The 456,706-nt window shown below is 71.2% G+C and carries 419 protein-coding genes and 23 pseudogenes (2 of these 442 only partly in view); 230 read left to right on the forward strand and 212 right to left on the reverse strand.

The features are described 5' to 3' along the window. The 5 genes in view from Pflav_RS08435 to Pflav_RS08455 are tightly spaced (each overlapping or abutting the next) and all read left to right on the forward strand, a layout consistent with a single transcriptional unit that may run on beyond the window. A protein-coding gene (locus Pflav_RS08435) for an FAD/NAD(P)-dependent oxidoreductase (RefSeq protein ID WP_173035133.1) crosses the window boundary here: on the forward strand, positions 1-409 show its 3' end. The gene continues 938 nt to the left of window position 1, outside the view; 409 of the gene's 1,347 nt are visible here — the last part of the coding sequence; the start codon falls outside the window, past its left edge; it ends in the stop codon at positions 407-409. Then, the gene (locus Pflav_RS08440; RefSeq protein WP_173035135.1) at positions 400-1,515 is read left to right on the forward strand and encodes an NAD(P)/FAD-dependent oxidoreductase; all 1,116 of its coding nucleotides are present in this window, start codon (positions 400-402) and stop codon (positions 1,513-1,515) included. The genes Pflav_RS08435 and Pflav_RS08440 overlap by 10 nt, the downstream gene beginning before the upstream one ends. Next, positions 1,509-2,855 (forward strand): MmgE/PrpD family protein, encoded by a 1,347-nt coding sequence (locus Pflav_RS08445; RefSeq protein WP_173035137.1) that lies wholly within the window; start codon positions 1,509-1,511, stop codon positions 2,853-2,855. The genes Pflav_RS08440 and Pflav_RS08445 overlap by 7 nt, the downstream gene beginning before the upstream one ends. Continuing rightward, the gene (locus Pflav_RS08450) at positions 2,852-4,042 is read left to right on the forward strand and encodes a M24 family metallopeptidase (RefSeq protein ID WP_173035139.1); all 1,191 of its coding nucleotides are present in this window, start codon (positions 2,852-2,854) and stop codon (positions 4,040-4,042) included. The genes Pflav_RS08445 and Pflav_RS08450 overlap by 4 nt, the downstream gene beginning before the upstream one ends. Beyond that, positions 4,039-5,022 carry a C45 family autoproteolytic acyltransferase/hydolase gene (locus tag Pflav_RS08455; protein WP_173035141.1) on the forward strand — a complete coding sequence of 328 codons (984 nt, stop codon included), beginning with the start codon at positions 4,039-4,041 and terminating at the stop codon, positions 5,020-5,022. The genes Pflav_RS08450 and Pflav_RS08455 overlap by 4 nt, the downstream gene beginning before the upstream one ends. Positions 5,023-5,086: 64 nt before the next feature. Here Pflav_RS08455 and Pflav_RS08460 read toward each other — a convergent pair whose 3' ends face one another. From Pflav_RS08460 to Pflav_RS08495, 9 genes and pseudogenes are all read right to left on the reverse strand, one after another. Next, positions 5,087-5,479, reverse strand: coding sequence for a hypothetical protein (locus tag Pflav_RS08460; RefSeq protein ID WP_173035143.1), 393 nt, complete (start codon positions 5,477-5,479; stop codon positions 5,087-5,089). Next, positions 5,476-9,390: a tetratricopeptide repeat protein gene (locus tag Pflav_RS08465; protein WP_173035145.1), complete on the reverse strand. Its 3,915-nt coding sequence runs from the start codon at positions 9,388-9,390 to the stop codon at positions 5,476-5,478. Before Pflav_RS08465 ends, Pflav_RS08460 begins: the two co-directional genes overlap by 4 nt. A gap of 400 nt (positions 9,391-9,790) precedes the next feature. Next, on the reverse strand, positions 9,791-11,323 hold the full coding sequence (locus Pflav_RS47250) for a transposase (protein ID WP_173035147.1): 1,533 nt from the start codon (positions 11,321-11,323) through the stop codon (positions 9,791-9,793). Between the two features lie 411 nt (positions 11,324-11,734). Next, complete coding sequence (locus Pflav_RS08475; protein WP_197938218.1) at positions 11,735-12,190, reverse strand: carboxymuconolactone decarboxylase family protein; 456 nt, start codon at positions 12,188-12,190, stop codon at positions 11,735-11,737. Positions 12,191-12,226: 36 nt separating this feature from the next. Beyond that, positions 12,227-12,832, reverse strand: coding sequence for a sigma factor-like helix-turn-helix DNA-binding protein (locus Pflav_RS08480; RefSeq protein ID WP_332107864.1), 606 nt, complete (start codon positions 12,830-12,832; stop codon positions 12,227-12,229). Positions 12,833-12,966: 134 nt separating this feature from the next. Then, positions 12,967-13,128, reverse strand: a pseudogene (locus Pflav_RS47885) (sigma factor); the annotation flags it as partial. 75 nt (positions 13,129-13,203) lie between these two features. After that, positions 13,204-13,746: a M24 family metallopeptidase gene (locus Pflav_RS08485; RefSeq protein WP_232071097.1), complete on the reverse strand. Its 543-nt coding sequence runs from the start codon at positions 13,744-13,746 to the stop codon at positions 13,204-13,206. A 215-nt stretch (positions 13,747-13,961) separates the two neighbouring features. After that, complete coding sequence (locus Pflav_RS08490; protein ID WP_173035150.1) at positions 13,962-14,669, reverse strand: DUF4386 domain-containing protein; 708 nt, start codon at positions 14,667-14,669, stop codon at positions 13,962-13,964. Positions 14,670-15,038: 369 nt separating this feature from the next. Next, positions 15,039-16,469: a DEAD/DEAH box helicase gene (locus Pflav_RS08495; protein WP_173035152.1), complete on the reverse strand. Its 1,431-nt coding sequence runs from the start codon at positions 16,467-16,469 to the stop codon at positions 15,039-15,041. Between the two features lie 121 nt (positions 16,470-16,590). Between Pflav_RS08495 and Pflav_RS08500 the strand changes: the two genes are divergently transcribed. Then, complete coding sequence (locus Pflav_RS08500; RefSeq protein WP_232071099.1) at positions 16,591-17,364, forward strand: class I SAM-dependent methyltransferase; 774 nt, start codon at positions 16,591-16,593, stop codon at positions 17,362-17,364. On the opposite strand, the gene Pflav_RS08505 is transcribed toward Pflav_RS08500, so the two are convergent. Next, positions 17,354-17,989, reverse strand: a complete 636-nt coding sequence (locus Pflav_RS08505; RefSeq protein WP_173035154.1) for a response regulator transcription factor — start codon at positions 17,987-17,989, stop codon at positions 17,354-17,356. The genes Pflav_RS08500 and Pflav_RS08505 overlap by 11 nt on opposite strands. Beyond that, positions 17,941-19,242, reverse strand: coding sequence for a sensor histidine kinase (locus Pflav_RS08510; protein WP_232071101.1), 1,302 nt, complete (start codon positions 19,240-19,242; stop codon positions 17,941-17,943). The genes Pflav_RS08505 and Pflav_RS08510 overlap by 49 nt, the downstream gene beginning before the upstream one ends. A 114-nt stretch (positions 19,243-19,356) precedes the next feature. Here Pflav_RS08510 and Pflav_RS08515 point away from each other — a divergent pair, with 114 nt between their 5' ends. The 3 genes from Pflav_RS08515 to Pflav_RS08525 all read left to right on the forward strand — a co-directional run bounded on the left by Pflav_RS08515 (position 19,357) and on the right by Pflav_RS08525 (position 21,727). Then, positions 19,357-20,406 (forward strand): fatty acid desaturase family protein, encoded by a 1,050-nt coding sequence (locus tag Pflav_RS08515; RefSeq protein ID WP_173035156.1) that lies wholly within the window; start codon positions 19,357-19,359, stop codon positions 20,404-20,406. A gap of 92 nt (positions 20,407-20,498) precedes the next feature. Next, the gene (locus tag Pflav_RS08520) at positions 20,499-21,023 is read left to right on the forward strand and encodes a hypothetical protein (protein WP_173035157.1); all 525 of its coding nucleotides are present in this window, start codon (positions 20,499-20,501) and stop codon (positions 21,021-21,023) included. Continuing rightward, positions 20,945-21,727, forward strand: coding sequence for a hypothetical protein (locus Pflav_RS08525; RefSeq protein ID WP_173035159.1), 783 nt, complete (start codon positions 20,945-20,947; stop codon positions 21,725-21,727). Before Pflav_RS08520 ends, Pflav_RS08525 begins: the two co-directional genes overlap by 79 nt. Here Pflav_RS08525 and Pflav_RS08530 read toward each other — a convergent pair. Genes Pflav_RS08530 through Pflav_RS08545 form a run of 4 tightly spaced genes read right to left on the reverse strand, consistent with a single transcriptional unit; the run spans position 21,678 to position 25,307 of the window. Then, a complete protein-coding gene (locus Pflav_RS08530; protein ID WP_173035161.1) occupies positions 21,678-22,892 on the reverse strand; it encodes a glycosyltransferase 87 family protein in 1,215 nt (404 codons plus the stop codon). The genes Pflav_RS08525 and Pflav_RS08530 overlap by 50 nt on opposite strands. Beyond that, positions 22,889-23,602, reverse strand: coding sequence for a class I SAM-dependent methyltransferase (locus Pflav_RS08535; protein ID WP_173035163.1), 714 nt, complete (start codon positions 23,600-23,602; stop codon positions 22,889-22,891). Before Pflav_RS08535 ends, Pflav_RS08530 begins: the two co-directional genes overlap by 4 nt. A gap of 2 nt (positions 23,603-23,604) precedes the next feature. Further along, on the reverse strand, positions 23,605-24,309 hold the full coding sequence (locus tag Pflav_RS08540; protein WP_232071102.1) for a polysaccharide deacetylase family protein: 705 nt from the start codon (positions 24,307-24,309) through the stop codon (positions 23,605-23,607). Next, a complete protein-coding gene (locus Pflav_RS08545) occupies positions 24,306-25,307 on the reverse strand; it encodes a glycosyltransferase (protein ID WP_173035165.1) in 1,002 nt (333 codons plus the stop codon). The genes Pflav_RS08540 and Pflav_RS08545 overlap by 4 nt, the downstream gene beginning before the upstream one ends. 307 nt (positions 25,308-25,614) lie before the next feature. On the opposite strand from Pflav_RS08545, the gene Pflav_RS08550 reads away from it, so the two are divergent. From Pflav_RS08550 to Pflav_RS45125, 8 genes are all read left to right on the forward strand, one after another. Beyond that, positions 25,615-26,931 (forward strand): aspartate aminotransferase family protein, encoded by a 1,317-nt coding sequence (locus Pflav_RS08550; protein WP_173042308.1) that lies wholly within the window; start codon positions 25,615-25,617, stop codon positions 26,929-26,931. After that, the gene (locus tag Pflav_RS08555) at positions 26,928-27,959 is read left to right on the forward strand and encodes an NAD-dependent epimerase/dehydratase family protein (protein ID WP_173035167.1); all 1,032 of its coding nucleotides are present in this window, start codon (positions 26,928-26,930) and stop codon (positions 27,957-27,959) included. Before Pflav_RS08550 ends, Pflav_RS08555 begins: the two co-directional genes overlap by 4 nt. Positions 27,960-27,974: 15 nt before the next feature. Beyond that, entirely contained in the window at positions 27,975-28,946 is a 972-nt protein-coding gene (locus tag Pflav_RS08560) for a UbiA prenyltransferase family protein (RefSeq protein WP_173035169.1), read from the forward strand. A gap of 20 nt (positions 28,947-28,966) precedes the next feature. After that, complete coding sequence (locus Pflav_RS08565; protein ID WP_173035171.1) at positions 28,967-29,977, forward strand: glycosyltransferase family 2 protein; 1,011 nt, start codon at positions 28,967-28,969, stop codon at positions 29,975-29,977. Next, positions 29,978-30,997 (forward strand): glycosyltransferase family 2 protein, encoded by a 1,020-nt coding sequence (locus Pflav_RS08570; protein WP_173035173.1) that lies wholly within the window; start codon positions 29,978-29,980, stop codon positions 30,995-30,997. An 82-nt stretch (positions 30,998-31,079) separates the two neighbouring features. Further along, the gene (locus Pflav_RS45115; protein WP_173035175.1) at positions 31,080-32,129 is read left to right on the forward strand and encodes an endonuclease/exonuclease/phosphatase family protein; all 1,050 of its coding nucleotides are present in this window, start codon (positions 31,080-31,082) and stop codon (positions 32,127-32,129) included. Next, positions 32,107-34,338: a glycosyltransferase gene (locus Pflav_RS45120; RefSeq protein ID WP_232071104.1), complete on the forward strand. Its 2,232-nt coding sequence runs from the start codon at positions 32,107-32,109 to the stop codon at positions 34,336-34,338. The genes Pflav_RS45115 and Pflav_RS45120 overlap by 23 nt, the downstream gene beginning before the upstream one ends. After that, the gene (locus Pflav_RS45125) at positions 34,335-35,315 is read left to right on the forward strand and encodes a lysylphosphatidylglycerol synthase domain-containing protein (protein ID WP_232071106.1); all 981 of its coding nucleotides are present in this window, start codon (positions 34,335-34,337) and stop codon (positions 35,313-35,315) included. Before Pflav_RS45120 ends, Pflav_RS45125 begins: the two co-directional genes overlap by 4 nt. 783 nt (positions 35,316-36,098) lie before the next feature. Here the strand turns inward: Pflav_RS45125 and Pflav_RS45130 are convergent. Next, positions 36,099-36,818: pseudogene (locus Pflav_RS45130) on the reverse strand (AfsR/SARP family transcriptional regulator); the annotation flags it as partial. 1,265 nt (positions 36,819-38,083) lie between these two features. Between Pflav_RS45130 and Pflav_RS08595 the strand changes: the two are divergent. Beyond that, positions 38,084-40,405, forward strand: coding sequence for an effector-associated constant component EACC1 (locus tag Pflav_RS08595; protein WP_173035177.1), 2,322 nt, complete (start codon positions 38,084-38,086; stop codon positions 40,403-40,405). A 51-nt stretch (positions 40,406-40,456) separates the two neighbouring features. Here Pflav_RS08595 and Pflav_RS08600 read toward each other — a convergent pair whose 3' ends face one another. Genes Pflav_RS08600 through Pflav_RS08610 form a run of 3 tightly spaced genes read right to left on the reverse strand, consistent with a single transcriptional unit; the run spans position 40,457 to position 42,320 of the window. Further along, positions 40,457-40,660, reverse strand: coding sequence for a hypothetical protein (locus tag Pflav_RS08600; protein ID WP_173035179.1), 204 nt, complete (start codon positions 40,658-40,660; stop codon positions 40,457-40,459). Beyond that, positions 40,639-41,814 (reverse strand): hypothetical protein, encoded by a 1,176-nt coding sequence (locus Pflav_RS08605; RefSeq protein WP_173035181.1) that lies wholly within the window; start codon positions 41,812-41,814, stop codon positions 40,639-40,641. Before Pflav_RS08605 ends, Pflav_RS08600 begins: the two co-directional genes overlap by 22 nt. Continuing rightward, on the reverse strand, positions 41,811-42,320 hold the full coding sequence (locus Pflav_RS08610) for a sigma-70 family RNA polymerase sigma factor (RefSeq protein ID WP_173035183.1): 510 nt from the start codon (positions 42,318-42,320) through the stop codon (positions 41,811-41,813). The genes Pflav_RS08605 and Pflav_RS08610 overlap by 4 nt, the downstream gene beginning before the upstream one ends. Before the next feature lie 111 nt (positions 42,321-42,431). Here Pflav_RS08610 and Pflav_RS08615 point away from each other — a divergent pair, with 111 nt between their 5' ends. Beyond that, positions 42,432-43,409, forward strand: coding sequence for a tetratricopeptide repeat protein (locus Pflav_RS08615; RefSeq protein WP_197938223.1), 978 nt, complete (start codon positions 42,432-42,434; stop codon positions 43,407-43,409). A 58-nt stretch (positions 43,410-43,467) separates the two neighbouring features. Here the strand turns inward: Pflav_RS08615 and Pflav_RS08620 are convergent, their stop codons facing one another. Beyond that, a complete protein-coding gene (locus Pflav_RS08620; protein WP_232071108.1) occupies positions 43,468-43,995 on the reverse strand; it encodes a hypothetical protein in 528 nt (175 codons plus the stop codon). Between the two features lie 82 nt (positions 43,996-44,077). Further along, positions 44,078-46,498, reverse strand: coding sequence for a caspase, EACC1-associated type (locus Pflav_RS08625; RefSeq protein ID WP_173035185.1), 2,421 nt, complete (start codon positions 46,496-46,498; stop codon positions 44,078-44,080). 157 nt (positions 46,499-46,655) lie between these two features. Between Pflav_RS08625 and Pflav_RS08630 the strand changes: the two genes are divergently transcribed. Next, positions 46,656-47,153 carry a DUF4395 domain-containing protein gene (locus Pflav_RS08630; RefSeq protein ID WP_173035187.1) on the forward strand — a complete coding sequence of 166 codons (498 nt, stop codon included), beginning with the start codon at positions 46,656-46,658 and terminating at the stop codon, positions 47,151-47,153. A gap of 141 nt (positions 47,154-47,294) precedes the next feature. Here Pflav_RS08630 and Pflav_RS08635 read toward each other — a convergent pair whose 3' ends face one another. The 6 genes from Pflav_RS08635 to Pflav_RS08660 form a co-directional block, all read right to left on the reverse strand. Then, entirely contained in the window at positions 47,295-48,236 is a 942-nt protein-coding gene (locus Pflav_RS08635) for a hypothetical protein (RefSeq protein WP_173035189.1), read from the reverse strand. A gap of 131 nt (positions 48,237-48,367) precedes the next feature. Beyond that, on the reverse strand, positions 48,368-48,538 hold the full coding sequence (locus Pflav_RS08640; RefSeq protein WP_173035191.1) for a hypothetical protein: 171 nt from the start codon (positions 48,536-48,538) through the stop codon (positions 48,368-48,370). Next, on the reverse strand, positions 48,535-49,059 hold the full coding sequence (locus Pflav_RS08645) for a SigE family RNA polymerase sigma factor (RefSeq protein ID WP_173035193.1): 525 nt from the start codon (positions 49,057-49,059) through the stop codon (positions 48,535-48,537). Before Pflav_RS08645 ends, Pflav_RS08640 begins: the two co-directional genes overlap by 4 nt. 164 nt (positions 49,060-49,223) lie before the next feature. After that, on the reverse strand, positions 49,224-51,656 hold the full coding sequence (hrpB, locus tag Pflav_RS08650) for an ATP-dependent helicase HrpB (RefSeq protein WP_173035195.1): 2,433 nt from the start codon (positions 51,654-51,656) through the stop codon (positions 49,224-49,226). A 70-nt stretch (positions 51,657-51,726) separates the two neighbouring features. After that, on the reverse strand, positions 51,727-52,857 hold the full coding sequence (locus tag Pflav_RS08655) for an FG-GAP repeat domain-containing protein (RefSeq protein WP_173035197.1): 1,131 nt from the start codon (positions 52,855-52,857) through the stop codon (positions 51,727-51,729). A 198-nt stretch (positions 52,858-53,055) separates the two neighbouring features. Beyond that, positions 53,056-53,850 (reverse strand): protein phosphatase 2C domain-containing protein, encoded by a 795-nt coding sequence (locus Pflav_RS08660; RefSeq protein WP_232071109.1) that lies wholly within the window; start codon positions 53,848-53,850, stop codon positions 53,056-53,058. A 76-nt stretch (positions 53,851-53,926) separates the two neighbouring features. Here Pflav_RS08660 and Pflav_RS08665 point away from each other — a divergent pair, with 76 nt between their 5' ends. Continuing rightward, positions 53,927-54,649: a hypothetical protein gene (locus Pflav_RS08665; protein WP_173035201.1), complete on the forward strand. Its 723-nt coding sequence runs from the start codon at positions 53,927-53,929 to the stop codon at positions 54,647-54,649. Positions 54,650-54,838: 189 nt separating this feature from the next. Continuing rightward, entirely contained in the window at positions 54,839-56,956 is a 2,118-nt protein-coding gene (locus Pflav_RS08670) for an alpha-L-fucosidase (RefSeq protein ID WP_173035203.1), read from the forward strand. 48 nt (positions 56,957-57,004) lie between these two features. On the opposite strand, the gene Pflav_RS08675 is transcribed toward Pflav_RS08670, so the two are convergent. After that, on the reverse strand, positions 57,005-57,874 hold the full coding sequence (locus Pflav_RS08675; protein ID WP_173035205.1) for a hypothetical protein: 870 nt from the start codon (positions 57,872-57,874) through the stop codon (positions 57,005-57,007). 165 nt (positions 57,875-58,039) lie between these two features. Here Pflav_RS08675 and Pflav_RS08680 point away from each other — a divergent pair, with 165 nt between their 5' ends. The 5 genes from Pflav_RS08680 (at position 58,040) to Pflav_RS08700 (ending at position 64,414) form a co-directional block, all read left to right on the forward strand. Then, positions 58,040-59,734 carry a hypothetical protein gene (locus Pflav_RS08680; RefSeq protein ID WP_173035207.1) on the forward strand — a complete coding sequence of 565 codons (1,695 nt, stop codon included), beginning with the start codon at positions 58,040-58,042 and terminating at the stop codon, positions 59,732-59,734. A 149-nt stretch (positions 59,735-59,883) separates the two neighbouring features. Beyond that, positions 59,884-60,759, forward strand: coding sequence for a hypothetical protein (locus Pflav_RS08685; RefSeq protein ID WP_173035208.1), 876 nt, complete (start codon positions 59,884-59,886; stop codon positions 60,757-60,759). A gap of 64 nt (positions 60,760-60,823) precedes the next feature. Beyond that, complete coding sequence (locus Pflav_RS08690; protein ID WP_173035210.1) at positions 60,824-62,296, forward strand: B12-binding domain-containing radical SAM protein; 1,473 nt, start codon at positions 60,824-60,826, stop codon at positions 62,294-62,296. Between the two features lie 401 nt (positions 62,297-62,697). Next, positions 62,698-63,933, forward strand: a complete 1,236-nt coding sequence (locus Pflav_RS08695; RefSeq protein WP_173035212.1) for a hypothetical protein — start codon at positions 62,698-62,700, stop codon at positions 63,931-63,933. After that, on the forward strand, positions 63,926-64,414 hold the full coding sequence (locus Pflav_RS08700; protein WP_173035214.1) for a hypothetical protein: 489 nt from the start codon (positions 63,926-63,928) through the stop codon (positions 64,412-64,414). Before Pflav_RS08695 ends, Pflav_RS08700 begins: the two co-directional genes overlap by 8 nt. 13 nt (positions 64,415-64,427) lie before the next feature. Here Pflav_RS08700 and Pflav_RS43440 read toward each other — a convergent pair whose 3' ends face one another. Then, positions 64,428-64,538 carry a 2-oxo acid dehydrogenase subunit E2 gene (locus Pflav_RS43440; protein ID WP_197938225.1) on the reverse strand — a complete coding sequence of 37 codons (111 nt, stop codon included), beginning with the start codon at positions 64,536-64,538 and terminating at the stop codon, positions 64,428-64,430. Positions 64,539-65,113: 575 nt separating this feature from the next. Here Pflav_RS43440 and Pflav_RS08710 point away from each other — a divergent pair. Then, on the forward strand, positions 65,114-67,480 hold the full coding sequence (locus tag Pflav_RS08710; protein WP_232071111.1) for a 5'-nucleotidase C-terminal domain-containing protein: 2,367 nt from the start codon (positions 65,114-65,116) through the stop codon (positions 67,478-67,480). Positions 67,481-67,531: 51 nt separating this feature from the next. Here Pflav_RS08710 and Pflav_RS08715 read toward each other — a convergent pair whose 3' ends face one another. Both Pflav_RS08715 and Pflav_RS08720 read right to left on the reverse strand, forming a co-directional pair. After that, complete coding sequence (locus tag Pflav_RS08715; protein ID WP_173035220.1) at positions 67,532-68,017, reverse strand: pyridoxamine 5'-phosphate oxidase family protein; 486 nt, start codon at positions 68,015-68,017, stop codon at positions 67,532-67,534. Positions 68,018-68,032: 15 nt separating this feature from the next. Next, entirely contained in the window at positions 68,033-69,469 is a 1,437-nt protein-coding gene (locus Pflav_RS08720) for an MFS transporter (protein ID WP_232071113.1), read from the reverse strand. Between the two features lie 99 nt (positions 69,470-69,568). On the opposite strand from Pflav_RS08720, the gene Pflav_RS08725 reads away from it, so the two are divergent. Together Pflav_RS08725 and Pflav_RS08730 are read left to right on the forward strand one after the other, a co-directional pair. Continuing rightward, positions 69,569-70,063 carry a winged helix-turn-helix transcriptional regulator gene (locus Pflav_RS08725; protein ID WP_173035222.1) on the forward strand — a complete coding sequence of 165 codons (495 nt, stop codon included), beginning with the start codon at positions 69,569-69,571 and terminating at the stop codon, positions 70,061-70,063. Between the two features lie 49 nt (positions 70,064-70,112). Next, entirely contained in the window at positions 70,113-70,547 is a 435-nt protein-coding gene (locus tag Pflav_RS08730; RefSeq protein WP_173035224.1) for a VOC family protein, read from the forward strand. A 567-nt stretch (positions 70,548-71,114) separates the two neighbouring features. On the opposite strand, the gene Pflav_RS47255 is transcribed toward Pflav_RS08730, so the two are convergent. Continuing rightward, positions 71,115-72,647 carry a transposase gene (locus Pflav_RS47255; RefSeq protein ID WP_173035147.1) on the reverse strand — a complete coding sequence of 511 codons (1,533 nt, stop codon included), beginning with the start codon at positions 72,645-72,647 and terminating at the stop codon, positions 71,115-71,117. Between the two features lie 437 nt (positions 72,648-73,084). Here Pflav_RS47255 and Pflav_RS08740 point away from each other — a divergent pair. From Pflav_RS08740 to Pflav_RS08750, 3 genes and pseudogenes are all read left to right on the forward strand, one after another. Further along, positions 73,085-74,346, forward strand: a pseudogene (locus Pflav_RS08740) (IS4 family transposase). A 425-nt stretch (positions 74,347-74,771) separates the two neighbouring features. Next, positions 74,772-75,080, forward strand: coding sequence for a hypothetical protein (locus tag Pflav_RS08745; RefSeq protein ID WP_173035228.1), 309 nt, complete (start codon positions 74,772-74,774; stop codon positions 75,078-75,080). A gap of 61 nt (positions 75,081-75,141) precedes the next feature. Further along, positions 75,142-75,507 carry a hypothetical protein gene (locus Pflav_RS08750; RefSeq protein ID WP_173035230.1) on the forward strand — a complete coding sequence of 122 codons (366 nt, stop codon included), beginning with the start codon at positions 75,142-75,144 and terminating at the stop codon, positions 75,505-75,507. A 52-nt stretch (positions 75,508-75,559) separates the two neighbouring features. On the opposite strand, the gene Pflav_RS08755 is transcribed toward Pflav_RS08750, so the two are convergent. The 7 genes from Pflav_RS08755 to Pflav_RS08785 form a co-directional block, all read right to left on the reverse strand. After that, the gene (locus tag Pflav_RS08755) at positions 75,560-77,368 is read right to left on the reverse strand and encodes a hypothetical protein (RefSeq protein WP_173035232.1); all 1,809 of its coding nucleotides are present in this window, start codon (positions 77,366-77,368) and stop codon (positions 75,560-75,562) included. Continuing rightward, entirely contained in the window at positions 77,365-77,634 is a 270-nt protein-coding gene (locus tag Pflav_RS08760; protein WP_173035234.1) for a hypothetical protein, read from the reverse strand. Before Pflav_RS08760 ends, Pflav_RS08755 begins: the two co-directional genes overlap by 4 nt. 61 nt (positions 77,635-77,695) lie before the next feature. Then, positions 77,696-77,965: a WXG100 family type VII secretion target gene (locus Pflav_RS08765; protein WP_173035235.1), complete on the reverse strand. Its 270-nt coding sequence runs from the start codon at positions 77,963-77,965 to the stop codon at positions 77,696-77,698. Between the two features lie 26 nt (positions 77,966-77,991). After that, a complete protein-coding gene (locus tag Pflav_RS08770) occupies positions 77,992-79,206 on the reverse strand; it encodes a serine/threonine-protein kinase (protein WP_232071115.1) in 1,215 nt (404 codons plus the stop codon). A gap of 274 nt (positions 79,207-79,480) precedes the next feature. After that, a complete protein-coding gene (locus Pflav_RS08775) occupies positions 79,481-80,239 on the reverse strand; it encodes a succinate dehydrogenase/fumarate reductase iron-sulfur subunit (protein WP_173035239.1) in 759 nt (252 codons plus the stop codon). After that, positions 80,236-82,155: a fumarate reductase/succinate dehydrogenase flavoprotein subunit gene (locus Pflav_RS08780; protein ID WP_377309284.1), complete on the reverse strand. Its 1,920-nt coding sequence runs from the start codon at positions 82,153-82,155 to the stop codon at positions 80,236-80,238. The genes Pflav_RS08775 and Pflav_RS08780 overlap by 4 nt, the downstream gene beginning before the upstream one ends. After that, positions 82,155-82,865 (reverse strand): succinate dehydrogenase cytochrome b subunit, encoded by a 711-nt coding sequence (locus tag Pflav_RS08785; RefSeq protein ID WP_173035241.1) that lies wholly within the window; start codon positions 82,863-82,865, stop codon positions 82,155-82,157. Before Pflav_RS08785 ends, Pflav_RS08780 begins: the two co-directional genes overlap by 1 nt. Before the next feature lie 49 nt (positions 82,866-82,914). On the opposite strand from Pflav_RS08785, the gene Pflav_RS08790 reads away from it, so the two are divergent. The 3 genes from Pflav_RS08790 to Pflav_RS08800 are packed head-to-tail and all read left to right on the forward strand — an operon-like array spanning position 82,915 to position 84,592. Beyond that, the gene (locus Pflav_RS08790; protein ID WP_173035243.1) at positions 82,915-83,796 is read left to right on the forward strand and encodes a LysR family transcriptional regulator; all 882 of its coding nucleotides are present in this window, start codon (positions 82,915-82,917) and stop codon (positions 83,794-83,796) included. A 5-nt stretch (positions 83,797-83,801) separates the two neighbouring features. Then, complete coding sequence (locus tag Pflav_RS08795; protein WP_197938229.1) at positions 83,802-84,167, forward strand: nuclear transport factor 2 family protein; 366 nt, start codon at positions 83,802-83,804, stop codon at positions 84,165-84,167. A 53-nt stretch (positions 84,168-84,220) separates the two neighbouring features. After that, a complete protein-coding gene (locus tag Pflav_RS08800; protein ID WP_173035245.1) occupies positions 84,221-84,592 on the forward strand; it encodes a hypothetical protein in 372 nt (123 codons plus the stop codon). An 86-nt stretch (positions 84,593-84,678) separates the two neighbouring features. On the opposite strand, the gene Pflav_RS08805 is transcribed toward Pflav_RS08800, so the two are convergent. Both Pflav_RS08805 and Pflav_RS08810 read right to left on the reverse strand, forming a co-directional pair. After that, positions 84,679-85,035: a hypothetical protein gene (locus Pflav_RS08805; protein ID WP_173035247.1), complete on the reverse strand. Its 357-nt coding sequence runs from the start codon at positions 85,033-85,035 to the stop codon at positions 84,679-84,681. 136 nt (positions 85,036-85,171) lie between these two features. Beyond that, complete coding sequence (locus Pflav_RS08810) at positions 85,172-86,425, reverse strand: HNH endonuclease signature motif containing protein (protein ID WP_173035248.1); 1,254 nt, start codon at positions 86,423-86,425, stop codon at positions 85,172-85,174. 825 nt (positions 86,426-87,250) lie between these two features. On the opposite strand from Pflav_RS08810, the gene Pflav_RS08815 reads away from it, so the two are divergent. Beyond that, positions 87,251-87,949 (forward strand): response regulator transcription factor, encoded by a 699-nt coding sequence (locus tag Pflav_RS08815; RefSeq protein WP_232071117.1) that lies wholly within the window; start codon positions 87,251-87,253, stop codon positions 87,947-87,949. A gap of 8 nt (positions 87,950-87,957) precedes the next feature. On the opposite strand, the gene Pflav_RS08820 is transcribed toward Pflav_RS08815, so the two are convergent. Continuing rightward, positions 87,958-88,833, reverse strand: a complete 876-nt coding sequence (locus Pflav_RS08820; RefSeq protein WP_173035250.1) for an SDR family oxidoreductase — start codon at positions 88,831-88,833, stop codon at positions 87,958-87,960. A 73-nt stretch (positions 88,834-88,906) separates the two neighbouring features. Here Pflav_RS08820 and Pflav_RS08825 point away from each other — a divergent pair, with 73 nt between their 5' ends. Continuing rightward, complete coding sequence (locus Pflav_RS08825) at positions 88,907-89,287, forward strand: winged helix-turn-helix transcriptional regulator (RefSeq protein ID WP_173035252.1); 381 nt, start codon at positions 88,907-88,909, stop codon at positions 89,285-89,287. A gap of 173 nt (positions 89,288-89,460) precedes the next feature. On the opposite strand, the gene Pflav_RS08830 is transcribed toward Pflav_RS08825, so the two are convergent. Beyond that, the gene (locus Pflav_RS08830) at positions 89,461-90,219 is read right to left on the reverse strand and encodes a TetR/AcrR family transcriptional regulator (RefSeq protein ID WP_232071119.1); all 759 of its coding nucleotides are present in this window, start codon (positions 90,217-90,219) and stop codon (positions 89,461-89,463) included. A gap of 67 nt (positions 90,220-90,286) precedes the next feature. On the opposite strand from Pflav_RS08830, the gene Pflav_RS08835 reads away from it, so the two are divergent. The 4 genes from Pflav_RS08835 to Pflav_RS08850 are packed head-to-tail and all read left to right on the forward strand — an operon-like array spanning position 90,287 to position 93,473. Continuing rightward, the gene (locus Pflav_RS08835; RefSeq protein ID WP_173035253.1) at positions 90,287-91,243 is read left to right on the forward strand and encodes an ATP-binding cassette domain-containing protein; all 957 of its coding nucleotides are present in this window, start codon (positions 90,287-90,289) and stop codon (positions 91,241-91,243) included. A 10-nt stretch (positions 91,244-91,253) separates the two neighbouring features. Beyond that, positions 91,254-92,090, forward strand: coding sequence for an ABC transporter permease (locus Pflav_RS08840; protein ID WP_415624314.1), 837 nt, complete (start codon positions 91,254-91,256; stop codon positions 92,088-92,090). A 16-nt stretch (positions 92,091-92,106) separates the two neighbouring features. Continuing rightward, positions 92,107-93,030: a bile acid:sodium symporter family protein gene (locus Pflav_RS08845; protein ID WP_232071121.1), complete on the forward strand. Its 924-nt coding sequence runs from the start codon at positions 92,107-92,109 to the stop codon at positions 93,028-93,030. 11 nt (positions 93,031-93,041) lie between these two features. Continuing rightward, positions 93,042-93,473, forward strand: a complete 432-nt coding sequence (locus Pflav_RS08850) for an acyl-CoA thioesterase (protein ID WP_173035257.1) — start codon at positions 93,042-93,044, stop codon at positions 93,471-93,473. A 72-nt stretch (positions 93,474-93,545) separates the two neighbouring features. Here Pflav_RS08850 and Pflav_RS08855 read toward each other — a convergent pair whose 3' ends face one another. Then, a complete protein-coding gene (locus Pflav_RS08855; protein ID WP_332107741.1) occupies positions 93,546-94,466 on the reverse strand; it encodes an alpha/beta fold hydrolase in 921 nt (306 codons plus the stop codon). A 319-nt stretch (positions 94,467-94,785) separates the two neighbouring features. Further along, a complete protein-coding gene (locus Pflav_RS08860; RefSeq protein WP_173035261.1) occupies positions 94,786-95,340 on the reverse strand; it encodes a hypothetical protein in 555 nt (184 codons plus the stop codon). Positions 95,341-95,712: 372 nt separating this feature from the next. On the opposite strand from Pflav_RS08860, the gene Pflav_RS08865 reads away from it, so the two are divergent. The 5 genes from Pflav_RS08865 (at position 95,713) to Pflav_RS08885 (ending at position 99,873) form a co-directional block, all read left to right on the forward strand. Beyond that, entirely contained in the window at positions 95,713-96,615 is a 903-nt protein-coding gene (locus Pflav_RS08865) for a hypothetical protein (protein WP_173035263.1), read from the forward strand. Positions 96,616-96,647: 32 nt separating this feature from the next. Next, positions 96,648-97,043 carry a hypothetical protein gene (locus Pflav_RS08870; RefSeq protein WP_173035265.1) on the forward strand — a complete coding sequence of 132 codons (396 nt, stop codon included), beginning with the start codon at positions 96,648-96,650 and terminating at the stop codon, positions 97,041-97,043. A 463-nt stretch (positions 97,044-97,506) separates the two neighbouring features. Then, positions 97,507-98,268, forward strand: coding sequence for a class I SAM-dependent methyltransferase (locus Pflav_RS08875; RefSeq protein WP_269474614.1), 762 nt, complete (start codon positions 97,507-97,509; stop codon positions 98,266-98,268). A gap of 52 nt (positions 98,269-98,320) precedes the next feature. Then, entirely contained in the window at positions 98,321-98,758 is a 438-nt protein-coding gene (locus Pflav_RS47260; protein ID WP_173035269.1) for a glycoside hydrolase family 25 protein, read from the forward strand. Then, positions 98,749-99,873, forward strand: a complete 1,125-nt coding sequence (locus Pflav_RS08885) for a GH25 family lysozyme (protein ID WP_173035271.1) — start codon at positions 98,749-98,751, stop codon at positions 99,871-99,873. The genes Pflav_RS47260 and Pflav_RS08885 overlap by 10 nt, the downstream gene beginning before the upstream one ends. A 7-nt stretch (positions 99,874-99,880) precedes the next feature. Here the strand turns inward: Pflav_RS08885 and Pflav_RS08890 are convergent, their stop codons facing one another. Beyond that, positions 99,881-101,254, reverse strand: a complete 1,374-nt coding sequence (locus Pflav_RS08890) for an aminotransferase class I/II-fold pyridoxal phosphate-dependent enzyme (protein WP_173035272.1) — start codon at positions 101,252-101,254, stop codon at positions 99,881-99,883. 113 nt (positions 101,255-101,367) lie between these two features. Here Pflav_RS08890 and Pflav_RS08895 point away from each other — a divergent pair, with 113 nt between their 5' ends. The 14 genes and pseudogenes from Pflav_RS08895 to Pflav_RS47890 all read left to right on the forward strand — a co-directional run bounded on the left by Pflav_RS08895 (position 101,368) and on the right by Pflav_RS47890 (position 111,213). After that, entirely contained in the window at positions 101,368-102,216 is an 849-nt protein-coding gene (locus Pflav_RS08895; RefSeq protein ID WP_173035274.1) for a nitrilase-related carbon-nitrogen hydrolase, read from the forward strand. 14 nt (positions 102,217-102,230) lie between these two features. Then, complete coding sequence (gene hydA, locus Pflav_RS08900; protein ID WP_173035276.1) at positions 102,231-103,631, forward strand: dihydropyrimidinase; 1,401 nt, start codon at positions 102,231-102,233, stop codon at positions 103,629-103,631. A 5-nt stretch (positions 103,632-103,636) separates the two neighbouring features. Next, positions 103,637-105,111, forward strand: a pseudogene (locus Pflav_RS08905) (CoA-acylating methylmalonate-semialdehyde dehydrogenase). Positions 105,112-105,114: 3 nt separating this feature from the next. Then, positions 105,115-106,134, forward strand: a complete 1,020-nt coding sequence (locus tag Pflav_RS08910) for a TIGR03842 family LLM class F420-dependent oxidoreductase (RefSeq protein WP_173035278.1) — start codon at positions 105,115-105,117, stop codon at positions 106,132-106,134. Beyond that, on the forward strand, positions 106,131-106,481 hold the full coding sequence (locus tag Pflav_RS45145) for a hypothetical protein (RefSeq protein WP_232071125.1): 351 nt from the start codon (positions 106,131-106,133) through the stop codon (positions 106,479-106,481). Before Pflav_RS08910 ends, Pflav_RS45145 begins: the two co-directional genes overlap by 4 nt. 14 nt (positions 106,482-106,495) lie before the next feature. Continuing rightward, positions 106,496-106,741 (forward strand): annotated as a pseudogene (locus Pflav_RS45150) (ABC transporter permease subunit); the annotation flags it as partial. Next, the gene (locus tag Pflav_RS45155) at positions 106,699-106,977 is read left to right on the forward strand and encodes a hypothetical protein (protein ID WP_232071126.1); all 279 of its coding nucleotides are present in this window, start codon (positions 106,699-106,701) and stop codon (positions 106,975-106,977) included. The pseudogene Pflav_RS45150 and the gene Pflav_RS45155, both read left to right, overlap by 43 nt. Further along, the gene (locus Pflav_RS08920) at positions 106,974-107,747 is read left to right on the forward strand and encodes an ABC transporter ATP-binding protein (protein ID WP_173035280.1); all 774 of its coding nucleotides are present in this window, start codon (positions 106,974-106,976) and stop codon (positions 107,745-107,747) included. Before Pflav_RS45155 ends, Pflav_RS08920 begins: the two co-directional genes overlap by 4 nt. 22 nt (positions 107,748-107,769) lie before the next feature. Continuing rightward, entirely contained in the window at positions 107,770-108,489 is a 720-nt protein-coding gene (locus Pflav_RS08925; RefSeq protein ID WP_232071128.1) for an ABC transporter permease, read from the forward strand. 22 nt (positions 108,490-108,511) lie between these two features. Beyond that, positions 108,512-109,279: an ABC transporter substrate-binding protein gene (locus Pflav_RS08930; protein ID WP_232071130.1), complete on the forward strand. Its 768-nt coding sequence runs from the start codon at positions 108,512-108,514 to the stop codon at positions 109,277-109,279. Further along, positions 109,225-109,638 (forward strand): substrate-binding domain-containing protein, encoded by a 414-nt coding sequence (locus Pflav_RS45160; protein WP_232071131.1) that lies wholly within the window; start codon positions 109,225-109,227, stop codon positions 109,636-109,638. Before Pflav_RS08930 ends, Pflav_RS45160 begins: the two co-directional genes overlap by 55 nt. A gap of 54 nt (positions 109,639-109,692) precedes the next feature. Further along, complete coding sequence (locus Pflav_RS08935; RefSeq protein ID WP_173035284.1) at positions 109,693-110,142, forward strand: cysteine dioxygenase; 450 nt, start codon at positions 109,693-109,695, stop codon at positions 110,140-110,142. Further along, complete coding sequence (locus Pflav_RS08940) at positions 110,139-110,636, forward strand: rhodanese-like domain-containing protein (protein WP_173035285.1); 498 nt, start codon at positions 110,139-110,141, stop codon at positions 110,634-110,636. The genes Pflav_RS08935 and Pflav_RS08940 overlap by 4 nt, the downstream gene beginning before the upstream one ends. Before the next feature lie 113 nt (positions 110,637-110,749). Next, a pseudogene (locus tag Pflav_RS47890) lies at positions 110,750-111,213 on the forward strand (winged helix-turn-helix domain-containing protein). A 1,016-nt stretch (positions 111,214-112,229) separates the two neighbouring features. Here the strand turns inward: Pflav_RS47890 and Pflav_RS08955 are convergent. Next, positions 112,230-113,120 (reverse strand): AMIN-like domain-containing (lipo)protein, encoded by an 891-nt coding sequence (locus tag Pflav_RS08955; RefSeq protein WP_173035289.1) that lies wholly within the window; start codon positions 113,118-113,120, stop codon positions 112,230-112,232. An 81-nt stretch (positions 113,121-113,201) separates the two neighbouring features. Here Pflav_RS08955 and Pflav_RS08960 point away from each other — a divergent pair, with 81 nt between their 5' ends. Further along, complete coding sequence (locus Pflav_RS08960) at positions 113,202-113,588, forward strand: thiol-disulfide oxidoreductase DCC family protein (protein ID WP_173035291.1); 387 nt, start codon at positions 113,202-113,204, stop codon at positions 113,586-113,588. On the opposite strand, the gene Pflav_RS08965 is transcribed toward Pflav_RS08960, so the two are convergent. Next, positions 113,579-114,418 carry an MFS transporter permease gene (locus tag Pflav_RS08965; RefSeq protein WP_173042318.1) on the reverse strand — a complete coding sequence of 280 codons (840 nt, stop codon included), beginning with the start codon at positions 114,416-114,418 and terminating at the stop codon, positions 113,579-113,581. The genes Pflav_RS08960 and Pflav_RS08965 overlap by 10 nt on opposite strands. 570 nt (positions 114,419-114,988) lie before the next feature. Between Pflav_RS08965 and Pflav_RS08970 the strand changes: the two genes are divergently transcribed. The 5 genes from Pflav_RS08970 to Pflav_RS08990 all read left to right on the forward strand — a co-directional run bounded on the left by Pflav_RS08970 (position 114,989) and on the right by Pflav_RS08990 (position 118,060). Further along, positions 114,989-115,480 carry a winged helix-turn-helix domain-containing protein gene (locus Pflav_RS08970; RefSeq protein ID WP_269474478.1) on the forward strand — a complete coding sequence of 164 codons (492 nt, stop codon included), beginning with the start codon at positions 114,989-114,991 and terminating at the stop codon, positions 115,478-115,480. Positions 115,481-115,494: 14 nt separating this feature from the next. Then, a complete protein-coding gene (locus tag Pflav_RS08975) occupies positions 115,495-116,121 on the forward strand; it encodes a nucleoside/nucleotide kinase family protein (RefSeq protein ID WP_173035295.1) in 627 nt (208 codons plus the stop codon). A 50-nt stretch (positions 116,122-116,171) separates the two neighbouring features. Beyond that, positions 116,172-117,038, forward strand: coding sequence for a DUF72 domain-containing protein (locus Pflav_RS08980; RefSeq protein ID WP_173035297.1), 867 nt, complete (start codon positions 116,172-116,174; stop codon positions 117,036-117,038). A gap of 96 nt (positions 117,039-117,134) precedes the next feature. After that, complete coding sequence (locus Pflav_RS08985; protein ID WP_173035299.1) at positions 117,135-117,653, forward strand: peptidoglycan recognition protein family protein; 519 nt, start codon at positions 117,135-117,137, stop codon at positions 117,651-117,653. Beyond that, complete coding sequence (locus tag Pflav_RS08990) at positions 117,650-118,060, forward strand: hypothetical protein (protein ID WP_173035301.1); 411 nt, start codon at positions 117,650-117,652, stop codon at positions 118,058-118,060. The genes Pflav_RS08985 and Pflav_RS08990 overlap by 4 nt, the downstream gene beginning before the upstream one ends. A gap of 11 nt (positions 118,061-118,071) precedes the next feature. On the opposite strand, the gene Pflav_RS08995 is transcribed toward Pflav_RS08990, so the two are convergent. Both Pflav_RS08995 and Pflav_RS09000 read right to left on the reverse strand, forming a co-directional pair. Continuing rightward, positions 118,072-119,124, reverse strand: coding sequence for a sulfotransferase family protein (locus Pflav_RS08995; protein ID WP_197938231.1), 1,053 nt, complete (start codon positions 119,122-119,124; stop codon positions 118,072-118,074). Between the two features lie 236 nt (positions 119,125-119,360). Continuing rightward, positions 119,361-121,754, reverse strand: coding sequence for a beta-xylosidase/alpha-l-arabinosidase (locus Pflav_RS09000; protein ID WP_173035305.1), 2,394 nt, complete (start codon positions 121,752-121,754; stop codon positions 119,361-119,363). Positions 121,755-122,116: 362 nt separating this feature from the next. Here Pflav_RS09000 and Pflav_RS09005 point away from each other — a divergent pair, with 362 nt between their 5' ends. The 8 genes from Pflav_RS09005 to Pflav_RS09040 all read left to right on the forward strand — a co-directional run bounded on the left by Pflav_RS09005 (position 122,117) and on the right by Pflav_RS09040 (position 130,363). Beyond that, positions 122,117-123,418 (forward strand): extracellular solute-binding protein, encoded by a 1,302-nt coding sequence (locus Pflav_RS09005; RefSeq protein ID WP_173035307.1) that lies wholly within the window; start codon positions 122,117-122,119, stop codon positions 123,416-123,418. Between the two features lie 4 nt (positions 123,419-123,422). Further along, positions 123,423-124,469: a carbohydrate ABC transporter permease gene (locus Pflav_RS09010; RefSeq protein WP_173035309.1), complete on the forward strand. Its 1,047-nt coding sequence runs from the start codon at positions 123,423-123,425 to the stop codon at positions 124,467-124,469. Between the two features lie 61 nt (positions 124,470-124,530). Beyond that, positions 124,531-125,367, forward strand: coding sequence for a carbohydrate ABC transporter permease (locus tag Pflav_RS09015; RefSeq protein ID WP_173035311.1), 837 nt, complete (start codon positions 124,531-124,533; stop codon positions 125,365-125,367). Positions 125,368-125,422: 55 nt separating this feature from the next. Further along, the gene (locus Pflav_RS09020) at positions 125,423-126,913 is read left to right on the forward strand and encodes a sensor histidine kinase (RefSeq protein WP_232071134.1); all 1,491 of its coding nucleotides are present in this window, start codon (positions 125,423-125,425) and stop codon (positions 126,911-126,913) included. 61 nt (positions 126,914-126,974) lie between these two features. Beyond that, positions 126,975-127,628, forward strand: a complete 654-nt coding sequence (locus Pflav_RS09025) for a response regulator transcription factor (RefSeq protein WP_173035314.1) — start codon at positions 126,975-126,977, stop codon at positions 127,626-127,628. A 348-nt stretch (positions 127,629-127,976) separates the two neighbouring features. After that, positions 127,977-128,513: a SigE family RNA polymerase sigma factor gene (locus Pflav_RS09030; RefSeq protein ID WP_232071135.1), complete on the forward strand. Its 537-nt coding sequence runs from the start codon at positions 127,977-127,979 to the stop codon at positions 128,511-128,513. Continuing rightward, entirely contained in the window at positions 128,510-129,265 is a 756-nt protein-coding gene (locus Pflav_RS09035; RefSeq protein WP_173035316.1) for a hypothetical protein, read from the forward strand. Before Pflav_RS09030 ends, Pflav_RS09035 begins: the two co-directional genes overlap by 4 nt. A gap of 72 nt (positions 129,266-129,337) precedes the next feature. Next, a complete protein-coding gene (locus Pflav_RS09040; protein WP_173035318.1) occupies positions 129,338-130,363 on the forward strand; it encodes a hypothetical protein in 1,026 nt (341 codons plus the stop codon). A 1,044-nt stretch (positions 130,364-131,407) separates the two neighbouring features. On the opposite strand, the gene Pflav_RS09045 is transcribed toward Pflav_RS09040, so the two are convergent. Next, positions 131,408-132,928 carry a glycoside hydrolase family 43 protein gene (locus Pflav_RS09045; protein ID WP_232071137.1) on the reverse strand — a complete coding sequence of 507 codons (1,521 nt, stop codon included), beginning with the start codon at positions 132,926-132,928 and terminating at the stop codon, positions 131,408-131,410. A gap of 49 nt (positions 132,929-132,977) precedes the next feature. Then, positions 132,978-134,096 (reverse strand): endo-1,4-beta-xylanase, encoded by a 1,119-nt coding sequence (locus Pflav_RS09050; protein WP_173035320.1) that lies wholly within the window; start codon positions 134,094-134,096, stop codon positions 132,978-132,980. Between the two features lie 187 nt (positions 134,097-134,283). Between Pflav_RS09050 and Pflav_RS09055 the strand changes: the two genes are divergently transcribed. The 3 genes from Pflav_RS09055 (at position 134,284) to Pflav_RS09065 (ending at position 137,184) form a co-directional block, all read left to right on the forward strand. After that, positions 134,284-135,297: a LacI family DNA-binding transcriptional regulator gene (locus tag Pflav_RS09055; protein ID WP_173035322.1), complete on the forward strand. Its 1,014-nt coding sequence runs from the start codon at positions 134,284-134,286 to the stop codon at positions 135,295-135,297. Positions 135,298-135,580: 283 nt separating this feature from the next. Next, positions 135,581-135,907 (forward strand): hypothetical protein, encoded by a 327-nt coding sequence (locus Pflav_RS09060; protein WP_173035324.1) that lies wholly within the window; start codon positions 135,581-135,583, stop codon positions 135,905-135,907. 20 nt (positions 135,908-135,927) lie between these two features. Continuing rightward, a complete protein-coding gene (locus Pflav_RS09065) occupies positions 135,928-137,184 on the forward strand; it encodes a cupin domain-containing protein (RefSeq protein WP_232071139.1) in 1,257 nt (418 codons plus the stop codon). An 8-nt stretch (positions 137,185-137,192) separates the two neighbouring features. Here Pflav_RS09065 and Pflav_RS09070 read toward each other — a convergent pair whose 3' ends face one another. From Pflav_RS09070 to Pflav_RS09105, 8 genes and pseudogenes are all read right to left on the reverse strand, one after another. Next, positions 137,193-137,771 carry a D-alanyl-D-alanine carboxypeptidase family protein gene (locus tag Pflav_RS09070; protein WP_232071141.1) on the reverse strand — a complete coding sequence of 193 codons (579 nt, stop codon included), beginning with the start codon at positions 137,769-137,771 and terminating at the stop codon, positions 137,193-137,195. A 423-nt stretch (positions 137,772-138,194) separates the two neighbouring features. Next, entirely contained in the window at positions 138,195-138,455 is a 261-nt protein-coding gene (locus Pflav_RS09075; RefSeq protein WP_173035328.1) for a hypothetical protein, read from the reverse strand. Beyond that, positions 138,446-138,844 carry a hypothetical protein gene (locus Pflav_RS45165; protein ID WP_173035329.1) on the reverse strand — a complete coding sequence of 133 codons (399 nt, stop codon included), beginning with the start codon at positions 138,842-138,844 and terminating at the stop codon, positions 138,446-138,448. Before Pflav_RS45165 ends, Pflav_RS09075 begins: the two co-directional genes overlap by 10 nt. Continuing rightward, positions 138,841-141,487: pseudogene (locus Pflav_RS09085) on the reverse strand (FtsK/SpoIIIE domain-containing protein). The gene Pflav_RS45165 and the pseudogene Pflav_RS09085 overlap by 4 nt, the downstream one beginning before the upstream one ends. Further along, entirely contained in the window at positions 141,480-142,394 is a 915-nt protein-coding gene (locus Pflav_RS09090; RefSeq protein WP_173035331.1) for a hypothetical protein, read from the reverse strand. Before Pflav_RS09090 ends, Pflav_RS09085 begins: the two are co-directional and overlap by 8 nt. 7 nt (positions 142,395-142,401) lie before the next feature. Continuing rightward, positions 142,402-142,662, reverse strand: a complete 261-nt coding sequence (locus Pflav_RS09095; RefSeq protein WP_173035333.1) for a hypothetical protein — start codon at positions 142,660-142,662, stop codon at positions 142,402-142,404. A 244-nt stretch (positions 142,663-142,906) separates the two neighbouring features. Beyond that, positions 142,907-143,278 carry a PIN domain-containing protein gene (locus Pflav_RS09100; protein ID WP_173035335.1) on the reverse strand — a complete coding sequence of 124 codons (372 nt, stop codon included), beginning with the start codon at positions 143,276-143,278 and terminating at the stop codon, positions 142,907-142,909. Continuing rightward, on the reverse strand, positions 143,275-143,496 hold the full coding sequence (locus Pflav_RS09105; RefSeq protein ID WP_232071143.1) for a hypothetical protein: 222 nt from the start codon (positions 143,494-143,496) through the stop codon (positions 143,275-143,277). Before Pflav_RS09105 ends, Pflav_RS09100 begins: the two co-directional genes overlap by 4 nt. A 101-nt stretch (positions 143,497-143,597) precedes the next feature. Between Pflav_RS09105 and Pflav_RS09110 the strand changes: the two genes are divergently transcribed. Then, positions 143,598-143,840 carry a hypothetical protein gene (locus Pflav_RS09110; protein WP_173035337.1) on the forward strand — a complete coding sequence of 81 codons (243 nt, stop codon included), beginning with the start codon at positions 143,598-143,600 and terminating at the stop codon, positions 143,838-143,840. 47 nt (positions 143,841-143,887) lie between these two features. Here Pflav_RS09110 and Pflav_RS09115 read toward each other — a convergent pair whose 3' ends face one another. The 3 genes from Pflav_RS09115 to Pflav_RS09125 all read right to left on the reverse strand — a co-directional run bounded on the left by Pflav_RS09115 (position 143,888) and on the right by Pflav_RS09125 (position 147,148). Continuing rightward, on the reverse strand, positions 143,888-145,354 hold the full coding sequence (locus tag Pflav_RS09115) for a S1 family peptidase (protein ID WP_173035339.1): 1,467 nt from the start codon (positions 145,352-145,354) through the stop codon (positions 143,888-143,890). Between the two features lie 127 nt (positions 145,355-145,481). Continuing rightward, positions 145,482-146,453, reverse strand: coding sequence for a LysR family transcriptional regulator (locus tag Pflav_RS09120; protein ID WP_173035341.1), 972 nt, complete (start codon positions 146,451-146,453; stop codon positions 145,482-145,484). Between the two features lie 101 nt (positions 146,454-146,554). After that, a complete protein-coding gene (locus Pflav_RS09125) occupies positions 146,555-147,148 on the reverse strand; it encodes a hemerythrin domain-containing protein (RefSeq protein ID WP_173035343.1) in 594 nt (197 codons plus the stop codon). A 156-nt stretch (positions 147,149-147,304) separates the two neighbouring features. Between Pflav_RS09125 and Pflav_RS09130 the strand changes: the two genes are divergently transcribed. The 4 genes from Pflav_RS09130 (at position 147,305) to Pflav_RS09145 (ending at position 150,620) form a co-directional block, all read left to right on the forward strand. After that, the gene (locus tag Pflav_RS09130; protein ID WP_173035345.1) at positions 147,305-148,195 is read left to right on the forward strand and encodes a GDSL-type esterase/lipase family protein; all 891 of its coding nucleotides are present in this window, start codon (positions 147,305-147,307) and stop codon (positions 148,193-148,195) included. 72 nt (positions 148,196-148,267) lie between these two features. Then, positions 148,268-149,572, forward strand: a complete 1,305-nt coding sequence (locus Pflav_RS09135) for a M20/M25/M40 family metallo-hydrolase (protein ID WP_173035347.1) — start codon at positions 148,268-148,270, stop codon at positions 149,570-149,572. Between the two features lie 26 nt (positions 149,573-149,598). Beyond that, positions 149,599-150,267, forward strand: a complete 669-nt coding sequence (locus tag Pflav_RS09140) for a hypothetical protein (protein WP_173035349.1) — start codon at positions 149,599-149,601, stop codon at positions 150,265-150,267. Beyond that, a complete protein-coding gene (locus tag Pflav_RS09145) occupies positions 150,264-150,620 on the forward strand; it encodes a hypothetical protein (protein WP_269474615.1) in 357 nt (118 codons plus the stop codon). Before Pflav_RS09140 ends, Pflav_RS09145 begins: the two co-directional genes overlap by 4 nt. Before the next feature lie 20 nt (positions 150,621-150,640). Here Pflav_RS09145 and Pflav_RS09150 read toward each other — a convergent pair whose 3' ends face one another. Both Pflav_RS09150 and Pflav_RS09155 read right to left on the reverse strand, forming a co-directional pair. Next, positions 150,641-150,838, reverse strand: coding sequence for a DUF5703 family protein (locus Pflav_RS09150; protein WP_173035352.1), 198 nt, complete (start codon positions 150,836-150,838; stop codon positions 150,641-150,643). A 33-nt stretch (positions 150,839-150,871) separates the two neighbouring features. Further along, positions 150,872-151,843, reverse strand: a complete 972-nt coding sequence (locus Pflav_RS09155) for an aldo/keto reductase (RefSeq protein WP_173035354.1) — start codon at positions 151,841-151,843, stop codon at positions 150,872-150,874. Positions 151,844-151,939: 96 nt separating this feature from the next. On the opposite strand from Pflav_RS09155, the gene Pflav_RS09160 reads away from it, so the two are divergent. The 6 genes and pseudogenes from Pflav_RS09160 (at position 151,940) to mshC (ending at position 157,515) form a co-directional block, all read left to right on the forward strand. Then, entirely contained in the window at positions 151,940-152,992 is a 1,053-nt protein-coding gene (locus Pflav_RS09160; RefSeq protein WP_173042322.1) for an LLM class F420-dependent oxidoreductase, read from the forward strand. Beyond that, positions 152,989-153,822 (forward strand): undecaprenyl-diphosphate phosphatase, encoded by an 834-nt coding sequence (locus Pflav_RS09165; protein WP_173035356.1) that lies wholly within the window; start codon positions 152,989-152,991, stop codon positions 153,820-153,822. Before Pflav_RS09160 ends, Pflav_RS09165 begins: the two co-directional genes overlap by 4 nt. A 124-nt stretch (positions 153,823-153,946) precedes the next feature. Then, entirely contained in the window at positions 153,947-154,648 is a 702-nt protein-coding gene (locus Pflav_RS09170; protein ID WP_173035358.1) for an MSMEG_4193 family putative phosphomutase, read from the forward strand. Positions 154,649-154,690: 42 nt separating this feature from the next. Further along, positions 154,691-155,275, forward strand: a complete 585-nt coding sequence (locus Pflav_RS09175) for a DUF3090 domain-containing protein (RefSeq protein WP_173035360.1) — start codon at positions 154,691-154,693, stop codon at positions 155,273-155,275. Positions 155,276-155,286: 11 nt separating this feature from the next. Then, the gene (locus Pflav_RS09180; protein ID WP_173035362.1) at positions 155,287-156,105 is read left to right on the forward strand and encodes an SCO1664 family protein; all 819 of its coding nucleotides are present in this window, start codon (positions 155,287-155,289) and stop codon (positions 156,103-156,105) included. Between the two features lie 169 nt (positions 156,106-156,274). After that, positions 156,275-157,515 (forward strand): annotated as a pseudogene (gene mshC, locus Pflav_RS09185) (cysteine--1-D-myo-inosityl 2-amino-2-deoxy-alpha-D-glucopyranoside ligase). 13 nt (positions 157,516-157,528) lie between these two features. Here the strand turns inward: mshC and Pflav_RS09190 are convergent. Both Pflav_RS09190 and Pflav_RS09195 read right to left on the reverse strand, forming a co-directional pair. Then, entirely contained in the window at positions 157,529-158,320 is a 792-nt protein-coding gene (locus Pflav_RS09190) for a GntR family transcriptional regulator (RefSeq protein WP_173035363.1), read from the reverse strand. Positions 158,321-159,174: 854 nt separating this feature from the next. Continuing rightward, positions 159,175-160,042 (reverse strand): annotated as a pseudogene (locus Pflav_RS09195) (PAC2 family protein). A 170-nt stretch (positions 160,043-160,212) separates the two neighbouring features. On the opposite strand from Pflav_RS09195, the pseudogene metH reads away from it, so the two are divergent. After that, a pseudogene (gene metH, locus Pflav_RS09200) lies at positions 160,213-163,669 on the forward strand (methionine synthase). Between the two features lie 149 nt (positions 163,670-163,818). Then, the gene (locus Pflav_RS09205) at positions 163,819-164,943 is read left to right on the forward strand and encodes a low temperature requirement protein A (protein WP_173035365.1); all 1,125 of its coding nucleotides are present in this window, start codon (positions 163,819-163,821) and stop codon (positions 164,941-164,943) included. A gap of 56 nt (positions 164,944-164,999) precedes the next feature. On the opposite strand, the gene Pflav_RS09210 is transcribed toward Pflav_RS09205, so the two are convergent. After that, positions 165,000-165,572 (reverse strand): HD domain-containing protein, encoded by a 573-nt coding sequence (locus tag Pflav_RS09210; protein ID WP_173035367.1) that lies wholly within the window; start codon positions 165,570-165,572, stop codon positions 165,000-165,002. Positions 165,573-165,618: 46 nt separating this feature from the next. Between Pflav_RS09210 and Pflav_RS09215 the strand changes: the two genes are divergently transcribed. Then, entirely contained in the window at positions 165,619-166,077 is a 459-nt protein-coding gene (locus tag Pflav_RS09215) for a hypothetical protein (protein WP_232071145.1), read from the forward strand. Here the strand turns inward: Pflav_RS09215 and Pflav_RS09220 are convergent. Beyond that, entirely contained in the window at positions 166,060-166,662 is a 603-nt protein-coding gene (locus Pflav_RS09220; protein WP_173035370.1) for a hypothetical protein, read from the reverse strand. The two genes, Pflav_RS09215 and Pflav_RS09220, sit on opposite strands and share 18 nt — an antisense overlap. 208 nt (positions 166,663-166,870) lie before the next feature. Here Pflav_RS09220 and Pflav_RS09225 point away from each other — a divergent pair, with 208 nt between their 5' ends. Then, positions 166,871-168,124 (forward strand): helix-turn-helix domain-containing protein, encoded by a 1,254-nt coding sequence (locus Pflav_RS09225; protein WP_173035371.1) that lies wholly within the window; start codon positions 166,871-166,873, stop codon positions 168,122-168,124. After that, positions 168,121-168,666 carry a GNAT family N-acetyltransferase gene (locus Pflav_RS09230; RefSeq protein WP_173035373.1) on the forward strand — a complete coding sequence of 182 codons (546 nt, stop codon included), beginning with the start codon at positions 168,121-168,123 and terminating at the stop codon, positions 168,664-168,666. Before Pflav_RS09225 ends, Pflav_RS09230 begins: the two co-directional genes overlap by 4 nt. Before the next feature lie 15 nt (positions 168,667-168,681). On the opposite strand, the gene Pflav_RS09235 is transcribed toward Pflav_RS09230, so the two are convergent. Then, a complete protein-coding gene (locus tag Pflav_RS09235) occupies positions 168,682-169,194 on the reverse strand; it encodes a GNAT family N-acetyltransferase (protein ID WP_232071147.1) in 513 nt (170 codons plus the stop codon). 64 nt (positions 169,195-169,258) lie between these two features. Here Pflav_RS09235 and Pflav_RS09240 point away from each other — a divergent pair, with 64 nt between their 5' ends. Beyond that, positions 169,259-169,405, forward strand: a complete 147-nt coding sequence (locus Pflav_RS09240; protein WP_173035375.1) for a hypothetical protein — start codon at positions 169,259-169,261, stop codon at positions 169,403-169,405. Positions 169,406-169,490: 85 nt separating this feature from the next. Further along, positions 169,491-169,958, forward strand: a complete 468-nt coding sequence (locus tag Pflav_RS09245) for a neutral zinc metallopeptidase (RefSeq protein ID WP_232071149.1) — start codon at positions 169,491-169,493, stop codon at positions 169,956-169,958. On the opposite strand, the gene Pflav_RS09250 is transcribed toward Pflav_RS09245, so the two are convergent. Beyond that, complete coding sequence (locus tag Pflav_RS09250) at positions 169,951-170,454, reverse strand: DUF4916 domain-containing protein (RefSeq protein WP_173035377.1); 504 nt, start codon at positions 170,452-170,454, stop codon at positions 169,951-169,953. The genes Pflav_RS09245 and Pflav_RS09250 overlap by 8 nt on opposite strands. 116 nt (positions 170,455-170,570) lie before the next feature. On the opposite strand from Pflav_RS09250, the gene Pflav_RS09255 reads away from it, so the two are divergent. The 4 genes and pseudogenes from Pflav_RS09255 to Pflav_RS09265 all read left to right on the forward strand — a co-directional run bounded on the left by Pflav_RS09255 (position 170,571) and on the right by Pflav_RS09265 (position 172,227). Continuing rightward, complete coding sequence (locus tag Pflav_RS09255) at positions 170,571-171,221, forward strand: HAD family hydrolase (RefSeq protein WP_173042324.1); 651 nt, start codon at positions 170,571-170,573, stop codon at positions 171,219-171,221. Positions 171,222-171,262: 41 nt separating this feature from the next. Beyond that, positions 171,263-171,558, forward strand: a pseudogene (locus Pflav_RS09260) (antibiotic biosynthesis monooxygenase family protein). A 64-nt stretch (positions 171,559-171,622) separates the two neighbouring features. After that, positions 171,623-171,913 carry a mycothiol transferase gene (locus Pflav_RS47265; protein WP_269474481.1) on the forward strand — a complete coding sequence of 97 codons (291 nt, stop codon included), beginning with the start codon at positions 171,623-171,625 and terminating at the stop codon, positions 171,911-171,913. Then, on the forward strand, positions 171,913-172,227 hold the full coding sequence (locus Pflav_RS09265; RefSeq protein WP_269474482.1) for a mycothiol transferase: 315 nt from the start codon (positions 171,913-171,915) through the stop codon (positions 172,225-172,227). Before Pflav_RS47265 ends, Pflav_RS09265 begins: the two co-directional genes overlap by 1 nt. A 2-nt stretch (positions 172,228-172,229) precedes the next feature. Here Pflav_RS09265 and Pflav_RS09270 read toward each other — a convergent pair whose 3' ends face one another. Continuing rightward, the gene (locus tag Pflav_RS09270) at positions 172,230-173,126 is read right to left on the reverse strand and encodes a M15 family metallopeptidase (protein ID WP_232071150.1); all 897 of its coding nucleotides are present in this window, start codon (positions 173,124-173,126) and stop codon (positions 172,230-172,232) included. An 84-nt stretch (positions 173,127-173,210) separates the two neighbouring features. Here Pflav_RS09270 and Pflav_RS09275 point away from each other — a divergent pair, with 84 nt between their 5' ends. Beyond that, positions 173,211-174,035 (forward strand): class I SAM-dependent methyltransferase, encoded by an 825-nt coding sequence (locus Pflav_RS09275; protein WP_173035379.1) that lies wholly within the window; start codon positions 173,211-173,213, stop codon positions 174,033-174,035. On the opposite strand, the gene Pflav_RS09280 is transcribed toward Pflav_RS09275, so the two are convergent. Together Pflav_RS09280 and Pflav_RS09285 are read right to left on the reverse strand one after the other, a co-directional pair. Beyond that, on the reverse strand, positions 174,036-175,013 hold the full coding sequence (locus Pflav_RS09280) for a GNAT family N-acetyltransferase (protein WP_173035381.1): 978 nt from the start codon (positions 175,011-175,013) through the stop codon (positions 174,036-174,038). Further along, on the reverse strand, positions 175,010-175,315 hold the full coding sequence (locus tag Pflav_RS09285) for an ArsR/SmtB family transcription factor (protein WP_173035383.1): 306 nt from the start codon (positions 175,313-175,315) through the stop codon (positions 175,010-175,012). The genes Pflav_RS09280 and Pflav_RS09285 overlap by 4 nt, the downstream gene beginning before the upstream one ends. 57 nt (positions 175,316-175,372) lie before the next feature. Here Pflav_RS09285 and Pflav_RS09290 point away from each other — a divergent pair, with 57 nt between their 5' ends. Both Pflav_RS09290 and Pflav_RS09295 read left to right on the forward strand, forming a co-directional pair. Further along, complete coding sequence (locus Pflav_RS09290) at positions 175,373-175,789, forward strand: hypothetical protein (protein WP_173035385.1); 417 nt, start codon at positions 175,373-175,375, stop codon at positions 175,787-175,789. An 88-nt stretch (positions 175,790-175,877) separates the two neighbouring features. After that, the gene (locus tag Pflav_RS09295) at positions 175,878-177,377 is read left to right on the forward strand and encodes a carboxylesterase/lipase family protein (protein ID WP_173035387.1); all 1,500 of its coding nucleotides are present in this window, start codon (positions 175,878-175,880) and stop codon (positions 177,375-177,377) included. A gap of 475 nt (positions 177,378-177,852) precedes the next feature. Here Pflav_RS09295 and Pflav_RS09300 read toward each other — a convergent pair whose 3' ends face one another. Both Pflav_RS09300 and Pflav_RS09305 read right to left on the reverse strand, forming a co-directional pair. Next, positions 177,853-178,368 carry a GNAT family N-acetyltransferase gene (locus Pflav_RS09300; RefSeq protein ID WP_232071152.1) on the reverse strand — a complete coding sequence of 172 codons (516 nt, stop codon included), beginning with the start codon at positions 178,366-178,368 and terminating at the stop codon, positions 177,853-177,855. Between the two features lie 46 nt (positions 178,369-178,414). Then, positions 178,415-179,485: an AI-2E family transporter gene (locus tag Pflav_RS09305; protein ID WP_232071154.1), complete on the reverse strand. Its 1,071-nt coding sequence runs from the start codon at positions 179,483-179,485 to the stop codon at positions 178,415-178,417. Positions 179,486-179,552: 67 nt separating this feature from the next. Here Pflav_RS09305 and Pflav_RS09310 point away from each other — a divergent pair, with 67 nt between their 5' ends. Beyond that, a complete protein-coding gene (locus tag Pflav_RS09310) occupies positions 179,553-180,617 on the forward strand; it encodes a winged helix DNA-binding domain-containing protein (protein WP_173035393.1) in 1,065 nt (354 codons plus the stop codon). 40 nt (positions 180,618-180,657) lie between these two features. Here the strand turns inward: Pflav_RS09310 and Pflav_RS09315 are convergent, their stop codons facing one another. Further along, entirely contained in the window at positions 180,658-181,902 is a 1,245-nt protein-coding gene (locus tag Pflav_RS09315) for a DUF1501 domain-containing protein (protein ID WP_173035395.1), read from the reverse strand. 12 nt (positions 181,903-181,914) lie between these two features. Next, positions 181,915-183,180, reverse strand: a complete 1,266-nt coding sequence (locus Pflav_RS09320) for a DUF1800 domain-containing protein (RefSeq protein WP_173035396.1) — start codon at positions 183,178-183,180, stop codon at positions 181,915-181,917. Positions 183,181-183,322: 142 nt separating this feature from the next. On the opposite strand from Pflav_RS09320, the gene Pflav_RS09325 reads away from it, so the two are divergent. Continuing rightward, positions 183,323-186,430 (forward strand): NACHT domain-containing protein, encoded by a 3,108-nt coding sequence (locus Pflav_RS09325; protein ID WP_173035398.1) that lies wholly within the window; start codon positions 183,323-183,325, stop codon positions 186,428-186,430. A 139-nt stretch (positions 186,431-186,569) separates the two neighbouring features. Here Pflav_RS09325 and yicI read toward each other — a convergent pair whose 3' ends face one another. The 5 genes from yicI to Pflav_RS09345 form a co-directional block, all read right to left on the reverse strand. Further along, positions 186,570-188,687: an alpha-xylosidase gene (yicI, locus tag Pflav_RS09330; RefSeq protein ID WP_173035400.1), complete on the reverse strand. Its 2,118-nt coding sequence runs from the start codon at positions 188,685-188,687 to the stop codon at positions 186,570-186,572. Positions 188,688-188,861: 174 nt separating this feature from the next. Then, positions 188,862-189,683 (reverse strand): carbohydrate ABC transporter permease, encoded by an 822-nt coding sequence (locus Pflav_RS09335; RefSeq protein WP_173035402.1) that lies wholly within the window; start codon positions 189,681-189,683, stop codon positions 188,862-188,864. Then, the gene (locus Pflav_RS45170; RefSeq protein WP_232071156.1) at positions 189,680-190,219 is read right to left on the reverse strand and encodes a carbohydrate ABC transporter permease; all 540 of its coding nucleotides are present in this window, start codon (positions 190,217-190,219) and stop codon (positions 189,680-189,682) included. The genes Pflav_RS09335 and Pflav_RS45170 overlap by 4 nt, the downstream gene beginning before the upstream one ends. Then, a complete protein-coding gene (locus Pflav_RS45175) occupies positions 190,216-190,464 on the reverse strand; it encodes a hypothetical protein (protein WP_232071158.1) in 249 nt (82 codons plus the stop codon). Before Pflav_RS45175 ends, Pflav_RS45170 begins: the two co-directional genes overlap by 4 nt. A gap of 103 nt (positions 190,465-190,567) precedes the next feature. After that, positions 190,568-191,917, reverse strand: coding sequence for an ABC transporter substrate-binding protein (locus Pflav_RS09345; RefSeq protein ID WP_332107742.1), 1,350 nt, complete (start codon positions 191,915-191,917; stop codon positions 190,568-190,570). Positions 191,918-192,218: 301 nt separating this feature from the next. Between Pflav_RS09345 and Pflav_RS09350 the strand changes: the two genes are divergently transcribed. Beyond that, a complete protein-coding gene (locus Pflav_RS09350; RefSeq protein WP_232071160.1) occupies positions 192,219-195,179 on the forward strand; it encodes a glycoside hydrolase family 3 protein in 2,961 nt (986 codons plus the stop codon). Between the two features lie 737 nt (positions 195,180-195,916). Here the strand turns inward: Pflav_RS09350 and Pflav_RS09355 are convergent. The 9 genes from Pflav_RS09355 to Pflav_RS09395 all read right to left on the reverse strand — a co-directional run bounded on the left by Pflav_RS09355 (position 195,917) and on the right by Pflav_RS09395 (position 203,767). Continuing rightward, entirely contained in the window at positions 195,917-196,297 is a 381-nt protein-coding gene (locus Pflav_RS09355) for a GNAT family N-acetyltransferase (protein WP_232071162.1), read from the reverse strand. Positions 196,298-196,454: 157 nt separating this feature from the next. Beyond that, entirely contained in the window at positions 196,455-197,267 is an 813-nt protein-coding gene (locus tag Pflav_RS09360) for a class I SAM-dependent methyltransferase (protein ID WP_232072651.1), read from the reverse strand. Further along, positions 197,264-197,986 (reverse strand): ABC transporter permease, encoded by a 723-nt coding sequence (locus tag Pflav_RS09365; RefSeq protein WP_173035408.1) that lies wholly within the window; start codon positions 197,984-197,986, stop codon positions 197,264-197,266. The genes Pflav_RS09360 and Pflav_RS09365 overlap by 4 nt, the downstream gene beginning before the upstream one ends. A 1-nt stretch (position 197,987) precedes the next feature. After that, positions 197,988-198,950, reverse strand: coding sequence for an ABC transporter ATP-binding protein (locus tag Pflav_RS09370; RefSeq protein WP_173035410.1), 963 nt, complete (start codon positions 198,948-198,950; stop codon positions 197,988-197,990). A 15-nt stretch (positions 198,951-198,965) separates the two neighbouring features. Then, the gene (locus tag Pflav_RS09375; protein ID WP_173035412.1) at positions 198,966-199,727 is read right to left on the reverse strand and encodes a CPBP family intramembrane glutamic endopeptidase; all 762 of its coding nucleotides are present in this window, start codon (positions 199,725-199,727) and stop codon (positions 198,966-198,968) included. Then, positions 199,724-200,419 carry a CPBP family glutamic-type intramembrane protease gene (locus tag Pflav_RS09380; RefSeq protein ID WP_173035414.1) on the reverse strand — a complete coding sequence of 232 codons (696 nt, stop codon included), beginning with the start codon at positions 200,417-200,419 and terminating at the stop codon, positions 199,724-199,726. The genes Pflav_RS09375 and Pflav_RS09380 overlap by 4 nt, the downstream gene beginning before the upstream one ends. Next, entirely contained in the window at positions 200,394-201,749 is a 1,356-nt protein-coding gene (locus tag Pflav_RS09385; RefSeq protein ID WP_173035416.1) for a YcaO-like family protein, read from the reverse strand. Before Pflav_RS09385 ends, Pflav_RS09380 begins: the two co-directional genes overlap by 26 nt. Continuing rightward, the gene (locus Pflav_RS09390; RefSeq protein ID WP_173035418.1) at positions 201,746-202,816 is read right to left on the reverse strand and encodes a TOMM precursor leader peptide-binding protein; all 1,071 of its coding nucleotides are present in this window, start codon (positions 202,814-202,816) and stop codon (positions 201,746-201,748) included. The genes Pflav_RS09385 and Pflav_RS09390 overlap by 4 nt, the downstream gene beginning before the upstream one ends. A gap of 6 nt (positions 202,817-202,822) precedes the next feature. After that, positions 202,823-203,767 carry a SagB family peptide dehydrogenase gene (locus Pflav_RS09395; RefSeq protein WP_173035420.1) on the reverse strand — a complete coding sequence of 315 codons (945 nt, stop codon included), beginning with the start codon at positions 203,765-203,767 and terminating at the stop codon, positions 202,823-202,825. On the opposite strand from Pflav_RS09395, the gene Pflav_RS09400 reads away from it, so the two are divergent. After that, positions 203,766-203,924, forward strand: coding sequence for a hypothetical protein (locus Pflav_RS09400; protein ID WP_173035422.1), 159 nt, complete (start codon positions 203,766-203,768; stop codon positions 203,922-203,924). The two genes, Pflav_RS09395 and Pflav_RS09400, sit on opposite strands and share 2 nt — an antisense overlap. A gap of 1,725 nt (positions 203,925-205,649) precedes the next feature. On the opposite strand, the gene Pflav_RS47270 is transcribed toward Pflav_RS09400, so the two are convergent. The 6 genes from Pflav_RS47270 to Pflav_RS09430 form a co-directional block, all read right to left on the reverse strand. Further along, complete coding sequence (locus Pflav_RS47270; RefSeq protein ID WP_173035424.1) at positions 205,650-207,395, reverse strand: serine/threonine-protein kinase; 1,746 nt, start codon at positions 207,393-207,395, stop codon at positions 205,650-205,652. Then, positions 207,392-209,065, reverse strand: a complete 1,674-nt coding sequence (locus tag Pflav_RS09410) for a cation:proton antiporter (protein ID WP_173035426.1) — start codon at positions 209,063-209,065, stop codon at positions 207,392-207,394. Before Pflav_RS09410 ends, Pflav_RS47270 begins: the two co-directional genes overlap by 4 nt. 118 nt (positions 209,066-209,183) lie before the next feature. Next, the gene (locus Pflav_RS09415) at positions 209,184-209,882 is read right to left on the reverse strand and encodes a protein kinase domain-containing protein (protein ID WP_197938246.1); all 699 of its coding nucleotides are present in this window, start codon (positions 209,880-209,882) and stop codon (positions 209,184-209,186) included. 17 nt (positions 209,883-209,899) lie between these two features. Then, complete coding sequence (locus Pflav_RS09420) at positions 209,900-210,487, reverse strand: FHA domain-containing protein (RefSeq protein WP_173035428.1); 588 nt, start codon at positions 210,485-210,487, stop codon at positions 209,900-209,902. Further along, positions 210,484-210,903, reverse strand: a complete 420-nt coding sequence (locus tag Pflav_RS09425) for a hypothetical protein (protein WP_173035429.1) — start codon at positions 210,901-210,903, stop codon at positions 210,484-210,486. Before Pflav_RS09425 ends, Pflav_RS09420 begins: the two co-directional genes overlap by 4 nt. Before the next feature lie 3 nt (positions 210,904-210,906). Then, positions 210,907-212,400 carry a hypothetical protein gene (locus tag Pflav_RS09430; RefSeq protein WP_232071164.1) on the reverse strand — a complete coding sequence of 498 codons (1,494 nt, stop codon included), beginning with the start codon at positions 212,398-212,400 and terminating at the stop codon, positions 210,907-210,909. Between the two features lie 448 nt (positions 212,401-212,848). Here Pflav_RS09430 and Pflav_RS09435 point away from each other — a divergent pair, with 448 nt between their 5' ends. Continuing rightward, a complete protein-coding gene (locus Pflav_RS09435; RefSeq protein ID WP_173035434.1) occupies positions 212,849-213,112 on the forward strand; it encodes a hypothetical protein in 264 nt (87 codons plus the stop codon). Positions 213,113-213,564: 452 nt separating this feature from the next. Here Pflav_RS09435 and rpmG read toward each other — a convergent pair whose 3' ends face one another. From rpmG to Pflav_RS09460, 4 genes and pseudogenes are all read right to left on the reverse strand, one after another. Continuing rightward, the gene (gene rpmG, locus Pflav_RS09440) at positions 213,565-213,732 is read right to left on the reverse strand and encodes a 50S ribosomal protein L33 (RefSeq protein WP_173035436.1); all 168 of its coding nucleotides are present in this window, start codon (positions 213,730-213,732) and stop codon (positions 213,565-213,567) included. A 115-nt stretch (positions 213,733-213,847) separates the two neighbouring features. Next, positions 213,848-214,231, reverse strand: a complete 384-nt coding sequence (locus tag Pflav_RS09445; protein ID WP_173035438.1) for a VOC family protein — start codon at positions 214,229-214,231, stop codon at positions 213,848-213,850. A 171-nt stretch (positions 214,232-214,402) separates the two neighbouring features. After that, positions 214,403-215,781: pseudogene (locus Pflav_RS48600) on the reverse strand (amidase). 151 nt (positions 215,782-215,932) lie between these two features. After that, positions 215,933-216,139 (reverse strand): hypothetical protein, encoded by a 207-nt coding sequence (locus Pflav_RS09460; protein WP_173035443.1) that lies wholly within the window; start codon positions 216,137-216,139, stop codon positions 215,933-215,935. Positions 216,140-216,909: 770 nt separating this feature from the next. Between Pflav_RS09460 and Pflav_RS09465 the strand changes: the two genes are divergently transcribed. Further along, on the forward strand, positions 216,910-218,634 hold the full coding sequence (locus Pflav_RS09465) for an aminotransferase class V-fold PLP-dependent enzyme (RefSeq protein WP_232071166.1): 1,725 nt from the start codon (positions 216,910-216,912) through the stop codon (positions 218,632-218,634). A gap of 755 nt (positions 218,635-219,389) precedes the next feature. On the opposite strand, the gene Pflav_RS09470 is transcribed toward Pflav_RS09465, so the two are convergent. The 4 genes from Pflav_RS09470 to Pflav_RS09485 form a co-directional block, all read right to left on the reverse strand. Further along, on the reverse strand, positions 219,390-219,872 hold the full coding sequence (locus Pflav_RS09470; protein WP_197938248.1) for a hypothetical protein: 483 nt from the start codon (positions 219,870-219,872) through the stop codon (positions 219,390-219,392). Positions 219,873-220,236: 364 nt separating this feature from the next. Beyond that, positions 220,237-220,539, reverse strand: coding sequence for a hypothetical protein (locus Pflav_RS09475; RefSeq protein WP_173035444.1), 303 nt, complete (start codon positions 220,537-220,539; stop codon positions 220,237-220,239). A 42-nt stretch (positions 220,540-220,581) separates the two neighbouring features. Next, complete coding sequence (locus tag Pflav_RS09480) at positions 220,582-221,469, reverse strand: hypothetical protein (RefSeq protein WP_173035445.1); 888 nt, start codon at positions 221,467-221,469, stop codon at positions 220,582-220,584. After that, entirely contained in the window at positions 221,462-222,043 is a 582-nt protein-coding gene (locus Pflav_RS09485) for an RNA polymerase sigma factor (RefSeq protein ID WP_173035446.1), read from the reverse strand. Before Pflav_RS09485 ends, Pflav_RS09480 begins: the two co-directional genes overlap by 8 nt. A 185-nt stretch (positions 222,044-222,228) precedes the next feature. Here Pflav_RS09485 and Pflav_RS09490 point away from each other — a divergent pair, with 185 nt between their 5' ends. Then, positions 222,229-222,993, forward strand: coding sequence for a hypothetical protein (locus Pflav_RS09490; RefSeq protein ID WP_173035447.1), 765 nt, complete (start codon positions 222,229-222,231; stop codon positions 222,991-222,993). Positions 222,994-223,048: 55 nt separating this feature from the next. Here the strand turns inward: Pflav_RS09490 and Pflav_RS09495 are convergent, their stop codons facing one another. Further along, positions 223,049-223,231: a hypothetical protein gene (locus Pflav_RS09495; RefSeq protein WP_173035448.1), complete on the reverse strand. Its 183-nt coding sequence runs from the start codon at positions 223,229-223,231 to the stop codon at positions 223,049-223,051. A gap of 38 nt (positions 223,232-223,269) precedes the next feature. Between Pflav_RS09495 and Pflav_RS09500 the strand changes: the two genes are divergently transcribed. Next, positions 223,270-223,818 (forward strand): GNAT family N-acetyltransferase, encoded by a 549-nt coding sequence (locus Pflav_RS09500; protein ID WP_173035449.1) that lies wholly within the window; start codon positions 223,270-223,272, stop codon positions 223,816-223,818. 36 nt (positions 223,819-223,854) lie between these two features. On the opposite strand, the gene Pflav_RS09505 is transcribed toward Pflav_RS09500, so the two are convergent. Both Pflav_RS09505 and Pflav_RS09510 read right to left on the reverse strand, forming a co-directional pair. Then, entirely contained in the window at positions 223,855-224,115 is a 261-nt protein-coding gene (locus tag Pflav_RS09505) for an amphi-Trp domain-containing protein (protein ID WP_173035451.1), read from the reverse strand. 442 nt (positions 224,116-224,557) lie between these two features. After that, positions 224,558-225,187: a DsbA family oxidoreductase gene (locus Pflav_RS09510; RefSeq protein WP_173035452.1), complete on the reverse strand. Its 630-nt coding sequence runs from the start codon at positions 225,185-225,187 to the stop codon at positions 224,558-224,560. A 231-nt stretch (positions 225,188-225,418) separates the two neighbouring features. Between Pflav_RS09510 and Pflav_RS09515 the strand changes: the two genes are divergently transcribed. Further along, a complete protein-coding gene (locus tag Pflav_RS09515; RefSeq protein ID WP_173035454.1) occupies positions 225,419-226,066 on the forward strand; it encodes a TetR/AcrR family transcriptional regulator in 648 nt (215 codons plus the stop codon). On the opposite strand, the gene Pflav_RS09520 is transcribed toward Pflav_RS09515, so the two are convergent. The 3 genes and pseudogenes from Pflav_RS09520 to Pflav_RS09525 all read right to left on the reverse strand — a co-directional run bounded on the left by Pflav_RS09520 (position 226,063) and on the right by Pflav_RS09525 (position 228,997). Further along, the gene (locus tag Pflav_RS09520; RefSeq protein WP_232071167.1) at positions 226,063-227,331 is read right to left on the reverse strand and encodes a GMC oxidoreductase; all 1,269 of its coding nucleotides are present in this window, start codon (positions 227,329-227,331) and stop codon (positions 226,063-226,065) included. The two genes, Pflav_RS09515 and Pflav_RS09520, sit on opposite strands and share 4 nt — an antisense overlap. Before the next feature lie 72 nt (positions 227,332-227,403). Continuing rightward, positions 227,404-227,571: pseudogene (locus Pflav_RS48605) on the reverse strand (FAD-dependent monooxygenase); the annotation flags it as partial. A 154-nt stretch (positions 227,572-227,725) separates the two neighbouring features. Then, positions 227,726-228,997, reverse strand: a complete 1,272-nt coding sequence (locus Pflav_RS09525) for an NAD(P)/FAD-dependent oxidoreductase (protein WP_173035458.1) — start codon at positions 228,995-228,997, stop codon at positions 227,726-227,728. A gap of 45 nt (positions 228,998-229,042) precedes the next feature. Here Pflav_RS09525 and Pflav_RS09530 point away from each other — a divergent pair, with 45 nt between their 5' ends. The 3 genes from Pflav_RS09530 (at position 229,043) to Pflav_RS09540 (ending at position 232,635) form a co-directional block, all read left to right on the forward strand. Continuing rightward, a complete protein-coding gene (locus tag Pflav_RS09530; RefSeq protein ID WP_173035459.1) occupies positions 229,043-229,639 on the forward strand; it encodes a TetR/AcrR family transcriptional regulator in 597 nt (198 codons plus the stop codon). A gap of 131 nt (positions 229,640-229,770) precedes the next feature. After that, complete coding sequence (locus Pflav_RS09535) at positions 229,771-231,012, forward strand: ferredoxin reductase family protein (protein WP_232071169.1); 1,242 nt, start codon at positions 229,771-229,773, stop codon at positions 231,010-231,012. A gap of 9 nt (positions 231,013-231,021) precedes the next feature. Beyond that, positions 231,022-232,635 (forward strand): amidohydrolase, encoded by a 1,614-nt coding sequence (locus tag Pflav_RS09540; RefSeq protein ID WP_173035463.1) that lies wholly within the window; start codon positions 231,022-231,024, stop codon positions 232,633-232,635. A 279-nt stretch (positions 232,636-232,914) separates the two neighbouring features. On the opposite strand, the gene Pflav_RS09545 is transcribed toward Pflav_RS09540, so the two are convergent. Beyond that, entirely contained in the window at positions 232,915-234,528 is a 1,614-nt protein-coding gene (locus Pflav_RS09545; protein ID WP_269474483.1) for an MFS transporter, read from the reverse strand. A gap of 81 nt (positions 234,529-234,609) precedes the next feature. Here Pflav_RS09545 and Pflav_RS09550 point away from each other — a divergent pair, with 81 nt between their 5' ends. After that, entirely contained in the window at positions 234,610-235,551 is a 942-nt protein-coding gene (locus tag Pflav_RS09550; RefSeq protein ID WP_232071173.1) for an RNA polymerase subunit sigma-70, read from the forward strand. Here the strand turns inward: Pflav_RS09550 and Pflav_RS09555 are convergent. After that, positions 235,541-236,158, reverse strand: a complete 618-nt coding sequence (locus tag Pflav_RS09555) for a hypothetical protein (RefSeq protein WP_180201263.1) — start codon at positions 236,156-236,158, stop codon at positions 235,541-235,543. The genes Pflav_RS09550 and Pflav_RS09555 overlap by 11 nt on opposite strands. Positions 236,159-236,337: 179 nt before the next feature. Here Pflav_RS09555 and Pflav_RS09560 point away from each other — a divergent pair, with 179 nt between their 5' ends. Next, the gene (locus tag Pflav_RS09560; protein WP_173035469.1) at positions 236,338-237,552 is read left to right on the forward strand and encodes a sensor histidine kinase; all 1,215 of its coding nucleotides are present in this window, start codon (positions 236,338-236,340) and stop codon (positions 237,550-237,552) included. Then, positions 237,549-238,220 carry a response regulator gene (locus Pflav_RS09565; protein ID WP_173035474.1) on the forward strand — a complete coding sequence of 224 codons (672 nt, stop codon included), beginning with the start codon at positions 237,549-237,551 and terminating at the stop codon, positions 238,218-238,220. The genes Pflav_RS09560 and Pflav_RS09565 overlap by 4 nt, the downstream gene beginning before the upstream one ends. Positions 238,221-238,292: 72 nt before the next feature. Here Pflav_RS09565 and Pflav_RS09570 read toward each other — a convergent pair whose 3' ends face one another. Beyond that, on the reverse strand, positions 238,293-241,565 hold the full coding sequence (locus Pflav_RS09570) for a glycosyl hydrolase family 95 catalytic domain-containing protein (protein ID WP_173035476.1): 3,273 nt from the start codon (positions 241,563-241,565) through the stop codon (positions 238,293-238,295). Positions 241,566-241,914: 349 nt separating this feature from the next. Here Pflav_RS09570 and Pflav_RS09575 point away from each other — a divergent pair, with 349 nt between their 5' ends. Both Pflav_RS09575 and Pflav_RS09580 read left to right on the forward strand, forming a co-directional pair. Then, positions 241,915-242,700 (forward strand): ArsR/SmtB family transcription factor, encoded by a 786-nt coding sequence (locus Pflav_RS09575; protein ID WP_173035478.1) that lies wholly within the window; start codon positions 241,915-241,917, stop codon positions 242,698-242,700. Beyond that, on the forward strand, positions 242,700-243,311 hold the full coding sequence (locus Pflav_RS09580) for a dihydrofolate reductase family protein (protein WP_173035480.1): 612 nt from the start codon (positions 242,700-242,702) through the stop codon (positions 243,309-243,311). The genes Pflav_RS09575 and Pflav_RS09580 overlap by 1 nt, the downstream gene beginning before the upstream one ends. 87 nt (positions 243,312-243,398) lie before the next feature. Here the strand turns inward: Pflav_RS09580 and Pflav_RS09585 are convergent, their stop codons facing one another. Continuing rightward, positions 243,399-244,217 carry an NAD(P)H-binding protein gene (locus Pflav_RS09585; protein ID WP_173035482.1) on the reverse strand — a complete coding sequence of 273 codons (819 nt, stop codon included), beginning with the start codon at positions 244,215-244,217 and terminating at the stop codon, positions 243,399-243,401. A gap of 80 nt (positions 244,218-244,297) precedes the next feature. Between Pflav_RS09585 and Pflav_RS09590 the strand changes: the two are divergent. After that, positions 244,298-245,241, forward strand: a pseudogene (locus Pflav_RS09590) (AraC family transcriptional regulator). A gap of 189 nt (positions 245,242-245,430) precedes the next feature. Here the strand turns inward: Pflav_RS09590 and Pflav_RS09595 are convergent. The 13 genes from Pflav_RS09595 to Pflav_RS09650 all read right to left on the reverse strand — a co-directional run bounded on the left by Pflav_RS09595 (position 245,431) and on the right by Pflav_RS09650 (position 257,611). Next, positions 245,431-245,799, reverse strand: a complete 369-nt coding sequence (locus Pflav_RS09595; RefSeq protein WP_173035484.1) for a hypothetical protein — start codon at positions 245,797-245,799, stop codon at positions 245,431-245,433. A 444-nt stretch (positions 245,800-246,243) separates the two neighbouring features. Then, the gene (locus Pflav_RS09600) at positions 246,244-247,284 is read right to left on the reverse strand and encodes a hypothetical protein (protein ID WP_173035486.1); all 1,041 of its coding nucleotides are present in this window, start codon (positions 247,282-247,284) and stop codon (positions 246,244-246,246) included. A gap of 241 nt (positions 247,285-247,525) precedes the next feature. After that, positions 247,526-247,774 (reverse strand): hypothetical protein, encoded by a 249-nt coding sequence (locus tag Pflav_RS09605; RefSeq protein WP_173035488.1) that lies wholly within the window; start codon positions 247,772-247,774, stop codon positions 247,526-247,528. Continuing rightward, a complete protein-coding gene (locus Pflav_RS09610; RefSeq protein ID WP_173035490.1) occupies positions 247,771-248,175 on the reverse strand; it encodes a hypothetical protein in 405 nt (134 codons plus the stop codon). The genes Pflav_RS09605 and Pflav_RS09610 overlap by 4 nt, the downstream gene beginning before the upstream one ends. Positions 248,176-248,265: 90 nt before the next feature. After that, entirely contained in the window at positions 248,266-249,051 is a 786-nt protein-coding gene (locus Pflav_RS09615; RefSeq protein ID WP_173035491.1) for an ABC transporter permease, read from the reverse strand. Further along, positions 249,048-249,995: an ATP-binding cassette domain-containing protein gene (locus tag Pflav_RS09620; protein ID WP_173035493.1), complete on the reverse strand. Its 948-nt coding sequence runs from the start codon at positions 249,993-249,995 to the stop codon at positions 249,048-249,050. The genes Pflav_RS09615 and Pflav_RS09620 overlap by 4 nt, the downstream gene beginning before the upstream one ends. 11 nt (positions 249,996-250,006) lie before the next feature. Then, positions 250,007-250,333 carry an EXLDI protein gene (locus Pflav_RS43445; protein WP_197938252.1) on the reverse strand — a complete coding sequence of 109 codons (327 nt, stop codon included), beginning with the start codon at positions 250,331-250,333 and terminating at the stop codon, positions 250,007-250,009. Continuing rightward, positions 250,237-250,551 (reverse strand): hypothetical protein, encoded by a 315-nt coding sequence (locus Pflav_RS43450; protein WP_197938254.1) that lies wholly within the window; start codon positions 250,549-250,551, stop codon positions 250,237-250,239. Before Pflav_RS43450 ends, Pflav_RS43445 begins: the two co-directional genes overlap by 97 nt. A gap of 89 nt (positions 250,552-250,640) precedes the next feature. Beyond that, positions 250,641-252,401 carry an alkaline phosphatase family protein gene (locus tag Pflav_RS09630; RefSeq protein ID WP_232071175.1) on the reverse strand — a complete coding sequence of 587 codons (1,761 nt, stop codon included), beginning with the start codon at positions 252,399-252,401 and terminating at the stop codon, positions 250,641-250,643. Positions 252,402-252,610: 209 nt separating this feature from the next. Next, on the reverse strand, positions 252,611-254,569 hold the full coding sequence (locus tag Pflav_RS09635; RefSeq protein WP_173035495.1) for a DUF2264 domain-containing protein: 1,959 nt from the start codon (positions 254,567-254,569) through the stop codon (positions 252,611-252,613). After that, on the reverse strand, positions 254,566-255,417 hold the full coding sequence (locus Pflav_RS09640) for a carbohydrate ABC transporter permease (RefSeq protein WP_173035497.1): 852 nt from the start codon (positions 255,415-255,417) through the stop codon (positions 254,566-254,568). Before Pflav_RS09640 ends, Pflav_RS09635 begins: the two co-directional genes overlap by 4 nt. Then, a complete protein-coding gene (locus Pflav_RS09645) occupies positions 255,414-256,292 on the reverse strand; it encodes a carbohydrate ABC transporter permease (protein WP_232071177.1) in 879 nt (292 codons plus the stop codon). Before Pflav_RS09645 ends, Pflav_RS09640 begins: the two co-directional genes overlap by 4 nt. Continuing rightward, complete coding sequence (locus tag Pflav_RS09650) at positions 256,289-257,611, reverse strand: ABC transporter substrate-binding protein (protein WP_232071179.1); 1,323 nt, start codon at positions 257,609-257,611, stop codon at positions 256,289-256,291. The genes Pflav_RS09645 and Pflav_RS09650 overlap by 4 nt, the downstream gene beginning before the upstream one ends. An 84-nt stretch (positions 257,612-257,695) precedes the next feature. On the opposite strand from Pflav_RS09650, the gene Pflav_RS09655 reads away from it, so the two are divergent. Further along, on the forward strand, positions 257,696-258,727 hold the full coding sequence (locus Pflav_RS09655; RefSeq protein ID WP_173035500.1) for a LacI family DNA-binding transcriptional regulator: 1,032 nt from the start codon (positions 257,696-257,698) through the stop codon (positions 258,725-258,727). A gap of 8 nt (positions 258,728-258,735) precedes the next feature. Here the strand turns inward: Pflav_RS09655 and Pflav_RS09660 are convergent, their stop codons facing one another. Further along, entirely contained in the window at positions 258,736-258,939 is a 204-nt protein-coding gene (locus Pflav_RS09660; protein WP_173035502.1) for a DUF397 domain-containing protein, read from the reverse strand. A gap of 213 nt (positions 258,940-259,152) precedes the next feature. On the opposite strand from Pflav_RS09660, the gene Pflav_RS09665 reads away from it, so the two are divergent. Beyond that, the gene (locus tag Pflav_RS09665) at positions 259,153-259,875 is read left to right on the forward strand and encodes a DUF6082 family protein (protein WP_173035504.1); all 723 of its coding nucleotides are present in this window, start codon (positions 259,153-259,155) and stop codon (positions 259,873-259,875) included. Here Pflav_RS09665 and Pflav_RS09670 read toward each other — a convergent pair. Continuing rightward, positions 259,872-260,333, reverse strand: coding sequence for a hypothetical protein (locus tag Pflav_RS09670; RefSeq protein ID WP_173035506.1), 462 nt, complete (start codon positions 260,331-260,333; stop codon positions 259,872-259,874). The two genes, Pflav_RS09665 and Pflav_RS09670, sit on opposite strands and share 4 nt — an antisense overlap. 63 nt (positions 260,334-260,396) lie before the next feature. Here Pflav_RS09670 and Pflav_RS09675 point away from each other — a divergent pair, with 63 nt between their 5' ends. Together Pflav_RS09675 and Pflav_RS09680 are read left to right on the forward strand one after the other, a co-directional pair. Next, positions 260,397-261,200 (forward strand): class I SAM-dependent methyltransferase, encoded by an 804-nt coding sequence (locus tag Pflav_RS09675; protein ID WP_173035508.1) that lies wholly within the window; start codon positions 260,397-260,399, stop codon positions 261,198-261,200. An 80-nt stretch (positions 261,201-261,280) separates the two neighbouring features. Further along, on the forward strand, positions 261,281-261,652 hold the full coding sequence (locus Pflav_RS09680) for a VOC family protein (protein ID WP_173035510.1): 372 nt from the start codon (positions 261,281-261,283) through the stop codon (positions 261,650-261,652). Between the two features lie 3 nt (positions 261,653-261,655). On the opposite strand, the pseudogene Pflav_RS09685 reads toward Pflav_RS09680, so the two are convergent. Further along, a pseudogene (locus Pflav_RS09685) lies at positions 261,656-262,257 on the reverse strand (helix-turn-helix domain-containing protein). 78 nt (positions 262,258-262,335) lie between these two features. Here Pflav_RS09685 and Pflav_RS09690 point away from each other — a divergent pair. From Pflav_RS09690 to Pflav_RS09730, 10 genes are all read left to right on the forward strand, one after another. Then, positions 262,336-263,298, forward strand: a complete 963-nt coding sequence (locus Pflav_RS09690; RefSeq protein WP_377309229.1) for an NAD(P)/FAD-dependent oxidoreductase — start codon at positions 262,336-262,338, stop codon at positions 263,296-263,298. A gap of 124 nt (positions 263,299-263,422) precedes the next feature. Continuing rightward, a complete protein-coding gene (locus Pflav_RS09695; protein WP_232071181.1) occupies positions 263,423-266,389 on the forward strand; it encodes a glycosyl hydrolase in 2,967 nt (988 codons plus the stop codon). A 107-nt stretch (positions 266,390-266,496) separates the two neighbouring features. Then, positions 266,497-267,480 carry a hypothetical protein gene (locus Pflav_RS09700; RefSeq protein ID WP_232071183.1) on the forward strand — a complete coding sequence of 328 codons (984 nt, stop codon included), beginning with the start codon at positions 266,497-266,499 and terminating at the stop codon, positions 267,478-267,480. Beyond that, a complete protein-coding gene (locus Pflav_RS45190; protein ID WP_232071185.1) occupies positions 267,477-267,767 on the forward strand; it encodes a hypothetical protein in 291 nt (96 codons plus the stop codon). The genes Pflav_RS09700 and Pflav_RS45190 overlap by 4 nt, the downstream gene beginning before the upstream one ends. A gap of 10 nt (positions 267,768-267,777) precedes the next feature. After that, positions 267,778-268,275, forward strand: coding sequence for a GyrI-like domain-containing protein (locus Pflav_RS09705; protein ID WP_173035515.1), 498 nt, complete (start codon positions 267,778-267,780; stop codon positions 268,273-268,275). A gap of 79 nt (positions 268,276-268,354) precedes the next feature. Next, entirely contained in the window at positions 268,355-271,195 is a 2,841-nt protein-coding gene (locus Pflav_RS09710; RefSeq protein WP_173035517.1) for a non-ribosomal peptide synthetase, read from the forward strand. Further along, positions 271,087-271,917, forward strand: coding sequence for a thioesterase domain-containing protein (locus Pflav_RS09715; RefSeq protein ID WP_173035519.1), 831 nt, complete (start codon positions 271,087-271,089; stop codon positions 271,915-271,917). The genes Pflav_RS09710 and Pflav_RS09715 overlap by 109 nt, the downstream gene beginning before the upstream one ends. Then, entirely contained in the window at positions 271,914-272,981 is a 1,068-nt protein-coding gene (locus tag Pflav_RS09720; protein WP_173035521.1) for a nitroreductase family protein, read from the forward strand. The genes Pflav_RS09715 and Pflav_RS09720 overlap by 4 nt, the downstream gene beginning before the upstream one ends. Then, entirely contained in the window at positions 272,978-274,567 is a 1,590-nt protein-coding gene (locus tag Pflav_RS09725) for an AMP-dependent synthetase/ligase (RefSeq protein ID WP_173035523.1), read from the forward strand. The genes Pflav_RS09720 and Pflav_RS09725 overlap by 4 nt, the downstream gene beginning before the upstream one ends. Then, positions 274,564-275,751 carry a glycosyltransferase gene (locus tag Pflav_RS09730; RefSeq protein WP_173035525.1) on the forward strand — a complete coding sequence of 396 codons (1,188 nt, stop codon included), beginning with the start codon at positions 274,564-274,566 and terminating at the stop codon, positions 275,749-275,751. Before Pflav_RS09725 ends, Pflav_RS09730 begins: the two co-directional genes overlap by 4 nt. A gap of 8 nt (positions 275,752-275,759) precedes the next feature. Here Pflav_RS09730 and Pflav_RS09735 read toward each other — a convergent pair whose 3' ends face one another. Next, complete coding sequence (locus Pflav_RS09735; RefSeq protein ID WP_173035527.1) at positions 275,760-276,677, reverse strand: shikimate dehydrogenase family protein; 918 nt, start codon at positions 276,675-276,677, stop codon at positions 275,760-275,762. A gap of 64 nt (positions 276,678-276,741) precedes the next feature. Here Pflav_RS09735 and Pflav_RS09740 point away from each other — a divergent pair, with 64 nt between their 5' ends. Continuing rightward, complete coding sequence (locus Pflav_RS09740; protein ID WP_173035529.1) at positions 276,742-277,434, forward strand: ElyC/SanA/YdcF family protein; 693 nt, start codon at positions 276,742-276,744, stop codon at positions 277,432-277,434. A gap of 11 nt (positions 277,435-277,445) precedes the next feature. Here the strand turns inward: Pflav_RS09740 and Pflav_RS09745 are convergent, their stop codons facing one another. The 5 genes from Pflav_RS09745 to Pflav_RS09765 are packed head-to-tail and all read right to left on the reverse strand — an operon-like array spanning position 277,446 to position 282,185. Further along, positions 277,446-277,958 carry a pyridoxamine 5'-phosphate oxidase family protein gene (locus Pflav_RS09745; RefSeq protein WP_173035531.1) on the reverse strand — a complete coding sequence of 171 codons (513 nt, stop codon included), beginning with the start codon at positions 277,956-277,958 and terminating at the stop codon, positions 277,446-277,448. Further along, positions 277,958-279,043, reverse strand: a complete 1,086-nt coding sequence (locus Pflav_RS09750) for a serine hydrolase domain-containing protein (protein WP_173035533.1) — start codon at positions 279,041-279,043, stop codon at positions 277,958-277,960. Before Pflav_RS09750 ends, Pflav_RS09745 begins: the two co-directional genes overlap by 1 nt. A 36-nt stretch (positions 279,044-279,079) precedes the next feature. Next, a complete protein-coding gene (locus Pflav_RS09755) occupies positions 279,080-279,805 on the reverse strand; it encodes an ABC transporter permease subunit (RefSeq protein WP_173035535.1) in 726 nt (241 codons plus the stop codon). Beyond that, positions 279,805-281,268 (reverse strand): ABC transporter permease subunit, encoded by a 1,464-nt coding sequence (locus Pflav_RS09760; RefSeq protein ID WP_232071186.1) that lies wholly within the window; start codon positions 281,266-281,268, stop codon positions 279,805-279,807. Before Pflav_RS09760 ends, Pflav_RS09755 begins: the two co-directional genes overlap by 1 nt. Then, entirely contained in the window at positions 281,265-282,185 is a 921-nt protein-coding gene (locus tag Pflav_RS09765) for an ATP-binding cassette domain-containing protein (protein WP_173035537.1), read from the reverse strand. Before Pflav_RS09765 ends, Pflav_RS09760 begins: the two co-directional genes overlap by 4 nt. 87 nt (positions 282,186-282,272) lie before the next feature. On the opposite strand from Pflav_RS09765, the gene Pflav_RS09770 reads away from it, so the two are divergent. Together Pflav_RS09770 and Pflav_RS09775 are read left to right on the forward strand one after the other, a co-directional pair. Beyond that, on the forward strand, positions 282,273-282,935 hold the full coding sequence (locus tag Pflav_RS09770) for a response regulator transcription factor (protein ID WP_173035540.1): 663 nt from the start codon (positions 282,273-282,275) through the stop codon (positions 282,933-282,935). After that, positions 282,935-284,005 carry a sensor histidine kinase gene (locus tag Pflav_RS09775; RefSeq protein WP_173035542.1) on the forward strand — a complete coding sequence of 357 codons (1,071 nt, stop codon included), beginning with the start codon at positions 282,935-282,937 and terminating at the stop codon, positions 284,003-284,005. The genes Pflav_RS09770 and Pflav_RS09775 overlap by 1 nt, the downstream gene beginning before the upstream one ends. Positions 284,006-284,024: 19 nt before the next feature. Here Pflav_RS09775 and Pflav_RS09780 read toward each other — a convergent pair whose 3' ends face one another. After that, positions 284,025-284,537, reverse strand: a complete 513-nt coding sequence (locus Pflav_RS09780) for a hypothetical protein (protein ID WP_232071188.1) — start codon at positions 284,535-284,537, stop codon at positions 284,025-284,027. A gap of 450 nt (positions 284,538-284,987) precedes the next feature. Here Pflav_RS09780 and Pflav_RS09785 point away from each other — a divergent pair, with 450 nt between their 5' ends. The 3 genes from Pflav_RS09785 (at position 284,988) to Pflav_RS47275 (ending at position 286,639) form a co-directional block, all read left to right on the forward strand. Further along, the gene (locus Pflav_RS09785; RefSeq protein WP_173035546.1) at positions 284,988-285,272 is read left to right on the forward strand and encodes a hypothetical protein; all 285 of its coding nucleotides are present in this window, start codon (positions 284,988-284,990) and stop codon (positions 285,270-285,272) included. Between the two features lie 86 nt (positions 285,273-285,358). Continuing rightward, positions 285,359-286,303 carry an aminoglycoside phosphotransferase family protein gene (locus Pflav_RS09790; protein ID WP_173035548.1) on the forward strand — a complete coding sequence of 315 codons (945 nt, stop codon included), beginning with the start codon at positions 285,359-285,361 and terminating at the stop codon, positions 286,301-286,303. 204 nt (positions 286,304-286,507) lie between these two features. Further along, positions 286,508-286,639 carry a hypothetical protein gene (locus tag Pflav_RS47275; protein ID WP_269474484.1) on the forward strand — a complete coding sequence of 44 codons (132 nt, stop codon included), beginning with the start codon at positions 286,508-286,510 and terminating at the stop codon, positions 286,637-286,639. A 29-nt stretch (positions 286,640-286,668) separates the two neighbouring features. On the opposite strand, the gene Pflav_RS09800 is transcribed toward Pflav_RS47275, so the two are convergent. Further along, entirely contained in the window at positions 286,669-287,928 is a 1,260-nt protein-coding gene (locus tag Pflav_RS09800; RefSeq protein WP_232071190.1) for an HNH endonuclease signature motif containing protein, read from the reverse strand. Positions 287,929-288,675: 747 nt separating this feature from the next. Further along, on the reverse strand, positions 288,676-289,707 hold the full coding sequence (locus Pflav_RS09805) for a LacI family DNA-binding transcriptional regulator (RefSeq protein WP_232071192.1): 1,032 nt from the start codon (positions 289,705-289,707) through the stop codon (positions 288,676-288,678). 216 nt (positions 289,708-289,923) lie between these two features. On the opposite strand from Pflav_RS09805, the gene Pflav_RS09810 reads away from it, so the two are divergent. The 6 genes from Pflav_RS09810 to Pflav_RS09835 all read left to right on the forward strand — a co-directional run bounded on the left by Pflav_RS09810 (position 289,924) and on the right by Pflav_RS09835 (position 297,122). Beyond that, a complete protein-coding gene (locus tag Pflav_RS09810) occupies positions 289,924-291,192 on the forward strand; it encodes an ABC transporter substrate-binding protein (protein WP_173035550.1) in 1,269 nt (422 codons plus the stop codon). 76 nt (positions 291,193-291,268) lie between these two features. Beyond that, positions 291,269-292,153: a carbohydrate ABC transporter permease gene (locus Pflav_RS09815; RefSeq protein WP_173035552.1), complete on the forward strand. Its 885-nt coding sequence runs from the start codon at positions 291,269-291,271 to the stop codon at positions 292,151-292,153. Further along, complete coding sequence (locus Pflav_RS09820; RefSeq protein WP_232071194.1) at positions 292,150-292,974, forward strand: carbohydrate ABC transporter permease; 825 nt, start codon at positions 292,150-292,152, stop codon at positions 292,972-292,974. The genes Pflav_RS09815 and Pflav_RS09820 overlap by 4 nt, the downstream gene beginning before the upstream one ends. Beyond that, positions 292,971-295,601, forward strand: a complete 2,631-nt coding sequence (locus Pflav_RS09825; protein WP_173035554.1) for a LamG domain-containing protein — start codon at positions 292,971-292,973, stop codon at positions 295,599-295,601. The genes Pflav_RS09820 and Pflav_RS09825 overlap by 4 nt, the downstream gene beginning before the upstream one ends. Before the next feature lie 15 nt (positions 295,602-295,616). After that, positions 295,617-296,264 (forward strand): FadR/GntR family transcriptional regulator, encoded by a 648-nt coding sequence (locus tag Pflav_RS09830; protein WP_173035556.1) that lies wholly within the window; start codon positions 295,617-295,619, stop codon positions 296,262-296,264. Between the two features lie 90 nt (positions 296,265-296,354). Then, positions 296,355-297,122, forward strand: coding sequence for an alpha/beta fold hydrolase (locus Pflav_RS09835; protein WP_232072652.1), 768 nt, complete (start codon positions 296,355-296,357; stop codon positions 297,120-297,122). Between the two features lie 8 nt (positions 297,123-297,130). On the opposite strand, the gene Pflav_RS09840 is transcribed toward Pflav_RS09835, so the two are convergent. The 3 genes from Pflav_RS09840 to Pflav_RS09850 are packed head-to-tail and all read right to left on the reverse strand — an operon-like array spanning position 297,131 to position 298,910. Then, the gene (locus Pflav_RS09840; protein WP_173035558.1) at positions 297,131-297,361 is read right to left on the reverse strand and encodes a hypothetical protein; all 231 of its coding nucleotides are present in this window, start codon (positions 297,359-297,361) and stop codon (positions 297,131-297,133) included. Further along, positions 297,358-298,389 (reverse strand): hypothetical protein, encoded by a 1,032-nt coding sequence (locus Pflav_RS09845; RefSeq protein WP_173035560.1) that lies wholly within the window; start codon positions 298,387-298,389, stop codon positions 297,358-297,360. The genes Pflav_RS09840 and Pflav_RS09845 overlap by 4 nt, the downstream gene beginning before the upstream one ends. Beyond that, the gene (locus Pflav_RS09850) at positions 298,386-298,910 is read right to left on the reverse strand and encodes a SigE family RNA polymerase sigma factor (protein ID WP_173035562.1); all 525 of its coding nucleotides are present in this window, start codon (positions 298,908-298,910) and stop codon (positions 298,386-298,388) included. The genes Pflav_RS09845 and Pflav_RS09850 overlap by 4 nt, the downstream gene beginning before the upstream one ends. A gap of 329 nt (positions 298,911-299,239) precedes the next feature. Between Pflav_RS09850 and Pflav_RS47280 the strand changes: the two genes are divergently transcribed. Beyond that, on the forward strand, positions 299,240-300,838 hold the full coding sequence (locus Pflav_RS47280; protein WP_173035564.1) for a M28 family peptidase: 1,599 nt from the start codon (positions 299,240-299,242) through the stop codon (positions 300,836-300,838). A 67-nt stretch (positions 300,839-300,905) separates the two neighbouring features. Here the strand turns inward: Pflav_RS47280 and Pflav_RS09860 are convergent, their stop codons facing one another. Both Pflav_RS09860 and Pflav_RS09865 read right to left on the reverse strand, forming a co-directional pair. Continuing rightward, entirely contained in the window at positions 300,906-301,490 is a 585-nt protein-coding gene (locus tag Pflav_RS09860) for an SMI1/KNR4 family protein (protein WP_173035566.1), read from the reverse strand. Positions 301,491-302,063: 573 nt separating this feature from the next. Then, positions 302,064-302,871, reverse strand: a protein-coding gene (locus Pflav_RS09865; protein WP_232071196.1) for an IS5 family transposase whose coding sequence is annotated in 2 segments (ribosomal slippage) — positions 302,064-302,537 and positions 302,539-302,871 — 807 coding nt in all. Because the reading frame shifts where the segments join, the coding sequence is not laid out codon by codon here. Between the two features lie 218 nt (positions 302,872-303,089). On the opposite strand from Pflav_RS09865, the gene Pflav_RS09870 reads away from it, so the two are divergent. Further along, positions 303,090-303,353, forward strand: coding sequence for a hypothetical protein (locus Pflav_RS09870; protein WP_173035569.1), 264 nt, complete (start codon positions 303,090-303,092; stop codon positions 303,351-303,353). Position 303,354: 1 nt separating this feature from the next. Here the strand turns inward: Pflav_RS09870 and Pflav_RS09875 are convergent, their stop codons facing one another. Continuing rightward, on the reverse strand, positions 303,355-303,723 hold the full coding sequence (locus Pflav_RS09875; RefSeq protein ID WP_173035571.1) for an MmcQ/YjbR family DNA-binding protein: 369 nt from the start codon (positions 303,721-303,723) through the stop codon (positions 303,355-303,357). 71 nt (positions 303,724-303,794) lie between these two features. Here Pflav_RS09875 and Pflav_RS09880 point away from each other — a divergent pair, with 71 nt between their 5' ends. Further along, positions 303,795-305,588, forward strand: coding sequence for a P-loop NTPase fold protein (locus Pflav_RS09880; protein WP_173035573.1), 1,794 nt, complete (start codon positions 303,795-303,797; stop codon positions 305,586-305,588). Here Pflav_RS09880 and Pflav_RS09885 read toward each other — a convergent pair. After that, complete coding sequence (locus Pflav_RS09885; RefSeq protein ID WP_232071197.1) at positions 305,565-306,239, reverse strand: RraA family protein; 675 nt, start codon at positions 306,237-306,239, stop codon at positions 305,565-305,567. The two genes, Pflav_RS09880 and Pflav_RS09885, sit on opposite strands and share 24 nt — an antisense overlap. Positions 306,240-306,327: 88 nt before the next feature. On the opposite strand from Pflav_RS09885, the gene Pflav_RS09890 reads away from it, so the two are divergent. The 3 genes from Pflav_RS09890 (at position 306,328) to Pflav_RS09900 (ending at position 310,770) form a co-directional block, all read left to right on the forward strand. Then, entirely contained in the window at positions 306,328-307,599 is a 1,272-nt protein-coding gene (locus Pflav_RS09890; RefSeq protein ID WP_232071199.1) for a CehA/McbA family metallohydrolase, read from the forward strand. 93 nt (positions 307,600-307,692) lie between these two features. Then, positions 307,693-308,664: an NADPH:quinone oxidoreductase family protein gene (locus Pflav_RS09895; protein ID WP_173035575.1), complete on the forward strand. Its 972-nt coding sequence runs from the start codon at positions 307,693-307,695 to the stop codon at positions 308,662-308,664. Between the two features lie 1,026 nt (positions 308,665-309,690). Further along, positions 309,691-310,770, forward strand: a complete 1,080-nt coding sequence (locus Pflav_RS09900; RefSeq protein ID WP_232071201.1) for a cellulose binding domain-containing protein — start codon at positions 309,691-309,693, stop codon at positions 310,768-310,770. On the opposite strand, the gene Pflav_RS09905 is transcribed toward Pflav_RS09900, so the two are convergent. Together Pflav_RS09905 and Pflav_RS09910 are read right to left on the reverse strand one after the other, a co-directional pair. Then, positions 310,763-311,851, reverse strand: a complete 1,089-nt coding sequence (locus Pflav_RS09905) for a lysylphosphatidylglycerol synthase transmembrane domain-containing protein (protein WP_173035577.1) — start codon at positions 311,849-311,851, stop codon at positions 310,763-310,765. The two genes, Pflav_RS09900 and Pflav_RS09905, sit on opposite strands and share 8 nt — an antisense overlap. A gap of 204 nt (positions 311,852-312,055) precedes the next feature. Continuing rightward, a complete protein-coding gene (locus Pflav_RS09910) occupies positions 312,056-313,270 on the reverse strand; it encodes an endonuclease/exonuclease/phosphatase family protein (RefSeq protein WP_232071202.1) in 1,215 nt (404 codons plus the stop codon). A gap of 192 nt (positions 313,271-313,462) precedes the next feature. Between Pflav_RS09910 and Pflav_RS45200 the strand changes: the two genes are divergently transcribed. Continuing rightward, positions 313,463-314,623 carry a LuxR C-terminal-related transcriptional regulator gene (locus Pflav_RS45200; RefSeq protein ID WP_232071204.1) on the forward strand — a complete coding sequence of 387 codons (1,161 nt, stop codon included), beginning with the start codon at positions 313,463-313,465 and terminating at the stop codon, positions 314,621-314,623. On the opposite strand, the gene Pflav_RS09920 is transcribed toward Pflav_RS45200, so the two are convergent. Further along, positions 314,512-315,255 (reverse strand): SAM-dependent methyltransferase, encoded by a 744-nt coding sequence (locus Pflav_RS09920; protein ID WP_173035581.1) that lies wholly within the window; start codon positions 315,253-315,255, stop codon positions 314,512-314,514. The genes Pflav_RS45200 and Pflav_RS09920 overlap by 112 nt on opposite strands. 28 nt (positions 315,256-315,283) lie before the next feature. Here Pflav_RS09920 and Pflav_RS09925 point away from each other — a divergent pair, with 28 nt between their 5' ends. Next, positions 315,284-315,913 (forward strand): DUF4232 domain-containing protein, encoded by a 630-nt coding sequence (locus tag Pflav_RS09925; RefSeq protein WP_173035583.1) that lies wholly within the window; start codon positions 315,284-315,286, stop codon positions 315,911-315,913. A gap of 4 nt (positions 315,914-315,917) precedes the next feature. On the opposite strand, the gene Pflav_RS09930 is transcribed toward Pflav_RS09925, so the two are convergent. After that, a complete protein-coding gene (locus Pflav_RS09930) occupies positions 315,918-316,661 on the reverse strand; it encodes an SDR family oxidoreductase (RefSeq protein ID WP_173035585.1) in 744 nt (247 codons plus the stop codon). 111 nt (positions 316,662-316,772) lie between these two features. Here Pflav_RS09930 and Pflav_RS09935 point away from each other — a divergent pair, with 111 nt between their 5' ends. Further along, positions 316,773-317,246 carry an RrF2 family transcriptional regulator gene (locus tag Pflav_RS09935; RefSeq protein WP_173035587.1) on the forward strand — a complete coding sequence of 158 codons (474 nt, stop codon included), beginning with the start codon at positions 316,773-316,775 and terminating at the stop codon, positions 317,244-317,246. Between the two features lie 16 nt (positions 317,247-317,262). Here Pflav_RS09935 and Pflav_RS09940 read toward each other — a convergent pair whose 3' ends face one another. Beyond that, positions 317,263-318,168 carry an AraC family transcriptional regulator gene (locus Pflav_RS09940; protein ID WP_173035589.1) on the reverse strand — a complete coding sequence of 302 codons (906 nt, stop codon included), beginning with the start codon at positions 318,166-318,168 and terminating at the stop codon, positions 317,263-317,265. Positions 318,169-318,312: 144 nt separating this feature from the next. Between Pflav_RS09940 and Pflav_RS09945 the strand changes: the two genes are divergently transcribed. Continuing rightward, positions 318,313-319,509 carry an acyltransferase family protein gene (locus Pflav_RS09945; protein ID WP_173035591.1) on the forward strand — a complete coding sequence of 399 codons (1,197 nt, stop codon included), beginning with the start codon at positions 318,313-318,315 and terminating at the stop codon, positions 319,507-319,509. Between the two features lie 7 nt (positions 319,510-319,516). Here the strand turns inward: Pflav_RS09945 and Pflav_RS09950 are convergent. Then, positions 319,517-320,322: pseudogene (locus Pflav_RS09950) on the reverse strand (family 1 encapsulin nanocompartment shell protein). After that, positions 320,322-321,353: a Dyp-type peroxidase gene (locus tag Pflav_RS09955; RefSeq protein WP_197938266.1), complete on the reverse strand. Its 1,032-nt coding sequence runs from the start codon at positions 321,351-321,353 to the stop codon at positions 320,322-320,324. Before Pflav_RS09955 ends, Pflav_RS09950 begins: the two are co-directional and overlap by 1 nt. Before the next feature lie 109 nt (positions 321,354-321,462). Between Pflav_RS09955 and Pflav_RS09960 the strand changes: the two genes are divergently transcribed. Further along, positions 321,463-322,143, forward strand: coding sequence for a YoaK family protein (locus Pflav_RS09960; protein ID WP_173035595.1), 681 nt, complete (start codon positions 321,463-321,465; stop codon positions 322,141-322,143). Between the two features lie 25 nt (positions 322,144-322,168). Here Pflav_RS09960 and Pflav_RS09965 read toward each other — a convergent pair. The 4 genes and pseudogenes from Pflav_RS09965 to Pflav_RS09980 form a co-directional block, all read right to left on the reverse strand. Then, positions 322,169-323,259, reverse strand: a pseudogene (locus tag Pflav_RS09965) (calcium:cation antiporter). Next, a complete protein-coding gene (gene soxR, locus Pflav_RS09970; protein WP_232071210.1) occupies positions 323,256-323,750 on the reverse strand; it encodes a redox-sensitive transcriptional activator SoxR in 495 nt (164 codons plus the stop codon). The pseudogene Pflav_RS09965 and the gene soxR overlap by 4 nt, the downstream one beginning before the upstream one ends. Before the next feature lie 916 nt (positions 323,751-324,666). Further along, positions 324,667-325,371 (reverse strand): hypothetical protein, encoded by a 705-nt coding sequence (locus tag Pflav_RS09975; RefSeq protein WP_173035599.1) that lies wholly within the window; start codon positions 325,369-325,371, stop codon positions 324,667-324,669. Further along, positions 325,320-326,846, reverse strand: a complete 1,527-nt coding sequence (locus Pflav_RS09980) for an Hsp70 family protein (protein ID WP_173035601.1) — start codon at positions 326,844-326,846, stop codon at positions 325,320-325,322. The genes Pflav_RS09975 and Pflav_RS09980 overlap by 52 nt, the downstream gene beginning before the upstream one ends. Before the next feature lie 104 nt (positions 326,847-326,950). Here Pflav_RS09980 and Pflav_RS09985 point away from each other — a divergent pair, with 104 nt between their 5' ends. Genes Pflav_RS09985 through Pflav_RS09995 form a run of 3 tightly spaced genes read left to right on the forward strand, consistent with a single transcriptional unit; the run spans position 326,951 to position 329,759 of the window. Beyond that, complete coding sequence (locus Pflav_RS09985; protein ID WP_173035603.1) at positions 326,951-328,537, forward strand: serine/threonine-protein kinase; 1,587 nt, start codon at positions 326,951-326,953, stop codon at positions 328,535-328,537. After that, complete coding sequence (locus Pflav_RS09990; RefSeq protein WP_173035605.1) at positions 328,483-329,379, forward strand: hypothetical protein; 897 nt, start codon at positions 328,483-328,485, stop codon at positions 329,377-329,379. The genes Pflav_RS09985 and Pflav_RS09990 overlap by 55 nt, the downstream gene beginning before the upstream one ends. Positions 329,380-329,393: 14 nt before the next feature. Then, positions 329,394-329,759, forward strand: a complete 366-nt coding sequence (locus Pflav_RS09995) for a hypothetical protein (protein ID WP_173035607.1) — start codon at positions 329,394-329,396, stop codon at positions 329,757-329,759. On the opposite strand, the gene Pflav_RS10000 is transcribed toward Pflav_RS09995, so the two are convergent. Beyond that, positions 329,756-330,595: a DUF3626 domain-containing protein gene (locus Pflav_RS10000; RefSeq protein ID WP_173042338.1), complete on the reverse strand. Its 840-nt coding sequence runs from the start codon at positions 330,593-330,595 to the stop codon at positions 329,756-329,758. The two genes, Pflav_RS09995 and Pflav_RS10000, sit on opposite strands and share 4 nt — an antisense overlap. Positions 330,596-330,708: 113 nt before the next feature. Here Pflav_RS10000 and Pflav_RS10005 point away from each other — a divergent pair, with 113 nt between their 5' ends. Beyond that, the gene (locus Pflav_RS10005) at positions 330,709-331,968 is read left to right on the forward strand and encodes a hypothetical protein (protein ID WP_173035609.1); all 1,260 of its coding nucleotides are present in this window, start codon (positions 330,709-330,711) and stop codon (positions 331,966-331,968) included. Continuing rightward, positions 331,962-332,498, forward strand: coding sequence for a hypothetical protein (locus tag Pflav_RS10010; protein ID WP_173035611.1), 537 nt, complete (start codon positions 331,962-331,964; stop codon positions 332,496-332,498). The genes Pflav_RS10005 and Pflav_RS10010 overlap by 7 nt, the downstream gene beginning before the upstream one ends. A 10-nt stretch (positions 332,499-332,508) precedes the next feature. On the opposite strand, the gene Pflav_RS10015 is transcribed toward Pflav_RS10010, so the two are convergent. Beyond that, a complete protein-coding gene (locus Pflav_RS10015) occupies positions 332,509-333,240 on the reverse strand; it encodes an SDR family NAD(P)-dependent oxidoreductase (RefSeq protein WP_197938268.1) in 732 nt (243 codons plus the stop codon). 246 nt (positions 333,241-333,486) lie between these two features. Here Pflav_RS10015 and Pflav_RS10020 point away from each other — a divergent pair, with 246 nt between their 5' ends. The 6 genes from Pflav_RS10020 to Pflav_RS10045 all read left to right on the forward strand — a co-directional run bounded on the left by Pflav_RS10020 (position 333,487) and on the right by Pflav_RS10045 (position 339,240). Further along, entirely contained in the window at positions 333,487-334,263 is a 777-nt protein-coding gene (locus tag Pflav_RS10020) for an IclR family transcriptional regulator (protein WP_173035613.1), read from the forward strand. A 158-nt stretch (positions 334,264-334,421) separates the two neighbouring features. Then, positions 334,422-335,474, forward strand: a complete 1,053-nt coding sequence (locus Pflav_RS10025) for an extracellular solute-binding protein (RefSeq protein ID WP_173035615.1) — start codon at positions 334,422-334,424, stop codon at positions 335,472-335,474. Positions 335,475-335,479: 5 nt separating this feature from the next. Beyond that, positions 335,480-337,189: an ABC transporter permease subunit gene (locus tag Pflav_RS10030; protein WP_173035617.1), complete on the forward strand. Its 1,710-nt coding sequence runs from the start codon at positions 335,480-335,482 to the stop codon at positions 337,187-337,189. Positions 337,190-337,191: 2 nt separating this feature from the next. Then, positions 337,192-338,268: an ABC transporter ATP-binding protein gene (locus tag Pflav_RS10035; RefSeq protein WP_173035618.1), complete on the forward strand. Its 1,077-nt coding sequence runs from the start codon at positions 337,192-337,194 to the stop codon at positions 338,266-338,268. Between the two features lie 31 nt (positions 338,269-338,299). Beyond that, positions 338,300-338,437, forward strand: coding sequence for a hypothetical protein (locus Pflav_RS10040; protein ID WP_173035620.1), 138 nt, complete (start codon positions 338,300-338,302; stop codon positions 338,435-338,437). After that, complete coding sequence (locus tag Pflav_RS10045) at positions 338,434-339,240, forward strand: DUF6282 family protein (RefSeq protein ID WP_173035622.1); 807 nt, start codon at positions 338,434-338,436, stop codon at positions 339,238-339,240. Before Pflav_RS10040 ends, Pflav_RS10045 begins: the two co-directional genes overlap by 4 nt. 4 nt (positions 339,241-339,244) lie before the next feature. Here the strand turns inward: Pflav_RS10045 and Pflav_RS10050 are convergent, their stop codons facing one another. From Pflav_RS10050 to Pflav_RS10060, 3 genes are read right to left on the reverse strand one after another with little or no spacing between them, the layout of a single operon-like run. Further along, positions 339,245-340,072 (reverse strand): CoA transferase, encoded by an 828-nt coding sequence (locus Pflav_RS10050; RefSeq protein WP_173035624.1) that lies wholly within the window; start codon positions 340,070-340,072, stop codon positions 339,245-339,247. Further along, positions 340,069-341,565, reverse strand: coding sequence for a CaiB/BaiF CoA-transferase family protein (locus Pflav_RS10055; RefSeq protein WP_173035626.1), 1,497 nt, complete (start codon positions 341,563-341,565; stop codon positions 340,069-340,071). The genes Pflav_RS10050 and Pflav_RS10055 overlap by 4 nt, the downstream gene beginning before the upstream one ends. A 3-nt stretch (positions 341,566-341,568) precedes the next feature. Continuing rightward, on the reverse strand, positions 341,569-342,636 hold the full coding sequence (locus tag Pflav_RS10060; RefSeq protein WP_232071211.1) for an extracellular solute-binding protein: 1,068 nt from the start codon (positions 342,634-342,636) through the stop codon (positions 341,569-341,571). Between the two features lie 323 nt (positions 342,637-342,959). On the opposite strand from Pflav_RS10060, the gene folD reads away from it, so the two are divergent. Beyond that, the gene (gene folD / locus Pflav_RS10065) at positions 342,960-343,808 is read left to right on the forward strand and encodes a bifunctional methylenetetrahydrofolate dehydrogenase/methenyltetrahydrofolate cyclohydrolase FolD (protein WP_173035630.1); all 849 of its coding nucleotides are present in this window, start codon (positions 342,960-342,962) and stop codon (positions 343,806-343,808) included. Between the two features lie 407 nt (positions 343,809-344,215). On the opposite strand, the gene Pflav_RS10070 is transcribed toward folD, so the two are convergent. Further along, positions 344,216-345,190: a carbohydrate kinase family protein gene (locus Pflav_RS10070; protein ID WP_173035632.1), complete on the reverse strand. Its 975-nt coding sequence runs from the start codon at positions 345,188-345,190 to the stop codon at positions 344,216-344,218. Positions 345,191-345,620: 430 nt separating this feature from the next. Here Pflav_RS10070 and Pflav_RS10075 point away from each other — a divergent pair, with 430 nt between their 5' ends. The 8 genes and pseudogenes from Pflav_RS10075 to Pflav_RS10110 form a co-directional block, all read left to right on the forward strand. Continuing rightward, positions 345,621-346,640, forward strand: a complete 1,020-nt coding sequence (locus Pflav_RS10075) for an extracellular solute-binding protein (RefSeq protein ID WP_173035634.1) — start codon at positions 345,621-345,623, stop codon at positions 346,638-346,640. Continuing rightward, positions 346,616-347,548, forward strand: coding sequence for an ABC transporter permease (locus Pflav_RS10080; RefSeq protein ID WP_197938270.1), 933 nt, complete (start codon positions 346,616-346,618; stop codon positions 347,546-347,548). Before Pflav_RS10075 ends, Pflav_RS10080 begins: the two co-directional genes overlap by 25 nt. After that, positions 347,545-348,345: an ABC transporter permease gene (locus Pflav_RS10085; RefSeq protein WP_197938272.1), complete on the forward strand. Its 801-nt coding sequence runs from the start codon at positions 347,545-347,547 to the stop codon at positions 348,343-348,345. Before Pflav_RS10080 ends, Pflav_RS10085 begins: the two co-directional genes overlap by 4 nt. Beyond that, entirely contained in the window at positions 348,335-349,420 is a 1,086-nt protein-coding gene (locus Pflav_RS10090; protein WP_173035636.1) for an ABC transporter ATP-binding protein, read from the forward strand. Before Pflav_RS10085 ends, Pflav_RS10090 begins: the two co-directional genes overlap by 11 nt. Next, the gene (locus tag Pflav_RS10095; RefSeq protein ID WP_173035638.1) at positions 349,417-350,475 is read left to right on the forward strand and encodes a cyclase family protein; all 1,059 of its coding nucleotides are present in this window, start codon (positions 349,417-349,419) and stop codon (positions 350,473-350,475) included. The genes Pflav_RS10090 and Pflav_RS10095 overlap by 4 nt, the downstream gene beginning before the upstream one ends. After that, a complete protein-coding gene (locus Pflav_RS10100; RefSeq protein ID WP_173035640.1) occupies positions 350,475-351,506 on the forward strand; it encodes a peptidyl-alpha-hydroxyglycine alpha-amidating lyase family protein in 1,032 nt (343 codons plus the stop codon). The genes Pflav_RS10095 and Pflav_RS10100 overlap by 1 nt, the downstream gene beginning before the upstream one ends. A gap of 56 nt (positions 351,507-351,562) precedes the next feature. Continuing rightward, positions 351,563-352,855 (forward strand): PucR family transcriptional regulator, encoded by a 1,293-nt coding sequence (locus Pflav_RS10105; RefSeq protein WP_173035642.1) that lies wholly within the window; start codon positions 351,563-351,565, stop codon positions 352,853-352,855. 23 nt (positions 352,856-352,878) lie between these two features. Continuing rightward, positions 352,879-354,621 (forward strand): annotated as a pseudogene (locus tag Pflav_RS10110) (bifunctional homocysteine S-methyltransferase/methylenetetrahydrofolate reductase); the annotation flags it as partial. Positions 354,622-354,745: 124 nt separating this feature from the next. Here Pflav_RS10110 and Pflav_RS48610 read toward each other — a convergent pair. Together Pflav_RS48610 and Pflav_RS10115 are read right to left on the reverse strand one after the other, a co-directional pair. Then, entirely contained in the window at positions 354,746-354,964 is a 219-nt protein-coding gene (locus Pflav_RS48610) for an FCD domain-containing protein (RefSeq protein WP_415624315.1), read from the reverse strand. A 5-nt stretch (positions 354,965-354,969) separates the two neighbouring features. Continuing rightward, entirely contained in the window at positions 354,970-355,521 is a 552-nt protein-coding gene (locus Pflav_RS10115; RefSeq protein WP_197938277.1) for a GntR family transcriptional regulator, read from the reverse strand. Between the two features lie 168 nt (positions 355,522-355,689). Here Pflav_RS10115 and Pflav_RS10120 point away from each other — a divergent pair, with 168 nt between their 5' ends. From Pflav_RS10120 to Pflav_RS10155, 9 genes are all read left to right on the forward strand, one after another. Then, positions 355,690-356,955 (forward strand): amidohydrolase family protein, encoded by a 1,266-nt coding sequence (locus tag Pflav_RS10120; RefSeq protein WP_173035644.1) that lies wholly within the window; start codon positions 355,690-355,692, stop codon positions 356,953-356,955. Positions 356,956-356,968: 13 nt separating this feature from the next. Then, a complete protein-coding gene (locus Pflav_RS10125; protein ID WP_173035646.1) occupies positions 356,969-358,174 on the forward strand; it encodes a cobalamin-independent methionine synthase II family protein in 1,206 nt (401 codons plus the stop codon). An 82-nt stretch (positions 358,175-358,256) separates the two neighbouring features. Next, the gene (locus Pflav_RS10130) at positions 358,257-359,024 is read left to right on the forward strand and encodes an N-acyl homoserine lactonase family protein (RefSeq protein WP_197938279.1); all 768 of its coding nucleotides are present in this window, start codon (positions 358,257-358,259) and stop codon (positions 359,022-359,024) included. Positions 359,025-359,026: 2 nt separating this feature from the next. Continuing rightward, positions 359,027-359,326, forward strand: coding sequence for an SDR family NAD(P)-dependent oxidoreductase (locus Pflav_RS47285; RefSeq protein ID WP_197938288.1), 300 nt, complete (start codon positions 359,027-359,029; stop codon positions 359,324-359,326). Then, positions 359,323-359,865 (forward strand): SDR family NAD(P)-dependent oxidoreductase, encoded by a 543-nt coding sequence (locus Pflav_RS47290; protein ID WP_197938290.1) that lies wholly within the window; start codon positions 359,323-359,325, stop codon positions 359,863-359,865. Before Pflav_RS47285 ends, Pflav_RS47290 begins: the two co-directional genes overlap by 4 nt. Beyond that, a complete protein-coding gene (locus Pflav_RS10140; RefSeq protein WP_173035651.1) occupies positions 359,862-360,755 on the forward strand; it encodes an NAD(P)-dependent oxidoreductase in 894 nt (297 codons plus the stop codon). The genes Pflav_RS47290 and Pflav_RS10140 overlap by 4 nt, the downstream gene beginning before the upstream one ends. Then, positions 360,755-361,138: a cupin domain-containing protein gene (locus Pflav_RS10145; protein WP_173035653.1), complete on the forward strand. Its 384-nt coding sequence runs from the start codon at positions 360,755-360,757 to the stop codon at positions 361,136-361,138. Before Pflav_RS10140 ends, Pflav_RS10145 begins: the two co-directional genes overlap by 1 nt. Next, positions 361,135-361,980 carry an NAD(P)-dependent oxidoreductase gene (locus Pflav_RS10150; protein WP_197938292.1) on the forward strand — a complete coding sequence of 282 codons (846 nt, stop codon included), beginning with the start codon at positions 361,135-361,137 and terminating at the stop codon, positions 361,978-361,980. Before Pflav_RS10145 ends, Pflav_RS10150 begins: the two co-directional genes overlap by 4 nt. A gap of 37 nt (positions 361,981-362,017) precedes the next feature. Further along, positions 362,018-362,785: a carboxymuconolactone decarboxylase family protein gene (locus Pflav_RS10155; protein ID WP_173035655.1), complete on the forward strand. Its 768-nt coding sequence runs from the start codon at positions 362,018-362,020 to the stop codon at positions 362,783-362,785. 355 nt (positions 362,786-363,140) lie between these two features. On the opposite strand, the gene Pflav_RS10160 is transcribed toward Pflav_RS10155, so the two are convergent. The 3 genes from Pflav_RS10160 to Pflav_RS10170 all read right to left on the reverse strand — a co-directional run bounded on the left by Pflav_RS10160 (position 363,141) and on the right by Pflav_RS10170 (position 365,989). Continuing rightward, positions 363,141-364,820: a thiamine pyrophosphate-binding protein gene (locus Pflav_RS10160; RefSeq protein WP_173035657.1), complete on the reverse strand. Its 1,680-nt coding sequence runs from the start codon at positions 364,818-364,820 to the stop codon at positions 363,141-363,143. Beyond that, a complete protein-coding gene (locus Pflav_RS10165) occupies positions 364,817-365,227 on the reverse strand; it encodes a carboxymuconolactone decarboxylase family protein (protein ID WP_173035659.1) in 411 nt (136 codons plus the stop codon). The genes Pflav_RS10160 and Pflav_RS10165 overlap by 4 nt, the downstream gene beginning before the upstream one ends. Positions 365,228-365,311: 84 nt before the next feature. Then, positions 365,312-365,989 (reverse strand): GntR family transcriptional regulator, encoded by a 678-nt coding sequence (locus tag Pflav_RS10170; protein ID WP_197938294.1) that lies wholly within the window; start codon positions 365,987-365,989, stop codon positions 365,312-365,314. Positions 365,990-366,189: 200 nt separating this feature from the next. Here Pflav_RS10170 and Pflav_RS10175 point away from each other — a divergent pair, with 200 nt between their 5' ends. From Pflav_RS10175 to Pflav_RS10190, 5 genes are all read left to right on the forward strand, one after another. Next, complete coding sequence (locus Pflav_RS10175; protein WP_232071213.1) at positions 366,190-366,984, forward strand: HpcH/HpaI aldolase family protein; 795 nt, start codon at positions 366,190-366,192, stop codon at positions 366,982-366,984. Then, positions 366,974-367,729: a hypothetical protein gene (locus tag Pflav_RS10180; RefSeq protein WP_197938295.1), complete on the forward strand. Its 756-nt coding sequence runs from the start codon at positions 366,974-366,976 to the stop codon at positions 367,727-367,729. The genes Pflav_RS10175 and Pflav_RS10180 overlap by 11 nt, the downstream gene beginning before the upstream one ends. After that, positions 367,726-367,878 carry a cupin domain-containing protein gene (locus Pflav_RS43470; protein WP_197938297.1) on the forward strand — a complete coding sequence of 51 codons (153 nt, stop codon included), beginning with the start codon at positions 367,726-367,728 and terminating at the stop codon, positions 367,876-367,878. The genes Pflav_RS10180 and Pflav_RS43470 overlap by 4 nt, the downstream gene beginning before the upstream one ends. Continuing rightward, complete coding sequence (locus Pflav_RS10185) at positions 367,875-369,338, forward strand: flavin-containing monooxygenase (protein ID WP_173035663.1); 1,464 nt, start codon at positions 367,875-367,877, stop codon at positions 369,336-369,338. The genes Pflav_RS43470 and Pflav_RS10185 overlap by 4 nt, the downstream gene beginning before the upstream one ends. A 635-nt stretch (positions 369,339-369,973) precedes the next feature. Continuing rightward, positions 369,974-373,306 carry an AAA family ATPase gene (locus Pflav_RS10190; protein WP_173035665.1) on the forward strand — a complete coding sequence of 1,111 codons (3,333 nt, stop codon included), beginning with the start codon at positions 369,974-369,976 and terminating at the stop codon, positions 373,304-373,306. Here the strand turns inward: Pflav_RS10190 and Pflav_RS10195 are convergent. From Pflav_RS10195 to Pflav_RS48615, 11 genes and pseudogenes are all read right to left on the reverse strand, one after another. Further along, on the reverse strand, positions 373,271-374,119 hold the full coding sequence (locus Pflav_RS10195; protein WP_173035667.1) for an N-acyl homoserine lactonase family protein: 849 nt from the start codon (positions 374,117-374,119) through the stop codon (positions 373,271-373,273). The genes Pflav_RS10190 and Pflav_RS10195 overlap by 36 nt on opposite strands. Then, complete coding sequence (locus Pflav_RS10200; protein WP_173035669.1) at positions 374,116-374,688, reverse strand: carboxymuconolactone decarboxylase family protein; 573 nt, start codon at positions 374,686-374,688, stop codon at positions 374,116-374,118. The genes Pflav_RS10195 and Pflav_RS10200 overlap by 4 nt, the downstream gene beginning before the upstream one ends. Then, the gene (locus Pflav_RS10205; protein ID WP_173035671.1) at positions 374,685-375,635 is read right to left on the reverse strand and encodes a DUF6282 family protein; all 951 of its coding nucleotides are present in this window, start codon (positions 375,633-375,635) and stop codon (positions 374,685-374,687) included. The genes Pflav_RS10200 and Pflav_RS10205 overlap by 4 nt, the downstream gene beginning before the upstream one ends. A gap of 72 nt (positions 375,636-375,707) precedes the next feature. Beyond that, positions 375,708-376,709, reverse strand: a complete 1,002-nt coding sequence (locus tag Pflav_RS10210) for a hypothetical protein (RefSeq protein ID WP_173035673.1) — start codon at positions 376,707-376,709, stop codon at positions 375,708-375,710. Continuing rightward, positions 376,670-378,802, reverse strand: coding sequence for a peptidoglycan-binding domain-containing protein (locus tag Pflav_RS10215; RefSeq protein ID WP_173035675.1), 2,133 nt, complete (start codon positions 378,800-378,802; stop codon positions 376,670-376,672). The genes Pflav_RS10210 and Pflav_RS10215 overlap by 40 nt, the downstream gene beginning before the upstream one ends. Positions 378,803-378,804: 2 nt before the next feature. After that, on the reverse strand, positions 378,805-379,506 hold the full coding sequence (locus tag Pflav_RS10220) for a hypothetical protein (RefSeq protein WP_173035677.1): 702 nt from the start codon (positions 379,504-379,506) through the stop codon (positions 378,805-378,807). Beyond that, positions 379,503-381,062 carry a hypothetical protein gene (locus Pflav_RS10225; RefSeq protein ID WP_173035679.1) on the reverse strand — a complete coding sequence of 520 codons (1,560 nt, stop codon included), beginning with the start codon at positions 381,060-381,062 and terminating at the stop codon, positions 379,503-379,505. The genes Pflav_RS10220 and Pflav_RS10225 overlap by 4 nt, the downstream gene beginning before the upstream one ends. Further along, positions 381,059-382,981 carry a hypothetical protein gene (locus Pflav_RS10230; RefSeq protein ID WP_173035681.1) on the reverse strand — a complete coding sequence of 641 codons (1,923 nt, stop codon included), beginning with the start codon at positions 382,979-382,981 and terminating at the stop codon, positions 381,059-381,061. Before Pflav_RS10230 ends, Pflav_RS10225 begins: the two co-directional genes overlap by 4 nt. 850 nt (positions 382,982-383,831) lie before the next feature. Then, positions 383,832-385,844: a hypothetical protein gene (locus tag Pflav_RS47295; RefSeq protein WP_173035683.1), complete on the reverse strand. Its 2,013-nt coding sequence runs from the start codon at positions 385,842-385,844 to the stop codon at positions 383,832-383,834. Further along, positions 385,841-388,147, reverse strand: coding sequence for a hypothetical protein (locus tag Pflav_RS10240; RefSeq protein WP_173035685.1), 2,307 nt, complete (start codon positions 388,145-388,147; stop codon positions 385,841-385,843). Before Pflav_RS10240 ends, Pflav_RS47295 begins: the two co-directional genes overlap by 4 nt. Beyond that, positions 388,144-391,600 (reverse strand): annotated as a pseudogene (locus Pflav_RS48615) (DUF6603 domain-containing protein). Before Pflav_RS48615 ends, Pflav_RS10240 begins: the two are co-directional and overlap by 4 nt. 244 nt (positions 391,601-391,844) lie before the next feature. Here Pflav_RS48615 and Pflav_RS10255 point away from each other — a divergent pair. Continuing rightward, on the forward strand, positions 391,845-394,727 hold the full coding sequence (locus Pflav_RS10255) for a peptidoglycan-binding protein (RefSeq protein WP_173035691.1): 2,883 nt from the start codon (positions 391,845-391,847) through the stop codon (positions 394,725-394,727). 37 nt (positions 394,728-394,764) lie between these two features. Then, on the forward strand, positions 394,765-395,961 hold the full coding sequence (locus Pflav_RS10260; protein ID WP_173035693.1) for a cytochrome P450 family protein: 1,197 nt from the start codon (positions 394,765-394,767) through the stop codon (positions 395,959-395,961). Positions 395,962-396,215: 254 nt separating this feature from the next. Here Pflav_RS10260 and Pflav_RS10265 read toward each other — a convergent pair whose 3' ends face one another. Beyond that, positions 396,216-397,403, reverse strand: a complete 1,188-nt coding sequence (locus tag Pflav_RS10265; protein ID WP_232071217.1) for an HNH endonuclease signature motif containing protein — start codon at positions 397,401-397,403, stop codon at positions 396,216-396,218. Positions 397,404-398,301: 898 nt separating this feature from the next. Next, the gene (locus tag Pflav_RS10270) at positions 398,302-398,676 is read right to left on the reverse strand and encodes a tetratricopeptide repeat protein (RefSeq protein WP_173035698.1); all 375 of its coding nucleotides are present in this window, start codon (positions 398,674-398,676) and stop codon (positions 398,302-398,304) included. Between the two features lie 58 nt (positions 398,677-398,734). Between Pflav_RS10270 and Pflav_RS10275 the strand changes: the two genes are divergently transcribed. From Pflav_RS10275 to chrA, 4 genes are all read left to right on the forward strand, one after another. Then, positions 398,735-399,118, forward strand: a complete 384-nt coding sequence (locus Pflav_RS10275; RefSeq protein WP_173035700.1) for a PPOX class F420-dependent oxidoreductase — start codon at positions 398,735-398,737, stop codon at positions 399,116-399,118. Positions 399,119-399,221: 103 nt separating this feature from the next. Then, on the forward strand, positions 399,222-399,968 hold the full coding sequence (locus Pflav_RS10280) for an arsenate reductase/protein-tyrosine-phosphatase family protein (protein ID WP_173035702.1): 747 nt from the start codon (positions 399,222-399,224) through the stop codon (positions 399,966-399,968). Then, the gene (locus tag Pflav_RS10285; RefSeq protein WP_173035704.1) at positions 399,969-400,352 is read left to right on the forward strand and encodes a VOC family protein; all 384 of its coding nucleotides are present in this window, start codon (positions 399,969-399,971) and stop codon (positions 400,350-400,352) included. Continuing rightward, a complete protein-coding gene (chrA, locus tag Pflav_RS10290; RefSeq protein ID WP_173035706.1) occupies positions 400,349-401,554 on the forward strand; it encodes a chromate efflux transporter in 1,206 nt (401 codons plus the stop codon). The genes Pflav_RS10285 and chrA overlap by 4 nt, the downstream gene beginning before the upstream one ends. Positions 401,555-402,206: 652 nt before the next feature. Here chrA and Pflav_RS10295 read toward each other — a convergent pair. Both Pflav_RS10295 and Pflav_RS10300 read right to left on the reverse strand, forming a co-directional pair. Beyond that, on the reverse strand, positions 402,207-403,004 hold the full coding sequence (locus Pflav_RS10295; protein WP_173035708.1) for a class I SAM-dependent methyltransferase: 798 nt from the start codon (positions 403,002-403,004) through the stop codon (positions 402,207-402,209). Positions 403,005-403,014: 10 nt separating this feature from the next. After that, a complete protein-coding gene (locus Pflav_RS10300; protein WP_173035710.1) occupies positions 403,015-403,533 on the reverse strand; it encodes a hypothetical protein in 519 nt (172 codons plus the stop codon). A gap of 118 nt (positions 403,534-403,651) precedes the next feature. Between Pflav_RS10300 and Pflav_RS10305 the strand changes: the two genes are divergently transcribed. Beyond that, entirely contained in the window at positions 403,652-404,239 is a 588-nt protein-coding gene (locus Pflav_RS10305; RefSeq protein WP_173035712.1) for a TetR/AcrR family transcriptional regulator, read from the forward strand. 77 nt (positions 404,240-404,316) lie between these two features. Then, positions 404,317-404,622 carry a hypothetical protein gene (locus tag Pflav_RS10310; protein ID WP_173035714.1) on the forward strand — a complete coding sequence of 102 codons (306 nt, stop codon included), beginning with the start codon at positions 404,317-404,319 and terminating at the stop codon, positions 404,620-404,622. 4 nt (positions 404,623-404,626) lie between these two features. Here Pflav_RS10310 and Pflav_RS10315 read toward each other — a convergent pair whose 3' ends face one another. The 5 genes and pseudogenes from Pflav_RS10315 to Pflav_RS10335 form a co-directional block, all read right to left on the reverse strand. Continuing rightward, positions 404,627-405,298 carry a response regulator gene (locus Pflav_RS10315; RefSeq protein WP_173035716.1) on the reverse strand — a complete coding sequence of 224 codons (672 nt, stop codon included), beginning with the start codon at positions 405,296-405,298 and terminating at the stop codon, positions 404,627-404,629. Positions 405,299-405,497: 199 nt separating this feature from the next. Further along, positions 405,498-406,427, reverse strand: a pseudogene (locus tag Pflav_RS48620) (sensor histidine kinase); the annotation flags it as partial. A 4-nt stretch (positions 406,428-406,431) separates the two neighbouring features. Then, entirely contained in the window at positions 406,432-407,343 is a 912-nt protein-coding gene (locus Pflav_RS10325) for a hypothetical protein (protein WP_173035718.1), read from the reverse strand. A gap of 77 nt (positions 407,344-407,420) precedes the next feature. Then, positions 407,421-408,392 carry an ATP-binding SpoIIE family protein phosphatase gene (locus tag Pflav_RS10330; protein ID WP_173035720.1) on the reverse strand — a complete coding sequence of 324 codons (972 nt, stop codon included), beginning with the start codon at positions 408,390-408,392 and terminating at the stop codon, positions 407,421-407,423. Further along, a complete protein-coding gene (locus Pflav_RS10335) occupies positions 408,329-409,948 on the reverse strand; it encodes an MASE1 domain-containing protein (protein ID WP_173035722.1) in 1,620 nt (539 codons plus the stop codon). Before Pflav_RS10335 ends, Pflav_RS10330 begins: the two co-directional genes overlap by 64 nt. Before the next feature lie 122 nt (positions 409,949-410,070). Here Pflav_RS10335 and Pflav_RS10340 point away from each other — a divergent pair, with 122 nt between their 5' ends. Continuing rightward, on the forward strand, positions 410,071-410,601 hold the full coding sequence (locus tag Pflav_RS10340) for a hypothetical protein (RefSeq protein WP_173035725.1): 531 nt from the start codon (positions 410,071-410,073) through the stop codon (positions 410,599-410,601). Here the strand turns inward: Pflav_RS10340 and Pflav_RS10345 are convergent. The 3 genes from Pflav_RS10345 to Pflav_RS10355 form a co-directional block, all read right to left on the reverse strand. Continuing rightward, positions 410,594-411,091 (reverse strand): GNAT family N-acetyltransferase, encoded by a 498-nt coding sequence (locus Pflav_RS10345; protein WP_173042343.1) that lies wholly within the window; start codon positions 411,089-411,091, stop codon positions 410,594-410,596. The two genes, Pflav_RS10340 and Pflav_RS10345, sit on opposite strands and share 8 nt — an antisense overlap. A gap of 168 nt (positions 411,092-411,259) precedes the next feature. Continuing rightward, entirely contained in the window at positions 411,260-412,351 is a 1,092-nt protein-coding gene (locus Pflav_RS10350; RefSeq protein ID WP_173035727.1) for a CapA family protein, read from the reverse strand. 176 nt (positions 412,352-412,527) lie between these two features. Then, a complete protein-coding gene (locus Pflav_RS10355; protein ID WP_173035729.1) occupies positions 412,528-413,394 on the reverse strand; it encodes a helix-turn-helix domain-containing protein in 867 nt (288 codons plus the stop codon). A 151-nt stretch (positions 413,395-413,545) separates the two neighbouring features. Here Pflav_RS10355 and Pflav_RS10360 point away from each other — a divergent pair, with 151 nt between their 5' ends. After that, the gene (locus tag Pflav_RS10360) at positions 413,546-414,304 is read left to right on the forward strand and encodes an SDR family NAD(P)-dependent oxidoreductase (protein ID WP_173035731.1); all 759 of its coding nucleotides are present in this window, start codon (positions 413,546-413,548) and stop codon (positions 414,302-414,304) included. A gap of 378 nt (positions 414,305-414,682) precedes the next feature. Here the strand turns inward: Pflav_RS10360 and Pflav_RS47895 are convergent, their stop codons facing one another. From Pflav_RS47895 to Pflav_RS47305, 3 genes are all read right to left on the reverse strand, one after another. Further along, on the reverse strand, positions 414,683-415,741 hold the full coding sequence (locus Pflav_RS47895) for a hypothetical protein (RefSeq protein ID WP_332107746.1): 1,059 nt from the start codon (positions 415,739-415,741) through the stop codon (positions 414,683-414,685). A 769-nt stretch (positions 415,742-416,510) separates the two neighbouring features. Beyond that, entirely contained in the window at positions 416,511-416,786 is a 276-nt protein-coding gene (locus Pflav_RS47300) for a LemA family protein (RefSeq protein WP_269474485.1), read from the reverse strand. Beyond that, positions 416,780-417,094, reverse strand: coding sequence for a LemA family protein (locus Pflav_RS47305; RefSeq protein WP_269474486.1), 315 nt, complete (start codon positions 417,092-417,094; stop codon positions 416,780-416,782). The genes Pflav_RS47300 and Pflav_RS47305 overlap by 7 nt, the downstream gene beginning before the upstream one ends. A 157-nt stretch (positions 417,095-417,251) precedes the next feature. Between Pflav_RS47305 and Pflav_RS10380 the strand changes: the two genes are divergently transcribed. Further along, positions 417,252-418,268 carry a zinc-dependent alcohol dehydrogenase gene (locus Pflav_RS10380; RefSeq protein ID WP_173035737.1) on the forward strand — a complete coding sequence of 339 codons (1,017 nt, stop codon included), beginning with the start codon at positions 417,252-417,254 and terminating at the stop codon, positions 418,266-418,268. A 55-nt stretch (positions 418,269-418,323) separates the two neighbouring features. Here the strand turns inward: Pflav_RS10380 and Pflav_RS10385 are convergent, their stop codons facing one another. Further along, positions 418,324-418,863 (reverse strand): hypothetical protein, encoded by a 540-nt coding sequence (locus Pflav_RS10385; RefSeq protein ID WP_173035739.1) that lies wholly within the window; start codon positions 418,861-418,863, stop codon positions 418,324-418,326. A gap of 187 nt (positions 418,864-419,050) precedes the next feature. Here Pflav_RS10385 and Pflav_RS10390 point away from each other — a divergent pair, with 187 nt between their 5' ends. Further along, on the forward strand, positions 419,051-419,500 hold the full coding sequence (locus Pflav_RS10390) for an ATP-binding protein (protein ID WP_173035741.1): 450 nt from the start codon (positions 419,051-419,053) through the stop codon (positions 419,498-419,500). Between the two features lie 31 nt (positions 419,501-419,531). Next, positions 419,532-420,500: a non-homologous end-joining DNA ligase gene (ligD, locus tag Pflav_RS10395; RefSeq protein ID WP_232071221.1), complete on the forward strand. Its 969-nt coding sequence runs from the start codon at positions 419,532-419,534 to the stop codon at positions 420,498-420,500. Positions 420,501-420,505: 5 nt separating this feature from the next. Here ligD and Pflav_RS10400 read toward each other — a convergent pair whose 3' ends face one another. Both Pflav_RS10400 and Pflav_RS10405 read right to left on the reverse strand, forming a co-directional pair. Further along, positions 420,506-421,405, reverse strand: coding sequence for an FkbM family methyltransferase (locus Pflav_RS10400; RefSeq protein WP_173035743.1), 900 nt, complete (start codon positions 421,403-421,405; stop codon positions 420,506-420,508). Between the two features lie 43 nt (positions 421,406-421,448). Beyond that, on the reverse strand, positions 421,449-421,940 hold the full coding sequence (locus Pflav_RS10405; protein WP_173035745.1) for a MarR family winged helix-turn-helix transcriptional regulator: 492 nt from the start codon (positions 421,938-421,940) through the stop codon (positions 421,449-421,451). 51 nt (positions 421,941-421,991) lie between these two features. On the opposite strand from Pflav_RS10405, the gene Pflav_RS10410 reads away from it, so the two are divergent. Beyond that, a complete protein-coding gene (locus Pflav_RS10410) occupies positions 421,992-423,488 on the forward strand; it encodes an MFS transporter (protein WP_197938299.1) in 1,497 nt (498 codons plus the stop codon). 1,257 nt (positions 423,489-424,745) lie between these two features. Next, positions 424,746-425,141, forward strand: a complete 396-nt coding sequence (locus Pflav_RS10415; protein WP_173035747.1) for a hypothetical protein — start codon at positions 424,746-424,748, stop codon at positions 425,139-425,141. Positions 425,142-425,150: 9 nt separating this feature from the next. Here the strand turns inward: Pflav_RS10415 and Pflav_RS10420 are convergent, their stop codons facing one another. After that, positions 425,151-425,438 carry a cupin domain-containing protein gene (locus tag Pflav_RS10420; RefSeq protein ID WP_173035749.1) on the reverse strand — a complete coding sequence of 96 codons (288 nt, stop codon included), beginning with the start codon at positions 425,436-425,438 and terminating at the stop codon, positions 425,151-425,153. Between the two features lie 32 nt (positions 425,439-425,470). Continuing rightward, positions 425,471-425,800, reverse strand: a complete 330-nt coding sequence (locus Pflav_RS10425) for a hypothetical protein (protein WP_173035751.1) — start codon at positions 425,798-425,800, stop codon at positions 425,471-425,473. A gap of 418 nt (positions 425,801-426,218) precedes the next feature. Between Pflav_RS10425 and Pflav_RS10430 the strand changes: the two genes are divergently transcribed. Together Pflav_RS10430 and Pflav_RS10435 are read left to right on the forward strand one after the other, a co-directional pair. After that, entirely contained in the window at positions 426,219-427,691 is a 1,473-nt protein-coding gene (locus tag Pflav_RS10430) for a flavin monoamine oxidase family protein (protein WP_173035753.1), read from the forward strand. A 146-nt stretch (positions 427,692-427,837) separates the two neighbouring features. Next, positions 427,838-428,728, forward strand: a complete 891-nt coding sequence (locus Pflav_RS10435) for an NAD(+)/NADH kinase (protein ID WP_197938301.1) — start codon at positions 427,838-427,840, stop codon at positions 428,726-428,728. On the opposite strand, the gene Pflav_RS10440 is transcribed toward Pflav_RS10435, so the two are convergent. Further along, on the reverse strand, positions 428,660-429,274 hold the full coding sequence (locus tag Pflav_RS10440) for a TetR/AcrR family transcriptional regulator (protein WP_232071223.1): 615 nt from the start codon (positions 429,272-429,274) through the stop codon (positions 428,660-428,662). The genes Pflav_RS10435 and Pflav_RS10440 overlap by 69 nt on opposite strands. A 76-nt stretch (positions 429,275-429,350) precedes the next feature. On the opposite strand from Pflav_RS10440, the gene Pflav_RS10445 reads away from it, so the two are divergent. From Pflav_RS10445 to Pflav_RS10470, 6 genes and pseudogenes are all read left to right on the forward strand, one after another. Next, positions 429,351-429,977 (forward strand): LUD domain-containing protein, encoded by a 627-nt coding sequence (locus tag Pflav_RS10445; protein WP_173035755.1) that lies wholly within the window; start codon positions 429,351-429,353, stop codon positions 429,975-429,977. A gap of 71 nt (positions 429,978-430,048) precedes the next feature. After that, the gene (locus Pflav_RS10450) at positions 430,049-430,681 is read left to right on the forward strand and encodes a response regulator transcription factor (RefSeq protein ID WP_173035757.1); all 633 of its coding nucleotides are present in this window, start codon (positions 430,049-430,051) and stop codon (positions 430,679-430,681) included. Positions 430,682-430,851: 170 nt separating this feature from the next. Beyond that, complete coding sequence (locus Pflav_RS47310; protein WP_173035759.1) at positions 430,852-433,752, forward strand: AfsR/SARP family transcriptional regulator; 2,901 nt, start codon at positions 430,852-430,854, stop codon at positions 433,750-433,752. Between the two features lie 121 nt (positions 433,753-433,873). Further along, positions 433,874-434,311 (forward strand): Imm1 family immunity protein, encoded by a 438-nt coding sequence (locus Pflav_RS10460; protein WP_173035760.1) that lies wholly within the window; start codon positions 433,874-433,876, stop codon positions 434,309-434,311. Between the two features lie 134 nt (positions 434,312-434,445). Next, on the forward strand, positions 434,446-434,640 hold the full coding sequence (locus tag Pflav_RS10465; protein ID WP_173035762.1) for a hypothetical protein: 195 nt from the start codon (positions 434,446-434,448) through the stop codon (positions 434,638-434,640). 75 nt (positions 434,641-434,715) lie between these two features. Beyond that, positions 434,716-435,426, forward strand: a pseudogene (locus Pflav_RS10470) (aquaporin); the annotation flags it as partial. A gap of 33 nt (positions 435,427-435,459) precedes the next feature. On the opposite strand, the gene Pflav_RS10475 reads toward Pflav_RS10470, so the two are convergent. Both Pflav_RS10475 and Pflav_RS10480 read right to left on the reverse strand, forming a co-directional pair. Continuing rightward, positions 435,460-436,107 (reverse strand): cation efflux transmembrane domain-containing protein, encoded by a 648-nt coding sequence (locus Pflav_RS10475; protein ID WP_173035766.1) that lies wholly within the window; start codon positions 436,105-436,107, stop codon positions 435,460-435,462. Beyond that, positions 436,104-436,448, reverse strand: a complete 345-nt coding sequence (locus Pflav_RS10480) for an ArsR/SmtB family transcription factor (RefSeq protein WP_377310754.1) — start codon at positions 436,446-436,448, stop codon at positions 436,104-436,106. Before Pflav_RS10480 ends, Pflav_RS10475 begins: the two co-directional genes overlap by 4 nt. A gap of 81 nt (positions 436,449-436,529) precedes the next feature. On the opposite strand from Pflav_RS10480, the gene Pflav_RS10485 reads away from it, so the two are divergent. Beyond that, a complete protein-coding gene (locus Pflav_RS10485) occupies positions 436,530-437,213 on the forward strand; it encodes an arsenate reductase/protein-tyrosine-phosphatase family protein (RefSeq protein WP_173035770.1) in 684 nt (227 codons plus the stop codon). An 11-nt stretch (positions 437,214-437,224) separates the two neighbouring features. Beyond that, complete coding sequence (locus tag Pflav_RS10490; protein ID WP_173035771.1) at positions 437,225-437,653, forward strand: arsenate reductase ArsC; 429 nt, start codon at positions 437,225-437,227, stop codon at positions 437,651-437,653. 2 nt (positions 437,654-437,655) lie between these two features. Here Pflav_RS10490 and Pflav_RS10495 read toward each other — a convergent pair whose 3' ends face one another. Then, positions 437,656-438,903, reverse strand: a complete 1,248-nt coding sequence (locus Pflav_RS10495; RefSeq protein WP_173035773.1) for an NAD(P)-binding domain-containing protein — start codon at positions 438,901-438,903, stop codon at positions 437,656-437,658. Positions 438,904-438,919: 16 nt separating this feature from the next. Beyond that, positions 438,920-439,417, reverse strand: a complete 498-nt coding sequence (locus tag Pflav_RS10500; protein ID WP_173035775.1) for a GNAT family N-acetyltransferase — start codon at positions 439,415-439,417, stop codon at positions 438,920-438,922. A gap of 94 nt (positions 439,418-439,511) precedes the next feature. Between Pflav_RS10500 and Pflav_RS10505 the strand changes: the two are divergent. Both Pflav_RS10505 and Pflav_RS10510 read left to right on the forward strand, forming a co-directional pair. After that, positions 439,512-439,870: pseudogene (locus tag Pflav_RS10505) on the forward strand (ArsR/SmtB family transcription factor). A gap of 137 nt (positions 439,871-440,007) precedes the next feature. Next, positions 440,008-440,907: an aminoglycoside phosphotransferase family protein gene (locus tag Pflav_RS10510; protein ID WP_173042347.1), complete on the forward strand. Its 900-nt coding sequence runs from the start codon at positions 440,008-440,010 to the stop codon at positions 440,905-440,907. A 223-nt stretch (positions 440,908-441,130) separates the two neighbouring features. Here Pflav_RS10510 and Pflav_RS10515 read toward each other — a convergent pair whose 3' ends face one another. Both Pflav_RS10515 and Pflav_RS10520 read right to left on the reverse strand, forming a co-directional pair. Next, positions 441,131-442,003, reverse strand: a complete 873-nt coding sequence (locus Pflav_RS10515) for a quinone oxidoreductase family protein (protein ID WP_232071225.1) — start codon at positions 442,001-442,003, stop codon at positions 441,131-441,133. A gap of 182 nt (positions 442,004-442,185) precedes the next feature. Further along, positions 442,186-443,061, reverse strand: coding sequence for a helix-turn-helix transcriptional regulator (locus tag Pflav_RS10520; RefSeq protein ID WP_173035776.1), 876 nt, complete (start codon positions 443,059-443,061; stop codon positions 442,186-442,188). 223 nt (positions 443,062-443,284) lie between these two features. Here Pflav_RS10520 and Pflav_RS10525 point away from each other — a divergent pair, with 223 nt between their 5' ends. From Pflav_RS10525 to Pflav_RS10530, 3 genes are all read left to right on the forward strand, one after another. After that, entirely contained in the window at positions 443,285-443,725 is a 441-nt protein-coding gene (locus Pflav_RS10525; RefSeq protein WP_197938312.1) for a hypothetical protein, read from the forward strand. Positions 443,726-443,804: 79 nt separating this feature from the next. Beyond that, positions 443,805-444,437 (forward strand): trehalase-like domain-containing protein, encoded by a 633-nt coding sequence (locus tag Pflav_RS45235; protein WP_232072656.1) that lies wholly within the window; start codon positions 443,805-443,807, stop codon positions 444,435-444,437. Positions 444,438-444,561: 124 nt separating this feature from the next. Then, positions 444,562-445,503 (forward strand): glycoside hydrolase family 15 protein, encoded by a 942-nt coding sequence (locus Pflav_RS10530; RefSeq protein WP_232072657.1) that lies wholly within the window; start codon positions 444,562-444,564, stop codon positions 445,501-445,503. A gap of 90 nt (positions 445,504-445,593) precedes the next feature. Here Pflav_RS10530 and Pflav_RS45240 read toward each other — a convergent pair whose 3' ends face one another. After that, complete coding sequence (locus tag Pflav_RS45240; protein ID WP_232072824.1) at positions 445,594-445,737, reverse strand: hypothetical protein; 144 nt, start codon at positions 445,735-445,737, stop codon at positions 445,594-445,596. Here Pflav_RS45240 and Pflav_RS10535 point away from each other — a divergent pair. From Pflav_RS10535 to Pflav_RS10560, 6 genes and pseudogenes are all read left to right on the forward strand, one after another. After that, positions 445,678-446,525, forward strand: a pseudogene (locus Pflav_RS10535) (LLM class flavin-dependent oxidoreductase). The gene Pflav_RS45240 and the pseudogene Pflav_RS10535 overlap by 60 nt on opposite strands. A gap of 36 nt (positions 446,526-446,561) precedes the next feature. Continuing rightward, on the forward strand, positions 446,562-447,029 hold the full coding sequence (locus tag Pflav_RS10540; RefSeq protein ID WP_173035780.1) for a hypothetical protein: 468 nt from the start codon (positions 446,562-446,564) through the stop codon (positions 447,027-447,029). Positions 447,030-447,227: 198 nt separating this feature from the next. Beyond that, positions 447,228-449,267, forward strand: coding sequence for a phosphocholine-specific phospholipase C (locus Pflav_RS10545; protein WP_232071227.1), 2,040 nt, complete (start codon positions 447,228-447,230; stop codon positions 449,265-449,267). 66 nt (positions 449,268-449,333) lie between these two features. After that, positions 449,334-450,560, forward strand: coding sequence for a sensor histidine kinase (locus Pflav_RS10550; protein WP_173035783.1), 1,227 nt, complete (start codon positions 449,334-449,336; stop codon positions 450,558-450,560). A gap of 20 nt (positions 450,561-450,580) precedes the next feature. Further along, entirely contained in the window at positions 450,581-451,225 is a 645-nt protein-coding gene (locus Pflav_RS10555; RefSeq protein ID WP_173035785.1) for a response regulator transcription factor, read from the forward strand. A gap of 95 nt (positions 451,226-451,320) precedes the next feature. Next, complete coding sequence (locus Pflav_RS10560) at positions 451,321-452,478, forward strand: serine hydrolase domain-containing protein (RefSeq protein ID WP_173035787.1); 1,158 nt, start codon at positions 451,321-451,323, stop codon at positions 452,476-452,478. Positions 452,479-452,963: 485 nt separating this feature from the next. On the opposite strand, the gene Pflav_RS10565 is transcribed toward Pflav_RS10560, so the two are convergent. Further along, positions 452,964-453,623 carry a hypothetical protein gene (locus tag Pflav_RS10565; protein ID WP_173035789.1) on the reverse strand — a complete coding sequence of 220 codons (660 nt, stop codon included), beginning with the start codon at positions 453,621-453,623 and terminating at the stop codon, positions 452,964-452,966. Between the two features lie 52 nt (positions 453,624-453,675). Here Pflav_RS10565 and Pflav_RS10570 point away from each other — a divergent pair, with 52 nt between their 5' ends. Further along, the gene (locus Pflav_RS10570; RefSeq protein WP_232071229.1) at positions 453,676-455,049 is read left to right on the forward strand and encodes a hypothetical protein; all 1,374 of its coding nucleotides are present in this window, start codon (positions 453,676-453,678) and stop codon (positions 455,047-455,049) included. A 26-nt stretch (positions 455,050-455,075) separates the two neighbouring features. Continuing rightward, complete coding sequence (gene pstS, locus Pflav_RS10575) at positions 455,076-456,167, forward strand: phosphate ABC transporter substrate-binding protein PstS (RefSeq protein WP_173042349.1); 1,092 nt, start codon at positions 455,076-455,078, stop codon at positions 456,165-456,167. A gap of 10 nt (positions 456,168-456,177) precedes the next feature. Here the strand turns inward: pstS and Pflav_RS10580 are convergent, their stop codons facing one another. After that, entirely contained in the window at positions 456,178-456,555 is a 378-nt protein-coding gene (locus Pflav_RS10580; protein ID WP_173035791.1) for a GerW family sporulation protein, read from the reverse strand. Positions 456,556-456,654: 99 nt separating this feature from the next. Then, positions 456,655-456,706: the 3' portion of a class I SAM-dependent methyltransferase gene (locus tag Pflav_RS10585; RefSeq protein WP_173035793.1), read on the reverse strand. It continues 545 nt past the right edge of the window; 52 of the gene's 597 nt are visible here — the last part of the coding sequence; its start codon lies beyond the right edge, outside the window; it ends in the stop codon at positions 456,655-456,657.

The following is a 456,706-nucleotide window of genomic DNA, read 5'->3' on the forward strand; positions in this document are numbered from 1 at the left end:
CGCGGGGCTGTCGCTCGTGGAGGGTGAGCTGGCCGGCCACGGCGCCGTCAGGCACGTGACCGGGCGCGAGCCGAGGCGGCTGCCGCTCACCGCACTCCGCCGGGAGCGGCGCTTCCAGCGGCTCTACGGCGCGCTCTTCACACCCCGCCCCGGGCTGGCCGTGCTCGCCCGCCCGGACACGGTGGTGTGCCGCTGCGAGGAGGTGACCCGCGGCTCAGTGGACGCGGCGATGACGGCCGGCGCTCGTACCGTCTCCTCGGTCAAGGCGGTGACCCGCTGCGGCATGGGCCCGTGCCAGGGCCGGATCTGCCTGCCCGCGGTCGCCCAGCTCACCGCCGCCGGCCCGCCGCCCGAGGCGCGGGCGCCGCTGGTCCCGGTGCCGTTCGAGGCGGTGGCGTCGTGCGGCTGACCGCGTCGGTGGCGGTGGTGGGCGGCGGCGTCGTCGGCTCGGCGGCGGCACTCTTCCTGGCCGAACGGGGCGAGGACGTCGTCGTGCTGGAACGCGCCAGCGGCCCCACCCAGGCGTCCGTGCGCAACGCCGGAGGCCTACGCGCCCAGTGCCGCAACCGCACCGAACGCCGGCTCGCACTCGCCAGCATCGCGCTCTGGCGTGACCTGGCGGCCCGCACCGGCATCGACATCGAGTACCGCCAGGGCGGCAACCTCCGGGTCGCACTCGCCGAGCCGACCCTCGACGCGCTCGCCGCGCAGGGCGTGGAGGAGGCCGAGGACGGGCTCGCCACCGAGATCTGGGACCGGGCCGCGCTGCGCCGCCGGGCACCGCACCTGTCGGCGCGTTTCGCCGGCGCCAAGTACTGCGCGACCGATGGGCACGCCAACCCGATCCTCGCCACCTGGATGGTCGTGAACGCGGCCAAGGCCGCCGGCGTCCGCTACCTCACCGGTGCCGACGCGACCCACCTCGACGTCGACGGCGGCCGGGTACGCGGCCTGCGCGCCACCGCCGGCGGTGAGGTCCTGCACGTCGAGGCGCCGACGGTCGTGCACGCCGCCGGGCCGTGGACCGCGGCGCTGGCGGCCACGATCGGAGTGGAGCTGCCACTCACCCCGGCCCGCAACGCGATGCTCGTCAGCGAGCGCGTACCACCGCTGCTGGCCGAGTTCGTCTCCTCGCACGAGCTGAAGGTGTACCTGCGACAGGCGCGCGCCGGGCAGGTGCACGTCGGCGGCGTGTTCACAGTGGACGGCACGTTCGACCAGCGGGTCACCCACGCCGAGATCGCGCACCTCGCCCGGGCCGTGGAGATCCTGCCCGAACTGGGCCGGATGCGCATCCTGCGGACCTGGGCCGGCACGCTCGACCTCACCCCCGACCACCTCCCCCTGCTCGGTACACCGTCCGGAGTGGACGGCTACCTTGTCGCGGCCGGCTTCAGCGGCCACGGCTTCTGCCTCGGCCCGGCCATCGGCCGCACGGTCGCCGAGCTGGTCACTGGCGAGCCGACCTCGGTCGACGTGACGCCCCTGCACCCGGACCGGTTCGCGGCGTGCTGACCATCGAACGGTTCGCGGCCGAGCTGTACGCCTTCGCCGGGTCGGTCACCGGCGCCGAACGCGCGGCCGCCCGCACCTGCCTCGCCGACGCGCTCGCCTGCGCCGCGGCAGGTGTCGGCACGCCCGCACACGCGAGCGCGGCGGCGGCGATGGGCGACCTGGACCGCGGCGGCGACACCCAGCCGGTCACAGTGTGGTTCAGCGGCACCCGGACCGGGGTGCTCGCGGCCGCGTACCTCAACAGCGTCGCGGTCAGCGCCCACGACCTCGACGACGGGCACCGCGGCGCCATCGGCCACCCGGGCGGCGCGGTGATGCCGGCCGTCCTCGCCGAGCTGGAGCTGACCGGCTCCACGGTGGACCCACTGGAGGCGGTCGCGGTCGGCTACGAGGCGGCACTGCGGATCGCGCAGGCGCGCGACCCGGCCCGCTTCGAGCGCACCGCCACCGGCCGCTGGGGCAGCTACGCGGCGGCCGCGGCCTCCTGGTTCGTACACGGCGACCCGCCCGCGACACTGGCCCACGCGCTCGCCCACGCGGGATCGCTCGCACCCCAGCTGGCCCCGCCCGACCCGCGCGCCGTCGACGGCATCAAAGAGGGCACGCCCTGGGCGGTCGTCGCCGGTCTCATGGCCGCCCGCCTCGCCCGGGCCCGGGTGCCCGGCCCGCTGTACCTGCTGGAGCGCGAGGACGCCTACGGGCCCGGCGACCTCGACCGGATCGCCGCCCGCCACCCCGGCACGGTCACCGAGTCCTACTTCAAGCGGTACGCCTGCTGCCGCTGGATCCACCCGGTCCTCGACCGCCTCGCCGACATGTACCCCGGTGCCCCCCTGAGCGCCGCGGAGCTCGCCGGTATCGACGCGGTCGAGGTGGTCACCTTCGAGCGGAGCCTGCGCCTGACCAACCGGCCCGACCCGCGAACGCTGGAGGAGGCGCACTACAGCTTCCCCTTCTGCGTGGCACTCGCCCTGACCGCCGGCCCCGACGCGTTGCTGCCGATCCGGCCCGAGACGCTCGGCGATCCGGCCACAGTGGACCTCGCCAAGCGGGTCCGGCTCACCACCGACCCGGCGTACGACGCGGCTTTCCCGGGCCGGACGCCCGCCACTGTCCGGGTACGCACGGCGGGTCGGGTGCGAGAGCTGAGCACACCGACCGCACGCGGCGACCCTGGGCTGCCGCTGCCGGCGGAGGCGCTGCGCCACAAGCATCGACGGCTCGCGGCGCGGCACGGTCCCGCCGTCGACGCCGCGCTGGCCCGCCTGCTCGACCCCACCTCGCCGGTCGACGCCCACGAGCTCACCCAGACCATCTCCCGCCCGCAGGAGGAGCGATGACCACCCAGCACGCCCCCGTCGCCGACGAGGTACACCACCGCGATCCCGCGCGCCCCGGCCGGCTCGCGTTCAGCCCCGACGAGTACGCCCGCCGCCTCGCCGCCACCCAGGAGGCGATGCGCGCCCGCGACCTCGACGTGCTGCTGGTGCACGCGCCGGAGAACATCTACTACCTCGCCGGCTACGAAACCTCGGGCTACTTCGAGTACCAGACGCTCGTCGTGCCCGCCGCCGGCACACCCGAGCTGCTGGTGCGCAACGTGGAGCGGCTCAACGTCGACGAGTACTCCTGGCTCGACCGCGCCCACGTCTGGAAGGACGGTACCGACTACCTCGCCGCCACGGCAGCGGTCGTACGCCACATGAGTCCACAGGGGACAGTAGCGCTCGAGCGGCACTCGTGGTTTGTGCCGGCGGACACCGGCGCCGCCCTCGAGGAGCACCTCTCCGGCCATCGCGTAGTCGGCTCGGACCGGCTCGTCGAGCGCCTGCGGCTGGTGAAGAGCCCGGCCGAGATCGGGTACGTGCGCCTCGCGGCCCAACTCGCCGACCTCGCCGCGACCGCCGCCCTCGAAGCGGCCCGCGAGGGAGCCACCGAAAACGACGTCGCCGCCGCCGCGCACGCCGCCCAGATCGCGGCCGGCGGCGAGTACCCGGCTCTGCCGCACTACATCTCCTCCGGCGACCGCCTGGAGCTCGGCCACGCCCACTGGACCGACACCCCGCTGCACCGCGGAAGCCTGGTGAAAATGGAGTACCTCGGCGTGCGCCGCCGCTATCACGCCGGCCTGACCCGCATGGTCTCGATCGGGACGCCGGAGCCGGCCGTGGCCGCCGACGTGGAGCTCTGCGTGCGGCTACAGGACGAGACGTTCGCGTCGCTACGCCCCGGCGTGCCCGTCGACCGGGTCACCCGCGAGGCCCGGCAACGGCTGGCCGACGCCGGCCGCCCCGCCTACCGGATGCGGCTCGGCTACTCGATGGGCATCGGCTTCCCGCCCATCGCCGGCGAGGGCCAGACCGCCGACTTCCGCGAGGGCGCGCCGTGGGTGCTCGCCGCCGGCATGGTCTTCCACATGCTCTCCGTGCTCCGCGTCGGCCTGGTCGTCAGCGACACCATCCTCATCACCGACGACGGGTACGAGCGGCTGACCGCCACCCCACGACGCCTGCTGATCGCGGAATGATCCTCGAACTGGCCGGCGACGCGGGGGAGCGCGGCCGCCAGCACGGCTCACGGATGCGGGACCAGATCCGGGCACGGATCGCGGGTACGGTATCCGGGCCTTCCGAGGCAGTGGCCGGCCCGTGGCTGGCGGCCATCGACACGGTGGGGGCGCTCGGGGCTGAGCTGCGTGGCATCGCGGCCGGCGCGGGTGTGCCGCTGCACGACGTGGTGCTGCTCAACGCCTTCGAGGCCGTGGAGGTGGCCCGCCAGGTCGAGCTTGGCGGTTGCACGGCGGTCGCGCTGCCCGGCCCGATCCTCGCCCAGAACTGGGACGCCAACCCCTCCCTGGCCGCCACGGTCGGCATCCACCTGCACCGCGGCCCGGACATCCCCACGACCGTGTTGCTCGCCTCGCCCGGCGGCCTCGGCTGGATCGGACTCAACGCGCACGGCGTGGCACTGGTCAACAACGACCTGCTGACCCGCGCCGTCCGCCCCGGCGTGCCCAGCCAGGCCGTCCGCCGCGACGCGCTCGCCCAAGCCACGGCCGCCCGCGCGCTCCACGCCATCGTCTCCCGCCCGGCCGTGGGCGGACGCGCCTACCTACTGGCCGACGCCGGTGGCGACGTGGTGACGGTCGAGGTGGCGGCGGAGGCGGGGCCGGCGGTCACCCGCCACCCGGGAGGCACGGTACACACGAACCACGCGCTCGCCCCGACCATCGCGGCACACGAGGACTCTGACCTTCTCACTGCCACGTACCCGTCGAGCCACGCCCGCCTGCGCCGCGCCACCGACCTGGCCACCCGACCGGATGCGACCCCGCACCTGGTGCTTACCGACCACGCCGGCCAGCCGCTCTCCATCTGCCGCCACCCGTCCGCCGAGGAGCCGACGGTCACCGCCGCCTCGGTCGTCTTCGACTGCGCCCGCCGCCACGCGACCATCACCCTGGGAAACCCGTGCACCGCGACCCCGGTGGAAATCGACCTCGCCTGACCCTGCGTGCGTCGCGCTAGCGCACGCGACGGCGGCTGGCTCGGCGGGCGTCCTTGGGGCCGGGTTACTGGGCGTCCGCTGCCGAGGTCGAAGCCGGCTTTCCGGCCTTGCCGCCGGGTTCAGGTTGGTCCAACTTCAGCGTCTCGGCGATCACAACGTTTACGATCTTGTCGAGGGTTTCGGCGTTGGCGAGGTGGCCGGTGACGGTCAGCTCGATGCGTACCTGACGGGCTACCTGTTCGACCGACGGTGCTTGCCTGCGGCTGCGGAGATCGTTGGCGATCGTCCAGGCTAGGGCGGCCACGCTGACTATCAGCGAGCCGAGCGAGACCGGGTCGAGGTACTGTCGCTGATCCTGCTGGGTGAGGGCCTTCTCCACGTCAAGCCGCAGGTCTGGACCCCCCTCGGCAGCGAGCCTGCGCGCGGCCGCTCGCCCTGCCCGGGCGGCTTCGTTCATTCGTCCTCCTCCGGCTCCTGCCACTGGTCGATGAACAGCCGTACGGGCGGCGGCAGCGGAGCGCCGGTTACCTCGGTCCAGTTGCGCTCTACGGCCTCGACACCATACTGCCGGGAGAGCATGGCCAGATGGGACGCCGACTGCGCGGTCATCGGGTGCGGAAAGTCGTCGAAGACGGCGACACTGCGGCATACCCATTTCATCGCGTCGTCGGTGTCGCCGCGCTGCTCGGCGAGCAGGCCCAGCTGGCCGTAGTGCATGACGAGCTCGGGCCGGTTGTCCAGCCTCTCGTTGATCTCAAGCGCACGTCGATACCATCGTTCGGCCTCGTCGAGACGGCCCCGCTCCTGCTCCACGGCGCCCAGGTGGTGGAGGCTACGCGCCGTGTCGGCCTCATTGTGTAGTCGGCCGTGGATGCCGAGGGCTTGGAGGAACCAGCCCTCGGCGTCTTCCAGCAGCCCCTTGTCGAAGGCGAGCGAGCCCAACTGGTGGTAGACCTTGGCGATCTCGGGCTGGTTGTTCAGCTCCTGGAAGATGGCAAGGGATTCCTGATACCACCGCTCGGCCTCGTCGTATTGGTCCCGCTGCTGGTCGACGACGCCGAGCTGGAAACGGGTGACGGCCATGGCGGGCATGTCGCCGATCCGGTCGCTGACGATCAAGGATTCCCGGTACCACTCTTCGGCCTCGTCGAGCCGGCCGCGCAGCCGTTCGAGCATGCCGAAGCTGTCGTAGGCCGCCGCCACGCCGGGTTCATTGCCCAGTGCCGAGTCGATGTCGAGCGCCATCTCGTACCAGTGCCTCGCCTCATCCAGTCGACCCCGGAACTGGTCGACGAGGCCGAGTTGGTGGTAGGTCACGGCCAGGCCGGGCTGGTCCTTGATCTCCATATTGATCGCGATCGACTGCCGATACCACTCTTCCGCTTGGTCCAGCTGCCCGCGTCGGTGCTCGATCATCCCGAGCTGGTGACAGGTGCCTGCGATGGCGCGCCGGTCGCCCACTTCCTTCGTGATGTGAAGGGCCTGCCGCAGCCACTGCTCAGCGAGGTCCAACCGGCCGCGCGAGTCCTCAAGCGTGCCGCGCAGATGGTAGGTCTCAGCGAGCAGCAGCCGGTACCCCTTCGTGCCACGGCCCTGCGTTCGGCGCTGGAGGACGCCTTGCAGCTTGAGCACGACCTGCTCAGCAGCGTCGAAGTAGCCGGCCTGCCCGAGCTGCTCGACCTGGGAACTCATGAGATACAACCAGAAGGTGCCAGCCTTGCCGCCGAGTGCGGACGGCTCGCCATTCCCATCCTCAACGGCACGCACGGCGCGGTCGGTCCAGTCGCGGGCCTCGACGAACATCCCCTCCCGGGCCCAGAAGTCCCCGAGTGGCTGGTAGATGCGCTGCGCAAGATCCCATCGACGTTGGTCGAGTGCGTAGCCCAGTAGATGGCCCATCATCGGCAGCCGCGCCCGGATGATCCTGCGGACGAAGTCGGCCTGGGGGCCGCTTTGGTTGTCGTCCATCCAGTCGGCCGACCCGGCGTAGGCCTCGAGCAGGCCACTCATCGCGCGCTCGCGTCTGCGCTCGTACCGCTGACCGTCCTCGGCCCGCCACTGCATGGCGAGATAGCCGGGAAGCCCCGGCGGGATACGGTAGGCGCCCTGCACACCGTCGCCAGAGGCGGTGAGCAGACCGACCCGCGCCGCCTCGGCGAGCACCGCAGTCCAGTCCGCCGCCGTGAGCCGGCGGAATCGGCGCGGCACCTGCCGTAGCCGGCTTAAGCGTGCGAGGACGTCGACGTCGATGATCTCGTGGAAGAGGGCGGCGACGGCAAGCCGCTGGCGCGTCTCGGGCGCCAGGTGCCGCATGGAATAAGTGATCGAGGCGGCCAGCGACGCGGGGCTACTGTCCGCGGACGGTGGTTGCGTGCCTTGCAGCTCGGCCAGGATCGTGGCCGGATCGTCGGTCTCCAGCATTGGCAGCGTCAGGCGCATGCTCAGCGGATGGCCGTTCAGCCACTTGAGCAACTCCTCGAACGCCCGCTCCTCGCGCTTGGGCGCCGCGGCCGGGGTCCGGTGCAGCAGCATGTCGGCGTACTCGGCTGCCTCCTGTCGACGCAGCCCTTCCACCTCGACCCGGGTGACATCGTCCTCGCCCAGCCATGCCTCGTCGGTGCGACTGGTGATCAGAACGGCGCTCTGCCCGAGATCGCTGCTGAGGAAGTCACGAAACTCCGCGTGTGCCCTGGCGTCCAACGGCGGTGTGGCCGAAGTGGGATCCGGCATGGAGCACACCGACTCGAAGTTGTCCCACACCATGAGCGCGCGGCGTTCCTGTAGCGTGTCGCGGACCTGCGCGCGCTGCTCCGCGGGTTCGACGCCGGCCAGGTCTAGGCCGAGCGCGTTGCCGACCGTCAGGATCACGCCTTCCAGCCCGAACGAGGCGATGCCGGGCTGGAAGGAGTGCCAGATCAAAGCGTCCGGATCGTCGGTCCCACCGGTGTCGCGCCACCATCGGCCGAATGCCTTGGCCGCCTCGGTCTTGCCGCTACCGGCGGACCCGTGCAGCACGACTACTTTGCGGGTGCGAAGCGCCATCTCCACTGTGTAGAGCAGATCGTCGCGACCGACGAACACACCGTCGGCGGGCGACGTCGGATCATCCACGTCATATTGGCCGCGCTCGAGGGAGCGATGCTGATCCAGGATTACGTCCGGAGCCGAGGTGGTCAAAACGAGCGAGTCTGCCAGCAAATGCGTCCGGGATAGGGCCTCCAGCTCGGGGAAGCGCACCGCTTGACGCATGTAATGCACGGGGATCAGCCAGTCCGACAGCGGCAGGTCGCCTCGCGGGCTGGGCCGGGCCGGCCTGCGCGCCATCCGCTCCCGCCCGATCCGCACGGATTCGGCGACCGTCGCGCCGGTGAACAGCCGTTCGTAGAAGGCCGCCATGAACTCGGCCGCCGCCACCGCGTACACGGTGTAGGCCATGGCCACCACAGCCGAGGCGCCGCCAGCTAGTAGCCGGGTGGCTACCGCGGTCTCAAGCTGACGACCCACGGCGCCGGCCTGGCAAGCATTGAGTACCACGACCGGCACCCGCGCCGCTGCCAGGACTGCCGCCAGCCGCTCCGCGGGCACCAGGTCCTGTCCGCCGCCCGACCGCTCAAACGCCAATAGACCCTGGTCAGTGTCTGGCGAGTCAAACCCTGGGCGGGCGCCGGTCAGCACGCCGTGCCCGTCGATGTGCACGATCTGAAATGGCTCGCCCGCCTCGTGCGCTTCACGAAGGGTCGCGGCCAGGGCGTCGATAGTCGCCGGTCGCAGCACCCGCAGGTCAACCTTGCCGCGCACCGCGTCCAACCGCTCCAGAAGAGGGCGGGCGATCATCCGGTAGGCGACGTCGCGGGTGCCGGCCGGCCGGGCGATCACCATCAGGACCCGAAGCTGTGCGCCGCCGACCGTGAACGTCTGGGTCTGCGTACTGGTGGCGAGGCTGCGGCTGATCCCGATACCACTGAGCGCCACCGGCTCGTCGGCGCTCGGCTCACGCATCAGCTCCCAGGGAAGTCCGAGCAGCTGAGGCGAGTCCGACCGCAAGACCAGCTCGGCCGCTCCCGACGTCTCGGCATGCCGGCGTACCGCGTCGTAAGCCTCCCGGGCAGAACCACCGCCGAACACGGCATTGAACAGGGCGTGGCCCCACTCCGGGAGCCGGTCCGCGATCCGGCGGCCCCGATCCTCGTAAACCGCGAACGGCGCGAGGAGGTACTCCTCCAGATACCAGCGCAGCTCCCGCAGCGCCTCAGCATCAAGCGGCGGGCTCAGCGCGGCTGGAGCACCGACCGCCTGCGGCTGCTGACTGTCTACATAGGTCGACACCGAAACTTCGTCCACTGCGAGATCGATCAGCAGGCGATCCACCCGCCGCAGTCTATGCAGCCCCGTCAACCGAATCGGCGCCAGAGATCCTTCAGGGTCGGGGTCACATTCGATTCTTGAGACAGGCTATTTGCCCCCGTCCGCGTCACCTGCGGACCGTATGCTCCCGCGGGCACCGCTCCGGCCGGCGGCTCGCTAGCACTCGCCGAGATCCCCGACCTCCGCTGCCACGTCCGCGGTCCAAGCCCAACCCCGGATCGCCGTCGGACGAGGAGCAAGGAGGTGGGTGCGCGGGCGCATTCGCTGATCGGCGCGGACGGGTTGCGCACGCGAGAGATCGTGGTACCCAACCGCCCCCAGAGAGCCTGTCGCAGATTGTTTTGTGTGTGGGTGGGGCTGTGGGTGTTGGGGGTTGGGCGGGGTTGGTGGTGCTGGTCTGCGGTTATGCCGTGGTGAGGGCGGTTGGTCCGTGGGTGGTGGCGAGGCGGAGCAGGTTGGTGACGGCGGCGGCGAGGTGGGCTTCGGCTTTGGCGGCGGTGAGGCCGCGGCGGGAGAAGCGGCGTAGTCCGCGGCGGTCTTTGAGGTGGGCGTTGACGGGTTCGACGGTGGCGCCGCGTTTGCGGTAGAGGGTTTTGCCTTCTGGGGTGGATAGGCGCCAGGCCATGTGTTCGCGGGCGGTGGCGTTCGGGTGGGGTGGTTGTGTGGGTGGGGTGGGGCCGGTGGGTTGGTGGGTTTTGCCTTGGGCGATGAGCCGGTCGGGGCCGGGTGCGGTGAGGTTGTCGTGACTGTTGTAGCCGGCGTCGAACAGGGTGGTGCCGACGGCCAGGTCGGGGTTGGCGGTAGCGTCGCGGAGTGTTTGGACGGCGTCGTCGATCTTGTCGTGCATGGGTTCTAGCTGGTTGACGTCGCCGGTGTCCTGGACCACCTCGACGGCGAGGATGAGGTAGTCGGCGGCGACGGCGAGTTGGGTGTTCAGGCCGGCGATGAACCCGGTTCGGGTGGGCATCAGCCGGCAGTCGGGGTCGGTGAGGCAGCGGACCGGGTTGTTGTTCTTCTTGCCGCTGTTGGTTTTGCCGGTGTGGGGTGTGGCCTCGAACGCGGCGAGTTCGGCCTCGACGGCCTCGACGCGGGTTTGTGCGCGGCGTACGTGGCTGTGTTCGTCGACCGGGACGGGCTTGGCCCCGGGCAACCGCCGCCCTTCGGCTGCCGCCGCGGCGTGCTGGGTGGCGCGTTCGTCAGCTTTTTGCTGCACGGCCGCGCGGATGTGCGCCGCTGAGTGACGCGCCGCGTCCAGTTCATCCTGGAGCCGTTGCCGGGCTGCGCGCCGCGTCGTGTCGCGGACCGCGGCCAGTTCGTCGGCAAGGGCCAGAGCCCGGTCGGCCTTGTCCACCGCCCGCCGCCGCTTGCCGCCGCGATCGCGGTTCGGATCCGTTTCGGCCCGTTCGATCAACTCGTCCAGCAGCGCCCGCCGCCGGGCCGGGTCCTGCAACGCTTCGGGTAGCTCATCCCCGCGCGCGTCACCGAACAGCTCGTCCTCGACGGCATCGTCGGCGGCGGCCTGCTCGACCAGCCGACAGGCGATCCGGCGCAGTCCGTCCTCGTCGGTCATCGCCTGCATCGACGCGTTCGCCGCGATCTTCGTCCCGTCCACCGCGACATGCCCGAGCCCGCCCATCCCGGCCCGCCCGCACAACGCCAACACCTTCGTGAACAAGTCCACGAACGCCTCGTCATGCTGCTGCCGGAACCGGGCGATCGTGGCATGGTCCGGCCGGGCCAAACCGGAGATCACCATGAACGCCACATCCTCCCGACAGCGCCGCTCGACCTGCCGGGACGAGGTGACCCCACCGGCATACGCCCAGATCAACAACGCCAACAACATGTCCGGGTCGTAGCCGGCCCGGCCCGCACCACCCAACCTGGCCCGGGCCGCGAACCCCGCCGTGTCCAACCGGGCCACCGCGTCCAACACGAACCACACCTGATGATCAACCGGCAGCCAATCCCGCAAATCCGGCGGCAACAACATCGGCTGATCCCGCCATACCGGCATAAACCCCTTCGCCACCCACCAATTATCGATCACAGCGAATCAACACCAGGTCAGCCACACCGACCCGATTTTGCGACAGGCTCCAGAGGGCAATTCGATACCACGATCTGCCAGACGGCGGCCGGCCGGAGCGCGGACCCGGCAGCGAAGGTCGTGGTCGGCCGACCACGACCCTGGGGGTGAGCTTGCCCAACCGCGAAGGGTGAGGCCGCGGGAGCGACGGTCTGGACTACGACGAACATCGCGGTAGCTCAATTTCCTTGGTCTTGGACCTTTATCCGCGACGGGGATGTCCGCCGACCTGTCGAACATCCCCGTCGACCGCCGCGGTCAGGCCGGCGTGGGTGTGGGCTTGTTGATGAGCGCGACGTTCATCCAGAAGCCGGCCGAGGCGAGCACCACCATCAGGGTGGTCATCGCCTTGTCGTCGTAGTGCTTCGCGACCTCGGTGTACAGGTCGTCCGGTACGCGTTCCCGGCCAGGCGCGCTGGGCTGGAAAACGGCGTCTGTCAACGCCAGGGCGGCGCGCTCGGCGTCGGTGAAGTCGGACGCGTCCCACCAAGTCGCCACGGCGGCGATCCTGGCCTCGGACTCGCCCGCGTTACGCAGGTCGACCGAGTGCCGCATCACTTGATAGGTGCTGCCGACGATCTGGCCGGCACGCAGGTAGACCAGGCTGGTCGTGGTCGCTGGCACCGAGCCGTTGCCGGTGGCCTTGACCAGCATGCCAGCCAACTGCTGGATCTCGGGCAGGTGCGTGTTGGCGTCGGGAATCCGTGCTCCCACGGTGTCCTCCATGCTGCTTGGGAGTGTTTGTCGTCCCTATGAGCCCTCGCGCACCGGCGATGTGACAGGCGGCGGAGAAATCCCGGCCGCGTCGGCGAACTGGCGGACCCGCTCCGGGTCGCGGAGCCCGTCGATGGCAACGATCCGGTCGCCCGCCACGGTGAATAGCAGCACGGCGAACGGCTGGTCGTCGACCGTGATCAACGCGCCGACCGCGCCGTTGACCAGCACAGGATGCAGCCGCCCACCACGCGGGCCCCGGGCTTGCTTGGCCACGGCTGCCGCGCCGCGGACGACGACACGCTGCCCGTCGGGGCCGAAGTCGGAGGTCAGGACGACATCGGGATCGAGGATCTGGAGCAGGGCGTTGAAGTCACCGGCCCGTGAGGCCGCGTAGAAGGCGTCGACCACCCGTCGTTGCCGTACCAGATCTGGGTCGGGCGACGGGATCTCGGCGCCGTTGACGCGGCGCCGCGCCCGGCTGGCCAGCTGCCGCGTGGCGGCCGGGGTACGGCCCATGATGCCGGCGATCTCGTCGAACGGCAGCTCGAACATGTCGTGGAGCACGAACGCCAACCGTTCGGCCGGACTGAGCCGGTCAAGCACCACGAGCATGGCCAGCCCCACCGAGTCGGCCAGCAACGCCTCCTGCTCGGGTCGAGACCGTTCTCCAGGATCACGACCGGCTCGGGCAGGCGTGGCTGCTCCCGCCGCTGCCGGCGGGAACGCAGCATGTGCAGGCATTCCCGGGCCACGACGGTGGTAAGCCAGCCGCCGAAGTTGTCGATCCGGTCCGCGTCGAAGCGGCTAAGCCGCAGCCAGGCGTCCTGGACGGCGTCATCGGCCTCGGCCAGCGAGCCCAGCATCCGGTAGGCCATCGCCCGCAACCGCGGCCGGTGCTGCTCGAAACGCTCGGCCAGCCAGTCGGTCTCTTCCATCGTTCACATCATCCCCTCGGCAAAGGCGCATAGACATGAACCCGCGAAGGCGCCGGATGTGACACGAGCCCGGGGTCACCGCGGCGGATGTGGCAGGTCGAGCAGCTGCTCGAAGAACCCGCCGAACCCCCGGTCCCGGTCGATCAGGTGAATCTCCAGGATCCAGTGGCAGGCCTGGCCAGCACGGTCCGCGCGGCGCATCGGTTGGGTGCTGCCGTGGGTGATGTAGTACTCGATCTCGTCGCCGTTGATGCGCTCGTGCGGGAACTCCCCGACCAGGTGCCCGGCGTGCGGCCCGCCGTACTCCCAGCCGGCGTCGGCGGTCAGCCGCAGCACCTCCGCGAACAATTGCTCCCCGCTAGCGTCCGGATGGGTGTCGAAGTAGCGGCGGCCGGCCTCGAACACCACCGGCAGGTCGTCCCGCAGCCGGTGCTTGACCGGGTCGTCGCCCAGCACGAAAGTGCGGCCGAAGTCCGCCTCCCACCCGTCGAAGATGGGCCCGAAGTCGCAGAACACGACGTCGTCATCCGTCATGACCCGGTCCGGTGGGTTCTGCCGGTACGGCTGGAGCGTGTGTGGCCCCGAGCGCACGATCCGCTTGTGCCAGAACCGGTCCACGCCGAACATCTCGTGCGCCAGGTCGCGGATGCCGTCGCTGACCTCGCGGTCCCCCGCCCCGCCGCGATCAGACCCCGCCGCTCCACCTCGGCGAACAGCTCCGCCGCCTTCGCCTCCGCCGCCATCAACCGCGCGGCCCGTTCCGACTCGGTACCCACACCCGGACCGTACTGCTCCCGCCGTACCTCAGCGCCCGGTGAGTGGGGAGCAACGCTTCAGCTTGCCACCGGCGCCGGCGTGTGGACGGCTGGCGGCGCTTCGTTCAGTGCCCGCCGGCGTACGCCGTAGATGAGCAGGTAGCCGACCATCCAGAACTCGCCTACGGACGCGGGATACGCGAGTGCCTCGGCGACGATTTGTGCGTCGGGTGCGAGGTATCTGATGAACGCGCTGAGCACGTACCCGGCACCGCCACCGACGAGGATCCAGCCCAGGACGCGGGGCATCCAGCCCGAGCGCAGCACGCACCAGCCCATCGGGACAAGCCACAGGCCGAAGAACAGTGCTCCCACGCCCCACATGCTGTCGCTGACCAGGTACAGAAGCTGGACGTTGGCCGCCGCGTCACCGACCGGGTCGACCGATACCCCGACCGCGGTGGCCAACATTGCCGCGCTCACAAGGCCCACGATCGCATTGACCAGGCCGAATGCAGCGATCCCGCTCGCGGCAAAGGAATCGACGGTGCGGAAGAGGCGATAGAACCAGACGGCGGCGAAGGTCTGGGTGACGACCATGCCCAGCTCCAAGGCGACGCCGGCGCGGGCGAGCGACTCGTGCGCGACCAGGTTGGCCAGCGTCGCACTGGCGTCGTCGGCTGCGAAGAGCTGCGGGCGGACAATAAGGAACCCGAGTACGCCGGTGATGGCAACGCCGAGGTAGAACAGCCCGGTCATGCGGGCGGTACGCGTTAGCGCATGCATGATCTCTCCTTGATTTCGGGTGCGTGGAACCGGGGCCGCGAGGCGGTTGCCTCGCGCGCCGTGTCACGTTGTGAGGGGTCTACTCGTGGGTGTCGGCGTATCCGAAGACGCCCTCGACGTAGTACCCGACGTACTCACCCCGGCGGTTGATCTCCCGGTCGCGCTCGTCGGTCCTGTCGGAGGACATGTCCCGCTCCCATGTAAGAGAAACTTGACATCTCGAAGGTAAAGCAGCCCAAACATGGTGTCAAGAATTTTTAACCCAACAGCCGCCACTGCGCGGACGACGTGGTGAGCGTCAGCATCGACCGCCGCGTTCCAAGCCCCTGGGCTGTTCGGCTTACGGCGGGCGGGACCGGCTGACCGGCGTTACCGGGACCTGCCGCCGGACCGCCGGGTGGCGCCGACCCGGCTTCCCGCGGAGAAGGCCGCCGCGCCGGACGGCTGTGACACGGCGTTCCCCCGGTCGCCTCGTGTGGCGCCGGACGCTGGTGCGTGGCCGTGTCCGCGGGACTTCGCCTTGGTGGGAGCGGTCGCTCGGCGGGCACCGCCGCGGCGGGCCGGTGGTGTTGGCTCGGCACGCGTCGCGGGCGGCGGGTCGACCAGGGTACGCGGGCCGGGGGCGATCTCGTCGAGGAGCGGATGCCCGGGCCGCAGGCGCGTGGTCGTCGGCGCGATGCCGGCCTGGCGCGCGAGCTGGCGGACGCCGTCGACCTGGTCGTCGGTCATCAGCGTGACGACCGTACCGGTCGCACCGGCCCGGGCGGTCCGGCCGGAGCGGTGCAGGTACGCCTTGTACTCGGCGGGCGGATCGGCGTGCACGACGAGCGTGACGTCGTCGATGTGGATGCCGCGGGCCGCGATGTCAGTCGCGACAAGCGTGGTGGCGCTGCCCGCGGCGAAGGCTGTCAGGTTGCGGCTCCGTGCCGCTTGGGCCAGGTTGCCGTGCAGCTCGATGGCGGGAACACCGGCTTCGACGAGCTGGCGGGTCAGCGTCTTCGTCCGCCGCTTCGTACGGGCGAAGACAAGTGTCCGGCCCGGAGCCGCGGCCAGGTCGACCAGCACGGCAAGCCGGTCGCGGTGCGCGACGTGCAGCATGTGGTGCGGCACGGTTGTCGGCGCGGGCGAGGAGTCGACGCTGTGGGTCACCGGGTCAGTGAGGTATCGCCGGACCAGCACGTCGACACCGGCGTCCAGGGTCGCCGAGAAAAGCAGCCGCTGACCACGGCGCGGGGTCTGGTCGAGCAGCCGCCGTACAGCCGGCAAGAAACCTAGATCGGCCATGTGGTCGGCCTCGTCGAGCACCGTGATCTCGACCGCGTCCAGGCTCGCGTGTCCGCTCTCGATGTGGTCTTCGAGCCGGCCGGGGCAGGCGATGAGCACGTCGACACCGGACCGCAGGCCGGCGATCTGGCGCCCCGGGCCCACCCCGCCGAACACGGTCAGGGTGCGCAGGGACACGGCCGCCGCCAGCGGCGCGACCGAGGCCTCGATCTGTGCGGCGAGCTCCCGGGTCGGTGCGAGGATCAGTGCCCGCGGCCGCCCCGGGCGGCGCGGTGCCGGTCGCGCCGACAGCCGGGCGAGCAGCGGCAGCGCGAACGCGTAGGTCTTGCCGGAGCCGGTGCGCCCCCGCCCGAGGACGTCCCGCCCCGCGAGGGCGTCGGGCAGCGTCGCCGACTGGATGGGGAACGGCGTGGTCACGCCTCGCCCTGCCAACGCCTCGACGAGCGGCGCGGGCACGCCCAGCTGGCGGAACGTGGCGGTGGATGGTGCGGTGGAACGAGGGCGGCGTACCGCCATGAAGTCTCCGAACCTGGAAGGGTGAACCGCCCGGCGCAGGCCGGCGGCCGTGCGCGCTGGTGGCCGGGGTCACCGCGGCCGGGGCAGAACTGTGGAACTGTACGCCCTATAGCGTAGCAACATGATCGCGAGTTCCCCGCCCGACGACGTGTTCGGAGCCATGTTGCGTGATGCCTTCGCCGTGGCGTCGGGAACGGGCAGGCGCCCTTTGGCCGGCGGTCGGCTGGTCCGGCCAGTCATCGAGATCGTCGAACGCGATGACGGGTTGATAAGTGGGGTACTGGCGGAGCCGTACTTCGCCGAGCCGGATCAGTGGCCCGCACACGACCGCCGAGCGCTGGACCGGGTGCGGGGCCGGGTGCTCGATATCGGCGTCGGGGCCGGGCGGACAGCGCTGGCACTACAGGACCGAGGTGTACCGGTGACCGGCCTGGACATCTCAGCTGGCGCGATCGAGGTGTGTCGCGCCCGCGGGGTACGGGACCTCGTGCACGCCACTGTCGATCAGCATGCGAGGGCCGGTGAGCGCTACGACACCTTCCTGTTGCTGGGCAACAACCTCGGCCTGCTGGAAGGGCGTGAGCGCGCGCCGGCGTTCCTGGCCGCGCTCGCCGAGCTGGCCAGCCCCGGCGCCCAGGTCATCGCACAGAGCGCCGACCCGTACAACACGACCGACCCGGTCCACGTCGGCTACCACGAGAGGAACCGTTCGCAGGGGCGGCTCGGCGGTCAACTACGCCTTCGGCTGCGCTACCGCGAGCTGGCCACGCACTGGTTCGACTATCTGGTCTGCTCACCCGACGAACTAGCCGAACTCGTCGCCGCCGCCGGCTGGCGCTTGGCCGATGTCGACAACACCGACGCCCCGTATTACCTGGCCACCCTCACGCGTTGAGGTATGCCAGGACGGCGAGGACGCGGCGGTTGTCGTCGTCCGAGGGCGGCATGTCCAGTTTGGTGAGAATGTTATTAATGTGCTTGCTGACGGATTTCTCGGTGATACGGAGCGTGGCGGCGATCGCGGCGTTGGAGCGGCCTTCGGCCATGACCCCCAGCACTTCGTACTCGCGGGCGGTGAGTACCGCCAGAGGCTCTCGGCGGACGAGTAGTTGTGAGATCACTTCGGGGTCCATGGCGGTGCCGCCGCAGGCGACCCGGCGGACGGCGACGACGAACTCCTCGACGTCGGACACGCGATCTTTGAGCAGGTAGCCCACGCCGCCGTCCGGGGCGGTGAGCAGCTCGCGGGCGTACATGGGCTCGACGTGCTGGGAGAGCATGAGGACGGGCAGGCCGGGTATCTGGGTCCGGGCCGCGATCGCGGCCTGAAGGCCTTCGTCGGTGAATGTCGGCGGGAGGCGGACATCGATGATCGCGACCTGGGGCCTATGGGTGATGAGGGCGGGGAGCAGGGCCGGGCCGTTCTCGACCGCCGCGACGACGTCGAAGTCGAACGCCCGCAGGAGCCGGGTCAGTCCGTCGCGGAGGAGGGCGTGGTCCTCGGCGATGACAACGCGCACGGCAGCTCCATGGTGATGACGGTGGGTCCACCGTCGGGACTTGACAGCGCCATCGTGCCATCGAACGCGGCGAGGCGGCGCTCTATGCCACGCAGCCCACTGCCCGCGGCGGGGTCGGCGCCGCCTGCGCCGTCGTCGGTGACCGTCATGGTCAGCGTCCCGTCGGCGTGCCGTACGGACACCGATCCGGTGTAGGCGCGGCTGTGCCGGACCATGTTGGTCAGCGCCTCGGCGACGGCGAAGTACGCCGCGGACTCGACCGGTGTGTCCGGTCGTCCGGGCAGGTCTATATCGATCGTGATCGGCACCGGCAGGCTGAGCGCCAGCGCGCGGACGGCGCCGGCGAGTCCCCTTTCGGCGAGTACCGGCGGGTGAATGCCGCGGACGAGGTGCCGCAGCTCGACCAGCGCCGCGCCGCTGGACTCACGTGCTTCGGCGAGCAGCTTGTGGGCCTGGGCCGGGTTGCAGTCGATGAGGGTGTCGGCCAGGCCGATCATCATCCGTAGCGAGACGAGGCGGGCCTGGACGCCGTCGTGCAGGTCGCGTTCGATGCGGCGCAGCTCGGCGGCTTGGGCGTCGACGGTGTCAGCGCGAGTGATGGTCAGCTGGGTGACGCGCAGCCGGAGCGCGGCTGCTGTGGTGGGGGCGAGGAGGAGCCGGCCGAAGAGGGCGTCCACGCGGCGCAGCCACGGCGCTATCCACAGGCCGGCGGCGAGGATGACGGCGCCTTGCGGCAGGCAGAGCAGGCCCTCACTGAACGTGTCGATGGACCAGATGGCGCCGTAGCCGTACCAGCCGGTGCCGAGCCAGATCCACAACGGCGTCAACGCCAGGCCGGCCAGGCCGTACAGCGGTACGAGCACGGCGACCATGCCGAGCGTGAAACCGACGATCGCGCCGGGCAGGAGCCAGGCCAGGTCGCGCCAGGTGGCCGGGTCCGTCACGATCCATCGGAACTGCTTCCAGCCACCGGCCAGGGCCCGTTCCGGCGGCGGATGGTACGGGCGGGTAACCAGGACACCGGTCCGGGAGGCACGCCTGCGCTCGAGATCGGCGCGCATCCGGACCAGGGTCATCGTCCACGGCGCCAGCGCCAGGCCGAGAAACGGCACCGGCGCCAGGGCCAGCGCGACCACCGATGCGACAAACAGCGGAAGGTTGGTGAACGCCAGACCCATCGCGGCGAGCTCAGCCAGCACCGAGCGCACACCGCCCCGGACCCACCGCACCAGCCGCGCACCGGTCTCACTCATCCGCACAGCTCATATGGTGCCTGCCAGCCGGGCGGTTCATGGTGGTGCTAGCACCACCGGGTCGCAGGCCCTAGCGCTCCTGACGATCCGGGCAGCGGCCGGTTGGATAGCGCCATGACGACCTCCATGACGCCGTCGCGTACGACGACGGGCAGTGACTTCGCCGAACTGTCTCGCCGAATCAACGGCGAAGGGCTGATGGAGCGCCGGCCCGCCTACTACATCGCGCGGCTGAGCGTCGTCACGCTCATGTTCCTCGGCGGATGGACCGCGTTCTTCGCCCTCGGCTCCTCCTGGTGGCAGATGATCACAGCGGCGTTCCTCGCCGTCACGTTCGCCCAGGTCGGGCTCGTGGCGCATGATCTGGCACACCGCCAGGTGTTCCGCACCAAACGCCCCAGCGAGGTCGCCGGACGGCTCGCCGGAAACCTCGGCATCGGGATGAGCTACGGCTGGTGGATGGACAAGCACACCCGCCACCACAACAACCCCAACCACGACGACCTCGACCCGGACGTCGCGCCCGAAGTGCTCATCTGGGCCACGAAGTCCGCCCTCGGCCGCCGCGGTCTGAAGGGGTTCATTACCCGGCATCAGGCCGCGCTGTTCTTCCCGCTGCTCAGCCTGCTCGCCGCTGACCTGAAGGTAGCCAGCGTCAAGGCCCTGCGAAACGGCACGGTGAAACACCGCCGCCTCGAGAGCGCGCTGCTGATCCTGCACGGCGTCGGTTACCTGTCAGCGCTGCTGGTCGTCCTTTCACCCGTGCAGGCCATCGCCTTCCTGCTCGTGCATCAGGCGCTGTTCGGCGTCTACCTCGGCATGACCTTCGCGCCGAACCACAAAGGTATGCCGCACCCGACCGGCGACGAAGACTACCTCCGCAAGCAGGTGCTGACCTCCCGCAACGTCCGCGGCGGTTGGCTGACCGACGCGGCGCTCGGCGGCCTGAACTATCAGATCGAGCATCACCTGTTCCCCGCCATGCCGACCCCGAACCTGCGCAAGGCCCAACCGATCGTGCGGGCCTACTGCGCCGAAGTCGGCGTCGCCTACGAACAAACCAGCCTCGTGACCTCCTACCGCCAGGCCCTGCGATACCTGCACCAGGTGGGCGCACCAGCCCGCGCCGAACACACGGCACGCCGAGCCCGCCGCACCGGCTGAACTCCCCGAGGCTCCTTGCCCGGCTGCAATGTGTTGTTGCTCCTAATTGGACTGTCTGTTGTAGGCGCCCCCGGGTGCCTACAATTCGTAAGGTGGCGATTACGGGGCGGCTAGGTTTGTTCGTGGTCTGGATCGCCAGCCGCGCGGTGTTCGTGCTCATCTACGCGGGTGTCGTCGACGCCCCGGTCGGCGGTGTCTTCGACGACGTTGCGCTCTACCACCGCTGGAGCGACGCGCTCCTCGACGGGCGGATCCCCATCGAGGACCCCATGTGGCAGTACCCGCCGGGTGCCGCCGCCCTCTTCGCCGCCATCCGCTACGTCGCCGGTGACTCCGCGGGGCGTTCGAGGCGACATTCTTCTGCCTGGCGATCGGGGCGGATCTGCTCGTCCTGCTCACCCTCACCAGGCTCGCCCGCGGCGGCGGGCTGCTTCTCGGTGCCTGGGCCTGGGCTCTCGCTGTCCCGCCGCTCAACCTGCTGGCCTACGCGCGGTACGACATCTTCGCCACCGTCCCGGCCGTCGTCGCGCTCGCCGCGATGGCGCGGCGTCCCGCCGTCGCGGGCGCCGCCGCGGCCGTCGGCACGCTGGTCAAGGTGTGGCCGGCGGTGCTGCTGATCAGCATCCGGCCGCTGCGCGGGCTGCGGCCAGCCCTGACCGGTTTCGCCATGGCGCTCGCCGTGCTGGGCGGCGCGCTCACGCTCGCCTTCAGCGGCGCGTGGGGCGGGCTCACCGGCAACCAGGTCGACCGAGGCCTACAGATCGAGTCCGTCGGCGCCACCCCGCTCGTCCTCGCCCGCGTCGGCGACGGCGGGATCCGCGTGGAGTCGGCGTACGGCGCGATGGAGTTCGTCGACCACCCGTTCGTGCCGCCGGCGACGGTGGCGCTCCCCGTCCTGACGCTCGCCGGTCTGGGCCTGCTCGGGCTCTGGTGGCTCACGCGGGGGCGCCGGATCGCCTGGACCGCCACGGTCGGCTTCGACGCGGCGCTGGTCGCGGTGCTCGTCACGGTGGTGACGAGCCGCGTCTTCTCCCCGCAGTACATGCTGTGGCTGGTCGGTGTGGCCGCGGTCTGCCTGACCCGCCGCGACACGACGCAGCGCGCGGCGAGCGCCCTGATCGTCGTCGCGACGCTGCTGACCAGCGCGCTGTTTCCGTGGTACTACGAGCACGTCTCCACCGATCCACAGTGGCCCGGGACCGTGCTGCTCGTCCTGCGGAACGTCGTCGTCGTGGCCGCACTCGCCGCCGGCGCCTACGGCTTATCGCGCGTCAGCCAGGCCGAGCGCGCGACCGTCTTAAGTGGAGCGCCAGCCCGATGAGGGCGGCGAGGCCGACCAGCACGTACAAGTTGCTGTAGACAAGTCCCCACCCCCGGAAATGCAGGTCCCAGCCCTGGATGCCGGCGAGGACCCAGGTGGTGCCGGCCACGAAGACGAGCCAGACCAGCGCGATCGCGGCGAGCCCGGCCCGGTCGCGCCGGCGCCAGGCGCGGACGGCGAGCAGCACCAGCACGGGGACCACCCAGATCCAGTGGTGGTGCCAGGAGATCGGGGAGACAAGCAGGCCGGTGGTCGCGCAGGCGAAGAGGCCGAGCAGCGGTTCGCCGGCGCGGGCACACCAGGCCGCGATCGCGAGGCCGGTCACCCCGACCACGGCGGCGGCGAGCAGCCACGCGGTGCCGGGGTCGCCCACGTCGGCGAGGCGGGCCACCGCGCCGCGCAAGGACTGGTTGAGGATGGTACGCGGATCCTCGGTCACCCGGGACGCCTCGAAGAGACCGCCGCTCCAGTACCAGCGGGAGTCCGCCGGCCGCCATACGAACCCGATCGCGATGGTGGCGGCGAAGCCGGCCATGGCCGTCGCCGCCGCCCGGATGCGGCCGGTGACGACGAGGTACGCGACGAAGATGAGCGGCGTGAGCTTGATGCCGGCGGCGATGCCGGTACCCAGCCCGTACCACCACCGTCGCGGGTCGCCGGTGAGGTCGGCCAGCACCAGCAGCATCAGGAAGGCGCCGACCTGTCCGGTCTGTAGGTGCCCGGAGACCGCGAACATCGGCAGCGCCGCGGCCGTGGCGGCGAGCGCGGGTACCACGCGCCGATCCGCCGGCACTCCGGCCGCGCGGAGCGTCACCCACACCGCGGCGAGCAGTGCCAGGACCGACGCGAGCGTCCACCAGCCGATGGCGATGGCCATGCCCGTACCCGCGAGCGGCTGGAGCAGCAGCGCGGCGAAGGGCGGGTAGGTGAAGCCGTACTCCACCCCGCCGCCGCTGCTGAAGACGGTCCGGTACACGGCGCCGTCCCCGCCGGCGGCGATCGCCGCGCTGCTGCGGAGCACGTCGAGATCGCCCCAGAACTCCCCGGTCACCAGGTGGACCGCGACCGCGCCGGCGACCACCGCGACGAGCGCGGCGGCGGAGGCCAGGGCGATCACACGGCCCGGCCAGTGGCGCAGTGAGACGGTCGACGCGGCGGCAGTCACCGCTGGTCCGCCGCGCTGTGCCCGCCACGCTCCGTCGCTCGGCGCTCGTCCGCCGTCGTGGTCGAGGCCCGTAGCCTCGCGACTCCCGCGCCGGTCGCGGTGCGAAGGACGATGGTGACGGGCAAGAGCCCGCCCTCGGAGGGTTCGGCCAGCTCTTCGGCGACGGCGAGCCCGCAGTCGCGTACCCGGTCGAGCAACGCGGCCCCCTCGGGAGTGCCCGTGTCGTACACGCCGACGATGATCGCGCCGTGCGGGGTCAGCGCCGGAGCCAGCCTGTGCAGCAGCGCCATGGCGTCGTCGAGCGGGAAGTAGTACAGGATCTCGCGGAGCAGGATCACGTCGTACTGGCCGGCCGGCTGGTAGCTGAGCACGTCGGCGACCTCGAAAGAGGCGTCCGCGCGCCGCAGCGAGCGGGCCCGCCGGATCGCCGTCCGGCTGATGTCGACCCCGTGGTAGTGGCGATAGCTGCCCGGGACCAACGGCAGGTTGACGGTGGTGCCGCAGCCGAGGTCGAGGATGCGCGCCTGGGGCGCGTACTTCTGGATCAGGTCGAGCGGGCTGCCGCTGCCGGGCTGGTCCAGGTAGGACCAGAGGCCCAGCGCGTACTGGAGGTCCCAGACCCGCGCGTTGAGCCGGGGGTAGGGCCGGATCAGCACGGTCAGCGGCCACTTCAGGAGCCGCCCGGCGGTGCGGAAGAGGATTCCGGCCATGGTCACGCCACCGCCGCGTCGCGCGCCGGCACCGGAACGAACCGCAGCCCGCGCTCTTTCAGCAGGGGGATCACCCTGTCCAGCGCGGCGATCGTCTGCGACCGGTCGCCGCCCCCGTCATGGCAGAGCAGGATGTGACCGGGGCCGCTGCGGGACAGTACCCGGGTGATGTGCGGCACGCCCGGCTCCTTCCAGTCGCTGGGGTTGACGGTCCAGTCGACGGCGGTCAGGCCGTGTTCGGCGGCGACGCCGAGTACGGTCCTCGACCAGCCACCGCCCGGCGCGCGGAACAGCCGCGGCGGCTGCCCCACGGCGTCGGCGATCCGCTCCTGCGTCTCGCCTATCTCGGCCCGCTGCCGCGCGGCGTCGAGGGCCGCGAACGGCTGCGGGTGGTGCATCGAGTGGTTTCCGATCGCGTGCCCGGCCTCCGCGATGCGCCGGGCCAGGCGGGGCTGCTCGGCGGTACGGGCGCCGATGAGGAAGAACGTGGCCGGCACCTCGTGGCGGGCGAGCACGTCGAGCAAAGCCGGCGTCCAGCGAGGGTCGGGCCCGTCGTCGACGGTGAGCGCGACCGCGCCGGTCTCCGCGTTGAAGAGCGGCCAGGCCCGCCGTCCGGGCGTGAACGGGCGGCGCCGGCGGTGGGCGCGGACCCCGAGCAGCAGCGCTTCCAGCGACCGCGCCCACAGGTACGGCAGCGGACGGGTCACCGTGACGCCTCCAGCCGGACGTCACGCGACGGGCCGAAGTCCCGCCGCCGCAGGAACCGGAGCGCGCCGGTGGCGGCGCCGGCGACGATCGTGAGCTGCACGAGGAAGTGGATCGCCAGGAAGAAGGCGAGGAACGCCGGGCCGCGGCGGCGCAGCACGAAGCGGGCCAGCCCGGGGTCGGTGACGGCGAACAGCAGCGCGAAGGCGATCGGGAGCGCGAACAGTGGTGCGGCCAGCGCGCCGAGCGGGAGCGTCGCCACGGTCAGCGCGGCCGCCAGCAGGCCGCTCGCGCGGTTGGCCCGGATCCCGGCCGGTCCCCGCTCTCGCACAGCCACCGGGACCAGGAGCTGGGAGCGGCCGAACTGCTTGCGCAGCATGGGCCAGAGCTCGCTGTCGTCGTCGTGCCGGCAGGTCACCTCCGGGGTCAGCAGGATCCCGTACCGGTCGGCCATCCGGTCGCTGAGCTCCACGTCCTCGGACGCCCGCAGGTTTTCGTCGAAGAGCCCGACGTCCGCGAAGACCGCCCGCTCGATGGCGCACACCGCGAATATCGCCGTACGCACCCGTCCCACGTTGCGCAGGCGCCAGTAGTGTGCGTGCAACAGCTTGTACGCCTCGACCGGCCCGTCGTCGAACAGCGGCTCGGTCAGGTACATCCCGTGTACGCAGGAGACGTCGGGCGTCTCCTCGAGGATGCGCACGGCATTCTCGATCGCGTCGCCGGAGAGCGCGCAGTCAGCGTCCACAAAGAACAGGATGTCGCCGCTGGTCGCCCGGATCCCGGTGTTTCGGGCGGCGGACGGGCCGCGGTTGACCGATGACTCGATCAGCGTCACCGGAAACTCCCGCACTATCTCGCGGGTCCGGTCGGTGCTCGCGTCGTCGACGACGACGACCTCGTCCGGTCCGCGGGTCTGGGCCAGGATCGCGGCGAGGCACGCCCGCAGGGTCCGCTCGCTGTTGTAGGCCGGGACGACGACGGAGATGGTTCGGCTCATCTACACGTACCGCCTTGCCGAGAAGGAATGCGCGTTCCATCGGATGCCGGCGTCACGCTATCGGACCGCCCGGGGACATCGACAGGCGTCGCACCGGCCGGTTCAGTGCCTGTCAACATCGCGTTGAGTCGATGTCGAGTCTCGGGCCGAAGAATCCATCCCGGTACATGCCTGGGTGCCGCCGGGCCGGACGAAGGGTGACAGGCGAGTGTCGACTTTGCTCAGTGTCGAAGACTGTGACGATCTGACGGTGGGGCAGGTCCACGACCTGTACCGCCGCTTCGTCAACCGCAGCCAGGTGAACCTCATGACCTCCTTCGGCTTCGGTCGGGAGCTGGTCGAGCGGGCCGAGGGCGCCTACCTCCACTTGCGGGACGGTCGCCGGATCCTCGACTTCACCGGCGGTGTCGGCGTACTGAACCACGGCCACAACCACCCGCGCATCCTGGATGTCCGGCAGCGGTTCGCCGAGCGGCGGCGGATGGAGGTGCACAAAACCTACTTCTCCCCGTATGTGGCTGCTTTAGGGCACAACCTGGCCGAACTGCTCCCCGGCGACCTCAATATGTCGTTCCTGCCCAACTCCGGCGCCGAGGCGGTGGAGGGCGCGGTCAAGCTGGCGTACAAGTACCACGGCGGGCGGCGGCACACGGTCCTGCACGCGGACATCAGCTTCCACGGCAAGCTGCTCGGCTCGGGGACCCTCACCGGCGCCTCGCGGGGCCACTTCGCCTTCCCCGGCATCTCCGGCGCGGTCCCCTTCACCTACGGCGACCTCGACTCGGTACGCGCCGCGGTGGCCGCGCACAAGGGCGACGTGTACGCCATCCTGATCGAGCCGTTCAGCGCGTCCACTGTGAACTGGTGCTCGGAGGAGTTCCTACGCGGCCTGCGCGAGCTCTGCACCGCCGAGGACATCGTGCTCATCTTCGACGAGATCTACACCGGCTGGGGCAAGACCGGCAGCCTGTTCTACTTCATGCGGTACCCGGGCCTCGTACCGGACGTGGTGACCACGTCGAAGTCGTTCGGCGGCGGCAAGTCGTCGATCTCGGCGTACGTGGCGCGGCAACCGGTGTTCCGCAAGGCGTACGACAACGCCACCGACGCGCTCCTGCACTCCACGTCCACCACGTACTACGGCTTCGGCGAGGAGTGCGCCACCGCGATCGAGGCGGTCAACATCGCCGTCGAGGACGACTACCCCGGGCGGGCCCGGCGGATCGAGGAGCAGCTCGCCCCCGGCCTGAAGCGCATCGCCAAGGAGCACCCGGACGAGGTGGCCCGGGTAGCCGGCGCCGGCGCGCTGTGGGGCGTCTCCATCGGAGGCGGGCCGAGGGTGCTGGACCTCGCCGCGAAGATCGCGCCCGGCGGCCTGGCCCGCGACCCCCGCTTCCGCGCCAAGCTGGTGACCGCCGCCGTGGTCAACGCGCTCTACCAGGACCACGACATCTACAGCTACTACGCGCTCAACGGTGACAACCCGCTGATCGTGGGCCCGCCGTTGATCGTCGAGCCGGACGAGGTCGACCGTTTCCTGGACGCCCTCGACGCGGTACTCGGCCAGGGCATCACCAAGCTGCTGACCCGCTTCGCCGCGCAGAAGCTCAGCTCGCTGTGGTGAGCGTGGTGGTCACCGGCGCCCGCGGCATGCTGGGCGCGTCGGTGGTGGAGCGGCTGGCCGGCGACGGGTACGACGTGGTCGGTGTCGACCTGCGGCCCGGCGACGACCGGCCCGGGTACCGGCACGTGACCGGCGACATCCGCGACGCGAGCGTGCTGGGCGAGGCGATGGCGGGCGCCGGCGCGGTCGTCCACTGTGCCGCCGCGCTGCCGAGCTACCCGGTCGAGCAGATCCAGTCGATCACAGTGGACGGTGCTCGTACCGTGCTCGCCGCGGCTGCCGCCGCGAAGGTGCCGCGGGTCGTCCACATCTCCTCCACCGCGGTGTACGGCCTGCCCGACCGGGTGCCGACCAGGGAGGACTACGGGTACGCGCCGGTCGACCCGTACAGCCGGGCCAAGGTGGAGGCGGAGCAGCTCGCCGTCGCCCACCGGGACACCGGCGCGGTCGTACCGGTACTGCGCCCCAAGACGTTCCTCGGACCGGGGCGGATGGGCCTGTTCTCGATGCTCTTCCAGTGGGCGCACGAGGGGCGCAACTTCCCGGTGCTGGGTGACGGCTCGGTCCGCATCCAGATGCTGCACGTCGCCGACCTCGTCGAGGCGATCACGCTCGTACTGACCGCGCCGGCGAGCGTGGCGAACGACACGTACAACATCGCGGCGGTCGAGTTCGGCTCGCTGCGCCAGGACTTCCAAGCGGTGCTCGACGCCGCCGGGCACGGCAAGCGCGTCGTCGCGCTCCCCGCCCGCCCGGCCCGCGCCGCGCTCGGCCTGCTCGAGCGCGCCCGGCTCTCACCGGTGTACGGACGCCTCCTGCACAAGCTCATGGCCGACTCCTATGTAGACACCCGCAAGGCCACCGAGCGGCTCGGCTTCGTGCCACGCCGCTCCAACCAGGACGCCATCCTTCAGGCGTTCGAGTCGTGGCGCGGGCGGGCCGAGCAAGCGACCACAACGAACGGTGGGCGCACCAGCCAGGACCCGTGGCGGCAGGGCGTACTCGCCGCCGCCAAGGTCTTCTTCTGAGGGGGAGGGCTGAGGATGACCACCGAGGCGGTGGCGGCGGAGGGTATTCCGGACAAGGTTCCCGTCGAGGTACCGATAGAGCCGGCACGGCGTGGCACGCGCCGGCTGGCACGGATCTGGGCCGACCTGGTGACGCTGGCCCGGCCGGTGCAGTGGACCAAGAACGTGCTGGTGATACCACTCGCGGCGGCCAGCGGCGCGAGCTGGGACGCCGGCGCGCTGCTGCGTACCGGATGGGCCGTGATCGTGTTCTGCCTGGCCTCGTCGATGGTCTACGTGATCAACGACATCGCCGACCGGGACCTGGACCGCGCGCACCCGGCCAAGCGGATGCGACCGATCGCCAGCGGGCGGATCTCGGCGTCGGGCGCGCGGATCTACGCCGGGGCACTCGCCCTGCTGCTGTGCATGGCGGCGTTCGCCGGGCCCACGATGCACTTGTGGCCGCTGGCCGCGTACGTCGCGCTGAACCTCGCGTACAGCCGCTGGCTCAAGCACGTCCCGCTGGTGGACATCTGCGTGGTCTCGGCCGGCTTCGGGCTGCGGGTGCTTCAGGGGTACGCGGCGACCGGCGGTGACTTCTCCGGCTGGTTCCTCGTCGCCGTGCTCACCGGATGCATGGTGCTCATCGCCGGCAAGCGGCGGCACGAGCTGACCACCGCCGGTACGGCGCACCGGCCGGCGCTGCGCGGGTACAACGTCGCGCTGCTGGACCAGGTGCTGGCCGTCAGCGCCATCCTCGCCGTGCTCAGCTTCCTGCTGTACCTGCGGCACGACGCCCCGATCGGCGACCTCCACAACCTCCTGCCGGCGCTCGCCGCGCCGCTGGCCCTGTTCGGCGTCTTCCGCTACCTCCAGTCGGTACTGGTCCGGCGCCGCGGCGCCGACCCAGTACGCACCCTCATGCGCGACCGGCTGCTCATCGCGGACGCGCTGTTGCTCGGAGCGGCGGTGCTCACCGCCCTCATCGTCGAGTCCAGCTCCTGAATCGAGAAGGTGGAACCCTCGTGTCCGAACCACTCGTCTCGGTCGTGGTCCCGAACTACAACTACGCCCGGGCGTTGAAACTTTGCCTCACCGCACTCCGCGCGCAGACCCACCCCAACCTGGAGATCATCGTCGTCGACGACTGTTCCACGGACGACTCCGTCGCCGTGGCCGAGTCCTTCGGCGTCCGGGTGGTCAGTACCCCGGCCAACGGTGGACCCGCGGTGGCGCGCAACCTCGGCGCGGCGCACGCCCGCGGCGAGATCCTGTTCTTTGTGGACTCGGACGTGGCGGCCAAGCCCGACGCGGTCGCCAACGCGGTCGAGCTGCTGCGGACCCGGCCCGAGCTCGGCGCGGTCTGCGGCAACTACGACCCGGTGCCGCTGATCCGGGACAGCCTGGTGGAGGAGTACCGGTGCCTCCAGCAGTCGTACTGGCTGATCGCCGACGAGGGGCGGATCTACACGCTCTACACCGCGCTGCTGGCGATGCGGGCCGAGGTCTTCGCCGAGGTCGGTCCGTTCAACCCGCGCCTGCGCGAGACGGAGAACGCCGACTACGGCCTCCGGCTCGCCCAACGGTACGAGATCCTGCTCACCCCGGCCCTGCGCGGCGTGCACGACCACGACCACGACCTGCGCGAGCTGGTCCGGAAGGCCTTCACCCGGGCCATGCTGCACATCCCGATGTACGCCAACAAGCCGGACTTCCCCGGCGGGCTCAGTAGCGGCCCGCGGGCGTGGGGGAGCGTGGCGGCGCTGCTCACGGTGCTGACGCTGGTGCTGCCGATCGTCTTCGGCCCGATCTGGGCGCTGGTGCCGCTCGGCGTCTTCGCGGTCTACCTCGGCTGCGACTGGCCGATGTACCGGTTCGTCGCGCGCCTGCGCAGCCCGATCTTCCTCGTCTACTTCGTCGCCATGCACCTCTTCCTCAACCTCGTCATGGCCACCGCGGCGGCCGTCGGCGTCCTCCGCGTGCTCTTCTCCCGCCGGTTCCGCCGCCTGTACGACCGGCCGGCGGAGGTGGGCTGAGTGGAGACTCCGCTCGTGTCGGTGGTCGTGCCGAACTACAACTACGCCGACTCGCTCGGCCTCTGCTTGCGCGCGATCCAGGCACAGACCTACCCGAACATCGAGGTGGTCGTCGTCGACGACGCGAGCACCGACGACTCGGTAGCGGTCGCGCGGGCGCACGGCGTGCGCGTGGTCGCGCTGACCGACAACGGCGGGTGCGGTCGGGGGCGCAACGTCGGCGCGGCGCACACCACCGGCGAGATCCTGTTCTATGTGGACTCCGACCTGGCGCTCGCGCCGGACGCGGTCGAGCGGGCGGTGGCTACCCTGAGCGACGAGTCAGGGCTGGGCGCCGTGTGCGGGCTCCAGGACCCCGAGCCGCTGCTGCACGACACGCCCGTGGCCCGGTACCGCGGGCTTCAGTACCACTACTGGTCGGTGAGCGGCGAGGGTGACGTGACGGTGCTCTTCCCGGCGATACTCGCGATCCCACGGGCGGTCTACGAGGAGATCGGCCCGTTCAACGAGGGGCTCGCGCAGACCGAGGAGGTCGACTACGCGTACCGGCTGTCCCGGCGGTACCGGATCCGGCTGACCAGCGCCGTGCGCGGCCGCCACGACCCCGACCACGCGCTCCGGCCACTGCTGCGCAAGCTCTTCCACCGGGCGCGGCTGCGGGTGCCGCTGTACGCCAAGGCGCGCGAGTCGGCGACGGGCTTCGAGACCGCCACGCGTGCCTACGGGACGCTCGCCGCGCTGGCAACCCTGCCCGCGCTGGCGCTGCCGCTGCTCTTCGGTCCACTGTGGCTGATCGCGCCGGCCGCCCTGCTCACCGCGTCGATCGCGGTCGACCACGGCATGTACGGGTTCGTGCGTCGCCGCAAGGGCGTACCGTTCCTGATCTTTTTCGCCGCCACGCACTTCGCGGTCAACGCGACGATCGCCGCGGGGCTCGGGGTGGGCGTTGTGCAGTGGGCGGTGTCCCGTCCGTTCCGGGGGCTCTACGACACGACGTTCCCGAGCAAGGTACCGGCGTGACGAGCCAGACCGCCGTCCGCGAGGCTGTCCGGGTGACGGTCTCCCTCCGGTCGGCTGGAACTGGCGACGCCCCGTACGCGTGGTGCTCACCGGTGCTCCGGCACTGTGGTTGCTCTTCGTCGTCGCCCAGCTAGTCGTGAGTGGACGGCTGTGGTGGTGGCGCCCGGCGGACCTGCTGCCGCCGTTCCTGTTCGTCGCCGTACCGGTGCTGCTCACGCTGGTGGCCCTCCCGTTCCGCTGCTCGCGGCGCAACGCGGCCGTGCTTTGCGCCGGCGCGCTGGCCATCGGGGTCAGCCTCGCCGGGTTCAACCCGCTCGGGGCGCTGCGGGGAGGCGGGCCGGTCCCGCCCGACGGCGTGCGGGTGGTCTCGTGGAACACCGGCTACTGGCACGAGCCCGGTGAAGAGGGCGACTTCTACGCCCTGCTCGCTAGGCAGGAGGCCGACGTCTACCTGCTCCAGGAGTACCTGTACTACCCCGATGGCGTACCGGTCCGGGTGGACGAGCTGGAGACGCTCCGGCAACGGATGCCCGACTACCACGTGGCGGTCGCCGGCGAGCTGATTACGCTGTCCCGGTACCCGATCGTCGCCCAGTACGGCCTCGACGCGCCCGGGGCGCCCGTGCCGCCGGACTCCGACTTCCCCGACTTCTGGCGCTACAAGACCCTCCGTACCGACCTCCGCGTCGGCGACCGGGTCCTCTCCGTCTACAACGCGCACATTCCGACTCCACTGTGGATCGGTGGGCCGAGCCCGTTCAGCGCGCAGTTCTGGAACACGATCCGCGACCTGCACGGCCAGCGCGGGCCGCAGCTGGCCGCCCTGGCACGGGACGTCGAAGCGAACCCCAACCCGGTGTTCGTGGCTGGCGACATGAACACGACGTCGGCGATGGGGGAGCGCGAGCGGTTCCCCGCCGGGCTGCGCGACGCGGCTGAGGCCGGGGGCGCGTTCTACCCCGCGTCGTGGCCGGTCGGCGGCGACAACTTCCCCTCTGGTGGCGGCTGGACTGGGCACTCGTCTCGCCCGGCGTGCAGGTGCACCGGTACCAGCTGCGCGACCCCGCCGGCCTCTCCGACCACCGCCTCCAGTACACGGCGGTGTCACCGTGACACGTCAACGGTGGCTTGACGCCGTCCGCGGCGTCGCCATCATCGCCGTGGTCGTGGACCACGTGACGTTCATGGCGTTCCACAGTGTCTGGGCGGGGCTGATGCAGGTGGCGCACATCGGCGCCTTCGGCCTCGCGGTGATCTTCCTGGTCACCGGGTACGTGATACCAGCCTCGCTGGAGCGCGGCGGCAGCCCCGCCCGGTTCTGGGTCAGCCGGGCCTTCCGCCTCTATCCGATGTGGATCGTCGTGGCCGTGGCGGCGATCGCGGCCAGCCTCGCCGGTGTGGCTCCGCTGCCGGGCGAGCTGTGGCGCCAGCCGGGCATGATGCTGCTGGCCAACCTCACACTGCTCCAGAACCTGCTGGGCGTACCCGGGCTGCTCGTCGTGCTCTGGACGCTCAGCTACCAGGTGGCGTTCTACGCGCTGGTGACCGCCGCGTACCGGTTCGGCCTGCACAGGCGCGGCGCCGAGACCGCGATCGCCCTTGGCGCGCTGGCCATCGTGGTCACCCTCGCCCAGCGGCTGCTCGGGCCGGTGCCGCTGCCGCGCACCGGGTGGTTCGTCGCCGTGGCGGTGGCGGTCCTGGCGGCAGGGCTGTGGGCCGCCCTGCGCGGCGGCCGAGCGGTCGCCGCGGCGGGCGCGGGCGTACTGGTGCTGGCGATCCTGGCGCTCACCGCCCGAACTCAGCACGCCGACGGCTGGGGCCTGGTCATCCTCGCCATGATGTTCACCGGCGCCGCCCTCTACCAGGCTCGGCGGCGCGCGCTCCTCGCGGTGGGCACGCTGCTCGCCGCCGCGGCGGTCACCGGGTGGGCCGGCGGCGGACTGTCGTACCTGTCGGAGCTGCCGCCCGGCGCGGCGGCCCGGGTGTGGTTCACCGGGCTCGTCTCCGGGGTGCTGCTCTTCGTCCTCGCGCCGCTCGTGCGCGACCGGCTGATCCCGCGCCCGCTGGCCGTGGTCGGCGTCACCAGCTACTCCATCTACCTGCTGCACATGGGAGTGATTCTGATGCTGCTGCCGATGCTGGAGGAAGCCGGGCGCGCGGCGTGGTGGTGGCAGGTCGCGGCCTTCGCCGCGGTGTTCGCGGTGGTGCTGCCGATCTCCTACCTCTCGCACCGGCTTGTCGAGGTGCCGGGTCAGCGGCTGGGCCGCGCACTGTGGCAGCGGTACGGGACACCGCGACCGCCCGCCGCCCAGGCCGAGCCCGCACCGGCCACCGACGACCCCGACACCCGGGTATCGGTGATCATCCCGAACTACAACAAGGCGAAGACGCTCCGCGCCTGCCTGGAGTCGGTGTACCGGCAAGGACACCCGCCGTTCGAGGTCATCGTCGTGGACGACGCGAGCACCGACGGCTCCCGCGCGATCGCCGCCGAGTTCCCCTGCCGGCTGGTGGCGTTCGAGGCCAACCGCGGTGTCTCGGCGGCGCGCAACGCGGGCGCGGCAGCCGCCACCGGCGATGTGCTGTTCTTCGTCGACTCGGACATCGCGCTCGCCACCGACGCCGTCGCCAACGCGGTAGGCCTCCTCCGCGAACGCCCCGACCGCGGGGTCGTACAAGGCATCTACGAAGCGCAACCGCTCTTCCCGGACGGGCCTGTGGAGGCGTACAAGACGCTGTTCGAGCACTACTGGCGGCAGCGGAGCGCCGGTGTGGTCGACGCGACCCTGTTCGCGCTGACGGCCGTGCCGCGGCGGGTCTTCGAGGAGGTCGGCGGCTTCGACGAGAAGATGCGCGACGCCGAGGACATCGAGTTCGGCACCCGCCTGCCGGCCCGGTACGCGATCTGGATGAGCGACCGGGTGCTCGGCCGGCACGACGACGTGGACAGGTTCTGGCCGTACATGTCCGAGCACGTGGGCCGCGCCCGCAACTACGGGGCGCTCGTCGCGCGGCTGCTGCTGGGCCGCGCGCGTCCGGGGCCGGACCGGGGCTCGCGCGGCGTCGACGTCGCCACGGTCGCGTGCATGGTGAGCTGCGCGCTGGCGGTGGTCGCGCTCCCGCTGGCGGTCGTCTCCGGCTGGCTGCTGCTCGTACCGCTGGCGCTGGTGGTGGTCTTCGTGACCATCGACCGGCGGCTGTGGGGCTTCGTCCGGCGGGAGAAGGGGAGCCCGTTCCTCCTGTACTTCATCCCGATGCACTTCCTGATGCACACCACCCAGATCGTCGGGATGCTCGCCGGAGCCGTCGCGGCCACGGTGCGACCGGGGCGGCAGCGGTGACCGGGCGGCCGGCGCCGCGCTGGCGGCGCGTGCTCGACCGTACGGTGACGCTCGCCTTCGTGGGGCTGCTCTGCGTGGGCCTGGTGCTGATGGTGCGGAGCCAGGACTGGACGCCCGTGGCGGAGCTTGCCGCGCGGCTCAGCCCCGGCGAGATCGCCCTCGCGCTCAGTTCGGCGTTCCTGGTCGACGCCTGCGGGCTCCTGCTGGGTGTCATGTCGTGGCGGGCGCTCTTCGTGGACCTCGGCGCGCGGGTGGACGTGTGGACGTCCTCGCGCCTGTTCTTCGTCGGCTTCCTCACGAAGTTCGTACCGGGCCGCCTCATCGCCCTGCCGGTGCTGGTACGCATGGGCAAGGCGATCGACATCGGGCCGATCCGGCTGGCGTCCGTGTTCGTGCTGAGCTGGTCCGTCGTCGCGCTGACCGGGCTGACCCTCGGCCTCGCGGCCGGGCCGGCGGCCGCCGGGCTGAGCACCGGCTGGCTGATCGCGGCGGCGGTGCCGACGGTAGCGCTGATGGTGCGCCCGGGCCTGCTCAACTGGGGCATCCGGACGGGAGCCCGGCTGCTGCGCCGTCCCGATCCGGACGTCTCCGCCTCGAACGGCGGCGTCCGCAAGGCGATCGTCGCGCAAACGCTCTCTTGGGTGGTCTCGGGGCACCACGTGTGGCTGCTGGCCGTCGCCGCGGGCGCGCCGCCCGCCAAGTCGTACCTAGTCTGTGTCGCGGGCTTCGCGGTGGCCACCACCGCCGGCATCGTCGTGATGATCGCGCCGGACGGGCTCGGCGTCCGCGAAGCGGTCCTCGCGGTCGGGCTGGCGACCGTTATGCCACTGTCGGTCGCGACCACCGTCGTCCTGGCCAGCCGCCTGGTCAGCACGTTGAGCGGGGCCACCGTTGGCGCGGTCGGCCTGCTGGTGTCGCAGCACATGCACCGGCGTCGGTACCGTGCGGTCGCCGCGCCGCCCGCAACCGCCGGGTGAGGGCGGCGCGTGCGCGTCCAGCAGGTTGAGCCGGTCCTGGTCGGCCAGCTCGGTCAGCAGCTCGACCAGCGACGGCGTGACCCGCGCGGCCCCCAGCTCCGCCGCCACCCGCAGGGTCAGCGGGCGGCTCAGCCCGTTGCGGACCATCGCGTCGATGGCGACCGACTCGCTCTCGTGTACCAGCCGCGGGCCGATCAACCGGTGTACCAGCGCCACCGCGTCGGCGTGGGGGAGCGGGCCGAGGTCGAGCCGGTGGGCGCCGTGCACGCTCACCAGGCCGGCGAGCCGGTCCCGGCTCGTCACCAGCACCGCCGAGGTCGGGGTACCGGGCAGCAGCGGGCGCACCTGCTCGCTCGACACGGCGTCGTCCAGCACGATGAGCAGCCCGCGCCCGGCCACCTCGCTGCGGTAGTACGCGGCCCGTTCCTCCAAGTCGCCCGGGACACCCGGGCCGTCCAGCCGCAGTGCCCTGAGGAGCCGCGCGAGTGCGTTGTTGGGGTCCAGCCCGCGGAGGTTGACGTAGAGCTGCCCGTCCGGAAACCTGTCCGCGGCGCGGTGGGCCCACTCGATCGCCAGCGCGCTCTTGCCCACCCCGGCGACCCCGGAGAGGACGGCGACGGGCACCTCGGCCGGGGCGGCGGCGCCAGTGCCGGTGAGGAGCGCGTCAAGCCGTTCCAGCTCGCGCGTGCGGCCCGTGAACGCGCGTACCCCGGCCGGCAGCTGCGCCGGCGTGACCCGGATCGCCCGCGCCTCCTGCGTCCCCTCGCCGCGCAGGATCGCCCGGTGGATCGCCTGAAGCTCGGTACCGGGATCGGCGCCCAACTCCTGCGCCAGCCGGTGCCGTACGGCCGCGTAGTGCGTCAGCGCCTCGGCGGCGCGGCCGGTGGCGGCCAGCGCGCGCATCAGCACCGCCACGAGGGGCTCGGCGAGCGAGTACTCGACAAGCTCCTGGACCAGCGGACCGATCACGGCCGGCGCGTCCCCGGCGTCGAGTGCGGAACGGGCCCAGGCGATGACCGCGCTGAGCCGCTGCTCGCGCAGTACCTGCCGGGTCGCCTCCACCCACGGCCCGGACAGGCCGGCGAGCGGCTCGCCCCGCCACAGGTCCAGCGCCTCGCGGAGCAGGGCGACCTGCGCCGTGGCGGGCCGGCCGGCGCGGGTCGCCTGCCGTACCAGCAGGTTGAACTGGTGCACGTCGACCTGGTGCGGCGGCATCTCCAGCACGTATCCGCCGGCGCGCCGAGCCAGCCGGACCGTCGTACCGTCGGCGGCCTGGGCCTCTTCGAGCGCGCGCCGGATGCGCGTGACGTGCGTGTGCAGCAACCTGGTGCTCCGCCTCGCGGGCACCGGTCCGGCCATCCGATCCATCAGCGTCTCCGCCGACACGAGCCGTCCGCTGTCCACGGCCAGCACCGCGAGCAGCACCTGCTGCTGTGGGCGCCCGCCCGACAACGCCCGACCACCGGCGTGCAACTCCACGGGTCCAAGCAATCGGAGCTCCATCAGGCATCACCGGATCCCGACCCTGACGGAGCGATCTGGTTACTCACCACATCGGACACAGTGCTGTCAGTTAGCGGCCTGGTCTAGATCCTTCCCGCTATAGAGATCGACCTCGACCGAAACTTGAGCAGTTCTCAAGTACTCCTTGGCTCCTGTGATCAAACCTTCTTCCGAACCGTTCTATGTGTCCGGTGTGTTAACGGCGGTTCGTCGGCTCCGCTGGCTGTCAACCGCTGGCGTGCGGGTTGGGTGGGGATGGTGGGCCCGGGCGACGGGGCGCTACGTGCCGTAATCCACGCGGTTCGTGCTGCACGCGGCGTGACGCGGTGCGTAGGCGGGCCTCAAGACGGTGCTCATATCAAGTTGTAGCGATGGCTAGCGCCGGCGTGACGGCTGAAGGCGGAGCTTTTGGGGTCAGGGTGGGCCTCGGCGTCGTGTCACGGACGAAGATCCAAAAGCAAGGGCATTGAGCTACCGCGATGTTCGTCGTGGTCCGGACCGTCGCTCCCGCGGCCTCACCCTTCGCGGTTGGGCAAGTTCACCCCCGGGGGTCGTGGTCGGCCGACCACGACCCTTGGCTGCCGGGTCCGCGCTTGGGCCCAACCTTGACCTAGGGCCTGTTTCAAGATCCTTGCCGGGCTGCGCCGGGCCCAGACGACGACCGGCGGCGCCGGGCGTAAGGCCGCTTACAACGGCCGTCTGATGGTGCGGGCCAGCGTCGTGTGTCCATCACTGAGCCTGATGGTTCGCTCGCAAGCTCGCTCACGCCCGGTATGCGACCTTGCGCCCCGGCTTGCCGGATCGCCGCCTGGATCCCGGCTCGCCTCGACAATCCTTTTGAAACAGGCCCTAGCTCGGCAGTTGGGCGCAGGTCCATCCAGGACAGACACGCGCCCAAAGGGCGCTCGGTTCGCCTTGATCGACGCTACGACGGCCGCCGTCTGGCAGATCGTGGTACCGAGCGGCCCCTCTGGGGGCGGTTGGATACCACGATCTTTCGCCTACACCGCGGTCCACATCTGACGCGGACCCGGGGAAAATACCCATCTTAAGAAATTGAATGCAACCCCGACCCTGAAAGATCTCTAGTGCGGCGTGTGTGTGCGGAGCGCGGGGGATGCCGGAGCGTCGAATGTAGACGGTCGTGGTTTCGGTAGTTTGGTAGGCGAACGATGACCCGGTCGGGCGCGGCGCCGCATGGCCGAACTGTGCGATAGTTGGCGTCGGCCGGGGTTCCCGTTGGGTCGACCTTGTCTGGGGAGACGTTGGACAGCATCGAGTTCAGGTTCGAAGCGGGCGACGCCAACGACGGTTCACATGACGATCTGCGAACGCTTTACACCCATTTGGCTGCCGACCACGAGCTCCGGAAACACGCGAAGGTGTCCGCCCCAAGCGGGCCGGTGCGGCCGGGTGAAATGGGCGTAGCGGAGGTGGTGACTGTGGTGTCCACAGTCGCGTCGGTGGGCCAGCTGGCGGTCGCGCTCCAGGTTTGGCGCGAAGCGCTGAACCGGCCTACGACCCTCCAACTCGTCGTCCCTGACGGACATCGAGACAACGCCCGGGCGGTCTTCGATGCGTTACGCGGTGCTGGGCTACCGGAGGAGCGGCACGAAACGGTCATCGCGGCGGCCGCAGGGAGCGCGGGTGTCAAGCCGACGGGGCGAATCGACCCGGCCAACTCTGCGTGTGTGCTCATCGGTATCGACAGCTACGACGATCCAAAACTGCCATCGCTGCGCGCGGTGTACAACAACATCGAGCAGCTTTACGACGTCCTGACCGACGAGGACGTCTGGGGCGTCGAACCCGGTCGCATACGTAAGGTACACAACCCGCGAACTCCCGCGGAGTTGATCCGGCCGATTCGGGAGATGTCCGAACTGGCCGCCGACACCCTGATCGTCTATTACGCGGGTCACGGCCTGAAGGATCTCGACGAAAATGAGCTGTACCTGGCTCTGCCACACTCGGTACCGGGTGAGCTGGAAACCTCGGTCCGCTTCAAGGCGGTCATGCAGGCGATAGCTAAAAGTCGTCAGGCACAGCGCGTCGTCATGATTATCGACTGCTGCCATAGCGGTATTGCGATAGATGGTGGAATGTCGGAAGCCGTGGACGATATCCGCGCCGATGCTGACATCGACGACGTCCAAGGCATGTATTTCATGTGCGCTACGGCGCCCAACCGCAAAGCGCTTGCGCCGAGTGCCGAAAAATGTACGGTCTTCACCGGGGAACTGGTGGACGTCCTCCGTGAAGGTATTCCCCAAGAGTCTGAGCTCATGCTCAGTCTCGGGGTGATTTTCCGGGAGGTACGAAGGCGGCTGAAGAGGGACAGCCGACCGGTGCCGGGAGAACTGGACAACAACCAGGTCGGCCATCTGCCCTTCACCCGCAACATCGCAAGGATCCCTCAACGCCCCCCGGTCCTACTGCCACCATCGCCACGTCCGCGGGTTCTGCGCTCGCCGGTGTTTGCCGCGGGTATCGTGATAGGGATTGTTCTCGGGCTCGGCGTGCCTCCCGGCATCGACCGCGTGCGCGAGCTCCGTGCGGTGCCGGTGCCCGCAGGCGGTCAGTGCTCGACGAACGCCACCCTGCTCAGCTATTCCGATCAGCTCGACAAGACCGAGGTAAGTGGCGAACGGATAACCGGGTTGTCGGCGCTCGCATTGACCGGCAGTTCGGAAGGGTTCGCCCTTGCGGACAACGAGCCCGGTCGCGTTTTTCCGTTGACATTGGAAAACCCGGACGATTTGCATGTTTCTGCCGGGGTCGGTCGCACTCTACGTGACACCAATGGCGTGCCGTATAGCAAGGGAATCGACGGCGAAGGCCTGGTGATCGAGCGGGGCAACAAGACGATGCTCGTGAGCTCCGAAAAAGGCCCGTCGATCCGGCGTTTCGACATCAGCACCGGTCATGAGCTGGAAAAGCCAATTGTCGTGCCGCAGATGTTACAGGACCCGCCGACCGGCGACGCGCAGTTTGGCCGCACCATCGAGTCGTTGGCAGCGACACCTGACGGCCGCTATCTCTATGCGGGCTGGGAGGCGCCGCTCAGTGGCGACAGTGACCAGCGGGGACGAAACCGACTACGGATTCAGCGCTACCGCGGCGAACCAGGTGGCACGTACACGCCGGATTATCAGTACGCATACGAGACCGGCGCAGGGCTCTACCTAACGGAGCTTGCTGTTGTCGGGCAGGATCGGCTCCTCGCCCTGGAGCGGCAGTACGTGGAAGGGCTCGGCAACGTCATCCAAGTCCACGACGTCAGACTCGACAACGCCGAGGACGTCACTGGCGATCGCGCACTGGCCGACAACACGGCCGACATGTTGGTGCCGCGCACACTCCTTTTCGACCTTCGGACCTGTCCGGCCGGCAGCCCTGGTCAGGTCACTGCCCGACAACCGCAGTCGAATCCCTTGCTGGACAACGTCGAAGGCATGGCCGTGGGCCCCGAGGAAACCGCCGGCCCTGAAGTAGGCACACGCCTGCTGTACCTGATCACCGACGACAACTCCAACAGCACCCAGGTCACCCGCCTGTATGCCTTCCGCATCAGGCTCCCCGCCTGATCGCTTGCCCCCAAGCGACGCTGGCGGCGCGGTGGCGCGGCGGCGGGTGGGTCAGCGGGCAATGACGTGTTCGGGCTGGTTGCGCTGGGTGTGCAGGTCCCAGTAGGTCTGCGCGATGTCGTCGGGGTGGGCGTGCATAGCTACAAGCTTGTAGTCATTGCCAGGGGTGGCGACTACAAGCTTGTAGTGAAAATTGCAGGTGTGCTGGTTCAGCGCCGTAACGACGGTATGGCCTAGGGTGTCTGGCCGATCCACCCGGTGTCGCCACCGACGAACTCGACGCTGCGTGCGACCTGTAGGAGGGTGTCCTCGTCGATCCCGGCGGTGCCGGTTGCCCAGTTAGCTGTCACGGTGAGGATCTGGCCGTTGTCGAGGGCCGCCTCGACGATCAGGTCTGTGACCATGCCGGGGTTGTGTTCGGTCGGTCCGAAGATTCGTCCGGAATGCCCGTTGATCATCACATCGGTGCCGCCGGACCTGGCGACCGTGGTCTGTCCGATGTCGACGTGGAACTGGCTTGACCCGATCGGGTTCGTCGTGGTCACGCCGGCGTTAAAAGTGATGCGGGCGTCGTAGGCGGTGGGGGAGCTGCCGAAGAAGATGAAGCCCTGGTTGACGTAGCCGGTGGGGGTCCAGCCGACCCGCATCGGGAGGTTGGTGACGGTTGGGTCGGGCTGCACCGAACGGGCGATCCGCAGCACGTCCTCCTTGGTCAACGCCGGGTCGGTGCTGTGCACCTGGAGCACGATGTCGCCGACCGGCCAGGTCACCGTCATCGAGGTGATTTTGGTGTACGCGCGGTAGACGCCGGCTGCGCCGTTGACGTCGACCGGGGCGGTGGTGGTATCGGGCTGCTCCCTCTCGGGGTCCATCTCGCTCATCGTGGCCGGCGTACTGCTCAGCTCGACCGCCTTCCTCGACACCGAGTACTTGGCGACGTCGGAGGTCGTCGTGGCCCAGGTCCGGGAGACCTCGGTCGTGTAGGCATTCCGCCGCAGCTCCTTGTACCCGGCGGGCAGCCAGGTGGCGGTGTAGCGCACCGGCGTGTTGCCCGCACCGTCCGTCGGTACAGCTGCGGTGGCTCGCGGAACACCGGGGTCGGACGGGGTGGGGGACGGGGTGGTTAGCCGAATACGGTCGTCTGACGGGGTGCTGAGCGGCGCAGTCGGATCCGCCGACGCCGATGCTGCCGGGAAGGTCCGGTCGGGGGAGAAGAACACCATCGGCACCGTGACCGCGATCGCCACCAGCACTGCGACCGAGCCGCCGAGGACCATACCGCTCCGGTGCCGGCGGCGGAGGGCTGCAGCCCGCACCGGAATGGCCGCCCGTGTCTCGGCCGCGTCGTCGATGGTGAAAGCCTTGCGTTCCTGTGCCTGGCGAATCAGCCGTTCCAGGTCGTCGTTCATGTGTCGCTCCCGGTGGTAGAAAGGATTGTCGCGGGAAGTGCTTCGCGCAATGCGGCCAGCGCCCGGGCCAGATGCGTCCGCACGGTGGTGGGACGCGCGCCGGTCAGCTCGGCGATCTCGTCGATCGACATGTCCTCGTAGAAGCGCAACGCGATCACGGCGCGCTGCTTCGGCGACAGGAGCGCGATCAACCGCATCATGGTGTCGCGGTCGGCGAGACGCTCGGCGGGATCGGGGAACGGCGCGGACAGCGACTCGATACGGTCGCCCGCTGCCACGACCACGCGGACCTCACGGCGCCGCCGCCAGGAGAGGAACTCGTTGAGAATCATGCGCTTGACGTAGAGCTCCGGCACGCCGGTCCGGCTGATGCGATCCCAGCGCGGCTGGGCACGGGCCAGCACGTTCTGGGTGATGTCCTCGGCGAGGTGACGATCCCACGCCACGACGATCGCGTAGCGCAGGATCGCCATCAGCCGGGCATCGACGAACTCCTCGAATGTCACGCTGAGCGCCCTTCGGTCAGTGGGGTCGCTACGAGGGACGCTGACGACCCTGCCGTTTGACGACAGACGCGCCAACAAATTTCGGCCGAGCATCCAGGTAGCCTGCGGGGCGTGTCGAAGTCCGCATCAATGGCGATCGCACATGTCATGGCCCACTGCGGTGGTGCACCTGGCGAGGCGGTGAAGTACCTCGCCCAGGCGATCGCGCAGGGCCCGGACGATCCCGAGCCGTACGACCTGCTCTCCGAATTGCGCCGGGAGTCACCCGAGGTGGTGGCGGATACGGTCGCGTCGCCAAGCAGCCTGTGGCAGTTCGTGGTCGACGCGTACCTGAACTTCCTCGACGGTGACATGGATCAGGCCGCGCAGAGGCTGGGCTCGGTGATTGGTTACCGCCCGGAGGTCGCGTGGGCGTCCGCGCCCTGGTTCGGCGACGAACGATTCCTCGGGGCAGTAACGGCCGCTGGACTCGCCGACGCAACCTTGAACATCACCGACTACGGCCCTGAGATGGATAACGACGCGGCACGGGAACGCATGGGGCCGTGGTTTCGGGCCATCGACGTGGTTTGCGAGCGAGAGCCGGCGGCGGAGGCGATGGCTCGCATGGCAATCCTGTTGCGGATCTGCGGACGCACGGATGCGTCGCTGGCCCTGTGCGACCGCGCGGATTCTGTCGATCGGGTGATGTTCACTGAGGTCGTCCGCGCCGGGACGTGGCGCCGTCTCGGCGACCAGCGGCAGACAGCCGCGGCGTTCCGGCGGGCGCTGGAGCTGGACCCGACGAACTGGTCGCTCTACCTGGATCTCGCCGATCTAGCCGTGGAGGACGGCGACTTCGCCCAAGCGGCCGACCTGGTACGCCAGGGCCTTGAGCATGAGCCGGAGGATGTCACATTACGTGCGGCAGGCGCCGCGTACCGGGCACGCGCCGAGGGCTCGATCGTCGACCTGGACCTGCTGCTGGAGCTGGCGCCAGAGGTACCGCACGCGGGATACCGCAACGGGCTACTCGAACACGCCGTTGGCGGCCTGGATCTCCCGGCTGACCGGATAGCGGCAGCCCGCCGGTTCCAGGCCGGCGACTGACCCGGGTTGCCGACCTGCGGTGACGCCTGAGGCTGAGCCCTTATGTGAAGCCGCCGAATCAGGTGCCGGGCGGTCGTTGAGAAGATGTGCGCCTGGCTCGCCGCAGGTCGCGGGCGAGGTGGGACCGTCGCAGGCCCGCCGAGCGCAGCTGACGTAGATCAGCGAACGTGTCGTGCATCAGCTGCGTGTGGAAGTAGTTGATGTGCTCCAGGACCGCGAATGCCGCGAATGCGAGCCCTGGCCAGGTGTCGCGACCGGGATCGGTGGCTGTGGCATGTCCCGTGACCGCGAGAGCGGCGGCCAGCAGTATCGGATTGACGGCCAGCGCCGCGCGGAACGCGCGCTCGCCCGGCAGACCGCGACCGCGACCGCGGAGCTGAGAGAGCTTTGCCGCCCAATAGCCGGCTCCCTGCACCAGCAGCAGGGCGAACACGCTGAAGCCGACCAGATTCACCGCCGTGAGCGGCAGGTCGACCAAGCCGAACCACAGTCCGGCCTGGAGTGGGATGTTGACGAGTTCCATGGTCGCCAGTGACCGCAGCCGTCGGTCTACCTGCCGTGGGAGCGCCACTGCGCGGACCGGCATACCGACCATCATGGATCATCAGCGTTCGCTCCCGGTGACGGCGTGACGGGAAGCGCCGCCTGAGCCGCCCTCGGCCGAGCCGCTAGGCCGAGATGCCGAGGATGTCCTCGCGGACGAGGCTGGTCAGCTCGTCGTGACCGATGGTGGTACCGACGCCGAGCGCGCGGGCTGCCGCCGAGCCCGGGTCGTGGAGTAGGCCCAGCACGAGGACGCCCGGACTGACCGGTATCCCGTACTGTTGGGCCGTCGCCGCGGCTGTGCGCAGCGCCTCGGCGCAGGTGGCCGTGAGCGGTACTCCCATCCACCGCTCCCGCGACTCGCTGTCCGGGTCACGCAGGTCGGTGCGGGCGGCGACGTGCTCCAGAGCCTGGCCGGAGTACAGCCAGATCCGTTCCCACCGGCCGCGGACGTGTACCCGGGCGACCGCGACAAGCAGCAACCGGGTGTCGAGCGCTCCGGGTGGCCGCACCAGCTTGGCGGCGTAGCGCAGACTGTCCGCGGCGACCGAGTCGAGCTCGTCGCCGTCGGGGAGCGGCCGTTGGGCCACGATTTCGGCCGGTGACGCAAATGGTCCCGCAGGTGCTTCGCGCGGCTCCGTCGGTGCGGCTTTTGGTGCGGGCAGGCTCAGCCCAGCTACCGGTGCGGCGGGCATCGGCTCCACGTCCGCCCGGTCAGCGCTGACCGGCACGGTCTCCAAGCGTGTGAGGACGCGCTCTACTGTCTCTACGCTGATATCCCGCGCCTGATAGGCGTACTCGACGAGGAAGTTGCCGGCGGTGTCCGCGAACGCCTCGGGGGTGACGAGGTCCACCAGTCCGGCGCCGTCGGCGGCGGGGAGGCTCACCTTGCCGCCCGAGGGGTACACGACGAGAACCGGGCGCACCTTGACCAGCAGCAGCGCCCTGTCCCACTGCTCGGCCTCACGGATGACCTCGCCGGCGTGCTCGATCGCGTCAAGGTACGGTGCGCCGTCGAGCCGGATGTCCGCGCCGGCGCCGGGGTAACGCGTGTAGGTGCCGGCCGGCCAGCGGACGAACTTGACGACGACCGCGCGCCGGCCGACCAGGACCAGGAAGCGGCCATCCTCGAGCCGGGCGAACCGGGCGGCCGGAATCACCGCGAGGTGCTCCAGTAGCCGGGCGTGCGGGCTGTCCGCCCCGCGCCCGTTCAGCCACCGGTTGGCGCGGACCATCGCCGCGATCTCCTCGCGGCGTGGCTGCTCTCGCCGGGCCGCGCGGACCCGGCGGACGTCGGCGAGCCAGGACCCCTGCGCGGCCAGGCAGAGGAGGTAGGCGAGCAGTGTGCCGACGACCCAGACCCGGACCGGCCAGCGGGCGGGGTCGAGGATCGCCACCAACAGGTACAGCACGCCGACCCCGGTGCCAAGCAGGCCGAGCGTGGCCGTGACCACGATGGTCTTGCGCCTGATGCCGGAGAACCAGACCGCGCTGAGCACGAAGGTACCCACGGTGAACCCCGCGCCCAGCCATCCGACCGGACTGGTGGTGTATGCCAGCCCGCCGGCCGCGAACAGCCACACGAGGTAGGAGACGATGGCGGCCGTCGGGTTAAACCATTCGACGCCGTAGACCTTCGTACCGGTGACGCTCAACGTCTGCCGATCACCGACCTTCGCCCGCCAACCGTCCGTACCGCCCGCACCCGGTCGCGGCGGCGCCGTGGCCGGCTGGGGCGCCGGAGCCGGAGCCGGAACGGGCGGGCGGCGTGTCGGCGCCGATGGGTTGCGGGCGAGCCACATCTTGCCTTCGCCGCCGGTCAGCCACCGCTGCGGAGTCTGCCCGGCATCCTGGCTCTGAACGTACGTGTACGCGTAGTCGTAGGCGTCGTCGACCGAGATGTACCCGTCCTCGTCGGCGTCGGCGGCTCCGGTCCGCAGCCCTTCGACGAGCCCGGTGGTGAAGACCGACCCGGTGCGGAAAGCCCCGGGCAGCGGCTTGCCCTCGAACGAGTACTCGCTCGACCGCGACGCGGTGAGTACGGTACGCCCGCGTCCGTGGCTGTTCAGGTGCTGCCGGAGGTCTTCGTCGTCCCCTTTGGCATCCGGACCTTTGGCACCCGAAGCGAAGGCACCGCTGAAGCAGCAGTCGAGCACAAGGAGCTGGCGCCGCGCCCGGCACTGGTCGAGCTGGTCGAGGAGCCACTGCGACTCGACAGCCGTGGAACCGAGCCGGTCCTTGCGCGTGTCGGTCGCGGCGAAGTACAGCCGGCCCCGCGCGTCGCGGATCCCGTGGCAGGAGAGGTACACCACGACGTCGTCGTCGCGGACCCGCTCGGTGAGGAAGTCTTCGATACCGACCCGGAGCTGGTGCGCCGACTGTTCGGTCAGCTCGGTCACCTCGAAGCCGCCGATGTGCGGCGCCCCCAGCACCTCGATCAGCCCGGCGGCGTCGTGGACCGGCCCGCGCAGCCGGCTGAGCCCAGGGTCCCGGTATCCAGCGGTCGCGATGATCAGCGCCTGCCGGGAACCGATCAGTCCGGCCATTGTCGGCCCTCTCGCACGCTCCGGTCCGTTTCGCACGTAACGGTTTCAGCGGCCGAGGTGGACCGCAATCATCCGACGGGTACCTCGGGGCGCTGATCCGGCACGCGACGGCTGATTAGCCTACTCAAACCATGGGAATAGTAGGTAGCATGAGCCCATGAACGGAGGTCTGTTCAGCTTCCCGAATCCGGTGAACGAGGTGTCCGCCCGGCTCGTGGCCGGCGGTGTCGTCGTCCTGTCCGTGGTGGCGATCGCGCTGGACCAGCCCTGGCTCACGGCGCTCATCGCGTACGGCTTCGTCGCCCGGGTGCTCGCCGGGCCGAGGTTCAGCCCGCTGGCCCTGCTCGTCACGCGGGTGATCACCCCGCGGCTGCCGGTGCGCGAGAAGCTCGTGCCCGGTCCGCCCAAGCGGTTCGCCCAAGGGATCGGCGCGGTGCTCACCGTGACCGCCGCCGTGCTGGCGCTGGGGTTCGGCCAGCATCTCGCGGCGTACCTGGTCCTCGGCGCGGTCATCGTGGCGGCGACGCTGGAGTCGGTGTTCGCCTTCTGCGTGGGCTGCACGATCTTCGCCGGGCTCATGCGGGTCGGGTTGATTCCGGAGGCCGTCTGCGCCGAGTGCAACGACATCTGGAGCCGGGTGCCGGCCTCGCCGTAGGGAGACGCCACGGCTCACCGCAAGCGGGCCAGCCAGCGTTCCGACTCCTCGATAACCAGTCCGGGCTGCTCCCGCGGCCTCACCCGCCGCGCTCCACAACCCCCGCCCTCGCGACGCCGTCATGGTGGCTCGCTTGTGCGGTTACAGCTGGACGACTTGGGTGGGGCCAGCGGGGGGCGTGATGCGGACCTCGGTGGCGGTGGCAGGCAGGAGGGCGGCGTTTCGCCCCGCGTCGTGCCAGCGCCCGCCGCCGGCGCGGTGTTGCAGCGCGGCGCGGGGCGCGGCGACCAGCGTGCCCTGCGCGTCGGGGAGTCGTATCCGCACCGGCAGGATCGCCGTCCAGTCCACGGAGCCGCTCGCCACCGCCTGGTATTCGGCCTCGCCGCGGGCCAGCATGGCCACGACGCGGGTCGGGTCGTCGTCGAACTGGATCGTCTCGACCAGCAGCCGGCGACCGTCCGGGGTGGCGCCGCGGACGGTCAGTCGCGGCAGCCGCGGGTCTTCGATGTGCGCGCCGTGGAAGTCCACGTAGGGCGCGAGCGCCGAGAATGTGTTGTCCCGGCGCGAGGGGACGGGCGCGCCGGGCAGCGTGTACTCGAACCACTCCGGCGCGGGCACCTCCTTCTGCTCCGGGTAGAGCACGTACGTCGCGTTGCTGATGTACACCTGGCCCGGCTGGCTGTTCGGCCGCCGGAGCGCCACGGTGATTTTCCTGAGCTGCCGGCCCACGTGCTGCCAGCCGGCGCCGTCGTCGAACGCGAAGGGCTGATATTGCCGCACCACCTTGCCGTCCGGCGCGTATCGCAGCTCGGTCGAAAGCTCCACCGGCCACCCGAAGTCCAGCACGAGCAGCACGTCGCGCTCCGGACCGAGCAGGATCGCCTGCCCGATGTCCTCCATCCGCGTCGGCGCGTTGACCGACGAAACAGTCGACACTCGCGGACCTTCCGCCGTCGGCTCGATCCACCCGACCGCCGCCCCGGTGCCACCGCGTTGCGCGATGAACGCCGCGGGGCCGGCCGGTGTGCTGCCCGCCCACAGCACGTGCGGCTCGCCCCGCATGTTGGGCAGCGGGTCCTGCAAGCCGAACCACTGCTGTCGTACCTGACGCAGGTAGTCCTTGTCGCCGGCCAGGTCACCGCGGGTCGGCTCGGCGAACAGCGGGTTGCTCGGGTCGAGCGGCTGCTCGTCGTCGGTGTCGGTACCGACAAATCTCAGGAGGCCCCCGTGGCGGCGACGGCCAGGCCGGCGGTGAGCAGTGCGCGGCGGCGCACGACCCGGCGCCGCCCGCCCCGCCGGATGTCGTCGATCAGGTCGGGCGGGCCGGTCAGGTGGTCGGTCGCCCGGTGCAGGAGGGTCCGGATGTCGTTGTCGCTCAGGGTCATCGCGCGCTCCGGTGCGAGTCGGGTTCGGGCAGGACGAGATCGGACCCGGACAGTGCCTCGCGTAGCTTGGCCAGCCCACGGGCGGTATGGCTCCGCACCGCACCCTCGGAGCAGTCCAGGGCCGCCGCGGTCTCCGCGACCGAGAGGTCTTCGAGGAAACGCAGCGCCACCGCGGCCCGCTGGCGCAGCGGCAGGGCGCGCAGCGCCGCGACCACCCCTTCCCGCAGCGCCACGTCACCGGCGTGGTCGGGCGCGGACCGGTCGAGGTCGCCCAGCGCCTGCTCGGGGCGCCGGCTGCGCCGCCGCCAGCGGTTGGCCGCGCGGTTGACCAGCGCCTTGCGCACGTAGGCGTCCGGCGTCGCGCGCACTCGGCGCCACCGCACGTAGACCTGCTCCAGCACCTCCTGGAGCAGGTCCTCCGCCGCGTGCCGGTCACCTGTCAGCAGGTATGCCACCCTCAGCAGCGACACCCACCTGGAGCGCACGAAGTCGTCGAATTCCGCGCCGGGCGCCTCGCCCATACGTCCTCCCCGGTTCCGTCACACACCAAGACACCGGACGGCGCGATCCGGGTTACGCACCCAGTGAATCGGGACAGCGGCGGCTATGCCGGCCGGGGTTGGGGTGTGGAGCGCGGAGTCGGCTTCGAGGTACACGACAAAGCTCAGGCCACGTAGCGGACCGATCAGGGTGGTGTGGTGGGGTCCTCGGGCCAGGCGTGGCGCGGGTAGCGGCCGCGCAGCTCGGCGCGTACCCGCGGATATCCCGTACGCCAGAACGACGCCAGATCGGCCGTGACCGCGACCGGACGGCGGGCCGGCGACAGTAGGTGCAGCAGGACGGGCACTCGCCCATCCGCGATCACCGGCGCCTCCCGCCAGCCGAACGCCTCCTGCACCCGCAGCGCCAGCACCGGTGCCTGGGGATCGGTGTAGTCGAGCCGCAGCCGTGACCCGCCGGGCACCGGTAGCCGCTCGGGCGCCATCCGGTCCAGCGCCGCGGCCTGCGGCCAGGGCAGCAGCCGGCGCAGGGCGGTGGCGACGTCGGCCCGTTCCAGATCGGCTCGGCGCCGCGCCGCGTGCAGTTCCGGACCCAGCCACAGCTCGGCCGTATCCAGCAGGGCGTCGTCGGACATGTCCGGCCACGGGACGCCCAGCGCGTGCCGGCAGAATGCCAGCCGCTCGCGCAGCGCACGCGCGTCGCGGTCCCACCTCAGCAGCGCCAGGCCCTCGCGGCGCAGGCCCTCGAGCAGGGCGCGGTCGAGTGCGTCGCGGTCCGGGTCGGGCAGCGGCCGTTCGACGAGCGTCACCGCGCCGAGCCGTTCGAACGCGCGGGCCACCACGTCGCCGCCGGACCAGGCCACTTCCTGGCCCCGCGTCAGCTGGTCGGCGCCGGCCACCCGGGCAGTCGCCTCGTCGATCGCGGCGGCCACCCGGATCCGCGCCGCGGGCCGGCTGGGGTCGCGGTCCGCGGCGGCGATCGCCAGCCACGGCGCGCCCGCCAGCGCCGACCCGGGCGCCAGGTTCGCGGCGGTCCCACCCGCCATGAGGTACGCCGTGCCGCCCGGTTGCCGAGCCCGGGCCAGCCTTTCCGGGTACGCCAGACCAACCACCAGCCCAGCGGCCAGATCGTCCGGCAGTTCCGTCTTGGGCCAGTCGCCGGCCTCGGCACGCAGCCGGCGTACCTCCGTCGTCCAGTGGTGATCGGCGCTGGAGCGCTGCCGGCGCCACGCCGCGACCAGGTCCTCGCCCGGGGTCTGCTCGGTGAGCAGCGCGACGACCTGTGCGGCCCGGTCGGCACCGACCGCCGGGGCGCCGTCGAGCAGGGCCCGCGCCAGCCGCGGGTGCGCGCCGACAGCGGCGATCGCACGCCCGCGCGCCGTGACCCGACCACCAGCCTCGACCGCGCCGAGCGCGCGGAGCGTCTGGGTCGCCGCCCGCATCGCACCGGCCGGGGGCCGGTCCGGCAGCGCCAGCCCAGCCCCGTCCGGGTCGCCCCAGCAGGCCAGATCGAGCGCGAAGCCGGTCAGGTCGGCCACCGCGATCTCGGGCTCAGGCTGGGCCGGCAGCCGATCGTGCTGGGCCGGCGACCAACAGCGATACACCACACCGGGCGCCTCTCGACCGGCCCGTCCGGCGCGCTGGTCCGCGGCCGACCGCGACACCGGCACGGTGGCGAGCATGCCCAGCCCGCGGGCGTGGTCGGTACGCGGCACCCGGCTCAGGCCAGCGTCGACAACCACCCGCACGCCGGGCACGGTCAGGCTGCTCTCCGCGACAGCACTGGCCAGCACGACCCGCCGGCCGGTGGTACCCGGTCGAAGCACAGCGTCCTGGGACGCCGCGTCCTGGCGGCCGTGCAGCGTCAGCACGGCGACCTCACCCAGCCTGGACGCGACCGCCGAGATCTCACCGGCACCGGGCAGGAACACCAGCACGTCGCCGTCGTGCTCGCCCAACGCCCGCCGCACCGTGGCCGCGACATGATCCAGCAGCCGCGGGTCGACGCGCAGGCCATGAGGCGCGTCGACCGGCCGCGGCGGCGGCGCCCACACCACCTCGACCGGGTGCGACGCCTCGTCGGCGACGACAACCTCCTCGGTGCCCAACACCCGAGCCATAGCCGCGGTGTCGGCGGTCGCCGAGGTCGCGAGCAGCCACAGGTCCGGCCGGAGCGTGGCACGTACATCGACGCAGAACGCCATGGCCAGATCCGAGTCCAGGTGCCGCTCATGGCACTCGTCCAGAATCACCGCGCCCGTGCCGGGCAGGTCCGGATCGCGCTGCAACCGCCGCACGAGCACTCCGGTGGTCACCACCTCGACCCGGGTGTCCGCGCTGACCCGGCGATCCCCGCGAACGGCATACCCGACCCGCCCACCGACCCGATCACCCAGAAGCCCCGCCATCCGGCGCGCCGCCGCACGGGCCGCGATCCGCCTCGGCTCCGCGACCACCACCCGGCCGGACACCTGTTCCATGAGCGCCAGCGGCACCACCGTCGTCTTCCCAGCACCCGGCGGCGCCACCAGAACGGCGGCACCCGCATCCCGCAAGGCGCCCTCGACCGCGGGTAGAACCTTCTCGACAGGCAGCACCACGCCATCCTGCCGCACCACATACCTCAGGCCACCGAAACGAAGTGCTGGCCCGGACCGGCGTAGCCGATCCGGGCCAAGATGACGGCGGTTAGACGAAGAAGCCGTCCTGGTAAATCCCGGTCCAGATGCCGTGGTCGCCGAATCCCACGATGTCTGGACGTCCGTCACCGGTGATGTCGATGACGAATCTAGGGTGTTCCACGACCTTCCATTGCCGGTCACGGCCGAACTCCGCGCTGACAAACCGGACCGGCGCCTCGAACGCGCCGTTGGTGCGACCCGCCGCCGTGAACACGCCCGGGTTGCCGAATCCGATGATGTCACTGCGGCCGTCGCCGTTGAGGTCGGCCGCCATCCGCGGGTGCGTGCCCGCGACCCATCCGGTGCTGAAACCGAAGTCGCTGATGGCGACACTGAACGAGTTGAACGTGCCGTCGCCGCGGCCTCGGGCGACGAAGGTGGTGGATTGGAAGAAGATCAGGTCGGCGAAGCCGTCGCCGCTGACGTCACTGACCAGATCGGGCGGCACCGGGTTACCCGAGGGTGGCCAGACCCCGCCGGCGAACTCCTCCGCGTTGTAGCGGCCGCCGCCCTGTGCTACGAGCGAAAACAGGGTGGGCGGCGCTCCCTGGCGGCTGGTGATCGCGCCGAGGATGTCCGCCCGGCCGTCCCTTGTGACGTCGACGATGTGGAATTCCGTCGTGCGCGCCAGCGAGTCGTCGACGGGGAAGACGCCACTGACAAAGATCGGTGAGCCGAACCCACCGTCACCGCGGGCGAGCGCGACCTCGATCCGCTGGTCGCGGATGCAGAACAGGTCGCTGCGGCCGTCTCCGTCGGCGTCGGCCAGCTTGCGGATGGTGCACGCGACCGAGTTGAAACCGCTGGACACGTGCGCGATCGGGCCGAAGCGGCCACCACCGGCGGAGACCGCGGTGAACACACCGGTCTCCCGGACTCCGACGATGTCAGCGCGCCCGTCGCCGGTGATATCGGCGACGAAGCGATCGTGCGCGTCGACCCGCCAGCCGGTCGTGATCGCGAAGTCGTTGCTGACCTGGCTCGGCGCCGCGAACTGGCCATTGCCGGTCGCCACCGCGGTGTGTACCCCGGTGAAGAAGAACCCGACGACGTCGCCGCGCCCGTCCCCGGTGATATCCGCGACGAGTCGCGGATGTTTGTCGCTCTGCCAGCCCTGCTCGGTCCCGAAATCTCGCATGACCAAGTGGGCGGCACTGGCTGGCGCCGCCCCGACCCCCAATGCCAGAACCACCCCCGCCCCCGTGGCAGTCGCGATCCGCCATACCTTCGAGTGCATACGTCCCCTCCGTGCTCATCGATCGCCCCCGCGATCGCCAACCGGTAGGCGTTCCAACCAGTTCCACGCCCCGCGACGGATCGGGTAGTTCGACGATGGTCAGGTCTGGCTGAGATCGGTGCAGTGTGCGATTGACGCATCGTCTGATGGCGCCGCGTGACGCACCTCGGCCTGCCGGACAAGGCGGATGATGTCGGCGGGTCCGTTCGACTTCAGGAGGGCCATGAGCCCTGGCCAGTCGGCGAGCTGAAACCGGTCCACGAAGCGGCTGGCTCCGTTGCTGAGCAGTGCGGCACCTGTCAGCTCATAGCTGGGACAGCTTCCGGTGATCGCTTCGTCCGCGGCTCGCGGGTCGTCTTTGGCCAGCCAGAAGCCCCCTGGCTGGTTTCGGCGGGCGCGCAAGTCGCGCAGGAGACGGTGGTACTGCTCGCTGCCCTCGGCCACGCCTTCGAGCGCTGACTGGTACGACCGGCTGATGATTACCTCGCGGGTATCGCAAACGACCTGCGGCGCACCGTCGGTCCTGTCGAGGACGACGACCGAGTCACCGAGCACAAGATGCTCGACGACTCCGCCGGACACGCGCACCATGGCTACCGTCGCCGACGGGCTGATGGGATTGGCGACATCGCAGGTGTACCGGTGATTGTCCGTCACCTGCTCGATCGCTTCGGCGAGCACCTTCGACAGGCTGCGGTCCGGGGCGAGCGACAGGAGGCTGAGCAGGCTGCCTCCCAGGTTCCTGGCATACCAGGCCACGCCATGCTGGCAGATCGAATCGATGCCAGGGATGCCGGCGCCGTCGATCAGCACCGCCGCCGCGGGTACGGCGCCGGTGAAGTCCTCGTTTACGCGGCCCGACCAAGCCGCGACGCTCGTCATCGTCACTCGCATAGTCGAACCTAACCATCGCCGGTCCCACCCGCCGTGGGTGCCGTCCGGGCTGGTGGTGGCTTTCTACGCTGTGGGGATGCAGCTGACCGAGATGAGCGTCATGGGGTTTCGGACGTCGGTCACCGTGTTCCGGCGACCCGCCGGCGGGCTGCGCTGGGTGATCATCCCGACGATCCACATGGGACACGCCGACTACTACTGGGCGATCTGGCAACGGCTGCGGTCCTGCCAGGCTGTCATCGCCGAGATCTGGGACGGGCCCAGCTCCACCGGGATGGCCTACGCCAACGCCATGCGCCTGGCCCGGCAGCGAGCCAGCCGTGACCTGGTGCCGGAGGACATCGACTTCAGCGCGCTTGGCGTACCGATTATCTTCCCCGACGAATACCTGGCGCCGAACGCGGACCCGGACCGCCGGATGTCGCGTGAGGAGCGGCTGACCGCGGCCGTGATGACGCCGATCCTCGCGCTGCACATGGCCCTCACGGGCGACGGCGACTGGCTCGGCAGCCACGATCTCAACATCCACGACGATACCGAGGTTCACCGGGACGCCAGTGACCGCAAGCGGGAGGACCTGCTGCTCGGCGTGATGCGGGAGATCGACGGCGAGTTCGCCACCGAGGACATGGAGGTGGCCGTCGTCTTCGGGGCGCTGCACATGCCTACCGTCGTCCAAGAGTTGACCGGCAAGCTCGGCTACCGGGTGATGCCGGGGGCGCAGTGGCTTACCGCTATCGACTACGACGAGCCGCCGTACATGCGCAAGCCCCCGCTGGACGGGTGGATGGACTGGTAGTCCAGCCGGGTAGTCCGATGAATTTCCTCTGAGTGTCCCTTTTGGTGTGTTGATCCCGCTGGCGCAGCCGCCTCCATTGACATAGGTCCTATGTTTCGGGAGGATTATCGAGTCATTTCGATCTCTAGAACATCTTCACCGGCCACCCGGGGGCCGGCGTTGATGGGCGCGCGCAGGAGAGAGGGCACCATGCGATCAGCACTCCGGATAGGACTGTCGCTGCTCATCGCGACAGCGGCGACCTTCGTCGTCCCCTCGGCGCCGGCCGTCGCGGCACCGGGCGACAACTACGTCGTCGACGACGCGTTGAGCGGACCGCGGACCCGGTGGTTCGACGAGGCACGCTTCGGCATGTTCATCCATTTCGGACCATATGCGGTCTACCAAGGGCAATACGGGACGTGTCGCGAAGTCGAGTGGATCAAGCGGCAGTGCAACATCCCGTGGAGCGACTACGAGGCCAAGGCCGCCACCTTCAACCCCGCCTCGTTCAATGCGAACACGATCGTGCAGATGGCCAAGCAGGCGGGCCAGAAATACATCGTCATCACCTCCAAGCACCACGACGGGTTCGCCATGTGGCCCACCCGCGTCAACCGGTGGAACCTCCGCGACCACTCCGGCTTCTCCCGCGACCTCTTGCGCGAGCTCAAAGACGCCGCCACCGCCAACGGCATCAAGCTCGGCTTCTACTACTCGATCTGGGACTGGCACGACCCGGATTTCGTCGCGAACTTCCCGGCGTACGTCACCAAGATGAAGGCGCAACTTCAGGAGCTCGTGACCAACTACGACCCCGCGCTGCTGTGGTTCGACGGCGAGTGGACCGAGACCAACCCCACCAACCCGTGGTCGGAGCAGAACGGCGAGGACCTGGAGCGCTTCGTTCGCGGCATCGCACCCCAGGCCATCATCAACAACCGGGTCGGCAAGCGACGCCCCGTCGACGGCGACTACGGCACTCCTGAGCAGGCCCTCGCCGGCTCTCCGCCGTCGGCACAGCTACAGGAATCCTGCATGACCATCAACAACACCTGGGGGTACGCGGCCTGGGACACCGCCTTCAAGTCACCGACCCAGCTCGTGCGCGACCTGGCCACCCTGACGAGCAACGGCGCCAACCTGCTGCTCAACATCGGCCCTATGCCCACCGGGGCGGTCTCGGCGGGTCAGTCAAATGCGCTGAACGGCGTCGGCACCTGGATGACCACCAACGGCGTGGCCATCAACGGCGCGGGATACACGGGACTGGTCGGCCAGCCCAGCTGGGGCAAGGTCACCCGAAAGGGCAACAAGCTCTATCTCATCGTCAACAACTGGGCCACGACCCTGCACGTCAGCCAACGGTCGCCGTTCACTGTCACGGGCGCGCGGGTGGTCGGCAGCGGGTCACCGGTGACCGTGCGCGCCGCCGGCGACGGCTACGACTTCCTGCCGAGCGGTGGCGCCACCAACGCCATCGCCACAGTCATCGAGGCCGACATCACCACTCCCGCGCCCGCGGCGGCCGGCACCGGCTCCGGGCTCAAGGCAGAATTCTGGAACAACACCACATTCGCCGGTACGCCAGCGGTCACCCGTACGGATCCGACCGTCAACTACGCCTGGCGTTTCAGCGGCTCCCCGGCCCCCTCGATCGGCACCGACAACTTCGCCAGCCGCTGGACCGGCACGATCGAGCCGCGATACTCCGAGAGGTACACCTTCACCGCCGTGTCGGACGACACGGTCCGGCTGTGGATTGACGGACAACTCGTCATCGACAACTCCGTCCCCCACGGGCCGGCTGTCGACCAGGGCAGTGTCACACTCTCCGCCGGCCGGCACGACATCCGCCTGGAGCAGACCGACCGGAGCGGTTCGGCGTACATGAAGCTCATCTGGAGCAGCCCCAACACACCGGCCCAGATCGTGCCGCAGTCGCAGCTCTATCCGACCACCGGTACGGTCCAGCGGCTCAACGACAGCGTCGCGACGTACAGCAGCGGCTGGTCCGTCAGCAGCGGTCGTGGCCTCGGCGACTTCAACGACGACGTGCACTACACCACCAGCAACGGCGGGTCGTTCACCTACACGTTCAACGGCACAGGCATCGACTTCCTGTCGGAGCGCTACTCCGACCAGGGTCTGGTGGACATCTACCTCGACGGTGTCCTGCGGGCCACAGTGGACACCAGCAGCAGCGTCCGCCAGACACAACAGGTCATCTACGGAGTCCGCGGACTATCACAGGGCTCGCACACCCTGCGCGGCGTCAAACGGTCGGGCACCTACATGCTCGTGGACCGCTTCGACGTCTTCCAGTAGCGAGGCCAGCCGGCGGGGCACCAGCCCCGCCGGCCCCCGCGAGCCTCGTCACCAGCGGCGGGACCGGCTGGCTGTCGATTCGCCCGGCGTTGCCTCGATCATCGACTCAAGTCGCCTTGGCATGTCCTCAGCGATGGCGCTGAGTTCGGCAATGTTGGCCATGCTGAGCATGTTGGTGACTGGATAGGGCACCGGGTTATAGCCCGCTGCGCGGCCTTCGATGCTGAGCAGCCAGTTCGCCACATACCCGTAGGCGACGAGTCTGCACCAAAAGACCGGGTCGCGGCCGGGTGACGTGCCATCGACGAGTGCGGCGAGGCGTGCCATCCCTCCTGTCGGGTCTGCTTGCCGCGCGGCCTGCAGGAGCGCTGGGAATTCGTCGAATCTGGCGCATCGGGGTGGCTGGTCCTCAATCTCAATAACCAGCAGGGTTGCCGCGTGCTGGAGGCGCCCGGCGAACACGTGTTGCGCCTCTTTGGTCCAGTCCAAGGGCAGCCCATGGAAGACGGGCCCGCCGCCGGTGAGGGCGTCGTAGGAGGCTGCCCGAAACCTCAACAGGACGAGGGAGGCGCGATCGACACTGAAATCCACGTAGTTCGTCTGCCGCTCGATGAGTTCCGCCAGCGCCAGCGGGCGGAGCAGCCGGTAGAGCGTATTCTGCCCAAAGTAGCCGTCAATCGCGGTGCGGTAGCGGCGCTTGTGAAGCGACTCGACCCGCGAAGCCACCTCGCGACAAGCGACCACGAGTTGAAAACGCAGGGGGCCAACGGCTTCGTAGAGTCGTTGACGTGCCTGCAGTTGGTACTGCTGCTGGGCATCGACGCGTGCACGATGCCGTGTCAGCATGACCCCGGTGAGGAACGACACGAGACCTGAGACGAGCGCAACTGTCAGCGGCACGACGACGTCCCTGCCCATGATCTGAACCTCCGTTCTGGCTCGATCTGCAATCACATCATGGGGCGTGCGTGGGCCCAAGCCGGCGCGGTCGTCGGGCCCTCGCTGGGTAGTCGGACTGATCTGGTACGGCCCGGCCGGGTGTGGCCTGCTACGGGAGTCAACGACTCTTCGGAGGAGGCCTGGATGCTTCGCAGATTGACAGGGCCGTCCGCTGTCCTCGCGGCGGCGGTACTGGTCGTGGCGGCGGTGGCGGTGGCGGGACCGGCGGTGGCTGCGCCGGACGCGGTCGGTACCGACACGCCGGATCCTGGCCGGGTGCCGCAGCTGGTGATGCCCGGCTCGGGCGAGAAGGTGCCCGCGTTCCAATCGCTTGACCCGACCCACCTGAAAGCGTTGCCAGCGTCGAAGGGTGCGACCGGGTCGACGCTGGATCCGGCTGCGGCGGCCGCGGCCGGGTCACGGTTGAAGAGGGCCGACGGCTCCGCGGCGGCTCGCCCGCGTCCGAAAGGCAAGAGCGCCGCGGTCGCGCAGTCGTTCACCTGTGACGAGTTCATCAACAAGGACGCGCGTGTGGGGCGGGACGAGTCCGGCGCGCAGGTGCTGCGGGTGGCGTACTACGGCGACGTACTGTGCAACTTCTACCTGATCGAGGGCGCCGGCATCGCCGCGGTGATCGACCACACCCCCGGCAACGCGGGGCAGTTCCTGGACATCGGCACCGACTACTACTTCCAGAACTACTACTACGGGTTCAGCCAAGGGGACTTCGAAATCCTCGGCGACACCGACCGGCGCGCCCGCACGATCGAGGTGATCGAAGAGGTCTACCTCTTCTCGGCGATCCCGTGGGGCCCTTGCGGCCCGATTCAGGGGCTGCGGTACTACCGGTGTGACGGCGTAGGCGGAAACCTGCTGCACGTCGTCGTGGGCACCGGCCCATTCCAGACTGGACTCCAGGACCCGCCGCCGTTGTTCCTGGGCCAGGGTCAAGGACAAGGATGCCCGGTGACCCTGTCCGCGACCGCCAAGAACAAGAGGACGATCGCGAACAACGAACATGTGGTCGACGTCGACTTCACCGGCACGATCGCCTGCTCGCAAGGGCTTGGGATCACCGGGACCTCCGAGGCCAGGCTCGTCGACCTGTCCGCGCCCCTTCTCGACATCCGCGGCGGCGCCAGCGGCGCCAACGGCACAAGCTCGAAGACCGTGACCTACGAGGAAAGCGAGAAGGGCGGCCGGGAGGTGAAGGTCGTCTACTCCGGACGGACGGAGGCACCACCGGGCCGCACGTGGAGCGGCTGCTCGGTAACCGACTTCCAGACCGCCCGCTACCTCTTCACCCAATGCCAGGTCAACGGCAACGTCGTCACCTGGCAGGCCGAAGCTCCGTACCCAGATTTCGTGGGCGATGGCGCGATGCTCGACACCGGACTGCCGGATGACCGTGGCTGTGAGATCGACCGTGCTCTGCCCAGCGTAGACTTCACCGAGAACCAGCTGGTCGCGAAGGGCATCGGCCGGTGTAACACGCCGCTCAATGACATCGAGGTGACTCTGACGATGAGCGGTTCCTACGTCGACAACAGTGGCAACAGGATAGACGTCGTCCTTCCCTCCGATGGCGAGATCATCGGAAGGGATACAGACATCGACGACGAGTTCGAAGACGGCAGGGCGGACGCGGTGCTCAAAGTCGACTGCCAAGAGGGAAACCAACAGCAGGTGGACTACAAGCTGAAGGTCAGGGTCAGGTTCAAGCACCCCGACCTTCCACCCGGGTCGGGCTGGCCCTCCGCGGCAGGCTGGGAGCAGGTGCTGGATTTGCCCGTCCTGCCCGACGAGAGCGTGACCACGATGCCATGCGTACCGGTCTGAGCCGACCCGGCCCGCGATAGCAACGACGCAGGTGAGGCCAGCCACCACGGCCGGCCTCACCGCACCACGGCGGCGAGACACGTGTGGCGCTGACTGGAAGCCGACGCAGCCTTGGGCTGGTGGCGGGCAGCACCTATTGTCGCGGCATCATGGCTGAGCTGGGAGAAGAGCTATCGCGGCATCGCCTGCGCTTCGGGGTGCTGGCGCTGCTGCTTGCCGCGACCGCCGTCGGCGCGTTGTGTCTGTCCGTTATCCACAACTGGGTCGCCGCCGTGGCGCTGGTGCCGGTCGGGCTGGTCGGCTGGCAGGTCGTGACGCGAGGGCGAGACCTCTTGGTCGTGTACCGCGACGGGTTCACGCTGCGGCACTGGGGCAAGGTCAGTGCGTGCCGGTGGGGTGAGATCCGGTCGGCGGACGTGCGGATGGGCATGGACCGGCGGCTGCGGTTGCACGCGGTGACGACGACGCGCCGCGGTGAGCAGATCGCGTTCGGGCGGTTCATGGGTGGTCTGGACGCGCTGTACCGGGCGCACCAGACCAGGGGCGGCCGGGACGCGCCCCTCGAGTACACGCCGGGCGGCGACGGGATCGGGGCGCTGCTCGCGACCTACCACGTGCCGCGCAGCCGCGGGGACCTGACGATCCTGCTACTGCCGGGGTTTCTGCTGCTGATCGCGGTGTTCCTGGTGTGCGCCGCGGTCGGAGTGCCGGACCGCGATCCGAAGGACATCGCGATCTCGCTCGGGTGCGTCACGGCCGCGCTGGCGTTCGGCGCGCTGCTGCTGTGGGTGGTCCGGGGCGACCGCGACGACGAGCTGCGAATCCACGAGGACGGGTTCGCGTACCGCCATAAGCAATCCGTGCAGGAGTGCCGGTGGGACGAGATCGCGGACTTCCAGCACCACCGGCGGGGCGGGCTCGCCAGCGTGATGAAGCTCGACGGGACGTGGATCTCGCTGTCCGCGAGCCTGCCCGAGGTGCAGCAGCTCGTCCTGCCACGCGTACGGCGGTTGCCGCGCCCGTAAAGGCCTCCGCATCTTCACACTTCCCCCACCACCTGCCCGGATCCCGGGCCCTAGCGTCGTGGCCATGCGGATCCTCATGATTCTGCCCGCGCTGACCGAGGCGACAAGTCCGCTCTTCCGACCGATCAAGTACTCGCTCTTCCCGCCGCTCGGACTGGCCACACTCGCCGGCTACCTGCCCGACAGCGACGAGGTGCGCATCGTCGACGAGCACGTCGAGCGGTTCGCGCCCGACGACGCCGAGCTGCCCGACCTCGTGGTCATCCAGGTGTACATCACGTCGGCGCGCCGGTCGTACGAGCTGGCCGACTGGTACCGCGCCCACGGCGTCTTCGTCGCGCTCGGCGGGCTGCACGTGACGTCGCTGCCGGACGAGGCCGCGCCGCACGCGGACGCCATCTTCTGCGGGCCGGGCGAGGACACCTGGCCGGCGTTTCTCGCCGACTTCCGGCGGCGGGCACCGCGCCAGCGGTACACCTCGAAGCTGCGCACCCTCCAGGGACTTCCGCCGATCCGGCGGGACCTCATCCAGCGCCACCGCTACCTCGTGCCGAACTCCATCGTCGTGTCGCGCGGCTGCCCGCACCACTGCGACTTCTGCTACAAGGACGCGTTCTTCGAGGGCGGAAAATCGTTCTACGTCCAGGCCGTCGACGACGCGCTCGCCGAGATCGAGCGGCTTCCCGGCCGGCACCTGTACTTCCTGGACGACCACCTCTTCGGCAACCGGCGCTTCGCCAACGCCCTGTTCGACGGGATGCGCGGTATGGGCAGGGTCTTCCAGGCGGCGTCCACAGTGGATGCGGTGCTCGCGCCCGGCTTGCTGGAGAAGGCGTTCGAGGCCGGACTGCGCAGCCTGTTCGTCGGCTTCGAATCGGTCAACGCGGCCAACCTGGCGGAGCAGCGCAAGCGGCAAAACGTCGGACGCGACTATGCGGCGGTGGTGCGCCGGATCCACGACACGGGCATCATGGTGAACGGCAGCTTCGTCTTCGGCATGGACTCCGACGGGCCGGACGTCTTCGACCGCACCGTCGCCTGGGCGGTCGAGCGGGGGATCGAGACCGCGACGTTCCACATCATGACGCCGTACCCGGGCACGGGCCTGTTTCGCCGGATCGAGGCCGAGGGCCGGATCGTCCACCGCGACTGGGATCTGTACGACACCCGGCACGTGGTGTACCGGCCGCGCGGCATGAGCCCACAACAGCTGGAGGAGGGGTACTGGCGGGCGTACCGGGACTTCTACAGCTTGGGCAACCTGTGGCGGGGCGCCGCGACGAAGGACCGGCTCGGCGACCGGCTGCGGCACCTGGCGTACGCAGGCGGGTGGAAGAAGTTCGAGCGCGTGTGGGACGCGCTGATCCGCACCCGGCAGGTGCTGCACGCGTTGCCGCTGCTCGAATCCGCGCTGAGCAGCTTCGGCACGCGCCGCCCGTCAGCGGTCCACCGAGCTGCTGCCATGGCGGCCACTGATTCCCCGGGAATAGTTTCCGGCGCCGAGTCTGCGCACTCCCGTCGGAAACTTTGGATCTAGGTCGGAGCACGCCGGCGATCGTGGTATTTAGCTGTCGCTATAGGCGCAGCTAGATACCACGATCTGCTGGATGGTGTCCGGGTGCGGTGCCGGTCGAGCGTTCACAATTCGGCCGGCGCTGATCGGCGCGCGCATGGGTGGGGTCGCGGCCCCTCACCGCCGGCGATGCCGGCCGAGGAGGTTGGGTTGTGTGGCGCGGAGGGTGAGGCCGCGGGAGCAGCGGTCCGGTGCCCGGCGGACGTCGCGGTAGCTCGATTTCCTTGGTTTGGATCTTTGTTCGCGGCATGGCGCTGGGGCCACCCTGACTCCAAGGCTCTCTCAGGTCGTGTGTCTACCTCGGACCGTGGCGGCTTTGCTTGTCGGGCCATCGAGGCGACACTATGGGGAGGGGAGGTTGCGCCTTGGATGGTCCACCTGAGACGGTCGCCGCGGAGGCGGCGCGGCACGGTCTGGTCGCGCGGCTGGTCGCGGCCGCTACCCGGCGCACGGATCCGATCCGGGCGGGGTGGCTGGGCGCCGCGGTGGGTGCGCCGCTCGCGCTGCTCATGTTCCTTCTTGGGATGCCAGTGGCGGGAGTCCTGCTGGTGCCGGCGGCCATCGCCTGCGGGGTTGGGTATGCGCTCGCCCTGCCCAAAGGCGGCCGCCGCGAGGCTGAGGCTGTCGACCAGCCGGTCACGTCGGTGTCCGTCGCGCAGCAGATCGCTGCCATCCGCCAAGGCGAGCGGTTGGTGGTGGGGCCGCTCGCGGTGACCGCCGACTCGATCGAGCGGCTCGCCGATGGCGTCCACCTGCCCTGGGAGCGGGTCCGGTCGGTCCGGCTGGTGGGTGACGACCGGATCATTATCGGCGAGACTGGTGGGCAACGCGGCTGGTTCAGCGGCGCCGTGCCGGACGCCCTAGGCGCCGTCCGGCTGATCGCTGGCCTCCGGCCGACCGCCAGCGTGATCATGCCGGATCCGACCAGCGGCCACGCCGAGCGGGCCGGCGTGCGGCACCGCCCGCACCTCGCCTCGCTCGCCGGCCTCGCGGCGCTCGCGCTGCTGCCGGGCGTCGCCTACGCCGTGGTCGGCCCGGTAGGCGACAAGGGATCGGCCGGGTCAGCAAGCACCCGGCCGGCGGCGCTGTCCCCGTCGGGCACCGGGTCGAGCCCGACCGCCTCGCCGAGCCCTTCGCCACGGCCTGGCCTGCCCGAGACTGTTTACGAGTACTCGGCTGCCTGTGTGGGACGTGGCTTTCCCGGTGCGCCGCCCTATCAGGGTGCTGGCCCGCACCCGATCTATGTGCACAACGGTGGCGTGCGTGGGCCGGACAGCTGGCACTCCGAGGACCCCGCGAAGATCCAGCTCGTGGTCTGTGTGAAGAGCAGCGAGGGACGGGTGCTGAAAAAGTGCGAATACCACGGCATCGGCCGGGAGGGCGTCACGCAGGACATGGTGCTGGGCCGGTACCGGCTGGTGGTGCGCGAGGCACGCACCGCGAAGGTGATCGCAGAGATGCGGCTCGACGGCGCAAACCGCTATTGCCGCCTCGGCCTCGTGGGCGGGGAGGCGTCACCGGACCGGCGGCAGGTCAGCAAGCTGAGCACGGAGCAGCTACAGGAGGCGCTGGGCCAGTACGTGGAGCACCCAGATGCGTGAGCTGCCGGTCAGCTACCGGATTCCGCGCGAGCTGATGCGCTACGCGGTGATGGTCGCGGTGCTCACCACGGCAATCCTTGGCGGCGCGCTGTGGGCCACGTTGGTTGCCGCCGAGATCCTGCTCGTCGCTGTGCTTGTCGCGGCAGCAGCTTGGATCTTCATCCTCGTCCAATGCCGATCGATAGGGACGACCGTCACCAAGGGCGGAATCGTACGCAACGGGTTCTTCGGCGATCAGCAAATCGCCTGGCCGGACATCACCGAGCTGGCCATCAAGGACCGCAGCGCGGGCCTGCGGGTGTACGGCTTCCAGGTCGCCTCCCGCTACATCGTCACCATCTCCATCCGCGACCGCCAGCGCAAGCTGCTTTTGTTTCTCGACGAGCGGGCGTTCGGCCACGACGTCCACGCGTTCACGACCGAGCTCACCGCGATCGGCGCACTCTGGGAGCAACACCGGCAACCCGATGCGGCACCGTAGCCGGTGAGGCCGGTCAGGCGACGATTCGCAGCGGGTGTTCGATCAGGTCGGTGAGGGTGGCGAGGAATTGGGCGGCGAATGCGCCGTCGATGATGCGGTGGTCGGCGGTGAGCGTGTATCTCATCAAGGCAAACCGAGCGCCCTTCGGGCGCCTGCCTGCCTTGGATCGACCCCTGCCCAACCGCCGAGCCAGGTCAAAGGCTGGACCGGAGCGCGGACCCGGCTGCGAAAAATCGAGGTCGGCCGACCACAACCTTGGGGTGAGCTTGCCAACCGCGAAGGGTGAGGCCGCGGGAGCGACGGTCCGGACCACCACGGACATCGCGGTAGCCCAATCTCCTTGGTTTTAGATCCCTATCCGCGACATGACGCCGAGGAGTGTTCACCAAAGAATCGTCTGGCCGCAACGTTGCCGGGGGATGCCGGAATCGCCCGACCTGTGACTTGCTTTGACCGGCGTTTTGGCCGCTTGTAGTGCCGTGCGTTCGTCCTGCGGTCTGTCGACAATGGCCATTCGGCTGATGCGATCGCCGCGCCGGTCGGAATTCCAGGGCTACTCCCTGAAGCAGGAGACGGTCAATCCCGTGCTGTACATCTGGTGGCTCTTAGGTGGACAGAAAGATCATCTAGCTTCATGCGTTCAACTCCCCGCAGGAGGCTAATTTGATGGACTGGAATCGGCGCCATAGAACACAAGCCGTGTTCGGCGTCCTCCTCGCAAGCAGCGCTCTCCTCTTGACCAGCGGGGCGCCCGCGCTGTCGGCGGCGTCGACCCCCTCTATCAGTGAGATCCACTACGACAACAACGGTACCGACACCGGTGAGGCGATCGAGATCGAGGCGCCGGTCGGCTTCGACCTGAGCGGCTGGCAGATCGTCCTCTACAACGGTGCGAACAGTGCGGTGTACAACACCCGGACGCTGAGCGGCACGGTTCCGGCGGCCGGTGTGGTCGTCGCGGACTACCCGGCCAACGGCATCCAGAACGGTGACCCCGACGGCGTGGCGCTGGTCTCGCCGGCGGGCGCGGTGGCGGAGTTCCTGACCTACGGGGGCACGTTCACCGCGGTCGGCGGCCCGGCCAACGGGCGTGCCGGCACCGACATCGGGGTCAAGGAAGGTGCCACTATCCCGGTCGGCTCCTCGCTCCAGAAGAAGAACGGCACCTGGACGCCGCCGGCGCCGCACACCTTCGGCGTCCGCAACGACCCGGTAGTGGTTGAGCCGATCAACCTCCAGCTGCTCGGCATCAACGACTTCCACGGCCGGCTGGAGTCCCCGGCCACCGTGGGTGGTCAGCCGGCCGGTGGCGCCGCCCAGCTCGCCGGCCTGGTCGGTCAGCTGCGGGCGCAGAACCCGAACACCGCGTTCGTCGCCAGCGGTGACAGCATCGGCGCGTCGACCTTCATCTCGGCGATCGACGGCGACAACCCGACGATCGACGCGCTGAACGCGATGGACCTGGCCGCCTCGGCCGTGGGCAACCACGAGTTCGACAAGGGCATCGCCGACCTCACCGGCCGTGTAAACGACCGCGCCGACTTCCCGTACCTGGGCGCGAACGTGTACCGGGGCAACACCCGGGAGCTGCCGGCGTACGCGGTCGACACCATCGCCGGGGTCCGGGTCGGCTACATCGGCGTGGTGACCGAGCAGACCGCTTCGCTGGTCAGCCCGGACGGCATCGCCGGCATCACCTTCCGCGACGCGGTCGCCGAGGCCAACCTCGTCGCCGGGCAGCTGAAGGACGGCAACCCGGACAATGGCGAGGCCGACGTGGTCGTGCTGCTCGCGCACGAGGGCGCCGCGACGGAGAACACCACCTCCGCCGAGGCGCTGGCCAACGACCCGGTCTTCGGCAAGTACACCCGGGTCAACGCCACGATCGACGCCATCTTCAGCGGCCACACCCACCAGCCGTACGCGTTCAAGCTCCCGGTCCCCGGATCGGACAAGCTGCGTCCGGTCGTGCAGGCCGAGGACTACGGCCTGCGGCTGGCCAAGGTCGACCTGACCTTCGACCCGACCACCGACTCGGTGACCTCTTCCAACGTGCAGCTGGTCGACGTCGTCGGCGCGCCACAGGACCCGACGGTGGCCGGCATCGTGGCCGCCGCCAAGGTCAAGGCGGGCGAGCTGGGCCAGCAGACGCTCGGCGCGATCGCCGCGGACATCCGGCGGGCCTACACCAACGGCAACGAGGACCGAGGCAAGGAGTCGGCGATGGGCAACTTCATCGCCGACGTGCAGCTCGCCGGTACCAAGGACGCCGGCCGGGGCGGGGCGCAGATCGCGTTCATGAACCCGGGCGGTCTGCGGGCCGACCTGCTCTACCGGACCAACGGCACGGTGACCTACGCCGACGCCTTCTCCGTCCAGCCGTTCGCCAACGATGTGGTCACCAAGAGCTACACCGGTGCCCAGATCAAGCAGACGCTGGAGGAGCAGTGGCAGCCCACGGGCGCGTCCCGGCCGGTGCTGTGGCTGGGTGTCTCGAAGGGCTTCACCTACACCTACGACCCCGAGGCGGCCAAGGGCTCGCGGATCACGTCCATCAAGCTCAACGGCGTGGCGCTCGACCCGTCCGGCAGCTACCGGGTCACGGTGAACTCGTTCCTCGCCGCCGGTGGTGACAACTTCACCACCCTCGGCCAGGGCACCAACCCGGCGACCACCGGCGACAACGACCTCACCATGCTGGTGAGCTACTTCGCCGCGAACACGCCGGTGACCGCCGACACCGCCCCGCGGTCGACGATCGGCCAGGCCGGGCCGGCGTGGGACGTCGAGGTGACGGCCCGCACCCAGTGCGTCGGCACCAAGGCGCATGTCGCGGTCAACGCCCGCAACGCCGACGACGTGCCGCTCACCATCGAGCTGGTCACGCCGTACGGGTCGCGGGCGGCCTCCGAGGTCGCTCCCGGCAAGTCCGCCTACCAGGCGTTCAACAGCCGGACCAGCACGGTACCGGCCGGCACCGCGACGGTGACGGTCACCGGGACCGTCAACGGCCAGCCGGTGAGCGCGCAGATCCAGGCACCGTTCAGCACGATCAGCTGCGGCTGATCCTTCGCGGTGGCGGCACCCTGTCGGTGCCGCCACCGCCCCAAGCAAGGGTCAGTCGATGTCCGGTGCGCGCCAGACGCGGCTCTGCAAGTCACTGCCGCGGATGACCTGGACGCGCCACGGGGTCAGCCGCAGCACGTGCAGCTTTGGGTCGGCCGGGCCGCGCCAGAAGTTGCCGAGGGGGTACCCGACTCCGGTCGGGCTGGTCCGGTCGTAGAGCTGCCACACGTACTGCTTGGTCTCGATGTCGTCCACCCACTCGGCGATCGTGTCGATCGCCACGGCGTTCTGCCGGTGACTCCAGTACGAGAAGGTGGTGTGCGGGTTTTTGGCCAGGTGTGCCGCCTTGACCGGCGTCTTGTACGTGGCCAGCCAGCCCAGCGGCCGCCCGTCGATCTGTTCCCACACCGCGATCAGCACCCGCGCCCGGGGGCGTCCCTTGGCGTCGACGGTGGTCATGGTGGCGTAGCGGATCTCCCGCAGGTAGTCGTTGAACTGTCCCTCGACCGACGAGAAGGTGGGGACCCTGATCGTCATCGCCGCGCCCCGGGGTCAGACCGACGTCTCGGCGACTGCCGGCTGCGGCGCCTGAGGCGTCGCGGCCTTCCGCCGCAGACCCATTGCCGTGATGAGTGCGGCGAGGATGGCCGCGGCGGCCGGCACTGTCAGGCCGTTGCGGATCGCCTCCAGGCTGATGCCCTCGCCGTCCTGCGCCCTCACCGTGGCCACGCTCACTGCGGTCACCGCGGAGATACCGAGCGCCGTGCCGAACTGAATCGAGGTGTAGAGCAGGCCGCCGGCCAGGCCGTGCTCTTGCTCGTCGACCCCATCGGTGGCCGCCATGGTCAGCGGTCCGTAGGACAGTGAGAAGGCCAGTCCCAGCAGCAGCATGGTTGGCAGCATCGCCGCGTACGTCCAATCCGGCGACACGGGGAGGAACAGCGCGTAGGCGACCGCGGCGCAGACGATGCCGCCGAAGAGCACCCGCACGTTGCCGAACCGGTTGACCAGCCATGGCGTCAGGGTCGGGGCGAGGACGGTGTCGATGCCGACGACCAGCATCGCCAGACCCGTCTCCAGCGCGCTCCAGCCGCGCAGCTCCTGCAAGTAGATCGTCACCATGAACTGGAAGCCTGCGAATGAGATCATGAACAGCAGCGCGGCCAGGTTGGTCCGCACCAGCGGAGCCGACCGCAGGATGCCGAGCCGGACAAGCGGGCTGGGCGAGCGCCGTTCGATCAAGACGAAGACCCCGAGAACAACCGCGCCGGCGGCGAAGACCGCCATCGTCGTCCCGAGTCCCGCTCCACCGTGCTCCAGCCGCACCACGCCGTACGCGAGCAGCAGCATCGCGGTCGTGACGCTGGCTGCGCCGGCGATGTCGAAGCGCCGTACCGTCGGGGTCTCCTGCACCTGGTCCTTCAGCAGCGGAACCGCGGCCAGCAGGATCACCGCGGCGAGGATGACCGGAGCGAAGAACACCCACCGCCAGCCGGCCGCGACCAGCAGGCCACCGGCGACCAGGCCAAGGGAGAAGCCACCGGCGGCGGTGCCGGCGTATACGCCCAGCGCCCTGTTACGCTGCGGGCCCTCCGGGAAGTTGCTGGTGATCAGGGCCAGTCCGGCGGGGGCCATGAACGCGGCGGCCACTCCGGTGACAAAGCGCGCCACCAGCAGCATCCAGCCCTCGGTGGCGAAGCCGCCCAGCCCGGAGAAGAGCAGGAAGACCACCAACCACAGCAGGAACATCCGCCGCCGGCCGAGCAGGTCGGCGGCCCGCCCGCCCAGCAGCATGAAGCCGCCGTACCCGAGCACGTAGGCGCTCACCACTCCGCTGAGGACCCCGGTCGACAGCCCCAGATCCTCCCTGATCGCGGGCAGTGCCACGTTCAGCATCGCGACGTCGATCCCCTCCAGGAAGATCGCCCCGCACAACACGAACAACACGCCCCACGCGCGCCCATCCATGCGGATGCTCGACGCAGACATCTCGACTCCTTTCGAAGGGCGTACCCCGCCCTCCGGTTCTCCCGACGCATGCCGGTTCCTTCTTGTAACCGACAGCATCGTCAGGCACCATCGGGAGGCATGGAAGACGGAACTTCTCAGTCCCTCGGTTACTGCGCGGATACCGACGCCGACTACGACGTCCTTCAGTGGGACACCCGCGAGGACTGCGAGGTCCGCCAGATCCTCGACCGAGTCGCCGACAAGTGGTCACTGCTCGTCATCGCGCTGCTGGACCGGCGCAGCCTGCGCTTCACCGAATTGCGGCGGAAGATCGACGGCGTCAGCCAACGAATGCTCGCGCGCACTCTCCGGCACCTCGAACGCGACGGGCTGGTCACCCGGACGGTGCACCCGGTGGTCCCGCCCCGCGTCGACTACGCGCTCACCCCGCTCGGCACCACCCTGCACACGACAATCCAGGCGCTGGTGACCTGGACCGAGACACACCAGAACGAAATCGCCGCCGCACGTGCGTCTTACGACAAGCGCGCCGCCGAGGAGCAAACCCAAGCCGAACGCGATGCCGCCGAACGAGACGCCATCGCCCGGGAGGTCCTCGCGGGCAGCCGCTGACACCGTCCCCGGCGTGATCGCCGCCAGCTGCGCCATCTATGGTTGATCAATGGCATCGGTGAGGCAGGTCCAAGTCACGTTCGACTGCGCGGAGCCCGAGCGCGTCGCTCGTTTCTGGTGCGAGGTGTTGGGGTACGTCGTGCCGCCGCCACCCGATGGGTTTGCCACGTGGGACGATTTCGGTAGCTCGCTGCCGCCTGAGCGTCAGGGCGCGGCCTTCGTCTGCGTCGATCCGACGGGTGCGGGCCCGCGGCTGTACTTCCAGCGTGTCCCCGAAGGCAAGGTCGTCAAGAACCGGGTGCATCTCGACGTGCGAGTCGGCACCGGCCTCGTGGGCGAGGAGCGCCTGGCCGCACTCGAAGCCGAATGCGCACGACTGCTCGCGCTCGGCGCGGCCCGCGTGCGCCTGCTGCGCGCCGACGGCGAAAACGAGTCGTGCCTCGTGATGCAAGACATCGAGGGCAACGAGTTCTGCCTCGACTGACCGCGAAGGCGACACTGTCCACAATGGTGGATGCAAGATCAAGATTTGAGCTACCGCGATGTCCGCGGTGGTCCGGACCGCTGCTCCCGCAGCCTCACCCTCCGCGCTTCACAACCCACCGCTGGCCTAGCGGCCAGTGGCGCGAGCAGATTCGCAAGAACGCTGGATGTGTAGGGGGTCGGGGGACGGGGCCGGTCTGGGCCGGAGGCCCAGAGCCGCGCTTGACGAGATCGAACTTCGCGCAAAGACGCCCCGATCGTGGCCGATGGCCACGAATTCCCTTGATCGGCGCTAACGACGCCGCACCGCGCTACGTCCGTGGCGAAGAGTTGCCCCTGGCGGGGCAATTTTTCGCCACGGACGACCAGAGCACTTACCGATCAAGGGCCACGCCACCTTCAAGAGTGCCGGTCATTCACGGCCGTCGCCCTGACCGGCGCGATGGATCGGAGCGCGCGGCGATCGTGGTACGCAGCGGCCCCTCTGGAGCCTGTCGCAGATTGTTTTGTGTGTGGGTGGGGCTGTGGGTGTTGGGGGTTGGGCGGGGTTGGTGGTGCTGGTCTGCGGTTATGCCGTGGTGAGGGCGGTTGGTCCGTGGGTGGTGGCGAGGCGGAGCAGGTTGGTGACGGCGGCGGCGAGGTGGGCTTCGGCTTTGGCGGCGGTGAGGCCGCGGCGGGAGAAGCGGCGTAGTCCGCGGCGGTCTTTGAGGTGGGCGTTGACGGGTTCGACGGTGGCGCCGCGTTTGCGGTAGAGGGTTTTGCCTTCTGGGGTGGATAGGCGCCAGGCCATGTGTTCGCGGGCGGTGGCGTTCGGGTGGGGTGGTTGTGTGGGTGGGGTGGGGCCGGTGGGTTGGTGGGTTTTGCCTTGGGCGATGAGCCGGTCGGGGCCGGGTGCGGTGAGGTTGTCGTGACTGTTGTAGCCGGCGTCGAACAGGGTGGTGCCGACGGCCAGGTCGGGGTTGGCGGTAGCGTCGCGGAGTGTTTGGACGGCGTCGTCGATCTTGTCGTGCATGGGTTCTAGCTGGTTGACGTCGCCGGTGTCCTGGACCACCTCGACGGCGAGGATGAGGTAGTCGGCGGCGACGGCGAGTTGGGTGTTCAGGCCGGCGATGAACCCGGTTCGGGTGGGCATCAGCCGGCAGTCGGGGTCGGTGAGGCAGCGGACCGGGTTGTTGTTCTTCTTGCCGCTGTTGGTTTTGCCGGTGTGGGGTGTGGCCTCGAACGCGGCGAGTTCGGCCTCGACGGCCTCGACGCGGGTTTGTGCGCGGCGTACGTGGCTGTGTTCGTCGACCGGGACGGGCTTGGCCCCGGGCAACCGCCGCCCTTCGGCTGCCGCCGCGGCGTGCTGGGTGGCGCGTTCGTCAGCTTTTTGCTGCACGGCCGCGCGGATGTGCGCCGCTGAGTGACGCGCCGCGTCCAGTTCATCCTGGAGCCGTTGCCGGGCTGCGCGCCGCGTCGTGTCGCGGACCGCGGCCAGTTCGTCGGCAAGGGCCAGAGCCCGGTCGGCCTTGTCCACCGCCCGCCGCCGCTTGCCGCCGCGATCGCGGTTCGGATCCGTTTCGGCCCGTTCGATCAACTCGTCCAGCAGCGCCCGCCGTCGGGCCGGGTCCTGCAACGCTTCGGGTAGCTCATCCCCGCGCGCGTCACCGAACAGCTCGTCCTCGACGGCATCGTCGGCGGCGGCCTGCTCGACCAGCCGACAGGCGATCCGGCGCAGTCCGTCCTCGTCGGTCATCGCCTGCATCGACGCGTTCGCCGCGATCTTCGTCCCGTCCACCGCGACATGCCCGAGCCCGCCCATCCCGGCCCGCCCGCACAACGCCAACACCTTCGTGAACAAGTCCACGAACGCCTCGTCATGCTGCTGCCGGAACCGGGCGATCGTGGCATGGTCCGGCCGGGCCAAACCGGAGATCACCATGAACGCCACATCCTCCCGACAGCGCCGCTCGACCTGCCGCGAGGAGGTGACCCCACCGGCATACGCCCAGATCAACAACGCCAACAACATGTCCGGGTCGTAGCCGGCCCGGCCCGCACCACCCAACCTGGCCCGGGCCGCGAACCCCGCCGTGTCCAACCGGGCCACCGCGTCCAACACGAACCACACCTGATGATCAACCGGCAGCCAATCCCGCAAATCCGGCGGCAACAACATCGGCTGATCCCGCCATACCGGCATAAACCCCTTCGCCACCCACCAATTATCGATCACAGCAAATCAACACCAGGTCAGCCACACCGACCCGATTTTGCGACAGGCTCTCTGGGGCCGCTGCGTACCACGATCTGCCGGATGGCGTCCGTCGCAGCGCCGGATCAAGGAAATCGGCGTTCGCGATTGCCAGCCTGGTATCGCGCGTGACAGGCGGGGCCGTTGCCGCACCGCCGGCCGCGCTGGCCAGGGGTTGGGGTTGTGAAGCGCGGAGGGTGAGGCCGCGGGAGCAGCGGTCTGGACCCAATGCCACTCACCTTAGTTTGATCTTGGTGGGTGGGTGTGTCGGTGTGGGTTGGTGGTGTTGGTGTGGGTGATGATCGCTGGTTGTGTTTGGGGCTGGTGGGCGGTTGACGGACTGGGTCTCGGTGGGGTGTTGGCCGGGTCGGTGCCGCGGGATGTGGTCGATGCGGCGGTGGCGGTGTATGGCCGGGAGTCGAAGCGGTCGGATGGGAAGTTGCCGGCGCATGTGATGGTGTACTTCGCGATGGCGTTGGCGTTGTTCGCTGAGGATGACTATGAGGGGGTGCTCGCGCGGCTGGCTGAGCCGTTGATGGCGTGGGGGTGTTGGGATGCGAGTTGGTCGATGCCGGGTTCGGCGGGGATTACGCAGGCCCGGCAGCGGTTGGGGGCCGAGCCGGTGCGGGAGGTGTTCGAGCGGGTGGCTCGGCCGGTGTGTGGGGTGTTGACCCGGGGTGCGTGGCTGGCTGGGCGGCGGTTGGTGTCGGTCGATGGAAGTGAGCTTGATGTGCCGGATAGTCCGGCCAACGCGGAGTTCTTCGGCTATGCCGGCGGGGCTACGAGACGTTCGGCGTTTCCCAAGGCCAGGTTGGTCACGTTGGTCGAGACCGGTTCGCGGGCGCCGATCGGTGCGGTGATCGGGCCGGTCGTGGGTAAAGGGCAGGGGGAGCAGAGCCTGGCCCGTGGGTTGTATCCGTTGCTGGAGCCGGGCATGCTGCTGTTGGCCGATCGTAACTTCTACGGCTGGCGCGACTGGTGTGCGGCTACCGATACCGGCGCGGACGTGTTGTGGCGGGCCGGTGGCGCTGGCGGCGCGATCGCCCTACCCGTCGTGCAAGATCTGCCCGACGGCTCGTATCTGACCGTGGTGTATGCCTCCCGGACGCGTCCAAGCGAACGTGACCGGATCCTCGCGCTGGCCCGTGACCCGGCCACCCGGGCCGACATCGACCCGCACCGCGCCCGCATCGCCCGGGTCGTGTCCTATCAGGTCACCGACCGCGCGGACAACGACGAACCGATCAGCCTGCTCACCAGCATCCTGGACCCGGCCGACGCCCCGGCCGCCGTGCTGGCCGAGGCATACCACCAACGGTGGGACCACGAAACCAGCAACGGCCAACTCAAAACCCACCTGCGCGGCCCCGGACGGGTCCTACGCTCGAAAAGCCCGGCCATGGTGACCCAAGAAATCTACGGCTACCTGCTGACCCACTACGCGATCAGCGCCCTGATCTGCCAGGCCGCCACCGAAGCCGACATCGATCCCGACCAGGTCAAATTCCACCGCACCGTGCGTATCCTGCGCCGTCGGGTCCAAGACCCGACGGCATTTTCCCCCTGACCACCGCCACCACCTCATCGCCGCCATCGGCGCCGACATCACCCACCACCGACACCTCAACCAACACCGCCACCGCAGCTACCCCCGCGTCGTCAAACGCATGCGCCACAACAGCTACCGAGTCAAACAACCCCACGACACCGGCACCCGCCACACCAACCCACCCACCACCAAGATCAAACTAAGGTGAGTGGCATTGGGTCCGGACCACCGCGGACATCGCGGTAGCTCAAATCTTCGTTAGGCAATTGATCTGTAGCCCGATTGTGGATGGAGCATGCCGCCGGTGGCGACTTGGGCTGGCCGCCGCGCCGTTCGGCCACTGTGGACGAGCCGCGCGGTGCGGGCTTCGGGCGTCGCGTCGAGGCTTTCCGGCTGGGGTTGTTGATGGGATCGTCACAGTGTCCCCAGTGTCGGGAGGGTCAATGGGTTCGCAGTCGGCCAGGCTCGTCGACAGCCTGCTGCGGTTCAGGGAGTTCATCGTCGCCAACCCGCCGCAGGTTACCCGGCAATGGGGCAAGACCACGGTGAAGACGCATCCGAGTACCGGGGCGAAGTACCTGCTGGTGTGCGCGGACGGGCCGACCGTGAACGACCTGGCGCCGACGCTCGATGAGATGTCGGCGGCACTGCGGCGGGTGCGGGCACTCAACGACGTGCTGCGTCAGGTACCGGATCAGGACTACTCGCTGGAGTCTGTCGACAGGGCGATCCAGGCCGCGCAGCGGTTCTGACGCCGGAAGGGGCGCGCAAGGATGTCGAAGGGCTGGTGCGGCAGGCGCTGGAGGGGCCGAGTTGAGCTCGCGGGCGGTCGATCCGGCGCGGTCGCGGCTGGTGCTGCTCGGTACGGCCCGCTACCGCGACCCGGAACTGCCCGACGTGCCGCAGATCGACGCCAACGCCGAGGGCATCTCGGTGGCCGAGGTCGGCGACCGGCTTGAGGAGGCGGCCGGGCAGGCCGAAAACCTGCTGCTGCTCTATTACAGCGGGCACGGGGTGCTCGGGCCGCGCGGGGAGCTGCACCTCGCCCTCACCGACACGCGGCGGCAGAACCCGTCGTACAGCGGGCTGCGCATCGACACTGACACTCCGGTCAGGCCCATGCCTGCGGTGAATCCCCCGCCGAAGCCCAGTCCCACGGCGCCGCTGAAGGTCTCGTGACGGGGTGAGTTGTAACTGCGGCCGGCCTTGTCGACGGCGTCCTGCAGCGTCCTCAGAGTTTCCGCCCTCGAAGCTTCGATTTCCTCGCCATTGGCGTGCATACTGCCTTCCACCGTGTCGTGCTTGAGCTTCTCGGCGACCTGCTTGTTGACGATCCCGAAAACCGTGGTAGCCCCACCGGAGACGGCCGCACCAACCGCAGGCGACGCGATGAACGACGTCCCGACCCCAATGAGCGTGCCGGTGCCCCTGCTATCCAATCCATTCTCGTTCCCAGGGAGTCGTTGTATTTCTTGTCGTCCTCGGCGGCCTCGCCGGTGGTCGTATTCCAACGCCCGAGGGCGAGGATGCCGTGGACCGCTCCGGCGGCATGGGTGGCGAGATGGACCGTCTCCCAACCGTCGTCGGTCAGCGACAGGTACCTGTCTGGGTGCTGCAAGTGATAGTCGATCAGCCCGCTGGTGTAGTGCTTCTGCGACAGCAGGACCGGCGCGTAACCGTCGGGGTCCTTCGAGACCTCGTAGAGGAACCTGGCGACCTCACTCCGGGTTGGTGCCGCTTCGCCTGGGCCGAAGGAGCTGCCCACCGTCGGAAACAGGGCGGCGTTCTTTTCCCCGCCCACGGTCTCGGCGCTGAGAACCCGGTTGATGTCCGGAATGTACTCTGCCGCGATGCGGCCTAAACTGTCCCGTATCTCCGGGTAGGCGCGCGTGGTGTCACGTGACACCAGCTTGATGAGCTCCTGGAAAAGGGCGGCCTGATCCGCGGTGTGTCCCTTGCCCTTCCTCGGGTCGAGGTCGATCGGTGCCTGGTCGTACTGGCGGCCGGTAGTGGCGGCCTGTAGCGCGTGGCCGAGGGCGTCGCGGCCGGCGACGATCTCGTTCTCGCTGGCGCCGAGGGTGTCTTTGAACCATGCGCGCTCGGCCATCACGTACTTGAATATTTTGTCATCTTTAAGAACGCCGATCGCGGCGTCTGGGTTGTGGCCGAGGGCTTCCATCAACCCGGTCATCGGGTCGTTGCCGGCGTCTTGCTGGTTGCCGACGTTGAAGTCCCGCCTGCCGAAGTGGGTCCAGAACCGCTCCAGATCCTTACCGCCGCCCTTGTCGTACTCGATCAGCGCCTTGCCGTAGTTGACCAAGAACTTGGTGTCGTACGCGCCGTGCCGCAGCAGGCTGCTCATGATCTGGAAACCACGGGGCTCGCGGATGGCCGGCGACAGGTTGATCTCCTGGCCACCCAGACTGATGATCTCCCGCTTCCACTGCTCCATCGCCGCCGAATCCATGCTGGTAGCGCGCGCGAGCGTGTGTCCGAACTCCTTCTGCAGATCCTTCAGGATCGCCTGCCGCTCCTTGCCCTTCTGCCCGGCCCATTCGGAGACACCGCCCCAGAATTCGAGTGTGCCTCGCGCGCCCAGACCGCTCGCGAAGATTGCGGCGAACGTCTCGTCGCCGCGGTGACGGCGCAGCGTGAGGGCGAGTTGCTGGAGTTCGGCGTCGGTGAGCGCCTTGCCCTTGCGGGCGAGTGTCAGGGCGAAGCGGACATCCGCGGTCGGGTCGAGCGGGCCATCGGGCAGTTTCCAGTACAGGCCGTTTGGCTGGCCAACCTTGATGTTCGTCCCGAGGCGGTCCATCTCGGCGAAGAGGCGTTGCCTACGTTGCAGGTCGTTCGCCTCGTTTTGCATCTCGGCGGCGATGTCCCGGATCCGGATCGCCGCGGAGGTGCCCAGGTCGGCCTTGGTCAGCTCCACCCACAACTCATGGGACAGCCGGCTCAGCCGCGACGCGGCCCGCGCGTGCGCATGCGTCATGTGCTCGAATTCGGGCCGCTTGACGCCGGAGAAGTTCGAGTTCGTCACTTCTTCTTCTCCGCAGCCCTGGCTATCGCCCTCTTGGTATTGAGGTCACGGTCCGCGGCATTCACTGCCGATGTGAGCTGGCGCCACAGCTCCGCCCGGTGGTCATGGACGCCCTTGCCGAACTTGCGCCCGGCGGGCCCGACCCAGGTCTGGTTGTCCATGGCGCGGCAGGTCGCATCGAGTGCGTGCCAATGCTCGTCGGACAGTGCCTTGATGCGCCTGTAGGTGGCCAGCGCTTGCTCGTATTCCTCTTGTTCCTTGGACATGGCCTCCGGTCCCGGTTCGGGCCGGGCCGCCGGGGAGGCCCCCAGCGGCCCGGAACTCGCCTCAGCGCGTCGCCTGCTCGATGTTCTGCGCGTTCTTGCTGACCGCGGAGCTGGCCTCGTCCAACGCCTGGCGCATCTTCTCGAACGCCGTCTTGGCCTCGCCCCATGCGCTGCGGAAACGGTCGGCTGCCGGGCCGGTCCAGATCCGTTCACTGTCGACGGTCTTGCTGTTGAGGTCGCTGATGACGCTGTTGAGCTTGCCGGAGTTGGCCGAGAACAACCTCGCGAGCTGTTGCATCTCCTCCACGTTGCCGCCGCGCAGGTTAGACATCTTCGATCCCTTCTGTGGCTACCTAGTTATTTCCAGCCGGTGCAATAGGTGGTGCCGTTTCGTTTGGAGCAGACGTCCCACTGGACATCCTTGATCGGGCCGCTGCGCGACCACGAGAAGTTCGCGCCCTGTCCATTGGCGACAGTGGCGTACGGGTCGGGCTGCACGTAGCGCGTCTTCCAGGTGCCGCCCTCGTAGATCTGGTAGGCGATCCGCAGCCAGGACTGGGATTCGTTCGCCGCGGCGTCGACGAGCCGGCCGTTCGCCTGCGCCGACGTCCCGTCCCAGGACACCGATCCCTGGGCGCGGCCGTAGTTTTGGGCGACATTCATGCTCTTGGTGCTCGATGCGATCTGGGGCGTGTTTGGCCGCGCGGGCGTCGTCGGTGCCGGCTGTCGCGATGACGCCTGGGGCTTGTCGGGCTGGGCCGGTGCGGGGCTGGCGGCGGGCCGGCCGGGCTGAGGCGGTGCGGGACTCGCGGAGGGTGGGCCGGCGGTCCGGGCCGGCGTGGTCGGCGTGGGGGACGGCGCGGCCACGTTCTTGGAGGGTATGCCGGTGCCGGGGTCCTCTGTGGACAGTGCGCGGGCGGTAACGACACCGGCGGACGAGAGCACTACCAAGGTCGCCACCGCCGCGAGGCCGATGGCCAGCCGCCGGCCCGGGCCCCGGGGCGCCGGCAGGTCGTCCACCGCGCCGGGCACCGGGACGTATCCGGGCACCGGTACCTCGTGGAGTGAGCTGGCCGGCAGCGCTTCGTTCGTCGCGCCGGCCGCGGCCGGCCACGGCGTCACGCCGAGGAGCAGGTCCCGTGCCGCGTCGCGAAGCTGCCGCGCCAGCAGCGCCGCCGTCGGCCGCGCCGCCGGATCGGCGGCCACCGCGGTCTCCAGCAGCGACCACAACGCCTCGGGAGCACCATTCGGGCGGGGCGGCAGGCCACCGTCCGGCTCGGGCGGGGCACCGAGCAGGTCGGACAGCACGCCGCCCAGCGCACGCACGTCGTCGGTCCGAGTGTGTGGCCCGGCCTCCGGTTCGGACGCCATGATTACCGGCCGGACGCGGCCCTCATGGACCTCGACCCGCACATCGCTGTCGAGCCTCAGCGGCCGGCGACCCGCCGCGTGTAGGGCAGCGACCTGCTCGGCCAGCTCGGCGGCGAAAAGGGCAGCCTGGTGCGGCGCGAACGGGGCGTGCTGCCGAACGTAGGGACGCACATGGGACGGAGCCGCCCCTGAGTCCGACACGGTAGAAATCCTCCCCAGTCCGTCTCAGCAAATAGCCAATCTAGTACATCAATGCAAAAACCGCCGCCCGTGGCCCGCCCGTCCGCCGACCTGATGTGGAGAGTGATCGGATCCGGCTAACGCATTCCGCACATCGCGTGCGACTTCTTTGTTGGCCGACTCGATGGTTACTTGATCGCTGGTCCGGACTGGCGGTCCTGGATGTCCACAGACGACCCTGGACGCCGTGTGACCAGGCCGCAGCCTCCGCCGGCGCGGCCGGGCAGGGGGGTGGCTACGAGCGCGACCGGGCTGGGCGGCGGGATGCCTGGAGGTAGTCGCGGTTGAGCTGGCCGATGGTCTCCAGCGGGATGCCCTTCGGGCACACGGCGGTGCACTCACCGGTGTTGGTACACCCACCGAAGCCGGCGTCGTCGTGGGCCGCCACCATGTCCAGCACGCGTGACTGGCGTTCCGGCTGGCCCTGGGGCAGGCGGCCCAGGTGGGTGACCTTCGCGGCGGTGAAGAGCATCGCGGAGCCGTTCGGGCAGGCGGCCACGCACGCACCGCAGCCGATGCACGTCGCGGCCTCGAAGGCGGCGTCGGCGTCGGCCTTCGGCACGGGCAGCGCGTGGGCGTCGGGGGCGCTGCCGGTCGGGGCGCTCACGTAGCCGCCGGCCTCGATCACCCGGTCCAGCGCGCCGCGGTCGACGACCAGGTCCTTGACGACCGGGAAGGCCCTGGCCCGCCACGGCTCGACGTCGATGGTGTCCCCGTCGCGGAAGTGTCGCATGTGGAGCTGGCAGGTGGTGGTCGCCTTCTCGGGGCCGTGGGCGACGCCGTTGATGACGACGCCGCACGCGCCGCAGATGCCCTCGCGGCAGTCGTGGTCGAACGCGACCGGCTCGGCGCCCTCCATCGTCAGGCGCTCGTTGAGCATGTCGAGCACCTCGAGGAAGGACATGTCGGGGGAGACGTCCGTGACGCGGTACGCCACCAGGCGGCCCTTCGCGTCGGGACCGTTCTGCCGCCAGATACGCAGGGTCAGGTTCACTTGTAGCTCCGCTGGCTGGGCGTGACGTATTCGAACTCCAGGTCCTCGCGGTGCAGCACCGGCACGTCGCCCGTCCACTCCCAGGCCGCGACATAGGAAAAGTGCCCGTCGTCGCGCAGCGCCTCGCCGTCCGGGGTCTGGCTCTCCGCCCGGAAGTGACCGCCGCACGACTCGGTACGGTGCAGCGCGTCCACGCACATCAGCTCGGCCAGCTCGAAGAAGTCGGCCACCCGGCCGGCACGTTCCAGCGCCTGGTTGAGGCTGACGCCGTCACCGGGGACGCGTACCCGTGCCCAGAACTCCTCCCGCAATGACCGGATCTCGCCGATCGCCTTGCGGAGGCCGTCGTCCGTGCGTTCCATGCCGCAGTGGTCCCACATGATGCGGCCCAGCTCGCGGTGGAAGGAGTCGACGGTACGGTCACCCTTCAGCGCGAGCAGCCGTTCGATACGCTCCGTGACCGAGGCCAGCGCGTCGACGACCTCGGCGTTGGTGGGATCGACCGTGGGGAACGGCCCGTCCGCCAGGTAGTCGTTGATCGTGTTGGGCAGCACGAAGTACCCGTCCGCCAGGCCTTGCATGAGGGCCGACGCGCCCAGCCGGTTCGCGCCGTGGTCGGAGAAGTTGGCCTCGCCGATCACGAAGAGGCCGCGGATCGTCGACTGGAGGTCGTAGTCGACCCACAGGCCGCCCATCGTGTAGTGCACGGCGGGGTATATGCGCATCGGCACCTCGTACGGGTCCTCGCCGGTGATGCGCTGGTACATCTCGAACAGGTTCCCGTACCGCTCCTCGACCGCCGCCCGCCCAAGGCGGACGATCGCATCCGCGAAGTCCAGATATACGCCGTCTCCGATACCGCGGCCCTCGTCGCAGACGTTCTTGGCCGCGCGGGAGGCGATGTCGCGGGGGACCAGGTTGCCGAACGCCGGGTACATGCGCTCGAGGTAGTAGTCGCGCTCGGCCTCGGGGATGTCGCCGGGCGCGCGGTCGTCGCCGGCGCGCAGCGGTACCCACACGCGGCCGTCGTTGCGCAGCGACTCGCTCATCAGCGTGAGCTTCGACTGGTGCGGCCCCGACTGCGGGATACACGTGGGATGGATCTGGGTGAAGCACGGGTTGGCGAAGAGCGCGCCCCGCCGGTGCGCCCGCCAGGTGGCCGTCACGTTGCAGCCCTTGGCGTTGGTGGAGAGGAAGAAGACGTTGCCGTACCCGCCGGTGGCGAGCACCACCGCGTCCGCGAGCTCGGTCGTCACCTCGCCGGTCACCAGGTCGCGCACCACGATGCCGCGCGCACGTCCGTCCACCACGATCAGGTCGAGCATCTCGTGCCGCGCGTGCATGGTCACGGTGCCGGCCGCGACCTGGCGTTCGAGCGCCTGGTATGCGCCGAGCAGCAGCTGCTGCCCGGTCTGCCCGCGCGCGTAGAACGTCCGCGAGACCTGCGCGCCGCCGAAGGAGCGGTTGTCGAGCAGCCCGCCGTACTCCCGCGCGAACGGCACCCCCTGCGCCACGCACTGGTCGATGATCTCGACGGAGACCTGGGCGAGACGGTGCACATTGGACTCGCGGGAGCGGAAGTCGCCGCCCTTCACGGTGTCGTAGAAGAGGCGGTGTACCGAGTCGCCGTCGTTGCGGTAGTTCTTGGCCGCGTTGATGCCGCCCTGCGCCGCGATCGAGTGGGCGCGGCGGGGACTGTCCTGGTAGCAGTAGGACCTGACCCGGTACCCGGCCTCGCCGAGTGTCGCGGCGGCCGACGCGCCCGCGAGCCCCGTGCCCACGACGATGACCGTGAGGCGGCGGCGGTTGGCCGGGTTGACCAGCCGGGCCTCGAAGCGCCGCCGGTCCCACCGCGTCTCGATCGGCCCGCCGGGCGCCTTGCGGTCCGCGATCGGAGCACCAACATCGAACAACATCAGCCCACCAACCCAACCATGACGGCGAACGGAACAGACAGGTAACCCGCGCAGAGGCCGACCGAGGCCAGGAGCGCGACCAGCCGGGCGCGCTGCTCGCCCGCCGCCGTGCGCTGGCCCAGCGTGCGCACCGCGCTGAACAGCCCGTGCCGCAGATGGAACCCCACCGCCAGCACCGCGAGCGTGTAGAAGAGCGTCACGTACCACCGCTCCGGCGCGAAGTCGGCGACCACGTTCCCGTACGGGTGCGCGCGATCGCCGACCGGGTTCAGGTGGCCGGTGGTCAGGTCCAGCACGTGGTAGATCGCGAAGAGCAGGATGATCACGCCGCCCCACCGCATGGTGCGGGCCGCGTAGCTGCCTTGGACGGGCCGGCGGTGCGCGTACCCGACAGGTCGCGCGGCTCGGGCCCGGAGCGCGAGCGCCGTCGCCGCCCACACGTGCGCCACCAGCGCCGCGGTGAGCACGGCCCGCTGGATCCACAGGTACCCAGAATGGGGTAGTAGTGGCGCGCCGATGGCGCGTAGCCAGTGCGCGTAGTGGTCGAACGAGCCGGCGCCCACGAACACCTTGAGGTTGCCGATCATGTGCGCCACCAGGAACAGCACCAGCAAGATGCCGCTCACCGCCATGAGCGTCTTCTGCCCGACGGTCGACCGGACCGCACTTACCGTAACCACGTCACCGACGCTAGGGCCGGACGACTCCATTCGTCCAATGCATGATCGACACAGCTCCGATAGCTGTAGGCTATGACGAGTGCAGTTCCAGCAGCTTCGGTACTTCGTGGCCGTCGCCGATGAGCGCCACTTCACACGCGCGGCGGCCGACCTCGGCATGGCGCAGCCCACGCTGAGCAAGCAGATCCACAGCCTGGAGCGCGACATCGGCGCCCCGCTGTTCGACCGCACCCGCGGCACCGTCACGCTCACCCCGGCCGGCGCCGCGCTGCTGCCGATCGCGCGCCGCATCCTCGCCGACGTCGAGACCGCCCGCCGCGAGGTGCAGGAGCTGGTCGGGCTCCGCCGCGGCCGGGTGCGGCTCGGCGCCACGCCCAGCCTCTCCACCAGCCTCGTCGCGCGCGTGCTGCCCCGTTTCCGCGCCGACCACCCCGGCATCGACCTGCATGTGGAGGAGAGCGGCTCGCAGGACCTCGTTCGCCACCTCACCGAAGGCAACCTCGACCTCGCGCTGGTCATCCTGCCGCCGCACGGCATCGACCCGGCCCTGCGGGCCGAGCCGATCATCCGCGAAGACCTCGTCGTCGCCTCGGCGTCACCCCTCCCAGTGCCCGCGGGGGGCATGGCCATCGCGGACCTGCGGGACCGACCTCTGGTGATGTTCCGCAGGGGGTACGACCTACGCGACGCCACCCTGGCCGCCTGTCACGCCGCTGGGTTCGAGCCGGCGTTCGCGGTCGAGGGCGGCGAGATGGACGCGGTACTCAGCTTCGTGGCCGCCGGCCTGGGTGTGGCGGTGGTGCCGAGCATGGTGCTCGCGGGCCACCCGGGGCTGCACTCCGCACCGCTAGCCCCGCCCGGCATCCAGCGGACCGTCGCGATCGCCGAACGCCGCGAGTCCACACCCACCCACGCGGCCGCCGCACTGCGCCACACGATCCTCGGGTACCTGGAAGACTGAGCGGCGTGGAGCACTCCGACGTGTTGAGCTGGGTCGACGCGTACGAGCGGGCGTGGCGCTCGCCCGGCACCGGCGGCCTCGGCGAGATCTTCAGCAGCGAGGCGAGCTACCTCCAGGGTCCGTACCGGAATCCGGTCGTCGGCCTGCCCGCCATCGCGGAGATGTGGGAGACCGAGCGGGCCGGGCCGGACGAGGCGTTCGACATGAGCCGCGAGGTGGTGGCCATCGACGGCGACACAGCGGTGGTACGAGCCGAGGTGCGCTACGGGCCACCACTCGACCAGCAGTGGCGCGACCTGTGGATCCTGCGCTTCGCGCCCGACGGCCGGTGCAAGTGGTTCGAGGAGTGGCCGATCGCCCCGGGTCAGTGATCCGCACAGGTGACTCACAGTCACTTCACAGCCCGTAGCGCTACCGTCGCGGCATGGATGAGAGCAGGGCCCAACGGGTCGTCGACGCGCTCCGCGACCGCGGCGTGCCGGCGCACTTGGAGCGGGCGGGCGTCGCGCAGTACGGCGTACGGGTCGCGCTGCGTGACGGGCGGCAGGCTATGTGGGACACGGACGGCACCGCGGGCCTGGAGGCCCAGGTGATGCGTAATGGCGTGCTGGTCGGGTTCGTCCCGCATATCGAGGGCTCGGAAAACTTCGACGAGCACCAGGTCATCGACACGATCGCGCGCACCGACTACGACCAGCCGATCGCGCGGCAGCGCGCCACCGCCCCACCCACCGCGCCGCCCCTGCCCCGCGAGGGCGGCTTCTTCCGCCGCTTCAGGCAGGGCTTCCGCGAGTAGCCCGAGACCCCTCGAACGCGCTGCCCGCCGTGGGAGTCAGCCACCCGAGAATTGGCATGTATTCGCCTTGGTGCCAGTGCGGCCGATTACCAGGGTTCGTCGCCCAATACGGACTTGCATGCGTCCCAGAGGCCTTGCTGTGCGGCGGACAATGCCTCGCGCTCGCCGGGCTCATCCGGAGTGGCGGCGACGGCGGTCGCGGCCCGGAAGAGACTGTCACCCGCGTCGAAGATGGCTTTGTGGTTCGCAGTCTTCGCCAGCGAACCGAGCATCTGGCCGTTGCCCGCGCTCCAGTCGCCTTCCTTGAGCATCTGGGCGGCGGCGCGGCAGGCATCCATGCCGAACCGGTTGAGAGCCGCCGATGGGCTCGGCGTGGGAGTTGGAGCCTCGGCGCTGGGATCCTGGTCACCGCCGCAGCCGGCGACGGTCAGGACGAGAAGCACGCACGCCACGAGGGCACGGTCGCGAGGCACGGCGGGATACTACTGCCCCCATACCTCCCCACTGCCGGCCCCTTGCCGCCGGCTGCGCGAGCAGATCCGCAAGGACGCCAGATCTAGATAGACGAGCACCGACCGGTCACGTCCGGGGGTGGTAAGGGTTTCGACGTGGTCGCTGCCGTGGATCAACGTAGTCGGGTGGGATGAACTCCGGCCTGCTGTCCTCGACGCAAAGCCGAATGGTCCAGTGTCCTCGGTGGATGATGCGGTGGTGGTAGCCGCACAGCAGCACGCTGTTTTCCAGGCTGGTAGGTCCGCCGTCGGCCCATGATTGGATGTGGTGCCCGTCGCACCAGCGTGGTGGTCGGTCACAGCCTGGGAAGGCGCATCCTCGGTCGCGTAGCTCCAGTGCCTGCCGTAGCGATCCGGTGATGAGGCGCCGGGTGCGGCCTAGGTCTAGGACCTGTCCGTCGCCGTCGAGCACCGCCGGGATCAGCTGCGCGTCGCAGGCGAGCTGGCGGACTTGGGTGGGGCTGAGCCGCCCACCGGTGTCCAGCATCCCGACGCCGAACTGCTGCTCGAGCAGTTCGAATGGCACGGTGACCATCACGTGTGGCCGCTGTCCGCCGTTGTCCGGCAGTTGCTCGGTGCGGGTGGCCAGGTCGCACACCTCGACCAGGGCGTCCGCGCGGCGCTGTCCGGGGGTGCGCGGCTCGTCGTCGTGGCGGGGCGCGCAGAGCGGGTCGAGGGCGGCGTTGACGGTGGCGGCGCCGGCCTCATCGAGCCAGCCGGTGACCCGGACGCGTCCGTCGCCGAGGCGGGTGAGCTGGAACGCGCGGGTCTGCCAGGCGCGGGCTTCCTGCCGCTGCAATGCAGCAGCGTCGCGGGCGTCGGCGATCTCGGGAGCGACGTGGGCGAGGATCCGTTCGCCGGCTTTGCGCAGGATGGTGGGCTCGAACTGCTCGGCCTGACCGATCAGCACCGCCTCGGCCTCATCAACCACATCAGCGCCGAGGTCGGCGGGAAGATCCCGGACCGCAGTAGCGATGACCGTGGCCTGCTCAGCGTTGACCACACCCGCAACCAGAGCGGTATCGAGAGCGGCCCGCTCGTCAACCGCTCTCGCCAGGTCGGCCAGCCGCTTCGCGGCGTGGATGCTGATCCGGTGCCGCTCCCGCAACCACACCGCCGTGCTGGAGGCGTGTTGCGCGATGGGTAGGCCGCGTCCGTCGATTTCCCGGATCAGATGTAGTTGTGCTGCGGTGAGTGTTTGCAGGGCCTGATGGACGGCGTCCAGGGAATTGACAAGCTCGTCATCGCCCAGGGTCCAGACCGAGGCGCCAGCGCATTTGCCGACTACCTCGCTGAGCTGCTCTAACGCCTCCCTGGCCACCCGTTAATTGTCTCGCATTAACTCCAAGACCACCAGTTATATTCGTCGATCTAGGGATATTCGAATTCCAATATTGCGAGGAATGAGAAAGCGCCAAGGAACCTGATATACCGGAGACCCCGTGGCCACCTGGCGGCGGCGACGGGCGGTGCGATCTGGCGACAGGTAGTGGGTGGTGCTGGAGCTTTTGCTGCCGAAGGGTCAGAAGCCAGGCTGACCACCGAAATGTGGGCAGGGCCGCAAGCCGTGCGGAGCCCCAGAGCCGACCGGGCGCCACCTGCGCCAGCGGTGGACGGGCCATCTTTTCTTGCGATTGAGGGCCGGATCAGGCCGAGTGGATCACCGGCCGTCCTTGCGCGCCGTCAGCCGCCTCCGGAGGCTGCCGACCTGGCGATGCCGCCGCCGCGCCCGCCAATGGGATCACCGACCGTCGTGAGCCACGGGCCCGCCGGCTCGATCGGCACCTTCCTTCATCCTTCGTCCAGACCGGCGGCGCGGCGGACCAGACGCAGCCGGTACCGGCGGCGTGGCGGTTCGCGACACGGAGCTGTGGCGGCGGACCAGGCGCCGTCGGTACCGACGGCGTGGTGGTCTGCGGCCCAGGGCTGCGGCCGCGGACCAGAGGCCGTCGATACCGGGGGCGTGGCGGTCTGCGGGCCGGGGCTGTGGCGGTGGACCAGGCGCCGTCGATGGCGGACCGACCGGCGAGCGCCAGATTCGCGCAATGAATGCGCGTCACGGTGTTGCGGTGTGCGGCTCGCCAGCGATGACCCATAGAGCGACGCGGAGATTCCCGGCGGTCCACAAAGGACCGGAGGAGGGCAGATGAACCTTTCCACCACCCCATCTGGGGCGCTCGCGCTGCGCGGTACAGGCGGAAGCGGGTTCAGCGGGCACCAGAGATCGGAGAACACCCTCGTGATCCGCATCATGGTCGTCGAGGAGATGGGGCTGTTGCGGAGCGCCCTGCGCACCGTGCTGTCGAGCGAAGGCGACCTGGAGGTGGTGGCCGAGATCGGCGACCGGGCGGAGATCCTGTCGGTCGCCGGGCGGGAGCGGCCGGACGTGGTCGTGGTGAACGTGGATCTGACCGCCGCGGACACCCGGGGTGTGCTCACCCGGCTGCGGGAGCGGCTGCCGTCGGTGGCGGTCCTGGCGTTGAGCGCCCGCTGGACCGCGGACTCGCTGCGCCGGGCCCTCGCGGCGGGCGCGCTCGGGTTGGCCGGTACCGACGTGACGCCGGCCCAGTTCGTGCGGATCGTGCGGTCGGTCGCGAGCGGCCACCGGGTGATCGACCCGGTCGTGGCGGCGGCGGTGCTCAACCCGCCGCCGAACCCGCTGACCACCCGCGAGCGGGAGATCCTCCGCGCGGCCGCGGAGGGCCTCCCGCCCAAAGAGATCGCCAACCGCCTCTACCTGGCCCACGGCACAGTGCGCAACCGGATGTCCGCGATCCTCCGGAAGACCGGCGCCCGCAACCGCCTCGAAGCGATCCGCCGAGCCCAGGAACGCGGCTGGCTATGAAGACATGGCTACGAGAGATGGGCGAGGCGCGCCAGCCCCTCCGCCACCGAGTCGGCGAGCGGGGTCGTCGGGCGGCCGATCAGGCGGCTCAGGTCGCCGGTCTCCACGAGCAGCTTGCCCTCCTTCAGCGACACGTCGGAGCCGGCCAGCACGTGGGCGTACCCGTCCGGCAGCCCCACCGCGATCAGCGCCTGCGCGTACTCCTCCTGGGGCAGGTCGCGGTACACGACCTCACGGCCGCTCTGCCGCGCCACCTCCGCGGCCAGCTCGGTGAGCGTGAACGGCTGGTCGCCACCCAGCTCGTACACCTTGTTGTCGTGCCCCTCGCCCCGGAGGACGGCGGCCGCCGCGGCGGCGAAGTCGGCGCGCGGCGCGGCCGAGACCTTGCCGTCGCCGGCCGCACCGAGGATCGCGCCGTACTGGAGGGCGGAGGCGAGGTTGTCGGTGTAGTTCTCGACGTACCAGCTGTTGCGCAGGAACGTGAACGGCACCCCGCTGACGCGGATGACCTCCTCGGTCGCCTTGTGCTCGGGCGCGATGGGCAGGTCGGTGGTGTCCGCGTAGGGCGCGCTCGTGTACGCGATCAGCGACACGCCGGCCGCCACCGCCGCGTTCACCGCGTTGGTGTGCTGCGCGACGCGCACGCCGACCTCGCTGCCCGAGATGAGCAGCAGCCGGTCGACCCCGGCGAACGCCTCGGCGAGCGTCTCGGGCTTGTCGTAGTCGGCCTCGCGCACCCGCACGCCCAGCGAGGCCAGGTCGGCGACCTTCTCGGGGCTGCGCACGGCCGCGACGATCTCGCCGGCCGGGACACCCCGGTCGAGCAGGGCGCGGATGACGAGCCGGCCCAGTTGGCCACTGGCGCCGGTGACGGCAACGGTCATTGGAAAGACCCCACTAACTGTTGGAGAGCACTAACCAGAAGAGAGTACCCCAACATCGGGTAGTCTGGTTGGCATGCCAGAAGAGGCCATGGAGGATCTCGTCGCAGACGTGTTCGCGCGCGCCTGCACCTCCCGCCTCGTCCTGGAAAACGTGGCCGGCAAGTGGGGCATCCTCGCCCTCGCCGCGCTCTCCGAGGGCGCCTACCGGTTCAACGCGTTGCGCCGCCGGGTCGACGGGATCAGCGAGAAGATGCTCGCCCAGACCCTCCAGGCGCTGGAGCGCGACGGCCTCGTCAAGCGCGACGTGCAGGCCACGATCCCGCCGCGCGTGGAGTACTCGCTGACCACGAGCGGCCAGCGGGTCGCCACGAAGCTGATCGAGCTGATCGAGCTGGTCGAGGGCGAGATGCCCGAAGTGCGCAAGGCCCAGGCGGAGTACGACGGCAGCCGCTAGAGACCCTTCCGGGTCAAGGTCGGCACGTCCTTTCTACGCCCCCGGGGCATCCGGAGAGATGGATATTTCTCCCCGGTCCGCGTCAGTCGCTGACCGTATGCTCCCGCGGGCACCGCGCAGGTCAGCGGCTCGCTGGCGCTGACGCGCTCGGGCGACCACGGCAGCGGCAGTCCCTAACGACGCTCGATGAGCGCGGCGACCCCGTCCAGCAGCCGCGCCAGGCCGAACTCGAACGCGCGCGCCGGATCGAGCGGCGCGCTGTACTCCTGGCCGGCCGCCGCGCCGACCCGGGTAGCCACCGGGAAGCGATCGGCGTCGTAGACCTTCTCCAGCAGCGGTGACAGCTCGGCCCACCACTCGTCGTCGGTCTTGCCGCTGTCGACGGGGAGCGTGGCGGCGGCGAGTGCGCCCCGTACCGCGCCGTGCACGTAGTCGCCGACCATCTGAACGACAAGGTCCATCTCGACGTCCGTGAGGCCGGTGCCGTCGACGGCCCGCAGCTCGTAGTCGTACCGGGCGATGAGGTTGGGGCCGAGCACCGGGCGGTTCGTCGCGAGGTGCAGCAGCCACGGGTGGCGCAGGTAGAGCGCCCAGGCCTCGCGGGCGACGAGCTCGAGCCGGGGCCGCCACCCGCCCGGTACGTCGTCGGGCTTGGCGGTCTCGGCGCAGACCCGGTCGAGCATGAGGTCGAGCAGCTCCGCCTTGCCGGGCACATACGTATACAGCGACATCGCGGTCACCCCGAGCCGCTCGGCGACCCGGCGCATGGAGACCGCGGCCAGCCCTTCAGCGTCCGCGATCGCGGTCGCCGCCGCCACGATCTGCTCGACGGAGAGGCGGGGCTTGGGGCCTCGGCGGGTCCGTTCCGGGGCGCCCCAAAGCAGCTCCATGATCCGCTTCGGGTCGCTCCCGCCGCTGTACTCGGTGGTCACTCTGTACAGCGTAGAGCTATACTCCCGGCGCGCCTATTCTGTACGGCGTAGAGAGTTAGGGGATGTCATGGCTTCTGACCTCGCGGTCCACGTAACAGGGCTGCGGAAGCGGTACCGCGACAAGCCGGCGTTGGACGGCTTCGACCTCGACGTGCCGGCCGGCACTGTCCACGGGCTGCTCGGCCCCAACGGGGCCGGCAAGACCACCGCGGTGCGCGTGCTGGCCACGCTGCTGCGGGCCGACGGCGGCAAGGCTTTCGTCGCCGGGTACGACGTGGCGCGCCAGCCCGCGGTCGTGCGGGAGCGGATCGGGCTCGTCGGCCAGCACGCGGCGGTGGACGAGGTGCTCGGCGGGCGGGACAACCTGGTGATGTTCGGCCGCCTCTTCCATCTCGGCAAGCGGGAGGCCGGGCGCCGCGCCGACCACCTGTTGGAACGATTCGGGCTGGCCGACGCCGGCGGCAAGCCGGTCAAGCAGTACTCCGGTGGCATGCGCCGCCGCCTCGACCTGGCCGCCAGCCTGATCCTGCGGCCGGCGGTGCTCTTTCTGGACGAGCCGACCAGCGGGCTCGACCCGCGCGGGCGCAACGAGGTGTGGGCGGCGGTGCGCGCGCTCGTCGCGGACGGCACGACGGTGCTGCTTACCACGCAGTACCTCGACGAAGCCGACCAGCTGGCGAGCCGGATCTCGGTGCTGGACCACGGGCGGGTCGTCGCCGGCGGTACCCCCGATGAGCTGAAGTCGCGGATCGGCGGTGACCGGATCGACGTGATCGTGCGCGCGGACGCCGATCTCGTCGCCGCGGCGGCGGTGGTCAAGGGGATCGCGGAGGGTGAGCCGGAGATCGACCCGGACAACCGGCGGGTCTCCGCGCCCGTGCGCGACCGGGTCGCCGCGCTCACCGAGGTGGTACGCGTGCTCGACACCCGCGGCATCGCGGTCGAGGACATCGCGCTGCGCCGCCCCACGCTCGACGAGGTGTTCCTGCGACTGACGGAGGTGCCGGATGAGCGGGAGTCGTGAGGCTACGGTCTTGACCACGACGGTGGACGAGCGCCGAGCGACGGAGCGACCGCAGGCTCAGCAGTTGAAATGGGCGCTCGCGGACGGATGGACGATCACGCTGCGTGACCTGAAGCACTGGGCCGCCCAGCCGTGGCAGATCGTGTTCGGGCTGCTGTTCTCGGTGATGCTCGTGCTGATGTTCGGGTACCTCTTCGGCGGCGCGATCGAGGTCCCGGGCGGCGGCAACTACCGGGAGTTCCTGCTGCCCGGCATGTTCGCGCTGACGATGCTGTTCGGGCTGGAGGCGACCTACACCGCGGTCACCACCGACGCGGACCGAGGCGTGACCGACAGGTTCCGGGCGATGCCGATGGCCGGGTCGGCCGTGGTGATGGGCCGGGCCAGCGCGGACATGCTCAACTCGATGCTCACGCTCGCCGCGATGGTCGCCTGCGGGCTCGCGGTCGGCTGGCGGTGGCACGAGGGGGTCGGGGCGACGCTGGCCGCGTTCGGGCTGTTGCTGCTGTTGCGGTTCGCGCTGCTGTGGCTCGGCATCTGGCTGGCGCTGGTGCTGCGCAGCCCGGAGGCGCTGATGGCGCTGCAGATCCTGGTGTGGCCGCTCGGCTTCCTGTCCAATGTGTACGTCGCACCGCAGACGATGCCCGGCTGGCTGGGCACGCTCGCGGAGTGGAACCCGCTCTCCGCCACCGTCGCCGCCGCGCGCGAGCTGTTCGGCAACCCCGGCTGGGGCGGCGACTCGTGGGTGGCGCAGCACTCGATCCTGATGGCCTTCCTTTGGCCGGCGGTGCTGACCGCCGTCTTCTTCCCCCTGTCGGTACGCGCCTACCGGAGGCTCAGCCGGTAGGTACAAGATCTTCTGTGTGTACATCCTTGCCCTTGTGGCGACGGTCGGGGTCGCCGCGCTGCTGCCCGCGCGCGGCCCCGCCGCCACGGTCGCGTCGGTGGCCACAGCCGTCGCGATCGGGGCGCTCTTCTTCCTGTACGGCGCCCGCATCGCACCCCGCGCCGCCTGGGAGGGCGCCCGCCACTGGCGGCTGCACGGGGTGGTGCTGCTGTCCACGTTCGTGCTCTTCCCGCTGCTCGCGTTGGGGGCGAGGTGGCTGGACGGTCCGGTGCTGACACCCGCGCTCTACGACGGCCTCGTGTACCTGAGCGTGGTGCCCTCCACTGTGCAGACGTCGATCGCGTTCACCGCGCTGGCCGGCGGCAACGTACCGGCGGCCGTGTTCAGCGCCTCGTTCTCCAACCTGGCCGGCGTCCTCCTCACCCCGCTGCTCGCGGCGGCGCTGCTGGGCGGCGGCGCCATCTTCTCCGCGGGCTCGCTCGTCGAGATCGCCGCCCAGCTCGTGCTGCCGTTCGCCGCCGGACAGGCCGCCCGCCCGTGGATCGCGGGATGGCTGGAACGGCATTCGCGCCTGCTCGGATACGCCGACCGGGGCGCGATCCTGCTCATCGTGTACACCGCGTTCAGTGCCGGCATGGTCGCCGGGGTCTGGCGCCAGATCTCACCCGCCCGCCTCGCGGTCCTGCTCGCCGTCCTCGCCGTCCTGCTCGCGCTGGTGCTCGGCCTGACCTGGCTGGCCGGTCGCCTGCTCGGCTTCGATCGCGCCGACCGCGTCACGATCGTCTTCTGCGGCTCGAAGAAGAGCATGGCCACGGGCCTGCCGATGGCCGCGGTGATGTTCGGCCCGGCCGCCGCCGCGATCCTCGTCGTACCGCTGATGCTCTTCCACCAGATCCAGCTCGTGGTCTGCGCCATACTCGCCCGGCGCTGGGGTCGGTAGTGTCAGGCCGCATGGGGGACTTGTTCCAGGTCCGCGTCGCGGTGCGCGGCTACGAGCTCGACATCCAGGGCCACCTCAACCAGGCTGTGTACCTTCAGTACGCGGAGCACGCCCGCTGGGAGTACCTGCGCGCCGCCGGCGTCACCCCGGCCAAGCTCCAGGCCAGCCGCTCTGGCCCGGTCGTGCTGGAGACCACGATCAGGTACCTGTCCGAGCTGCGCGCCGGTGACGAGGTGGACGTGTCGTGCGCCTTCGAGTGGGGCGGCGGCAAGACGTTCAAGCTGCACCAGGAGATCCGCAAGACGGACGGCACGCTCGCGGCGGAGGTGACGGCGGTGGGCGGCGTCCTCGACCTCGACCTGCGCCGCCTGATCGCGGACCCGGGCGCCCACCTGCGGAAGATCGCCGACAACCCGGACCTCTTCGAGCCGCCAGCTCCGTAGATCGGCTCAGTGATGGACACACGGCGCTGGCAGTGCCATCAGGCGGCCGTTGTATGCGGCCTTACGCAGGCCCTAGTCCTGGTGGCGGCGCAGGTAGTCCAGCATCATGTCGCGGCCGAGGCTTGTCACCTCGTGACATGCGCCAGGGACAACCCCGAGCTCCCCTTGCGGCAGCTTCTGGTACAGCTCGACTCCGTCGGCCAACGAGCAGCTCGGGTCCCGATCGCCGACGAGCATCAGCATAGGGGCAGTGATCCGAGGATAGTCTGCATAGGTAAATTCCATCGGCTTGGTCCAGAACGTGAAGATCTGCTCGATGTAGGTGCGGAAGTAACCCGCGCCCTGCGTCGGCTCAAAATCATCGATGTGGCGCTGCGGATCGACCAAGTCACTGCTGAAGTGGTCATAGTCTAGCTTTGTGGCATTCGGCGAGCCGCCGAACCAATTACGGAGGCGTCTGTAGTTTGAGGCATCCGGGTCGGGGTTGAACGTCTGATATCCCGCATAATCCACGATCGCTCGCGGCACCTCCGGGGCGATCATGCCGAGAATCGTTGCCGTCGTCCCACCGTCGCTGAACCCGGCGATCAGCGGACGATCCAGCTCCAACGCCTCGATGACGGCAAGCAGATCCTCGGCGTACAGTCGATAGCTGAGCTCGCCTGACGGATTACGGGTGCGCCCATGCCCGCGTGTATCCAGGGCAATGACATGAAAGTGCTTGGCAAGGGCGGCCAAGTGCGCACCCCAGCCGTACTTATGCCCCGTCCACAGTGGGCCATTCGAGACCGTCCCACCATGCAAAAGGAGAAGTGGGACCCCGGCGCCGGCCTCGACATACCAAAAGTCAATGCCGTTAGCGTGAACCGCACGCTCTGTCACGGGGATTGGATAGCCACTGATTGCCATCCGCTCGCTCCCCTTTTCGATGAGCGCTAGACCGCCAGCCACACTCCACCTTTCGCCGAGACGAGATCTATTTGCCTGCCTCATGATCCAAAGAGGACAGCGTCCAACGCGGGCAGCCTAGCAGGCAGCCGGCGTTGGACACGGACCATCTGTGCGAGACACGCCATCAGCGGGGTGAGGCATCACGGCTAGGCCGTGTATCGAAGTCGGCTCATAGTCACTGGTCCATTGCGGCGCTGGCAATGGTGGCGTCGTAGCGGACCGCGAGCTTGTCGAGCCTGGTGGGGCCTTTGGATCTTTCCTGAGCCCGGCCGGCCTCGTGGTCGGACGACGGCGAACCGCGGGTTCGTGGTCAACCCGCTGTGGGACCGGCCCGACGCGCGGCCGTCTGGCGAAGCACCGCTCAAGCGCGACCCGGAGTCTGGCGGGGAAGCTTCTCGACAGCCGCCCGACCCCACCCGGCCGGGAAACCCAAGCTGGTGCGGTCCAGGTTGTGATCCGAACGGTCGGGCACCTGATGCCCAAGATCGGTCGCTAACTGACGGAAAGTGAGCCACCATCTGCCATTGTCGACGAGCGTAGACTTTACGATTACCGGACTATTCATGATGAGGAGGACACGGTACCCGAATACGTCCTTGAAGGTGCTCCAGTCTATCAGCTTCCGTTTCAACATCTTGTATACCAGCTCGAACATGCCCATGTATGCGACAATGGCTATCGCTTCCGCATCGGAAACGTCCCTGTCGACATCCCGCCACGACATATCTGTCTGTAGCGACCTGTGGACGTCTTCGTGCCCGTCGAACATCGATCGCAGGTTGAGCCAGAACAACGCGGTGTTTGTCTGAGCATTGCTTCGCAACTGTTGGAAGGCCACCACGAATCCAGCTATACCTGTGAAGTATGCGACCACACTGATGATCAAGACGGCATTGTCTTTCAGAATGTCAACCATCCCTGGCCCCACCTCTCCGCTTGGCTTGGTGCACGCTTGACGCCGGGTTTCGCAGTCGCATGAATTCTCCGCAGAGCGTTTGCCACGCTTGTAATTGGACTATACACGGGGCCAGCAAAGCCAAGGCCACCACAAATGCAGTCACCGCGGCAGTCATGCACTTAGCCGAGATCAGGTAGGCGGCGACGTGGCTGCGGCAGGGGCGCCACCTGGGATGGCTCGCCGCCGACCTCGATCCTGCCTTACCTGGTCGAATGCCGATCATGACGGCCCGGCTGTGGTCGGCCGTGCGAGATCATCTGGAAACGTCAATCCCTGATTTCTGCTGTTGCCTGCGGTATCCTCCCGTGGGAGACAGGATGTGAGGGATTCATGGGTCCACGCGCCACTGAAGGTCAATTGCAGGCGGAAGTGATTTGTGCCGCGTCTCTGTCCCAGCGTATGCACCCCGACGATCTCGAACTCATGGAGCAGGTCATCGCTTGGGGGCTAATGCCGGAATTTCCCGAAATTGGGCGCAGTGCCTGGGTTAAGCTGATACACCCATTTGAGGCGCCATGCGGCCAGGGCACACAGGTCATACGGTCACTAAAGCTGAAGGGCGTCGGCTTACGAGACCATCGCGGCGGCATGCACTACCCCAGCAATACGGTCTACAGGCGACCCGACGCTCACCTAGGGATCGACGAGGACGGCGTGTTCTGCGAGGTGTGGTCCGCGCCCGCCCCTATGGGCGCCCTTGCCTTGAACCGAGCGATCGTCGAATACACGACGGCACGTGAGCTCTGTGCGGTCGGACCGATCTCTGAAGTTCCGCTTTTCGTCTATCGATACACGAAGTTGGAAGGCTTTCGAGACGACTCCGGAAGCGTGTCCGACCTAGCCGTCCTGGTGGCCGGCCTTCCGACGGACTCTCCGGTGCGGGCCGACAACCTTGTTCATTACGCCAAGCAAAGCCCTTCTGTCCAGGCGGCGCTGCGCGGCTGGGCGCGAGCCCAGACCGGCGACGGCGAGTTCGACTGGGCCGGGGCACAGCTCGCCCTATGGGGCGATTACGGGAAAAGGTTGCGGGAGTTTCACGGATGCGGGTTCTATCGGCACAACGCTCATGCGTCGAACCTTGGTCTTGGCGCCCACGGCATCTTCCTGGTGGATCTTGATTCAACCCGCTATAAGCTGGACTGCCCGCCCGCACGCGAGCGCTCCAAGCGGTGCGGGATGCCGCTACCGGCGTATTCCATGTCATCGCTGACACGGTCCGCTCGGGCGAGTTGAGGTCGGTCGAGCATGCGATGTCGATACACAGGATGCTTGTCAACGCTTTTCTGCGTTCCTATTTTCCTGAAGTTCCGACCCGCGCCTTCGAGGATCTGGAGGCGGACACAGGCTTGCTTACGTCAACCCTCTGGGAAAAATGGGATCGCGGCACGTTCAGGCCATCCGGGTGGGCTCAGGGCATTTCCGGGAAAGTCGGTGTGGAAAACCCGGCCAAGATCGAGTACCAGCAGTTCATGACGGAGCGTTACGCGTATATGACCCAGGGTCTCGACATTCCGGCGCTGGTCTGCAAGCTCATGCCCGGACTCGCGAGGATATCCTCGTTGTCAACGAATGCATACGAGGTAGGCGGTGCGAACTCGGTGGAGGTCAGCGAAGCGGCTGACGAGTTCCTCCGCCGCAGACAGGGCGCAAATCACCCATAGCCTCAGGAGGGACAGCGCTCTGTACGTCGAGTATGCTCCCCGAACGTAGCTGTGGGCCTCCTTGCAGATGGGCGGAGATCATCAGTGCCTTCGTCGGAGTATTTGTTACAGAAGATCAGGTGTCCAGGTTGCGCCAAGGTCCATACAGTTGGCGCCGGGAGTTCCCCAGGTCTCTTGACGCTCGAACGTGAGTGTTGGCTAGCCTGTCGCACTTGCGGCCGGAAGTACCCGATCGTCGACGCGATTCCGAATTTGACGATCCAAGAGGGGGACAAATGGATCGGGACTCCCGTTGCCGACTTGCCAGTTCCGATCCCTTCGGCCAGCAGTCGAGAGTTTGAGTGATGAGCGATCAGAATCATCGAAGCGTGCTTATCGGGGACTATGGCCCCGCCGACTGGCTCACTCTCAAAGAAGACATCCTTGATCCGGGGCGCAGGAGCGGGAGCAGATACTGCCGCTGATCGCGGAGCGCGCGAGGGGCGCTGAAGCGGATCTGGAGATCTTGGATGTGGCTAGCGGTCAAGGTCGATTCACGAGGCAGTTGTACCTAGCGTCTCAGTCGACGAGGATCATCGCGCTGGACAACTACGAGCAGTACCTCAGGATTGCCCGGGAAAGGTATGGCGAGGCAGGCCATGCTCCGTGTATCGGCAATCTCTATGACCTTCCTTTTGAGGACGAGGCCTTCGATATCGTCGCCACCCGTTCGACGATCGATATCATGGATGGGCCACGAATGTTCAGGGAGATGGTTCGGGTGCTGAAGCCGGGGGGTTGGATATACGTGTCCCTCGTGTATGACAGCACGTACAAGTTCGCTCCCGGCCCTGACGCCGACCTGGAATCACGGATCCAGAGGGCCTACAACCGCAATGCCATCGAGTGGGGAGTGTCATACGGCATCCAAGCCGTGAATGGCAGTCGCGCCGGTCGCTTCCTGCCTCTCTATGCCTGGGACAACGGGCTCACGTTGGTGAAGCTCGTGGCGGCGGATTGGTTTCTCTACCCCAATCCCGAGTTCACGGCCGAGGAGAAGGCCGTGTTGCACCTCCAGCTCGACATGATTTACAACGCGTGCAAGAGTGCACAAGAGCCGGAATACGCCATCGAGGCGAGCCAGCTCGACGAGTGGTACATGCGAGTCAAGAGCGAAATCGACTCGAACCGGACCACGTATACGAGCCGTCAGTTCAGTCTCTTAGCTGAGAAACCACGGACGTGAGGGTGCTTGACATCTCGGGCGCACGTAGGACCCTGTGTGTAGGAGGCGGGCCATGGTGCGCAGGGGTCTAGCGGCATTGCTCGGGGCGGCGCTCGTAGCGGCGGGGCTGGCGGTGATCGCGTCCCCGGCGCAGGCGCTTCCGCCGCCGCCCGGATACCCGATCAGGGGCGTCGACGTTTCCTACTACCAAGGGCCGTCGCTCGACTGGGCCGCACTGGCCCGGGGTGGTGCGAAGTTCGCCTATATCCGGGTGAGCGAGCAGGACGGGCGTGCCGTTCCCAACAACAACCCTGATCCTTTCTTCGCCACCAACTGGGCTGGCGCCCGCGCCAACGGCCTGTACGCCGGGGCTTACCACCGCGCCCGGCCGGGGCTGAGCAGCGGCAAGCAGCAGGCGGACGTCCTGCTCGACCTCGCGCCGTACGCCGCGGACGGGCTCAGCCTGCCGCCGATGCTCGACATCGAGTGGCCGCGGGCCGAGTGGGGCTGAACGACTGCTTCAACATGACGCCGGCCCAGCTCGGCGCCTGGGTCCAGGAGTTCGTCACCGAGATCGCGGTACGCACCGGCCGGCAGGCGATGATCTACACGAACACCAACTGGTGGAACCCCTGCATGGGCAACAGCACCCGCTTCGCGGCGAACCCGCTCTTCATCGCCAACTACTCGCAGAACCCGCCGCCGCTGCCGGCCGGCTGGGCGTCGTTCGCCCTCTGGCAGCACGCGGCGGGCGCCCAGATCCCCGGCTCGCCGTGGGCCTCGCCCGACCTCGACCTGTTCAAGGGCGACTACGCGGCCCTCGCCCAGCTTGCCGCCGGCCCGGCGACCAGCCTGCTGGCGACGATCAACAACCGGTACGTGTCAGCGGCGAACGCCGGTGCGGCCCCGCTGATCGCCAACCGCCCTGCCCTCGGCGTGTGGGAGCAGTTCGACCAGATCGACGCCGGCGGCGGCATGGTCGCGCTGCGCGCCCGGATCAACGGCCTTTACGTGACGGCGGAGAACGCCGGGGCCGCACCCCTGGTCGCCAACCGGACGGCGATCAGCACCTGGGAGAAGTTCACGGTCGTCACCAACGCCGACGGCACGGTCAGCCTGCGCGCCAACGCCAACAACAGGTTCGTCGCCGCGGAGAACGCCGGCAGGTCGGCGCTGATCGCCAACCGTACGGCGATCGGCCCCTGGGAGAAGTTCCGCGCGGTCAAGCCGCCGCCCGTGGTCAACCTGCTGGCCAACGCCAACCTCAGGTACGTGACGGCGGCGAACGCGGGCGCGGACCCCCTGATCGCCAACCGGACGCTGGTCGGGACGTGGGAGCAGTTCGACCAGATCGACGCCGGCGGCGGGTTCGTCGCGTTCCGCTCGCGGATCAACGGCCGCTACGTCACCGCCGAGCGGGCCGGGGCCGCACCCCTGATCGCCAACCGCACCGCGATCAGCACCTGGGAGAAGTTCACGGTCGTCACCAACGCCGACGGCACGGTCAGCCTGCGCGCCAACGCCAACAACAGGTTCGTCACCGCGGAGAACGCCGGCGCGTCCCCGCTCATCGCCAACCGGACCGCGGTCGGCCCCTGGGAGAAGTTCTTCCGGCTGGTTGTCTAGCGGGTCGTCAGCGCGCGGCGCGGTGCAGGGGGCGGGTGCGGTGGCCGCTGGCCCGGTGCCGCGCGCCGGCCGCCTCGGCGAGGATCGCGGCCAGGTCGTCGAAGCCGTCCCGGACCAGGCCGACCGTCACGCGGATGTGGTCGCCGCCCACCGGCTGCACCTCGAACGGCGCGCCCGGCGCCGCACCGATACCGTGCGCGGCGAGCGTCACCAGGGCGACCTGCTGGTCGCGTACGGCGATCCACATGTTGATGCCGTCCGCGGCGGTCGCCTCCACGCCGTGGGCGGCGAGTGCGGACAGGAGCAGGTCGCGGCGGCGGGCGTACTCGCGGCGGGCGGCGGCCACCACCCGTACCGTGGCGGGGTCGGTCAGGAGGTCGAGCAGCACGGCCTGGAGCACGCGGCTGGACCAGCCGGGTCCGAGCAGCCGCCGGTCGGCGATCGCGGCGACCGTCGTGGCCGGCCCGCCCACCGCGGCCAGGCGCAGGTCCGGGCCGTGGCTCTTGGAGAAGCTGCGCACGTGCACCACGCGGTCGGGCAGGTGTACGCCGAGCGAGACGGCGGGGGCGGTGGCGATGTCGCCGACGTGGTCGTCCTCCACCACCGTGACCGACTCGTGCGCGGCGAGCAGCGCGGCGAGGTCGGCGGCGCGCTCCGGGGTCATCGAGACGCCGGTCGGGTTCTGCGCGCGGGGCTGGAGGAAGACCGCCGTGGGGGCGCGCTCCAGGGCGGCCGCCAGCGAGGCGGGCGAGACGCCCGAGGAGTCCAGCGACACGGGTACGGGCACCGCGCCGACCGACTCGAGCAGGTCGAGCAGCGGCGGGAACGTCGGGTTTTCCACCACCACGTGCGCGCCGAACCGCACCGCCGCGCCCACCACCCGGTCGAGCGCGTCCAGCGCGCCGTCGACGACGGTGAGCTGCTGGGGCGGGAACGGCCAGCGCTCGCGCAGCACCACCTCAAGCCGGGGCAGGACCGGGTCCTCCAGGTACGACGTGGTGAGCCGCGTGTCGCCGATCCGCCGCAGCGCGGGCGCGAGGTCGGGGAGCAGGTCGTGGTCGGGCACGCCGGTGGAGAAGTCGTGCGGCAGCGTCGACGGGTTGGCCACGAGTCGGGAGAAGCGCATCTTCTGCCGGGGCCGGGTCGGCGTCAGCACGAACGTGCCGGAGCGCCCGCGGGTCTGGATCGCCCCCGCGCTGGCGAGCGATCGCCACGCCTCGCTGACCGTCGTGGGGCTGATGCCGAGCGCCTGCGCGACCGAACGGACGGTCGGCAGCCGGGTACCGGCGGGCAGCTCGCCGGTGTGCACGAGGCGGCTCACCGCGGCGGCGATCCCGCGGGCGGTGCGGTCGTTGACCGCCCCGGCGATGAGCTGGAGCATGTTACTCCTACGCAATATCCTGTAACAATCTCGCCATTGTCCGCCCGCACCTGTGTCACTAAAGTCCTACGCCATCAGCTGAGAAAAGAACAGAGCCGAGAGGGGACGCCCCCATGGCAGACCTTGGCCCCACCGTCCGTGCCGCGCTCGTCCAGACCACGTGGACCGGCGACAAGGAATCGATGATCAAGGCTCACGAGGAGTACGCGCGCCAGGCCGCCGCCCAGGGCGCGAAGGTGATCTGCTTCCAGGAGCTCTTCTACGGCCCGTACTTCTGCCAGGTCCAGGACAGCCAGTACTACTCGTACGCCGAGTCGATCCCCGGCCCGACCACCGAGCGCTTCCAGGCACTCGCCGCCGAGCTGGGCATGGTGATGGTCCTGCCGATGTACGAGCAGGAGCAGCCCGGCGTCCTCTACAACACCGCCGCGGTCGTGGACGCCGACGGCACGTACCTCGGCAAGTACCGCAAGACGCACATCCCGCAGGTCAAGGGCTTCTGGGAGAAGTTCTACTTCCGCCCCGGCAACCTCGGCTACCCCACGTTCGACACCGCCGTCGGCCGCATCGGCGTGTACATCTGCTACGACCGCCACTTCCCCGAGGGCTGGCGGGCGCTCGGCCTCGCCGGTGCCACCATCGTCTTCAACCCGAGCGCCACCCACCGCGGCCTCTCGTCGTACCTGTGGAAGCTGGAGCAGCCGGCCAGCGCGGTCGCCAACGAGTACTTCGTCGGCGCCATCAACCGGGTCGGCGTCGAGCCGCTCGGGGAGAACGACTTCTACGGCACGTCCTACTTCGTCGACCCCGAGGGCAAGTTCGTCGGCGAGACCGGCGACCCGCACCAGGCCGAGCTGATCGTCCGTGACCTCGACCTGGGCCTGCTGGCCGAGGTGCGCGACAGGTGGGCCTTCTACCGCGACCGCCGCCCGGACGCATACGGTCCGCTGGTCCAGCCGTAAGAGAGGGATTACCAATGACCCTGCTGATCACCGGGGGCACCGTGATCGGCCCCACCGGCGCGACCCCGGCCGACGTGCTCGTGGACGGCGAGACCATCGCCGCCGTCTACGCACCGGGCACCGGACCGTCGGACACCGAGACGCTCGACGCCACCGGCAAGTACGTGATCCCGGGCGGCATCGACGCGCACACCCACATGGAGCTGCCGTTCGGCGGTACGTTCGCGTCGGACACGTTCGACACCGGCACGCGGGCCGCGGCGTTCGGCGGTACCACCACGATCATCGACTTCGCCGTGCAGCGCACCGGCGAGGTGGTGCAGGACGGGCTCGCCGCCTGGCACGCGAAGGCCGACGGCAACTGCCACGTCGACTACGCGTTCCACATGATCCTCGGCGGCGTGGACGACGACTCGCTCAAGGCCATGGACCAGCTCGTCAGCGACGAGGGGATCACGAGCTTCAAGCTCTTCATGGCGTACCCCGGCGTCTTCTACTCCGACGACGGCCAGATCCTGCGGGCGATGCAGAAGGCCCGCGACAACGGCGCGGTCATCATGATGCACGCGGAGAACGGCATCGCGATCGACGTGCTCGTCCAGCAGGCCCTGGCCCGCGGCGAGACCGACCCCATCCACCACGGCCTGACCCGGCCGGAGGCCCTGGAGGCCGAGGCGACCCACCGGGCGATCATGCTGGCCGAGGTGGCCCAGGACTGCCCGCTGTACATCGTGCACCTCTCCGCCAGCCGCGCGCTCGCCGAGGTGGCCGCCGCCCGCGACGCAGGGCGCAACGTCTTCGCCGAGACCTGCCCGCAGTACCTGTACCTCACGCTGGAGGACCAGCTCGGCGCGCCCGGCTTCGAGGGTGCCAAGTGGGTCTGCTCCACGCCGCTGCGCAGCAAGCACGAGTCGCACCAGCGGGACCTGTGGCAGGGGCTGCGCAGCAACGACCTCGCCGTGGTCTCCACCGACCACTGCCCGTTCTGCTTCAAGGACCAGAAGGAGCTGGGCGTCGGCGACTTCTCCAAGATCCCGAACGGCATCGGCGGCGTCGAGCACCGGGTCGACCTGCTGTACCAGGGCGTGGTCGACGGCAAGCTGTCGCTCCAGCGGTGGGTGGAGACGATCGCCACGACGCCGGCCCGGATGTTCGGCCTGTACCCGCGCAAGGGCGTCATCCAGCCCGGCTCGGACGCCGACATCGTGCTGTACGACCCGAACGGACGCACCCGGATCAGCGTCGAGACGCACCACATGAACATGGACCACTCGGCGTACGAGGGCTACGAGATCGCCGGCAAGGTCGACACCGTCATCTCCCGCGGCGAGGTCATCGTCTCCGAGGGCGCCTACCACGGGCGCGCCGGACGCGGTAAGTACCTGCCCCGCGGCCTCTCTACGTACCTGGTGTGATGGACATGCGAATCGTTCCACATTGGATCAACGGCGCTCAGGTCGAGGGAGCGGGCGACCGCCACCTCCCGGTCTGGGACCCGGCCACCGGCGAGCAGCAGGCCACCGTCGTGGCGGCCACCGACGCGGAGGTACGCGCCGCGGTACAGAACGCGCTCGACGTACAGCCCAAGTGGCGGGCGGCGTCGCTGTCCCGCCGCGCCGAGGTGCTCTTCCGCTTCCGTGACCTCGTCGACGCCAACCGCAAGGAGATCGCCACGCTCCTCTCCTCGGAGCACGGCAAGACCGTGGCGGACGCGGCCGGCGAGGTCGCGCGGGGGCTGGAAAACGCGGAGTTCGCGGCCGGCGCGCCGCACCTGCTCAAGGGCGGGTACAGCGAGCAGGCGGCGACCGGCGTCGACGTGTACTCGATCATGCAGCCGCTGGGCGTCGTCGCCGGCATCACGCCGTTCAACTTCCCGGCCATGGTGCCGATGTGGATGTTCTGCAACGCGCTCGTCGCCGGCAACACGTTCGTCCTCAAGCCGAGCGAGAAGGACCCGTCCGTCTCGCTGCTCCTGGCCGACCTGCTGCGCCGCGCCGGGCTGCCGGACGGCGCGTTCAACGTGATCCAGGGTGACAAGAGCGCCGTGGACGCGCTGCTCGCGGACCCGGACGTGCAGGCGATCTCGTTCGTCGGCTCGACGCCGGTGGCGCGGGCCATCTACGAGGCGGGCACCCGGGCCGGCAAGCGGGTCCAGGCGCTCGGCGGCGCGAAGAACCACATGGTCGTGCTCCCCGACGCGGACGTGGACGCGGCGGCGGACGCGGCGGTCTCGGCCGGCTACGGCTCGGCGGGGAGCGGTGCATGGCCGTCTCCGTCGTGGTCGCGGTCGGCTCGGCGGGCGACGCGCTCGTGCCGGCGATCGCCGCGCGCCTCGCCAAGATCCGTGTCGGCCCGGCCTCCGACCCGGACTCGGAGATGGGCCCGCTGATCACGCGCGAGCATCGCGACCGCGTGGCCGGATACCTTTCCCTGGGCGAGCTCGTCGTCGACGGCAGGGAAGACCCGGCTACCGACGGGCCCGGGTTCTTCCTCGGCGCGTCCCTTGTGGACAACGTGGACACCGGCTCGCCGCTCTACACCGACGAGATCTTCGGGCCGGTGCTGTCGGTGGTGCGGGTCGACACGTACGACGAGGCGCTCAAGCTCGTCAACGACAACCCGTACGGCAACGGCACCGCCATCTTCACCCGGGACGGCGGGGCGGCGCGCCGCTTCCAGTACGACGCGGTGTGCGGCATGGTTGGTGTAAACGTGCCGATCCCGGTGCCGGTGGCGTACTACAGCTTCGGCGGCTGGAAGGCATCCCTCTTCGGCGACCTGCACATGTACGGCCCGGAAGGGTTGCAGTTCTACACCCGTACCAAGGTGGTCACCTCCCGGTGGCCCGATCCGTCGACGTCCGAAGTGGACCTGGGCTTTCCGAAAGTGCGGTGACGTATGGACATCGGCGTCGTCTTCCAGTGCGACCCACCCGCGTCCACTGTGGTCGACCTGGCGGTCAAGGCCGAGGCGGCCGGGTTCAGTCACGTGTGGACGTTCGACTCCCACCTGCTGTGGCAGGAGCCGTTCGTCATCTACTCCCAGATCCTCGCCAAGACCTCCCGGGTCGTCGTGGGGCCGATGGTGACGAACCCGGGCACCCGCGACTGGACCGTGACGGCGTCGCTGTTCGCCACGCTCAACGAGATGTACGGCGACCGTACGATCTGCGGCATCGGCCGCGGTGACTCGGCGCTGCGCACGCTCGGCTACGCACCCACCACGCTCAAGGAGCTTGGCGAGTGCGTCAACGTGATCCGTGAGCTTGTCGCCGGCCGCGCGGTGTCGTACCGGGGCAACGAGGTGAGCCTGCCGTGGGTCCAGCCGGGCACCGAGCTCGACGTGTGGGTCGCCGCGTACGGCCCGAAGGCGCTCGCGCTCACCGGCGAGGTCGGCGACGGGTACATCCTCCAGCTCGCCGACCCGGACATCGCCGCCTGGATGATCCGTACCGTCCGGGCGGCCGCGGAGCGGGCTGGGCGTGACCCCGCGGCGATCAAGTTCTGCGTGGCCGCGCCCGCGTACGTCGGCGACGACCTGGCCCACCAGCGCGAGCAGACCCGGTGGTTCGGCGGCATGGTGGGCAACCACGTGGCCGACATCGTGGCCCGCTACGGCACCTCCGGGGCGGTCCCGCAGGCGTTGACCGACTACATCGAGGGCCGCCGCGGCTACGACTACGCGCAGCACGGCAAGGCCGGCAACACGCACACCGCGTTCGTACCGGACGAGATCGTCGACCGGTTCTGCGTACTGGGCCCGGTGGAATCCCACCTGGCCAAGCTGCGCGAGCTGCGGGACCTGGGCGTCGACCAGTTCGCGGTGTACCTCCAGCACGACGACAAGGAGCACACCCTCGCCGCGTACGGGGAGCACATCATCCCCGCACTGCGCGCCGAGCACGCCCCGACGCCATGAGAGGGGCGCGGGCGCTCGCCACCGGGATCGGCGCGGTCGTCGTCGCGGTGCTGCTGTGGGAGGCGTACAAGGCGGTCGGCGGCGACGACGGCACCAGCCTCCTCGGCGTGCGGGTGCTGCCCCGGGCGGACGACGCGGCGATGCCCCACGTGCTCGACGTACTGCGCCGCTTCGGCGAGCCGGAGCAGGCGAGCGGTGACCCGATCTGGCTCGTCGTGCTGAAGGCGTGCCTGTTCACGCTGCGCAGCGTGGCGGTCGGCTTCGGTGTGGGGGCGCTGGTCGGGCTGCTGCTCGCCGTCGTCATGCAGCGTTTCCGCGTGGTCGAGCGGGGCTGCTGCCGTACGTGATCCTGTCCCAGACCGTGCCGCTCATCGCCCTCGCGCCGGCCATCGCGGGGTGGGGCGGGAAGCTGTCGCTCGGCTCCTACCCGTGGCAGCCGTGGATGTCCGTCGCCACGATCGCGGCCTACCTGGCGTTCTTTCCGATCGCGGTCGGGATGCTGCGGGGCTTGCAGTCGCCGCCGCGGGTAGCCGAGGAGCTGATGCACAGCTACGCGGCCGGGTGGTGGCACACGCTCGTCAAGCTGCGCCTGCCCGCGTCCACGCCCTATCTCTTCCCGGCGTTGCGGCTCGCGGGGGCCGCGGCCGTCGTCGGGGCCGTGGTGGGGAGATCTCCACGGGTACGCGGGGCGGGATCGGCCGCCTCGTCATCGAGTACTCCCGGGAGGCGACCGCCGACCCGGCCAAGGTCTACACCGCGATGGTCGGCGCGGCGCTGCTCGGCCTGGCGGTGGCCGCGCTGGTGGGGATCGCCGAGTTCGCACTTAGCCGGAGGGCAGCATGACAGCGGTCGAGCTGGTCGGTGTGGGCAAGGTCTTCAACCCCGGGCGGGCCGACCAGGTCGTCGCGCTCACGGGCGTGGACCTGACCGTCGAGAGTGGACAGTTTGTGTCGCTGATCGGGCCGTCCGGCTGCGGCAAGTCCACATTGCTGCGCCTTGTCGCCGACCTTGTGCCGCCCAGCGAGGGTACGGTGACCGTCGCCGGCAAGCCGGCCCGGAAGGCGCGCCTCGACCAGGAGTACGGGATCGCGTTCCAGCAGGCCGGGCTCTTCGACTGGCGTACCGTCCAGCGCAACGTCGAGCTCCCGCTCGAGCTGCGCCGCGCCTCCCGGTCCGAGCGGCGGGAACGGGCCCGGGAGATGCTCGACCTCGTCGGGCTCGGCGACTTCGCCCGGCACTACCCGCCGCAGCTGTCCGGCGGCATGCAGCAGCGGGTGGCTATCGCGCGGGCGCTCGCGGTACACCCGCCGCTGCTGTTGATGGACGAGCCGTTCGGTGCCCTCGACGAGATGACCCGCGAGCGGCTCCAGGACGAGCTGCTGCGGATCTGCGCGCGGACCGGCACGAGCACGATCTTCGTGACCCACTCGATCCCCGAGGCGGTGTACCTCTCCGACCGGGTCGTCGTCATGTCCCCGCGCCCGGGGCGGATCACCGACGTCATCGACATCGACCTCGGCTCCCGCAATGAGGCGACCCGGCAGTCGGCCGACTTCTTCGCCGGCATCACCGAGGTCCGGAGGGCGCTGCGCGGCACGGAGGTCGCGGCGTGAAGCGCGTCCTGCCCCCATCGTCGTGGGCATCGGGGGCCTCGCGCTCTGGGAACTTGTCGTCAAGGCGGGCCGGATCGCGCCGTTCGTCCTGCCGGCGCCTTCGGCGATCTGGGAGCAGTTCTGGCTCAGCCGCGAGGTGATCTGGAAGACCGGCCTGGCCAGCGGCACCAACGCGCTCGTCGGGCTCGTCGGCGGCGCGGTGCTCGGCATCCTCGCGGCGATGGTGGCCAGCCGCTTCCGGCTGCTCGGCGAGGCGTCGATCCCGGTGGCCGCGGCCCTCAACGCGCTGCCGATCATCGCGCTCGCGCCGATCCTCAACAACATGTTCGAGTCGACGAGCAGCATCCCCCGCCGCATCGTGGTCGCGATCGTGGTCTTCTTCCCCGTCTTCGTCAACACCCTGCGCGGGCTGCGCCAGGTCGACCCCACCCACCGGGAGCTGATGGACAGCTACGCCGCCGGTGGCTGGACGTTCACCCGGCTGGTGCGGCTGCCCGGCGCTCTCCCGTTCGTCTTCACAGGTCTCCGCCAGGCGTCCTCCCTGGCGGTGATCGCGGCGGTGGTGGCGGAGTACTTCGGCGGTCTTCAGGACGGCCTCGGTTCCCGCATCACCTCGGCGGCGGCGAATACCGCGTACCCGCGTGCCTGGGCCTTCGTGGTCGGCGCGTGTGTGCTCGGTCTCGTCTTCTACATCGCCGCGCTCGGACTGGAGCGGCTCGCCACGCCGTGGCGTAGGCCCTAAACCAAACCCCCTGGAGGATGCGATGAGAAGGATGATTGGTGGGGCGCTCGCGGGCGTGCTCGCGCTCGCCGCCTGCGGTACCGCGGACGAGTCGGAAACCCCGAGTGGGGACACCGGCGGCACCAAGACGGTCAAGCTTCAGCTCCAGTGGTTCGTGCAGGCCCAGTTCGCCGGGTACATCGCCGCGGCCGAGAAGGGCTTCTACCGCGAGCAGGGCCTGGACGTACAGATCCTGGAGGGCGGCGTCGACATCGTGCCGCAGACCGTGCTCGCCCAGGGCCAGGCCGACTTCGCGATCGCGTGGGTGCCGAAGGCGCTCGCCTCGCGGGAGCAGGGCGCGGCGATCACCGAGATCGCCCAGGTGTTCCAGCGCTCCGGCACGTACCAGGTGTCGTTCGCGGACAGCGGCATCAAGGCGCCCGCCGACCTCAAGGGCAAGAAGGTCGGCAACTGGGGCTTCGGCAACGAGTTCGAGCTGTTCGCGGCGATGACCAAGGCCGGGCTCGACCCGGGCAAGGACGTCACGCTGGTACAGCAGCAGTTCGACATGCAGGCGCTGCTACGGCGGGACATCGACGCGGCGCAGGCGATGAGCTACAACGAGTACGCGCAGTTGCTGGAGGCGAAGAACCCGAAGACCGGCGCGCTCTACACCCGGCCGACTTCACGATCCTCGACTGGAACGACGTCGGCACCGCGATGCTCCAGGACGCGGTGTGGGCCAACAGCGAGAAGTTGCAGGACTCCGCCTTCCAGGACACGGCGGTTAAGTTCCTCACCGGCTCGCTGAAGGGCTGGGCGTACTGCCGGGACAACGCCGCGGAGTGCCGTGACCTCGTGGTCAAGCGCGGCTCCAAGCTCGGCGCCAGCCACCAGCTGTGGCAGATGAACGAGGTCAACAAGCTCGTCTGGCCCTCGCCAAACGGGGTCGGCCTGCTCGACGAAACCGCCTGGAAGCAGACCGTCGACCTCTCGCTCGGCACGAAGAACCAGGACGGCCAGACGGTCATCACCAAGCAGCCGGACGGTACCGCGTACACCAATGAGTACGCCCAGAAGGCGCTCGACGCGCTCAAGGGCGAGGGTCTCGACGTGAACGGGACGTCGTTCCAGCCCGCCACGGTGGAGCTGAAGGAGGGTGGCGCGTAACAGATTCTCGCCTTCCCTACTAGACCGATGGGGTTTATGGGGTAGGGTGGCGCCATGACGTTGTTCTCGGACTTGCTCGCCGCGGCGCGGCGGTGGGCGTCGGACCCCGACTCGTGGCCCATCCAGCCTCAGTACGACCCTGTCGAGCGGTGGTACGCGCGAATATCCGAGACGACCGAGCACGAGGTCTGGCTGCTGACCTGGCTGCCCGGCCAGGAGACCGACTGGCACGACCACGGCGGGTCGGCCGGGGCGTTCACGGTGGTCTCCGGGGCGCTGGTGGAGCGGACGGTGAGCGGCGGGCGGGTGCGCCAGACGGACCTGCCCGCCGGTGCCGGTCGCCGCTTCGGCGCGCACCACGTGCACAGCGTCGCCAACCGAGGGGACGTGCCGGCGATCAGCATCCACGCGTACGCGCCGGCGCTGCGCTCGATGACCCGCTACCGGCTGGTCGACGGCAAGCTCCGCGTGGCCGAGGTCGAGCGAGCGGGGGTCTCCTGGTGAGAACGGCTCTCTCCTGTCCGTCCGTCACGGCTGATCGGGCTCCTGCTGGGTCGAAGGGAATCGACGAGATCCTCGCCGAGGCGCGCTCGCGGCTGCACCGGCTGGAGCCGGAGGAGGCGCACGTCGCGTACCGCCAGGGTGCGCCCCTCGTCGACATCCGCCCGGCCGCCCAGCGGGCCGCCAACGGCGAGATCCCCGGCGCGCTGATCGTCGAGCGCAACGTCCTTGAGTGGCGGTTCGACCCGCGCAGCGCCGCGCGGCTCCCGATCGCCGGCCGGTACGACCTGCCGGTGATCGTCTTCTGCCAGGAGGGCTACACGTCCTCCCTCGCCGCGGCCGCCCTACAGGACCTCGGCCTGCACCGCGCCACCGACGTGGCGGGCGGGTTCGCCGCCTGGCGCCTGGCCGGCCTACCCGCGTTCGGCCCCGCAAACGTCTACACGTACCTCCAGGCCGCCGCCCCGGGCGACCCCCGGTTACGGCCGACCACCTAGGAGCCCCCTTCATGACCGTCATCGCGATCCCGCAGCGCCGCCACCCGCAGCAGCTCACCGGCCCGGGCCGGGCAACCAGACGGCCCGCGGCGACGTCCGTCCCGGAGCTCACCGTGACGTTCACGGTGCCGCTGGAGGGCGACACGATGAGCCCGCAGGCGTTCCGCCTGCTGGAGGTGGTCCGCGACCTGGTCGAGCGCGGGGAGGGCACGGTGACGATCACACCCACACCACTCGCGCCCCGGCACCGCCCGCGCTGCCCGCGGCCGACGATCCCAGCGGCCTCCGCGTCTTCCGCGACTCCAGGACCGTGTCGCTCGGCGGCCAGTCAGTCGACCTGACCCGCCTGGAGTTCGACCTGCTGGTGTTCCTGGCCGAAAACCCGCGCCGCGTCTTCACCCGGCTCCAGCTGCTCGGCGCGGTCTGGGGGTACGACCACGCGGTGGCCCGCACCGTCGACGTGCACGTGCGCCGGCTGCGCGCCAAAATCGGCGACGGCGTGCCGCTGGTCACGACCGTGTACGGGGTCGGCTACCGCCTGGCCGACGACGCCCCGGTACGGCTCGTCGACGGCTGAGCCCCAGTCGCGCGGACATGCCTCCGCCCACGCCAGCCCAGTCGCGCGGGCCATGCCTCTGCCCACGCCAGCGAGCGGGCGAAGATCGGCGGCCTTGCCCGCTCGCCCCGCCCTCTCCGCGCTGCTCACCCGCTTGCTCACTGCGCGGCACCGGCGGGTCACTACGGAGGCGCGCCCGCTCGCTGCGCTGCGTCGTGCCGGCGGGTCGCCCGCGGAAACCAGGACCGCATCGAGGAGCCGGCTGGCCCATGTGACCGCAGCGGAGGTCTGGAGACGCATTCGCCGTCCGGGTCCGCCAGACCTCGACGCCGCGCCTTTGTGAACGCTTCCAGTTGCTATGGCAACGGAAAACGCACCCAAAGCCCAACGAGCCCCCGCCCGCGCGCCGAGGTCAGTGATCGTCAGCCCAGGACCGGCGCGATCGTCCAGAGCGGCGCTTCGATCCGGGTGTTTTCCGCTGGTTTGTCCGCACGTCGCAGGCTTCAATCGGGGTGATGGCGGCCCCGCCGCGGTCGCGGAGACCTGGTTTCCCTTGATCGGCGCGAGAGGGCCGGGTCACGCGAGCGATCGTGGTACTCAGCTGTGGCTATCGCGACAGTAAACGACCACGATCTCCTGCTTGGCGTCGGGCTGTCGTGCCGATCAAGGGAAACGTGCGGCCTTTGGGTGCGTTTGTTCCTGCCCCAGCGACAACAGACGCACCCAAAGGCCCGACGAGCCTTCAAGATCCGGGCGGCTCTGCCCATCGCGCGGGCCACACGGCCGGCGGGCCGCACCGCCGGCCATGCCGGCTGCGGCCGGACCGCCCGGCCGCATTGGACCGAGCGGCCGCATCGGACCGGCGGTCTTGCCGGGCTGGAGGCCGCATCGGGCCGGAGGCGATGCCGGGCGCTGCGGGCGGGCATGGCGGCCGGGGGTTGGTTGTGTGACGCGGAGGGTGAGGCTGCGGGAGCGGCGGTCCGGACCACCGCGGACATCGCGGTAGCTCAGATCCTCTGGATGACCCCGATGCGTGCCTAGTGTTCGACGTCTACCACCAGGCGGGTGGGGTTGGGGAGCAGCATCACCCGGAAGGCGGTGCGGCGGCTTGTGTCGGCGAATACCGAGGCGGTGCCGTTCTCGTAGGTCACGATCGTCACGTCGCGCAGGCGCGTGAGTCCGATGTGGAGCTTGCGGGGGCCCGCCACCTGGGCCGCCGCTGTGGTGTAGGCGGTGAGTCCGATGTGGATCCGGGTTGGGGCGGGCCTCGTGTAGGCGACCGTCACCAGCGGAAACTTCGCGCCGCGTAGGTCTAGCACGAGCCGGTCGTAGCCGGGGTGCGCGCCGGAGCGGACGGCGCCGATCGAGACAAGGTTGGCGTCCCCGCCGCCGCGGAAGGTGGCCGTGCCGAACGGTTGTGCCGCCTGGTGCGCCACGTCGACCGCGATCCGGGGCGGGTTGGACAGGCGCAGCACCCGGAAGCCGACCCGGTCGGCGAGCCCGAGTCCGGCGAGGATCCGGCCCTCGAATGCGCCGCCGAACCGGACCTGCCGCAGCGTCGGGTAGCCCGGGTCGACCACCGCGCGCAGGTTCACGGTGGTCCTGGGCACGCCGACGAACGTGATCCGCAGGTCGGCCGGCCCGGTCAGCGGGATCGGGTCGCCGGTGCCGATGCCCGCCAGCGGGGCGTACTCGACGCGGTAGGCGGGCGTACCGCCGGTGAAGTCGAACACCACGCGGTCGTACCGGTCGTGCCGCCCGTGCCGCACGCCGGTGAGCACCGGTCTGTCCGGCGGTGCCGTGGCGGTGCCCACGATCGGCTTGGTCCGCGTGGGTGCGGGCAGGTCAGCGGTGCCGGCGGCGGCGCCGGTCGCGACGAGGACGGGCGCGGCGAGGGCGAGCACCGCGAGCGGGTACCTGATCCACATGTCTACCTCCTGAGTCTGTGGTGCGAGGCAGACGCGGCGGATGCCCCGGCGGTTTACCGCCGGTTGCGGCACGATGGAGGTATGGATCAACCGACCTTCGTGTACGACGGGGACTGCGCGTTTTGCACCTCGAGCGCGGAGTTCGCCAAGCGCTGGGTCCCGACCCCGGCCCGGATCGTGCCGTGGCAGTTCGCCGAGCTTGACGCGCTCGGGCTGACCGCCGAGCAGTGCGCCGAGGCCGTGCAGTGGGTGGATCCCGCCACGCGCGTCACCGCGGCCGGGCCGGACGCGATCGCCGAGCTGCTGCGCTCCAGCCGGCCCTGGTGGCAGGTGGCCGGGGCCGTGCTTCGCGTACCGCCGGTACGCGCGCTGGCCTGGCCCGCGTACCGCTGGGTGGCCCGCAACCGCCACCGCATGCCAGGTGGTACCGCCGCCTGCGCCGTGCCGCCGCGGGACGCTCAGGTCTGAAGGACCCTGGCACCGGCGCGCGACCTGAGCCACTCGACCGGGCGCACCTTCTCCAGCGGCAGGAACGACGTCATCGCCGCCAGGTGCGGGGCGAACGAGATCGTGATCGCCGCGAACGTGAACAGGTGGAACGTGTATAGGAACGCGACACCGGCGTACCGCCAACGGCCGCGCAGCACGAAGATCAGCGGACTGAGCAGCTCGAACGCCACGATCCCGAACTGCGCCGCGATCAGCAGGTACGGCACCTGGGCGATCAGGTCGGCGAAGTCGGTGCCCCGCCGGATGATCGCGCGGGCCAGCACCGAGCCGGTCACCCAGTCGATCCCGCCGAAGCGGAGCTTGGCGAACGCGGCCAGGAAGTACGTGCACACCACCGCGATCTGGGTCGCCCGCAGCGCCCACCCGCCGGCCTCGCTCGGGGTGGAGTCGCCGTGCCGGGCCCGTCCCACCGTGGGGAGCACGGCGAGCGCCACGAGGAAGCCGAACCTGTCGTGGTCCACCTTCCCGTAGCTCATCGCGATGATCATCCACTCGAAGTAGAGCGCGAAGACCGTCCAGCCCAACAGCCGCGGCGCCCGCCCGGTCGCGGCCGCCAGGCTTAAGACGATCAAGGCCCAGAAGATGCCGTGTACCAGCAGGGGAGTGGGCGTCGGCAGCGGCAGCAGCCGGCCGACGAGCAGCGGTTGGTACATGTCGCCGGGCACGTCCGCGTGCGTGCGCACCCAGGGCGTGAGCACGGTCAGGTCGGCGACGACGAAGAGGTAGACAAGCGTGCGGAAGGCGGCGATCCGGCCGCGCGGCACCGGCTCGAAGAGCCACCTTCTCAGGGCTGCCGCACCGGCCGCCACCGTGGCCGGCGGGCGTGGTGCCCGCCCCGGGTTCGTCAGCGTATCCACCTCGCGGCTACGATACCGGACGGTATTACCGCGGCGTCGCAGGCCCTTTCGCCGGTCAAATCAAGCGAAAGATATCGATTCCTGCAAAGGTTGTCGATTATCACATTTCTGCAACGCTCAGCCTATTGACCGCGGACGGGGCTTGCCGGGACGATCGTGTCATGCGGTCTGTTGGGGATACTCGCGTGCCTTCCGCGCCTCTATTAGTCCTACCGTACGGTTGGGTCTCTCCCTGGTCGGAAACCGATTGACGGTTGGAATGTCGCCGGGAATTCGCCCTGCGACACCGCTGTAGAAACTCGAGTTTCCTGGGGATTCGTCTCGCGTGCTAACACCGGCCCAATTGACGTGCCGGGCGCGCGGGCGATATCCGATCGTTGAGGAGGACCCATGTCGGTCGTCGCCACTACTATCCGCAACGGGTGGCACTTGTCGCAGCCACCTGGGCCGGGCCGGACGCCCGGCGGTCGCCGCCCGGCTGGCGGCTCACCTACACTCACCGTGACATTTTCGATTCCGCTCGCCAGTGACGACGGGCTGACCCCACAAGCTTTCCGCCTCCTCGAGGTGGCCCGCGAGCTTGTCGAGCGCGGCGAGGGCACGGTGAGCCTCTCGCCGCCGCCGCTCGAGCCGGAGCTCGAGGATGACGGCGACGAGCCACTCCCCAGCCCGGCCGCCCCGGCGGGCGAGGGCGCGCTGCGCGTCCTGGCCGCGTCCCGGACGGTCCTGCTCGGGGACGAGGCGCTGCGGCTGACCCGCCTTGAGTTCGACCTGCTGCTCTTCCTGGCCGAAAACCCGCGCCGCGTCTTCAGCCGCATCCAGCTGCTGACCGGCGTCTGGGGGTACGAGCACGCCGGCGCCCGTACGGTCGACGTGCACATCCGGCGCCTCCGTTCCAAGATCGGCATGCAGGTGCCGCTGGTCACGACCGTGTACGGGGTGGGCTACCGCTTGGCAGACGACGCCCGGGTGATCGTGGACCGCGACGCCTGAGGCAGGCTCGTGGGATGCGTGTCCGTCCCATCGCTCCGGATCTGCTGGTCGAGGAGCTGGCCGACCGGCTCGTCGCCGACCGTGCCGGCCAGTGGCTCCGGGTCGCGGTCGACGGGCCGCCACCGGCCGACCCGGACCGCCTCGCCGCCGCGCTCGTGGACCCGCTCCGGGCCCGCGGGCGGCCCGCCGTCCACATCCCGGCCGGCGGGTTCCTGCGCCCGGCGTCGCTCCGCTTCGAGTACGGGCGGGACAACCCGGATGCCTTCTACATGGGCTGGCTGGACGAGGCGGGGCTGCGCCGCGAGGTGCTCGACCCGCTCACTCCGGGCGGTGCCGGGCGGGTGCTGCCCAGCCTCTGGGACCCGGTGACCGACCGGGCCACCCGCGCGCCCTACGTGACCGTCCCGCCCGGCGGCGCCGTACTCGTGAGCGGCCCCATGCTGCTCGGCGGGGGCCTGGAGTTCGACGTCGCCTTCCACCTGGTCCTGTCGCCCGCGGCGCTGGACCGGCGGATGCCAGCCGACCTGCGGTGGACGCTGCCCGCCTACGCTCGGTACACGGACGAGGTCGACCCCGCCGCCTTCGCCGACGTGGTCGTGCGCGTCGACGACCCCCGGCACCCAGCGTTGGTACTGGTCTGATCATCGCTGGCTACCCGGCGGCCGGCACCGCTCTCGGGCAGACTGGGGGCGTGGGTGAGATCAAGGTCGGCACCGCCTCCTGGACCGACCGCACGCTGCTCGAATCCGGGTGGTACCCGGCGGGCGCGGACACGCCGGAAAAGCGGCTGGGCTTCTACGCGGAGAAGTTTCCGCTGGTCGAGGTCGATGCCACGTACTACTCACCGCCCGCCGAGCAGACCGCCGCGCTGTGGGCGGAGCGCACCCCGCCCGGCTTCACGTTCAACATCAAGGCCTTCAGCCTGCTGACCGGCCACCCCACCAAGGTCTCGGCGCTCTACAAGGACCTCCGGCCGGAGACCGAGAAGAAGAACGTCTATCCCGGCGACCTTGAGCCGGCCGCGTACGAACAGGTGTGGGAGCGCTTCCTCTCGGCGCTCCAGCCGCTTGTCGACGCGGGCAAGCTCGGCGCGCTGCTGTTCCAGTTTCCGCCGTGGTTCACGATCCGTCGCTCCAACAAGCAGTACCTGCTGGAGGTGCAGCGCCGGGTGCGGCCGCTACGCGCGGTGTACGAGTTTCGGCACGCCTCCTGGTTCGAGGGCGGAAACCGCGACGAGACGCTGGAGTTCCTGCGCGAACACAAGCTGCCGTACGTGTCGGTCGACATGCCACAGGGGTACAAGTCGTCGATCCCGCCGGTACTCGCCGCGACCGCTGACCTCGCGGTGGTGCGTTTCCACGGACATAGCGAGAAGTGGACGAGCAACGACATCCACGAGAAGTTCGGTTACCTGTACACCGACCGCGAGCTCAAAGACTGGGCACCTAAACTGAAGAAGCTGGCCAGCCAGGCAGAACAGATGCACGTTCTGACCAACAACTGCTACAGCGACTACGCCCAGCGAAACGCGGGCCAGCTCATCGAGCTGCTTACCTGAACCAGTCACGCGATGTCTGATGCTGTCCACTATGCGACTGTGGTAGTGGACGATCAACCGTAGACGGTCCTTACCGGCCGGGATCAGAATCCGGTCATGGCACGTCTACTGTGGCTCGCGCAGGTACTCCGGGATGCCGGTCTCACCGTGCACGAGGTCCCCGGCTGGAAGACCCGCGGCGGCTCGCTCGGCGAGATCCGCGGCATCACCTGCCACGCCACCGCGGGCGGGCTGAACTCCACCGACGACGGTGAGATCAGCACGCTGCTGCACGGCTCGTCGACGGCGCCGCCGCCGATCGCCCAGCTGTACCTGTCCCGCACCGGGCACTGGCACGTGGTCGCCTCCGGCAAATGCAACCACAACCGCGTCGGCTGGGCCGGTCCCAACCGCGGCTTCGGAAACTCGGTCCTGCTCGGCATCGAGGCGCAGCACTCCAACAAGGACAGTGAGCGGTGGACGGAGCGGCAGTACACCTCGTACGTCCGTGGTGTCGCCGCCCTGGCCCGCCGCCTGGACATCCCGGTCAGCCGGATCGCGGGGCACAAGGAGCACCAGCCCAGCCCCCACCGCGCGGGCAGACATCGACGAAGACCGACCCCACTTTCGACATGAAGAAGTTCCGCGAGGACGTGAAGAAGTCGCTCGGCGGCGCGAAAATCGGAGAGGACGTTGAGGACATGACTCCGGAGCAGGCCAGCCAGCTCAGGGATTCGCACTGGGTGCTGGCGAAGGGCGTGCCCAGCCCCACCGGCCCCGGTCGGGTCCCGATGCACGTGTGGGCGGACTGGATGACCGGCGCGGTGAAGGCGCTGGCCACCGCGGTCAGCCACATCGACGAGGAGACCAAGAAGCAGCTCCAGAAGGACCTCGACACGATCGGCACGCGGATCGAGGGCGTACCGGGCGAGGTCCTGACCGCCGTCAGCGCCGGCGAGACCACCGAGCAGATCGCCGCCCGCCTGCGCGAGATCCTCGGCGACCGCGCCGCCGAGGTGGGCTCCCTCCTGGTCGACGGCTGACCCCCGGCGGGTCAGCCGGGCGTGGCCTGGACGGCCGCGGGCGTGCGGCGGCGCAGTCGCGATTGGACGGTGGCCAGGTAGTCGCCGCGGAAGGTGCGCAGCGTGTGGTCGCGGTGGTTGGTCCGCTCCAGGGCCTCCCACGACCGCAGCCGCTCGCGCTCCGACCGGATCGCGGCGGCGTCCACGTCCAGCGCCGCCGCCGGGGCGGACGCCGCGGTCATGCGCGGGTAGCCGTAGTGGTCCATCAGGCCGCCCGCGAGCGTTTCGATGACCTCGATCTCCGGCAGGCGGAGCGTGCTTCGGAACTTGTCCGCGTTCGCCGGTACCGGCGGCAGGGTGTTGGAGGACCAGAGGGCGGAGAGGCGGGAGATCTGGCGGGCCTCGCTGGAGGTGCTGACGTCACGCATCGCGGGCAGGAAGTCGATGTCGAGGAAGGCGCAGATGGCGCGGAGCGTGTGCTCGTCGTCGGCGAGGAAGTCCTCGTAGCGGACGGTCAGCACGCGCTCCGGATGGGCGGCGGCCAGCGCGCGGCCGGCCTCGTGGGCCCGTACCCAGGTGCGCGTGTTGAGCAGCGTGTCGAAGTCGTGGATGACGGCCGCGTTCATCGACGCCACCTGGGCGCGCGGGTCGCGTACGACGTTGACGAACCGCAGGTCGGGAAAGAGCGCCAACTGCTCGGCCGCGTAGTGGACGCTGTCCAGCGACTTGTCGAGCGCCACCCGCGCGCCGCGCCGCTCGGCCCCGCGCAGCAGCAGCTCCCACGTCACGCGGTGGACGCTGCGCGGCTGGTCGCGGATGGCGTCGAAGACCTCGACCGGGTCGAAGGCCGCGTCCGGCCACTTCACGAGGCTGGCCGCCTGGAGGCCGACCACGTCGACGACGAGCTGGAAGTACGCGCGGTCGTCGTCCAGGTCACCGTAGAGGGGGAGCGCGGGCATGAGGTCGACGACGTGCAGCGGGTACGGCGCGTAGCACTGGGGGTTGAGCCCGAGGCGCAGCCGCAGCGCGTGGCTGCCGCAGCGGCGCAGGGGGATCATCAGGACCGGCCGGGGGCGGGCTTTCACGCGGGGCAGTCTGATCAACGTTCCTGAATGCCAGATGTCCACCATCTGACGGATCCGCTGAAGACCCCTCCAAGAGATTGAGCTACCGCGACGTCCGCGATGGTCCGGACCGCTGCTCCCGCGGCCTCACCCTCCGCGACACACAACCTCTAGCCCGGCGGGGTTGATCAGGGAGTTGGTGGAGGGACACGCGGGACGACTCGCCCACGAAGTCCCTGATCAACTGCCCGGGTCGGCTAGTGGAGGGTGACCTCCGTCGTGAGCTGGCGGTCGGTGCCGACCTGGCGTTCGGGGCCGGTCAGCTTGAGGGCGACCGTGTGGGCGACGTCCGCGCTGGAGCGGGAGATGCGTAGCTCCAGTGCGCCCGGCTCGACGACCCGGGTGCCGGCGCGGCCGGTGAACGCGGACAGGTCGGCGTGCACCCGGAAGTCGACGCGGCGGGACTGGCCGGGGGCGAGTGCCACCCGCGCGTACCCGATCAGGCGGATCACCGGGCGGGTGACCTGCGCGATGGGGTCGTGGAGGTAGAGCTGGACCACGTCGGCGCCGGGGCGGTCGCCGATGTTGTGCACGGTCAGCGAGACCGTGACCGCGCCGTCGGTCGGCACCTCGACCGGCGTGTCGGGGTCGGGGGTCGCGCCGTCGACGCGCACGCCGTCCCAGGCGAAGGCCGTGTAGGAGAGGCCGTGCCCGAACGGGTACAGCGGGGTCGGGTCGACCGAGGTGACCGAGTTGGCGTGCGCCAGCGTCGGGCCCAGGTACGTGGACGGTCCGCCGGCCGGGCGGCGGGGGACGCTGACCGGGAGGCGGCCGGAGGGGCAGACGCGGCCGGAGAGGACGCCGGCGACCGCGGGGCCGCCCTCCTCGCCGGGGAAGAACGCCTGCACGGTGGCGGCGAGGCGGTCGGCGTAGGCGCCCAGCGCGTACGGCCGGCCGGTCAGCAGCACCGCCACCACCGGCGTGCCGGTGCCGAGCAGCGCTTCCAGCAGCGCCGGCTGCACGCCGGGCAGGTCGAGGCTCTCCGCGTCGCAGCCTTCGCCGGAGGTGGAGTCGCCGAAGATGCCCGCGCGGTCGCCGAGCACCGCGACGACAACGTCGGCGGCCTCCGCGGCGGCCAGCGCCGCGGCGAATCCCTCGGTGTCGCGTCCGCTGACGTCGCATCCGGGTACGTGCGTGAAGGCGGCCCCGGGCAGCTCGGCGCGCAGGGACTCGAGCGGGCTGGGGATGGCCACGCCGGCCGGCAGCTCGGGGTGGTGGATGCCGACGTGCGCGGGGAACGTGTAGCAGCCGAGCATCCCGGTGGCGCGGTCGGCGAGCGGGCCGATGACGGCGATCCGCGCGTCGGGGCGGAGCGGGAGGGCGCCGCCGTCGTTGGCGAGCAGCACCACCGACTCCTCGGCGACCTCGCGGGCGAGCGCCCGGCCGGCGGGTGGGTCCAGGTCGATGAGGCCGTCGATCGGGGCGTCGCCCGCGGCGTCCAGCTCTGCCGGGAAGGGGCTCCAGTCGAGGTCCAGCAGGCCCAGCTCGATCTTCTGCCGGAGCACGCGGGCGGCGGCCCGGTCGACGAGCGACTCCGGGATCGCGCCATCCCGTACCGCCGCCACGAACCCGGGGCCGAAGCACCGTACCGCCGGAAGCTCGACGTCGACCCCGGCGGAGAGCGCGACGGCCGCGGCCTCGACCGGTCCCTCGGCCAGGCCGTGGTGCAGCTCCAGGAAGGACACTCCGAAGTAGTCGGCGACGACCGTGCCGGTGAAGCCCCACTCGTCGCGCAGCAGGCCGGTGAGCAGCGCCGGGTTGGCCGCGGCGGGCATGCCGTCGATCTCGGTGTACGCGTGCATCACCGACCGGGCGCCGCCGTCCCGGACCGCCATCTCGAACGGCAGCAGCAGCACGTCGGCCAGCTCGCGCGGGCCCATGTGCACGGGTCCGAAGTTGCGGCCCGCGCGGGAAGCGGAGTATCCGGCGAAGTGCTTGAGGGTGGCGACCACGCCGGCCGACTCCAGCCCCCGCACGTACCCCGTGGCGAGGGTCGCGACAAGGTACGGGTCCTCGCCGATCGTCTCCTCGGTGCGGCCCCACCGCGCGTCCCGCGTCACGTCGAGCACCGGCGCGAGGCCCTGGTGCAGGCCGAGGCGGCGCATGTCGGCGCCGATGCGTGCGGCCATCCGCTCGACCAGCGCGGGGTTGAAGGTCGCACCCCAGGCGAGCGGCGTCGGGTAGACGGTGGCGCCCCAGGTCATCACGCCGCACAGGCACTCCTCGTGCGCGACGGCCGGGATCCCGAACCGGCCGGCGGCAACGAGCTCAACCTGCATGCGGGCCAGTGCCCGGGCGCCGAGGGCCGGGTCGACCGGCGCCGTGCCGAACGGGCGGGTCAGCTGCCCGAGGCCGGTACGGATCAGGTGTGCCCAGTCGAGCGAGTCGTCGACCAGCTCGTGCTGCTGCGGCGCCATGTCGTCGACCGTGGCGTTGGCCCCGATCCAGACGCTGTACAGCTGGGCGACCTTCTCCTCGAGCGTCAGCCGGCCGAGCAGGTCGGCGACCCGCTTCTCCGGCGGGAGGCTCGGGTCCTGCCACGGCTCGGGGATGGTCACCGCGTCCGGCGCCGCGGCGCTCCGATCACTCATCGAAGAGTGCTCCTGTCGTCTGCAACACAGTTGTTTTCAGCATGTGTTATCGGGCATGTTCCGGTATCCGCCTGCGCCTCCGATGCCGGGCTTCCGGGCTGCTCGGAACTTCTTCCGAGATGTTTCCGGAACATCTTTCGGACGTCCAGCGGTCTAGGTTGCCTTACGGTAACGCTTGTGCCCGCCCAGCGATAGGGCTTGACCGGTAGTTCACGTCGTCGTAGCGTGCGCCACATCACCTTGAATTATCGGGCCGGCGCCGAAAACTTCCGGGCACCCAAGGCGTCGACCCCGTGACTGGCCTACGGAACACCTAGGCCGGGGCGAGTCGTGACGCCCCGGCCCACCCGAAGGGATGGCACATGACGACCCCCACATATTTCTCGCGCAGATCGGTTCTGGGCCTCGCCGGCCTGGGCGCGGGCGCGGCGCTGCTCGGCGGCTGTGGCGACGACGGGTCCGGCGACTCCGGCGACGGGGGCGGGTCGGCCACGATCGACTGGTGGCACATCTCGAACGTTGACCCGATGCTGACCACCTGGGCCAACCTCGCCAAGGACTTCCAGACGGCGAACCCGGGCGTGGAAGTCAAGATCACCCCGCTGGAGAACGAGGCCTTCAAGGCGAAGCTGACCACCGTCACCCAGGCCGGCACCCCGCCGGACATCTTCCACTCCTGGGGTGGCGGCGTGCTCAAGCAGCAGGTGGAGGCCGGCCTGGTCAAGGAGCTCGACCTCGGCGACGCGGCCGCCAGCATCAACAAGAACGGCCTGGACATCTACAAGGTGGACGGCAAGCAGTACGGCGTACCGTTCGACCTCGGCATGGTCGGCTTCTGGTACAACAAGGAGCTCTTCGACAAGGCCAAGATCACGGCGCCGCCGGCCACGTGGGGCGAGTTCCTCGACGCGATTCGCAAGCTGAAGGCGGCCGGCGTCACGCCGATCGCGCTCGCCGGCTCGGAGAGCTGGACCGCCCACTTCTACTGGGCGTACCTGGCGATCCGCATCGCCGGCGTCGACGGCCTCGCCGCGGCCGCCGCGGACGGTTCGTTCGACCAGCCCGACTTCGTGGCTGCGGGCGCCCGGTTCAAGGAGCTCATCGACCTCGACCCGTTCCAGAAGGGCTTCCTCGGCGCGAAGTACTCGGCGACCGACGGCCAGTCCGCGATCATGGGTAACGGCCAGGCCGCGATCGAGCTGATGGGACAGTGGGCGCCGACCACCGAGGCGGCGTACTCCACGACGAAGAAGGGCATCGGCGACAAGCTGAGCTTCTTCCCCTTCCCGTCGGTCGACGGCGGCAAGGGCTCGGTCGAGGACGCGTTCGGTGGCGGCAACGGGTTCGCGCTCGGCAAGGACGCCCCGCCGCAGGCGACCGAGTTCATCAAGTTCCTGCTCACGGCGGACAGCCAGCGCAAGGGCGCGTCGAGCGACTCGATCCTGCCGGTGACCCAGGGCGCCGAGGACGCGCTCAAGGACGCCAACCTCAAGTCGGTGCACGCGGCCATCGTCAAGGCGCCGAAGTTTCAGCTGTACCTCGACCAGGCTTACCCGCCCGCGGTCGGTACGCAGGTCAACGACAGTGTCGCCGAGCTGGTGGCCAAGAAGGCCACCCCGGAGAAGGTCGCGCAGGACATCGCCAAGGTCGCGAAGAACCAGTAGGTGCATGAAAACGACGACGCAGGGGCCGGAAGGACACCTTCCGGCCCCCACCTCCCACCGGACCGGCACCCGCGACGGCGCGGCTCGCCCGGGGTACGCCCCTGAGCCGCGCCGGCCGCGGGTGGACGGTTCGCTGCGCCGGCGCCGCCGCCTCGACAAGCTGACCGTCGCGCTGTTCCTCGCCCCGGCGATGGCGCTGTTCCTCGTGCTTGTCGTCGGCCCGATCGTGCTGGCCATGTACACGAGCCTGTTCAAGTGGAACGGGTTCGGCGGGCTGCCGGAAGACTTCGTCGGCCTGGACAACTTCCGGCGCCTGCTGGAGGACGAGGTCTTCATCGGCGACCTCCGGCGCGGCCTGATCCTCGTCCTGCTGTCGGTCTTCGTGCAGCTGCCGGTCGCCCTCGGCCTCGCCCTGCTGCTCAACCAGCCGATGCGCGGGCGGGCGTTCTACCGCCTGGTGTTCTTCGCGCCGTACGTGCTCTCCGAGGTCATCACCGCAGTCCTGTTCACCATGGTCTTCTCGCCCAACCAGGGCCTGGTCAACCAGCTGATGTCGGCGATCGGCCTGGAAGGTCAGCAGCAGGAGTGGCTCGCCAACCCGTCGACGGTGCTGTACGCGCTGTTCTTCGTAGTCAGCTGGAAGTACTTCGGCCTGCACATGATCCTGTACCTGGCCGGGCGGCAGAGCATCCCGAAGGAGCTGACCGAGGCGGCGGTCACCGACGGCGCCGGTAGCTGGCAGGTGTTCCGGCACGTCACGCTGCCGCTGCTCGGCCCGACGATCCGGATCAGCATCTTCCTGTCGATCATCGGGGCCATCCAGCTCTTCGACATGGTGTGGGTGCTCACCGGCGGCGGCCCGATCCACGCGTCGGAGACCATGGCGGTCACGATGTTCCAGTACGGCTTCCGCCGCTCCGAGGTCGGCTACGCCAGCGCCATCAGCGTCGCGATGTTCCTGATCAGCCTCGTGTTCGCGCTGCTGTACCAGCGGTTCGTCATGCGCCGGGACATCGAGGGCGCGATCACCACGATGCGGGAGAAGCGATGAGTGAGCGTGCGCGGGCGGTGCCCGCCCACGACGGCCGCGAGCGAGCGATCTGGGAGGCGCTATGAGTCCGCGCAGGGACACCCGGGTGAAGCACTTCTGGCTGCACCTGGTCGCGATCGTCGTCGGCGCGGTGATCATCGTGCCGGTCGCCTTCGGGGTGCTCGGCGGCTTCAAGGACAACGGGCAGCTCGCCACCAACCCGTTCAAGCTGCCCGACCCGTGGGTGCCGGAAAACTACACGAGCATCCTCGGCTCCAGCGCCTTCTGGCGGCCCCTGTTCAACAGCACGCTCATCGCGCTGGCCACGGTGGTGCTGCTGGTACTCGTGGCGTCGATGGCCGCGTACGTCTTCGCCCGCTTCAACTTCCGCGGCCGCGAGTTCCTCTACACGCTCTTCGCCGCCGGCCTGATGTTCCCGTTCACGGTGGCGATCCTGCCGCTCTTCGTGCTGCTGCGCGAGCTGAGCCTGCTCAACAGCCCGCTCGGCGTGATCCTGCCGCAGGTGGCGTTCGGCCTGCCGATGACGATCATCATCCTGCGCTCGTTCTTCCGCACGATCCCGGGCGAGGTCGAGGAGGCCGCGATCCTGGACGGCTGCACGCCGTTCGGCTTCTACTGGAAGATCCTGCTGCCGATGGCCCGCCCCGCACTGGCCACAGTGTCCGTGCTGGCGATCGTCACGAGCTGGAACAACTTCATGCTCCCGCTCGTCGTCTTCACCGACCCGGGCTGGTGGACGCTCCCGGTGGGCGTGCAGCAGTTCCAGGGCCAGTACGCGGACGACACCGCCCGCGTCCTCGCGTACGTGGTGCTGGCGATGCTCCCCGCACTCGGCTTCTACGCGATCGCGGAGCGCCAGCTCGTCGGCGGTCTGGCCTCAGGCGCGACGAAGGGCTGAGAGCCACCTGTGCTGCCCGCCGTCTTCTGGGGCGGCGGGCGGGACAATGGCTCGCGTGAGGGTTACGGCCGCGATCGCTCCGCTGGTCAGCGGTACGACGTACCGCCGCGGGGTGCACCTGCTGCTCGGCGGCGTGATCCTCCTGCCGTACCTGCTGCTCGGCGTCGTGTTCGCGGACACGCTCGCCGGGCCGCGCGAAGAGCGCTCGGCGGCGCTGCTCCTGCTCGTCGCGGCGGCCGCGATCGCCGCTGTGCCGGCCTTCCTGCGTGGCACCCGCGCGCTGGAGATCGCCGCCGCGCGGGCGCTGCTCGACGTCGACCTGCCCGACCCGCCGCCCGGACGGTCCACAGTGGAGACGCGGGTGCGGGGCGCACTCTGGTTTGCCATCCACCTCGTGACCGGCGGCCTGGTCGCCGGCGGGCTGCTGCTCGCACTGCCGATGGCGCTGGTCTTCGCCGGCGGGTGGCTCGGCCTGACCACGGATGCCAGCGAAGGGCTGCGGCTCGGCCCGCTCGACGAGGGCGACACCGGGTGGCTCACGGTCGTGGGGCTGGCGCTGCTGGTCGCGCTCGGGTACGCGGTCGCCGGACTGGGCGCTCTCGCCGCGCTGATGGCCCCGGTGCTGCTCGGCCCGTCGACGGCCGAGCGGATCGCGGCGCTGGAGGCACACGCCGCCGGGCTCGCCGAACGCAACCGCCTCGCCCGCGAGCTGCATGACTCGGTGGGGCACGCACTGACGGTGACGACGCTTCAGGCAGCCGCCGCGCGCGAGGTGCTGGACACGGACCCGGAGTTCGCGCGGCGGGCCCTCGCCGCGATCGAGGAGACCGGCCGGGGCGCGATGGCCGAACTGGACCACGTGCTCGGCCTGCTCCGCGCCCCTCCGCCACACGACCCCCGCGCGGCGGGCGCTGCCCCTGCCGGTGGGGTGGGCGGCGCGTCCGCCGGGGCCGCTGGCGCGGTGGGTGGGGCTCAGCCCCCGCGGGCGCCGCAGCCGACGCTCGCCGACCTGGACCGGCTGGTCGCGGACGCGCGGGCAGCCGGCATCGACGTGTGCCTGGATCGCCCGGCGTCGGTGGACGGGGTGCCGGCGGCGGTGTCCCGGGAGGGGTATCGGATCGCGCAGGAAGGGCTGACCAACGCGGCCCGGCACGCGGTCGGCCACCCGGTGTCGCTGCGGGTCGCGGTCTCCGCTGGCGCGCTCGCGGTGGAGCTGATCAACCCGGTCGGCGCCCCCGCGTCCAGCGCGGGCGGCGACGCCGCCCGCCCGCGTGGCGCTGCGGTCCCGGGCGAGGTCACGGTCCGAGGTGGGGTCGCGGTCCCGGGTGGCGCTGCGATCCCGGGCGAGGTCACCGTCCCTGGTGGGGTCGCGGTTCCGGGTGGGGTCGTGGTCCCGGGTGGGGTCGTGGTCCCGGGTGGGGCTGCGGGCATGGGTGGGGTTGCGGGCCAGGGTGGCGCTGCGCAGCGAGGTGGGGCGGCGGGAGCGGGTGGGGGCGCGGGCTGGCGGGCATGCGGGAGCGGGTTGCGTTGCTCGGTGGTGAGATGACGGCCGGGCGGGAGGACGGGCTGTGGCGGGTGGCGGTGCGCCTGCCGACGGGGGTGGCGCGGTGACGCGGGTGCTCATCGTCGACGACGACGAGCTGATCCGGGTCGGGCTGCGGGCGATCGCCGGCGCGCAGCCGGACATCGACGTGGTCGGCGAGGCGGCCGACGGGGCGGAGGTGCCGCCGCTGGTCGCCAAGCTCCGCCCCGACGTCGTGCTGATGGACGTGCGCATGCCCGGCATCGACGGTATTCAGGCCACCCGGCACCTGCTCGCCACCTCGGCCGACCCGCCGAAGGTGCTGGTCGTGACCACGTTCGAGAACGATGAATACGTATACGACGCGCTCCGCGCCGGCGCCAGCGGCTTCCTGCTCAAGCGAGCCCGGCCAGCCGAGGTGGTCGACGCGATCCGGGTGGTGGCGCGGGGGGAGTCGCTGCTCTTCCCGGCGGCGATCCGGCGGCTCGCGGACGCGTACGGCGGGCGGGGCGGCCACACCGCGCGGCTGCCCGGGCCGCCGCTGACCGAGCGGGAGGCCGAGGTGCTGCGGCTCGTGGCGGCCGGCCGCTCCAACGCGGAGATCGCCGCCGACCTCGTACTCGGCGTGGAGACGGTCAAGACCCACGTCGGCAACGTGCTCGCCAAGCTCGGCGCCCGCGATCGCACCCAGGCGGTCGTCCTCGCGTACGAGTCCGGCTTCGTCACCCCGGCCGGCTGACCCGCCGTCGCCGCCGGCCGCAGCGCGGCGTCGTTGACCAGAGATCCCCCTTGATCGGCGCGAACATCGCCTATCCCCGATGCGTGCGTGGCGAAGAGTTACCCCTCCTGGGGCAATTTCTCGCCACGGACGACCGGAGCGCTCGCCGATCAAGGCCGCGGCCCCCACTCGACAGCGCCGGCTGTCCGCGACCGTCGCCCTGACCGGCGGGGTCGGAGCACGCAGCGATCAAGGGAAACGACCTTTTCTCAACCCCGTGACAACGTTCGGCGATGCCGCTGCGTGGTGGTTGGTGTGAGCATGGATAGCGAACCATCCGCGGTGGGCCCCGCTTCCGCGGTGCCCATGGTGGTTGACGAGCTTGGGGATGCCCCCGTCCGCGTCAGGCCTGGGAGCACGCGTGACCAGGGGTTCCTCGAGTTCGTGCGGGCGTCCGGTCGTTACCTGCTGCGTACGGCTGTGCTGCTGTGCGGTGACCCGGTCCGCGCGGAGGAACTGGTCCAGGCCACCTACGAGCGCACGTATCGCTCCTGGCGCGTGGCGCGTGACGGCGATCCCCGGGTGTACGCCCGTCGTGTGCTGGTCAACCTGCGGGTCGACGGGTGGCGGCGCACACGTCGTGAGGTCGTCGTCGATCCGGTCGCCCTCCCCGATCAGGCTGTGCCGGACCCCATGGGCGCGGTCGTCGCCCGCAACGCCGTGGTCCAGGCTCTGGCCCGGCTGCCGCTCGCGCAGCGGCGGGTCGTGGTGCTGCGACACCTGCTGGACCTCACCGAGACCGAGGTAGCCCGCGAACTGGGGATCTCGGTCGGCACGGTCAAGTCCCACCACGCGCGGGGCATGGCCCGGCTGCGGGAGATCTTCACGGAAGGGGATCAGCGATGAGCGTCCGGCTACACGATGACGACGTGATCGCCCGTCTGCGGGCCGGCGCCCCGGGCTACCCGGATGCCGGTCCCGACGCCGAGCGTACGCTCGCCGCCGCCCGACGAGCGCTGCGCCGCGGGCGGGGCAGGCGGGCGCTTGGCAGCGTGGCCGCGATCGCGGCCGTGCTCGTCGGACTCACCACGGCAGGCCCGATCGAGCTGCCCGGCTTCGACACCTCCGTCATCCCTGGCTGGCCCGACACCAATTCCCTCCCGAACCAGGGTGACCCGCCCGTGTACCCGCGCCAGCGGATGCTCCACGATGTCGCGGACTTGGAGCTTCAGGTGCTGCCGGTAGCCGAGAGTATGGCACTCACGATGTACATCGACGAGAGACCGGCGTGGGGTCGTCCGGGGTGCCGCGTGCTCACCTGGTCGCACGGAGGGTTCCGGGACCGTGTCTCGAGTTGCGCGAATCCCGACGACCCGGAGCTGCCGTTCGACACCGACAGCGAGGCTGCGTTCACCCGGGTATCCGGCGCGGTCGCGCGCTCTGGTGTGGACGTGTACCGGATCGAGAAGGGTGGCTGGGGCCCTGGCACATCGTTCCACCTCCGCGACGGCTCCTGGAGGTGGAACTGGTACTACTCCTACATTCCCGACACTCCGGCCAACGCCCCAGAAGAGGAACGGACGCAGACAAGCATCGGCGTCAGGCGGCAGGTCCACATCAGCGGCAACTGGTGGTTCACGGTGGAGCCCGACGACTGATCCCTCGGGCGGGGGAGGAGGTTCCCGATCTGGTGGGAGGTGCTTGGGCGCGGACGCGGCGAGCGTGGACCCATGACGAAATCCCATGTGGTCGCGGCCTGGGCGGCCCTCTACGGCACGCTCGCGCTGGTCTGGACCGCCACCGGCCGCGGCTTCCCGTTCGGCAGCAACGATCCGGCGGGCGGCGCCTCGTTGCTGCGCTGGCTGCCCGCGGACGCGGGGGCGCCACTCTTCGCCGTGGTGCTGCTCGGGACCGCGGTTGCGGCCTTGAGCTTGCCCACGACATCCCCACGCGGTACCGCCCGCGTCGCGCTCCTCGCCGCCGGCTGGTCGGTGGTGGCGCTGCTGCTCCTCGTCGTACCGGACATGCGGCTGCTGGCCCGCGCCGGGTACGCGCCGATGCTCATCGTCGGCGCCCCGTTCGGCTGGCCGCCGGTGGACTACGCCGACGTCTTCACCTGGCAGGTCGTGAACATGGCGATCAGCGTGGCCGGCGGGCTGCTGCTGGCCCGGGCGCTGCTCGCCTGGCAGTTCCGTACCGCCGGCGCGTGTGTCTCCTGTGGACGCGGCGACGGCCCGGAAGGCGGGTGGGCCAGCGCGCGAAGTGCCGCCCGCTGGGGGCGCTGGGCCGCGTACACGGCGGCGGCGATCCCGGTCGTGTACGCGCTGACCCGCTTCGCCTGGCTGGCCGCTGTGCTGCTCGGCGTGATGGAGCTCGACCCGACTGTGTTCGACGACGACTCGGTGGTGTGGGCCGGTGCCGGGCTGGGCGCGTTCGGGTGCGTGGGGGCGGTGCTCACGCTCGGGCTGGTACAGCGGTGGGGCGAGGTCTTTCCACGCTGGATGGTCGGGCTCGCCGGCCGGCGGGTACCCGTCAAGCTCGCCACCGTGCCCGCGACGGTCGTGGCCGTCTTCGTCACCTCGGCGAGCCTGGGGATGTTTCCCTCCGGCGCTATGACGAAGCTGCTCGGCGGCGACGCGTGGCTGGTACTGCCGATGCTGCTCTGGCCACTGTGGGGGGTCGCGCTGGGCGCCGCGGCGCTCGCCTACCACCTGCGCCGCCGCGGCGCCTGCCACGCCTGCGGCGGCGCAGGCTAGAGATCTTTCAGGGTCGGGGGCACATTCAAGTTCTTGAGACAAGCTATTTGCCCCGGTCCGTGTCAGTCGCTGACCGTATGCTCCCGCGGGCACCGCGCAGGTCGGCGGCTCGCTGGCGCTCGCCGAGATCCCCGACCCGCGCTGCCAGGTCCGCGGTCCAAGCCCCACCCGGGTCCCCGCGACCTGTCGTCAGACGAGGGGTAAGAGGTGGGTGCGCATGCGCCTTCGCTCTCGCTGGTGATCGTTCGCCCGATACCTACACGACACGCCGACTGCGGCGCGGATTCTGGGCGAACGATCACCAGAGCCCTCGCGGCGAGAGCGGCTCGTCGGGGGTTTGGGAAGACTTATTGCTGCCAGGGCAACCACAAGTCCTCACAAAGAAGGCCCTTCGAGGGCGAGACCGCCCTCGTCGCCCAGCAACATCGATCGCTATGTCTGAAATCTGGGGTAGGGCGACCAGCCCTGACTCCCTAGGCCTCAAGCCAGGCGGCCAGGGCGTCCAGATCCGCAGAGGAAACTGTGGACAGACTCAATGACCCTGACCCCGAAGGCTCTATCGAGTGGCCGCGCCGGAGATCAGTGGCGGCCTTGCCGCCGGATGGGCCCGCTGTCCTGAGTGATGCTGGTCCCGCAGCGACCGCGCAGACTCGCTTCCGTGATCGGCGCGGTCGGGCTGGTGTGCGTGAGAGATCGTGGTATCGAACTGCCCCTGCAGGGGCAGTTCGATACCACGATCTGCCAGACGGCGTCCGTCGTAGCGTCGGTCAAGGCAAAGCGAGCGCCCTTTGGGCGTGTGTCTGTCTTGGATGGACCTGCGCTCAACCGCCGAGCTAGGTCACGGTTGAGCTTGGACCGCGGACCTGGCGGCGAGGGTCGCGGTCGGACCGACCGCGACCCGGGGTGAGCTTGGCCAACCGCGGAGGGTGAGGCCGCGGGAGCGACGGGTCTGGACCACGGCGGGCGTCGCGGTAGCTCAATCTCCTTAGTTTTGGATCTTTGTCCGCGACATGACGCCGAGCCACCCCAACCTCCACAAGCTCGCTAGAGGCTCGCGTCGCCGTTTGGTTCGTAGGCCAGCCAGTCGAAGCGGACCGTGCCGGAGATCGCGTACATGCCGATGACCCGGCCGGTGAAGCCGCCGGCGACCTGAGTGGACAGGTACCGGCCGTCGAGCTCGTCGATCACCACGAACTGGCCGGTCGGTGTCTCGTAGCCGAGGCGCACCACGTCCGGCTCCTGCCTCGGATGGTCGGGGCTGGGGCCGGACGGCTGGGTCTCGATCCGCAGCACGACCGGGCCGTCCGGTACCGGGCGGGCGGAGCGCCAGTGCTCCAGCGCGCCGATCCGGGCCCGTACACCGATCTCGCCGCCGCCCGCCTCGACCTCGTAGTGGTGCTGGTCGTCGAGGCGTACCGCCAGGCCGCCGTGCCCCTCCGACGCGTCCACGAGCGCGCGGACCCGGCAGGAGTGGTGCTGCTGGCGGCGGCCGACGAAGGACACGGACGGGTCGTCCAGCGAACCGTCCTGCGCGTGCAGGGTGAGCCAGCCGGGGCGGTCCTTGAGCGACCACGCGTGCGCCGGGCGGGCCCGGACCGAGATCCAGCACGAGCGCAGGTCGACGCCGTCGAAGTCGTCGCGGGCCGGCGGTACCGGCACCGGTTGCGGCGGGAGCCCGAACCGCATGCGGGTGTCCACCTCGCCGACGACCGGCCAGCCGTCGACCCAGGTGACCGGCGCGACGAACGTCTCGCGGCCGAGCACGTGCCAGCCCGGCGACCCGCCGCGCGGGCGGGTACCGAGGAAGACCATCCACCACGAGCCGTCCGCCGCCCGGACCAGGTCGCCGTGCCCGGTGTTCTGGATCGGATGGTCGGTGCTGCGGTGGCTGAGGATCGGGTTGTCCGGGCACGGCTCGAACGGGCCGTCCGGCGCCGGGCCGCGGGCCACCGAGATGCCGTGGCCGGCGTCGGTGCCGCCCTCGGCGATGAGCAGGTACCAGGTGCCGTCCACTTCGTACAGGTGCGGCGCCTCGGGCCACTGCGCGCCCGGCGTACCCGACCAGATCTTGCGGGGTTTCTCCAGCGCGGCGCCGGTCGCGAGATCGACCCGGACCTGCCGGATGCCCGCGTACGTGCACCAGGCGGTGCCGTCCGCATCCCAGGCCAGGTCCGGGTCGATCCCCACGTCCGGCAACCAGACCGGGTCGGACCACGGGCCGGCCGGGTCGGTGCTCGTCACGACCATCGTGCCGGCGTGCGGCACGACCGAGGTGACGAGGTGGAAGCGCCCGTCGTGGTGGCGGAGCGTGGGCGCGTACACGCCGCCCGAGGAGGGTGTGCTGGGCGGCAGGTCGAGCTGGGTCGTGCGGTCCAGCGCGTTGCCGATCTGCTCCCAGTGGACGAGGTCCTGGCTGCGGAATACCGGTACGCCGGGGAAATACTCGAAGCTGGAGCAGGCGAGGTAGTAGTGCCCCCGACCCGGCAGATGCTCGGGTCGGGGTGCATACCGGGGATCACGGGGTTGGCGAAGGTGCCGATCGGATCCTCCCGTCCGGTGCGTCACGCGGCACCCCGTGGGGTGGGTGCCTCCCGCTAGTCTGGCCTGCCGGCTTTCACCCGGCCAAGGCCAGGGTCTCCTTTACCGCCTGGTAGGCCGGCTTTTGGCCGAAGTTCTCGTCCAGCAGGTTGGCCGCGCCCTGGCCGGTGAAGAAGCCCGGTACCCAGGAGTACTTGTCGGTGAAACCCCAGACGGTGAACGACGTGCACTTCTTGGCCAGCAGGCAGGCGCGCAGCAGGATGCTGTACCCGTTCGCCTGGGCGTGCAGCTTGGGGTTGTCCGCCGGCATGAGCATCCGGACGTCGACCTCGGTGAACGAGGTCTCCAGGCCGAGCGCCTCGAAGCGCTGGACGTTCTGAAGGGCGCGGCCGTCGAAGCCGAACTGCACGCCGAGGTGGCCCTGCATGCCGAAGCCGTGGATCGGCACCCGGTCCGCCTTCAGCTGCTTGACGAGCTCGTAGTACGCGTCGGCCTTCGCGTTCAGACCCTCCACGTTGTAGTCGTTGATGTACAACTTGGCCTTCGGGTCGGCCTGGTGGGCCCAGCGGAAGACGTCGGCGATGTAGCCGGGGCCGAGCTTCTGGAGCCAGATCGTGTCGCGGAGCTGGCCATTGTCGTCGATCACCTCGTTGGCGACGTCCCACTGGTAGATCTTGCCGCGGAAGTGGCCGGCGACGTCGAACACGTGCTGCTTGAGCAGCTGCCGCAGCTCGGCCGAGTCGATGTCGCCGGAGGCGACGCCCTCGGTGAGCCAGCCGGGGAGCTGGCTGTGCCACAGCAGCGTGTGCCCGCGCACGCTCTGCCCGTTCGCCTTGGCGAACGCGACGAGCTGGTCGGCCGGGCCGAAGTTCAGCACGCCCCGGGTGGGCTCGATCTCCGACCACTTCATGACGTTCTCGGCGGTCACACTGTTGAACTCCGCCGCCACCCGGTCCTTGTAGGTGGCGTCGTTGTTGAGGGCCGACATGTCGACGGCCGTACCGATCTTCAGCCCGGCGCGCTTGGCGAGCGCGCGGAGGGTGTCGGCGTTGCCACCCTGGACGGCAGCGTCTTGCCCGGCCGCGGCGACGGGAGCGACCGAAGCGACGGGAGCGGCCGGCGCACCCGTCGCGTTGAGGGAGACGAGGACGGCCGCGGCCACGGCGGCGCCGGCGACCACGCGAGTCACCTTCATAGATATCCCTTTCGGAGTAAGCTTCCGGAACACTTCCGTAACTTGTTCGGAACGCTATGCGCGTCGATGCGGGTCGTCAAGCCCTGGAAGTGCGGCAAGATAGGCTTCGGAAGGCTTCCGGAGGGTCGGATTCGGCTCGGAAGTGTTTCGGTCGTACGCTGGCCTCCTTGAGACGAAGGAGCGGAACGTGACGGTCGACGAGGGGCGCAGGATCACCATTACGGCGATCGCGCGCGAGGCCGGCGTATCGGTGCCGACCGTCTCGCGCGTGCTCAACGGGCGCTCGGACGTGGCGCCGCAGACCCGCGAGCGGGTCGAGGAGCTGCTGCGCCGGCATGGGTACCGGCGGCGCGCGGCCCGCCCCAGGGTCAGCGCGAGCCTGATCGACCTGGTCTTCAACGACCTGGACAGCCCATGGGCCGTGGAGATCATCCGCGGCGTGGAGGACGTGGCGCACGGGGCCGGCGTGGGCACCGTGGTCTCCGCGATCCACCGGCGCACCGCCTCCACCCGGCAGTGGCTGCAAAACCTGCGTACGCGGGCCACGGACGGCGTGGTGCTGGTCGCCAGCGACCTGGCCCCGCCGGTGCACGCCGAGCTGCGCCGGCTCAACGTGCCGATGGTGCTCGTCGACCCGGGTGGCGTGCCGACCCTCGACATTCCGACGATCGGCGCCACCAACTGGACCGGCGGGCTGCGCGCCACCGAGCACCTGATCTCGCTCGGCCACGAGCGGATCGGGTTCATCGCCGGCAGCCCGCAGCTGCTGTGCAGCCGCGCCCGCCTCGACGGCTACCGGGCCGCGCTGGAGGCGGCCGGCTTGCCGATGCACGAGGAGCTGATCCAGCCCGGCGACTTCTACCACGAGTCCGGCCTGGAGGGGACCAAGGCGCTGCTCGCGCTCGACAAGCCGCCGACCGCGATCTTCGCGTCCAGCGACCAGATGGCGTTCGGGGCGTACGAGGCGGTGCGGCAGCGCGGCCTGCGGGTGCCCGACGACGTGAGCGTGGTGGGCTTCGACGACCTGCCCGAGGCGCGCTGGTCCTCGCCGCCGCTGACCACGATCCGGCAGCCGCTCGCCGAGATGGGGCTGCTGGCGGCGCGTACCGTGCTGCGGCTGGCCCAGGGCGAGGCGGTGGAGACCCCGCGGGTCGAGCTGGCGACCGACCTCGTCGTGCGGGACAGCACCAAGGCCCGATAAGTTCCGGATCGGGCCGGCTTTTCGGTGCCCGGCCGCTCTGTTCCGATACGTGCCGGGCAACTTCCGGGAGATTTCCGGTAGGCATTGACGGGCGCTGGTGGGCAATCGATACTTGGGAACGCTTCCATTGATAGTGGTAAGCGACCTGGGCTTAGCCCTCGTTGACCGGGCACAGCGCGACAGACTGCCCAGCTGCCGCGCTGTGCCCCTTTTGGCGTTAGAAGTGCGTGTCTCCGGGTACTTCGGGGCCCGGCACGAGGGTGACACGACAGAGGGGGCACCGATGCGACTCGACGAGAACGACATCAACACCAGCGGCGGCCGCGGCGAAGGTCCGGCCGACGGTGGCGCGAACCCGATGGGCCGGGACGGCGGCGCCGACGGCAGCGCCCTCGCCGAAGGCCCCGCGGACGGCGGTGCCAACCCGATGGGCCGGGACGGTGGTGCGGACGGTAACGCCAGCGGCGAGGGTCCGGCCGACGGTGGCGCGAACCCGATGGGCCGGGACGGTGGCGCCGACGGCAGCGCCGCCGCCGAAGGCCCCGCGGACGGTGGCGCCAACCCGGCCGGTCACGACGGCGGTGCCGACGGCAGCGCGACAAGGTCCTGATGGACTCGGCGAGGTTCTTGATGGACACGGCGAGGACGAGCGACGCGCCGGGCGGTACCTTCCGCCCGGCGCTCGCGCGCTGCGTGGCGGTCGAGCCCGCGAAGTTCGCCGGCGCGTACTGGGGCAGGGCCCCGCTGCTGTCCCGCGCCGCCGAGCTGGCCGGCCCGTACGGCTTCCACGACCTGCTCAGCCCCGAGGACGCGGACGAGCTGCTGAGCCGCCGCGGCCTGCGTACCCCGTTCCTGCGCGTGGCAAAGGACGGCCAGGTGCTGCCCACGTCCCGCTTCACCGGCAGTGGCGGAGCCGGCGCCGAGGTGGGCGACCAGGTGCTGGACGAGCGGGTGCTCGCCCTGTACGCGGACGGCGCCACCCTCGTCCTCCAGGGCCTGCACCGGATCTGGCCGCCGCTCGTCGACTTCGCCCGTGAGCTGGGCGGCCAGCTGGGGCAGCCGCTACAGGTCAACGCCTACCTCACGCCCGCCGCCAGCCAGGGCTTCGCCACCCACTACGACACCCACGACGTCTTCGTGCTCCAGGTACACGGGCGCAAGCGCTGGCGCGTCCACGAGCCGGTCCTGCCGGACCCCCTGGAACGCCAAGCGTGGGGCGGACGCGCCGACGAGGTCTCCGCCGTCGCGCAGGGCGCACCCGCGCTCGACGAGGTGCTGGAGCCGGGCGACGCCCTCTACCTCCCGCGCGGCTGGCTGCACAGCGCCCAGGCCCAGGAGGAGGCGTCGCTGCACCTGACCGTGGGGATCAAGGCCCTGACGAGGTACGCGCTGGTGGAGGCGCTGCTGGAGCTCGCGGCGGAGGACCCGAGGCTGCGGGCGACACTGCCGTACGGCCTCGACCTCGGCGACCACAACCAGATCGAGCCCGAGCTGACCGAGACGGTCGAGGCCCTGCGCGACTGGCTGGTGGCCGCCGCCCCGGGCCCGGTCGCCGACAAGCTCCGCGCCCGCGTGTGGCCGGCGGCCCGCCCGGCACCGATCCGCCCGCTGGCCCAGGCGGATGCGATCGCCGCGCTGGGCCCGGACGACCGCGTGACCGTCCGCGAGGGACTGCGCTGGCGGCTCACCGCCGAGGGCGACGACCGCGTCGCCCTGCACACCTTCGACCGCACGCTGACGCTGCCGAGCGGCTGCGCGCTTGCCCTGCGCGCCCTGCTGGACGGCGGCGTGACGCGGGTGGGCGACCTACCCGGCCTGGAGACCGACGAGGACCGCCTTGTGCTGGCCCGGCGGCTCCTCCGCGAAGCCATTCTGACCCCGGCATAGCGCGGCTCCTACTCGCCGTGTCCGGCACCGGGATGCGGCAGGCGTCGCGGCGCACCGTCCGGCCGGTACTCGAAGTGCCACCACTCGTTGTCGTAGACCCGGTACAGCCGATGTCTGGCGCCGTGCCGCTCCAGCCAGCGCGCCCCCTCGGTGGGCCGTACGTCGAGCGCGGTCCCGGCGACGTGCCGCGACTCGTGGGCCGGGAGCACCCACCGCCGGGCGGCCTTGGGCGAACCCATCCGGTGCACCGCCTCGGCGAACAGGCGGGCCTGCTCACCCGCGTCCCGGTACCCGGACGTGAGCCCGAGCAGCTCGCCGTCCCGCCACAGCGCCTCGGTCCGGGCCGCCTCGAACGCCGCCCGCGCCGCCGGCGTCAGCCCCGCGAGGCGTTCCCGGGGAAACCGCGCGGTGAGGGCCCACTGGCAGGCCACGTGCCGGGCGCGCCTGCCGGCCGCGAGAAACGCCAGCGGTACCAGCATGACGGCGAGCGCTCTGGTGACGAACTGGTACACGGGATCGCGCCGGCGGGCGGGCCGAGCCGGGCGGGACAGCGCCTGGGCGCCTGCGACACATGCGAGAACGGGCACGCAAGCAAGGTCCCGCGAACCGGGGTGCCGTCGCTTGAGTGCCGCTACTCATCGTTGGCGCGCGTTACACCTAGACGAACTATTCCAAGACCTGAGCTACCGCGATGCCCGCGGTGGTCCGGACCGCTGCTCCCGCGGCCTCACCCTCCGCGTCACAACCCGCAAGGACGGCTCGTCCGCGCTACAGATGGAAGTCGTCCGACAGATCTTGGTACTTAACCGCCCCGATAGGGCCATTGCATACCACGATCGCTGGGACAAGCCCCAATCCCTCAACCCCGAAAGGTCTCTCGGTTCTTCGGAGTTGAGGTCTCGCAAGCTGGGCGTCGCGCCGGAGGTCGCGGAGGGTGAGGCCGCGGGAGCAGCGGTCCGGACCACCGCGGACATCGCGGTAGCCCAAATCTTTGCCTTGGAACAGATCCTCTAGGTAAGCAGGGCGAGTATGACCGTTGTGGCGACGCCGGCCGCCAGTACGACCGCGATCGTGGTGGCGTCGAGTGCCACGTGGCGGCGGTCGGCGACGACCTTGGCGGGCCACAGCCCCACGAACGGGGCGACGAGCGTCACCACCAGCGCGAGCACGGGCAGGCCCACCGCGAGATCACCGCCGTACGAACGGCCGACCCAGAAGATGGCCTCGCGGATGCTGAACGCGACCGCGGCCCCGGTCGCGCTCAGCAGCACCAGCCAGGGCAACGCCGACTGGGCATGCGACCCGGCCGCCAGCTCTGGTCGAGCAGGTCGGAGGCAGCGTCGATCATCTGGTGCGGGTTGTACTCCTCGCCGGACTGAAGCGGCGCCGGAAGGGGCGAGCCGCCGTAGCGGGCGGCGGGCGCGCCGAGCCGCCGTACCGTCGTCCGCCACACCTCCTCGGCCTGGTCGTCGATCCGTTCGACAAGGTCACTGGCGGCGGTGAGGGTCTCCTGCGCGGCCTCGACGGCGGCCGCGGCCTCGCGTGCGGCCCGGGTCGCGGCGGCGACCTGGCGCTCGTACCACTCGTCGGCCTCGATGCGCTGCGCGTCGACCGCCGCGTACGTCTCGGCCAGCTTGGTGATCGCCTCGTGGTACGTCATCCGCCCAGTCCGTACGGGATGAGGATCTCCGGGTGCGGTGGCGGGCACGGTCGAAGTAGAGCGCGCGCCACGGCCGGGGGTACCAGGCCGGCCCGCCCTGCTGGGGGACGAAGCTGGTCAGGTCGGCGCCCTGCACGTCCAGCGCCACCCAGGCACCGATCGAGTCCGTGCGCGAGCCGACGCCGCCCAGGTCGTCGCGGAGCCGGCTGACGCCACGCCACCAGCCGAGTACGTGGGTGCGGCGCTCCGGACCGGTGTTGAGGACGCGGCGCAGGTGGTCGTGGCCGGACTGGCCGCCCGTCTTGACCGCCAGGCGGGAGGCGGCGGCGTCGACGGCGAAGAGGATGAGGTAATGCGGCCGGAGGCCGTCCGGGTTGAGCGAGGGCAGGAGCGCGGCCAGGCCCTCCACGTCGTACCAGCCGGTGTCGACGGGCAGGTCGGCGCGGAGCGACGCGGCGGTGGCCGCGGCGTCCGGGTCCAGGCAGGCGACCGAGAAGCGGGCGTCGCCGTCGGCGTGCTGCCGGGCGAGGGAGCGGGCGGCGGCGGCGAGCACCGCGCACGCCTCGTCCACCCGGGTACCGAGCACGGCCAGGTTGCGGCCGGGCGAGCGGGTGAGCGGCAGGCGGGCGGAGTAGGCCCGCACGTCGATCGACTCGCCGAGCAGCGCCACCGGGGCCGAGTCGGCCGCGCTCGGCGCCAGCTTCGCGAAGTCGGGTGCCTCCGCGAGCCGGGGTACCGCGTCGCCGTCGAAGAGGCGGGGGGCGCCCAGCCATGCCGGCCGGTCCTGCCACAGCCGGTGCTGAAGCTCGCTCCACACGCGACGGTCGCTGGCCGCGGGGATGCGCACGATGCGGTTCGCGTCCGGCGCCCCGGAGTCGGCGTTGACCACCGCGTGGTGCCGGGGAGCGTCTCGGCGGCGAGGTTGGCCTCGTGCAGGATGCGGCGGGCCTTCGGCAGCGCGATCCGGAGCGTGAACTGGGCGACGAGCGCCGGCCGCCCCCACAGCGCCTCGATGCCGGATACGTCCTGCGAGGCGAGGATCAGGTGGATGCCCTGCGAGCGGCCGCGCCGGGCCAGGTCCTCCAGCAGCGTGGCCGCCTCCTGGGCGAGGGCGTCGCGGCCGGTGAGCAGGATCTGGAACTCGTCGATCACCGCCACGATCCGCGGCCAGTGCCCCTTCGGGTCCTCGTGGCGCAGCTCGGAGAGCTTGGTGACCTCGTGCTCCTTGGCCGCGTCCGCCCGGCGGCGCAGCTCGTCGCCGAGGAAGCGGAGCAGCGCCAGCCCGAACTCGCGGTCCGTGTTGACGTTGACGCCGACCAGCCGTACGTGGGGCAGCCAGCTCGGGTCCCGCCGCCCCGGCGCGAACCGGGCGAACGACACCCCCTCCTTGAAGTCGAGCAGGTAGAAGGCGAGCTCGTCCGGGGAGTACCGGGAGGCGAGCGCGCCCATCCACGCGTAGATGAGGTTCGTCTTCCCGGTACCGGACGGGCCGGCGATCAGCGCGTGCGGCGGGTAGTCGGCCAGCGTCACGTCCACCGGCCGCCCCTCGGGGCTGTCGCCGACCGGTGCGGTGAGGCCGCCCGCCGAGCGCTCGGTCCACATCTTGCCGGGGATCAGGTTGGCGAAGACCGCGGGAGCGGGGCCGATCGACACCTGGCCGGCGATCTTGCGGCAGGTGGCGGTGACCAGCTCGGCCGGCGGGGCTTCGTCGAGGTACACCGGCAGCGCCCCGTACCCGGAGACCGTCGCGCGCTCGCCGTCCACCCGGATGACCTGCACGTCCTTGTGCGACCCGACGCTGATGCCGCGCACGATCAGGTGTACGCCGCAGGCCGCGCCGGTGCGCAGGATCCGCTCCAGCTGGGCCCGCTCGTGGCGGGACGGCTCGTCGCCGCCGAGCAGCACCGCGACCCGCCACGGCTCCGGGCGGCGGCCGGTGCGCTCGGCCATCTCGGCGAGCGAGGTGTAGTCACCGGCGAGCACCGTCTCGTTGATCCGCCGGATGTTGTCGACGAGCTCGTTCAGCAGCGGGGTGAGGCCACCCGGCCCGACGAACCTGAGCAGCCCCGCCGGGGCCAGCGGCGCGAAGCCGGCCAGGCCACCGCCGAGCCGCTCCGGGTCGTACCCGGTGATCTCGATCTGCCCGTGTGCGGTGCGGCCGAGCGCGCGCAGCAGGAGGCCGGCCACGACGGCGTCGCCGCCGACCTGGACGTTGTCGACAAGCGTGACGTGCCCGTGGTCGAGGAGCGGGACGAGCGCCGGGGTGGTACCGGCGCGGGGGATGCGCACCTCGCCGATGCGCAGCAGGTCCGGTGGCTCGCCCTGGACGGCCGGCGTGGGGTGCCAGCTCTCCCACGGCTCCCCGGCGGCGCCCGGCGCGCGCATCGTGCTGGCGAGGGACGCCTGGCGAGCCAGGTCGGCGAGGGTGGCGGTGTGCGCCGCGTCGAGGTCGGCCAGCCGGCTGTCGCGTTCGGCGGCGGCGCGGGCGGGGCGCTGGGCGGCCGCCAGCCGCACCCGGTCCAGGCGGGCCTGCGCCGCGGCGAGGTCGGCCTTGGCGGCGTCCTGGTCGGCGCGGGCGGACGCGCGGGCGCGGGACAACGCGACGCGGATCGACTCGACGACCGATGTGCGGACGTCAGGCATGGGTCTCCGGGTCGGGTACGGGCTCCGGCGCCTCCGGGTCGAGCGAGTCCGGCTCGCGGTCGAGCAGCCGCAGCAGGATGCCGGTGACCACGCTGCCGGTCACCGCGAAGTCGGCCGGGTGCGGCGGCGGCGCGTCGTCGTCCTTCTTGTCCTTTTCGTCCTTGTCCTTGTCCTTGCGGTCGATCGGTACCCGGCAGATCCGGCGCAGCTGGATGTCCAGGATGTCCGGGGGGAGGCCGGGCAGCAGCTCGCGCACCCGGGGCTCGATCTGCTTGGTGAGCACCGGCAGGTCCTCGGCGCGCGGCTGGTGGCGCAGCAGGTCGCCGGCGAGGCGGAACAGCACCGGCGGGGTGATCGCGGACAGGCCCAGCCCGATCGGCGCCTCGACGCCGCCCAGCTCGCGGTGCAGCCGGTCGCGGTCTTCGGCCCGTACGCCCGCGGCGACCCGGCGCAGCAGGTCCGGGCCCTCCGAGGCGGCCGAGTCGCGCCGCGCGGCCGGTCTGCCGTGGCCGGTCAGCTCGGCGACCCGCGCCGACCACCAGCGCCCGAGCTCGGGCGGCTCCTCGCCGTCTGGTGCGGGCTCCGCCGGCCGCTCGCCGTCCGGGGTCTCCAAGGCGGTGCGCCAGGCGCTCTCCGGACCCCGCGTGCCGTCGTGGCCGAGGCCGAGCGCGGTCACGTACGTCAGCAGCGCGTCCTGCGCCACCCGCAGCGCCTGGCCGGCCTGCTCGGCGTGCTCCATCGCGCCGGCCAGCCGCGGCACACCGATCGGGTCGGTCGACTCCTGCCGTACCCACATGAGCAGCTCGCCGGCGGCGCGCAGCCGCTCGACCGCGACCGCGACCTGGCCGATCGGCAGGTCGTCCGATGTCGCGCGGACCAGGGCACCAAGCTCCTGCACGAGGGACATGGCAGGGCTACAGCGCGGCGGAGTACATCTGTGCCTGCTCGACCGCGGCCATCGTGGCGGCGAGGCACTCTTCCAGCTCCTGCGTGGCCTGCTGCAGGGAGGCGTGCGCGGTGCTGACCGCGTCGTGGCCGCTGCCGTCGAGCGCGACCGCGAGGCTCTGCTGCGCCTCGGCGAGCTTCTCACTGGCCGCGTGCACCGCGGCCTGTCCCTCGCTCACCTGTTGGATCGCGGCATCGATTGCCGACTTGACCTCGGCGACGCTGGCCACGCGGGACCTCCTGGGGGGCGGGGGAGGACATATTCCATCACGGTAAACCGGATGCCCGCTTCGCGACCCCCTACCGTTTTGCCGCTCAGCGCGAACGAATGACTACGCTGAGCCAAATATCCGCCGGCGCGTCGCACGCGGTGTGTGACGACGTCCCACGTGATCGGCAGAATGGCCCGCCAGTGACGGTAGCGCCCCGTAGGCACTCGGCCCTCTTCACCGAACGCGAATGAGAATGAGTGATCTAATACGCGGGGCTCAGCGCGCGGGGGCCGACGACCTCCGCGCCCAGCGCCTGGACGCGCTCCCGCAGCCCTCGGTCGGCGGTGACCACGACGGTGTGCCGGGGGCGGGCCGCCGCGACGAGGTCGACGATCGTGTCGTCGCCGGACCCGGGTGCGGCCACCACGCGTACGGTGCCGGCGCCCCGGACACCGCGCGCCCGGCCCTCGACGACGAGCACCACCTCCAGCGGCGGCGGCAGGTCGCCCAGGCCGTCCGCGGCGAGGGGGAGGAGGGCGTCGCGCAGGCGCTCGGCGGCCCCGGCCCGGTCGCGCCACCAGCCGTCCGGGCGGGAGCCGACCACGTTCGCCCCGTCGACCACGAGGAGCGTCACGACTCGACGCTCGGGGCCTCCAGACCGAGCGCGGCCAGCAGGTCCTGCCGGTCGGCGCGGGTGGACTCCTCGCGGGCCAGCAGGGCCGCGTACTCGGCGAGGGTGGCCGCGTCCGGCGTACCGGTGTAGCCCTCGACGAACCGCTCCATGTCTCGTACCGCCCCGGTGTGCAGCTCGGCCGTGCGCCGCGCCCGCCGCAGGATGTCGTCGTCACTCACTCCGCCTTGATATCGGATAACGGCGCGGAGCACACGTGTTTGGCGCGGTCGCCTGCCGGCAAAGTTCCGCGGTGGGACGATGAACCCTTGGGGGTGATCTTGTGGCGGACAACCGCGACCAGGAGCTCGACCGATTCGCGCGGTGGTGGGACCGCGAGGCCGACGACGACGAACGGGCCACGATCAAGGCGGCGGTGGCCGGCAGCTACCAGATACCGCTGGCGCTGGCGACGCGCCTCTCCGAGCTCGGGGTGATGGTCACCCTCCCGAGCCCGCCGGAGAGCGCCGATCCGACGCTGCCGGAGGCGTACGCCAACTACGCGATCAGCCACCCCAGACAGTAGGAACCGGGGCGGGCACGTGGCCCGCCCCGGTGACTTTTCTCTATTGTTTACGGGTTGGTGAAGCCGAGCGTGTAGCTGCCCGAGCCGCTGTACGCGTGCACTTCCCACCGGTAGTAGCCGGCGGTGCCGCTGTAGTTCACGGTCTCGTCCGGGTTGGGCGTGGTGCCGGCGGCCACGTCGGCCCAGGCGCTGCCGTTCCACTTCTGCAGGTACAGGTCGAAGTCCACACCCGACGGGCCGTCGAGGCAGGCCCGGTGCGCACCGGAGACGGACGAGTAGTAGTAGCTGTTGTCCGGCTGGAACACGCTGGCGCCGTTGGAGATCGAGCCGCTACGGGTGAACTCGTGCCCGGTGCACCCGGTCGGCGGCGGGTTGCCGCCACCGCTGGTGGTGAGCGTGAGGCCGTACGCGGTGAGGATCTCGTTCACCGGCTGGAAGTACGTGGTGCCGCCGGAGGTGCAGTTGCCCGAGCCGCCGGAGGTGACACCCTGCGCCTGCTGGCCGGAGAGCCACGAGCCGCCCGAGTCGCCCGGCTCGGCGCAGACGTTGGTACGGGTCAGGCCCATGACGCTGCCCTGCGAGTAGTTCACCGTCTGGTTCTTGGCCGAGATCGTGCCGCAGTGCCAGCCGGTGGTGGAGCCGGAGCGGCAGATCGACGCGCCCACGGCGGCCTCGGTGGAGCCGGCGACCGTCACGTTGCCGCCCGCGTAGTTGTTCACCCACGGCTGCGGCGTCCAGTTGGAGTTGACCTGCACCCAGGCGTAGTCGTTGCCCGGGAACGAGGAGCCGCGGAACGTGCCCTGCGCGACCTGGTTGAACCCCTGGGTCGCGGTGCCGGTCGTGCCACAGTGGCCGGCGGTGACGAAGCCGCCCGACACCGAGAAGCCGACCGAGCAGCGCCCACCCATGTAGTACGCGTCGCCGCCGCGCACGTCGTAGAGGGGCACCGGGGTCTCGTTGCTGGCGACCACCCGTACCGCGCTGGACTTGGCCGTGGCCGCGAACGCGCGGGCCGCGGCGGCGTCGCCCCGGGCGAGCACGACGACGGTGTTGGTGACGACGTCGACGTACCAGCCGGGCACCGAAGCGGCCGGCGCCTTGGCGGCGCTCCGGTCCAGGGTGGACTTGACCGCGTCGAGCTGGGCCTCGCTGCGGGTGACCACCTTGGCGGTGGCACCGGCGGCGGTGACCTTCGCGGCGTGCGCCTTGTCGGTGACCGCGACGACCAGCGACGTGGCGCCGGCCGTCAGGTACGCGCCACCGTACGCGGCGCCGAGCTGCTTGCGCAGCCGGGCGTCGGTCCGGCCGGCCTTGTCCTCGCGGGCCAGCCGGGCCCGCGCCTCGTCCGCGGTGAGGCCGAGGTCGCGCTGCATCGCGCCGAGCATCTCCGCCGAGGCGGCGCTGCCGGCGGGCGTGGCGGGTGCGGGCGCCGCGGCCGCCGGGGCGGCCTGGAGCGCGACAGCACCCACGGGCAGCAGCAACGCCGCCGCCAGCATGGCGAGTCTTCGATTCATTTGGGCTCTCCTGGGGGTTGGAAGAGTCGTACGGCGGGACCCTAACGGCCGTTTAATGGATCACGGCAGATATCAGGTGGGTAATACCGCGCCGCGTGGTCCCCAGGAGGGCCGCTTGTGCGGGAGGTCAGATGGGGGCGACCTGCTGGGCGCCGAACGGGGGGTTGTCGCTGAGCCAGCGCTGGTAGACGGGGTTACGGCCGACCATGTCCTCGTACGCGGCGACCGCGTGGCAGAGGACGTCGTCGGCGAACTTCGCCGCGAGGGCCTCGGGGTGCCAGCCGAGCAGCAGTCGCCAGCGCAGGGGAGCGCCGGCGATCGGTCGGGTCACCAGGCCGGTGACCGGGCGGAACGTGGCCTGGCACAGCGCCACCGCCTCGCCCGACTCGACCATGTCGATACATCCACGGATGTCTGTCTCGTACACCTTTCGCGGCGTGAACCCGGAGCGCGCGCACGCCGCGGCGAAGCAGTCGCCGAAGCAGCCGTCACCGGGCGCCGCCACCCACTGGGCCTCCGCCAGGTCGGCCAGGTCGACCTCGTCGGACGTGGCGAGCGGGTGCGCGGTGGGCAGCATGACGAACACCGCGTCCACCGAGACCACACGCCAGGCCAGGCCGTGCGCCGCCGAGGGCGCGGAGTCGCCGCAGACCCCCACGAGTACGTAGTCGAGCCGCCCGCCGAGCACCATCTGGGCCAGCTCGTCCGCGTACCACGAGGCGTAGGTGCTGATCTGCGCCTCCGGCTGCGCGGCTGCCAGCCGGTGCACCAGGCCGCCGACGATCGGGCTGTTCGCCCCGCCGACCCGGTAGCGGGTCATCACATCCCCCGTGCCGGCGAGCCGGGCCGCCTCGTCCTGCAGCCCTTTCATCGCCGGCAGCAACACCCGGGCCCGGGCCAGCACAAGCTCGCCGAGGGCGGTCGGGCGCGCACCCCGCCGGTCGCGCTCGAAGAGCGGGCCGCCGAGGGTTCGTTCAATGCGCTGGAGCTGTGCCGTGAGTGCCGGTTGTGCCAGCCCCAGCTGCGAGGCAGCCTTCGTAACGCTGCCTGTCTCCGCGATCGCGACGACCACCTTGAGGTGCCGCAACTCCAGGTTCATAGCGTGACGGTAGGACCAACGTGGGATCCTCGGAAGACCTTCGGCTTGTGAAAGCTCCCCCAAAGGCCAGGTTCAATGTAACCGAATGGTGAACGGGGTGATCAAAAAAGCCGAGTGGAGTACCGCTGGTAAAGGCATTCCTGCCGCGTAGGGCGCCCGGTGACCGCGTCCCGCAGCCGGTCGAGCAGGCCGATCGCGGGATCGGTGATCTTGTTCAAAGGTGCGGTGGTCGGCGCGCCCGGGTGCGGCCGCGTGGGTGCCGCCTCCTCGGCGGTCTCGATCCGGTTGCCGAGCCGCACGAGATCCTCAGTGGACGCCGCCGCGGCGAGCCGGTCCAGGAGGTCCGCGGTCGCGAACGCGTGCCGCCGCAGCTTCTCCTCCCGGCCCTCGCCGGTCCGCAGCGCCGCGAGCAGCTCGCGCGTCGCGGCGATCTCCCGGTCCGCGAGGGCGGCCCCGTCGGGTACGGCTGAACGCACGGCCGGATACAGGTACTGGGCCTCGGCGGACAGGTGGCGGGTGGCGGTCGCGGCCAGCACGTCGGCGAGGTCGCGCCGGCGGCGGGGCGGCAGGCCCGGCTCGGCGAGGGCGGTGCAGAGCGCGGCGAGCAGGCGGTGCTCGTCGCCGAGTACGTCCCCGGCGGGGCGGCCGGCGGTGGTACCCGGGGCCGGGGGCAGGGGCGGCAGGCCGAAGGTCACGGGCGCACTGGTACCCCGTGGGCGTGTTTTTGAAAACAGCCTGTTGTGGGGCTTTTGCTAGGACACGCCTCATAACCATTGCCACCGATGTGACACACAGATTACGGTCTGATCACCCCCTGCAACTTGGTCACCCCGCGTCCCGGAGGCTCACTCATGTCACTCCCGCGCCGCACGCTGCCCAAATCTCGGGCACTGCCCAGGTTCCGCCTGCTAAGCACGCTCGCGGCCACTGTCGCGGCCACCCTCGCCGCCACGCTCGGCGTCGCCGCGCCGGCGGCCGCCGCCGACCCGTTCCCGTCCTCGATGGCGAGCACCGGCGACTCCATCACCCGCGGCTTCAACGCCTGCGGCTTCTACGTCGACTGCCCCTCGCGCTCGTTCAGCACCGGTACCGACACCGGCGTGAACGCCCACTACCGGCGCATCCTGGCGGCCAACCCGGCCATCAACGGGCGCAACTTCAACAACGCCGAGACCGGCGCCGCCGCCGCCGACCTGCCCGGCCAGATCGACCTCGCGGTCAGCCAGAACGTCGACTACGTGACCGTGCTGATCGGTGCCAACGACGCGTGCACGAGCAGCGAGGCCACGATGACGCCGGTTGCCACGTACCGCGGGCACATCAACACCGCCCTGGCCCGGCTGAAGGCCGGCCGGCCCGGCGCGCGGGTGTTCATCATGAGCATCCCGGACGTCAAGCGGCTGTGGGAGGTCGGCAAGGGCGACTTCCTGGCCCGCAGCGCCTGGTCGCTGTTCGGCATCTGCCAGTCCCTCCTGGCCAACCCCACCTCGACCGCGGCCGCCGACGTGGCCCGCCGCGACCGGGTGCGGCAGCGGGTCGCGGACTACAACGGGCAGCTCGCGGCGGCGTGCGCGGCGTACGGGTCGCTGTGCAAGTACGACGGCGGCGCGGTCTTCAACTACCCGTTCGCCCTCTCGCAGGTGTCCGGCTGGGACTACTTCCACCCGAACACCGCCGGCCAGACGGTGCTCGCCTCGACGAGCTGGGCAGCCGGCTTCGCCTGGACTCCGGCACTGGTCTAGCGGACGCGTCCCAGTGGCAGCCCCAGTCCCCGGCGCTCGGCCAGAGCGCCGGGGACTGATATGAAGTGGCCCATGAGCACACCCGTCGACGAGGTCGTGGAGATCTGCCGCGACCTTCTGCGCATCGATACGACGAACACCGGGGACAACGCCACGAGCGCCGGCGAGCGGGCCGCCGCCGAGTACGTGGCGGCCAAGCTCGACGAGGTCGGCATCGCCGCCGAGATCTACGAGTCGGCGCCCGGCCGGGCCAGCGTCGTGACCCGCATCGAGGGCACCGACCCGAGCCGCGACGCGCTGCTCGTACACGGCCATCTGGACGTCGTGCCGGCGGAGGCCGACGAGTGGACGGCGCACCCGTTCGGCGGCGAGATCAGCGACGGCTTCCTGTGGGGGCGGGGCGCGATCGACATGAAGGACTTCGACGCGATGGTCCTCGCCGTCGTGCGCGACTGGGCCCGTACCGGCGTGCGGCCGCCCCGGGACATCGTGCTCGCGTTCACGGCCGACGAGGAGGCCGGCGGCGAGTACGGCGCGCACTTCCTCGTCGACAAGCACCGCGACCTGCTCGACGGCTGCACCGAGGCGGTGGGCGAGGTCGGCGGCTTCTCGTACACGGTCAGCAAGGACGTGCGCCTCTACCTCGTGGAGACCGCCGAGAAGGGGATCAACTGGCTGCGGCTGCACGCCCGCGGCCGCCCCGGCCACGGCTCGATGGTGCACGACGACAACGCGGTCACCGCGCTCGCCGAGGCGGTCGCCCGGGTGGGGCAGCACCGCTTCCCGGTCGTGATGACCCCGACGGTACGGGCGTTCCTCGAGCACCTCTCCGACGCGCTCGGCATCGAGCTCGACACGGACGACCCGGAGATCGCGATCGCCAAGCTCGGCCCGATCGCCAACCTCATCGGCGCCACGATCCGCAACACCGCCAACCCGACCCGCCTCGACGCCGGGTACAAGGACAACGTGATCCCCAGCCGCGCGTCGGCGACCATCGACTGCCGTACGCTGCCCGGCCAGGCCGACCTCTTCCTGGAGCAGCTGCGCGAGGTGATCGGCCCCGACCTGGAGATCGAGCACGTGCAGCGGCAGCCGGCGCTCGAGACCACGTTCGACGGCGCGCTCGTCGACGCGATGGCGGCGGCGCTGCGGGCCGAGGACCCGGGCGCGCGGCCGGTGCCGTACATGCTGTCCGGCGGTACCGATGCCAAGGCCTTCCAGCGGCTCGGCATCCGCTGTTTCGGCTTCGCGCCGCTCCAGCTCCCGCCCGATCTGAACTTTTCCGCGCTGTTCCATGGCATTGACGAGCGGGTCCCGGTGGAGGGACTACAGTTCGGCGTGCGTGTACTCGACCGTTTCATGCGTAACTCCTGAAACCCGCTGAAGGGACCCTCCTCACCATGACCGACCAGCACGCGGAGCTGGACGCCGCTCTCGAGCGGGTGATCGAAGCCGCGCGCGGCCACCTCGCCGCCGTCAAGGCGGCCGAGGGCCGTATCGACGACGACGATGTCTGGCAGGCGTACGTCACGCTCAACAACGCCTCCTACGAGTACGACGAGCTGCTGCTCGACGCGTTCGGCGAGGTCACACCATGGGACGTCGAGTCGATCGACCCGGACGAGGCCGACGAGCGGTTCGGCGTGGGCCTGGGCGGTGTCGACGGCAACGAGCCCGAAGACCCGCACCCGCACGTCGTCTCGGTGCGCCAGCGCCGCGACTACCGCGTGCCCAGCATGGCCGCGCTGATCCGCGTGGCCGAGGCGGCCCGCCGCTCCGGCCTGCCGGAGGACGAGGAGGAGGCCGAGCCGGTCGAGTCCGTCGGCGAGGCGGTGCTGGAGCTCCTCCAGGCCGGCGACGGTTCGCTGGGCGCGCTGGACATCCCCGAGCTGGAGCCGCTGGACGGCGTCGTGATGGTGTCCGAGGTCGCCACCCCGCTGGACCTCGAGTCGTACGGCGAGGAGGACGCCACGGGCCCCTTCGCGCCCGGCCCGGAGGACCGCCTGGTCGGCCGGCTGGACGAGCACCCGTTCATGCCCATGGACGACGAGGTCGAGCACTCGTCCTGAGCGTCGCACGCGGCGTCCGGGGTGCCCACCCCGGACGCCGCGCCGTTTCCGCGTGGAGGCCCTGTGAGCGGCGGACATTGACCCTGGCCCGCTTCGCGATCCTGGTGGAGGCGGCGATCCGGCCGCCGCTGCGGCGCAAGCTGGCGGAAGCCGCCGCGGATGTGCGCGCCTGGGGTACCGGATTGATGCGCGCGGCCGGCTCGGCCGACCCGGAGCGCGACGTACGGTATCTAGGCAACCAGGTGGAGGCGCTGACCCTCCACCAGCTGGCCTATCCGGACCCGGACTTCGACCCCGGGCCCTCACTCGCCGCGCTGGTGAACGCGCTTTGTGAAAAGCGAGCGCGCTGGTGAACGCGCTTGTGAAGAGCTAGCTAGTACGACAGGCCGGGCTGAGGCGGGCTCGGGCTCGCCACCCGCCGGCGGAGCACGACCTGCCGGGTGCCGTCGCGGAAGAGCCGCACCCGCGCGAGCTCCCAACCGGAGAATTCGGCCTGGATCGCCAGCTGCGCTGCCGCGGTCAGCCGGTCGACATTTGACGGTAACCGTAGCGGCGCGTATTCGTAGTCCATGCGACCCATCCTGCACACGCTCGTGATGTACCGCTAGCCTTCCCGTTCTGGATAACCGAATGGGATCGACGACACGTCGTCAAGTGCCTGGGTGATCTCGGCGGGCAGCACCATCTGCTCCACCGCCAGCGCGCCGAGCAGCTGGCCGACCGTGCGGGCGCCGAGGATGGGTGCGACCACGCCGGGCCGGTCCCGCACCCAGGCCAGCGCGACCTCCAGCGGCGACACGCCGAGCCCGCCCGCGGCCGTGACCACCGCCTCGACGATGCTGGAGCAGCGCGGATCCAGGTACGGCGCGACGAACGGCTCGAAGTGCGCCGACGCGGCCCGCGAGTCGGCCGGGCGCCCGTTGCGGTACTTGCCGGTCAGCACCCCGCGCCCCAGCGGCGACCAGGGCAGCAGGCCCAGCCCGAGCTCGGCGGCGGCGGGGATGACCTCGCGTTCGACGCCGCGTTCCAGCAGCGAGTACTCCATCTGGGTGGCCACGACCGGCGCCCGCCCGGGGAACGCGGCCTGCCAGGTCGCGGCGCGGGCGGTCTGCCAGGCGGAGAAGTTGGAGACGCCGACGTACCGCACGCGACCGCTGGCCACCGCGTGGTCGAGCGCGGTGAGTGTCTCCTCGAGCGGGGTCTCGGTGTCGTACCCGTGCACCTGCCACAGGTCGACGTGGTCCGTGCCGAGCCGGCGCAGCGAGGCGTCGAGGCTGCCGAGCAGGTGGCCGCGGGAGCCGTCGCGGCGGCGGGCGGTACCCGGGCGGAGACCGGCCTTGGTGGCGATCAGCAGCTCTTCGCGCGGGACCAGCGCGTCGAGCAGGGCGCCGATGACCGCCTCGGCCTCGCCGTCCGCGTACACGTCGGCGGTGTCGACGAGATTGCCCCCGGCGTCGAGGAAACTCTTGAGCTGAGCGGCCGCGTCGTCGGCGTCGGTGTCCCGGCCCCACGTCATGGTGCCGAGCGCGAGCCGGGACACTCCCAGCCCGCTGCGCCCGAGCGGTCGCTGTTGCATGGGTGAACCTTATTCAGTCCGGTGTCCCTGTCCAGAGGCGCGGGCTGATTGCGTAACCTGGTGCGACTCACGTTGGGGACCGTGTTTGGGGGAGATGTGCGGTTAGGACTGACTCTGGGGTACCAGACAGCGTGGACGACACCCGCCGACCACCTGGCCATGGCACAGGCGGCCGAGCGGCTGGGGTACTCGGTGGTGTGGGCGGCGGAGGCCTACGGGTCGGACTCGCCCAGCACGTTGGCCTGGATCGCGGGGCAGACCTCGACCATCGATGTCGGTAGCGCGGTCATGCAAATCCCCGCGCGGACCCCGGCGGCCACCGCGATGACTGCCGCCACGATCGACTCGCTCTCCGGCGGCCGTTTCCGCCTCGGCCTCGGCGTGTCGGGGCCCCAGGTGTCCGAGGGGTGGCACGGGGTGCCCTTCGGCAAGCCGCTGGCCCGCACCCGGGAGTACGTCGAGATCGTCAAGATGGCCATCGCCCGCCAGACCGTCTCCTACGCGGGCGCGCACTACACCCTGCCCCTGCCCGACGGCCCCGGCAAGGCGCTCAAGCTGGGCTTCCACCCGCCGCGCACGCAGATCCCGATCTACCTCGCCGCGGTCGGCCCGAAGAACCTCGAGCTGGCCGGTGAGATCGCCGACGGGTGGCTGGCGATCTTCTTCGCCCCGGACGCGGCCGCCGAGCAGCTCGCCACGGTCGCCGCCGGGCGGGCCAAGGCCGGGCTCGACCTCAAGGGCTTCGACGTGGTGCCCACCGTGCCCGTGGTGGTCGGCGACGACGTCGCCTCCTGCGCCGAGTTGGTCCGCTGGTACGCCGCGCTCTACGTTGGCGGGATGGGCAGCCGGGAGGCCAACTACTACAACCAGCTGGCGGTCCGGATGGGCTACGCGGACGCGGCGCGCGAGGTGCAGGACCTGTACCTGGCCAAGCAGCACCGGGACGCGGCCGCGGCGGTACCGCTGGAGTTCATCGACCGCACCTCCCTGCTCGGGCCGAAGGAGCGGATCGCCGAGCGGCTCACGGCGTACGCGGAGGCCGGCGTCACCACCCTCTCCGTCTCGCTCTTCGCGGGCGACGCGGAGAGCGGCATCGAGACGCTCCGCGTGGTCGCCGAGGCACTGGAGCTGGCGGGGGTGGGTGAATGACCTGGGTCGAGGCGATCGTGCTGGGGATCGTCCAGGGACTCACCGAGTTCCTGCCGATCAGCTCCTCGGCGCACCTGCGGATCACGTCGGCGATCTTCTTCGACGAAGACGCGGGCGCCTCGTTCACCGCGGTCACCCAGCTCGGCACCGAGGCGGCCGTACTGATCTACTTCGCCAAGGACATCTTCCGGCTGGCGAAGACCTGGATCGTGGGGCTGTGGGACCGCTCGGTGCGCTCCACACTGGACTACCGCATGGCCTGGTACGTGATCATCGGCTCGATCCCGATCGGCCTCCTCGGCTTCCTCTTCAAGGACCAGATCCGCTCGGCGGCCCGCAACCTGTACCTCGTCTCCACCACCCTCATCGTGTTCGCGCTGATCCTGGCGTTCGCCGAGTACTGGGGCCGCAAGGCGCGCACGATCGAGCAGTTCACGCTGAAGGACGGCGTGGTGATGGGCTTCGCCCAGGCGATGGCGCTGGTGCCCGGCGTCTCCCGCTCGGGCGGCGTCGTCACCGCCGGCCTGCTGCTCAACCTGACCCGCGAGACAGCCACCCGCTACTCGTTCCTGCTGGCCATCCCGGCCGTCGTGATGTCCGGCATCTTCTCCGTCCCGGACGTCTTCGACAAGAGCGGTGAGGGCCTCACCCCATCGGTACCGCAGATGGTGGTGGCCACGCTGATCGCGTTCGCGCTGGGCTACGCGTCGATCGCCTGGCTCCTGCGGTATGTCGCGCATCACACCCTGTACGCCTTCGTGCTGTACCGGGTCGCGCTCGGCAGCCTCGTGCTCTGCCTGCTCGCGGCCGGCACGATCACCGCGACGTAGACGATCAAATTCCAGGATTGAGCTGCCGCGACGTCCGCGGTGGTCCGGACCGTCGCTCCCGCGGCCTCGCCCTCCGCGGTTCACGATCCAACCCCGGACCCGCCGGGCCCGCGTCGTAGGGTGGGTGATCGTGGCTACTGTGCTGCTGCTGCGCCACGGGCGCACGACGGCGAACGCGGACGGCGGGCTCGCCGGGCGCCGCCCGGTGGAGCTGGACGAGATCGGCCGTGCCCAGGCCGCCGCCGTGGGCGAGCGGCTCAAGGCGCTACCGCTCGCCGCCGTCGTCACCAGCCCGCTCATCCGGTGCCGGCAGACCCTCGACATCGCGCTGCCCTCGGCGGAGGTCGCGGTCGAGGAGGGGCTGATCGAGTGCGGGTACGGGGAGTGGGAGGGGCAGCCGCTCAAGAAGCTGGCCAAGGATCCACTGTGGCCCGTCGTGCAGCAGCACCCGAGCGCGGCCGTCTTCCCGGGCGGGGAGGCGATGGCCGCGATGGCGGCGCGGGCGGCCGCGGCGGTACGCGGGTGGGACGCCCGGATCACCGCCGAGCACGGGCCGGAGGCGGTGTGGCTGGCGTGCAGCCACGGCGACGTGATCAAGGCGATCGTGGCGGACGCGCTCGGCGTACACCTGGATCTGTTTCAGCGGATCGTGGCCGACCCGGCGTCGCTGACCGCGATCAGCTTTACCCCGACGCGCCCGTTTCTGCTCCGCCTCAACGACACCGGCGGCGACCTGGCCGGTCTGATCCCTCCGAAAAGGCGGCGTCCACGCCGCGCGCGCCCCGGGGACTCGGATGCCACGGTGGGTGGCCGGGCCGGTGGCTGAACGCACTGCACAGACCGACCGCCGTACGGATAGGGTCTTAGTATGACCCACCAGGTGCATGCATTCGAGCCGCCGGAGCGGTTCGTCGCTGGGACCGTGGGTCCGCCGGGGGAGCGGACGTTTTTCCTCCAGGCGCGCGGCGGTGGCCGGCTGGTCAGCGTCGCCCTGGAGAAGGTGCAGATGTCGTTGCTGGCCGAAAAGCTGGAGGAGCTGCTCGCCGAGGCGCACCGGCGGTTCGGCGCCGAGCTGCCCGAGGCGCCCGCGGCCCTCTCCGACAACGAGCCGCTCGATACGCCGGTGGACGAGGAGTTCCGGGTGGGCACGCTGGGGCTCGCCTATGACGTCGACACCGCCACTGTGGTGATCGAGGCGATCGCGGCCGGCGAGTCGGAGGTCGAGGTGGAGCTCGGCGGCGACGCGGAGCTGGCCGAGGACGACGACGAAGACGAAGAGCCCGACGACGACCTCGACCGGCTGCGGGTGCGGCTGACGCCGGCCGCGGCGCGGGCGTTCATCGACCGGGCTCGGCGGGTGCTCGCGGCTGGGCGGCCACCCTGCCCGCTGTGCGGCCAGCCGCTCGACCCGCGCGGCCACCTCTGCCCGCGCCACAACGGCTACCACCGATAGTCTCGCCGGCCATGACCAGGCTCGATGTGCAGCCGGTGCTCGACGAGGGTGACGCGCTGCGGCTGCTGCGGCACGGGGAGTTCGAGCTGGAGGGGCGGCTCGTCGACGCCTCCAACACCACGCTGCGGGGGTTCCTCACCCTCGACGGGGTGACCGCCCGGTGTGTGTACAAGCCGGTGCGCGGCGAGCGGCCGCTCTGGGACTTTCCGGACGGCACGCTGGCTGGGCGGGAGGTCTCGGCTTACCTGGTCTCCCGCGCCACCGGCTGGCGCCTCGTCCCGCCCACCGTGCTCCGTGACGGACCGCTCGGCCCCGGCGCCTGCCAGCTGTGGATCGACGAACCCGAGGACGGCGAGCAGGTGGTGGGCTTCGTGCCCGCGTTCGAGCTGCCGGTCGGGTGGTTCCGGATCGCGTCGGCGCGCGACGAGGAGGGCAACGCTTATGCGCTCGCCCACGCCAACGACCCGAGGCTGGCCCGGATGGTCGTCTTCGACGCGGTCATCAACAACGGCGACCGCAAGGGTGGCCACGTGCTGGTCGGAGCGGGCGGGCAGGTGTTCGGCGTCGACCACGGGGTGAGCTTCAACGTCGACGACAAGCTGCGCACGGTGCTGTGGGGCTGGACCCGCGAGCGGCTGCCCGACGAGGCGGTCGAGGTGCTGGAGCGGCTGGTGCCGGCTCTGGAAGGCCCGCTGGGCGAGCAGTTGGCGGTCCACCTGACGCTGTCCGAGATCCGGCGCACCCAGGAGCGGGTCGGCGACCTGCTCGCGACGGGGCGTTTCCCCGGGCCGTCGGAGGACTGGCCCGCGGTCCCCTGGCCGCCCATCTAGGCCGCCTGGGTCGTGCACAGCGGAGGGTGAGGCCGCGGGAGCAGCGGTCCGGACCACCGCGGACATCGCGGTAGCTCAAAATCGCTGTTCTCGGCTGTTCGGCCGGTTTACCAGCGGCGGACGGCTCGCGGCGATGATCGGCCGCCGGTCGCTGGATAGGCTGGCCGACATGGAATCTTGGACCGGCCACGAGGTGCCGCGGCTGCCGGGCAGCGGCCAGCCGCTCGCGTTGTTCGACTCGGCGCGGCGTGCCGTGCACCCCACCGGCGGGCCATCCGGCGCGCGGACCATCTACGTGTGCGGCATCACGCCCTACGACGCGACGCACCTGGGCCACGCCGCCACCATGATCACGTTCGACCTGGTGCAGCGGGCCTGGCTGGACGCGGGGCACGAGGTCACCTACGTGCAGAACGTGACGGACATCGACGACCCGCTCCTGGAGCGCGCGGCCCGCGACGGGGAGGACTGGATCGTGCTCGGGATGCGCGAGACCGCCCTCTTCCGCGAGGACATGGAGTCGCTGCGGATGATCCCGCCGGCGTACTACGTGGGCGCGGTCGAGTCGATCCCGGCGATCGTGGAAAAGGTGGCGACGCTGGTCGACCGCCGCGCCGCGTACCGCCTCGACGACGGCACCGGCGACGTCTACTTCGACATCGCCGCCGCGCCCGACTTCGGGTACGAGTCCAACCTCTCCCGGGAGCAGATGCTCGCCTTCTTCGCCGAGCGCGGTGGCGACCCCGAGCGCGCCGGCAAGCGTGACCCCTCGACCCGCTGCTGTGGCGCGGTGCCCGCGAGGGTGAGCCGGCGTGGCCCGGCGGGCAGTTCGGGCCGGGGCGGCCGGGATGGCACATCGAGTGCGCCTCGATCGCGATGGACCTGCTCGGCAACACCATCGACGTACAGGGCGGCGGCAACGACCTGCTCTTCCCGCACCACGAGTGCTCGGCCGCGCATGCCGAGGCGCTCACGGGGGAGGCGCCGTTCGCCCGCCACTACGTACACGCCGGGATGATCGGCCTCGACGGCGCGAAGATGTCGAAGTCCAAGGGCAACCTCGTCTTCGTCTCCCGCCTCCGGGCCGACCGCATCGACCCGATGGCGGTGCGGCTGGCGCTGCTGGCCGACCACTACCGCGCCGACCGCCAGTGGACCGACGACCTGCTCAAGACCGCACAACAGCGCCTGACCCGGTGGCGCGAGGCCGCCGCCGTCACCACCGGCCCGTCGGGGGCCGACCTTCTGACGGGGGTACGGGCCAGGGTCGCCGACGACCTCGACACGCCTGGCGCGCTGGCCGTGGTCGACGACTGGGCCGACCGGGCGCTGGGCGGTGCGGGCGACGACAGCGCGGCGCCCGAGCTGATGGCGCGGACGGTGGACGCGCTGCTGGGAGTCCGTCTCTAGCCGTTCGGCTCGCTCAGCCCAGCGCGAGTCCCGGGTCGGGGTCGGGGTCCGGCAGCGGCGCCGGGATCTTGTACTCCTCGGTCAGCGTCGTCATCGGCCCCGGCCACGTCGCCTGCGCCACCTCGATCGGCTTGTGGTCGCGGTCGTACGCGACGTGCAGCAGGTGCAGCACCGGCGTGTCCGGGCGGATCTGGAGGATCTCGGCCTCTTCGCGGCTGGGCTGGCGGGCGCTGATCGTGTCCGTCGCCGAGACGTACTGCCGCCCGGTCACCTCCTCGGCCTCCTGGTAGAGCGGCCGCCCGAACGCCTCCCGCCGCTCCAGGCTGGTACCGCCCACGGCGTCCACCCGGAACCACGACGCACCCACCTCGACCGGCACGTCGTCGGTGCGCACGATGTACCGCCGCACCACGAGCTCGGTGCCGTCGCGCACCCCGAACGCGTCCGCCACCTCGGGCGGCGCCGGCGCGCGCCCGACCTCGGTGAGGTGCTGGCGGTACCGTGCGGCCAGGTCCGCGTGGTAGCCGCGGTGGGCGCCGTAGCGGCCGCGCGAGAGCCGGTTGAGGCGGCGGCGGGTACCGCGCACGTAGGTCCCGGAGCCCGGCTTGGTGATCAGGAGCCCTTCGACCCGCAGCTGGTCGACGGTACGCTGCACGGTCTGCTTGGCCACCCCGAACATCTCCGCGATGGCGGGGATGCTGGGCAGCCGCTCACCCGGCGCCCAATCCCCGCGCCGAATCCGCTCCCGCAACTGAGCGGCGATCTGCCGATGCGGAAACTCAGCCGCCCCGGGGTTGATACTCATAGTTTCCTAGGATGCCGTACGCACTGTGCCACTCACCGCAAGACACGCCGACCAGCACCCACCTCTCGCGCCGATGTCGGCGGCGAGGCCTTGATCGGTGAGTGGTTGGGGCGTCCGTGGCGAGAAATTGCCCCAGGAGGGGTAACTCTTCGCCACGCACGCAGCGGGGTACGTCGCTGTACGCGCCGATCAAGGAAATGCCCGCGGCCACCGCCACGTCCGGACAGATCGTGGTACGGAACGGCCGTCAGAGAGCCTGTCGCAAAATTGCCCGACTACAGCGTGTGTCGAGAAAAACACGGCTGTGTCCGCCGCTGGCCGCCGAACGGCGGCCGGCGAGGGTCAACGAGACCCTCATTTCAAGCGAATCTGGCGATTCTGCGACAGGCTCCAGAGGGGCGGCTCGGTACCAAGATCTGCCCGGACGTGGCGATGCCCCAGGCTCCGATGATCGTTCGCCGAGAATCCGCGCCATCGCCGGCGTGTCGTGTAGGTATCGGGCGAACGATCACCAGTGAGATCACCAACGGCAGCGACACCAGGCGCCCACCCACCCCTTAGTGCCATCCCGTCGGCCCTCGACCCGCTCGCTCTTGGAGCGGGCCAACGCCCGGGGCGCCACCACAGACGGACCGTAACGAAGGCACGGCCGCTGGCGCCCCGGGCGTTGGTCTGCTCTGCTCTTGATGGGGTCGAGGGCCGACGGGATGGCACTTCCCCCATCCTGGAGGCCGGAGAGCTCCCGCCGGAGGCAAGAAATGGGTAACCGCGACCAGGCGCGGAGGGTGAGGCCGCGGGAGCAGCGGTCCGGACCACCGCGGACGTCGCGGTAGCTCAGATTTGGAAGTGGAGAGCTACCAGGAGCCGGCCGTAGGCCCTGCGGAGCCGCCGCGGCGGCGCAGGTACTTTTCGAACTCCTGGGCGATCTCGTCGCCGGTCAGCGGCTGGATGCCGGCGTCGCCGACCCGCTCCTCAAGCTCGCGCACGTACTCGCCAAGCTCGGCGTCCTGCTCGGCCGCGGCCCGCACCCGCTGCTCCCACTCGGCCGCCTCCTCGGCCAGGTCGGCCATCGGTACCGGCAGGTCGAGCACGTCCTCGACGCGGTGCAGCAGCGCCTGGGTGGCCTTGGGGCAGGGGGGTTGTTCGCGTAGTGCGGCACGTGCACCCAGAAGGAGACGGCGTCGACCTCGGCTCGTGCGCACGCGTCCTGGAGCACCCCGACGATGCCGGTCGGGCCGTCGTAGCGGGTGGGGGTGAGGCGGTAGCGCTCGGCCGCGTCCTTGTCGGAGGCGCTGCCGCTGATCGGCAGGGGCCGGGTGTACGGCACGTCGGCCAGCAGTGCGCCCAGCAGCACCACCCGCTCGATCTCCAGGCTGTGGCACAGCTCCAGCACCTGCTCGCAGAAGGTGCGCCAGCGCATGCTCGGCTCGATGCCACGGATCAGCACGACATCACGGTCGGTACCGGGCGGGTTCGCACGCATGAAGCGCGTGGTGGGCCACTCGATGCGGCGGGTCTCGCCGTCGGCCATCGTGATGGTGGGGCGGCTCACCTGGAAGTCGTAGAAGTCCTCCGGATCGAGCGCCGCGATCTGCCTGGCCTCCCACACCTGCTCCAGATGCTCGACCGCCGCCGTGGACGCGTCGGCCGCGTCGTTCCACCCCTCGAACGCGGCGATGGCCACGGGGCGCGCAGTACTGGCAGGCCGTCAAACTCTGTCACGCTCTCAGCCTACGTGCCTTGGCGTGGCCTCACTCGGCAGCGCTCCCCGCTGGGCGCGCCGGGATCGCACACCGCTGAACCCGTCGGGCGGCATGGGGCACTAACCTTGTACCGTGCCGAACTCGCTGCTTGACGTGCTCGCTGACCGCATCCTCATCGCCGACGGCGCGATGGGCACGATGCTCCAGGCCGCTGACCTGGACATTGACGACGACTTCGAGGGTCTCGAGGGCTGCAACGAAGTGCTCAACGTGACCCGCCCGGACGTGGTGCGCGAGGTGCACGAAGCATACTTCGCAGCCGGGTCGGACTGTGTCGAGACCAACACGTTCGGCGCCAACCTCGCTGCCCTCGGTGAATACGACATCCCGCATCGCATCTTCGAGCTGTCGGAGGCGGGCGCGCGGATCGCGCGGGAGGCGGCCGACCGGTTCTCGACGCCGGAGCGGCCGAGGTTCGTGCTCGGGTCGATCGGGCCGGGCACCAAGCTGCCGACGCTCGGCCACGCGCCGTACGCGGCGCTGCGCGACGCGTACCAGCAGAACGCGGCCGGCCTCATCGCCGGCGGCGCCGACGCGCTCATCGTCGAGACCTGCCAGGACCTCCTACAGACCAAGGCCGCGATCATCGGGGTACGGCGAGCGGCCACCGAGGCCGGCCGGCACGTGCCGCTGATCTGCCACGTGACCGTGGAGACGACCGGCACGATGCTGCTGGGCAGCGAGATCGGCGCTGCGCTCACCGCGCTGGAGCCGCTCGGCATCGACCTCATCGGCCTCAACTGCGCCACCGGCCCGGCCGAGATGACCGAGCACCTGCGCTACCTGTCGCAGCACGCCCGGGTGCCGCTGTCCGTGATGCCGAATGCCGGCCTGCCCGAGCTCACCGCCGACGGCGCCCGCTACCCGCTGACCCCGGACGAGCTGGCCGAGGCGCTGGACCGGTTTGTGAACGAGTACGGCGTCTCCCTGATCGGCGGCTGCTGCGGCACGACGCCGGAGCACGTTCGCGTGGTGTCGGAGCGACTCGGGGAGGCCACGCCGCGCCGCGGCGGCCGACCACCGAGGCCGGCGTGTCGTCGATCTACCACCACGTGCCGTTCGCGCAGGACGCGAGCGTGCTGATGGTGGGCGAGCGGACGAACGCGAACGGGTCGAAGGCGTTCCGCGACGCGATGCTGGCCGGTGACTACCAGTCGTGCGTGGAGATCGCCCGTGGCCAGGCGCGCGACGGCTCGCACCTGCTCGACCTGTGCGTCGACTACGTGGGCCGGGACGGCGCGCAGGACATGCGCGAGCTGGCCGCCCGCTTCGCCACCGCCTCCACGCTGCCGATCATGCTGGACTCGACCGAGCCGGGCGTGATCGAGGCGGGGCTGGAGATGCTCGGCGGCCGCTGCGTGGTCAACTCCGTCAACTTCGAGGACGGCGACGGGCCCGAGTCGCGGTACGCGAAGGTGATGCCGATCGTCAAGGAGCACGGCGCCGGGGTCGTGGCGCTCTGCATCGACGAGGAGGGGCAGGCGCGCACCGCGGAGTGGAAGGTGCGGGTCGCCTCCCGCCTGATCGACGACCTCACCAGCCGGTGGGGCCTCTCGGTGCCGGACATCCTCGTCGACTGCCTCACCTTCCCGATCTCGACCGGGCAGGAGGAGACCCGCCGCGACGGCATCGAGACCATCGAGGCGATCCGCGAGATCGCGCGCCTGTACCCCGGCGTGAACTTCACCCTGGGTATCTCGAACGTCTCCTTCGGGCTCAACGCCGCCGCCCGCCAGGTCCTCAACTCGGTGTTCCTGCACGAGTGCGTCGAGGCGGGGCTGACCAGCGCGATCGTGCACGCCAGCAAGATCCTGCCGATGTCGAAGATCCCGGAGGAGCAGCGGTCGGTCGCGCTCGACCTGGTGTACGACCGGCGGCGCGAGGGCTACGACCCGCTCCAGCGGTTCATCGAGCTGTTCGAGGGTGTGGACGTCGCCTCGGCGCGGGCCAACCGGGCGCAGGAGCTGGCCGCCCTCCCGCTGGAGGAGCGGCTCAAGCGGCGCATCATCGACGGCGAGCGCAACGGCCTGGAGGCCGACCTGGACGAGGCGCTGACCACCCGCTCGGCGTTGCTGATCATCAACGACATCCTGCTCGACGGCATGAAGGTGGTCGGCGAGCTGTTCGGGTCGGGCCAGATGCAGCTGCCGTTCGTGCTCCAGTCGGCCGAGGTGATGAAGACCGCGGTGGCGTACCTGGAGCCGCACATGGACAAGGCCGACGACGGCGGCAAGGGCCGCATCGTGCTGGCCACCGTCCGCGGCGACGTGCACGACATCGGCAAGAACCTGGTGGACATCATCCTGTCCAACAACGGGTACGAGGTCGTCAACATCGGCATCAAGCAGCCGATCAACGCGATCCTGGACGCCGCCGAGCAGCACCAGGCGGATGCGATCGGCATGTCCGGCCTGCTCGTCAAGAGCACCGTCATCATGAAGGAAAACCTCCAGGAGATGGACACCCGCGGCGTGGCCAGCCGGTGGCCGGTGCTGCTGGGCGGTGCGGCGCTCACCCGGGCGTACGTGGAGGACGACCTGCGCTCGATGTTCACCGGCCAGGTGCACTACGCGCGGGACGCGTTCGAGGGCTGTCGCTGATGGAGCGGGTGATGGCCGCCAAGCGCGGCGAGGCCCCGGTCGTCGACCCGGCCCGCGAAGCCGCCCTCGAGGCCCGCCGGGCGCGCCGGGAGAAGCAGCGTACGGTCGTCGCCGAGTCGCTGCCGGAGCTGAGCGACGACTCGGTCCGCTCGGACGTGGCGACCGGCGTCGACGTGCCGGCGCCACCGTTCTTCGGCACCCGCGTCATCCGGGGCATCCCGCTGGCGGACTACTCGGCGCTGCTGGACGAGCGGGCCACGTTCCTGGGCCAGTGGGGCCTGCGCGGCTCGCGCGGCGGCTCCGGCCCGTCCTATGAGGAGCTGGTGGAGACCGAGGGGCGGCCGCGCCTGCGGTACTGGCTGGACCGCCTGATCTCCGACAAGGTCCTGGAGGCGGCCGTGGTCTACGGCTACTTCCCGGCCTACTCGGAGGGGAACGACCTCGTCGTCCTGGACGAAAACGGGCACGCCGAGCGCGCCCGCTTCACGTTCCCGCGGCAGCGGCAGGAGCGGCGGCTCTGCCTGGCCGACTTCTTCCGCCCGCGTGCCGAGGGGCTGGACGTCGTGGCACTCCAGCTGGTGACGGTGGGGCAGCCGATCAGCGAGTACACGGCGAAGCTGTTCGCCCGCAACGAGTACCGCGACTACCTCGAGGTGCACGGCCTGTCGGTGCAGCTGACCGAGGCGCTCGCCGAGTACTGGCACAAGCGCATCCGCACCGAGCTCACCCTCCCGGCCGGCGGCACGGTCGCCGACACCGACCCGGCGGACCTGGCCGGCCTGCTGCGCAACGACTACCGCGGCTGCCGGTACGCGTTCGGGTACCCGGCCTGCCCGGACCTGGAGGACCGCGCGAAGATCGTGGATCTGCTCGGCGCCGACCGGATCGGGGTGGAGCTCTCGGAGGAGTTCCAGCTGGTCCCGGAGCAGGCCACCGACGCGATCGTCGTCCACCACCCCGACGCGAACTACTTCAACGCCAAGTGACCACCGGCTAAGCCGGGCGTACTGAGCTGGAGTTCGCCCGGCTTGGTCAAGTGTTTCAGTAGATTGCCGGGCGGTACTTCCTCTGCGTGGTGATGGGAGGCGGCGCCCAACGCTGGAAGCCAGCCGAAACCGGGTTGAACCGCGCCACGGTGTTGGAGCTGTTCTTCGATCTGGCATTCGTATTGGTGTTGACCCAGCTTTCGCACTATCTGGTGACCCACCTGTCCTGGCGGGGCATGTTCGAGACCACGGTCTTGACCGCCGCCCTGTGGTGGATCTGGACGGTGGTCACGTGGATCACCGACGTCTACCACGACACGAATCCGGGCCTTCAGGTACTGGTCACGGTCCTCACCTTCGGCGTGATCGCCATGGCGGTCGCGATCTCAGGCGCGTTCGAGGGGCAGGCGTTCATGTTCGCCGGCGCCTACGTGGGGGTGCACCTCGTCCGCAGCAGCGCGCTGCTCGTCGCCGAGCGCGGCAAGGCGACCAAGCGCCCGCCGTTGCGGATATTGCTGTGGACCCTGGCCAGCGCACCCCTCTGGTTCGTCGGCGCCGCGTTGCACGGCTGGTGGCAGGTGGCGCTGTGGGCGGCGGCGGTCCTGATCGACTACGAGAGCGCCGCGGCCGGCTCGCCGGTGCCACAGCTGGGCCGCTCGATCCACGAACGGTGGCAGGTCGGCGATGAGCACCTCGCCGAGCGGTACCGCCAGATCCTGCTGATCGGTATGGGCGACGCGTTCCTCACCATGGGGATGGCGTGGGACGCTTCGCCGACGACGCTGTTGCGGGGCGCGGCACTGGCGTTGGCGTTCGTGTATACGGCGCTGTTGTTGCAGAGCTACTTCCGGGTCGCCGGTCAGCGACTGGCCGAATCGATCGCCCGAAGCGGTAACAAGGCACGCGTCGCGCGGCTGGCGGTCGACTGCCACCTACTCATGCTGCTGGGCATCGTGGTCAGCTCGGCCGGCATCGACCTGAAGATCCGGTACCCCCTCCAACAGCCGAACGGGTTCTGGGTAGCGGTGATCATCGTCGGACCCGTCCTGTTCATGCTCGGCCGGATCCTGTTCGGTCTCCTCGTGCTGGGCCGACCGTCGCCAGCCCGGGTGATCGCGCTGATCGGCCTGCTGGCACTGACGCCGGCCGCCGGAGTGCTCCCACCGGTCCTCACCGGCCTGGCGGTGGCGGCGATCCTGGCGTTCGTCCTGTTGCCCAGGATCAGCAAGCGATTCGCCCGGTTGATCCGCGAGCCGGTCCTCGAAGAAGAGTGATTGACCTGGCCGTCAGACCGTGCTGGGAGCTGGTGGCGAACCGACGTCGGTGTCGGTCAGGCAAGGGTGGCCCTGATCTGCTCGGCGTCCGTGACGAGCCGGTCGAGTGCGGCGGCCATCTCGTCGGGTAGAGCCTGGTGGGCGGCGGTGTGGAAGGCGCGGAAGTACGACACCAGGTCCAGGAACGGGCGGCGGGCGCGCCAGTACGCGGCCCGGTCGCCGGCGAACGACGCCCGGCGTAGAACTGAGCCGAGGCTGACGATCTTGTCAGCGGTGCTGGCGGCCAGGGTCACGACGTCGCCGGCGTCGACCGGCGGCGCTGGCGTCTGGCCGAGCGCGGCGTGTTCGCGTTCTAGCGCCCGCACGACCCGGGTGGTGGAGGGACCGAACCGGTCGGTCAGGACCTGGTCCAGATCGACGTCGACGGCGAGCTCCGGCGCGTCATGCAGCAACGCCGCGGCGATGATCTCCGCCGGGGTACCCGGGACATACCGGTCCAGCGTGATCGCCACCTCGACCGCGTGCCGCAGCGCCGGCGCGCCGTCGATGGTGTGGCCCGCGCACCAGCGGCGGGCGAGTTCCAGCGCGTCGTCGACCAGCGGGGATCGTGGTGGTGTGAAGACCGTCATGGCCTGGTATCTCCCTGTCCGTATGGGTTCGGCTACCGTGCTGGGTGTGACCGACGTACGCCCGGCGCAGTGGGAGACGGACACCTGCTCCGTCTGCCCCGCCCAGCTGCTACAGGCCGGCGAGTTCGACGTCATCGACCGGCCCGGCCCGGACTCCCGGTACGAGCCGGCGCGCGGCTACCGGGTCAACGTCCACAGCGGAGCGCCGACCTGTGTGCACCCGTACCGGGTCGGTCTCCCGCCGGCGGCGTACGCGTCGGCCGGGGTGCCGGTGCTAGAGATCCTCGACGAACCTCCGGCACCGACACCCGCGGCCCTGGCGTTGCCGGTCGACCTGACCGACCTGGAGGGGTGGCTGATCGCGGTGCTGCGGGACGCTGGCCCGGACCGGATGTACGGGGCACTCGCGGCCGCGGAGACCGAGGCGGTTGCCCGGTTTCCGGAAAAGACCGTGGTGGCCGCGATGCGCCGGGTGCTGTCGGTCGAGCTAGCCCGCAGCGACTAGCTCCGGCCTGCCGGTGGCGAAGTCGATGTCGTGACGGCGGCCGTCGTCCATGATGCCGATGCTGGCGTACCGCTCGCGCAGCACGCCAAGCCGGCGGCCGGTCTCGTCTTTGCCGATCCAGTACCGCGGGTCCGGTACGCCCCAGCCAGCGCCCTGGTAGCACTGCTGGGTGTAGTCGCCGGGCTGCCAGCCGAACCGTTCCTGGTCGGTCATGTGCACGAACTGGATACCGAGCCGGGCGGTCATTCGCACGCACAGCGTGTACTGCGCGAGCACCGCATGCACCATCTCGTCGACCGGCGCGGACACCATCAGCTCGGCCGTGCGCTCGTCGCCGTGGGTGAGCTCGAACACGGCCGCCTTCAGCGCCAGCACCCGCATCGCCTCGACGAACAGGGGTCCGGCGTCACGGGACAGGTCGAAGCTGGCCACGATCGGGTACCCGGTGAACGTCGCCCAGCAGTCCGGGTAGAGCCGGGTCGACTCCGCTAGCCGCCCGTACTCCTCGGACGCCTCGATCAGGTCGAGGATCTCGGTTGCCCGCCGGCCGACGTCTGCCGGCGCCGGCCTGGTTGTGTTGTTCACGGTGGGGCTCCTTCCCACGTTTGGCGACACGGCGGCCCGTGCGAGCCGCCGCGCCGGCTTCGTTCCGGGCTCGGCCGTTGCCGTGGCTGCGCCGGCCCGTCGTTGTGCGGCTGACGCCGGGAGGCACTGTTCCCGCCATCGGCCTCTCGGTAGCGTCACAGGTGCGCTGTGCGACCGGCAGGGATTGACCCGTTGACAGAGGTTGACTGTGGACACGTTCGGCGAGGCACTGCGGCGGGCCCGCCGGCGCGCCGGGTTGTCCCTGGACACGCTCGAAGCACGGGTCAACTTCAGCAAGAGCTACATCTCGAAGGTGGAGAACGGGCGCCGGCCCGGCAGCCGTGAGTTCGCCGAGCATTGCGATACCGCGCTCGACGCCAGCGGCGACCTGGTCGCGGCGTACGAGCAGGACGCTGTTCAGCGCGGTCCGGCGGCGGCTGGGACGGTAGCGTTCCATGACGTGTACCGGCGCACGTTCCTCAACCTCGGTGCCGCCGCGGCCGCGGCGGGTGTGGCTGGCCTCGCGGGAATCGATCTGCAGGACGGCGCCGAGCTGACCGAGGCCGACCTCGATCAGCTCAACCGGAGCGTCGTGCGGCTGCGGGCGCTGGACGCGCGGCACGGGGCCGCGGACCTGTGGGACGTCGCGGCCGCACGGGCTCGGGGCATCGCCTCCTTGCTGGACCACGCCGAGTACAGCGACCAGGTGGGTGCCGCGCTCGTCGAGCTGGCCGGGCGCGCCTTCATGTGCGCGGGCTGGCTGGCTACCGACGCTGGCCAGCACGACGGGGCGCACGCCTCCTACACCGAAGCTCTCGCGATCGCTGGCCAGGCGGGCAGCCCAGAAATACAGGTACATGCCCTGTCGAACCTCGCTTTGCACGCCGGCGTGCAGCGCCGACCACGGCCGGCCCTGCGCTACGTCGCGGCCGCCGAGCGGGCCCTGCCCGCACAGCCGCTGGGCCGCGTGCCCGCGATGCTGGCCATGCGCCGCGGCCGCTTGCTCGCCATGCTGGGCGACGTCGACGGCGCCAAGCAGGCGTTCACCGCCGCGCGGCACACCCTTGATGGGGACCAGGCCGCTCCGGTGTCGTGGCTGGGCTTCTTCGGCCACGCCGAGATCGACGCCGTGGAAGCGGACGCGGCCCTGGACCTGCGCAAACCGAAGCGCGGCGCGATCCTGCTGGAGGAGTCACTAGCGGCCTACGACCCGAGGTTCGCCCGCAACCGCTGCCTGCACCTCGTGCGGCTAGCCAAAGCTCGTACATCAGCGGGCCAGGTCGACGCCGGCGCCCACGCCACCAGCGAGGCACTCGACCTGCTCGACAGCGACGTGGCCAGCGTCCGCGTAGGAACAGAGCTGCGGCTCCTCGCCGAGCAGCTCCACCAGCACCGCAAGCTGCCGGCCGTCGCCGACGTGCTCGCCCGGTACCGCACCACCCCCTACGGAGCGCCCGCATGAGCGATCTGGTCATCGAAGGACACGATGCGGCCGGCCTGCGCGCGATGCGTGAGCCGGTGCTGGCCGTGTATCGGCAGGTGTACGCCGACCAGCTCGGCGACCCGTTCCGTACGCCAGAGCGGTTCTGGGAGCGGTTGGACGCGTACGCCAGCCGCGACGGCTTCGGCATGGTCTGCGGCCACGTGGCCGGCGAGATGGTCGGCTTCGCACTCGGCTACCCGCTACCCGCGCGGTCGCGGTGGTGGGAAGCGCTACGCGGCGAGTACGAAGGCGACCAAGCGTTCACCCGGGAGGACGGTACCCGGACGTTCGCGTTCAACGAGCTGATGACCGTGCCGGCCTGGCGCGGCCGCGGCTTCGCCCACGCCCTTCACGACGCGCTACTCGCCGACCGCTCCGAGCAGCGCGCGACACTGCTCACCCGGCCGGACAACGAGCCGGCGCACTCGGCCTATCTTCGGTGGGGCTGGCGCATCGTGGGCACGATGCAGCCCTTCCCCGACTCGCCGATCTTCGACGCGTTCGTTCTCGACCTGCCGTAGCGCACCTGGCGACGGCTAGGGGCGGAGGACGCTGTAGATGACGACGTCGCGCCAGCGGCCGGCGCGGAACTGGGTCGCGCGCAGCACCCCCTCGCGTACGAAGCCGGCCTTTTCCAGGGCGCGTTGCTCGGCCATGTTGTCCACGTCGGTGTACGCCTCGACGCGCTGGACCGGGCCGGTGTCGAAGAGGTAGGCGACGAGGTGCTTCTGGGCCACCGTGCCGACGCCCTTGCCCCGGTACTCGGGGAGCAGCGAGATCCCGATGTTCCAGCACCACCAGGTGTCCGCGCCGTACGACACCCGGCCCCAGCCGACCGTGCCCACGACGGTGCTGTCGTGTACGACGATCAGGCAGCCGCCGTCCGGGGTGATCAGGCCGTTTTCGTCGAAGCGGCGCCGCGTGGCGCGGACGTCGCGGAAGCCCGACCAGTTGAACGTGCCGCCGGCGTCCGGCTCCACGGCCTGCCGCTCGAACAGCCAGAAGTCCTCCGCGGTGGCCGGCCGGAGGACCACGCGCGCCTCGTCCACGGCGCCAGCCTAGACGCCGGTGGGCGAGTGCTTCGGGGTTGCCACGCCGGGGTACAAACAGGACGTGACGATGCGGTGGGTGCGGCTAGGCGGGCTCGTGCTGGCGCTGTTCGCGGCGGCGTGTTTCGTGGGTACCGACGACCAGGGCGCACCGCCCGAGGCGCCGCCGCCCGCGAGTGGCTCGCCGGGGAGCAGGAAGACGGCACGATGACCGTCGAGGAGTTCCAGCGGGACATCGAGGGCGCGGTCGACGTGGCCGAGGCGTACTGGGGCAGCGGGTCCGCGGCTTCGAGCCGGTGCGGCGGATCACCCCGTACCAGCAGGAGGGTGAGGTCGCGTGCGGCGGCCAGCCGCTGACCCGCAACAACGCGGCGTACTGCTCGGCGGGCGACTTCATCGCGTACGACGTGAACTGGGCCGTCGGCGCTTTCCGCCAGATCGGCGACGCGTTCATCTTCTACCTGCTCGGCCACGAGTACGCGCACGCGGTCCAGGTGCGCCTCGGCATCCAGTATCGGTTCACCATCCAGCAGGAGTTGCAGGCCGACTGCATGGGCGGCGCCTACATCGGCGACTCGGTGAAGGCGGGCAGCCTCACGCTCGACCGGGGCGACATCGACGAGCTGCGGCAGGGGCTGCTGGCGGTGGCGGACGACCCGGGCCAGCCGTGGTTCGCGCCGGACGCGCACGGCACGGCGGAGCAGCGCACCGACGCGTTCTTCGAGGGGTACGAGGGGTCGCTCGCCCCCTGCGACATCACCTGAGGCCGAGCGCCCGCAGCGCCTGCCGCACGACGCGTCCCTGCCCGAAGCCGAAGTCGCCCTCCGCGGGCAGCCGGTCCACCGCGAACCATTCGAACGCCTCGGCCTCACCGGTGGGCGCGGCTGTGCCAGAGCAGATTCCGGTGTACGTGTGGGCGATCGAGTGTTTGCGCGGGTCGTGGAAGTCGCCGATACCCGGCTGGGAGAAGTACTCGACGGTGGTGGCGTAGGCGAGGGACGACACGGTCATCTGGGTGCCGAGCGTGGCCGCCAGGTGACGGGCGACGGCGGCGGCGAGGGGCTCGTCCCGCAGGACCGCGCCGCCGACCAGGCACCAGCCGCGGCCGCCGGGCGTCTCCCGCAGGATCAGGCCGACGCGGGGCGTGGCGTCCGTCGAGAGTGGCAGCAGGTCGACGCAGGAGATGGGTACGCGGGCGAGGATGCGCTCGTACTCGTCCGCCGGTATCCAGCGGTCGCCGGCGCCGATGATGTCCGTCACGACGCTCCATCATCCGGGTGAGGCATCGGCCACAACGGGCGGGGCAGCGCAAGCGCGGCTTCGGCGGATCGGGGAGGATCGAGGTCGTGACGTATAGCAGGCCGGGCCTCGGCGCCGTGTTGTTCGATATGGACGGGACGCTCGTCGACAGCGAGCGGCTGTGGGACGTCGCCCTCCGCGAGCTGGCCATCGAGTACGGCGGAAGCCTCTCCGACGCCGCCCGGGTGGCGATGATCGGCAGCGACGCCGCGAGTTCGATGCGGATCCTGCACGCCGACATCGGCCAGGAGTGGCGCGAGCTGGGGCCCAGCCAGGCGTGGATCGCGCGGCGGATGAGCGACCTGTTCCGGACCGGCCTCGTGTGGCGCCCGGGCGCGCTCGCACTGCTGTCCGCGGTACGCGCGGCGGACCTGCCGACCGCGCTGGTGACCTCGACCGCCCGGCCGCTCGTCGAGGTGGCGCTGGACACGCTGGGCCGGGAAAACTTCGACGTGGTGGTGGCCGGCGACGAGGTCCGCGCGCCAAAGCCCGACCCGGAGCCGTACCTGCTGGCGGCCCAGCTGCTGGGCGTCCCGATCGAGCGGTGCGTGGCGATCGAAGACTCGCGTGCCGGCGTGACGAGCGCACTCGCGGCGGGCGCGGCGGTGCTCGGCGTGCCGAGCGAGGTGCCGCTCGACCCGATCGAGGGCCTGCACCTGCTCGAAAGCCTGGCCGGCGTCGACCTGACACTGCTGGGCAATCTCTTGGTGCGTGCGGAAGCCTTGTAGACATCGGTCGCGGCGCGGCGGATGCGGCTACCGTGATGTCTATGGCGGTTGTGAAGATCAACGCGATCGAGGTCCCCGAGGGCGCTGGCCCGGAGTTGGAGCGGCGGTTCGCCGCCCGGTTGCACGCGGTGGAGCACCAGCCCGGGTTCCTCGGATTCGAGCTGCTGCGGCCGGTCGCGGGGAGAGCCGCTACTTCGTCTACACCAAGTGGGAGAGCGAAGAGGCTTTCCAGGCATGGTCCAAGGGCCCGGCCCGGGAGGCACACGCGGGTGCCCACGGTAAGCCGGTGGCGTCCGGCGCCGCCCTGCTGGAGTTCGAGGTGGTCCAGCAAGCCTGACGCGCTCGCTAGTGCGGCTGAAATTCGGTGGCGTGCCGGGCCGGGGTGGCCCGACGATGCCGGGATGGCGATCTCGGATGCGGATGGGCCTGTCCCGGCGCGGTGGACGCGGTCGACGGTGTACCAGGACATGTGGGTCGACCCGGACGACGACCCGCGCGAAACCGATGTCCAGGCCGTTGACGAGCGTGGCGTACTGCTGGAGTACCTGCGCTACTACCGCCACACGCTGGAGATGAAGTGCGCGGGGCTGGACGCCGAGCAGCTGGCCCAGCGATCGGTGCCACCGTCCACGATGTCCCTGCTCGGGTTGGTGCGGCACCTGGCCGAGGGGAGCGGCACTTCCGCCGGGTGATGGCCGGCGCGGACGCGCCGAAGCTCTACTGCACCGACGAGGACCGTGACGGCGACTGGAACGGGGCGGTCGCCGACCCGGCGGTCGCGGCGGACGCCTGGCGGCAGTGGCGGGCCGAGGTCGAGGCCACCGACCGGTTCGTGGCCGGCGTCGCCGACCTCGGTACCAAGAACGCCGGCGTCTCCGACCTCGGCCCGGTCGGCGCGGACTTGCAGCTTCGCGACATCCTGGTGGCGCAGATCGTGGAGTACGCGCGGCACTGTGGACACGCCGATCTGCTGCGCGAGCGCATCGACGGTCGCGTCGGCCAGTAAGGTTAGCCGCCGTTGGCGGAGAAGTGCATGTAGTCCTTCAGCGATCGGTAGTCGCCGCCCCACTTCCAGCCGATCGCGGCGAAGGCGCGCACGGCCGGCCCTCCGGGCCGCACCATCCCCGGCCGCGCCTCGGCCCGGTCGAGGTAGTCGGTGGCCAGCTCCGGCAACACCACTTTGCCTTTGTGGTACGGGTTCTGGAACGGGTTGACGTCCACGGCGAGCCCGTAGGCGTGCTGGGACCACGACTTGTGCCCTCGCACCGGCCGGCAGGCGAACGACTCGGTGGTGTTGCCGTCACCGGTGGGCGGCGCGTTCATGTCGGCCGCGCTGGAGATCCGCATCCGCTCGATCGGGAAGTCGGCGGCGAAGAGCTGCCCGAACACGGTGACGAGGTCGTCGGCCGCCCGCGCGTTGACAAGCAGTTCGCCGGTATGGGCGCGCCCGTCGAAGCCGCGGAAGCTGACCGTGAGGTAGCGCAGGTCCGCCGCGGCCACCGGACAGTCGTCGCTCCAGCTGGACCGGGCGAGCACGCTGGCGGGCACCCGCTGGACGGTCGAGTGGAAGCGGCCATCGGGCGGCGGCGGCAGGTCGTCGACGGTGATGATGGACCGGTTGCGCAGCTCGGGTGGGGTGTCCTGGGCCGCCGCGAACCCGCCGGGTCCCACCTTGAGGACCCGCGTTCCCAGCCACGGCGGCGCGGGGGTGGCGTCCCCGACGCGGGCCGCCGGCGGGCTCGGGGACGTGGCACGCGCTGTCGGCGGGGCGGTCGGGGCCGGCGGAGTCCGTGCCGGCTCGCTCGCGGCCGGGCTGGCCGGGACGCCGGAACAGCCGACCAGGGCATAGCCGAGGCACACGACCACGACCAGCCGGGTGGCACCGCGCAGCACCGTCAACTCCACTCGCCTCCGCCGCAACCTGACCGCGTGCGGCGCGCCGTTATTCGATTGCTTGCCCCGGCCGGCGGCGGCTAGCGTCCGTGGGCCATGGAGGCGAGCGCCACGCCGGCCAACTGGCTGGAAATCAACCGCGCCAACTGGGACGCGCGCGTCCCGGTCCACCTTACCGGCGAGGTGTACGACATCCCGGCCTTCGTCGCCGGCGAGCAGACGCTGCGTGACCACGAACCCGGCGAGGTCGGCGACGTTCGCGGAAAGTCGCTGCTGCACTTGCAGTGCCACATCGGCTTGGACACTCTGTCGTGGGCGCGCAGGGGCGCCACCGTGACGGGTCTGGACTTCTCCCGGCCGGCACTGGACGCCGCCGCGTCGGTCGCGGCTCAGATCGGTGCCGCCTCCGCTCGTTTCGTGCGAGCCAACGTCTACGACGGGGCGGACGTGCTCGCCGGCCAGAGCTTCGACATCGTGTACACAAGCATCGGGTCGTTGCAGTTTCTGCCTGACCTGGAAGGCTGGGCGCGGGTGGTCGCCGCGCTGCTGGCCCCGGGCGGGATCTGCTATGTGGCCGAGACGCACCCGCTCCTCGGCTTTCTCGACTTCGACTGCCGGAGCCTGCGCGGCGGATACTTCAACCGCCAAGTGATCGTGAAGGACGAGGGCACATACGGCAACCCGGGTGCGGAGCTGGAGTCGCCGGTCAGCTACCAGTGGATCCACCACATCGCGGAGGTCGTCAGCGTGCTCGGCGGCGCCGGCCTGCGCGTGGAGTTCGTGCACGAACACGACTGGATCTGGTTCCCCATCTTCCCGGTCCTGGTACGGCAGGACGACGGCCGGTGGCGGTTTCCGGATGGGCACCCCACCCTCCCGCTCCAGTACTCGCTGCGCGCCAGGAAGGACAGCGCCACCTGATCATTCGTCCCGGATGCGGGCGTGCAGGTGCATGTCGTGCCGGCCGTCGGAGTGGATGGCGGCGCTCCGCTTGGTGCCCTCCAGAAGGAAGCCCGACTTGGTGGCGACGCGGCACGAGGCCTGGTTGCGGGTCGAGTGGACCAACTCCAGACGGTGGAAGCCTGTCTCGCCGAGGGCCCAGACGCTCAGGGCGGTAAGCGCGCGGGAGGCCACGCCCACGCCGCGGGCGGCTGGCAGTACCCAGTACGCGCACTCGGCGACACCGTCATCGAGATCCAGCCCGCGCAGCGCGATGCGCCCGAGCACCGCACCGTCGCTGCCGGTCACCGCCCAATGCGCGCCCTTCTCGTGTGCCCAGTCCTGGCGGTACTGGTCGAACCACTCACGGACCTGGTCCTCGGATACAGGTTGGCGGGTGTGCCAGCGCTGGATCCCAGGGTCGCGATAGGCGGTGTAGAAGACGGCGGCGTCGGTGGCCTCCCACGGCCGCAGGAGCAAGCCGCCGGTGGCGGAGAGCACTGGCTGCGGGGTGCCGGCGAGCGTGCCGGCGGAGATGGCCGGCAGCGTCGTGAGCTTGAAGGTCACTGCCGATTTGAGGGTATCGAGGAAGCCGGCCCAGCCGGTGCTGGTGTTCGCGACGAGGTTGGGCGGCACGTTCGTGTGTCGCAGGGTCAGCAGGGTGCCGCCGGCTCGCGCGGACAGGGTCACCTCGACCTGGGAGGAGCCGGGCGGCAGGTCGGGTACCCCAGGCGTCGGCTCCCAGCCGAACGTAAAGACGATCTTCTCGTACGGCCGAAGCTCGACGAAACGGCCGCGCACGACGGGCCTCGGAGGCTCGGTGAGCTGGAACCTCAGCTCGCCGCCCGGCGTCGGGTCGAGGTCGGCCGGACCGAGCCAGCGGGCCATGCGGGCCGGATCGGTGAAGAAGCGCCAGACCGTCTCGGGCGGTGCGTCGATCTGGATCGTCCGCTCGATCATCCTTTGTGTTCCTTCTCCGCTTCTCGCTTGAGGTTGTCGAGCCGGGCCGCCCACATGGTGTCCAGGAAGCCAGCCGCCTCGGCGAAGCCCTCGGCCCGCAGCCGGTAGAGGCGGCGGCTTCCGTCGCGTCGCACGTCGAGCAGTCCGGCGTGGACCAGGACGCGCAGGTGCTGGGAGACGGCTGGCCGGCTGATCATCGGGAACCGCGCGGCGATCTCGCCTGCCGCCACCTCGCGGTCGCGGGTGAGAAGGAGGATCCCGCGGCGGGTGGGGTCGGCGACGGCAACGAGTACCTCGTCCATCCACATCCTTCGTGTTAGCTTGTGCTTACGAGCTTACACAGTGGGGAGTGTGATTCTGTGATCGAGCGGCTCGAACCCCTGGTCGGCCGGTGGCGATCCAGCGGTCGCACGGTCGACGGCATGCAGATCGCCGGCACGGACGCGTACGAGTGGTTTCCGGGTCGCGGGTTTCTGGTGCACCACGTCGACGTGCGGATGGGCGAGGATCGGGTACGAGCGATCGAGTTGATCGGCGATCCGGACCCGACCGACGGTGGCCGGCTGCGGATGCGGGCGTTCGACGGCCAGGGCTGGTATGGCGAGATGCGCGCGAGCGTCGACGAGGCCGGCGTATGGACGTTCGCCGGGGACACGATGCGCGCGACCTTGACCATCGACCCGGACGGCAAGACGATGGCCGCGAAGTGGAAGCGCTCGACCGACGGCGCGACCTGGGTGGACTGGATGGACATGGAGTTCGCCCGCGAAGCCTGAGCCGGTCGCTGATAAATGGTTGGCGTGGGTGTCGATCTCGCATGAGGATTGCGCTGTCCCAGCCGCGATCACCCGCGAAGGAGACGCCATGTCGACAACGGTCCGGGTGACGGGTGGCGCACTGCGCGGCCGCTGGGAGTCGGATGTGGCGGTGTTCCGCGGGATCCCCTACGCGGCGCCGCCGGTCGGTGCGGGCCGGTTCGCCGCGCCGCGACCGGCGCAGGGTTGGGACGGTGTGCGGCCGGCGGTGTCGTTCGGGCCGCCGGCGCCGCAGACCGATGGGCTCAGCCGGGGCCCGTCCGAGGCGGCGACGGGCGACGACTGGTTGACGGTCAACGTCTGGTCACCCGCCCTCGACCCGGCGGCGAAGCTTCCGGTCATGGTCTGGATTCACGGCGGCGCCTACACGATCGGCACGTCGAGCTGGTCCGAGTACGACGGCGGCCACCTCGCCCGAGACGGCGGCATCGTGCTCGTGACCCTCAACTACCGCCTCGGCGTGGAGGGGTTCGCGGACATCGCCGGCGCCCCCGCCAACCGTGGCCTGCTCGACCAGGTCGCCGCCCTGGAGTGGGTGCGCGACAACATCGCCGCCTTCGGCGGCGACCCGGACCGAGTGACGATCTTCGGCGAGTCCGCCGGTGGCGGTTCCGTCGCCGCCCTGCTGGCCATGCCCGGCGCGGCCGGGCTGTTCCGCGGCGCTGTCGCGCAGAGCATGCCGGGCACGTTCTTCTCCCGCGAGCTCGCCGCCGGCATCGCCGCCGCCTGCGCGGCCGAGGTAGGGCTGCGCCCCACCGTCGCGGACCTTTCCAATGTGGACCCGGCCCGGCTGGCCGCCGCGGGTGACGCCGTCACCGCCATGGTCGTCAAACAGCCGGACCGCTGGGGCCCGGCGGGGTACCGGTCGATCGTGTTCGCACCCATCGTCGACGGTGACATCCTGCCGGCCACTCCGTGGCAGGCCCTGAGCGCCGGCGCCGCGCGGGACGTCGCGCTGCTCGCCGGACACACCCGCGACGAGCAGCGGCTGTTCACCGCCATCACCGGCCTGCTCGGCCAGGTGACCCCCGACCAGGCGGCGACCGCCCTCGACATCCTCGCGCCCGCCCCGGACGGCGCCCACCGCTATCGGGACGCCTACCCGGACGCCGGCCCCGACCAGCTCTACGAACTCGTCAACTCCGACTGGCTGTTCCGCATGCCGACCGTGCACCTCGCCGACGCGCACGTCGCGGGTGGTGGCCAGGCCCATCTCTACGAGCTGACCTGGCCCGCCCCGGGGATGGGTGGCGTCCTCGGCGCCTGCCACGGCCTCGACAGCCCGCTCGTGTTCGGCAACCTCACCAGCGGCCAACCCGCCCTGCTCTTCGACGACGAGCCCAGCACCGACGCTGTCGCGTTGTCGGTGCGGATGCGGGCGGCCTGGACCGCCTTCGCCACCCACGGCGACCCAGGCTGGCCCGCCTACACTCCCGACCAACGCCTCACCCAGATCTTCGACACCCCCTGCGCCGTCACCACCTACCCGGAGCAGCCCTCACGCCTGATCTGGCAGGACCATTCCTTCGCACCCCTCACCCCCGCCTGAGCGACCGCACCTCATCGGCGTGGACGACCGCGTCCGGGGCCGGGGCGGGCGAGACCTTCCGGAGTCGGGTTCATCGCGTCTGTCCACAATGGCAAGTGCAAGATCGAGATTTGAGCTACCGCGACGTCCGCGGTGGTCCGGACCGCTGCTCCCGCGGCCTCACCCTCCGCGATTCACAACCCCGTCGCCGGCCTCGCGGCCGGCAGCGTGAGAACCGCTGGATCTAGTCGACTTTCTGCTGCCAGGACGGCAGAAAGTCGACAAGATCTGCCGGATCGCTCTGGCCGCAGCGGCGGTCAAGAAAGCGGCGTTCAGGTCGGCGAGTTCTGGTCGCCGCGCGGGATGGGCGGGTCACGGGCTCTCCGCCGGCGATGCCGGCCGGGGGTTTGATTGTGTGCCGCGGAGGGTGAGGCCGCGGGAGCGACGGTCCGGACCACCGCGGACATCGCGGTAGCTCAAATCTTGGGCCGTGGGTCTAACCCCAGTCGGCGCGGAGCATGGCGTAGACGTACTCGTCCCGCCAGGCGTTCTTGAGCAGCGCGTTCTGCCGGAAGTGGGCTTCGCGACGCATGCCCACCCGTTCCAGCAGCGCGGCCGACGCGGTGTTGGCGGCCGAGCAGCGGCCGATGATGCGGTGTAGCCGCAGGCCCTCGAAGCCAAGCCGCAGCACCTCGATCACCGCCTCGGTGGCGAGGCCGGCGCCCTGGTAGCGCGGGTTCAGCACGTACCCGACCTCGCCCTGCCGGTGCCGCTCGCTCAGCCACACAAGCTCGACCTGGCCGACCACCACGCCGCTTTCCCGGCCGACCACCGCGAGGCTGAGGCAGTCGCCCTCGCGGGCCAGCCGGTCCTCCCGGACCATCCGCTCCAAGGCCATCTTGACCTGCACCAGGTCGCGGGGTTCCCAGAGCATGTGCTCGGCCACCTCGGGCAGCCGCTGGTACTCCCACACCGGGTCCAGGTCGCCCATCGTGAACGGGCGGAGCGTCAACCGTCGAGTGTGGATTGGATGGGAGGGTCGGAACACTTCGATGATCTTACGGTCCGCTCGCGCTCCACGATCGCCAGACCCGGTACGCGACCGCGGTGATCGGGACGGCCACCACCGCGCCCGCCACGCCCGCGGTGAGCCCACCCGCGGTGACCGCGATCAGCACGACGGCGGGGTGCAGTTTCAGTGCGCGGCCCATGATGAGCGGCTGGAGGAGGTTGCCCTCGATCTGCTGTACGGCGACCACGACGATCAGCACGAGAAGCGCGTCGACCGGGCCGTTCGCGGCGAGGGCGACGAGCACCGCCACCGCACCGGCCACGGTCGCGCCGATGACCGGCACGAACGCCGCGATGAACGTGAGCAACGCCAGGGGCAGCGCCAGCGGTACCCCGATCAGCACAAGCCCGATCCCGATGCCGACCGCGTCGATCGCGGCGACCGCGAGCGTGCCCTGCGCGTACCGGGCGAGGGCCGTCCACCCGGCGTGGCCGGCCTGGCGGGCGCGGTCGCGGCTGCGTTCGGGCAGCCGCGTCGTGGCCCAGCCGGCCATCCGGCGGCCGTCCTTGAGCAGGAAGAAGAGGAGCACGAGCGCGAGCAGCGCGGCGCCCAGCGCCTCGGCGACACCCATCGCCGCCGACGCGACGCTGCCGCCCGCCGAACGGGCCCGTTCGCCGATCCGGTCGCTGACGCTCTGGAGCTGCTCCTCGCTCATGCCCGCGCCGATCACCCACTCCCGGGTGCGGTCCCACCCCTGGGCGAGCTGTTGTGGCAGGTCACTGGCTTGTTCGGCGGTGACCTGCCACAGCAGCGCGGTGGGCACCACGACGACCGCGAGCAGTACGCCGATCGCCGCGAGCGCGGCGACCGAGTCGGGCACGTGGAGGCGGCGCACCGCGGCGGCCACCGGATCCAGCAGCGCGGCGAGCAGCAGCGCCACGATGATGGCCAGCGTCAGTGGAGCCACCAGCACCGCGAGGCGGATGACCAGGTACAGCACCGCGGCGATGAGCAGCACGCAGCCGCTGGCCACCGCGCCGTACCGCAGCGACCAGGACAGCGACTCCCAGACACCGCGCGTTTTCGTTGGTTTCTCGGCCAGATCGGTGGTCGACACGCCGCCATGTACCCGGTGGCGTTGTCCTGTACACGCCTTGTCGGACCCGAGCGCTACGGTGACCCGCATGATCACGCTCGATGGCCGCGCCCTCAACAGGGCCCTGCTCGCCCGCCAGCTCCTGCTGACCCGGAGCGGGATGAGCGCGTTCGAGGCGCTGGAGTGGCTGGTCGGGCTACAGGCGCAGGAGCCGCAGGAGCCGTACGTGGGGCTGTGGAGCCGCCTCGCCGACTTCGACCCGATCGAGCTGTCGGACCTGGTCGAGGAGCGCACCGCCGTCCGCACGCTGCTGATGCGCCGCACACTCCACGTGGTCACCGCCCGTGACGCCCTCGCGCTGCGCACTGTGCACCAGCCGATGCTGGAGGCGCGCATGTGGACAACGCTGCGCCGCAACCTCCCCGGCGTCGACCGGGCAGAGCTGGCCGCACTGGGCCGCCCGCTCTTCGAGGGCGAGCCGCGCATGCTCACCGACGCCGCCCGCGAGATCGCCGACCGCTGGCCCGGCGTGGCCGCCCGCGATCTGGGCGATGCGCTGAGCTGCCTGGTCCCGCTGGTTCAAGTGCCACCCCGCGGCCTTTGGGGCCAGAAGGGCGCCGCGCTCAACATCACCGTCGATCGATGGCTGGGCGATTCCTTGGTACCGTCCACGCCTGATGCCGTCGACGGGCTAGTGCTGCGCTATCTGGCCGCGTTCGGGCCGGCCGCCAGCGCCGACATCCGCGCCTGGTCCGGCCTGAGCGGCCTGCGCGAGTCGGTCACCCGCCTGCGGCCACGGCTGCGGGTCTTCCGCGACGATCGGAAGCGCGAGCTGCTCGACGTGCTCGACGGCGAGCTGCCCGACCCGGAGACGCCGGCGCCGGTGCGCTTCCTGCCCGCGTTCGACAACGCGGTGCTCGGCTTCGACGACCGCAGCCGGATCATCGACAAGGAGCACCGCGGCCTGAGCGTGGAGGGCGCGAGGTTCGTGCTTGTAGACGGCCGGGTCTCCGCCACCTGGACGGTCGCCGGCGGTGAGCTGCGGGTCGTCCCGCTGCGCCCGCTGACGAAGCGGGAGCGTGACGAGGTGGCGGAGGAGGCGGACGGGCTGCTGGCTCTGCACGGCGCCGACCGCCTCGACCTGTCTTCTTAGGCGAGTGGGCCCGCGAGCCGGGCCCGGCCAGCGGCTCCTCTTAGGGGAGCGGGCCCGCGAGCCGGCCCGGCCAGCGGCCCAGCACCCGCTCGGGGTCGGTGCCGAGCACACCCTCCAGCAGCGTGGCGTAGACGTCGCGGAAGTCGGTCGTGAACTTGAGGTCGCCGCCGTCGAGGTCGGTCAGGCTGGGCTGAGCCCCGTACAGTCCACCGTGGACACCGGCGCCGAGCAGGAACACGTCCGACGCGGTGCCGTGGTCGGTGCCGTCCGACGCGTTCGCCCGGACCCGCCGGCCAAACTCGGAGTACACCGCCACCACCACCTTGCGCCCAGCGTCAGTACGGGCCATGCGGTCGGCGAACCCCGTCAGCGCCTTGTCCACCTGCCCGAGCAGCACCGACTGGGCCTGCTTCTCGTCGGCGTGCGTGTCGAACCCGCCGAGCGACACCGAGAACACCCGCGTCGCCACCCGCGCCTCGACGCACTGCGCGACGAGGTCCAGCTGGGCCTGGAGCGGGCTCGTCGCCCCGCCCGTGGCGGTCGCGCCCTCGGCACCGTCCTCAGTGTCCGGATCGTCGTCGGCGGCGGCCTGCCGGGCACCGGCCACGAGCGCATTGACCGCGAGGAGGTCCGCGAAGCAGGCGGACGCCCGGGCCCGCAGGGGAGTCTCGCCCTCCTGCGGCTCGCCGAACGCGGCGAACACCGGATCCGCGAGCGCCTCCTTCGCGAGCTGCCGGGTTACCGGGACCGCCGCGCCCGCGCCCCGCTCGCCGGCGAGCAGCACCGGTAGCGCCGGCTCGAAGGAGACCGCGAGGCGCGGGTCACCGCCGCTCGCGTCGAGCCACCGCCCGAGCCAGCCGGTCGTGCCGGGCCGGTCCGGCTGGGCGGTCTGCCAGATGTCCATCGACTGGAAGTGGCTGCGGTTGGGCTTCGGGTAGCCGGCGCCGCGCACGATCGCGAGGCGGCCAGCGCCGTACAGGCCGTGCAGGCCGGCCAGCGCCGGGTTGAGGCCGAGCGCATCGTCCACACGCAACACTTCGTCCGCGCCGTACGCCAGGTCCGGCCGGGCGTCGTGGTAGGCCGGGTCGGCGTAGGGGATGACCGTGTTGAGCCCGTCGTTGCCGCCGTAGAGCGTGACAAGCACGAGCGTGCCGGCGTCCGTGGGCCGGTCGCCCGCCGTCGCGAGGATGTCCCGCAGCGTGTACGCGCCCGCGCCGGCCACCAGCGCGGCCGCCCCGGTGACACCGCTGGCGAGCAGGAACCGGCGCCGGGTCAGCGTGTCCATCGTGGAGCCTCCTCAGCAGACGGTGTACTCAGGACTGATCAGCGCGGCGGTGAGGCGCTGCGCGGCGTTCCGGATGGGCTTGAGCGCGGCCGAGGTGCGGGCGCTCCACGCGTCGACCGCGAGCAGCCTCGCGAGCTCGTCCTCGTCCCGTACCTCCACTGTGGCTTCGGCGGCGATCAGCCGGGCCAGCCGGGCGCGGGCCTGGAGCGACGAGGTGGTCAGCCACGCCGCCCCGTACGGCCAGCCGCCCACGCTCGGCGGCCGCAGCGGCACCTGGCCCATCGCGCCGAGCGCGGCCAGCAGCTGCTTCTGCTTCTGGTCACCGAGGGCGGACGGGCGCACGCCCAGCTGCCGCATCGCGCCGACGGCCCACTCCACCGGCTCCTTCACGTGCTGCCCGGCGGTACCCGCGAACGCGGGCTGGGTGAACGCGGCCCGCAGCAGCGGGACAGCGGCCGTGCCGGTCAGGTCGGCGGGCGGGGCCACCGCCTCGCTGGCGAAGCGTCGCCACAGCCGCCCGGCCAGGAACGTGCGCGCCGCCGGCTGCCGGCACAGCAAGGCGACGAGCGACCGCGCGTCGTACGCCGCCGTCTCGCCCAGGATCGCCTGCGGCGCCGGGTCGTGCCGCCGGCGGACGAACTCGGCCGTGCCCTTCGCGCGGTCGACGGTCCACCCGGTCAGCGCCCGCGCGGCCGCCTGGACGTCGTCCTCCGTGTAGTGGCCGGGCCCGAGCGTGAAGAGCTCCATCAGCTCGCGGGCCAGGTTTTCGTTGGGCGCCTTGCGGCTGTTGCGGTGGCCGTCCAGCCACAGGATCAGCGCCGGGTCGGTCACCATCGCGGTCGCCAGGTCGCGCAGCTCGCCGCGGCCGTACCGGCGCAGCGTGTCCAGCTGCCCGCGCATCAGCACCGCCGACCGTACCTTCTGGACACTGGTCGCCCAGTGCCCGTGCCAGAAGAAGACGAGCTTCTCGCCGAGCTGGTCGTCGGCCGCCACCATCCGGTCCAGCCACCAGAGCACCAGCGCCCGCGCCTGCTCCCGCTGCTCCTGGCGGGCCTGCTGCCGCTGCTCCCGGGTGGAGCCCTTGGTGAGGGCCGCCGCCGGGTCGGTGCCGAGGTCCGGCGGCGGCGTCTCACGCGCCCCCGCGTCCGCCGCCCGCGGGGTGAGCAGCCGGTCCACGGTGGCCGCGTACCCAGCCCGCTCGGCCGCGTCGACCTCCGCCGCCGTCGGCCCGAACGTGGCCCGCCGCAGCAGTAGCGCGACCTGTTCCCTCTCCGCCATCGCGCCGACCCTACGGCCCGAATGTACGAGGAACGTAAGGCTCGCGTTCGGCGTGCGGTAGAGGTTTGGCTCCGGGTCGACTGCCTCCGATGTCGGCAAGCTGACTCGCTCCCAGGGGCTGGGACCCTTAGGGTCGAATGTCATGGCCCGATCGGCGTACACATTGGAGTCCGCCCGCGAGGTCCTGCTGGGCAAGCGGTCGCCCACGGTCAAGGTGCTCGACAGGCTCCTCGGCCTGGGCATCCTGGCGGCCGGCCCGGCGGCGTTGGCCACGGGGCAGCCATGGCTGCTCGCCGCTTGGGGCTGGATCGACCAGAAGAACGAGCTGATCGCCCGGCTCGACGAGCTGGTCGCCAAGGGCCGGAGCAAGCTCCGCAAGGCGTCCGGCGGGCAGCGACACGAGCTGCTCGCGGCGACGCACACCGCGCTGGTCGTGGGCTCGTTCTTCGCCGCCCTGCGGGAGACGGTCGGCCCGGTGTACGACGAGCTGGACGTCACCGACGCCGACATCGAACGCCTCCTCCACCGCACCGTGGCGCCCTCGGCTCTGCGGAGTGCGGTGGGAGAGGTGGCGCGGGAGGAGGTCCCGCTGCCCTGGGCCGGCACCGGGTTCGAGGCCAACCTGGACTCGAACATCCGTCCGTACTACTGGAAGTTGCAGGAGCTGACGCTCGGCTTCTTCGGCGGGCTCCAGGCATGGCACAAGCGGGTCGGTGACCTGATCGGCCGCCGGCCGCTCGCCGAACAGATCATGGAGCGGGCGGCTGAGCGCTACCGCGCCGAGTACCTCGCGCTCGCGGCCGAGATCCCGGAGTTCCGCATCTGGGCGCTCTTCGGCGAGCACCTCGCCGAGCAGCGGGCGCTCGGCCGCCTGGAGGAGCTGGCCGGCGACCTCGTGGCCGCGACGAAGGCGCCGGCCGCCGGGGCCCGGAGCACGATCGCGGACATCAACCGCGCCGTACTCGCCGAGCCCATCGTCGACCTGGCGGAGGCCGCCGAGGTGACCGCCGTGCGGGTGCCGACGGTGGCGGACGGCTACGTCGAGCCCGGCTTCCGGTGGGCGGTGATGACGGGGACGTCGCAACCCGCGCAGGAGTCGTGGTGGGAGGAGAAGCCGCACGGCACCGACCTCGCGGCCTTCCTGGCCGCTCACTTCGTCTCGCCGGCGGCGGCCGAGCGCCCGCTGGTCGTGCTCGGCCATCCGGGGGCCGGCAAGAGCCTCTTCACGAAGGTCTGCGCGGCCCGGCTCTCCGCCGCCGGCGCGTTCGTCACCGTGCGAGTGCCGCTGCGCGAGGTCCCCGACCCATCGGCCAACGTCTACCGGCAGATCGAGGAGGTGCTCCGCGACTCGACCAACGGCCGGGTCGAGTGGCCCGCGCTCTGCGCGGCGAGCAAAGACGTCGTCCGCGTCGTGCTGATCGACGGCCTCGACGAGCTGATGCAGGCGACCGGCGCGACCGAGTCGCGCTACCTGCGCAACGTCATCGACTTCCAGCGCACCGAGGCGGCCGCCGGTGGGCCGGTGGCGGTCGTCGTGACCTCCCGCACCGTGGTCGCGGACCTGACCGCGATCCCGATCGGCTGCCTGGTGGTCAAGCTGGAGGAGTTCACCGACGAGCAGATCGACGCATGGGCCGAGCGGTGGGCAGCGGCCAACGCAAGCGCCGTCGCGACCGGCGACGTCCGCGCGGTGGAGGCCGCCACGCTGCGGGGGTACGGGGAATTGGCCCGCCAGCCGCTTCTCCTCCTGCTGCTGGCGATCGTGGCGGCTGAGCGGGACCTGCCGCCCGCGGCGACCTCGGCCGACCTCTACCGCACGCTGCTCGACGACTTCGTGCGGCGCGAGCTGGACCGGCCCGACCCGGAGACCGCCCACCTGAGCACGGACGAGCGGCGCCTGGCCGAGCTGTGGAAGTTGGGACTTGTCGCATTCGGCATCCGCAACCGGGGCCAGCAGCACCTGCACGAGCAGGACCTCACGGCCGACCTGCGGGCGCTGCCGCCGCCCGGTGCCGCCCCGCCGAGCCGCGGCCGGGACGTGTCGCGGGCGGTCGACCCGGCGCGGCGGGTGGTCGGGCGGTTCTTCTTCGTCCACGCGCCCGAGGCCGAGGGCGGTGCGGGTGGGCGCAGCTACGAGTTCCTGCACGCCACGTTCGGCGACTACCTGATCGCACACCACACCGCCGAGCTGCTCCGGGACGCGTCCGCGGCCCGCGCGCACCGCACGATGTCGCAAAGTTGGGACGACGACCTACTTTTCGCGCTGCTGTCGCACGCGTTCCTCGGTGGGTTCGGATCGCAGGCCGTCACGTTCTTCGCCGAGCTGGTCGCGGGTGACCCCGCCGTGGCCAGCGTCCTGGAGCACCTCTCCGCCATCGCCGAGGACAGGTGGGGCAAGGGGCGGTACGCGGACTACGACCCCTCGGGCGGCACCGCGGTGCAGCGGCACGCGGCCTACACCGCCAACATCGTCTCGTTGCGAATCGCGATGGCGGGCGACCCGGTGCCGATCGCCCGGCTCTGTCGCCCCGGCGTCGACGTCGAATCCTGGTGGCGGGCACGCGTGCGGCTCTGGACCGCCGCTCTCCCGGAGGCCGAATCGAACGCGGTTGTCGGCCCCCTCTCCTTGGACCGCCTACCCGAGCCGCGCCTTCGCCGCCAGCGGATGTATGGGCATTTCGACGATATCGCCGACATGCTTGCCTTTGACGAGCCGGCGGCCCTGTCGCGCGCCGCTGGGCGCGCCCTGACAAGCGCGGTCTTCGAGAGTTTTGACGACGTTAGTGATCTGGACAGAGCCGAGCTGCTGGTTGAGTCGCTGATTAGTTGGCAGCTCGATCCAGATACGTCGTCTCTCCTCGCTTCCTCGAGTGAGGGGACGCCAGACCTGCTTCTGCTGGCGACCTTCGTGGCGGCGCGACACGGAGCCGACGTCGACACCGAGACCGTCCGCCGCCTTGTGGAGCGCTGTGCAGACGAGAAGCTGGCGATGCCGGCGGAGACCCTGATCGCGCTCCTGGTCCGGCATCCCGACATTCATATCCCGGACCTCCCCTTGCCGACCATCGCCAGGCGGATGCTTCAGCTCGCGGCGCTGACCCGCGGCGAGAGCGGGCGGCCGGCGCGAGCCGTCCCGCCCCCGGAAGTCGTGTCGAACTCGCCGGAGGGACAGGCGGTGAGGGCCCTGCCGCCGGACCTCGCGCGGCGGGTCATCCCCGAGCTGGCCGCGTCGCTCGCGCGGCGGCTGTAGAAAAGACGACGCCTGAGTCAGGGTAGCTGCCGGCCACGCTCCCAGAAATCCGTGCCGGCCGCGACATCGACAGGCTCCTGGCCGGGGAGCTCGACGCGCCAAGGCGCCGGGCGCCCGGTGCGCCGTACACCCTCCGCGGTCACGGTGAAGGTCGCCACCGGGCTCCCGTCCGGGCGGGGATCTCGACGGTCGTCTCGGCTTCCACCTCGAACAGGCGCAGCGTCAGCCCGTCCGCGTAGTCGTAGTCCGGGCGGTCGTCGCGGGCGCCCCATGGCAGGACCGTCCCGGGCCGTACGTACACCGGGACCTGGTCGAAGCCGGACACCTCGCGCACCCAGCGCGGCCCCTCTACGACCTCGCCGGTCAGCAGGTGCGTCCACCGCCCGGCCGGCACGTAGTACGCCGTCTCGCCGGAGGCCGAGAAAACTGGGGCCACCATCAAGTTGTCGCCGAGCATGTACTGGCGGTCGAGGTGGGTGCAGGCGGGGTCCTCGGGAAACTCCGCCACCATCGGGCGCATCACCGGCACCCCCTCGCGGTGCGCGGTGACCGCCGCCGCGAAGAGGTACGGCATCAGGCGGTGCTTGAGGCGGGTGAAGGCGCGCAGCACGTCCACCGCCTCGTCGTCGAAGAGCCACGGCACCCGGTAGCTCTGGTTGCCGTGCAGGCGGCTGTGCGACGAGAGCAGCCCGAAGGGGATCCACCGCTTGAACACGGCCGGGTCCGGGCGCCCCTCGAAGCCGCCGATGTCGTGGCTCCAGAAACCGAACCCGGACATCGCCAGCGACAGCCCGCCGCGCAGGCTCTCGGCCATCGACTCCAGCGTGGACTCGCTGTCGCCACCCCAGTGCACGGGAAACTTCTGCCCGCCGGCGGTCGCGGAGCGGGCGAACAGGACCGCCTCGGCCTCGCCGCGGTGCTCGCGCAGGAGCTCGAAGACAGTCTCGTTGTACAGGTGGGTGTAGTAGTTGTGCATCCGCTCGGGGTCACCGCCGTCGTACCACACCACGTCCGTGGGGACCCGCTCGCCGAAGTCGGACTTGAAGCAGTCGACGCCGAGGTCGAGCTGGGCGCGGAGCTTGTCGGCGTACCACCGGCGGGCGGCCGGGTTGGTGAAGTCGACAAGGCCCATGCCGGCCTGCCACTTGTCGGTCTGCCACACCCCGCCGTCGGGCCGCCGCACGAGGAAGCCAGCGGCGGCGCCCTCGGCGAAGAGCGCCGAGCGCTGGGCGATGTACGGGTTTATCCACAGGCTGATCCGCAGGCCGCGCTCGCGCAGCCGCTTCAGCATCCCCCGGGGGTCGGGGAACGTGCGCGGGTCCCACTCGAAGTCGCACCAGTGGAACTCGCGCATCCAGAACGTGTCGAAGTGGAACACCGACAGCGGCAGCTCCCGCGCGGCCATGCCGTCCACGAAGGACGTCACCGTCTGCTCGTCGTACGACGTGGTGAACGAGGTCGTCAGCCACAGCCCGAACGACCACGGCGGCGGGAGGGCGGGGCGGCCGGTGAGGGCCGTGTACTTGCGCAGGATCTCCTTCGGCGTCGGCCCGTAGATGACGAAGTACCGCATCGACTGCCCCGCCACGCTGAACTGCACCCGGGACACCGCCTCCGAGCCCACCTCGTACGAGACCAGGCCGGGGTGGTCGACGAAGACGCCGTAGCCCGCGTTCGTGAGGAAGAAGGGCACGTTCTTGTACGCCTGCTCGCTGCTCGTGCCGCCGTCCGCGTTCCAGATGTCGACGGTCTGCCCGTTCTTCACGAACGCGCCGAAGCGCTCGCCGAGCCCGTACACGTAGGCGCCCACGCCCAGCGTCAGCTGCTCCCGCACGTAGTGGAGCCCGCCGTCCTCGATGACCGCCATCGCCTTGTACCCGCTGGTGGTGAGCACCTTGCCGGCCGCGACGAACTCCACCCGCCACGGGTCCCGCTGGAAGCGCACCGACAGCGACCCGGACGTGAGCGTGAGCCCGTCGACCGAGGCGGCACCCTCCACCGTGGACAGCTCGAAGAACGGGCCGCGGGACACCTCGCCGGAGAAGTGCGACACGGTCACGCCGATGACGTCCGGCATCGGCGACTCGGCCCGCACCGTCACAAGTGGACGGTTGAGCGTGTCACCGCGGTGCTCCAGCCGTTTCGTCGGCGCGTACACCATGAGCGAGTCGCGGTCGGCGGTGTGGTCGTGCACCTGCGCGGGGTACAGGGGGTGGACGCCCTCGCGCATGTGCCAGTAGCCGTCGGAGAACTTCAAGGCGACACTCCATTCCATTGGGCTCGGCTCCGCGCTCGCTCCGCTCCTCGGTCGCTAGCGCTCCCTGCGATGCTCACTCGCTGTCGCCTCGCGTTCCATTGGGCTCGGCTCCGCGCTCGCTCCGCTCCTCGGTCGCTAGCGCTCCCTGCGATGCTCACTCGCTGTCGCCTCGCATTACTTGATGGCCCCGGACATGACGCCCCGGGACAGGGTCCGCTGGAAGATGAGGAAGAACAGGATCGCCGGCAGGATCCCGAGCAGCGCCGAGGCGCTCGTCGTGGTGGCGTCCATCATCCGGTCGCCCTGGAGGACGCCGAGGGCCACCGGCACGGTCTGCTTGTCGTTGGAGATGAGAAAGATGAGGGGCAGGAAAAACTCGTTCCACGTCCAGATGAAGAAGAACGTGAACAGCACCGACAGGCTCGGCCAGCTGATCGGCACCACGACCCGCCAGAGCGTGCGCACCTTGCCAGCACCGTCGATCGCGGCCGCCTCGAGCATCTCCCGGGGGAATGTGGCGAAGACCGAGGAGAGCAGGTACGTGCCGAACGCGCTCTGGATCGCCGTGAAGATGACGACGACCGCGAGCTGCGTGTTGTAGAGACCGACCTCTTTGGACAGGTAGTAGAGCGGGTAGACCAGCGCCTCCTGGGGCAGGAGGTTGGCCAGCAGGAAGAAGACCAGGAAGGCCGAGCGGCCGCGGACCCGCCCGATGCCCAGCGCGTAGGCGTTGAGCACCGAGACGACGACCGCCAGCACCGCGACCGAGAAGGCGATGACGAAGCTGTTGAAGAGCTTCTCGCCGAAGTCGACCCGGATCCAGAAGTCCGCGAGCCCCTTCAGGTACAGGCCGTTCGGGAGCGAGAGCGGCCCGTCCGTGGCGTACTCGTCGGGGCTCTTGACCGCGTTGACCGCGACGAGGGCGAACGGCGAAAGCACCAGGAGCACGAGCACCGTCAGCGTGGCCAGCACAGCGGGCCGGAGCGCGCGGTTCATGCCAGGTCCCGCCGTTCGTCGCGGGCCTGGATGCGCAGGAACACCACCGACAGCACGACGATGATGAGCGCCAGCACAGTGGCGATCGCCGAGCCGTACCCGACCTGGGCCTTCTCGAAGAAGTTCTGGTAAGCGAAGTACGCCGGCACCAGCGTGGCGTTGCCCGGGCCGCCGCGGGTGAGCACGTAGATCTGCCCGAAGATCTTCAGCGCGGCGATCGTGGTGGTCACGAGTACCACGTAGATCTCCGGTTTGATCTGGTAGATCGCGATCCGGGTGAAGCGCCGCCACCAGCCGGCACCGTCGATGGCGGCCGCCTCGTAGAGCTCCGGGTCGACGCGCTGGAGCCCGGACATGAACATCACGACCGGATACCCGACCTGGAACCAGATCATGACGACCATGACGCTGTACAGCGCGTAGGCCGGGTCACCCAGCCAGTTCTTGGCGAGGCCGTCAAGATGCGCGCTCGTGAGGATCGCGTTGAGCGCGCCGAAGCTGGGGTTGAGGATCCAGCCCCACACGATTCCCGTCACCGCGACGGGAAGCACCTGGGGAGGTAGAAGCCGGAGCGGAGGGCGCTGGCGGTGCGCGGGCCGATCGCCTTGGCCACGTAGTCGAAGAGCACGGCCGCGAGGACCAGGCCGATCAGTGTCGGAACGACCGCCATCGCCACGATCAGGAAGATGATGTTGCGGAAAGACGCCCAGAAGTTGTCGTCGTCCAGCAACCGCGTGTAGTTGTCCAGCCCGATCCACTCGGGGGTACCCACCCCTGCCACCGGGTGAAGCTGATGCCCACGTTCATCACGAGCGGCAGGACGATGACCACCAGCGAGAGGAGCGCGCCGGGGATCAGGAAGGCGGCGTACCCCCGATTGGATCTCATTTGCCGAGGCTGGTGAGGTTGTCGTTGTACGGCTTGGCGATCTCGTCGAGGACCGCGTCCGGGCTTTTCGTCCCGTTGATGAGATGCTGGGTGCCGGCCACGAGCACGTCGTAGTAGCCGGGCGCCGGCCAGTCGGGGTAGAAGGCGAGCCCGTCCGTCGACGTCACCTTGTCGAAGTTGTCGATGAGTTCCTTGCTCTTGGCGTCGGTGATCGTCGCCGGGTCGGCGAGCACGGGTACGCCGCCGGAGTTGCCGAGCAGGTTCTGGATCTCCGGCTTCATCGTGATGTCGATGAAGTCGTAGGCGAGGCTCTTGTTCTTCGCGTTCTTGGGGACGACCCAGATGTTGCCGCCCGAGCCGGGGTGCAGCGTGTTGCCGGGGAAGAGGAACGTGCCCCACTGGAACTTGGCGTCGGAGACGAAGCGGCCGTACCACCAGCTGCCCGAGATGACCATCGGGAACTTGCCCTGCGTGAACGCCACGCCCATGTCCTCGGCCTTGATGCCGGCCGAGTTCTTCGCGATGTATCCCTTCGCCACCCAGTCGGCGAACGTGGTGGCCGCGTACGTGAACTCCGGCCCCTTGAAGTCGACCTTGCCCTTGTAGAGCTGGAAGCTGTCCACAAAGGAGCGGCTCGCCTTCGAGAGGGCCAACTCGTAGAGGATCTGCTGAGCCGGGTACTCCGCGCCGCCGACCGACAGCGGGGTCACGCCGGCTTTCGTGAACGTGTCCATCGCCGCCTCGAACTCGGCGAGCGTGGTCGGCACCTGGACGTTGTGCTTCGTGAAGAGTTCCTTGTTGTAGTAGACCATCACGTACTCGGCGTAGTTGGGGACGCCGTACCACTTGCCGTCGCCCATGATGCCCTCGGCGTCGTACTTCGAGGTCGTCTGCAAGCTAGGGCCGATCTTGTCCCAGCCGCGCTTGCCCGCCTCCTCGCTGAGGTCGGTGAGCAGCCCCTGCTTCGACAGCAGGCCGGCGGTCGCGTTGCCCTTGTTGTACTCCATGATGTCGGGCGCTTCGTCCGAGTTGAGGATCATCCCGGCGTTCTGCCGGATCTGCTCGAAGCCCTTCTCCTCGAACTGCACCTTGACGCCCGGGTGGGACGCCTCGAACTGCTTGATCGCCTCGGCCCAGGCGACGCCCATGGCGCTCGTCGCGCCCTCGTAGTGCCAGAGCTTGAGGGTCTTGCCGTCGCCGCTGCCGGCGCTGTCGTCGGCGTCGGCTCCGCACGCGGCCAGGACCAGCGACGCGGCGGCGAGTACGGCGATGGTGCCCGTGCGTGCGCGCCGCCAGTTTCCGCTGCTGGCACGACGGAAGCTGGGGGGTGGGTCAAGAAGTCTCACGGCTGCCTCCTCGTGGGGCGGTGAGCGGACCGGGGGTCCGCGTAGCGAGACAGGTAGGTGGGAACGGGGTGCGGTTCGCCGGCCCGGCGTCAACGGGCCCGCGCCCCGGTAGGGCGACGTGTCGAAGAGTGCAGTCGAAGCGCTTCGACTGCTAGTTCGCTAGCTAACGCGACCACCGGCCGCCGTGTCAACGGGGTCAACCGATGATTTCGTAACGGTTTCAGCAACCGACCTCCCCCGAATAGTTCGTATGACGTCTAAACTATTGACAGGTTCCACTGCCGTCGGCAAGTGTCGTTGCGTGCGCGCTCCGAGAGCCTGGCTGGCCGCTGCCGTCACCGCCGTCCTGCTCGCCCCGGTCGCCCCCGCCCGGGCGGCCGAGCCGCCGTACCCGCGGGGGTCGAGCCAAGGAGCCCGGGCGGCCGAGCCGGCATACCCCTTCCGCGACCCTGACCTCCCCCTCGCCGCGCGGATCGACGACCTCGTCGGCCGCCTCACCCCGGCGGAGAAGATCTCGCTGCTGCACCAGTACCAGCCGGCGATCCCGCGCCTCGACATCGGCGCGTTCCGCACCGGCACCGAGGCCCTCCACGGCGTCGCGTGGCTCGGCGAGGCGACCGTCTTTCCACAGGCCATTGGGCTGTCCACAACCTGGGACCCGGAGCTGATCCGGCGGGTCGGCGGCGCGGTGGGGCAGGAGGCCCGCGGCTTCCACGCCCAGGACCCCGCCAACAACGGCCTCAACGTCTGGGCTCCGGTCGTCAACCTGCTGCGCGACCCGCGCTGGGGCCGCAACGAGGAGGGGTACTCCGAGGACCCGTACCTCACCGGCGTCATGTCCACCGCGTACGCGCGCGGCCTCGCCGGCGACCACCCCACCTACCTGCGGACCGCGCCGACGCTCAAGCACTACCTGGCCAACAACAACGAGGTACTCCGGGACACCACGTCCTCGGTGCTCCCACCCCGGCTACTGCACGACTACGAGTACGCGGCGTTCCGCCCCGCGATCGAGGCTGGCGCGGCGACCGGCGTGATGACGTCGTACAACCTCGTCAACGGGCGACCCGCCACTGTGGAGCCATCTCTCGACGCCGAGGTGCGCACCTGGACCGACCGCGACCTGATGGTGGTCAGCGACGCGTACGCGCCCGGCAACCTGACCGGGCCGCAGGCCTACTACACCACGCAGGCGGAGGCGAACGCGGCCGCGGTCCAGGCCGGCATCGACAGCTTCACCCAGGACGGCAACAGCCCCGCGTCCACGGTGGCCGCCCTCACCTCGGCCACCGAGCAGGGGCTGCTGCCGTGGTCCGAAGTGGACGACGCGCTGCGGCACATCTTCTCGATTCGGTTCCGGCTGGGAGAGTTCGACCCGCCGGGGCGCAACCCGTACGCGGCCATCACGCCGGACGTCATCGACTCGCCCGAGCACCGCCGGCTGGCCCGCGAGGCCGCCGACGCGCAGCTCGTACTCCTAAAGAACGCCCGGGGCGCGCTGCCGCTGTCGCCGTCGAAGGCGCGCCGGGTCGCGGTCGTCGGCCCGCTCGCCGACACCGTCTACACCGACTGGTACAGCGGCACGCCGCCCTACACCGTCACGCCGCGCCAGGGCATCACGTCCCGGCTCGGCGCCGGCGCCACCGTCGTCGGCGACGAAGGCGTGGACCGGATCGCGCTGCGCGACGTCGCCACCGGTGCGTACGTCACGGCCACCGGCACCACCGACGCGGACGCGGTGACCGTGGGCGGTACGGGGGCCGGCGAGGCGGCGCAGTTCGACGTCTTCGACTGGGGCGAGGGCCTGCTCACGTTGCGCAGCGCGGCGAACGGGCGCTACCTCGGGTACAACTGGGGGCCGTTCGTCACGCGGGACGCCCAGCCCAACGGGTGGTACGTGCAGCAGCAGTTCAAACTGGAGGGTCAGCCGGACGGCACCTACGCGATCCGGTACGCCGGCTACGAGACCCGCGAGCCGTGGTTTCCGCCGAACCGGTACCTGACCGTCGACTCAGACGGGCGGCTGGCGCTCGGCGCACCGACGGCGGCGACCGCGGCGCGGTTCGCGAAGGAGGTCGTGCGCGCCGGTACCGACAGCGCTGTCGCGGCCGCCACCGGCGCGGACGTCGCGATCGTCGTGGTCGGCAGCATGCCTGCCATCAACGGCCGGGAGACCAACGACCGCGTCTCCACCGCGCTCGCGCCGGGCCAGGCCGCGCTCGTCAAGGCGGTCCGCGCGGCCAACCCCAACACGGTCGTGGTGCTGGAGAACTCCTATCCCACCACCGTCGCCTGGGAGCAGGCGAACGTGCCGGCGATCCTGTGGACAAGCCACGCTGGGCAGGAGACCGGGAACGCGGTGGCCGGCGCGCTCTTCGGCGACACCAACCCGAGCGGGCGGCTCACGCAGACCTGGTACCGCTCCGACGCCGAGCTGCCGAGCATCCTCGACTACGACATCGCCAAGACCGGCATGACGTACCTCTACCACCGGGGCACGCCGCTGTACCCATTCGGGTACGGGCTGAGCTACACGACGTTCGGGTACTCGCCGCTCCGGGTGGACGCGAACGGTGTCTCGCTCGACGTGACCAACACCGGTCGGCGGTCCGGTGTGGAGACGGTCCAGCTGTACACCCACTTTGGACGGTCGCGGGCTGAGCAGCCGCTCAAGCAGCTGCGCGGCTTCGCCCGGGTGTCGCTGGCGCCAGGGGAGACGAAGTCCGTGCGGATCCCGCTGCGCGCCGGCGATCTGTCCTACTGGGACGTGACGCGGAGCCGGCCGGTGGTGGAGAGCGGCACCTACGACATCCTCGTCGGCGCCTCGGCCACCGACATCCGGCGCATCGCGACGCTGAAGGTGAAGGGCGAGACGATCCCGCCGCGGAGCTTCCGCGCGCCGGTCGCCGCCTGGACGTTCGACGACTACTCGGGCACGACGCTCGTGGACACCACGAAGGCCGCCGGCACGGCTGTCGCCGCGACGGCGGCGGGGCAGTGGGTCCGGTACTCCGATGTGGACCTCGGCGGCGGACCCGGGCAGGCGACGGTGCGCGCGTCGTCCGACGCGCCGGCCGGCATCGAGATCCGCCTCGACCATCCCACCCGCGGCCGGCTGCTCGGCACGATCGCCGTGCCCGCCACCGGCGGCCGGTACGCGTGGACGGAGGTCTCCGCGGCGCTGCGGCGCACCGGCGGCCGCCACGACGTCTACCTCGTCTTCACCGCCCCCGCCCGCCTGGACACCGTCCGCTTGTCTTGAGAGGGTGCTTCGGCCTTATGTCCTGGATGAAAGATCCAGGACATTGGGCTACCGCGGCGTCCGTCGTGGTCCAGACCGTCGCTCCCGCGGCCTCACCCTTCGCGGTTGGCAAGCTCACCCCCTGGGCCGTGGCCGGCCGCCCCCGACCGTCGCTTCCGGGTACGCGGTCCAAGCTCTCGAGCTGGGCGCGTGGATGCGCCCAGCATGTAGCGGCGAAGCTCCCGGTCCGAGGCCGTGGTCGTGGGTCTGCGGCTGGGCGCGTCCATGCGCCCAGGTCGAGAGCTCGCGGAAACGGGAACCCGCGCGGGGTTGGGCTTGGACCGCGGACCCGGCAGTGCCTGGGCGCGTCCATGCGCCCAGGTCGAGAGCTCGCGGAAACGGGAACCCGCGCGGGGTTGGGCTTGGACCGCGGACCCGGCAGTGCCTGGGCGCGTCCACGCGCCTAGGTCGACAGCTCGCGGAGACAGGAACCCTTGCGGGGTTGGGCTTGGGCCGCGGACCCGGCAGCGGCTGGGCGCGACCACGCGCCCAGCTCGAGAGCTCGCGGAAACGGGAACCCCCACGGGCCTGGGCTTGGACCGCGGACCCGGCAGTGGAGGTCGGGGATCTCGGCGAGCGCCAGCGAGCCGCCGACCGGAGCGGTGCCCGCGGGAGCATACGGTCTGCGACTGAAGCGGACCGGGGAAAATGCCCATCTCACGGAATCTGAATCTGCGACCCTGAGCGCGAAAGGTGTCCTAACGCGACAGTGGCTTGTGGTAGATGACGAAGTCGCACGGCGTGGCCAGCAGCGGTGCCAGCGCGGCGTAGTCGTCGGCGAAGTCGGCGGTGCGCACGGGCAGGTAGCCGATGCGGGTGTACCACTCGTGCAGGAACTGCTTGACCGGGTGCGTCCAGTCGCGCGGCCACAGCAGCTCCAGCTGCATCGTCGCGAGCCCCTGCTCCCGCGCCCACCCCTCGGCGAAGTCGACAAGCCGCCGCCCCAGCCCGATCCCGCGATGGTCGGGGCTGGCGACGAGCATGCCGAACTCGCCCTCGCCGCTGGCCAGGCGCTGCACCCGCACCGCACCGACAAGCGTGCCGTCGAGGTGAGCCACGGCCAGCTCGCCGGCGCGCACGATGGCGGCCAGCTCCTCGGGCTGGTCCGCTCGGCACCCTCGCGCCAGATGCCCTTCTCGGCGTCGGCGTACACCCGGTTGACGAGGTCGGTGGCCCGCGCCAGGAACGTGCCGTCGCCGGCCGCGGCCGGTGGCAGCAGGGAGATCTCTACCAGCGTCACCCGGCCATGGTGCCATGGTGGTGCCGGTCGAGGGCCACCACGCCGTCGACGAGCGCGCGGCTGGACGTGCCGGTGGCGGGGCCGTACCGGGGTCGCGACACCGGCAGGGCCCGGTAGCCCACCACCTGCCAGCCCGGCGCCTCCAGCGGGGCGAGGGAGTCGATGCCGAAGAGCGCCAGCCCGCCCGGCACCCGCTGGGCGATCGCCTGCATCTGCTTGGCGGAGCCCTCGCTCACGATGTCGGCGAGCCAGTGCACGACGGCGGGACGGCGCGCGAGCGTACCGGCCAGCGCGGTGACCGCCACCGCGGGCAGGTACACAAGCAGGCCTTCGGTCACCACGATCACCGCGCCTGAGTGTCCGGCCTCGTCCAGGACGGCGGTCAGCGCGGTCTCGTCGCGGACGTCGAGCCCGACCCGGCGCACCGGACAGCTCGGCTGCCGCCCGCGCAGAACCCGGGTCTTGAGCTCGACGACGGCCGGGTCGTCGGCCTCGACAAGCTCGCGGAATCCGGACAGGTCCAGCCGGTATGGCCTCGTGCAGAAGCCGGCGCCGAGGTTTACCACCGCCGCCCCCGGCCATCTGTCCAGCGCCGCGACGAGCATCTTGTCGATCAGCACGGTGCGGCCGACGACCTCGTCGACACCGGCGTCGGCGAGGCGCGCGACCTGTGCGTCGGCGCCGCTGGGCGCGAACAGCTCGGCGAACGGGTCCGACAGTCGCGGGTTCGGACGGCGGCTCTCCGCCGCCCGGCAGGCCGCCGCGGCGTACGCGGTGGCCTGCACGCTCTGGTCGACCAGCGGGTTCACTCCCAACGGAACAGTCGGGCGGCGGCCGCGGCGCAGATCACGATGGTGCCGCCCAGCACGGCGAGGGAGACGCCGATCGAGTCACCTCGGTCGAGCCAGGCCCATTGCAGCGACTCGATCGCATAGGTCAGCGGGAGCGCGTCGCTGATCTTCCGCATCCAGCCCGGCATCAGCTCGAGCGGGACGGTGGCGCCGGTCAGGAAGATCATCGGGAAGTACACAAGGTTGGCGATCACCAGGGCCGCCTGCTCGTCGCGGGCGACCGAGGCGATGAGCAGGCCGATGCCGAACATGGCGGCGCCGGACAGCAGCGCGATGCCGGCGAACGCGAACGGGCGGGCCGGCGGGTGCAGCCCGAAGACGAGCGTGCCCACCACGATGAGCAGGGATATGCCCACCACGCAGATCACGATGTTGACCAGCAGCTGCGCGGTGAGGAACGCGCTGGGCTGGGCCGGGGTGGCGCGGAGCCGGCGCAGGAACCCGCGGGAGCGGTACTCGACCATGCCGAGCGGGAAGCTCATCAGCCCGGCGACGGCGAGGACGAGACCGACGTACGCGGGTACGGAGACGTCGACGGTGCCGAGGCCGTCCCACAGGTCGGACGGGTCGTTGCCGTAGATGCCGCCGAAGATGCCCAGCACCATGACCGGGAACACGAGGCCGAAGAACATCGGCGGGAAGTTCCGCAGCATGCGCTTCGACTCGAACGCCAGCACGTTAGGAAACATTGACGTTGTCCGCTTCGCTCGCGGCCGATCCGGCGGCCTGTCCGGTCAGATTGAGGTACGCGTCGTCGAGCGAGGCCGGCAGGTCCCGAGGAGTGCTGCCGTGCTCGGCAAGCACCCGGTCGACCTCGGCCCGGCGCGCCGGCTGTACGTCGAGGAGCAGCCGCTGCCCGGCGACGCGTACCTGCACGCCGGCCCCGAGCGCGGTGAGGCTGTCGCGCAGCTCGCGGTTGCCGCCGGACCCGTCGAGCACGAGCCGGGCCGCGTCGCCGGCGTGCTCGCGGATCAGCTCACTCGGCGTGCCGGTGGCCACGATGCGGCCCTTGAGCAGCACGTTGACCCGGTCGCAGAGGTACTCGACCTCCTCCATGTAGTGCGAGGTGATCACGATGGTGAGGCCCTCGTCGTTGCGGCGGCGCAGCTCGTCCCAGACCACACGGCGGGCGGCGGGGTCCAGCCCGTTGGTGAGCTCGTCGAGGAAGACCACCTGCGGGTTGTTCACGAGTGCCAGTACCAGTGAGAGGCGCTGCTGCTGACCGCCGGAGAGCTTGACGACCTGGCTGCGCCGCTGCTCGCTCAGGCCGAACCGGTCGAGCAGCTCGCGGTGGTCGGCCGGGTCGGGGTAGAACGACGCGAAGAGGCGGCACATCTCCTCGACGGTGGCCCGCGGCGGATACACCATCTGCTGGAGCTGGACCCCGGCGATGCGGGTCATCCGCGTGCGGTCGGTGACGGGGTCGAAGCCGCCGACCCGGATCGTGCCCCCAGCCGGCTTCCGTAGCCCTTCGATGCACGAAAGCAGCGAGGTCTTGCCCGAGCCGTTGGGGCCGATGAGGCCCACGACCTGGCCTTTCGTGGCGCTGAGGTCGACGCCGTCGACGGCCGTGAGATCACCGTACCGGACGGTGACGTCGCGGGCGTCGACGAATGGTCCGGATGCTGCTTGTTCAGTCACCGTTGTCGAGCCTCCTCATCGGGGCACCGCTGCCGCGACGGGAGCGGCCCGGCGCGCGCTGGTCTGGGTGTAGTACGCGGCGAACGAGGCGTGGACGGCGATCGCCGGGAGAACGCTGCCTTCGACGGCAACCAACAGCCCGCACACCACCGCGAGCACCACACTGGACAGTGCGAGCACGGTGGCCTGGAGGGCTGTCTCGGTGAGCAGCACCTGGCCGATGGTGAAGGCCGCGCCGCTGATCGCGATCGCCGCCCAGACCGGCGTGCCGGTGGCCAGGAGGCCGCCGAGGAAGACGCCGCGGAAGAAGAACTCCTCGACGACGGCGCTGGCCGCCGGAACGGCGTAGCGCCATTGCCGCGGCAGCGCGAGGATCTCGGTGATCCAGCGGACGCTGGAGACCGCGCCGGGCACGTCGATGCCGGGTCGCACGGTGTACAACGTGGACATCGCGAACGCGGTCAGCGCGCTGGCGCCGATCGCGGTGAGCAGCAGCAGGCCGACGCTGTGCGGGGTGACGTGCCACGCGAGCAGGCCGCCGAGGCCCAGGTCGCCGGCCCAGAGCAGGACGACCGAGGCCAGGATTCCACCGACCAGGTAGATCACGGTGCCCAGGACCGGGAAGACGTACTTGCTGGGCAGTCCGGTGCGGCCGGCGACCGCCATCCGGATCCGCTGGCGGGTGCGGTTGCGCCGGAAGGGCAGCCGGTACAGGGCGAGCCAGACCACGGTGGCGGCGAGCGCGATGGCGGTGAACACCACCCCGTCCCGGGTCACGACGCCACCTTCCTGCGTGGCAGCAGGGTGAGCACGACGACGTTCTGGACCACGTGGGCCACGAGCGGCACCAGCACGTTGTGACCGCCGAGCAGGTAGAGCAGCCCGAACCCGACGCCGGTGACGGTCTTCTGCACGACGGTCATGGCGCCGAAGTACAGGTGGTTGAGCCCATACACGACAGCGGTAATCGCGAGCGCCGCCGCGGCCGGCCAGCCCAGGACGCCTTCCAGCAGGTGCAGTCCCACGCCGCGGAACAGCACCTCTTCCGCGGCGGCGGCGCCGACGGCGGCGAGCACCACCAGGGCCGACCCGCCGCCGGCGAGCCGGTGCAGCGCGATGCCGGCGAGCCGCCGGTGCCGGATGGCCAGCACCGCCGCGCCGACGGCCCACTCCAGCACCGGGGCGAGGAACCCGAAGGCGGCCGCGGCGGCGTACCAGTACCAATCGACCGACGACGTGAGATCCCACTCCATCGGCGCCAGTGTGGCGGCGAGTGCCGCCACCGCGATCAGCGCGACCGCGAACGCCACCTGCCCCGTCACCGCGGGGTCGAGGCGGCGCGGCGCCGAGCTACGCGTACCGGTGCTGCCGCCGCCGACGACGCCCGCGAGGGTCAGCCGGAACGCCTGCGCCGGGAACGCCGTGCAGAGCAGGATCAGCACGCTAAGGCAGAGGGTGCGGGTGGTCATTCGTCACTCCGCCGTGCGCGACCATGCGCGGATGGGCTTTTGGCGGCAGTCCGGGCAGGCACATGCTGAGCAGTTCGGGGATGAGGACGCGGACCACCTTCCAGTCGGTGCCGGCGAGCTCCGGCGGCGTGATGTCGAGGTAGGTCGCCCAGCGGCTCACCCCGGCCACCATCGCGATCAGCGACTCCAGCGTCGACGGCCCGGAGAGCGGGGCGATCTCCGAGAGCTTCACCGACCCGCTGAACCGGTCGGCGACGATCGCGCGCTTCTTGTCCGCGTCCTGCGGCCCGGCGTAGAAGAGCACGTTCGAGTCGAGGTCCAGGTACGGCGAGGTGTTCGTCGCCGCGTGCACCGAAGCCGTGTCGAAGATCGCGCTGTACATGCCCAGGCCGAGGATGGCCGCGCTCTCCATCGCGCCGCGCAGCAGTGCGGACCGCGGGTCGGCGTCGCCCTGCACCCCGAAGGTGAGCATCGGCAGCGCGTCGGTCTTGCGGTCCATGTACACGCCGATGGTCGGCAGCGGCAGGTCGGGCCGGGTCAGGTGGATCGCCTTGACCCGGTAGTCCGAGTCCGGCCCGAGCCGCATCGTGGCCAGCACCCGCAGCGCGTCGTCATCGTCGATGACGACACCGGGGGACGGGTTCGGCGTGTACCAGTTGAGGATGAACGAGTCGATCTGCACGGCCTCGATCAGCGCGTTGCGGAGCGCGTTCTCCAGCGTCACGTGCGCGGCCGTGCCGGTGGAGAAGGACGGCGTGAAGAGCAGGTCGCCGTGCGTGGCCGAGGTGGTGAAGCCGAGGAAGAACAGCTGCGCCGGCACCCAGAGATCCTCGCCCGGCCGGGTCAGCGACGGGCAGCGCACCCAGGCGATGACGTCGTCCTCGGTGGGCGGCCGGTCGGTGTACCGGTGCAGGCGGGAGCTGAGCAGGCGCTGCTGGTCGGGGCTGAGGATGCCGAGGTACTCCAGCGGCAAGCACTCGCCCTCCTGGGACAGCTCGCGCCACGAGGCGTACCGGAAGTCCTGGTCGAACAGGCGGATGGCGACCATCGCGCCGTACCGCTCGACGCTCTCGCCCATCATCTTGATCATTGCCTCTTCGTGGTAGAGGCCATACCCGCTCAGGTGGTACTGCACCTGCAGGTGCGGGTCGTCCATGATCAGACGGTGGTAGTGCGGCATGGTCGAGGTCATCGCCCGCATCTGCGGCTCGCCGGGGATGTCGGCGACGGCGACGAAGAACCCGGGCATGATGCCGGTCTGGTTCGCCCCTATGTGCCGGTAGCGCCGCAGCATCCGCGTCATCGACGGGTAGTGCGCCACGGTGGTCACCGCAGCACCTCGGCCACGATCCGGTCCACGGCCGCCCGGCTGTTGAAGTTGATCTCGCGTACCCGCTGGCGGGAGACCTTGCCGCAGGCCGGGCAGGCGGGCATGCGCAGCAGGTCCTGCGTCTGGATCTCCAGTGTGGGCAGGTGCACGCTGATCACCCGGCCCGACATCCGGGACACCCCCACCGCCGCGTGCAGGTAGCCCTCGGTCAGCGCCATCGTGGTCAGCAGGCTCATCATCGGCGCGTCGGCCGCACTGGGCGCCGCGGCGCCGACCGGCGAGCGGGCGAAGTCGTGGTAGGAGACATGGTCCTCCAGCCGCGCCAGCGCCCGCTGCTCGAAGCACTCGAAGCAGCCGGTGTGCGGGGACTTCATGCCGACCACGGAGACGAACGGCCCGTCGATGAACGCGCACACCCACGGCACGTCGCGCCCTTCGAGCACGCGGTTGATGTTGCGCAGCAGCGGCAACGACGGCCGCTGCAGGCAGGTCACCAGCGCCGCCGCGCCGGTCAGCGCCGGCGTCAGGTCGGTCACCGCCTGCTCGGTGGCGAGTCCGTCGATACGGGAGGTGAGGTCGGCGGTCGAGAGGTGGTCCACCGTCTCCTGGGCGAGCGGCGCCAGCCGCAGTCGCATACCCGCCGCCAGGTGCTCGGCCTGTGCCGTCGACGCGGCTGAGTCCGACAGGAAGGCGACCTCACCGCTCGGCGGCTCCCCGTCGCCGGGGTACGGCGAGACCATCCGGCCCAGCAGCGCCGCGGTCACCGCGTCCTGGCTGTCGCGGTCGCTGGCGGGCACGAAGAGCCCGGCCTGCGCCAGATCGACGAAGAGGCGCTCGACGTTGGCCGACTCGATCGGCAGCAGCCCCGGATCCAGATGGTCCGCGAGCCGCACCGGCCCGGTCGCCGCGGTGCGCAGCGCGGCGCGGACGGTGGCCGCCACCGCCGGCGACTCGCGGCTGACGTCGATGACGGCTTCCTCGAAGTTCCAGACCCCGGTGCGGATCCGGAACCGGCCGGCGCCGTCCTCGACCAGCCGCGCCGTGTTCGCGAGCCGGTAACTATCCATTGTGTACTACTCTCCCTGCCCGACGAAGGTGAGGTGCACGACGTGGCTGGTCAGGCCGTCCAGGTCGAGCATCTTTTCGATCATTTGCTTGTCGTAGCCGCCCTGGTCGCAGCCGGCCAGGCCGAGCGCGGTGCGGGCCAGGTGCAGGTTCTGCAGGATCGCGCCGACCTCGACGAGTCCGAACACGACACCGCTGTCGCCGTACTTGCGCGAGTTGTCGTAGAGGTTGTAGACGAAGGTCAGAGCGAACCCGGTGCGCTCGGCGTCCAGGTCGGGCGAGCGCAGCACCTCCGCTGGGGACAGCTGCGGATGCGCCGGGAGCGGCGAAAGACCGTGGGCGTGGGGCAGGTACTCGTACGCGCCCGGTGCGAGCCCCGCGACGTTGAACGCGTGGACGTACAGCGTCACCGGGTAGAGGCCGCCACCCGAGGCGACGGTACGCAGCTTGATCACGCCGTGCGGCTCGGCTGGGTTGCCGTAGGGCAGGCTTCCGGTGGCACCCTGGCAGTGGAACAGCAACGCCGACAGGTCAGCCATCGAGATCGGCTCGCCGGTGAACGCGCGGGTGCTGCGCCGCTCGGTGACCACGGCGGTCAGTCCCGTGCGGATCGGCTTCGCGGTGGGCAGCTCGATGACGTTACGCAGGTCCTCCTCGAGGTCCGCGTGGCAGGAGGAGAGCACCGCGTCCGGCTCGAAGAACCGGCCGATGCCCATCTGGAAGCCCAGCCGGGCGTTGTCCGGGCGGTAGTTGAGCAGGAGCTCCTCGCCCGCGAAGGAGTCATCCCCGGTCGCCCATCGACCCCGCACCACGGAGTCTGGAGTGCGGACGACCGTGGATGACGAGTAGATGGAGACAATCGTGTGCTGCATCGCGAAGCTGCCGACCGCCCGGAGGTAGTCGTGGTCCTTGAGCGCTTCCTCGACTTCTTCCCTGGTGCGGCGGTAGGGCATGTCACTCCGATACGAGCGTGGACGGGGAGACGACCGGCAGGGGCCGGATTACCAGGAGCAGCAGCTGGAGCAGCAGCAGTTGCCGCCGCCGCAGGTGGTGGAGGCGCCCGGGGCGACGGTGACCGTCAGCCCGCCGGTGGCCGTGGTGCCGATCTGACCGGAGAAGCTCAGCATGACCAGGTTCCCTTCACTAGTTCAGCGCGTGGACTCGCCGCTACTACCAGGAGCAGCAGCTGGTGCAGCAGCAGTTGCCGCCGCCGCAGGTGGTGGAGGCGCCCGGGCGACCGTGACGGTCAGCCCGCCGGTGGCCGTGGTGCCGATCTGGCCGGAAAAGCTCAGCATGAATTCACCTCCAATGGCGTGATTGGCTGAGAACGATCACCTGATCGATCGTTCGGCCGCACATTAGCATGCATGATCGGTCCGCATCCAGGCTCGGATCGCAGTGATGCAACCAGGGCACGCATTGATTCATCCCGAAGGTGACTGTTCATTCGGCCTTAACATTTTCGCTGTGGTTCGGCCGGCTTGCTCCAGTACGCGGCACTTCTCTGACCTGCGGCGGCCTGCACCGGGGACCGGTTGCAACTTGCGGATCGAATGTGCAGGTTAACTGCGTGGCTCGGCATGTTTGACCAGTCGCCGCGATTATCGCCACGCCTTAGGTGTACCTATCCCCAAGAGGATTGGGTTAGGTCTGCCTCACTTTTCTATTGACGGCGATGTCTAGGTGTTTCCGGCTATCCGAGAGCGTAGTAGCGCAGCCTCACGCCATCCCCGCACCAGTCGCGGCGGGGTGAGCCACGCACGCGGGTCCGCGGGTCAGTTCAGTGGGTAGGCGTCGGCGTCGTGCACGGCGCGGAGCGCGCCGACACAGCCATCGAGGTCGGCGTGCTGTCGGCTTCGGATCAGGTCAGGACACATGCCCACCAGCCTGTCCCGGCGCCGAAGGCCGTCTCGTGTCGGCGTGGGTTGGCCGACACGACGTTCAGGGTCGGGGTCAAATTCGATTTCTTGAGACAAGCTATTTGCCCCGGTCCGCGTCACTTGCGGACCGTATGCTCCCGCGGGCACCGCGCAGGTCGGCGGCTCGCTAGCGCTCGCCGAGATCCCCGACCCGCGCTGCCACGTCCGCGGTCCAAGCCCACCCCCGGGGTTCCCGCGGCCTGTCGAACGGGGGCGCGTCGACCCGGGGATCGTCGTCGGACAAGGAGCAAGAGGTGGGTGCGCAGACGCCTTTGCTCTGCTTCCCTGGAGTAGCCGCGCCGACGATCAGCGGGCGACCATGCCGCCAGGTCGGCCCTCTGGCCCCGGATGACGCTGATCCCCCAGCGACCCGCAGACCCGCCTCCTTGATCGGCGCGGTCGGGTTCGTATACGCGAGAGATCGTGGTATCCAACTGCCCCTCCAGGGGCACCTAAGTACCACGATCTACCAGACGGCCGCCCGCCGTAGCGTCGATCAAGGCAAATCGAGCGCCCTTCGGGCGTGTCTGTCTTGAATGGACCTTCCGCCCAACCGCCGAGCTAGGTCAAGGTTGGGCTTGGACCGCGGACCCGGCAGGGTACGGCGTTCGCGTTCGTCGCGGCCCGGGACGGGCAGCAGCGCCCCTACCCGAAGTCGAAGCCCTCCGCGAAGGTCGCGGTCCGCCGACCACGACCCAGGGGTGAGCTTGCCGACCGCGGAGGGTGAGGCCGCGGGAGCGACGGTCTGGACCACGGCGGGCGTCGCGGTAGCCCAATCTCCTTGGTTTTGGCTCTTTATCCGCGACATGGCGCCGAGGCCATCCCAACTCCAAAGCTCTCTAGGCAGGCGCGCTACACGCCTCGCTAGGCCGCGCTCAGCGCTTCGGCGGGTTTGTCCAAAGGGGAGCGTGAGCCGTCACCCGCCCAGGGCGCGGATTTCGACGTTGGTGAAGGCGACGCGGAACGGTGGCTCCGCGCCCGGTGTGACGGGGAAGATGCCCAGCACGACGCGGCCCTGGGTGAAGGTGGCGTCGTCGACGGTGCCGACGCGTTCGCCGTCGCGTTCGACGGTGATGGTGGTGCCGCGGGCGGAGATCGCGAGGCGGGTTGTGGTGTCGGGTTGGATCGGGTCGTCGAATTCCATGGTGCTTAGCACGTTCACGCGCGCGCCGTCGCCGACGCCGTGGGTGGCGAGCTTGACCGAGTCGGCGCAGACGCGCACGAGGTAGCCGGAGGTGCCGGCGAAGCGGAACCACAGCGCCGCGCAGCTGTCCGGTGTCTGGAGCCGTACGTCGACGGCGACGGCGACATCGCTGTAGACGCCGGTCGGGCCCGGGCAGCGGTAGGGGCCGGTGCTTTCGCGGGTGACCACCAGCGCCTCGTCGAACGTGCAGGTGGTGTGCTGTGCCTCGTCCTCGCGGACCTGCCACAGCCCGGCCGCGGTCAGCGGGTCGCGCAGGACCGGCGGTCCGGGCGAAGGCGAGCTGGTGGGCGGCGAGCTCGTAGCGGCCGTGGTGACCTGCGAGGTCGCCGTGGGTGTCGGGGTCCCGCCGTCCGACCCGTCGCCGTCGCGGCCGAACGGGAGCATGCCGCTGGCGATGCCCGCGGCGGTCAGCGACGTGGCGAGCACCACCGCCGCCAACGCCGCATTCGCGAACCTTCCCCAGCCCCCGCCGGTGCGTGCGGGCGCGGCGGCCGCCGGAGTGCCGCCGGCCAGGCGGGTGGTGTCGTGGCCGGCGCGGGGTGTGGGGAAATGTTCCGTGGCCGCCTTGGCCTCGGCCGCGGCGGCGAGCAGGGCGGGCTGCTCGGCCAGGGCGGCCCGGACCGCGGGCGGGCGTACCTGGCCGGGGGCGAGCAGCATGTCGAGCAGCTCGCGCGACGTGGGGCGGGCGGCCGGGTCCTTGGCCAGTGTGAGTTCGACAAGGTCGCGCAGCGGGGGCACGAGCCCGGTCAGGTCGGGTGGTTGGGTGACGATGCGCGCGGCCACGACCGGTGGAGTGTCCGCACCGAACGGTGGGCGGCCGGTGCCGGCGTACGCGAGCACCGCGCCCCAGGCGAAGACGTCCGCCGCCGGGCTGATCACCTTGGCGGCGTCGGGGCCGAAGCGCTCGGGTGCCATGTACCCCACGGTGCCGAGCATCTGGTCGGTGCGGGTGAGGTGGCTCGTCGCCTCGACCGCGCGCGCGATACCGAAGTCGATCACCTTTGGGCTGCCGGGCGCGAGCAGCACGTTGCTGGGCTTGAGGTCCCTGTGGATAACGCCGGCGCTGTGGATAGCGGTCAGCGCGGTCGCCACGCCGATCGCGAGCGCGTGCAGGTTTGCCGGGCTGAGCGGGCCGCGCTCGGCCACGACGTCGGCGAGGTTGGGGCCGTCGACGTACTCCACGACGAGGTAGGGCGGGTCGTGGTCGGGGTCGGCGTCGAGTACCTCGGCCGTGCAGAACGGCGGCACCTGCCGCGCCCGCTCGACCTCACTGCGAAAGCGGCGCCGGAACTCCTCGTGCGCGGCGACGTCGGCCCGGATGACCTTGACGGCGACCGGCCGGCCGGCGTCGTGGGCCAGGTAGACGGTGCCCATGCCGCCCTGGCCGAGCCGCCTCTCCAGCTCGTACCGGCCGAGCCGCCGTGGGTCGCCGGGGCGCAGCTCTTTCTCGCCGGTCATCCGCTCGTCACCCCACTCGTCCGGGACTCCCCCGACCCTCCAGAGTGGATGACGATATCGAACCCGCGGGTGGCCGCGAGCTCGGCCGCGTCGCGCCGCACGGCCTCGCCGGCCAGCTCCCCCATCGCGGTGGTCATGCCGAGCAGCTCCTCCGACAGGCCGCTGCCCACGTCGAGCGGCCGTGCCGGGTACGGCACGAGCCAGCTCAGCACCACCTCTCCGGTGCCGTGTCCCGTCGCGGCGGCGCCCCGCTCGGCGACGTCGGCGGCGAGGTCGACAAGGGCCGGCGCGGGCGCCACGCCCTGGGGTAGCGAGACGAGCACGCGGTAGCCGGCCGGCGGTGCCCCGGGCCGCTGCACGGCGAGCGCGTCCCGCTCGACCATCCGTCGCGGGTAGACGAGGCTGAGCAGCGGGCCGGCCATGACGGTGGTGACAAGCGCCATCACGACCATCATCGAGAACACGCGTTCGTCGATGATGCCCAGCTCCAGCCCGACCGTGAGGATCACGATCTCGGTGAGCCCTCTCGTGTTCATGAGGATGGCGAGCGCGCCGGCCGGGCGGGTGGGCACCTTATTGAGGCGGGCGGCCGCGTACGCGCCGGCGAACTTGCCGCCGATCGCTACGACGAGGATCGCGGCGAGCTCCAGCAGCCCCGTCCCGCCGAGCGTAGAGAGGTCGACCCGCAGTCCAGAAAGGACGAAGAACGCCGGCAGCAGGAGCAGCACGCTGACCTGTTCGAGCCGTTCGAGAATCTCGACCCGGAGCTTGTCCGCGCCGTTCGGCTCCGCCTTCTGCACCGCCTCGCTGCTCGCCGTGTCGGCGCGTGCCTGGGGGATGGCCGCCTTGTCCGCGCTGGCGCGTGCGCGGGGCATGATCGCGCCGAAGAGGAACGCGCCGAAGATCGCGTGCAGCCCCAGCCACTCGGTGGCGAGGCTGGACAGCAGCAGGCCCACGAGCACCACGGCCAGGATGTCGGGCGTGAGCCGCCCGGCCCGCGCCCGGGCGGCGTCGACGCGGGCCAGCAGCGGCCGCACCACGAGCAGCATCAGCAGCGCGTACGGCACGCAGAGCAGCGGCAGCCACGGGTTGGCGCTGTCCGCGCCGGCGACGGCGACCACGACGGCGAGCAGCGACCACGCGGCGACGTCGTCGACGGCGGCGCTGGCGAGGGCGAGCCCGCCGACCGGCGTGCGTACCATGCCGCGGTCGGTGAGGATGCGGGCCAGCACCGGAAACGCCGTGACCGCCATCGCCGCGCCGATGAAGAGGGCGAACGGCAGCGGGTCGGAGACGTCGTGGCGGCCGGCGAGCCACATGGCGAGGAGCACGCCGAGCCCGAGCGGCGCCGCGATCGACCCGATGGAGACCGAGGTGGCGGTGCGGCCGCGGCCGCGCAGCGAGGCGTGGTCCAGCTCGTATCCGACGATGAACATGAACAGCACCAGGCCGAGGTTGGCCAGTCCGGATATCGCGGGCCGGATGTCGGCGGGCAGGAGCCAGCCGCTGACCGCCGTGCCGAAGAGCGTCGGTCCAATGAGGACACCGGCGACGAGTTCGCCGATCACGGGCGGCTGGCCGACGAGCCGGGCCAGCCAGCCGAAGGCCCGGGCCAGCACGATGATCGCCGCGACCGCGAGCAGGAAGTGGATGAGGGTGTGCGCGCTCATGAGGCACCGCCCGCGAGCAGTTCGACGCGGGCGGCCAGCGCCAGCGCGGTGGGCCGCTCGTCGGCTGGCGCAAGACATTCGCGAACCAGTGCCGCCAATGACTCCGGCAGATCCGCGCTCAGCTTGGGCGGCGTGGAGACCACGCGGCGCAGCACCAGCAGCCCGTCGCCCTCCGGCAGCGTGCCGTAGATGCCGGTGCCGGCCACCACGCGGTGCAGCAACACGCCCAGCGACCAGACGTCGTGCGGCGGCTGCGGTCGCTCCCGAGCAGCAGCGCGGGGTCGACGTACTCCACCGAGTCGAGCCCTCCCATGCCGGTGATCGTGACGCCCTCGGCGAAGACGTGCGCCAGGCCGAGGTCGGACAGCCGCGCGCCGCCCTCGTGCAGGAGCACGTTGCCGGGCTTGACGTCCCGGTGCACGGCGCCGGCGGCGTGCAGGGCGGCGACCGCCCGCGCGGCGTGTGCCACCGCCCGCAGCGCGGCGGTGCGGCCGAGGGGTGCGGCCGGCGCGGCGAGCGAGCCGCCCGGCAGGTACTCGGTCGAGTAGTAGAAGATGCCGTCCTGCTGCCCGGCGTCGTAGGGCGCGACGAGGTACGGCGAGCGCACCGCCGCGAACGCGCGCAGCTCGCGGGTGGCTCGGCGGTACGCCACCTCGGTCGACTCGGCGGCCAGTACCTTCACCGCCACCTCGGCGGCCTGGACGGGCAGCCGGGCCGGCCGGCGGGCGAGAAAGTACTGGCCGTGGTTGCCCGAGCCGAGCGGCCGGATGAAGTCGTAATCGGCGATGCCGTGCATCTGCTCCCCTGAGGTGTTCACGGGTTTCGGTGGGATATTCACGGGCTCGGTGGATATTCACGGGTTTCGGTGGGATTCGTAGCGCAGCCAGCGCATCCCGAACGCGACCCGGGTGCCGGGTCGGATCTCCGCCGGCACACCAGGCTGGAGCTTCCGGGGTGTGGCTCGCCGGGCGGCTCGACGACCGTGCCGTTGGCCGATCCCAGGTCGACCGCGCGGACGGTCCAGCCGGCGAGCGTAATCCGCAGGTGCTGCCGCGACACGCCGCTCGCCGGCCCGGCGATGCTCAGCGGCCGCGCCCCGTGCGCCACCGCGGGGTCGCGCTGCGGCTCGCGCCCCACCACGTAGTCGGCGTCCAGGCGGAACGTGGCGCCGTCGTCGACGAGCAGCACGCCGAGCGGCGGCCGCGGGCCGATGACGGTGAAGTGCGTAAGCTGCGCCAACGAGATGCCGCACATCTGACAGTACGGCACGGCCGGGTCGTTGAAGTGGCCGTTGGCGCAGTGCACACCTTCGACAAGCAGGCGCGTCGGCTCGTTGCGCGGTGCCGCCTCCGCCGGCGCGTCCGCCGCTCCGGGAAGGAGCAGGACCGCCTCGAAGGGCGCGTTGCGGTCGGGTTGCCTCATGCCAGCCGCCCTCCGCGGAAGCGCCAGCGCAGGAACGGCACCCGCATCGGCCCGTTCGCGACGAGCCAGACCGCCAGCCATACGGCGGTGAAATGTATGGCGTACGCGGCGAGCGGCGGCGCGGTGTCCACTGTGGGCACCAGGCCGGCGTCGAGCAGCAGCCACAGCAGCAGGCCCTCGGGCACCGCCGTCAGCAGGCCGAAGAGCGACGGCCAGTCTTTCTCCCAGCGGAACTGCATGAGCAGGTGGTACAGCAGCTCCCAGCCGACGCCGAGCACCGCGACGCCGGCGAGCACCGCGAACGTGGTGCGGTAGCCGGCAACCACGAGCGGCGTGACGACCGCGGTGACAGCTGAGCCGACAATCAGGAGGAGGACCAACCGGGTCTGGATCCGGCCGGACAGCACGGGCACCATCTCTCATCCCTCCCGGACCGGCCGGCCGAACGCCCAGCGCACCCACTGCGCGGTGGAGCGGACCGGCCCGATGCGACGGCCGAAGCCGCGGCGGGCGAGGTCGTCGGCGATCTCCAAGGCACCGATCTGTAGCCCGAGGAACGTGTCCACGCCTGGGAAGTACCCGCCGAGCGTGGCCGCGCCGGTGGCGTACAGGGCGCCGTCGCCGCTGGCCGTGCCCTTGACTTCGAAGTGCCGCTCGACCTCCAGCCGGCCCAGCGGATTGCGGCCCGCGCCGCCGTGCGCGAGCAGGTCCGCGAGGACGCGGTGCTCGGCGATGTCGGCTTCAAGCCCGGTGCAGTCGATGATGTAGTCGGCGCCGACCTTCCGCGTGCCCGCGTCGCCGGCGACCAGGCTCACGAGCGTGCCGTCGGCGGCCGGCTCCACCCGTTCCACGATGCCCTGGCTCGCCTCGTACCACCCGCCGTCGCGGCCGTCGCGCATCTGCTGCTGCCAGCGGCGGCGCTTGGGCGTGTTGGTGCCGCCCATCCGCTTGTACTCGGCCGCCCGCTCGGCGCCGTCGAGCCGCCGCATCTTCGCCTTCAGCTGCCCGCCCCACACCGACTTCGGATAGTTGAATCCCTGGTACGCCCAGCCGTCGCCGCCCTTGCGCCGCGACCACAGGTGCGGCCCGTGCGCGCCGGTGACGAACGTGCGGAAGATGTGCACGATCTTCGTCTGGAGCCCGTACCGCTCGCGGTCGTCCATCAACCGCTGGAGCACCCGGGACGCGACGATGCCGCCGCCACGCACCATCACGGTGCCCGGCCTGGTGCGCAGCGCCTCGTACACGTGCTCGTGCGACTCGTATGCGTTGACCACGCGGGTGAAGTCACCGTACTTCTCCCGGAACTCCTGTAGGTCGGGCAGGAACCGCAGCCCGGGGTACCCGACCGCGAGGTGCACGAAGCGCGAGCGGTAGGCGACCCGCTTGGTCGGGCCGGTGGCGGCCGGTGGCGTGAGCACGGTGAAGTAGCCGCCGCCCGCCCGCCGCCGCACCATCCGGGCGACGCCCTTCACGAGCATCTTCGGGTACCCGATACGTGCGGACTCGCGGGCCATGCTCTTGAACACGTCGCCCACGCGCGGCGTCCAGTAGTCCGCGAAGATAGGCTCGCCGAGCACGTGCGCCAGCGGCCGGAGGGTCCGCTCCCGCCACGCCTCGCTCAGCGCGTAGGACGGGAAACCCCAGATGTTGTCCGGCCTAGAGGACGAGTCGGACCGGATCCGCTCCGGCCCGGGAATTTGCGAGACCCGGGTCAGGTACTCGTATGTCTGCCATGGATGGTCGATATTGGACAGTACGCGGATGTCCGCGGTCGGCGCCCCCGCGATGCGCAGGTAGTCGACCAGCACGAACGAGCCGATGCCGCCGCCCACCGTGACCAGCGGCACGTCGTGCACCGGGATGCCAGCCTCCGCGACGAGGTCGTCCGGCCAGATCTCGTTGTCCAGCAAGGCTTGTGTGAGATCTCCGCGATCTCGTAGCTCCAGCTCCGGCATACCTCGTCCCCAACCGCCGTGCCCATTTATGCCGCCGCGTATCGCAGGCGCCGCCAGTCTCGCCCACACGAAGTCAAGGCGGTGTGAGGTCTCGTCGCCGAGAGAATCCATTTCCGGACAGAGAGTTGCCGAGTACGGCCGAGTGGGTGCGAGCTCGCCGCCGCTCTCGCCGTCCTGACCGGACGCGATCCAACCCAAAACATCGAAACTTCGAGCTACCGCGATGCCCGTGGTGGTCCGGACCGCTGCGCGGGGTCCCGGGGAAACGTGGGGCGCAGCTTTCCCGCGGCCTCATCCTCCGCGGTCCTAACCTCGTCCGGGGCGGGATTCTTGGTGCTCGCGTAGCGCTTGTGATTCGAACACGTGTTCTATAGCGTGGCGGAATGGACCTGGTCGGGCGCTGGTGGAACGAGATCTCCCGGGGCCCGAGCGCCGCGACATCTGGCTGCACCAGGTGGACGACCGGTGGCTCGTGCGCGCCCGCGACGGCGGCCCGGGTGGGCGCGAGCTGACCTGGCCGGCGTTCCGCGACGAATGGGTGGCGCGGGCCTGGGTCGACCGACTCATCGCGGCGTCGCCGCCCAGCGAGGGCCGGTGGCGCGACGTACTCAAGCTGGTGCGCAAGCCGCCGGCGGGCGGCTGGCACGCCCCGGCGGGCATGGACTGAGCAGGCTCCTGCGCGCTATCCACAACCCGGCGCCCCGCCTGCGGCGGGCGCCGTCCACAGATGTTCCGCCGTCCACAGATGTTCCGCCGTCCACAGATGTTCCGCCGTCCACAGATGTTCCGCCGTCCACAGACGTTCGCCGTCCACGGTCGTACACCGTCGCGGGCGTGCATCGTCCACGGCGGGCTCAGTTTCACCGCTCGCGCGCCATCCGCAGCGGGCGCCGTTTCGGCGGTCGGGCGCCGTCCGCAGTCGCGCAATTCCGCAGCGGGCGTCGTCCACAGCCTTGCCCATCCACGGCGGGCGCCCCCAGGCTCCGCAGATGCGCCATCCACAGCGGCCGTCGTCGACAGCCGATCGCCGTCCACAGCGGGCGTCTCCCGTGGCCGCGGCGTCGCCAACAGGAAAGCCGCCCGTCGCGGAATACGACGGGCGGCTCGGGGTGTGTCTAGTTATCGCGTCTCGCGGAACTCGACGTGCTGCCGGACGGCCGGGTCGTACTTGCGCAGCACGAGGCGGTCCGGGTTGTTGCGGCGGCTCTTCCTGGTCACGTACGTGTAGCCGGTGCCAGCGGTGCTCCGGACGGAGATCACCGGCCGGTTCTCGGTGCGGCTAGCCATGGTCCGCTCCTCCTTCGCTGATGACAACCGTTGCCAACAACAGAGCGGGTCGATTCATGCCCGGCCGGCCCGACCGGCGTCGCGCCACTCCCTGGCCGGGCGCGGCGCTCTTGTCCTACATCGCTCCGGTGCCGACGTTGAGGATGTTGCCGTCCGGGTCGCTGAACCAGACAGCTCGCATCCCGTCGCTCACCATTACGTCGTCCTTCCACTGCATGCCCTCGTAGTCGAAGGTCTGGAAGTTGACGCCCTTCGCACGTAGCGCGTCGACCTCGCCGTCGAACTCCTCGTCGCTCACCATGAAGGTGACCGCGGTGGCCTTGTTCGTGCCCGCGAACTCCGACTGGTAGAGGAAGAGCTTTCCCGCGCCGCACCTGTACATGATCCCGTTGGGTGCCTCCTCCTGCGGAGTGAGGCCGAGAGCGTTCTCGTAGAAGGTGCGGGCACGGGCGACGTCGGCCGTGGGCAGGGTCGCGATAGGTGTGCGCTCCGACAGCATGGCGGCCTCCTCTGCCGATAACCCCGTGGTGCTCTCACTACGGAACGCTACGCCCGTCCATCCCGGCCGGCAGGCGAACGCCGGCGGTACCTGGCGGATGTTGACCGGACGATCAGGCTAGATTGCCGGCCGTGCCTTGCGGTGCGCCGCCATCGACGGGGAAGCGTCGGCCTAGAGTGCCGGCCGTGCCTTGTGATGTGCCGTCACCGACTGGAAAGCGTCGGCCACCCGCAGCGCGAGGCCGTCGTCGCCGGGCTTGGCGGCGACCTGCATGGAGAGCGGCATCCGTTCCGCGCGGGAGAAGCCGGTCGGGATCGCGACCGCCGGCGCCCCGCTGAGGTTCCAGATGTTCGTCTTGCTCCCGCTCGACGGGCGCGGAAGCGGCGGGTTGCCGCCCGCCTTCAGGCCCGCGATGTTGTCCGCGGCGTGGATAACCACGTCGATGTCGTCGAACATCGACAGGAACCCGTCCCGCCACAGTCGCCGCACCCGTTGCGCCTGGAGGTACGCGGTGCCGGGCAACATGAGACCGGCGACAACTTTGTTCCGGTAGTCCTGGGACATGTTCTGCGGCTGGGTCATCAGGTTGCGGTGCTGGAAGGCCGCCACCTCGCCGCTGCGGATCGGGTCGTAGAACGAGCTCACGCTCGTCAGCCCAGCCAGGCGCGCCTGGCTGCGTACCGGGCGGATGGTCGCACCGAGTGACCGGATCACGCCGACCGCCTCCTCGAACGCGGCGACCTCCTCGTCGTTCGGTACGCCGCTGAGGAAGTCGTCGGGCACAGGCACGCCGACCACGATGCCGCGCAGGGGCTTGCGGCCGTCGTTGCGGGCCACCTCGTCGGCGAGGCGGTACCGCTTGACCTTCCGCGTGAGCGGGTCGAGCGGGTCCTCGCCGCCAAGCGCGTCGACCAGCAACGCGGCGTCGCGGGCGCTGTGGACGAGCGGCCCGGGTGGTCCATCGACCAGGCGAGCGGAAAGATGCCGTGCAGGCTGATCGTGCCGTATGTCGGCTTGAAGCCGGTCAGCCCGCAGTTGGCCGCCGGCCCGCGGATCGAGCCGCCGGTGCAGGTACCCATGCCGATCATGAACTCCGACGCGCCGACCCCGGCCGCCGAACCGGAGCTGGACCCGCCCGGAGTGCGGGCCAGATCCCAGGGGTTGTTTGCCGCGCTCGCGGTCGAGGTGGCCAGCTCGCTGGTGCCCACCTTGCCGAAGATGACGACGCCGGCAGCTTTGAGCCGCGCGACCGCGGTCGCGTCGAAGCTCGGCACGAAGCCGGTGTAGAGGCGCGAGTTGCCCTCGGTCACCTTCCCCTTGGTGAAGTAGATGTCCTTGAGGCCGACGGTCACGCCATGCAGCGGGCCGCGGTAGTGGCCGCGGCGGATCTCGCGCTCCGCCTCATGGGCCGCGGCGAGGATCTCTGACGCCGGGTACAAGTTGACGAACGCCTGAACTTTCGGGTCGACCGCCGCGATGCGGGCGAGAGTGGCCTCCGCGAGTCGCACGGGGAGAGCTTGCGGCTGCGGATGAGCTGGGCCGCCTGCCACACCTCCAGGTCGTACAACGGCACGTCCGGCACCCGGCCGCCGAACGGTGAGGCCTGCGCGGGTGCCGCGGTGAGGGTCGTGGCGCCGGCCGCGGCGACACCGGCGATCGCCGCACCGGCAACCAGAGTTCGCCGGCTGATCGCGGGGGCGGTCACGGGAGCCACTCGGCCACGAGCTGGGTCAGCGGCGCCGGGGTCCGCTCCTGCGGGATCCTGGCGAGCAGGGCGTCGCACTCGGCCGCGCCGTTGAGGACGTCGGCGGCGATCGCGGTCGGCATGTGGATCTCGGAGAGGCCCAGCAGCGGGGCGAGCTGGCGGGCGAGCTCCAGTGCCGTCTCGTCGGTATAAGGGGCAGGCATGACACTCCCTTCAAGGGGCTTTGGGCATTCCGATGGAGGTTTGGGGAGAACCAAGGCGTCTCAGGCACTTACAAGGGGCTATGGGGCGTTTCAAGCGTGGAGGCGGACCTGGCGATGTTCCGCCGGTTCGCGATGGGGCCGGGGTTGATGGGCCAGATGGGGGTCCAAGCCGCTTTTGGTGATTCCAATGCACCTTGGGACACGAACAGCGATGTGGATAAGCAGCGGAATGGACGAGCAGTGGGCGTGGACGAAGGGCGCAGATGTGAACGAACAGCTGGCGTGGACGAGCAGCTGGCGTGGGAGCAGCCGGTGTGGATGAACAACTGGCGTGGACGAGCGGCAGATGTGGATGAGCGGTGGGCCTGGACGAGCAGCGGATGTGGACGAGCAGGGGAGCCTGGACGAGCAGCGGGTGTCGACGAGCAGTGGGTGCGGACGAGCAGCGGCCTGGTCCCGAGAGGGCTGTGGATGAAGGCCGCGGACAAACAGCGGCCGTGGGCAGACAGCGGCTGTGGAAGGCGAAAGCGGTGGATAGACCAGGGCTGTGGACAAAACGGGGTGTGGATGACCAGGGCTCTGGCTAGACGCGGGCGACGGACACCGTGGCTTGAGCGTGCGACCCGTCCACCTGGAGATCAACAGGCGAAACGAAGTCGCCTCGGGGTATTTACGCGCCTGTGCCAGTGCGGCCGTTGTGTCCGGTTCACGCCAGGCGGGCTGCCCGAAAGGCTCTGGCGTTGCCGCAACCTGAGGCGCACTCTCAACTTATGACCGGCATGATCGCGACCACGCGGGCGGCGGGGGCGACGAAGGCCGCGCTGCTGGAGCGGATCAGGTCCGGGATCGTCGGCGAGGGCGCAGTGCTCGACGGGCCGTACGGGCCGCGCCGTATCACGTACGCCGACTACACCGCCTCCGGCCGCTCGCTCGACTTCATCGAGGACGCGATCCGTGCGCACGTGCTGCCGCGGTACGCGAACACGCACACCGAGAGCTCCGGCACCGGCCTCGCCACCGGGCGGCTGCGTGAGGAGGCCCGCGAGATCATCCACGACGCGGTCGGTGGCACGGATGAGGACCTCGTCATTTTCTGTGGGTCCGGTGCGACCGCCGCGGTCAACAAGCTCATCGGCATCCTGGAGCTCCGCCTGCCGGCCGGGTACCCCCGCCCCGAAAGCCGGCCGATCGTCTTCGTCGGGCCGTACGAGCACCACTCCAACGAGCTGCCCTGGCGGGAGAGCGTTGCCGACGTGGTGCCCATCGGCGCCGATCGTGACGGCCACATCGACTTGGACGAGCTCGCCGCACAGCTCGACAGGTACGCCGAGCGCCCGCTGCGGATCGGCAGCTTCTCCGCCGCCTCCAACGTCACCGGCATCCTCTCCAACGCCGACCGGGTCGCTGCCCTGCTGCACGCGCACGGGGCGCTGTCGTTCTGGGACTACGCGGCGGCTGGGCCGTACGTGCGGATCCGGGTGGGCGAATCGGCGCCCGGTGCGGCCGACCACAAGGACGCTGTGTTCCTGTCGCCGCACAAGTTCGTCGGTGGCCCGCAGACGCCCGGCGTCCTGGTCGTCCGCCGCGAGCTGGTCCGCAACGCGGTCCCCACCGTGCCAGGCGGGGGCACCGTCGCGTTCGTCGATCCGACCTCGCACCGATACCTGGACGACCCGATCGCCCGCGAGGAGGGCGGCACCCCGGCCATCGTCGAGTCGATCCGGGCCGGGCTGGTCTTCGCGCTCAAGGAGGCGGTCGGCACCGACGTGATCCAGGCCAGCGAGGAGCGGCTGTGGAAGCGGGCGCTGCGCCGCTGGTCCGCCAACCCGGATGTCGAGCTGCTGGGCAACCCGGACGCGCGGCGGCTGTCCATCGTCTCGCTGCGCATCCGCCGCGGCGAACGTTACCTGCACCACAACTTCGTAGTGGCGCTGCTCAACGACCTCTTCGGCATCCAGGCGCGCGGCGGCTGTTCGTGCGCCGGGCCGTACGGGCACCGGCTGCTCGCGATCGACGTCGTGCACTCGCACCGCTTCCAGGACGAGATCAGCCAGGGCTGCGAGGGGATCAAGCCGGGCTGGACCCGCATCAACTTCAACTACTTCATCTCCGACGTCGTCGCCGACTACCTTGTGGACGCCGTCGACCTCATCGCGCGGTACGGCGACCGGCTGCTCGGCGACTACCGCTTCGACCCTCGGACCGGGCTCTGGTGGCACCGCGCGGGGACCCGCCGGCCCCCGCTGCGGCTGCGGGACCTCGCGTACGCGGCGGACGGGACGATCGCCCGTCCCGCCCGACCGCGGAAGGCGGGTGAGGAGGCGCTCGCCGGATACCTGGACCAGGCGCGGCGGCTGATGGCCGGATACCCCGAGTCGGTCGACGAAGGGCCCACCGGGCTGGCGCAGGACTTCGAGGCGCTGCGCTGGTTCCACCTACCGCCGTCGTGCCTCGACGGCGCGAGCTGGTCGCCCGCGGGCGGCTGCGACGGCTAATGACCACAGTGGACGGTTCCGACTAAGATCCACATCATGCTGCGCAATCGGGACGCGTGGCCCGTGGAAGCCTACCTCACGGGAAACTACCGCCGGCTGCACCGCGCCGACGAGGATCGACCACCACAGCGAGGTGTACGCCCGCCTCCCTCCACCGCAGCATCGAATGTGGGGCCGGCCCCAACTTGTACCCGCTCGCACTCGCCGCTGCCACGAGCCGGCTTGTGCACGCGGTCGAGCCCAGCGCCGCCTCCGTCGCGTGCCCGCGCCACCAGCTGCGCGACGGCCCGGATCCGAGTTGGAACCCGTTCTACGCGCGGTGCCGGCGGAGCAATCCGGCGCTGGCCCAGGCCCTTCCCGGGTACGGGTCACCCGCGCCGACGCCTTCGCGCTGCCGGAAAGGCGGTACGCGCTCGGCTCGATGAACTTCGGCGCCGAGCGCGTCACCGAGGACCGGGCGGAATTCGCCGCGTTTTGCCGGGCGGGCACCTGGTCGCGTCCTTCATGGAGAACATGGGCGCTACTCCATCGCCGGCGGGCGCGGCTGGCCGGCCATACCGGTCGACGCCGAGCAGGTCACCGAGGTCTTCGCGCCGTACACAGTGGACCTGGCTGTGCGGCGGATCGACACCGACCCCGACCTGCCTGACTGGGGGGACACCGGAATGGTCATGCTGTCGGCCCGCCGCGCGCCCTGACCCTCGACCGCGGGCAGCTTCCCGCGGGGTCGGAGAGTACCTGCGGGGTGCCTCAACTTAGCGGAGCAGGTGGCGCACCCACACGTTCGGCTCCACGTACACGGCGCTGCCGCGTGCCAGGTCGCAGTGCACGGGCACCAGTGCCTCGGGCACCAGTACCGGTCCAGGGGTGTCGAACGGCAGCCCGGTCCAGTCCCGCCAGTCGGCGAGTGGGGCGGCGAGGGTCAGCGAGGTCGGCGCGATACCGACGATCTCGCCGCCGGCCCGTGCGTGGGTGCGCAGCCACGGGTCCTGCGGCAGCCCGTCCGGGCGGGTGCGGGCGGCGTAAGCCGCGAGCGGCACCTCCGGCTCCTCGTGCTTGTGCGTCGGGCGCACCGGGATGAGCAGGGCGTCGAACCCGTGCCGGGCGGCGTTGGCCCGCATCGCGTCCACCATTACCCGGGAGACCCCGCGCCCCTGCCACTCGGCCGCGACGGTGACTTCCACGCCGACGACAAGGTGGCCGATCCGGCCAGTGAGAAGATCGCCGGCGGCCGTCATGATCGCCGCATCGTGCCCGTCCGGGGCAGGGTGCCGGGCGGCCACGAGACCGGGAAGCTGTACGCCTTGGCGATCGGCTCGTCCGGTGCCGACCGGTCCACCGCGACAAGGCAGAAGCCGGGGTGGCGGGGGCGACAGAAGCGTAGAAGAGGGTCGAGAGCGGGTGGTGGTGCAGGAAGCGAGGCCAGGTGCCGAGGAGACCGTCAAGTCGGGAAGCGAGATCGGGACGCTCGGCGACGCTCGTCACCTGAAGGTCCACACGCCGCTCCTGAACGCCGCTTGAAAGGATCATCCGGGAGTTAGCCTACGGATATTGGGCGGCAGTGGGGCCAGGGTTAGGCCGGACAGTCGGACGGCCGGGTTGTCAGGCCGCAGGGCCGTCGTACGGGCGGGGAGATGTGATCATGTCCAGCCGCCGGATGATCGCCGCCTGCACCGAGGTGAGCGCGCTGGCGGTAGCGGTCGGCGTGGCGCGCAACCGCCCGCGGTGCAGCTCCCCTGGCCGCTGCTGTCCGTCGGGATCTTCGCGTTCGCGATGGGCGACACCAGCCGCCATGATCGGCCCGGCCTGGCCGAGCGCCGCCGGACGGTCGGGGAGCAGCTGACCGCGGCGCTGGAGGTGCTCGCCGCACGGGGCGACCTCCGCGCGGCACCGGGGCCCGGTCACGCCTCGGCAGGCGCGCCCGGGCCCGGACTCCTGATTCGCTGGTCAGTCCAACCAGGACCGGATGCGGTCGACCGCCTTGTCGGTGAAGGCGTTCACCACGTCCGGCTCCGCGGACCAGCCCGCCTCCCAGCCGGTCTCGTAGAGGATCGTCACCACGTCGCCGATCCGTACCACCGAGACCAGCCGCACGTCATCGCCGCCGGTCGGGTTGCCCTCCGGGTCCTTGGTGGGATACCGCACCTCGAACATGAGGGACTGGTCACCTTGCTTGGGGGCGGAGACCGTACGGTAGCGGCGGTCACCGTCTGAGGGGCAGGCTGCGACGGCGTCGCGCAGCTCGTCGACGAATCGGCTCGCGCGGCCCGGCTCGTACACCCTGATGCTCTGCCGAAACGTGCCGTCGGGCACGTAGCCCTCCCGGCCCGGCGCCGTCCAGTAGGTGACCCGGCGGCTGCGTTGCAGGTCGATGGACCGGTCGCTGGCGTACGTGGCGTCGCAGAGCGCGGGCAGCACGTCATCGCTCGGAGTGTCCACCACTGGCTCCCGGCCGTTGGTGTCCGCCACCTGGAGGAACGCGCTGTTCGGGATGCTCTTGGGCGCGGTGTTGCCGGACGGGGTCGTCGGTGGTGCCGTGGTGGCCCGCTGCGGGGTCGGTGACGCGGACGTCGGGGGCGCCGAGGTGGGCGCCGGGGGCGTCGGCGACGACGTCGCCCCCGGCGGCAGCGGCGCCGGCGACGTTCCGTCCGCGCGGAACACCCACTGGGTACCCACGACGGCGCTACCCACCGCGATCGCCGCCGCGACCGCCGCGGCGGTCACCCGGACGCGGTTCCGCCGATCGGCGCGCGCCCGCAGCGCCTCGGGCGTGGCCAGCCGCATGGTGTCGGCCTCGTGCGACAGCGCACGGTACGCCTGGTCGAGCTCACTCATCACGGTTCCCCTCCCACACGCCGCTCACTGCTGGCCTGGCTCCGGCGGCGGGCCGCGATCGCCGCGGCCCGGCCTGTTTGGGCGGGACCTGGGTCGCGGCCGGGTCCGCGAGCGCCTCGGCCAGGCCGGCCCGGCCCCGGGACAGCCAGGACGTGACGGTGCCGACGGGCACGCCGGTCTCCTCCGCGATCTCCGCGACCGGCAGGTCGAACAGATAGTGCAGCGCCAACGCCTGCCGCTGCGTCACCGGCAGCCGGCGCAGCGCGGCGACGACCACGACGGTGTCCTCGTTGGGTGGGTGGACGTGCTCAGGCGGTCCCGTGCGGTGCAGGACTGTGTGCCAGCGAGCCAGCCGTCGCCACCGGTCCGTGGCCAGCCGCGTCACGACCAGCCGCACCCACGCCTCCGGGTGTGGATGGACGGCGACCGTCCGCCACCGCTGCCACGCCCTCGTGTACGCCTCCTGCACCACGTCCTGCGCCTCGGTCAGGTCGCCCACCACGGCGTACCCGTACCGCATCAGCCGCGCGGACGTGCTGCGGTAGAACTCGTCGAAACTCTCCGCGTCCCGCATCCGGTGTCCCCGCCCCTCGCCGTGCACTTGAGATGTAGACGAACGGCGTACTCACCATGTTGCGACCCGCGTCAACTTTTCCGCATGGCAGGTGCCCCGCCTACCCGCCGCGGATTCGCAGGTTGCGGTATCGCGGACCCGGCCACGGTGGTCTCGCGCCGCTGATAGCCTCCGTACGGGGCATCATGGGGGACTGGTTCAGACACACCATTGTGGACACCGGCCGGCTGCCGCTGTTCTGTTTCTTCGCCGCGATGGTGCTCTCGTTCCTCGCTATCCGCTTCTCCACCCGCATGATCCGGGCTGGCGTCCGCTGGTGGCCGGGCAACCTCACGCCTGGCGGACTCCACATCCACCACGCCGTGTTCGGCATCGGATTCATGCTGCTCGGCGGGATTGTCGGCTTCGCCCTCGATCCGGACCTGGCCGGCTGGCGCGCGGTCGCGGCGGCCATCTTCGGGGTGGGCGCGGCGCTCGTGCTGGACGAGTTCGCGCTGATCCTGCGGCTACAGGACGTGTACTGGACGCAGGAGGGGCGGGAGTCGGTCACCGCCGTCTTCGCTGCTTGCGCGGTCACCGGGCTGCTCGTCGTCGGCGTCGAGCCGGAGAACCTCACCGACCTTGTCCGGGCCGATGACCATGGCGGCCTGGACGCCTGGGTGGCAGGTGTCGCGCTTGCCGCGCTCAACCTGAGCCTGGCCGTCGTGACCGTCCTCAAGGGAAAGCTGTGGACAGGCCTCATCGGACTGTTCTTCCCGATCCTGCTCTACGTCGGCGCGATCCGGCTGGCCCGACCGAAGGCACCGTGGGCGCGGTGGTTCTACCACCGGCCGGGTGAGCGGTGGGCTCGCCGGCTGGCCCGGGCGCGACACCGGGAGAAACGCTTCCACGAACCGGTCGCCCGCCTCGGCGACCGGCTGAGCGGGTTCATCGCCGGCCGCCCGTCCTGACCGGCCGATCAGGCTCCGCCGCTTCTATCCCCCGGACCCACGCTGGGCCGACTGGCTAGACCTCCCCGAAGCGGCGTAGACGCCGCCCGCCTGCGCGCCCCTGCTTGCACGAACGGGCTCGCACGCCGGCGTCATCGGCGCCTGGGCCGCTGGCCCGGTTCGAGGCGAGGCGGGCCGCCAGCGCCAGGCCGGTCGGCTCGGCGCCGACCGCGAGCACCGCCCCACCGTAGCGGGGCATGATGCAGGTAGTGCCGATGTCGGACGGGGGAGCGGGACATGTTCGTGCTGGGCGAGCGGGTGCGGCTGCGGGCGATGGAGCCGGCGGACGCGGAGGCGCTGTGGTGGTGGAACCACGATCCCGAGGTCATGCGCTGGATGGACGCCGGCTACGCGCAGCCCTTGGTCCAGGTGCGGACGTGGCTGGAGGAGCGTCCGCGCAACGCGTACGGCGACGTGCTCTTCGGGATTGACGCGCCCGCCAAACCCACGGCCGGTACCGCTGAGTGGCAGCTCATCGGGCTCGTGCGGCTCTCCGGGGCGGAGCCGGAGACCGGCTGCGCCGAGCTGAACATCTACCTGGGCGAGAAGGAGTACTGGGGCCAGGGCTACGCGACCGACGCGGTGCGCGCCGTGTGCCGGTACGGCTTCGAGGCGATGCGCCTACACAAGATCGCGCTGACCGTCGTCACCGAGAACGACGCGGCCCTGCGCGTGTACCGGCGGGTGGGCTTCGTGGAGGAGGGGCGGCTCCGCGAAGTGTTCCGGCGGGAGGGCCAGTGGCTCGACAAGTACACGATGGGATTACTTGAGGGTGAGCTCAAGTAAAGGAGCCGGGCCTGCGGCCCGGCTCCCAGCGCGGACCTAGACGTCCGAGTCCTCGTCGTCGTCCTCGTCTTCGCCGTCCTCGTCGAGGGACCACTTGAGCTGGAACTCGATCTCCTCCTCGTCCTCGCCCCGCTCGTGCTCGATGGAGAACTGGGCGTGGGCGGGAACGCGGATCCGCTCGCCGGCGATCTGGATCCGGAACGGCGTCTCCGACTCCAGCGCGTCCGCCAGGCGCCGCAGCTTCGCGACGACCTCCGGCGTGGAGTAGATACGTTCGACGTCTCGCGTCTCGCTCACGTGACCTCCGATCTTGGGCCGCCCCGTGCGGGCGCGCCTGCGCGGGACATTCAACCAGCCGCGCGTCGACGCGTGCCCGCGACCATCCGGCGAGCAGGCCGGGTCGTCGTGCGGCTGTGGGCGCCGGCCCAGGGGTAACTTTTCGCCACGATCGGAGCACGGTACGGCGCTGCTGCGCCCCGCCGCCCTCCGCCGAGGTCGCCGACGTGCACCGCCGCGGCCGGGCGCACGGCCGGTGCCGCACACCGCGGACAGACGGAGAACGGGTCCGCCCCGCCTCAGCCGCCGCCTAGCGTGCCAAATCTGATCGCTCGTGGGCCGCCGTCGTCGGCATCACCCTCTGCGCGTGAGCATGGCGGTCGCGCCGAGACCGGCGGCCATGCTCGCCCGCACGAGCAAGAGCCTGTAGGCCGTCCGCCCTCAGGCGATGGTGGCGTAAACCTTAGGACGCGGCCCGCTCCAGCGTGGCCAGGAAGACCTCGATCGGCTGCGCTCCGGAGATGCCGTACGTCCGGTCGAAGACGAAGAACGGCACCCCGTTCGCCCCGAGCGCACGGGCCTCGCGTATGTCGGCGCGGACCTCGTCGGCGTACGCGTCGCCCTCGAGCACCTTGCGCACCTCGTCCGCGGGCAGTCCCGCGTCGGTGCCGATCCGCACCAGCGTCTCGGTGTCGTCCACCGCCTCGCCCTCCACGAGCGCGGCCTGGAAGAGGCGCTCGTGGATCCCGTCCGCGAGGTCGCGCGTCGCGGCGAGGTGGGTCAGCCGGTGCGCGTCGAACGTGTTGGCGGTCAGCGACCGGTCGAGGTGGTACGTGAGGCCCTCCTCAGCCGCGAGGGAGGTGACCCGGTCCTGCATCGCCTGCGCCTGCGCGGGCGCCACCCCGTACTTGCTCGACAGCATGTCCGTCGTCGGCTGGTTTTCGCCGCGCGGCTGGGACGGGTCGAGCTGGAAGCTGCGCCAGGTGATCTCCACGTCGCCGGTGTGGTCGAAGCGGGTCAGGGCATTCTGCAGGCGCCGCTTCCCGATGTAGCACCACGGGCAGACGACGTCGGACCAGACCTCGATCTTCACGTGCCTTCTCCTCGCTACCAGCAGGTGCCGTCGGCGGCGCACACGTCGGCGCCGTCCGCCTCTACCATGACGAGGGCGACGGGCGCCTCCTCGTCCTCGGGGGCCTCCGCGGCCTCCAGCTCGGGGTCATCCACGACGCCGCTCCCCGGGTATCTTGACGCAAGCCTCAATTTACGTCTCGAACCGTAGCACTAAACTTGGGGCCAGCGTCAACTTAGGTGGGGAGGGGTCATGGCGAAGACGACGTTGCGCGCGGACGCCCGCCGCAACACCGAGAAGCTCCGCGTGGCCGCCCTGCTGGTCTTCCAGGAGAAAGGGCTGCACGCGCCGCTCGACGAGATCGCCCAGCGGGCCGGGGTGAGCTCCGGCACGCTGTACAACCGATTCGGCAGCCGCGAGGCCCTGATCGACGCCGTCGTGCCCGAGCTCGCCGCGCAGAGCCTCGGCAAGGTGGCCAAGCGGGCGCTCGCCGAGCGTGACCCGTGGGACGGGTTCGCCGGGTACGTGATGGGCGTATGCGAGCTACAGGCCAGCTGCCCCGCGCTCAACGACGTGATCTCCCGGCGGTACGCGTCCGAGCAGCTCACCGTCATCTGCCGGGTGACCGAGGAGCGCGAGCGGTACATCATCGAGCGTGCCCAGCGCGAGGGCCTGCTGCGCGCCGACTTCACCCGCGAGGACCTGCTCTTCGTCTTCTGGTCCACGGCGATGCTGGTGCGGCACAGCGCCGACGCCGCGCCGGACGCGTGGCGGCGCAGCGTCGGATTCCTCCTCGACGGGCTGCGTGCCGGGGCGGCGCACCCGCTGCCGGCCGAGCCGCTCACCCGCGACCAGATGGAGGAAGTGATGTTCCGGCTCGGCGAGGTCGGCGCGATCTAGCCGGCCGCGATCGCCTCGGCGGTGCGCACCGCCAGCGCCATGCTGGTGAGCGTCGTGTTGCAGGCGACGCCCGCCGGAATCACGCCACCGCCGCCGAGGTACAGGTTGTCCAGACCCCACACCTTCGCGTACGGGTCGACGACGCTCTCCCGCGCGTCCGCGCCCATCCGTGTGGTACCGGTGATGTGCAACGCGAAGCCGGCCTCCAGGAAGGCGGGCTCGGCCCCGGGCAGAAACTTGCCGAGCGCCGTCGCCGCCTTCGCCATGTCGGTCACCATGTCGTCGGCGCGGGCACGGTCCGCCACGTTCGCTCCGAAGTGGAACGTGGGCTGCGGCAAGCCGTACGGATCGGCGACCCGGTCGGAGAACGTCACCGCGTTCTCCCGCCGCACGTCACAGGTGCTGAACCACACCAGGTCGGTGACGGTGCGCCGGTCGACGCCGTCGGGTACCGCCGCGTAGCCGAAGATCCCGCGGTGCAGTTGGGCGTGCCACGGTCGCCCCTCGGCGACGGGTATCCACAGGTTCGGCTCGACCACATTGGGACCGTCGTCAAGTCGGCTGGCCAGGTCGTCGGAAAGGGCCACCTGGCAGGTGGCCATCGTCTGCTCGCAGAGGTACCGGCCGAGCGCGTCCGGCCGGATTCCGGAGGCCCAGAGCAGCTGCGGGGTGAGCACCGAGCCGCACGCCACGACGAATGTGTCGGCGACGAGCGTGCGCTCGGCGCCAGTGGCCAGATCGCGGACCACCGCGCCGGTGACCTGCCTTCCACTGTGGACGAGGGCGGTGCAGAGGTGCTCGGGGAGGAGCGTGAAGCGGGGGTCGTCGGCCACGCTTGGCGCATTGCGGTCGCCGCCCTTGAGGATGATCTCCGGGCCGCTCCAGTGGACTCGCGGGGGATCGACGCTGAGCCGCTCCACGGCGAGGGGGAGCTGGCGCACCTGATACCCGGCTTCGTTGAGCCTTTCCGTGACGACCCGGCCCTGGACCGACATTTCATAGGCGCTGGTGGTCGTGTGCAGAAGTTTTTCCGCGACGCCGTACAACCGGGAGAGCTCGTCGCCATCGACGAACGGAATGTGCTCGACGACCGGATGTGTCCGAGGAGTGGCACCCGCCCAGAAAATGCCCATCCCGCCGACCGCCCGTGCGGCCCGGGAGGCGCCGAGATTGGTGGCCGGATCCTGGTCAGGGTTGATGTGCGAATCGCTTTCGGATCTCCGGCTCGATGGCACGGATATCCGCATCGCACTACTTCTGATCACGTCGGTAAATCTGTCCGGGTTGTGCTGGTAGATCGTTTCATTTCGCAGGTGGCGTCCCACCTCGCTGGATCGCTCCCCACCTGCGTCGATCATGGTGACATCGATTCCCGCGCCCACCAGGAGCCGGGCGAATGTGCTGCCCACCGGGCCTGAACCGATGATGAGTGCGCTCTTCGCCACGACTGCCTCCACGTGATCACGGGTGAAATGAAAGCTAGCCAGGCATTTAGCGGAGTGCATCCCGTAATCGGCCACACGTCGGCAATCCGTTCACCTGTTGTGTGATGGGGGTGTGAAGCAATTGTCGTCTTTACGTGGACATGTCGGTGGACGTTGGCGGTCGGGATGATTCATCTACCAACGTCACTCTCGAATTCTTGAAGCGTACCAGTTTTCATTGTGTCGACGGTTGGGTGCAGAGCCGCGCGGTGACGTCGCCGGCGAGCCTGGCGGCGGCGAGGCGCAGCGCGGTACGGGCGTTGAAGAACTCGTTTACCGGCGTCAGGCCGGCGAAGGCACCGAAGAGGCGCTCTACCTCCGCCGGGTCGCGTCGCTCGGCCAGCGCCCGCAGGAACAGGCGCTCCGCTGGTCCACTGTGGTAGGTCGCCAGCCCGAGCGTGAAGTCGTACATCGGCCCGAGCGCTCGGTCGCGGTCGCGCTGGTGAGCGCCGAGCGCGTCGCGTAGCGGGCGGGCGCCGCCGAGGCCGGCGGCGATCGCGCCGGCGAGCCCTTCCGCGTCGCGCAGGGCGTTGGCGATGCCCTGCGCGGAGACGGGATCCATCGTCACGCCCGCGTCACCGACGAGGCACCACCCGGGCCCGTGCGCCGGCCGGACGTGGTTGGGCAGGTCGGGTGTCGTGCGCAGCCGCTCGGCTCGGGCGCCGGCCCGTACCCGGTCGCCGAGGTCGCCGCACCGGTCGAGCGCCGCGAGGTAGTTGGCCTCGGCGTCCGCGCGGAACGCGTCGAAGCCGGCGAGCGGCGCGGACACGTACACCATCGTGAGTCCGCCGTTGGTGGGGAAGACCGCCGCCGCGAGCCCGTCCCGATGGTGTAGCTCGCCGGTCGTCACCGGCACGCCCGCCCAGTACGTGTAGCTGGCGAACGACCGCGGTGACCGCTGCCGGTAGGCCCGGGCCCGCACCGCCCGGGCGACGAACGACCGCTTGCCGTCCGCGCCGACCACCAGGGCGGCGCGCTCGGTCCGAAGTTGACCACCGGGCGAACTTCCGCGGATGCCGGCCACGCGGCCGCCCTCCCAGACAAGCTCCTCGACCCGCCACCGCTCGCGCACTTCGGCCCCAGCCGCCCGCGCCGCGTCGACGAGCGCGTGGTCGAGCACGGTGCGGCGCGGGCTGTGGATGGCGCCGCCCGCGGGGAAGGCGCCGTCGAGCACGGCGGCCGGCGAGTCGAAGCGCACGCGACGGGTGGACGGTGCGTCGCCGAGCCGGTCCAGCAGGCCCCACCGTGCCAGCCGCGCGACGCCCGGCGGCTGGATCTGGTGCGAGGAGATGGTGTCGCTGGGGAAGGCGGCCCGGTCGACCGCGAGGACCCGCAGTCCTTGGCGGGCCAGCAGGAGCGCCGTAGCGGCCCCGGCCACCCGCGCGCCCACCACGATCACGTCGTATGCCATCGCGTCCCCCGTCCACAGGTTGTTGGCTGTCCACATTCACCATACGGTACCGTATGGTGAGCCGTACGATAGCGTATGTCCATGGCCGAAGGAAAGCGGCGTTTGGCGCGGGAGGACTGGGTGGAGGCGGCGCTGGCCGCCATCGCGGAGGGCGGCGTGTCCGCGGTTGCCGTCGAGCCCATCGCCGCCCAGCTCGGCACCACGAAGGGGAGCTTCTACTGGCACTTCCCCAACCGCGCGGCGCTGCTGGAAGCCGCCCTCTCCGAGTGGGAGGAGCGCACCACCACCGCCGTGATCGACGAGATCGCCAACGCCACCGAGGACCCGGCCGGCCAGCTCCGCACCCTCATCGTGCGGGTCATCGACGCCGCCGAGCGCGACCGCGTCGGCCCGGCCCTGCTCGCCGCGGCCGGGCAGCCGGCGGTGGCGAGGGCCATCGACCGCGTCACCCGCGCGCGGATCGGCCTGATCGTCACGGTCTTCAGCCGGCTCGGCTTCCCGTTGCCGGAGGCCCGGTCGCGCGCCCTGCTCGCGTACAGCGCGTACCTCGGCCACGCCCAGCTCGCCCACTCCACGGAGGGGGTCCTGCCGGACACCGCGGATGGCCGCCGCGCCTACCTGCGGGACGTCATGAGCGTCCTCACGGCGGACACCCGCACAGCAGCGTCGGATACCTGACTGACCCCACCCGGCCGCCCCGCTCGTACTGACAATGCCGGGAAGCCGATCATGTGGGGGCGATTGTCATGGCTGTGGGCGCGGTGGCGCGGGCGGCGTTGTGGACAGCCGTGGTAGCCCACCTTCTTGTTGTGGAGTACCTGTTCATCCGCTACGGCCAGGGCAAGAACTCGCTGCTCACCGTCGGCAAGTTCTTCGGCCTCCACCTCGCGGCGATCATGATGCTTCAGATCGTGCTGGTGGCCCGCCTGCCGTGGCTCGATCGCCGGATCGGGATGGACCGGCTCACCGTGTGGCACCGGTGGATCGGCTTCGGCCTGGTCTGGACCCTCATCCTCCACTTCACGTTCATTATCGTCGGCTACGCCGACCTCGCCTCGCAGCCGCCGTGGGACACGTTCCTGAGCCTCGCCGGCGTCACCGCCTCACTGCTCGGCATGGTCGCGGCCGTCATCATCCTGGTGGTCGCCTCAATTTCCGTCCGGTACGTGCGGCGGCGCCTGCCGTACGAGGCGTGGCACGGCCTCCACCTGCTGCTTTACGTCGCGCTCGGCATCGGGCTCGTGCACCAGGCCTTCGAAGGCACCACGTTCGACTCGACGTGGGCCACCGTGTACTGGTGGTCGGTGTGGGGGCTCGTGCTTGCCGCCTTGCTCGCCGGACGCGTGGCGGTGCCGGTGTGGCGCAACCTCTACCACAGGTTTACGGTCGCCGCGGTGGTACCGGAGTCGGACAACGTCGTCTCCGTCCACATCACCGGCCAGCACCTCGACAAGCTGCCGGCGCGGGCCGGGCAGTTCTTCATCTGGCGGTTCCCCGGCCACCACGGCTGGTGGCGAGCCAACCCCTTCTCGCTCTCGGCCGCGCCCAACGGTCGTTCCCTCCGCCTCACCGCGAAGGCCGTCGGGAAGGGCAGCGCCGGGCTCCGCAACGTGCCGGTCGGCAGCCGGGTCTTCGTCGAGGGCCCCTACGGGGCATTCACCACCATCCACCAGACCCGCCCCGCGTCGCTGCTGATCGCAGGCGGCGTCGGCATCACCCCAATCCGCGCGCTGCTGGAGGAGCCGGGCGGGCCGACCACAGTCCTGTACCGCGTGCACACCGTGGAGGAGGCCGTGCTGCTGCCCGAGCTCCAGGCCCTCGCCAAGGCGCGCGGTGCGCAGCTCTACGTGCTCACTGGTCGCACCGGCGCGGGCACACCGCCGAACGTCCCGTTCGCGCCGGCCAACCTCGCCGCCGCCATCCCGGACATCGTGCAGCGGGACGTCTTCGTCTGCGGGCCACCGGCCATGACCGACGCCGTTGTCCACAGCCTCCGGGCGCTCGGCGTTCCCCGGCGGCAGGTACACGCCGAGAAGTTCAGCCTGGCCTAAAGTTGCGGGATGTCCCGGCCTGACCTCGTCTTCGTCGGCGGCTCGGTCTTCGTGGGCGGCCGCTCCCGACCCGGCGGCGTCGCGGTGCGCGGCGGCCGCATCGTCGCCGTCGGCGACGAGGTCGGTGAGCTGGCCGGCCCGGGTACCGCCGTCGTCGACCTCGACGGTGGACTGCTGCTACCCGGGTTCACCGACGCGCACGCGCACCCGGTGTACGCGGGCATCCAGTTGCTCGGCTGCACCCTCGACCGGGACAGCGACGCCGCTGGGTATGTGGAAAACGTCCGCGCCTACGCCGCCGCACATCCGGACCTGCTGTGGATACGCGGCGGTGGATGGTCGATGGAGGCGTTCCCGGGCGGCACCCCGCGCAAGGAGCCGCTCGACGAGGCAGTACCCGACCGCCCTGTGTACCTGCCCAACCGCGACTACCACGGCGCCTGGGTCAACAGCCGCGCGCTGGCCCTCGCCGGCATCGACCGCGACACCCCCGACCCGCCGGACGGCCGCATCGAGCGCGACCCCGACGGCGCGCCGACCGGCATGCTCCACGAGGGCGCCGCGCTGCTCGTCGGCCGGCTGCTGCCGCCGCTCACCGAGCGTGACCTGGACACGGCGTTCGACCTCGCACAGCGGCACCTCTTCGCGCTCGGCGTCACCGGCTGGCAGGACGCGATCGTCGGCTCGTACCTGGGTCAGCCCGACCCACTCGCCACCTACCTGCGCGCCGACGCGGACGGCCGGCTGCGGGCACGGGTCACAGGTGCGCTGTGGTGGGACCGCGAGCGCGGCCTCGAACAGCTCGACGACCTCCGCGAACGCCGGACCACCGGGCGCCGGTTCGGCACGCCCGCCGTGAAGATCATGCTGGACGGTGTCGCGGAGAACTTCACGGCCGCGATGACCCAGCCGTACCGCGACGCGCACGGCCACGCCACCGGCAACGCCGGCCTGTCCTTCGTGGACCCGGCCGCGCTGCGCGAGTACGTGACCCGCCTCGACGCCGAGGGCTTCCAGGTGCACTTCCACGCGCTCGGCGACCGCGCCGTCCGGGAGGCACTCGATGCCGTCGAGGCGGCCCGCGGTCGCAACGGACCGGGCGGAGGGCGCCACCACCTCGCCCACCTGCAGGTCGTGCAGGCCGCCGACGTGGCGCGCTTCGCGCAACTTGGGGCCGCCGCCAACATGCAGCCGCTGTGGGCCTGTCACGAGCCGCAGATGGACGAGCTGACGATCCCGTTCCTGGGGGACGGGCTGGCCGCGCGGCAGTACCCGTTCGGCGACCTGTACCGCGCCGGCGCGCACCTCGCCTTCGGCAGTGACTGGCCGGTCAGTAGCCCCGATCCGCTGTGGGGAGTGAAGGTCGCGGTGACGCGGGTGGCGCCCGGGGAGGCGGAGGCGCCCTTCCTCCCGGAGCAGGCGCTCGACCTGTCGACGGCGCTCACCGCGTACACGGCCGGCAGCGCGTGGGTCAACCAGCACGATCGCGTCTGCGGGACCCTCGAGGTGGGGCTGGCGGCGGATCTGGTGACGCTCGACCGGGACCCGTTCGCCGGGCCGCCCGACGAGATCGACCTGGCGCGCGTCGTGCATACGTATGTCGACGGCGAGCGAGTCCACTAAGGGCCTGCGGGTGGCGATCGCCGTCGGCAGCACGGCAACGGCGTCTTCCGCGCGAGGCTACGCGGGACAGGCGCCGGGTCACCCGCGGTCGCGCCGCTGGCGGGCCATCGGCGCGACCGGGAGACGAGGGACGCTAGGCCTGTTCATGAGGTTTGCCGAGGCGAGCCGGGGTCCAGGCGACGTCTGGTGGTGGCGGGCGGCCCGGTTTGTAGGTGACCGCCCGACGCCGCCAGACGCCGTCTGGGCCCGGCGCAGCCCGGCAAGGATTGAAACAGGGCCCTAAGGGGCGGTACGTGTCTCGGCGAGTGTGGCTGCGGAAACGGCAGCCGCGTCGGCGCCCGGCGTTGCGGGTACCTGCCGGAGCAGCAGCGCTGCGGCGAGCGTGCAGGCTATGTTGAAGGACGCCGCAACATACGAACCGCTGCGGAACCCATCGGTGAGGGCGGCCGGGCCGGAGCCCGCAGCGACCGAGATCGCTACCGAGGCCACCACGGCCGTCCCCAGAGCACCGCCGATTTCCCGCGCGGTCTCCACCATGCCGCCGGCCAGACCGCTCACCTCGGTTGGTATGCCGATGAACGCGGCCACCTGCACTCCGACCTGCGACAGACCTAAACCCGCGCCGGTGAGCAGGAAGCCACCGAACAGACCGCCCCAGTAGCCGGCGTCGACCGGGGCCTGGGCCAGCCAGAGCAGGCCGGCCGCGGAGGCGGCCTGCCCAAGGGCGATCGTCCAACCCGGACCCAGCCGGGCGATCAGTCGGGGTGCCGGTCCTGCGGCGGCCACGACGGCGGTGGCGGCGATCGCCAGGTAGGCGAAGCCGGTGCGCAGCGCGGAGTACCCCAGCACCTGCTGCATGAACAGCGACGCCTGGAAGATCGTCGCGAAGAACGAGGCGAAAACTAACGCGGCCACCAGGTTGGCGGCGTTCAAGGTGCGGCGGCGAAACATCGACAGTGGCACGAGCGGTTGCCGCGCGCGATGCGCGACGAGCACGAAGAGTGCCAGTGCCGCGACTCCCGCGGCCAGGAACCCGAGCGTCGTGGCAGAAGTCCAGCCGCGGTCGACGCCCTTGTTGATGGCGTAGACGATCGCCATAAGCCCTGCGGTGATGGTGACCGCACCAGGGATGTCGGCCCGCCCCCGCCCCTTCCGCCCGGCGCCGCCCGGGTCCGGCAGGCGCGGTTGGTTGGCGGTTTCCGTCTCCGGGAGGTGAAGCGGGCCGCCGCCCGGGTCCGGCAGGCGAGGTCGGCGGGCGGCGACCGCGCCCGTCACACCGCGGGCGGCGGTGTGCTCACGAGCGGGGGAGGGCGGCGGGTCGGCGGGGATGTAGCGCACTGTCAGCGCGACCATCGCTGCGCCCACCGGCACGTTCAGGTAGAAGATCCACTCCCAGCCGGGGCCGGCGGTCAGCAGGCCGCTGAGCACCACGCCTGCGGAGGCCGCGCTGCCACCGACCGCGCCGAAGATGCCGAGGGCCCGGTTGCGGGCCGGCCCCTCGGCGAACGTGGCGGCCACGATCGCCAATGCCGCCGGCGCGGCCAGAGCCGCACCCAGCCCTTGGCCCGCGCGGGAGGCGACCAGCTGCCAGAACGAACCGGAAAGGCCAGCGGAAAGTGAGGCCAGGGTGAAGATACCGAGACCGGCCAGCAGGACGCGCCGGCGGCCGAGCAGGTCACCAGCCCGGCCGCCGAGCAGGAGGAGACCGCCGAGCACGAGGCCGTAGGTGATCACGACCCACTGGAGGTCGTCCTGGGCGAGCCCGAGGTCGGCCTGGACGGAGGGGAGAGCGACGTTCACGATGGCGATGTCGAGCGTGATCATGAATTGGGCGCTGCACACCAACGCGAGGATGATCCCCGTGCGGAGTGGCGGCCGTGCGTGGTTGACCATGCCGGCTAGAACTTGTGGCGACCCGCAAACTCGTCGCGACGACTTTTCCGCGCGGGCGGAGTCTGAACAGGTATGCCCATCGTGAGACCCGCACAGGCCGCCGCCGTCCCAGGACGAGAGACCGACCTGGAGGAGTTCCGGCGGCCGCTGCTCGCGTATTGCTACCGGATGCTCGGGTCGCACCACGAGGCCGAGGACGCGGTGCAGGAGACGATGATCCGGGCCTGGCGCGGACTCGCCCGGCTCGACGGTTTGGGCGGCCTGCGGGCCTGGATGTACAAGATCGCCACGAACGTGTGCCTCGACACGCTCGGCGACCGCCGGGGCCGGGCGTTGCCCATGGACCTCACCACACCCGCCGAGGCGAGCGGTGAGCTTGGCGTGCCGCTGGTCGAGTCGACCTGGGTACAGCCGATCCCCACCCGGCTCGTGGCCGGCGACGACCCGCTCGAGCGGGCGGTGAGCAGCGAGTCGATCCGGCTCGCGTTCGTCGCCGCGCTCCAGTTCCTGCTGCCGCGCCAGCGGGCGGTGCTGATCCTCCGCGACGTACTGTGCTGGCGGGCGGCCGAGGTGGCGTCCCTTTTGGACACCAGCGTCGACGGCGTCAACAGCACGCTGCGGCGGGCCCGGGCGGCGCTTGCCGAGGCGCGCGGCGCGGACCCCGCACGCGCGGGCGCGGAGGCGGTCGACCCGGCGCTCCTTGCCCGGTACGTCGACGCGTTCGAGCGCTTCGACGTCGACCGCATCGTCGCGCTCCTGCGGTACGACGCGGTCGTTTCCATGCCGCCGTACGCGTTCTGGCTGCACGGCCGGGACGCGTTCCGCGACTTCCTGCGCGCGGGCAGGGTGGGGTGCGAGTACCGGCGCGGGGTCGCGACCGAGGCCAACGGGGTGCCGGCCGTGGCGATGTACGGCCCCTCCGGCCAGCCCAGCGCCCTTCATGTACTGGAGTGGCGCGCGGGCCGGGTCGCGACCCTGCACGCGTACCTCGACCCGGCCCTCGTCCCGCTCTTCAGCCCCTGACCGGCGGCGCCGCTCCCGCCATCCGGGAGGAGCGGCCTTCCACCGGCACAGCCCTGGGCGTCCGCAGTGCCGCGCTCAGCCAGATCAGCGACCCGCCGGCGAGCACGTGCACCGCGCTGGTCAGCGGCGAGTCGGGCAGCGGGGCAAGGACGGCCAGCAGGGTGAACGCGGCGCCGTACACAGCGGCCGGCAGCGGCGGCAGCACGCGCGCGAGCAGCATCGACACGCTGAATAGGATCGTGCCGATCACGAAGACCAGCGCGCTGCCGAGCACCGCGAACCGGGTCGGGCCGGCCAGCACCTCGTCGGCGACCGCCTCGTCGACGTAGTAGAGAACCAAGTTGAGGGCGAACGCAACTCCGGCGAAGAGGCCGAGACCGATGAGGTTCACGGCGTACGCCACCGCGCCGAAGCGGCCCGACTCGGCGTGTTGGCGCAGGTAGAGGGCAGTGAGCGCGGGCGCGCCGAACGCCACGCCGACGCCGACGACGAAGCTGGTAGCGGCGGTCTCGCCGGTAAACGCCTCGACGAGGCCGGGTACGGCTGTGGACAGTCCGAGGACCACGCCGCAGGCGGCCCCGAAGCGCAGAAGCCAGGTTGTGGACATCGCGAGCACCTTCCTTCCGGTACATGTCCGCGGTGACGCTAGGTGCGCACGACGACCCGCGGTAAGTGCCGGGAAGCCAGTCGATCGGCACATGCGGAACGGCCAGAATGAGGTCGCGGGTGGTCCAGATCCCGGCGTGCGGTCGTAGCCTGCGGTAGAGGCGGCGAAAGGAGTACCGGATGGATCGTCCCCGGCGGCCCCTCCCATGGGCGGTGGCCGTGGTGTACGGCGCCGTGCTCGCCGGCGGTGTCTACTGGTCGCTGGTCGGCGAGGGCCTTGACCGGCCGGGCCGACTCGCCGGCTTCGTTCTCGTGCTCGCGCTACTCTTCGGCATCGAGGTGCTCGAATGGCGCCGCTGGCCGGCACCCGCTGCCAGCGTCCGTCCGCCAAGACAGGCCATCGCCGAGCGCGACGCCCGAAAGGACACCAGGAGCGAGGGCCGCTGGGCGGCGGCTGGCTTCCTCGCCGCGCGGGTCGGGCTCTTTACCGCGGCCGCGCTGCTGGACGGATCGGGTACCTCGCGGGCGCTCTTCGTGCTGGTGCCGTTCGTCGCCTACTTCGCGTTCGGGCGGGCCACCAGCGTCGCCCTCGCCACCGCCTGCGTCGCCCTCATCGTGACCGGTTTCAGTGTGTCCACACCGGACTGGTACCGGGACGCCGAGTACGTGTCCGACCTCCTCATGTTCACCATCGGCCTCGTGCTCGCGGTGTGCATGGCAGCGGTCGCGAGCGCCGAGTGGGCGGCCCGCTCCCGCTTGGAGAGCACGCTCGACCGGATCGCCGAGATCTCCGCCGCGATGGAGCGCAACCGGGTCGCCCGCGACATCCACGACAGCCTCGGCCATCACCTCACCGCGATCGCGATCCAGCTGGAGAAGGCAACCGCCTTCGCCGACCGCGACCCCGGACTCGCCACGCAGGCGATCGAAGACGCGCGCGGGTCGGCGCGGGAAGCGCTCGCCGACGTGCGCCGCTCGGTGCACGCGCTCCGTGAGGAGGGGACGCCGTTCTCGCTCCGGGACGCGCTCGCCGACCTCGCCCGCGACGCGGGGGAGCCGACGGTGACCGTGACGGTGACCGGGGAGCCCGACCGGTACGACGCCACGGCGCTAACAGCGCTCTACCGCGCCGCGCAGGAAGGACTGACCAACGCACGCCGCCACGCGGAAGCGAGCGTGGTGACGGTGTCCGCCGCGTTCGACGAGGGGGCCGCACGGCTCGTCGTGGCGGACGACGGGCGGGGGTTCGTGACACCGGGCGAGGGGTTCGGGCTGCTCGGCATGCGCGAACGCGTCGAGCTGGTCGGCGGCGACGTCAAAGTCGACAGTGGACCCGGCGCCGGTACCGTCATCACCGTGACCATCCCGCACGCGCGCGACTGGAGCGCCGCGTGAGCGAGGCAGTGCGGGTGCTCGTCGTCGACGACCAGCAGCTGGTGCGCGAGGGCATCGCATCGCTGCTCGGCATCCAGCCCGGCATCACGGTCGTCGGCACCGCGGCGGACGGGAAAGCCGCCGTCAACGCGGCCATCGAGCTCGCCCCGCACGTCGTGCTGATGGATGTCCGGATGCCGGAGATGGACGGCGTCGAGGCGGCCGCGATCCTGCACCGGCGGGCGCCGGAGATCCGGGTCATCATGCTGACCACGTTCGACGACGAGGAGTACGTGCTGCACGCCCTGCGCGCCGGTGCGAGCGGCTACCTGCTCAAGGATCTGCCCGCCGCCGACCTCGCCCAAGCGGTACGGCTGGCCAACGCGGGCGTCGCGCAGCTCGACTCGTCGGTCACCGCCAGCCTCGCCGCCGCCTTGGCCCGCGGCGCCGCCCGCCCGGTCGCGCCGCCGCCCGCGCCCCGCCCCGACGAGGCGCTGACCGCCCGTGAGATCGAGATCCTGCGGCTTGTCGCGACCGGCTCCACGAACCGGGAGATCGCCGGCCGGCTATTCCTGAGTGAGGGGACAGTCAAGAACCACATCTCGCGCATCCTCGGCCGGCTCGGCCTGCGGGACCGGACCCAGGCCGCCGTGTACGCGCACGACCACGGACTGCTCCCCGACCGCTGACGCCGCGAGAGGCCACCAACGAGGGACGGCCGGCGCACCAGCGCCGGCCGTCCACAATGGTTGATTCGCTGGTCAGCCGAACGCGAGCGCCTGCCACCTGGCCACGTCGGCCGCGGACAGGGCCGACGGGAAGATGGCCACGCGGTCCACCTCGCCGGTCAGGCGTTGCCCGCCACCCTGGTCCGCCGCGAACCGCAGCTCGCGGTTGTTGCAACCGAAGATGGCCGGACCCACCTGGGCCGTCCCCGCCACCCGACCGTCGAGGTAGACGGTCAGGTCGCCCTCGTCGAGGGTGACCACGACGTTGACGTACCGGCCCGTGGGCACCACCGCGTTGGTGGTGACGCCCTGGCCCGCGCCGATGAACCGGACCTGGTTGGACGGGGTCAGGTCGATCAGCACGCCGTCGGTGCCCGGGTCGCCGCCAGGCTGGGAGTCGAAGAGCCGGCGGTAGCTGCCGCTCGTCGTCGCCTTCACCTCGGCCGCGAACGTGGCCTTCGGCAGGTACCCCAGCGTCGTCGGCGCGGTGCGTAGGAACTTGCTGCCGTTGAGCACCAGTGAGCTCGGCGTCGGGCCACCGGTCGTGTACTCGGCTCCGCCCTGGACTGTGGCGTCCCGGTTGTACGACGACACGTCGTCCACTGTGTCACCGCTCGCCGGGTCCCACGCGACGAGGGGCCGCGCCGGGTCGGGGATCGGGCAGGGCGGTGGCACCGGCAGATGCACCGTGGCCTGGCCGACTGCCCGCCAGTCGGGGCCGATCAGCCTGGCCGTCAGCCGGGAGTCGCCCGGCGTCGCGGCGTCGGTGACCGTCACCGTGAAGCGGTACACCTGCGAGTCACCGGCCTGAAGACGCGGCACCTGCACCGTGCCCGGCCGGACCGTCCAACCTTCCGGCACGGCCAGCCGCAGGCTCGACTGCGGAACGTTCGCCGCCGCGCTCACCGTCACGGTGACCGGTGCCGAGTCGCCGACCTCCAGAGTGGAGGGTGCGGACACGGCCACGCCGACCTCGGCGGTGGCCACGTACCGGTGGCCCTTGCGCGCCGTGAACTTGACCCGCTCGCCGTTTCCCTCCGCCTGTACGGTGCGACCGGTGGTCGCGTCGACGAGGCGGTACGGGCCGGCGAAGAGCGTGCTGCGCAGCGCCACGTCACCCGTGGAGCCGGCGGTCACCGCGATCTCCTGCGCCGCACCGCTCGCCCACCGCGTGTCCACGGTGAGGTCGCCGCGAGCCCGCAGGCCCTTGACCGAGCCGTCCGGCCACGTGCCAGGCAGGGCCGGCAGCACGTGTACGTCACCGGTGTGGCTCTGGAGCAGCATCTCCGCGACACCAGCGGTGGCGCCGAAGTTGCCGTCGATCTGGAACGGCGGGTGCGTGTCCCACAAGTTGGAGAGCGTGCTGAACCGGAGCTGCTCGCTCAGCATCTTGTGGGCGTGGTCGCCGTCCAGCAGGCGGGACCAGAAATTGATCTTCCAGGCCTTGCTCCAGCCGGTACCGCCGTCGCCGCGCGCGGTCAGCGAGACCTTGGCGGCCGCCGCGTACTCGGGGTCGGTCAGCGGGGCGATCTGGCTGCCCGGGTGCAGGGCGAACAGGTGGGAGACGTGCCGGTGCTGGTCGTTGGGGTTGTCCCAGTCGCCCTTCCACTCCTGGAGCTGCCCCCACGAGCCGATCCGCGTACCGGGGTCGAGCTGCGCGAGCGCGCCCTTGACGGTGTTGCGGAACGGTCCGTCGCCGCCGAGCACCTTGCCGGCTTCGAGGAAGTTGGAGAACAGGCTCCACACGATCTGCTGCGACATCGAGGCGCCCGCGGTGAACTCACCGTTCTCCGGGGAGAAGCTCGGCGAGACCACCAGCTTGCCGTCGCGCGGGTCGACCACGAGCTCGTCCAGCCAGAACTCGGACAGCTCCCGCATAATCGGGTACGCCCGCTCCCGCAGGAACGCGGTGTCCTTTGTGAACTGGTAGTGCTCCCAGTAGTGCAGAGCCAGCCACGCGCCCGCCTCGGGGAACCAGAACGACTGCGGGTAGTTGTGCAACCCGGTGAAGCCGTACGGGTTGGTCTCGTTGTTGACGACCCAGCCGCGGTTGCCGTACATGTACTGCGCGGTGTGTCGGCCGGGTGGCGCCATCGCGTCGACGTAGTCGAAGAGCGGCGCGGTGGTCTCCGAGAGGTTCGTGGTCTCGGCCGGCCAGTAGTTCATCTGCAGGTTGATGTTGACGTGGTAGTCGGCGTCCCACGGCGGGTTCGTCGAGTTGTTCCACACGCCCTGGAGGTTGGCCGGGAGCGAGCCGTCCCGGGACGAGGCGATGAGCAGGTAGCGCCCGTACTGGAAGAAGAGCGTCTCCAGCGCCTTGTCCGCCGGGCTGCTGCCGTCCACGTAGGACTTCAGCAGCTCGTCGGTGGGTACCCCGGGCATCGCCTGTCCGATGTCGAGCGACACCCGGTCGAAGAGCTCCTGGTAGTCGGCGCGGTGTGCGGCCAGCAGGTCCTCGTAGGACTTGGCAGCGGCACCGTCGACCTTGGCGGTCACGGCGGCGTGCGGGTCGGGGCCGCGGTAGGACGGGTACCGGTCGGCGTAATCGGTACCCGCGCCCAGAATCACCACGGCCGAGTCGGCGCCGCTCACCGTGACGGTGCCGTCGGCGTTGTCGGCTCGTGAGCCGCCCTCGTTCCGTACCTGGATCTGGCTCTCGAACTTGAGCTTGTTGTCGTTGAGCGCGCCGGCGAACGTGATCCGCCCGCCCGCGGCGGTGGTGGTCTTCGAACGGTTGTTGGGCGCGGTGACGCCGGTGGTGAACGCCACCTTGCCCGGCTGGTCCGCGCTCACCCGCACGACGAGCACGCCGTCCGGGTTGCTGGCAAAGTACTCGCGCGTGTAGCGCACGCCGTCGTCCACGTAGGACACGCGGGCGACCGCGTGGGCGATGTCGAGCTCGCGGCGGTACTCCTGAACCGTGCCCGGGTCGGCGGGGAGCCGGAGGGTCAGGTCGCCGAAGGTGTTGTACGACCCGAAGCCGCTCTTGGGCTGCCCGAGCCGGTTTGCCACCTCCTGCGGGCTGATCCGCTGCCGCGCGTCGAGGTCGCGCTGCACCTGCTCGATCGCGCCGGGGCGGGGCGAGGTCCAGTTGCCGAAGTTGTATCCCTGCGCGGAGCCGGGGCCGCCGGTCCACAGCGTCTTCTCGTTGAACTGCACGGTCTCGGTGGCCAGGCCGCCGAAGACCATGCCGCCCAGGGCGCCATTGCCGATCGGCAGCGCCTGGGTCTCCCAGTTGGTGGCCGGCTCGTCATACCAAAGGGTGAGTGGATCTCCTGCGGCGGTGGGACCGACGGGAGCGGCCATGACGGGGGATGGGCCGCCCAGGCGGGGGCGACCGTCACGAGGGTGGCGGCGACGCCGATGGCCAGCAGGCGCCGCAGCCGATGGTGGGGGAGGACGGACATGAGGCAACAACTCCTGTCATCCGATGTTTCCTCCGTGAGGTTACGGACGACATCAAGATGAAACAAGAGTTGATCGTGATACCTCCGATGTCTTCCGCGCCCCTGAGGTGCGCCAGCCACCGGCTCAGCGTTGATCTTCTCATCCCGATGGAACGCGACGACCTGTGGAGCTGGGCGGCGATTGACATGCAGTCGATCGGCTGCATATTGTCAAAGGCAGCCAAGCGGCTGCCTAACGGATGGCGACGATGGACGACGTATTCAAAGCACTCGCGGACCCCAGCCGCCGCCGGTTGCTCGACCGGCTCAACGAGCGCAATGGACAGACCCTGCAGGAGCTCTGCGCGGGCCTGGATATGGCACGGCAGTCGGTGAGCAAGCACCTCGCGGTGCTGGAGGCGGCCCGGCTGGTCAACACGGAGCGACGAGGGCGGGAGAAGCTGCACTTTCTCAACGCCGAGCCGATCAACGCCATCGCCGACCGGTGGATGACGCGATACGACCGGGCGCGGGCCGACGCGCTCACCGATCTCAAGCACGCCTTGGAGGAGCGGACGATGACCGACAAATTCGTCTACATCACCTACATCAAGTCCACACCGGAGCGCACCTGGGAGGCGATCACCGACCCAGCCTTCACGAAGCGTTACTGGGGCCTCGCCCTCAGGTCGGACTGGCAAGTTGGCAGCACGGTCAGTTGGGAGCTGGACAAGCTGACCGTCGCCGACGGCGAATCGGTGGTGCTCGCCGCGGAGCCGCCGCGCAGGCTCAGCTACTCGTGGCACTCGATCACGCCGGAGTTCGTGGCGGCGTACGGCGACGACCACGAGTTCCTCCGGAGGGCGTCGGCCGAGCGCCGGTCGAAGGTGACGTTCGACATCGAGCCCGCCGGTGACCTGGTCAAGCTCACTGTGACGCACGACGACTTCGACCCCGGCAGCGTCGTGCTCGAGGGCGTCTCGCAGGGCTGGCCGTCGATCCTGTCGAGCCTCAAGACGCTGCTGGAGACCGGTGAGCCGCTGGCGGTGGACTGATGCGGCTGACGGTCACCGAGTTCCTGTCGCTGGACGGCGTCGCGCAGGGGCCGGGCTCGCCGGACGAGGACCGCGGTGACGGGTTCACCCAGGGCGGCTGGATGGTCCCGCACATGGACGAGGCGTTCCTGGATGTCGCGGCCGACTGGCTGGGCGGGGCCGACGCGTTCCTGTTCGGGCGCCGCACGTACGAGAACTTCGCCATCGCCTGGCCGAAGGTCACCGACCCGGACGACCCGTTCGCGCCGAAGTTGAACGGGCTCCCAAAGTTCGTCGCCTCGCGGACGCTGACCAGCGCGGAGTGGGCGCCGAGCACGATCCTCTCCGGCGACCTGGCGACGGAGGTGGCCGCACTCAAGCGGCGGCCGGGGCGGGAGCTACAGGTCCACGGCAGCGCGGAGTTGGCCCAGTCGCTGCTGGCGGCCGGGCTGGTCGACGAGTTCCGCCTGGTGATCGCGCCGGTGGTGTTGGGCCATGGGCGCCGCCTCTTCCCAGTCGGCGGCGCGCCCGCGGGACTGCGGGTGACCCGCAACGAGACCACGCCGGGCGGCCTGGTCATCCAGGTCTTCGAGACCATCGGGGCGCCGCGGTACGGCACGTACCCCGGATAGGACGGCGCGGCCCTCGGGGGCCGCGCCGTCGCGGTCCACATGTGGACGGCGACCCCCGTGCTCGCCGTCCACAGGCCCGACGACCGGTCAGCTCGGGTCCCACACCCCGGTCGCCGCCGCGGCCCGGACGAAGTCGCGGAAGTCGCGGGCGTCGTTGCCGGTCACCCGTTTCACGTCGTCGGTGACGTGGGCGTTGCGACCGTCCAGGATGCGGGCGAACAGGTCGGTCAGCGCCGCCGCCTCCTCCACCGGCACCCCGCCCGCGACCATGCGCGCCGTGCACTCCTCTGGCGTGACGCTCTCGAAGCGCACCGCTCGCCCCGACGCGGCCGAGATCTCCACCGCCGCCTCCGCGAAGGTGACCAGGCGCGGGCCGGTCAGCTCGTACACCTTGCCGTGGTGACCGTCCTCGGTGAGCGCCGCCACGACCACGTCCGCGACGTCCTCCAAGTCGACGAACGGCTCAGGTACGTCCGTGGGGAGCGCGATCTCGCCGGCCAGCACCGGCGGGAGCAGGAAGTGCTCGTTGAAGTCCTGGGCGAACCAGGTCGCGCGGACAACGGTCCACTCGGCGCCGGACTCCCGTACCCCCCGCTCGCTGACCTCGGCCTCCTCCTCGCCGCGACCGGAAAGCAGCACCAGCCGCTCGACGCCGGCCGCGGCGGCCCCTTCCGCGAAGGCCCGGATCGACTCTGCGGCGCCGGGGAAGGCGAGGTCGGGGTAGTAGGTGATGTAGGCGGCGGTGACGCCCTCGAAGAGCGGGTTCCAGGTGTCGGGGTCGGCGTTCCAGTCGAACGGCGGCTGGCCCGAGCGCGAGCCGACGCGGACCGGGAGGCCCTGGGCGGTGAGACGGTTGTTGACCCGGCGGCCCGTCTTGCCCGTGCCGCCAATCAGTAGGTATGTCATGCGTTTATTCCACCCGTGGGCGGCCGTGGCAACCATGGGCGACGAGCGCACGGGCATACGCGATCGTCTACGATGGGTGGGTGGATGCGCTCGCCGGCCTGCTCGACGGACCGCGCGCCCGCGAGGCGTTCCTGCTTCGCGTGGTGCTCGACCCGCCGTGGTCGATCCGCGTGCAGGACCGCGCCGCGCTGGCCCTGGTGGCTGTCGCGCGGGGCAGCGCGTGGCTGATCACCGACGGCGGCGAGCCGATCGAGGTGCGGGCCGGCGACATCGTGGTGACCCGCGGCCCGAGCCGTATACGGTGGCCGACCACCCCGCGACGCCGCCGCAGGTGATCATCCATCCGGACGATCGGTGCACGACGCTGTACGGCGAGGACCTGAGCGTCGCCATGGACCGCGGCGTGCGCACGTGGGGCAATACCGACGACGGCGCGTCCGTGATGCTTGTCGGCACCTACCAGAGCGCCGGCGAGATCAGCGACCGGCTGCTGCGGGCGCTCCCACCGGTACTCGTGCTGGCCCGCGACGAGTGGGACAGCCCGCTCGTGCCGCTGCTCGCCAGTGAGATCACCAAGGATGAGCAGGGCCAGTCGGCCGTCCTCGACCGGCTGCTCGACCTGCTGCTGATCGCGGTGCTGCGGGCCTGGTTCGCGCGGGCCGAGTCGACGCCGGGGTGGTTCCGCGCGCAGGCCGACCCGGTGGTCGGGCGGGCGCTGCGCATGCTCCAGAACCATCCGTCCCATCCCTGGACGGTCGCCAGCCTCGCGGGGCGTCTCGGCGTCTCGCGGGCCGCGCTGGCCCGGCGCTTCAACGAGCTGGTCGGCGAGCCGCCGATGGCCTACCTGACGTCGTGGCGCCTCGCCCTCGCCGCCGACCTGCTGCGCGAGCCGGACGCGACGCTCGGCGCGGTGGCGCGGCAGGTGGGATATGGGAGCCCGTTCGCGCTGAGTGCGGCGTTCAAGAGGGTGCGCGGCGTGAGCCCGCAGGAGTTCCGCGCGGCGGCCCAGCCCGTCGCGAGCTGAGCCGCCGCTCACGTCCCTGACCGGCCGCTCAGGCGCCTGAGTCGCCGCTCAGCGTGACGGACCGGAGGCGCAACGTCTGAGTCGTCGCTCAGGGACGTCTGGCCGGACAAGCGACGTCTGAGTCGCCGCTCAGACACGCCTGACCGGCCGCTCAGGAGAGCCGAAAGCTGAGCGGCCGGTCAGGAGAGGTCACTGCCCCTCCCACACCGCCTTGGCGCCCGAGTCGCCGGTGCGGACGACGTAGTAGATCGCGATCGCGGCAGCAACCACCGACAGCACGGTCAGCGCGATCGACATCACCCGCGTGCCACCCGGACCACCCGCGGTGCGGGCCGCGACGGCGGACGGGCCGACGAAGTACACAAGCGCGAGCGTCACGACGCCCAACGCGATCGCGGCCCACATCGTGTTCGTGCCGAAGTCCTGGTGCTGCTCGATGACCGGGATGAAGCCCTCCGTCACCCGGTTCCGCTCCCGCATCCGCTCGAAGAAGGCGTCGCCGGAAAGCTTCGCCAGCAGCGCCGAGATCGGGCCGATGACCGCGAGAGCGGCCAGCACGAGCCGGAGGTGGGGCGCAGGATCGGCAGGAACGCGTACCCCACGGCGGCCAGCGCCAGCAGCGGCACGAACACCACGGCCGCGTGGATCAGCAGGGGATGGGCGGGAATCCCCATGAATTCCTCGAACAAGGGTGCCTCCTCGACAGTGGGCTGCGCGCTAGCGTACGGGTACCACGTGCCGGGGGCGCGAGTGGTTCAATCCTCAACCAAGACGTGACCAAAATGGACGGAACGGGTCGAGCGGGCCGTGACACTCCTCAGCCGGGATGTCTCGGGCGCGGTAGCTCTGTTCCCAGGCCGCCTCTCGCCGCCCAACACCGCGCCGCATAGTGACGCCGCGTAGCCGTGGGACCGAAGGGGCCTCCGCTTGGCGGTGGCTCGAAATGGGTGCGGCCGGGCGCACGCCCGGCCGCACCGTCAGTGCCAGTCGATCGGGCTCAGGTCAGTCGACCACGCGCGGCGCGGTCTTCGCCGCGGCGCTCAGGGCGGCGGCCGCACCGCTGTACGGGTTGTAGGTGTACGTGCGGGACACGCCACCCGGGATCGTGAAGTACTCGGCGGAGAGCTTGGCGGGGTTGGTCGCGATCTCGCCACGGCCGGGCAGGTCGTCGCCGTCGTCCCAGCCCCACGGGGCGTTGGCCGAGTTGGTGCCGCAGCCGAACGTGCCCGAGCCGCAACCGCCCGACGTGTCGCCCGCGAACGTGCCCAGGTTGGCGAAGAGGTTCGTGTTGTTGCGCTCGGCCCACAGGCCGCCCGCGGCGAAGATGTCGATGAGCTGGTAGCGCACGTCGCGGTCGTCACCGTTGCTCGGGGTCTCGCCGACCGTCGACGGGTAGTAGACGATGCCGTCGCCGTTGATGGCGTACTGCGGGTGGGCCTTGAGGCCGTGGCCCTTCGCCTCCTGCGCGGTCACCGGGTGGGAGAAGGAGTCGTGCGGCGACGTGGCGAAGTTGAGGGTCCCGTCAACGTTCTCCTGGCCGCCGGTCCAGCTGCTGCCGGACGGCGTGTACGAGTAGAAGTTGGTGTGCGCCACGGACACCGCGCCGCGCAGCACGCCGTACTCCGAGCCGTCCCGCTCGATGGCGAACATGACGCCCTCGCCGTCGTTCTCGTGCTCGGTCTCGAAGAACGGGTGGTCGACCCAGTCGCGCGGGTGGAAGAAGAGGTACGTGATGTACCAGTGGGTGCTGGTCTCGGCGACCGAGTAGTACGCGGCGGCGGCCATCGACGTGCCCGACTGGCCGGCACGGTCCCAGTTGTTGCGGCCGTTGAGGTCGCCGTCAAAGTCGACGCGGGTGATGTAGTCGGCGCGGCCACCCAGGGCATGGCTGCCCGTGGCGTCCACGTCCTGGTGGTGGATCGGCGCCCAGCGCAGTGCGAGCTGGGCCCGGCTGGGCGCGGCGGCGGCCGGCGACGGCACCGCGAGCCCCGCGGCCACGAGCGCCGCGGTGGCAACGGCCGCCACTGTGGACCTGTTGAACATGGTTCCTCCCCACAAACCGATGGATCGATCGTGAGGAATCTTCGTGGCGGCCGGCGCCGGGGATATGACCGATTGGCGAAGGCCAGATAGATGTGGGTCGAAGGAGTATGTGCGGCATCAGCGCTGGAACGGCACGTTCGCGCCCGCGACCGGTCCGGCAGCGCAGCGTCCGCGCCGGAGCGGCGCCTTCGCGCTGCGACCGGTCCAGCCCGAGGCAGCGACCGGTCCGGCCATGCGGGCGTCAGCGTCCGAGCGGCACCTTCACGCCGCGACCGCTTCGGAGGTCGAGAGCCCGCCGCTCCTCGTGCCATCCGTCGACGTCGTCCTCGAGCGTCCAGTCCGGTGTCAGCAGGACGGGCCGGCCGCGGGGTACGCGGACCACCATGATCATCGAGTTGACAGTCTTGCCGTTGCTCGGGTCGAGGAGCGGGACGACGTCGTACTCCAGACGTGGCCGGCCGGGGATGACGACGGTGAAGTCCCAGGTCACGTCGACCGGCCCGCGACCGACGCCTTTCCCGGGGCGAGCGTCACCAGGGCCATGACCCACTCGTGGCGGTCGTCCGGCGGCCAGACGCCGTCGAACTCGGCCTCCCACCGGATGTCGTCCGCCTTCTCCTTGGAGATCTGCCCGACCGTGGCGACGGCGTCCACGCGGATCACGTGGGACTCACCCATCAGCCGCCCGGTCGCCGGGTCCACCGCCGTGACGGGGACACCGGCGAACTCGGCGAACCGGTCCCGGTCGGCACCGAAGCAGCATGTGTTGAGGTCGACCGGCTTGTACTCGAGGGCGTCGTCAACTACGTACGAGCAGGGGCCGATGCAGCCCATCAACGCCAAGGCCACGACGGCCCCGACCACCAACCGCAACCACCGCACGCGATCCATACGAGCCTCCCCGCGGACAAGTATGGAAAGCCGGCGCCAGCCGGCCTGCCGACGCCGAGCGGCGTGACCGCCGCCGGCGCCAACCCCGCGCTAGCGCTCCTTGTTGTAGAGCTGCTTGGCCCACACGAAGCAGACCACCGTGATGGCCACGCTCCAGGCGACCGCGAGCCACGCGCTGTTGCCGATTTCGGTACCGAGCAGCAGCCCGCGGAGCGTCTCGATGACCGGCGTGAACGGCTGGTACTCGGCGAACCACCGCAGCGCCGCGGGCATCGAGTCGGTCGGGACGAAGCCGCTGCCCAGGAACGGCAGGAGCAGCAACGGCATGGGCAGGTTGCTGGCGCTCTCCACGCTCTTCGTGACCAGGCCGAGCGCGACGGAGAGCCACACGACCGCGTACGTGACCATCATGAGCACCCCGGCCGCGGCGAGCCACTCGATCGGGGTCGCGTTTGGGCGGAAGCCGATCGCGAGCGCGATGCCGATGATGACCACGAGGCTGAGCAGCGACTGCACCATGCTGCCGAGCACGTGGCCGGTGAGCACCGACGGCCGGTAGATCGCCATCGTGCGGAAGCGGTCGATGATCCCCTCGGTCATGTCCATCGCGACCGTGATGGCGGTGCCCTGCGCGGCGCCGGCGACGGTCATCAGGAGGATGCCGGGCACGACGTAGTTCGCGTACGCCGAGCGGCCACCCGTGGGACCGCCGAGTCCGTTGCCGAGCGTGCCGCCGAAGACGTACACGAACAGCAGCAGGAAGACCACCGGCAGGAAGACCACCATAAACGTGAGCACGGGGTACCGCCGCATGTGGAGCAGGCTGCGTCGGAACATGATGGTGGAGTCAGTTAGCGCGTAGCTCATGGTGCTCATGCCACGGTCTCCCGCTCTCGGTCTTCCTTGCCGGTCAGTGCCAGGAACACGTCGTCCAGGTCGGGCAGGTGCACGGAGAGGGTGTCGACCTCCACCGCGGCGCGGTCGAGGCGGTCGAGCAGCGCGCGCAGCGACCGCACGCCGGTGTCGCCGGGCACCTGGAGGGTGAGCGCCTCCGCGTCGGGGCTGGCCCCGTCGAGGATTGCCGCGGCGGCGGCGAGCGCCCGCGCGTCGGGAAACTGGAGGCGGATGTGGCCGCCCGGCACCCGCCGCTTGAGCTCGTGCGGCGTGCCCTCGGCGATCACCCGCCCGTGGTCGAGCACCGCGACACGGTCGGCGAGGTGGTCGGCCTCCTCCAGGTACTGCGTGGTGAGGAAGATGGTGACGCCGTCGGCGACCAGGTCGCGGATGATCTGCCACATGTTGCGGCGGCTGCGCGGGTCGAGGCCGGTGGTCGGCTCGTCGAGGAAGATGATCCGCGGGTCGCCCATCAGCGTCATGGCCAGGTCGAGTCGGCGGCGCATGCCACCGGAGTACACCTGGACGGGCTTGCCACCCGCCTCGACGAGGTCGAAGTCGGCGAGCAGCCGCTCGGCGCGCCCCCGCACCTCGCGCCGGCCGAGATGGTGCAGGTCGCCCATCAGGTGCAGGTTTTCCACACCGGTCAGCAGGTTGTCCACAGCCGAGAACTGGCCGGTCACGCCGATCATCGCGCGTACCGCGTCGGGGTGGGCCGTGACGTCGTGGCCACCGACCCGCGCGGTACCGGCATCGAGTCTGAGCAATGTGGACAGTACCCGGACGATGGTTGTCTTGCCGGCCCCGTTGGGGCCGAGCAGCGCGTAGACGGTGGCGGGGGCGACGCGGAGGTCGACCCCGTCGAGCACGAGCTTGTCGCCGAACGACTTGCGCAGCCCGGCGGTCTCGATGGCGGGTTGGTTCATGGCAGCAGCTCCTACCCGCCGAGCCGCCGGCGGGGGTCAGATGTCGAGGTCTTCGATGACGGGCTGGTCGGCCATGTCGGCGACCATCTCGTAGAGCTCCGGGGGAGCAGGTCGCGCAGCTCCTCGAGGGTGCCGGCGATATGCAGGATCGACTCTGGTGCGGTGACGCCCCAGGCCTGGTCGCTGCTCCAGTTGCCCACCCAGGCGCGCCAGCCGGTGGTCCACTTCTCGCTGTCGCTGGTCAGCTGCGCCGAGCGCTCGACGTGGACGACGAACTTGCCGGTCCGGGAGCGGTAGACCCGGAAGATCTCGAACCGCTGGCTCGTGGAACGCCCCACTCGCCGAGCAGCACCCCGGAGAAGCGCTGCTTGCGGCCCTTACCCGGACCTATCCGCACGATGATCTCGTCGTACCCCTCCTGCCGCCCCTCCTCGATGTCGACGTAGCGGCGCACTGCCGTCGAGATCGCCGCCGACAGGTTGCCCCCCGCCAGCTCCTGCGCCCGGCGGAAGAGCGGCATGTCGTCGTCGGACACGTAGATGGTCTTGTTCGGCATGGCCAGCTTCCTTCTGCTGCTCCGACTATACGTATACGTCTACGTACACACAAGGGCGCGAGGATCTTGTGGAGCTTTGTGGGGTTTTGTCAGCGTGAGTAGGCGGTCAGGAAGCGGTCCCGGAAGGCGTCCATCCGCCACACCGGGCTCTGCGGGCCGGGCTTGATCCCGTCCTGCCATCCCCATGAGGAGATCCGGTCGAGCACGGCCGGGTCGTGGGCGACGATCGATATGGGTACGTCGTGGGAGGCGTCCGCGCCGGTCACGATCCGGGCCGGCTGGTGGTCGCCGAGGACGACCATGACCAGGTTGTCGTCGCCGAACTTTTCCACATACGAGATGAGGGTGTTGAGCGAGTACTCCACAGAGAGGCGGTACTGGGTGCGCACCCGCTCCGGGTCCTTCCACACCTCCTCCGGCGTGTCGCCCACCCGCGCGTCGTTGATGTAGATGGAGCCGTCCCCAACTTGGTCCCAGTCGAGCCACTTCGGCAGCGGTGTCCACGGGCCGTGGCTGGACACCAGCGGCATCACCGTCATCAGCGGCGGATGGCCGGGCTTGGAGTTCTCCATGCGTTCGAACGCGAGCATCGTGTACTGGTCGGGCATTGTCGCCCAGCTGAAGCCGAGGCCGCGGTAGCCGAGGGTGTGCAGGTCGTACACCCGGTCGAAGCCGTAGAAATGCCCCTCCGGCCAGGCCCGCGTGATGCCCGGCATGACGGCCACGGTGTCCCAGCTTGCCTTGGCGAACGCGCTGGTGAGCGTGAGCCGGTCGCTGGAGGTCACGGTCCGGAACCGCTGCTGGTTGTTTATCCACAGGCCGGACAGGAGTGTGGACTGGGCCAGCCAGCTGCCGCCGCCCGAGGTGGGCGAGGTGAGCCAGCCGCTGCGCGAGCCGTACCCGGCGGCGGCGAGCCGCCGGGTGCCCTCGTCGAGCAGCCCGCCCACCTGCGCGAACTCGGGGTCCTCCACCGCGGAACGCCCGTAGCTCTCCACGAACACGAGCATGACGTCCTTGCCGCGCAGCGCACCGAGCAGCTGGTCCGGCGGGGTGTTCCGGAACGCGTCGGCGGCCGCCTCGTCCGCGAACTCCTGCCGGTCCCGCAGGCTGTTCACCACCTGCCGCCCGTGGCTGTACGCGAGCGCGGCCGTGTCCCGCGAGGCGACCGGCGCGCCGGACACGACCTGTACGCCGACCACCGCGCACACGACCCAGGCGGCCGCCAGCGCACCCACCACGCGGGCCGTCGCGGTGCGGTGCATGGCGGCCACAGTGGACAGTCGCAGTACCGAGAAGGCCACGAGGACGGGCACGGCGACCGCGAGCAGAACGGCGCCGATGACCGCGGCGACCGCGCCGGCCTGGCCCACCGAGTCGCGGAGCACGACCAGCCCGTCGTCGAGGAGCACCCAGTCGAGCACGAGGTCGAACGGGCGGTCGAGCACGGAGAGGAAGCCCATGTCGAATATGCGTACGACGGCGAGGACGCCGAGGAACGCACCGGCGACGACCGCCACCACGCGCCGGGCCGTCGCCGGCAGCAGCAGGAGGACCGCGGCGCCGACGAGGGCTTCGAGGGGTATGCGGACGAAGGTGCCGGGACTCAGTAGCTCCAGGTCGTCGGGGGCGACGAGGGCGGCGAGGACCAGGGCGGCGGCGAGGACGGTCAGACCGATCGAGACGCCGCGCCGCCAGGGCCGTCGTCTCCGCTGGTCCGGCGCCGGCGCGGCCTGCTCGTCCGGCACCTGCTCCTCCGGCACCTGCTTGTCTGTCACCTGCTTGTCTGTCACCTGCTCGTCCGGCACCTGTCCAGCTGGTACCGGTACGTCCGGAACCTGTGCTTCCGGCACCTGTTCTCCTGGCACCCCAAAAATCCTTCTGTTTCGCCCGATGCGGAAGATTCGCGCGTTGAGGCAGCCGATGCTACGCCACCACGAAGAACCGCATCCTCGACCGCCTCGAACAACTGATCGAGCCGCGGTCGCGCGGCGCCTGGCGCGCTGAGGACAAGGCGAGGGGCGGGCGTCCCGCGGCGCCCGCCCCTCTAGTCTTCGGCAAGTCAGTCGAGCGGGACCGTGTCCACCTCGCCGCCCGGCCAACGGACCGTCACCGTGCCGTCCGTGACCGCCACCTCGACCGCCGTCGCGAGGTCGGCTGCCACCTGCGGGTCGGCGCCGGTCAGCACCACGGCCGCCGCGAGCACCTCGCCCTCCGCGACGGCGTCCCGGGTACGGGCCCACGGCACCGCCGAGCGGGGGCCGAGCGGGTTGGCCCCGTCGCCCTCGCTCACGCCGATGTCGTCGAAGCCGCGCAGCGCGTACAGCGCACCGGTGAGCCGGGCCGACGACGCCCGGGCCCAGCCCTCCCCGGCCGCCACCGCCACCCGCTCGCCGGCGACCGCCCAGCCGCCCAGGTGCAGCCGCCACGGGCCGGGGTCGGCCGGCCAGTGCGCCTCGGGGTCCTCGCCGAGCGACTCCGGCACCCGCGCGCCGTGGACCCGGACGAGCCGGACCTCGACCGGGCCGCGCAGGACGGAAGCGGTGGTGAGCCAAGGGCCGGTGCGGATGCCGTACCAGGTGGCGGCCGGGGCGCCGGCGCCGGACGGGTGCAGCCACATCGGGCGGCAGCGGGACACCGCCCAGTGGGTACCCTGCGCGACCCGCTCGATCCGGCCACGGTGGGACGGGCGGCCGGTGGCGTCGAGGAGGGCGACGTGCGAGTCGAGGGGCTCGCGGTGCGCCCGGTCGGAGAGGTCGGGGGCGGCGTGGGTGGAGTACGCGTGCCGCTTGTAGAACGGGTCGTCCACCTCGGCGTGCCGGTCCCACAGGTGGTCGCTGCCGTGGTTGGCGACCCGCACAATCCCGTCGTCCACCGTGGACGAGACCACCCAGCCCGGCGCGCGCAGGGAGACGACCGCGTCGCCCCGCTCCACCGGCAGCGGCTGCTCCGGCTCGGTCCACACCGGGTCGTCCGGCGGCAGCAGCAGGCCGGCGAAGGCCTTGCTGGCCCAGTACGGCGAGCCGGGTCCACTGTAGAGCTGCCGGATCCGGGGGAAGGGGCCGTGCCACCCGATCGAGAGCAGCCCGCGCGCGTCCACCGCACCGCCGTCGACGAAGTGCCGCAGCACCGTACCCGCCAGCCGTCGCGTCTCGCCCGGTAGCAGGGGAGTGGCGCCGGCCAGCGCGCCGGTCCAGAAGGGGGCGAGCATCGCGAAGCGGTACGTCAGCGAGCGCCCCTGGAAGAGCGGGGCACCATCGGTCGCGACAAGGTGCCGCGCGTCGCCGAGGAACGTGGTGAGCCGCTCCAGCCACACCGGGTCGGGGCGCTCGCCGAGGATCCGCGAATACCACAGTGGATAGAACTGCATCGCCCAGCCGCAGTAGTAGTCGAAGTTCTGGCACCTCCCCACGCCGCCGGGGAGGCGGGCGTCGCCGCCCGAGCCACCGTCGGAGTACCAGCCGTCGCCCACGTACCAAGCGTCGTGCTGGCTCAGGTTGCGCTCGATGTCTTCCTTGGACCACGGCCCGCCGACCGTGCGCAGGAACGCCTCGGCGATGTTCTGGAACCAGATCCAGTTGTTGTCGTACCCGCTCGTGCCGAGGAACGCGGCGAGCCAGTCGACGACCCGCGCCTTCACCGGCTCGTCGAGCGCGTCCCACAACCACGGGCGGGTCTCGTGCAGCGCGATCGCCACCGAGGCCGCCTCCACCCGGGCCTGCCGCCGCTCGTGCAGTGTGGGCCAGCGCTCGGGCGACGCGGGGTCGGTACCGGCGGCCAGCCCCTCCGCGTACCACGGGAGGAAGCCGTGCGGGTCGGCGCCGCCCGCACCGGCGATCCGGAACGCGGCGAGCAGGAACGTCCGGGCGTACCCCTCCAAGCCGTCGCTCCACGCGCCGGAGCGGCTGACCGGCCCCGGCAGGTCGACGAGCGCGTGCCGCGGCGACGCGTACGGCCGCACCGCGAGCAGCAGCCGGTCGGCGAGGGACTCCCAGTCGGCCCGCGTGTACCCCACCGTCACTTGACTCCTCCCGCGGTCAACCCGCCGACCAGATAGCGCTGGAACACCAGATACAAGACCACCACAGGGGCGGCACAGACGAGAGCGGCGGCCATCAGCTGCCCGTACACCGGGATCGCCCCACCCTCCTGGGTGGCGCCGAAGACCTGGAGCGCGACGGCGGCCGTGCGCGTGTCCGGGTCGGTCATCACCGAGGCGAAGAGGACGTCGTTCCAGCCGAGCAGAAACGCGAAGATGCCCGACACGACAAGGCCGGGCCAGCTGAGCGGGATGATGATGCGGGTGAGGATGCGCCAGGATGACGCGCCGTCGATGCGGGCGGCCTCGTCGAGCTCGGGCGGAAGGCCGCGCAGGTAGGTCACCATCACCCAGGTGGAGAAGGGCAGCGCGAACGTCAGGTAGGTGAGCCCGAGCGCCCAGCGGGTGCCGATGACCTGTACGCCGATCGCGGCCGAGGCGCTGGCGAAGAGCACGAAGACCGGCAGCAGCATGAGCGTGCCCGGGATGCTCTGCATGGCCAGCAGCGCGCGGAGGATGGCGACTCGGCCGCGGAAGGCGAAGCGCACCAGCACGTACGCGCTGCCGACCGACACGAAGGCCGACGCGGCCGCGACCACGCCGGCGACGAGGAGGCTGTTGAGCAGCCCGGTGCCGAGGTCCACCGTGGACCAGATGCGGCGGTACGCACCGAGGTCCACTGTGGTCGGCAGGTACGCGCCGGACGCGACGTCGAGGTCGGAGCTGACCGATGCGAAGACCATGTACGACACCGGGCCGAGCACGGTGAGCAGCAGCACGACGAGCACCGCCGTCTGTACCGGCCGGGGGAGCAGGCGGGTGTGTCTCATGTCAGCCGCACCGCCCGAAGGTACGCGACGATCGGCACCGCGACCACGGCGAGCGAGAAGACCGCCATCGCCGCGCTGAGGCCGAACTGGAAGTTCTGGAAGCTCTCCACATAGGTCAGCACGGGCAGCACCTCCACGTCCCGCGGGCTGGGCACGCCGAAGAGCACGAACGGCAGCGTGAAGTTGTTGACGCTGTGCAGGAACGTGATGACAAGGCCGAGGGCGATCGGTCCGCGCAGGTACGGGAAGATGAGCCGGCGCAGCTTCACCCACCATCCCGCCCCGTCGATCGCGGCCGCCTCGTGCACCTCCGGGTCGACGGTTTGCAGCCCGGCGAGCGCGAGCAGGTACAGCAGCGGCCACGCGGTCCACGCCTGCACGATGACGAGCGCCCAGAAGCTGCGCGGCCCGTTCAGCCACAGTCCGGCGTCGAGGCCGAGACGGCCGACCGCGGAGTCGGCGACGCCGTCCGGCTGGAGGATGATGCGCCACACCGTACCGACGACGAAGGCCGGCAGCACGTACGGGATCAGCAGCACCGAGCGGACCAGCCCGCGGCCGGCGAACCTGTCGTGCGCGGCGAGAGCGGCGGCCAGGCCGACCGGCAGCGTGATCAGCGTGACGAGGAAGGCGTACGCGGCGCTGACCCAGATGGCGTGCGGCAGGGCGGAGTCGCGTACCGCCTCGACGTAGTTGTCCAACCCGACGAAGGGCGCGTCCAGCCACTGCCGGAACGTGTACTGGTCGAGGTCGAGCAGCGAGATCTGGCCGGCCACCACGAGGGGGACGCCGACCACGAGCACCAGCAGCAGACCGCCGGGCGCCAGCATCCACAGGGGACGCTGGCGCTCGGCGACGCGACGTGTGCGACTCACTTGGCCTTGTCCAGCGCGCCCTGCGCGGTCGACTGGGCCTCCTTGATGAGCCCGTTCAGCTTGGCGTCGTCCACTGTGCCCGAGGAGAGGCCGGGCACCGACTGTACGACGACGTTGACGAGGGCGAGCTGGATCTGGCTCCACGCCCCGGTGAACGGCGTCCCGACCGCCTTCGACGACGACTCCACCATCGCGGCGAGCGCCGGGTCGGCTTGCAGCTCCTTCGCGAACGTGGCGTTGGTGGGCAGCTCGCCGAACGTCTGGTAGTACGTCCGCTGCGAATCCACGTCGGTCAGCATCTTCACGAACGAGAGCGCCAGGTCCTTGTTCTTCGAGTACGAGGCGACGACGAGGTTGTCACCGGACAGGATGCTCGTCGCGCCCTCGCCACCGGACGGCAGCGAGGTGGCGCCGGGCGGGATCGTCGGCATGATGGCGTAGGCGTACTTGCCGGCCACCGACGACTTGTCCAGTGTCACCTTGGACGTCGCCGAGACCATCGGCAGGAACGCCGCCTTGCCCTGCCCGAACGCGGCGATCGCCTGTGCGTTCTTCCACCCGACCGCGGCCGGGTCGACGACCTTGTCGGTGGCGAGCCAGCCGAGGTACGTGCGGTACGCCGCCGCGGTCGTCGGATCGTCGAGCCGTGCCTTGCCGTCACTGACGAGCGGGTTGCCCGCCTGAAGCGACATGGCCCAGATGAACTTCCACGGGTCGAAGCTGTCCGCGTACGCCACGGCCAGGCCGTGCACGTCGCCGGCGGTGAGCTTCTTCGCCTGGTCGCGCAGCCCGTCCCAACTGTCGGCGGGCTTGTCGTAGCCGGCCTTGGCCAGCAGCTCCTTGTTGTACGCCATCACGAACGGCCGGCTCGTGAACGGCACGCCGACCTCGTGCTGCTCGTCCGGCCCCGAGATGCCCAATGTGGACGGCAGGAACTTGTCGCGCCCGCCGAGCTTCGTCCAGTCTTCGGCGGTGAGCTCGACGAACGCCTTGGTCGAGTACGCCGTCGGAGTGAACGTGGTGCCGAGCGCGTAGACGTCCGGTCCCTGACCGGAGAGCACGGACGTCTGGATGCGGGTCAATTCGTCGTTGGGGGTGGCGAAGGTCTCGAACCGCACCGTCGCCCCGGTCTGCTCCTTGAACTTGGCGGAGACATCGTCGAACCACTTGCGCTGCTGCTCCGGATAGATCGTATTGGCCCCGATCAGCACGTCGAGCGTCTTGCCCGCGCCGTCGGTGCCGCCGCCGTCGTCGGAGCCGCAGGCGGTCAACAAGGCCGAGCCGAGAAGGAGCGTTATGGCGCCGCGGATGGCTTTCATATCGGTACTCCTCATTGCGGTGGTGGCGAACGTAACTCCACGGCAATCTCGTGGCAACCGTTTGCCATCATTTGCCATCTGTGGTTGCCTGAGCCCGTGCAGGAACGCACCCGCCCGGTGACCATCAACGACATCGCCGCGGCGACAGGGGTCGCCGCCTCCACCGTCTCGCGTGCGCTCACTAAGCCGGGCCGGGTCAGCGCGGCCACCCGCGAGCGCATCGAGGCCGCCGCCCGCGAGCTCAACTACATCCCGAACACGCAGGCCCGGGCGCTCACCTCCGGGCACACGCAGACCATCGCGGTGCTCGTCTCCGACGTGACCAACCCGTTCTACTTCGGCATCATCCGCGGCACCCACCAGGCGCTGAAGGCGGCCGGGTACGCCCAGCTGCTCATCGACAGCGAAGACTCGGCCGAGGTCGAAACCCAGATGCTGCACCGGATGCGGCAGTCACTGGACGGCGCGATCCTCGCCGCCTCCCGCCTGCCTGAGCGGGCGCTCAGCCTGCTCGCGGCGGAGATCCCGCTGGTCACCATCAACCGCAACGTGCGCGGCGTGCAGAGCGTGATGATCGATACGCCGAACGGCATCGCCCAGGCCGTCGAGCACCTGGCCTCGCTCGGCCACCACGACCTGATCTACGTCTCCGGCCCCGAGCGCTCCTGGCCGAACGAGGCGCGCTGGCGGGCGATGCGCACCGCCGCCGCGAAGCACGGGCTCCAGGTGCGCCGCGTCGGCCCGTTCGCCGGCTCCCGACCCTCCGGCACGGCGGCGGCCGACGCCGTGGTCAACACCCGGGCCACCGCGTGCGTCGTCTTCAACGACCTGCTCGCGATCGGCATGCTGAGCCGGTTGGCCGAGCGGGGTGTCCGGGTGCCCGGCGACCTGAGCATCGTGGGCTGCGACGACATCTTCGGCGCCGACTTCTGCCACCCGCCGCTCACCACGCTCACCGCGCCGATCGGCCAGGCGGGCCGGGTCGCGGTCGCGATGCTGCTCTCCCGGCTCAAGGGCCCGACGCCGCCGGACGCCGTGCGCCGCACGGTCGTCCTACCCACCCACCTCACCGTCCGCGAGTCGACCGGCCCGGCGCCGATACCGGCACCATCCTGAGGGACGGCTCAAAGGGTCCGGTCGAACTCGCCCAGCTTCAGACCCTCGATGAAACCGTGCCAAGATCCGCGAACGAACGACAGCGTTCCCGTGTCGGGTTGCTTTGAGTCGCGGACCTGGACGACGGAGCCGGCGGCCCGTACTTCGACGCACTCGTTACCCATCGCACTGCGCGTGCTCTTGTACCAGGGTGTTTGGATCGTCGTGAACATGGATCATCCCCTCCTTGCCGGGACAGCGGACGTGCCGTTCATCGACCATTTCGTTGATATTGGTTGTTGGGAGTTGCGCATATTAGCCGTTCCGCCTTCGTCATGATTCAGAAAGAGATCAAGGTCTTTTATTTTGAAGAATGTCGCCCGTTGGTGTAACAATGAAAATGCCCTACGTGATTGGTCCAGCTAGCACGGCTGAGGGAGGTTGCTGTGCTGCGCCGTGGAGAAGGTTGGCCGTGGTTGCCGGCGGCATCGGTGATCGCCTTTGGTGTGACATTGTTGGTCTTGATATCCCAAGCGCCCGCACTTCTCGGCTGGCTCGCGGGGAGTCGCGGGGATTGGGATTTCCTCGCCAATGTGGGCGACGCCTATGCTGGAGTCTCGGCGATCTTGTCCAGCCTGGCTTTCTGCGGGGTGGCCGCGTCGCTCCTGCTGCAATGGCGGCAGAATCGCATGACGCAGCTCTACTCCTTCAAGCAGCAGCACCTTGAGCTGACCAAACTCGCCCTTCAAGATCCAAAGTTCCTCTACGTCGACGGCGTCGACCCGACGGTGGACGGCGATGCGACGCTGAAGGTCTACGCGAACCTCATCGTCAGCCACTGGGCCATGGCTTGGGATCTGCGGATGATGTCTGTGCGCACCCTGCGGGGGAACGCGGCACGTCTTTTCAACGATCGGATCTCTCGAGAGTGGTGGGAGGCCTGGCGTTTCTCCTATCTGAGCTCCAGGGGTCGGAAACGCTTCGTGAAGATCCTGGATGAGGAATATCAACGTGTCGTTGGTCCAGATGCCTCGCGCTTGGCTTTTGGTCAGGAGATACGCATTGACCTGCCGTCTCAAAGATCGGCGCGCGCCGCCCAGCCGGAGCAAAACATTAGCGCCGATGCGCTTCCTGCACAAGCGGACAAACTAGGCACCACTGAGGACTAAGCCTCGCGGGTGTACGTGATTGCGAAGTCCACGTTCCATGTCTCGCCGTCGCGGGACATCTCCCACTGGCCGTCGATGGTCCGGCCGTCGTCGCTCGGTGTGCCGGTGAAGCGCTGGTTGAAGTTGGGCGCATCGCGCCACACTGTCCACACCCGACCGTCGAACGTCATCTTGTAGACGCGGTACACGCCGCGCCGGTCGGCGTACAGCATCGTGAACCGCTCCGCCGCGTCGTCCAGGCCGATGAGCGCCGTGGTGGGGAGGGGGTTGTTCTCCCGCCATACGGCTGGCGCCGACTCCGGCAGCGGGTCGGAGTCGGAGAACTGGCGCAGGAACTTGCCGTCCTCCACCCACGCGAACTCGCTCCACCCCGCGCCGAGTCCCGCCACCCTCGGCTGCACGATCCACCGCCCGACCAGCGCGTCGAGCCGGGCCAGAGCTGGATGCCTCTCGTCCATCCGAGCACCGTACCCCGCGAGAAGCCGGCAGACGGCCGCGCCCGCGAGCCTTAAGGTCGGCCGGTGAATGACGCGCTTTATGCCGGCAGCGCCCGGTACTACGCGGCCGGCCGGCTGCCGTACCCCGAGCGGCTCGCCGATGTACTCCGTGACGGGCTGGGACTCGACGGGCGGGGCCGGCTGCTCGACGTGGGGTGCGGGCCCGGCACGCTGACCCGGCTGCTGGCACCGCTTTTCGCCGGCGCGGTCGGCGTGGACGCGGACGGCGACATGATCGCCGAGGCGCGGCGGTCGGGTGTGGACAGTGTGGAGTGGAGGCACCTGCGGGCCGAGGAGCTGCTGGCCGGGCTGGGTACGTTCCGGGTGGCGACGTTCGCACAGTCGTTCCATTGGATGGATCGCCCGCTCGTTGCCCGGCGGGTCCGCGACATGCTCGAGCCCGGCGGCGCCTGGGTACACGTGGACGGGGTCACCGACCGCGGCGCGCCCGGCGACCAACCGCTGCCCCACCCGGAGCCACCTCGCGACGAGATCGACGCGCTGGTGCGGCGGTACCTGGGGCCGGTGCGTAGGGCCGGGACCGGGTTCCTGCCGCAGGGCACGCCGTCCGGCGAGGCGGAGGTGATGCGGGCGGCTGGCTACACCGGCCCGGAGCGGCTGCCGGTTGAGGGCGGCGCCGTGCACGAGCGGTCCGCGGACCAGGTCGTCGCGATGGTCTTCTCGCTCTCCTCGTCGGCGCCGCACCTGTTCGGCGAGCGGGTCGCCGACTTCGAGCGGGACCTGCGCGCGTTGCTGCGCTCGGCGTCCCCGTCGGGCCGGTTCGCCGAGCGCCTGCGAGACACGGTGCTCCTGGTCTGGCGGCCGTAAGCGCCAACTTGACGGCCGTCGCAACCTCAGCTCAGGCGGCCGGAAGCAGGCAACCTGACGAGCGTTGTAGGTTCAAAAACATGGGACAGCCGGTTGTGCATTTCGAGATCATCGGGAATGACCCCGAGGGGCTCCGCGGCTACTACGGCGACCTCTTCGGGTGGGAGTTCGACACGAGCGGCCCGGTCGCCGCGTCGGTCTCCGAGGACGGGCGGTACGGGTTCACCCAGCCGGAGAGCGGGATCCCGGGCGGCGTCGGCGGTGGCGCCGGTCACCAGCGGCAGACCGTCTTCTACGTTGGCGTGCCGGACGTGGAGGCGGCGCTGCGCAAGGCGGAGAGCTTGGGCGGTAAGCGGGTGATGGGGCCGGAGCGCCCGCCGGGCCGCGACCTGGTGGTCGCGCACTTCACCGACCCGGAGGGCAACCTGGTCGGCCTCGCCGGCCCGGCCTGACGGTCAGGAGCTCGCCGCATCGGCGCGGCGGGTGCGGGTGGTGCCGACCCGCAGGTGGGCGCGCTCGCCCTGCGGGCCGAACAGGCTCAGCACCTCGACCGGCTCGTCGCCGAGCGCGCCGAACCAGTGCGGTACCCGCGTGTCGAACTCGGCCGCCTCGCCCGGCTCCAGCACCAGGTCCTGGTCGCCGAGCAGGACCCGGAGCCGTCCATTGAGGACGTACATCCACTCGTAGCCCTCGTGTGTCTTGGGCTCTGGCTTGGACCGGCCGCTTCCGAAGATCAGCTTGTACGCCTGCACGCCGCCGGCCCGGCGGGTCAGCGGCACCATCGTCATGCCGTTGCGGCGGATCGGGCGCATGTGCACGCGGGGGTCGCCGGTGGGTGGCGCGCCGACGAGCTCGTCGATCTGCACACCGTGCGCGCGGGCCAGGGGCAGCAGCAGCTCGAGGGTGGGGCGGCGCTGGCCGGACTCCAGCCGGGAGAGCGTGGAGACCGAGATGCCTGTCGCGGTGGAGAGGTCGGTCAGCGTGGTGCGGCGCCGCTGGCGCAGCTCCCGCAGCCGGGGCCGACCGCGGCCAGTACCCCCTCAAGGTCGCCTTCCACCCGGCCAGTTTGCCATAACGGCAAGAACCTTTGCCGCCGAACGGGCACGGGGCCACTGTCGAGCGCATGGAAAAGCGCATGGAACAGTTCGACGTGATCGTGATCGGTGGTGGCGCCGCGGGGCTGAGCGGCGCCCTGACCCTGGCCCGCGCCCGGCGCGCGGTAGCCGTCGTGGACGCGGGGGAGCCGCGCAACGCGCCCGCCGCCGGCGTGCACAACTACCTCACCCGGGACGGGATGAGCCCGGCCGCGCTGGTCGCGCAGGGGCGGGCCGAGGTGACCCGGTACGGCGGCACCATTCTCGACGGCGTGGTGCGCGGCGCCCGCCGTACCAGCGATGGTTTCGAGATCGACCTCGACGGCGGTGGCCGGCTCGCGGGCCGGCGGCTGCTGGTGGCCAGCGGGCTCGTGGACGAGCTGCCCGACGTGGCCGGGCTGCGCGAGCGGTGGGGGCGGGACGTGGTGCACTGCCCGTACTGCCACGGCTGGGAGGTCCGGGACAAGGCCATCGGCGTGCTCGGCAGTGGTGCGGTGGCGGCCGACCGGGCGCTGCTCTTCCGCCAGTGGTCGCCAGACGTGGTGCTCTTCACCCACACCGCGGCGCCGCTGACGCCGGAGCAGGCCGAGCGGTTGGCGGCCCGGGGCGTGCGGGTGGTCGAGGGCGAGGTGGTGGCCGTCGAGGTGGACGGCGACCGGGTCGCCGGGCTGCGCCTGGCGGGCGGCGAGGTCGTGGCCCGCGAGGTGGTCGCGGTGACGTCCCGGATGGTCGCCTCCTCGCCGGTGCTGGCCGACCTGGGGCTGAAGCCGGTGGAGCACCCGATGGGCGCCGGCATGGCGTACCCGGCCGGGCCGACCGGGCAGACCGACGTGCCCGGTGTCTGGGTCGCCGGCAACGTCACCGACCTGATGGCCCAGGTCATCTCGGCGGCGGCGCAGGGCGTGATGGCGGGCGCGGCGATCAACCACGACCTGGTCGACGAGGACGCGGACCGCGCGGTGGCAGCGCAACTATCTGGAAACCACGCCAAAACAATCCCTTGACATTGGGGAGCGACAGCCGTCACTCTAATCGCGCTGGGAGAGCGCTCTCACGTCGGCGGGTCGGAGCGCGTGCCCGGCTGTTTCCTCCACGCGGACGCGCGCGTCCTGACCTGAAGGGGTCATGATGAGACCCGGACCGTCGACCACGACTCAAGGACCCCGAAAGCGGCAGCGGCTCAGGCTGCTCGCCGCAGGCGCGGTGGTGATCCTCGCCAGCGGCCTCATCACCATCGCCGCCGGGCGGGCCGCCGGCGCGGCGCCCGTAGGGGCGGGCAGCTACACCGAGACACTGCCAGCCGGAAGGGCGCTCCCCGCCGGCTGCGGGACCATCTCCAGCAACCCACGACAGTTCCTCACGGCGAACGCGCCGGCCGGTGCCGTACCCACCAACGACTGGTGGTCGTCGCTGGTGTACAAGCGTTCGGACTGTGCGTACAGCCTGCCGCTGCACGCGCACCCGATCTCGTACGACACGTTCGCGAACGGGCTCGGCTTCTCGTACACGACCACGCCGACCATCAGCGGCACCCCCACGACCGTCGGTGAGTACCACTACCCGTACTCGCAGGACATCCTGGTCGGCGTCGCCGGGCTGAACGCGCCGATCGTGCGCGTCGACGGCTGGAGCGACTGGACGGTGTCGCCGTACTGGACGGACGGCACCCGCACGCTGCGCGCCACGATCGGGCACGGGCTGCCGTTCGCGTACTTCCAGGCGACCGGCGGCAACGCGCAGATCACCACCGCCGGCGCGCCCACCGTGTGGCTCAACACCGGGGGTACGTTGGGCTTCACGGCTGGCGGCAGTGACTACGTGGCGTACGCGCCGACTGGGGCGAGCTGGACGGTCAGCGGCGACACGATCACGTCCACACTGGCCGGTCGCGGGTACTTCTCGGTGGCGCTGCTGCCGGGCGGCGGGTCCAGGGTGGACCTCGCCAACCGGTACGGGCAGTACGCGCACGCCCACGTGACCGGTACCCGGGTCTCCTACTCGTACAACCCGGCGAACAGCGGGCTCACCACTACGTACGGGTTCACGACCACCGCCCGCGAGGGCAGCGCCACCGGCACGGTCGTGAGCATGTACCCGCACCAGTGGCGGTACCTGAGCGGCGGCTCACCGATTCCGGAGAACTACGTCTCGGCGCGCGGCGCGATGCGGACGCTGGTCGGGGTGCCGAGCTTCCAGACCTCGATGACCTTCCGCGGGGTCCTGCCCGAGATACCGGCGGTCGCGGACAGCGCGGGCGCCGACCTGACCACGCTCAACAGCTACCTCGCCGCGGTGCAGGGCAGCCCGGAGGGCCCCTCGGGCGGCGACACGTACTGGGCCGGCAAGGGCCTCGGCCGGGCCGCCCGCATCGCCGAGATCGCCGACCAGGTGGGCAACACCGCCGTGCGCAACAGCGCGCTCACCGCGATCCGTAACCGGCTCAACAACTGGCTCACCGCCTCGTCCGGCGAGACCGCTCAGCTGTTCTACTACAACGCCAACTGGGGCACGCTGATTGGCTACCCCGCGTCGTACGGCTCCGACCTGGAGCTCAACGACCACCACTTCCACTATGGATACTTCATCGCGGCGGCCGCGACGCTGGCCAAGTTCGACCCGGCGTGGGCCGCGTCCGGCCAGTACGGCGGCATGGTCGACCTGCTGATCCGGGACGCGAACAACTACGACCGGGGCGACACCCGCTTCCCGTACATGCGTGACTTCGACATCTACGCGGGCCACGACTGGGCCTCCGGGCACGGCTCGTTCGGCTCCGGCAACAACCAGGAGTCCTCTTCGGAGGGTCAGAACTTCGCCAACGCGCTCATCCAGTGGGGCCAGGCGACCGGCAACGCAGCGGTCCGCGACGCCGGCATCTTCATCTACACCACGCAGGCGGCGGCGATCCAGGAGTACTGGTTCGACTCCGCCGACCAGAACTTCCCGACCGCGTTCGGGCACTCCACGGTCGGAATGGTGTGGGGCGACGGCGGTGCGTACGCCACCTGGTTCAGCGGCGAGCCGGAGATGATCCAGGGCATCAACATGCTGCCCATCACCGGTGGCCACCTCTACCTCGGCTACAACCCGTCCTATGTGAACACCAACTACGCCGAGTTGGTACGCAACAACGGCGGGCCGCCGACGGTGTGGCAGGACATCCTGTGGGAGTTCCAGGCGCTGGGCAACGGTGACGCGGCGCTCGCCAACTTCCGGGCCAACAGCGGCTTCACCTCGGAGGAGGGGGAGAGCAAGGCGCACACCTTCCACTGGATCCGCAACCTGGCCGCTCTGGGCACGGTGGACACCTCGGTATCCGCCAACCACCCGCTTTCGGCCACGTTCGTCAAGAACGGCGCCCGCACGTACGTGGCGTCGAACATCAGCAGCTCGCCCATCACGGTGACGTTCTCCACCGGTACCACGCTGAGCGTGCCAGCCGGGCGGACGGTGACCTCCGGGGCCTTCTCGTGGAGCGGCGGCAGCGCCGGCGGGGGTACAAACCCGACGAACCCGCCCACGACGGCGCCGCCGACCACGCCGCCACCCACGACGGCACCTCCGACCACGCCGCCGCCCACCACGCCGCCGCCCACTACGCCACCCCCGACCACGCCGCCGCCGTCCGGCTCGGCGAACCGGTACCTGCTCGCCGGTGGCGGGCTGGCCGGCGCGGGTACGGCCGGCACGGTAGCGGTGCCGTCGGCCGGCGGGACCAACCACGACGGCACGCCGTTCAACCCGGCCACCTTCACCGCGACCGGCCTCACGTTCACGTACAACGGTGGGGCGACCGCGTTCGACCTCTTCGTGGACGCGGGCGGCTCGGTCGGCAACGCCACCCAGGTGCGGGTCTCGTACGACCTGACCGGCAACGGGAGCTTCGAGCGGGTCGAGACGTACCGCTACTTCGCCACCGACCCGGTCACCGGCTACGAGCACTACACCCAGGCGGCGGGGCTGGCCTCGGCCACCGGGGCGCTCGGCAACCTGAGCAACGGCACAGTGCGGGTAGAGGTGTGGAGCGCGATCGGCAACGCGCCCACCACGCTCGGCATCGGCAACCAGTCGATCGTGCGACTCCCGTACGCCTGAGTTATCCGGACAGTGGCGTCCCACCCCGGGCGGTGGGGCGCCACGTTCCGCTTCGCCACGGCGGCGATGCGTGCTCTTCCGGTACTTGGCGGAGTAGATTGCCGCCCGTGGCACAGGATCGAGCGGGGCGGGCCGGCGCGGCCGGGTTCGCCCTGCTGGTCGGGGGTCTGGCCGGAGCCGCCCTGGCCGGGCACTGGGGCACCGCCGCCGCGCTGGTCGGGGCGGTCGCCGGTGCCGTGGGGCTGGCCGCGTGCGACGCGGTGGCCCGGGCCCGGCAGCGTCCCGGCGAGATCCCGCCACTGTGGTCGCGGATCGCGATGAGCGTGGCGCTCGCCGCGCCGCTCGGCTGGGTGGCCGGCCGGCTCGGCGCCGTGCCGCTGCTCGTCGGCGTCGGCACCGGCCTGCTGGTCGGGCTGCTCGGCGTACGGCCGCAGAAGGTGCTGCTCGGCCCGGTCGTCGGCCTGCTGGTGGGGCTCGCGCTCGCGATCTGGTGGGAGGCGCCGGCCGCGATCGTGGCGGGCGCGACAGTGCTCGCGTACCGGACGCTCTCCGCCCTGATTTTCCGCGACCCGCAGGTGAGCCTCCTGGCCGAGCGGGTGTCCGCCGCGGACCTGCCGTTCGTGGTCCCGCTCGCCGCCCGTACCCGCTATGTCGGCACCGGATATGTCCGCGACCTCGCCGCCGCGATCGGCGGTGACTTCCGCGCGGACGCCCCCGACGTCGGGATCGTGGCGTCCTTCGACGAGCTGGCCGGACCGGGCTTCGACCCGTCCGGTGTGGACCCTCGGGTACGCGAGTTCTACGAGCACACGACCCGCTTCTCACTCGACATCGTGCCGGAGTGGCGGCTGTGGGTGCGCCCCGGCTACCTGCTCTACCGCAGCCTGGTGGCGCGGCCGCTCGGGCAGGCCAACGTGCCGATGAACCAGCGCGAGACGCAGCGCGGCATCCGCAGCCGCATCGACACGATCAGCCCGAGGGCGACGGCGTCGTCGGCATCCGCGGCTGGATCCGCTCTTTCGCCGATACCGACGAACCCATCTACGTCGGTATCTACACCACCTACCGGCACGCGGGCCGAGGGTACGTGAGCGTCGGCTTTCCCTTGCCACAGGCCAGTTTCACGGCCACGCTGGTACCTGAGCCACGCCCCGACGGGGGCCTGGTGCTGACCAGCCGCAGCGACCTCGACCAGCCCGGGCACTACCTCACCTACATCGACCCCGAGTCGGGAGAGTTGACCGCCCTCGCAGTGCACGGCTTCGCCGAACGGCTCGACGTGTACGTGCGGGACGGCGCGCTCCGCGCGGAGCACGCGTTCTGGGTCTTCGGCCTGCCGTTTCTGGTGCTGCACTACGAAATCCGCACGAAGCCGTGAGGAGTCTACTGTGGACCTCATCAAGTCACCTCGGGTCGAGGAGCGGCCGAAGGTCGACTACGTCGGCATTCGCGTGATCACGCCGTTCAGCGGGATGATGCGGGTCCGCGACGACCTCCTGGCCGAGCTCGTCAGATGGCTGGAGGCGCGCGGCGCGGGCGCGGTCGGGCCGTTCTTCCTGCGGCTGCATGTCATCGACATGTCCGGCCCGATGGACCTGGAGGTCGGCGCGGTCACGCCGGAGCGGCTGGCCGGCGACCGCGAGCGGGTGCGTCCGGCGACGCTGCCCGCCGGGCGGTACGCCACGCTCGTCTACCGCAACCACGCCATGCGGGCCAACAAGGCGCTGCTCCAGTGGGTCCGCGACAACCGGGTGACGCTCGACCGCCAGGAGACGTCGGAGGGCGACGCGTTCGGCTGCCGCTACGAGGCGTACCTCACCGACCCCCGCACCGAGCCGCGCAAGACGAGGTGGGAGACCGAGCTCAGCATGCGCGTCGCAGACTAGGCCCTACCCGACGTTTGCGTCCTCCAGGTAGCGTGGCGAGCCGGCGTCGGCCCTCGTCGGCGCCGGATGGGCGGGGGCAATGGGGGAGCGGCACGGTGCACCGTTTTCGCTGTCGGCGGCCCAGGAGGGGCTCTGGCTCGCCGACCGGCTCGACCCGACCGGACGGGCCACGACCATCGCCGAGTACCTGGAGATTCGCGGGCCTGTCGACCGGACGCTGATGGAGCGAGCCTGGCGGGCGGTGCTCGCGGAGACCGACGCGTGGCGGTTGCGGTTCGCGGCGGACGGCCCTGAGCAGACCATCATCGGGTACAGCGAGCGCGACCTGCCCTTCGTCGACCTGCCGGGGGAGGCGGACGCCCTCGCCTGGATGGGCGCCGACCTGGACCGCCCCGCCAGCGCGCCCACGTTCGTCCTCATCCGGACCGCCGCCGACCGCTTTCTCTGGTACCAGCGCTTCCACCACGTGGCGACCGACTACTACGGCGCGGTGCTCACCACGGCCCGGCTCGCCGAGGTCTACAGCGCGCTGGCCGGCGGCCTCCCGGCTCCGCGCGCGACGTTCGGCCGGCTGCCCGAGCTGCTGGCGGAGCAGTCGGCGTACCAGGGGTCGTCCGAGCGCGAGTGGGACCGGGCGTACTGGCTGGAGCGGCTCGCGGACCGTCCGGAGCCACCGATGCCGCCCGGTCGCGGCACCCCGCCGGCCGGGCCGCCACTGACCCGTACCGCCTTCCTGCCCGAGCTGCCCGCCGCGGCCGAGCGCGCCGGGATCCCGTGGTCCCGGCTGCTCATCGCGGCCGTGGCGGCGTACCTCTACCGGGTGACCGGCGAGCGGGACCTCCTGCTCGCCCTGCCTGTCGCCGCGCGCGGCACTCCGCTGGCCCGCCGTACACCCGGACCGGCCGCGAACGTCGTACCGCTGCGGCTCGCCGTGCGCCCGGAAATGCCGGTCCTGGAGCTCGTCGACCAGGTGTCCCAGGAGGTGCGGGCGGCGATGGCGCACCAGCGGTACCGGTACGAGGACCTGCGGCGGGACCTCGGGGGCGCGGACTTCCTCGGGCCGGCCGTCAACGTGATGTCCTATGAGGACGAGCTGCGCTTCGGCGGCCACCCGGCGGTCCGGCACAACCTGGCCAACGGTCCGGTCGGCGACCTCGCGTTCTTCGCGTTCGGGCGGCCGGACGGGCGCGGCGTACAGGTCGAGCTGGCGGCCGGCGGGTACGGCCCGGACGACCTCGCCGCACATCACGGTGCGCTGCTGCGGCTGCTCGGCGCGGCGGCGGAGGACCCGAAGCGGCGGGTCGGTGCCCTCGACCTGCGGGAGCCGGCGTCGCGGGTACCCGCCGCGGCGCGGGCGGTGCCGGGCGAGGCGTTCCCGGTGCTCGTCGCGCGGCGGGCGGCCGAGACGCCGGACGCGGCGGCGGTGGTCGACGGCACGACCCGGCTCGACTACGCCACTTTGGACAGCTGGGCCGACCGCCTCGCGCACCACCTCGTCGACACCGGCGTCCGCCCGGGCGCGGTGGTCGCGCTGCGAGCGCCGCGTGGCGTGGAGAACGTCGTCGGGCTGCTCGGGATCATGCGGGCCGGCGGCGCGTACCTCCCGGTCGACCCGGAGTACCCGGCGGAGCGGATCGCGGCGCTCCTCGCCGACGCCCGGCCGGCGGTGGTGCTCACCCCGGCGGCGGTCCGCGCGGTACGCGGCACACCCGCCCCGAAGCCGCCGCTACGGCTGAGGCCGGACGGCGCGGCGTACGTCATCTACACCTCCGGCAGCACCGGCGTCCCCAACGGCGTGGTGGTACCGCATCGCGGGCTGCCCAGCCTGGCCGCCGCCCAGATCGAGCGGTTCGCGATCGAGCCCGGCAGCCGGGTGCTCCAGTTTGCCTCGCCGAGCTTCGACGCGGCGGTGGCCGAGGTGGTGACCACGCTGGTGGCCGGCGCGACGCTGGTCATCGCCCCGCTGGACGGCGCGGACGTCACCCACGTGACGCTGCCGCCGTCGGTGCTCGCGACCGTACCGGAGGGTGGCCTGCCGCCCGGCGCCACGCTGGTCGTGGCCGGCGAGGCGTGCCCACCCGACCTGGCCGCCCGCTGGGCCCCGGGGCGCCGCCTGGTCAACGCGTACGGCCCGACCGAGGCGACCGTCTGCGCCACGATGAGCGCGCCACTGTCCACAGCGGACATCCAGGACGGTCCGCTGCCGATCGGCCACCCGATCGCCGGCACCACGGCGTACGTGCTGGACGCCGCGCTGCGCCCGATGCCACCCGGGATCGCCGGCGAGCTGTACCTGGCCGGCGCCGGCCTGGCCCGCGGCTACCTGGGCCGCCCCGGGCGTACGGCGGAGCGGTTCGTCGCCGACCCGTTCGCCGCGCCGGGCTCCCGCATGTACCGCACCGGCGACCTGGCCCGGTGGCGGGCGGACGGGCAGCTCGAGTTCGTGGGCCGGGTCGACCGCCAGGCGAAGGTACGCGGGCACCGGGTGGAGCCCGGCGAGGTCGAGGCCGTGCTCGTCGCGCACCCGTCCGTGGCCCGGGCCGCGGTGGTCGTGCGCGAGGACCGGCCCGGTGACCGGCGCCTGGTCGCGTACGCCGTCCCCGCCCCGGCCACGGCGTCGACGGCCCGGGGCTGCGGCGGTTCGCGGCCCGCTCACTCCCCACCCACCTGGTACCGGCCGCGGTCGTGCCGCTGGACCGGCTGCCACTCACGCCGAACGGCAAGCTCGACCACCGCGCGCTGCCGAAGCCGCTGTCGGGCGCAGCCGGGGGCCGGGAGCCCGCGTCACCGCTGGAGGAGGAGCTGTGCCGGGTGGTCGCCGAGGTGCTCGACCTGCCCCGGGTCGGCCCCGACGACGACCTCTTCGACCTCGGCGGCGACTCGCTGCACGCCGCCCGGCTCGCCCGGCGCTTGTCGATGACCCTTCACGAGGTCTTCGAGACCCCCACCGTCGCCGGCCTCGCCTCGGGTGGCGGAAGGCGCGCCGGGGTCCTGCCGATCCGGGCCGCCGGTGGCCTCGCCCCGCTCTTCTGCCTGCCGCCCGCCGGCGGGCTCGCCTGGTGCTACACCCCGCTCCGCGACCACCTCGGCCCGGACCGCCCGGTGTACGGCCTCCAGCTCGCCGGCGCCGAGCCGGGCCAGGACGTCGCCGGGCTCGCCGCCACCCTCGCCGAACGGATCCGCGCGATCCGCCCCACCGGGCCCTACCACCTGCTCGGCTGGTCGTTCGGCGGCTACCTCGCGCACGCCGTCGCGGCCGAGCTGCGGGCCACCGGGCAGGAGGTCGGACTGCTGGCGATCCTGGACGCGCACCCGCACGCCGCCCCGGAGGCGGTACCCGACGCGGCCCTGCGGCTCGTCCCTGGACTGTCCCACCTGGACGCCTCTACAGTGGACCAGATGCTCGCCACCGCCGCGCATCACACGCGCGTGGCCGCGGCCCATACGCCCGCTGTCTTCGACGGCGACCTGCTGGTTGTCAACGCCGCCGATGCCGTAGGCCGTGAGAGCTGGGCGCCGTACGTGACCGGGCGGATCGAGAGCCACGACGTCCCCTGTGGACACTTCGAGATGTTCGAACCTGGACCGCTCGCCACCATCGGCGCCGCGGTCGAGGCCGCCCTAGGGAGGACGCCGCAGTGACGACGAGCCTGACCCGCGAGGAGGTCGCGGCCCTCTGCGCGGCCGGCGCGAGCGCCCCGTCCGGCGGCAACGCCCAGCCGTGGCGGGTGACGGTGGCCGCCGACCGGATCGACGTCGACATCGACCCGTCCCGGGGCAGCTTCCTCGACGTCGGCGGGTACGCCGCCCACTTCGCGGTCGGCTGCTTCACCGAGAACGTCGTGATCGCGGCCCGGGCGCGCGGCCTGGAGCATACGGTGGCCGTACGTGAGGGCGCCGCCACGGTCACCTTCACCGGCCGGCGGGACCCCGAGCCCGAGCCCCTCGCGGCGGTCCTTGCCGAGCGGGTCACCAACCGCCGCCTCCACCAGGGTCCGCCGCTCGCCGAGGACGAGGTACGCCGCCTCACCGCCACGGCGGAGTCCACCGACCCGTGCCTCGCGGTCACCGCCGTCGCCGACCCGGACGGCAAGCGCGCGGTGGCCGCCGCGCTCGGCCTCGCCGACGCGGTACGGATGCGGCACCGGGCCATGTTCGACGACATGGTCCAGGAGATCCGCTGGACCGAGCGGGAGGCGCGGGCCCAGCGCGACGGCCTCGACCTGCGCTCGCTCGACCTGCCCGCGGCCACCCGCGCGCTGCTGCCGGTACTGCGCCGCCTGCCCTGGGTGCGCCTGCTGCTGCCGTCCGCCCGGCTCGGCGACACGGCCCGGACGCTCGTCCTCGGCTGCTCGCACGTCTGCTGCCTGTCCACCACCGCCGAGCCGACGCCGGACGCGATGGTCGCCGCCGGCCGGGCCGTCCAGCGGCTGTGGCTCGAAGCCACCCGGGCCGGCGTGGCGGTACACCCGTGGACGGTGAGCACGCTCGAGCTGCTCCGGCTTGAGGTCTTCGCCGGTGCCGGCTTCACCGCCGCGGAGCGGGCGGCCGTGGCGCGGATGGGCGGCGAGCTGCGGGCGGCGTTCGGGCTGCCGGCGCAGGCCCGGCCGATCTTCGTGTTCCGGCTCTCCACGGCGCCACCACCGGCCGTGCGAGCCCTGCGGCAGCCGTGGGAGACGTTCACGACCATCCAGGAGGCACAGTGACACTGAGCGAGGCAGCCGAGATCGGGCAGGTCGTGGCGGGACGGACGCTGCTGCACGCGTTCCACGACAACGCCCGGGACCATCCCGACCTGCCCGCGTTGAAGTGGCGCGACGGTACACAGTGGAGTTCGTTCACCTGGCGGGAGTACCGGGCCGAGGTCGAGGCCGCCACGCTGGGGCTTGTCGAGGTCGGCGTACGCCCCGGCGACCGGGTCGGCGTCCTCATGTCCAACCGCCCCGAGCTGGCCGTCGCCGACCTGGCTCTGCTGCACGCGCGGGCGGTACCGGTCTGCCTGTTCGACAGCTTCACCGGCGCGCAGCTGTCCACTGTGCTCCGTACCCTCGGCATCGGTCTGGTGATCGTCGAGGACGGCGCCGCAGCCGCCCGGCTCGCCGCCGCGACGCCGGCCGGCGCGTTGCGTTTCATCGTGGTGGAAGGCGGCGGCTGGGAGCGGGTCATGGCGGCCGGCCGCGAGGTGGCGGCGCGCGACGGCGATGCCTTCGACCGCTCCTGGCGGGCGGCGCGCCCGGACGACGTCGTGTCGGTCAACTACACCAGCGGTACCACCGGCGCGCTCAAGGGCGTCCAGCACACGCACGGCAACGTGCTGTGGCACGCCGAGTCCTTCGGCCGGTTCTGGCCGGTGGCGCCCGGCACCCGCTTCCTCGCGTACCTGCCGCGGGCGCACGCCACCGAGCGGTTCGTCACGACCTGGTACCCGCTCGTCCGGGCCGGCACCGTGCACCTCTGCCCCGACCCGGGCCGCCTCCCGGAGTACCTGCCGGACGTGCGGCCACAGTTCTTCGGCGGCGTGTTGCGCGTGTGGGAGAAGCTTTACGCCGCCCGCGCGCTCGCCGGGCTCGAGGAGTGCGCGTTCGCGTTCAGCGGCGGTGGGGCGCTCGCCGAGCCGGTGCAGGAGTATTTCAACGCCGCGGGCGTGCCGCTCGCCGAGGGGTGGGGGCAGAGCGAGCTTGTCTCGGCGGCCACCTGCGGGCACCCGGACCGGATCCGGATCGGTACGTCCGGCCGCGCGCTGCCCGGCGTCGAGGTGCGGACCGCGGGCGACGGCGAGCTCCTCGTCCGGTCCGGCAGCCGGATGCTCGGGTACGTGGACACGCCGTCCCATGTGGACGAAGGCGGCTGGGCGCACACCGGCGACCTCGGCGAGATCGACCCGGATGGGTACGTGCGCGTGCACGGCCGGCGGGAGGAGGTCTTCCCGCTCGCCGGCGGCCACCGGGTCCCGGCGACCCGGGTGGAGAGCCACCTGCGCGCCAACCTCCTGGTCGACCAGGCCTGCGTGGTCGGCGAGGGGGAGCCGGACCTGCACGCGCTCCTCGTCGTCGCCGCCCCGCCCGACAGGTGGACGGTGGACGACCTCGCGGCGATGGTGGCCGCGGCGAACGAGCGGCTGCCGGTAGGCGACCGGATCGCCCGCTTCGCGGTGCTCACCGAGCGCTGGGAGCCGGGCCGCGCCGAGGAGCTGACCCACACCGGCAAGCTCAAGCGTCAGCTGATCGAGGCCAAGCACGCCGACCTCGTCGCGGCCCTGCGCAGAGGCGACGCCGGGGTCGCCGTCCCGTGAAGCGGCGCGTGCTCTTCGTCGCGGAGGCGGTCACGCTCGCCCACGTGACCCGGGCCCTCGCGCTGTCCCGGACGCTCGACCCGGCCGCGTACGAGGTGTGCCACGCCTGGGATCCCCGCTACAACGAGCTGATCGGCGAGCCGCCGAGCCCGTATGTGCCGATCCGCACGATCCCGCGCGCCCGCTTCGCGGCGGCACTCGCCCGGGGCACACCGATCTACCAGGGTCCGGACCTGCGCCGGTACGTCGCCGACGACCTCGCGCTCATCGAGCGGTTCCGGCCGGACGTGGTGGTCGGCGACTTCCGGCTGTCGCTGGACGTGAGCGCACGGCTGGCCGGCGTGCGGTACCTGACGGTGACGAACGGGTACTGGAGCCCGTTCGCCCAGGTGCTCCCGCCGGTGCCGGACATCACGCTCACCCGGCTCGTGGGCGTACGGCTGGCGCAGCGGCTCTTCGACCACGGCCAGCACGCGGTGAGCCGGTGGCACGGCCGGGCGTACCGCGAACTGCGGCGGCACCACGGGCTCCCGCCCGGCCCGGCCGACGTACGGTACGCGTACACCCGCGCCGACACCACCCTCTACGCCGACCTGCCCGAGCTGGTACCGGTGGTGGACCTGCCGCCCGAGCACCACTTCGTCGGCCCGGTCACCTGGTCACCCGACCTGCCCTGTCCACAGTGGTGGGACGAGCTGCCCGAGGACCGGCCGGTCGTGTACGTGACGCTCGGCAGCTCCGGACTCGCGCCGCTGCTGGCACGGGTGCTGAGCGCGCTGGCCGACCTGCCCGTGACCGTGGTCGCCGCCACGGCCGGCCGGCCCGCTCCGGCACGGGTGCCGGCCAACGCGCGGGTGGCGGCGATGCTACCCGCCGCCCGGATGCTCCCCCGCGCCGTGCTGGCGATCGGCAACGGCGGCAGCCCGAGCGCGTACCAGGCGCTGGCCGCCGGCGTGCCCGTGCTCGGCATCTGCGACAACCTCGACCAGTACCTGAACATGTCCCTTGTGGAGCGGGCCGGCGCGGGCTGGCTCCTGCGCGGCGGCCGGGCGTCCGTGACCGCGATCCGGGACGCGGTGCGGCGTGCCCTGTCCGACGAGGCGGCCCGGGTGCGCGCGGGGGAGCTCGCGACCGCCATCGATAAGCACGACACCCCGGCCCGCTTCCGCGCCGCCCTCGCCTGAGCCGCCGGTCAGCGGCTCCCCTGTGGACGGTACGGCGCGGCCGCCTTGGCGAAGTCGTCGAGCACCCCGGCGGTGAACGGTACGCCCGCGATCGCGGTCAGGCAGCCGGTCCAGCCGGCCACGAAGTAGTCCCAGCCGTCCATCGTGCGGGCGCCGCGCGCGGTGGCCTGGCGCAGGAACGCCCGCTCGCCCCGGTAGTTGAAGTCCCAGGCGAGCGTGGACGGACCGAACGGCGCCTGGTCGGTCACCGGGCTGCCCGGCGCGTCCTTGCCCAGGCCGGTGGCGTTCACCACGAGCGTCGGCGCGGGCGGGCCGGCGACGAGCGCGTCGCAGTCATCCGGACTCTTCACCGGCGCGTACGAGAGGCGTACCCCCTTGACGCCGGCCCGCTCCGCGACCGCCCGCAGGTCGTCCAGTGCCTCCGGCGAAGTGTCGGCGAACGTCGCGCTCGCAGTCTCCCGCCCCTGCAACGCGAGCAGTAGCGCCGTCCCCGCCCCACCCGCGCCGAGGCAGAGCACGTCCGCCGCCGGTGGGAGGACGTGGGAGAGGGCGAGCGCGTCGCGCGCGTACCCCAGGACCCGCCCGCCCGCCGTGGCGAGCGTGTTGATCTCCCGGGTGACCTCGACGAGGTCGTCACCGAGAGTGATGGCGGCGGCGCAGGCGCGGTACAGCCGGAGCTTGTGCGCCGTGACGACGGTGCCCGCGACGGCCCGGTTGCCGCGCACGGCGGAGAGCAGCCGCCGGTACGTCGCGGGTGGCGTGTCCGTGGGCAGGTCCAGCCCGCGCAGCTCCCACGGCTGGTCCAGCGCGGCCGCCCACCTGCCGAACACCGCGTGCGCGAGCGAGCCACCCGTGCTGACCCCGACGAACACCACGAGCGGCGCGCCGCGCCAACCCTCGATCTCGTCCAGCGTGATCGTGTGCATGGTCCCTGCCTACGTCGTGGGGGTGGCCGTCCGCCAGTTTGCCGCGCGCTGGCATGGTGGATCCATGCGATTTCGCCCGCCTTCGAAGGCTGGACTCCGGCGGTGGATCATCTGGGGCGTGCGGCTCGCGGCGGCCGGCGCCGTGGCGGTCACGGCCACCGTCGCGGGCAGCGTGGTCTGGGTGCGCACGGCCGCCAGCGGGCACATCTTCAGCGCCGAGGAGGTACCACCGGCGCCCGTCGCGCTCGTCCTGGGCGCCCGGGTGTACGAGGACGGGACGCCGTCGGCGTTCCTGGCCGCCCGCCTGGACGTGGCGCGGCAGCTGCTCGAGACCGGCAAGGTGCGCGCGATCCTGGTCTCCGGCGACCATATGAACTGGGACTACAACGAGCCGGGCGCGATGCTGCGCTACCTCACCGCCGCCGGCGTGCCCAGCGAGAAGGTGGTGCTCGACCACGCCGGCTTCGACACGTACGACTCGTGCGCCCGGGCCCACCGCGTCTTCGGGGTGCGGCAGGCGATCGTGGTGACACAGACGTTCCACCTGCCGCGCGCCGTTACTCTCTGTCGCCGGCTCGGCGTCGACGCGACCGGGGTCGGCGACGAGACCGTGAAGCGGTTCGAGCGGCCGTGGCGGTTCGGCTCCACCCGCGAGCTCGGCGCCTGCGTGAAGGCGGCCCTGGACGTGATCTCCGGGCGCGACCCGGTCCACCTCGGCCGCCGGGAGACCGGCGTCGACGAGGCCGTCAACGCCTAGAGCGGGTGAGGCTAGGCGCCGAAGCGGTAGCGGGTCTGGGCGTAGACGTCGCCCTTGGCGAAGGAGTACGCCACCGCCGGCTCCACCCGGTACAGCTGCACCCCGCCGGCGCGGATCGTGTCGCCCATCCCGGCCCACGTGCCCTCTGGGCTGGTCAGGTGGGCGCCGTACTTGGCCTCGAACGCGCTCGCCGCCCCGTCCCGCTCCGCCGCTCCCTCGACCAGCCGGGCGGTGCCCTCGACGACCACGTCGAGGCCGCGCAGGGTGTTCGTGCCGGTGGTCAGCGCGCACCGGTCCTGGACCCGCAGGTTGGCCGCCTTGCGCTCGCCCGCGCCGGTCGTGAAGTACATCCCGTCGCCGTGCCAGGCCGCGATCAGCGGCGTGATGTGCGGCCGCCCGTCCGGCCGCAGCGTGGTCAGCCAGAACACCTCGGCCCGCGCGATCGCCTCCAGCACGTCGGTCCACGGCGTGGCCGCCGCTTCCGGGCTGCTGTACCGCCCGTCGAACTCCACCACCGGCTGCATCAACGGTCCCCTTCCGCCACGATCCGTCCCACCGCCTCGACCGCCGTGAGGTCACCGGCCGCGAACCTGTTGCGCATCACCGCGACCGCCACGCCCGTGTCGATGTCCGCCCACGCGGCCGAGCCGTTCATCCCAATCATCCCGAACGTCGAGCCAGACCGCCCCTCGATTCCGCCAGGCCGATACGGGCTGTAACCGTACGCCCACGTGGTCGGGAAGCCCATCACCTGGTCGACGCCGGCGAACGCGGGCGCCGCCATCAGCGCCAGCCGCTCCGGCGACACGAGCCCCACGCCGGGCACGTGGCCGAGCAGCGCCGCGTACATCCGGGCCACGCCGCGCGCGGTCATCGTGCCGGCCGAGGGGATGTCGGCGGTGAGCACGTCGCGCCGGTTCGCGTAGGCCGCGTCGGGCAGGACCGCCGCCGGCGTCGCACGCGCCGCCGGTGACCCTGGCGGTGGTCGCTCCAGCGCCGGGCCGGCCACCTGCGTCGCCACTCGCGGCAGGCGATTCTCTGGTACGGAGAAACACACTTCGCCCTCGACGGACACTGGGCGGGTCACGAGCTCGGCGAGCAATGTGGACAGAGGCTGCCCGGTTGCCCGGCGCAGCGTCTCGCCGAGCAGGTAACCGAAGGTCTGCGCGTGGTACCCGGTCTCGGTGCCCGGCGGCCACCACGGCTTGGCGTCCGCGACAAGCGCGCACATCCGCGCCCAGTCGCACATGTCCGCCACCGTGATGTCCGCCGGCAGTCCGGGCACCCCCGCCCTGTGCAGCAGCACGTCCCGGAGTGTCACGCCACCCTTGCCGTGCGTGGCGAACTCGGGCCACACCTCGGCCACGCGTGTCCCGTACCCGATGAGTCCCCGCTCGACCGCGACGTGCGCGAGCGTGACCGCGACGCCCTTGCCGGTGGAGGCCGCGTAGAAGAGCGTGCCGGGCGTGACCGGTGGGCCGTCCGGGCCGGCCAGGCCCGCGACGGCGTCCACTATGGTCTCACCGTCGCGGATGACGGCTACCTGGAGCCCGGTCTCGCTCCCGCTCGCGACGAGGTCGTCGATGGTCCGCTGGATCCGTTCCCGCATGCTCCCTTTCTACCCACTTCACGCGTCCCTCCCACGTCACGCGTCCCTCGCTTGGAGAGCCAGCGCGCCGGCCAGCAGCGCGCCCGCCGCCCACAGCGCGAGCACGCCCAGCCCCGCCCAGGGGCCGACCGGCAGCCCGTCCAGGCCGGTCGTCGCCTGGATGGACTGGCCGGCGCTCATCGGGCCGACCTTCTCCAGGCGGCGCTGCCAGTCCGGGTCGGCCATCGCGGCCGCGACGATCGGGAAGAGGTAGAGCAGGCCGAGCACACAGCCGATGGCCGCCGCCGGGTGGCGGACGACCGTGGCGACGCCGAGCGCGAGCAGGGCGACGAGCAGCAGGTACAGCACCGAGCCCAACGCCGCCCGCAGCACCGGGCCGCCGCTCAGGGAGGGTGTGTCGCCGGACAGCAGCGACGCCGGCACCGCGACGGCGGCGGCGGGGACGACGACCGCGGCGAGGACGGCTGCCTTCGCCGCCAGGACGGCGGGGCGGCGGGGGATGGCGGCGAGCGTCACGCGCATCATGCCCGTGGCGTACTCGCCGCCGATCGCCAGGACGGCGAGGATCGCGACCACCGACTGTCCGATATGGATGCCGGTGAGGCTGGTGCGGGTGGGGTCCGCGCCGCACTCGCCGGGCGAGCAGGCGGCCGCCGCGAGCGCGCCCAGCCCGGCGGTACCCACCACGGCGCCGAGCAGCAGCCACGCGGTGCCGGGTACCGTCCACAGCTTCGTCCACTCAGCACGGAGCGCGTACCGCATCACGCGTCCCTCCGCCGCAGCAGCCACGCCGCCGCCGCGAGGGCGACAGCCGTGTACGCGGCGAGCACGCCGAAGCCGGCCCACGGCGGCAGCGGGAAGTAGCCCTCGACCGGGATGTAGAGGTTCTCCACCTGGTCGTACTGCTTCGCGCTCTGCTGCACCGCGAACGCGGCGGCCGGCGTCACCCGCAGCACCCACCGGCCGGCGTCGACCGGGAGGGCGGTCAGCACCAGCATGTACGGCAGCACGATCGTGACCACGGCCGCGGTGACCGCCGTCGTGCCTCGGCGCAGCAGCGTGCCCAGCGCCAGCGCGAGCACCGCGGCGACGGCGAGCAGCGCGCCCGTACCCGCGATGACGCGCAGCTCAGTCGTGGTGGAGGCCGGATGGACGTACACGCCGTTGGACCGCAGGACCCGCTGGCCCAGGGTCACCACGGCGGCGGCGGCCGCCACGCCGGTCACGAACGTCACGGCCGCGACCACCACGGCCTTCGCGGCCAGCACGCGGCCGCGTCCGGGTGTGGCGGCGAGGGTGGTACGGATGAGGCCGCGCCGGTACTCGCCGGTGGCCATCAGCGTGCCGACCACGACCATGCCGATCAGCGCGGCGAACGTGCCGACAAGCGTCTGCGTGACCGTCGTGCCGAGGCCGGTCGCGCCGGCGACCGCCGGGCCGATGTCGCCGGTGCCGGTGAGGATGTGGCGGTCGCCGTCCTGCTGGTAGCCGCCGCGGTCGCGGTTGGTTGGCTCGCCGACGAGCGTGCCGGTCCACCCGTCCGCGGGCGTGACCTTGTCGAAGGCGGCGGTGAGCAGGCTCCGCTGGGTCGCCGCGCTCATCGTGCCGATCGACTCGCTGGTGATCTCCGCGTACTGCGGTGAGGTGGCGAACAGCCCGATCTCCACAGTGGAGGGCAGGTCGGGCAGGCGGGCCGAGCCCACGTCGGTCCACTGTGCACCGTCCACGGACTCCGCCCCGGTGACCGTGTCGCCGGACCGGGTGAGCCGCAGCCAGCGCGGGGCGGTGCCGGGCGACCCGGCGCGGTCGTGGGTGTAGTCGTACTGCATCCGTACCCCATGGGCGCCGGTCAGCATGACCGCCGCGTAGCTGGAGCCGGGCCGCGTGCCGTCCTTGACGATCAGGCCGGCCTTGGCCCACGGGGTGAGGAGAGCACGGTCATCGGAGAGCTGGCCGGTCATCGACGCGACGTGGGCGGTGACGCTACCGTCGCCGGTGAGCGGCCGGTGCGCGAACGTGAACGCGTCCGTCACCTCCTCGCCGCCCGGCCCGACCGGCATCGCGCACTCGGAGCCGGGTCCGTGCCGCCCGCACGAGCCCTGCATGCTCGGCCCCAGCCCGAGCCCCACCATCGCGACCGCGGCGAGCGCGGTGGCGATCACCCAGCCGGGTACCGTCCGGAACTTCGTCCACTCCGCCCGTACGGCGAGCAGGAAACCGTTCACGAGGCGGCTCCCCGGAAGTCGACCGCGTCCCGGGTCAGCTCCAGGTACGCGTCCTCAAGGGTGGCCCGGTGCGCGGACACCTCGGAGAACGGCACCCGCCGCGCGCCGAGCAGCCCGGTCACCTCCTCGGCGGCCAGCCCCGACACGGTCAGCGCGTCCGGGCCGGCCGGGGTGACGGTGGCGCCCGCCTCGGCCAGCACCGCCCCGGCGCCCGGTGCCGTCGTACGGACCGTGACCCGCCCGCCGGCCGCCGCGGCGAGCAGGTCAGCGACGGTCGCGTCGGCGACCACCCGCCCGCGCCCGGCGATGACCACGTGGTCCGCGGTGCCCTGGAGCTCACCCATCAGGTGGCTGGAGACGAGGACGGCCCGTCCCTCGGCGGCCAGGGAACGCAGGACGCCGCGGGTCCAGATGATGCCCTCCGGGTCCATCCCGTTGAACGGCTCGTCCAGCAGCACGGCGGCCGGATCACCCAGCAGCGCGGCGGCGATGCCGAGCCGCTGGCGCATGCCCAGCGAGAAGCCGCCCGCCCGCCGTCGGGCCACCGAGGCCAGCCCGACGATGTCGAGCACCTCGTCCACCCTGGCCGCGCCGAGCCCCTGCGAGTGGGCCAGCCACAGCAGGTGGTTGCGGGCGGTGCGGCTGGGCTGCAGCGCGCCCGCGTCCAGCAGCGAGCCGACCACCCGCAGGGGGTGCGTCAGGCTCCGGTACGGCCGCCCGCCGACAAGCGCGGAGCCGCCGTCCGCCCGGTCCAGGCCGAGGATCACCCGCATCGTCGTGGACTTGCCGGCGCCGTTCGGCCCGACGAAGCCGGTGACCTGCCCCGGCCGCACCGTGAACGTCATCCCGTCCAGGGCGAGGTGCGGCCCGTACCGCTTGCGCAGCCCCCGCACCTCGATCGTCGCGTCAGTAGTCATGGCCCGGATTTCTACGCGCCGGCCGGTGTCAGCCCGGTGCCGCGGAACGACACTCCGTTGACACTTTCCGCCTGGCATCGTGGGCACATGCGCGTACTCGTGGTGGAAGACTTCGAGATCCTGGCCCGGACCATCGGTACCGGGCTGCGCCGCGAGGGCATGGCCGTCGACGTGGTGCTCGACGGCGACGACGCGCTCGAGCACCTGGCCGTCACCCGGTACGACGTGGTGGTGCTCGACCGCGACATCCCCGGTACCCACGGTGACGAGGTCTGCCGGCGGATCGTGGCCGCCCACTCGGCCAGCCGGGTGCTGATGCTCACCGCCGCCAGCACGGTCAAGCACCGGGTCGACGGGCTCGGCCTCGGCGCCGACGACTACCTGCCCAAGCCGTTCGACTTCGCCGAGCTCGTGGCCCGGATCCGGGCCCTCGGGCGGCGGCCGACCACCGCGCTGCCGCCGGTCCTGGAGAGCGGCGACCTGACCCTGGACTCGAACACGCGGGTCGCCTCGCGCGGCGGGCGGCGGCTCGACCTGAGCCCGAAGGAGTTCGGGGTGCTGGAGTGCCTGATGGCCGCCGCCGGGCGGGTGGTCTCCGCGGAGGAGCTGCTCGAACGCGTGTGGGACGAGGCAGCCGACCCGTTCACGACCGCGGTGAAGACCACCGTGCGCCGCCTGCGGGCCAAGCTCGGCGACCCGCCGGTCGTACACACCGTGCGCGAGGCCGGATACCGGATCGGTGCCGCCTGATGCCCCGCCTGTCGCTGCGCACGCAGCTCACGCTCCTGTACGCCGTGCCGTTCCTCGCCGCCGGCGCCCTGCTGCTCAGCATCCCGTTCGCGCAGGTCAGCGAGTCCCGGCCGGCCGGCACCGCACCGCCGGGCGGGGAGGTCGTGCGCGAGCGACTGGACCTCACGCTGTTCGCGGCCCTGCTCGCCGCGCTGCTGCTGCTCGCGGTCGTGCTCGGCTGGCTGGTCGCCGGCCGGTTCCTGCGGCCGCTGCGCACGATCGTCGCGACCGCCCGGGACATCTCCGCCACCAACCTGCACCGGCGGCTCGGCGACACCGGGCGCGGCGAGCTCGCCGAGCTGTCCCGGACGCTGGACGACCTGTTCGCGCGGCTGGAGGCGACGTTCGAGTCGCAGCGGCGGTTCGTCGCCAACGCCGCGCACGAGCTGCGTACTCCGCTCACCGCCGAGCGGACGCTGCTACAGGTCGCGCTCGCCGACCCGGAGGCCACCACCGGTGCGCTCCGCGCCGCCTGCCAGGAGGTGGTCGCGCTCGGCGCCGCGCAGGAACGGCTGATCGACGCGCTGCTGACCCTCGCCAGCGGCGAGCAGGGAGTGGAACGGCGGGAGCGGTTCGACCTGGCGGCGGTGGCCCGGGACGCGGTGGCAGCCCGCCGCGACGAGGCCGACCGGCGCGGCGTCCGGGTGGAGACCGCGCTCGCCCCGGCGCCGGCGGCCGGCGACCCGAGCCTGGTGGCGAGCCTCGTCGCCAACCTCGTCGACAACGCCGTCCGCCACAACACACCCGGCGGCCGTATCGAGGTGACCACGGCCACGACCGGCGCCGGCGGCCTCGTGCGGGTCTGGAACACGGGTCCGGTGGTGCCCGCCGGCGAGGTTGAGCGCCTGCTCCAGCCGTTCCAACGGGCCGGCCGCGACCGCGTCGCCGACAGTCACGGCCTCGGGCTGGCGATCGTCCGGGCCATCGCCCGCGCCCACGGCGCCGCGCTCAACGTCACCGCACGCCCGGAAGGCGGCCTCGACATCGAGGTCGCCTTCGGCTGTGGGACCGGCGGGCCGAACTCCCGTTAGCCCGCCGGTCCTTCGCGGGTCAGACCCCGCTTGTGTTGGTCGCCCAGATGGGCACCTGAAGGGAGCCGAGCACGGGGACTTGCCTAGCGCAGTAGATCACGAGGTTTGAGTCGCTCTGTATGGAGATGAAGGGACGAGTTTCCCCGGAGCACCCGTTGTAGGTGTTGCTGGCCCACACCGCCCGTGCGTAGCCGGGTGTGTAGAGGACGAGGTTTCCGTCGCGCTGGAAGAGCAGTTGGCTGGCGCCCGACCACTGTGTGTTGGATGCCCAGTAGACGATCGAGTGGTTGCCGCGGCGGTACATAACGAGGTTGCCGTCGTTCTGCATGACGAGGTCGACGTTGCCGAAGGTCCACCAATTGCCGCGGTCGAGCCACTGGTAGGGACCACTAAGCGGCGTGTGGACACCGTTCCTGTAGATGTCGGGGAAATAGGCGCCCAGAGTGATCGGCACACCCTCAGGGCCGTTGGCCGCCAGCGCTGGTTGCTGGGCGCCGAACAGCAGCGCGACCATGGCGACCATCGTCGCCACCGTCGTCGCCGTGACACGCCGCCACCGGCCTCCGCGTGATCTGACCGTCGTTACCTTCACGGATCACTGCTCCCTTTCCGCTGCGCGGCGACGCCGTCGCTGTCGCGCAATCCATCAACTGGGCCTTTCCCGGGTGCATTGACAAGGCATTTCGCCGAGCATCCACGTCCGCTTCGGCTTTGGCTGATCGCCCTGCCCATTCAAGAATCGACGTCGCACAATCGGGACGCAACGGCGGCGGCCGTTCGGGACCGTTCGGGATCGTTCGCCTGCCGCCGTGAAACAGCGAACCAGGCACGATGGCTGGCAGATCCGCCCGAACCTGACCAGTCACCGGATCTGTCCAGGGTTCGGTGCTGCCCTCGGGGTCTGCGACCATGAACCATGGCCTCTGGGTGGCGAAACGGTTGGGATCCTCTAGCGGCGATCGCGGCTGCGATCGCGCTGATCATGATCGGCGTCTACATCGGAGTGATACGTCAGCAGGGCAGCCAGGTGGTGGCCTGGTTCGTCGCCGGCATGGCGGCGGCCGCACTTCTTTCGATCTACGGTGCGGTCCGCGCGGCGCCTTGGCGCGGGTTGGCGTTGGCGGCGTCGGGCCTGCTGATGGCGGCCTTGGGCTTTCTCGGCATCCTGTCGATCGGGTTTCCGATCCTCTGCGCGGGGGTGTTGGCTCTGGTCGCTGCTGCCCTGTCGGCGGGCAACGGGCGCCGTAGCACGCTCGCCCGCGAGTAGGTTGACCTGATTACCATGATCGCTGGCGTGGTTGGCCAAGAGACCCACATCGCGTTCAGCGTCTATGGTCAGATGAGGATGGCTCAGTGAGTGATGTTCCGGATCTCGGTCCTGTGCCGCAGCGTCTGGCAGTCGACGCGGATCAGGTGCGTCGGCTCGTCGCCGACCAGTTCCCTCAGTTCGCCGACCTCCCGGTTGAGCCGGTAGCCGACGGTGGCTGGGACAACTGGACCTTCCACCTCGGCCCCGAAATGCTGGTCCGTCTGCCCAGCGCAGCCGAGTACGCCTTGGCGGTCGACAAGGAACATCGGTGGCTCCCGGCCCTCGCCGCTCGGCTGCCGCTGCCCATCCCTACCCCGCTCGCGAAAGGCAAGGCCGGCGCGGGCTACCCCTATCCGTGGTCGATCTACCCTTGGCTCGACGGCGAACCCGCGGCCGTGGACCGTATCGCGGACCCGATGCGATTCGCGCTCGAACTGGCCGAGTTCCTAGCGGCTCTGCAGCGGGTCGACACCGCTGACGGTCCGCAGCCGGGAATCCACAACTGGTTCCGGGGTGGCACCTTGCGCACCTACGACGAGCAAGTCGAGCGCGCGCTCACGAAGTTGGACGGCCACGTCGATGCCGAGCTGGCACGCGAGATCTGGGCGAGCGCGCTCGACGCCCGCTGGGACGGTGTGGACCGCTGGTTCCACGGTGACGTAGCCGAGGGAAACCTTCTGCTCAAGGACGGGCAGCTGGCCGCCGTCATCGACTTCGGGACATGCGGCGTCGGCGACCCAGCCTGCGATCTGGCGATCGCCTGGACGTTGGTGACCGCCGACGGACGGCAGGCATTCCGAAAGCGGTTATCAGTGGATGAGGCGACGTGGGCGCGCGGACGTGGCTGGGCCCTCTGGAAGACCCTCGCCACCTACTCCAACACATTCGACGATCCCGAGGACGCGGACGGATCCGCGAGCGCGCAGCGCATCCTCGGTGACATCTTCAGCGAATACACGGCCGGCGCCGTCACCAAACCCAACCCATGACAGCCACGACACCTCGCACGCCTCAGCTCCCGGGTGTAGTGGGGCGTGGGCGTCCAGCGGGCCGTTCGACCGTGAGGACTACAAGGCCCGCCACGCGGTGGAGTGCGGCATCAACCGGCTCAAGCGTCACCGAGCCGTCGGGACGCGGTACGACAAGCTCGCGGTCCGGTTCGAGGCCGTCGTGCACATCGCAGCGATCAACGAATGGCTCTGACAGGCCGGCGTGGCATGCTCGGGCCGTTGCTGGCGTCCAACCCAGCAGACATCGCTCAGGACCTCACCCGGTGGCTGGCCCACCGTGACTACCCCAACCGACCAGCCAACACCCAGCACTGAACACTAAAACAGGCCCTAGACCGTGGCCGTCACGTGCGGTGGTAGTAGTAGAGGTTTCGACGGGGTTGTTGTCGCTGGTCAACGTAGGCGGGTGGGATGAACTCCGGCCTGCTGTCCTCGACACAAAGCCGGACGGTCCAGTGTCCACGGTGGATGATGCGGTGGTGGTAGCCGCACAACAGCACGCTGTTGTCCAAGCTGGTAGGTCCGCCGTCGGCCCACGAGCGGATGTGGTGCCCGTCGCACCAGCGCGGCGGCCGGTCACAGCCTGGGAAGGCGCATCCCCGGTCGCGTAGCTCCAGTGCCCGCCGTAGCGGCCCGGTGATGAGCCGCCGCGTGCGGCCCAGGTCCAGGACCTGCCCGTCGCCGCCGAGCACCGCCGGACTGATCTGTGCGTCGCAGGCGAGCTGGCGGACCTGGGTGGGGCTGAGCCGCCCACCTGTGTCCAGCACGCCGACGCTGAACTGCTGCTCGAGCAGTTCGAACGGAACGGTGACCATCACGTGCGGCCGTTGTCCGCCGTTGTCCGGCAGTTGCTCGGTGCGGGTGGCCAGGTCGCACACCTCGACCAACGCGTCCGCGCGGCGCTGTCCGGGGGTGCGTGGTTCGTCGTTGTCGTGGCGGGGCGCGCACAGCGGGTCGAGGGCGGCGTTGACGGTCGCCGCGCCGGCCTCGTCCAGCCATCCGGTGACCCGGACGCGTCCGTCGCCGAGACGGGTGAGCTGGAACGCCCGAGTCTGCCACGCCCGGGCCTCCTGCCGCTGCAAGGCAGCAGCGTCGCGGGCATCGGCGATCTCGGGCGCCACATAGGCCAGGATCCGCTCACCAGCCTTACGCAAGATCGCGGGCTCGAACTGCTCCGCCTGGACGATCAGCACCGCCTCCGCCTCATCAACCAGTTCAGGGCCGAGGTCGGCGGGTAGCTCCCTGAGCGTGGTGGCGATGACCGTGGCCTGCTCGGCGTTGACGACACCCGCGACCAGGGCGGTGTCGAGAGCGGGCCGCTCGTCAACCGCCTTCGCGAGGTCGGCCAGCCGTTTCGCGGCGTGGATGCTGATGCGGTGACGCTCCCGCAACCACACAGCCGTGCTGGAGGCGTGCTGCGCGATCGGCAGGCCACGTCCGTCGATTTCGCGGATCAAATGCAACTGGGCTGCGGTAAGTGTTTGCAACGCTTGGTGGATGCTGTCCAGGGAATCGACAAGCTCGTCATCACTCAATGTCCAGACCGACGCGGTAGCGCATTTACTGGCTACCTCGCGCAGCTGCTCTAACGCCTCCCTGGACACTCGCTAATTGTCTCGCATCAACTCCAAGACCACCAGTTATATTCGTCGATCTAGGGATATTTGAATTGCAATCTTGCGAGGAGTGAGAAGCGGCCAAGAAACCTGATACCGGAGAATCTCGTGGCCACGCTGGCGGCGATTGGGCGGGCCTATCTGGGGCCAGCGGCGGATCAGCCGCACGTTTCCGATCAGGACCGAGGCCGCCGACCGGCGCAAGGGCGGCTCCAAGCGTGGACGGTCACCGGCGTTCGCCGAACGGGCGCGCCCGCCAGACCACGCCCTTAAGTGCGGCTCGAACAAACACCGTGGCTTGGCGACCTGGTACGACGGGTTCGAGGTGCGCTGCGCACCCAGCGCGAGCGGCGACAAACGGCCGGACGCCGCCTCCCATAGGTAAGCAGAGCCCCAAGACCCCAACCCCGCTGGCATGCCCGCGGTCGAAGTCCGAAGAAGCTCAGGCGCTCGGGCGGGGTTGGGCTGGGTTGTGGGGCGCGGAGGGTGAGGCCGCGGGAGCAGCGGTCTGGACCACCGCGGACGTCGCGGTAGCTCAAATCTCCATTGTGGAATGAGCCTGACCCTGGGGCCTGTTTCAAAATCCTTGCCGGGCTGCGCCGGGTCCAGACGACGACCGGCGGCGTCGGGCGTAAGGCCGCATACAACACCGGTATGCGATCTTGCGCCCGGCTTGCCGGATCGCCGCCTGGATCCCGGCTCGCCTCGACAAATCTTTTGAAACAGGCCCTAGATCTAGGCCGGCGGTAGCTCGCCGGAGCCGCGGGGGACGAGGGTTACCGGGAGGGTGACCGTGCGGACCGGATGGGTGGGATCGGCGCCGCGGGCCAGGAGTAGTTCGATCGCCGTGCGGCCGATCGCGGCGTCGTCCTGGGCGATGACGGTTAGCGCGGGGCGGAGGATGTCGGCTAGCAGGAAGTCGTCGAAGCCGACGATGGCCAGGCGGCCGGCCTCCGCACCCAAATGGCGCAGCACCTCGATGCTCGTCGCGGCGTTGCCGGCGATCAGCGCGGTGGCCGGCTCCGGTCCGCCCAGCGCGGTCTGGAGAGCGGCGACCACCCGGTCCGGCTCGACCGCGCCGGGGTGCACCATGCCGTCGAGCGGGCCGCCGTGCGCGGCCACGCAGGCGCGGAAGGCGGCGGCTCGCTCGCGTCCGGTGAATATGCGCTCGTGGTCGCCGATGTACGCGATCCGGCGGTGGCCGTGCAGCACAAGGTGCCGGAACGCCGTGCCGATGCCGGCCGCGTTGTCGGACAGTACCGTGTCGGCCTCCAGCCCGCTGAGCGGCCGGTCAACCGCGACCACCGGGAGGCCGGACTCGACCTCGGCGGACAGGTACTGGTGGTTGCTGCTTATCGGCTCGATGATGATGCCGTCGACCCGGCGCCGGCACATCGACGTGACCACCTCCCGCTCGCGCGCCTCCTCGTCCTCTGTGGACATGGCCAGCACGGTGAGTCCGGCCTCGCGGGCGTTGTGGTCGATCGCCCCGAGCACCGGGTGGGCGTCGGTCAGGTTGCGCACCGCCGCGCCGATCGTGCCGGTGACGCCGCGGCGCAGCTGGCGGGCGCGCTCGTCCGGTACGTAGTCGAGTGCGCTGATCGCCGCCTGGACCCGGCTGACCAGGTGGGAGCCGACCGTCGGGTCCTCGTTGACTACCCGGGACACGGTGCGCAGCGCGACGCCGGCCTCCCGCGCCACGTCCAGCATCGTCGGCCGCTTACGCCGCCCGCGTACCCCGGTGCCGTCAGCCGCACGCTCGGTCATCGCCCGATCGTCCCCTTTCCAAGCCTGCGGCGGTACACCGGGCCCACCGATACCCGTCTCTGGCAACGCCCTTGACACGCCGTCGAAACGTGGCCATCCTCTCTAGACAACGTTATCTTACGCAACCATACCTGCATAACTGGGCTGCGGATACTCCGCAGCCGGGCATCAGTGCATCGTTATCACAGCTCGCAGATCCGTCCGTAGGAGGACACCGTGTTACGCAAGACCTTCCTGGCGGCTTGCCTCGCGGGCCTGCTCGCCGTCACAGCCTGTTCCGACGGCGGTGGCGACAGCGGCGGCGGCAGCACGCTGACATACCTGACGTTCGAGACGCCGCACCTCACCTCGACGTTCTGGGACAACTCGATCAAAGCGGCCCAGGCCGAGGCGCCCGGCGTACAGATCAACCGGATCACCGCGCCGAGCACCGACCGCGACGCGTACGCCAAGCAGCTCCAGTCGTCCGGCCAGTTCCCCGATCTGCTCCAGTCGATCACGCCGTCCAACTTCGTCGGCGCGGGCTTGCTCAAGCCGTACGACAAGGCGTGGGTGGACGCCAACTTCCTGCTGCCACAGGGCAACGCGCTCAAGGGCGAGGTCTACATCCCGCCGACCAACTCGCAGGTCGTCCCCGAGGTCTTCTACAACAAGGAGCTGTTCACCAAGGCCGGCATCGGCGCGCCGCCGAAGAACTGGGCTGAGTTCCTCGACGTCTGCGCCAAGCTCAAGGCGGCCGGCATCACACCGTTCACATTGGGCGGTGGCGACCCGTTCGCGGCGAGCATGCCGCTGGTCGGCATCTTCAGCGCGGACGTCCTCGGCAAGAACCCCAACTGGCTCAAGGACCGCTACGCCGACAAGGTGAAGTTCTCGGACGCGAACGTGGTCACGGCCGTCGAGAAGTACCGCACGCTGGTCAGCAACGGGTACTTCGACAAGGGCGCGCTGGGCGTGAAGTACGCGGACTCGATCACCCAGTTCACCGGTGGCAAGGCCGCGATGTACCCGATGGGCAGCTGGTTCCTCGGCTCGGTGCCGAAGGAGAACGCGGACAACTTCGGCGCCTTCCCCTGGCCCACCGACGACGGCTCGGTCGTGATCCCGTTCGTGGTCGGCGGCTCGATGGCGATCAGCGCGAAGACCAAGGACCCCGACGGCGCCACGAAGTTCGCCCAGGCGTGGTCGCTCAACCCGGCCAACCTCAAGGCGCTCATCGAGGGCGACGGCGCGTTCCCGATGCTGAAGGGCAAGACGCTCGCGGACTACAACGTGACGGTCACCAAGGTCTTCGAGGACTCGTACGCGTACGTCACCGAGGACAACACCAAGGTGAACGCGATCGGCTGGGCGACAAACGACGACGCCCTCCCGCCCGGCCTCAACGACCAGTTCTACGCGGCCAGCCAGGCCCTCTTCACCAGCGCCGACGTGAAGGGCGAGATGGAAAAGCTCGACCAGGCCTGGAAGACCGCCACCAACTGACCCCTCAATCAGGGCTGATCACTCAATCAGGGTCGGGTCCGTCCGCTCGGGCCCGACCCCCTCACAAGGACGTGACATGTTCAGTCGCAAGAGCCGGGCGGACGGCGGCCTGGCCCTCCTGGCCGCGCTGGCGCTCGGTCTGTACCTCATATTCCTGGTGCTGCCCCTGCTGCTGAGCCTGCGCAGCAGCTTCACGAACGAGAACCCCCTGCGTGCCACCAACGAGTTCATCGGCCTGCGCAACTACCGCGAGATGGCCAGCGACGTACAGCTGCGCGACAGCCTCGTCTTCACCCTCACCCTCGCGGTCGGCGTCACCCTCGCCGCGAACGCGCTCGGCGTCGCGTTCGCGATCCTGCTGAACCGCACGCACCTCAGCTACCGGGTGATGCGCACGCTCGCGTTCCTGCCGCAGGTGCTCTCCGGCGTGATCGTCGGCTTCGTATGGCAGACGATCCTTACCCAGGACGGGCTGCTCAACAACGTGCTGACGAGCGTGGGGCTGCTCGACGAACCGTACCCCTGGCTGGGCAGCCCGCGCGCGGCCCTCGTCTCCATCGGCGTCGTGCTGACCTGGGTGCTCAGCGGCTTCACCACCGTCGTGTATCTGGCCGCGCTCCAGAGCGTGCCGATCGAGCTGAACGACATGGCCACAATGGACGGTGTCCGGGGCACCCAGCGCTTCCGGAAGGTCACCTGGCCGATGATCGCACCGGGTACGACGATCAGCGTCACGATCTCGCTCATCACGGTCCTCAAGCTGTACGACATCATCGCCGTCCTCACCGGCGGCGGCCCGGCCAACTCCACCCAGTCGACCGCGCTCTACATCGTGCGGCTCGCGTTCACCAGCGACCGCCTCGGCTACGCCTCCGCCGTCGCGATGCTCCTGCTCGCCCTCTCCGCGGTCGTCGCGCTCGCGGTGACCGGGGCGCTGCGCCGCCGCGAGGTGACCCTGTGAGGAGTCGAGGGCGCACCCGCCTGATCGTCGCGATCGTGGTCACGCTTGTCTTCATCGCGCCGATCTACCTGATGCTGGTCAACGCGTTCAAGACCGGCGACCAGATCCGCGCCAACCCGGTGGCGCCGCCGCTGCCGCCCACCCTCGAAAACCTGACCACCGCGCTCACCCGGCCGGACAACCTGATCCCGCTGGGCCTGCGCAACTCGCTCATCGTCGTGGTCTGCTCTGTGGCGCTGCTGATCCCGCTCGGCTCGGCGTTCAGCTTCTACATCTCCCGCCGCCGAGGCCGGGTCCGCGCCGTCATCCTGGCCGCGCTCGCCGCCGGCCTGATGATCCCGCCGCAGGTGATCCTGCTGCCGACCATCCAGATCCTGACCTGGCTGGGCCTGGACCACAGCTATCCGGGCCTCATCCTCAGCAACCTGGGCGGCGGGTACCTGTCGTTCGCCGTCTTCGTCTACGTCGGCTTCATGCGCTCGGTGCCGGACGAGATCGTGCAGGCGGCCCGGATGGACGGCGCCGGTGGGCTGCGCATCTGGTGGCAGATCGTGATGCCGCTGGTGCGGCCGGCCACGGCCACGGTCGCCATCTTCCTGTCGCTGTGGATCTGGAACGACTTCCTGAACCCGCTCTTCATCCTCGGCCCGCTCCAGGGCCAGACCATCACCACCGGTCTCTACCTCACGATTGGACAGTACTCAGTGGACTATGGCCAGCTCTTCGGCATCATGTTCCTGGCGGGCGTACTGCCGGTGATCGGGTACCTGACCGTGCAGAAGCAGTTCATCGCCGGGCTGACCGCGGGGTCGACCAAGTGAGCGGCGTACCCGACCTGGACGACGTGGCCGGCGAGTGGATGGACGCCGGCGACCTCGCCCACCTGCCGTCGCTGCGCAACCAGCGCGGGCAGGCGCACGTCAACCACGACCTCGCCTCGCTGTCGTGGCTGGCCGCACCGCCGTACTCGTTCGGGTACCACACCGGACTGTTGCGGGTGGACGGTGCGGTGGTCGGCGCGGAACGGCTGCGGTGGAAGCCGTGGGGCGTACGGCGGGAGGGGAAGGCGGCCGGTGTCACCGTCGCGACGGACACCCGGCTGGCGCTCGGCGACGACCTGATCCTGTGGCGGGTCGCGGTCACCAACGAGCGGGCCGAGGCGGCGACGGTGACGGTCAGCCAGGACCTCTTCGCGCCGGTCGCGCACAGCGAGACCGGGTGGGGCTGGCTCTACAGCGTGCCCTGGAACGGCGGCGACTACCACGACTACCACTCCCTGGAGCGGGTCCGCGCCACCACCCGCCCCGGCCACGAGGACGACCCGTACCTGCTCTGGGAAGGCGCCCGCCGGGTCCGCCTCGGCCGGCCCCGCCCGCCAGGCATCCAGCGCGACGAGGACGCGGTGGCGATGCTGCTGGAGAGCGCGCTGCCCCGGCACGTCAGCCAGGACGTCGTGTACCCGCACGGCGAGGCCGCCCACGGCACCGTGCGGGCGCTGCGCGTCGGACCGCTGCGCCACGACGGCGAGGTGGAGCTCGACCGGGACACGCGCGTCGACCTGGACGCGGTGGAAGTACAGGACGGCACCGAGCTGGGCTTCGACTTCCGCCCCGCCACGCTCGGCCACGCCGGCGTCATCCTCACCCACGGCAACCACCCCGACTCGCTCCAGTGTGGACTCGACGGCGACCGGCTGTGGGTGGCGATCTGCGGCGAGCGGGAGTACGCGGCCCGCCCGGTCACCGCCGGTACCTGGCACCGGATCGAGATCAGCGTGGACCAGCACCAGGCCGTGCTCCGGCTGGACGGGCGGGAGGCGGCGCGCACCCGGCACTGGACCGCGTCGCCCCGCTGGGTGTCCAAGGTGGAAGGCGACGTCGTCGGCATCGTCGACCGGGGGTCGGCGGCGCGGGCGTTCTACGCGTTCGACGGGGTGCCGTCGACGGTGGAGCGGCGGGGCTTCGGCGGGCGGGCGACCTGGACCCTCGAGCTCGCGCCGGGGGAGACCCGCACGTTCGGGGTGGCCTGCGCGTACGGCACCGATCCGGCGGCGGTCGCGGCGGCGGCACGGCGGGCGGCGGCCGGTTTCGCCGAGGCACACGAGGCGGTCGAGCGGGGGTGGCGGCAGCTGTGGTCGAACATGTTCAAGCCCGACAACGACGACTTCAGCGGCCACCTGCCCACGCTGCACACCGGTGACCGCGAGCTGGCCCGGGCGTACTACATGGGCGCGCTGCTCGTGCTGTACATGCGCAACCTCACCGCGAGCCGTGCCGAGCCCACGTTCCTCACCGGCGGGCCGCGGCTCGGCCCCACCACGACGTTCTACTGGGACCACACCGAGTGGAGCCGGATGTACGCGCTGCTGGAGCCGGCCGGCCTGCGCGCCTGGCTGCTGCGCGGGCTGGCCCAGCCGTACGACGAGGCGTTCGGCTTCGACGTGCGGGGTGGCGGGCCGCTGGGCAACAACTACGCATCCAACCACTACTCGCTCTTCCGCCTCGTCGAGCACTACGTCGGCGTGACCGGCGACCTCGCGTTCCTGGACGAGCTGGCCGGGTCTGTGACGGTCGGCGCGCACCTGGAGCGGCTGGCGTACGGGTGGCGGGACCGGCAGACCCGGGGGACCGGCGGGGTGCTGGCCGACTTCGGCGGTGACCCGTGGGTGCTGCTGGAGTGCGTACCCAACTACACGAACGCGGTCGCCTCGTTCAACGCCGCGTACGCCGGCATGCTCCGCTCCTACGCGGCGCTCCTGCGGCATCTCGGCGACGCCACGAAAGCGGAACGCGTCATGTCCGACGCGGCGGCGCTCGCCGCGGCGGTGGGCGGCCTGTACGCGGGCGGCGGGCGGTGGAAGGTACGCCACCCCGACCGCAGCGAGACGATCGGGCACGTCCTGGACTTCGGGCTCGTCGCGGCCGCCCTCCACGCCGACCTGGACGAGCGGGTCCGCGGCGAGATGGTGTCCTTCGTGACTGAGCGGCTGCTCAGCGGCGACTGGATGCGGGCGCTCGCCGCCGACGACCCGATCGCCCCGCACTCCGACCGGCCGGACCACGGTGCGGCGGGCGCGTTCGGGGCGTGGCCGGGCGTGACCGCGTACGGTCTGGCCAAGCTCGGGCGGCGGGACCTGGCGCTCGGCGTGCTCCGGGCCACCCCACGGGCCGCCTCGGGCGCGCTGTGGGGACAGGCGATGGAGCTGGTCGACGGCGGGCGGCGGGCGCGGGTCGCGGAGCGGGGCACCGCCAACCGGGACTCCATCGCCGGGGCCGCGACGGCGGAAGCCGTGCTGGCCGGGCTCTTCGGGGTGGAGCCTGGCTTCGAGTCGCTCTCCGAGGATCGGGCCGCCACTGTGGACGTACCAGATATCGGAAGCCTGACCGGCCTCAACCTGGCGCGGTCCGGTGTGCTTGGTGCGGCGCCGCAGGCGACGCTCCCGCGGTGACCGGCGGGAGGCCGGATGCCGCTGACGGACGACGCGATCGACCGGATCAAGGCGATGATCCTGTCGGGGCGCCTGCGCCCGGGCGAACGCCTCCCGAACGCGGCCGAACTCGCCACCACGCTCGGCCTGTCCCGCAACACGTTGCGTGAGGCGCTCCGCGCGCTCGCGCTCATCCGGGTGCTGGAGGTACGGCACGGCGACGGCATCTACGTCGGCAGCCTCCAGCCCCGGCAGCTCTTCGACACGCTCGCGTTCGTGGCCGACTTCTACCGGGACGGGACCGCGCCGCAGATCCTGGAGCTGCGGCGGGTGCTGGAGCCGACCGCGGTGGCGCTGGCCGCCGGGCGGATGAGCGAGGCGGACGCCGCGAAGCTGCGTGCCCTCGCCGACGCGCTCGCCGAAGAGTCCACACTGGACGAGCTTGTCGCGCACGAGCAGGAGTTTCACGGTCTGCTCGCGGCGGCGGCCGGCAACGACGTGCTCCGCGCGCTCGTCGACGGCCTTTCCGGGCCGACCACGCGGGCCCGGCTCTGGCGCGGGCCGGCGGAGCTGCCGCAGGCGGTCGCCGCCGCCCGGCACGACCACCGCTCGATCGCCGACGCGATCGCCGCCCGCCGTCCCGAGCTCGCCCAGGCCTGGGCGACCGTCCATCTGGCCGCGTAGCGGCGGGTAGGATTCCGAGGTGGATACCTTCGTAGCTCCGGACGGCACCATGCTCGCATACCACCGATCCGGGGTCGGGGATCCACTGATCTGCCTGCCCGGCGGCCCGATGCAGGCCTCGGTCTACCTCGACGACCTCGGCGGGCTGCCGGCACTGCTCCGCCTCGACCTGCGCGGTACCGGCGACTCGGCCGCCCCGCGGACACCGCGACGTACCGGTGCGACCGGCAGGTCGACGACGTCGAGGCGCTCCGCGTCCACCTCGGGCTGGAGTCGATCGACCTGTTGGGACACTCCGCCGGCGGTACGCTCGCCACCCTCTACGCCGCTCGCCACCCCGACCGGGTGCGCCGCCTCGTCCTGCTCAACCCCAGCCCCCGCGTGGTCGGTCTGGACATCGCCGACGCCGACCGCCGCGAGGTGGCCGAGTCCCGCCGCGGTGAGGACTGGTTTCCGGAGGCGTTCACCGCGTTCGAGCGGATCTGGGCCGGACAGGCCACGGCCGCCGAGTGGGGCGCGATCGCGCCGTTCAGCTACGGGCGGTGGGACGCCGTCAGTCAGGCCGCCAACGCGCGCGAGGCGAGCCTGACCAACGGTGACGCGGCTGCTGTCTACTACTCCGCCGGTGCCATCGACCCGGCCGCGGTCCGCGCGGCGCTCGCCGGCCTGGGCGCGTCGGTGCTGCTTGTCGCCGGCGAGTACGACGTGGGCCTGCCGCCCAAGCGAGCCGCCGACTTCGCCGGCATGTTCGCCCGGGCGGAGCTGGCCGTGGCACCGGGCGCCGGTCACTTCCCGTGGCTGGACGATCCACAGTGGCTGGTCGCGACCCTGTCGGGCTTCCTGCGCCAGGACGCCTGAGCCGCCGGTCAGCAGCGCCAGACGACGACCGGGCGGTTGGCGGCCGGGTCCGGCGAGGATGTGGAGCTTCCCATGCCCACCGCCGTCCGGCCGTCCTCACTCACCCACCGTGCGTCGAGCATGGTGAGCTCCGAGCCCGCGGGGGAGTCGAGCAGGCGTTCGCGGCCATCGGGCGCGACGGCGAGGGTCGGCCCGTCGTCCCTGCGCACGGACAGCCATCCCGAGTCGGTGGTGGTCACGACCCCGCCGGTGACGGCCGGACCCACCTCGGCGCTGTCGCCGTCGAGGGGCCACTCCACCGGCGCCGCCTCGACCACCGGCGGCCTCGACAGGTCTTGGTTGGTCGTCCGCTCGAGGTAGCCGACGATGCGACCGTCCCGGACGGCGGCGGAAGTGCCGCGCTCCCAGCCTTGCGGCACCGCGAGCGCCCGCGCCTCGCCCCCGGCGACCAGGCGTACGGGTCGTACAAAAAGCTGCCAAAGTCGTCGCCGACGTAACCCAGCACGGTGCCGTCGTCGCCGATGCCGGTCACCGTCACCCAGCCCGGCGCGCGCAGGATCCGGGGTTGGTCGGGCGCGTCCGCCGGCCACACCACCCCGACCGACGGCGTGGTGCTGCTCCGGCTCTCGCCGTCCCGGGCGCCGGCGGTCGCCACGACGTCACCGCGTTCGTTGACAAACATCCCGTTGTACAGGTCATAGCCGGGCGCCGCCGGCAGCCGCCGGAACTCGCCGTCCCGGTAGGTCCACGGCCCACTCCCACCGATGTCACCGACGTCGCCGCCCACGACCAGGCCGGCACCGTTCACGTCGGTGGCGTAGGTCAACTCGTTCTTGTCCTGAGGCGGCAGGTTGAACACGCGTGGGCTGCCGTCCACCCAGAGCACGCCGCGGATGATGTACCGGTCCTGGCTCTGGACGTGGGCGATGCCGACCAGGTACCGGCCGGACGGGTCCGCGCCGGTGAACGTGAGGCCCGCGTGGTCGATGTCCGGGGCCGCGAGCGCGGTGACGGTCGGCGGGCCGGTGCACTCCCGTGTGGCGGATTTGTCGTCTGGGGTTTGGCCGCCCCCGATACCCACGGCCACCGCCCCGGAAGCAGTGCCGACGGCCAGCACCACGGCCGCCGCGGTCGTGACCCGCAGGCGCCGGTCTAGCCGGCGTGCGGTCCGTACGGCGAGGTCCACGTCCACACTGGACGGCGGCAGGTCGACCTCGGCCATCAGCGCGCGCATGGCACCGGCGCCGCGCTCGTCTTCCACTGTCATCGCTTCCTCCCGTGTGTACTGTCCGATGAGGACACTCGCTCGACGTCGTACAGGTGGCGCAGCGCCGCGAGGCCGCGCGCGGTGTGGCTTTTCACGTTGCTGGGCGAGCACCGCATCACGGCTGCCACGTCGTCGACCGAGAGGTCGCAGGCGAAGCGGAGCACGAGTACGGTGCGCTGGGCGCGGGGCAACTGCTCCAGAGCGGCGCGCAGCTCCTCGCGTATTTCCACGTCCCCGGTCGCCGGGGCGGTCGTGTCCGGCGGCTCGGGCAGCAGCCGCACCCGCGACCAGCCGAGGCGGCGCTCGTCGAGGTGCTTGCGGACCAGGATCCGCTGCACGTACGCGTCGAGGTTGTCGGCGCCCCGCGCGCGGCGCCACTTCCGGTACAGCGTCGTGATGGTGGCCTGCACGACGTCGTCGGCCCGGTGCACGTCGCCACACATCAGGTACGCGGCGCGGCGCAGGACCGGCAGGCGTGCGGCAACGTAGTCGACATATTCGCGCTCGTCCTCGACGCGCATCTCCACCTCCACCGAAGGACAGCTTCCGACTATGCGACGCCTCCGGGCCTTCGGCGGGTCGCACCCGGGATCAACCGTACAAAGCGGACGCGCGCTTGTTTCCTGCCATATTGGGCGCGCGAATACAACCTCCGGTCCGAGGTGCCGGGGTCACCCGCCCGGTCACGCTTCTGGTGGCGGGCGGCCCATCGGTTCCGTCATCCCTTCCACACGGTCAGTGCTGTATCTAGATTGCTGGATACGGAGCTACCGCTCCGTGCTCGCGAAGGGAGAAACACACCGTGGTGTCTCGCTCGTTCAGACGCCTGTGTGGTGCGGCCGCGGCAGCCGTGCTGCTCGGCGCATTCACAATCGCCACGCCCGCACAAGCGCATTCGAGCAACAACCCCGTCAAGAAGCTCACGAAGGAAGTCACGCTTCCCGGCGTGCTCCGGCACCTTGTCGCGTTCCAGGGGATCGCCGCGCTCAACGGTGGTAACCGCGCGTCGGGCCTGCCCGGCTACGACCGCAGCGCCGACTACGTCGCGGCCCTCGCCAAGAAGGCCGGCTACAAGGTGACGCGACAGCCGTTCTCGTTCACGTACTGTGAGGACACCGGCTCGTCGTTCCGCCAGCTCTCGCCGACACCCACGACATACGTCGACCAGACCGACTACGACGTGCTGGACTGCTCCGGCGACGGCACGGCCACCGGCCAGGCCGTACCCGTCGACGTCAACCTCACGCCGCCGCGGGCCAGCTCCTCCGGGTGCGAGGCCAGCGACTTCGGCCCCGACGTCGTCGGGAAGATCGCCATCATGCAGCGCGGTGCCCCGCCCGGCGTCACCTGCACCTTCGGCGTGAAGGTGCAGAACGCGCAGGCCGCGGGCGCGATCGGCGCGATCATCTTCAACCAGGGCAACGGCACGCCCGAGGCCAACCCCGACCGGTACGGGCTGTTCGCCGGCACGCTGGGCGGGCCGGTCAGCATCCCGGCCGTCTCGGTCTCGTACGACCTCGGCGCGGCGCTCGTCGCGGCGGCCCAGGCCGGCACGCTCAACCTGGAGATCTCCGTCGACGCCATCTCCGAGACCCGGAACACGTCCAACGTGATCGCCGAGTCCCGGTGGGGCGACCCGAACGAGGTCGTGATGGTCGGCTCCCACCTCGACTCGGAGCCGGACACCGCCGGTATCAACGACAACGGCACAGGCAGCGCCGGCATCCTCGAGGTGGCGCTGCAGATGGCCAAGTTCAAGACGAAGAACAAGGTGCGGTTCGCCTGGTGGGGCGCCGAGGAGTCGAACCTCGTCGGCTCCACGTTCTACGTCGCCAACCTGCCACAGGCGGAGCGGGACAAGATCGCGCTCTACCTCAACTTCGACATGATCGGGTCGCCCAACTACACGTTCGGTGTGTACGACGGTGACGACTCGGCCGCTGAGGGCTCGCCGGCCGGGCCGCCCGGCTCGGCGCAGATCGAAGACGTCTTCGAGGCGTTCTTCGCCTCCCGCGGCGAGGCCACGGACGCGTCCGACTTCACCGGCCGCTCCGACTACGGTCCGTTCATCGCGGCCGGCGTCGGCATCCCGGCGGGTGGCCTCTTCACCGGCGCCGAGGTGCAGAAGACGGCGGCGGACGTCGCGCTGTGGGGCGGTGTCGCGGGTGCGCAGTACGACCCGTGCTACCACGCGCCGTGCGACAGCCTCACGCCCGAACGCGACGGTGCCGACGCCGCGCTCTACCGGCAGCTGCGCCGTGAGTACCGGCTCTTCGGCAACGTGAACACGTTCGCGCTGGAGACCAACGCGGACGCCGTCGCGACGGCGGTGGCCACGTTCGCGTACGACACCTCGACGATCCCGCCGCGGACCCCACCGGCCGCGGCGGCCGCCCGCACGGCGGCGGTCGGGGCCGCCCAGGACTCGGAGGGCGCCTGGCTCGGCTGAGCCAACAGTCAGTGAAAGGGGCCGAGCCGTAACGCTCGGCCCCTTTCGCCGTCGTGGCTGCGCCGACTCAGGCGAAGTCCCAGGAGAGCCGTCCCTCGGAGACCACCGGCGTGCGGTGCCGCACCGGCTCGCCGGTCCGAAAAGCGTGGCTGACCTGGGTGAGCAGGTCGGCGAGGCTCGCGTAGAGCGGTGGCTGGAGCGCGCCGGCCTCGTGGTCGTAGTCCATCAGGCAGGCGTGCCGCGCGCCGGGCCGGCAGTCGACGAAGATGTTGTTGCCCGCGCCGTCGCCGCCGATCGGCAGGAAGTCGGGCCGGAACGCATAGGCCGGCCCGCCCGCCTCCGGGCTGTCCTCCGGCTGGACCTGGTCGAGGTAGACCTCCAGCCCGACGTCGCGCCAGATCCGCCAGTCGTTGAGCATCTCGCTTACACCGTGCATGTAGTAGCCCGGCAGGAGACTGCTCGCCTCGGTGTCGGTCCCGTCGTGCAGCTGCCACCACTCGGCCAGCTCGGCCGGCATCGAAAAGCCGATCTCCTCCTCGGCCTCCCGCAGCCGCGCCGGCCCGGCGGGCAGCCGCAGGTCGTCGAGCGTGCCCGGCGCGTTGGCGGAGAGCCAGTCGGTGACCTCGGTCCACAGTGGTCGCAGAACACTCACCGCCGCAGCCTACAGCTCTATCCATCGGCCGCCACAGATCTATTTCACGACAAAGATATGGGCTACCGCGATGTCCGCGGTGGTCCGGACCGCTGCTCCCGCAGCCTCACCCTCCGCGTCACACAACCAAACCCCGCCCGCGGCTTCCTCATTGCAGCGGACGGCGGGCATCGGGTGTTTCCGGTAGAGAAGCCGGGCCGAGGGGCGCTGCGCGACGGTCTTCGCCCGGCGGCGCCTTACCGCGACCAGCGGATGGCATCCGGGTCGGACCGCTGACGGACCAGCGCGAGAGGTTGGCGCGCCAGCCGCATTGCTCTGCTTCCCTAACGAAAACTCTGGATCTAGTCGACTTTCTGCCGTCAGGACGACAGGAAGTCGACTAGATCTCGCGAGCTCGGCCACAGCGACACCTCGGGTTGGGCGCTTTAGCTGGTTTGCCCGCATGCCAGTCGGAGCGCGTCAGCGATCGTGGTATTTAGCTGTCGCTGTAACCACAGCTAAATACCACGATCTGCCGGATAGCGTCCAGGTGCAGGCGCCGCTCGAGCCTTCAGGATCGACTTAGGGCGTGTCCTACTTGGTGGCCTTGAGTAGGCGGCGGTAGGTCAGGAGGGCGCAGGCGAGGTCGGCGAAGGCTTGGAAATGTTGGGCTTTGCGGTCGTAGCGGCGGACGAGTCGGCGGTTGCGTAGCAGCCAGTTCAGGCAGGCCTCGACGATCCAGCGATGCCGGCCGAGACGTTGGGAGGACTCGATGCCCTTGCGGGCGATCCGGACCTTGATCCCGCGATCACGGATCGCGGCCCGCAGCGCGGGCACGTCGTATGCCTTGTCCGCGTGCAGCTTGCCAGGACGGCGGCGGGGCCGGCCGCGCGGTACGCGGATCGGTGCGATCGAGTCCAGCAGCGGGATCAGCAAGCGGCTGTCGTGGGTGTTCGCGGCGCAGATCAGGCAGGTCAGCGGTACACCACGGCGGTCACACAGAACATGGATCTTGCTGCCGGGTTTGCCGCGGTCGACCGGGTTTGGCCCCGTGAGATCCCCCTTTCTCAGCCCGCACCGCGATCGAATCGACCATCGCCCGAGACCAGTCGATCTCGCTGACCACACCCAACCGGTGCAGAAACTGCTGATGCAGCCGTTCCCACAACCCATCGGCGGTCCACTGAGTGAACCGGCGATGCGCAGTGGAGCGGGAGATCCCGAACATCTGCGTGGGCAGCTTCCACCACGAACAGCCCGCCTGAACCAGGTACACAATCGCCGCCAGCACCGCCCGGTCATCAGCCCGCCGCTTACCCCCACCCTGCCGGCGCACCGACTGGGCCGGGATCAACGGCTGCGCAACCTGCCAAAAGTCATCCGGCGCCCAAGTACGGATCATATCCTCCACCACGGAACAAAGATCCTGCCGCAGGCGGGACCACCATCCATCTAGGACACGCCCTTAAGCTGAGTGCCATTGGGTCCGGACCACCGCGGACATCGCGGTAGCTCAAACCTCGATTCTGGAATGGGTCCGCACGGAGATCGACCCGCGCCCTGCGGGGTCGGAGCGACGGGACCGGCGCGGACTTTCTCGATCGGCCATACGATCGACGGGTGGATCCGGACGCCGGCTCAGCTGACCTCGACGACATCCTCGTGGTCGTCGGTCACCCGTTCGGCGACGTCGAGGTGCCGCTCGCCGATTGGATCGCCAGCGGGCCGGGACCGCGGCCGTTCGTGCGCCCTGTTCGCGCCAGGTCCCGGTTAACTGGACAGCCCCTGCCGCTGTCGGTCATCCCGTTGCGCTACCGCAACGACGAGCGGGCCTGCCGCGCTATCCAGGACGGGCTGATCGAAAACCCATGGCCAGAGTCGTGACCTAGCCGTGCCCTGGTGGGTCGGTGAGGTCTGACGGTGCGCGCATGTGCCAGGCGTCGGTGACCAGCTCGGTAAGGCGGTCGAGGTCCACGCGGGCCAGCCAGAGCATGACCAGCGGCAGGCCGTCGTACGCGGGCGTGGTGAAGAACAGGTCCGGCTCGCCGAGCACGAGCGCCTGCTTCTCCGCCTCGTCGCCGACGAACAGCACGGCGATGTCCGTGCGGATGACTCGCGGCTGGCCCGGCGTCCGCTCCGGATAGGACCAGACGAAACCCTTGTCCCCGACTCGGAAGTCGAAGCCCGCACTGTCGACCTCGACAACGTGCGGAAGGGACAGCGCCAAGCGCCGTACGTCGTCGGCGTCAGCCATGGGGGTCGCATCCCTGCGATACGGCACTCATGGGCACAGGCTAGCCAGTCCCTGGCCATACACTGTCCGGCATGTCCGGGGTGGGCGACGATCGCTTTCTCTTGCTGAATGATCTTCCGGTCGAGGACGAGGACTCTGATCTGCTGGGCACCTCTCAGGTCGCCACTGATCTCGCAGACCTCATTCACGGCTCTCGGGGCAACACCCCCTTCGTCCTCGCCGTGGATGGCCGGTGGGGTGCGGGCAAGAGCACCCTGATGAGGCGACTCTCCGGTCTGTTGCGGGATCGCGAAAACGTCGAGATCGTGTGGTTCAACGCTTGGACTGCGAGCGGCGTTAGCGCATTGACTGGCATGCTCGAGCGGGTGCTGGAAAAGCTGGACCCCAGCCTCGTCCGGCGGTCGTTTCGGCGGCTCAACGGCGGCGGGCTCCTCGGCAACGCCCTGCGTGTCGGCGTGACGATGCTGGCCGGGGTCTTTCGTGTCGATCGGGCGATCGACCAGCTGTGGGAGCGGATGTCGATCGACGCGAAGGCGCGCGAGCAGGCACGCCAGCTCCTGCAAACCGCCTTGACGTCCTGGGTGGAGCAGAGCGTCGGGTCACAGCGTCGCACGATCGTCGTGTTCGTCGACGACCTGGACCGGTGTGGCGATACCACGGCCATCGAGATATGCGAGGCCATCAAGCTGTACCTCGACCTGCCCGGCATGGTGTTCGTTCTCGGGTGCGACCTCGGTATCCTGTCCCGAATCGCGGTGCCGGGCGCCCAGGAACCCACCCATGTCCGGCACTACCTCGAAAAGATCATCCAGGTCAGCTACCGGATACCGATCCCCACCGCCGGTGCGCTGCAGAAGATGATCGAGGGGTACGCGACCAGGTCCGGTACCGGCGATCTGCTCACGGACGCGATGAAGGCGCTCATCGCCCAGCAGTCCGCCGGCAATCCCCGCAAGATCAAGCGGCTGCTCAACAGCTTTGTGGCCGAGTACCAATTGGATGCCGAATGGCGGGAGTTCGGCGCCGATGGCCTCATGAAAGCAGTCGTGCTACAGCACTACTATCCCGACTTCTACCAGGGCATCCTCGACAGTGGCATCGACCACGTGGGCGGCCTGCTCGACTACCAGAGGGCCCGGGACTGGCTCCTTCGGGCTCGGCCGCCGGAAGAGGATCAAGGCGAGATCCTCGACCACCACGGCGTTCCCATTCCGAGGGACAGCGACGCGGACTCTCTCGATCAGTACCGCAGCTCGCTCGCGCAGCTCGACCAACGTGTGCCCCCGGCCTGGCGGTCGGTGGTCGAGAGCGCGGAGTTCCTCGCATTGCTACGAGAGTTCGGCGACCGGAACGAGCGGGAACGCCTCCAGCAGCGACTTCGTCGGCGGCCGTTGAGCACCACGCCGACCACGCTGGCGCCAGAGGGGGAGCCGTCCCGGTTGGACGGCTTGCGGCTGCTGTGGATCGACGACAGCCCGGCGGGCAACGAAAGCATGATCAACCGCCTGATGGCCCGTGGCACCCAGGTGCGAACCGCCACCGACGGAACGGACGCCATCCGCCTGCTCCCGTACTTCGGAGCCAACGCGGTCCTGTCCGATGTCTCCCGAGGTGGCAAGGAGGTTGGTTTCGACGACCTCGCGCGTCTCCGCGAGGCCGGATACACCGGCCCGGCCTACTTCTTCACCTCCCACGTGACCGACGAACTGCGCGCCAAAGCTGAGGCTGTCGGAGCGGACGGAATCACCGCGTCGGTTGGCGCAGCCATCGACTGGTTGACCGCGGTCCACGGCCGCATCTCCCCGCAGGGTGCCTTCGCTGGTTCCGGCGCCCGTCGCGGCTCAGACGGCGAATCGCAGTTTTGAGGGCTCGCCGCGGGACAGGCGGTCCAGGTGCTCGGCCAGGTTGAGGCAGTCGCCGAGGGTGGCGCCCGCCGACAGGCGTTCCGTGACGCGGGCTTCGGCGGCCATCACGTCGGAGGCGGCGGTGAGCGCGGCGGTCGCGGTGGCCGGGTCGAGGACCACGATGCCGTCGTGGTCGGCGATGACGATGTCGCCGGCGTCCACGCGTACGCCGCCGCAGCTGATCGTCTGGCCGACCTCGGCCGGGCGTACTGTCGTGCCGGCTTGCGGCGTGACGTGCCGGCTGTACACCGGCAGGTCGCACGAGGCGATGTACCGCCGGTCGCGGTAGCCGCCGTCCACGATGATGCCGGCCAGGCCCTTGGCGAGCGCGGCGCGGGCGAACAGCTCGCCGGCGAGGGCGGTCTCGTGGCCACCGCCGTCGACGACCACGACGTCGCCGGGCGCGGCCCGCTCGATGGCCTGGATGACGCCGAGGAAGTCGTGGCGGCAGCGCACCGTCACCGCGGGCCCACACAGCACCGGATTGGCCGAGCGGCACTGTAGGGCGGGCGTCATCACGCGGATGTCCGGGGTGACGTCGCACAGGGCGGTGGTGTCGACCCGTGCGGCGAGGAGCCGGATGTCCTCCAGGTCAACGGGTGTTGGCAGCACGTAGTGACCCTACCGGTACCGCGATGTTTTCCTCGCGGACGGCTCGGCGCGGTGGCATGAACGCATCGCGATTTGCTGATGTTTGTCTATGAGTGGATTCGACTCCCATCACTGTCACCACCACCACGACGATGCCCGCGACGAGGTCCCGTACGGCCAGGTCAGCTTCGTCCCGGCGATGGCCCGCCGGGCACTGCTGGCCGGCGCTGGCGGCGCCTTGATGCTGGCCGCGCTGCCGGGCACCGCTCGCGCCGCGCAGACCAAGGTCGCAGGCGTTGCCACCGCCGCCGGCGCCGCGCGGGCCTCCAAGATCACGCAGGGCACCACGCTGGTACACGCCGACATGCACAACCACACCGTCATGTCCGACGGTGACGGCAGCGCCGCCAACGCGTTCGCCTCGATGCGCGAGGCCGGCCTGGACGTCGCCGCGCTGACCGACCACGCCACGCTCTTCGCCATCGAGGGGCTCAGCTCGGGGGAGTGGCGGACCACGGGTGACCTCGCCAACGCCGCGAACGACCCGGGCCAGTTCACCGCGATCCGCGGCTTCGAGTGGTCGCACCCGCTTCAGGGGCACATCAACGTGTGGAACACCTCGGACTTCGCCGACCTGGCCCGCGCGAGCAGCCCGGGCAGCCTGTACAGCTGGCTCACCGGCCGGCCGGGCGGGCTGGCGAGCTTCAACCACCCGGGCCGCGAGGCGGGCCGGTTCAGCAACTTCTCGTTCAACGCCTCGGCGCGCAACCAGCTCGTGGGTCTGGAAATGTTCAACCGCACCGACGACTACATCTTCGAGGGCTGGTCGTCCGGGATGACCTCGCCGCTGGTGGCCTGCCTCAACGCCGGCTGGCGGCCGGGCCTGACCGGCGTCACCGACGAGCACGGCACCACGTGGGGCTTCCACGAGGGCAAGGGCCGCAGCGGCCTGTGGGTCACCGAGAACACCCGCGACGCGGTCTTCGCGGCGATGCTCGCGCGGCGCTCGTTCGCGACGCGGGTCTCCGGCTTGCGGGTGGACGCGACCGCCAACGGGGTACGGATGGGTGGCGTGCTCAACACGGCCGTCGCGGACGTGCGATTCCTGGTGGACGTGGACCGCGGTCCGGAGTGGGACGGCAAGCCGCTGCGCATCCAGGTGCTGCGCCCCGGCACCTCGGTGCCCACGGTGGTCAACGTGGTCGACACCGTGAACGGTGCGGTCGCCGACTTCACCGTCCGGCTCAACGCCGCCGACGGCAACTGGGTCGTGCTCCGCGTCTCCGACCCGGCGGTGGCCAACGGCACGCCCGGACCGGCCGGCCACCCGTGCAACGACTTCGGCGTGGCGTACACCAGCCCGTGGTGGCTCCAGCCCTGACGGCCCGCTTCCACTAGAGTCGTGGTCTCGTTTAGGGCCTGTCTCGCGGAGGCGGGCCCTAGGCGGGGGCGGCCGAGGGAAGAGGAGACAGCATTGCGTGCGGCGCGGGTGACCCGGCTCGACGGGCCGGCGGCGATCGAGGTCGGCGACGTTCCGGAGCCCGCCGGCGACGGCCTGGTCGTGATAGACATCGTCGCGGCGGGGGTCACCTTCCCGGACGCGCTGCTCACCCGCGGCCTGTACCAGATCAAGCCACCGCTGCCGTTCATCCCGGGTTGTGAGATCGCCGGCGTGGTCCGCGCGGCCCCGGCCGGCTCCGGCTTTACGGCCGGGGACCGGGTGGCCTCGTACCCCGGCCTCGGCGGCTTCGCGGAGGTGGTGGCCGCCGAGCCCAACGCGGTCTTCCCGCTGCCCGACAGCGTCTCGTTCGAGGCCGGCGCGGCACTCCCGATGAACTACTTCACGGTCCACTTCGGACTCGTCCGCCGTGGCGGCCTGCACCCCGGCGAGACAGTGCTCGTACACGGCGCGGCCGGCGGCATCGGCACGGCCGCGATCCAGCTGGCGAAGGCGTACGGCGCCACGGTCATCGGCGTGGCGTCCACTGAGGAGAAGGCGGCGGTGGCCCGGGCCGCGGGCGCGGACGAAACGGTACTGGCCGAGGGCTTCCGGGACGCGGTCAAGGACCTGACCGCCGGCCGCGGCGTCGACATCGTCGTGGACCCGGTGGGCGGCGACCGCTTCACCGACTCGCTGCGTACGCTCGCGCCCGAGGGGCGGCTGCTGGTCATCGGCTTCACCGCCGGCGAGATCCCGAGCGTGAAGGTCAACCGCCTGCTGCTCAACAACATCTCGGTGGTAGGCGTCGGTCGGGGCGCCTTCGTGCGCGGCCGCTCGGAGTACCTGCGCGAGCAGTGGAACGACCTGCTACCGCTCATCGAGGACGGCCGGCTGGACCCGCTGCTGGGCCGGACCTTCTCGCTGGAGCAAGCCGCCGAGGCCGTCGCCGAACTCGACGAGCGCCGCGCCACCGGCAAACTCCTCATCAAGCCCGCAGATAGCTAAACACCCTTCGGGCTCAAGGTTGGTGCGTCGCTTGGGGTTGCGGTTACCCCATTTTGCCTCCGGCGGGGATCTCCGGCCTCCGGGATGGGGGAAGTGCCGTCCCGTCGGCCCTCGACCCGTCAAGAGCAGAGCAGACCAACGCCCGGGGCGCCAGCGTCTGTGCCGTTTGTTCCGGTTCGTCTGTGGTGGCGCCCCGGGCGTTGGCCCACTCCCAAAAAGAAAGCGGGTCGAGGACCGACGGGACGGCACTGAGAGGGTGCGGCCCGCGCGATTCTTGAGCGCTCAGCCGTCTTGGGTGCGTTTCCCATCGCCGTGGCGCAACCAACGGACCCAAAGGTCACACTCGTTGCCCTTGATCGGCGCTACAGATGGAAGCCATCTGGCAGATCGAGGTATTTTGCTGTCCCCATAGGGGCAGCTGAGTACCACGATCGCTGGCCTGCTCCGACCCCAACGCGCCGATCGAGGCAAACCAGGTCCGCGCGGCCGGTATCGCCTCGATTCTGGAGGCCGGGCATGCGGACAAATCAGTCGAAGTGCCCAACCCGAGGTGCCGCTGTGGCCAAGCTCGAGAGATCTAGTCGACTTTCTGTCGTCAGGGCAGCAGAAAGTCGACTAGATCCAGCGTTCTCGCGCTGCCGGCCGCAAGGCCGGCGGCGGGGTTGTGAATCGCGGAGGGTGAGGCTGCGGGAGCGACGGTCCGGACCACCGCGGACATCGCGGTAGCTCCATTCTATTGTGGATAGATCCGCCGAGGGCCGTGGCAGGCCGACAGCTCGAACATCCATTGTGGAATGGGTGGTATCGCAGCTTATGCGATTCCGGTAGTGCGGCGGTGACGCGCCTACCTCTCTCCGAGGCGTAGTCGAGTCCGGAGGCGAGTGACTCGACGCGGCCGCCGTCGTCCTAGAGGGCCCGTCGCGCCAGTGGCTGATCAGGTGAGATTGATGGTTGTCGTGGTCTTGTGGGCCTGGCAGTATGTGGGAGAGTTTGTATAGACGTCCAACTATATCGAGAGGGGTCGGCATGAGAACACGTACCGGCATGGCCCTGGCGGGCGCACTCACATTGGCCGCGGGCCTGGCGGTCGTGGTGGCCGCCCAGGCCAGCGCGGCCGTCGGCTGCCGGGTCGCCTACACGGTCAACCAGTGGCCGGGCGGGTTCACCGCGAACGCCGCCGTGACGAACCTGGGCGACCCGCTCAACGGCTGGCGGCTGGAGTGGAGCTTCGCCAACGGGCAGACCGTCACCCAGGGGTGGAATGGCGTGTTCAGCCAGAGCGGCGCGCGCGTGACCGTGGCCAACCAGAGCTACAACGCCAGCCTCGGCACCAACGCCACCGTCACGCCCGGCTTCAACGGCACCTGGAACGGCACGAACTCGGCGCCTACCTCGTTCGCGCTCAACGGGGTGACCTGTAGCGGCTCGACCTCGCCGGGCACCCCCAGCCCCGCGCCGACCACGATCACGCCCACGACGCCGCCGCCGGGCGGGGTCGCCTGGAGGTCGTCCGACCAGTGGGGGACGTGGACGAACGGTGGGTACACGCTCTACAACAACATCTGGGGTAGCGGCGCGGGCAGCCAGACGATCTGGGCGAACTCGTTCAGCAACTGGGGCGTGACGGCCAACCACCCGAACACGGGCGGCGTCAAGTCGTACCCGAACGCGACCCGGGCGGTGAACCGTACGCTGAGCTCGTTGCGCACGCTCACCAGCGGCTTCAACGTGACGGTGCCCAGCAGTGGTGCCTACGCGACGGCGTACGACATCTGGGCGAACAACCACGCATACGAGATCATGCTGTGGCTGAACAAGACCGGCCCGGTCGGCCCGCTCGGCTCGCTCCAGACCACCGCGACGGTCGGCGGCCACACGTGGCAGGTCTACCGCGGCTCGAACGGCGCCAACGAGGTGTTCTCGTTCATCCGGAGCGCCAACACCAACGCCGGCAGCGTCGACGTCCTCGCAATCATGAACTGGATCCGGAGCCAGGGCTGGTTCGGCGACGTCACGGTCGGTGACGTGCAGCTGGGTTACGAGATCACCTCGTCCGCCGGCGGCCTCAACTTCACGACGAACAGCTACTCGGTCGCGTTCAGCTGACGGACACGGACTCGGGCCGGCCGGCACCCCGGTCGGCCCGAGCCTGCGCAGACCGCGGTCCGGCGGCGGCCGCGCGGGCGATCGCGTAGCGGCGCAGGACGGCGGCGGCGCCGCCCACCGGGATGAGCAGCCAGGTCGAGAGCAGCCGGTACGCCAGGACGGCCGCGGTCGCGCTGACCGCCGTCGCGCCCGCCGCGGTGAGGCCGGCGATGAACGCGGTGTCGACGATCCCGGCGCCGCCGGGGGTGAGCGGCACCTGCCGCACGATCTGGACGGCGAGGTAGATGGCGGCCAGCGTGGCGAGGCTGACCCGCAGGTCGAATGCCTTGGCCGTGGCGGCGAAGCAGGCGATGTCGGCGACCCAGTTGACGACCGCGTACGCCAGGGCGGACGCCCAGTCCCGGATGCGCAGCGCGGCGCCGGCCCGCCAGGAGTCGCGGGCCAGGACCAGCAGCCGCCGCAGCAGCCGGATCGCCCGACCCTCCAGCTCGCGGCTGCGGGCCACCCAGGCGCCGGACGGCCGGCGCGCCAGGCGGCGACCGGCGGTTACCGCGATCGCGGTCAGCGCGGCGAGTGCGCCCACGATCGCGAGCGGCTGCCAGTCGAGGAACGTATTGGAGCTGTTGACCAGGATCGCGATCGCGTCGGCGAGGTAGAGCAGGCTGAGCCCGCCGATCGCGGTGAGGCCGGAGACCACCGCCGCGGCGGCGCTGAGCTCGCGGGTCGCGCCGGCCCGCTCGTACTCGCGGATGCTGTAGCCGGTCGAGGCGACGGCGCCGGCCGGCAGCGCGATGGAGATCGCGGTGCTGGCCAGGGTGATGCCCAGCGCGTCCCGGCGCCCCATCGGCACGCCCATCGCGACGAGGATGCGCCGCTGCTGGTACGCGAACGCGACAAGCGACACGGTCTGGAGAAACGCGGCGAGCAGGATCCAGCCCCAGTCCGCGCCGGCCAGGACGGTGAGGATGTCGCGCGGGTCGGGCAGGCGCCCGTGCAGCCCGATGACGGCCAGTGCCACCACCGCGACCGCGGCGACGAGCGGTAGCCGCCACCTGCGCCACCGAGACCGCGTCGTCCCCATGACCTCCATGCTCCCGCGCCGGCTCTGAGAAAAGGCTGAGTGCTTCGCCACACGACCGGCAGGTCCGCTGTTCACTACACCCTGTAGTGAACAAGCCTAGCCCGCGGCGGTACAGCGCGCCGGGTGTTTCACGTTCACGGGAGCGACGGACACGCGGCGGCCGCCGCCCGGGGTGCCAGGCGGCGGCCGGCGTGCGGAAATTGCTTAGCGGCCCCGCGCGACGTCGAGCCAGACGAGGCGGTGGTCGGAGCTGGGGAACGGGAACGTGCCGGTCAGCCGGGACAGCGGGTCAGTGGAGACGGGCCAGAAGACGCCGCCGCCGTGCACCCCGAGGCCCCGGGACGGCAGCACGTAGTCGGCGCGCAGGTTGCCCGGACCGGGTACGTCGGCGAAGTCCGCGGTGTCCCGCGACGGGTCGCTGCGGTGCGTCGCGTTGGCACCGCCCTGAAGCGCGGCGGCCTCGGCGGCGCCGGCGCTCTTCGGCCGGAACGAGGCGTCGACCCAGTGGTTCTCCAGCAGCAGCTGGGCCGAGCCCGGGATGCTGTCGCCGTCGAGCGGGTCGGAGTTGAGGTCACCGGCGATCACGAACGACGAGCCCGGCCGCAGGCCGCCCCGGTGCCCCTTGTCGTCGTAGATGTACCGCCCGTGGCCAGGGCGGATGTAGTCGGCCCAGAACCTGATCTCGTCGAAGTTGCGGCGGCCGTTACGGTCTTCCGCCCCGTCGAACACCGGCGGCGTCGGGTGGCTGACGAGGAAGTGCACCGTACGCTTGCCGACCTCGATCGGCAGGTCCCAGTGGCTCTTGGAGGAGAGCCGGAAGGCGGCGAGCTCGGCGGGGGAGTAGAAGTCTCCCGGGGCGGCGGTCGCCGGGTCGTCCGGCAGCAGCGCGCCGGGCATGTCCTTCCACCGGAACCGCTGGAACGTCCGCACGTCGTGGCGCTTGATCGGGTACTTCGAGTAGACGACCATGCCGAACTGGCCGGGGAACGCGCCGAAGCCGAGCGCGTCGTCACCGTACCCGGCGGCACCCGGCGTGGTGACCACCCGGCCGTCGTTGTTGAGGTCGAAGCCGGACGCGACGCCGGTGTTGCTCGGCGCGATGAAGTGGTACGGGTACGTGATCGGGGCGGCGCCGTTGTGCCCGACCGACAGGTAGTTGTCCCGGAACAGCCGCGCGGCCTCCGGGTCGAAGTCGAACTCGTTGATCAGCACCACGTCCGGCCGGACCCGCTGGATGATCTCGGCGACCGTCGCGGCCTGCGCGTTGTTCGGTGTGGACAGATCGGCCCGCAGCGCGCCCTCGGCGCCCCGGTTGAGCGAAGCGTTGAACGTGGCGAACCGCACCGACCCACCTCGGCCGTGCGCTTCCGCGGAGGCCGCCGGCAGGGCGGCGGCGACAAGTAGGACGGCGATGGCCATACGGAGGCCTCGGATACGTATCGACATTGCGTTCCTCCCCTTTTTCGCGCCGGAGTCTAGCCGGGCCAAATGGCGCGGGGTGGTTGCGGAATCTAGCAACGGATGTCCTTAGTGGATCTTGCGGATGGAGACAGGGACGGCCGCCTGTGCTTGTATGCGTCCATATCGGCCATCCAACGGGGGAGGTTGTCCGTGGCTGGTGGCGACAGGGTGGCGCTGACACTCGGCCGAGCCGTTCCGTCGCTGGTCCGCTGGGGTGTGTCCGCCGACGCCGACCTGGTGTACCGGTGCCTCGCCAGCTTCGGCCCGCAGTGCGCGGGGGACGTCGCGGACGACCTCGGGCTGGCCGTACGCCGGGTGCGTGTCGCCCTGGACGAGCTCGTCGAAGCGGGTCTCGTACAGGGCGGCCGCGACCCGGTCGCGCGCGGCGCGGGTGGCGGCAGCTGGCAGGCGGTGGCACCGGACGAGGCCGTCGACGCGCTGCGGCGCCGGGCGTTCCGGGTACCCGCTCCCGCGATCACCGACCGGGCGTGGCCGGAGCCGGTGCCGCCGCCCACAAGGCTGCTGCCGGACCTGTGCGCCACCCGCGAGCGGATCGCGCGGCTTGTGGCGCTGGAGCGGGGCGAGCACCTGGCGATGCACCCGGAGCAGGCGTTCAGTGCGGACACCCTCGCGATCGGCTCGGCCATCGACGCGGACCTGCTGGGCCGGCGCGTGCGGGTACGTTCGCTCGGCCTTCCACCTGCCGACGGCGACCGCTCGTCCGCGTACACGGCGGAGTTCGTCCGGCTCGGCGGCGAGTACCGGCTGGCGGACCGGCTGCCACACAAGATGATGGTCTTCGATCGGCGGGTGGCGCTCGTCGCCGTCGACCCGCTCGACCTGGACCGCGGCAGCTGGGAGTTCACCGACCCCGCCGCGGTCGAGTCCCTGGTCACCCTGTTTGTCCGCCAGTGGAGTGGCGCGACAGATCCACGCCGGAACGGAGTGCCAACGGTCGTGCTCACCCAACGGGAGAAAGCGGTTGTCGCGTTGCTCGCCGACGGGCACACGGACGCCACCGCCGCCAAGCAGCTGGGGATGTCCACCCGCACGCTGACGTACACGCTGCGCGGGTTGATGGACCGGTTCGGCGTGGAAAACCGGTTTCAGCTCGGCCTGGCCCTCGGGGCGATGCGCGCCGGCACGCCGCCCGGCGTGCCCGCCGGGGAGCCGGGGAAGGGGACGAGTCGCCGTGAGCCTCAGCCGCGGCGCAGCACCAGCGTCACGAAGCCGAACACACCTCGGTACCCGCGCAGCCACCTGTCGCGGTGCTCGCGTGCGGCGGTGCGCACCTGCTCCGCGTCGGGGTGACCGGGGTTGTCGAGCGCCCACTCGGTGAGCGAACCGACCCAGGACCACTCGTAGTCGTCCCACTCGGCGGCGTCGCTCACGTGCGCGTACACCGCGGTCCAGCCGGCCTCCTCGGCGGCGTCGAGCAGCCCGGCGAGGTCGGTGTAGTCGTCCGGCTTCGCGTCCAGCGCGGCGAGGGCCGCCGCGGTCGGCGGCACCTGCCAGAACTCGGCACCGACCAGGAGGACGCCGTCCGGGTTGACGTGCCGCCCGGCCTGCCGCAGCGTCCCGGCGAACCCGCCGAACGCGTGCGTCGCCCCGATGCAGAGCACGAGGTCGTAGTCGCCGTCCGGTACGTAGCCGCTTGCGTCCCGCTCGTGCAGGGAGAGCCGGTCGGCCAGCCCGCGCTCGGCGGCGACGGTGGCGGCCCGCTCCAGCGCGTACGGGTTGATGTCGACGGCGTCCGCGTGGCCGTCGGGGTAGTGGGCGAGGGCCTGCATCGCCCACGCGCCCTGGCCGCAGCCGAGGTCGAGGACGCGCGCTCGCGGCTCCCGCCCGGCCCGGCGCAGGAGCCGGTTGGCGTTGACCCCGAAGATCGGTGCCGCGATGGGGTGGTGCGAGTGCGCGATGGTGCTGAGCCGTTGATTATCCACTGGAGAGACACTCTAGGCTCGGCGTGTGATGCTTGAGCCGCCGACCTGGGTGTGGAATCTCCTGCGGCTAGTGGTCGGCGTGGCGTTCGTGGCCCCGATCGCAGTTATGGGAGTCGACCGGCTGGACCGGGACGACCACCACGGCGGCCGGCCGGCCAGCTCGGACCGGGTCGAGGCGCTCCCGTCACCCACGTCCAGCCAGACGCCGACTTCGTCACCGACCCCGGCCGCCTGCCCGGACTCGGGCCTGTCGATCCGGACGGGCGGGCAGGACGCCGCGATGGGCCTGCGGGTGCTCCAGCTCGTGGTGACCAACTGCGGCACGGTGGCACGGACCGTGCGCGGCCACCCGTCGGTACGCCTGCTGGACGAGGACCGGCAACCGCTCGACGTCGCGGTGAGCGCCGGCTCGTCCGGCATCGCGACGGTCCCCAGCTTCGATGTCGCGCCCGCGACCGTGACGCTGAAGCCCGGCCAGCGGGCGGGGACCGCACTCCTATGGCGCAACAAGGTCACGGACGGCACGGTCGTGCTCGGCCACTACGTGGAGGTAACCGTGGCGGGCGGCGTGCCACCCCAGGTCGTCGAGCCGGAGGGCGGCATCGACCTCGGTACCACCGGCAAGCTCGGCGTGGCTCCCTGGATCGCGAACGGCTGAACGGCTAGCGCTGCGTGGCGAGCCACTCGTCGAAGGTCGTCGGGGCGATGCGCGCGCCGTCGCCGGGCAGCAGCGCGTTTCCGGCCATCTCCGGTCCGAAGAGGCCGGACCAGGTCGGCACGAGCTTGACGTGGTGGCCGCGGGCCTCGACCGTACGGCGGGCCATGTCGACGAGGTCCTGCGGCTCGGGGCCGGCGATCGCCTGGTAGCGGCCCCGCGGCGCGCCGGCGGCGATCTCGGCGAGGATGCCGGCCACGTCGGCGGGGGCGATCGGCTGCATCAGCAGCGGCGGGACGCTGGCCACGCCGTCCTGCTCGGTCCAGCTCGCCACCATGGCGGCGAAGTCGTGAAACTGCGTGGCCGGCACGATCGTCCACGGCACCGGCCCGGCCGTGACGAGCCGCTCCTGCTCGCGCTTGCCGGCGTAGTGCGCGTTTCCCTCGACCCGGTCGGCCCCCGCGATCGAGAGCAGCACGTGGTGGCGGACGCCGGCCCGCTGCTCGGCGGCGAGCAGGTTGCGCGTCGTGGTGCCGAAGTAGGCGACCGTCCCGTCACGGTCGGCGGGCGGCGCGTTGGAGGCGTCGACGACCGCGTCCACGCCGGCGAGGGCCTCGTCCAGGCCGGCGCCGGTGAGCAGGTCCACGCCGAGCGAACGGCTCACCCGCACGACCTCGTGCCCGTCCCGCTCCAGCGCCGCGGTGGTGAGGGCGCCGATGTTTCCGGTCGCTCCGACGACTGCGATCCGCATGACGTTCATCCCCTTCTTGTAGCTCTCCGGCGGCGTCCCGCGTGGCGTAACGCCTCGGTCAGGCTATCTAGGACTAAATAGATCCGCAATATCTGCGATAGGATGCCGGGTGTGAAGCTGCCCGTGAGTACCGAGTGGGTGTTGCACTGCGCCGCGACGCTGGCCCAGCTCGCGCCGGGCGCCACCGCGTCCGCGGCGCAGCTCGCCGCCTACTACGACCTGCCGCAGGCGTACCTCGCCAAGCAGTTGCAAGCGTTGGTGCGGGCCGGGGTGCTGGCCGCGACGACCGGGCCGAGGGGAGGTTTCCGCCTCGGGCGGCCGGCGGCGGAGATCACGCTGTTGCAGATCGTGGAGGCGGTCGACGGGGCTGCCGCGCCGTACGAGTGCCGCGAGATCCGCCAGCGCGGGCGCGGCGCCCTCCCCGCCGAGCAGTGCCAGCGCACCTGCGTGCTGGCCGAGAAGATGGCCGAGGCGCACCAGGCGTGGCGGGCCAGCCTCGCCGGCGTCACGCTCGCCGGCATCCTCGACGAGCTGCCCGCGACCGCGCCGGCCCGTACCCGCTCGATCCTCGGCCAGGCGCCCTGACAGCGGCGGGGCGAGCTCAGGGCAGCGTGACCGTCACCGGGCCGGCCGCGTCGCGGAGGCGGGCGGCGTCCTGGCTGGGCGGTACGCCGAACTGGCGGCGGTACTCCCGGCTGAACTGCGAAGCGCTGTCGTACCCGACCCGGTGACCGACGCGCGCGACGTCGGTGGGGTGGGTGGCCAGCAGCAGCCGGGCCTCCTGGAGCCGGATCTGCTTCTGGAACTGGATCGGACTCATCGCCGTCACCGCCTGGAAGTTGCGGTAGAACGCGGACGCGCTCATGCCGGCCAGCTGTGCCACATCCTCGACCCGGAACGGCCGCCGGTAGTTGTCACGGATCCACCGCACCGCGCGGGCGACATGGGTCAGGCTGCTGTCGGCGAGACCGAGCTGGCGGACGATGCCACCCTGCGGGCCCGTGATCAGCCGCCAGAGGATCTCGCGGATCACGAGGGGCGCGAGGACCGTACGGTCGCGGGGCTGGTCGAGCAGGCGCAGCAGCCGTACGGCCGCGTCGAGCATCTCGGCCGGGGCGTCGCTCACCGCGATACCGGGCAGCGCGCCGGTGCCGGGCCTGGGCAGGTCGCCCGGCCCGGCCCGCAGCAGCAGCTCCGCGATCGCGTCCGGCTGGAGCGTGAGCCCGATACCGAGCGCCGGGTGCTCCGGGCTGGCCCCGACGAAGTGACCCGTGACCGGCAGGTCGACCGAGGCGATCAGGTACTGGCCGGCCCGGTACTCGTACACCCGGTCGCCGAGGGCGAGGCGCTTTGCGCCCTGGGCGATCAGTGCCAGCACCGTGCCGGACATCGACGCGGACGGCTGGGCGGGCCGCTCCACCTTGGCGACCTGCAAGCCTTCGATGGGAGTTGTCGTGTCGGGGCGCGCGTGCCGGGCCACGAGGGTACGGAACTCGTCGAGGCTCATACTCCATTCGATCACGCGCCTTGGCCGCTACTCCCGCGTACGGGAGGATCGTGCAAGACTTCAGGAGAATTCAGCGCGGTCCTTTTCGGCGCCCGCGTCGCCTGCGAGCATGGTGTGTCGTCCAGCGTGCGGTGAGGAGGGGATGTGGCGGCACCACCCGCGGCAGCACCGGCGGTGGCCGCCCGGCGGCCGGAGCTCGACGCGATCCGGCTGGCGGTCGTGCTCGGCCTCGTCTTCTTCCACACCGCGCTGGTCTTCGACGGCAGCGACGACTACTACGTCAAGAACCCGCAGACCACGGACGCGATCACCGTGCTCGCCGGGTTCGGCGTGGTGTGGGCGATGCCGGCGCTCTTCCTCATCGCCGGCCTCGGCGCGTGGCACTCACTGTCGCGGCGCGGCCCGGGCGGCTTCGCGGTCGAGCGGCTGCTGCGCCTCGGTGTGCCGCTCGCCTTCGCGACGGTGACCATCATCCCGGTACCGCAGTGGCTGCGCCTCCGGGCGGCCGACCCCGGCTACGACGAGTCGTACCCGCGCTTCCTGCTCACCTTCTTCGACGTGCACCTGAGCCCGGCCGACTTCCCGTTCGTGGTGCAGGGTGAGCAGTTCGAGAGCGGGCACCTGTGGTTCGTGGTGATGCTGCTGGCGTACTCGCTCCTGCTCGCCCCGCTCGTGGCCTGGCTGCCGGCCCACCGGGTCGGCGCGGTCCGGGACGCGGTGGCGGGTGCGACGGCGCGGCGCGGTGTGGTGCTGCTGCCGGCCGTCCCGCTCGCGCTGATCGCCGCCCTGCACGGGATGGAGGAGGCGTACGCGGGCTGGAGCCGCTGGGCCTACCTGCTGTTCTTCATGTACGGCTTCGTCCTCGCCAGCGACGACCGCTTCCGGACCGCCATGCGCCGCGACGCGGTACCGGCCGCGGTGGTGGGCTTCCTGCTCTTCATGGGCGCGGGTGCGTCGCTGGGCGCGGCGGGCGACGAACCGTTCACGGACATGACCCCGGTCGCGATCCTGGCGCGGGTGCTCTTCGGCCTGGCCGGCTGGTGCTGGCTTGTGGCGATCCTCGGCCTGCTCGACCGCCGCCGCGACACGCCATCGGGTGAGGAGGCAACGCCCGGCGGGCGGCGCAGGGTGTACGCCTACCTCGCCTCGGCCGCGCTCCCGCTCTACATCCTGCACCAGCCGATCGTCGTGGCGGTCGCGTACTTCGTGGTGCGCTGGTCCGCGCCGATCCCGGTCAAGTACACGATCATCGTGGTGATCTCGTTCGCGATCATGCTCGCGGTGTACGACCTCGCCGTGCGCCGCACCCGCGTCACCCGCTTCCTCTTCGGCATGCGCTAGACGGGCCTCACGCAGCGGGGGCGGTGAGGGCGACGGCCGCCTCCGCGGTGTACGCCATGAACGTGAGCGACTCCTGGAAGTACAGCTCGATGGTCGTCGCGTCGTGGCTGAGGTACCCGATCGCCAGGTCCTGGCCCAGATGCAGCTCGAAGTCGCCGCCGCGGGTCGAGAGCAGCACGCCGCCGGTGATCGCCGGAGCCCACACGACGTCACCGTCGACAAGGCGGGCGATGTGCTCCACCACCGGGTATCCGTCGTCCACAGCCTCCGTCGCCCTGGTGTACGCGTCGGCGCCCAGCGCCAGCCGGTACGGGCCGTCCACACCGGCCAGGCGTAGTGCGGACACGGCTCGCGCGACCGCGCCGGGGTAGTCGTCCGCGCCCGGGGGCAGGGGGACCGGCGGGTTGGACGACGTCGGGCTGATGCCGGCGATGGCGGCCGCCGGGTACCCGTGGAAGATCGCCCGGTCCTCGGCGTACGCGATACGGCGGGCGGCGTCCTTCGCCGGACCCCAGTCCGCGTCCTTGGCGCCCCGCTCGACGGCGTCGACCTGCTCGCGGGCCACGGTGAATGGCACCCGCAGCTCGACCAGCGGCTGGGCCACCCGGGTCCGCGCGGCGACGCCGTCGGCGGGGAGTCGATCGGGCGGTCGTGGCCGGTGCCGACCGCGGCCAGCGCCGGACCGAGCGGGCCGGCGATGTCGACGAGGTGGCGACCCGCGAGGTGCCGCAGGAAGGTACGGCGTGCCTCCTCCTCCAGGCCGGCCCAGGCAGCCGCGGAAATCGGCGCGAGCTCCCGGTGCAGGTTGTCCATCACACCTCGCTCTCGGTGAGGTCGCCGCCGCGACTCTTGGGGTCGCCGATCGCCAACGACGGTGCGAACGCCTCGGCCTGCGGCGCCTCGATGGTGACCGTGAGTGACGGCGGGCCCGGCGGGTCGTCGAGGAAGTCCACGGTCGGCACGTAGAACAGGCTGCCGGTGACGGGCGTGGAGAAGTCCAGGATCCGGTCGTGCGCGGCACCGGGAGCACCGAGGAACATCCGTTGGAGCATCTGCTCGGTCACCGCCGGGGTGCGCGCGTACCCGATGAAGTACGTGCCGAACTCGCCGCGCCCCACCTGTCCGAACGGCATGTTGTCCCGCAGGATTTCGTGCTTCGTGCCGTCCGGGTCGGTGATGGTGGTCAGCGCCACGTGCGAGTTGGCCGGCTTGGCGTCGTCGGGCAGCTCGACGTCCGACAGCTTGTGGCGGCCGATGGCCAGCTCCTGCTGCTCGATCGGCAGCGCGTTCCAGGCGCGCAGGTCGTGCAGGTACTTCTGCACGATCACGTAGCTGCCGCCAGCGAACTCCGGGTCCTCCGCGCCGATCAGCACCGCGTCGCGCGCGTCCTCGCCGACCGGGTTTTCCGTACCGTCCACGAAGCCGAGCAGGTCACGCACGTCGAAGTACTTGAAGCCGTGCACCTCGTCCTGGGTCGTCACGACGTCGCGCAGCCGCTCCATGATCTCGCCGGCCAGCGCGAAGCACAGGTCTGGGCGGTTGGCACGCAGGTGGAAGAGCAGGTCACCGGGGGTGGCGACGGCGCTGTGCACCGGACCGGCGAGCTCCCGGAAGGGGTGCAGCTCGGCCGGGCGTGGCCCGCCGAAGAGCCGGTCCCACGCGTCGGAGCCGATGCCGGTGACGCAGCTCAGCTCGCCGTGCAGGGAGCGGAAGCCGACCGCCCGCCGCAACCCCGACAGGTCCGGCAGCAGGTCACGGACGGTGTCCTCGCCGCCGGGGTCGATGGTCACCACGAGAAACAGGGCCGTCCGGGTGAGCGGGTTCAGCACCGCCTGCGGAGTCACCTCGCCACCGTAGTGCGCGGTCACGGCCGCGGGACAGCGTTCGCCGGTACCCGGGCGCTGGTTGCGGCTAGCATCGCAAGGCGGCGACGGCCGAAAGGGGCCACGACGTATGGCATCCGAGCAGGGCCCGCTGCCGCACCTGCTGGTCGGGATCACGTTCGTGACCGGGCTTGTCGACGCGTTCAGCTATGTCGCCCTCGGCCACGTCTTCGTGGCGAACATGACCGGCAACTCGGTGTTCTTCGGCTTCGCGCTGGCCGGTGTCGGCGACGTGTCGGTGGTGGCCAGCCTGCTCGCGCTCGTGGCGTTCCTGATCGGCGCGGCGATCGGCGGCCGGCTGGCCCGCATGTCCCGCCCGCACCGCGGCCGCCTGCTCGCCGCCGCGTGTGCGGCACAGTCGGTGCTGGTCCTGGCGGCGGCCATCGTGGCGGTTACGGGCGGTCCCGGGTCGCGCGCGGTGCGGCTCCCGCTGGTAGCGCTGCTCGCGCTGGCCATGGGCAGCCAGAACGCGGTCGTTCGCCGGCTCGGCCTGCCCGAGGTGAGCACGAACGTCCTGACCACGACCCTCGCCGGGCTGGCCGGTGACCCCGGCGGCGCGTCGAGCCCGGCGGTACGGGCCCGGCGGGTCGCGGCGGTGGTGGCGCTGGTGGCCGGCGCGTGCGCGGGTGGCGCGCTGCTGCGCTGGGTGGGGCACTCGGCGCCGCTGTGGGCCGCCGCCGGACTGCTGCTGGGCTGCGCGGCTGTCGCGTTCGCCGCCGCCCGCTCACCGCGGGCCGCGGCCTGGCACTGAGCGACGGCTCAGGGATGGGCGCGACTCAAGGGTGGATGGCCAGGAATACGAATGCGGCCAGCAGTACCAGGTGTACGCCGCCCTGCAGCCGCGTCGCCCGTCCGGGTACCACAGTGAGCACGCCGACGACGACGGTCACCGCCAGCAGCACCATCTGCGTGGCGCCAAGGCCGAGCTGAAGCGGCGGGTCCAGCCAGATCGTCGCCACCGCGATCGTCGGGATGGTGAGCCCGATGCTGGCCATCGCCGACCCCAGTGCGAGGTTGAGGCTGATCTGGATCTGGTCGCGCAGCGCGGCCCGCGCCGCGGCGATGGTCTCCGGCAGCAGCACCAGCAGCGCGATCACCACGCCGACGAAGGAGTTCGGCAGCCCGAGCGCGTCGATCCCGTCCTCGATGGAGTTGGACTCGACTTTGGCCAGGCCGACGACGCCGACCAGCGCGACGAGCAGCAGTCCCAGGCTGGCGATGGTCGCCCGGCCGGACGGGGAGGGGCGTGCGTGTCCGGTTGAGCGCCATCGCCCTTGACCGGCAGGAAGAAGTCGCGGTGCCGCACGTTCTGGGTGAACACGAAGAGGCCGTACAGCAGCAGCGAGGCCACCGCGGCGAACCCGAGCTGGGCCGGGGTGAACACCCCGCTCGGCCGGCTCACCGTGAACGTCGGCAGCACAAGGCAGGTGGTGGCGAGCGTGGCCACCGTGGCGAGCGCCGCGCCGGTACCTTCCGCGTTGAAGACGGCCAGCCTGGAACGGGCGGCGCCGAGGACGAGGCAGAGGCCGAGGATGCCGTTCACCGTGATCATGAAGGCGGCGAAGACGGTGTCGCGGGCGAGCGCGGAGGTCTCCGGCCCACCCGAGAGCATCAGCGTGATGATCAGCCCGACCTCGATGAAGGTCACCGGGACCGCGAGCACCAGCGAGCCGAGCGGCTCACCCACCCGGTGCGCGACAACCTCGGCGTGGTGTACGGCCGTGATCACCGCGCCGGCCAGCGCGATCGCCACGACCACGGCCAGGAACACGCCCGGGTGGCGCCCCCACACGCCGACGAGCAGCGCCGCCGCGACCAGCGGGGCGAGCGTGGTCCACGAGCGCAGCGCGGCCAGGACGCGGCTCATTGCAGCACGTCGAGCTCGCGCCGCTGGCGTATCAGGTGGTCGGCGGACGGCCCCAGCCGCCGCGGACCCGGCCCTTGCGCACCCAGCTCGTCGTCCGGGTTGAGCAGCCGGCACACGGTCAGCGACAGGCAGCCGCACCCGATGCAGCCGGTCAGCTCCCGCTCCAGCTGCTCGATCTCGCGCTTGCGCGCCTCGAGCTGGCTGTGCCAGTGCCGCGAGACCCGCTGCCAGTCGCGGGCGGTCGGGACGGTCTCCATCGGCAGCGTGGCGAAGACCTCGCGCACGTCCGCGAGGCCGATGCCCAGCCGCTTGGCGACGAGGATCAGCGAGATCCGCCGCAGCATGTGGCGCTGGTACCGCCGCTGGTTGCCAGAGGTGCGGTGGGCGGCGATCAGCCCCATCTGCTCGTAGTAGTGCAGCGCGGACGCGGCCACCCCGGTGCGCCGCACCACGTCGCCGATCGAGAGCGTGTCATCCGGCTCCTTGGGCACGCCCACGGACGCTACCAGCCGGATCTCAAGCCCACTTGAGCTTCCGCGAATCCCCAACCCACCCAGCCCCAGACAATCCATTCCAAGACTTGAGCTACCGCGATGTCCGCGGTGGTCCAGACCGCTGCTCCCGCAGCCTCACCCTCCGCGCTTCACAACCCCACCGCCGGCCCATGGCCGGCGCGACTAGCTAGATCGCTTGGGCTTGGCCCAGCGGCACCCATGTGGGTGCTTTGGCTGGTTTGTCCGCGCGCCGCAGGCTTCAAGATCGGTGATGTCGGCCCGACGGCGACCGCAGAGACCTGGTTTCTCTTGATCGGCGCGATGGGGTCGGAGTAGGCCAGCGATCGTGGTACTCAGCTGTCGCCAGAGGCGCAGTCAAGTACCACGATCTGCTCTGGAGGCTGCGGACGCGGCGGTCTGGGCCACGATGGACGTCGCGGTAGCCGGGCCGGGGCCGAAGCCGAGGGCCGGAGGGCCCAGACCGGCGTAACGGCAACGAACCCCCGTGCAAAGACGCCGATCAAGGTCGATGGCCGCGGACTTTCCGAAGATCGACGCAAGCGGCGCGGTACCGGACCGCGTCCGTGGCGAAGAATTACCCCTGGAGGGGCAACTTCTCGCCACGGACGACCAGAGCACCCATCGATCAAGGCCGCGCCCCCTTTCGACTGTGCCGGCCGTCCGCGAGCGTCACCCTGATCGGTGTGATGGGGTAGGAGCACGCAGCGATTGAAGAGACAAGCGGTCGAGGGCCGCCAGCTCTGTGCATCGCGCGTCAGGTGGGCCCGCGGCCTCACCGGCTTGGGATTGGTCTTGGACCGCGCAGGGTGAGGCCGCGGGAGCAGCGGTCCGGACCACCGCGGGCGTCGCGGTAGCTCAAATCTCCATTGTGGAAGGTCTGCGGAGGGTGAGTCTAGGTCGCGGAGTTGGTGGGACGGCGTGGGGCGAGTAGGCCGATGGCGGCGAGGACCAGGGCGAGGATCGCTAGCGGTGGTCCCGCCGTGGACCAGAGCCAGTCCGCGGAGCGCAGGATGGCGTCCTGCGGGTCGGTCGGGGGTGCCCAGCCGGTGTTCGTCAGGTGCCACCCGGCCCAGTAGCGCGCCTCCTGGAGGCCGTGGTAGGCGAGGTACAGGCCGGCGGCGACGAGTATGCCGGTCGCGGCGCCGGCGGCGTAGCGGCGGGTGGTCGGCAGGACGCGGCGGACGGCGATGGCGGCGTGGACGAGCAGCCAGAACACCGTGGCCACACCCAGCGTGTAGGCGGCGGCGTGCGCGAGGTGCTCCAGCGGTCCGGCTGGTTGGCTGAAGGTGCGGGCCAGGAACAGCACCGGGTCGTCGGTGCCGTGGTCGGTGGCGATCGTCCCGTCGGCGGTGTCGAGCCTGTTGCCGTACAGGTGGGTGTGCGCGGCGATGCCCAGCAGCGCGCCCACGGTGGCGGCGGCGGCCAGGCGGCGGGCGAGTCCCAGGGCGTCGCTGGGCGGTCGCAGCGGGTCCGGTGTGGCGGGTCCGGCCATGAGCCAGCCGCCCAGTGCCGCGGCGGCGGCGCCGATGACCAGGGCGCCGAGCGTCAGCGGGCCGCCCCGGTCGGCGAGTGCGCCGGGCTGGATCGCGCGGGACACGAACCCGGTCGTGATGATGGCGGCCAAAGTGGACTGTGCCAGGGTCCAGCCGGACGCGGCGGCGAGGCTGGCGGCGGTGAGCCAGGCCGTGCGGTTTCCGCTGGGCGGGAGGGTGGCCGGCGGCCGGGCGCGCGTGAACGGTACAAGCCCGAGCGCGAGCGTGGCGGCGGCCAGCAGCGGGTACAGCGGGCGGCTCGGCGGGGCGAGCAGGCCGACCCCATCGCCTGCCGGGTGGACCGGTCGGCGACCAGCGCGGCCAGCAGCACCGCGGCCGCCGCGACGAGACCGACCGTCGCGGGGCGGCGCCACTGTGGCCGTACCCGGGGAATGGGCTCGTCGTCCGCGGTGGGTGACGGCGGCGCGGGCGTCGTGGACGATCCGGGCTGGTCGCCCGGCAGGGCTAGGGCACCCTCGGCGACGGCGAGCTCCGGCCATTCGACCGCGGTGGGTGCGACGCCGGTGGCGCGGTGCAGCAGCGTCGCCACCGCGGGGATCCGGCTCGAACCGCCGACGAGCAGCACCAGGTCCGGCCTCGCGTCCGGGATGCCGGCCTGGGCGAGCGCGGCGACGACGGTCCGCACGGTCCGACCCAGCAGCGGGTCGGCCAGCTCCTCCAGCTCCTCGCGGCCGACCGGCGCGTCCACCCCGAGCGTGGGGATCGGCACGAACGCCGACGAGGTGCGCGACAGCATCTCCTTGGCGGCGCGGATGTCGTCCCACAGCTGCCGCAGCGCACGCCGGTCGGCGGACGCGGCCGGCGCGGTCAACCGTCGCCATCCGTCCGGGTCGGCGGCGGCGTAGACGTCGCCGAGGTGCGCCAGGACGGCCGCGTCGACGTCCAGCCCGCCGGCGTCGGGCAGTCCGGCGTTCGCCAGCACGTCGAAGCCGGTGAGCGTGCGCCGGACGACGGTCGCGTCGAACGTACCGGCGCCGAGGTCGTAGACGACGGCGCGGTCGCCCGGCCGCAACACCGGGTCGTCGCCCGCGGCGAAGTGGGCCGCCGCGGCCACGGGCTCCGGGACAAGGCGCGGCTCTGGCAGCCCGGCCGACCGCGCGGCCCGCTCCAGCACCGCGCGGCGCGGGCTTCCCCAAGCCACCGGGTACGTCAGGATCAGCTCGCCGACCGGGCCACCCCCGACTCGCACAGCCTCCGTCGCGACCCGGGTCAGCACCGCCGCGACAAGGTCGGCGACGTCCAACTCCCGGTCGCCGAGCAGCACGGTGCCGTCGTCGATCCGGCGTTTCGGGTTGGGTTCGAAGCGCTCCGGGGCGACCCTGGCGCTGTGCCGGGCATCCTGCCCGACCAGCAGGGTGCCGTCGAGCCCGGCGAAGACGGCGGAGGGCAAGAGCGGGGAGCCGTCGAAGAGCAGTGGTGCCGGGCGCCCGTCCGGACGGCTGACCGCCGCCACGGTGGTCGAGGTGCCGAAGTCGATGGCGAGCCGGAGCCGGCGCTTCACCGTGACGCCCGCTGCCACGCTGCCACCTTACGGGACGCGGCGGCTGGCGCGGCAGTGGCACAATCCTGCTCTGCCGAGCGGCCAGCCTATGACCTCCGGCGCCGTCCTCTGTGGAGGTTATCGTGGCCCGTCCGTACAGCGTGGCCGCCGCGGCGGTGGTCGTACTCGCCGGCTTGGCGTGGCCGGCGACGGCGGGCAGCGCCGCACCATCCCCGACGGCACCGGCCGCGCCCGCGTGCGCGGTCAGCGGCTACGCCCCGGCCAGCGCCGACGCGGCCAACGCGTTGCACGACACGCTGCGCGGGCAGACCGGGAGCGACCTGGGCGGCACCCGGCTTGAAGGGGCGGACACCTGGGTGGTACCGGCCGGCAGCCACCCGGTCGTGGTGGTCGACTCGGCGACACCACTGACCGAGGGCTCAGCCTGGTTGGTCCTGTTTGGACTTGACTTCCCCATCAAGTCCGGCACCGGCCCGGGCAGCGACCGGTACGTCAGCACGACCGAGATGCCGCAGTTCGGGACCACGATCCGCGTCGTCGGGCTGCGCGCCGAGTCGAACGCGTGCGAAGGCAGCCTCGTGCTGGTTGCCGACCGCAGTGTGTTCGCCAGCCACCTCGGCCTGGCCGGCCTCGCCGCCGCGGCGCTGTTCGGGGTGCTGACGATCCTGCTCGCCCGCCGGCGCCGGGGCGGCTGGGCGCGCAGGTTCCTGCTCAGCGCACCGCTGGGCCTGCTGGCCGGTGCCGGTGAGGCGGTGCTGTTGCAGGAGTCCGGGCTGATCAGCCCGTTCAGCAAGGTGACCTGGGCGGTACCGGTGGCCGGACTGCTGCTGGCCGCGCTGCTGCCGCTGACCCGCCGCCGCCGGGTACCGGCCGACGCACCGGCGCAACCGGCGGGCGCCGAGCCGTGGCAGGCGCCGGCGCACGTGCCGCTGGGCGGGTACCAGGCGGACGGCCCGTTCACCCGTACGACGGTGGCCCAGGTCGACCGCGGCACCCACCGGGACACCGGCGAACGGGTACTGCTCAAAGTCGTGCTGCCCGACCTGGCCGCCGCCCCGGAGGCCGCCGCCCGGCTGACCCGCGAGGCCGAGATCCTGGCCCGCCTGGACGATCCGAACTGCCTGCGGCTGCGCGACACCCTGCGTCCACCGGACCTGCCGCCGGTGCTGGTGACCGAGTACGTCGACGGCGTCACCGCCCGCCGCGCACTCGACGAACGCGGGCCGCTGACCGGGCCGCAGGCATGCACGGTGCTCGACGGGGCGCTGGCCGGCCTGGCCGCAATCCACGAGGCCGGCATGGTGCACCGCGACGTGCGGCCGGACAACATCTACCTCGACGCCGGCGGACGGGTGCTGCTCGCCGGGTTCGAGGTCGCGGCGACCGGCGACGACAACGCGTTGGCCGCCGAGGGTGTCCCGCCGTACGCGGGGCCGCAGCAGCGCCGGGGCGAGCCGGTGGACGGCCGCGCCGACCTGTGGTCCGCCGGCGCGGTACTGGCCGAGCTGCTCACCGGCGCGGTGCCGGTGGTCGACGACGACGCTGGTCGGGTGCTGCTGCCCCCGGTGACCGCGAGCTGCCCGCAGCCATCGCCGACCTCGTCGCGCGGGCCATGGCGACAGATCCCGACGCCCGCCCGCAAACCGCCGCCGGGATGCGTGCCGCGCTGCTGGAGGCGGCCGCGCAGGCGTACGGGCCGGACTGGATGAGCCTCGGCGCGCTCACCGGCACGGTGGTACTGCCCGGTGGGGTACTCGCCGCCGGCGCCCTGGCCGGCGCCACGGGAGCGGCCGGGGTCGCGGTGACCGGTACGGCCGCCGCCACGGCCGGGTTCGGCGCGGCCACCCAGGTCGTGACCGTTTCGACCACCGCCGCCGGTACCGGGATGGCCCAGGCCGCCGGCACGCTCACCGCGACGGCCACGGCGGCGAGCACCCCCGCCGGCAAGGTCGCGGCGCTCGCCACGCCGGTGCTGTCGGTCGCCACCGTGGCCGCCGTCGCGCTCTCCGGTATCGCCACCGCGCAGCCGAGCAACAGCACCGACGTGATCACGCCCGAGGCGGCCCGGGTCATCTTCGTACAGACCGTCGCCGAGGCCCGCGGTGGCACGCTCGTCCACATCGACGCGCCGATCCGTAACTTCGTGCGGGACAGCGTCAAGACGATCTTTCCGGACGCCGGCAGCCAGCTCACCGGCATCGGCGTGGGGGTGCCCCGGGGCCAGCACGGCTACCCGGCCTACTTCGTCGCCGCCGGGCAGGTGTCCAAACCGGACGGTGCCACCTATCTGGCCGCCAGGTTCGACCGCGCGAACGCCGACCAGCCGTGGCTGATGAGCAGCCTGAGCGCCTGGGGCGACCGCGTCGCCGCCGCGCCCAGGCTGGATCCGGACGGCTACCTCGCGCCCACGCCGGTAGCGGACCTGGTCGTGGAGCCCGCCCGACTCCCCGAGCTCTACCTCGACTGGTGGCGCCGCTCCGATGCGGCCGGCGCCGTCGTCGCCGACCCTTTGCTCGCACCCGCGGGAACGACTCCTGGCTCCGTGCGCTAGCGGTGGCCTTCGCCGTGCCCGACGAGTTCATCGGCCAGTTTTCGAAGCGCTACGCGGCGAACCCCGGCCCGGTCTCCGTGGACCTCATCCCACTCGCGGACGGCAGGGCCCTGGCCACCTTCGACGTCACCGTGCACCGGACCCTCTACAACCGGCCCGGCTACGCCAACGGCCCCTGCGGAACCTTTGTGACCCTGTCGGAGGTGCCCGGCATGCTCCGCCAGGCCGACGTCGACTGGCACGTGCATGTGCAGGCGCTGATCCCGACCCGTGAGGCCGCGGCCGTTCCCACCCCTAGCCCCGCGCCGGGAGCCACAACGCAGGTCATTGTCGACGACTCCTTCTACGTCAGGGAGGTCACCGACACGGTGCCCTGCTAACCGGTCGCCATCTCGGGGCTGCCGAAGCGGGCGACGTAGTGCCACACCCGCTTGAGGGACTGCTCGTCGTACAGCCCGGTGCGGGACGCGTCACCGATGATCGCCGGGTCGAGGTGGCCGCCGCGGGCGATCTCCTCGCCGAGGCGGACGAATTCCGGACCTCGGTAGTCCGGATGGCGGCGCAGCTCGTCGATCGCCAGCCGGAAGCCGCCGTGCCACTCGACCGGGCAGCCAAGCTCGCCGGCCAGCGCCTCGACCGGCGTACCCCGGTAGCAGGGGTCGAGCACCAGCGCCTCCACGTCCGCAGCGAGGTCGAGCGGGCCGTGCACGTGCGCCTCGACGTAGTCGTCGAGCGGCTCCATGTCGTCCGCCTCGGCCATCGCGATGAGCGTCGACACCCGCGTCACGACGCCGAAGTGCCGAGGCTGGAGGTAGCTGTCCGGATAGCAGAACGTGGTACGGGCCAGCGTGTGCGCGGCCATGCGCAGGTGCGCCGAGCCGAAGCGGGGCGAGCCGCCCACCACCCGGCGGCGGAAGTTGAGCGAGCCGTACTTGGGGCGGTCGGTCGGCGGCCCGGCGTCGTAGGCGGTCGCGAACATCCGGCTCTCCCACAGCCACCGGTCGCCGCCCTCGAACGCGGTGAGGCCGCCGTTGCCGGTACCGGTCTCGAACTGCGACCGGTACAGCCTGTCGCGGGCCATCATCTCCAGGATGTGTACGCCGCCGACGAGGCGGTCGGGGTGGAAGTGCAGCGTCACCCGCAGTGAGGGGTCGGCGGGCTCGCCGGTCGCGAGCGACGTCACGTGGGCGAGCGCGCGATCGCGCGACAACTCCATGTCCACGCGGTCCCCTTCCGAGTCGTCGGCAAGTTGGTCAAAGCGTGTCCGGGCTGGCCGGTTTGTCACTAATGTCGAGGCGTTCCGCCAAACGCACCCGGGGAAGGAGCGTAGTGCTCGGCTCCGCGCTCGCCTGGGTGCGCCGGCGCGACCCGGCGCTGACCGTCGTCCGCCGTGGGGTGCGGGTCACGACGGCCGCGTGCGTGGGCTTCTACTTCTCCCGGTACGGGCTGCACAACACCCAGATGGCCACGTACGCGCTGTTCGGCGCCGTCGCCATGGGCGCGCTCGCACAGATCCCGGGCACCCCCGCGCAACGCTCCCGCACGCTGGTCACGGTGCTGCCGGTCGGGTACGTGCTGGTGACCGCCGGGACGTTGCTGTCCGTGTCGACCTGGTCCGCCGTGCTCGGCATGCTCGCCTTCGGCTTCGTCATCAGCTATGCCGGTGTCGGCGGGCCACGGCTCATCGGCCTGGCCGCCGGCGTGCAACTGCTCTACATCCTGCCGAGCTTCCCGCCGTACGACCCCGGCGCCCTGGGCTACCGGCTGGCCGGGCTGACCATGGCGGTACTGCTGCTCGCGGTGGCCGAGCGGGTGCTGTGGCCGGACCCGGCGCCGGTCCCGTTCAAGGCACTGCTGGCCAATGGGTTCGCGGCGACCGCCGGCTGCCTGTCGGCGCTGGCCGAAGCGAGCGGCGGAGACGAGCGGAGCCGGGGCCGGACCGCCGAGCGGCTGGCGGAGGCCGAGCGCGCGGCGGAGGCGACCCGGCCGTACAAGCTCCAGCCGGGGCAGCGGCCGGCGTCGGCAAGCCGGCGGGACCGGGCGCTGGGCCACGCCGGCGGGTTGGTGCACATGATCCTGGGCGACACCGCGGACCTGGTGCACAAGGTCGATCCGGCGGCCACCCGCAGCCAGGCCATCGCCACGCTGCTGCACCAGCTCGCGGCCAGTGCCGAGGCCGCGGCCAGGTCGTTGCGCGGCGAAGGCCCGCCGCCGCAGGCAGCCCCGATCGACGAGGCGCTGGACACCTTCCGGCGCGAACGCCGCGAGGTGGTACCGGGCCGCGAGGACGCGGATCGGCTGCGTGCCGGCTCGCTCGCGATCGGCATCGGCGAGTGGACCAAGGAGGCGGTCACCGCCGTACGGGTGGCCGCCGGCGCACCCGCCCGCTGGGGCCCGGTGCCGCCCGCCGCCCAGCCCGGCCCGTTCTGGTACGCCAACCGGCCGGCCCGCTGCTCGGGCTGGGCTGGTCGCAGGCACTGTTCACGCTGGTCGTCTCGCTTGTCTTTGCCCAGCTGTCGCCGGTCAACTGGCAGCTGGCCGAGGCGCGTGCCATCGACGTCGCGGTCGGTCTCGCCATCGGCGTGCTGACCGGGCTGCTCGCCTGGCCGCGCGGTAGCGCCGGCGAGCTGCGCCGCGCCACGGCCCGCTTCCTCGTCGCCGCCGCGGCCGTGGTGCGCCAGACGATCGCGGCGCTGGCCGGCTCCGCACCGGCCGGGTCGGCGCTGCCCATGGCCCGGCGCGGGGGGCTGCTGGCCGAGGCGTCGTACACCCTGTACCAGGTCGAGCGGCACCCGTCAGCAGAGGTGGACTGGCCCGGCGCGCTGGACGCCGGGCACCACGCGGTCGGTGGCGCCGACAGCCTCCTGCGCAGCTCGCCGCCGGCCGAGCCGCTGTCCTGTCACCGTCAGCTCACCGGCTACGCCGACGCGGTCGCCGGCGGCTACGAGCGGCTCGCCGCCGCGCTGCGGGATCCAAAGCCGCGATGTGAACCGCCGCCGGCCGACCCCGGCGGGTGGCCGACCGACCTCGGACTCGACATGTACCGGCTGAGCGACCTTCGGGTCTGGCTCGATCGCCTCGCCGAAGACCTGGCCCAGGTGGGGGACCAGCGCCGGTAGCGTGCCCGGCTCAGCGGGCGACGTAACCGCCGTCCACGCTGAGGATCGTCCCGGTGATCCCGGCGGAGTCCGGCGAGGCCAGAAAGGCGATGGCCCGAGCGACCTCGTCGGGGGTCGACATGCGACCGATCGGATGGTTGCTCAACGTGATGGCGAGGCTCGCCGCCGGATCGGGGTCGGCCGCCCGCGTCTCGGCCATGAAGTCGGTGTCGACCGCGCCGGGCGCGACGGCGTTGACCCGCACGCCGCGACTCCCGTACTCGATCGCCAACTGGCGGGTCAGCTGGACGATCGCGCCCTTGGTCATCGCGTACACGCTCTGGTTCGCGATACCGACAAGGCCGGAGATCGAGGCGACGTTGACGATGCTGCCGCCGACCTCGGTCAGGTGGGGCAGCGCGGCCCGGGCGAACCGGAACGCCGGCCGCACGTTCACCGCGAAGAGGGCGTCGAAGTCCTCGTCGGTGGTGTCCAGGATGGGCCGGCGCAGGAAGCGGGCGGCGTTGTTGACCAGCAGGTCGAGCCGGCCGAAGGTGGCCACCGCGCGGTCGACCACGTCGCCCGGCGTCTCGGCGGTCGCCACGTCGGCGGGCAGCGGCACGACCCAGCCCTCCTCGGCGAGGTCCGCCACCGCCGGCGAGATGTCGACGGCGACGATCCGGTATCCCGCGGCCCGCAGCCGCACCACAGTGCTGCGGCCGATGCCCCGGGCGGCGCCGGTCACGACGGCGGTCAGATCCATATAGGTCTCCATCCCGGCTGCTGGTATAGGCATCCTGTTATCCAGGATGACGTGAGGCTAGGTGCCGGTACCTGGGCAGTCAAGGGGTCGCGCGACGCTTCGTCTAACTTCACAGAAATCTGGCGGAAATCTTGTTCAAGGTCTTGACACGACGTCGGCGTGATCACCTACAGTCCCCGTACCGAATAGCCGGATGGCCGCCCCGCAATGCGGGACGGCGACCAAGGTAGCGAGGGGAGTGCACCGATGGCCGACACCCGGGGTCCGCGTCCCGCCAGCGATGGGCTGGAGATCGCCAGCGGGGACATCCAGGTGGTCGCGCGGGTCGCGCAGCTCCTCCGGCTGCTGGCGGTCAACGAGACCATCGACCTCGTGTCCGCCGCCGAGGAGTTGGGCGTCGGTAAGTCCACCGCCCATCGTTACCTGGCGTCGATGGAAAACCACAGTCTTTTACAACGACGTGACCGAAACCGGTACGAGTTCGGCGTCCTTCTCGCCGAGCTGGGCACGATAGCGCTGTCCCGGCTCGGCGTGACCGACCTGGCCGGGCCGGTGATGGAAGAGATCAGCGTGCGGGTGCGCCACACGGTCGTGCTCAGCGTGTGGAACGGCCACGCTCCCGTCGTGGCACGAGTGCACGAGGACAGCAGCCGTACGGCGCACGTGTCGATCGCGGTCGGCAGCCGGCTCCGCCCCGGCACGGCCCAGGCCATGGTCTTCTGGGCCTTCCGGGGCGAGTCGTTCTACAGGTTCGGCGCGAAGGCGGCGGACGCGACCGAAGAAGAGTTGGCGGAGGTTCGCCGGACCGGGATCGCGGTCCGGGTGAGCCCAAGCGAAGGCGTCAGCGCGGTGGCTACCCCGGTGCGAGATCCGGCCGGACAGGTCGTCGCCACGCTGGCCGTTGTCGGCATCTCCCAGTTTGTGCCGCAGGATACCGACAGCCCGGTGGCGCGCGCCCTCTTGGCGGGCGCCGAAACGATCACCCGGCGGATGGTCAACCCGCTCGAGAGCGGAGCGGATTGACGTCGAGGCCTGGACGCCGCCGCTGAGACCGGCGCGCCGGGTATCGAAGCCGGGCTGATCCCGGGAAGTCGCCGACCCAGAGTTCATCCGTGAGCGGGAGCGGCGTGATGTTCCCGATCGTCGAGACAGTCCCCGATTGTCGAAAAAAGGGCGAAATAATGAAGACACTTCGTTTCTTTTCCTTGGTTGCGATAAGTTCCCTGCTACTTACGGCCTGCGGCGCGGGTGGTGACTCCGGCGGCGGTACGGGCGAGCAGAAGCTGACCTGGGCGAGCACCGGCGGACAGTTCCAGGAAGACGAGAAGAAGGCTCTCCAGGAGCCCTTCACCACCAAGACCGGCACCCAGTTCACGAACATCAGCCCGGCCGAGATCGCACAGGTCCGGACCATGGTGAAGTCGGGCAAGACGATCTGGGACCTGGCCAACATGAGCTGGATCTACGCCGGCGCGTACTGCGGGGAGCTGTTCGAGAAGCTGGACGACCCGGCTCTGGACCGGGCCAAGTTCCCGCCGGGTACGACCGGGGACTGCTTCGTCCCCACCTACCGGTACGCCAACATCTTCAGCTACAACGCCGACCTCTACCCGAACGAGAAGCCGACGAAGATCGAGGACTTCTTCGACGTCAAGCGCTTCCCAGGAAAGCGGATCGTCTACGACTACCCGAAGGCCGGGCTCCTCGAGGCCGCGCTTGTCGCCGACGGTGTGCCGCCGGAGAAGGTGTACCCGATCGACCTCGATCGGGCGCTCAAGAAGATTGACACGATCAAGAGCTCGATCGTCTTCGCACCGAGCTACGGCGCCATCCAGCAGATGCTCGTGGACCGCCAGGCGAGCATGGTGCTCACCGTGACGGCGCGGTCGATCGTCAGCGCGCAGAGTGGCGCCAAGCTCGTACCGGTCTGGGACTTCAACACCACCGACATCGGCGCGCTGGTCATCCCGAAGGGCACCCCGAACAAGCAGCTCGCCCAGCAGATGCTCGCCTTCGTCACCGAACCCGAGCAGGCCACCGCGTACGCGAAGCTGACCGGCACGGCCCCCGCGCGGAGCGAGGTCGACATCGCCTCGATCGGCTACACCGAGCAGCAGAAGTCGTTCAACGCGTTCCTGCCCGACCGCGGCCGGCTCGTCGAGCAGGACAAGCAGTGGTGGATCGACAACACCGACGCGGTCGTCAAGCGCTGGACCAGTTGGAAGGTTGGCTGACACGAATGGCTGCCCCCACAGCCACGGCCGAGGCGCCCACCGCGGGGCGCCTCGCCCGGCCCCGCTTCGACCGGACGCGGGCCAGCGGCTGGCTGCTCCTGCTGCCGGCACTGGCCGCCCTGGCTGTCCTGTTCGTACTGCCCCTCTCGAACGTCTTCGTGGACAGCGTCACCGAGCCGGAGGCGGGTCTCGGCAACTACGCGTCGCTGTTCACCGACGGGTACACGCTCCGCGTGCTCGGCCGGACGCTGCTCGTGGCGTTCGTCGTCTCGGCGGCGGGGCTGCTGCTGGCCTACCCGTACGCGTACGCGATGACGCTTGTCGGCCCGATGATGCGGGCCGTGCTGGTGACCATCGTGCTCATTCCATTTTGGACGAGCATGATGGCGCGCAACTTCGCCTGGATGGTCCTGATGCAGGACGAGGGCCTGATCCAGCGGATGATCTCGCCGTTCGGGCTCGGTGACGTCACCCTGCTCGGCACCACGCTGGCCGTCGGGATCTCGATGACCCAGGTGCTCCTGCCGTTCCTGGTGCTGCCGATGTACAGCGCGATGGACCAGATCGACCGGCGGCTGCTGTCGGCCGCCCAGAGCCTGGGCGCACCACGGGGACGGGCCTTCCGGCGGATCTACCTGCCGCTGTCCATGCCCGGCATCGTCGCCGGTGTGTCCCTCGTCTTCGTGCTGGCGCTGGGCTTCTACGTCACGCCCGCCCTGCTGGGCTCGACGCGGAACGCGATGATCGCCCAGGTCATCAACGTACGCACCAAGGAGCTGCTCGACTTCGGCGGTGCCGGTGCGATGGGCGTCCTGCTGCTCGTCGTCACGCTGCTCGTGCTCGGCGTCAGCCGCCGCCTCGCGGGACAGCGCGCGTCGGCCGTGGCACCCGGCTACCAGCCGGCGCGCTCGTCCGGAAAGGGAGGCCAGCCAGGGGAGCTGCGGCCGTGGCTCAAGGGGTACACGGCACTCGTCGCGATCCTGCTGGCCGCGCCGACCCTCGTGGTGATCCCGATGAGCTTCTCCTCGGGTACCACCTTCAAGTTCCCGCCGGACGGCTGGTCGCTGCGGTGGTACGAGCGGCTCTTCACCTCGCCGGAGTGGACTGCGGCGATCTTCAACTCGATCCAGGCGGGACTCTTCACCGCGCTGCTCGCGACGCTGCTCGGCACCACGGCGGCCCTCGGGCTGATGCGCCTGGCCCCGCGCTGGCGCGGCGCGCTCAACGGGCTCCTGCTCTCGCCGCTCATCGTCCCGCACATCCTTGTAGCGCTGGTGGTCTTCGCCGCGTTCCTCCAATGGGGACTGAACGGCACGCTCTTCGGCATCATCCTGGCGCACACCGCGATGGCCATCCCGTTCGTGGTGATCGCGGTGACCGCACGGCTGCAAGGGATGGACAGCCGCCTGCCCGGTGTGGCGGCGAGCCTGGGCGCCAGCCCGTTCTCCGCGTTCCGCCGGGTGACGTTTCCCCTGCTGCTGCCCGGCATCCTGTCCGGCGCCGTACTGGCGTTCGTGACCTCGCTGGACGAAGTGGTCATCGCCCTGTTCCTCCAGGCGCCGGGTGCGATCACGCTCCCGGTCCAGATGTTCAACAGCGTCACCGTCCAGATCGACCCGACGATATCCGCCGCGTCGAGCCTGATCGTCGTCCTCGTGAGCGTGCCCATCCTGCTCGCCCAAGTCATCGGCGCGCGGCGCGGAAAGGGAAGGTAACCGTGAGAAGTGGTGGGGGACGGATCGAGCTGGTGGACCTCTGCAAGCGGTACGGGTCCAACGACCCGCCAGCGGTGGACCACATCGACATCGACATCCAGCCGGGTGAGTTCATCACCCTGCTGGGCCCGAGCGGCTCGGGGAAGACGACGACGCTGAACATGATCGTCGGCTTCATCGCACCGACCTCGGGTGGCATCCGGCTCAACGGCCGGGACATCTCTCGGCTCCCGTCGCACAAGCGCGAGTTCGGCATGGTGTTCCAGAACTACGCGCTCTTCCCGCACCTGACCGTGGCGCAGAACGTGGCCTTTCCCTTGCGCGAGCGCAACGTGTCCAAAGTGGAGACAGCGCGGCGGGTGGGCGAGGCGCTGGAGCTCGTCGACCTGGGTGGCATGGACAAGCGCCGCCCGCACGAGCTGTCCGGCGGGCAGCAGCAACGGGTGGCGCTGGCCCGCGCGGTGGTCTTCTCGCCCAGCGTGCTGCTGCTCGACGAGCCGCTCAGCGCGCTCGACCGCAAGCTCCGGCAGTCGCTCCAGCGCGAGGTCAAGCGGCTGCACCGCGAGCTGAAGCTCACCTTCGTCTTCGTCACGCACGACCAGGACGAGGCGATGACGCTGTCCGACCGGATCGCCATCTTCGACCGAGGGCGGATCGACTCCCTCGGTACCCCCGCAGACCTCTACCACCGGCCGGCGACACAGTTCGCCGCGCGGTTTCTGGGCGAGTCCAACGTCTTCGCCGGCCGGTACCTGGCCGACGACGTCTACGAGTGGCACGGTCGCAAGTGGACGGTCGGCGAACAGGGGCGCGGTACCGGGGAGCGGGTGCTGATCGTACGGCCCGAGCGCACAAGCCTCGCCCTCGACGAGGAGTCGGTCCCGTCCGGATCCAACGCCGCCGACGCGGTGGTCACGGACGTCTCGTTCTACGGCACGTACAACCGGATCGAGCTGACGTACGGCGACGGCTCGGTCGGCTGTGCCGCGCTACCCGTCGGCACACCCGCCGCCGTGCGGCCAGGTGCCAAGGTGGTCGCCCATTGGCGGCCCGAAGACCAGGTCCTGGTGACCAAGTGAAGAAGAGCAAGCTAGACGCGAAGGAAGCAGCATGATCGCAGAGGTCTCATTGTTGGACCCCGAACTGGACGCGGGCCGGGAGGTGCCCGACGAGGAGGTGGATCGCCTGCTGGTCGGCGCGGTCGACCTGCACCAGCACCCCGGGCCGAGTCCGTTCCCCGGCGGATGAGCATCCTCGACGCGGCGCGCGACGCCGCGGGCGCGGGATTCCGCGCGATCGTGGCCAAGTCGCACCACCACAGCATGGTCACCGACATCCTCGCGCTGCGCTCGGCGGGACTCGCCGACCTCCCGATCGAGGTCGTCGGCGGGATCGCGCTCAACCGGACCGTCGGCGGCCTCAACCCGTACGCCGTCGAGCTGGCCCTGCGCATGGGCGGCAGGGTGGTGTGGTTTCCCACGCTCTCCTCCGCCGCCCACGTCAAGCACCACGAGGGGCACGACTCAGGCTTTCCCACCTCGGTGGTGGAGCTGCGCCCGCAGCCGCCGCTCTCGATCCTCGACGAGAGCGGCGCGGTGCTCCCGGAGGTCAGGGACATCCTGTCGGTGATCGCGGCCGAAGATGCCGTGCTGACCTGCGGCCACCTCGGTGTCACCGAGTCACAGCGGCTCATCGACGCGGGGCTCGAGGCGGGCGTACAACGCATCGTCGTCAACCACCCGTGCTTCGTCGTGGGCGCGTCGGTGGAGCAGGCGGCGGCCTGGGCGCGGCAGGGTGTCTACATCGAACACTGCGCGGTCATGTACTTCGGCCGCCCGGAGCGCCGGCGGGACCTGGGGGAGCTGCTCACGTTCATCAAGGCGGTCGGCCCCGGGCAGACCGTCATCTCCTCGGACTCGGGCCAGAAGAACAACCCGCTGCCGGTGACGCTCTACCGCAGGGCCGTCCGCGCGCTGCTGGACGCCGGCGTCACGGAGGCGGAGACCCGGCAGCTCGTGGGGACGAACGCGGGGCAGCTACTGCTGGGGTAGCTGCTCAGGCGTGCCAGCCGGGCGGCAGGTCGTGGAGCTGCACCACCCACGCACGGGCGAGACCGTCGATCCGCTCCGGCGCCAACCCCATCTCCCTGAGGATGGCGACCGCGTCGGAGCCGGGTCGGGGCGCCGGCCGCCCGGCCTGGAGCGATCGGCTCTCCATGGTCACGGCGGTACCGGGCATGACGACCGCACCGGCCTCCTCGCTCACCTGGGTCATGGACAGCCCCTGCGCGCGTACCGCCGGGTCGGTCATCAGCTCGGCCAGCTCCACGACGCGGTGCGCGCCCACGCCGGCGGTGCGGAGCCGGTCCACCCACATCTCGACGGTGCCGGTGGCGAAGGCCGCCTCCAGCGCCGCGGCCAGAGCCTCGTCGCCGGCGGTACGGCCGTGGATCGCCGCCAGGCCGTCCACCTCGGCCAGCGCCGGCAGGTCGTCCGCCGCCGCGCCGAGGTAGAACCAGCCGTCGGTCGCCTGGTAGAACCGCTGCAACGGGCCGGCACCGAGGGCCCAGAGGCCGGCCGGCTCCACGTCCGGCAGCGGCCCCGCTTCGGGCTCGACGATCAGCGTCGCCTGGTGCAGCGTCCCCACCTGGGCCAGCGACGTGGTGACGTGTAAGCCTTCCCCGCGTACGACCCGGTGGTAGATGGCGAGCGCGGCACCCAGGGCCGCGACCGTGCCGGTGCCGTAGTCGAGCACGTTGTACGGCCCCTGCACCATCGGCCGCCGGCCCCGGCCGGCCCGCTCGACGATCCCGGTGGCCGCCTGCCCCTGCGTCTCGTACCCCCGACGGCTTTCCCAGGGGCCGCCGTCTCCGTAACAGCTCACGGACACGTAGACGATGTCGGGCCGGTGACCCGCACGTGCTCGTACCCGGTGCCGTAGCGCTCGGCGGTGGCGCGCGGGAAGTTCTGGAGGAGGACGTCCGCCTCCCGCACGAGCGGCCAGAGCACCTCCTCCTGGCCGCGGGCGGACTCGACGTCGACAAGCATCGTGCGCTTGCCACGGTTGACGTACCCGTGCGCGTCGATCCGGCGCTGCGGAGAGTTGATCTTTATGACCTCGGCGCCGAACTCGCCGAGTATCCGTCCGGCGGTCGGCCCGGCGAGCACCTGCGTCAGGTCGACCACCCGCTTTCCCGCGTACGGCGGCGCACCCGTCGCGGGCCGCAGGGCCGGGCGCCGCGGCGGGGGAGCGTCGAGGGTGGCCAGGACGGCGGCCCGGTCGGCGTCCGGGAGGTGCCTCGGCCACAGTGGAGCCTCGTGCGTGGAGAGCCGTATCGGGCGGCCGGGCATCCAGGTCGGCCCGAGGACCGGGTCGTCCAGGCGGACGACCGCCCGCGTCTCACGGGCGTGGTCGGTCCGCGTCCACTCGGCCGCCGTGCGGACCATGCACAGCGGTACGCCCGCCGCGTTCGCGAGGTCCTCCCACTCCCGCGCGGGCCGCTGGAGGAACAGCGCCGTAAGCCGTTCGCGCAGCTCGGGAGCGAGCGTGGGATCGGCCGCCAGCCGTTGCCGGGACGTGAAGCCCTCGGCGACCCACGACGACTGGCCGGCGGCGTCCAGAAACCAGCTCATGAAGCGCATGCTTCCGCCGATAGGGTCGAACTGCACGTAGCGCCCGTCGGCACACCGGTAGGTGCCACTGCCGTTGGGATCCCGCCGCTTCTCCGGCGGCCGGCCGCGCTCGGCCGGGTACGCGCCGGCGACCCCGATCAGCTCGAACGTCGCGTTGAACAGCGGCACCTCGATCCGCTCACCCCGCCCGGTGCCGTGCCGCTCGGTGAGCGCCGCGACGATCGCGAGGCAGCCGAGGAACGCGGCGAAGTTGGAGGCCAGCGGAAGCGCGCAGTAGCTCGGGCGGGACCAGTCCCAGTCGTCCGGCGCCTCGTCCCGCCGCGGCCGGCAGTTGCCGGTCGCGGCGGCGATCACCCCCTCCCACCCCGGCACCGCGGCCCGCGGGTCGCCGGACCCGAAGCCGGGGAGGGAGCAGTACACGAGCGCGGGGTTGGTGGCCCGTACGGCGTCGGCGCCGAGGCCGAGCCGGTCCATCACACCGGGGCGGAAGTTTTCGACGAGCACGTCGGCCCGCTCGACGATCCGGCGAGCGATGTCCAGATCGGCTTCCCGCTTCAGGTCGAGCGTGATGCGTCGCTTGCCCCGGTGGAGGAAGGCGGCGCTGGGGTGCTCGCCGGCGGTCGTGCCCGGCCGGTCGACCCGGATCACGTCCGCGCCGTGGTCGGCGAGGAGCACCGCGGCCAGCGGGCCCGCGACGTGGTGACCGAAGTCGACCACCGAGATGCCGTCGAGTACACCAGGCATGGCTCAGCCCACCTGCCAGGCGGTCCACTTCTTGGTCACCTCGGCGACGTTCTCCGCCCAGAACTTGTTGTCCTGCCGCACCATCGTGCCGCTGCCCGAGGTCAGGAACGGGTTGAAGAGCTTGGCCGACTCCGAGTACGGGATCGTGTTGGGGTCGACGTCGGTGCGGACCGGAGCGTCGCCGCTCATCGCCGCGTACTTGATCAGCTGGGCCGGTTCGAGAGCGAAGACGATGGCGTCCTCGGCGGCCTTGGCGTGCGGCGCGCCCTTGGGAATGAGCCAGTTGGCGTAGTCCCAGCTGGTGAAGTCCCACACCGGGGCCATGGTGCCGCCGCTGTCGTTGATGATGCTCAGGCGGTTGCCCGTCGTCAGGGTCATGGTGGCCTGCTTGCTGACGAGGTTCTGCTGCAACGCCGTGTACGACGGCGCGAAGATGATGTCGGACTTGACGGTGTCGAGCTTCCGCAGCGCCCGCTCGACGTCGAGTGGGTACAGCTTGTCCGGCGGCACGCCGTCGGCGACGAGAGCGACCTCCAGAGTCCCCTTCGGGTTGGTGTAGATCACCCGCTTGCCGGGGAACGTCTTGGTGTCGAAGAAGTCGGCGACCTTCGTCGGGACGGTGCCCTTGTACGCGGTGGTGTCGTAGGCGAACTCGCTCGCGAACTTGATGCCCGGCACCGAGCACTCGGTGGTCGTGCCCTCCGGCACCAGCGTGGCGGGCATCCTGCTGGTGTCGACCTTCTCGAACAGGGTGCCGCAGTAGGCGTTCGCCAGGTACGAGCCGGTGTGCACGACGTCCCAGATCGTCTTGCCAGCTTCCACCATCGTCTGTAGCTGGCTGATGTAGGTCGGCGAGCTGACGTTGTCGAACTTCACGCCCGTCTTCGCCGTGAACGGCTCCTGGATGGACTTGGCCTGCTGGTTCATCGTTTCCCCGCCGATCGTCTGCCAGGCGAGGGTGATCTTGTCGCTCGGTACGGCCCGCGGCTCTTCGCCAGACGTGGCGGAGCCGCACGCGGTCGTCACCAATATTGTCGCGATGAAGGGGATCAACAGTCTCTGTGTGGACACACGGCACCTACCTAATTTCAACAGGGGACGCGGCCGGCGGTGCGGGGTTCGCTAGCGGCTCGCGGGAAGGACACCGGGGATGGTTAGCCCGGAACGGTAGACCGAGATTGTCAGACAGTCAATCATTTCGTCACAGCACTGAAACATAGCTGTCGACCGGAAACCCGTACTGGGCAAGGCGATCGACGCCATCCCGACCGCGAGGTGTCGTCGCGGGTCTGTGCGCCGACCCAAGCCGAGCCACCTCGGTCTTGTGCGCCTCCACATTTCCGCACCGGCCGTGCCGGGGTTAGCGTCGGGCCGACGCGGAGGGAGGGCGAGCGTTGAGCGCGACCATCATCGACGGAGCGGCCGTGGCCCGCAGGATCCGGGCCGAGGCGGCCGCCGGCGTGGCCACGCTCGACCGGCCGCCCGGCCTGGCCACGATCCTGGTCGGCGACGACCCGGCGTCGGCCGTGTACGTGCGCAACAAGCGCCGCCTCTGTGTCGAGGCGGGCATGCGCGACCTGCACCGCCACCTCGACGGCGACGTCACCGAGGTCGACCTCGCGGCGGTTCTCGACGAGCTGGCGCAGGACGAGGCGGTGACCGGCATCCTTCTCCAGCTGCCGCTGCCGCCCCACCTGGACGCCGCCTCCCTGATCGCGCGGATCCCGCCCGAGAAGGACGTCGACGGCCTGACCGAGGCGAGTGCCGGCCGTCTCGCCCTGGGCCGCCCGGGGCTGCGTCCCTGTACCCCGGCGGGCGTGCTGGCCCTGCTCGACGCGTACCAGGTGAAGCTGGCCGGCGCCGAGGCGGTCGTCGTCGGCCGGTCGGACCTCGTCGGCCGCCCCATGGCGGCGCTGCTGCTGCGCCGCGACGCGACCGTGACGGTCTGCCACTCGCGCACCCGCGACCTGGAGGCCGTCTGCCGGCGGGCCGACGTGCTGGTCGTCGCCGCCGGCCGACCCGGCCTGGTCGGCGCCGGCGCGGTCAAGCCCGGCGCCAGTGTCATCGACGTGGGGATCCACCGCGGGCCGGACGGCCTGCGCGGCGACGTGGACTTCGAGGCCGTACGGGCCGTGGCCGGGGCGGTGACCCCGGTGCCCGGCGGTGTCGGGCCGATGACCATCGCGATGCTGCTGGCCAACACGGTCACGGCGGCCCGCCGCCTGGGCCAGCCCGGCCACTAGAGATCTTGGGGCCAAGTTGGGCCTCGGCGTCATGTCGCGGATAAAGATCCAAAACCAGGGAGATTGAGCTACCGCGACGTCCGCTGTGGTCCGGACCGTCGCTCCCGCGGCCTCACCCTTCGCGGTTGGGCAAGCCCACCCCTCGGGTCGTGGTCGGTCGACCGCGACCTTCGCCGCCGGGTCCGCTCTGGGCACCTACCTCCTTGCTCCTCGGCCGGCGGCGGTGGCGGGTGGGGGTTGGGCTTGGACCGCGGACGTGGCAGCGGAGGTCGGGGGTTTCGGCGAGCGCCAGCGAGCCGCCGACCTGCGCGGTGCCCGCGGGAGCATACGGTCAGCGACTGGCGCGGACCGGGGCAAATATCGATCTTAAGAAATTGAATGTGACCCCGACCCTGGAAGATCTTTGGTCAGGGCAGGAACGGGCGGACGTCGGCCGCGGCCTCGGCGCCGTAGGCGTCGGCCAGGCGGTCGAGCAGGTTGCCGCGGTCGGTGGGGTGCTCCTGGGCGCCGGGCGTCTCCAGCGCGATGACGGCCAGGGCGCAGCCGAGCTGGGCCGCCCGCTCGTCGCCGAGGCCCCACTGACAGCCGGCCAGGAAGCCGGCCCGGAAGGCGTCGCCGCCCCCGGTCGGGTCGGTCGGCGTACGGGGCTTGGGCGGCCGGACGACCGTCGGCTCGGCGCCGCCGCGGGTGACCGTGACGCCCCGCTCGCCCAACGTGGTCACCACGACCGACACCCGGCGCGCGAGCTCGACCGGCGACCAGCCCGCCTTGTGTTCGAGGAGCCGGCGTTCGTACTCGTTGCCGAACAGGAACTCGGCGCCGTCCACGAGGGCACGCACCTCCTCGCCGCTCAGCCGGGCCAGCTGCTGGGACGGGTCGGCGGCGAACCGGTAGCCCCGTGCGCGGCACTCCGAGGTGTGGTGCAGCATCGCCGCCGGGACGTTCGGCGCGACGACCACGAGCGGCGTCCCGCCGACCCGGTCGACCACCGGCGCCAGCTCGATCGTGCGGGACTCGACCATCGCTCCACTGTAGAACGACGCGATCTGCTTGCGGGCGTTGTCGGTCGTGCACAGGTACCGGGCGGTGCGCCGGGTCGTGGAGACGTGCAGGAATCCGGTGTCGACGCCGTGCGCGCGCAGCCAGTCGTCGTACTCGCCGAAGTCGGTGCCGACCGAGCCGACGAGCACCGGCCCCAGCCCGAGCCAGCCGAGGTTGAACGCGATGTTCGCACCTGACCCACCCCGGCGGATCTCGAGCTCGTCGACCAGGAAGGAGAGCGAGAGCGCCTCGGCGTGCTCTGGCAGCAACTGGTCGGCGAAGCTGCCCGAGAACACCATGCGGTAGTCCTGGGCGATCGAGCCCGTCACGATGAGCGTCATCCCCGCAGCATCCCAGCCCGGACCGCGCACGGGCACCGTGCGAAGGTCCAATAGCCGGGCCGGGTTCGTTGTGGTGAAGCACAAGGCGCGGAGGCTAGTCCCACCGCCCTCGGTATGGAATGTGGTGGCGCACCAGACCGGGGTGGCGTGTTTTGGGTTGGCGCACAGATCGGGTCTCGCCGTTGCCGACAATGCTGGTCCGGATGCCTTGTGCGATGCGGTATCCGGCCCGCCAGAGCCATTTCGGGTCTGTTAAGAAATGATTGACTGTCTGACAATCTCGGTCTACCGTTCCCGGCAATCCCGTCCCCGGCGTCCACCCCCTGCGGACCGGTGGTGGCCCCGCGCCGCCGGCATTTTCCCCCGTCGAAGGTGAGGTAGGTCCGTGTCCCCTCAGAGACTTTTGGCCCCATTGGTGGCGACGATATTGGTGACGACCGCCTGCGGCTCCTCGTCGGGCGCAGCACCGGAGGCCGTGCCGAGCGACAAGATCACCATCACCTGGCAGTCCACCGGCGGTGAGGCGCAGAAGCAGGAGGCCGAGGCCCTCCAGGGGCCGTTCACGGCGAAGACCGGGGTGAAGTTCAACAACGTCACCTCGCTCAGCTACATCAGCCAGGTGCAGACGATGGTGAAGTCCGGCAAGACGGTCTGGGACGTCGTGCACACCGGCTCGTACCTGGCCAAGGCGTACTGCGGCACCCTGTTCGAGAAGATAGACATGTCGCGGATGCCCGCCACGCAGGTGCCGGAGGGCACGACCACCGAGTGCTCCGTGCCCGGCACCAAGTTCGCCACCGAGTTCGCTTACAACACGACCGCGTACAAGGGCAACGTCCCGACGAAGATCAACGACTTCTTCGACACCAAGACGTTCCCCGGAAAGCGGGTCTTCTACAACAACCCGAAGGGCATCCTGGAGGCGGCCCTCGTCGCCGACGGCGTCGCTCCGGAGCAGCTCTACCCGCTGGACGTCGACCGCGCGCTCAAGAAGCTCGGCACGATCAAGTCCGACATCATCTTCGCGCCCTCGTACACGGCCTTCCAGCAGAACCTTGTCGACAAGCAGGCGACCATGGCCCTCGGGCTGAACGGCCGCCTGCACATCACCAACGAAAGCGGCGGCACCATGGCCCCGGTCTGGGACTTCACCAGCTGGGACTACACCGCCTGGCTCATCCCCAAGGGCGCGCCGAACGCCAAGGCCGCGGAGGAAGCGGTCGCCTTCGCGCTCGAACCGGAGCAGCTGATCAAGTTCTGCGCGATGAACGGTCTGACGCCAGTCCGTACTGACATCGACCTGAACAAGATCCCGTTCACCGAGACGGCCAAAGTCTTCAACCCCTTCCTGGGCTCCGACCGCGGCCGGCAGGCGCGGCAGGACAACACCTTCTGGGCGGAGAACATCGCCGAGGTGACCAAGAAGTGGACCGCTTGGCAGGTGGGCTGACCGTGACCGCCGCACCTGAGGTGGGCGTGCGGCCCACACCCGTACGGCGGGACGGGGCGCGATGGGTGGCCTCTCGCGCGGCCACCCTCGTGCTCCTGATCCCGGCCGTCGTCGCCTTCTGCGTGTTGTTCCTGTACCCGCTCGCCCGCATGATCCAGGTCAGCCTCACCGAGCCGACGACAGGATTCGACAACTACGTCAGCCTGTTCACCGACGGCTACACCGTCCGGGTGATGGTCCGCACCATCTGGGTGGCGCTGCTCGTGGCCCTCATCGACATCCTCATGGCGTTTCCGTACGCGTACGCCATGACGGTGTCGGGCCGGCGGATGCGGGCGGTGCTCTTCACGATCGTGCTCATCCCGTTCTGGACCAGCGCGATCGCCAAGAACTTCGCCTGGCTGATCCTGTTCCAGCGCGACGGCCTGCTCGACCGCGCGTTCGGGGTGTCGCTGCTCGGCACGACGCCGGCCGTGGTGATCGCGATGTCGCAGGTGCTGCTCCCGTTCGCGGTCCTGCCCCTGTACGCGAGGCTGGACCAGATCGACCGCCGGCTGCTCGACGCCGCGCAGGGCCTCGGCGCGACCCGGGCCGGGGCGTTCCGCAGCATCTACCTCCCGCTGTCGGTGCCGGGCATCGCCGCGGCGGCGACCCTGACGTTCATCCTGTCGCTCGGGTTCTACGTCACCCCGGCGATGCTCGGGTCGACCCAGCAAACGCTGATCGCGCAGCTCATCATGATTCGCGTACAGCAGGTGCTGGACTTCGCCGGCGCGAACGCGATCGGCATCCTCCTGCTTGTCGTCACCCTCGCCATGCTCGGCCTGAGCCGGCAGCTCTCCGCCCGGCGCGGCGGCGGTGCGCGGGGCGGCAAGGGTCTGGCCCAGACGATGGGTGGTGACTCGTGAAAGCCAGCCGGTCGTCCCTGTACGCCGTCGTGTTCCTCATCGCGCTGCTCGTCACCGTGCCGACGCTGTTCCTGATCCCGATGAGCCTGTCGAGCGGCACCACGTTCCAGTTTCCGCCGCCCGGATGGTCCGGCCGCTGGTACAAGAACCTCGTCGAGGAACCGGAGTGGCGTGCCGCGGCCGTGACATCGCTCAAGGTCGCGGCCATGGTCACGCCGCTCGCGCTCGTCATCGGCACGTGCGCCGCGTTCGGGCTGCTCCGCCTGGGCCGGCGGCTGCGCACCGCCGGGCTCACCACGCTGATATCGCCGCTCGTGGTGCCGCACATCCTGCTGGCGCTGGCCATCTACGGCACGTTCCTCAAGCTCGACCTTAGCGGTACCTTGCAGGGTCTGGTCCTCGGCCAGACCGCGCTCGCGGTGCCGTTCGTCCTGATCCCCGTGCTGACCCGGCTCCAGGGTTACGACAAGTCGATGACGTCGGCGGCCCTGAGCCTGGGCGCCCCGCCGTTCACCGCCTTCCGGACCGTGACGCTTCCCCTCATCCTCCCGGGGATCGTCGCCGGTGGCGTGTTCGCGTTCGTCGCCTCCTTCGACGAGCTCGTCATCGCCCTGCTCCTACAGGGGCCGGGCGCCACCACCCTCCCGGTCCAGATGTTCAACAGCGTCACCGAAGAAGCCAACCCGACGATCTCGGCCGCGTCGACGATCCTCGTCGTGGTCGTAAGCCTGGTCATCCTGTTGGTACAGCTCGGCTGGATCCGTACGGACCAAAAGGCAGGAATTCATGGGCAATGAGAGCCGCACCGGTCACATCGAGATCCGCAAGCTGCGCAAGCGGTACGGACCGCACGACGAGCCAGCCGTGGACGACATCGACCTCACCATCGAGTCGGGGGAGTTCATCACGCTGCTCGGGCCCAGCGGGTCGGGCAAGACCACCACACTCAACATGATCGCGGGCTTCGTGCAGCCGACGTCCGGGACGATTCGGCTCAACGATCGCGACCTCGCCGAGGTGCCGACGCACAAGCGCAACTTCGGCATGGTGTTCCAGAACTATGCGCTGTTCCCGCACATGACGGTCTTCGACAACGTGGCGTACCCGTTGCGGCAGCGGCGGCTCCCGCGCGAGAAGATGCGCACGCTGGTGGGCGACATCCTCGCCCTGTTCGGCCTCGGCGGGATGGAGTCCCGCAAGCCGGACCAGCTCTCTGGCGGGCAGCAGCAGCGGGTGGCGCTCGCCCGTGCGGTGGTGTTCTCACCGGCGGTGCTGCTGCTCGACGAACCGTTGGGCGCGCTCGACCGGAAGCTGCGCCAGTCGCTACAGGCCGAGGTGAAGAGGCTGCACCGCGACCTGGGGCTGACCTTCGTCTTCGTCACCCACGACCAGGACGAGGCGATGTTCCTCTCCGACACGATCGCGGTGTTCAACAAGGGCCGGGTCGAACGGGTGGGGACTCCCGGCGAGCTCTACGACGACCCGGGCACGCTGTTCGTCGCGGGCTTCCTCGGCGAGGCGAACGTGTTCGCCGGCTCGCTCGTCGATCCGACCACCTACCTCTGGATGGACCGGAAGTGGCGGGTCGCGGGCCCTGAGCGCGCCGGCGACACGGTATTGGTCGTCCGGCCGGAGAAGGTGCGGGTATTCGACCTGGAGTCCGTGCCCGAGGGTTGGAACTCCACACCCGCCGTGGTGACCGACCGGTCGCACCTGGGCGCCGTGTGCAAAGTGGACATGACGTTTCCGGACGGGTCCACGGGATCGGCGACCATGCCGACCGACGCGGCCGTGACGGTACGGCCGGGGGAGTCGGTGCTGGCCGCCTGGGAGCCGGGTGCGCAGGCGTTCGTCCTGCCGGAGCAGGCATGAGCGGGAGTCGCGAGGCTACGGGCCGTGCGCACGACGGTGGACGAGCGCCGAGCGACGGAGCGTGGCAGGCACAGCTGGAGGTGCCGGACTACGCCGCGCTGCGCGCGCGTACCGACGGCCCGCCCGGATCGTCGTGGGGGCTCTTCGGGCCCGACGACGACCTGGGCATGCTCAACTTCCTGACCCCGGAGTGCGCGGTCGCCGCCGCCGCGCTGGTGACGACCGGCGAGGTCTTCGACCTGGACTACCCGCTCAACACGTTCGTGCCGAGCCTGGCCGGGACGCGTCCGGCCACCCGGCACACGATCTTCGCGAACAACCCCAACCACCGCGACGACTGGGTCGACTCGTTCTACCTACAGTCGACCTCGCAGATCGACGGCCTCCGCCACATCCGGCACCCCGTGGCCGGCTTCTACAACGGCGCGGCCGACGCCGAGATCGTCGAAGGCTCACCCCGACTGGGGATCCAGCATGTCGCCGAGCGCGGCGTCGTCGGCCGGGGCGTGCTGCTCGACATGCCCCGCTTCTTCGCGGCACAGGGGCGGGAGCTGGCGCACAACCAGGCGTTCACGCCGGCCGACCTGGACGCGGCCGCGCGGCTGCAAGGCGTGCGCTTCGCGCCCGGCGACATCCTGCTCGTCCACACCGGATGGGCGCGGTGGTACCTCGGGCTCAGCGCGGAGGGGCGGGCATCGCGGCGGCGGGGATCGCCGGGCCTGCACCAGTCCCACGAGATGCTCGCGTGGTTGTGGGACCACAGGTTCAGCCTTGTCGCCGCCGACAACTCGGGCCTGGAGGCGATACCGGTCGACCCCGACTCCGGGTTCCACATTGGAGACGAGCCACCCCCGGAACGCGGCCCCAGCCACAACGGCATGATGCACCGGCAGTTGCTCGCCCTGCTCGGCCTGCTGCTCGGCGAGCTGTGGAAGCTCTCCGCGCTGGCCGAGGCGTGCGCGCGCGACGGCCGGTACGAGTTCCTGCTCACGGCGAAGCCGCTCAACCTGGTCGGTGGCGTCGGCTCGCCACCGAACGCCATGGCGGTGAAGTGATGCGGACGTCGATGGAAGTCGCCGGTCTGCGCGTCCGTACCGGCTGGGAGCGGCTGCCCTCGGGGCTGACCCATCGCGACGTGGCGGACGTGGCGGTGGACCGGGACGACCGGGTCTACCTGTTCGTGCGGCACGACTCCCAGGTGCTCGTCTTCGACCGGGACGGCCGGCACCTCCGAGCCTTCGGCCGAGGGATGTTCAAGATGGCCCACGGCATCACGGTCGACGGCGACGGCTGTGTGTACTGTGTGGACAATCTCGACCACACGGTCCGCAAGTTCAGCCCGCGCGGTGAGCTGCTGTTGACCCTGGGCACGTCGGGCATCGGCACGGCGACCGGGATCCGGCCGGGCGAGCCGGTCAGCGTCCACAGTGTCGAGCGGGTCCGGCACCCGGGTCCGCCGTTCAACGGATGCACCGACGTGGCCGTCACCGACGACGGCGACCTCTTCGTCTCCGACGGGTACGGCAACTGCCGCGTCCACCACTTCTCCGCCACCGGTGAGCTGCTCGGCTCGTGGGGCGAGGTGGGGTCGGACCCGGGGCAGTTCCGGCTGCCGCACGCCATCGTGCTCACCGGTGACGGGCGGCTGCTGGTCGCCGACCGGGAGAACGACCGGATCCAGATCTTCGACCAGGGCGGGACGTTCCTCGGCCAGTGGACCGGACTGCAACGCCCGACCGACATCGCGGTCGCCGGCGACGGCCGGGTGTTCGTGAGCGAGCTGTGGCGGCCCAAGGGCAACCGCGGCTTCCTCCGGGACGACTCCGGCCTCGACCAGCCCAGCCAGGTCGCGGTGCTCGACGCCTCGGGCGCGGTGCTCGGCCGGTGGGGTGCGTCGACCACCGCCAAGAACGCCCCGGGCAACTTCATCGCCCCGCACGGGCTCACGTTCGACTCGCGGGGCAACCTGTACGTCGCCGAGGTGACCTACAGCTTCGCGCTGCGGCCGGGCTGGGTGCCGGCCGACCACGCGAGCCACCAGCTCCAGCGTTTCGATCCCGTCGACGCGTCCGAAGGCGACCGTTGAACACGCAGTCGGGTTTGTGTCTGGTCAGCGGGGCGCCCCGCGCCGAGGAGCGGCCGGTGACCGTCGACTCTGGACCGGGGCCGCGCGTGGTCGAGGAAAACCGGGTGCTGCGCGAGGTCGTCGGGCTGTACACCCAGCTGTCCGGCCTCGCCACCCAGGACAGCGACCTGCGCTCGGTGGTCGCGCTGATCGCGGACCGGCTGGGGGTCGGCGCGATGGTGATCGACGACGAGCGCGACGTGCTCGCCTCGGCCGGGCCGTCGCCCCAGGCGGTCGAGGACGTCCACCACCACTTGCGCCAGCTCGACCTGGGCAAGGTCCTGGCGGCGTCCGCCCGGGCCCGGCGCGCCATCACGCTTCCGGGCGTCGACAACGACGTGGCCCTGGTCGTCGCGCCCATCGTGATGGGCGAGGAGATCCCGGCCTACCTGCTCACCGGCCGGCCTTCGGGCGGCGGCGCGGTCGAGGACCTCGGCCTGCTCGCCACCGAGCACGCGGCGATGATCTGCGGAATCGTCCTCGGCCGGCACCGCCTCGTCGCCTCGGTGGTCGGCAACGCCCGGCTGGACCTGGTCGAGGCGCTGCTGCTGGCCCGCGACCGGACCGAGTTCGAGCTGCACAACTGGGCCCGGCACCTGGGCATCGACGACCGCCGGCCGCACGTGGTGATGACCGTCGCGCTCGAGCCGCCGCCCGGCGGCTCGGCCGCCGGCCTCGCCCGGCTGGGCGCCTATGTCGAGCGGCTGCTGACCGCCCGGCTGAGCGACGCGACCGTCGCCCGGCGGGACACCAGCGTGGTCGCGATCGTGGCCGTCGGCGACGACGAGCGGGCCGCGGTGGACGAGGTGACGGCGGTGGGCCGGCTGTGCCGCGCGTCGTCCGGGGCGCGCTACCCGGGCAGCGGTGTGAACGTCGGCGTGGGCGGCGTCTGCCGGGGACTGTCGGACTTCGCCCGGTCGTACGCCGAGGCGCGGCTCGCCGTGGAGACCACGATCCGGATGACCCGCCTGGGTGGCGTCGTCGCCTTCCGGGACCTCGGCATCCAGCGGTTGCTGTCGCGGGTGGCCGACGTCGACGACCTGCGCGCGTTCGCCGCCGACGTACTCGGCGAGCTGATCGCCCACGAGCGGAACAACTCGACCGACTATCTCAGCACGCTCAGCGTCTACTTCCAGGAGAACGACAGTCCGAAGAGGACAGCGAAGATCATGTACCTGCACCCGAACACGGTCACGTACCGCATCCGGCGGGTCGAGGAGATCACCGGTCTGAGCCTTTCGTCGTACCGGGACCGGCTGACGGTACAGGTGGCGCTGGAGATCATCAACGGACTCGGGGACGAGCTGTGAGCGTGCGCGATGAGCTGGCCGGGATGCTCAGCCGCCGGGTCCTGGTCTGCGACGGCGCGATGGGCACGGTCCTGCACGCGGTCGGCAACTCGCTCGACCAGTCGCTGGTCGAGCTGAACCTCTCCAACCCGGCGCTGGTGCGCTCGGTGCACGACAGCTACGTCGAGGCCGGCGCCGACATCGTGCAGACCAACACGTTCGGCGCGTCCCGCCTGCGGCTGGCCGGCTACGGCTACGCCGACGCGGCGGCCGAGATCAACCGCGCCGGGGTGGCGATCGCGCGGGCCGCCGCAGAGGCGGCCGGACATCGGGTCTTCGTGGCCGGCTCGGTGTCGCCGGCCGTGACCGTACGCCAGCGGGCGAAGGCGACCCCCGAAGAACGCCGCTCGGCACTGCGCGACCAGATCGAGGCCCTCGCCCAGGCGGGGGTGGACCTGGTCGTGCTGGAGACGTTCGGCTACCTCGACGAGCTCGTCGAGGCGATCGACGTGGCCGGCGAGGTCAGCGACCTGCCGCTGATCGCCCAGTCGACGTTCGCCACCGACGGGCGGACGCTGAGCGGTCACGCGCCGGCCGAGGTCGTGTCGGCGGTCGTCGCGAGGGCGGGGAGCAACCTGTTCGCGCTCGGCGTCAACTGCACCCTTGGTCCGCAGGGCTCGCTCGCGGTCCTCGTACAGCTCGCCGAGCGGACCAGCGTCCCGCTGAGCGTCCAGCCCAACGCGGGGCTGCCGCGGCGGGTCGCCCCGGACCGGTTCGAGTACGAAGTGGACTCGGACTACTTCGCGCGCTACGCGCGGAAGATGGTGGCGGCCGGTGCGGCCATCGTCGGCGGGTGTTGCGGCACGACCCCGGAGCACATCCGGGCGGTCGTCGACAGCGTGTCCACGGTCGCGTCGGAGCACTCGCGACGAGCGACCGTCCGCCCGCCAGCCGAGCGCGCCGCGCCCGCCCGCCCCGCGTCCGGCCTACTCGGCGACGCCGGCTTCGTCCTCGGTGGACTTGTCGGGTTGACGGCGGCGGACGCGACCGATCCGGCCGGCCAGCTGGCCGGCGTCCTGCGGCGGGCCGCTTTGGCCCGCGAGGCCGGCGTCGACCTGGTCGCCGTGCGATCGGAGCCGGGAGTACGCCTGCCCACCAACCCGGTCAGCGCCGGCGCGGCGGTGCAGGACCAGCTCGGTCTGCGCGCGGTCGCGGGCGTGTCCACCGCCGGCAAGTCGATCATGATGTTGCAGGCGAGCCTGCTCGGCGCGCACGCCCGCGGCGTCACCAGGGTCATCTGCGAGACGGGCACTCCGACGCTGGCCGGCGACTACCCGAACGCCGACGGTCGCTGGGACGTCGACTCGGTCGGCCTGGCGGAGCTGCTCGCCGGCCTCAACGCCGGTGCCGACCACAATGGACTGCGGCTGCCGAGCCGCACCCAGTTCGAGATCGGGGCGTGGGTCAATCCCGGGGCGCGCGACTTCGCGGCGGAGCTGCGCCGCACCCGGGCCAAGCTCGACGCGGGCGTGCACTTCCTGGTGACCCGGCCGATCTTCGAGCACATCGCGCTGACCCGGATGCTCGAGGTGGTCGCCGGCCGGGTGCCGGTCCTGGTGAGCCTGCGCGCCTTGGCGAGCTTCCAGGAGGCCGAGTACCTGCGCCACGAGGTGCCCGACGTGGTGCTGCCGGACAGCGCGCTTACGGCACTGGCCCGGGCGGGCGCCGCGCAGCGCCGGGTCGGCGTCGAGCTGGCGGTCGACCTGGCCCAGCGGGTCGCCGGACTGGCTGGCGGCCTCCTGGTCGGCGTGGACGACGATCCCAGCGCGCTGGTCGAGGTGCAGCGTGCGGTGAAGTCCCTCAAGGAGGGTACCTCGGCCCATGACCAGCCTGGCCCGCGCCTTGCCGCGCTCAGTGGACCGGCTCGGACATCTCCGACAGCCGGCCGACGCCCGTCTTCGCCGCGGCGCGCACGTGCGCGGCGCACGCCTGCCCGGCCCGCTCGACGTCGCCGGCCTCGATGGCATCGACGATCGCGGTCAGCTCGTGCACGGAGTCCAGCGCCCGGCCCGGCACCGACAGCGACGTCGACCGCAGCAGCCTGATCCGGCTCTGGAGGATCGTCAGCATCTCGGTCAGCGGTGGGCTCGCCGCCCCGCCAGCAGCGCCTCGTAGAACGCGTCCTTGGCGCGCAGTCGCTTGTTGGTGTCGCCGCGGGAGCGGACCGCCTTCTCGTACCCGGTCAGCGCCTTCCGCAGCTCGCGCACCCGCTGCGGCGTGGCCCGCTCGACGAACCGCTGCACCGCGAGGACCTCGAGCGCGACGCGCATCTCGTAGATGTCGACGGCCTCGGCGACCGACAGCACCGAGACGATCGCGCCGCGCTGCGGGATGACCGTGACGAGCCCTTCGGACGCGAGCCGCGCGAGCACCTCGCGAACGGTGGCGCGGGAGACGTCGAGCTCCTCGACAAGCTTGCGCTCGATCAGTCGCTGACCCGGCCGGATCTCGAAGTCGAGAATCGCCTGGCGCAGGACGGACACCGCCTGCTCCCGCAAGGGCGCGGCGACCCGGCCCACCGGACCGACGCTCCACTGGGCGGCGCCGTTCGCCTTCGCCGGGGTGCGGCTCGTGGTCTTGGCCGGCGTGCGGCTCGTGGTCTTGGCCGGCTTGCGGGGGGTCGACATGGCTCTGGACGCGCTCCCTCGCCTAAGAAAATGGGATTCTGTCCGACCAGCATACCGCCCGGCAAGGACTCCGATCGGACTTCGTGGCCGGGCACAAGATTGACGGACTGTCAGACAATCCCGTGGTAGCGTGAGTCAGCTCCGCCGCCGCGGGTGAAAGGGATTTCGATGACCTACGACCTGCTGCTCGTCAACGGCCATGTGCTCGATCCGGGCCAGGGCATCGACGACCGACTGGACATCGCCATCACCGGCGGCCGGATCGCCGCGGTGCAGCGGGAGATCCCGCCCGGGCAGGCCCGCCAGGTGCTCGACCTGAGTGGCACAGGGCGGTACGTCGTGCCCGGCCTGATCGACGTGCACACCCACGTGGCGTACGGGGCCACGACGCCCGGTGTCGGCATGCAGTGCTGCGCGCCAGACTTCATCGGCGTCGAGTCCGGGGTCACCACCGTGCTCGACGCGGGTTCCGTGGGCGTGGCGAATGTCGGTGTGCTCGCCGCCCACGTGGTCGACCAAGCCAGGACGCGGATCATCTGCTACCTCAACGTGGGCAGCCACGCGCACAGCATGCCCGGCAAGGCCGACGTGTCCGCGCTGACCGACATCAACGCCGACGCGATCCGGGCCTGCGTCGCGGCGAATCCCGGTCTGGTGCGCGGCTTCAAGCTCCGGCTCGTCGGCCCGCTGGTCCTGACCGACGGCGAGGAGATCGTCACCCGGTCCAAGGCGCTCGCCCGCGAGCATGGCGTGCCGCTGATGGTGCACATCGGCGACCTGTTCGGCGCGGCGGAGACCGCGGCCCGGATGCAGGAGGTCACCCGGTTTCTGATCGAGTCGTTCGGGCCCGGCGACATCCTGACCCACCTGTGTACGCCCAACGTCGGCGGCGTGATGCACGCTTTCGACCAGACCGCACCCCTGCTGGCGGCGGCCCGCGCGCGCGGCGTCGTGCTCGACTCCGCGCTCGGCATGGGCAACTTCGGCTACCGGGTCGCCAAGGAGCAGCACGCCGCAGGGCTCGGGCCGGACACCATCAGTTCGGACCTCACCGTCTTCGGCCAGACCTTCCACAGCCTGCTGGAGTGCATGGCCAAGTTCATGGCCGTCGGATACAGCCTGTCCGAGGTGGTCGAGATGACGACGGCGAACGCCGCCCGTGCGATCGGCCTCGACGACACGCTCGGCGCGATCGCGGTCGGGCGGGAGGCCGACCTGACCGTGTTCGACATGGTGCCGGGCGAGTTCGAGTTCACCGACACGGTCAAGGAGTCGTTCACCGGAGAGGCCGGGCTGGCGCCGGTGCAGACCATCCGGGCCGGCGTGCCGTACGCGCCGCGCTGGGGCACCCATCCGTGGGGCTGGTTGCCGGCGCGGGCCAAGGCGGTCGGCAACCCTTCACCCGCGGCCACCGCCGTGGCCGCCACGAGCTAGAGGAGTCCCGCGCATGAACCGAACCACCGACCGGATCCGCACCACCCACGGGGGCAACCTGCCCCGCCCGGAGGACCTGGACGCGCTTATCGCCAAGGGCGAGCCGGCGCGGGCCGACATCGACGCGCGGGTGCCGGGCGCGGTCGCCGAGGTGGTGGCGAAGCAGCTGGATTGCGGCGTCGACATCCTCAACGACGGCGAGTACGTCAAGGCGGCCGCGGCAACGCATTACCACGGGTACATCTTCTCCCGGGTCACCGGCTGGGAGTGGCTGCCGGTGGACGCGACCCGCCAGCCCAAGCGGGCCGGCGTGGGTGCCCGGGACCGCGCGGACTTCCCCGGCTTCTACGCCTCCGGGCTGTGGCTGTCCGGCTCGGGCGGCCCGGTCCGGCCCGGCTTCGCCACCCCCGGCGAGGTCCCGCCCGAGCGGACGACCGTCCAGGTGTGCACCGGCCCGGTCACGTACACCGGACAGGCGGCGATCGCCGAAGACGTGCGGGCGCTCAAGGCAGGCATCGAAGGCAAGGACGTCGACGGCTTCATCGCCGCGCTCGGCCCGCTCAGCCTCGGCGCGGGCGCCCGCAACGAGCACTACGACAGCGACGAGTCGTACATGATGGCGGTGGCCGAGGCGCTGCGCGAGGAGTACAAGGCGGTCACGGACGCGGGCCTCGTCCTCCAGATCGACGAGCCGGAGTTCGCCACGACCTGGCAGTACAATCCAGAGTGGACGCTCGAAGAGCTGCGGCGTTACCTGCGGTTCGCGGTCGAGGTCGTCAACCACGCGGTCGAGGGTCTGCCGAGCGAGCTGATCCGGTTCCACATGTGCTGGGGGAGCGGGCACCGTCCGCACACCCGGGACGTGCCGCTGCGCGACATCGCGGACCTGCTCGTCACCATCGACGCGGGTCACTATGCGGTCGAGTCCGGCAACGTCCGGCACGCGCATGAGTGGCGGGTCTGGGAGGACGTCAAGCTCCCCGAGGGCAAGGTGCTCGTGCCCGGCGTCGTCAGCCACGCGACCGACCTTGTCGAGCACCCGGAGCTGGTGGCCGAGCGGCTGGTCAACTTCGCCAGCGTGGTCGGCCGGGAGAACCTCCAGGCGGGTACCGACTGCGGGATCGGCTCCCGGGTGGGTCACGCCGAGATCGTCTGGGCCAAGCTGCGGGCGATGTCCGACGGGGCGGCCCTTGCCACGTCCCGTTTGTGGAAGGCTTAGGCCACCCGACCAGGGCGGATGACAAGATTGTATGATTGCCCTACAGTTTCCTGGGCAAGGTGCCGGGGAGGGCGGTGGGGCGGTGGCGGAGGTACTCGCGGTCCGGTATGGCACGCGTGCGGCCCGCAAGAGCGAGGTGTTCCTGCACTTCGACATGTACGGCGAACCCGACGCCGACATCCAGATGGACTACTACTTCTGGGTGCTGCGGCTCGGCGGCCAGACGATCCTGGTCGACTGCGGCTTCAACGAGGCCAGCGGCGGGCGCCGGAGGAGGACGATGCTCTGCCCGCCCAGCCGGGCCCTGTCCCGGCTGGGCATCGACCCGGGCACGATCACGACGATCGTCGTGACCCACGGCCACTACGACCACATCGGCAACCTGCCCGACTTTCCGGACGCGCGGCTGGTGATGGCCCGGCGGGAGTACGACTTCTGGACCAGCCCGATGGGCGGCAAACCGCTCTTCGCCGTCTCGGCGGAGACCGACGACGTGGCGGCGCTGCACGCGGCGCACGACGAGGGCCGGATCGAGTTCTTCACCACCCACACCAGCCTGCCCGGCGGCGTCGACCTGGTCGAGGTCGGCGGGCACACCCCGGGCCAGCTCATCGTGCGGGTGGGAGATGTGGTGCTCGCCTCCGACGCGCTGCACTACTACGAGGAGCTGGACGAGGACCGCCCGTTCGTCCACGTCGCCGACCTGCCGGCGATGTACGCGGGGTTCGACATGCTGCGCCAGCTCGGCGAGACGCACCGCCTGGTCGCCGGGCACGACCCGGACGTGATGCGGCGGTTCCCAGTCGTCGGCGACGGCCTCGCCGCACTGATCACATTGGACGGGAGTTAGGTATGCGCGGACTCGCGGGCAAGGTCGCGGTGGTGACCGGTGCGGCCGGCGGTATCGGTGCGGCCACCGCGCGGCGGCTGGCCGCCGACGGAGTGCACGTCGTCGCGGTGGACACCGACGAGGACGGGGTGCGGGCGGTGGCGAAGTCGCTCGACACCGACGGCGCCTGGATATGCGCCGACGTGTCCAACGAGGGCGGCGTGAAGTCCTATATGGACCTCGCCGTCGAGCGGTTCGGCCGGGTCGACCTGCACCACCTCAACGCCGGCATCGCCGGTACGCTCGCCCCCTGCCGGACGTGACCCTGGCCGAGTTCAACCAGGTCATGGCAGTGAACGTGCGCGGCGTCTTCCTCGGCGTCCGCGCGGCCTTCCGCCGATACGCCGAGCAGGGCGGCGCCGGGAGCATCGTGATCACCGGCTCGATCGGCAGCCTGCGCGGCAGCGCGGACCTGCTGGCGTACCAGACGTCGAAGCACGCGGTGCTCGGGATCCTGCACGGCGCCGCGATGTACGGCGGACCGCTGGGCGTCCGGGTGAACGCGGTCGCGCCCGGCATCGTCCCCACCGACCTGTTCGCCGCGACGCCCGACGCGGCCGGCGGCAAGGACGACATGGTGCGGCGGGCCAGCAGTACCCCGCTGCGGCGGGCCGGCACCGGCGACGACATCGCGAGCGTGGTGGCGTTCCTGCTCAGCGACGACGCCGCGTACCTGACCGGCGAGGTGGTCTCGGTCGACGGCGGCGCCAGCATCGTGAGCACGGTACGGCCGTCGGGTGGCGCCGGCGCCTGGGACTTCGCCGCCCACGACCGCGCGCTGTACGGAAAGGACGTCTCATGAGGGTGGGGTTCGTCGGGCTGGGCAACATGGGCGGCCGCATGACCCGCAGGCTCGTCGACGCCGGCACGCCGGTGCTCGGCTTCGACACCGACCCGGAGCGGGCGGCCGCGGCGGGTGCCTCGCTGGCCGGCAGCGTGCAGGCGGTGGCCGAGGAGAGCGACGTGGTCTTGCTCTCGTTGCCGGACAGCCCGGTCGTGGAGGCGGTCGTGCTCGGCCCCGGCGGCGTACTGGAGTCCGGCCGCGCCGGCCAGATCGTGGTCGACCTCAGCACCGCGGCACCGGCCTCGACCGTCCGCGTCCACGACGCGCTCGCCAAGGCCGGCATCGAGTACCTCGACGCGGGCATCTCCGGTGGTGCCGCCGCGGCGGAGCGGGGCAAGCTCACCATCATGGTCGGCGGGTCAGCGGACGCCCTCGCGACGGTGCGGCCGGTGTTCGCCGCCTTCGCCAGCACAGTCGTCCACATGGGACAGCCGGGTGCCGGGCACACGACGAAGGTGCTCAACAACTTCCTCAACGCGATAAGCCTCGCCGCGACCGCCGAGGTGATGGTGGCCGCCAAGCGGGCGGGACTTGACCTGGCCCAGGTGCTCGACGTACTCAACGCCAGCAGCGGGGTCAACTTCGCCACGCTCAACCGCTTCCCGCACATCATCAAGGGCGACTACCTCGAAGGCGGGCTCACCAACTCGCTGATGACCAAGGACGTCGCGCTGTACGTCGACTGCCTGGGCCAGCTCGGCGTACCGTCGCTGTCGGCCGCGGGGCCGCTCGCCGCGTTCGGGCTCGCCAACAACCTCGGGTACGCCGACAAGATCAGTAACCGCGTGGTCGACGCGATCGGCGACGTCGCCGGCGGGACGCGGCTGCACACACCGGAGGAGCACTGATGGAGATCGTTCGGGGGAGTGCCGGCAGGCTGCCGTCCGAGCAGCGCACGGCCACGTTTACCGGCACCGTCTTCGCCGACCCGCTGCGGTCCGGGCCGGACGTCACCATGGCGAGCGTATTCTTCGCGCCCGGCGCCCGGACCTACTGGCACAGCCACGAAAAGGGGCAGATCCTGGTGGTCACCGCCGGCTCCGGCCTGGTCTGCTCGGCCGGCGGCGTACCGCAGCTGCTGCACCCGGGTGACACGGTGTGGGTGCCGCCCGGCGAGGCGCACTGGCACGGCGGCGGCCCGGAGACGTACCTGGTCCACCTGGCGATCTCGCTGGGCCAGACCGGCTGGCGCGACGCGGTCACCGACGACGAATACCTGGCCCGCGCATGATCGGCTTCGTCGGGCTGGGCAACATGGGCGGTCCGATGGCCGCGCGGCTGGTCGAGGCCGGGCACGACCTGTGCGTGTACGACGTCCTGCCCGCCGCCCGCGAGCATTTCGCTGGCACCGCGACGCTCGCCGAGAAGGTGACCGACGTGTCCACATCGGACACGGTGCTGCTCATGCTGCCCGACTCCACAGTGGTCGAACACGTCGTGCTCGGCGAAGGGCTCCTGGACCAGCTCGCCCCGGGCACGCTGCTCGTCGACATGAGCTCCTCGGATCCCGGCCGTACCCGCGCGCTGGCCGGCACCGCCGCCGAGCGGGGTGTCACGCTGGTGGACGCGCCGGTCTCCGGCGGTGTCGCGGGGGCCAAGGCGGGCACGCTGACCATCATGGTGGGTGGCCCCGCGGACGCTTTCGCGGCGCTGGGACCGCTCTTCGGTGTGCTGGGCACGCGCGTGGTGCACGCCGGCGAGGTGGTGGGGGCCGGCCACGCCATCAAGGCGCTGAACAACCTGATGTCCGCCGCACACCTGATGGTGGCGTCGGAGGCGCTGCTCGCCGGGCAGGCGTTCGGGCTGGACCCGCGGGTGATGCTCGACATCGTCAACGCCTCCAGCGGCCGCAGCGGCTCGACCGAGACCAAGTGGCCGAAGTTCGTGCTGCCCGGCACGTACGACTCCGGGTTCGGCCTGCGCCTGATGCTCAAGGACATGGGCATCGCGCTCGGCCTGCAGGAAGCGACCGGTACACCATCGGCGGTTTCCGCGGCGGCCGTGGCGGCCTGGGCGGCGGCGGCCGAGGCACTGCCCCGGACGCCGACCACACCGAGGTCGCCGCCTGGCTGATGGCGCGCATGACAACCGACGAACAAGGGAGTGGCCCGTGCTGACCGCCGAACAGCAGCAGATCAAGGACGAGTTCATCGCGGTCCGCTCCACGTGGAGCGACACCTGGGAGCGGATCCTGGAGCTCGACCCCGCTTTCCTGCGCGCGTACCTGAACTGGTCGGCCGTGCCGTGGCGGAAGAACCACCTCGACCCGAAGGTCAAGGAGTTCATCTACGTCGCCGTCGACGCGGCCGCCACCCACATGTACACGCCCGGCGTCCGGCAGCACATCCGCGCCGCGCTGGCCTTCGGCGCCACCCCGGCCGAGCTGATGGAGGTGCTGGAGCTGACCAGCACGCTGGGCATCCACGCCTGCAACATCGGCATACCGCTGCTGCTCGAAGTGCTGGAGGAGGAGGGCCTGCGCACCGGCCCGGCACCGCTGGACGAGCGGCGGGAGCGGCTGAAGGCCGAGTTCACCAAGAACCGCGGCTACTGGCACGAGTTCTGGGACGGCCTGCTGGAGCTCGACCCCGAGCTGTTCGAGGCGTACGTCGAGTTCTCCTCGGTGCCGTGGAAGACCGGCGTACTCGAACCGAAGGTCAAAGAGTTCGTCTACATCGCCTTCGACGCGGCGGCCACCCACCTGTACGCACCCGGCCTGAAACTCCACATGCGCAACGCGATCCGCCTCGGCGCCACGACCGAGGAGATCGTCGAGGTGCTGGAAATCGCCAGCGTCATCGGCATCCACGCCGCGACGACCGCCGTCCCCATCCTCGCCGAGGAGCTGCGACGCGACCGCGAGGCCACCGCCAGCTAGCGTCCACGGTGGCGGCTGCGGGATCCATTCAGGACCGAGATCCGAGCTACCACGACGTCCGCGGTGGTTCAGACCGCTGCTCCCGCAGCCTCACCCTCCGCGCTTCACAACCAAACCCGCCACCCGCACGGCCCGCGCTGACGGTGGGTGGGACGCGCCCGCTCTGCTTCCCTAGGGAAGCGGGCCCCGCGACAAGCAGCGGATGGCGGCAGGCCACGGACTCTTCCTTGATCGGCCCGATCGCGGGGTGCCCCTCCTGCGTCCGTGGCGAAAAAGCGCCCCGCCAGGGGCAATTTCTCGACACGGACGCCCCAACCACCCACCGATCAAGGCACCGTCCTGATCGGACGGAGGGTCAGGTGATCGGTTGGGGGGCGACTACGCCGATGTCGGTGTGGACGTCGACCACCACCGGGCGGTCGGCGGACAGGGCGCGGTCCAGCGCGCCGGCCAGGTCGCCCGGCTTGTCGACGCGGATGCCCAGCGCGCCCATCTCCTCGGCGATCCGCGCGAAGTCCACGTCCTTGTAGGTCCACAGCTCGCGTGCGCGGTCGGTGGCCTGCCCGCCGTATGCCCGGTCGAAGCCGCGCTTGCTCTGGTTGCCGCCGTGGTTGTTGTTCACTACGGTGACGAGGTTGACCCGCCGGCGTACGGCGGTCTCGACCTCGCCGAGGTGGTAGTAGAAGCCGGCGTCGCCGGTGAAGGCGACCACGGGCCGGTCGGGCGCGCCGCACTTGGCGCCGATGCCCGCCGAGAATGCCCAACCCAGGTGGCCGGCGGTGCGCAGGTAGCTCTGCGCCGGCGCGGTGATGTCGTGGAACTGCGCCATCCACATGCCGGCGTGGCCGGTGTCGACCACGAGGACCGCGTCGGCCGGCAGGCCGGCGGTCAGCTCGGCGCAGACGCGCTCGGGGCGGATCGGCACCGCGTCGCTCGTGAGCACGTCGCGGTAGCGGGCCCGCCACGCCGCCTTGGCATCATCCACTTCGGACAGCCAGGCCGTGCGGTCGGGCTGTCCATGATGGACGGCGAGCGCCAGCATCCGGGTGAGTGCGGCCTTCGCGTCGGCGACGACGGGCGCCCGCAGGGGGTAGTTGCGGCCGAGGCGCGACGGCTCGATGTCGATCTGGACCGCCGGGGTGCCGATCGGTGGTACCGCCCAGAAGTGCGTGGTCATGCCGCCCGTCGCGGTGCCGATGAAGCAGACCAGGTCCGCGCGGCCGACGATCTGGTTGGCGCACTCGCGGGAGTACGTGCCGACCACGCCGGCGGACAGCGGGTGGGTGCCCGGGATCGTGTCCTTGCCGTTGGCCGAAGTCGCCACGGGGATGCGCAGCGCCTCGGCGAGTGCCACGAGTTCGGCGCCGGCGCCGGATGTGCGCACCCCACCGCCGGCGACGATGACCGGCCGCCGCGCCTCGGCGAGCAGCCGGAGCACCGCGGTCACGCTCTCGTCGTCCGGCGCCGGCCGCACCGGTGGCACCTGCGCGAAGCCCGGCTCGACGAGCGGCTCGGCGTCGGTTTCCGCCGTGTCTAGCTGCCCTTCGTTGCCCTGGATCTGTAGGTGGACCGGGCCGGGGGAGCCGGTGGTGGCCACCCGGAACGCGTGCCGGAGCATGTCGGGAAACCGGCTGGCGTCGTCGATCGTGCCGTTGAACTTGGTCACCGGCTCGAACGCGGGCAGGTCGTCGATCTCCTGGTACACGTGCCGGAACTTGGTCGCCGGTGACCGGCCGCCGGTGAGCGCGATGACGGGGGAGCCGGCCAGGAAGGGCTCGCGCAGGCCGGCGGCGAGGTTGAGCGCGCCGACCACCTGTGCCGCGACGACGCCGGGGCGGCCGGTCACGCGGGCGTAGCCGTCGGCCATGTAGGCGGCGGCCTTCTCACCGTGCGTGACCACCCGATGGATGTGCGGGTGGTGCTGCTCGATCTCGGCCAGGGTACGGCGGAGGATCGCCGGCACCAGGAAGACATGTGTCACGCCGTAGCCGTCGAGCATGTCCGCGACGATCCGTGCACCGGTGCGGCGGCTCACGCGCTGGTGCTCCCGACCGCCGTCTCTTCGCGCAGCTGCTCGATCACCTGCTGGGCGAGGCGGAACGACTCGAGCGCGGCCGGCGCACCGCAGTACGCCGCGGTCTGTAGCAGCACCTCCTGGATCTCGTCCTGGGTGCATCCGTTGCGGAACGCGCCGCGCACGTGCACGGAGAACTCGTGCGGGCGGTTGAGCGCGGTCAGCATCGCGAGGTTGAGCAGGCTGCGGGTGCGCCGGTCGAGCCCGGGCCGGGTCCAGACGTCGCCCCAGCAGCTCGCCGTCACGTACTCCTGCACGACGCGGGTGAAGTCGGTGGCGTTCGCCATCGATCTGTCCACATGCGAGTCGCCGAGCACTTCGCGCCGGACCCGCATGCCGCGCTCGCGTCGGCTCTCGTCATCACTCATGGACCGCTCCCATCTCAATGTCCGATCATCATACAATCCGACGAGGCGAACGGAAGGGAGCCGATGGTGAATCACATGGAGTGGCTAGGCCTGGTCCTGCTCGGAGAGGGCGATAAGCCCAGCGCGGCCGGCCTCTTCGACGTGCCGGGCGCAGGCCGCGGCGGCGGCGTCGGCATCGTTGGCCAGGACGGCGTCGACGATCGCGCGCAGCTCCTTGGTGCTGTGCTCGACCCGCCCCGAGACGGACAGCGACAGCGACCGCAGCACGCTCACCCGCGCGTGCAGGCTGCCGACGACCGACCGCAGCGCGTCGTTGCCACCGCCTTCGAAGAGCACGTCGTAGAAGGCGTCCTTGGCGGCGAGGACCGGTGAACCCTTGGCGGTCAGCCGCTCGATCCGCTCGATAGCCCGGACCAGCGCCTTGCGCTGCGCGGGGCTGGCCTGCTCGACGAAGAGGCGGCCGGCGAGGGCCTCCAGCACCGAGCGCACCTGGTACAGCTGGCGCGCCTCCTCGGCGCTGACGCTTGTGACGATGGTGCCCCGGTTGGGGATCGCGGTGACCAGGCCCTCGGCGGCGAGCTCGCGCAGCGCCTCGCGGACGCTGGTGCGCGAGACACCGGTCAGCTCCACAAGCTCGCGCTCGATCAGGCGCTGTCCCGGCGCGAGCCGGCGGTCGAGGATCGCCTGGCGCAGGTTTTCCACGACCTGTGAGCGGATGAGGGCTGGGGTCCGCTCAACCCGCAACGTATTCGCTCGGGTCACCGCCGTCCTCCCTCCGCGCGCCACCTGACCTGCTTGTGCCTGACATCGTACCCACCCGGAGCCGCCTGGCGGGTAGCCGCGTCGGAGGCTTCGCCCGTTGTTTCAAATCGTATGACGATGCTACAATCCTGCGGACCAAAACCCCTTGTGAGGAGCGTTATGAGCGCGGTCGACCTGCACTGGCTGATCGGACTTGACGCGTGAGTGCGCGGCTGGGGTTCGCGCGCCGGCTGGCGTCGACCGACCGCTGCCTCGTCGGTACGTGGGTGAAGATCCCGGCGCTGGAGCCGATCGAGATCCTCGCCGACGCCGGGTTCGACTACATCGTCATCGACCAGGAGCACGCGCCGCTGACGTTCGAGTTCGCCTACCAGGCCACGGTGGTGGCGCAGGGGGCCGGCATGTCGGTCCTCGTCCGCGTGCCCGACCGCAGCGGGGGTTACCTCCAGCGGCTGCTCGACGTCGGGGTCGACGGCATCCTGGTGCCACGCGTCACCTCCGTCGCGGAGGCCAGCACGGCGGTCCGGCAGATGCTCTTCTCGCCCGCCGGCGAGCGCGGCCTCGGCACCACGTCCCGTGCAGGGCGGTGGGGCGGCCTGGCCCGCGACGAGTACCTGCGCGCCGGCAACGAGGAGGTCATGCGGGCGGTCCAGCTCGAGGAGCGCGCCGCGATCGAGGCGGTCGACGAGATCCTCGCCGTCGCCGGGCTCAACGGGGTCTTCCTCGGCATGGGCGACCTCCAGCTGTCATCCGGCCTGCCGCAGTCCGACCCCGCGCTCCAGAAGCTTGTCGACCGGTTGCTGACCGCCGCGCGGGCGCGCGGTGTGCCCGCCGGTACCGCCGTGCAGACCGCCGCGCAGGCACAGGCGGCGGCCGAGCGCGGCTTCCGGTATGTCATGGTCAGCAACGACACGAGCCTGCTGAGGAGCGCCGCGACGAACGCCGTCGCCGGCCTCGGCAGCCGATTCACCGAAGGGGACAGCCATGGCGTATGACGCTTCCGATCTGCGCTCCACCCTGCCGTCGAGCGAGAAACCCGCGCCGGAACGGTTTTCGGGGTCGGAGCACGTCAAGTTTCGCGACCTGGCCCCGGTGGAGAAGGCCGACGGTATCGCCACCTGGTATGCGCGCGGGCAGAACTTCGTCGTCGGTTACTCCGAACTGGACGGTACCGCCACGTTCACCCGGAGCGAGCAGCCCGACGAGTACGTGGTGCTGCTGGCCGACGACTCCCTCGCCGCCGAGGTGCGGGCGCCCGGCGAGGAGGTCTCGGTCAGCGGTCGCACGATGCTCGTCCTGCCGCCCGGCGACAGCACGGTCACCGTCATCGGACAGGGCCGCGTGCTGCGGCTGCTGACCACGCGCTCAGCCGACATCGCCGCGCTCGCCGCCAACGCCGACTCGTACGCCGAGCCGCACGAGAATATCCCCGACTTCCAGCCGTGGCCCGAGCCGGTGGGCGGCTACCGCGTGCGCACCTACGACCTGACCGTCCCGCCACTGTCGAACCCGTCGTTCCGGCTGTACCGCTGCACGACCTTCATGGTGAACTTCATCGACCCGAAGCAGGGGCCGCGCGACCCGTCGAAGCTCTCCCCGCACAAGCACGACGACTTCGAGCAGTGCTCCATCGTCCTGGCGGGGAGTACACGCACCACATCCGCTGGCCGTGGACGACAAACCGGGCCCACTGGCGCGAGGACGAGCACGAGGTCTGCCAGGCGCCGTCGGTCACGGTGATCCCGCCGCCGTCCCTGCACACCAGCGAGGCGATCGGTGCCGGCGAAAACCACCTCATCGACGTGTTCTCGCCGCCGAGGTTCGACTTCTCCGCGATGGAGGGTTGGGTGTTCAACGCCGACGACTACCCAGCCCCGTCCAGCCGATGAGCCGCGACAAGGCCCCGATCCGGGTCGCCATCATCGGCGCCGGGTTGGGCGGCATCGCGGCGGCCGTCAAGCTCCGCCAGCGGACCTCGGCCAGCTTCGTCATCTTCGAGCAGTCGGCCGGCGTCGGCGGTACCTGGTTCGACAACCGGTACCCCGGCTGCGAAGTGGATGTGCACTCGCACGCGTACTCGTTCTCGTTCCTCAAGTACGACTGGCCGCGTACCCACGCCACCCAGCCGGAGCTGCTCGCGTACGCCGAGCACGTGGTCGAGCGGTTCGGGCTCACCCCACACCTCCGCCTGAACACCCGCGTCACCGACCTGGTGTGGGAGGAGTCGAGCGACTGCTACGTACTGTCCACAGAGCACGGTGACAGCGAGGAGTTCGACGTCGTCATCTCCGCGCTGGGACTGCTCAGCGTGCCGAGGTACCCGGAGTGGCCGGGGCTCGACACCTTCGCCGGGCCGTGCTTCCACACCTCGCGCTGGGAGGAGCACGACCTCACCGGCAAGTCCGTCGCGGTGGTGGGCACCGGGTCCACCGCCGTGCAGATTGTCCCGGCGATCGCGCCGAAAGCCGACAAGGTCTACGTCTTCCAGCGCGAACCCGGCTGGATCGAGCCCAAGCACGAGCGTGACTTCAGCCCCACGGAGCGGTGGTGGTACCGCAACGTACCGCTCGCCCAGCGGGCACACCGGGCCTGGATCTTCCACCAGGGCAACCGGCGGTTCAAGGGGTACGACACCGGATCCCAGCGGCAGCGGCGGATGCGCGACGTGTGCCAGCGGTTTATCGCGGAGAGCATCGAGGATCCGGCGACGCGGGCGGCGGTCACCCCGGACTACCCGTGGGGGTGCAAGCGGCCGGTCATCTCCTCCACCTTCTACCCGTCGCTCAACCGCGACAACGTGGAGCTTGTGCCGCACGCGGTGAGCCGCGTGACCCCGACCGGCGTGGTCGACGCGACCGGGACCACCCGCGACATCGACGTGCTGGTCCTGAGCACCGGCTTCCAGCCGACGCGCTTTCTGGCCAGCATCGACGTCAAGGGTCGCGACGGGCGCAGCATCCACGACGCCTGGCGGGAACGGGCCAGCGCCTTCATGGGCATCACCGTGCCCGGCTTCCCGAACTTCTTCATCCTCTATGGACCCAACACCAACGGCGGAGTGTCCATCATCGCCCAGCTGGAGCGGCAGGCCGAGGTCGTCGTGGGCGCCGTGCGGCGCCTGGCCCGCGGCCGGCGCCGCAGCATCGACACGAAGCCCGAGGCGGCGCGGCGCTTCGTCGCGTGGGTAGACCGCCGGCTCGCCACGAACGCCTCGGCCATGGAGTCCGGCTGCCACAACTACTACCACGACCCGGCCGGACACAACGTGACGCAGTGGCCAGGCGGCCACCTCGCCTACGCGATCGCCACCCGCGTCATCGCCCGCTTCGGCCTCCGCACCCGAAGCTAGAGAGCGCTTGGAGTTAGGGCGGCCTCGGCGTCTTGTCGCGGATAAAGATCCAAACCCAAGGAAATCGAGCTACCGCGATGTCCGTGGTGGTCCAGACCGTCGCTCCCGCGGCCTCACCCTTCGCGGTTGGGCAAGCTGACCCCTGGGTCGTGGTCGGCCGACCACGACCGTCGCTGCCGGGTCCGCGCTCCAAGCCCAACCTTGATCTGCTGTCTGGCAGATCGTGGTACAGAGTTGCTCCTGGAGGGGCGGTTGGGTACCAAGATCTCTCGCGTTCGGAGTAGGTAAGCGGAGCGAATGCGCCTGCGCACCCACCTTTGGTCCCGGTCGGGGTTGGGGTTGGGCTTGGACCGCGGACGTGGCAGCGGAGGTCGGGGGTTTCGGGGAGCGCTAGCGAGCCGCCGACCGCAGCGGTGCCCGCGGGAGCATACGGTCTGCGACTGGCGCGGACCGGGGCAAATACCGATCTTAAGAGGGCGCGGGGGTTGGGTGTGCGCGCTGGTCGCATTTGCCCTGCTTTCCTCCCGGGAAGCGCTATGCGTCTGGCTCTTGGGCGGGGGCCGCTTCCTCTGGGAAAGCAGAGCAGGCCAGGGGTAGCCTTTCCTCAACATCCACCCGGTCTGAGGAAGCGCGCGATGGCCGAGGCCTCCGCCTCACGACGAAGCGTCGAAACCGAACCGACGCTCGCCGTACCCGCTGCTGCCGGGCCCGTGGCCGGTCCAGGGGGTGGCGGCGCTTCGCTGACCGTCCAGGTCCTCGGTCCCTTGCGTGTGTGGCGTGACGGCGTCGAGGTCGACACCGGACCGCGGCAGCAGACCTACCTGCTGGCCCTGCTGCTGATGCGTGCGGGTCGACCGGTGAGCCCTTCTGAGCTCATCGACCTCATCTGGGACGACAGCATGCCGACGTCGGCGTTGAACATCGTTCAGAAATATGTCGGGACGTTGCGACGGCTGCTCGAACCGGACCTGCCCGCGCGGGCGGCCGGCTCCTACCTCCACCGCCGCAGCGGCGGCTACCAGTTCGACGACAGCCACGTGGCACTCGACCTGACTGAGTTTCGCCAGCTCCTCGGCCTGGCCCGCGCCGCACTGGACGCTCAGCGGTTCGAGGAGGGAGCCGATGCTTACGGAGAGGCTTTGTCGCGGTGGCGAGGGTCCGCGGGCGACGGGCTGGCCGTCAGCGCCACCGCTGGCCCCCTCTTCGCCTCCGTCAACCGCGAGCTGCTCGACGCCTGCGTCGAGGCCGCTCGCGTTATCGTGCCTCGCGGTCGTGCCGCACGCATCTTGCAACCCCTGCGGCTAGCCGCATGGATCGAGCCCTTCGACGAGACCATCCAGGCGACGCTCATGACCACCCTGGCAGCGTCGGGACAGCAGGCGGAGGCCCTGTCCGTGTTCGACACGGTGCGCGCACGGCTGGCCGACGAGCTGGGCATAGATCCCGGTCCGGCGCTTCGCGAGGCGCACCGACACGTCCTTCAGCAAGCCGAGGCTGTCTTTACACCACGCTCCGCCGGTCTTCCTCCCGAAGCCTCGCCCAGATCTGAGTCCGGCGTGCGCTCCACAGCCGGAGCGCGGGAACGTTCCGGCAGTCAGTCCGATCGTCTGGTGGGTCGACAGGAGGAACTTGCCCTCCTCCGTCATGCCGTCGAGTCTGCCACCCTCGCCGGGGCGAGGATCGTCCTCGTCGAGGGTCCACCAGGGGTGGGCAAGAGTCGGTTGGTCGCCGAAGTCACCGACGAGGCCGCTGCGAACGGTGCTTTTGTGGTCTGGGGTCGATGCCACGAGGGCGAAGGCACTCCGTCGATGTGGCCCTGGGTCCAGATTGTCGAGGCCCTGATCGCGGCACTGCCTGAGGACGATCGGGCGCGTTGGACCGCCGAACTTGGCGGCCTGCTACAGCACCCCGCACACCGTGCCGAAGTCCTGGCGCGGCCCGATGCCAGAGCGCAGTTCCGTTTGTACAGCAACGTCGTCGCACTGTTCAGCGCGGTCGCCGCACGCCAGCCTTTGGTCGTGGTCGTGGACGACCTTCACTGGGCAGACCAGTCCTCGCTTCAACTCTTCGCACACCTGGCCGAGTCGCTCCCGGCCAGCAGCGTGTTGATGGGCACCCTACGCGGCCACGCACCGACACCCAGTCAACACGTGCGGCGCATGCTGGCGGCGGTCGCGCGCCAAGACCGCCACCGACGCATCGCTCTTGGTCCCCTCGACCCATCCGATGTCGCCGAGCTGGTCCGCCAGGAGACTGGTCAGTCTCCGAGTCCCGGCGTCGCGCGGAGCATTCAGGCCCGCACCGAGGGCAACCCGCTGTTCGTCCGCGAGCTCGCGAGGTTTTTGGCCGAAGAGAACCACCTGTTTGACCAGGCGGCAGCCCAAGCCGCCGTCCCGGCCACGGTACGCGACATCGTCCGCGACCGGACGAGCAAGCTCGACGAGGGAGACCGTCGCCTGATCGACATCGCGGCCCTGATGGGCCGCGACATCGACGCCCGCCTGTTGGCGAGCGCATCCGACCTCGACGTGTCGCAGTGCCTCACTCGCCTAGAGGCCCTCGAGGAGCTTGGCTTGGTCGAGGTGACCTCCGGCTACCTGGGTGACTGGCGGTTCGTGCACGATCTCGTCCGCGAGTCGGTAGCCCGCTCGACCACACGATCGGATGCGAGCCAATTCCATCTGCGGATCGCGGCCGCGCTCGCGCAGATCCAGGAACCAGCCGAGCGCCATGGTGAGGCACTCGCCCACCACCTGTGCTCGGCGGGCCCGCTCGCCGAGCCGAAGCAGACGGCGCAAGCACTCGTCGTCGCGGCCCGCATCGCGACAAGACGATCCGCCTACGAGACCGCGGAGAAGCACCTCGACACCGCGACCCGCATCGCACGCGGCGCCGGACTCCTCGACCTCGAGCTGACCGCGCTCACCGAGCTGACGGCCATCGCGGGTATCCACGCCGGCTTCGTCGGAGCCACTATGGACCATCTGGACCGCGCCGAGGAGGTCGCGCGGTCGCTCGGCCAGGAACGAGAGGCTATCGGCTTCCTCTTCTCCCGCTTCCTGGCTCACGCCCAGGGCATCCAGCTCGACGCCGCTGGGCGCCTCGCGCGCCGACTGCTGGATTATGGCCGGCGCTCCTCGGACCCTGTCGTCCGGGCTTCCGGCCATCACGCGTGGGGAGTGCACCAGTGGAGTTCGGGCAACGTCGGTGAGGCATATCGAAACCTGAGCCAGTCAGATGCGCTCATCCGTGCCCATCGAGACGCCGAGCCGCTGCGACACCGTCTTCAGATGATGACGCCGGTCATGTTAGCGCTCAACACCGCGCTGCGCGGCGACCTTGTCGCCGCGCGCGAGCTTTTCGACGTGGTGGAGTTCGGCGCTGGCGACGACCCCTATGCCATCAGCATCTGGGGCTCGTTCGCGGTCACCGCGGCCGCCGCCGCGGGAGACTTCGCCTGGGCGCTTTGGACGGCTGAGAAGGCGATCAGCGCTGACCCGGACTTCTCCTTCACATTCTCCGGCAGCTACCCACGGCTCGCGAGGCACTGGGCGACGGCCATGTCCGGCGGTGACCCGGTCACGCCGGCCATCGAGATGGAGCGCATTATCGAGGCCACACTGGTCGACCCACCTCGATCGAACCTAGCCACGTGGTACGCGCTTCTCGCCGAGGTCCAGCTTCGCGCCGGCGATCTCTCCGCCGCCATGACCGCGTTGGACAAGGCCGAGACGTTCATCGACACGTACGGCGAACGATATGCGGAGGGCTTGGTCATCCTCATCCGCGCGAAGGCATTCCGAGCCGGCGGCGACGTCCAGTCCGCCGTGCGCGCCGCCCATCGAGCGCTCACCCTTGCGCAGGAGCGCGGAGCCCACCTTTTCGCCACGCGCGCCAACGACTTGCTCGCCGAACTCCCCGGCGGCGGGTCCCTACGAGGGGACGATGCTGGGGTGGCCGGCGGCTAGCGAGATCTCGGCGATGTGCAGCTCGCCGTCCACTGTGGCGGTGGGGAAGCGGTCCCACACGGCCGGCTCGTGAAACGGCAGGATTCGCCGGGTCTCCCGGCCTACGCTCTCCAGCAGCCCGTCGGCGAAGTCGAGCCACGTCGTGGCGCTGCCGGTGCTCATCGCGATGGGTACGAGGACGCCGTCGCCGCGCAAGCCTTCGACGTTTTCGTAGCTGTACACGTTGTCGCCGGCGAACACCCACGGCCCGTCCACCTCGTTGGTGACCGCGACCACCTGCGAGCCCGCGGTGTGGGTGTCGTACGCCGGGCGCAGCTCGATGCCCGGCGCGACCTCGAACGTACCCTCGACGAGCGTCGACCGCCTCGCCGCCAGCCGCTGCGGCAGGTCGGCCTGGCTGAACCGGGTCAGGAACTCGAACCGGCCGGGGCGGGCGGCCGCGGCCAGGTAGCGGTCGATCTCCCGCCGCTGGATGTAGACGTGTGCGTCGGGGAACGCGTCGACGCAGCCGGCGTGGTCGAAGTGGTTGTGGGTCAACAGGATCGTGTCGACCTGCTCGGGCTGTACGCCCACCGCGGCGAGCATGTCGACCGGCGCCCGCCACCGGGTGTAGCCGTACTTGGCGGTGAGCCTGTCGTAGACGGTCTGGTCGACAAATCCGGTGTCCACCAGCACGCAGCGGTCGGCCGAGCGGACAAGCCCGAAGCAGTACGGCATCCGCCGGTGCCCCTCGTTGGGCTGGGCGGCGAAGATGTTGCTGGCCGGAAAGCGGTCGACGAAGCCGTACTCGAGGATCCAGATGGAGTAGTTCACGGCGCGACCGCCGGCGGTTGTACGTCGAAGACGGCCAGCTGCAAGGCGACCATCGTGTAGTAGCCGATGAGCGTGACCAGCTCGAAGAGCTCCACCTCGCCGAGCACGCCGGCCGCGTCCCGAAACTCGCCGTCGTCCAGCGTGCCGTGGTCGAGGATCCGCCGCGTCGTACGGTAGACGCAAGCCTCCACATCGGACATCCCAGCCGGCTCCTCGCCAGCGGCGAGCGCCGCCAGGTCGGCGTCGGTCAGGCCGGCCGCCGCGCCGGCTCGCGTGTGCGCGTACAGCTCGAACGGGCTGCGGTGGTGGTGGCCGGCGAGCAGGATCGCGATCTCGCAGGCCCGGGCGGGCAGCCGCGAGCCGAAGCGCACCGCACCGCCGATGTGCCGCAGCGCCTGACCGAACGTGGGGCTGAGGATCCAGACCGCGGGCGGGCCCTGGAGCCGGCCGTCCGCGCCGACGAGCCGGAACGGGCTGTCCGGCGCGGCGCGGGGTCCGGTGGCGTACCACTCGTACAGCTCTCGCTGGGCATCGGTCATGTCCGCGGGATCGAGGTCGTCGACTCTCATACCGGTACCCCCAGAAAGGCGCGCGGGTTGGCGGCCACCATCGTGGCGATCTGCTCGGCGGTCCAGCCGAGGTACGCGAGCTGCTCCACGAACATACGCAGGCACTCCGGCTCGGGCGGCACCCAGCGGGAGAACACGTCGGTGGTCAGGATCGCCCGCTCCGGCCCGACACCGGCCAGCGCCTCGTGCACGTCCCGGATCGTCAGGTGCCCGTCCGGATGTACCAGCGGCGCGTTGCAGAACTCGAGGTACGCGCCCATGTCCACGAACTCGCGCAGCCGCGCCGCGTCCTTCGCGTAGTGCAGCGGGTGGGTGACCAGCAGCCGCTGTCCGATCCCCGCGCAGTACTCGGCGACCGCCCGGCTCTCCTCGACCGAGGCGTGACCGGTGGCCAGCGCGAGGCCGAGCGCGTGGCAGGCGTCGACGACTGCCCGCGCCCGGCCGGACAGGGCGCCCGTGGAGTCGCACAGCGCGATGGCGGTGCGGTCGTTGTACTCGCCGAACGACGGGGAGATACGGCGCAGCAGCATCGAGATGTACCCGTCGCGGGCGACGTCGGCGGCGGCGCCCCAGGTCGGGAGGAACACCACCCGCGCACCGTGTGCGGCGGCGAGCTCGACGACCGCGGGCTCCAGGCCGCCGGCGGGCGGGTTGAGGGTGATGCTGCCGTAGACCGTGAACCCGGTCTCCGCCATCGCCCGCTGGACCGCCCCGGCCCGGTCCATTGTGGACCAGAGGTGGGACTTGAGGACCCACCCCGACATCCCGTACGCGTGTGCCAGCCGGGCCACGTCGACGTCCGCGCCGCGGTTGGGCAACCCGGCCGACAGGTCCGGCTGCCCGTGCACGTGGACGTCGATCGCGCCGCGCAGCAGGCGGTCGAACTCGTCCGGCTGAGCCGCCGGAAGAAGCACCTCGTCCACGCGATCCGGGCCCTTCGTCGACACTGGTTGTATGACGATCTTACAATCCAGTCAGCCGCCGAGGTCAACCGACCGCCGGTTACCGGCGGCGGCGCGCTAGGGCGCCGCCGCCGGCGGGGGCTCGGAGCGTTCGTCGGGGCGGACGAGCCACAGTCGGGCGCTGACGTGGTAGGCCCAGCCTTCTTCGCCGGCGGACCAGGCTGCCTGGGCCAGCGCCCGGGTGTTCGCCGCGCGCACCTTCTCCAGTGTGGCCTCGGTGCCGGCGATTCCGATCAGCGGGCGTTCGGCGATGTACAGGCCGGTGATGAGGGATCGCCACTCGTGTACCAGCGGGGAGACGATGCACCCTTCGGATCCCGTCTTGGTGGCGTTTTCGCCGACGCCTGTGTGTCCATCGTGGATCCGGATCCTCCCCTTGCCGTCCTTGTCGCGGCTGACGTACGGGGTGGGCGCCGGCGCCGGCCAGCTGCCCGGCGGGTTGGCCATGCCGTCGAAGTAGTACCGGCCGACGTCGATGTGGTCGGGGTCGGGCAGTCTCTTCTCGGTGACGACGAAGGAGTAGTTGCGGAAGTTGTTTTCCGACACCCAGGAGTAGGTCGCGTACTCGGTGTTGCCACGCACCGACGACAGGCCGCCGCCCTCCTCCCGGCACGAGGTGTAGCTGGTCCAGGAGAGCGCGGTGTGCACCCGGCCGTCGAAGACGGTGAACATCACGCCCTCGTAGTAGTCGACGCCGGCCTTGTTGGCGGTGAACTCCGTCTCCAGCGGGGTGAACTCGCCCCCGACGCCGGCCGGGATCTGCCAGGCCGAGTGGTGGGCGTCGAGCCGGGGCGCGCCGTCCAGGGTGACGGTGTGGCTGTCGCGGTCGCAGCCGACGATCCGGTACGTCTTGGAGGCGCGGGCGGTGTCGCCGGGCAGGTAGATGGTGTCGAAGTTGATGTTCACGGTGGCCAGCTCGTTGCCGGCGTCCAGCTTCACGATCCGCGCGTCCTGCTCGGCGGGGCTGGCGACGGCGGCGTGCTCGCCCCGCAGGCCGGGCCGATGTCCCAGCGGGTCGATCAGGACGAGCCGGGGCGTATCCGGATCTTCCAGGCGCACGGTGCGGTGCCCATCTTCGGGTCCGAATCCAGCGTCAGCGTCCGGGTCGCCACGTCGACACCGTTGATCTTGTACCACTTGGAGGCGCGTGACGTGGCGCCGGCCAGGTAGATCAGGTCGCGGTGGGGTGCGCTGGTCCCGTAGGTCCACACCCGGCTCAGGTCCACGGTGCCGTCGAGCACGACCTTCTTCGTCGTGGTCGAACCGGCCGGCGGCGGTACCGCCCGCGCCGCCTCGCCGGACGGGTCGAGCATGTCGGCGGTGACGTACCGGGAGTCGCCCGGCGCGCGGGGCACGTTCTCGCCCGGCACCCGTACTTCGGCCAGTGGCAGCCACGGGTCGGTGTAGTTCGCGTAGAACTCGGCCACGGCCTCCAGCTGGAAGACGTTCTCCAGGTCGTCGCTGTCGAACGCGAAGTGCGGGTCGACGACGTCGGCGAGGTCGGTGGCGCCGTGCGGATCGTCGGCGTACCGGCTGCGGCGCACCAACCGGCGGCGCAGCTGTGCCTTCTGCGCGTCGCCGACCGCGCGCCACTGGGCGTCGGTCAGCCCGGCGTGCGCGCGTCCCTCGGTCAGCGCCGACCACCGGAAGAGCTGGGCCTGGCAGCGCCGCAGCAGCTCGGCCGCGCCGATCCCGGCGAGCGTGGTGCGGACGAAGCGGTCCACTCCGGACACCCCGTACCGGCCCGGGTCGTGCCACACGTCGATGGCGCGGGCGGTCTCCTCGTCCACCACGCCGGTGGCGGCACCGAGGTATCGGCGGTGCGCCGGCCGGCGGCTGGCCACGCCGGAGCGCACCGCGCTCACCTCGTTGGCGTACGCGCCGAACTGGAGCTCGCGCACGGCCGCGGCGGTGGACGTGGCGAACTCGCCGGTCGCGTCCTGCACCGCGAAGCCGAGGTCGCGCAGGCGGGCCTGGAGGGCGGCGACCGGGTTGGCCGGCTGGATGTTGCCCGAGCGCGGGTATCCGCCGAAGCGGCGGCCGGTGTCGCTGTCGCCGGCGCGGAGCGCGAACCCGCCGTACGCGGCGAGCGCGGTCGGGCGCTGGGGCCACCCGCCGCGCACGGTGCCGTCCTGGTTGACGACGGCGGTCAGGAAGGCGGTGAACCGCTGCCCGAGCTCGGTGAGCATCGCGGCGCCCCACGGGCTGTCCAGCCGCTCCTCGATGGCGGCCCAGCGCAACGCCGCCGTGACCGGGTCGTCCAGATAGGACAGCCAGGCGGCCGCCGTACGCACCCGCGCGACGACCGCCGCCTGTACCCCGTTGCCGAGGACGACCGTGCCGTCGGCGCGGACCGTGTGGTCGATGCCGGCGGACAGCACGAACCGGCGGCCCCGGTTGGCCGCGTGCGACTCGAACCGGTCGGCGGGTACGGCCGGGCCGTAGTAGCGCTCCAGCGTCGCGCCGAACGCGTGCAGCGGCGTCCAGAAGCCGGCCAGGACCGTGCCGTCCATCATGCCGAAAAGGCGCTCCACCGGGCAGTGCGCGAGGATCGACTCGTCCAGCCAGCGCCGCGGCTGCGTGAGGTCGCCGGCCGGCTCGGTCCAGGGCTGCCCGGCGCGCTCCGCCGCCGCCTTCGCCGCGCGGCGCCGCTCCTCGTACCCGTACCACGCCTCGGCGAGCAGCCCCGGCCATCCGAACGCGACCTCCGGGTCGATCACCGATCCGGTCGCGGTGGTCCCGTTCAGGCGGGCGTCGAGCAGCAGCAGGACGCGGTCGAGGTCCACACAGGACGGCTGTCCGGCCGCGTCCCGCTCCACCTCGACCTGGCCGGTGCGGTACAGGCCGTCGAGCGCGCGGCGGGACAGGTCGGCCGTGGTCAGCGGCGCGATGGCCGCATCCGCCGAGATGGTGGCCAGCAGCCGACCCACCGGCCACCGGCTTGCGCCCGGCTCCCCGGCCAGCCGCAGCCGGGCGACCACGGCGGCCGGGTCGGGCCAGGAGCGCTCCACTTCGGACACCCAGCCGCGCCAGGTGGCGAAGCCGGTGGTGTACGACCGGAACTCGCCGGGTAGGGCGCGCGGCCCGTACAGCCACCGCTCGTCGGTGCGCTCGGCGAACCGCTCCAGCGCGGTCAGGACCGGGGCGGTCACAGTTACAGGCCCGGACGGGGGATCATGTTGCCGGGGAAGCGGCTGACGACCACCATGAACGACATCGGCTGCGGTGCGCCGGACGCCGTCGTGACCCGCACGGAGTACAGGCGGGCACGCTCGTCGTAGAGCACGTCGAGCACGGACGGCGGGAGGCTCGCGCTGGCGACCGCCGAGCCCCGGACGATGAAGTACCCCTCCTGGTTGAAGGCTGGCGAGGACAGGTCGTAGATGTGCGGGGCGTCCTTGCGCGGGCTGGCGGTGAGGTTGTACGCGAAGTTGGGCGCGGCGATCGCCTGGCCCCGCTCGTCGAACCGGCCGGCGGCGACCACATAGGACTCCCCGTCGGGACCCTGCGGTCCGGACGGCCCGGTGGGTCCGCCGGGACCGATCGGCCCCTGCGGGCCGGACGGGCCCGCCGGCCCGCGCCCGCCGACCGGGCCGGTCGAGCCCTGCACGCCCTGCGGGCCGGTCTGGCCGCCGGGGCCCTGCGGACCGGGTGGGCCGGACGGTCCCTCCGGCCCTTGCGGTCCGGGCAGGCCGAGCCCGGCGACCGGGCCGGGCCAGACCACGTCGTGGTAGAGGCCGCTGGCGCCACCGCCCCGGCCGAACGTGGCCCGGCGCCCCAGCCACAGGTGGGCGCGGCCGTCGGCGCCGCGGGCGTACTGCCAGGACCGGCTCACGTGCGCTCCGGCGGCGGTCACCTCCTCCCGGTGCAGCCCGTGCTCGCGCAGTTCGGTGAGGAGTTGGCCCAGGGTTCTGGCGGCTCCGACCCGTCCAGGCGGGGCATGAGACCGACCTCGAGTAGCGACGACATGTGAGCTCCATCGGAGGGATTGAGCGGGAACCAGTGATCGGGGACCTGGGTGCGCAGGAAGTAGCGCAGCGGCAGGTCGGGGTCGGCGGCCGGGGTGGCGGTCTGCCCGGGTGCGGTCTCCTGCCGCACCTGCTCGGCGAACGCCTCGGCCCGGTCCACCCGGGTACCGTCCGGGGCGTGTACCACGGACTCGACCGCCCAGAAACGGTTGGCGGTCTCGTCGCGCAGCAGCCACAGCTCCTCGACCGGCTTCGCCGTGTGGCCTTCGTCCACTGTGGGCAGTAGCGAGAACGTGCTGTCGCGTACGGCGGAGCCGAGGTGGCGGTGCTCGAACAGCGCGAAGCCGTCGCCCCGGTACGACTGGGACGCCGGCCGTACCAGGTGGCGCGTGTTGAAGGTGTCGGTCACCACCAGCGACGTGGCCCGGAAGAGGCTGCCCACGTCCATCGGCACCGGCACCAGGAAGAAGTCGTTGCTGTACACCGTGGCGAACTCGACGAGCATCAGCGCGGCGGTGTTGTCGGTGGTGGTGCCGATCGCGCCGAAGTCGACCGCGGCGTCCTCCATCTCCCACCAGCGCGGCACCGGCATGCCACGGTAGGACACCGGGGTCGGGATGCCCGCCGCCACGAAGTCGCGCACCTCGCCGCCGGCGTCGCCCTGGCTGGCGCGGAGCGAGCCGGAGACGCGGTCGAACGACCACCAGTCCAGGCTGCCCGAGGCGTACTCTTCCGCGGCCAGCACGACCTCGCCGGTGGCGGTCGGTGCGGCGACGCTGAGCTGGTACTCCAACCGCTCCGGCCGCCACATGTCCGGTGTGGACACCGTCGCGCCGGTGAGGTTGTCGTACCAGTCGAGGAACCGCTCGGCGGCGGCGCGGACAGCTGCCGTCGCCCCGGCCGGCACGGGCGGGTTCGCCGGTAGCGTCGGTGACCCGCCGCCGCGCAGCCCTTGGTGGAACGCGGCATAGGCGGCAACCCCGTCGGGTACGGTGCGGGCCAGCAGCCGCTGGCCGGGCGCCACCTGCGCGGCGGCGACCAGGTAGGCGCCGGGCAGTGCGGCGCGGTAGCCGGCCGGCACGCCGGTCGTGGTGGACATGAGCCGCATCAGGTACGCGCCGGCGCGCACCGCGAAGCCCTTGTCCGCGGCGACCACCTCGGGCGGCTCGGCCTCGACGAGTGCCTCCAGGGGAGCGGTCCCCGCCTCGAACTCGTACCCGGCGGTGCCGTCCGGCCCGCCGGCCTTGAAGCGGGTCAGCCCGCTCGTGGCGCCGGCCAGCCGCGTCCACACTGGAGTGCCGGCGTCCTCGGCGTCGAACTCGCGCAGCTGCCACTGCCGGGCCAGCAGCCACAACGGGTCGGCCACCTCGGCCCGGATGCCCTCGTTCGGCTTTTCTTCCCTGGCCACCGGCTCCAGCCGGGACCAGGCGCGCGCGGTGGTCATTGGATGCCCGCCTCCCGCCAGTGCAGCGCGTCCAGGGTGATGTACACGTACTTCACGACGTCGTCAGCCGTCTCGCCGTTCTCCGCGACACCGGTGATGGTGAGCTTCACGGTCACCGACTGGCGGTACGGCTCGGGTGGCTCCGGCGGCTTGTGCGGCGCGCCGGGCTCGGTCGGGTCCCAGACGACCGGGGGCCTCGGGCTGCCGTCGACGCGGAGGTAGAGCCGGGCCGTTGTCGCGTTCATGAAGGCGACGGTGCCGCGCACGGCCCGGTGGTCGGACGTCACGGTCATGCCGGACTCGGTGAACCGCCGCCCGGTGACGGTGAGCGGATCGGCCACGTACCCCCACTGCTCCTGGCGCAGCATTCCAGGGTTGACCGTGGGGTTGACGTGGAACCGTTGCAGCACGTGGATCGGCCGCGACGACTGGCCGCTGCCGGTCACGACCGTGAGGCGGTACTCGCCGGGCGGCGTGTCCGCATGGGCCCGAACGGTCAGGTTCGCTGAGGTGTCCGGGTTGTTACTCGATCCCGTATAGACATCGAGGTACCGGCTCGCGTCGGTGGTGTTCGGCGGCACCGCGTCGATCTGCCACCGCGTCTGCCGGTCGGTGCCGCGCAGCCGCAGGCCGGTCGCCACGATCCCGCTGACCTGCCGGCCCTGCCGGACCGCGGTCATGCTCGGGGCGCTGGACGGGTAGTTGAAGGCGACCGACTGCAAGACAGGTTCGCCGACGGTCTGCGGCACGCCGTACCCGGCCGGAGGCGTGGCGAGGCGTCCGGCGTCGACGGTACTGGCCTCGCCCGGCCCCCAGTTGGGGAGCGTGAGCGCGCCGGCGACGAGGTGCTCGAAGCTGCCCAGGCTGACCGGGTCCGCCGAGCGCACCACGGCCAGGTCGAGCGTCTCCCGTACGGTGTTGACGAGCTCTTCGACCGTCCAGTTTCCGGTGGCCGGCCGGCCCGGGACAGCGAGCAGGATCGCCTGTGGCGCCTGGGTGCTCGGCGCGTCGAAGTGGTACGCGACCGCCGTGGTCTCCCGGCGCGACGGCACGACCTCGGACCACTGGTCGAGCACCAGCGCGGCGAGCGTCGCGCCCGCCGGCGGAGCGCCCAGCGCCACCACCGAGGCGGCGTTGGCGGCGACCGCCTGGTCCGGGCTCGCCGGGGGCAGCCCCACCCACCGCTGCGTGTTCCCCTGCGCGGACGCCGGGAACTGCCCGACCGCGAGGGCGAGCCCGGCCCCGGTGCCGAGCGCCTGGCCGTACAGCGCGAGGGTCTCGGCCTGCTCGACGGCGGGCCGGACGCGGGCCATGCGGGCGAACCAGGCGAGCGGGTCCTGCCCGGCCGCCCCGCCGCTGTCGGTACCGGAGAACGCGCGTGCCAGCGCGGCGGGATCCGCGACGGTGAACCGCGGTACCACCACGAAGTCCCGCCCGAAGATGGCCTTCACGCAGGCGACCTGCTCATCGGTGCCGGCGTTGGCGGGTGTGGCCGCGGCGTCGACCCGGCGGTTCAGCTCGGCGAGGATCTCGGTCGCCTGGCGGACCAGCGCGTCGGCGTCGGCGTTCACCGGCGGTAGCGCCCCGCCGATGCCGAAAGAGGCGGCTTCGACGAGCCTGCCGGCGAGAACGTCCACAGTGGGCGGTGTGGCCGTGAGTCCGGCGGTGACCGCGTTTCGCAGGTCCACGAGATCCTGGTACGCCCGTGCGGCGCGGCCGGCGAGGTCCGTCAGTTCCACGCGATCGTTGTCCGATGTGGACACCGGTGCGTCGAGGTCGGAGGCGTGTGCCGGCCGGGCGGCGCGCAGCGTGGCGGAGACCGTTTCCAGCAGCTCCAGGACGTCGGCCAGGTACACCTCGCCCGCGGCCAGCGGTGTGGTCGGCGCGGGCAGCAGCCGCGCGGTCGCGTCCGGACCCACCTGCTGCGGGCGGCGCCCCGGCGCGAGCAGGTACCGGCCGAGCCGGCGGGCCAGGTCGGCCGGGCTCGCCGCGTCGGCGAGCAGGTCCAGCGGGCGCGGCTTCGGGTCCAGGTCGTCGAGCGTGAGCGGCTGTACCGGCGCCACCGCCCCGCTCGGGTCCCGCAGCTCGACGTCGGCGCGCAGCTTGTCCGGCGCGGGCAGCAGCGCGGCGAGCCACGCGGCGAGCGCCGGCTCGGCCCGCTCCCGGGGACCGGAACCCCATCCGCTGCCGGGCGCCGGCGCGGCGAGCGGCAGCAGCAGCCGGTGCGTGATCGCGGCGCCGGTACGCGGCGTGCGAACGAACTCCAGCTCCGGCGGGGCCCCTGGTCGAGCGTGCCGATCGCGAGCGCGGCGGCGGCCCGGTGGTGGTTGCCCTGGAGCGCGTGGTGCACACCCTCGGCCACGGCCGCGTCGCCGACCGCGTCCAGCGCCTCGGTCACCTGGCCGAGCAGTCCAGCCACTGTGCCGGCCGCCGGTAGCCCGTCGCTGCCCCAGGGGATCGCGCCGGCGTGGTACAGCTCCAGCAGGCGCACCCCGTCGACGACCTCGCCGGTCGGATCGGTGCCATCCGCCGCGCTGGGCGCGAGCCGGCGGAAGTCGGGCCGGTACCGCGCCAGGTCCGACTCCTCCAGCCCGCGCTCGAACCTGTAGCCCAGCAGGGCGGACAGGCTCTGGCCCTGGCGCATGCCCTCCAGGAGCTGGTCGGCGAGGCGTACCCGGGTCGAGGCCAGGTCGAGCGCGAAGGGTGTGGTGCCGGTATCGCTCGTCTCCCCGCCGTGGGCCAGGTGCCCGGCGCGCAGCACGGCGGCGGTCACCGCTTGCGGCACGCTCGGCGCGTGCAGGTAGCCGGCGTTGTTCGCCCGCGAAAGCAGCGGCGGCCGGGCGCCGGGGTCGACGACCGTTTCGGTGGCGCGTTCGAGGCCCTGCACGAAGCCGTACCCGCCGACCGCGACACCCGCGGTGGCGGCGCGCCGGGCGGCCAACCGGCGGGTGGCGATCGAGGTCGCCCAGGCGTCCAGGCGGTGCGAGGCGAGGTCGAGCGTCTCCCGGGCGGCCCGGTCCACCGCCGCGCTCGGCCGCGCGGCCAGGTGGTCGACCGAGGAGATGAACTCCTGGTACGCCGATAGCGCCGGGCCGTCGGGGTCGCCGACGCCGCCGCGCGGGGCAGCGGTACAAGTGCCGGCGCCGGGCCGCTCGCGACAAGCCGGGCGGCGTGGCGCAGCAGCAGGTACAGCAGGGAGTCGGCGGGACGGCCGGTCCAGTCCAGCTCCGGGTCCTGGGGGAGCCGCTCGCGCAGCCGGGCCAGCAGGGCGGCGAGCCAGGCGGCCGGCGCGGCCGGGTCCAGGTCGGTGCCGACCGTCGGCGGCACGCCCGGCCAGGCGTCGGGCAGCTGGAACACGCCGGCCAGCGGCGCGAACACCTCGGGCCGCCAGATCTGGCCGACGAGCGTGCGCACGTTGGCCAGGTCGGCCGTGTACGCCGTGACCTTGTCCTCGACCTGCTCGTCGGTGAGGCCCATGAAGCCCTCGGCCGTGGGCAGCCACTCGCTGGAGAACTGGGCGCGCACCGCGTACCCGTCCGAGACCGGGCGGCGGCGCAGGATGTCCGGGATCTCGTCGTCGCGGCCGGTCGTGCGCATCCACTCGTGGCGCAGCCAGGTCAGCACGTTGTGGAGCGGGCCCTCGACCGGCCCGGCGTCGGGCTGGAACTGGGCCATCGCCACCGTGGGCACGACACCGTACGGCTGGGTGCCGACGCGCAGGGTGGGCAGTGGGCCACGGGCGCGTACCCAGTCGACGAAGTGCCGGCGTACCGCTTCGAGCGTCGCGTCGTTGGCGATCGGCACGAGCCGGCGCAGGAACCAGCCCCAGGTGGCCGGCCACAGCGCGGCGTTCATCGCCTGTGCGTCCAGTGCCTCGCGCAGCCCCGCGCCCTCGGCGGCGGCGAACACGGCGGGGTTGATCCCGAGCGCGCCGGCCAGCCGGGCCGCGTCCGAGCCGGGTGCCGGCGCCGCCAGCCCGCCGCGTTCGCGGGCCCGGCTCGCGGCGTGGTCGCGGTCCGCCGACGAGTACCCGGAGCCGGCCACGTCGGTGTTGTTGGTGGGCGTACCCTGCGCCAGCAGGCCCAGGCCGCCGGTGTAGTGGTGCGCCTCGAGGAGCGTGGCCAGCCGGGCGGCGCCCTGCGCACCGGTCTCGGCGGTGGCACCGACCACGATCAGCAGGCCGTAGCCGTCATCGTCCTCGACCGGGACGCGCATCGCCATGCCGACCTGGACCGCGGCCTCGAAGTCGACCATCCAGGCGATGCTCGGCGGGAACACCGGCCGGTCCGGGTCGGCGAGGTTCGGCGCGGGGTCGCGCGGGCCCGGCGCGATCGGCAGGTCGCGCGGGATGTCACGTCCAATGTGGACTACCGGGTCGCTGTCGCCGCGAAAGGCGTACAGGATCCACCGGTCGGGCAGGCAACGGGCCACGGTGGCCCGGTCCCACATCGCTGGGCGTTCGCCCGGGTTGGGTACCCCCGGGTCGCCGGTGCGGGCGATCCAGGCCGCGCGGGCCGCGCCGAACTGGTCGGCGAGCCGCCGCCAGGCCGCCGCGGCCGCCTCGCCGTCCGGGCCGTACCCGCCCTCGGCGGCGTACCGCTCCCGGGCCTGGACCTCGACCGGCGCGAGGCGGGGGTCGTGGGCGTCCTGGTGGATGGTGTCCGGGAAGATCCGGACCAGCAGCTCGGTGCCGCCGCTGCCGGTGGTGACGTAGCGGGTCTCCAGCCGCACCGGCAGCAGCGCCAGGGGCAGCGCGGCGGAGACGCCGGTCAGCTCGGTCATGAGTTCTCTCCGTTGGCCACGGGCTCCGTGGCGAGCAGCGTCGATGCGTGGACGATCACCCGGACCGGCGGGCGCAGGGTGCGTTCGGCGACCTCCGCCGCGCTGGCCGCGCCCTGGGTGGGCGGTCGCGGGTCGCTGGGCGGCGGCCCGAACCGGGTCTCGGTCGGCTGCTCCGAGAGGGCGAAGAACCAGCCCGGTCCGGTCGCGCCGCCGGCGGCGTCCGTGGTGGAGATCGGGAAGCCGAAGAACCGGATGTCCGGCTCCAGCGCGCCGCTGAAGATGGGGTACGCGACGTTGGCCGCATTCCGCTCGTCGGCCAGGTGGTCCGGGTCGGCGGCCCGGATCATGTAGACGGCGGTACGCGGGAAGTGCCGCAGCAGCCCGCCGCGGATCAGCAGCACCACCTGGGCCGTGGCGCTGGCGCCCCGGAACGCGCCGGCCAGCCCGTCCGCGCGGTCCCAGCTGGCCATCCCCTCGATGTCCGGCGAGGCGGCCGCGCCACCGCCCTGGCCGCGCCGGTCCCAGAACTGCTGGATCGGGGTGGCGGTGCCGTCCAGCGGGTACTGCCGCCAGCGCAGCTCGCTGGCGAGCTCCGCGTTCACGCCGGCGAGGAAGGCCGCGACGAAGTGCGGGTTGGTCTGGAGCGCCAGCACCGAGTCGGCTTCGATGTCGTCCGCGCCGGGCAGCAGGAACTGGGGCGCCACGCGGGCCAGCTCCGGTGCCATCGCGGTCGGGATCGTGGGCGCGACGAGGACCGGCCGTACCGGTTCGCCATCCGTCGCGGCCGCGGCGGCGCGGGCGGCGCGGGTCTCCGGGACGATGGCCCCGAGCCGGCGCCGCAACCGGTCGTGGACGGCGGTCTGCGGCGAGAGCAGGGCGAGCAGCGCGTCGCGCTCGCCGCCGGTCGCGGCCGCCGCCGCCCGCACACCGTCCGATGTGGAGAGTGTCGTGGGCTGGACCTTGGCGGCGAACGGGCCGCGCGGCCGGGTGATGCGGCGGTACGCGTTGGACGACTCGGGGTCGGCCGCGGCGGCGCGCTGGAGCGGCGTGACGAACTGGGCCAGCGTCGAGGTCGCCAGTCCGGTGATGTGGCGGTCCAGCCGCGATGTCGCCATCCGCGCGCCGAAGCGGGCGCTGCCGACCAGCTCGTTGGCCGCGCTGACCTCGCCGGCCTGCTCCCACGCGGCGGCGGCGAGGTCCTCCTGGCGGTCCCGGACCACCGCCGCGCCCAGGGCGGCGACCGCCCGGTGCCGCGGATCGAGGTTGAGTTCGCCCAGCCAGCCCGGGTCGTTCGCGGGCACGGCGGTGGCGCCGGCCTGCTCGCCGCCGTACAGCGGCAGGCCCGTGGCGGCACCCACCATCGGGGCGAGCGCCTGGCGCGCCCACTGCGGCGCCGGGTCGACCTCGGTGCCGAACCCGCACAGCGCCCCGACCAGCGGTGGCATCGTGGCGCCGGCCGGCGTGGTCAGGCCGCTCTGGGACACGTCGAACGGGCGCTCGCCGATGCCGGCCGGGGGCGTACGGAACCGCAGCGCCCGGACCAGGTCGACGAACCGGGCTCCGGCGCCGGTGGTGAACTCCCAGTGGTGGTACACGGGCAGCGTCACCTGGTGGTCGGCCGCCGTCCAGGCAGGGGCCAATGTGGAGCCGAGCGGGCGGCCGAGCCCGGCGTCCCGGCCGATCGCGAAGGTGGGTACGACACAGGCGTGGTACCGGACGTCCGCGTCGAGCCGCGTCGGGCAGACGAGCCGTGACACCGACCGCTCCGGGTACTTGGCGATCGCCTGGCCCAGGGTCTGGCCGGGATCGAGATCGCCGGCGTACTGCACGTGTGCCCAGGCCCAGGCGTTCGCGAGGTCGGGCAGCACCGCGGCCGCGTCGGTGGGCCCGCTGATGGTCAGCTCGGCGATGCCCAGGCGGGCGTTGACGCTCAGGCTGACGCCGCGCTGCTGGGGTACCACGATCAGGCACAGCCACGGCGCCAGCCGGTCGCCGTCCGGCGGTCGCGGCGTGAACAGCCACGGCAGCGTGGGCGAGTCGAAGTCGACGGTGGCGTACTGGCCGGTGTCGAAGCCGGTGGCGCCGGGGACGGGGTCGGTCCGGATGACCTGGGCCCGGTCCAGCCCTATCACGTCGCCGGGGCCGAGGACCTGGACCGGCGGTACGGTCAGCGGCTGCCCGTTGAGGGTCCCGCCCACCGCGAGATGGCCGCGACGCGGGTCCTCGTTCGGTGCCGGCTGGCGCAGCCGGCTCGCCAGGCCCTCGCGCAGCCAGGGCAGGAAGTGGTACGTCGAGCTTGTCATCCCGCAGGCACCTCGTCGTTGTCGACCAGCCGCAGCCGCCGCACGCCGGCCTCGGCGGCCGCCCGGAGCGCCTCCCGCGCGGCGGCGTAACTGTCCACCATGATCTGTTCCGGTTGCAGGGTCGCGATGACGCCGCTCGCCGGCGGCGCCACCCGCACCACCGCGAACGTCGGTTTGGCGACCGCCACGCCGATGTCCGGCCCGGCGAAGGCCCGCTCGCCCCGCGCCCAGGCGCCGTTGACCGCCGCCGCGCCGCCCGCGACCTGTAGCCGCATCCGGTCGTCGGGCAGGTCGGCGGCGCCGAGCGGGGTGACCACGCCGTCCGGCCCCAGCTCCCACTGCTCGTACCGCGCCGACACGGTCCGCGCCGCCGAGGGCGGTACGAGCAGCGCACTGTCGTCCACCCGCGCGCCCGCTTCCCAGGACGCGAACGACGGCCAGGACAGCCGCTCCGCCTCGGTGAGATCCAGGTACTCGCCCTGGGCGAAGTCCTCCCGCACCGGCTCCGCCTCGGCGGACCGGCCGTCGAGGGTGATACCGAGCGTGAACGGCGGCGCGGCGTCACCGGTGAGGCGGGCGCTGCCGTACCTGTCGATGCGCAGGTTCAGCGGCGCCACCTGCTGGGTCACGGTCAGCGAGCCGAGCGGGTGCACGGTGACGACGTCCGGTACGGCGGCGTGCTCGGCGAGCGTCACGGCCGCGCCCGTGGCGTCCGGCAGCGCCGCGGACCAGCTGTCGACGTCCTCCAGCGCCGTCCGCAGCCGGCCGCCGAGGTCGACGAGTACCGGCGGTGGCTCGACCGCGCGCCGGCCCACCGTGACGTCGAAGTGGATGCTGTGCGTACCGAGGAACTTGAACGTCGCCGTGCCGACCGCGTGCCACGGGGTGGGGCCGGTGAGCGTGAACTCCAGGTACACCGCGAGCACCGGGTCGCCGTCCCACATCAGCGAGACGCCGGCGTAGATGTCCACGACAAGGCCGAGCGGGTCGAGCGTGATCAGCGCGTCGAAGCCGAGCAGCGCCGAGATCGAGAAGGTACCGACGACCGGCACCGAGACCGAGGCGTAGAGGTCGAGCCGGGCTCCGAACTGGACGGTGTTCGACGTGAGCGCCAGGTACGCGGAGAGCCGCAGCCGCGGGTTGTCGCTCTCGCCCAGGGAGAGGGTGAGCCGGCGTGGCACCGGGAAGTGCTCCGGTGGCTTGAACCGCGGGTTGAAACCGCCGAGCGAGACGAGGAACGACGGGTCGTCCCCCAACCGGCCCGCACGGCGAGGCCGCCGGAGAGCGTCATGTTGGCGATCCGGGAGTCGCGGATGACACCGTCGATGGCGAGCGTCTTGCGGTCGAAGTCGAGCGCGCCGAGCACGTCCACCTGGATGAGCACGACCGGCTTGGCCGTACCCGGCGGCAGGGCCAGGCGCAGCTGGCCGGCGAGCACCACCCGGGTAGGTGTGGGGAACTCGATGAACAGGCCCAGCCGGGCCGTGAGGATGTTCTGCGCGCCCCAGCTCAGCTCCACCGTGGGGCCGACCACGAACTGCCCCACCGTGGTGGGGAAGTAGCGGGCCAGGTCGCGCACGATGCGCTGGGCGTTGCCGACCACGTCGCTGGGGAACAGGATCCGGTCCAGCGCACCCGACTCCAGGCCGCCGCGTACGGCCTCGAGCTGCACGGAGCGGTGGATGCCGATCAGGCCGCCGACGCCGGTGAGCGAGAAGCCGAAGCCGAGCTGTACCGGGGGAACCGCGCCGAGATCAGCACCAGCAGCGAGAAGCCGGGTGAGCCGTCCGGCATCCGGGTGGACAGCAGGCCGATCGCGGAAAGCTGGAGCGAGGCGAACTTCAGCTCGATCGCGCCGCCGTAGTCGCCGGTGTCCGGGTCGGCGAACAGGTAGCCGCCGCCGGTGACGACCGAGGCGTTCACCGCGATCCCCACGCCCTTGGGTGTGACGGGTTCGAGCGCGAAGTCGAATGGGCCGAACGCGCCCGGCTCCGCCGCCGGCCGGAGCGCCGCGCGCAGGCCGAGGTCGGCGACCGACGCGGTGACCGGCCCCAGCCGTACCGTCACGTCCGCGGTGAGCAGCAGCTGTACCGCCCCGTCGGCGGTGCTGCCGAGCACGACCCGCACCTGCTGCACGGTGAGCGGGCCGAGGGTGCGTCCCACCGGGAAGGTCTGGTCCAGGCGGGCCGCGCCAGCGAGCGTGAGGCCGGTCGACGGTGACCAGGCCAGCCCGAGGTCGAGGTCGACCACGACCGGCTGCTTGGGCAGGACCGCGGCGAGGAAGCCGTCGGCACCGGGCTCCAGCACCAGCCGCGCGCCGACAAGCTGGGCCGCCAGCCCACCGGTGGGGCCGTCCGCGTCGACGAGGGCGGTCCCGCTGAGCCGGATCTCGGCGATCTCCAGCCGGATCGCGTCCGCGCTGCCGAACCGCAGGATCGGTACGCCGGCCTCGGCGTCGCCGTAGCGCAGCACCACCTCGCCGCGCAGGCTACCGGCCTGGTCCGGTGGCTCGAACCGGGCGCCGTTCCGGCTGACGATGACCGGGCGGGTGCTGCCGGCCAGGGTCGCGTCCACCCGCCACACGCCGTCGTCCAGCGCGGCGTGCAGCTCGCCTCGGGGAGCCAGCACAGCGGCGAGGGGACCGTCCGTACCGCCCGGGGAAACGTCGCGGATCAGCCCGGCGGCGAGCCGGAACCCGGCGTCCACAGCGCCGTAGTCGCCGCTCCAGGCCACGTGCAGCAGGTGGGCCGCGGCGGCGCGTTCGGCCTCGGTGAGCCCGGACTCCGGGGAGTCCGCCCCGGGCGTCCCGTACGCGGCGAGCACCCCGATGTCGCTCAGCCAGCCGGCGAGCAGGGGGCCGAGCGCGTCGGCCAACGCGTCTGGCAGCGCCGGGGGCACCGCCTGGCCGAAGACCCGCTCGCGTACCGCGCCCACCGGGTCGCGCAGCAGCGCCGCGAGCGGGGCCAGGTCGTACACCGGCCGGGCCCGCCCGTCGCGGGCGAGCACGCCGCCGACCTCCAGCGGCGCGCTGGTGACCAGCCGGCGTACCCCGACGACGTCGCAGAACACCAGCAGCCTGGGAGCGCGGATGGCCAGATGGGCGTCGAGCAGGTGGGCGAAGAGGTCGGCGAGCAGCAGCCGGTACGGCGCGGGGTCGGTGCTGGGCGGTCGCCAGCCGTCCACCACGCCGGACACCGCCGTCACCGCGGCCCGGACCTTGTCGAGGCAGGCGACCGCGTCGCCGAGGGTGTCGATACCCTCCGCGAGCCGTTCGGCCAGCTCCGCCACCGTGGTCCGGCAGACCTGGAACGCCTCGACGAGCTCCTCCGGGTCCGCGCCGGCGAGCGCCGCCGGCGTCCAGCCGATGCCCGACCACAGCCGCTGCCGCGCCGGCGCGCTCGTCGCCGCCTCGGTGAGTGGGCGCAGGAGGCTCATCGCGTGCTCGGCGAGCATCGCCTCGATCGGCTGTGTCTGCACCCCACCCTCCAGTTCGTACACGCGTGGCTGTCCGGCGCACCCTGGGGGAGGGCCGGTGGCTGGTGGGTTTCCGCCGCCGGGGATGCGCCGGGAGCAAATTCTGGGCAGCGGCACCCCGTCCGCGGCACCGGCATTTCGGTGTATTGCCAAGCGCCGCAAGATCCCTTACAAGAACCCGAGGGCGTATCTGGTGCGGTGGCGCCGGAAAGGGGGACCGGAGATGGTGATGGTCGATGCGGAGGCGGGGCCGCGGATCGAGGATGTGCTGGCAGCGGCGGTGAAGACCCTGCCAGAGGCGGCGCGGCGCTGGCCAGAAGGGCCGATCTGCCTCGCCCGCGAGTACAAGGCGTACCGGCCTGACCTGCCCACGTACAGCCGGTGGGTGGAGGAGGTGGAGCGTCGTATAGCCGACACCGATGAGCTGGTGCAACGGCTCCGTTTGCTCCACTACGGACGTGCGGCCGGGAACGTCCTATTTGACATTGTGCTCGACTCGAAGCTGAACCGCATGGGTGCGCCGATGACCCTCGCGCACGCCGGCCAGGCCACCCTCGACGGGCTGATCGGCACCGGCAAGCTCACCACGTTCGTCACCGATTCGGCCGGTACGTGGCGGCCGCCGGTGGACATCTCGCACCTGTGGGTACTCGCCGACTATGTCCGCAATGGCCTTGGCGCGGGCGGGTACGCGCTGGCCGCCACCGCCGACCCGGTCGGGGCGCTGAGCTGGACCGGCGACCTCGCCTCCTGGTGGAGCTCCTACAACGACCAGCGGCTCACGGCGCGCGCGGCGGCCGTCGAGGCGGGACAGGAGTGGCAGGAGCCGACCGACCCGGCCGCGCTCGCCACCCCGCTCCAGTGGCTGCACCGGTCGACCACCTGGCGGTGCGGTGTCGACGACCTGTTCGGCGACATGGACGCGATCGCGTTGATGGGCGCGCTCGCCGAGCCGGGCCAGGGCGCGACTCCCGTCACCGACCTGCTTCGTGTCTACTATGGACCGAGCCCGGTGCAGGTCGGGCGCGCGCTGCTGCACGCCGACAACCGGTTCCACCTCTTCGTGCGGCACGCCCAGCCGGCGATCCCGCACACCGTCGACGAGGAGACCGGTGTGGTCACCGTCGATCGGGCCGAGGCGCTACCGGTGATCCGCGGGCACATCCGCGACGTGGCGATGGCGATTCTGCGGATCACCCGGCTGCGGATCGCGGGTCGCGAGCGTGGCATCATCGGCCTCCTCGACCAGACCGGCAACGTGCTTCGCGGCCTGCGGGTCGAGGCGTCCGTACGCGAGGACGTGGACGGTCCGTGGGGCGCCGCGATGCTGGATGAGGTGGCCGCGCGGTTTACCGACTTCCTCCTCAATGGACTCGCCGGCGAGGGCTGGGACGTCGGCGCGTGGCCACAGGACGCTTCACCCCTCGAGCCGTACGGCGGTTTCCTGCTCCAGTACGGCGACAGCGACGCGGCCCGGCGGTACGGCGGGAAGAACGGCGCGGTTCCCGCCGTGATGCAGTACGTCCGCACCCTTCAGGAGCACCTGGAAGAGCTCGGCTTCACCAGCGGTGTCACCCCGGACGGGCAGTTCGGCGCGAGCACCGCGATGGCGCTGCGGGAGCTTCAGATCGAAGCGCAGCAGTCGCGGGTCTGGCAGGAGAAGGGGGCGCCCGTCCCCGGCATGGCGGTGGAGACGGCGGCCCGCCGCTTCCGTGGCTACGTCAACGGCTGCCTCGACCCGGAGACCGCCGCCACCATCGCCGAGTGGCGCAGACCCGCCGGCGGCCTGCGCAACCTCTGCCCGGTGCGGGTCTACACCCGGCGGGTGAACGACGGCGTACCGGGCGCGGTCGTACACACCGACGTCTGGCGCTGGGACCAGGTCAAGGAGACGAACGTGCGGTTCTACGCCGCCGACGGGCTGGCCCGGTACCCGATCCCACGGCAGCGGATCGTCGACGGCGACCCGACTGTCGCGGTGGTGGGCGCGTTCAGCGAGGCCGAGACGACCGGGCCCAACCTCGGCAAGGTGCACTCCTGGCCGGAGGCGGCGATCACCACGCGCACGCTCGTACCGGCCGGCCTGCTCCCCGCACCCCCGGCGGACCCGGCCGGGCTCCCGATCGGCTCGACCTACCGCGTGGTGCGGGCCATCGCGCACGTCGAGTGCCAGGGCAACTTCGACATCATCAACGCGTACGACCGCGGGCGCGTATCCATCGGAGTGTGCCACTGGGCTCTGATGACGACCGGCATCGGCGAGTACGCCGCCCTGCTGGCCTACTACGCGCACATCGACCCGGAGGCGTACCAGCGCGACTTCGGCCGGTACGGGATCCTGCCGGAGAAGCCGTGGGACCCGGCCACCTGGACCGCGGACGGTGCCGGCGCGCAGGCAAAGTACGCCGGCCGGCTCGCCTTCTACGGCCTGCGGGACGGCACCGGGCGGCTGCACCCGGCCGAGCCGCTGCCGCTCGGCGCGAAAAAGGTGGAGGACATCGCCGACGCCTACCTCATCGACTACCTGCGCGGCTGGCACGCCCTGCACCGCCTCGCGATGGGGCTGCGGACAAACGAATCGATGTGGCGTCTCATGTGGACGTTCACGCTCTTCCGGCTGCGGGCGCTGCTCGCCCGACCGTTCCACAGTGGACCGGCGGCGGGTCCGGGGCCGGTGGTGCCGGACGGCGCCGGCGGGCAACGGGTCGCCACATTCGGCGAGGTGTTCACCAGCGAGCGTGCCGTCACGGCGCTGCTGCGCTGGCACGTCAACCGCCCCGGCCGGGTGCTCGACAGCAACGGCGCGGTCAACGACGCGCTCGCCGCGTTCCAGACGGTTTACGGCACCGGGCGGGTGAACCTCGCCGCGCTGACGCAGGCCCAGCAGGACGCCGCGCAGGTCGCGCTCGCCCAGGACATGATCGACCGGGCGCCCACCGACTCCAACTACCGCGACAGCGTGCGCAACGCGGTGACCTACGTCGACGCGGAAGTCGGCGCGCTGCGCTCCACCGCCCGGTCGTTCCAGCTCATCCCGGAGGCACCCATGTGGCCGCGGTCCGCGCGTCTATCAGCTGTGTATCCGTTGTCGAACGGGCGCCGATAGCTTTTCTCCCCGCGTCACCACACAGCAGGGAGAGTCGATGTCTGCCCCATTCGCGGCAACGGCCGAGGGTGAGCGCCACGCGGCCTACGCCGAGCTGGCCCGCCGAGGTCCTGTGCACCGGATCAGCCTGCCCACCGGCGTACCGATCTGGCTCGTCACCGGCTACGAGCAGGCGCGGTCCCTGCTGACCGACCCGCGGGTGGTCAAGGGCGGCTGGGACGGCCGGACCCGCTGGACGCCGCCGGGTCAAGGGCTTCCCGAAGCGCTGTCGCGCGGCCTGTACACGCACATGCTGACCCAGGACCCGCCGGACCACGGCCGCTTGCGCAAGCTGGTGGGGAAGGCGTTCACGCGGCGCCGGATCGACCTGCTTCAGCCGACGATCGCCAAGCTGGCCGGCGAGCTGCTCGACGCTTTGCGCGACGAGGAGACCACCGACCTCATGGCGACATACGCCGCGCCGCTCCCGATCGCGGTGATCACAGAGCTGGTCGGGGTACCGCCGGAGGCGCGGGCGGACTTCCGCGGCTGGGCGACACCGCTCATGTCGCCGGGAATCCTGCCCCGCGAGCGGATCGAGGCCGCGGCCACGGCGCTGCACCGGTACACGCTCGACCTGGTGGCGACCAAGCGCGCGGCGCCGCGGGACGACCTGCTGTCCGACCTGATCGCGGCCCGCGAGGACGGGGAACGGCTCACCGAGGACGAGCTGACCTCGTCGGTGTACCTGATCGTGTTCGCCGGGCACGAGACGACCGTGAACCTCATCGGCAACGGCGTCCTCGCGCTCCTCACGCACCCGGACCAGCTCGCCAAGCTGCGCGCACACCCCGAGCTGATCGACCGCGCGGTCGAGGAGTTCCTGCGCTTCGACCCGCCGGTACAGGGCACGCTGCCGTACCTGACCACCGAGCCGGTCGAGGTCGCCGGCGTAACCATCCCGGCCGACGAGCTGGTGATGTTCGCCGCGCAAGCCGCCAACCGCGATCCGGCCGTCTTCGCCGCCCCGGACACATTCGACATCGAACGGGAGCGCGCCACCCACCTAGCCTTCGGCCACGGCGTCCATCACTGCCTCGGCGCGCCGCTGGCCCGCGTGCAGGGCCGCATCGCGTTCGAGGCGCTGCTGGACCGCTTTCCACGCATCCGCCTGAACGTGCCCGCACACACCCTCACACGCACCCCGTCGATGGTCCTCAACGCGCTGACAACCCTTCCGGTAAGCCTGCGCTGACCCGCCGGTCACCCCCACCGGGCGCAAAGGCAAAGGCAAGGGCGCAGTCGCATCCACAACAGACATTGAGCTACCGCGACGTCCGCGGTGGTCCAGACCGCCGCTCCCGCAGCCTCACCCTCCGCGCCACACAATCGTTCGCCCAGAATCCGCGGCGCCGTCGGCGCGTCGTCAAGGGAGGCAACCGCAACCACGAGTCGCACAGAGCGACCACCACCCTGATATCAAGAGATTTCTAGGCGAGTAGCGACCGGTCACGTCCGGTGGTGGTAAGGGTTTCGACGGGGTCGCTGCCGCGGATCAACGTAGGCGGGTGGGATGAACTCCGGCCTGCCGTCCTCGACACAAAGCCGGACGGTCCACTGTCCTCGGTGGATGATGCGGTGGTGGTAGCGGCACAGCAGCACGCTGTTGTGCAAGCTGGTGGGTCCGCCGTCGGCCCATGATTGGATGTGGTGGCCGTCGCACCAGCGCGGTGGTCGGTCACAGCCTGGGAAGGCGCATCCTCGGTCGCGTAGCTCCAGCGCTCGCCGCAACGACCCGGTGATCAGCCGCCTAGTGCGGCCTAGGTCCAGGACCTGCCCGTCGCCGTCGAGCACCGCCGGGATGATCTGTGCGTCGCAGGCCAGCTGGCGGACTTGGGTGGGGCTGAGCCGCCCACCGGTGTCCAGCACGCCGATGCCGAACTGCTGCTCGAGCAGTTCGAATGGCACGGTGACCGTCACGTGTGGCCGCTGCCCGCCGTTGTCCGGTAACTGCTCGGTGCGGGTGGCCAGGTCGCACACCTCGACCAACGCGTCCGCCCGCCGCTGGCCCGGGGTGCGCGGCTCGTCGTCGTCATGGCGGGGCGCACACAACGGATCCAATGCCGCGTTGACGGTGGCGGCACCAACCTCATCCAGCCAGCCGGTGACCCGGACGCGGCCGTCGCCGAGACGGGTGAGCTGGAACGCGCGGGTCTGCCACGCCCGGGCTTCCTGCCACTGCAACGCAGCAGCATCACGGGCGTCCGCGATCTCCGGTGCCACGTGGGCGAGGATCCGCTGGCCAGCTTTGCGCAGGATGGTGGGCTCGAACTGCTCGGCCTGACCGATCAGCACCGCCTCCGCCTCATCAACCAGATCGGCGCCGAGGTCGGCGGGAAGGTCCCGGACCGTAGTGGCGATGACCGTGGCCTGCTCCGCGTTGACCGCACCCGCGATCAGGGCGGTGTCGAGGGCGGCCCGCTCGTCAACCGCTCTCGCGAGGTCGGCCAGCCGTTTCGCGGCGTGGATGCTGATCCGGTGACGCTCCCGCAACCACACCGCCGTGCTGGACGCGTGCTGCGCGATCGGTAGGCCGCGCCCGTCGATTTCCCGGATCAGATGCAGCTGTGCTGCGGTCAGTGTTTGCAACGCTTGGTGGATGGTGTCCAGGGAATCGACAAGCTCGTCATCGCTCAACGTCCAGACCGACGCGGTAGCACATTTACCGACTACCTCGCGTAGCTGGTCTAACGCATCGCTGGACACTCGCTAATTGTCTCGCATCAGCTCCAAGACCACCAGTTATATTCGTCGATCTAGGGATATTCGAATTGCAATCTTGCGAGGAATAAGAATCGATTAGGAAAACCTGATACCGGAGACCGCGTGGCTACTCTGGCGGCGGCGGGGCGGTGCGATCTGGCGACGGGTGGTGACGATGCTGGGAGCTGTTGCTGCCCAAGGGATAGAAGCCAAGCCGACCACCGAAATGTGAGCAGGGCCGTGAGCCGTGCGGGCGCCAGGCCAACCGGGCCTACCTGCGCCAGCGATGGATCCGCCGCACGCCGGGGTTTGGGTCGTGGAGCGTGCCCCGCCCATGCGCGCGCCGATCAGAGCTGGTCGAATCGTGAACGCTCGACCGGCGCCGCACCCGGACGCTGTCCGGCGGATCGTGGTATTTAGCTGTGGTTATAGCGACAGCTAAATACCACGATCGCTGGCGTGCTCCGACTGGCATGCGGACAAACCAGCTAAAGCGCCCAACCCGACGGTGTCGCTGTGGCCAAGCCTGCGAGATCTAGTCGACTTCCTGTCGTCCTGACGGCAGAAAGTCGACTAGATCCAGAGTTTCCGTCGGGAGTGCGCAGGCTCGGCGCCGGAACCATTCCGGGGAAAGCTATAGCCGCTACGGCAGCAACAGATTTCCCCAAACCCGACTGGTCCTCAAGGACCCGACCCAATCCGGTGCTCCGCGCAGCCCGCAGAACGCCCAAGTCATCGCCTTGATCAAACTACGCTGAATGGCAGCGGTCCGGACCACCGCGGACGTCGCGGTAGCCCGGATCTTTATCTTGGGTTGGCTCCAGGAAGAGATCTAGCGGCGGCCGCGGCCGCGGCTGAGGGTGGCGGCGACGCGGTCGACGGCGGAGCTGTAGTCGGGGACCTGCGCCATCGCGGCGGCCAGCCGCAGGTGGGGTAGGGCCTCGGTGGGTCGGTTGAGGCGCTCCAGGGTGCGGCCGAGCAGGTGGTGGCTGTAGTGGTCGGTGGGGTCGCGCTCGACGAGCACGCGGAGTTCCGCCTGGGCGCGGTTGAGCTGGGCCGACGCGTAGTAGGCCAGCGCCAGCCGCAGGCGGGCCTCGGCGTTGCCTGGCTCGGCGGTCACGATGGGCGCCAGGAGGCGCGCGGCGTCGCCCGGGTGGCCCATCTCCATGAAGAGGAGGGCCTGCCGGTACTGCTCGAGCATGCTCACGAGGTGGGGTAACGCTCTGCCTTCCGCCGGATATTCCGCGCCGGTAGCCTGGCGGGCGATGAGCGCGCTCGATCGTCTCGCGGACGAGACCTATGTGTTGCTGACGACGTTCCGCAAGGACGGGCGGGCGGTGGCCACGCCGGTCTGGGCCGTGCGCGACGGGGACGCGCTGGCGGTCTGGAGCGTCGCCGACGCGGGCAAGGTCAAGCGCATCCGGCGCAGTGGCGAGGTCACCGTCGCCGCCTGCGACATCCGCGGCAATCCGCGCGGCGAGGCGGTGGCCGGGCATGCCACGCTGACGGGCGCGGCCGAGTTCAACGACCGGATCCGGCGGCTCATGGCCCGCAAGTACGGCATCCTCGGCCGGATCACCATGTTCGGTAGCCGCGTCCGCCGCGGCCGGGACGGCTCGGTGGGCATCCGGATCACGTTCCCGGCCTGAGTACGCGCACTCTGCGCCAGACCAACACACGCTGGCACGATGCGTCCGGGTCGTGCGCCACCCGGTAGATCTATCAAACCGGCTTGATGTATCGTCCGGGGTCATGGGCGAGCTTGACGCTGCCCCGCCGGCCTTCCTGGGCCTCGCGGGGCATCCGGTGCGGTGGCGGTTGCTGACCGCGCTGGCCCGTAGCGACCGCCAGGTGCACGAGCTGACCGCGCTGGTGGGCGAGCCGCAAAACCTCGTCTCGTACCACCTGGGGCGGCTGCGCGCGGCGGGCCTCGTCTTCGTGCGGCGCAGCGCGGCCGACGGCCGGGTGGGGTTCTACGCGCTCGACCTCGCCCGCTGCGGCGACCTGCTCGCCGCGGCGGGCGCCGCGTTGCATCCGGCGCTCGCGCTGGTGCCGCCGCCGCTGGCCGGTTTCGCGCCGCCGGGCGCGGTTCTGTTCCTGTGTACCGGTAACAGCGCCCGCTCGCAGATGGCCGAGGTGCTGCTCCAGCGGGCCCGGCCCGAGCTGACCGTGGCCAGCGCCGGCAGCCACCCCAAGCCGTTGCACCCCGACGCGGTACGCGTGATGGCCGAACGGGGGATCGACATGTCGGAGCGGCGGAGCAAGCACCTGGGGGAGTTCACCGGAGACCGGTTCGGGCATGTGGTGACGCTTTGCGACCGGGTACGCCTTGTCGCGCCCGACTTCCCCGGCGAGCCGGAGCGGGTCCATTGGAGCATCCCGGATCCGGCCCGGGCGGGTGACGGGCTGGCCGCGTTCGTCCGTACCGCCGACGAGCTGAGCACCCGCATCCACTACCTGCTGCACCGCATCATGCCGACATCCACAGTGGAGGATTAGATGTCCGCTCCCGCCGACGACGACGTCTACGTCCGGTATCTGGTCGACGACGTGCCCGCCGCGATCGACTTCTACACGACGCACCTGGGCTTCGCGGTGCGGGCCAGCTTCCCGCCGTTCGCCGATGTGGCGCGCGGCCGCCTGCGGCTGCTGCTGTCCGGGCCGGACAGCTCGGCGGGGCGTACGCTGCCGGACGGCCGCCGCCCGGAGCCCGGCGGGTGGAACCGCATCCACCTGCGCGTGGCCGACATCGCCGCCGAGGTGGCCCGGCTCCGCGCGGCCGGCCTGACCTTCCGCAGCGACATCGTCAGCGGGCCGGGCGGGCAGCAGATCGTGCTGGACGACCCGTCCGGCAACCCGGTCGAGCTCTTCCAGCCGGCATGAGCGAGCAGGTGAGCGACGCCGAAGGCGCGGTGCGCGAGGCGCGGCCGCACGTCGCCGGGCTGGGCACGGTCCTGAAGGAGTGGGGGCGGATCGGCTGCATCGGGTTCGGCGGGCCGCCGACCCACATCGCGCTGCTGCGCGAGCTGTGCGTGGGGCGGCGCAAGTGGTTGGACGACAAGGCCTTCGAGGACGCGGTGGCCGCCTGCAACCTGCTGCCCGGCCCGGCCTCCACCCAGCTCGCCATCTTCTGCGCGTGGCACGTGCGGGGGCGGCTGGGCGCGGTGGTGGGCGGTATCGCGTTCATAGCACCGGGTCTGGTGGCGATCCTGGCGCTCTCCGCGCTGTTTCTGGCCGGTGCGCCACCGCTGTGGGTGGAGGGCGCGGGAGCCGGCGCGGGCGCGGCGGTCGCGGCGGTGGCCCTACACGCCGGAATCGGCCTCATCGCACCGAGCTGGCGGCGCACAACCCAGCGCGCCCGCCGCGTGCGCTGGCTGATCTACGCGGCCGTGGGCGTGGCCGGCGCGGCGCTGGTCGGCCCGTGGCTGGTCCTGCTCCTGCTCGCCTGCGGCGTCGTCGAGGTGGCCGCGCAGCGGGTCCGCCAGCGCACCGGCAACACCGCCTCGGTCCATCTGACCCCGGTGCTCGCGGCCGCGGCGATCGGCGGTGGCGTGCTGCTGCCGCTGGCGTGGGTGGCGCTCAAGGTCGGCGCCCTCTCGTACGGCGGCGGCTTCGTCATCATCCCGCTGATGCAGGCGGACGCGGTGGACAGGTACGGGTGGATGACCGACGCCCAGTTCCTCAACGCGGTCGCGCTCGGGCAGATCACGCCCGGCCCGGTGGTGCACACCGTCGCCGCGGTCGGCTTCGCGGCGGCAGGTGTGGGTGGCGGACTGCTGGCCGCGGCGGTCGCGTTCAGCCCGTCGTTCGCGTTCATCCTGCTCGGCGCCCACCGCTTCGACCGGCTACGCGGCAACCCCACGGTCCGCGCCTTCCTGGACGGCGCCGGCCCGGCCGCGATCGGCTCCATCCTCGGCTCGGTCATCCCGCTCGCCGCCGCGCTCACCGAGTGGTGGCAGTACGCGGTAACCGCCGGCGCCGCCCTCCTGCTACTGGCCGCCCGCCGCGGCGTGGTAACCACCCTGCTCGCCGCCGCGGCCGTGGGCGTCGTGGTCGCCCTAGCCGGCGGCCCTTTGGCCACCTAGACACCGCTGGAGTCGGAGTCACTGGGTCCGTCCACAATGGTGGCCGCGGACTCAGTGCCTGGTGAAGATTTGAGCTACCGCGACGTCCGTCGTGGTCCGGACCGCTGCTCCCGCGGCCTCACCCTCCGCGCTTCACAACCAAACAGCCCGCCCGGCTCCGCCGGCGGCGAGGGTCTGACGATCGTTCGCCCGGAATCCGCGGCGTTGTCGGCGTGTCGTGCGGATATCGGGCGAACGATCACGGGGGAGATCACCGCCGACCCGACCGAGCCAGAGAGCTCCCACCGATCAAGGCCACACCCCTTCGACAGTGCCGGCCATCCACCACCATCGCCTTGATCGCGCGATGGGATCGGAGCGCGTAGTGATCGTGGTACGCAACTGCCCTTAGAGGGGCCGGTACGTACCATAATCTGCCGGATAGCGTCCGGTCGCGGCGCCAGGTCAAGGGACGGGGTTCGCGATCGCCAGCCTTCGTGGGCGCACCGCCGGCCGCGCTGGCAGGGGTTCGGTTGTGAATCGCGGAGGGTGAGGCCGCGGGAGCAGCGGTCCGGACCACCGCGGACGTCGCGGTAGCTCACATCTTTATTTGGGCAATGAATCTTCACCGAGCATTGTGGACGGACCCAGTGACTCCGACTTCGGACGATCGCTAGATCGCGTCGACCTTTATGGCCTTTGTGGCGAAGTAGCCGGACAGCCACCCCGCGGTCGCGTCCGAGTGGTGGGGGGACTCGGCGAAGGCGGTGATGGCGAAGCCGGCCGCGGTCTGGCCGCCGATCTGGTCGGTCAGGGTGTGGCTGTACTCGATCGGCGCCTCGGCGCCCCAGTTGCGCTCGCGCTCGCCGGGCTCGAGGTGGGTGAGGTCGCTGTACGGGAGGCGGTGCCGCACCACAAGCTCGCCGCGGGTGTCCAGTACGTGCGCGTCGAAGAGGTAGATGTCCGGGTTGACGAAGCCGGACAGCAGCGTGCCGCCCGTCCGCAGCACGCGGTGGCTCTCCCGCCAGACCGGCGCCAGCTCGGGGATGAAGAGGTTGGAGACCGGGTGGACGACCAGGTCGAACGAGGCGTCCGCGAAGGCGCTGAGGTCGCGGGCGTCGCCGAGCACGGTGCGGAGGTCGAGCCCGTCCCGCGCGGCGACCATCTCGTCCTGCGCGAGCTGGCCGGGCGAGTTGTCGAACACTGTCACGCGCGCGCCGGCCGCGGCCAGCACCGGGCCCTGCTGCCCGCCGCCCGAGGCGAGGCAGAGCACGTCGCGGCCGGCGAGGTCCGAGGGGAACCAAGTCGGGTCGACCGGCTGGTATCCAATGAGGACGATCGACCACTCGCCGGCCCGTGCCTTCGCGATCACCTCGGGCGTTACCGGCCGCGACCACTCGTTGCCCTTTTCCACCTCGCGATCCCACGCGCGGCGGTTGTGGGCGACAGGGTCCGTGGAGATCTCACTCATGCGCGGGATGCTAGCCGCGCGACCGCGACCGCTCCTCCGGATTTTGGGTGCGGGCGGCGTACTTGCGCTCGATGTCCCGGGCGAAGCCGTACGTCTCGCCGACGACGTGCCGGCGCACGAACCAGCCGGTCGCGATCGTCAGCGACAGCAGGCGCAGGACGGGGGAGAGGTTGAACTCCACGACGCAGCGCAGCTCCGACTCGTTGGCGCCGCGCGGGGCGGCGGTCATCGTCCACCGCACCTCGGCCGGGATCGGGATGAGGTGGAAGAGGTAGCCGCGGCTGCGGGGAGAGAGCAGCTCGAAGCCCCGAGCCCCGGCGGCGACCTCGCGGTAGTGCTGGATGATCAGGGTGCCGCCGATCGACTCCACGTTGATCGTGCCGCGCACCCCGTTCGAGCTGGTCACGCTGGCGGCGCGGTGGGCCGGCGACGCTGCCTGGTAGTCCTCGTCGCTCAGGGAGAAGATCCACTCCTCCAGGTTTACGGACTCGATGGGCACCTGTAGCGGGACGGCGTGGCTGACCTTCATGGCGAACGCTCCTTCGACCGGGACGACTGACATCCGAGACGGCTAACATCTGTTAGGTGAACGGTAGCATGAACGCCTAACGAGTGTTAGTCCTAGAGTCGCGAGCGAGGGAACTCACATGAAACCGAGCGCCAGGCAGCTCAACAGGCGGGGCGAGGGCGGCCGCCTCCGCGAGGAGATCCTCCAGGCGGCGGCCCGGCTGCTCGTCTCGTCGCCGGCCGACACCGTGACGCTGCGGGCGATCGCCCGCGAGGCGGGGATCGCGGCGCCCTCGATCTACCCGCACTTCGCCGACCGCGACGCGATCCTCGACGCGCTGGTCGAGCGCAACTTCGAGCGCCTGGGCGACGCATGCCGCGCGGCCTCGGCCGCCGCTCCGCCGGGCATCGAGCGGCTACGCGCGGTGTCCGCCGCCTACGTGCGCTTCGCCGAGGAGCACCCCGGCGACTACCGGATCCTCTTCGAACGGGTGGCCGGCAACCGGGTGGAGCCGCCGCACGAGTACGCGGCCGGAATCCGCGCGTTCACCACACTTGTGGAGGCGTTCGCCGGGCTAGACCGGCCGGGCGCGGACGCGGTGCGCGACGCGCAGGCGTTCTGGGCGGCGCTACACGGCATGCTCGTGCTGGTGCCGGCGACGCCCGGCTTTCCCTGGCGGCCCCGAGCCGAGCTCGTTGACCGGCTCGTCGCGGCCTTGACGGCGTAGGTCCACCCGGGTGTAACGCGGCGGACGTCGCGGACGCCTTTTCCCCCAAAGGAAAAGATCAGCGCGGGACGGTGGCCATGACCGGGTTCAGTTTCACCTTCAGCTACGACCGGAACGGCAACGTCGCCTGGCTCGCGCTGGAGGGGGACCTGGACGGGCCGGCCGCCCGGCGCCTGCGGCGGGTGCTGAGGGCGACGGTCGACGGGCTCGCTCCCCGGCGGCTGCTCGTCGACGCCCGCGACCTGACCGACCACGAGGGTGTATCCCTCCACCGACTGATCCGCGGCGGGGTCGACGCCGAGCGCGCGGAGTGCGACGTCGTGCTCGTCACCCGCGGCCCGGCCCGGGTGGCGCCGAGCACCGCGGAACAAGCGGTGGCCTGACCCGTCAGCGGCCGCCCGCCGCCATGAGCCCGGCCCGGTAGGCGAGCACCACCGCCTGGGCGCGGTCGCGGGCGCCGATCTTCGCGAGGATGCGCTTGACGTGGGTCTTGGCCGTCGACTCGGCGATGACGAGCAGGTCGGCGATCTCCGCGTTGGAGAGCCCTTCCGCGACAAGGCGGAGCACCTGGATCTCGCGCTGGGTGAGCACCGCGACCCGCCGTGCCTCGTCGCCGTCGACAGCGGAGGCGCCCGGCGACAGCACGAAGTGCTCGACCAGGTCGCGGGTGACCGCCGGGTCGAGCAGCGCCTCGCCGCCCGCCACCGTGCGTACCGCGTCGACAAGCCGCTCCGGCGAGGCGCGCTTGAGCAGGAAGCCACTGGCGCCGGCGCGGAGCGCACCCCACACGTACTCGTCGTGCCGGAACGTGGTCAGCACCAGCACCCGGCTCGGCAGTCCGGCCGCGACGATGCGCCGGGTGGCCTCGATGCCGTCGACACCCGGCATGCGTACGTCCATGAGCACCAGGTCGGGCGTCAGCTGGCGGCACACCTCGACCGCCCGCAGGCCGTCGCCCGCCTCGCCGACCACCTCGACCCCGCCGGCGTTGTCGAGTACGACCGTGAGACCGGCCCGCATGAGCGCGTCGTCGTCCGCGAGCACCACCCGGATCGTCACGCCGCCTCACCGCCCGAGGGCAGCGGGAGCACCGCGCGGAGCCGGAACCCGCCCATGCCGCCGCGGCCGTGCTCGACCGTGCCCCGAAGAGTGCCACCCGCTCGGCGATCCCCAGCAGCCCCCGCCCGAGCTGGTACCCAGGCCGGGGGCCCCGCCCGTCGTCCTCCACCTCTACCTCGACGCGCTGCCCGCCGCACCGTACGGCGACGGTGGCCGAGGCGGCGCGGCCGTGGCGGAACGCGTTGGTCAGCGCCTCCTGCACGATCCGGTACACCGACAGGTCGAGGGTGCCGGGCAGCTCCGGCCGCTCGGGCTCGACCCGGACGCGCACCCGCATGCCGGCATCCTCGGTCCGCCGCACCAGCCGGGGCAGCGCGTCGAGCCCGGGGCGCAGGTCGGCGTCCTCGTCCCGGCGCAGCACCCCCAGCACCCGGTCGAGCTCGTCGAGCGCCTCCCGCCCGGTGCGCTCGACGCCGCCGAGGATCTCGCGGGCCTTCGCCGGGTCGCCGTCGAGGACCACGCGGGCGGCACCGGTCTGTACCAGCATCACGCTCATCGTGTGGCCAAGCAGGTCGTGCAGCTCGCGGGCGATGCGGGCGCGCTCGTCGGTGACCGCGGTCCGGCGCAGCAGGCGCCGCTCGCTCTCCTGCCGCTCGCGCCGCCGCGCGCCGGCGTAGCCGGCACCCCAGACCAGCAGCCAGATGAACACGACGCTGGCCGGCACGACCGCCTGCGGCGGCCCCTCGCCGACGAAGTAGGCGGCGATGCCGGGCAGCATGATCATCGGCCCCCACAGCGACCGCCGCGGGCTTGCCTCGCGACCGACCGAGTACAGGCCGACGAGGTTGATCGCCGGGGAGAGCGTCGCGGGGTCGAGCCAGAGCGCGTCGGCGGCGAGCGCGGCGGTCCCGACCGCGAACGCGACCACGGGCGCCCGGCGCCGGAAGGCGAGGCTGCCGCCGAGCACCACCGCCAGCGCCAGCGCACCGGGCAGCCGCGCGCCGAGCGACGGCGTACTGGTCAGTCGCTCGGTCGCGACGAGCGCCACCGCGACAGCGGCCAGCGCGGTGTCGACGGCCCGCGGGGGCAGGCCGTTGACCCACGAGACGAGCGCGGCCAGCCGGTGCATGCGCCTACCTCATCACGACGGCCGGCCGCCGCCCAACGACCGGCAGCAGCCACCGCGCCACAACCCCGGATACCGCCAGCAGCGTGGCCAGCCCGGCCAGCGCGAGCAGGGCCATCGCCGCGGTGGGCGAGGTCCAGGGCCGCCCGGCGTACGCGGTGAAAGCGACCGACGCGAACACCGCCGCGTAGCCGGCGGAGGCCAGGACCATCAACCCGACCTGGGTACGCGCCGCGGGCGGGCGCAGCCCCAACCCGATCGCCAGCGCGGCGAGGACCTGTAGGCCGTGCAGGCCGAGCGCGTGCGCGAGCTTGGCACTGCCCTCCGCGCCGAACCGCACCGACTCCGGCACGTCGCCGGTGGCCACGACGACCGCCTCACCCGTGGCCGCCATGTCGAAGCCGATGTAGCCGGTCACCTGGATCCCGACCAGGCCCACGAGCACCGCGACGCGGGCCGCCGGCGGGCCTTCGAAACGCAGCAGCGACCAGATCAGCAGCAGCCCGACCCCGAGCGCGACGAGGAGCACCACCTGCGCCATCGCGGACCAGATGGCCGAGTCGACGCCCGGGTTCGGGTTGAAGTGCGACGGCTGCCCCCGCCACCGCTGCGTCGTGATCATGCCGACCTCGGCGACCGCGCCGCCGCCGACGAGGCCGGCGGGCAGCCACCCGAAGCGGCTCGCCGGGAGCTGGCGCAGCACCCACACCGCGCTCCACGCGAGGACGCCGAACGACAGCGCGAACACCACCGGCTTGCGCCAGGTCACCGGACCCCACCAGGTCGACCAGTCCACAATGGCCACCACCGCGTGTACCGCGCCGGACGCCACCAGCAGCGCCCCGCACCGGGCCAGAAACCGCTGCTGCGCGGTCAGCGGGCGGACCGCCTGCCACGCCTGCCGAAGAACCTCTCTCATGCCCGCGAAAGCTACGAGCGCCCGGCGCCGGAATCGTCGCCCTCACGGGGACACCCCGCGTACCCCCGGTGGGGTATCTACGACTCGGGCACGGTGATGGTGACACGGGTGCCGTGGCGGCTGAGGTTGACCACGACCCGGCGGGCCATCTGGTTGATCAGGTCGAGCCCGCGGCCGCGTTCGCCGTCCGTGGAGCTGGCCCGCCACCGGCCGCGGTCGTCGACCTCGACGCGGATCTCCCGGCGCTGGCCGCGCATCGCGGTCAGCGTCACCGGACCGGCCGGTCGGCCGTGGTACGCGTGCTCCAGCGAGTTGATGAGCGCCTCGTTCGCCGCCATGAGCAGCGCGTCGGTCTGGTCGGCGGAGAGCTCGTGCGTCACCGACCAGGCCCGCAGCGCCCGGCGGGTGGGCGGCAGGTCCTTGACCGAGTTGAGCGTGATGCGCAGCACGCCGGACTCGTCCGTGGGCGCGGCGATCCCGCCGAGCAGCAGGCAGGTCACCACCACGTCGTCGGTGGTGGCCGCCCCGCCGGTCATGGCGAATACGATCTGGTCGCACCACTCCTGCGGGTCGGCGCCGCGCAACGTCTCGGCGGCCTTGGCGAGCCGGTCCAGCCCCACGTCGATCACCTCGTCGCGGCGCTCCAGGAGCCCGTCCGAGTACCAGACCAGCATCGCACCCTCCGGGACCGCCATCGCGGCCTCGGGGCGGGCCCGGGTGGCGAGCTGGAGCGGCGGCGAGCGGCCGTCGTTCAGGTACGTGACGGTGTCGCCGACGGCGAGCAGCGGCGGCAGGTGTCCGGCGCTGGCGTACCTGAGCGTCCGCTCGATCGGGTCGTACTCGGCGTAACCGACAGTCGCGTACGCGGCGCCCGCGATCGCCAGCGACGCGGTGTCGAGGCTCTCCAGCACCTCGGCGGGCGACGCCCCGGCCAGCGCGGTCGAGCGGAGCAGCAGATGGAGCCGGCCCATCGCGGCCGCGGCGGTCAGGCCGTGTCCCACCACGTCGCCGACCGCGATCGCGACCCGGCTGCCGGGCAGCTCGAACACGTCGTACCAGTCGCCGCCGACGTCGTTGCCCCGCTCGGCCGGCTGGTACGCGGCCCGCGCCCGTACCCCGGCAGATGATCGGAGATCCGCGGCAGCAGCGAGCGCTGAAGCTCGTGCGCCGCCGTGTACTCCGCCTCGTGCCGCTCGGCCCGGTCGACCGCCTGCCCGGCCAGGTCGGCGATTGTCTGGGCGAGCGAGGCGACCTCCGGGGTGACCGCGCCGTCCTGGTGGTACACGAACGCCAGCGCGCCGAGCGTCCGCTCGGCCACCCGGACCGGCACCACGTGGACGCCTCGGGTGGCGACCTCCGCGCCCGAGTCCATGACCGCCGGGTACCGGTCGGCGATCTCGGCCAGCGAACCGAGCGTGACCGGCTGCCCGCGCTGCACCACGTCGAGCACCGGGAGTCGGGCGAGGTCGCCGAGCCGCACCTCGGCGAAGCGCGCCATCGTCGCCGGCGGCACCGTGCTGGTCGGCCAGATCCGCAGGTTGACGCCGTCACGGTCGAGCAGAGTCACGTACCCGTGGTCGGCGACCACGCCCACGCCCTTCTCGACGAGCACGCGGACCACCTGCTCGGCGGTCGCCGCGCCGGCCAGGCCCGCGGTCACCTCTTGGAGCGTCTCCAGCCGCCGCCGGGCGGCCACCTCGCGGCGGGACTGCGCCCGCGCCCGGTCGCGCTCGGCCACCGCGATCGCCAGCACCCACGCGCCCACCACCACGAACGCCAGGTACACCTGGAGCGTGGCCGCCTCCACGTCGGGATGCTCGGCGAGCACCGCCCACGGCCCTCGGCCGGCCGCGCTCTGGAGGTTGGCCACGAACGCCATCACGAAGCCGGCCGCGCCGACCGTCGCGATCCGCCCGCCGAACCCGGCCGCCAGCAGCAGCGGCACCGGCAGGTACATCAGTGGGACGTCCTGCGGCCAGAAGCCGATCGCGGTCAGTAGCGCGGTGGCGGTCAGCACCAGCGCGGCCCGCCACAGCCGCCGTGCCGGCAGCGGCGCGCGCAGGGTGCCGAGCCCGACCACCGCCGAGCCCAGCGTGAGTACGGCGAGCCCGTCGCCGGCCCAGAACTGCCCGAGCGCGGTCCACCACCCGGCGCCCGCCGTCCACGCGGTCGTGGTCGCCCCGATCAGCGCGCCGGCCAGTGGGCCCAGTCCCACCGCGCAGGTCAGGTACACGCCGGCGTCGCGGACCCGGGTCAGGTCGATCCGGCCGGGCAGGAAGTGCCGCACCAGCGTCGCGCCGACCAGCGGCTCGACGGTGTTGGTGAGCATGAACCCGGCGGCCGCGCCGACCGCCAGCCCCTGCGAGAGGTTGATGCCCAGCTCGACCGCGGCGGCCGCCCCGAGCACGTACACCCAGTGCTCGCGCCGGGCCAGCAGCAGCGCGCCGAGCGTCACGCCCGCCGGCGGGAAGAACACCGCGCCCACGTCCGACGCGTGGAACAGCAGCCACGCGGAGCCCGAGCCGAGCCCGTACGCGACACCGACGACCGCGACTATCCACACCGGAGCCCACCGCTGGTGGGTCGGGGCGTCGGCGGCTCTCATGACGGACAGCCTCGCATCCCGCCGCACGCTCCCGCGCCCCTAGGTAGGTCGCTGCTGTCAGATAGGGGACGGTTGCCGTGCGTATCGGTCGCGATCTCGGCCGGCGTGGATACGATGCGGCCATGCCCGACGCTGTGTGGCTGACCGCTCACCCGCGCCCGACGTCGAGCCGCAACGGATTCGGGCGGGAGCTGAAGGGCTTCACCCGACCGGACGCGACCGGCCGCCGCTTCGCCACGTGCTGGTTCGTCGCCTTCGGCCTGCCGATCGTGCCGCTGTCCCGGTGCTATCTGAGCGAGGATCGCCCGCGCGAGACGTGGCTCGGCGCCACCGCGCGGTACCGGATCGAGGGCGAGTCGCGGCTGCGCGCGGCTGAGGTCCTCCGGACGTACGCGTTCGGCTGGCTGCTGGTCCCGGCGGTCCTGATCGCGCCGGCCCTCGTGCTGCTGTCGCAAGCCGACCGGGTGATCGACGACGAAGGTTCGGACGTGGCGAAGCTGTCGCTCGTCGGCGCGTTCCTGCTTGTCCTGCTCGGCTCGATCCTCGCGCTCGGCGTGCTCCGCGGGCTCTACCGGCAGCGGTGGGCGCCGGTCCGCGAGGTGGTCTGGGTGGACGCGCCCGTCGTGCCTTCCGGCCGGCCCGCCGTCAGGTGAGCTCGCCGGCCAGCAGGTCCATCAGCAGGCCGTCGTGGAAGGTGCCGTCCTGGCCGCGCTCGTACGCCCGCATCAGGCCGACCGGCTTGAAACCCACCTTCCGGTACGCCCGGATGGCCGGCTCGTTGTCCGCGGCCGGGTCGATCACCAGCCGGTGGTGGCTCCGGTCGCGGATCAGGTGGCGGGCGAGCGTGCGCACCGCGTCCGTGCCGAGCCCCTGGCCGGTCCGGTCCGGGTGCAGGTAGATGTCCAGGCCCGCGTGGCGGTACTGCGGATCGTCGTTCTCGTACCACTGGATGGCGCCGACGACCTCACCGTCCAGCACGATCGCGTACGTCTGGGAGATCTCCTCCAGGACGGCGGCCCGGTAGTCCTCCTCGTCGCCCCACCACCGGCGCACCTCGGGCGAGGAACGGATCTCGACGATCGCGTCGATGTCAGCCGAGGCAGCCAGCCGCAGCGTCACCCGCTCACCGCGCAAGGTCGTCATGAAGCCGAGGCTAGCCTTCGCCGCGGCGATGTCGTCGCTCACGGCGAACACCTTAGAACGCCGTGTCCAACGGGGGCCACCGTTACCGTGCGGGGCTCGTCGCGGCGGCCGGTGTCGCGGCGGGACCGTCGCTGATCCGGAGGCCGTCGGAGGCGGCGCCGCGCATGGTCACGTACCCGCCGATGCGCTTGTGGATGCGGGCGTAGTCGGCCGCGCGGGCGCCGCCGCCGCTGCGGGCCGTGGTGAGATCGACGAGGCGGGCCTTCGGCTGGTAGTCCATGAAGATCGGCCGCACCTCGACGCCGGTGACCTTCCATTTCCGGGCGCCACCTCGGCGAAGGTGAAGGTGGGTACCGCCGAGTCGGCGGTGTTCTCCGGCGAGCCGTCCTCGAAGCGGACCAGCAGGTTGCCCAGGCCGTAGGCCACCCACTTGTCGCCGATCTTCTCGAACGGCTGCACCACGTGGGCGTGCATCCCGATGATCAGGTCGACGTCCGGGCTGGCCAGCAGTTGGTTGGCGAGCCCGACCTGGCCGACGTCGGCCGCGTTCTGGTACTCGGTACCCCAGTGCAGGGACGCGATGACGATCTCCGCGCCGGCGTTCCGGGCCCGTTTCGCCTCGGCCAGGATGGCCTTCGGGTCGATCAGGTTCGCGATCCATGCCTTGCCGCTCGGGCGGTCGATGCCGTTGAAGCTGAACGTGTACGACAGGTGCGCCACCTGGACACCGCGCACGTCGAAGACGTTGGGCGTGCCCGCCTCCTTGGCCGTACGGGCCGAGCCGGTGTGCCGCAGGCCGACCCGGTCGAGGTTGTCGAGGGTGCGGGTGACGCCGTCGGGCCCGTAGTCGAGCGTGTGGTTGGAGGCCGTGGAACATGTGTCGAAGCCGGTCGCGGCCGCGGCGTCGGCGAGCTGCACCGGTGCGTTGAAGATCGGGTAGCCGGTGAACGGCCCGCGCTCCGGCCCGAGCGGCTGCTCGACATGGCACACCGCGAGGTCCGCGGCCCGGATCGGCGGCACGATCGCCGCCATGATCTGCCGGAAGTCGTACCCGGACTTGTCCCGCGCGTCGGCCCGCGCCTGCGCGACGAGCGCCGGCTGCACGAAGAGGTCACCCGCCGCCGCGACGGTCAGGGTGGTCGGCCGCGCCTGCGTGGGGCTCGCCGTCACCGGGCTGGCCGGGTTCTTGCGATCGTCGTCGGTGCACGCGGGCACGAGCAGGATGATCGCGAGACCGACCGCCAAGTACCTACCTCGCATACCCGGCATTGTGGGTGCGGCCCTGCACCTCCGGACCAGATCGGTGAAAGCGGCCTGCCGTCATCACCTCGCGCGGGCTAGCGCTTGACTTAAAGCGTGCTTGAGGTCCGACGCTGGGCGGGACTCCTGGCCCACATACCCAGGCCCGAGCCGGTCCGTGAGTGAGCCCGCCCGGGTCAGTTCGCGGTGCCGGCGCGGATCGCGTCGAGGCCCCAGTTCGCGAGCAGGCGCAGCGCGTCCTCCGACGGCGTGGACGGCTCGGCGTGGAAGGTGATCAGGGACTGGTCGGCGTCGCCGGCCGGCCGGAACGACTCGAACCGCAGCGACAGCTCACCGACCAGTGGGTGGCGTAGGCGCTGGAGGCCGCGCTGCTTCTCCTTGACGTCGTGGGTGGCCCACAGTCGGCGGAAGTCCGCGTTCTTCACGGACAGCTCGCCCACCAGCGCGGACAGGCCGCGGTCGTTGGGGTAGCGGCCGGCCTCCAGGCGCAGCGCGGAGACGGCGTCGATCTGCTTCTGCTCCCAGTCCACGAAGAGCTCGCGGTAGCGGTCGGGCGACAGGAAGATCAGCCGTGCCCAGTTGCGTTCCGGCGCCGGCAGCCGCGACCAGTCGCCGAAGAGCGCCGCGGCCAGGCGGTTCCAGGCCAGCAGCTCCGCGCGCCGCCCGATGACGTACGCCGGGATGACGTCGATCGCGTCGAGCAGCCGCAGCAGGCCGAGGCGTGCCTGCTGGGTCCGGGCGGCCGGCTTCGGCCCGGGCGCCTTCGGCTTGGCCAGGCGCATCAGGTGCGCGTGCTCGGACTCGGTCAGCCGCAGCGCGCGGGCGATCGACTCGAGCACCTCGGCCGAGACGTTGCGCCCGTCGCCCTGCTCCAGCCGCGTGTAGTACGCCACCGACACTCCGGCCAGGTGGGACAGCTCCTCCCGGCGCAGCCCCGGCACCCGGCGCTGCCGGCCGTAGTCGGGCAGGCCGACATCCTCCGGCTTCAGGCGGGCGCGGCGGGTGCGCAGGAACTCGCCGAGGTCCGACCGCCGCTGCTCCATGCGATCGAGTATCCCCCGCCGTACGCCGGCGAACCTGTCCCTGCCAGTGGTAGGCACGCCGGGCGTACGCGCGGGCGTGACCTGGCTGGGTAGCGCCAGGCCGGAAAGGCTCGAAGCCGCTCGCCCAGTTCCCCATCACAGGAGGCAGATCGTGAAAATTGCTGTGGTCACGGGCGCCAGCTCCGGTATCGGCCGGAGCGCGGCGATCCAGATCGCCAAGCGGGGCGCCGGTGTCGTCCTCACCTACAACTCCAACCAGCTCAGTGCCGAGGAGGCCGTCGCCGAGATCGAGAAGGAGGGCGGCACCGCCGTGGCACTGCGGCTGGACCTCGGCGATACGGCCGGCTTTCCCGCGTTCCGCGACGCCCTGGCCGAAACGCTGAGCGGTACCTGGCAGCGCGACACCTTCGACAGCCTCGTCAACAACGCGGGCTTCGGGGAGATGTCGATGATCGGCCAGACCACCGAGGAGTCCTTCGACAAGCAGACCCACGCCCTCTTCAAGGGCCCCTTCTTCCTCACCCAGACGCTGCTGCCGCTGATCGCCGACGGCGGCGCGATCGTCAACATCACCAGCAACGCCAACCGGCCGAACGTGACCGGCCCCGGGTGGTCGGTCTACGCCTCGTTGAAGGGCGCGGTGACCGTGCTCACCCGCTACATGGCCAAGGAGCTGAGCACACGCGGCATCCGCGTCAACTCCGTGGCTCCCGGCGCCACCCGCACCCGCTTCGCCGACAACATCCTCGGACGGCACCCAGAGATCGAGCCGGACCTGGCACGCACCTTCGCACTCGGACGGATCGGCGAGCCCGACGACGTCGGCATGGTCATCGCCACCCTCCTCGCCGAGGACGGCCGCTGGATCACCGGCCAGGACATCGAGGTATCCGGCGGCCAAAACCTCTAGAGAGCTTTGGAGTTGGGGTAGCCTCGGCGTCTTGTCGCGGATAAAGGTCCAAAATCAAGGAGATTGGGCTACCGCGATGTCCGTGGTGGTCCGGACCGTCGCTCCCGCGGCCTCACCCTTCGCGGTTGGCGCCCAAAGGGCGCTCGGTTTGCCTTGATCGACGCTACGCCAGGACGCCGCCTGGCAGATCGTGGTACTTACTTGCCCCTGGAGGGGCAGTTGGATACCACGATCTCTCAGGAACCCAGGGGGTTGGGCTTGGGCCGCGGACCGTGCAGCGGAGGTCGGGGATCTCGGCGAGCGCCAGCGAGCCGCCGACCTGCGCGGTGCCCGCGGGAGCATACGGTCTATGACTGACGCGGACCGGGGAAAATGTAACTAGCTGTGGTGGGCGGCGAGGCGGGCGGCGCACTGGGCGGCGAGCCAGGGCAGGTAGGCCTGCCGGTCGCGGGCCTCGCCCATCAGCGTGAACACGACGGTGGTCTCGCCGACGCGGAGGGCCGCCCGGTCGCCGGAGGCGTACGCGCCGTCGCCGATGCCGGGCAGTGCCTGGCCGCGCGAGTTGGCCCGCCACGCCCACCTGGCCGGCGTACCGGTGAGCGCCTGCACGAGCAGCAGCGGCTTGCCACGGTCGGCGGAGAGAAACTGCGCGCCGCCGAGCACCCCACCAAGCGCCATCGAGTCGCCGGCCCGCACCGGCCGGCCCAGCGCCCGCGCCACCTCGTCGACCGTGAGAAGGTCGGCCGAAAGCGCGGGGCGGGCCGGGGCGGCGATGTCACCGGTGGGCGGCTCGACAAGCTCGCGGGCCTGGCCGTGCCCGACGACGGTGATGTCGACCACCCGGCGGGTCCAGGGGCGTACCCGGATCGTCACGGTGTCGCCGTCGTGGCAGCGGTTGGCCCACTCGCTGGGCAGCCCCCACGCGGTGGTGCGGTCGTCGGTGCCGTCGTCCACCGCCAGGTAGTGCAGCCAGGGCGTGGAGCTGTCGCTGTCGTTGCTGGTGGAGAGCCAGACCTCCAGCCACAGCACCTCACCGGTGATCGTGCGTTCGGTGGCGAGGTCGACGAGGGTACGGGCGAGCCGGTAGAGGCCGCTGACGATGAGCAGGACGCCGACCGCGAGGACCGCGCTCGTCACCGCGTCGGGGAGCTGGCGGCCGCTGCCGTCGATGTCGGGCAGGGAGTCCAGGCCGCCGGGCGCGAACCGCAGCAGGACACCGCCCACGACGATCGCGATCACCGCGCGGAGGATGAGCTTCGCCGGGGTACGGCCGTAGCGGGACCAGACGCGGGGATACCTGACCCGCACGCGGTGCCACGTACCGCCGAACGACGACCAGACCAGCTCGCGGTTGCCCATGCCCAGGTCGAGGACGGCGCTGGTGAGGTGGGTCGCGCCGACCGCCGCGCCGTAGCCGAGGTACCGGTCCCACACCACGACCGAAGCCGGCGGCAGGTTGGCGAACTCCTCGTGCCCGCGCAGCCAGTCGCGTACGCCGAGCCAGCGGGCGGCCACCTGCCGGCCGAGCGGGGTGTCCCGCTCGCCGGGGAGAGGCCGGCGATCCCGCTGAGCAGCAGGAACGTGACAATCCCGGCCGCGACGCCCGGGTTGTCCTCCGAGGCGCTCCACGAGCCGTAGTGGTAGGCGGCGGCGCCGGCCGCGGCCGCGGCGAGCGCCGCGAGCGCGACAAGTACCGCGGCCACGCCTCGGCCGAAGCGGCGGCGGGACAGGCCGGCCGCGCGGGCCTCCGCGACGACCTCGGCGCGCAGCCGCTTGTTCCACGTCTTGGCCTGCGCCTGGTCGCGGAAGGTGAGCGCGGTCAGCGGTACCACGCCGCCGACCGCGAGCCCCTGGACGCGGCTGAGCACCCGACGCTCGTACGGCCGTAGCCCGCTCTCGTCCGGTGCCGCCGCCGGCAGGTGCACTGTGGTCTGCATCGGCTCGTTGCCCGGCTGGCGCAGCTCGATGAAGCGCCGCGCGGCGAGGTCCAGCAGCGTCGACTCGGCCGCGTCCTCGGTGGTCGTCCAGCGGTTGACCAGCAGGCTCACCACGGCCGGCGGCTCGGTGCCGAGGTCCGGGGTGGCCGGCTGTGGCGGCGGGCTGGCCGGCCGGGTGACCAGCCGGGCCAGTCCGTACGCGAGGAACCAGCAGCCGATGGCGATGCCGCTGACCGCCAGGTCGAGCAGTGCCCGCTCGTCCATCGTGGCTAGAAGCGAACCTGGACCGGGCCGCGCTCGCCGCCGTCGGCTTGGAAGAAGTCCATGGCGCGGAAGCCACCGAGGCCGGCGATCACGTTGATGGGCAGCGTCTGCACGCTCGTGTTGAACGTCTGCACCGCGCTGTTGTAGAACTGCCGCGCGTACGCGATCTTGTCCTCGGTGTTGGCCAGCTCGGCCTGCAACGCGGCGAAGTTGTGGTTCGCCTTGAGGTCCGGGTACGCCTCGGCGACCGCGAACAGCCGGCCGAGTGTCTGGGTCAGCATGTTCTCGGCGGCCGCCCGGCCGCCCGCCCCGGGCCCTGGGTCGCCGCCATCACCGCGTTGCCACGGGCGGCCACCACCGCGTCGAGCGTGCCCCGCTCGTGTGCGGCGTACCCCCTGACGGTCTCGACCAGGTTGGGGATCAGGTCGTGGCGGCGCTTGAGCTGCACGTCGATCTGCGCCCACGACCCCTGTACCTGGTTGCGCTGCCGGACCAGCCGGTTGTAACCCGAGAGGCCCCACACGAGGACGATCACCGCCAGCAAGCAGACGAGCCCACCCACGACGCCTAGTACGCCGCCACTGCTCATTCCCACTCCCACTGAAGATCTTGGGTTCCGGCCCGATGGTGCGTGGTCGGCGAGGGGAAGTCGCCGGACTGTCGCGGATCGGACGGTACACCCAAACGACTTCTTGGTGGAGTGCTCGTGGGGCGGCCCGGCCGCCCCGCTCTGCCATGATCGGACGGTGCGGGCGTTCATCCTGACCGGGCCGGGGCAGTACACAGTGGACGACGTGCCGCCCCCGGAGCCGGCGCCGGGCGAGGTGGTGGTCGACGTCGAGCGGGTCGGCGTGTGCGGTACCGACGTGGAGTTCTTCACCGGCGACATGGCGTACCTGCGGCAGGGGCACGCCGCCTACCCGATGCGCCTCGGCCACGAGTGGGCCGGCACGGTCCGCGCGACCGGCGATGGGGTACCCCAGAGCTGGCTCGGCCGGCGGGTCACCGGTGACACGATGCTCGGCGACGGTACCTGCCACCGCTGCCGGCGCGGGCGACAGCACCTGTGCGCGGCGCGGCAGGAGGTCGGCATCCGGGGCGGGCGGGCCGGCGCGCTGGCCGAGCGGCTGGCGGTGCCCGCCTCGTCGCTGCGGGTACTGCCAGACAGTGTCGACGCCGAGCTCGGCGCGCTCGTCGAGCCGGGTGGCAACGCCCTCCGGGTCGCGCAGGCCGCGAACGTGGGTCCGGGGGAGCGGGTGCTCGTGCTCGGCCCCGGCACGATCGGGTCGCTCGCGGCGCTCTTCCTCCGCGCGGCCGGTGCCGAGGTACACCTGCTGGGCCCCTCGGAGCCGGCGCTGGACTTCGTCCGAGGGCTCGGCTTCGACCAGGCGTGGACCGAGGCGACGCTGCCCGACCTGCCCTTCGACGCGGTCGTCGACGCCACGAACGCGGTCCGCCTGCCCGCGCTCGCCCTCGACCTTGTCGAGCCGGGCGGGCGGGTGGCCTACATCGGACTGTCCGGCGAGCCGAGCCAGGTCGACACCCGCGCGCTAGTGCTCAAGGACGTCACCGCGGTCGGCATCCTCTCCGCCTCGCCGGCGCTGGACGCCACGATCGCCGCGTACGCGAGCGGGGCCGTCGACCCCCGGCCGCTCGTCGCCGCGACCGTCGGGCTCGACGGGGTGGGACCGGTGCTCGCCGGAAAGCGGCCCGCCCACGCCGCCCGTGGCCCAAAAATCCACGTGGACCCGCAGGCGGCGTGACAAATCTTCGCGTGTATCGCTTGTCTTCAATGCATATTTGCTTTTTTGTGAGCCCTTATGTCACGTCGATGGGCCACGGCCCGCCGAACGATTCGACCGGCGTCCCCGAGTCAGGGGTGAAGACCACCCGTGCGTACATCTGGTAGGTGCCCGGCGCGAGCGGCTCGCCGCCCGCCGCGCAGGAGACGAGCGCGGCGTCGCCCGGCAGCTCGTGCGGCTGGCTGGGCTTGAGGTCGAGCTTCTTGCCGGCCGTGTCCTGGGGCAGCGGAACCGTGGCGATGCGCCCGTCCCGTACCAGGAAGACCTCGGCGCTGGGTGCGACCACGCCGCTGACCGCGCGCGGGCTGTTGACCTCGACGGCGCCAGTCACCGCCGGCCCGCTGGCCGGGGTGGACGCGGGGAACCGCCCGCTCAGGTAGAGGCCACCGCCGGTCGGCGGGGTGAAGGTCGCGCCGCACACCAGCGCGGTGAGGTCGGTGGTGGGGACGGGCTCCACGGTCGCGCTCTCCTTGGGTGAGCTGTCCGGTGCCGGCGGGTCGCTCGCGTCGCTGCCGCAGCCGGCAGCGGCGACGAGGACGGCGAGTAGTACCGCCACGGTGGGGACAGCGTATTCTCGGCGGGCGGGCATGAGCATCATTCCTCCCCGGCTATTCGATCGATGCCACGCTATTGGAACGCACTCGGTTCTTGGACGCACCCGCGCGGTCCAGGTTCCGGGTTTGGCACACTTTCGCCGGGTACATTTTTGACGTTCATGGGTCGGTACGGGGTTAGGAGAGGTCGTGACGGTAGGGCGGCATCCGGACGACCGCCTCACCCGTCCCGCCGAGCCGCTGCTCGAGACCTCGTTCGCGGAGGGCGAGCTGCCCTCGGTCCGCCACCGGCTCGAGGCGGTCGCTCGCCGGTGCGGTCTGACGCCCGACGAGGCGTATGACTGGGTGATCGCGGTCAACGAGCTGATGGGCAACGCGCTCCGCCACGGCGGCGGCTCCGGCGAGCTGCTCGTGTGGCGCGACGGCGACCTGTACTGCGAGGTGCGCGACCGTGGCCTGGGGTTCGCCGCCGAGCCGTACCTGGAGCCGCGCGCCCGCCCGGCACCGTCCGCCGACGGCGGCCTGGGGCTCTGGATCGCCCAGCGGATGACGAGCGAGATGCGGATCGAGAGCGGCCCGTCCGGTACCGTCGCGCGGCTCCGCACCCCACTGGAGCGGCCGGAGGAGCCGTTCGCCTGACCTCGGCCCGCCGGGGTGCGATCGTCTGATCATGGAGGTCGGGTCGCTCCCGCTGCTGCGCCCGATGCTGGCGACGCTGGGCGAGCTGCCGAGCGGCGGCGGGTGGTCGTACGAGTTCAAGTGGGACGGGGTCCGCGCGATCGTCTACGTCGAGCGCGGCGAGGTACGTGTGCTGTCCCGCAACGACCGCGAGATCGCCGACAGCTATCCCGAGCTGCGCGGCCTGCCGAAGCTGCTGCCGCCCGGCCCGGTGGTGCTGGACGGCGAGATCGTGGCGCTGGACGAGGCGGGCGCGCCGAACTTCAGCCGCCTCCAGCAGCGGATGCACGTCCGCGAGCCGGCGCCCACGCTGCTGCGGCGGGTGCCGGTCCACCTGTACGCGTTCGACGTGCTCCACCTGGGCGAGCGGTCGACGGTCAAGCAGCCGTACCGGGAGCGCCGCGAGCTGCTCGACGGCCTGGCGCTCCAGGACGACCCGGTGCGCACCCCGCCGTACTGGACCGACGACCGCGGCGGCGACCTGATGGCGGCCGCCGCCGAGCAGGGCCTCGAAGGCGTGGTCGCCAAGCGCCTGGACTCGCCGTACCAGCCCGGCCTCCGCTCCCGCCTGTGGATCAAGACCCCGCGCAACGCCACCACCGAGGTCGTCGTCTGCGGCTGGAAGGCGGGCGAGGGCCGCCGCTCGGGCGCCATCGGCTCACTGCTGCTCGGCGCGTACGACAACGCGGACCGGCTCGTCTACATCGGCAAGGTCGGCACCGGCTTCACCAACAAGATGCTCGCCGACCTCGGCAAGCGGCTCGCCCCGCTGCACCGCCACGACCCGCCCTTCGACGGCCCGGTGCCCCGCCCGGACGCCCGGGACGCCACCTGGGTCGAGCCCCGCCTCGTGGGCGACGTCGCGTACCGCACGCTCAGCCCCGAGGGCCGCCTCCGCCACCCGTCCTGGCGTGGCCTGCGCACCGACAAGGAACCCCGCGAGGTGCGCGCGGAAGCCTGAGCCGGCTAGCCGGCGCGGAGGATGAGGTCGTTGGTGCCCTGCTCGCCCTGGACGTCCACGGTCGGCAGCCGCCCCGGAGACAGCGGCACGAGGCGGTCCGGGCGCGGGATGAAGCACCGGTACCCCAGCTCGACGCAGAGCCGCGCCAGCAGCGCACGCAGCTGCGGCGTGCCGGGGAGTACCTCGACGAAGATGGTGGGTCGGTGTTCGCGCAGCGGCGCCCAGCTCGCGGCGAGCAGCGCGTGCTCCTGGCCCTCGACGTCGACCTTCAGCACGTCGACGCCGTCGAGCAGCGACCGCACGTCCACCGCCGGTACGCGGACCGTGGTGGCCCGGCGGTCCGCCATCGACGCGGGCAGCTCGGAGCCCCGGGCCATGAAGGCCACGGTCGGCGTACCCTGCTGCTCCCACGGCACGACGAGGTCGATGTACGGCTGGGCCGGGTCGGCGGTCGCGGCGGCGGCGAGCACCTCGACCGAGGTGATGCCGTTGAGGGCCAGGTTTTCGCGGCAGGTGCGGGCCGAGGTCGGGTGCGGCTCCACCGCCAGGTACCGGGCGCCCGGTGCGGCCCGACCGCCCTGCACCGCGTAGTAGCCGACGTTGCTGCCCAGCTCGACCACCTTCGCCGCGCGCCGGCAGGCGTACCGCCACCAGGGCAGCAGCTCGGGCTCCCAGCCCCGCTCGCCGCCCCAGTACAGCTGCTGCGTCACCTGCGAGTCCGCGTTGACGAACCGCAGCTCCGGGTTGTCTGGCAGCGCGAACGTGTGTACCGCGCGGGGCACTCCACCCCACCGCACCGCGCGGCGCACGGGCGAGTACCGGCGCAGCGGCGGGACCGCGGCGAGCGGCAGCCGCCGTACGAGCCCGGTGAGCACGGCCCGCCCGGCAAGGTAGGCGACGCGCATGCGCCGGATTGCCCGCGACGCCCGCGCCTAACCGGGCTGGCGGCTACTTGGGCAGGATGCCGCGCTCGACGGCGACCCGTACGAAGTCGTCGACCATGCGGTTGAAGAGCGTGGCGAGCTGCTCCCGCTCGCCCGGGTCCCAGGCCGACAGGGCGTGCTGGATCGACTGGCAGCCCACGCCGAGGACGCGCTCGACCGCGTCGCGGCCGGCGGTGGTGAGGCGGACGCGGTACGCCCGGCGGTCGGCCGGGTCGGGCACCCGCTCGACGTAGCCGACGCTTTCGAGGCGCTGCACCTGCCGGGTGACATGGGGTGCCTCGACGGCGAGCCGGGCGGCGATGTCGCCGGAGCGCTGCGGCCCCGCGTCGTGGAGCAGGCGCAGGATCGGCACGGCCGCCCGGTCGACCGAGACGCCCGCCTCGACCGCGATCTGGTGGTGCTGGCGGGCCCTGTTCAACAGGTGGCTGATCCGGGAGAGGGCGCGCTCGATCTCGACGATGTCGGAGGGGATCTGGGCGCGTACGTCAGCCGGCATGTGACAAAGCCTACCGTGGCGTTACTTAACTTAAGCAACTATCGTCGGCACGTGCCGAAAGATCAAACACGGGCCGCCTCGGGTGGGCTCACGCTGATGGCGCTGGCCATCGCCGGACTCGTCGTCTCGTTGCAGCAGACCCTCGTACTGCCGCTGCTGCCCCGGCTGATGCACGAGCTCGACGCCTCGGTCACCGAGGTGACCTGGGTGTTCACCGCGACGCTGCTGGCCGGCGCGGTGGCGACGCCGCTGCTGTCGCGCTTCGGCGACATGTACGGCAAGAAGAAGATGATCATTGCGGCGATGGTGACGCTCATCGCCGGCTCGATCGTCTGCGCGCTCTCCACCTCGCTCGGCACGCTGATCGCCGGCCGGGCGCTGCAGGGCGTCTCCGCGGCGATGATCCCGCTCGCGATCGGCACGATCCGGGACGCGTTCCCGCGCGAGCGGGTGATGTCCGCGATCGGCATCGTCTCCGCCACCATGGGCGTCGGCGGCACGGTCGGCATGCTGATCACCGGCGTGATCGCGCAGCACACCGAGAGCTACCGCCCGATCTTCTGGATCGGCACCGCCGCCGCCGTGCTCGGCCTGATCCTGATCGCCGCCTTCACGCCGGACCTCGGCACCCGCACCGGTGGCCGCCCGGACGTGCTCGGCGCGCTCCTGCTCGCGGTGTGGCTGGTCAGCCTCCTGCTGGGGATCAGCGAGGGCGGGTCGTGGGGCTGGGGCTCCGGCCGCACGGTCGGCCTCTTCGCCGCTGCGGTGGTGCTCTGCGCGGTGTGGGTGCTCGTCGAGCTGCGGGTGCGCGAGCCGCTGGTACGCATGAGCCTGCTCGTCGGCCCCCGCTCGCTCACCGCCAACCTGGCCTCGCTGCTGCTGGGCTTCGCGATGTTCGGCGGCTTCACGCTGATCTCCAACTTCGTGCAGACCCCGAAAGACCAGCTCGGGTACGGCCTGAGCGGCTCGGTGCTCGACGTCGGCCTGTACCTGCTGCCCAGCACGTTCGGCATGATGCTGTTCTCGACGCTCGCCGGCCGGTTCGAGCGGCGCCTCGGCACCGCGTACACCCTGGCCATCGGCTCACTCCTCGTCGCGGCGAGCTTCGTCTACCTGACGATCTCCAACGGCCACGTCTACGACGTGCTGATCTACAGCGGCGTGATGGGCGCCGGCATCGGCATCGGGTACGCGGCGCTGGGCACGCTGGCCGTACAGCACGTGCCGATGAGCCAGAGCGGCATCGCCAGCGGCATCAACACGCTGGTCCGCACCGTCGGCGGCAGCATCTCCGGCGCGGTGACGGCCTCACTGCTGACCAGCCACGTGATCGAGGGCACGAGCGCACCAAGCCTGGACGGGTACACGCTGTCCTTCGTCGTGGTCGCGGTAGGCGGCGCGGTGGCGGCCGCGATCGCCCTCATCCACGGCCTCGCCTACAAGCACGACCGCGCCCACGAACGCCCACTGTCCGATCTGGACACATCCCCGAGCGCCGAGCTGGCCGCCGTAGCCGGCGACTACGGCGACGTCCCCGCCCGCCGCTAGCCCGCCGCCCACCCGGCTCCTGGATCTAGCGCCTGTTTCAAGATCCTTGCCGGGCTGCGCCGGGTCCAGACGACGACCGGCGGCGCCGGGCGTAAGGCCGCATACAACACCGGTATGCGACCTTGCGCCCGACTTGCCGGATCGCCGCCTGGATCCCGGCTCGCCTCGACAATCCTTTGAAACAGGCCCTAGTCGACTTCCCGCCGCCCCGACGACAGAAAGTCGACTAGATCCAGATTCATTGAGCTACCGCGACGTCCGCGGTGGTCCGGACCGCTGCTCCCGCGGCCTCACCCTCCGCGCTCCACACCCAACACACCTTGAGCGCCGGGAGCGCGCTACGCGCGCCTTCGGCGCGCGGCTACCGGTCAAGATCCCGACAAAATCCCTGATTTTGCTGCTTCCGGCGAAGGTTGAGCCAGCAAAATCAGGGATTTTGCTGCCACCTGGTCCCGCTGCGGCTCTGTGGGGCTCGGGGGTTGCGGTTACCCCTTCTTCGCCTCCGGCGGGGATCTCCGGCCTCCGGGACGGCACTGCGGGTGGGGTGTGCGCCTGGTGTCGCGCGCCAGCGGTGATCTCGCTGGTGATCGTTCGCCCGATTCCTACACGACACGCCGACGGGGCCGCGGATTCTGGGCGAACGATCACCAGAGCCCTCCGTGGCGAGGGTGGCTCGCCAGGCTTTGGGAAGACTTGTTGCTGCCAGGGAGCCTGGCGCGTAATTGGGCACAGGCTCGATGTCAATCCCGCCGCGAGCGGCTGGAATTCGCCTGGCATCGACGCGCAGGCACCATCGGTTGCCGGGTTTGCCCCATATATTCTTTTGCGAATGTAGATCTAGAACGTCTTGTGTGCTATATCGACCCTAAACGTTCTAGATCTACTTCGATCCGACCGCAACGACCAAGCTGGCGGACTTGACGAACAGCGCACCGCCAATTACGCGCCAGGCTCTATAGCAACAGCTAAATACCACGATCTCTGGCGAAACGGCGCCCGGGTTGGGGTGTGTAGCGCGGAGGGTGAGGCCGCGGGAGCAGCGGTCCGGAGCACCGCGGACGTCGCGGTAGCTCGAATCTCCATCCTGGAATAGGTGAGCGAGCTGGAGCGTGGCTTGACGGGCCTGTCCAGGATGATTTAGGGGCCGGTCGCTGGAGGGTGGCGCTCATGCCGCAGGTGGGCGAGGTACGCGTCGAGGCATGGGATGACGGAACCGCGGTGGTGTTCCGCATTCGCGAGGGCGGCTGACCCATCCCTGTGGAGCGCGATACGTGGGAGTGGCCGCGCTGGGTGGCCGACGTCATGGGCGCGGTGTTCGCCTTGGCGGTCGTGTCGAGCGGCGTGGCGGTGTGGGGCGCCATCAACCATCACTGGTTCGCGGCTGTCGTTTGTGGCTTGGACGCGGTGCTGCTGGCCGGCATCTCCGGCTACGCCCTCCTGACCGACGGGAAGGTCCAGGAGTGGCGGCGCGGCGAGCATGTCCGGCTGGATGTCGCGGCGTACTCGCGCTTCGCTCCGGACGTGGCCTCGGCGCTCATGCATGCGCCCCGACTGGGCGACGGCAGCATCGACCAGGATCACCCGGACGTGGCGGAGGCGGGAGTTCGGCTGTGGTGCCAGGCTCAGGCCTTTGCCACCGGAGAGCCGGCGTAACGCCGCCGTTCAGGACGCCAAGTCGCGGGTGACCTCGGACCAGTCGAGGCCGTCGAGGTTGACCACGATGGCCTCCTGCGTGGTGCGGGCGATCACCACGACCGCCTCGGTGTCGGGGTCCGGGTTGCCGCTGATCGCCTCCCGCCGCTTCATACCGGACGTCTGCGAGGTCTGGTCGACCAGCCCGGCGGGCGCGATCCGGTGCAGCCGCCGGTGAAACGGGTCGATGTCCGTCGGCAGGACGACCCCGCTGGGCGTCCGGAACGCATCGCCGGCGGGAACGTGGACAGCGGGCATCAGGCGGCTCCTAGCAGTGGCGGTCTGATTTTCTACAGCGTCGCGAAGAAGCCGCCGAGGACGACGAGCGGGATGGTGACGAACAGGAAGATGCCGATGCCCGTCAGGACCCGACCATCATCGACGGTCTCGCGCTCCGGTGCGTGCCCGAACCAGGCGAACGTGTCCGCGCCGCCCATCTTGGTCAAACCGAGCCCGCCGGTCAGCGCGACCAGCGCCCCGGCGGCGACAAGACAGATCCCGAGCCGCGAGACGAACGTGCCGTCGCCGGCCGCGACCCAGATACCAGCGGCGACCGCGGCGACCACCGCCGCGATCACCACGAGCACGAGTGCTTCGAGGAGACCTTTCACCGCCGTCATGGACCCACGCTAGAAACCTTTGTCAAAGCACCGCTAATCGAGGATCGCGCCGTTGCGAGCGCTTGAGCTTCTCGGTCGCGGGCTTGGCGATGGCACCCAGCAGCTTGAACGCCGTAGAGAGTTCCACTCCGGACAACGTGCTCCGCCCCTCGCGCTCGACAAACTCCTCCCTGCCTTTGTACCAACCCGCGAGAGCGGCTAGCGGACGTCTATCCGGCGTCTATGCGTCCCGCTCACGCTGGGTCACGGTCGTCCGCCGGGGACGGCGAGGGGGAGGCATCGTCATGCGTACGAGGGGGACGGCGCGCACCGTGGGGGCGGTCGCGCCGAGGACGAATGGCAGCGCTGCCTACGGCTGGGGCAGGAGCTGGCGGCGACGGGACCGGACGGCGCGGAGCCGCGGCGCCGGTACCTGGAGGTGCTGCTTGGTGACGGGCCGCTACCGGCGGAACGGCCGCTGCGGGTGCTGGTGCTCGGCGCCGGGATGGCCGGGCTCTGCGCCGCGTACGCGCTGCGGCGGGCCGGCCACGAGGTCCACGTCCTGGAGGCGGACGCGGACCGTATCGGTGGCCGGCTCGCCGCGGCGCCGCGCACCCCGTTCCGGGACTCACCGCCGCACGGGGACGCGGGCGGAGTCTCCATCCCGGACACGCACACGCTGGCACTGTCCCTCGTGGACGGGTTCGGGCTGGGCCGCCGCCCGGTCACACCGGCCGCGGTTCCGGCCGGGTACACGGCGGTCGACCTGCTCGACGCGGTGCTGGAGGCGGTGCGCGAGTACCACACCGCGGACACGCCGGACGGTCGCGCGGTCGGGTGGGCGCGGCTGCTGCACGACATGGACCACCTGTCGCTCGGGCGGTTCCTGACCGAGTGGGCCGGCCTGGACACGGCGGCGGTCACCGCGATCGGGCGGCTGGAGCACGTCGGGTACCGGATGGCGATGTCCTTCGTGGACTTCTACCTGCACCACCTGCACACCGCCCCGCGCGCGGCGCGCTGGGAGATCGAGGGTGGGAGCTGGCGGCTGCCGTACGCGTTCGGCCCGGTGCTGGACGACATGGTCACCCTGGACCGGCGGGTGACCCGGATCGAGTACTACGACCCGGCCCGGCCCACCGCGGCCTACCGCCACGTCGCGCCTGAGGGCCCGCGCGTGTGGGTGGAGACGCTGTCGAGCCGCGGGCAGCGCCGGGGGTACACGGCCGACGCCGCGATCGTCACGCTGCCCTTCGCGGCGCTGCGCCAGGTACGGATCGAGCCGTCGCCGCCGGCCGCCAAGCGCCGCGCGGTCATGGCGCTGCGGTACGAGCCGGTGACCACCGTCCAGCTGGAGTTCGACCGGCGGTGGTGGGAGTTCACCGAGGACGACTGGCGGCGTGAGTTGGAGGCGCTCGCCCCGGGCCTGTACGACCGTTACGGCCAGGCGCGGCCACGGCGGGCGGGTCCGGCGGGCGGCACGAACCGGCTGGCCTCGTTCCCCAGCGGCCCGGTGCCGGGCAGCGCCGGCGGCGTCGTGCTGGCCAGCCACGCGCGGGCCGGCGGCGCGGTGCGGTGGGACGCGATGAAGCCCGACGACCGGTACGCCCGGGCGCTGCGCGGGCTCCAGGAGGTGTACGGCAGCCGGATCGAGGCGTTCTACACCGGACGCGGCGCCACCGGCAGCTGGACGACCGGGGAGGCGGTGCTCGCCCCTGGCCAGCTGACCGCGCACCACCTCGCCGCGATCGCGCCGGCCGGCACACTGCACTTCGCCGGCGAGCACACCTCGCTCAAGCGGTCGTCCATCGAGGGCGCGATCGAGTCCGGCGTGCGGGCCGCCCTCGCCGTCGACGGCCAGCACCGGCTGGCGCCCACCCGTGAACCGGTCTGCGGCGGCGCGCCGCGCTGAACCGCTGCGTGCCCCGCGACCGCACGGCAGTATGGCGGCATGGGCAAGGCGGGGTACGCGATCGGCCTGGTGGTCCACCCGACCCGGCCGGTGCGCGGGTCGGTGGAGATCATCACCCGGTACGCGCGCCGGCACGGGGACGGGTGGTGGCGCGGGAGGCGGACGCGGCGCGGGTCGGACCCGGGGTGGAGACGGTCGCCGCGGACGGGTTCGTGGACGCGGTCGACGCGGTGGTCAGCCTCGGCGGTGACGGCACGATGCTGGGCGCGATGCGGCTGCTCGTCGGCCGGCGCATCCCGATCCTGGGGGTCAACCACGGCAACCTCGGCTTCCTCGTCGAGGTCCGGCCGGAGGGGCTGGAGGCGGCGCTGGACCGCATGGTGGCTGGCGAGTACTCGGTGGAGCCGCACAGCTGCCTCGACGCGGAGGCCGGCGGCCGGTCGTTCACCGCGTTCAACGACGTGGTCGTGACCGCCTCGGCGCAGCTCCGCGCCGCGGTGGTCGACCTGTTCGTGAACGGCGCCGCGCACGGCTACTACCGAGGCGACGCGGTCGTCGCCTGTACCCCGATCGGGTCGACCGCCTACAACTACGCCGCCGGCGGGCCGGTCATCTCGCCCTCCACGCCCTCGATCGCACTGACCCCGGTCGCGCCGATGTCGGGGATCAGCCGCTCGGTGATCTTCGGCGACGGCGACGGTGTGGAGCTGCGCAACCCGGGCGACGGCGAGGCGCTGCGCTTCATCGTGGACGGGGCGTCGGCCGAACCCTTCGAGCCGGGCGCCGCACTCCGCCTGCGGCTGCGGCCCGAGGCGGTCCACATCGTACGGTTCGACGCCGACATCCACCTACAGCGCAACCGGGTCAAGCTGAGCCTGCTCGACCTGCCGCTCCGCCCCGACCAGCTGATCGAGCTCGTACCGCCCCAGCTGCGCGAGCGGGCCGAGCAGCTGCGGCGGCAGGACGACTCAGGGCCGGCAGACCCGCCGGACCAGGTCGTGCCAGCTCTCCGACAGCAGAAGCTCGACCCGCTGTGACAGGGGTGCCTCGGCGGTCGGCTGCATGTAGAGCAGCAGCGGCCCGTCGAGCGCGCCGGTGAGCTGTACGGCGAGCAGGTCGAGATTGGTCGGGCCGAGGTCGATCTGACCCAGGAGCATCCTGATGTGCGTCTGTGACAGCGGGGTCTGCGCGCCGGCCGGGATCGGCTGCCGGCCGTCGAGCGCGGCGCGGGCGATCTCCTGGTGCTCCATGAGGAAGCGGATCCGGGCCTGACCGTAGGCGACCAGCCGGTCGAACGGCGGCGCGCCCGGACCCAGCGGCGGCGGACCGGCCAGCACCAGCTCCTGGAAGGCCCGCTCGCCGTCGTCCAGCAGCGCCGCGAAGATGCCGGCCCGGGTGCCGAACCGGCGGAACACCGTCCCCTTGCCCAGGCCGGACCGCTCGGCGAGCGCGTCCATGGTGATCCGCTCCGCGCCGACCTCGGCGAGCATCTCCCGGGCGGTCGCGATCAGGTGCTGCCGGTTGCGGGCCGCGTCGGCGCGCTCGGTCTGTGGCGCACCCCACGTTAGGTCGGTCCGTTTCACAGCCATCACCTTAGCGACGTCTCGCCGAAGCGGGGTAAAGTCCGTTTCCGGACCAACCACAGATGAGGAGACACCCATGAGCACCATCGACACCGCGGAACGCTTCAGCACGCTGCCGGACGAGGCGACGCTCACCGCGACCGTCGTCGCGCTGGAGGAGCACGGCTTCAGCGTGGAGGTCGTCGACGACCTCGACGCCGCCCGGCGGGCCACGCTGGCCCGGATCCCGCACGGCGCGACGGTGATGACCAACACCTCGGTGACGCTGAAGGAGACCGGCATCGAGGACGCGGTCAACGGCGACGGGCCGTACGAGTCGGCCCGCAACAAGATGCTCGCCCTGGACTACGAGACCGAGGGCCAGCGGATGAAGGAGATCGCCGGCCAGGCGGAGTACGCGCTGGGCAGCGCGCACGCGGTCACCCGGGACGGGACGCTCGTGATCGCCTCGGCGTCGGGCAGCCAGCTCGCCCCGTACGCCTGGGGCGCGGCGAACGTGATCCTCGTGGTCGGCGCGCAGAAGCTCGTCCCCACGCTGGAGGCGGCCCGCGAGCGGGTGTACCAGCACAGCCTCAAGCTGGAGGACGCCCGCGCGCAGGCGGTGTACGGGCAGCACAGCTACGTCGGGAAGGTCCTGGAGATCCACCAGGAGCTGCCCGGCCGCATCCACGTCGTCCTGATCCGCGAGGTCGTCGGCTTCTGACGGGACCGGACCCCGACTGGCGTCTATCGGCTGACGATCGGTTGTCGACGCGCCCGGTCCTTCATGGACGGGTGGAATCAGTCGGGGTCGCGGTGCTGGCCGGCGACCAGCTCACCCGGGACGGTCTCGTGGCCGGTCTCGCGTCCCATCCCGCCGTCGAGGTGTACCTCGGCGAGCGCCAGCGGTCGGCGCGGGTGCTGCTGGTCGTCGCGGACCAGGTCTCCGAGGAGGTGCTCGGCGGGATCGAGCGCTTCGGTCGGAGCGCCCGGCACCGCGACCTCGGCGTGGTCGTCGTCGCGAACGAGATCCGCGAGCACCATGTCATGCGCGCGGTCGAGCTCGGCCTGGCCGGCCTGCTGCACCGACGGGACGCCGGGTTCGAGCAGATCACCCGCGCCGTCGTGGCCGCGGCGTCCGGCCGGGCCGAGCTGCCCGCGGCGGTCACCCGGCGCCTGCTGGAGCAGTTGCGCACGGTACAGCGGGACGTGCTCGGCCCGCGCGGCCTGACCGTCAGCGGCTTCACCGAGCGGGAGCTGGAGGTGCTGCGGCTGCTCGCGGACGGCCTCGACACCGGTGAGGTCGCGCTGAAGCTGAACTACTCGCAACGCACCGTCAAGAACATCATCTACGGCGTGATGACCCGGTTCGGCCTGCGTAATCGCACGCACGCGGTGGCGTACGCGATCCGAAGCGGCGCCCTGTGACCGGGTAGGCGCCGCAGGGGAAGGGAGTGATGTCCTGCGGGGCAGACCGGGGCGCTGGGTGCACCGGCGGGGGGCGCCGGGGGTAGCATGGCGAGCCTCCGGGCGGAGGATGCAGGGGGAGTGTCGTATCCGTTACCGGAGCATTACGGCAGCTGCATTCGGGGGAATGCGTGGATGACCGTTTGTGGTTCACGCTGCTCGGGCCCGTGGGGTCCCGGCGCGGACCGACGGACCTGGACCTGGGCTCGCCACAGCAGCGGGCCGTGCTCGCCGCGTTGCTGCTCCAGGCGGGTGTGCCCGTCTCCGTCCAGCAGCTCATGGAGACGCTGTGGGACGACGACGCGCCCCGCTCGGCTGAGGCGACCATCCGGACATATGTGTACCGGCTGCGCCGCGTCCTCACGCCGGACGGCGCCCCGCACGTGATCCGGTCGGTCGGCGCGGGATACCTCGTCGACGTCCGGGCGGAGGACCTCGACCTGGCCACGTTCCGGCAGCTTGTCGGCGCGGCCGAGGTGGCCCGGCGGGAGTCCGACACCGCGGGGGCGGCCGAGCTGCTGCGCCGCGGCCTCGCGCTCTGGAACGGCGAGCCGCTGGCCGGCCTGCCCGGCCAGGCGATGGAGCGGTACCGGGCAAACCTCGCCAAGCTCCGGCTGAACGCGCTGGAAGCCCTGCTGGCCGCGGAGATCGACCTGGGGGCGTACGTCTCGGCCGGCGACCAGCTCGCCTCGCTCGTCGCCGAGCACCCGCTCGACGAGCGCTTCCGCCGCCTGCTGATGCTCGCGCTGTGGCGGTCCGGGCAGCAGGCCGAGGCGCTCGCCGTGTACCAGGACGCGCGCGACGTGCTCGCCGCAGAGCTCGGCGTCGACCCGGGGCCGCAGCTCCAGGCCCTGCACCTGCGGATCCTGCGGGCCGACTCGCCGGCACCGGTCCAGCCGGCCAAGCCGTCGCCGGTCCCGGCCCCACGGTCGGCGCCCGCGGCCGAGGTGGACCAGGTGGCGGCCACGCGGGCGGTCGCGCGCAACCGCATGAGCCTGGCGACGCCCGCCCAGCTCCCCGCCGACCTGCCCGACTTCACCGGCCGCGCGGCCGAGCTGGCCAGCCTCGACGCCCTCCTGCCCGCCGATGGCGCTCCGCCGCCGGCGATGCTGATCAGCGCGATCCACGGCATGGCCGGTACCGGCAAGACCGCGCTCGCCGTCCACTGGGGACACCGGATCGCCGACCGCTTCCCGGACGGCCAGATCTACGTCAACCTGCGCGGCTTCCACCCGTCCGGCGTCGTCATGAGCCCCCTCGAAGCGCTTCGCGCGGTCTTCGACGCGCTCGGCGTCGACTCGCGGCAGCTGCCGGACGGGCTCGACGCGCAGGCGGCGCTGTACCGCAGCCTGATGGCCGGCCGCCGGATGCTGCTGCTGCTCGACAACGCGCGCGACGCCGAGCAGGTGCGGCCGCTGCTGCCCGGTTCGCGCGGCTGTCTTGTGGTGGTGACGAGCCGGCACCAGATGCCGAGCCTGGTCGCCATCGAGCAGGCCCGGCCGATCAAGCTGTGTGTGCTGCCTGACGACGACGCCCGCGCGTACCTGCTGAGCCGGCTCGGCTCTCGGGTCGGCGCCGACGACGGCGCGGAGGTGGACAGCATCGTCCGGCTCTGCGGCGGGCTGCCGTTGGCGCTCAGCCTTGTCGCCGCGCGCGCCGTGCTCAACCCGCACGGCTCGGTCGCCACGCTCGCGGGCCAGCTCTCGGCCGACCACGGCACGCTCGACTCCTTCGCGGACACCGACCCGGCGATCGACCTGACGACCATCTTCTCGTGGTCGTACGAGCGGATCGGACCGTCCGCCGCGCGCCTGCTCCGGCTGCTCGCGCTGCACCCCGGCCCGGACGCCGCGCCGGCCACCCTGGCCAGCCTCGCCGGCGCGCGGGTCCGCGAGGTGCGCGCCGGCCTGGACGAGCTTCTGCACGCCAGCCTGGTCCGCGAGCCTTCGCCGGGGCGGTACCTGCTGCACGACCTCGTCCGCGCGTACGCCGCGGAGCGGGCCCAGGACACCGACCCGGGGCTGGAGCGGCGCGCCGCGCTGGGCCGGATGCTGGAGCACTACACGCGCTCGGCCCGGACCGCCGTACAGCTGCTCGACCCGCAGTGGGACCTCGACCCGGATCAGTCCACCGTGGACGGTGTGGTGACCGCCGAGATCGCCGACGCCGAGGCTGCGCGCACCTGGCTGACCGTCGAGCACCACTCCGCGGTGGCGGCCGTCGAGCTGGCCGCCGAGCACGAGCTGGACACCCAGCTGTGCCACCTCGCCGGCACCCTCTCCGACATCTTCCAGCGGCACGGCCACTGGCGCGACCAGGTGGCCATGCAGACCCTGGCGCTCGCCGCCGGCATGCGGGTGGGCGACCTCGGCGTACAGGCCGCGGCGCACCGCAGCCTCGGCAGCGCCTACGCCCGGCTCAACCAGCTCGACGCGTCGCAGGAGCACCTGCTCTGCGCGCTCGAGCTCTTCGAGGCCGTCGGCGACCGGGCCAACCAGGGGCGCAGCTACCGTGGCCTGGCCTTCCTGCACGGCCAGCAGGGCCGGTACGACCTGGCGCTCGGCGCCAGCCAGCGCGCGCTGGAGCTGTACCGGGCGGCCGGCGACCCGGCCGGCGTCGCCAGCGCGCTCAACGACACCGGCTGGTGCCACGCGATGCTCGGCGACTTCGGCGAGGCGCTGACCCACTGCCGGCAGGCGCTCGACGCGCTCAGCGAGCTTGGCATCGCGAACGCGGTGGCCAGCACCTGGGACAGCCTGGGTTTCATCCACGCCGGGCTGGGGGAGCGGCGCGAGGCGGTGGCGGCGTACACCCGGGCGGTGGAGATCTTCCACGAGATGGGCGACCGGTACAACGAGGCCGACGCCCTCGTACACCTCGGTGATTGTTATCGCGCCCTGGGTGACCTCGGCGCGGCGCGGGAGGCGTGGCGCCGCTCCCTCCAGCTGCTGGAGGTGCTCGGGCACGCGACCGCCCAGGAGGTCCGCGCCCGGCTGGACCAGGTGGCCCGCGAAGGCCTGGTGAGTCCTTAGGGCAGACGTATCGGTATCCGCGGGCCGGACCTTGTATCAGCTCGTTGTGACGCCGAGGGTGCTCGTCTTTACTGACTGTGCTCGACAAAATGTGAGCACTGTTCGGAAGGGCGTCCGACCGATGTCTGTGCAGTACCTGGCAACCTGGGCCGAAGGCCACCGTTACGACCTCGACTGCGCAGCGGACGTCGTTCCGCTCCTGGTGTCGATCCACGAGAGCCACGAGCCGGTGGTCGTCACGCTGGAGGCCCGGGTCGACGTGCACGGCCTGCGCGTCACCCGGGGACTCCACCTCGGGGTGGGTCACGAGAAGCGCGGGTTCGCCTTCCCGTACGGGCGGCCCAACACGGGGTACGCCGTACACCGCGGCGTCCGCCCGTGGCATCGCGACCTCGCGTTCAGCTTCGACGGCACGGCGACGCCGTTCCACCCTCCGGAGACCCGCATCACGCCGGAACAGGTGTGGGAGCTCGCCCTTTCGTACGTCGCCACCGGCGAACCGACCGAGCACGTCGGCTGGGGCTGCCTCCCGACCCGCCGCAAGCGCCCGGCCGGGTAGCCGTTTGTTCGTGAACTGCCTCACCCGCACTCCACCCATTGGCATCGGCGGGGTGCGGAGGGTAATCGTGAATGGTCAGCGTGCGCGCCCGACCCTCAGGGCGCTGCCCGCCCGACCCACGAGGAGGCTCTCCGATGACCGACATCCGCGCCGGTACCGAGAACGGCATCCGCCGCTGCGACCAGTGCGGCCGCCCGCTGCCGGCCCTGCACAAGAACGAGTACACGCCGGCCCGCGCCCGCTTGGTCGCCGACCTCGGCGTGTGCATGTGCACCCACGGCGATACCGACGGCGTCGAGGTACCCGACCGCGCACCCTCCCTGCTCTAGCCGCCGGGCTCCCGCTCTGGACAACCGTCGCCCGTACCCGTTAGATCACGTGGTGCTGAAACGGCGGAAGTCCTGATGAGCGGCTTGTCGCTCTGGCGGCGGGCCGCCGCCGAGCTGGTCGGCACGGGCCTGCTGGTCGCGGTCGTGGTCGGCTCCGGGATCATGGCGGCCCACCTGTCGCCCGACGACATCGGGTTACAACTGCTGGAAAACTCCACCGCGACGGCGTTCGGCCTGGCGGCGATCATCCTGGTCGTGGGTCCGGTCTCTGGTGCCCACCTCAACCCGGTCGTCTCACTCGCCGACTGGTGGCTCGGCCGCCGCTCCGGCACCGGCCTGCCCATCCGGGACGTCGCCGCGTACATCCCGGCGCAGGTCGCGGGTGCGATTGGCGGCGCGGTGCTGGCGAACCTGATGTTCGACCTGGCCGCGGTGGACCTATCGGCTACCGAACGCGACCGGCCGCACCTGTGGCTCGGCGAGGTTGTCGCCACCGCCGGCCTGGTCCTGCTGGTGTTCGCGCTGGCCCGCTCGGGGCGGTCGGCGGTGGCGCCGGCCGCGGTCGGCGGCTACATCGGTGCCGCCTACTGGTTCACCTCCTCGACAAGCTTCGCCAACCCAGCGGTCACCGTCGGTCGGGCCTTCACCGACACGTTCGCCGGGATCGCGCCGGCCTCGGTCCCCGGTTTCGTGATCGCGCAGCTCGCCGGCCTTGTCGTGGGCCTGGGCCTGCTGGCGCTGCTCTACCCGCGACCGGCGGTCGCGGCGGACGAGGTCGTGGTACCCCGGCTCTCCGACGCGGGATGACCGACCCAGCTTTCAGCCGTCGACTCCCGTCGGGGCGGCGCAGCAGTCGTCGCACTGCTCGCCGCGCCACGCCTCGACGCCCTCTCGTACCGCGACGGCCGCGATGACCAGCGCCGCCACCGGGTCGGCCCAGGACCAGCCCAGCGTGGCGTTGAGGAGCAGGCCGACCAGCACGATCGCGGACAGGTACGTGCACAGCATCGTCTGCATCGAGTCGGCGACGACGGTGGCCGAGCCCAGCTCGCGGCCGGTGCGCCGTTTTGCCCACACGAGTACCGGCATGACCACCACCGAGACGGCCGCGATGCCGATGCCGACCGGTGACGGCTCGGCCTCGCCACCGCCGAGCAGGGACCGCACGGCGTCCACCGAGATCCACGCGGCAAGCGCGAAGAACGACACCGCGATCAGCCGCAACGCCAGCCGCTCGCGCTCCTCGGGCACTCTGGTACGGAACTGCCAGATCACCACCAGGGCGCTGGACACCTCGATGAACGAGTCCAGCCCGAAGCCCAGCAGCGCGGTGGAGGACGCCGCCGCACCCGCCGCCACCGCGACCACACCTTCGACGAGGTTGTAGCCGGCCGTCGCGTACGCCAGGTGCAGGCTGCGGCGATTCAGGCGCAGCCGCCGGGCGGGGTCCAGCGCCGTAGTGCTCATCGGGACACCGCCGGGGTGTCCAGCCCGTACGTCGGGCACAGCGCGACCGCCGAACCCGTCGCCGCCAGCACACCCTCGGCGGCGGCGAGTAGATCCATCAGCTCGGGTCGGGTCAGCGCGTAGAACGACTGGCGGCCCTGCACCCGGTAGTCGACCAGGCCGCAGTCGCGGAGGCAGGCCAGATGCTTCGAGACCGTGGACTGGGCCAGACCCAGCTCTCCGGTCAGGTCCACCACCCGGGCCTCACCCACCGCCAGGCGGGTCAGGATCCGCAACCTTGTGTCGTCCGCGAGAGATCGGAACAGCGCCACCGCCGGCCCCATCCCGCACCCGTCATTCATCGCCACGCCGCGATGATAGCGGACCTCGGCGATTATAGGTGCACTTGACGGCAACGGATTAGGTCAGCGAATATTGACTCAATGAACGCTGACTCGCTGGCGATGCGGGCGCGGGTGCACGCCGCGCTCGGCGATCCGTCGCGGTTGGCGATCGTGGACACGTTGACGCTCGGCGACGCATCCCCGGGTGAGGTCGGTGAGGCGCTGGCCATGCCGACCAACCTCGTCGCCCACCACCTGAAGGTGCTGGTCGCGGCCGGCCTTGTGGTGCGTACCCGGTCGGAGGGCGACCGGCGCCGCACCTACCTGCGCCTGGTGCCGGAGACGGTGGCCGCGATCGCCACCCCACCGGTGCCCGCGCCGGAGCGCGTGGTGTTCGTGTGTACGCACAACTCGGCCCGTTCGCAGCTCGCCGCCGCCCTGTGGGAGCGGCGCAGCCGGATACCGGCCGCCTCGGCGGGCACCCAGCCGGCCCGACGGGTGCATCCGCGCGCCGTGCGTGTCGCCCGGTCTCACGGCCTTCGCCTGGACCCGTACGCGACGGCCCATGTGTCCGATGTGGTGCGTGCCGACGACTTGGTGATCGCGGTCTGCGACAGCGCGCACGAGCGCCTGCCCGCTCCGTCGCGGTCCCGGCTGCACTGGTCGGTGCCGGACCCGGCGGCGGCGGACACCGACGAGGCGTTCGAGTCCGCGTACACCGAGATCGAGTCGCGGGTCGACCGGCTGGCGCCGGTCCTGCGCGGCGACGTCCCCACGAGTTGAGGGAGCAGGCGATGACCGACCCGTCCAGCGGCTGCCGGCCGGTGGTGCTGTTCCTGTGCGTGCACAACGCAGGCCGTTCACAGATGGCCTTGGGCTTCTTCCGGCACCTGGCCGGCGACAACGCGATCGCCCGGTCCGGCGGCTCCGAGCCGGCGGACGAGGTCAACCCGGCCGCCGTGGCGGCGATGGCCGAGCGGGGCATCGACATCTCCGGCGAGCAGCCGCAGCGGTGGACCGACGAGGTCGTCCGGGCCGCTGACGTCGTAGTCACGATGGGCTGCGGGGACACCTGCCCGTTCTTCCCCGGCAAGCGGTACGAGGACTGGGTGCTGGATGACCCGGCCGGCCTGCCCGTCGAGCAGGTCCGGCCGGTGCGCGACGAGATCGAGCGCCGCGTCCGCCACCTGCTCGACGAGCTGCACGTCCCGGTCCGGGCATAGCGTCAGCAGGCGCAGCCGCCATCGGATTCCGGGCCGCTGCGGCAGACGCCGGTCTCCGGCAGGTCGAGGTGTACGCGGCGGGCGGCGCCCCAGTCGCCGGCCAGTGCGGCGACGACCGAGCGGGCCTGCTCGTACCCGGTGGCCAGCAGGAACGTCGGGGCGCGGCCGTAGCTCTTGGCCCCGACGGCGTAGAAACCCGGCTCGGGGTGGGCGAGCACGTCGACGCCGTGCGGTGGGACGGTACCGCAGGAGTGCTCGTTGGGATCGATGAGCGGGGCCAGGGCGCGGGTCGCGCCGAGCACCGGGTCGAGATCGAGGCGCAGCTCGCTGAGGAAGCCGTGGTCGGGCCGGAAGCCGGTGGCCGCGACGATCCGGTCGCAGCGGATGGTACGGGTGCCGTCCGAGACTTCGAGGCCGGGCGCGATCCCGTGTACGCCGAATCCCGTCACCAGCTCGATCGCGCCAGCCTCGACGTGCTCCCGCAGCCGGCTGCCGATCTTGCCCCGGGCCGGCAGCGCGTCGGCGGCCCCACCGCCGTACGTGCGGGCCGGCTCGCCCGTCCGGATCGCCCACACCACGGACGTGCCGGGCACCCGCGCGGCGAGGTCGGCCAGGGCGAGGAGGGTGTTGGCGGCGGAGTGGCCGGCGCCCACGACCAGCGTCCGGCGCCCGGCGAACCGGTCCCGGTCCGCGCCGAGCACGTCCGGCAGCGCCGCCTCGACAAAGCCGGCGGCGGCCGCCTCGCCGTGCGCGGGGACGCCCGAGGCCCCCAGGACGTTCGGCGTTTCCCAGGTACCGGAGGCGTCGACCACCGCGCGCGCCATGACGTCCTGCCCACCGGTCAGCCGGACCACGAACGGCGCCTCGGCCCGCCCGGCCGTGCGGAGCCGATCGAGCCCGAACCGGGTGACCGCGGCGACCCGTGCCCCGTACCGGACGTGGGGCTTGAGCGCGGGCAGGCCGGCGAGCGGTCGCAGGTAGTCGGCGGCCAGCTGGTCACCGGTGGGCAGCACCTCGGGGTCGGGCTCGACCCAGCCCGCCCCGCCGAGCAGGCGGCGGGCCGCATCGTCCACGTTGTACCGCCACGGGGAGAACAGCCGCACGTGCCCCCACCGCCGTACCGCCGCGGCCGGACCGTCCCCGGCTTCCAGGACGGTGAAGGGCAGGCCGCGCTCGTACAGGTGCGCGGCGGTGGCCAGGCCGACCGGGCCGGCGCCGATGACCACGACGGGCAGCGCGTGTACGTCCACAGTGGAACCCCTTGTCTCAGGTGATGTGCGGGCTGCGGCGCTCGAGGAGCACGACGTCGCGCCACCGCCCGCCGTGCATGGCGTGCCGGGCGATCCGCTCGCGGACGCCGACGACACGGAAGCCGGCCCGCTGGTGCATGGCCAGACTTGCGGCGTTCTCCGGGAAGATCCCGGACTGGATGGTCCAGATGCCGGCCGCCTCGGTGGAGGCGATCAGGGCATCGAGCAAGGCACGGCCGACACCTTGGCGCTGGGCGGCCGGGTCGACGTAGACGGAGTGCTCGACCACGCCCGCGTACACGTTTCGGCTGGAGACGGCGGAGACCGCGACCCAGCCGAGCACGGTGTCCCGGTCGTCGGCCGCGACGTACCGGTGGTCGGGCAGCCGCCCCGCGTCGAACGCGGCCCACGAGGGCGCCGCCGGCTCGAAGCTGGCGTGGCCGGAGTCGATGCCGGCCTGGTAGATGCGCAGCACCGCGGCGGCGTCCGCGTCGCACATGGGCCGGATCCTCATCCGCACCTTCCCGCCGGTGGTCCGGGGCTCGATCTGATTAGACATCCCTCGAAACAGCGTTGCACCCTGTTTCGGGATCTGTCAACCTAGACGCATGTCTAAACAGGCTGGTCTCGCGCTTGCCGACGTCTCTGCCGGGGAGGCATGCTGCCAGCCGATCAGCGAGCAGCGGGTGTCCGCCGAGACGGCCGCGGCACTCGCGCCGGCGTTCAAGGCGCTCGGCGACCCGGTCCGGCTCCAACTCATGTCGATGATCGCCTCAGCCCCTGACGGCGAGATCTGCGTCTGCGAGCTGACGCCGGCGTTCACGCTGAGCGGTCCGACGATCTCCCACCACCTCAAGACCCTCCGTGACGCCGGCCTTGTCGACGCGGAGCGGCGCGGCACCTGGGTCTACTACCGCCCCGGCCCGCGCTCATCCGCCAGCTCGCCGCCCTGCTCGCCGCGGCCTGACGGCTCCCGGCGCAGCTGCGGGCGGGCCCACCCAGGGCGCCGGCACGCCGCACGGGAGAGTCGGTCGCCGTGACCGCGCCGCGCGGGAAAGTCGGTTGCCCGCAGCGAGCCGGACCGGAGAAGCTGCCGGCGTGCGGATGCATGCCGATCAACTGACCATCTCTCCGGAGACCGTACGTGAGCTGGTCGAAGACCAGTTTCCGCAGTGGCGCGACCAGCCGGTGAGCGAGGTCGCCTCGGCCGGGACGGTCAACGCGATCTTCCGGATCGGCGACCGCCTGGCGGCCCGGTTTCCCCTCGAACCCGGCGACATCGAGGTCAACCGGCGCTGGCTCGCCGCCGAGGCGGAGGCCGCGGCCGAGCTGGCCGGCCGCACAAGCTTCCCGACGCCCGAGCCGGTCGCGCTCGGCGAGCCCGGGCGCGGGTACCCGCTGCCCTGGTCGGTGCAGACCTGGCTGCCGGGGACGGTAGCGACCGACGACGACCCGGGGGAGTCGGCGGGGTTCGCGCGCGACCTGGCCGTGTTCATCGGCGAGGTGCGGGCGATCGACACCCGCGGCCGTACGTTCGACGGGCGTGGCCGGGGCGGCGAGCTGACCGCGCACGAGGAGTGGGTGCAGACCTGCCTCCAGCGCAGCGAAGGGCTCCTCGACGTGCCGCGCCTGCGGCGTACCTGGTCGGTCCTGCGCACCCTGCCGCGCGGCGACGCACCGGACCTGATGACCCACGGCGACCTCATCTCCGGCAACGTGCTGGTCGCCGGTGGCCGCCTGGCCGGCGTGCTCGACGTGGGCGGCTTCGGGCCGGCCGACCCCGCGCTCGACCTGGTGGCCGCGTGGCACCTGCTGGAGCCCGGGCCGCGCCGGGTGCTCCGCGCCGAGCTCGGCTCCAGCGACGTGGAGTGGGAGCGCGGCAAAGCATGGGCGTTCGTGCAGGCGATTGGGACCGTCTGGTACTACCGCGAGAGCAACCCCACCATGAGCGACATGGGCCGCCGCACGCTCGCCCGCATCCTCGCCGACGACCCACCCCACTAGAGACGACGCTCCGGCCGGCGCCGCTGAGAGTTAACAGGCAACTATTGCGACCGCAATGCACCTGCCTGTTCGAGGTTGTTCGGCGTCAGTGAGCCATTGAGCCTGGACGAGACAGCCCGCCGGCCGTAAGGCCGGCGGGCTGGGGTTGTGAACCGCGAAGGGCGAGGCCGCGGGAGCAGCGGTCCGGACCACCGCGGACATCGCGGTAGCTCAATCTCTGTTGTCAGTGGGTCAGGACCAGCCGGCCGGACACCCCGCCGGCGTCCATCCGGGCGTGCGCGTCCGCGGCGTTTTCGAGCGGGTATGTCTCCACGCCGAGCTTGATCGAGCCCTCGGCGATCGCGGCCAGCGCCTCGGCGGCGGCGGGTGCCGCGGCGGCCGGGGTCTGGACGAGGAACTGGCCGACGGCGAAGCCGACGATGCCGCGGTTGGTGAACCACAGCTCGTTCGTGTCGACGGAGTGGCCGCTGCTGTCCGCGCTCCCCACCGCGACCAGCCGCCCCATGGCGGCCAGGAGCCGCAGCGCCGTGCCGCGCAGTTCGCCGCCCACCGGGTCGACCACGATGTCGAACTCCTCGCCCTCCAGCGCCTCCAGGAGCTGCCCGGAGAGCACGACCCGGTCGAAGCCGAGCCCCTCGGCCTCGGCGACCCGATCGGCCGAGCGCACGGTGCCGACCACCTCGCGCGCGCCCAGGCGCCGGGCGATGGGCGGGAAGACCGACGCGAGCGCGCCGGTGGCGCCGAGGACGAGCACTTTCGCCGCCGGCGGGACGGTGACGGCGCGGGTCAGCGCGAGCTGTGCGGTGGTCGCGTTGGGCAGCGCGGCGACGGCCTGCGCGGGGTCGACGCCATCGGGGAGCGGGAAGGTCACCTCGGCGGGGGCGACCATCACCTCGGCGTAGCCGCCGCCGGTCGCGATCGACAGCGTCGACACCCGGTCGCCCACCTTGAGCGACGTGACACCTTCGCCGACGGCCCGGATCGTGCCCGCCGTCTCGATGCCCGGCGTGTACGGCGGCTGCATCGGCAGGTCGTAGTCCGCGAAAGCGCCGCGGCGGATCAGCACGTCGATGAGGCCGACGGCGGCGTGCGTCACGTCGATGGCGACCTCACCCGGCCCGGGGTGGGCACCGGCAGGTCTACGAGTTCGAGGACCTCTGGACCTCCGTACCGCTTGACCAGAATCGCTTTCACGGTCTTCTCCTTGCGACGGGTTCATGAGCGCGGGCATGGCGGAGCGGCCCGGCTGGGATTCCGGGCTGATGTGCTGGGGGCGCCTCAGGCGTCGAGGGTCGCCTTGTACGGCGGGGAAGGCTCGGTCGCGTCCCAGGCGCCGAGTAACCGCAGCGCGTCCGCCGATGGCGAGCCCCGGTCAGCGTGGAAGATCACCAGCGTCTGATCCGGGTCCTCGGTGGGCTGGAACGTTTCGTAGTTCAGGCTCAGCGCACCCACGACCGGGTGGACGAACCGCTTCATGCCCTTCGAATGCCGCAGGACGGCGTGCTCACACCACGTGCGGCGGAACATGTCGCTGTGCAGCGAGAGCTCACCGATCAGCTCCGTGAACTCGCGGTCGTGGGGGTGGGATCCCGCGTACAGCCGCAGCGTGGCGACGACGTCGCGGGCGACCTTTGGCCAGTCCGCGTACAGGTCTCGCGCCGCCGGGTCGAGAAGGATGAAACGGGCCATGTTGCGGTCTCGGGGCGGACGCTTGCTGAAGTCGGCGTACAGCGCGCGAAACAGGTCGTTGAACGCCAGTACGTCCATCCGCCGGCCCTGCACCATCGCGGGGACCCGGTCGAGCGTGTCGAGCACGCTCAGCAGCCCTCGGCTGACGCGTTGCCTCGGCAGCGGGGCCGGGCGCGGCGGCCGCGCGGTCTCGGCCGCGACGAGGTCGAAGAGGTGCGTCCGTTCGACCTCGTCGAGCTGGAGCGCACGGGCCAGGGCCTCCCAGACGACGTGCGAGACCCCGCGGGTCCGCCCTCGCTCGAGGCGGATGTAGTAGTCCACGCTGACGCCGGCCAGGAAGGCGACCTCTTCGCGGCGCAGGCCGGGCACGCGGCGCGGTGCGTCGGCCGGGAGTCCCAGCGAGTCCGGCGAGATCCGGGCGCGGCGGGCGCGGAGAAACTCGCCCACGGCTCCGTTCTGGTGCATGCGTCCAGGCTAGCCACGCGCCTTGCCCACCGGAGGTGCCTGACAGGTACTGCTGGTACCCTCACGCGTCACGACGTTTCACCGGGCGGGGCGCGGTGAATACGGCAGGCGGGACTGCTGTTCCAGGGCCCTGCGGGAGGTGGACGGATGAGCATGCGGAAACGGTTCGACGCGCCTGCCCGCCGCTGAGATGGACTGGGCCGGATGGGCCTTGTTCGGGGTGGTGGCCACCACCTCCCTCACCGCGGTCCTGATCGCGGCGCAACTGGCCGGCCTCACCCGGCTCGACTTCGCCCTGGCGCTCGGCACGCTCGTCACCGGCGATCCGGACAAGGCCCGGGTCGCCGGGTTCTTCCTCCACCTCGCCGCGGGCCAGGGCTTCGCGCTCGGCTACGCGACAACGTTCGTACTGCTGGACCGCGCGACCTGGTGGCTGGGGATGTCGCTGGGGGCCATACACGTAGCCGTCGTGCTGACGGTGGTCCTGCCGCTGCTTCCGGGCGTGCACCCGCGCATGGCCTCGCTCCGAGCGGGTCGGGCCAGCACGACCGTGCTGGAGCCGCCTGGCCTGCTCGCCCTCAACTACGGCGCCCAGACTCCCGCGGTCGCGGCCGTCGCCCATCTCGTCTACGGAGGGGCACTGGGGCTGCTCCTGCGGGCCTGAGGAAGGGGCATCCGTGACCGGTACGCAGCCGCCGATCGCCGACTACGGGCTGGTCGGCGACACCCGTACCGCCGCGCTGGTGTCCAGTACCGGCGCGATCGACTGGTTCTGCGTGCCCCGCTTCGACGGCGAACCGCTCTTCGGCCGGCTTGTCGGCGGAGCCCCGGCGGGAACGTTCCGGCTCGGTCCGGTCGGCCCCGCTCCGGTCGCCGAGCGCCGCTACAACCCGCACACGGCCACCCTGGTGACGACGTGGCAGGTGGGGGAGGCCCGTCTCACCCTGACCGAGGGGATGGTGGCCGATGTCGCGGGGCGGCTGCTGCCCACGACGCTGCTTGTGCGGCGCCTGTCGGCGCAGGGTACGGCGGTCGACGCCGCGGTCGAGTTCGATCCCCGCCACGGCGAACGGCACCGCCGCCCCGGGTCCGCGACCGCCGAGAGGCGGTGGTGTGCGAATGGGGTTCGCTCGCGATGTCCCTGGCCTGCGGTCCGCGGCTTAGCGTCGTGCCGGGCGAGCCCACCACGGTCACGATCTCGCCCGGAACGCCGGTCACCTTCGTGCTGGCCGTGGCGCAGCGGGAGCCCCTCGTCCACGTCGACCCGGCCGCGGCCTGGGACCTGCTGGCGGGGGACGAGGCCGGCTGGCGCGCCTGGGCGGCCGAGATCGACGAGTCGCTTCCCTTCCGCGACGCCGTGGTCCGCAGCCTGCTGACGCTCCGGCTGCTGACCTACTCACCCTCGAACGCCCCGGTCGCCGCGCCGACCACCTCGCTGCCCGAGGACCCGGGCGGGGTACGAAACTGGGACTACCGCTACGTCTGGCCCGCGACGCCAGCATCGGTGTCGCGGCGTTCCTCGGTGCCGGCAAGGCCCAGGAGGCCCGTGGTTTCCTCGGTTGGCTCCTGTACGCCAGCCGCCTCCAGCGCCCCCGCCTGCCCTCGCTGCTCACCCTCAACGGCCGCCACGTACCGCGCGAACGCGAACGAGTCGACTGGCCCGGGTACGCCGGCAGCGTCCCGGTGCGGTTCGGCAACGGCGCGGCCGACCAGCACCAGCTCGACGGGTACGGCTGGGTGATCGACGCGGCCTGGGTGCTGGTGCAGGCCGGGCGGCGCCTGTACGGCGAGACGTGGCGGACCATGCGCGCCTTCGCCGACCTCGTCGCCCAGCGCTGGTCCGAGCCCGACGCCGGAATCTGGGAGATCCGCGGCGGGCCGGCCCAGCTCGTGCACTCCAAGCTCATGGCCTGGCTCGCGCTCGACCGCGCCCTGCAAATCGCCGACACCCACCGCGTCCGGCCCGCGCAGCGCACGCGGTGGACCGTCGCCCGGGACGCGATCGCCGCCGAGGTCCGGGAACGCGGCTTCGACCCGGCCAAGGCCAGTTACACCCGCGACTACGGCTCCACCGAACTCGACGCGGCGCTGCTGCTCCTGCCGGTCATCGGCCTCGACGATCCCGACTCCCCACGGGTCCACGGCACCATCGCGGCCATACGGGACGAGCTGTCCGCCGGCGGCCCGCTGCTGTTCCGCTACCCACCCGGCCGCGACGGCCTGCCAGGCCCGAGGGCGCCTTCCTGCCGTGCTCCTTCTGGCTGGTACAGGCCCTCGCCGGCACCGGACGGCTGGACGAGGCGGTGGCGATGTTCCAGGAGCTGCTCGACCGCGCCAGCCCACTCGGCCTCTACGCCGAGGAGATGGACCCGGCCACGGGCCTGCACCTCGGCAACTACCCGCAGACCCTCACCCACGCCGCCCTCATCCAGGCCGCCCTAGCGATCCGCGAGGCCGGCGCAGGCTAGGCTGCCGGCGGCAGGCTGGCCCGGGGGTACCAGTCTCGCCCCGGTCTGCCGGCCGCCCGGAAGATCAGCCACAGTCGGAGGCGTGACGAACCGGAAGGTGCTCTTCGGGCTCGGGCTGCCGGCCGGGGTGGGCGAGGTGGAGGCGCTGCTGGCCCAGGCGGTCGCGGCGGACGCCGGCGGGCTCGACCTCGTAACGGTGTCGGACCACCCCTACCTCGCCGAGCGGCTCGACGCGTACGCGGCCGTCGGAATGGTCCTCGGGCGGACCGCGCAGCTCACCGTGGCGGTCAACGTGACCAACCTGCCCACCCGCCCCGCGCCGATGCTGGCCCGTACGATCACCAGCCTCTCCGCGCTCTCCGGCGGCCGGGTCGCGCTCGGCATCGGTGCGGGCGGGCTCTGGCCGGAGATCGTCCGGCTCGGGGTGCCCCCGCTCTCCCGGGCCAGGCCGTACGCGCGATGGAGGAGGCGATCGTCGTGGTGCGGGCGCTCTCCGGTGGCGGCGGTCCGGTCACGTACGAGGGGGAGTTCTACCGGGTCGACGGGCTCGTACCGGCCCGGGTGCCGACCCCGCCGATCTGGACCGGCTCGGTCGCGCCGAAGTCACTCGCGGTCACCGGGCGCCGCGCCGACGGCTGGATCCCGGGCCACGCGGCCGACTGGCTCAGCCAGCGGTACGCCACCTCCCGCCCGATCATCGACGAAGCCGCCACCGCCGCGGGCCGCGACCCGGCGGAGGTGGCGACCATCTACAACCTGCCTGGCCGCATCACCGCGTCCCCACTGCGGGCGACCCGCGACGCCGGCGGCCGGTGGATCGGCGGCTCGGTGGAGCAGTGGGTGGCGGAGCTGACCGGTGCGGTACTCGCGCACGGCGCGGGGGCTTCATCCTCTTCCCGGTGCACGACGGCACCCCACTGGACACCACGCTCGGCCGTTGGGCGCGGGAGATCGCGCCGGCGGTACGGGAGGCAGTCACCGGGTGAAGGATCCTGACACAGGATGTCAGGTAGGTGCGCCTAGCGTGCCGGCATGACGAACACCGACTTCGACTTCCTCACCGGCAGCTGGGACAGCCGCCAGCGCCGGCTCACCAAGGTTCTGGCCGGCAACGACGAGTGGTACGAGTTCGACGCCACGCTCGACTGCCAGGTGCTGCTGGACGGCAATGGCGTATTCGACGTGCTCCGCGCCCCGGAGCGGGACATCGAGGGGCTCACCCTCCGGCTGTACAGCCCGGACGAGAAGGTCTGGCGCATCTGGTGGGCCGCCAAGTCCAGCGGCGGCCAGCTCGACGTGCCGGTGGTCGGGCGCTTCGAGGACGGGGTGGGCGTCTTCGAGTGCGACGACATCTGGGAGGGCACGCGGATCCGCGTCCGGTACCGCTGGTCCGATGTGAACACCCCGCATCCGCGCTGGGACCAGTCGTTCTCCACTGACGGCGGGCAGACGTGGGAGACCAACTGGGAGGCCACCTTCACCCGGCGCACCAGCGCCTGACCGGTACCGAACACCAGGACAACAGCGCAGGCTGGCGCGTTGCGCGGCGTCCGCGAGCACGCCAGCCTGACGTCCGCCAACCGCCCGGAGCTGGTCACTTGGCGTCCACCCACCGTCGATAGCTTCCGGAAGCTGTATTCCGTTTCCCGGGGAGGGGTCGCCGATATGGGCGCACTGGATCGTCGTCAATTCCTCAAAATGGTCGGGGCACCCGCGGTCGGCGCGGCGCTCCCGGCGGGCCTCGACAAGGCCCTCGCCATCCCGGCGCACAACCGGACCGGGTCGATCAACGACGTCGAGCACGTCATCTTCCTGATGCAGGAGAACAGGTCGTTCGACCACTACTTCGGCACGATGCGCGGTGTCCGCGGCTTCGGTGACCCGCACCCGATCAACCTGCCGTCGGGCAAGAGCGTGTGGCACCAGCCCAACGGCGGCGGCGAGCTGCTGCCGTTCCGCCCCGAGGTGCCGGACCTGGGCCAGACCTTCCTGCCCGACCCGCCGCACGGCTGGAACGACGGCCACGCCGCCTGGAACCAGGGCCGCTACGACAAGTGGGTGCCCAACAAGGGCGTCACCGCGATGACGTACCACACCCGCGGTGACCTGCCCTACCACTTCGCGCTCGCCGACGCGTTCACGGTCTGCGACAACTACCACTGCTCGCTGATGGGCCCGACCGACCCGAACCGGTACCACATGTGGTCGGGCTGGGTCGGCAACGACGGCAAGGCCGGCGGCCCGGTCATCAACAACGCCGAGGCCGGGTACGACTGGTCGACCTACCCCGAGCGGTTGGAGCGCAACGGCATCTCCTGGAAGATCTACCAGGACATCGGCCTGGGCCTCACCGCCGAGGGCTTCTGGGGCTGGACCGGCGACCCGTACATCGGCAACTACGGCGACAACTCGCTGCTCTACTTCCACCAGTACCAGAACGCGTTGCCCGGCAACCCCCTCGCGGACAAGGCGAAGGTCGGCACCGAGGTCAACGCCCTCGGGCGCGACCCGCTGAAGCTGCTCACCGACTTCCGTGAGGACGTGCGGCGCGGCCGGCTGCCGCGGGTCTCCTGGATCGTCGCCCCGGAGGCGTACACCGAGCACCCCAACTGGGAGCCCGGCTTCGGCGCCTGGTACGTCTCGCAGGTCATCGACATCCTCGCGGCCAACCCCGAGGTGTGGAGCAAGATGGCCCTCTTCATCACGTACGACGAGGAGGGTGGCTTCTTCGACCACATGCCGCCGCCCACGCCGCCGCAGACCCGGGCGCACGGCCTCTCCACGGTCCCGACCACCAACGAGATCTTCCCCGGCGACACCGCGGGCAACGTCTCCGCGCCCTACGGCCTCGGCATCCGGGTACCGATGATCGTCGTGTCGCCGTGGACCCGCGGTGGCTGGGTGAACTCGCAGCTGTTCGACCACACCTCGCTGATCAGGTTCCTGGAGGCCCGGTTCGCGCACCGCAACCGAGACCTCGTCGAGGCCAACATCACCCCGTGGCGCCGGGCCGTCGTCGGCGACCTGACCTCGGCGTTCGACTTCAAGAACCCGAACCGGGCGCGCCCGATCCGGCTCCCCGAGACCGACGACTTCATGCCCGACGACCTGGTCCGCTTCCCGGACGAGCCGCCGGTGCCGCCGGCCGACCAGGAGGTCCCGAAGCAGGAGCGTGGCGTCAAGCCGGCCCGCGCCCTGCCGTACGAGCTGCACGCCACGGCGCGGCGGGGCGCGACGGCGGTCACCGTCCAGTTCCGCAACACCGGCGACGCCGCCGCGGTGTTCCAGGTCCGCGAGGCGGGGAGCACGGCGGTACCGCGCGGCTACACGGTCGAGGCGGGCAAGCAGCTCTCCGACACCTGGGCTTCCGAAAACGGCTACGACCTGTCGGTACACGGCCCGAACGGCTTCTTCCGCCGCTTCAAGGGCGGCAAGGCCGCGCCGGACCTGGAGATCAAGCCGGTGTACGACGAGCGCCACCTCGACCTGACGCTGGAGATCACCAACCGCGCCGGCAAGCGGGTGGAGCTCACCGTCCGTGACGCGTACCGCGGGCACCCGACCACGATCTCGCTGCGCCCGGGCGAGACCGAGCGGGAGAAGTGGTCGCTCGAGCGCACCCACGGCTGGTACGACCTGACCGTCCGGGTCAACGGCGACCAGCACTTCCAGTACCAGCTCGCCGGCCACGTCGAGAACGGCGAGGACAGCATCACCGACCCCGCCCTCGGCGCCTGACCAGCCCCAGCCCCGGCCACCACCGCGGTAGTCGGGGCTGGGCCGTCCAAGTGCGAAAGTAAGGGCATGTTTCGGCGCCGGCTGGGGGAGGCGGCCTACGCCTTGACGGACGGGCCGATCGCGCTCGCGGGGCTGCTGGCGGTGCTCCTGACGTTCACGGTGGGTGTGTTGCTCGTGGTGGTCGTGGTCGGCGTGCCGGTGCTGGCCGCCGGAGTGGTGGCGGCTCGGGGCTGGGCGCGGTTCGAGCGGGCGCGGGCCCGGGTGCTGCTGGGGGAGCGGGTGCCGGACCCGCCCACGGTGACCGCCGTACCACGCCTCGCTGACCTGACCGACGCGGCCGGCTGGCGGGCGGTGCTGTACCTGCTGGTCAAGGCCCCGCTCGCGGGGGTGACGTCGGCGCTGGCGATCTGCGTCTACGGGGGCGCCGGCCAGGCCCTGACCTACCCGCTGTGGTTCTCCCGCACGCCGATGGTCTTCGGCATGTACACATTGGACACCCTGCCGTCGGTGCTGGCGGTGGTGCTGATCGGGCTCGTGCTGCTCTTCGCCGGCGGTTGGCTGCTGTTGGGCCCGCTCGCCCTGAGCCGCCTGGCGGTGCGGGGCCTGCTGGGCCCGTCCCGGCTCGCCGGCCGGATCCGGGCGCTGGAGCAGGCGCGGGGCCAGGCCGTGGACGCCTCCGCGGCCACGCTCCGGCAGATCGAGCGGGACCTGCACGACGGTACCCAGGCCCGGCTCGTCACCCTCGCGATGGATCTCGGGCATGCCCGCGAGCTGCTCGGCGACGTCGATGACGGCGGCCCGGCCGCCACCCGGCTGCGGGCCACGGTCGAGGCCGCGCACCGCAACGCCCAGCAGGCGGTGGTCGAGCTGCGCCACCTGGTCCAGAACATCCACCCGCCGGTACTGGACACAGGGCTGGAGCCCGCGCTGCGGAGCCTGACCGAGGCGCTGACGGTACCGGTGACGCTGCGTGTCGAGCTGGCCGGCCGCCCACCGCCGGCGGTGGAGACGATCGCGTACTTCTGCGCGGTCGAGCTGCTCGGCAACATGGTGAAGCACAGCGGCGCGGATGCCGCGACCGTGGATGTCACCGGCGACCGGGCCTGGATGACGCTGCGGGTGCGCGACGACGGCACCGGCGGGGCGGCCGTCCGTGGCGGCGTGCCCGGCGGCGGCGGTACCGGGCTGGCCGGCCTGGCCGCCCGGATCGGCACCGTGGATGGCACGCTACAGATCGACAGCCCGTCCGGTGGACCGACGGTCGTCACCATCGGGCTTCCCATGACCATCTGAGCCGTACGGGAGCAGCCGTCTTGCGCGTGGTGATCGCCGAGGATTCCGTGATCCTGCGGGACGGCCTCGTCCGGCTGCTGACCGCGAAGGGGCACGCGGTGGTGGCCGAGTCCGCCGACGCTCCCGGCCTGCTTACCGCGGTCGCGGAGCACGCGCCCGACGTGGCGGTGGTGGACGTACGGATGCCGCCGACACACACCGACGACGGCCTCCGCGCCGCGATCGAGGTCCGCCGCGCGCACCCGGCCGTCGGGATCCTGGTGTTCTCCCAGTACATCGAGGTGCACCACGCCCGCCGCCTGTTCGCCGGCGGCGGGACCGGCATCGGGTACCTGCTGAAAGACCGGATCGGCGAGGTGGGTGAGTTCCTGGACGCGCTGGAGCGGGTCGCCGCCGGTGGCACAGCTCTCGACCCCGAGGTGGTCTCGCGGCTGGTGGCGACCCGTGGACGTGGACGCGGGCTGGAGCGGCTCTCGCCGCGCGAGTCGGACGTACTGCACCTCATGGCGCGCGGCCTCTCCAACGGCGCGATCGCGGACGCACTCGTCGTCACCCCCGGCGCGGTGGAGAAGTTCGTCGCCGGCATCTTCGCCAAGCTCGACCTGCCGATGACCGAAGGGACCAACCGCCGCGTGCTGGCCGTGCTGCGGTACCTCCAGCAGTAATCCCGCAGCGGTAAGACAGTGGGGTTATCCCCAGCGGTTCGATCCGGGGGCTGGCCGGAGTGACCGCATGGCCGTGTCGCGGCGACCCTCTACCCATGACGAGATGGCGTAAGCGTGTCCTGGCCGGCGTGGCCGGCCTGCTGGTGGCGGTACTGACCGGCGCGGGGACCCCGGCGCTCGGCGGTGGCCCGTCCTCCCCGTTGCGGCAGGACGTCGAGGCGTTGCGCGCCCTGGGCGTGACCGGGGTGCTGGCCCGCCTGGAGACCGGCTCCACTGTGGAGGTCGCCCGCTCAGGAGTGGCCGATGTGGACAGTGGCCGCCCGGTGCCGGCCGACCCGTACCTGCGGATCGGCAGCACGACCAAGACGTTCGTCGCCGTGGTGGTGCTCCAGCTGGTCGGGGAGGGACGGCTGGCGCTGTCCGACCCGGTCGAGCGGTGGCTGCCCGGGGTGGTGGCCGGCAACGGCAACGACGGGCGCGCGGTGACCGTGCGGCAGCTGCTCCAGCAGACCAGCGGCCTGTACGACTACACCGGGGACCTCGTGTTCGACTACGTCACCCCGGAGTCGTACCGGCGCGAGCGCTGGCGCACGTACACCCCCGAGCAGCTCGTGGCGCTCGCGATGAACCACCCGCCGGGCGACACCGGCTGGGAATACTCCAACACCAACTACGTCCTCGCCGGCATGCTTGTCGAGGCGGTCACCGGCCGCGACTGGCAGCGCGAGGTGCACGACCGGATCATCACTCCGCTCGGCCTGCGGCGGACCCTGACCCCGGGCACGTGGCCGTTTCTGCCGGCACCGCACGCCAACAACTACCACCAGTTCGCGCCGGGCGGTCCGCTTGTCGACACCACGATCGCGGTACGCGGCCTGGACAGCGGCGCGGACGGTTCGATGATCAGTACGGCGTCCGACGTCAACCGCTTCCTCGCCGCGCTGATCGGCGGCCGACTGCTGAGGCCGGAACAGCTCGCGCGGATGCGTGAGCTGGTCGCCCTGCCGCCGGACGCCGGCTATCCAGCCGGCAGCGGGTACGGGATGGGCATATCCTTCGTCCCGCTCTCCTGCGGCGGCGGGTACTGGCGGCACGGCGGCACCGGCCTGGGCTACCAGATCGAACCCGCGGTCACCACGGCCGGCGACCGCCGGCTGACGGTGTCGCTCTTCACGAACACCTTCGACCGCGAACTGGCCGAGGCCCGCCAGGCCGCACTCCGGAGCTTCATCGACCGCACCCTGTGCCGCTAGGTCCACAATAGAGATTGAGCTACCGCGACGTCCGCGGTGGTCCGGACCGTTGCTCCCGCGGCCTCACCCTTCGCGATTCACAACCCGAAACCTCGTGCGCGGCTCGGTGGGTGCTCTGGTCGTCCGTGGCGAAAAGTTACCCCTCCGGAGGCAACTTTTCGCCACGATCGCAGCGTTATTCCGGATCTGCTCGCGCCGGTGCCTACCCCCGATGGGGGCGGGCGCATCGGTGCGCCCAGCTCCAGAGGCCCGCCGACTGGTGGCCCACCGCCGGGCCGCCGGATGTCCGCAGGCGGGGCGGGGTTGTGAAGCGCGGAGGGTGAGGCCGCGGGAGCGACGGTCTAGGCCACCGCGGACGTCGCGGTAGCTCGATTTCCTTGGTTTTGGATCTTTATTAGCGAGATGACGCCTAACGCGAGCGTGCAATGTGGACCAGCCCGAAGGCGGCGCGGGCCCCCGGGCCTGGTCCTGGTCGGGGGTGTTGGTCAGCTGTTGCTGTGGAACTCGCAGACGTGGTCGAGCGCGGGAACGAGCATCAGCAGTGCGTGGGGCGGCCAGGCGCACGCGTTCTCGGTGAGCGTGATGCGTGTCCTGGCCCCGCGGCTCGCGTACAGGCGGTCGCGATCGAACTGCAGTCGTTGGATCGTGGCGATCAGCCTGCCGTCCGTCGCGACTACCGCGATCGGGTCGTACGGGCGGAACTTCTGGGCGTCCAGCCCACCGATCACCTGCTGGCCAACCGAAATCGTCAGTTTGAACTTGAACAGGACGAGCCACGAGCGAGGCTTGATCTCGGCATCGAGTATCGCCGTGCGGCCCTGGGCGCCGTGCTCGTACTGGCGCAGCAATTGACCGTCGGGCGCGAACATGCCGCCGAAGAGTAGGTACCGGTACCAGGGCTTCTCCACCGGCTCGACCGGATTGGACGGGCCCAACCACGCCACCGTCGCTCCCGCGGCGTCGGTCACGTAGTAGCGGTGCGTGCGGTTGGTGGGAACGAAGATGCTTCGCTCGATGAGCGTGTAGTCGAAAGTGTCGCCGGCCAGCGCCATCGTCCGCCCTGTCGCGAGGGCGACGAAGCGTTCTCTCGTCACGGCGTCAGGGTAGGTGCGCACGGCAACGGCGGGCCCCGCCGACGGTGGCACGAAGGCGAGCCTTGGTCATCTGTTGTTTGCCGCCATTGCCTAGGGTGTGGTCGTGTCCGCGGTGGTGGTGACGACCCGGCCCCGGCGACGATCGCTGAGGGCGTTCCGGCCCAATACGCCAAATCGACTGTGGTGGCGGATGCTCTGGGCGGTGGTGGCCGCCGCGGCGGTCATGGCCGCCACCAGCCTGCTGATGTCCAGTGTGCAGGGCCAGGTGCGCACGATCGGCGCCGAGGCGGCACCGCAGGCGGCGACCGCGTCAGACCTGTACTTCGCGCTCAGTGACCTCGACGCGCAGGTGGCGAGGCTGGTGCTTATCGGCAACGCCGAGGCCCAGGCGGGCAGCCAGATCGACGCGCTCAGCACGTACCGTGAGCGCAGCCTCCAGCTCGACGCGGACCTGGAAGGCGCCCTCTCGACCGCGACCACCGACGAGGAGCGCGGCACCGTCCGCGAGCTGCTCAACGGCCTCGCGGTGTACCGGCAGTGGGCGTGGCAGGCCCTCACGGTCATCTGGCAGGCGCCGCCCCAGCCGCCGGGCAAGCTCCCACCGGCCGCCCTCGGGTACTACGGCCAGGCCACGAACGTGCTGCACTTCGAGCTGCTGCCGACCGCACAGCGGCTGCGCGACGCGAGCCAGGCGCGGCTGGACGACGCGTACGACGCGCAGCGCGCCACCGAGCTTGTGGGCATCGCCCTCGTCGTGCTGCTCGGCGGTGCCCTGACGATCCTGCTGATCTCCCTCCAGCGCTGGTTCGGGCGGCACTTCCGGCGACGGGTCAACCCGGCGCTGCTGCTCGCCACGATCGTCACGGTCGGCCTGGTGGTCTGGTCGGCCGCGCTCCTCTCGGTCGAGGGGCAGCGGCTGCGGGACGCGCACCGGGACAGCTTCGCGCCGTACCTGGCGCTGTCCCACGCGCAGGCGATCAGCTACGACGCCGCGGCCGACACAAGCCGGTACCTGCTCAGCGGCAACCTACCCCTGTACCAGCAGGACTTCACCCGCAAGTCGACCTGCCTGGTCGACGGCGGCCAGTGCGGCAGCGGCGGTGACGCGCTCGACGGCGGCCTGGCCGTGCTCGCCGACGGGCCGGTCGGCGTGCGAAAAGGCGACGAGGTGCGCGAGCGGTGGCTCGGCTACCAGCGCGACCACGACCGGATCGTCGCGCTCGCCGACGCCGGGCAGACCGAGGCCGCGATCGACGCCCTCACCGGCATCAAGCGGGGCGAGGCCGCCTTCGACTTCTACTACTACGACGTCGCGATAAGTGAGATCGCCACCGCCCAGAAGCAGTCGTTCGACGTCGCGTTCGAGGACGCCGAAGGGTTGCTGACCGGGTGGTCCGTCATCCCGCTCGTGGTCTTCGGCGCGGTCATCCTGCTTGTCGTGGCGGGCGTCTGGCCCCGGCTGGCGGAGTACCGATGACGCGGCGAACCGACAGGAGGAAGGCCATGGCCCACCGGCCGCGCACGCTCCCCGCCGCACTCGCGCTGGTCGCCGCGCTCGCCGCGTGCGCGCCGGACGGTCCCGCCGCGCTGCAGTCCGCCCCGCTCGGCGGCGTCCAGTCGTGCGCCCCCGGTGCGATCACCGGGCAGGGTTCGTCGGCCCAGGCCAACGCCGTCAACATCTGGATCCGCAGCTACCAGGCCGCCTGCCCGGACGCGGCGATCGAGTACGGCAGCATCGGCTCCGGCGCGGGGCTGCGCGCGTTCATCGCCGGTACCGGTGACTTCGCCGGCACGGACGCGTTGCTGACCGCCGAGGACCAGCCCAAGGCCGACGAGCGCTGCGGGCAGGCCCCGGCCATCCACCTGCCCATGGTGGTGGGCCCGGTCGCGCTGGCGTACAACGTCGCCGGCCTCGGCGACCTGCGGCTGTCCCCGGCCACGATCGCCCGGATCTTCGCCGGCACGGCCAAGGCGTGGAACGATCCGGCGATCGCCGCCGACAACCCCGGCGCCACCCTGCCGCCCACCCCGATCAAAACCGTGCACCGCGCGGACAGCTCCGGTACCACGAACAGCTTCACCTCGTTCCTGGCCGCGACCGCCGGCGGCGACTGGTCGTTCGGCAGCGGTACGAGCTGGAAGGCGCCGGGTGGCGAGGAGCGGCGCGGCAACGCCGGCATGGCCGCCGCGGTCACCCAGACGGACGGCGCCATCGGGTACATGGAGTGGTCGTACGCGCAGGCCAACAACCTCGACACCGCCAAGGTGGGCAACAGTGCCGGCCAGTTCGTCGAGCTGACCAACCAGGCGGCCGGTCGGGCGGTCGCCACGGCCGAGGTCTCCGGTGCCGGCGGCGACCTGCGGCTGGCCCTCGACTACGACACCACCACGCAGGACGCGTACCCGGTGGTCCTGGTCACGTACGAGGTGGTGTGCGCCAAGGGCACCCGCCCGGCCTCCCTCGACCTGGTCAAGGGCTTCCTGGCGTACACCTCCAGCCCCGCCGGCCAGCAGGCGGTGACCCGGCTCGGCTACACCCCGCTCCCCGAGGAGATCCGGGCCCGGGTCGCCACCACCGTCAGCGCGCTGGGGTAGCGCCGGGTCGTCAGCGCCGGCGCCGCATCCGGGACTTCACGATCGTGCGGACCGTCAGCAGCGCCACGATCGCGACGATCTGACCACCCAGGACGATCCGGCTGACGTCCACCGCCGGGCGCCACTGGACCGTGCCGTCCTTGATGACGAACGCGCCCACCGGATGGGACGACACGCCCCACCCGGCCCCGGTGCCGCTGCCCTCCTGGGCCTCGGTACCCGGCTTGGTCCCGCCGCCACCGCCGCCACCCCCACCGCCGGAGATGCGGGCGACCGGTACGACGGTGATGCCGTCCTGCTTGATCGGCTCCCCGACCACCGCGCCCGCGTTCATACCGCCGCGCAGCTTCTCCAGCAGTTCCAGGGTCCTCTCGGCCGTGTCGGCCATGGCTACCCACCTCCAGGGGGCTGGCATCGCGTCCGTACTCACCCCAGCATCTCGCACGAGACGGGTGAAAGCTGCAAATCCGAGGCATCCGGGCGACGGCTAGGCCGCGCCGGGGACCAGGATCGGGGCCGGGCGCCGGCAGTGGTAGACG

It is taken from the genome of Phytohabitans flavus, assembly GCF_011764545.1.
Classification (GTDB): Bacteria; Actinomycetota; Actinomycetes; order Mycobacteriales; family Micromonosporaceae; genus Phytohabitans; species Phytohabitans flavus.

Bases quoted from the DNA above. Each gene is read 5' to 3' on its own strand.
- Pflav_RS08450 (WP_173035139.1), top strand. From the start codon at position 2,852: ATGACCACCCAGCACGCCCCCGTCGCCGACGAGGTACACCACCGCGAT.
- Pflav_RS08455 (WP_173035141.1), top strand. From the start codon at position 4,039: ATGATCCTCGAACTGGCCGGCGACGCGGGGGAGCGCGGCCGCCAGCAC.
- Pflav_RS08460 (WP_173035143.1), bottom strand. From the start codon at position 5,479: ATGAACGAAGCCGCCCGGGCAGGGCGAGCGGCCGCGCGCAGGCTCGCT.
- Pflav_RS08490 (WP_173035150.1), bottom strand. From the start codon at position 14,669: ATGCATGCGCTAACGCGTACCGCCCGCATGACCGGGCTGTTCTACCTC.
- Pflav_RS08495 (WP_173035152.1), bottom strand. From the start codon at position 16,469: ATGGCGGTACGCCGCCCTCGTTCCACCGCACCATCCACCGCCACGTTC.
- Pflav_RS08500 (WP_232071099.1), top strand. From the start codon at position 16,591: ATGATCGCGAGTTCCCCGCCCGACGACGTGTTCGGAGCCATGTTGCGT.
- Pflav_RS08510 (WP_232071101.1), bottom strand. From the start codon at position 19,242: ATGAGTGAGACCGGTGCGCGGCTGGTGCGGTGGGTCCGGGGCGGTGTG.
- Pflav_RS08515 (WP_173035156.1), top strand. From the start codon at position 19,357: ATGACGACCTCCATGACGCCGTCGCGTACGACGACGGGCAGTGACTTC.
- Pflav_RS08525 (WP_173035159.1), top strand. From the start codon at position 20,945: ATGGCGCGGCGTCCCGCCGTCGCGGGCGCCGCCGCGGCCGTCGGCACG.
- Pflav_RS08535 (WP_173035163.1), bottom strand. From the start codon at position 23,602: ATGGCCGGAATCCTCTTCCGCACCGCCGGGCGGCTCCTGAAGTGGCCG.
- Pflav_RS08545 (WP_173035165.1), bottom strand. From the start codon at position 25,307: ATGAGCCGAACCATCTCCGTCGTCGTCCCGGCCTACAACAGCGAGCGG.
- Pflav_RS08550 (WP_173042308.1), top strand. From the start codon at position 25,615: ATGACCTCCTTCGGCTTCGGTCGGGAGCTGGTCGAGCGGGCCGAGGGC.
- Pflav_RS08560 (WP_173035169.1), top strand. From the start codon at position 27,975: ATGACCACCGAGGCGGTGGCGGCGGAGGGTATTCCGGACAAGGTTCCC.
- Pflav_RS08605 (WP_173035181.1), bottom strand. From the start codon at position 41,814: ATGAACGACGACCTGGAACGGCTGATTCGCCAGGCACAGGAACGCAAG.
- Pflav_RS08620 (WP_232071108.1), bottom strand. From the start codon at position 43,995: ATGCCGGTCCGCGCAGTGGCGCTCCCACGGCAGGTAGACCGACGGCTG.
- Pflav_RS08625 (WP_173035185.1), bottom strand. From the start codon at position 46,498: ATGGCCGGACTGATCGGTTCCCGGCAGGCGCTGATCATCGCGACCGCT.
- Pflav_RS08630 (WP_173035187.1), top strand. From the start codon at position 46,656: ATGAACGGAGGTCTGTTCAGCTTCCCGAATCCGGTGAACGAGGTGTCC.
- Pflav_RS08640 (WP_173035191.1), bottom strand. From the start codon at position 48,538: ATGACCCTGAGCGACAACGACATCCGGACCCTCCTGCACCGGGCGACC.
- Pflav_RS08645 (WP_173035193.1), bottom strand. From the start codon at position 49,059: ATGGGCGAGGCGCCCGGCGCGGAATTCGACGACTTCGTGCGCTCCAGG.
- Pflav_RS08655 (WP_173035197.1), bottom strand. From the start codon at position 52,857: ATGCGAGATTTCGGGACCGAGCAGGGCTGGCAGAGCGACAAACATCCG.
- Pflav_RS08660 (WP_232071109.1), bottom strand. From the start codon at position 53,850: ATGCGAGTGACGATGACGAGCGTCGCGGCTTGGTCGGGCCGCGTAAAC.
- Pflav_RS08665 (WP_173035201.1), top strand. From the start codon at position 53,927: ATGCAGCTGACCGAGATGAGCGTCATGGGGTTTCGGACGTCGGTCACC.
- Pflav_RS08670 (WP_173035203.1), top strand. From the start codon at position 54,839: ATGCGATCAGCACTCCGGATAGGACTGTCGCTGCTCATCGCGACAGCG.
- Pflav_RS08675 (WP_173035205.1), bottom strand. From the start codon at position 57,874: ATGGGCAGGGACGTCGTCGTGCCGCTGACAGTTGCGCTCGTCTCAGGT.
- Pflav_RS08680 (WP_173035207.1), top strand. From the start codon at position 58,040: ATGCTTCGCAGATTGACAGGGCCGTCCGCTGTCCTCGCGGCGGCGGTA.
- Pflav_RS08685 (WP_173035208.1), top strand. From the start codon at position 59,884: ATGGCTGAGCTGGGAGAAGAGCTATCGCGGCATCGCCTGCGCTTCGGG.
- Pflav_RS08690 (WP_173035210.1), top strand. From the start codon at position 60,824: ATGCGGATCCTCATGATTCTGCCCGCGCTGACCGAGGCGACAAGTCCG.
- Pflav_RS08700 (WP_173035214.1), top strand. From the start codon at position 63,926: ATGCGTGAGCTGCCGGTCAGCTACCGGATTCCGCGCGAGCTGATGCGC.
- Pflav_RS43440 (WP_197938225.1), bottom strand. From the start codon at position 64,538: ATGAGATACACGCTCACCGCCGACCACCGCATCATCGACGGCGCATTC.
- Pflav_RS08715 (WP_173035220.1), bottom strand. From the start codon at position 68,017: ATGACGATCAGGGTCCCCACCTTCTCGTCGGTCGAGGGACAGTTCAAC.
- Pflav_RS08720 (WP_232071113.1), bottom strand. From the start codon at position 69,469: ATGTCTGCGTCGAGCATCCGCATGGATGGGCGCGCGTGGGGCGTGTTG.
- Pflav_RS08725 (WP_173035222.1), top strand. From the start codon at position 69,569: ATGGAAGACGGAACTTCTCAGTCCCTCGGTTACTGCGCGGATACCGAC.
- Pflav_RS08730 (WP_173035224.1), top strand. From the start codon at position 70,113: ATGGCATCGGTGAGGCAGGTCCAAGTCACGTTCGACTGCGCGGAGCCC.
- Pflav_RS08745 (WP_173035228.1), top strand. From the start codon at position 74,772: ATGGGTTCGCAGTCGGCCAGGCTCGTCGACAGCCTGCTGCGGTTCAGG.
- Pflav_RS08760 (WP_173035234.1), bottom strand. From the start codon at position 77,634: ATGTCCAAGGAACAAGAGGAATACGAGCAAGCGCTGGCCACCTACAGG.
- Pflav_RS08765 (WP_173035235.1), bottom strand. From the start codon at position 77,965: ATGTCTAACCTGCGCGGCGGCAACGTGGAGGAGATGCAACAGCTCGCG.
- Pflav_RS08780 (WP_377309284.1), bottom strand. From the start codon at position 82,155: ATGTTGTTCGATGTTGGTGCTCCGATCGCGGACCGCAAGGCGCCCGGC.
- Pflav_RS08785 (WP_173035241.1), bottom strand. From the start codon at position 82,865: ATGGAGTCGTCCGGCCCTAGCGTCGGTGACGTGGTTACGGTAAGTGCG.
- Pflav_RS08800 (WP_173035245.1), top strand. From the start codon at position 84,221: ATGGATGAGAGCAGGGCCCAACGGGTCGTCGACGCGCTCCGCGACCGC.
- Pflav_RS08815 (WP_232071117.1), top strand. From the start codon at position 87,251: ATGAACCTTTCCACCACCCCATCTGGGGCGCTCGCGCTGCGCGGTACA.
- Pflav_RS08820 (WP_173035250.1), bottom strand. From the start codon at position 88,833: ATGACCGTTGCCGTCACCGGCGCCAGTGGCCAACTGGGCCGGCTCGTC.
- Pflav_RS08825 (WP_173035252.1), top strand. From the start codon at position 88,907: ATGCCAGAAGAGGCCATGGAGGATCTCGTCGCAGACGTGTTCGCGCGC.
- Pflav_RS08835 (WP_173035253.1), top strand. From the start codon at position 90,287: ATGGCTTCTGACCTCGCGGTCCACGTAACAGGGCTGCGGAAGCGGTAC.
- Pflav_RS08850 (WP_173035257.1), top strand. From the start codon at position 93,042: ATGGGGGACTTGTTCCAGGTCCGCGTCGCGGTGCGCGGCTACGAGCTC.
- Pflav_RS08855 (WP_332107741.1), bottom strand. From the start codon at position 94,466: ATGAGGCAGGCAAATAGATCTCGTCTCGGCGAAAGGTGGAGTGTGGCT.
- Pflav_RS08860 (WP_173035261.1), bottom strand. From the start codon at position 95,340: ATGGTTGACATTCTGAAAGACAATGCCGTCTTGATCATCAGTGTGGTC.
- Pflav_RS08865 (WP_173035263.1), top strand. From the start codon at position 95,713: ATGGGTCCACGCGCCACTGAAGGTCAATTGCAGGCGGAAGTGATTTGT.
- Pflav_RS08870 (WP_173035265.1), top strand. From the start codon at position 96,648: ATGCTTGTCAACGCTTTTCTGCGTTCCTATTTTCCTGAAGTTCCGACC.
- Pflav_RS47260 (WP_173035269.1), top strand. From the start codon at position 98,321: ATGGTGCGCAGGGGTCTAGCGGCATTGCTCGGGGCGGCGCTCGTAGCG.
- Pflav_RS08890 (WP_173035272.1), bottom strand. From the start codon at position 101,254: ATGCTCCAGCTCATCGCCGGGGCGGTCAACGACCGCACCGCCCGCGGG.
- Pflav_RS08895 (WP_173035274.1), top strand. From the start codon at position 101,368: ATGGCAGACCTTGGCCCCACCGTCCGTGCCGCGCTCGTCCAGACCACG.
- hydA (WP_173035276.1), top strand. From the start codon at position 102,231: ATGACCCTGCTGATCACCGGGGGCACCGTGATCGGCCCCACCGGCGCG.
- Pflav_RS08910 (WP_173035278.1), top strand. From the start codon at position 105,115: ATGGACATCGGCGTCGTCTTCCAGTGCGACCCACCCGCGTCCACTGTG.
- Pflav_RS45145 (WP_232071125.1), top strand. From the start codon at position 106,131: ATGAGAGGGGCGCGGGCGCTCGCCACCGGGATCGGCGCGGTCGTCGTC.
- Pflav_RS08920 (WP_173035280.1), top strand. From the start codon at position 106,974: ATGACAGCGGTCGAGCTGGTCGGTGTGGGCAAGGTCTTCAACCCCGGG.
- Pflav_RS08930 (WP_232071130.1), top strand. From the start codon at position 108,512: ATGAGAAGGATGATTGGTGGGGCGCTCGCGGGCGTGCTCGCGCTCGCC.
- Pflav_RS08935 (WP_173035284.1), top strand. From the start codon at position 109,693: ATGACGTTGTTCTCGGACTTGCTCGCCGCGGCGCGGCGGTGGGCGTCG.
- Pflav_RS08955 (WP_173035289.1), bottom strand. From the start codon at position 113,120: ATGTGGATCAGGTACCCGCTCGCGGTGCTCGCCCTCGCCGCGCCCGTC.
- Pflav_RS08960 (WP_173035291.1), top strand. From the start codon at position 113,202: ATGGATCAACCGACCTTCGTGTACGACGGGGACTGCGCGTTTTGCACC.
- Pflav_RS08975 (WP_173035295.1), top strand. From the start codon at position 115,495: ATGCGTGTCCGTCCCATCGCTCCGGATCTGCTGGTCGAGGAGCTGGCC.
- Pflav_RS08985 (WP_173035299.1), top strand. From the start codon at position 117,135: ATGGCACGTCTACTGTGGCTCGCGCAGGTACTCCGGGATGCCGGTCTC.
- Pflav_RS08990 (WP_173035301.1), top strand. From the start codon at position 117,650: ATGAAGAAGTTCCGCGAGGACGTGAAGAAGTCGCTCGGCGGCGCGAAA.
- Pflav_RS09000 (WP_173035305.1), bottom strand. From the start codon at position 121,754: ATGAGTGATCGGAGCGCCGCGGCGCCGGACGCGGTGACCATCCCCGAG.
- Pflav_RS09005 (WP_173035307.1), top strand. From the start codon at position 122,117: ATGACGACCCCCACATATTTCTCGCGCAGATCGGTTCTGGGCCTCGCC.
- Pflav_RS09010 (WP_173035309.1), top strand. From the start codon at position 123,423: ATGAAAACGACGACGCAGGGGCCGGAAGGACACCTTCCGGCCCCCACC.
- Pflav_RS09015 (WP_173035311.1), top strand. From the start codon at position 124,531: ATGAGTCCGCGCAGGGACACCCGGGTGAAGCACTTCTGGCTGCACCTG.
- Pflav_RS09035 (WP_173035316.1), top strand. From the start codon at position 128,510: ATGAGCGTCCGGCTACACGATGACGACGTGATCGCCCGTCTGCGGGCC.
- Pflav_RS09040 (WP_173035318.1), top strand. From the start codon at position 129,338: ATGACGAAATCCCATGTGGTCGCGGCCTGGGCGGCCCTCTACGGCACG.
- Pflav_RS09050 (WP_173035320.1), bottom strand. From the start codon at position 134,096: ATGAAGGTGACTCGCGTGGTCGCCGGCGCCGCCGTGGCCGCGGCCGTC.
- Pflav_RS09060 (WP_173035324.1), top strand. From the start codon at position 135,581: ATGCGACTCGACGAGAACGACATCAACACCAGCGGCGGCCGCGGCGAA.
- Pflav_RS09065 (WP_232071139.1), top strand. From the start codon at position 135,928: ATGGACACGGCGAGGACGAGCGACGCGCCGGGCGGTACCTTCCGCCCG.
- Pflav_RS45165 (WP_173035329.1), bottom strand. From the start codon at position 138,844: ATGACGTACCACGAGGCGATCACCAAGCTGGCCGAGACGTACGCGGCG.
- Pflav_RS09090 (WP_173035331.1), bottom strand. From the start codon at position 142,394: ATGTCCCTCGTGCAGGAGCTTGGTGCCCTGGTCCGCGCGACATCGGAC.
- Pflav_RS09115 (WP_173035339.1), bottom strand. From the start codon at position 145,354: ATGAATCGAAGACTCGCCATGCTGGCGGCGGCGTTGCTGCTGCCCGTG.
- Pflav_RS09120 (WP_173035341.1), bottom strand. From the start codon at position 146,453: ATGAACCTGGAGTTGCGGCACCTCAAGGTGGTCGTCGCGATCGCGGAG.
- Pflav_RS09130 (WP_173035345.1), top strand. From the start codon at position 147,305: ATGTCACTCCCGCGCCGCACGCTGCCCAAATCTCGGGCACTGCCCAGG.
- Pflav_RS09135 (WP_173035347.1), top strand. From the start codon at position 148,268: ATGAGCACACCCGTCGACGAGGTCGTGGAGATCTGCCGCGACCTTCTG.
- Pflav_RS09140 (WP_173035349.1), top strand. From the start codon at position 149,599: ATGACCGACCAGCACGCGGAGCTGGACGCCGCTCTCGAGCGGGTGATC.
- Pflav_RS09150 (WP_173035352.1), bottom strand. From the start codon at position 150,838: ATGGACTACGAATACGCGCCGCTACGGTTACCGTCAAATGTCGACCGG.
- Pflav_RS09155 (WP_173035354.1), bottom strand. From the start codon at position 151,843: ATGCAACAGCGACCGCTCGGGCGCAGCGGGCTGGGAGTGTCCCGGCTC.
- Pflav_RS09165 (WP_173035356.1), top strand. From the start codon at position 152,989: ATGACCTGGGTCGAGGCGATCGTGCTGGGGATCGTCCAGGGACTCACC.
- Pflav_RS09175 (WP_173035360.1), top strand. From the start codon at position 154,691: ATGACCCACCAGGTGCATGCATTCGAGCCGCCGGAGCGGTTCGTCGCT.
- Pflav_RS09180 (WP_173035362.1), top strand. From the start codon at position 155,287: ATGACCAGGCTCGATGTGCAGCCGGTGCTCGACGAGGGTGACGCGCTG.
- Pflav_RS09190 (WP_173035363.1), bottom strand. From the start codon at position 158,320: ATGAGTATCAACCCCGGGGCGGCTGAGTTTCCGCATCGGCAGATCGCC.
- Pflav_RS09210 (WP_173035367.1), bottom strand. From the start codon at position 165,572: ATGACGGTCTTCACACCACCACGATCCCCGCTGGTCGACGACGCGCTG.
- Pflav_RS09230 (WP_173035373.1), top strand. From the start codon at position 168,121: ATGAGCGATCTGGTCATCGAAGGACACGATGCGGCCGGCCTGCGCGCG.
- Pflav_RS47265 (WP_269474481.1), top strand. From the start codon at position 171,623: ATGGCGATCTCGGATGCGGATGGGCCTGTCCCGGCGCGGTGGACGCGG.
- Pflav_RS09265 (WP_269474482.1), top strand. From the start codon at position 171,913: ATGGCCGGCGCGGACGCGCCGAAGCTCTACTGCACCGACGAGGACCGT.
- Pflav_RS09275 (WP_173035379.1), top strand. From the start codon at position 173,211: ATGGAGGCGAGCGCCACGCCGGCCAACTGGCTGGAAATCAACCGCGCC.
- Pflav_RS09280 (WP_173035381.1), bottom strand. From the start codon at position 175,013: ATGATCGAGCGGACGATCCAGATCGACGCACCGCCCGAGACGGTCTGG.
- Pflav_RS09285 (WP_173035383.1), bottom strand. From the start codon at position 175,315: ATGGACGAGGTACTCGTTGCCGTCGCCGACCCCACCCGCCGCGGGATC.
- Pflav_RS09295 (WP_173035387.1), top strand. From the start codon at position 175,878: ATGTCGACAACGGTCCGGGTGACGGGTGGCGCACTGCGCGGCCGCTGG.
- Pflav_RS09310 (WP_173035393.1), top strand. From the start codon at position 179,553: ATGATCACGCTCGATGGCCGCGCCCTCAACAGGGCCCTGCTCGCCCGC.
- Pflav_RS09315 (WP_173035395.1), bottom strand. From the start codon at position 181,902: ATGGACACGCTGACCCGGCGCCGGTTCCTGCTCGCCAGCGGTGTCACC.
- Pflav_RS09320 (WP_173035396.1), bottom strand. From the start codon at position 183,180: ATGGCGGAGAGGGAACAGGTCGCGCTACTGCTGCGGCGGGCCACGTTC.
- Pflav_RS09325 (WP_173035398.1), top strand. From the start codon at position 183,323: ATGGCCCGATCGGCGTACACATTGGAGTCCGCCCGCGAGGTCCTGCTG.
- Pflav_RS09335 (WP_173035402.1), bottom strand. From the start codon at position 189,683: ATGAACCGCGCGCTCCGGCCCGCTGTGCTGGCCACGCTGACGGTGCTC.
- Pflav_RS09380 (WP_173035414.1), bottom strand. From the start codon at position 200,419: ATGACCACCCGCACCCTCTGCCTTAGCGTGCTGATCCTGCTCTGCACG.
- Pflav_RS09390 (WP_173035418.1), bottom strand. From the start codon at position 202,816: ATGGATAGTTACCGGCTCGCGAACACGGCGCGGCTGGTCGAGGACGGC.
- Pflav_RS09400 (WP_173035422.1), top strand. From the start codon at position 203,766: ATGTCACTCCGATACGAGCGTGGACGGGGAGACGACCGGCAGGGGCCG.
- Pflav_RS09395 (WP_173035420.1), bottom strand. From the start codon at position 203,767: ATGCCCTACCGCCGCACCAGGGAAGAAGTCGAGGAAGCGCTCAAGGAC.
- Pflav_RS47270 (WP_173035424.1), bottom strand. From the start codon at position 207,395: ATGACCGGCGAGAAAGAGCTGCGCCCCGGCGACCCACGGCGGCTCGGC.
- Pflav_RS09410 (WP_173035426.1), bottom strand. From the start codon at position 209,065: ATGAGCGCGCACACCCTCATCCACTTCCTGCTCGCGGTCGCGGCGATC.
- Pflav_RS09420 (WP_173035428.1), bottom strand. From the start codon at position 210,487: ATGAGGCAACCCGACCGCAACGCGCCCTTCGAGGCGGTCCTGCTCCTT.
- Pflav_RS09425 (WP_173035429.1), bottom strand. From the start codon at position 210,903: ATGGTGCCCGTGCTGTCCGGCCGGATCCAGACCCGGTTGGTCCTCCTC.
- rpmG (WP_173035436.1), bottom strand. From the start codon at position 213,732: ATGGCTAGCCGCACCGAGAACCGGCCGGTGATCTCCGTCCGGAGCACC.
- Pflav_RS09445 (WP_173035438.1), bottom strand. From the start codon at position 214,231: ATGCTGTCGGAGCGCACACCTATCGCGACCCTGCCCACGGCCGACGTC.
- Pflav_RS09460 (WP_173035443.1), bottom strand. From the start codon at position 216,139: ATGCCTGCCCCTTATACCGACGAGACGGCACTGGAGCTCGCCCGCCAG.
- Pflav_RS09465 (WP_232071166.1), top strand. From the start codon at position 216,910: ATGACCGGCATGATCGCGACCACGCGGGCGGCGGGGGCGACGAAGGCC.
- Pflav_RS09470 (WP_197938248.1), bottom strand. From the start codon at position 219,872: ATGACGGCCGCCGGCGATCTTCTCACTGGCCGGATCGGCCACCTTGTC.
- Pflav_RS09480 (WP_173035445.1), bottom strand. From the start codon at position 221,469: ATGAGTGAGCTCGACCAGGCGTACCGTGCGCTGTCGCACGAGGCCGAC.
- Pflav_RS09485 (WP_173035446.1), bottom strand. From the start codon at position 222,043: ATGCGGGACGCGGAGAGTTTCGACGAGTTCTACCGCAGCACGTCCGCG.
- Pflav_RS09490 (WP_173035447.1), top strand. From the start codon at position 222,229: ATGGGGGACTGGTTCAGACACACCATTGTGGACACCGGCCGGCTGCCG.
- Pflav_RS09495 (WP_173035448.1), bottom strand. From the start codon at position 223,231: ATGCCCCGCTACGGTGGGGCGGTGCTCGCGGTCGGCGCCGAGCCGACC.
- Pflav_RS09500 (WP_173035449.1), top strand. From the start codon at position 223,270: ATGTTCGTGCTGGGCGAGCGGGTGCGGCTGCGGGCGATGGAGCCGGCG.
- Pflav_RS09515 (WP_173035454.1), top strand. From the start codon at position 225,419: ATGGCGAAGACGACGTTGCGCGCGGACGCCCGCCGCAACACCGAGAAG.
- Pflav_RS09525 (WP_173035458.1), bottom strand. From the start codon at position 228,997: ATGTGGACAGCCAACAACCTGTGGACGGGGGACGCGATGGCATACGAC.
- Pflav_RS09530 (WP_173035459.1), top strand. From the start codon at position 229,043: ATGGCCGAAGGAAAGCGGCGTTTGGCGCGGGAGGACTGGGTGGAGGCG.
- Pflav_RS09540 (WP_173035463.1), top strand. From the start codon at position 231,022: ATGTCCCGGCCTGACCTCGTCTTCGTCGGCGGCTCGGTCTTCGTGGGC.
- Pflav_RS09545 (WP_269474483.1), bottom strand. From the start codon at position 234,528: ATGGTCAACCACGCACGGCCGCCACTCCGCACGGGGATCATCCTCGCG.
- Pflav_RS09555 (WP_180201263.1), bottom strand. From the start codon at position 236,158: ATGTCCACAACCTGGCTTCTGCGCTTCGGGGCCGCCTGCGGCGTGGTC.
- Pflav_RS09560 (WP_173035469.1), top strand. From the start codon at position 236,338: ATGGATCGTCCCCGGCGGCCCCTCCCATGGGCGGTGGCCGTGGTGTAC.
- Pflav_RS09570 (WP_173035476.1), bottom strand. From the start codon at position 241,565: ATGGCCGCTCCCGTCGGTCCCACCGCCGCAGGAGATCCACTCACCCTT.
- Pflav_RS09575 (WP_173035478.1), top strand. From the start codon at position 241,915: ATGGACGACGTATTCAAAGCACTCGCGGACCCCAGCCGCCGCCGGTTG.
- Pflav_RS09580 (WP_173035480.1), top strand. From the start codon at position 242,700: ATGCGGCTGACGGTCACCGAGTTCCTGTCGCTGGACGGCGTCGCGCAG.
- Pflav_RS09585 (WP_173035482.1), bottom strand. From the start codon at position 244,217: ATGACATACCTACTGATTGGCGGCACGGGCAAGACGGGCCGCCGGGTC.
- Pflav_RS09600 (WP_173035486.1), bottom strand. From the start codon at position 247,284: ATGTTCAACAGGTCCACAGTGGCGGCCGTTGCCACCGCGGCGCTCGTG.
- Pflav_RS09610 (WP_173035490.1), bottom strand. From the start codon at position 248,175: ATGGATCGCGTGCGGTGGTTGCGGTTGGTGGTCGGGGCCGTCGTGGCC.
- Pflav_RS09615 (WP_173035491.1), bottom strand. From the start codon at position 249,051: ATGAGCACCATGAGCTACGCGCTAACTGACTCCACCATCATGTTCCGA.
- Pflav_RS09620 (WP_173035493.1), bottom strand. From the start codon at position 249,995: ATGAACCAACCCGCCATCGAGACCGCCGGGCTGCGCAAGTCGTTCGGC.
- Pflav_RS43450 (WP_197938254.1), bottom strand. From the start codon at position 250,551: ATGCCGAACAAGACCATCTACGTGTCCGACGACGACATGCCGCTCTTC.
- Pflav_RS09640 (WP_173035497.1), bottom strand. From the start codon at position 255,417: ATGAGACACACCCGCCTGCTCCCCCGGCCGGTACAGACGGCGGTGCTC.
- Pflav_RS09650 (WP_232071179.1), bottom strand. From the start codon at position 257,611: ATGAAAGCCATCCGCGGCGCCATAACGCTCCTTCTCGGCTCGGCCTTG.
- Pflav_RS09660 (WP_173035502.1), bottom strand. From the start codon at position 258,939: ATGTTCACGACGATCCAAACACCCTGGTACAAGAGCACGCGCAGTGCG.
- Pflav_RS09670 (WP_173035506.1), bottom strand. From the start codon at position 260,333: ATGGACGAGAGGCATCCAGCTCTGGCCCGGCTCGACGCGCTGGTCGGG.
- Pflav_RS09680 (WP_173035510.1), top strand. From the start codon at position 261,281: ATGGGACAGCCGGTTGTGCATTTCGAGATCATCGGGAATGACCCCGAG.
- Pflav_RS09690 (WP_377309229.1), top strand. From the start codon at position 262,336: ATGGAACAGTTCGACGTGATCGTGATCGGTGGTGGCGCCGCGGGGCTG.
- Pflav_RS09695 (WP_232071181.1), top strand. From the start codon at position 263,423: ATGAGACCCGGACCGTCGACCACGACTCAAGGACCCCGAAAGCGGCAG.
- Pflav_RS09710 (WP_173035517.1), top strand. From the start codon at position 268,355: ATGGGGGAGCGGCACGGTGCACCGTTTTCGCTGTCGGCGGCCCAGGAG.
- Pflav_RS09735 (WP_173035527.1), bottom strand. From the start codon at position 276,677: ATGCACACGATCACGCTGGACGAGATCGAGGGTTGGCGCGGCGCGCCG.
- Pflav_RS09740 (WP_173035529.1), top strand. From the start codon at position 276,742: ATGCGATTTCGCCCGCCTTCGAAGGCTGGACTCCGGCGGTGGATCATC.
- Pflav_RS09745 (WP_173035531.1), bottom strand. From the start codon at position 277,958: ATGCAGCCGGTGGTGGAGTTCGACGGGCGGTACAGCAGCCCGGAAGCG.
- Pflav_RS09750 (WP_173035533.1), bottom strand. From the start codon at position 279,043: ATGCGGGAACGGATCCAGCGGACCATCGACGACCTCGTCGCGAGCGGG.
- Pflav_RS09755 (WP_173035535.1), bottom strand. From the start codon at position 279,805: ATGCGGTACGCGCTCCGTGCTGAGTGGACGAAGCTGTGGACGGTACCC.
- Pflav_RS09765 (WP_173035537.1), bottom strand. From the start codon at position 282,185: ATGACTACTGACGCGACGATCGAGGTGCGGGGGCTGCGCAAGCGGTAC.
- Pflav_RS09770 (WP_173035540.1), top strand. From the start codon at position 282,273: ATGCGCGTACTCGTGGTGGAAGACTTCGAGATCCTGGCCCGGACCATC.
- Pflav_RS09775 (WP_173035542.1), top strand. From the start codon at position 282,935: ATGCCCCGCCTGTCGCTGCGCACGCAGCTCACGCTCCTGTACGCCGTG.
- Pflav_RS09785 (WP_173035546.1), top strand. From the start codon at position 284,988: ATGATCGGCGTCTACATCGGAGTGATACGTCAGCAGGGCAGCCAGGTG.
- Pflav_RS47275 (WP_269474484.1), top strand. From the start codon at position 286,508: ATGGCTCTGACAGGCCGGCGTGGCATGCTCGGGCCGTTGCTGGCGTCC.
- Pflav_RS09805 (WP_232071192.1), bottom strand. From the start codon at position 289,707: ATGACCGAGCGTGCGGCTGACGGCACCGGGGTACGCGGGCGGCGTAAG.
- Pflav_RS09815 (WP_173035552.1), top strand. From the start codon at position 291,269: ATGTTCAGTCGCAAGAGCCGGGCGGACGGCGGCCTGGCCCTCCTGGCC.
- Pflav_RS09830 (WP_173035556.1), top strand. From the start codon at position 295,617: ATGCCGCTGACGGACGACGCGATCGACCGGATCAAGGCGATGATCCTG.
- Pflav_RS09845 (WP_173035560.1), bottom strand. From the start codon at position 298,389: ATGACAGTGGAAGACGAGCGCGGCGCCGGTGCCATGCGCGCGCTGATG.
- Pflav_RS09850 (WP_173035562.1), bottom strand. From the start codon at position 298,910: ATGCGCGTCGAGGACGAGCGCGAATATGTCGACTACGTTGCCGCACGC.
- Pflav_RS09875 (WP_173035571.1), bottom strand. From the start codon at position 303,723: ATGGCTGACGCCGACGACGTACGGCGCTTGGCGCTGTCCCTTCCGCAC.
- Pflav_RS09880 (WP_173035573.1), top strand. From the start codon at position 303,795: ATGTCCGGGGTGGGCGACGATCGCTTTCTCTTGCTGAATGATCTTCCG.
- Pflav_RS09890 (WP_232071199.1), top strand. From the start codon at position 306,328: ATGAGTGGATTCGACTCCCATCACTGTCACCACCACCACGACGATGCC.
- Pflav_RS09900 (WP_232071201.1), top strand. From the start codon at position 309,691: ATGAGAACACGTACCGGCATGGCCCTGGCGGGCGCACTCACATTGGCC.
- Pflav_RS09905 (WP_173035577.1), bottom strand. From the start codon at position 311,851: ATGGGGACGACGCGGTCTCGGTGGCGCAGGTGGCGGCTACCGCTCGTC.
- Pflav_RS09910 (WP_232071202.1), bottom strand. From the start codon at position 313,270: ATGGCCATCGCCGTCCTACTTGTCGCCGCCGCCCTGCCGGCGGCCTCC.
- Pflav_RS09925 (WP_173035583.1), top strand. From the start codon at position 315,284: ATGCTTGAGCCGCCGACCTGGGTGTGGAATCTCCTGCGGCTAGTGGTC.
- Pflav_RS09930 (WP_173035585.1), bottom strand. From the start codon at position 316,661: ATGCGGATCGCAGTCGTCGGAGCGACCGGAAACATCGGCGCCCTCACC.
- Pflav_RS09940 (WP_173035589.1), bottom strand. From the start codon at position 318,168: ATGAGCCTCGACGAGTTCCGTACCCTCGTGGCCCGGCACGCGCGCCCC.
- Pflav_RS09960 (WP_173035595.1), top strand. From the start codon at position 321,463: ATGGCATCCGAGCAGGGCCCGCTGCCGCACCTGCTGGTCGGGATCACG.
- Pflav_RS09990 (WP_173035605.1), top strand. From the start codon at position 328,483: ATGCGTGCCGCGCTGCTGGAGGCGGCCGCGCAGGCGTACGGGCCGGAC.
- Pflav_RS10000 (WP_173042338.1), bottom strand. From the start codon at position 330,595: ATGGAGTTGTCGCGCGATCGCGCGCTCGCCCACGTGACGTCGCTCGCG.
- Pflav_RS10015 (WP_197938268.1), bottom strand. From the start codon at position 333,240: ATGGATCTGACCGCCGTCGTGACCGGCGCCGCCCGGGGCATCGGCCGC.
- Pflav_RS10020 (WP_173035613.1), top strand. From the start codon at position 333,487: ATGGCCGACACCCGGGGTCCGCGTCCCGCCAGCGATGGGCTGGAGATC.
- Pflav_RS10025 (WP_173035615.1), top strand. From the start codon at position 334,422: ATGAAGACACTTCGTTTCTTTTCCTTGGTTGCGATAAGTTCCCTGCTA.
- Pflav_RS10030 (WP_173035617.1), top strand. From the start codon at position 335,480: ATGGCTGCCCCCACAGCCACGGCCGAGGCGCCCACCGCGGGGCGCCTC.
- Pflav_RS10040 (WP_173035620.1), top strand. From the start codon at position 338,300: ATGATCGCAGAGGTCTCATTGTTGGACCCCGAACTGGACGCGGGCCGG.
- Pflav_RS10045 (WP_173035622.1), top strand. From the start codon at position 338,434: ATGAGCATCCTCGACGCGGCGCGCGACGCCGCGGGCGCGGGATTCCGC.
- Pflav_RS10055 (WP_173035626.1), bottom strand. From the start codon at position 341,565: ATGCCTGGTGTACTCGACGGCATCTCGGTGGTCGACTTCGGTCACCAC.
- Pflav_RS10070 (WP_173035632.1), bottom strand. From the start codon at position 345,190: ATGACGCTCATCGTGACGGGCTCGATCGCCCAGGACTACCGCATGGTG.
- Pflav_RS10090 (WP_173035636.1), top strand. From the start codon at position 348,335: ATGGGCAATGAGAGCCGCACCGGTCACATCGAGATCCGCAAGCTGCGC.
- Pflav_RS10095 (WP_173035638.1), top strand. From the start codon at position 349,417: ATGAGCGGGAGTCGCGAGGCTACGGGCCGTGCGCACGACGGTGGACGA.
- Pflav_RS10100 (WP_173035640.1), top strand. From the start codon at position 350,475: ATGCGGACGTCGATGGAAGTCGCCGGTCTGCGCGTCCGTACCGGCTGG.
- Pflav_RS48610 (WP_415624315.1), bottom strand. From the start codon at position 354,964: ATGCTGACGATCCTCCAGAGCCGGATCAGGCTGCTGCGGTCGACGTCG.
- Pflav_RS10115 (WP_197938277.1), bottom strand. From the start codon at position 355,521: ATGTCGACCCCCCGCAAGCCGGCCAAGACCACGAGCCGCACGCCGGCC.
- Pflav_RS10120 (WP_173035644.1), top strand. From the start codon at position 355,690: ATGACCTACGACCTGCTGCTCGTCAACGGCCATGTGCTCGATCCGGGC.
- Pflav_RS10125 (WP_173035646.1), top strand. From the start codon at position 356,969: ATGAACCGAACCACCGACCGGATCCGCACCACCCACGGGGGCAACCTG.
- Pflav_RS47285 (WP_197938288.1), top strand. From the start codon at position 359,027: ATGCGCGGACTCGCGGGCAAGGTCGCGGTGGTGACCGGTGCGGCCGGC.
- Pflav_RS10140 (WP_173035651.1), top strand. From the start codon at position 359,862: ATGAGGGTGGGGTTCGTCGGGCTGGGCAACATGGGCGGCCGCATGACC.
- Pflav_RS10145 (WP_173035653.1), top strand. From the start codon at position 360,755: ATGGAGATCGTTCGGGGGAGTGCCGGCAGGCTGCCGTCCGAGCAGCGC.
- Pflav_RS10150 (WP_197938292.1), top strand. From the start codon at position 361,135: ATGATCGGCTTCGTCGGGCTGGGCAACATGGGCGGTCCGATGGCCGCG.
- Pflav_RS10165 (WP_173035659.1), bottom strand. From the start codon at position 365,227: ATGAGTGATGACGAGAGCCGACGCGAGCGCGGCATGCGGGTCCGGCGC.
- Pflav_RS10180 (WP_197938295.1), top strand. From the start codon at position 366,974: ATGGCGTATGACGCTTCCGATCTGCGCTCCACCCTGCCGTCGAGCGAG.
- Pflav_RS10185 (WP_173035663.1), top strand. From the start codon at position 367,875: ATGAGCCGCGACAAGGCCCCGATCCGGGTCGCCATCATCGGCGCCGGG.
- Pflav_RS10190 (WP_173035665.1), top strand. From the start codon at position 369,974: ATGGCCGAGGCCTCCGCCTCACGACGAAGCGTCGAAACCGAACCGACG.
- Pflav_RS10200 (WP_173035669.1), bottom strand. From the start codon at position 374,688: ATGAGAGTCGACGACCTCGATCCCGCGGACATGACCGATGCCCAGCGA.
- Pflav_RS10225 (WP_173035679.1), bottom strand. From the start codon at position 381,062: ATGACCACCGCGCGCGCCTGGTCCCGGCTGGAGCCGGTGGCCAGGGAA.
- Pflav_RS47295 (WP_173035683.1), bottom strand. From the start codon at position 385,844: ATGACCGAGCTGACCGGCGTCTCCGCCGCGCTGCCCCTGGCGCTGCTG.
- Pflav_RS10240 (WP_173035685.1), bottom strand. From the start codon at position 388,147: ATGACAAGCTCGACGTACCACTTCCTGCCCTGGCTGCGCGAGGGCCTG.
- Pflav_RS10255 (WP_173035691.1), top strand. From the start codon at position 391,845: ATGGTGATGGTCGATGCGGAGGCGGGGCCGCGGATCGAGGATGTGCTG.
- Pflav_RS10260 (WP_173035693.1), top strand. From the start codon at position 394,765: ATGTCTGCCCCATTCGCGGCAACGGCCGAGGGTGAGCGCCACGCGGCC.
- Pflav_RS10275 (WP_173035700.1), top strand. From the start codon at position 398,735: ATGAGCGCGCTCGATCGTCTCGCGGACGAGACCTATGTGTTGCTGACG.
- Pflav_RS10280 (WP_173035702.1), top strand. From the start codon at position 399,222: ATGGGCGAGCTTGACGCTGCCCCGCCGGCCTTCCTGGGCCTCGCGGGG.
- Pflav_RS10285 (WP_173035704.1), top strand. From the start codon at position 399,969: ATGTCCGCTCCCGCCGACGACGACGTCTACGTCCGGTATCTGGTCGAC.
- chrA (WP_173035706.1), top strand. From the start codon at position 400,349: ATGAGCGAGCAGGTGAGCGACGCCGAAGGCGCGGTGCGCGAGGCGCGG.
- Pflav_RS10295 (WP_173035708.1), bottom strand. From the start codon at position 403,004: ATGAGTGAGATCTCCACGGACCCTGTCGCCCACAACCGCCGCGCGTGG.
- Pflav_RS10300 (WP_173035710.1), bottom strand. From the start codon at position 403,533: ATGAAGGTCAGCCACGCCGTCCCGCTACAGGTGCCCATCGAGTCCGTA.
- Pflav_RS10305 (WP_173035712.1), top strand. From the start codon at position 403,652: ATGAAACCGAGCGCCAGGCAGCTCAACAGGCGGGGCGAGGGCGGCCGC.
- Pflav_RS10310 (WP_173035714.1), top strand. From the start codon at position 404,317: ATGACCGGGTTCAGTTTCACCTTCAGCTACGACCGGAACGGCAACGTC.
- Pflav_RS10325 (WP_173035718.1), bottom strand. From the start codon at position 407,343: ATGAGAGAGGTTCTTCGGCAGGCGTGGCAGGCGGTCCGCCCGCTGACC.
- Pflav_RS10335 (WP_173035722.1), bottom strand. From the start codon at position 409,948: ATGAGAGCCGCCGACGCCCCGACCCACCAGCGGTGGGCTCCGGTGTGG.
- Pflav_RS10340 (WP_173035725.1), top strand. From the start codon at position 410,071: ATGCCCGACGCTGTGTGGCTGACCGCTCACCCGCGCCCGACGTCGAGC.
- Pflav_RS10345 (WP_173042343.1), bottom strand. From the start codon at position 411,091: ATGACGACCTTGCGCGGTGAGCGGGTGACGCTGCGGCTGGCTGCCTCG.
- Pflav_RS10350 (WP_173035727.1), bottom strand. From the start codon at position 412,351: ATGCGAGGTAGGTACTTGGCGGTCGGTCTCGCGATCATCCTGCTCGTG.
- Pflav_RS10355 (WP_173035729.1), bottom strand. From the start codon at position 413,394: ATGGAGCAGCGGCGGTCGGACCTCGGCGAGTTCCTGCGCACCCGCCGC.
- Pflav_RS47300 (WP_269474485.1), bottom strand. From the start codon at position 416,786: ATGCTGACCCAGACACTCGGCCGGCTGTTCGCGGTCGCCGAGGCGTAC.
- Pflav_RS47305 (WP_269474486.1), bottom strand. From the start codon at position 417,094: ATGAGCAGTGGCGGCGTACTAGGCGTCGTGGGTGGGCTCGTCTGCTTG.
- ligD (WP_232071221.1), top strand. From the start codon at position 419,532: ATGGAGGTCGGGTCGCTCCCGCTGCTGCGCCCGATGCTGGCGACGCTG.
- Pflav_RS10400 (WP_173035743.1), bottom strand. From the start codon at position 421,405: ATGCGCGTCGCCTACCTTGCCGGGCGGGCCGTGCTCACCGGGCTCGTA.
- Pflav_RS10405 (WP_173035745.1), bottom strand. From the start codon at position 421,940: ATGCCGGCTGACGTACGCGCCCAGATCCCCTCCGACATCGTCGAGATC.
- Pflav_RS10420 (WP_173035749.1), bottom strand. From the start codon at position 425,438: ATGCCCGCTGTCCACGTTCCCGCCGGCGATGCGTTCCGGACGCCCAGC.
- Pflav_RS10425 (WP_173035751.1), bottom strand. From the start codon at position 425,800: ATGACGGCGGTGAAAGGTCTCCTCGAAGCACTCGTGCTCGTGGTGATC.
- Pflav_RS10445 (WP_173035755.1), top strand. From the start codon at position 429,351: ATGAGCACCATCGACACCGCGGAACGCTTCAGCACGCTGCCGGACGAG.
- Pflav_RS10460 (WP_173035760.1), top strand. From the start codon at position 433,874: ATGTCTGTGCAGTACCTGGCAACCTGGGCCGAAGGCCACCGTTACGAC.
- Pflav_RS10465 (WP_173035762.1), top strand. From the start codon at position 434,446: ATGACCGACATCCGCGCCGGTACCGAGAACGGCATCCGCCGCTGCGAC.
- Pflav_RS10475 (WP_173035766.1), bottom strand. From the start codon at position 436,107: ATGAGCACTACGGCGCTGGACCCCGCCCGGCGGCTGCGCCTGAATCGC.
- Pflav_RS10480 (WP_377310754.1), bottom strand. From the start codon at position 436,448: ATGAATGACGGGTGCGGGATGGGGCCGGCGGTGGCGCTGTTCCGATCT.
- Pflav_RS10485 (WP_173035770.1), top strand. From the start codon at position 436,530: ATGAACGCTGACTCGCTGGCGATGCGGGCGCGGGTGCACGCCGCGCTC.
- Pflav_RS10490 (WP_173035771.1), top strand. From the start codon at position 437,225: ATGACCGACCCGTCCAGCGGCTGCCGGCCGGTGGTGCTGTTCCTGTGC.
- Pflav_RS10500 (WP_173035775.1), bottom strand. From the start codon at position 439,417: ATGAGGATCCGGCCCATGTGCGACGCGGACGCCGCCGCGGTGCTGCGC.
- Pflav_RS10510 (WP_173042347.1), top strand. From the start codon at position 440,008: ATGCATGCCGATCAACTGACCATCTCTCCGGAGACCGTACGTGAGCTG.
- Pflav_RS10520 (WP_173035776.1), bottom strand. From the start codon at position 443,061: ATGCACCAGAACGGAGCCGTGGGCGAGTTTCTCCGCGCCCGCCGCGCC.
- Pflav_RS10540 (WP_173035780.1), top strand. From the start codon at position 446,562: ATGACGAACACCGACTTCGACTTCCTCACCGGCAGCTGGGACAGCCGC.
- Pflav_RS10545 (WP_232071227.1), top strand. From the start codon at position 447,228: ATGGTCGGGGCACCCGCGGTCGGCGCGGCGCTCCCGGCGGGCCTCGAC.
- Pflav_RS10550 (WP_173035783.1), top strand. From the start codon at position 449,334: ATGTTTCGGCGCCGGCTGGGGGAGGCGGCCTACGCCTTGACGGACGGG.
- Pflav_RS10560 (WP_173035787.1), top strand. From the start codon at position 451,321: ATGACGAGATGGCGTAAGCGTGTCCTGGCCGGCGTGGCCGGCCTGCTG.
- pstS (WP_173042349.1), top strand. From the start codon at position 455,076: ATGGCCCACCGGCCGCGCACGCTCCCCGCCGCACTCGCGCTGGTCGCC.
- Pflav_RS10580 (WP_173035791.1), bottom strand. From the start codon at position 456,555: ATGGCCGACACGGCCGAGAGGACCCTGGAACTGCTGGAGAAGCTGCGC.